This window comes from Pleomorphovibrio marinus (assembly GCF_003347495.1).
GTDB lineage: Bacteria > Bacteroidota > Bacteroidia > Cytophagales > Cyclobacteriaceae > Pleomorphovibrio > Pleomorphovibrio marinus.
On sequence record NZ_QCXY01000001.1, the window covers coordinates 1 to 461,373 of the forward strand.

The 461,373-nt window shown below is 43.3% G+C and carries 386 protein-coding genes, 3 tRNA genes, 1 pseudogene and 1 riboswitch (1 of these 391 only partly in view); of the genes and pseudogenes, 188 read left to right on the plus strand and 202 right to left on the minus strand.

What is annotated here, in order from left to right; genetic code table 11:
- Positions 1 to 454 precede the first annotated feature (454 nt).
- On the minus strand, positions 455 to 832 hold the full coding sequence (locus tag DB520_RS00010; RefSeq protein WP_114747639.1) for a GxxExxY protein: 378 nt from the start codon (positions 830 to 832) through the stop codon (positions 455 to 457).
- Between the two features lie 105 nt (positions 833 to 937).
- Between DB520_RS00010 and DB520_RS00015 the strand changes: the two genes are divergently transcribed.
- Positions 938 to 2,083: a hypothetical protein gene (locus DB520_RS00015; protein WP_114747640.1), complete on the plus strand. Its 1,146-nt coding sequence runs from the start codon at positions 938 to 940 to the stop codon at positions 2,081 to 2,083.
- Positions 2,084 to 2,558: 475 nt separating this feature from the next.
- Here the strand turns inward: DB520_RS00015 and secDF are convergent, their stop codons facing one another.
- Together secDF and DB520_RS00025 are read right to left on the minus strand one after the other, a co-directional pair.
- Positions 2,559 to 5,525, minus strand: coding sequence for a protein translocase subunit SecDF (secDF, locus tag DB520_RS00020; protein WP_114747641.1), 2,967 nt, complete (start codon positions 5,523 to 5,525; stop codon positions 2,559 to 2,561).
- Positions 5,526 to 5,643: 118 nt separating this feature from the next.
- Complete coding sequence (locus DB520_RS00025; protein WP_114747642.1) at positions 5,644 to 6,015, minus strand: hypothetical protein; 372 nt, start codon at positions 6,013 to 6,015, stop codon at positions 5,644 to 5,646.
- A 694-nt stretch (positions 6,016 to 6,709) separates the two neighbouring features.
- Here DB520_RS00025 and DB520_RS00030 point away from each other — a divergent pair.
- On the plus strand, positions 6,710 to 7,981 hold the full coding sequence (locus tag DB520_RS00030) for an MFS transporter (RefSeq protein ID WP_232834774.1): 1,272 nt from the start codon (positions 6,710 to 6,712) through the stop codon (positions 7,979 to 7,981).
- Between the two features lie 26 nt (positions 7,982 to 8,007).
- On the opposite strand, the gene udk is transcribed toward DB520_RS00030, so the two are convergent.
- Together udk and rdgB are read right to left on the minus strand one after the other, a co-directional pair.
- On the minus strand, positions 8,008 to 8,628 hold the full coding sequence (gene udk / locus DB520_RS00035) for a uridine kinase (protein ID WP_114747643.1): 621 nt from the start codon (positions 8,626 to 8,628) through the stop codon (positions 8,008 to 8,010).
- 31 nt (positions 8,629 to 8,659) lie between these two features.
- Positions 8,660 to 9,238 (minus strand): RdgB/HAM1 family non-canonical purine NTP pyrophosphatase, encoded by a 579-nt coding sequence (gene rdgB / locus DB520_RS00040; RefSeq protein ID WP_114748696.1) that lies wholly within the window; start codon positions 9,236 to 9,238, stop codon positions 8,660 to 8,662.
- Between the two features lie 65 nt (positions 9,239 to 9,303).
- On the opposite strand from rdgB, the gene DB520_RS00045 reads away from it, so the two are divergent.
- Positions 9,304 to 9,867 carry an LOG family protein gene (locus DB520_RS00045; protein WP_114747644.1) on the plus strand — a complete coding sequence of 188 codons (564 nt, stop codon included), beginning with the start codon at positions 9,304 to 9,306 and terminating at the stop codon, positions 9,865 to 9,867.
- 199 nt (positions 9,868 to 10,066) lie between these two features.
- Here the strand turns inward: DB520_RS00045 and DB520_RS00050 are convergent, their stop codons facing one another.
- Genes DB520_RS00050 through DB520_RS00065 form a run of 5 tightly spaced genes read right to left on the minus strand, consistent with a single transcriptional unit; the run spans position 10,067 to position 13,770 of the window.
- Positions 10,067 to 10,549: a GAF domain-containing protein gene (locus DB520_RS00050; RefSeq protein ID WP_114748697.1), complete on the minus strand. Its 483-nt coding sequence runs from the start codon at positions 10,547 to 10,549 to the stop codon at positions 10,067 to 10,069.
- On the minus strand, positions 10,549 to 11,637 hold the full coding sequence (ribD, locus tag DB520_RS00055) for a bifunctional diaminohydroxyphosphoribosylaminopyrimidine deaminase/5-amino-6-(5-phosphoribosylamino)uracil reductase RibD (protein WP_232834775.1): 1,089 nt from the start codon (positions 11,635 to 11,637) through the stop codon (positions 10,549 to 10,551). Before ribD ends, DB520_RS00050 begins: the two co-directional genes overlap by 1 nt.
- A complete protein-coding gene (locus tag DB520_RS00060; RefSeq protein ID WP_114747645.1) occupies positions 11,630 to 12,433 on the minus strand; it encodes a DUF4382 domain-containing protein in 804 nt (267 codons plus the stop codon). Before DB520_RS00060 ends, ribD begins: the two co-directional genes overlap by 8 nt.
- 18 nt (positions 12,434 to 12,451) lie before the next feature.
- Positions 12,452 to 12,601 (minus strand): hypothetical protein, encoded by a 150-nt coding sequence (locus DB520_RS27135; RefSeq protein WP_157971878.1) that lies wholly within the window; start codon positions 12,599 to 12,601, stop codon positions 12,452 to 12,454.
- Positions 12,602 to 12,657: 56 nt separating this feature from the next.
- Positions 12,658 to 13,770, minus strand: a complete 1,113-nt coding sequence (locus tag DB520_RS00065) for a carbohydrate-binding family 9-like protein (RefSeq protein WP_114747646.1) — start codon at positions 13,768 to 13,770, stop codon at positions 12,658 to 12,660.
- Positions 13,771 to 14,042: 272 nt separating this feature from the next.
- On the opposite strand from DB520_RS00065, the gene DB520_RS00070 reads away from it, so the two are divergent.
- The 7 genes from DB520_RS00070 to crtD all read left to right on the plus strand — a co-directional run bounded on the left by DB520_RS00070 (position 14,043) and on the right by crtD (position 26,983).
- The gene (locus DB520_RS00070; protein ID WP_114747647.1) at positions 14,043 to 15,230 is read left to right on the plus strand and encodes an efflux RND transporter periplasmic adaptor subunit; all 1,188 of its coding nucleotides are present in this window, start codon (positions 14,043 to 14,045) and stop codon (positions 15,228 to 15,230) included.
- Between the two features lie 8 nt (positions 15,231 to 15,238).
- On the plus strand, positions 15,239 to 18,406 hold the full coding sequence (locus DB520_RS00075; RefSeq protein WP_114747648.1) for an efflux RND transporter permease subunit: 3,168 nt from the start codon (positions 15,239 to 15,241) through the stop codon (positions 18,404 to 18,406).
- A 7-nt stretch (positions 18,407 to 18,413) separates the two neighbouring features.
- On the plus strand, positions 18,414 to 19,850 hold the full coding sequence (locus DB520_RS00080) for a TolC family protein (protein WP_114747649.1): 1,437 nt from the start codon (positions 18,414 to 18,416) through the stop codon (positions 19,848 to 19,850).
- 52 nt (positions 19,851 to 19,902) lie between these two features.
- Positions 19,903 to 21,231 carry a dGTP triphosphohydrolase gene (gene dgt, locus DB520_RS00085; RefSeq protein WP_114747650.1) on the plus strand — a complete coding sequence of 443 codons (1,329 nt, stop codon included), beginning with the start codon at positions 19,903 to 19,905 and terminating at the stop codon, positions 21,229 to 21,231.
- Between the two features lie 222 nt (positions 21,232 to 21,453).
- On the plus strand, positions 21,454 to 24,840 hold the full coding sequence (ileS, locus tag DB520_RS00090; RefSeq protein ID WP_114747651.1) for an isoleucine--tRNA ligase: 3,387 nt from the start codon (positions 21,454 to 21,456) through the stop codon (positions 24,838 to 24,840).
- Between the two features lie 3 nt (positions 24,841 to 24,843).
- The gene (locus tag DB520_RS00095) at positions 24,844 to 25,476 is read left to right on the plus strand and encodes a lipoprotein signal peptidase (RefSeq protein ID WP_114747652.1); all 633 of its coding nucleotides are present in this window, start codon (positions 24,844 to 24,846) and stop codon (positions 25,474 to 25,476) included.
- A 40-nt stretch (positions 25,477 to 25,516) separates the two neighbouring features.
- Positions 25,517 to 26,983: a 1-hydroxycarotenoid 3,4-desaturase CrtD gene (crtD, locus tag DB520_RS00100; RefSeq protein WP_114747653.1), complete on the plus strand. Its 1,467-nt coding sequence runs from the start codon at positions 25,517 to 25,519 to the stop codon at positions 26,981 to 26,983.
- Here the strand turns inward: crtD and DB520_RS00105 are convergent.
- The 6 genes from DB520_RS00105 to DB520_RS00130 form a co-directional block, all read right to left on the minus strand.
- Entirely contained in the window at positions 26,980 to 28,377 is a 1,398-nt protein-coding gene (locus DB520_RS00105; protein ID WP_114747654.1) for an MltF family protein, read from the minus strand. The two genes, crtD and DB520_RS00105, sit on opposite strands and share 4 nt — an antisense overlap.
- A 107-nt stretch (positions 28,378 to 28,484) precedes the next feature.
- Complete coding sequence (locus DB520_RS00110) at positions 28,485 to 29,813, minus strand: TolC family protein (protein ID WP_114747655.1); 1,329 nt, start codon at positions 29,811 to 29,813, stop codon at positions 28,485 to 28,487.
- Positions 29,814 to 29,955: 142 nt separating this feature from the next.
- A complete protein-coding gene (locus DB520_RS00115; protein ID WP_114747656.1) occupies positions 29,956 to 33,018 on the minus strand; it encodes an efflux RND transporter permease subunit in 3,063 nt (1,020 codons plus the stop codon).
- Positions 33,019 to 33,025: 7 nt separating this feature from the next.
- Positions 33,026 to 34,111 carry an efflux RND transporter periplasmic adaptor subunit gene (locus DB520_RS00120; protein ID WP_114747657.1) on the minus strand — a complete coding sequence of 362 codons (1,086 nt, stop codon included), beginning with the start codon at positions 34,109 to 34,111 and terminating at the stop codon, positions 33,026 to 33,028.
- 476 nt (positions 34,112 to 34,587) lie between these two features.
- Positions 34,588 to 35,571: a fasciclin domain-containing protein gene (locus DB520_RS00125; protein ID WP_114747658.1), complete on the minus strand. Its 984-nt coding sequence runs from the start codon at positions 35,569 to 35,571 to the stop codon at positions 34,588 to 34,590.
- Positions 35,572 to 35,592: 21 nt separating this feature from the next.
- Positions 35,593 to 38,910 carry a TonB-dependent receptor gene (locus tag DB520_RS00130; protein WP_114747659.1) on the minus strand — a complete coding sequence of 1,106 codons (3,318 nt, stop codon included), beginning with the start codon at positions 38,908 to 38,910 and terminating at the stop codon, positions 35,593 to 35,595.
- Between the two features lie 368 nt (positions 38,911 to 39,278).
- On the opposite strand from DB520_RS00130, the gene DB520_RS00140 reads away from it, so the two are divergent.
- Positions 39,279 to 39,974, plus strand: a complete 696-nt coding sequence (locus tag DB520_RS00140) for a lysoplasmalogenase (protein ID WP_317047720.1) — start codon at positions 39,279 to 39,281, stop codon at positions 39,972 to 39,974.
- Between the two features lie 219 nt (positions 39,975 to 40,193).
- On the opposite strand, the gene aspS is transcribed toward DB520_RS00140, so the two are convergent.
- Positions 40,194 to 41,954 carry an aspartate--tRNA ligase gene (gene aspS, locus DB520_RS00145; RefSeq protein WP_114747662.1) on the minus strand — a complete coding sequence of 587 codons (1,761 nt, stop codon included), beginning with the start codon at positions 41,952 to 41,954 and terminating at the stop codon, positions 40,194 to 40,196.
- 192 nt (positions 41,955 to 42,146) lie between these two features.
- Here aspS and DB520_RS00150 point away from each other — a divergent pair, with 192 nt between their 5' ends.
- Positions 42,147 to 43,433 carry a M23 family metallopeptidase gene (locus tag DB520_RS00150; protein WP_114747663.1) on the plus strand — a complete coding sequence of 429 codons (1,287 nt, stop codon included), beginning with the start codon at positions 42,147 to 42,149 and terminating at the stop codon, positions 43,431 to 43,433.
- A gap of 223 nt (positions 43,434 to 43,656) precedes the next feature.
- On the opposite strand, the gene DB520_RS00155 is transcribed toward DB520_RS00150, so the two are convergent.
- The 5 genes from DB520_RS00155 to DB520_RS00175 form a co-directional block, all read right to left on the minus strand.
- Complete coding sequence (locus tag DB520_RS00155) at positions 43,657 to 46,023, minus strand: OmpA family protein (RefSeq protein WP_198675202.1); 2,367 nt, start codon at positions 46,021 to 46,023, stop codon at positions 43,657 to 43,659.
- Positions 46,023 to 46,997, minus strand: coding sequence for a PorP/SprF family type IX secretion system membrane protein (locus DB520_RS00160; RefSeq protein ID WP_114747665.1), 975 nt, complete (start codon positions 46,995 to 46,997; stop codon positions 46,023 to 46,025). Before DB520_RS00160 ends, DB520_RS00155 begins: the two co-directional genes overlap by 1 nt.
- 99 nt (positions 46,998 to 47,096) lie before the next feature.
- Entirely contained in the window at positions 47,097 to 50,039 is a 2,943-nt protein-coding gene (locus DB520_RS00165; RefSeq protein ID WP_114747666.1) for an Ig-like domain-containing protein, read from the minus strand.
- A 252-nt stretch (positions 50,040 to 50,291) separates the two neighbouring features.
- Positions 50,292 to 51,809 carry an LruC domain-containing protein gene (locus tag DB520_RS00170; protein WP_114747667.1) on the minus strand — a complete coding sequence of 506 codons (1,518 nt, stop codon included), beginning with the start codon at positions 51,807 to 51,809 and terminating at the stop codon, positions 50,292 to 50,294.
- 19 nt (positions 51,810 to 51,828) lie between these two features.
- Positions 51,829 to 52,251: a hypothetical protein gene (locus DB520_RS00175; RefSeq protein ID WP_114747668.1), complete on the minus strand. Its 423-nt coding sequence runs from the start codon at positions 52,249 to 52,251 to the stop codon at positions 51,829 to 51,831.
- Between the two features lie 417 nt (positions 52,252 to 52,668).
- Here DB520_RS00175 and DB520_RS00180 point away from each other — a divergent pair, with 417 nt between their 5' ends.
- Positions 52,669 to 53,814 (plus strand): PQQ-dependent sugar dehydrogenase, encoded by a 1,146-nt coding sequence (locus tag DB520_RS00180; protein WP_114748699.1) that lies wholly within the window; start codon positions 52,669 to 52,671, stop codon positions 53,812 to 53,814.
- Positions 53,815 to 53,888: 74 nt separating this feature from the next.
- Here DB520_RS00180 and DB520_RS00185 read toward each other — a convergent pair whose 3' ends face one another.
- The 4 genes from DB520_RS00185 to DB520_RS00200 form a co-directional block, all read right to left on the minus strand.
- Positions 53,889 to 54,380: a hypothetical protein gene (locus DB520_RS00185; RefSeq protein WP_114747669.1), complete on the minus strand. Its 492-nt coding sequence runs from the start codon at positions 54,378 to 54,380 to the stop codon at positions 53,889 to 53,891.
- Between the two features lie 31 nt (positions 54,381 to 54,411).
- On the minus strand, positions 54,412 to 54,981 hold the full coding sequence (locus DB520_RS00190) for a 5-formyltetrahydrofolate cyclo-ligase (protein WP_114747670.1): 570 nt from the start codon (positions 54,979 to 54,981) through the stop codon (positions 54,412 to 54,414).
- A complete protein-coding gene (gene bshC / locus DB520_RS00195) occupies positions 54,971 to 56,542 on the minus strand; it encodes a bacillithiol biosynthesis cysteine-adding enzyme BshC (protein WP_114747671.1) in 1,572 nt (523 codons plus the stop codon). The genes DB520_RS00190 and bshC overlap by 11 nt, the downstream gene beginning before the upstream one ends.
- Positions 56,543 to 56,731: 189 nt before the next feature.
- A complete protein-coding gene (locus tag DB520_RS00200; protein ID WP_114747672.1) occupies positions 56,732 to 57,484 on the minus strand; it encodes a hypothetical protein in 753 nt (250 codons plus the stop codon).
- A gap of 147 nt (positions 57,485 to 57,631) precedes the next feature.
- Here DB520_RS00200 and DB520_RS00205 point away from each other — a divergent pair, with 147 nt between their 5' ends.
- The 6 genes from DB520_RS00205 (at position 57,632) to DB520_RS00230 (ending at position 63,313) form a co-directional block, all read left to right on the plus strand.
- Positions 57,632 to 59,830 carry a heavy metal translocating P-type ATPase gene (locus DB520_RS00205; protein WP_114747673.1) on the plus strand — a complete coding sequence of 733 codons (2,199 nt, stop codon included), beginning with the start codon at positions 57,632 to 57,634 and terminating at the stop codon, positions 59,828 to 59,830.
- Positions 59,831 to 59,930: 100 nt separating this feature from the next.
- Positions 59,931 to 60,134: a heavy-metal-associated domain-containing protein gene (locus DB520_RS00210; protein WP_114748700.1), complete on the plus strand. Its 204-nt coding sequence runs from the start codon at positions 59,931 to 59,933 to the stop codon at positions 60,132 to 60,134.
- Between the two features lie 44 nt (positions 60,135 to 60,178).
- The gene (locus DB520_RS00215) at positions 60,179 to 61,453 is read left to right on the plus strand and encodes a M16 family metallopeptidase (protein WP_114747674.1); all 1,275 of its coding nucleotides are present in this window, start codon (positions 60,179 to 60,181) and stop codon (positions 61,451 to 61,453) included.
- A gap of 17 nt (positions 61,454 to 61,470) precedes the next feature.
- Positions 61,471 to 61,959, plus strand: a complete 489-nt coding sequence (gene ispF / locus DB520_RS00220; RefSeq protein WP_114747675.1) for a 2-C-methyl-D-erythritol 2,4-cyclodiphosphate synthase — start codon at positions 61,471 to 61,473, stop codon at positions 61,957 to 61,959.
- On the plus strand, positions 61,956 to 62,645 hold the full coding sequence (gene mnmD / locus DB520_RS00225; protein ID WP_114747676.1) for a tRNA (5-methylaminomethyl-2-thiouridine)(34)-methyltransferase MnmD: 690 nt from the start codon (positions 61,956 to 61,958) through the stop codon (positions 62,643 to 62,645). The genes ispF and mnmD overlap by 4 nt, the downstream gene beginning before the upstream one ends.
- A gap of 134 nt (positions 62,646 to 62,779) precedes the next feature.
- The gene (locus DB520_RS00230) at positions 62,780 to 63,313 is read left to right on the plus strand and encodes a hypothetical protein (RefSeq protein ID WP_114747677.1); all 534 of its coding nucleotides are present in this window, start codon (positions 62,780 to 62,782) and stop codon (positions 63,311 to 63,313) included.
- Between the two features lie 44 nt (positions 63,314 to 63,357).
- On the opposite strand, the gene DB520_RS00235 is transcribed toward DB520_RS00230, so the two are convergent.
- The 7 genes from DB520_RS00235 to DB520_RS00265 form a co-directional block, all read right to left on the minus strand.
- Positions 63,358 to 63,549, minus strand: a complete 192-nt coding sequence (locus DB520_RS00235) for a CsbD family protein (RefSeq protein WP_114747678.1) — start codon at positions 63,547 to 63,549, stop codon at positions 63,358 to 63,360.
- Positions 63,550 to 63,588: 39 nt separating this feature from the next.
- Positions 63,589 to 64,032 (minus strand): ferritin-like domain-containing protein, encoded by a 444-nt coding sequence (locus DB520_RS00240; protein ID WP_114747679.1) that lies wholly within the window; start codon positions 64,030 to 64,032, stop codon positions 63,589 to 63,591.
- Positions 64,033 to 64,449: 417 nt separating this feature from the next.
- A complete protein-coding gene (locus tag DB520_RS00245; protein ID WP_114747680.1) occupies positions 64,450 to 65,832 on the minus strand; it encodes a mercuric reductase in 1,383 nt (460 codons plus the stop codon).
- Between the two features lie 5 nt (positions 65,833 to 65,837).
- Positions 65,838 to 66,116: a DUF427 domain-containing protein gene (locus tag DB520_RS00250; protein WP_114747681.1), complete on the minus strand. Its 279-nt coding sequence runs from the start codon at positions 66,114 to 66,116 to the stop codon at positions 65,838 to 65,840.
- A 34-nt stretch (positions 66,117 to 66,150) separates the two neighbouring features.
- The gene (locus DB520_RS00255; RefSeq protein WP_114747682.1) at positions 66,151 to 67,443 is read right to left on the minus strand and encodes a dihydrolipoamide acetyltransferase family protein; all 1,293 of its coding nucleotides are present in this window, start codon (positions 67,441 to 67,443) and stop codon (positions 66,151 to 66,153) included.
- An 80-nt stretch (positions 67,444 to 67,523) separates the two neighbouring features.
- On the minus strand, positions 67,524 to 68,783 hold the full coding sequence (locus DB520_RS00260) for a competence/damage-inducible protein A (protein ID WP_114747683.1): 1,260 nt from the start codon (positions 68,781 to 68,783) through the stop codon (positions 67,524 to 67,526).
- Between the two features lie 48 nt (positions 68,784 to 68,831).
- Complete coding sequence (locus DB520_RS00265; RefSeq protein ID WP_114747684.1) at positions 68,832 to 69,620, minus strand: glycosyltransferase family 2 protein; 789 nt, start codon at positions 69,618 to 69,620, stop codon at positions 68,832 to 68,834.
- 812 nt (positions 69,621 to 70,432) lie between these two features.
- Between DB520_RS00265 and DB520_RS00270 the strand changes: the two genes are divergently transcribed.
- Complete coding sequence (locus DB520_RS00270; protein WP_157971879.1) at positions 70,433 to 71,470, plus strand: DUF4421 domain-containing protein; 1,038 nt, start codon at positions 70,433 to 70,435, stop codon at positions 71,468 to 71,470.
- 131 nt (positions 71,471 to 71,601) lie between these two features.
- A complete protein-coding gene (locus DB520_RS00280) occupies positions 71,602 to 73,056 on the plus strand; it encodes a hypothetical protein (protein WP_198675203.1) in 1,455 nt (484 codons plus the stop codon).
- A gap of 31 nt (positions 73,057 to 73,087) precedes the next feature.
- Here DB520_RS00280 and DB520_RS00285 read toward each other — a convergent pair whose 3' ends face one another.
- On the minus strand, positions 73,088 to 73,615 hold the full coding sequence (locus tag DB520_RS00285) for an RNA polymerase sigma factor (protein WP_114747688.1): 528 nt from the start codon (positions 73,613 to 73,615) through the stop codon (positions 73,088 to 73,090).
- Positions 73,616 to 74,067: 452 nt separating this feature from the next.
- Positions 74,068 to 76,662 (minus strand): family 20 glycosylhydrolase, encoded by a 2,595-nt coding sequence (locus DB520_RS00290; protein ID WP_114748701.1) that lies wholly within the window; start codon positions 76,660 to 76,662, stop codon positions 74,068 to 74,070.
- A gap of 77 nt (positions 76,663 to 76,739) precedes the next feature.
- Here DB520_RS00290 and DB520_RS00295 point away from each other — a divergent pair, with 77 nt between their 5' ends.
- Together DB520_RS00295 and DB520_RS00300 are read left to right on the plus strand one after the other, a co-directional pair.
- Positions 76,740 to 77,837 (plus strand): acyltransferase family protein, encoded by a 1,098-nt coding sequence (locus DB520_RS00295; protein WP_114747689.1) that lies wholly within the window; start codon positions 76,740 to 76,742, stop codon positions 77,835 to 77,837.
- Positions 77,838 to 77,842: 5 nt separating this feature from the next.
- Positions 77,843 to 79,711: a sialidase/neuraminidase family protein gene (locus DB520_RS00300; protein WP_198675204.1), complete on the plus strand. Its 1,869-nt coding sequence runs from the start codon at positions 77,843 to 77,845 to the stop codon at positions 79,709 to 79,711.
- Between the two features lie 52 nt (positions 79,712 to 79,763).
- Here the strand turns inward: DB520_RS00300 and DB520_RS00305 are convergent, their stop codons facing one another.
- Both DB520_RS00305 and DB520_RS00310 read right to left on the minus strand, forming a co-directional pair.
- Positions 79,764 to 79,952, minus strand: coding sequence for a hypothetical protein (locus tag DB520_RS00305; protein WP_114747690.1), 189 nt, complete (start codon positions 79,950 to 79,952; stop codon positions 79,764 to 79,766).
- Positions 79,949 to 80,536: a methyltransferase family protein gene (locus tag DB520_RS00310; protein ID WP_114747691.1), complete on the minus strand. Its 588-nt coding sequence runs from the start codon at positions 80,534 to 80,536 to the stop codon at positions 79,949 to 79,951. The genes DB520_RS00305 and DB520_RS00310 overlap by 4 nt, the downstream gene beginning before the upstream one ends.
- 47 nt (positions 80,537 to 80,583) lie before the next feature.
- Here DB520_RS00310 and DB520_RS00315 point away from each other — a divergent pair, with 47 nt between their 5' ends.
- The 7 genes from DB520_RS00315 (at position 80,584) to DB520_RS00345 (ending at position 88,779) form a co-directional block, all read left to right on the plus strand.
- Positions 80,584 to 81,804: an NAD(P)-dependent oxidoreductase gene (locus DB520_RS00315; protein WP_114747692.1), complete on the plus strand. Its 1,221-nt coding sequence runs from the start codon at positions 80,584 to 80,586 to the stop codon at positions 81,802 to 81,804.
- A gap of 230 nt (positions 81,805 to 82,034) precedes the next feature.
- Positions 82,035 to 83,141 (plus strand): chorismate mutase, encoded by a 1,107-nt coding sequence (locus DB520_RS00320; protein WP_114747693.1) that lies wholly within the window; start codon positions 82,035 to 82,037, stop codon positions 83,139 to 83,141.
- 34 nt (positions 83,142 to 83,175) lie between these two features.
- Positions 83,176 to 84,213 carry a 3-dehydroquinate synthase gene (gene aroB / locus DB520_RS00325; protein ID WP_114747694.1) on the plus strand — a complete coding sequence of 346 codons (1,038 nt, stop codon included), beginning with the start codon at positions 83,176 to 83,178 and terminating at the stop codon, positions 84,211 to 84,213.
- A complete protein-coding gene (locus tag DB520_RS00330) occupies positions 84,210 to 85,436 on the plus strand; it encodes a 3-phosphoshikimate 1-carboxyvinyltransferase (RefSeq protein ID WP_114747695.1) in 1,227 nt (408 codons plus the stop codon). Before aroB ends, DB520_RS00330 begins: the two co-directional genes overlap by 4 nt.
- 186 nt (positions 85,437 to 85,622) lie before the next feature.
- Entirely contained in the window at positions 85,623 to 86,459 is an 837-nt protein-coding gene (locus tag DB520_RS00335; protein WP_114747696.1) for a prephenate dehydratase, read from the plus strand.
- Positions 86,456 to 87,598, plus strand: a complete 1,143-nt coding sequence (locus DB520_RS00340; RefSeq protein WP_114747697.1) for a pyridoxal phosphate-dependent aminotransferase — start codon at positions 86,456 to 86,458, stop codon at positions 87,596 to 87,598. The genes DB520_RS00335 and DB520_RS00340 overlap by 4 nt, the downstream gene beginning before the upstream one ends.
- A gap of 326 nt (positions 87,599 to 87,924) precedes the next feature.
- Entirely contained in the window at positions 87,925 to 88,779 is an 855-nt protein-coding gene (locus tag DB520_RS00345; RefSeq protein ID WP_114747698.1) for a prephenate dehydrogenase, read from the plus strand.
- A 9-nt stretch (positions 88,780 to 88,788) separates the two neighbouring features.
- Here DB520_RS00345 and DB520_RS00350 read toward each other — a convergent pair whose 3' ends face one another.
- Both DB520_RS00350 and DB520_RS00355 read right to left on the minus strand, forming a co-directional pair.
- Positions 88,789 to 90,681 (minus strand): receptor L domain-containing protein, encoded by a 1,893-nt coding sequence (locus tag DB520_RS00350; protein ID WP_114747699.1) that lies wholly within the window; start codon positions 90,679 to 90,681, stop codon positions 88,789 to 88,791.
- Positions 90,669 to 92,531 (minus strand): receptor L domain-containing protein, encoded by a 1,863-nt coding sequence (locus DB520_RS00355; protein ID WP_114747700.1) that lies wholly within the window; start codon positions 92,529 to 92,531, stop codon positions 90,669 to 90,671. The genes DB520_RS00350 and DB520_RS00355 overlap by 13 nt, the downstream gene beginning before the upstream one ends.
- Before the next feature lie 195 nt (positions 92,532 to 92,726).
- Between DB520_RS00355 and DB520_RS00360 the strand changes: the two genes are divergently transcribed.
- On the plus strand, positions 92,727 to 93,941 hold the full coding sequence (locus DB520_RS00360; protein ID WP_114747701.1) for an arginine deiminase: 1,215 nt from the start codon (positions 92,727 to 92,729) through the stop codon (positions 93,939 to 93,941).
- 367 nt (positions 93,942 to 94,308) lie between these two features.
- Here DB520_RS00360 and DB520_RS00365 read toward each other — a convergent pair whose 3' ends face one another.
- Complete coding sequence (locus DB520_RS00365; protein ID WP_114747702.1) at positions 94,309 to 97,080, minus strand: putative LPS assembly protein LptD; 2,772 nt, start codon at positions 97,078 to 97,080, stop codon at positions 94,309 to 94,311.
- 63 nt (positions 97,081 to 97,143) lie between these two features.
- Between DB520_RS00365 and DB520_RS00370 the strand changes: the two genes are divergently transcribed.
- From DB520_RS00370 to DB520_RS00380, 3 genes are all read left to right on the plus strand, one after another.
- A complete protein-coding gene (locus tag DB520_RS00370; protein WP_114747703.1) occupies positions 97,144 to 97,944 on the plus strand; it encodes an N-acetylmuramoyl-L-alanine amidase family protein in 801 nt (266 codons plus the stop codon).
- 70 nt (positions 97,945 to 98,014) lie between these two features.
- Complete coding sequence (locus tag DB520_RS00375; RefSeq protein ID WP_114747704.1) at positions 98,015 to 99,643, plus strand: acyl-CoA carboxylase subunit beta; 1,629 nt, start codon at positions 98,015 to 98,017, stop codon at positions 99,641 to 99,643.
- A gap of 60 nt (positions 99,644 to 99,703) precedes the next feature.
- A complete protein-coding gene (locus DB520_RS00380; protein ID WP_114747705.1) occupies positions 99,704 to 100,546 on the plus strand; it encodes a transglutaminase-like domain-containing protein in 843 nt (280 codons plus the stop codon).
- On the opposite strand, the gene DB520_RS00385 is transcribed toward DB520_RS00380, so the two are convergent.
- From DB520_RS00385 to DB520_RS00395, 3 genes are all read right to left on the minus strand, one after another.
- On the minus strand, positions 100,543 to 101,145 hold the full coding sequence (locus DB520_RS00385; protein ID WP_114747706.1) for a redoxin domain-containing protein: 603 nt from the start codon (positions 101,143 to 101,145) through the stop codon (positions 100,543 to 100,545). The genes DB520_RS00380 and DB520_RS00385 overlap by 4 nt on opposite strands.
- 2 nt (positions 101,146 to 101,147) lie before the next feature.
- Positions 101,148 to 101,681, minus strand: a complete 534-nt coding sequence (locus tag DB520_RS00390; RefSeq protein WP_114747707.1) for a VOC family protein — start codon at positions 101,679 to 101,681, stop codon at positions 101,148 to 101,150.
- A gap of 65 nt (positions 101,682 to 101,746) precedes the next feature.
- Positions 101,747 to 102,376 carry a 4'-phosphopantetheinyl transferase family protein gene (locus DB520_RS00395; protein ID WP_114748702.1) on the minus strand — a complete coding sequence of 210 codons (630 nt, stop codon included), beginning with the start codon at positions 102,374 to 102,376 and terminating at the stop codon, positions 101,747 to 101,749.
- Between the two features lie 35 nt (positions 102,377 to 102,411).
- On the opposite strand from DB520_RS00395, the gene DB520_RS00400 reads away from it, so the two are divergent.
- The 4 genes from DB520_RS00400 (at position 102,412) to DB520_RS00415 (ending at position 105,039) form a co-directional block, all read left to right on the plus strand.
- A complete protein-coding gene (locus tag DB520_RS00400) occupies positions 102,412 to 103,329 on the plus strand; it encodes a WD40 repeat domain-containing protein (protein ID WP_114747708.1) in 918 nt (305 codons plus the stop codon).
- 84 nt (positions 103,330 to 103,413) lie between these two features.
- A complete protein-coding gene (locus DB520_RS00405; RefSeq protein WP_114747709.1) occupies positions 103,414 to 104,205 on the plus strand; it encodes a DivIVA domain-containing protein in 792 nt (263 codons plus the stop codon).
- A complete protein-coding gene (folB, locus tag DB520_RS00410) occupies positions 104,205 to 104,570 on the plus strand; it encodes a dihydroneopterin aldolase (RefSeq protein ID WP_114747710.1) in 366 nt (121 codons plus the stop codon). Before DB520_RS00405 ends, folB begins: the two co-directional genes overlap by 1 nt.
- Positions 104,571 to 104,577: 7 nt before the next feature.
- Positions 104,578 to 105,039 (plus strand): DUF4268 domain-containing protein, encoded by a 462-nt coding sequence (locus DB520_RS00415; protein ID WP_114747711.1) that lies wholly within the window; start codon positions 104,578 to 104,580, stop codon positions 105,037 to 105,039.
- Here the strand turns inward: DB520_RS00415 and DB520_RS00420 are convergent.
- Complete coding sequence (locus tag DB520_RS00420) at positions 105,036 to 105,350, minus strand: HesB/IscA family protein (protein ID WP_114747712.1); 315 nt, start codon at positions 105,348 to 105,350, stop codon at positions 105,036 to 105,038. The genes DB520_RS00415 and DB520_RS00420 overlap by 4 nt on opposite strands.
- Positions 105,351 to 105,451: 101 nt before the next feature.
- On the opposite strand from DB520_RS00420, the gene DB520_RS00425 reads away from it, so the two are divergent.
- From DB520_RS00425 to DB520_RS00450, 6 genes are read left to right on the plus strand one after another with little or no spacing between them, the layout of a single operon-like run.
- Positions 105,452 to 105,973, plus strand: coding sequence for a DUF7935 family protein (locus DB520_RS00425; protein ID WP_114747713.1), 522 nt, complete (start codon positions 105,452 to 105,454; stop codon positions 105,971 to 105,973).
- Between the two features lie 11 nt (positions 105,974 to 105,984).
- Positions 105,985 to 106,407: a YkvA family protein gene (locus DB520_RS00430; protein ID WP_114747714.1), complete on the plus strand. Its 423-nt coding sequence runs from the start codon at positions 105,985 to 105,987 to the stop codon at positions 106,405 to 106,407.
- Entirely contained in the window at positions 106,404 to 107,120 is a 717-nt protein-coding gene (locus tag DB520_RS00435; RefSeq protein WP_114747715.1) for an NAD-dependent epimerase/dehydratase family protein, read from the plus strand. The genes DB520_RS00430 and DB520_RS00435 overlap by 4 nt, the downstream gene beginning before the upstream one ends.
- A 9-nt stretch (positions 107,121 to 107,129) precedes the next feature.
- Positions 107,130 to 107,582, plus strand: coding sequence for a D-aminoacyl-tRNA deacylase (dtd, locus tag DB520_RS00440; protein WP_114747716.1), 453 nt, complete (start codon positions 107,130 to 107,132; stop codon positions 107,580 to 107,582).
- 3 nt (positions 107,583 to 107,585) lie between these two features.
- A complete protein-coding gene (locus tag DB520_RS00445) occupies positions 107,586 to 109,106 on the plus strand; it encodes an ATP-binding cassette domain-containing protein (protein WP_114747717.1) in 1,521 nt (506 codons plus the stop codon).
- Positions 109,107 to 109,118: 12 nt separating this feature from the next.
- Positions 109,119 to 109,457 carry a nucleotide pyrophosphohydrolase gene (locus tag DB520_RS00450; protein WP_114747718.1) on the plus strand — a complete coding sequence of 113 codons (339 nt, stop codon included), beginning with the start codon at positions 109,119 to 109,121 and terminating at the stop codon, positions 109,455 to 109,457.
- 53 nt (positions 109,458 to 109,510) lie between these two features.
- Here DB520_RS00450 and DB520_RS00455 read toward each other — a convergent pair whose 3' ends face one another.
- Positions 109,511 to 110,152: an SGNH/GDSL hydrolase family protein gene (locus DB520_RS00455; protein WP_114747719.1), complete on the minus strand. Its 642-nt coding sequence runs from the start codon at positions 110,150 to 110,152 to the stop codon at positions 109,511 to 109,513.
- Between the two features lie 201 nt (positions 110,153 to 110,353).
- Between DB520_RS00455 and DB520_RS00460 the strand changes: the two genes are divergently transcribed.
- The 6 genes from DB520_RS00460 (at position 110,354) to DB520_RS00480 (ending at position 118,303) form a co-directional block, all read left to right on the plus strand.
- Complete coding sequence (locus DB520_RS00460; RefSeq protein WP_114747720.1) at positions 110,354 to 111,817, plus strand: sulfatase family protein; 1,464 nt, start codon at positions 110,354 to 110,356, stop codon at positions 111,815 to 111,817.
- 290 nt (positions 111,818 to 112,107) lie between these two features.
- On the plus strand, positions 112,108 to 114,294 hold the full coding sequence (locus tag DB520_RS00465) for a glycosyltransferase family 4 protein (protein ID WP_232834776.1): 2,187 nt from the start codon (positions 112,108 to 112,110) through the stop codon (positions 114,292 to 114,294).
- A gap of 265 nt (positions 114,295 to 114,559) precedes the next feature.
- Positions 114,560 to 115,570, plus strand: coding sequence for a glycosyltransferase family 4 protein (locus DB520_RS00470; RefSeq protein WP_114747722.1), 1,011 nt, complete (start codon positions 114,560 to 114,562; stop codon positions 115,568 to 115,570).
- Between the two features lie 70 nt (positions 115,571 to 115,640).
- Positions 115,641 to 117,101 (plus strand): glycoside hydrolase family 130 protein, encoded by a 1,461-nt coding sequence (locus tag DB520_RS00475; protein ID WP_232834777.1) that lies wholly within the window; start codon positions 115,641 to 115,643, stop codon positions 117,099 to 117,101.
- A gap of 23 nt (positions 117,102 to 117,124) precedes the next feature.
- Positions 117,125 to 117,268: a hypothetical protein gene (locus DB520_RS26425; protein ID WP_157971881.1), complete on the plus strand. Its 144-nt coding sequence runs from the start codon at positions 117,125 to 117,127 to the stop codon at positions 117,266 to 117,268.
- Positions 117,269 to 117,394: 126 nt separating this feature from the next.
- A complete protein-coding gene (locus DB520_RS00480; protein ID WP_114747723.1) occupies positions 117,395 to 118,303 on the plus strand; it encodes an NAD-dependent epimerase/dehydratase family protein in 909 nt (302 codons plus the stop codon).
- A gap of 101 nt (positions 118,304 to 118,404) precedes the next feature.
- Here the strand turns inward: DB520_RS00480 and DB520_RS26935 are convergent, their stop codons facing one another.
- Positions 118,405 to 118,659: a hypothetical protein gene (locus tag DB520_RS26935; RefSeq protein WP_114747724.1), complete on the minus strand. Its 255-nt coding sequence runs from the start codon at positions 118,657 to 118,659 to the stop codon at positions 118,405 to 118,407.
- A gap of 20 nt (positions 118,660 to 118,679) precedes the next feature.
- Between DB520_RS26935 and DB520_RS00490 the strand changes: the two genes are divergently transcribed.
- Positions 118,680 to 120,005, plus strand: a complete 1,326-nt coding sequence (locus tag DB520_RS00490; protein ID WP_114747725.1) for a DEAD/DEAH box helicase — start codon at positions 118,680 to 118,682, stop codon at positions 120,003 to 120,005.
- A 142-nt stretch (positions 120,006 to 120,147) separates the two neighbouring features.
- Here the strand turns inward: DB520_RS00490 and DB520_RS00495 are convergent, their stop codons facing one another.
- The 3 genes from DB520_RS00495 to DB520_RS00505 form a co-directional block, all read right to left on the minus strand.
- The gene (locus DB520_RS00495) at positions 120,148 to 121,377 is read right to left on the minus strand and encodes an IS256 family transposase (RefSeq protein ID WP_114747726.1); all 1,230 of its coding nucleotides are present in this window, start codon (positions 121,375 to 121,377) and stop codon (positions 120,148 to 120,150) included.
- A gap of 159 nt (positions 121,378 to 121,536) precedes the next feature.
- Positions 121,537 to 122,187 (minus strand): hypothetical protein, encoded by a 651-nt coding sequence (locus DB520_RS00500; RefSeq protein WP_232834778.1) that lies wholly within the window; start codon positions 122,185 to 122,187, stop codon positions 121,537 to 121,539.
- 289 nt (positions 122,188 to 122,476) lie between these two features.
- Entirely contained in the window at positions 122,477 to 124,369 is a 1,893-nt protein-coding gene (locus DB520_RS00505; protein WP_114747728.1) for a DUF4838 domain-containing protein, read from the minus strand.
- Between the two features lie 330 nt (positions 124,370 to 124,699).
- On the opposite strand from DB520_RS00505, the gene DB520_RS00510 reads away from it, so the two are divergent.
- Positions 124,700 to 126,262 carry a SulP family inorganic anion transporter gene (locus DB520_RS00510; RefSeq protein WP_114747729.1) on the plus strand — a complete coding sequence of 521 codons (1,563 nt, stop codon included), beginning with the start codon at positions 124,700 to 124,702 and terminating at the stop codon, positions 126,260 to 126,262.
- A 227-nt stretch (positions 126,263 to 126,489) separates the two neighbouring features.
- On the plus strand, positions 126,490 to 127,014 hold the full coding sequence (locus tag DB520_RS00515) for a hypothetical protein (RefSeq protein WP_157971882.1): 525 nt from the start codon (positions 126,490 to 126,492) through the stop codon (positions 127,012 to 127,014).
- Positions 127,015 to 127,228: 214 nt separating this feature from the next.
- Here DB520_RS00515 and recO read toward each other — a convergent pair whose 3' ends face one another.
- Genes recO through DB520_RS00530 form a run of 3 tightly spaced genes read right to left on the minus strand, consistent with a single transcriptional unit; the run spans position 127,229 to position 130,615 of the window.
- Complete coding sequence (recO, locus tag DB520_RS00520) at positions 127,229 to 127,918, minus strand: DNA repair protein RecO (RefSeq protein WP_114747731.1); 690 nt, start codon at positions 127,916 to 127,918, stop codon at positions 127,229 to 127,231.
- Positions 127,918 to 130,080 carry a PorZ beta-propeller-like domain-containing protein gene (locus DB520_RS00525; protein ID WP_157971883.1) on the minus strand — a complete coding sequence of 721 codons (2,163 nt, stop codon included), beginning with the start codon at positions 130,078 to 130,080 and terminating at the stop codon, positions 127,918 to 127,920. The genes recO and DB520_RS00525 overlap by 1 nt, the downstream gene beginning before the upstream one ends.
- On the minus strand, positions 130,034 to 130,615 hold the full coding sequence (locus tag DB520_RS00530) for a thymidine kinase (RefSeq protein ID WP_114747733.1): 582 nt from the start codon (positions 130,613 to 130,615) through the stop codon (positions 130,034 to 130,036). Before DB520_RS00530 ends, DB520_RS00525 begins: the two co-directional genes overlap by 47 nt.
- Positions 130,616 to 130,744: 129 nt before the next feature.
- Between DB520_RS00530 and DB520_RS00535 the strand changes: the two genes are divergently transcribed.
- The 5 genes from DB520_RS00535 (at position 130,745) to DB520_RS00555 (ending at position 135,972) form a co-directional block, all read left to right on the plus strand.
- Positions 130,745 to 131,767, plus strand: coding sequence for a hypothetical protein (locus DB520_RS00535; protein WP_114747734.1), 1,023 nt, complete (start codon positions 130,745 to 130,747; stop codon positions 131,765 to 131,767).
- A 6-nt stretch (positions 131,768 to 131,773) separates the two neighbouring features.
- Positions 131,774 to 132,457: a 2'-5' RNA ligase family protein gene (locus tag DB520_RS00540; protein WP_114747735.1), complete on the plus strand. Its 684-nt coding sequence runs from the start codon at positions 131,774 to 131,776 to the stop codon at positions 132,455 to 132,457.
- Between the two features lie 86 nt (positions 132,458 to 132,543).
- Positions 132,544 to 133,443, plus strand: a complete 900-nt coding sequence (locus tag DB520_RS00545) for a DMT family transporter (protein WP_232834779.1) — start codon at positions 132,544 to 132,546, stop codon at positions 133,441 to 133,443.
- 56 nt (positions 133,444 to 133,499) lie between these two features.
- Positions 133,500 to 134,432 carry a mechanosensitive ion channel family protein gene (locus DB520_RS00550; RefSeq protein WP_114747736.1) on the plus strand — a complete coding sequence of 311 codons (933 nt, stop codon included), beginning with the start codon at positions 133,500 to 133,502 and terminating at the stop codon, positions 134,430 to 134,432.
- Positions 134,433 to 134,502: 70 nt separating this feature from the next.
- Positions 134,503 to 135,972 carry a glycine--tRNA ligase gene (locus tag DB520_RS00555; RefSeq protein WP_114747737.1) on the plus strand — a complete coding sequence of 490 codons (1,470 nt, stop codon included), beginning with the start codon at positions 134,503 to 134,505 and terminating at the stop codon, positions 135,970 to 135,972.
- A gap of 305 nt (positions 135,973 to 136,277) precedes the next feature.
- On the opposite strand, the gene DB520_RS00560 is transcribed toward DB520_RS00555, so the two are convergent.
- The 4 genes from DB520_RS00560 to DB520_RS00575 all read right to left on the minus strand — a co-directional run bounded on the left by DB520_RS00560 (position 136,278) and on the right by DB520_RS00575 (position 137,934).
- Complete coding sequence (locus DB520_RS00560; protein ID WP_114747738.1) at positions 136,278 to 136,628, minus strand: DUF5615 family PIN-like protein; 351 nt, start codon at positions 136,626 to 136,628, stop codon at positions 136,278 to 136,280.
- Entirely contained in the window at positions 136,625 to 136,864 is a 240-nt protein-coding gene (locus tag DB520_RS00565; RefSeq protein WP_114747739.1) for a DUF433 domain-containing protein, read from the minus strand. Before DB520_RS00565 ends, DB520_RS00560 begins: the two co-directional genes overlap by 4 nt.
- Positions 136,834 to 137,130 carry a sulfotransferase gene (locus DB520_RS00570; RefSeq protein WP_198675205.1) on the minus strand — a complete coding sequence of 99 codons (297 nt, stop codon included), beginning with the start codon at positions 137,128 to 137,130 and terminating at the stop codon, positions 136,834 to 136,836. Before DB520_RS00570 ends, DB520_RS00565 begins: the two co-directional genes overlap by 31 nt.
- A 96-nt stretch (positions 137,131 to 137,226) precedes the next feature.
- Positions 137,227 to 137,934: an NAD(P)-dependent alcohol dehydrogenase gene (locus DB520_RS00575; RefSeq protein ID WP_232834780.1), complete on the minus strand. Its 708-nt coding sequence runs from the start codon at positions 137,932 to 137,934 to the stop codon at positions 137,227 to 137,229.
- 429 nt (positions 137,935 to 138,363) lie between these two features.
- Here DB520_RS00575 and DB520_RS00580 point away from each other — a divergent pair, with 429 nt between their 5' ends.
- Both DB520_RS00580 and DB520_RS00585 read left to right on the plus strand, forming a co-directional pair.
- Entirely contained in the window at positions 138,364 to 139,473 is a 1,110-nt protein-coding gene (locus tag DB520_RS00580) for a DUF6544 family protein (protein WP_114747740.1), read from the plus strand.
- Between the two features lie 195 nt (positions 139,474 to 139,668).
- Positions 139,669 to 140,049, plus strand: coding sequence for a VOC family protein (locus tag DB520_RS00585; RefSeq protein WP_114748705.1), 381 nt, complete (start codon positions 139,669 to 139,671; stop codon positions 140,047 to 140,049).
- 288 nt (positions 140,050 to 140,337) lie between these two features.
- On the opposite strand, the gene DB520_RS00590 is transcribed toward DB520_RS00585, so the two are convergent.
- Positions 140,338 to 141,261, minus strand: coding sequence for a LysR family transcriptional regulator (locus DB520_RS00590; protein ID WP_114747741.1), 924 nt, complete (start codon positions 141,259 to 141,261; stop codon positions 140,338 to 140,340).
- An 88-nt stretch (positions 141,262 to 141,349) separates the two neighbouring features.
- On the opposite strand from DB520_RS00590, the gene DB520_RS00595 reads away from it, so the two are divergent.
- From DB520_RS00595 to DB520_RS00605, 3 genes are all read left to right on the plus strand, one after another.
- Positions 141,350 to 141,625 (plus strand): hypothetical protein, encoded by a 276-nt coding sequence (locus tag DB520_RS00595; protein ID WP_114747742.1) that lies wholly within the window; start codon positions 141,350 to 141,352, stop codon positions 141,623 to 141,625.
- 10 nt (positions 141,626 to 141,635) lie between these two features.
- Positions 141,636 to 143,072 (plus strand): NADP-dependent isocitrate dehydrogenase, encoded by a 1,437-nt coding sequence (locus tag DB520_RS00600; protein ID WP_114747743.1) that lies wholly within the window; start codon positions 141,636 to 141,638, stop codon positions 143,070 to 143,072.
- A gap of 97 nt (positions 143,073 to 143,169) precedes the next feature.
- A complete protein-coding gene (locus DB520_RS00605; RefSeq protein WP_114747744.1) occupies positions 143,170 to 144,126 on the plus strand; it encodes a sodium-dependent bicarbonate transport family permease in 957 nt (318 codons plus the stop codon).
- Positions 144,127 to 144,224: 98 nt separating this feature from the next.
- Here the strand turns inward: DB520_RS00605 and ettA are convergent, their stop codons facing one another.
- Complete coding sequence (gene ettA, locus DB520_RS00610; RefSeq protein WP_114747745.1) at positions 144,225 to 145,904, minus strand: energy-dependent translational throttle protein EttA; 1,680 nt, start codon at positions 145,902 to 145,904, stop codon at positions 144,225 to 144,227.
- A 131-nt stretch (positions 145,905 to 146,035) separates the two neighbouring features.
- On the opposite strand from ettA, the gene DB520_RS00615 reads away from it, so the two are divergent.
- Both DB520_RS00615 and DB520_RS00620 read left to right on the plus strand, forming a co-directional pair.
- The gene (locus DB520_RS00615) at positions 146,036 to 147,283 is read left to right on the plus strand and encodes a DUF349 domain-containing protein (RefSeq protein ID WP_114747746.1); all 1,248 of its coding nucleotides are present in this window, start codon (positions 146,036 to 146,038) and stop codon (positions 147,281 to 147,283) included.
- Positions 147,284 to 147,364: 81 nt separating this feature from the next.
- Positions 147,365 to 147,586: a DUF2795 domain-containing protein gene (locus DB520_RS00620; protein ID WP_010855875.1), complete on the plus strand. Its 222-nt coding sequence runs from the start codon at positions 147,365 to 147,367 to the stop codon at positions 147,584 to 147,586.
- Positions 147,587 to 147,642: 56 nt separating this feature from the next.
- Here the strand turns inward: DB520_RS00620 and DB520_RS00625 are convergent, their stop codons facing one another.
- The 5 genes from DB520_RS00625 to queA all read right to left on the minus strand — a co-directional run bounded on the left by DB520_RS00625 (position 147,643) and on the right by queA (position 152,231).
- Positions 147,643 to 148,383 (minus strand): LytR/AlgR family response regulator transcription factor, encoded by a 741-nt coding sequence (locus tag DB520_RS00625; protein ID WP_114747747.1) that lies wholly within the window; start codon positions 148,381 to 148,383, stop codon positions 147,643 to 147,645.
- Positions 148,380 to 149,420 carry a sensor histidine kinase gene (locus DB520_RS00630; protein ID WP_157971884.1) on the minus strand — a complete coding sequence of 347 codons (1,041 nt, stop codon included), beginning with the start codon at positions 149,418 to 149,420 and terminating at the stop codon, positions 148,380 to 148,382. Before DB520_RS00630 ends, DB520_RS00625 begins: the two co-directional genes overlap by 4 nt.
- An 11-nt stretch (positions 149,421 to 149,431) precedes the next feature.
- Complete coding sequence (locus tag DB520_RS00635) at positions 149,432 to 150,160, minus strand: LiaF transmembrane domain-containing protein (protein WP_114747749.1); 729 nt, start codon at positions 150,158 to 150,160, stop codon at positions 149,432 to 149,434.
- Between the two features lie 118 nt (positions 150,161 to 150,278).
- Entirely contained in the window at positions 150,279 to 150,953 is a 675-nt protein-coding gene (locus tag DB520_RS00640) for a 2-C-methyl-D-erythritol 4-phosphate cytidylyltransferase (protein WP_114747750.1), read from the minus strand.
- A 228-nt stretch (positions 150,954 to 151,181) separates the two neighbouring features.
- Entirely contained in the window at positions 151,182 to 152,231 is a 1,050-nt protein-coding gene (gene queA, locus DB520_RS00645; RefSeq protein ID WP_114747751.1) for a tRNA preQ1(34) S-adenosylmethionine ribosyltransferase-isomerase QueA, read from the minus strand.
- 123 nt (positions 152,232 to 152,354) lie between these two features.
- Between queA and DB520_RS00650 the strand changes: the two genes are divergently transcribed.
- Positions 152,355 to 153,605 (plus strand): ABC transporter permease, encoded by a 1,251-nt coding sequence (locus tag DB520_RS00650; RefSeq protein WP_114747752.1) that lies wholly within the window; start codon positions 152,355 to 152,357, stop codon positions 153,603 to 153,605.
- A 78-nt stretch (positions 153,606 to 153,683) separates the two neighbouring features.
- On the opposite strand, the gene recA is transcribed toward DB520_RS00650, so the two are convergent.
- Positions 153,684 to 154,715 carry a recombinase RecA gene (gene recA / locus DB520_RS00655; protein ID WP_114747753.1) on the minus strand — a complete coding sequence of 344 codons (1,032 nt, stop codon included), beginning with the start codon at positions 154,713 to 154,715 and terminating at the stop codon, positions 153,684 to 153,686.
- A gap of 187 nt (positions 154,716 to 154,902) precedes the next feature.
- Here recA and DB520_RS00660 point away from each other — a divergent pair, with 187 nt between their 5' ends.
- The 8 genes from DB520_RS00660 (at position 154,903) to tsf (ending at position 161,382) form a co-directional block, all read left to right on the plus strand.
- Entirely contained in the window at positions 154,903 to 155,703 is an 801-nt protein-coding gene (locus DB520_RS00660; protein ID WP_114748706.1) for a DUF3108 domain-containing protein, read from the plus strand.
- A 136-nt stretch (positions 155,704 to 155,839) separates the two neighbouring features.
- A complete protein-coding gene (locus DB520_RS00665) occupies positions 155,840 to 156,529 on the plus strand; it encodes a response regulator transcription factor (protein WP_114748707.1) in 690 nt (229 codons plus the stop codon).
- 6 nt (positions 156,530 to 156,535) lie between these two features.
- Positions 156,536 to 157,624, plus strand: coding sequence for a sensor histidine kinase (locus DB520_RS00670; protein ID WP_114747754.1), 1,089 nt, complete (start codon positions 156,536 to 156,538; stop codon positions 157,622 to 157,624).
- 231 nt (positions 157,625 to 157,855) lie between these two features.
- Entirely contained in the window at positions 157,856 to 158,566 is a 711-nt protein-coding gene (locus DB520_RS00675; protein ID WP_114748708.1) for an RluA family pseudouridine synthase, read from the plus strand.
- A gap of 183 nt (positions 158,567 to 158,749) precedes the next feature.
- Complete coding sequence (gene rplM / locus DB520_RS00680; RefSeq protein WP_114747755.1) at positions 158,750 to 159,193, plus strand: 50S ribosomal protein L13; 444 nt, start codon at positions 158,750 to 158,752, stop codon at positions 159,191 to 159,193.
- Positions 159,194 to 159,205: 12 nt separating this feature from the next.
- A complete protein-coding gene (gene rpsI, locus DB520_RS00685; RefSeq protein ID WP_114747756.1) occupies positions 159,206 to 159,592 on the plus strand; it encodes a 30S ribosomal protein S9 in 387 nt (128 codons plus the stop codon).
- Between the two features lie 45 nt (positions 159,593 to 159,637).
- On the plus strand, positions 159,638 to 160,399 hold the full coding sequence (gene rpsB / locus DB520_RS00690) for a 30S ribosomal protein S2 (protein WP_114747757.1): 762 nt from the start codon (positions 159,638 to 159,640) through the stop codon (positions 160,397 to 160,399).
- A gap of 152 nt (positions 160,400 to 160,551) precedes the next feature.
- Positions 160,552 to 161,382 carry a translation elongation factor Ts gene (gene tsf, locus DB520_RS00695; RefSeq protein ID WP_114747758.1) on the plus strand — a complete coding sequence of 277 codons (831 nt, stop codon included), beginning with the start codon at positions 160,552 to 160,554 and terminating at the stop codon, positions 161,380 to 161,382.
- Positions 161,383 to 161,470: 88 nt separating this feature from the next.
- On the opposite strand, the gene DB520_RS00700 is transcribed toward tsf, so the two are convergent.
- The 9 genes from DB520_RS00700 to DB520_RS00740 all read right to left on the minus strand — a co-directional run bounded on the left by DB520_RS00700 (position 161,471) and on the right by DB520_RS00740 (position 170,653).
- A complete protein-coding gene (locus DB520_RS00700) occupies positions 161,471 to 162,166 on the minus strand; it encodes a sulfite exporter TauE/SafE family protein (RefSeq protein ID WP_114747759.1) in 696 nt (231 codons plus the stop codon).
- On the minus strand, positions 162,166 to 162,591 hold the full coding sequence (locus DB520_RS00705; protein ID WP_114747760.1) for a FixH family protein: 426 nt from the start codon (positions 162,589 to 162,591) through the stop codon (positions 162,166 to 162,168). The genes DB520_RS00700 and DB520_RS00705 overlap by 1 nt, the downstream gene beginning before the upstream one ends.
- A 24-nt stretch (positions 162,592 to 162,615) precedes the next feature.
- Entirely contained in the window at positions 162,616 to 164,040 is a 1,425-nt protein-coding gene (gene ccoG / locus DB520_RS00710) for a cytochrome c oxidase accessory protein CcoG (RefSeq protein ID WP_114747761.1), read from the minus strand.
- Positions 164,041 to 164,068: 28 nt separating this feature from the next.
- Positions 164,069 to 164,986, minus strand: a complete 918-nt coding sequence (locus DB520_RS00715) for a cbb3-type cytochrome c oxidase N-terminal domain-containing protein (protein WP_232834781.1) — start codon at positions 164,984 to 164,986, stop codon at positions 164,069 to 164,071.
- Positions 164,973 to 165,164, minus strand: a complete 192-nt coding sequence (locus DB520_RS00720) for a cbb3-type cytochrome c oxidase subunit 3 (protein ID WP_114747763.1) — start codon at positions 165,162 to 165,164, stop codon at positions 164,973 to 164,975. The genes DB520_RS00715 and DB520_RS00720 overlap by 14 nt, the downstream gene beginning before the upstream one ends.
- A gap of 11 nt (positions 165,165 to 165,175) precedes the next feature.
- Positions 165,176 to 167,317 (minus strand): cytochrome-c oxidase, cbb3-type subunit I, encoded by a 2,142-nt coding sequence (gene ccoN, locus DB520_RS00725; protein ID WP_114747764.1) that lies wholly within the window; start codon positions 167,315 to 167,317, stop codon positions 165,176 to 165,178.
- Position 167,318: 1 nt separating this feature from the next.
- Entirely contained in the window at positions 167,319 to 167,501 is a 183-nt protein-coding gene (gene ccoS, locus DB520_RS00730; RefSeq protein WP_114747765.1) for a cbb3-type cytochrome oxidase assembly protein CcoS, read from the minus strand.
- Positions 167,502 to 167,503: 2 nt separating this feature from the next.
- On the minus strand, positions 167,504 to 169,939 hold the full coding sequence (locus DB520_RS00735) for a heavy metal translocating P-type ATPase (protein ID WP_114747766.1): 2,436 nt from the start codon (positions 169,937 to 169,939) through the stop codon (positions 167,504 to 167,506).
- A gap of 81 nt (positions 169,940 to 170,020) precedes the next feature.
- Positions 170,021 to 170,653: a hypothetical protein gene (locus tag DB520_RS00740; protein WP_114747767.1), complete on the minus strand. Its 633-nt coding sequence runs from the start codon at positions 170,651 to 170,653 to the stop codon at positions 170,021 to 170,023.
- 178 nt (positions 170,654 to 170,831) lie between these two features.
- Between DB520_RS00740 and DB520_RS00745 the strand changes: the two genes are divergently transcribed.
- Both DB520_RS00745 and DB520_RS00750 read left to right on the plus strand, forming a co-directional pair.
- On the plus strand, positions 170,832 to 171,524 hold the full coding sequence (locus DB520_RS00745) for a 3-keto-disaccharide hydrolase (RefSeq protein ID WP_114747768.1): 693 nt from the start codon (positions 170,832 to 170,834) through the stop codon (positions 171,522 to 171,524).
- Between the two features lie 149 nt (positions 171,525 to 171,673).
- Positions 171,674 to 172,618: a DUF6625 family protein gene (locus DB520_RS00750; RefSeq protein WP_114747769.1), complete on the plus strand. Its 945-nt coding sequence runs from the start codon at positions 171,674 to 171,676 to the stop codon at positions 172,616 to 172,618.
- A gap of 2 nt (positions 172,619 to 172,620) precedes the next feature.
- On the opposite strand, the gene DB520_RS00755 is transcribed toward DB520_RS00750, so the two are convergent.
- The 3 genes from DB520_RS00755 to DB520_RS00765 all read right to left on the minus strand — a co-directional run bounded on the left by DB520_RS00755 (position 172,621) and on the right by DB520_RS00765 (position 174,562).
- On the minus strand, positions 172,621 to 173,334 hold the full coding sequence (locus DB520_RS00755) for a Crp/Fnr family transcriptional regulator (RefSeq protein WP_114747770.1): 714 nt from the start codon (positions 173,332 to 173,334) through the stop codon (positions 172,621 to 172,623).
- Positions 173,335 to 173,417: 83 nt separating this feature from the next.
- Positions 173,418 to 173,963, minus strand: a complete 546-nt coding sequence (locus tag DB520_RS00760) for a type I restriction enzyme HsdR N-terminal domain-containing protein (protein WP_232834782.1) — start codon at positions 173,961 to 173,963, stop codon at positions 173,418 to 173,420.
- Entirely contained in the window at positions 173,927 to 174,562 is a 636-nt protein-coding gene (locus tag DB520_RS00765; protein ID WP_198675207.1) for a ComEA family DNA-binding protein, read from the minus strand. The genes DB520_RS00760 and DB520_RS00765 overlap by 37 nt, the downstream gene beginning before the upstream one ends.
- Before the next feature lie 297 nt (positions 174,563 to 174,859).
- On the opposite strand from DB520_RS00765, the gene hemA reads away from it, so the two are divergent.
- Positions 174,860 to 176,128: a glutamyl-tRNA reductase gene (gene hemA / locus DB520_RS00770; RefSeq protein WP_114747772.1), complete on the plus strand. Its 1,269-nt coding sequence runs from the start codon at positions 174,860 to 174,862 to the stop codon at positions 176,126 to 176,128.
- Between the two features lie 232 nt (positions 176,129 to 176,360).
- Positions 176,361 to 177,935, plus strand: a complete 1,575-nt coding sequence (locus DB520_RS00775) for a WG repeat-containing protein (protein ID WP_114747773.1) — start codon at positions 176,361 to 176,363, stop codon at positions 177,933 to 177,935.
- A gap of 43 nt (positions 177,936 to 177,978) precedes the next feature.
- On the opposite strand, the gene floA is transcribed toward DB520_RS00775, so the two are convergent.
- The 3 genes from floA to proS all read right to left on the minus strand — a co-directional run bounded on the left by floA (position 177,979) and on the right by proS (position 181,101).
- Positions 177,979 to 178,989 carry a flotillin-like protein FloA gene (floA, locus tag DB520_RS00780; protein WP_114747774.1) on the minus strand — a complete coding sequence of 337 codons (1,011 nt, stop codon included), beginning with the start codon at positions 178,987 to 178,989 and terminating at the stop codon, positions 177,979 to 177,981.
- Between the two features lie 3 nt (positions 178,990 to 178,992).
- Positions 178,993 to 179,454 (minus strand): NfeD family protein, encoded by a 462-nt coding sequence (locus tag DB520_RS00785; RefSeq protein WP_114747775.1) that lies wholly within the window; start codon positions 179,452 to 179,454, stop codon positions 178,993 to 178,995.
- Between the two features lie 165 nt (positions 179,455 to 179,619).
- Entirely contained in the window at positions 179,620 to 181,101 is a 1,482-nt protein-coding gene (gene proS, locus DB520_RS00790) for a proline--tRNA ligase (protein ID WP_114748710.1), read from the minus strand.
- Between the two features lie 134 nt (positions 181,102 to 181,235).
- On the opposite strand from proS, the gene DB520_RS00795 reads away from it, so the two are divergent.
- Together DB520_RS00795 and DB520_RS00800 are read left to right on the plus strand one after the other, a co-directional pair.
- Positions 181,236 to 182,663 (plus strand): hypothetical protein, encoded by a 1,428-nt coding sequence (locus DB520_RS00795; protein ID WP_114748711.1) that lies wholly within the window; start codon positions 181,236 to 181,238, stop codon positions 182,661 to 182,663.
- Between the two features lie 115 nt (positions 182,664 to 182,778).
- Positions 182,779 to 184,251: an OmpP1/FadL family transporter gene (locus DB520_RS00800; protein ID WP_114747776.1), complete on the plus strand. Its 1,473-nt coding sequence runs from the start codon at positions 182,779 to 182,781 to the stop codon at positions 184,249 to 184,251.
- Here the strand turns inward: DB520_RS00800 and DB520_RS00805 are convergent.
- The 3 genes from DB520_RS00805 to DB520_RS00815 are packed head-to-tail and all read right to left on the minus strand — an operon-like array spanning position 184,234 to position 186,412.
- Positions 184,234 to 184,764, minus strand: a complete 531-nt coding sequence (locus tag DB520_RS00805) for a shikimate kinase (protein WP_114748712.1) — start codon at positions 184,762 to 184,764, stop codon at positions 184,234 to 184,236. The two genes, DB520_RS00800 and DB520_RS00805, sit on opposite strands and share 18 nt — an antisense overlap.
- A 2-nt stretch (positions 184,765 to 184,766) precedes the next feature.
- Positions 184,767 to 185,867 (minus strand): BT_3928 family protein, encoded by a 1,101-nt coding sequence (locus DB520_RS00810; protein ID WP_114747777.1) that lies wholly within the window; start codon positions 185,865 to 185,867, stop codon positions 184,767 to 184,769.
- Positions 185,864 to 186,412, minus strand: coding sequence for a DUF1599 domain-containing protein (locus tag DB520_RS00815; RefSeq protein ID WP_114747778.1), 549 nt, complete (start codon positions 186,410 to 186,412; stop codon positions 185,864 to 185,866). Before DB520_RS00815 ends, DB520_RS00810 begins: the two co-directional genes overlap by 4 nt.
- Before the next feature lie 15 nt (positions 186,413 to 186,427).
- On the opposite strand from DB520_RS00815, the gene folP reads away from it, so the two are divergent.
- From folP to DB520_RS00830, 3 genes are all read left to right on the plus strand, one after another.
- Positions 186,428 to 187,312, plus strand: coding sequence for a dihydropteroate synthase (gene folP / locus DB520_RS00820; RefSeq protein WP_114747779.1), 885 nt, complete (start codon positions 186,428 to 186,430; stop codon positions 187,310 to 187,312).
- Positions 187,309 to 188,175, plus strand: coding sequence for a diadenylate cyclase CdaA (cdaA, locus tag DB520_RS00825; RefSeq protein WP_114747780.1), 867 nt, complete (start codon positions 187,309 to 187,311; stop codon positions 188,173 to 188,175). Before folP ends, cdaA begins: the two co-directional genes overlap by 4 nt.
- A gap of 92 nt (positions 188,176 to 188,267) precedes the next feature.
- The gene (locus tag DB520_RS00830) at positions 188,268 to 189,848 is read left to right on the plus strand and encodes a peptide chain release factor 3 (RefSeq protein WP_114748713.1); all 1,581 of its coding nucleotides are present in this window, start codon (positions 188,268 to 188,270) and stop codon (positions 189,846 to 189,848) included.
- Between the two features lie 80 nt (positions 189,849 to 189,928).
- Here DB520_RS00830 and gcvP read toward each other — a convergent pair whose 3' ends face one another.
- Positions 189,929 to 192,826, minus strand: coding sequence for an aminomethyl-transferring glycine dehydrogenase (gene gcvP / locus DB520_RS00835; RefSeq protein WP_114747781.1), 2,898 nt, complete (start codon positions 192,824 to 192,826; stop codon positions 189,929 to 189,931).
- Between the two features lie 197 nt (positions 192,827 to 193,023).
- Here gcvP and DB520_RS00840 point away from each other — a divergent pair, with 197 nt between their 5' ends.
- Entirely contained in the window at positions 193,024 to 194,523 is a 1,500-nt protein-coding gene (locus DB520_RS00840) for a M28 family peptidase (RefSeq protein WP_114747782.1), read from the plus strand.
- A 226-nt stretch (positions 194,524 to 194,749) separates the two neighbouring features.
- Here the strand turns inward: DB520_RS00840 and DB520_RS00850 are convergent, their stop codons facing one another.
- From DB520_RS00850 to DB520_RS00860, 4 genes are all read right to left on the minus strand, one after another.
- Positions 194,750 to 195,811, minus strand: coding sequence for a YncE family protein (locus DB520_RS00850; protein WP_114747784.1), 1,062 nt, complete (start codon positions 195,809 to 195,811; stop codon positions 194,750 to 194,752).
- Positions 195,808 to 197,691, minus strand: a complete 1,884-nt coding sequence (locus DB520_RS00855) for a TonB-dependent receptor (protein WP_232834783.1) — start codon at positions 197,689 to 197,691, stop codon at positions 195,808 to 195,810. Before DB520_RS00855 ends, DB520_RS00850 begins: the two co-directional genes overlap by 4 nt.
- A 146-nt stretch (positions 197,692 to 197,837) precedes the next feature.
- A riboswitch (cobalamin riboswitch) is annotated at positions 197,838 to 198,052 on the minus strand.
- Between the two features lie 281 nt (positions 198,053 to 198,333).
- Positions 198,334 to 198,474: a hypothetical protein gene (locus tag DB520_RS26430; RefSeq protein ID WP_157971886.1), complete on the minus strand. Its 141-nt coding sequence runs from the start codon at positions 198,472 to 198,474 to the stop codon at positions 198,334 to 198,336.
- Between the two features lie 155 nt (positions 198,475 to 198,629).
- Entirely contained in the window at positions 198,630 to 199,910 is a 1,281-nt protein-coding gene (locus DB520_RS00860) for an ATP-binding protein (protein WP_114747785.1), read from the minus strand.
- Positions 199,911 to 200,162: 252 nt separating this feature from the next.
- Here DB520_RS00860 and DB520_RS00865 point away from each other — a divergent pair, with 252 nt between their 5' ends.
- Together DB520_RS00865 and DB520_RS00870 are read left to right on the plus strand one after the other, a co-directional pair.
- Entirely contained in the window at positions 200,163 to 201,413 is a 1,251-nt protein-coding gene (locus DB520_RS00865) for an endo-1,4-beta-xylanase (RefSeq protein WP_114747786.1), read from the plus strand.
- A gap of 391 nt (positions 201,414 to 201,804) precedes the next feature.
- The gene (locus tag DB520_RS00870; protein ID WP_114747787.1) at positions 201,805 to 201,984 is read left to right on the plus strand and encodes a hypothetical protein; all 180 of its coding nucleotides are present in this window, start codon (positions 201,805 to 201,807) and stop codon (positions 201,982 to 201,984) included.
- A gap of 141 nt (positions 201,985 to 202,125) precedes the next feature.
- On the opposite strand, the gene DB520_RS00875 is transcribed toward DB520_RS00870, so the two are convergent.
- From DB520_RS00875 to DB520_RS00885, 3 genes are all read right to left on the minus strand, one after another.
- Positions 202,126 to 203,634, minus strand: coding sequence for a sulfatase family protein (locus tag DB520_RS00875; protein WP_114747788.1), 1,509 nt, complete (start codon positions 203,632 to 203,634; stop codon positions 202,126 to 202,128).
- Positions 203,635 to 203,722: 88 nt separating this feature from the next.
- A complete protein-coding gene (locus tag DB520_RS00880) occupies positions 203,723 to 205,285 on the minus strand; it encodes an arylsulfatase (protein WP_114748715.1) in 1,563 nt (520 codons plus the stop codon).
- 66 nt (positions 205,286 to 205,351) lie between these two features.
- Positions 205,352 to 206,842 carry an arylsulfatase gene (locus DB520_RS00885; RefSeq protein WP_114747789.1) on the minus strand — a complete coding sequence of 497 codons (1,491 nt, stop codon included), beginning with the start codon at positions 206,840 to 206,842 and terminating at the stop codon, positions 205,352 to 205,354.
- Positions 206,843 to 207,283: 441 nt separating this feature from the next.
- Here DB520_RS00885 and DB520_RS00895 point away from each other — a divergent pair, with 441 nt between their 5' ends.
- Positions 207,284 to 207,769, plus strand: coding sequence for a hypothetical protein (locus DB520_RS00895; protein ID WP_114747790.1), 486 nt, complete (start codon positions 207,284 to 207,286; stop codon positions 207,767 to 207,769).
- A gap of 142 nt (positions 207,770 to 207,911) precedes the next feature.
- Here the strand turns inward: DB520_RS00895 and DB520_RS00900 are convergent, their stop codons facing one another.
- The 10 genes from DB520_RS00900 to DB520_RS00950 form a co-directional block, all read right to left on the minus strand.
- Positions 207,912 to 208,289: a GxxExxY protein gene (locus DB520_RS00900; RefSeq protein WP_114747791.1), complete on the minus strand. Its 378-nt coding sequence runs from the start codon at positions 208,287 to 208,289 to the stop codon at positions 207,912 to 207,914.
- A gap of 319 nt (positions 208,290 to 208,608) precedes the next feature.
- Positions 208,609 to 208,848: a hypothetical protein gene (locus tag DB520_RS27575; RefSeq protein ID WP_114747792.1), complete on the minus strand. Its 240-nt coding sequence runs from the start codon at positions 208,846 to 208,848 to the stop codon at positions 208,609 to 208,611.
- 55 nt (positions 208,849 to 208,903) lie between these two features.
- Positions 208,904 to 209,791, minus strand: coding sequence for a sugar phosphate isomerase/epimerase family protein (locus DB520_RS00910; RefSeq protein ID WP_114747793.1), 888 nt, complete (start codon positions 209,789 to 209,791; stop codon positions 208,904 to 208,906).
- 12 nt (positions 209,792 to 209,803) lie between these two features.
- Entirely contained in the window at positions 209,804 to 210,679 is an 876-nt protein-coding gene (locus tag DB520_RS00915) for a glycerophosphodiester phosphodiesterase (RefSeq protein ID WP_232834784.1), read from the minus strand.
- A 180-nt stretch (positions 210,680 to 210,859) separates the two neighbouring features.
- Entirely contained in the window at positions 210,860 to 211,081 is a 222-nt protein-coding gene (locus DB520_RS00920; protein ID WP_114747794.1) for a hypothetical protein, read from the minus strand.
- Between the two features lie 302 nt (positions 211,082 to 211,383).
- On the minus strand, positions 211,384 to 211,902 hold the full coding sequence (locus DB520_RS00930) for a hypothetical protein (RefSeq protein ID WP_114747796.1): 519 nt from the start codon (positions 211,900 to 211,902) through the stop codon (positions 211,384 to 211,386).
- 2 nt (positions 211,903 to 211,904) lie between these two features.
- Positions 211,905 to 213,206: a hypothetical protein gene (locus DB520_RS00935; RefSeq protein WP_114747797.1), complete on the minus strand. Its 1,302-nt coding sequence runs from the start codon at positions 213,204 to 213,206 to the stop codon at positions 211,905 to 211,907.
- 206 nt (positions 213,207 to 213,412) lie between these two features.
- The gene (locus tag DB520_RS00940) at positions 213,413 to 213,988 is read right to left on the minus strand and encodes a YceI family protein (RefSeq protein ID WP_114747798.1); all 576 of its coding nucleotides are present in this window, start codon (positions 213,986 to 213,988) and stop codon (positions 213,413 to 213,415) included.
- A gap of 252 nt (positions 213,989 to 214,240) precedes the next feature.
- A complete protein-coding gene (locus tag DB520_RS00945; RefSeq protein WP_114747799.1) occupies positions 214,241 to 215,140 on the minus strand; it encodes a glycoside hydrolase family 16 protein in 900 nt (299 codons plus the stop codon).
- Positions 215,141 to 215,187: 47 nt separating this feature from the next.
- Complete coding sequence (locus tag DB520_RS00950; protein WP_114747800.1) at positions 215,188 to 219,261, minus strand: hybrid sensor histidine kinase/response regulator transcription factor; 4,074 nt, start codon at positions 219,259 to 219,261, stop codon at positions 215,188 to 215,190.
- A gap of 183 nt (positions 219,262 to 219,444) precedes the next feature.
- Here DB520_RS00950 and DB520_RS00955 point away from each other — a divergent pair, with 183 nt between their 5' ends.
- The 3 genes from DB520_RS00955 to DB520_RS00965 all read left to right on the plus strand — a co-directional run bounded on the left by DB520_RS00955 (position 219,445) and on the right by DB520_RS00965 (position 225,991).
- The gene (locus DB520_RS00955; RefSeq protein WP_114747801.1) at positions 219,445 to 222,543 is read left to right on the plus strand and encodes a SusC/RagA family TonB-linked outer membrane protein; all 3,099 of its coding nucleotides are present in this window, start codon (positions 219,445 to 219,447) and stop codon (positions 222,541 to 222,543) included.
- Between the two features lie 11 nt (positions 222,544 to 222,554).
- On the plus strand, positions 222,555 to 224,255 hold the full coding sequence (locus tag DB520_RS00960) for a RagB/SusD family nutrient uptake outer membrane protein (RefSeq protein WP_114747802.1): 1,701 nt from the start codon (positions 222,555 to 222,557) through the stop codon (positions 224,253 to 224,255).
- Between the two features lie 185 nt (positions 224,256 to 224,440).
- On the plus strand, positions 224,441 to 225,991 hold the full coding sequence (locus DB520_RS00965) for a glycoside hydrolase (RefSeq protein ID WP_114747803.1): 1,551 nt from the start codon (positions 224,441 to 224,443) through the stop codon (positions 225,989 to 225,991).
- A gap of 176 nt (positions 225,992 to 226,167) precedes the next feature.
- Here DB520_RS00965 and rpsA read toward each other — a convergent pair whose 3' ends face one another.
- From rpsA to tsaD, 5 genes are all read right to left on the minus strand, one after another.
- A complete protein-coding gene (gene rpsA, locus DB520_RS00970) occupies positions 226,168 to 227,934 on the minus strand; it encodes a 30S ribosomal protein S1 (RefSeq protein ID WP_114747804.1) in 1,767 nt (588 codons plus the stop codon).
- A gap of 158 nt (positions 227,935 to 228,092) precedes the next feature.
- Positions 228,093 to 228,599 carry an HNH endonuclease gene (locus DB520_RS00975; protein WP_114748717.1) on the minus strand — a complete coding sequence of 169 codons (507 nt, stop codon included), beginning with the start codon at positions 228,597 to 228,599 and terminating at the stop codon, positions 228,093 to 228,095.
- An 8-nt stretch (positions 228,600 to 228,607) separates the two neighbouring features.
- Positions 228,608 to 229,423, minus strand: coding sequence for a C40 family peptidase (locus DB520_RS00980; RefSeq protein ID WP_114747805.1), 816 nt, complete (start codon positions 229,421 to 229,423; stop codon positions 228,608 to 228,610).
- Entirely contained in the window at positions 229,389 to 229,853 is a 465-nt protein-coding gene (gene smpB, locus DB520_RS00985) for an SsrA-binding protein SmpB (protein WP_198675209.1), read from the minus strand. Before smpB ends, DB520_RS00980 begins: the two co-directional genes overlap by 35 nt.
- Positions 229,846 to 230,862 (minus strand): tRNA (adenosine(37)-N6)-threonylcarbamoyltransferase complex transferase subunit TsaD, encoded by a 1,017-nt coding sequence (gene tsaD / locus DB520_RS00990; RefSeq protein WP_114747807.1) that lies wholly within the window; start codon positions 230,860 to 230,862, stop codon positions 229,846 to 229,848. Before tsaD ends, smpB begins: the two co-directional genes overlap by 8 nt.
- Positions 230,863 to 230,874: 12 nt before the next feature.
- Here tsaD and DB520_RS00995 point away from each other — a divergent pair, with 12 nt between their 5' ends.
- Together DB520_RS00995 and DB520_RS01000 are read left to right on the plus strand one after the other, a co-directional pair.
- Complete coding sequence (locus DB520_RS00995; protein ID WP_232834785.1) at positions 230,875 to 235,485, plus strand: translocation/assembly module TamB domain-containing protein; 4,611 nt, start codon at positions 230,875 to 230,877, stop codon at positions 235,483 to 235,485.
- Positions 235,486 to 235,525: 40 nt separating this feature from the next.
- Positions 235,526 to 236,827 (plus strand): cryptochrome/photolyase family protein, encoded by a 1,302-nt coding sequence (locus DB520_RS01000; protein WP_114747809.1) that lies wholly within the window; start codon positions 235,526 to 235,528, stop codon positions 236,825 to 236,827.
- A 711-nt stretch (positions 236,828 to 237,538) separates the two neighbouring features.
- On the opposite strand, the gene DB520_RS01005 is transcribed toward DB520_RS01000, so the two are convergent.
- Positions 237,539 to 237,614 (minus strand) — tRNA-Lys (locus DB520_RS01005).
- A gap of 142 nt (positions 237,615 to 237,756) precedes the next feature.
- On the opposite strand from DB520_RS01005, the gene DB520_RS01010 reads away from it, so the two are divergent.
- Positions 237,757 to 238,479, plus strand: a complete 723-nt coding sequence (locus DB520_RS01010; protein ID WP_114747810.1) for an SH3 domain-containing protein — start codon at positions 237,757 to 237,759, stop codon at positions 238,477 to 238,479.
- On the opposite strand, the gene DB520_RS01015 is transcribed toward DB520_RS01010, so the two are convergent.
- On the minus strand, positions 238,468 to 239,094 hold the full coding sequence (locus tag DB520_RS01015) for an LON peptidase substrate-binding domain-containing protein (RefSeq protein WP_114747811.1): 627 nt from the start codon (positions 239,092 to 239,094) through the stop codon (positions 238,468 to 238,470). The genes DB520_RS01010 and DB520_RS01015 overlap by 12 nt on opposite strands.
- 136 nt (positions 239,095 to 239,230) lie before the next feature.
- Here DB520_RS01015 and DB520_RS01020 point away from each other — a divergent pair, with 136 nt between their 5' ends.
- A complete protein-coding gene (locus DB520_RS01020; protein WP_114747812.1) occupies positions 239,231 to 240,043 on the plus strand; it encodes a dienelactone hydrolase family protein in 813 nt (270 codons plus the stop codon).
- A gap of 38 nt (positions 240,044 to 240,081) precedes the next feature.
- Here DB520_RS01020 and DB520_RS01025 read toward each other — a convergent pair whose 3' ends face one another.
- The 4 genes from DB520_RS01025 to DB520_RS01040 all read right to left on the minus strand — a co-directional run bounded on the left by DB520_RS01025 (position 240,082) and on the right by DB520_RS01040 (position 244,622).
- The gene (locus DB520_RS01025) at positions 240,082 to 240,789 is read right to left on the minus strand and encodes a hypothetical protein (protein ID WP_114747813.1); all 708 of its coding nucleotides are present in this window, start codon (positions 240,787 to 240,789) and stop codon (positions 240,082 to 240,084) included.
- 151 nt (positions 240,790 to 240,940) lie between these two features.
- On the minus strand, positions 240,941 to 241,510 hold the full coding sequence (locus DB520_RS01030; RefSeq protein WP_114747814.1) for a gluconate 2-dehydrogenase subunit 3 family protein: 570 nt from the start codon (positions 241,508 to 241,510) through the stop codon (positions 240,941 to 240,943).
- 19 nt (positions 241,511 to 241,529) lie between these two features.
- On the minus strand, positions 241,530 to 243,209 hold the full coding sequence (locus tag DB520_RS01035) for a GMC oxidoreductase (protein WP_114747815.1): 1,680 nt from the start codon (positions 243,207 to 243,209) through the stop codon (positions 241,530 to 241,532).
- A 138-nt stretch (positions 243,210 to 243,347) separates the two neighbouring features.
- Positions 243,348 to 244,622 (minus strand): nucleoside permease, encoded by a 1,275-nt coding sequence (locus DB520_RS01040; RefSeq protein ID WP_114747816.1) that lies wholly within the window; start codon positions 244,620 to 244,622, stop codon positions 243,348 to 243,350.
- Positions 244,623 to 244,876: 254 nt separating this feature from the next.
- Between DB520_RS01040 and DB520_RS01045 the strand changes: the two genes are divergently transcribed.
- From DB520_RS01045 to DB520_RS01080, 8 genes are all read left to right on the plus strand, one after another.
- Positions 244,877 to 246,043, plus strand: coding sequence for a Gfo/Idh/MocA family protein (locus DB520_RS01045; protein WP_198675210.1), 1,167 nt, complete (start codon positions 244,877 to 244,879; stop codon positions 246,041 to 246,043).
- Positions 246,044 to 246,058: 15 nt separating this feature from the next.
- Complete coding sequence (locus DB520_RS01050) at positions 246,059 to 247,114, plus strand: sugar phosphate isomerase/epimerase family protein (RefSeq protein WP_114747818.1); 1,056 nt, start codon at positions 246,059 to 246,061, stop codon at positions 247,112 to 247,114.
- Positions 247,115 to 247,127: 13 nt separating this feature from the next.
- Complete coding sequence (locus DB520_RS01055; RefSeq protein ID WP_114747819.1) at positions 247,128 to 247,550, plus strand: c-type cytochrome; 423 nt, start codon at positions 247,128 to 247,130, stop codon at positions 247,548 to 247,550.
- A gap of 69 nt (positions 247,551 to 247,619) precedes the next feature.
- Positions 247,620 to 248,366: a 3-keto-disaccharide hydrolase gene (locus DB520_RS01060; protein WP_114747820.1), complete on the plus strand. Its 747-nt coding sequence runs from the start codon at positions 247,620 to 247,622 to the stop codon at positions 248,364 to 248,366.
- A gap of 175 nt (positions 248,367 to 248,541) precedes the next feature.
- Entirely contained in the window at positions 248,542 to 249,219 is a 678-nt protein-coding gene (locus tag DB520_RS01065; protein ID WP_114747821.1) for a response regulator transcription factor, read from the plus strand.
- A gap of 102 nt (positions 249,220 to 249,321) precedes the next feature.
- Positions 249,322 to 250,605, plus strand: coding sequence for a sensor histidine kinase (locus tag DB520_RS01070; RefSeq protein WP_157971888.1), 1,284 nt, complete (start codon positions 249,322 to 249,324; stop codon positions 250,603 to 250,605).
- Positions 250,606 to 250,663: 58 nt separating this feature from the next.
- Positions 250,664 to 253,069: a TonB-dependent receptor domain-containing protein gene (locus tag DB520_RS01075; protein ID WP_114748718.1), complete on the plus strand. Its 2,406-nt coding sequence runs from the start codon at positions 250,664 to 250,666 to the stop codon at positions 253,067 to 253,069.
- A 370-nt stretch (positions 253,070 to 253,439) separates the two neighbouring features.
- Positions 253,440 to 254,465 (plus strand): serine hydrolase domain-containing protein, encoded by a 1,026-nt coding sequence (locus tag DB520_RS01080; protein ID WP_114747823.1) that lies wholly within the window; start codon positions 253,440 to 253,442, stop codon positions 254,463 to 254,465.
- Positions 254,466 to 254,631: 166 nt separating this feature from the next.
- Here the strand turns inward: DB520_RS01080 and DB520_RS01085 are convergent, their stop codons facing one another.
- Together DB520_RS01085 and DB520_RS01090 are read right to left on the minus strand one after the other, a co-directional pair.
- Positions 254,632 to 255,300, minus strand: a complete 669-nt coding sequence (locus DB520_RS01085; RefSeq protein WP_198675211.1) for a hypothetical protein — start codon at positions 255,298 to 255,300, stop codon at positions 254,632 to 254,634.
- 69 nt (positions 255,301 to 255,369) lie between these two features.
- A complete protein-coding gene (locus DB520_RS01090; protein ID WP_114747824.1) occupies positions 255,370 to 255,939 on the minus strand; it encodes a Crp/Fnr family transcriptional regulator in 570 nt (189 codons plus the stop codon).
- A 307-nt stretch (positions 255,940 to 256,246) separates the two neighbouring features.
- Here DB520_RS01090 and DB520_RS01095 point away from each other — a divergent pair, with 307 nt between their 5' ends.
- The 5 genes from DB520_RS01095 to DB520_RS01115 all read left to right on the plus strand — a co-directional run bounded on the left by DB520_RS01095 (position 256,247) and on the right by DB520_RS01115 (position 259,479).
- Positions 256,247 to 256,789, plus strand: a complete 543-nt coding sequence (locus tag DB520_RS01095; protein WP_114747825.1) for a hypothetical protein — start codon at positions 256,247 to 256,249, stop codon at positions 256,787 to 256,789.
- A 161-nt stretch (positions 256,790 to 256,950) separates the two neighbouring features.
- Positions 256,951 to 257,292 (plus strand): winged helix-turn-helix domain-containing protein, encoded by a 342-nt coding sequence (locus tag DB520_RS01100; RefSeq protein WP_114747826.1) that lies wholly within the window; start codon positions 256,951 to 256,953, stop codon positions 257,290 to 257,292.
- Positions 257,293 to 257,363: 71 nt separating this feature from the next.
- Positions 257,364 to 258,134: a molybdate ABC transporter substrate-binding protein gene (gene modA, locus DB520_RS01105; RefSeq protein ID WP_114747827.1), complete on the plus strand. Its 771-nt coding sequence runs from the start codon at positions 257,364 to 257,366 to the stop codon at positions 258,132 to 258,134.
- Between the two features lie 5 nt (positions 258,135 to 258,139).
- Positions 258,140 to 258,814: a molybdate ABC transporter permease subunit gene (modB, locus tag DB520_RS01110; protein WP_114748719.1), complete on the plus strand. Its 675-nt coding sequence runs from the start codon at positions 258,140 to 258,142 to the stop codon at positions 258,812 to 258,814.
- Entirely contained in the window at positions 258,811 to 259,479 is a 669-nt protein-coding gene (locus tag DB520_RS01115) for an ABC transporter ATP-binding protein (RefSeq protein WP_114747828.1), read from the plus strand. The genes modB and DB520_RS01115 overlap by 4 nt, the downstream gene beginning before the upstream one ends.
- A 147-nt stretch (positions 259,480 to 259,626) precedes the next feature.
- Here DB520_RS01115 and DB520_RS01120 read toward each other — a convergent pair whose 3' ends face one another.
- On the minus strand, positions 259,627 to 261,861 hold the full coding sequence (locus DB520_RS01120; RefSeq protein ID WP_114747829.1) for an NADP-dependent isocitrate dehydrogenase: 2,235 nt from the start codon (positions 261,859 to 261,861) through the stop codon (positions 259,627 to 259,629).
- Positions 261,862 to 262,036: 175 nt separating this feature from the next.
- Between DB520_RS01120 and DB520_RS01125 the strand changes: the two genes are divergently transcribed.
- Positions 262,037 to 262,576 carry a CAP domain-containing protein gene (locus DB520_RS01125; protein WP_114747830.1) on the plus strand — a complete coding sequence of 180 codons (540 nt, stop codon included), beginning with the start codon at positions 262,037 to 262,039 and terminating at the stop codon, positions 262,574 to 262,576.
- A 107-nt stretch (positions 262,577 to 262,683) separates the two neighbouring features.
- On the opposite strand, the gene DB520_RS01130 is transcribed toward DB520_RS01125, so the two are convergent.
- Positions 262,684 to 263,043, minus strand: coding sequence for a four helix bundle protein (locus tag DB520_RS01130; protein ID WP_114747831.1), 360 nt, complete (start codon positions 263,041 to 263,043; stop codon positions 262,684 to 262,686).
- Positions 263,044 to 263,226: 183 nt separating this feature from the next.
- Here DB520_RS01130 and DB520_RS01135 point away from each other — a divergent pair, with 183 nt between their 5' ends.
- Positions 263,227 to 263,790, plus strand: coding sequence for a DUF6992 family protein (locus DB520_RS01135; RefSeq protein WP_114747832.1), 564 nt, complete (start codon positions 263,227 to 263,229; stop codon positions 263,788 to 263,790).
- Positions 263,791 to 263,994: 204 nt separating this feature from the next.
- On the opposite strand, the gene DB520_RS01140 is transcribed toward DB520_RS01135, so the two are convergent.
- Positions 263,995 to 264,783, minus strand: coding sequence for an RHS repeat domain-containing protein (locus DB520_RS01140; RefSeq protein WP_114747833.1), 789 nt, complete (start codon positions 264,781 to 264,783; stop codon positions 263,995 to 263,997).
- 881 nt (positions 264,784 to 265,664) lie between these two features.
- Here DB520_RS01140 and DB520_RS01145 point away from each other — a divergent pair.
- The 3 genes from DB520_RS01145 (at position 265,665) to DB520_RS01155 (ending at position 270,056) form a co-directional block, all read left to right on the plus strand.
- Positions 265,665 to 266,306, plus strand: coding sequence for a hypothetical protein (locus tag DB520_RS01145; RefSeq protein WP_114747834.1), 642 nt, complete (start codon positions 265,665 to 265,667; stop codon positions 266,304 to 266,306).
- 188 nt (positions 266,307 to 266,494) lie between these two features.
- A complete protein-coding gene (locus tag DB520_RS01150; RefSeq protein ID WP_232834786.1) occupies positions 266,495 to 267,385 on the plus strand; it encodes a sugar phosphate isomerase/epimerase family protein in 891 nt (296 codons plus the stop codon).
- 22 nt (positions 267,386 to 267,407) lie between these two features.
- Positions 267,408 to 270,056: a PVC-type heme-binding CxxCH protein gene (locus DB520_RS01155; protein ID WP_232834787.1), complete on the plus strand. Its 2,649-nt coding sequence runs from the start codon at positions 267,408 to 267,410 to the stop codon at positions 270,054 to 270,056.
- A gap of 5 nt (positions 270,057 to 270,061) precedes the next feature.
- Here DB520_RS01155 and DB520_RS01160 read toward each other — a convergent pair whose 3' ends face one another.
- Positions 270,062 to 270,640, minus strand: a complete 579-nt coding sequence (locus tag DB520_RS01160; protein WP_114748722.1) for a MarC family protein — start codon at positions 270,638 to 270,640, stop codon at positions 270,062 to 270,064.
- A gap of 454 nt (positions 270,641 to 271,094) precedes the next feature.
- Between DB520_RS01160 and DB520_RS01165 the strand changes: the two genes are divergently transcribed.
- Both DB520_RS01165 and DB520_RS01170 read left to right on the plus strand, forming a co-directional pair.
- The gene (locus DB520_RS01165) at positions 271,095 to 271,709 is read left to right on the plus strand and encodes an NADPH-dependent F420 reductase (RefSeq protein ID WP_114747835.1); all 615 of its coding nucleotides are present in this window, start codon (positions 271,095 to 271,097) and stop codon (positions 271,707 to 271,709) included.
- A gap of 153 nt (positions 271,710 to 271,862) precedes the next feature.
- The gene (locus DB520_RS01170) at positions 271,863 to 274,835 is read left to right on the plus strand and encodes an AsmA-like C-terminal region-containing protein (RefSeq protein WP_114748723.1); all 2,973 of its coding nucleotides are present in this window, start codon (positions 271,863 to 271,865) and stop codon (positions 274,833 to 274,835) included.
- Positions 274,836 to 274,841: 6 nt separating this feature from the next.
- Here the strand turns inward: DB520_RS01170 and DB520_RS01175 are convergent, their stop codons facing one another.
- On the minus strand, positions 274,842 to 275,762 hold the full coding sequence (locus tag DB520_RS01175; protein ID WP_114747836.1) for an AEC family transporter: 921 nt from the start codon (positions 275,760 to 275,762) through the stop codon (positions 274,842 to 274,844).
- Positions 275,763 to 275,965: 203 nt separating this feature from the next.
- On the opposite strand from DB520_RS01175, the gene DB520_RS01180 reads away from it, so the two are divergent.
- Complete coding sequence (locus DB520_RS01180; protein ID WP_114747837.1) at positions 275,966 to 276,199, plus strand: hypothetical protein; 234 nt, start codon at positions 275,966 to 275,968, stop codon at positions 276,197 to 276,199.
- Positions 276,200 to 276,202: 3 nt separating this feature from the next.
- On the opposite strand, the gene DB520_RS01185 is transcribed toward DB520_RS01180, so the two are convergent.
- The gene (locus tag DB520_RS01185) at positions 276,203 to 276,580 is read right to left on the minus strand and encodes a UDP-glucuronosyltransferase (RefSeq protein ID WP_114747838.1); all 378 of its coding nucleotides are present in this window, start codon (positions 276,578 to 276,580) and stop codon (positions 276,203 to 276,205) included.
- 152 nt (positions 276,581 to 276,732) lie between these two features.
- Between DB520_RS01185 and DB520_RS01190 the strand changes: the two genes are divergently transcribed.
- The 8 genes from DB520_RS01190 to DB520_RS01225 all read left to right on the plus strand — a co-directional run bounded on the left by DB520_RS01190 (position 276,733) and on the right by DB520_RS01225 (position 284,805).
- A complete protein-coding gene (locus DB520_RS01190; protein ID WP_157971890.1) occupies positions 276,733 to 277,095 on the plus strand; it encodes a hypothetical protein in 363 nt (120 codons plus the stop codon).
- A 114-nt stretch (positions 277,096 to 277,209) separates the two neighbouring features.
- Positions 277,210 to 279,477 (plus strand): TonB-dependent receptor, encoded by a 2,268-nt coding sequence (locus DB520_RS01195; RefSeq protein ID WP_114747840.1) that lies wholly within the window; start codon positions 277,210 to 277,212, stop codon positions 279,475 to 279,477.
- Positions 279,478 to 279,581: 104 nt separating this feature from the next.
- Positions 279,582 to 280,988, plus strand: coding sequence for a short-chain fatty acid transporter (locus DB520_RS01200; RefSeq protein ID WP_114747841.1), 1,407 nt, complete (start codon positions 279,582 to 279,584; stop codon positions 280,986 to 280,988).
- Positions 280,989 to 281,849: 861 nt separating this feature from the next.
- Positions 281,850 to 282,428, plus strand: coding sequence for a DUF421 domain-containing protein (locus tag DB520_RS01205; protein ID WP_114747842.1), 579 nt, complete (start codon positions 281,850 to 281,852; stop codon positions 282,426 to 282,428).
- On the plus strand, positions 282,425 to 283,141 hold the full coding sequence (locus DB520_RS01210; RefSeq protein WP_114747843.1) for a DUF421 domain-containing protein: 717 nt from the start codon (positions 282,425 to 282,427) through the stop codon (positions 283,139 to 283,141). The genes DB520_RS01205 and DB520_RS01210 overlap by 4 nt, the downstream gene beginning before the upstream one ends.
- A gap of 203 nt (positions 283,142 to 283,344) precedes the next feature.
- Positions 283,345 to 283,689 (plus strand): phage holin family protein, encoded by a 345-nt coding sequence (locus DB520_RS01215; RefSeq protein ID WP_114747844.1) that lies wholly within the window; start codon positions 283,345 to 283,347, stop codon positions 283,687 to 283,689.
- Positions 283,690 to 283,700: 11 nt separating this feature from the next.
- Entirely contained in the window at positions 283,701 to 284,042 is a 342-nt protein-coding gene (locus DB520_RS01220) for a hypothetical protein (protein WP_114747845.1), read from the plus strand.
- A complete protein-coding gene (locus DB520_RS01225; RefSeq protein ID WP_114747846.1) occupies positions 284,026 to 284,805 on the plus strand; it encodes a phosphoglycerol geranylgeranyltransferase in 780 nt (259 codons plus the stop codon). The genes DB520_RS01220 and DB520_RS01225 overlap by 17 nt, the downstream gene beginning before the upstream one ends.
- Here DB520_RS01225 and DB520_RS01230 read toward each other — a convergent pair.
- From DB520_RS01230 to panC, 6 genes are all read right to left on the minus strand, one after another.
- Positions 284,785 to 285,717, minus strand: coding sequence for a helix-turn-helix domain-containing protein (locus tag DB520_RS01230; protein WP_114747847.1), 933 nt, complete (start codon positions 285,715 to 285,717; stop codon positions 284,785 to 284,787). The genes DB520_RS01225 and DB520_RS01230 overlap by 21 nt on opposite strands.
- 139 nt (positions 285,718 to 285,856) lie before the next feature.
- Positions 285,857 to 286,996 (minus strand): acyl-CoA dehydrogenase family protein, encoded by a 1,140-nt coding sequence (locus DB520_RS01235; protein ID WP_114747848.1) that lies wholly within the window; start codon positions 286,994 to 286,996, stop codon positions 285,857 to 285,859.
- 100 nt (positions 286,997 to 287,096) lie between these two features.
- Positions 287,097 to 287,789, minus strand: coding sequence for a zinc metallopeptidase (locus DB520_RS01240; protein ID WP_114747849.1), 693 nt, complete (start codon positions 287,787 to 287,789; stop codon positions 287,097 to 287,099).
- Positions 287,790 to 287,822: 33 nt separating this feature from the next.
- Entirely contained in the window at positions 287,823 to 288,824 is a 1,002-nt protein-coding gene (locus DB520_RS01245) for a lysylphosphatidylglycerol synthase transmembrane domain-containing protein (RefSeq protein WP_114747850.1), read from the minus strand.
- Position 288,825: 1 nt separating this feature from the next.
- A complete protein-coding gene (panD, locus tag DB520_RS01250; RefSeq protein WP_114747851.1) occupies positions 288,826 to 289,173 on the minus strand; it encodes an aspartate 1-decarboxylase in 348 nt (115 codons plus the stop codon).
- An 11-nt stretch (positions 289,174 to 289,184) separates the two neighbouring features.
- Positions 289,185 to 290,042 (minus strand): pantoate--beta-alanine ligase, encoded by an 858-nt coding sequence (gene panC, locus DB520_RS01255; RefSeq protein ID WP_114747852.1) that lies wholly within the window; start codon positions 290,040 to 290,042, stop codon positions 289,185 to 289,187.
- A 127-nt stretch (positions 290,043 to 290,169) separates the two neighbouring features.
- On the opposite strand from panC, the gene DB520_RS01260 reads away from it, so the two are divergent.
- The 6 genes from DB520_RS01260 to DB520_RS01285 all read left to right on the plus strand — a co-directional run bounded on the left by DB520_RS01260 (position 290,170) and on the right by DB520_RS01285 (position 295,706).
- The gene (locus DB520_RS01260; RefSeq protein WP_114747853.1) at positions 290,170 to 290,985 is read left to right on the plus strand and encodes a glycogen/starch synthase; all 816 of its coding nucleotides are present in this window, start codon (positions 290,170 to 290,172) and stop codon (positions 290,983 to 290,985) included.
- A 130-nt stretch (positions 290,986 to 291,115) separates the two neighbouring features.
- A complete protein-coding gene (locus DB520_RS01265) occupies positions 291,116 to 292,318 on the plus strand; it encodes a DUF4270 domain-containing protein (protein ID WP_232834789.1) in 1,203 nt (400 codons plus the stop codon).
- 88 nt (positions 292,319 to 292,406) lie between these two features.
- A tRNA-Leu gene (locus tag DB520_RS01270) sits at positions 292,407 to 292,488 on the plus strand.
- A gap of 195 nt (positions 292,489 to 292,683) precedes the next feature.
- The gene (locus DB520_RS01275; RefSeq protein WP_114747854.1) at positions 292,684 to 293,577 is read left to right on the plus strand and encodes a PIG-L deacetylase family protein; all 894 of its coding nucleotides are present in this window, start codon (positions 292,684 to 292,686) and stop codon (positions 293,575 to 293,577) included.
- A gap of 175 nt (positions 293,578 to 293,752) precedes the next feature.
- Complete coding sequence (locus tag DB520_RS01280) at positions 293,753 to 294,511, plus strand: SDR family NAD(P)-dependent oxidoreductase (protein WP_114747855.1); 759 nt, start codon at positions 293,753 to 293,755, stop codon at positions 294,509 to 294,511.
- Between the two features lie 334 nt (positions 294,512 to 294,845).
- Positions 294,846 to 295,706, plus strand: a complete 861-nt coding sequence (locus DB520_RS01285; protein ID WP_114747856.1) for a fumarylacetoacetate hydrolase family protein — start codon at positions 294,846 to 294,848, stop codon at positions 295,704 to 295,706.
- Positions 295,707 to 295,761: 55 nt separating this feature from the next.
- Here the strand turns inward: DB520_RS01285 and DB520_RS01290 are convergent, their stop codons facing one another.
- The 6 genes from DB520_RS01290 to DB520_RS01315 are packed head-to-tail and all read right to left on the minus strand — an operon-like array spanning position 295,762 to position 301,871.
- Entirely contained in the window at positions 295,762 to 297,102 is a 1,341-nt protein-coding gene (locus DB520_RS01290) for a DUF58 domain-containing protein (protein ID WP_114747857.1), read from the minus strand.
- Positions 297,099 to 298,118: an AAA family ATPase gene (locus tag DB520_RS01295; protein ID WP_114747858.1), complete on the minus strand. Its 1,020-nt coding sequence runs from the start codon at positions 298,116 to 298,118 to the stop codon at positions 297,099 to 297,101. The genes DB520_RS01290 and DB520_RS01295 overlap by 4 nt, the downstream gene beginning before the upstream one ends.
- Positions 298,111 to 299,319 carry a DUF4350 domain-containing protein gene (locus DB520_RS01300; RefSeq protein WP_114747859.1) on the minus strand — a complete coding sequence of 403 codons (1,209 nt, stop codon included), beginning with the start codon at positions 299,317 to 299,319 and terminating at the stop codon, positions 298,111 to 298,113. The genes DB520_RS01295 and DB520_RS01300 overlap by 8 nt, the downstream gene beginning before the upstream one ends.
- On the minus strand, positions 299,316 to 300,050 hold the full coding sequence (locus DB520_RS01305) for a DUF4129 domain-containing protein (protein WP_114747860.1): 735 nt from the start codon (positions 300,048 to 300,050) through the stop codon (positions 299,316 to 299,318). The genes DB520_RS01300 and DB520_RS01305 overlap by 4 nt, the downstream gene beginning before the upstream one ends.
- 3 nt (positions 300,051 to 300,053) lie before the next feature.
- Positions 300,054 to 300,917 carry a hypothetical protein gene (locus DB520_RS01310; RefSeq protein WP_114747861.1) on the minus strand — a complete coding sequence of 288 codons (864 nt, stop codon included), beginning with the start codon at positions 300,915 to 300,917 and terminating at the stop codon, positions 300,054 to 300,056.
- Positions 300,918 to 301,871, minus strand: a complete 954-nt coding sequence (locus tag DB520_RS01315; RefSeq protein WP_114747862.1) for a stage II sporulation protein M — start codon at positions 301,869 to 301,871, stop codon at positions 300,918 to 300,920.
- Between the two features lie 37 nt (positions 301,872 to 301,908).
- On the opposite strand from DB520_RS01315, the gene DB520_RS01320 reads away from it, so the two are divergent.
- Positions 301,909 to 302,625: an RDD family protein gene (locus DB520_RS01320; protein ID WP_114747863.1), complete on the plus strand. Its 717-nt coding sequence runs from the start codon at positions 301,909 to 301,911 to the stop codon at positions 302,623 to 302,625.
- Here the strand turns inward: DB520_RS01320 and DB520_RS01325 are convergent.
- The 5 genes from DB520_RS01325 to DB520_RS01345 form a co-directional block, all read right to left on the minus strand.
- Positions 302,622 to 303,512, minus strand: coding sequence for a carbohydrate kinase family protein (locus tag DB520_RS01325; protein ID WP_114747864.1), 891 nt, complete (start codon positions 303,510 to 303,512; stop codon positions 302,622 to 302,624). The two genes, DB520_RS01320 and DB520_RS01325, sit on opposite strands and share 4 nt — an antisense overlap.
- Positions 303,505 to 304,848: a sugar porter family MFS transporter gene (locus DB520_RS01330; RefSeq protein ID WP_114747865.1), complete on the minus strand. Its 1,344-nt coding sequence runs from the start codon at positions 304,846 to 304,848 to the stop codon at positions 303,505 to 303,507. The genes DB520_RS01325 and DB520_RS01330 overlap by 8 nt, the downstream gene beginning before the upstream one ends.
- Positions 304,849 to 304,943: 95 nt before the next feature.
- Complete coding sequence (locus DB520_RS01335; RefSeq protein ID WP_114747866.1) at positions 304,944 to 305,636, minus strand: hypothetical protein; 693 nt, start codon at positions 305,634 to 305,636, stop codon at positions 304,944 to 304,946.
- A 130-nt stretch (positions 305,637 to 305,766) separates the two neighbouring features.
- Positions 305,767 to 306,474 carry a hypothetical protein gene (locus tag DB520_RS01340; RefSeq protein WP_114747867.1) on the minus strand — a complete coding sequence of 236 codons (708 nt, stop codon included), beginning with the start codon at positions 306,472 to 306,474 and terminating at the stop codon, positions 305,767 to 305,769.
- Between the two features lie 94 nt (positions 306,475 to 306,568).
- Positions 306,569 to 307,273, minus strand: coding sequence for a hypothetical protein (locus tag DB520_RS01345; RefSeq protein WP_114747868.1), 705 nt, complete (start codon positions 307,271 to 307,273; stop codon positions 306,569 to 306,571).
- A gap of 263 nt (positions 307,274 to 307,536) precedes the next feature.
- Between DB520_RS01345 and DB520_RS01350 the strand changes: the two genes are divergently transcribed.
- Together DB520_RS01350 and DB520_RS01355 are read left to right on the plus strand one after the other, a co-directional pair.
- Positions 307,537 to 308,574 carry an iron-containing alcohol dehydrogenase gene (locus tag DB520_RS01350; RefSeq protein ID WP_114747869.1) on the plus strand — a complete coding sequence of 346 codons (1,038 nt, stop codon included), beginning with the start codon at positions 307,537 to 307,539 and terminating at the stop codon, positions 308,572 to 308,574.
- A 10-nt stretch (positions 308,575 to 308,584) separates the two neighbouring features.
- Positions 308,585 to 309,790 (plus strand): MFS transporter, encoded by a 1,206-nt coding sequence (locus DB520_RS01355; protein WP_114747870.1) that lies wholly within the window; start codon positions 308,585 to 308,587, stop codon positions 309,788 to 309,790.
- Here the strand turns inward: DB520_RS01355 and DB520_RS01360 are convergent.
- The 13 genes from DB520_RS01360 to DB520_RS01420 form a co-directional block, all read right to left on the minus strand.
- Positions 309,742 to 310,263 carry a DUF4494 domain-containing protein gene (locus DB520_RS01360; RefSeq protein ID WP_114747871.1) on the minus strand — a complete coding sequence of 174 codons (522 nt, stop codon included), beginning with the start codon at positions 310,261 to 310,263 and terminating at the stop codon, positions 309,742 to 309,744. The genes DB520_RS01355 and DB520_RS01360 overlap by 49 nt on opposite strands.
- A 118-nt stretch (positions 310,264 to 310,381) precedes the next feature.
- A complete protein-coding gene (locus tag DB520_RS01365; RefSeq protein WP_114747872.1) occupies positions 310,382 to 311,962 on the minus strand; it encodes an amidase in 1,581 nt (526 codons plus the stop codon).
- A 13-nt stretch (positions 311,963 to 311,975) separates the two neighbouring features.
- Positions 311,976 to 313,286: a DUF2254 domain-containing protein gene (locus tag DB520_RS01370; protein WP_157971891.1), complete on the minus strand. Its 1,311-nt coding sequence runs from the start codon at positions 313,284 to 313,286 to the stop codon at positions 311,976 to 311,978.
- A gap of 143 nt (positions 313,287 to 313,429) precedes the next feature.
- Positions 313,430 to 314,614, minus strand: a complete 1,185-nt coding sequence (locus tag DB520_RS01375; protein ID WP_114747874.1) for an MFS transporter — start codon at positions 314,612 to 314,614, stop codon at positions 313,430 to 313,432.
- Positions 314,615 to 314,649: 35 nt separating this feature from the next.
- Positions 314,650 to 315,751 (minus strand): peptide chain release factor 2 gene (gene prfB, locus DB520_RS01380; protein WP_114747875.1). Its coding sequence is split into 2 segments (ribosomal slippage): positions 314,650 to 315,690 and positions 315,692 to 315,751, totalling 1,101 coding nucleotides; the frame shifts between segments, so codons are not numbered across the junction.
- A gap of 73 nt (positions 315,752 to 315,824) precedes the next feature.
- The gene (locus DB520_RS01385) at positions 315,825 to 316,361 is read right to left on the minus strand and encodes a hypothetical protein (RefSeq protein ID WP_114747876.1); all 537 of its coding nucleotides are present in this window, start codon (positions 316,359 to 316,361) and stop codon (positions 315,825 to 315,827) included.
- 64 nt (positions 316,362 to 316,425) lie between these two features.
- Positions 316,426 to 317,493, minus strand: coding sequence for a branched-chain amino acid aminotransferase (locus DB520_RS01390; protein WP_114747877.1), 1,068 nt, complete (start codon positions 317,491 to 317,493; stop codon positions 316,426 to 316,428).
- Complete coding sequence (locus DB520_RS01395) at positions 317,490 to 318,047, minus strand: cob(I)yrinic acid a,c-diamide adenosyltransferase (RefSeq protein ID WP_114747878.1); 558 nt, start codon at positions 318,045 to 318,047, stop codon at positions 317,490 to 317,492. Before DB520_RS01395 ends, DB520_RS01390 begins: the two co-directional genes overlap by 4 nt.
- Positions 318,048 to 318,061: 14 nt before the next feature.
- On the minus strand, positions 318,062 to 318,784 hold the full coding sequence (locus DB520_RS01400; protein ID WP_114747879.1) for an ABC transporter ATP-binding protein: 723 nt from the start codon (positions 318,782 to 318,784) through the stop codon (positions 318,062 to 318,064).
- 78 nt (positions 318,785 to 318,862) lie between these two features.
- A complete protein-coding gene (locus tag DB520_RS01405) occupies positions 318,863 to 321,673 on the minus strand; it encodes a tetratricopeptide repeat protein (RefSeq protein WP_157971892.1) in 2,811 nt (936 codons plus the stop codon).
- The gene (gene gatC / locus DB520_RS01410) at positions 321,673 to 321,960 is read right to left on the minus strand and encodes an Asp-tRNA(Asn)/Glu-tRNA(Gln) amidotransferase subunit GatC (RefSeq protein ID WP_114747881.1); all 288 of its coding nucleotides are present in this window, start codon (positions 321,958 to 321,960) and stop codon (positions 321,673 to 321,675) included. The genes DB520_RS01405 and gatC overlap by 1 nt, the downstream gene beginning before the upstream one ends.
- Positions 321,961 to 322,005: 45 nt before the next feature.
- The gene (locus DB520_RS01415; RefSeq protein WP_198675212.1) at positions 322,006 to 322,770 is read right to left on the minus strand and encodes a lysophospholipid acyltransferase family protein; all 765 of its coding nucleotides are present in this window, start codon (positions 322,768 to 322,770) and stop codon (positions 322,006 to 322,008) included.
- Positions 322,771 to 322,850: 80 nt separating this feature from the next.
- On the minus strand, positions 322,851 to 324,221 hold the full coding sequence (locus DB520_RS01420; RefSeq protein WP_114747882.1) for an NfeD family protein: 1,371 nt from the start codon (positions 324,219 to 324,221) through the stop codon (positions 322,851 to 322,853).
- Positions 324,222 to 324,353: 132 nt separating this feature from the next.
- On the opposite strand from DB520_RS01420, the gene DB520_RS01425 reads away from it, so the two are divergent.
- The 3 genes from DB520_RS01425 (at position 324,354) to DB520_RS01435 (ending at position 327,045) form a co-directional block, all read left to right on the plus strand.
- Complete coding sequence (locus DB520_RS01425; protein WP_198675213.1) at positions 324,354 to 325,637, plus strand: LysM peptidoglycan-binding domain-containing protein; 1,284 nt, start codon at positions 324,354 to 324,356, stop codon at positions 325,635 to 325,637.
- 83 nt (positions 325,638 to 325,720) lie between these two features.
- Complete coding sequence (locus tag DB520_RS01430; protein WP_114747883.1) at positions 325,721 to 326,275, plus strand: hypothetical protein; 555 nt, start codon at positions 325,721 to 325,723, stop codon at positions 326,273 to 326,275.
- A complete protein-coding gene (locus tag DB520_RS01435) occupies positions 326,275 to 327,045 on the plus strand; it encodes a TIGR02757 family protein (protein WP_114747884.1) in 771 nt (256 codons plus the stop codon). Before DB520_RS01430 ends, DB520_RS01435 begins: the two co-directional genes overlap by 1 nt.
- A gap of 6 nt (positions 327,046 to 327,051) precedes the next feature.
- Here the strand turns inward: DB520_RS01435 and pyrE are convergent, their stop codons facing one another.
- Positions 327,052 to 327,690 (minus strand): orotate phosphoribosyltransferase, encoded by a 639-nt coding sequence (pyrE, locus tag DB520_RS01440; protein ID WP_114747885.1) that lies wholly within the window; start codon positions 327,688 to 327,690, stop codon positions 327,052 to 327,054.
- 81 nt (positions 327,691 to 327,771) lie between these two features.
- On the opposite strand from pyrE, the gene DB520_RS01445 reads away from it, so the two are divergent.
- Positions 327,772 to 328,461, plus strand: coding sequence for an NUDIX hydrolase (locus tag DB520_RS01445; protein WP_114747886.1), 690 nt, complete (start codon positions 327,772 to 327,774; stop codon positions 328,459 to 328,461).
- Here the strand turns inward: DB520_RS01445 and coaD are convergent.
- From coaD to DB520_RS01465, 4 genes are all read right to left on the minus strand, one after another.
- Positions 328,449 to 328,904, minus strand: a complete 456-nt coding sequence (gene coaD, locus DB520_RS01450; protein ID WP_114747887.1) for a pantetheine-phosphate adenylyltransferase — start codon at positions 328,902 to 328,904, stop codon at positions 328,449 to 328,451. The genes DB520_RS01445 and coaD overlap by 13 nt on opposite strands.
- Before the next feature lie 8 nt (positions 328,905 to 328,912).
- Positions 328,913 to 329,746: a DUF3822 family protein gene (locus DB520_RS01455; RefSeq protein WP_157971893.1), complete on the minus strand. Its 834-nt coding sequence runs from the start codon at positions 329,744 to 329,746 to the stop codon at positions 328,913 to 328,915.
- Position 329,747: 1 nt separating this feature from the next.
- Complete coding sequence (locus DB520_RS01460) at positions 329,748 to 330,329, minus strand: hypothetical protein (protein ID WP_114747889.1); 582 nt, start codon at positions 330,327 to 330,329, stop codon at positions 329,748 to 329,750.
- Positions 330,330 to 330,391: 62 nt separating this feature from the next.
- On the minus strand, positions 330,392 to 330,895 hold the full coding sequence (locus DB520_RS01465; RefSeq protein WP_114747890.1) for an NUDIX domain-containing protein: 504 nt from the start codon (positions 330,893 to 330,895) through the stop codon (positions 330,392 to 330,394).
- 114 nt (positions 330,896 to 331,009) lie between these two features.
- Between DB520_RS01465 and DB520_RS01470 the strand changes: the two genes are divergently transcribed.
- Both DB520_RS01470 and DB520_RS01475 read left to right on the plus strand, forming a co-directional pair.
- Positions 331,010 to 332,341 (plus strand): ATP-dependent DNA helicase, encoded by a 1,332-nt coding sequence (locus DB520_RS01470; RefSeq protein ID WP_114748727.1) that lies wholly within the window; start codon positions 331,010 to 331,012, stop codon positions 332,339 to 332,341.
- A gap of 52 nt (positions 332,342 to 332,393) precedes the next feature.
- The gene (locus DB520_RS01475; protein ID WP_114747891.1) at positions 332,394 to 332,795 is read left to right on the plus strand and encodes a DUF1573 domain-containing protein; all 402 of its coding nucleotides are present in this window, start codon (positions 332,394 to 332,396) and stop codon (positions 332,793 to 332,795) included.
- Positions 332,796 to 332,839: 44 nt separating this feature from the next.
- Here DB520_RS01475 and DB520_RS01480 read toward each other — a convergent pair whose 3' ends face one another.
- Both DB520_RS01480 and DB520_RS01485 read right to left on the minus strand, forming a co-directional pair.
- The gene (locus DB520_RS01480) at positions 332,840 to 333,481 is read right to left on the minus strand and encodes an SGNH/GDSL hydrolase family protein (RefSeq protein ID WP_114747892.1); all 642 of its coding nucleotides are present in this window, start codon (positions 333,479 to 333,481) and stop codon (positions 332,840 to 332,842) included.
- A 27-nt stretch (positions 333,482 to 333,508) separates the two neighbouring features.
- Complete coding sequence (locus DB520_RS01485) at positions 333,509 to 335,107, minus strand: M1 family metallopeptidase (protein WP_114747893.1); 1,599 nt, start codon at positions 335,105 to 335,107, stop codon at positions 333,509 to 333,511.
- A 372-nt stretch (positions 335,108 to 335,479) separates the two neighbouring features.
- Here DB520_RS01485 and DB520_RS01490 point away from each other — a divergent pair, with 372 nt between their 5' ends.
- On the plus strand, positions 335,480 to 336,475 hold the full coding sequence (locus tag DB520_RS01490) for a transposase (RefSeq protein ID WP_114747894.1): 996 nt from the start codon (positions 335,480 to 335,482) through the stop codon (positions 336,473 to 336,475).
- A 98-nt stretch (positions 336,476 to 336,573) separates the two neighbouring features.
- Here the strand turns inward: DB520_RS01490 and DB520_RS01495 are convergent, their stop codons facing one another.
- Positions 336,574 to 337,089, minus strand: a complete 516-nt coding sequence (locus DB520_RS01495) for a GNAT family N-acetyltransferase (RefSeq protein WP_114747895.1) — start codon at positions 337,087 to 337,089, stop codon at positions 336,574 to 336,576.
- A gap of 350 nt (positions 337,090 to 337,439) precedes the next feature.
- Between DB520_RS01495 and DB520_RS01500 the strand changes: the two genes are divergently transcribed.
- The 4 genes from DB520_RS01500 (at position 337,440) to DB520_RS01515 (ending at position 342,528) form a co-directional block, all read left to right on the plus strand.
- The gene (locus DB520_RS01500; protein WP_114747896.1) at positions 337,440 to 338,888 is read left to right on the plus strand and encodes an aldehyde dehydrogenase (NADP(+)); all 1,449 of its coding nucleotides are present in this window, start codon (positions 337,440 to 337,442) and stop codon (positions 338,886 to 338,888) included.
- Positions 338,889 to 339,002: 114 nt separating this feature from the next.
- Entirely contained in the window at positions 339,003 to 340,796 is a 1,794-nt protein-coding gene (locus DB520_RS01505; protein ID WP_114747897.1) for a glycoside hydrolase family 9 protein, read from the plus strand.
- Between the two features lie 77 nt (positions 340,797 to 340,873).
- Entirely contained in the window at positions 340,874 to 341,530 is a 657-nt protein-coding gene (locus tag DB520_RS01510) for a hypothetical protein (RefSeq protein WP_114747898.1), read from the plus strand.
- A gap of 56 nt (positions 341,531 to 341,586) precedes the next feature.
- Positions 341,587 to 342,528, plus strand: coding sequence for an NAD-dependent epimerase/dehydratase family protein (locus DB520_RS01515; RefSeq protein ID WP_114747899.1), 942 nt, complete (start codon positions 341,587 to 341,589; stop codon positions 342,526 to 342,528).
- 3 nt (positions 342,529 to 342,531) lie between these two features.
- On the opposite strand, the gene DB520_RS01520 is transcribed toward DB520_RS01515, so the two are convergent.
- The 4 genes from DB520_RS01520 to DB520_RS01535 all read right to left on the minus strand — a co-directional run bounded on the left by DB520_RS01520 (position 342,532) and on the right by DB520_RS01535 (position 346,424).
- On the minus strand, positions 342,532 to 343,554 hold the full coding sequence (locus DB520_RS01520) for a glycosyltransferase family 2 protein (protein WP_114747900.1): 1,023 nt from the start codon (positions 343,552 to 343,554) through the stop codon (positions 342,532 to 342,534).
- A complete protein-coding gene (locus DB520_RS01525; RefSeq protein ID WP_157971894.1) occupies positions 343,551 to 344,381 on the minus strand; it encodes a class I SAM-dependent methyltransferase in 831 nt (276 codons plus the stop codon). The genes DB520_RS01520 and DB520_RS01525 overlap by 4 nt, the downstream gene beginning before the upstream one ends.
- Positions 344,353 to 345,393 (minus strand): hypothetical protein, encoded by a 1,041-nt coding sequence (locus DB520_RS01530; protein WP_114747902.1) that lies wholly within the window; start codon positions 345,391 to 345,393, stop codon positions 344,353 to 344,355. Before DB520_RS01530 ends, DB520_RS01525 begins: the two co-directional genes overlap by 29 nt.
- Positions 345,394 to 345,581: 188 nt before the next feature.
- A complete protein-coding gene (locus DB520_RS01535; protein WP_114747903.1) occupies positions 345,582 to 346,424 on the minus strand; it encodes a hypothetical protein in 843 nt (280 codons plus the stop codon).
- Positions 346,425 to 346,515: 91 nt separating this feature from the next.
- Between DB520_RS01535 and DB520_RS01540 the strand changes: the two genes are divergently transcribed.
- The gene (locus DB520_RS01540; protein WP_114747904.1) at positions 346,516 to 347,157 is read left to right on the plus strand and encodes a GDSL-type esterase/lipase family protein; all 642 of its coding nucleotides are present in this window, start codon (positions 346,516 to 346,518) and stop codon (positions 347,155 to 347,157) included.
- 82 nt (positions 347,158 to 347,239) lie between these two features.
- Here DB520_RS01540 and DB520_RS01545 read toward each other — a convergent pair whose 3' ends face one another.
- Positions 347,240 to 348,796 (minus strand): hypothetical protein, encoded by a 1,557-nt coding sequence (locus DB520_RS01545; protein WP_114747905.1) that lies wholly within the window; start codon positions 348,794 to 348,796, stop codon positions 347,240 to 347,242.
- Between the two features lie 139 nt (positions 348,797 to 348,935).
- On the opposite strand from DB520_RS01545, the gene DB520_RS01550 reads away from it, so the two are divergent.
- From DB520_RS01550 to DB520_RS01585, 8 genes are all read left to right on the plus strand, one after another.
- Positions 348,936 to 350,108 carry a 2-isopropylmalate synthase gene (locus tag DB520_RS01550; protein ID WP_114747906.1) on the plus strand — a complete coding sequence of 391 codons (1,173 nt, stop codon included), beginning with the start codon at positions 348,936 to 348,938 and terminating at the stop codon, positions 350,106 to 350,108.
- A 239-nt stretch (positions 350,109 to 350,347) separates the two neighbouring features.
- Positions 350,348 to 351,349 carry a beta-ketoacyl-ACP synthase III gene (locus tag DB520_RS01555; RefSeq protein ID WP_114747907.1) on the plus strand — a complete coding sequence of 334 codons (1,002 nt, stop codon included), beginning with the start codon at positions 350,348 to 350,350 and terminating at the stop codon, positions 351,347 to 351,349.
- Between the two features lie 14 nt (positions 351,350 to 351,363).
- Positions 351,364 to 351,927 (plus strand): elongation factor P, encoded by a 564-nt coding sequence (efp, locus tag DB520_RS01560; protein ID WP_114748728.1) that lies wholly within the window; start codon positions 351,364 to 351,366, stop codon positions 351,925 to 351,927.
- Positions 351,928 to 352,028: 101 nt separating this feature from the next.
- On the plus strand, positions 352,029 to 352,511 hold the full coding sequence (accB, locus tag DB520_RS01565) for an acetyl-CoA carboxylase biotin carboxyl carrier protein (protein ID WP_114748729.1): 483 nt from the start codon (positions 352,029 to 352,031) through the stop codon (positions 352,509 to 352,511).
- A gap of 31 nt (positions 352,512 to 352,542) precedes the next feature.
- A complete protein-coding gene (accC, locus tag DB520_RS01570; protein ID WP_114747908.1) occupies positions 352,543 to 353,895 on the plus strand; it encodes an acetyl-CoA carboxylase biotin carboxylase subunit in 1,353 nt (450 codons plus the stop codon).
- A gap of 234 nt (positions 353,896 to 354,129) precedes the next feature.
- Complete coding sequence (locus tag DB520_RS01575) at positions 354,130 to 356,445, plus strand: PSD1 and planctomycete cytochrome C domain-containing protein (RefSeq protein WP_114747909.1); 2,316 nt, start codon at positions 354,130 to 354,132, stop codon at positions 356,443 to 356,445.
- 1 nt (position 356,446) lies between these two features.
- Positions 356,447 to 357,904, plus strand: a complete 1,458-nt coding sequence (locus tag DB520_RS01580) for a DUF1501 domain-containing protein (RefSeq protein WP_114747910.1) — start codon at positions 356,447 to 356,449, stop codon at positions 357,902 to 357,904.
- Between the two features lie 40 nt (positions 357,905 to 357,944).
- Positions 357,945 to 360,083 carry a c-type cytochrome domain-containing protein gene (locus DB520_RS01585; RefSeq protein WP_114747911.1) on the plus strand — a complete coding sequence of 713 codons (2,139 nt, stop codon included), beginning with the start codon at positions 357,945 to 357,947 and terminating at the stop codon, positions 360,081 to 360,083.
- A 232-nt stretch (positions 360,084 to 360,315) separates the two neighbouring features.
- Here the strand turns inward: DB520_RS01585 and DB520_RS01590 are convergent, their stop codons facing one another.
- The 6 genes from DB520_RS01590 to DB520_RS01615 form a co-directional block, all read right to left on the minus strand.
- Positions 360,316 to 361,689: a hypothetical protein gene (locus tag DB520_RS01590; RefSeq protein ID WP_114747912.1), complete on the minus strand. Its 1,374-nt coding sequence runs from the start codon at positions 361,687 to 361,689 to the stop codon at positions 360,316 to 360,318.
- A 253-nt stretch (positions 361,690 to 361,942) separates the two neighbouring features.
- Positions 361,943 to 362,233: a hypothetical protein gene (locus DB520_RS01595; protein WP_157971895.1), complete on the minus strand. Its 291-nt coding sequence runs from the start codon at positions 362,231 to 362,233 to the stop codon at positions 361,943 to 361,945.
- 131 nt (positions 362,234 to 362,364) lie between these two features.
- Complete coding sequence (locus DB520_RS01600) at positions 362,365 to 364,419, minus strand: xanthine dehydrogenase family protein molybdopterin-binding subunit (protein ID WP_232834790.1); 2,055 nt, start codon at positions 364,417 to 364,419, stop codon at positions 362,365 to 362,367.
- A gap of 76 nt (positions 364,420 to 364,495) precedes the next feature.
- Complete coding sequence (locus tag DB520_RS01605; protein WP_232834791.1) at positions 364,496 to 366,730, minus strand: xanthine dehydrogenase family protein molybdopterin-binding subunit; 2,235 nt, start codon at positions 366,728 to 366,730, stop codon at positions 364,496 to 364,498.
- Positions 366,727 to 367,182, minus strand: a complete 456-nt coding sequence (locus tag DB520_RS01610; RefSeq protein ID WP_114747915.1) for a (2Fe-2S)-binding protein — start codon at positions 367,180 to 367,182, stop codon at positions 366,727 to 366,729. The genes DB520_RS01605 and DB520_RS01610 overlap by 4 nt, the downstream gene beginning before the upstream one ends.
- A gap of 127 nt (positions 367,183 to 367,309) precedes the next feature.
- Positions 367,310 to 368,224, minus strand: coding sequence for a glutaminase (locus tag DB520_RS01615; protein WP_114747916.1), 915 nt, complete (start codon positions 368,222 to 368,224; stop codon positions 367,310 to 367,312).
- Between the two features lie 303 nt (positions 368,225 to 368,527).
- Here DB520_RS01615 and DB520_RS01620 point away from each other — a divergent pair, with 303 nt between their 5' ends.
- The 4 genes from DB520_RS01620 to DB520_RS01635 all read left to right on the plus strand — a co-directional run bounded on the left by DB520_RS01620 (position 368,528) and on the right by DB520_RS01635 (position 370,760).
- Complete coding sequence (locus tag DB520_RS01620) at positions 368,528 to 369,172, plus strand: SDR family oxidoreductase (RefSeq protein ID WP_114747917.1); 645 nt, start codon at positions 368,528 to 368,530, stop codon at positions 369,170 to 369,172.
- Positions 369,173 to 369,274: 102 nt separating this feature from the next.
- Complete coding sequence (locus DB520_RS01625) at positions 369,275 to 370,123, plus strand: SPFH domain-containing protein (RefSeq protein WP_114747918.1); 849 nt, start codon at positions 369,275 to 369,277, stop codon at positions 370,121 to 370,123.
- 6 nt (positions 370,124 to 370,129) lie between these two features.
- On the plus strand, positions 370,130 to 370,603 hold the full coding sequence (locus DB520_RS01630; RefSeq protein ID WP_114747919.1) for a hypothetical protein: 474 nt from the start codon (positions 370,130 to 370,132) through the stop codon (positions 370,601 to 370,603).
- Between the two features lies 1 nt (position 370,604).
- Positions 370,605 to 370,760, plus strand: a complete 156-nt coding sequence (locus tag DB520_RS01635) for an Arc family DNA binding domain-containing protein (RefSeq protein WP_114747920.1) — start codon at positions 370,605 to 370,607, stop codon at positions 370,758 to 370,760.
- Positions 370,761 to 371,947: 1,187 nt separating this feature from the next.
- Here the strand turns inward: DB520_RS01635 and DB520_RS01640 are convergent.
- The 3 genes from DB520_RS01640 to DB520_RS01650 are packed head-to-tail and all read right to left on the minus strand — an operon-like array spanning position 371,948 to position 374,656.
- Positions 371,948 to 372,820, minus strand: coding sequence for a mechanosensitive ion channel family protein (locus DB520_RS01640; protein ID WP_394340924.1), 873 nt, complete (start codon positions 372,818 to 372,820; stop codon positions 371,948 to 371,950).
- Positions 372,821 to 372,872: 52 nt separating this feature from the next.
- Positions 372,873 to 373,577 carry a methyltransferase domain-containing protein gene (locus DB520_RS01645; RefSeq protein WP_114747921.1) on the minus strand — a complete coding sequence of 235 codons (705 nt, stop codon included), beginning with the start codon at positions 373,575 to 373,577 and terminating at the stop codon, positions 372,873 to 372,875.
- Positions 373,574 to 374,656: a type III polyketide synthase gene (locus tag DB520_RS01650; protein WP_114748732.1), complete on the minus strand. Its 1,083-nt coding sequence runs from the start codon at positions 374,654 to 374,656 to the stop codon at positions 373,574 to 373,576. The genes DB520_RS01645 and DB520_RS01650 overlap by 4 nt, the downstream gene beginning before the upstream one ends.
- Positions 374,657 to 374,746: 90 nt before the next feature.
- On the opposite strand from DB520_RS01650, the gene DB520_RS01655 reads away from it, so the two are divergent.
- Complete coding sequence (locus DB520_RS01655; protein ID WP_114747922.1) at positions 374,747 to 375,631, plus strand: UbiA family prenyltransferase; 885 nt, start codon at positions 374,747 to 374,749, stop codon at positions 375,629 to 375,631.
- Position 375,632: 1 nt separating this feature from the next.
- Here DB520_RS01655 and DB520_RS01660 read toward each other — a convergent pair whose 3' ends face one another.
- The 3 genes from DB520_RS01660 to dxs all read right to left on the minus strand — a co-directional run bounded on the left by DB520_RS01660 (position 375,633) and on the right by dxs (position 379,600).
- Positions 375,633 to 376,403, minus strand: a complete 771-nt coding sequence (locus DB520_RS01660) for an alpha/beta fold hydrolase (RefSeq protein ID WP_114747923.1) — start codon at positions 376,401 to 376,403, stop codon at positions 375,633 to 375,635.
- Positions 376,396 to 377,556, minus strand: a complete 1,161-nt coding sequence (locus DB520_RS01665) for a cellulase family glycosylhydrolase (RefSeq protein WP_114747924.1) — start codon at positions 377,554 to 377,556, stop codon at positions 376,396 to 376,398. The genes DB520_RS01660 and DB520_RS01665 overlap by 8 nt, the downstream gene beginning before the upstream one ends.
- 121 nt (positions 377,557 to 377,677) lie before the next feature.
- Positions 377,678 to 379,600: a 1-deoxy-D-xylulose-5-phosphate synthase gene (dxs, locus tag DB520_RS01670; protein WP_114747925.1), complete on the minus strand. Its 1,923-nt coding sequence runs from the start codon at positions 379,598 to 379,600 to the stop codon at positions 377,678 to 377,680.
- A 186-nt stretch (positions 379,601 to 379,786) separates the two neighbouring features.
- Between dxs and DB520_RS01675 the strand changes: the two genes are divergently transcribed.
- The 3 genes from DB520_RS01675 (at position 379,787) to DB520_RS01690 (ending at position 381,915) form a co-directional block, all read left to right on the plus strand.
- A complete protein-coding gene (locus DB520_RS01675; protein WP_114747926.1) occupies positions 379,787 to 380,533 on the plus strand; it encodes a segregation and condensation protein A in 747 nt (248 codons plus the stop codon).
- 8 nt (positions 380,534 to 380,541) lie between these two features.
- Positions 380,542 to 381,621, plus strand: a complete 1,080-nt coding sequence (locus DB520_RS01680) for a lysylphosphatidylglycerol synthase transmembrane domain-containing protein (RefSeq protein WP_114747927.1) — start codon at positions 380,542 to 380,544, stop codon at positions 381,619 to 381,621.
- A 221-nt stretch (positions 381,622 to 381,842) separates the two neighbouring features.
- Positions 381,843 to 381,915: transfer RNA gene (locus DB520_RS01690), tRNA-Met, on the plus strand.
- A 363-nt stretch (positions 381,916 to 382,278) separates the two neighbouring features.
- Here the strand turns inward: DB520_RS01690 and DB520_RS01695 are convergent.
- Positions 382,279 to 383,151 carry a hypothetical protein gene (locus tag DB520_RS01695; protein WP_114747929.1) on the minus strand — a complete coding sequence of 291 codons (873 nt, stop codon included), beginning with the start codon at positions 383,149 to 383,151 and terminating at the stop codon, positions 382,279 to 382,281.
- A gap of 381 nt (positions 383,152 to 383,532) precedes the next feature.
- On the opposite strand from DB520_RS01695, the gene DB520_RS01700 reads away from it, so the two are divergent.
- The 5 genes from DB520_RS01700 to DB520_RS01720 all read left to right on the plus strand — a co-directional run bounded on the left by DB520_RS01700 (position 383,533) and on the right by DB520_RS01720 (position 387,281).
- Positions 383,533 to 384,120, plus strand: a complete 588-nt coding sequence (locus DB520_RS01700) for a hypothetical protein (protein ID WP_157971897.1) — start codon at positions 383,533 to 383,535, stop codon at positions 384,118 to 384,120.
- A gap of 162 nt (positions 384,121 to 384,282) precedes the next feature.
- Positions 384,283 to 385,323 (plus strand): sensor histidine kinase, encoded by a 1,041-nt coding sequence (locus DB520_RS01705; protein WP_114747931.1) that lies wholly within the window; start codon positions 384,283 to 384,285, stop codon positions 385,321 to 385,323.
- On the plus strand, positions 385,320 to 386,033 hold the full coding sequence (locus DB520_RS01710) for a LytR/AlgR family response regulator transcription factor (protein WP_114747932.1): 714 nt from the start codon (positions 385,320 to 385,322) through the stop codon (positions 386,031 to 386,033). The genes DB520_RS01705 and DB520_RS01710 overlap by 4 nt, the downstream gene beginning before the upstream one ends.
- Positions 386,034 to 386,093: 60 nt before the next feature.
- Positions 386,094 to 386,936 carry an N-acetylmuramoyl-L-alanine amidase-like domain-containing protein gene (locus DB520_RS01715; protein ID WP_114747933.1) on the plus strand — a complete coding sequence of 281 codons (843 nt, stop codon included), beginning with the start codon at positions 386,094 to 386,096 and terminating at the stop codon, positions 386,934 to 386,936.
- A 120-nt stretch (positions 386,937 to 387,056) separates the two neighbouring features.
- Entirely contained in the window at positions 387,057 to 387,281 is a 225-nt protein-coding gene (locus DB520_RS01720; protein ID WP_114747934.1) for a CDGSH iron-sulfur domain-containing protein, read from the plus strand.
- A gap of 34 nt (positions 387,282 to 387,315) precedes the next feature.
- On the opposite strand, the gene DB520_RS01725 is transcribed toward DB520_RS01720, so the two are convergent.
- Positions 387,316 to 388,191: a 3-hydroxyacyl-CoA dehydrogenase gene (locus DB520_RS01725; protein WP_114747935.1), complete on the minus strand. Its 876-nt coding sequence runs from the start codon at positions 388,189 to 388,191 to the stop codon at positions 387,316 to 387,318.
- Positions 388,192 to 388,593: 402 nt separating this feature from the next.
- Between DB520_RS01725 and DB520_RS01730 the strand changes: the two genes are divergently transcribed.
- Positions 388,594 to 390,918 (plus strand): PSD1 and planctomycete cytochrome C domain-containing protein, encoded by a 2,325-nt coding sequence (locus DB520_RS01730; RefSeq protein ID WP_114747936.1) that lies wholly within the window; start codon positions 388,594 to 388,596, stop codon positions 390,916 to 390,918.
- A gap of 176 nt (positions 390,919 to 391,094) precedes the next feature.
- A pseudogene (locus DB520_RS27580) lies at positions 391,095 to 391,361 on the plus strand (aminoglycoside phosphotransferase); the annotation flags it as partial.
- Positions 391,362 to 391,420: 59 nt separating this feature from the next.
- On the opposite strand, the gene DB520_RS01735 reads toward DB520_RS27580, so the two are convergent.
- The gene (locus DB520_RS01735; protein WP_114747937.1) at positions 391,421 to 393,160 is read right to left on the minus strand and encodes an L-aspartate oxidase; all 1,740 of its coding nucleotides are present in this window, start codon (positions 393,158 to 393,160) and stop codon (positions 391,421 to 391,423) included.
- A 401-nt stretch (positions 393,161 to 393,561) separates the two neighbouring features.
- On the opposite strand from DB520_RS01735, the gene era reads away from it, so the two are divergent.
- The 4 genes from era to DB520_RS01755 all read left to right on the plus strand — a co-directional run bounded on the left by era (position 393,562) and on the right by DB520_RS01755 (position 397,487).
- A complete protein-coding gene (gene era / locus DB520_RS01740; RefSeq protein WP_114747938.1) occupies positions 393,562 to 394,449 on the plus strand; it encodes a GTPase Era in 888 nt (295 codons plus the stop codon).
- Between the two features lie 13 nt (positions 394,450 to 394,462).
- The gene (der, locus tag DB520_RS01745) at positions 394,463 to 395,776 is read left to right on the plus strand and encodes a ribosome biogenesis GTPase Der (protein ID WP_114747939.1); all 1,314 of its coding nucleotides are present in this window, start codon (positions 394,463 to 394,465) and stop codon (positions 395,774 to 395,776) included.
- A gap of 116 nt (positions 395,777 to 395,892) precedes the next feature.
- A complete protein-coding gene (locus DB520_RS01750) occupies positions 395,893 to 396,492 on the plus strand; it encodes a hypothetical protein (RefSeq protein WP_198675214.1) in 600 nt (199 codons plus the stop codon).
- Positions 396,493 to 396,554: 62 nt separating this feature from the next.
- Positions 396,555 to 397,487, plus strand: coding sequence for a sugar phosphate isomerase/epimerase family protein (locus DB520_RS01755; RefSeq protein WP_198675215.1), 933 nt, complete (start codon positions 396,555 to 396,557; stop codon positions 397,485 to 397,487).
- A gap of 36 nt (positions 397,488 to 397,523) precedes the next feature.
- Here the strand turns inward: DB520_RS01755 and DB520_RS26940 are convergent, their stop codons facing one another.
- From DB520_RS26940 to DB520_RS01775, 4 genes are all read right to left on the minus strand, one after another.
- Positions 397,524 to 397,727 carry a hypothetical protein gene (locus DB520_RS26940; protein WP_114747941.1) on the minus strand — a complete coding sequence of 68 codons (204 nt, stop codon included), beginning with the start codon at positions 397,725 to 397,727 and terminating at the stop codon, positions 397,524 to 397,526.
- Positions 397,728 to 397,792: 65 nt separating this feature from the next.
- Positions 397,793 to 400,819, minus strand: a complete 3,027-nt coding sequence (gene infB, locus DB520_RS01765; protein ID WP_114747942.1) for a translation initiation factor IF-2 — start codon at positions 400,817 to 400,819, stop codon at positions 397,793 to 397,795.
- Between the two features lie 69 nt (positions 400,820 to 400,888).
- Entirely contained in the window at positions 400,889 to 402,136 is a 1,248-nt protein-coding gene (gene nusA / locus DB520_RS01770; protein WP_114747943.1) for a transcription termination factor NusA, read from the minus strand.
- 5 nt (positions 402,137 to 402,141) lie between these two features.
- The gene (locus DB520_RS01775; protein WP_114747944.1) at positions 402,142 to 402,615 is read right to left on the minus strand and encodes a ribosome maturation factor RimP; all 474 of its coding nucleotides are present in this window, start codon (positions 402,613 to 402,615) and stop codon (positions 402,142 to 402,144) included.
- Positions 402,616 to 402,766: 151 nt separating this feature from the next.
- On the opposite strand from DB520_RS01775, the gene cysS reads away from it, so the two are divergent.
- The 3 genes from cysS to DB520_RS01790 all read left to right on the plus strand — a co-directional run bounded on the left by cysS (position 402,767) and on the right by DB520_RS01790 (position 406,893).
- Positions 402,767 to 404,260: a cysteine--tRNA ligase gene (gene cysS / locus DB520_RS01780; protein ID WP_114747945.1), complete on the plus strand. Its 1,494-nt coding sequence runs from the start codon at positions 402,767 to 402,769 to the stop codon at positions 404,258 to 404,260.
- Positions 404,250 to 405,236, plus strand: coding sequence for a M28 family peptidase (locus DB520_RS01785; RefSeq protein ID WP_114747946.1), 987 nt, complete (start codon positions 404,250 to 404,252; stop codon positions 405,234 to 405,236). Before cysS ends, DB520_RS01785 begins: the two co-directional genes overlap by 11 nt.
- Before the next feature lie 814 nt (positions 405,237 to 406,050).
- Positions 406,051 to 406,893: a porin family protein gene (locus DB520_RS01790; protein WP_114747947.1), complete on the plus strand. Its 843-nt coding sequence runs from the start codon at positions 406,051 to 406,053 to the stop codon at positions 406,891 to 406,893.
- A 60-nt stretch (positions 406,894 to 406,953) separates the two neighbouring features.
- On the opposite strand, the gene DB520_RS01795 is transcribed toward DB520_RS01790, so the two are convergent.
- Both DB520_RS01795 and DB520_RS01800 read right to left on the minus strand, forming a co-directional pair.
- Positions 406,954 to 407,664 (minus strand): class I SAM-dependent methyltransferase, encoded by a 711-nt coding sequence (locus DB520_RS01795; protein WP_114747948.1) that lies wholly within the window; start codon positions 407,662 to 407,664, stop codon positions 406,954 to 406,956.
- Between the two features lie 181 nt (positions 407,665 to 407,845).
- Positions 407,846 to 409,309, minus strand: a complete 1,464-nt coding sequence (locus DB520_RS01800) for a M14 family metallopeptidase (protein WP_114747949.1) — start codon at positions 409,307 to 409,309, stop codon at positions 407,846 to 407,848.
- A 132-nt stretch (positions 409,310 to 409,441) separates the two neighbouring features.
- On the opposite strand from DB520_RS01800, the gene DB520_RS01805 reads away from it, so the two are divergent.
- The 3 genes from DB520_RS01805 to DB520_RS01815 all read left to right on the plus strand — a co-directional run bounded on the left by DB520_RS01805 (position 409,442) and on the right by DB520_RS01815 (position 413,443).
- A complete protein-coding gene (locus DB520_RS01805) occupies positions 409,442 to 410,455 on the plus strand; it encodes a dipeptide epimerase (RefSeq protein WP_114747950.1) in 1,014 nt (337 codons plus the stop codon).
- Between the two features lie 3 nt (positions 410,456 to 410,458).
- Positions 410,459 to 411,526, plus strand: a complete 1,068-nt coding sequence (locus tag DB520_RS01810; RefSeq protein ID WP_114747951.1) for an aminotransferase class I/II-fold pyridoxal phosphate-dependent enzyme — start codon at positions 410,459 to 410,461, stop codon at positions 411,524 to 411,526.
- Positions 411,527 to 411,685: 159 nt separating this feature from the next.
- A complete protein-coding gene (locus DB520_RS01815) occupies positions 411,686 to 413,443 on the plus strand; it encodes an SAM domain-containing protein (protein WP_198675216.1) in 1,758 nt (585 codons plus the stop codon).
- A 17-nt stretch (positions 413,444 to 413,460) separates the two neighbouring features.
- Here the strand turns inward: DB520_RS01815 and DB520_RS01820 are convergent, their stop codons facing one another.
- The 5 genes from DB520_RS01820 to DB520_RS01840 form a co-directional block, all read right to left on the minus strand.
- Positions 413,461 to 414,582, minus strand: coding sequence for a DmpA family aminopeptidase (locus DB520_RS01820; RefSeq protein ID WP_114747952.1), 1,122 nt, complete (start codon positions 414,580 to 414,582; stop codon positions 413,461 to 413,463).
- A 302-nt stretch (positions 414,583 to 414,884) separates the two neighbouring features.
- Complete coding sequence (locus tag DB520_RS01825) at positions 414,885 to 415,358, minus strand: pyrophosphohydrolase domain-containing protein (RefSeq protein WP_114747953.1); 474 nt, start codon at positions 415,356 to 415,358, stop codon at positions 414,885 to 414,887.
- Between the two features lie 29 nt (positions 415,359 to 415,387).
- Positions 415,388 to 416,485 carry a Gfo/Idh/MocA family protein gene (locus DB520_RS01830; RefSeq protein WP_114747954.1) on the minus strand — a complete coding sequence of 366 codons (1,098 nt, stop codon included), beginning with the start codon at positions 416,483 to 416,485 and terminating at the stop codon, positions 415,388 to 415,390.
- A gap of 52 nt (positions 416,486 to 416,537) precedes the next feature.
- Positions 416,538 to 417,152, minus strand: a complete 615-nt coding sequence (locus DB520_RS01835; RefSeq protein WP_114747955.1) for a hypothetical protein — start codon at positions 417,150 to 417,152, stop codon at positions 416,538 to 416,540.
- Between the two features lie 23 nt (positions 417,153 to 417,175).
- Complete coding sequence (locus DB520_RS01840; RefSeq protein ID WP_114747956.1) at positions 417,176 to 417,721, minus strand: hypothetical protein; 546 nt, start codon at positions 417,719 to 417,721, stop codon at positions 417,176 to 417,178.
- A gap of 300 nt (positions 417,722 to 418,021) precedes the next feature.
- Here DB520_RS01840 and DB520_RS01845 point away from each other — a divergent pair, with 300 nt between their 5' ends.
- Both DB520_RS01845 and DB520_RS01850 read left to right on the plus strand, forming a co-directional pair.
- Positions 418,022 to 418,765 (plus strand): hypothetical protein, encoded by a 744-nt coding sequence (locus tag DB520_RS01845; protein WP_114747957.1) that lies wholly within the window; start codon positions 418,022 to 418,024, stop codon positions 418,763 to 418,765.
- Positions 418,766 to 418,809: 44 nt separating this feature from the next.
- On the plus strand, positions 418,810 to 420,360 hold the full coding sequence (locus DB520_RS01850) for a DUF5060 domain-containing protein (RefSeq protein WP_114747958.1): 1,551 nt from the start codon (positions 418,810 to 418,812) through the stop codon (positions 420,358 to 420,360).
- A gap of 237 nt (positions 420,361 to 420,597) precedes the next feature.
- Here the strand turns inward: DB520_RS01850 and DB520_RS01855 are convergent, their stop codons facing one another.
- From DB520_RS01855 to mutY, 5 genes are all read right to left on the minus strand, one after another.
- Positions 420,598 to 422,073, minus strand: coding sequence for a glutamate synthase subunit beta (locus DB520_RS01855; protein ID WP_114747959.1), 1,476 nt, complete (start codon positions 422,071 to 422,073; stop codon positions 420,598 to 420,600).
- Position 422,074: 1 nt separating this feature from the next.
- Positions 422,075 to 426,565, minus strand: coding sequence for a glutamate synthase large subunit (gene gltB / locus DB520_RS01860; protein WP_114747960.1), 4,491 nt, complete (start codon positions 426,563 to 426,565; stop codon positions 422,075 to 422,077).
- 369 nt (positions 426,566 to 426,934) lie between these two features.
- Positions 426,935 to 428,278, minus strand: coding sequence for a gliding motility-associated protein GldE (gene gldE, locus DB520_RS01865; protein ID WP_114747961.1), 1,344 nt, complete (start codon positions 428,276 to 428,278; stop codon positions 426,935 to 426,937).
- A gap of 122 nt (positions 428,279 to 428,400) precedes the next feature.
- Positions 428,401 to 428,868, minus strand: coding sequence for a single-stranded DNA-binding protein (locus DB520_RS01870; RefSeq protein ID WP_114747962.1), 468 nt, complete (start codon positions 428,866 to 428,868; stop codon positions 428,401 to 428,403).
- Positions 428,869 to 428,919: 51 nt separating this feature from the next.
- Positions 428,920 to 429,993, minus strand: coding sequence for an A/G-specific adenine glycosylase (gene mutY, locus DB520_RS01875; RefSeq protein ID WP_114747963.1), 1,074 nt, complete (start codon positions 429,991 to 429,993; stop codon positions 428,920 to 428,922).
- A 161-nt stretch (positions 429,994 to 430,154) separates the two neighbouring features.
- On the opposite strand from mutY, the gene DB520_RS01880 reads away from it, so the two are divergent.
- From DB520_RS01880 to DB520_RS01890, 3 genes are all read left to right on the plus strand, one after another.
- The gene (locus DB520_RS01880) at positions 430,155 to 430,463 is read left to right on the plus strand and encodes an HU family DNA-binding protein (protein ID WP_114747964.1); all 309 of its coding nucleotides are present in this window, start codon (positions 430,155 to 430,157) and stop codon (positions 430,461 to 430,463) included.
- A gap of 22 nt (positions 430,464 to 430,485) precedes the next feature.
- Positions 430,486 to 431,304 carry a tetratricopeptide repeat protein gene (locus DB520_RS01885; protein ID WP_114747965.1) on the plus strand — a complete coding sequence of 273 codons (819 nt, stop codon included), beginning with the start codon at positions 430,486 to 430,488 and terminating at the stop codon, positions 431,302 to 431,304.
- A 190-nt stretch (positions 431,305 to 431,494) separates the two neighbouring features.
- Positions 431,495 to 433,066 (plus strand): Rne/Rng family ribonuclease, encoded by a 1,572-nt coding sequence (locus tag DB520_RS01890; RefSeq protein ID WP_114747966.1) that lies wholly within the window; start codon positions 431,495 to 431,497, stop codon positions 433,064 to 433,066.
- A gap of 406 nt (positions 433,067 to 433,472) precedes the next feature.
- Here DB520_RS01890 and mgtE read toward each other — a convergent pair whose 3' ends face one another.
- Positions 433,473 to 434,861 carry a magnesium transporter gene (gene mgtE / locus DB520_RS01895; RefSeq protein ID WP_114747967.1) on the minus strand — a complete coding sequence of 463 codons (1,389 nt, stop codon included), beginning with the start codon at positions 434,859 to 434,861 and terminating at the stop codon, positions 433,473 to 433,475.
- Entirely contained in the window at positions 434,858 to 435,571 is a 714-nt protein-coding gene (locus DB520_RS01900) for an MgtC/SapB family protein (RefSeq protein WP_114747968.1), read from the minus strand. The genes mgtE and DB520_RS01900 overlap by 4 nt, the downstream gene beginning before the upstream one ends.
- A 527-nt stretch (positions 435,572 to 436,098) precedes the next feature.
- Here DB520_RS01900 and DB520_RS01905 point away from each other — a divergent pair.
- The gene (locus tag DB520_RS01905) at positions 436,099 to 437,394 is read left to right on the plus strand and encodes a hypothetical protein (RefSeq protein ID WP_114747969.1); all 1,296 of its coding nucleotides are present in this window, start codon (positions 436,099 to 436,101) and stop codon (positions 437,392 to 437,394) included.
- A 28-nt stretch (positions 437,395 to 437,422) separates the two neighbouring features.
- Here the strand turns inward: DB520_RS01905 and DB520_RS01910 are convergent, their stop codons facing one another.
- The 7 genes from DB520_RS01910 to DB520_RS01940 all read right to left on the minus strand — a co-directional run bounded on the left by DB520_RS01910 (position 437,423) and on the right by DB520_RS01940 (position 450,573).
- The gene (locus DB520_RS01910; RefSeq protein WP_114747970.1) at positions 437,423 to 438,784 is read right to left on the minus strand and encodes a purple acid phosphatase family protein; all 1,362 of its coding nucleotides are present in this window, start codon (positions 438,782 to 438,784) and stop codon (positions 437,423 to 437,425) included.
- 383 nt (positions 438,785 to 439,167) lie between these two features.
- Positions 439,168 to 440,883 carry a SusD/RagB family nutrient-binding outer membrane lipoprotein gene (locus DB520_RS01915; RefSeq protein WP_114747971.1) on the minus strand — a complete coding sequence of 572 codons (1,716 nt, stop codon included), beginning with the start codon at positions 440,881 to 440,883 and terminating at the stop codon, positions 439,168 to 439,170.
- A gap of 15 nt (positions 440,884 to 440,898) precedes the next feature.
- On the minus strand, positions 440,899 to 444,345 hold the full coding sequence (locus tag DB520_RS01920) for a SusC/RagA family TonB-linked outer membrane protein (protein ID WP_232834792.1): 3,447 nt from the start codon (positions 444,343 to 444,345) through the stop codon (positions 440,899 to 440,901).
- Positions 444,346 to 444,467: 122 nt separating this feature from the next.
- Entirely contained in the window at positions 444,468 to 444,680 is a 213-nt protein-coding gene (locus DB520_RS01925) for a hypothetical protein (RefSeq protein ID WP_157971899.1), read from the minus strand.
- Positions 444,681 to 445,093: 413 nt separating this feature from the next.
- On the minus strand, positions 445,094 to 446,782 hold the full coding sequence (locus DB520_RS01930) for a SusD/RagB family nutrient-binding outer membrane lipoprotein (RefSeq protein WP_114747974.1): 1,689 nt from the start codon (positions 446,780 to 446,782) through the stop codon (positions 445,094 to 445,096).
- A 35-nt stretch (positions 446,783 to 446,817) separates the two neighbouring features.
- Complete coding sequence (locus tag DB520_RS01935) at positions 446,818 to 450,207, minus strand: SusC/RagA family TonB-linked outer membrane protein (protein ID WP_114747975.1); 3,390 nt, start codon at positions 450,205 to 450,207, stop codon at positions 446,818 to 446,820.
- Between the two features lie 159 nt (positions 450,208 to 450,366).
- Complete coding sequence (locus tag DB520_RS01940) at positions 450,367 to 450,573, minus strand: hypothetical protein (RefSeq protein ID WP_157971900.1); 207 nt, start codon at positions 450,571 to 450,573, stop codon at positions 450,367 to 450,369.
- A 252-nt stretch (positions 450,574 to 450,825) separates the two neighbouring features.
- On the opposite strand from DB520_RS01940, the gene DB520_RS01945 reads away from it, so the two are divergent.
- The 5 genes from DB520_RS01945 to DB520_RS01965 form a co-directional block, all read left to right on the plus strand.
- Entirely contained in the window at positions 450,826 to 452,598 is a 1,773-nt protein-coding gene (locus tag DB520_RS01945) for a purple acid phosphatase family protein (protein ID WP_114747977.1), read from the plus strand.
- 133 nt (positions 452,599 to 452,731) lie between these two features.
- Positions 452,732 to 457,015, plus strand: coding sequence for a DNA polymerase III subunit alpha (dnaE, locus tag DB520_RS01950; protein WP_114747978.1), 4,284 nt, complete (start codon positions 452,732 to 452,734; stop codon positions 457,013 to 457,015).
- Positions 457,016 to 457,104: 89 nt separating this feature from the next.
- On the plus strand, positions 457,105 to 457,425 hold the full coding sequence (gene trxA / locus DB520_RS01955; RefSeq protein WP_114747979.1) for a thioredoxin: 321 nt from the start codon (positions 457,105 to 457,107) through the stop codon (positions 457,423 to 457,425).
- A gap of 186 nt (positions 457,426 to 457,611) precedes the next feature.
- Positions 457,612 to 460,707, plus strand: coding sequence for an efflux RND transporter permease subunit (locus DB520_RS01960; RefSeq protein ID WP_114747980.1), 3,096 nt, complete (start codon positions 457,612 to 457,614; stop codon positions 460,705 to 460,707).
- A 182-nt stretch (positions 460,708 to 460,889) separates the two neighbouring features.
- Positions 460,890 to 461,373, plus strand: the beginning of a protein-coding gene (locus tag DB520_RS01965; RefSeq protein ID WP_157971901.1) for a hypothetical protein. Its footprint extends 632 nt past the window's final position; 484 of the gene's 1,116 nt are visible here — the first part of the coding sequence; it begins with the start codon at positions 460,890 to 460,892; its stop codon lies beyond the right edge, outside the window.

A 461,373-nucleotide genomic window follows, 5' to 3' on the forward strand; every position in this document is an offset into this window, starting at 1 on the left:
ATTGAATTGTACTGCTGATCAGAACAAATAAACACAAAAAAACCACGAAGGAATTAGTTTTTCCCTGCGTGGTCAAATTTTATCGAATTTTCCAAGAAGCCCTGAGTATCTTCCTTAAAACAACAAAAAAAATCAGCGTTATCTGCGTTATCTGCGGGGAAAAACTCTCCCGCAGATTTCGCCGATTTCCGCAGAGGGGCTGTCTCTAAACATATGGATCTTCATTAAAACAACATAATAAAAATCAGCGTTATCTGCGTTATCTGCGGGGAAAAGCCTCCCGCGGATTTCACGGATTTGCGCAGAGGAGCTGGCTCTAAACTTAAGGATCTTCATTAAATCAACATAATAAAAATCAGCGTTATCTGCGTTATCTGCGGGGAAAAACTCTCAAGCGTATTCCGCAGATTTGTGCCATCTCTTTTCCAGCAATTTTTTATTATCAGGAATCTCCCTACAAGCTATTTACTTTTCTGAATATCCCCTCATTGATATTGGAAACATTAAAATTAACCAAAACCCCCAATTTTAAATTGGTTAACTTTAAATATGTTACTACCTGCTTATGATGGACTTCAGCAAGCTTTTCTACCGACTTCACTTCCACAATAACTTTTTCTTCAACCAAGAGGTCTAATCTGAAACCCAACTCTAGTTTCACCTCTTTGTAAACAACGGGCAAGGGTACTTCTCGCTTTACATCCAACCCTTGGCGAATCAATTCATATTCCATAGCTGCAACATACACCGACTCCAATAAACCTGCCCCTAATTCATTATAGATTTCGTATATGGCACCACGAATTTTATAGGAAATATCATTCTCTTGCATAGCCTAAGAATCAATTGAAATTAAAACACCTTAAAACAATCAATCCCAATATATTTATTAACTTTTTTTAAGAATATAACTATAAAAATTTTAATAAATTTAGGAATGACTCGAATTCTCCTTTGCTTTTTTGTAATACTGCTTAACCTCTCCTGTACAAAAAAAGAGGGCTTTTCGGAAGGAAAACCCATTTATGCAGTACAGTTGGCCGACTCTATCAAAGTTAATTACCTAGGCAACTTGGTAGTGTTCGATTTCGAAGCTGAAACTGGGTTATATCTGGGAAGAAATAATGCCACAGAAGAAATCCTGTTGTTTGATGACACGGGTGAGATCAAACACCAATTCACCATGCATACCGACGGCCCAAACGCCATTACCTGGGCAATGGGAATTGGATTTCTGGACGGGCATGTAAGCATTCTAGACCGGAAAATGGGTATTGTGACTTTTACCCACAAAGGCAGCATCAAAAATGTGACTTCAATCCCAAATGAATACTTCTACCTCAATAGTCTTGACTTTGCAGCTCAAAAGTTAGGAAATGAGCTGGCCTATATAAAACCAATGCGGGAAGAATTTGACTTATCCGATTGGTCTAAAACATTTAAATCCATTTATTCCGGTCCCATCCTAGAACTACTTGAGCCAGGAACAAGCCGGATAAGAACAACCATGCCTTTCCCTCCCAACACCATTTATGAGGACGGCAACTACTACCATTGGACATTTCCCATCATCCGGAAAAACGAAAACGAATGGTTGGTCAGTCTACTGGCAGAACGAAAATACCATGTTTATTCGCAGAAAGAAGGGGAGATTCAATTTGATAGGACTGTGGACCTGGCAATTGAGGATGCCATCGATATCCGAGGAGTTCCCCTCAGCAGGAACAGTGAAATGCAGGAAGCCTCAAAATTTAATATTTTTGGAAAGATAGAGCAGATTTACCATAAAGGTGATAAAATATTGGTGATCTATACCAAGGGCATCCCAGAAGAGAGAGTAAAACAGCAAAACCGTGAAGACCCCATCAAATGGATGCAGTTTATCTATAGCATTCCTAGGTATCTTGCTGTGTTAGATCAAAATCACCTACTCCTTGAAAAAGATATACTCCTTCCTGGACATATGATTTTTACTTCAGTACTCAGTGGAAAAGGGGAAATAATAGCCGTCAAAAACCAGGAAAGCTTAGGGTTAGAAGAGGATGATGTGACGGTTTACAAGCTAAATGTAGAATCCAAATAAACACTTTTAAGTTACCCCCTCTAGCATAACCAATTCCTCCTTTCCCCAAATAAAGAAATGCTGCCTGGAAACAATTGCCCTTATATATTCTGGATAACCTTTCTCAAATCCCTTTAGCTACACTGTCCTAGCAGGAACCAAATAAGTATAAAAACCAAAATCGTGCTGAAGCATCCGCCTCCGAGTTTGTAGGCACCATAGCCCGCAAGTAGTCCTTTAAAAATATTTCTCATGGTATAGTTGGTTAGGTAGTGCTTTCAATTTGAAAGACCGACTCAAACATAATAAATATTAAGATAAATTCAATATTTTATAATTAAACATTAAATTATTCTTATCATTTATTAAATAATACATTTACAAATAGGTGTTTATTTTTTATGAAAATCCCAGATTAAAAAATGTACTCCTAAAAAACTGAAAAAAAAAGCCGGACAATTTGCCCGGCTTTTTTTAATTCTGATTCCATTAAGGACTACGCCACCTTTTTGGCGGGCTTTTTGGTTTCCTCTTTGGCAAGTTCCTTCTTCATTAAGTCCACCACTATTGGAGTGGCAATATAAATGGAAGAATAAGTACCCACCAACACACCGATCAATAAGGCAAAAGAGAATCCCCTCAATACCTCACCACCAAATATCAACAACACTAAGACCACAATCAGGGTAGTGGCGGAAGTGATCAGCGTCCTTGCCATAGTTTGGTTGATGGCATCATTAAACATGGCGACCAATCTGCCTGTACCCCTGTTCGCCACGTTTTCACGAATACGGTCAAACACGATCACGGTATCATTAATAGAATAACCAATTACGGTTAGTACCGCTGCAATAAATACCTGGTCTATCTCAAAAGTGGCTCCAAAGGCACTTGCAATAGCAAAAGCGGCAATCACGAATAAGGTATCGTGAATCAAGGCTATGATGGATCCCAAGGAGAACTGCCATTTCCTAAACCTCAACAAAATGTATAGGAAGATTGCCACCAGTGCAAAAAACATGGCCTCTCCGGAGGAACGTTTGATATCGTCAGCCACGGTGGCCCCTACCTTGTTGGAGCCTGTTATGGCAAAATTCCCGTCTCCGAGAAGGGAGGCATTTTGAATAAATTCCAGTCCAGTCACGTTGGAAATACCTTCTCTTACTCTATTTTCAACCTCCCTGTTTGCCTCGTCGGAGTCTTCATTGATCAGGTAGGAAGTCGTCACCTTGAGCACGTTGTTGGCACCATACGTTTTTACCTCCACAGCACCATCAAACTCTGCGTCTAGCCCTACTTTAAGCTCAGATGCGGGGATTGCCTCGTTAAATTCAACAATATAATAGCGGCCACCGGTGAAGTCCACGCCGAATTTCAAGCCATTGATGGCTGCAATTCCCAAACCAAGTACAATTATGGAAGTGGAAATAATGTAAGCAAATTTCCTTTTGCTCAAGAAGTCTATGTTTAGACTGCCAAGCACGTTCCTGGAAAATGGGGTTTCAAAAGAAAGTTTGCTCTTGTCCCCTTTTTTACTCATCCAGTGAACAATTACGCGGGTGATAAACACGGCAGAGAAAAAGGAGGATGCTATACCAATCATCAAAACAATGGCAAATCCTTTTACGGGTCCCTGACCCAATGAATAAAGAATTGCACCGGTTAAGAAAGTGGTGACATTAGAATCCAAGATAGCACTGAAGGCCTTGTTATAACCGCTGCTGATGGATTGCAACAACCCTGCACCATTTCTAAGCTCCTCTTTGATCCTTTCGAATATAAGGACGTTGGCATCAATAGACATCCCTATGGTAAGTACGATACCCGCTATTCCAGGCAAGGTCAATGCCGCACCCAACTGGGCTAATATCCCGAGAATAAAGAATATATTGAAAAGCAATGCAGCAATGGCCACAAAGCCTCCTTTTGCATAGTAGGCAACCATAAAAAGCACTACCAATACCAAGCCAGCAATCATGGAATTGATTCCCTGTTTACTCGCTTCTATTCCAAGGGTAGGTCCTACAATGGCTTCCTCCACAATTCTTGTTGGTGCTGGCAAGGTTCCTGACTTAAGGATATTGGCCAAGTCTTTTGCCTCTTCCATCGAGAAGTTACCGGTGATTTCAGACTGTCCTGATGGAATTTCCCCCTGTACGGTTGGGGCTGTGTAAACGAAATCATCCAGCACTACCGCTATCCTATTGCCGATATTATCGGCAGTCAACTTCCTCCATCTTCTGGCCCCATCTGCATTCATCTGCATGCTTACTGCGGGACGGGAAGATTGGTCATAAGTTTGCCTGGCATCCGTGATCACATCGCCTTCCAATGGTGCTTGCTCCGCTCCCCTTGGAGCTTTGATGGCGTGCAATTCCAAAAACTCCTGGTTGCCGTCTTTTTGAGGTTTCACTGACCACAGAAAGCGGATATCCCTTGGCAGCATGGACCTAACGTCATCCCGATTGATAATGCGGTTGATGGTAAGGGTATCACGAACTTGATACACCAATCCGTAATTCGCCTGCAACAGAGAAAACAAAGGCGAAACGCCCACATCCAAGCTGTCTCCTTCGTCGGTTCCTTCGGCCAATTGCCTGGCTAAGTCACTTTCCAGGTCAGTGGTATCCGCTAGAGCAGGCTCCTGTCCATCCCCTTCCGGTTTTTGGGCTTTGGCTTCTTCCACCAGCATGGCATTTACCCGCTGTAAGGCATCTCCAAAATCATTGATTTCTGCTACTTCCCAAAACTGCAATTTAGCCACTCCCTGCAAAAGGTTTCTTACCCGCTCGGGGTTATCCACACCGGGAAGTTCAATCTGAATCCTCCCGGATCCCTGGATGCGTTGGATGTTGGGCTGGGAAGTACCGAACCTGTCTATCCTGGTCCTAAGAATATTGAAAGACCTGTCAATGGCATTTTCAACCTCTTCGTCGATGACATTTAGGATGGCAGAGTCGGAGGTCTCCAGCGAAATCCTGCCCCTATTGGCCGCAGTGGCAAATATGGCGTTAAGCTTTCGGTCTCCTGCCCTGGATTGCCATTCCTGGTAGAAAAGGTCCACGAATTTTTCATTGGTGGTCTTGGCTCTTTCCACCGCAGCGGCTATGGCCTCATTGAACACGGGATCCTTGCTATTGCCCGAAAGCCCCCTGACAATTTCTACCGGGGAAACTTCCAAAGTGACGTGCATTCCACCCTGTAGGTCAAGTCCAAGTCCCAACTCCGTTTGTTTTACCTCCTGATAGGTAAAAGGGAAACCTAGGAAACTGTATACCGGCTCTCTCCAAATAGAGTCCAAGTAGGTCTGTCGCATGGCAAAATCCACATTGCCAGTTTCATCTGTGGCGTATTCCGTGGCTTGCGTTTGCACACGGTTTGACACCAAGGTAAACGATAAATAGTACAGGCACAAACCCGTAATCAATACCGTCAGGAAAACGATTATACCTTTGTTTTGCATGATAATTGATAAATATTAAATTGATTTAAACGTGTATGCTTATCCATTTGCAAGCAGGGCATTAACCCTCCCCTTGCTCACAAGGAAATGCGATTAGAGAATTAAATAAGGAAGGAAATTAGGGTGCGTTGGTGGAAATAATCCGTTCAAAAAGTATCTCGAAGAAGGCATTGGAACTGGGTACAAAGCTTACTAAATCAGTCGATAATTTAGCTTCCCCTCCAAACACCTCGTACATGAAATGGAACACTTGATCCATAACCACCCCCACAAAGGGCACCACTGCATCCACAGCAGTATGAATGAAGGTACTCCCGTTCTTTTCCGAGGATTCGTCATCCTGGTGTTGTTCAGTTTTAACTTGCTCATTTTGATTTTCCTCAAACTGAACCAAATATTCTGAACTGGAAATAAGCACACAAAAAAACACAACCAACATAAGCGTTAGTCGCTCTCTTATAAGTTGCTTTTGTGTGTAGGGCTTATTCATCGGGTGCAAATATAGAAATTAATCCAAATAATATCAAAATTTCATAAAATTCATTAGGGATTAAATCCTCTTATTATCAGCGGATTACTGGATACCCTATTAATCTTATTAGAAAGAACCGCTATCCAATGGGGAAAAAAGATCCCTCCAAATAATAGGGAATTCGAAAGCAGGGCTTTCCAAAAGAAGCTAGATCTACCCTTATTATCGCATGGGAAAGTGCTCTCTTAACCTGGTAGGTTCTCGTAGCATTTCATATGTTTATATTGTCTTTTCAGTGGTCATATAGCCTGCCCCGAACTCGTTTCGGGGAACTCGTTTCGGGGGAATCTCGCAACGATAATCATCCCACCGTGTGTCGCTCGCGTCATGCCCTGACTGCCATCAGGACAGGCTCGATTTCAACTTACTTTTTGATTTCTTCGATTTTGTCCAGAATTTTGATTTTAATTTCAGATTCCAATGACCTACCTATTTAGCCTGGTTTTGTTAACACCCTATAGATTATTACTCCTATCTTGGATCCTTAATTAGACGACTTTCAATTTGAAAAAAATCCCAGAGTTGAAGCTTTCCGGAAATATAAAATAGAAATTGCCCAGACCACCATCCACCTTTAGTCCTTAAGCCCTTTAAAAATAACTTCCCAAATTAATTTGATAAGTCAATACTAGATCATTTTCCTACACATCATATGAACTACCTTCAATTTATACGTAGAAACCCCATCATGATGGTTTTTGGAATAATGATGACTGCGCTTTCAAGCTTCGGCCAAACCTTTTTACTTGCCTTATATGTACCCCATCTAATTTCAGAATTCTCCCTATCCAACAGCTCTATATCTACATTTTATGGGGTAGCAACCATCGTAAGTGCCTCGCTTTTGCCTAAAGTAGGGAAATTAATCGATACCGTTTCCATAAAAATATTCACCATTGCCACTACTGTACTTTTTTCTATCTCGCTTACCCTTTTCTCCCTCGCCACTGTATGGTGGGTCATCCCCATTTCATTTTTGGGATTGCGACTTGCTGGTCAGGGGCTTTATTCCCATATCTCCATTACCACCATGTCCCGGTATTTTGAGGCCAACAGGGGTAAGGCAATCAGCCTTGCCTCATTGGGGCATCCATTGGGTCAGGCCATTTTGCCTGCTATTATTTTGTTGGTCATTAGTGCAGTGGGCTGGAGGGAATCCCTATGGATAAATGCTGCCGTAATTACTGTTATTGTAATTTCATTTACCCTTTTTGTGTTAAAGGAAAAACATTTGAAAAACGAAGGGGGTAGTGAAGAAACACAGGATACAAACCCTGCTTCAAAAAAAGTAAGGCAAAGGGACATAATGCGCTCAAAGGAGTTTTTGCTTTTGGCACCCAACGTTTTTTTCATCCCCTTCGCTATTACCGGACTGTTTTTCTATCAAATCCCCATCGTAAACTTCAAAGGTTGGGGGGAAGGTGTTGTGGCTTTGGGACTTACCTTTTATGCGATTTTTGGAGCCACAAGTATTCTTGCCGCAGGCCCTTTGATTGACAAGCACAGCGCAAGAACCTTTTTCCCTTGGTATTTGATTCCCTTTTTCTTTGCTATTTTGGGACTTTGGCTGATCCCTTACACATGGGCAATGTTTGTCTATATGATATTGATGGGGCTTTCTGTAGGGTTTGGTTCGGCAATATTGGCAGCCTTGCAAGTTGAGTTTTTTGGGAAAAAGTACATAGGGACCGTCCGTAGCCTATTCACCTCTATGATGGTGTTAAGTTCTGCTGTAGGCCCTGCCTTGTATGGGTTGATTTTAGATGTAGGTTTGGGTTTTGGGGCAGTGTTTGCCATTAGTCTTGGCATTCTTTTCCCAATAATAATCCAGTCCTTCCGAGCCATGCCCAGCTTCACTAAGGCCAAATGGAAATTTAAATATAAAAGAATCAAAAAGAAGTTCGGGAAAAGGCATCATGGATAAATTTATCCTTTGAAGCTACCGGCCCTTTACCGGTTTACCTTATGCTTTAAATAAATTTTAATTACCTCCAAAGCTCTTTCGAACCCCCTGTTGTTGGGTACAATCAGGTCGGCATCGTGCTTGAAGGGCTCTATGTATTTTTCGTAGGTGGGCATTACGTGATTTTCGTATCGGTACAACACATCATCCAGATCATAGCCTCTCTCTACCTTGTCCCTTACTATCCTTCTTCTTAGTTTAATATAGTCTTTGGCATCTATAAATACCTTTAAGTCCAGCAGGTTGGCAAGTTCCGGGTAGTAAAGTACAAAAATGCCCTCCACCACCACGACCGGGGCAGGCTTAAAGGTCAGCATTCTAGGTTTTTTATTGGGATTGTTAAAGGTGTATTCCTTCCTTTCTACGGTCTCCCCCGCCTGTATTTTTCTTATGTCATTGGCATAGGCCTCAAAGTCTATAGAGTGGGGGGTATCGAAATTGTGGATACCTTTCGCATCCATGGGCTGCTGATGCCTTGGCTTGTAATAGTTGTCCTGGGAAATAAGGCACACTTGTTCCACATCAAAAGCATTGAGCAGTTTGTCCAAAAATAGGGTCTTACCAGAGGCACTCCCCCCTGTAATGCCTACAATATAAGGTTGGTTCATGGGAGACAAAAATAAGGCATATTTCCGAAACCTAGGCTCTTAACAAAAATTCCCTCAACTTCCTTACGGCCTTTCCTCGGTGGCTGATGCTGTTTTTCTCTTCCAAGCTTAGCTCGGCAAAGGAACGATCGTAACCCTCCGGGACAAAAACAGGATCATATCCAAAACCACCCGACCCAGTTCTGGAGGTGGCGATCTTGCCAATTACTTCCCCCTCAAAGCTAAACTCCTCCCCTCCTGCAATCAGGGCAATCACCGTCTTGAACCTTGCTAACCGGTTGCCCTTACCCTGCATTTTCGAGAGCAGCAAATCCACATTACGTTCATCACTTCTCGGCTCACCGGCGAATCTCCCCGAATACACTCCAGGGGCTCCCTGTAGGGCATCCACTTCCAGGCCGGTATCATCTGCAAAACAGTCTATCCCATAGTTTGTATGTACATACCTGGCCTTCTGAAATGCATTTTCCAGCAGGCTTTCCCCAGTCTCTTCCAATTCCTCCCTGCAGCCCAACTCCTCAAGGGACAGGATCTCCAGCTTTCCCTCTAGGGCTTTTCTTATTTCTTCCAATTTTTTGGGGTTGTTGCTAGCAAAACAGATTTTTCTCATGCCCGAAATTATTAAATTTTCGTGAACCCCTCCCACCTGGGGCATATTTTCCTTAATTTCCCCAGATGAAAAAAGTGACAGTATATTGTGGGTCGAGTAAAGGCAACAACCCTGTGTATGTGGAGGCGGCAAAATTACTGGCCAGAGAATTAATTAAAAGAAACCTATCCCTCGTGTATGGTGCGGGAAACATTGGGCTAATGGGAGTAATTGCAGATGAAATGCTGGCTGCGGATATGTCCGTATATGGAATTATCCCCCAAAAACTGGTAAATATAGAGGTGGCGCATAATGGGTGTACCGAACTTACGGTGGTGGAAACCATGAGGGACCGAAAGTGGCTGATGGCGGAAAGGGGAGATGGGTTTATAGCCATGCCAGGTGGAATAGGTACCCTAGAGGAACTTTTTGAAATCATGACGCTCAATCAACTGGCCTATATCCACAAGCCCCTCGCCCTATTTAACGTGAATGGCTACTATGACAAACTGTTGGAGTTTCTAAGGCAAGCCTGCGATGAAGGCTTTTTAAAAAATGTTCAATTGGACTCCCTTATCGTTTCAGACCAACCAGAGGAACTGATGGATAGGATGGTCTCCTTTCAATCCAGCACTTTTCCAAAAGGATAGCTGAAATCGAGCCTGTCTACAGACAGGCATGACGAGCAGGTCACACGGGGGGATGATTAAGATTGCGAGATTCCCCCGAAGCGAGTCCCCAGAAACAAGTTCGGGGCAGGCAGGGGCAGGCTACCTGCCTGACGGTTTAACTGCAGAATGCATGGCAGTCAGGTGTGACCGCTGAAAAGAAATTATAAACAGATAAAAGTTAAAGCTTAGCCAAGAGTTCTACCGACAGTTTTTCAAGGAAAATTTGGTCTATCTCATCGAATTGCGCGAGTCTTTCCGAATCGATGTCCAGCACCATAATGACCTCCCCATCCCTGACCACAGGTACTACAATCTCCGATTTGGAAGCGGAGTTACACGCGATATGGCCGGGAAAGGTCTCCACATCCGGCACCAACTGGGTTTGCTGGGTTTTCCAAGATATACCACACACCCCTTCCCCAAACTTAATCCGTGTACAGGCCAAAGGCCCCTGAAATGGACCCAGCACTAAGGTGTCTCCTTTTACTAGGTAAAAACCCACCCAAAAGAATCCGAAAGCCTCTTTTAGGGCTGCTGCTAAATTGGCAAGGTTAGCAATAAGGTCGGCTTCTCCCTCCACCAGGGCTTTCAATTGTGGCAGCAAAGCTTCGTACTTTTCCTGCTTATTTGTTGCATTTTTTAAATCCAAAGGCTTTTCCATCATCCATGTAATTTACTAAACTGAAGCAATCCCCCCTGTTCCTGGGAGTTAAAATAAATTTTCAACAAATCACCGGATATCTCCATAATCTTTTGGGGTTCCAAGTCCAACTTGGGTGAGGGTATGCCTTCGCCAAACCTGACAGGCCCTACAAATACCCTTGCCTCATCCCAAATTCCCAATCGAATAAAATGCTGCAACAACACCGATCCCCCTTCAATGATTATACTCTGTACCTTTCTATCATACAGGTCATCGAGGATATCCTCTACACTGAATCCCTCTTCCAATTTGACATACGAAAGGTTTTTCACCTCTGAGGATTTCAACAGGTTATAACATATTGTTGGTTGACTGCCATCAAAAAGGGAATAGTTTGTGTCCAAGGTAAGCTGCTTGTCTATCAAAACCCTAATAGGATCCTTGCCCACCCAATCCCTTACATTTAACCTTGGGTTATCATAATAGGCCGTTTTTGTACCTACCATAATAGCGGCCTCTTCTGCCCTCCACCTATGTACCATCTGCCGGCTAAGAGAATTGCTAATCCATTTGCTGTCATAATTTTTTCTAGCCACGAAACCATCCTGGGTCTGGGCCCATTTCAGTATTACGTACGGTCTTTTCTTTTCCATCATGGTAAAGAACCGCCTGTTTTGCCACCGGAGCTCGTCCTCCAGCACACCTGTAGTTACCTCTATCCCCGCCTCCCTTACTATTTTTACGCCTTTACCGCCTACCAAGGGGTTACTGTCTATGGCGCCGATGACCACTCGCTTTACTTTCCTATCTACCAATAAGTCCGCGCAGGGAGGAGTCTTTCCATGGTGGGCACAGGGTTCCAAGGTCACATACACAGTACTTTCCTTCAATAATGCCTTATCTTTTACACTGTTTATCGCATTGGGCTCAGCATGCAACTGACCATATTCTTTATGATAGCCCTCACCTATGATTTTACCCTCATGTACCACCACGCAGCCTACCATAGGATTAGGACTTACACTCCCCATACCTTGGAAGGCCAATTCCATGGCCCTTTTCATAAAGTCAGCATCCCTTTTTTGAAGAGTAATCGAATCAGTCATTTGTTCTTTCACGTATTGGGAGATTACCTAATTGCACCAGGGAGTCCAGTGTGGGGCTCACCTGAAATGCAGTATCCAAATAATTTATGTTAGGCTGGATAATTACTGTATAAGTAGCCGGGGGCAAGCCTCTTAGCCTAAACTCCCCCCTTTGGGGATGAGCCAAGGTGGTGATGGTGTCCCTTTCGCTGATGGCATATACCATAGGATAGGAATTGGCAGGCTGTACGGTACCCCTGATTTCTGTCACTTCACTAGCATCAAATGCCCTAATGGAGGGGGAAAGCTCCCAACCACCGGAGTCAGCTTGCCGAATGGATTTTACAACACTAAAATCCAGGTATAAATCAAAAGAAAACCCGGCTGGAACATTGAAATTAACGTCCAACGTCAGGCGGTTATTAAAATCAGTGGATGGCTGAAGATTTACCCGCTCCCCTTGGCTAATCAGGTAATTGTTGTCCCCCAGGACCAGCCTAACGCCAATGATTTGGCCGGATTGGATTTCCTTCCTACCCAGCAGCAACCTTTGATCAGCAATGAGTTCCGTCAGGGAAACGGTTTTGATAGAAGGAGTGTAGGGGATAAACAGCCAATCTGCATTTTCCTGACCCCTGGATCCTGTGGGCAATACCTCAACGCCCAATACCTCCACCCATACCTGCTCGAAAGAACCCGGCTCGTCAATAAGCAGCACATTAACCAGTGCTTTCTGTTGACTTTCCAAATCTTCGCAAGAACTGGTAAGCAACAAAAAGAGCATCAACATAGAAAATGAATAAGATAAGCCTTTCATATGATTATAATTTGTTTTTTAAAGGCCATATAGCCTGCCCCGAACATATTTCGGGGAACTCGATTCGGGAGCCTGTCCCGAATTTATTTCGGGAGAATCTCGCAGTCTATAATCATCCCAGTGTGTGACGTTCTCGTCATGCCTGCCTGTAGACAGGCTCGATTTCATGAACAGATTTTACACATTACTCAAAAACCTAACGCAAAGGTAAAGGTTTGGTTGGTTTATTCCATCCAAATCCGGCTGTCCTCAGTGATATACCATCTTTTGTCTTCTTCCGTTTTTGAAGCTGCAGACACCTTAAACCGCGTCTCACTCACTTCAAAAAACATCTCTTGCAGCGTAGGAGTCAATCCCAACTCTGAAGCCTCATTAGCATATTTTTTATGTACTGCCCAGTACTTCTTTTGGGCAGAATAAATGGTTCTTAATTCATCTTTCACCTTCTCATCTGGCAAGTGCCTGGCTTCTAAACTGCTTTCTCCCACGGCCTTTTCAGAAAATTCCACAAAACCCCATCTCTCCGGTATATGCATATTGATCTCCCCAATAGGCGACCACACCCAATTGTCCTCTGGGAAGGGCTTTCCGGTGTCGGGGTTGATTACTTTTTTATAGATTCCACTTTCCGTTTCCAGTTGCCACTGCACCCTGGAAAAGTTGATTCTCCACTGTTCCCCATCATGCGGGGGCCTGTAGGAAGGCCCTGACTGGGAAAGGGCTTTCCAAGGTATCGCCATTTCCACTGACCAATACTCATCTTCGTCGGAGGGGTCATTTAAGGTCCCGCTCAGGTACACCTCATACTCAAATCCATTGATGTTCCACCCGTTGATGGGCTTTCCACCGTTTCTATAAGGTTTGGTCAACATAAGGTCCCAGAGGGTGCCGAGCGCATTGATTTCCCACTCATAGTAATTATGCGTATCTCCGTCCATATCCAAAAAAACCTCTATGTCATTTTCATGAAAAATCACCGACTCAGGCTCTTCATAGGTTGCCCAAAGGTGAGGTTCTTCCATTTTCACCCCAATGTAAAAATGGTCTTCATCCCAAAGCATCTTCATTCTGGTAAGGTAGGTAGGAGCTGGGAAGGTCCCTCCCTGTATATCCACAAAGGGTTCGGACCATGGCGCATTCTCCCAAGATTCTTCATCGAGTTTACCGTCAATTTCGGGTTTTTGGTCCACTTTAAAAGCCACATAACTTCGTCTGATTTCTGGTGTATACTCAGGGGTCTGGGCCAAATTATCCCATGAAACTCCCAAAAAAATAGACGAAAAAATAAAATGGGTCAAACAAATCCTTAAAGCTTCAAACGTAAATAAGTTATTCATACTAAACGATATCAATTTCAGTTAATAGAAAACCATAATATATGGTATCTCAAATATGACTGCTTTTTGGGAGATTTGTGATTTTTTCTTAGAAAAAGGCTTTATGAACTAAAAAGCCAAACACAAAAAACATATATACCGTCTGTAGAATTTAAAAATAATTACCTGCCAAAATCATTAATTTTGAACCAATCAAACCTACCTGAAAAGAAAATAAAATTTTTTTGATTTTTAATAGGTAAAAAAAGGGATTTGACCGGAATACATAGATCATGATAAATTTAGGAAAAAGTAAAGGTTGGCTGATCGGAGCTGGGTTGTTGGTTCTGCACGGTTGCGGAGAAGGGCAAAAGCAGGAAAAGGCCTCTAAAAACACCCCGAAAGAGGTTCCCGTAATAGAGGTTGTGGCCAAGGACACTATTCTACACCGTCAGTTTGTGGCGGATATCAAAGCTGTACAGAATGTGGAGCTTAGGGCTAGGGTACAGGGGTTCCTAGAAGAAATCCATGTGGACGAAGGAAAATTTGTCCAAAAAGGACAATTGCTTTTTAAAACAAATGACGAGGAGTACAGGGCTGATCTTGCAAAGGCCATAGCCAACCTCCAAAGTGCCAATGCTGAGGCAAAGGTGATGGAATTTGAAATGGAAAGGTTGAAGGTGTTGGTAGACAAGAATGTCATATCCGAATCTGAACTTGAGCTTACTAAAGCAAAATATGAGGCCGTATTGGCGAAAATACAAGAGGCCAAATCGGCAGAAACCAATGCCAAAGTAAGGCTATCCTATGCGGAAATCAGGGCTCCTTTTAGTGGCATTATTGATCGTATTCCCCAACGTACGGGAAGTTTAATAGACCATGGCACCTTGTTAACCTCCATCTCCGATGTGAGTGCTGTTCATGTTTACTTCAATGTGTCAGAAAGGGAGTATTTGGAATATATGCAAGCCAGCATGGAAGAAACCACCCAAAACGATGTCATCCAATTAATCTTGGCAAACGGGGTTCCTTATCCGTATGAAGGCATGATCGAAACGATGGAGGGGGAATTTAATGCCAATACTGGATCCATTGCCTTTAGGGCAAAATTTCCCAATCCCAATAGCTTGCTTAAACATGGCGCTACAGGTAAGGTAATCCTTACCAATGCCATTAGAAACGCCATTATTATTCCCCAAAAGGCGGTTTTTGAAATTCAGGACAGAAGTTTTGTGTATATCGTAGACGAAAACAATGAGGTCCGCATGAAAAGCATAGTACCGAAAGCTAGGTTCTCCCATTACTACATTGTAGAATCTGGCTTGTCTGAAGGAGAAAAAATTGTATATGAAGGATTTCAAAATCTCAGGGACGGAATGATAATTATTCCACAGTCCTTTGCACTTGACAGTGAAAAAATCGAGGAAATCAGTGAAGAGATTTCCATGATAAGTACCTCTACATCAGATTCACCTCAGTAGTATAAGCCATGTTCCGAATGTTTATCAAAAGACCAGTATTGTCGCTGGTCATCTCACTGTTTTTTGTCCTTTTAGGGGTTTTATCTTTTTTCACCCTCCCTGTAGAGCTTTTCCCCGACATTGCCCCCCCATCCGTGGCCGTAAGGGCCAAATACAGGGGTGCTAATGCGGAGGTTTGTGCCAAAACTGTGGCTACTCCGCTGGAAAAGGTGATCAATGGAGTTCCCGGAATGACCTATATGACATCTGTATCCAGCAACAGGGGGACGACTGTGATCAAAATCTTTTTTGAGGCGGGCACTGACCCCGACTTGGCTGCGGTAGAAGTACAAAACCGAATATCCACTGTCGTCAACGAATTACCGGAAGAGGTGGTAAAGGCTGGGGTGACGGTTGAAAAGCAGGTGGAGGGCCTATTGATGTATCTCAATGTGGCCAGTGAGGATACCGAACTTGACGAAGCATTTATTTACAACTTCACTGATCTTAACGTACTTCAGGAGTTGAGAAGGGTAGATGGAGTTGGGTTGGCCGAGATTATGAGTACCAAGGATTACTCCATGCGTATATGGCTTAGGCCCGATCGGATGACTGCTTATAGTGTATCCGCTGATGAGGTAGTGGATGCCATTCGTAACCAAAACGTGGAAGCTGCTCCTGGACAATTGGGGATAAGTTCAGGAAAGAATGCTCAAATGCTTCAATACGTGTTAAGGTATACTGGGAAGTTCTTTGAACCCAAGCAATACGAGAACCTCGTGATAAGGGCTAATAATGATGGCTCTATTTTAAGGCTAAAAGATGTAGCAGAGGTGGAGTTTGGATCCTTAAACTATGGGCGAATTTCGAAGACAGATGGTAGGCCGGCTGCTTCTATAATGATCATTCAGCGGCCAGGGTCTAATGCAAGAGAGGTAATTGCGAATGTAAAAGCACGCATTGCCGAAATTAAAGAGGATACCTTTCCAGCAGGTATGGACTACAAGATATCCTACGATACCTCCAGGTTTTTGGATGCCTCTGTCAAGGAGGTTCTCATCACCTTAATGGAAGCCTTCATTCTGGTGTTCATCGTTGTTTTTATTTTCCTTCAGGATTTTAGGAGTACTTTAATACCTACACTGGCCGTACCGGTGGCGCTAATTGGTACTTTGTTCTTTATTCAAATGATGGGTTTTTCCATCAACTTGCTAACCTTGTTTGCACTAGTGTTGGCCATTGGTATAGTAGTGGACAATGCCATCGTGGTAGTAGAGGCTGTACATGCCAAAATGGAAAAGGACGGACTTCAACCCATGGAAGCCACTTTTGCTGCGATGAAAGAAATCTCCGGTGCCATCATAGCCATTACTTTGGTGATGTCAGCGGTATTCGTCCCTGTGGCATTTATGACCGGACCCGTGGGCATATTCTACCGGCAGTTTTCCATCACCCTGGCCATTGCAATTGCCATTTCTGGAATTAATGCCTTGACCCTTACACCTGCCTTGTGTGCCATTATGCTGAGGAATCATTATGGCCAACATCATAAGCGAAGTACTTCTTGGTTAAAGCGATTTTTTGACAAATTCAATGTTGTCTATGGGTTTTTCGAAAATAAATATGCGAAATACGTAAGGTATTTAGCCCCTAAAAGGGCTGTTACCACCCTAATCCTTTTGTTTTTCTTTATTGCCACCTGGGGGATTAGCAAGGTGCTCCCTACAGGCTTCATCCCCACAGAGGACCAAAGTATGATATACGCCAATGTCACCACTCCTGTCGGCGCAACTGTGGAAAGAACAGAAAAAGTACTGGACCAACTTCAAAGGAATATCGAGGATTTGGGAGCTGTGGAATCAGTATCTAGCCTGGCGGGCTATTCACTCTCCAACGGGCTATCCGGAGCCTCCTATGGGATGGCCATGATTAATCTCAAATCCTGGGACGAAAGGAAAGAGACTATTCAAGAAACCATGGAAGAGCTAAGGGAGCGGACAAAACTGATTTCAGATGCCAAGATTGAGTTTTTCCTCCCTCCAACCGTCTCTGGGTTCGGAAACAGCAGTGGCTTTCAGATGAAGTTATTGGATCAAACAGGCACAGGGAATTTGGAACGCCTGGGAATAACCACTGAGGATTTTATTGCTGCCTTGCAAGAAGCTCCCGAAATCGGCGCAGCCTACACGGATTATGATCCGAACTTCCCCCAATTCATGGTGCACATTGACCAAGATATGGCAGCAAAAAAGGGGGTTACTATCCAAAAGGCCATGAACACATTACAAATCCTCCTTGGAGGTATGTTCGTGACCGATTTTGTGCGATTTGAGCAAATGTATGATGTGATGGTGCAGGCCTCTCCGGAATACCGTTCCAAGCCGGAAGATGTATTGAACCTTCATGTCAAAAACAATATGGGTGAGATGGTGCCTATATCCACCTTTCTAAGCATGGAAAAAGCCTACGGCCCGGAACAACTCACCCGGCATAATATGTACAACAGTGCAACGGTAAAGGGGGTGCCTGCTCCGGGGTTCAGTTCTGGGGAGGCTATAGCCGCCATAGAAAGGGTATCCAGGGAAAAATTACCACAAGGGTATGGCTATGATTGGTATGGTATGTCCCGAGAGGAAGTGCATTCGGGCAGTCAAGCTATTGTCATCTTCCTGGTATGTCTGCTGTTTGTGTACCTATTGCTGGCAGCCCAATATGAAAGCTTCCTATTGCCACTACCTGTGATTCTTTCCTTACCCACAGGGGTATTTGGGGCCTTTTTTGTGCTTTACTTGGTTGGGCTACAAAACAATATATATGCCCAGGTGGCATTGATCATGCTCATAGGCCTACTCGGAAAAAATGCCATTTTGATTGTAGAGTTCGCCATTCAGAAAAGGAAGGCAGGACAGTCCGTAGTGGAGGCAGCGGTGGAAGGTGCTGTGACTAGGCTTAGGCCCATTTTGATGACCTCTTTTGCCTTTATCGCAGGGTTGATTCCCTTAGCCCTGGCCACAGGGGCAGGCGCTCTTGGCAACCGTTCTATCGGTACTGCTGCGGCAGGTGGCATGTTGATCGGAACCATTTTCGGGTTGATCTTGATTCCCGGACTATATGTAATTTTTGCAAGGTTCACCTTAGGCAAGGAAGAAAAAAGAGTGGTACAAGAAAAACCAGAGGTGGTATTGGAAAAAGTTTAATTGAAGCATGGAAACAAGAAGAGAAAGTCAATTTTCATATAGGAATAGTATCCATGGTTTTACCCTAATTGCAATTTTACTTTTGGGTAGCTGTAAGATCATGGAACGTCCAGAGATGCCTGCAATAGCACCAATGCCAGAAGTTTTTATGAATTATACGGACAGTGCTGGACTTGCGGAAATATCTTGGCGGGAGTTTTTCAACGATCCTCACTTGTTGGATTTGATAGAAACTGGGCTAGGAAACAACCTGGACCTACTATCCGCATTGGAACGTATAGAAATAGCCAGGGCCAATTATAAGGTAAGCAAAGGACTGGTCTACCCTAATTTTGACGCCATTGTAAGATATAGGTCAGGAGATATTCGGCCCAACCTTTTCAATGGAACAGTAAATGGTGACAGAAATGTGATTAATAGGGTGGAGAATAATTTCGTGGGTTTCCAGAGTACTTGGGAAATAGACGTTTGGGGAAAAATGGGTGACCGCAGGGACGCTGCCTTTAACCGGTTACTTGCCACAGAAAAGGGGAGACAGCTTATCATCACCAATTTGGTTGCTGAAATAGCACTAATCTACTATGACTTATTGGGTTTTGACATAGAACTGGAGACGATAGAGAAAAACATATCGTTTCAAGAAATGGCATTAGAGCTCATTAAAATCCAAAAAATGGCCGGAAGAGCAACTGAACTTGCCGTCCAGCAATTTTCCGCCCAGCTGCTGAATACCCGTAGTTTGGAATACGAAAAAAGACAAGACATCCTAGAAGCAGAGAATTACCTGAACTATCTACTTGGGCGATATCCACAGCCTGTAGAAAGAGCCGCCTCTTTAATGCAAATCAAACTGCCCTTCATCGCAGAAATCGGAATACCCTCTGACATGCTATTTCGGAGACCAGACATTCAAATGGCTGAGTACGAGTTGAGAGCTGCTGCCCTAAACGTAGAAGCGGCCAGAAAGGAGTTTTTACCCTCCTTTAGCCTGACCCCATACATTGGGCTAAATGACCGAAGCATTCCTGCAGCCTTTCAATTCCCAGGTGCGGTTTCTGTAGGGCTATTAGGAGGCATCACTGCCCCAATCTTTGCCCAAAACCAAATCAGGGCAGGGTATCAAGAGGCCATTTCATCCAATAAAATCGCAATTTTCCAATACCAGGAAACCATCCTGCGAAGCTATAGGGAAGTCATGGATAAACTTCAACGTATCCAAAACCTGAGAAGCGTGTATGCTTTAAGAGATGAGGAAACAGCCGTTTTACTAAATGCGGTGACAAGCGCAAACGAACTTTTCCGGGGAGGATACGCCTCATACCTGGAGGTAATTACCGCACAATCCAGGGTATTGGAGGCAGAACTTGGAATGACTGACACCAGAAGACAGATGTTTTTTACCGTTGTGGATTTGTACAGGGCACTAGGAGGAGGCTGGCAATAATTTTACCTTTCCATCCTCAAAATCCAAGGGTATTCCTAATTTTGCCATAATTATGATGGACTGGACCAAACTTCTGCAAGCAGAAAAGACAGAAACTGCTGTCTCCTCCCCTTTTAGGAGTGCTTTTGAAAGGGACTATGACCGGATAGTGTTTTCGGCACCTTTCAGAAACCTTCAGGACAAAACACAGGTTTTCCCACTCCCGGAAGATGACTTCGTCCACACACGTCTTACCCATAGCCTTGAAGTAGCTAGCGTGGGTAGGTCTTTGGGTAAGTCCGTGGGAGAAATCCTCATCAAAACGAATCCAAGGCTTACCAGTCTAGGAATTACTCCCTATGATTTTGCCGCCATCGTTTCCGCTGCTGCCCTGACCCACGATATAGGCAACCCTCCCTTTGGTCATGCCGGGGAAAATGCCATTTCGGACTTCTTTAGATTTCACGAATGGGGAAACGCATGGAAACCCCTGGTCTCTGAGCAGGAATGGCAAGATCTTGTTGATTTTGAGGGGAATGCGCAAGGGTTCCGGATGTTAGTCGACAAATCCAATGGGCTTCGGATATCCTCGGCCACGCTGGCGGCATTTACCAAGTATCCGAGGCCATCTTTTATTTCCAATGCATTACCCGGTCGTAAAAGTCAAAAGAAGTATGGCTTTTTTGTAGACCAACTGGCAACATACAGGCACCTGGCCAAAGAATTGGGACTAAAAGCAGTGGGTGAATACACTTGGGTCAGGCATCCCTTGGCCTTTTTGGTAGAGGCAGCAGATGACATCTGTTACAGCATCATAGACTTGGAAGATGGCTGTACGCTTGGTTTGGTCAGCATGGAAGAGACCATTTCCCTTTTGGCAGGCATCATTGGTGAGCGGTTTTCACCAAAGAAGCTGCAAGAATACAAAAGCAAAAAGCAGAAACTGAGCATACTCCGGGCTATGGCCATACAACAGCTAGTGACCGAGACAGTAGAGGCATTCCGAACAAAAGAGGAGGACATGCTGACAGGGTTATTTGACCAGGCCTTAACAGATACTCTGCCATCTACCTCGGTATTGGGAGAAATCAGTGCCTTGTCGGTAAAAAAAATATACCGTTCCCAACCTGTTTTGGAGAAGGAAGCGGCCGGTTTTCAGGTATTGGAAGGGGTGCTGGAAGTGTTTTCCAGGGCATTATACCATAAGTTTCACGACTCCTCCCGATTTTCTGGACAAGACAGGAGTATATTGAGGCTGCTTCCCGAGGGCTTTCCACTAGGAGAGGATGTAAGTCCGTATTTTCGGTTGCGTGCACTGATGGATTTTATTTCAGGCATGACGGACAAATATGCCCTTTTGCTGTATAGAAGGGTAAAGGGTATTTCCATCCCAGGTAGCTAGGGACTATTGATTCGCCAAAAGCCACTGTCCACAAATGGAAGGCTTTATGGAATAAATGTGGTAAAGCCAACAGGTATCCTACTAGTTTTTCTGTTTTTGGAGTAAAGATCACCCACTTTTCTATTAACTTTGTCCCTCCTTTTGAAGGAGTTGGGATTAGGCGATTTTAACCCCTTCGGCTCCATAGAAATTAGTTCTACAGAAAGAAACACCTAGAATACTGTGAAAAAATACCGGGAATTCAAACAGGTGAGCTATCCTGAAATAGGAGAAGACATACTGGAATTTTGGAAAAAAGATAAAATATTTGAAGAGTCCGTAAAAAACCGGGGTGGAGCACCATCCTATACTTTTTATGAGGGACCACCCTCTGCCAATGGCACCCCGGGTATTCACCATGTGATGGCCCGGGCCATCAAGGACGTGTTTTGCAGGTACAAAACCCTTAAGGGTTTTCAGGTAAAGCGTAAAGGGGGTTGGGACACCCATGGGCTTCCTGTGGAATTGCAGGTCGAAAAAGAGTTGGGCATTACCAAGGAGGATATAGGTAAGAGTATCTCTGTAGCCGACTATAACCGAAAATGCCGGGAGACGGTGATGCGGTACAAGGACGAATGGGATGAGCTCACAGAAAAAATAGGCTATTGGGTGGATTTGGATGATCCTTATATCACCTTTGAACCCAAGTATGTAGAAACCCTTTGGCACTTACTAAAGAAGCTTTATGAGAAAGACCTGCTTTACAAAGGCTATACCATTCAGCCTTTTTCTCCTGCTGCAGGTACAGGGTTGAGTTCCCACGAACTCAACCAGCCTGGATGTTACAGGGATGTGAAGGACACCTCAGTTACGGCTCAGTTTAAGGTAAAGGATAGCGAAAACACCTTTCTGCTGGCCTGGACCACTACGCCCTGGACATTGCCCTCCAACTCCGCCTTGGCCATTGGAGAAAAACTAAACTATGTAAAAGTAAAAACCTTTAATCCCTACACTTTTGAGCCCCAAATGGTAATCCTGGCAGAGGCAAGGATGGCTGTGTATTTCAACCAAAAAGCAGAGGGCATCTCCTTGTCCGATTACAAATCAGGAGATAAGCTCATTCCATATGAGGTCGTTGAAAATATAAAAGGCAGTGATTTACTGGGTATGGAATATGAGCCCCTTTTCCCTGTAGCAGGTATCATTCAACCATTCCCTGCCTATACGGTTATTCCGGGTGACTATGTGACTACAGAAGATGGAACAGGGATCGTACATCTGGCCAAAGCCTTCGGTGCGGATGATTTCCGGACATTGACCCAGCAAAACGTACCTGGGGTATTTGTAAAAGACGAGAAGGGTGAGGACATCCCGATAGTGGATAAGCAGGGCAAATTCCTTCCTGTGCTGGGAAAGTATTTGCTTAAAAAAATGGGTGAACACCAAATTACGGCCCACAAGACCTTTTCCGAACATGATTTTTATGTAAAGAATTACCTGCAAGAAGATGAATCGGATCCCTCTTATAAGAGCACGGATGTGATCATTTCCATTATCCTTAAAAACGAAAATAAGGCGTTTAAGGTAGAAAAATATGAGCACTCCTACCCCCATTGTTGGAGAACCGATATGCCTGTATTGTATTATCCACTTGAAAGCTGGTTTATCCGAACCACTGCCTACAAGGACAAGCTGGTGGCCCATAACCGAACTATCAACTGGAAACCGGAGGCAACAGGCACAGGTAGGTTTGGAAACTGGCTGGAAAACCTGGTGGATTGGAACCTGAGCAGGTCCCGCTTCTGGGGTACTCCCCTTCCCATTTGGAGGACAAAGGATGGCACCCAAACGATTTGCATAGGCTCCATAGCAGAATTAGAGAGAGAAATTGAAAAATCCATAGCCCATGGGTTTATGGAAAAATCCCCATACGAAGGATTGGAAATAGACCTACACAGACCCTATGTGGATGAGGTGATTTTAGTGTCGGAAAATGGGGAAAAGATGTTTCGGGAAGCCGACCTAATCGATGTTTGGTTTGACTCCGGTGCCATGCCTTACGCCCAGTGGCATTACCCTTTCGAAAACGAAGATGTTTTCAAGGAAAATTACCCGGCAGATTTTATAGCAGAAGGTGTGGATCAGACAAGGGGCTGGTTTTTCACCCTTCATACCCTAGCAGTCTTGCTCTATGACAGTGTGGCCTTTAAAAATGTAATCGCCAATGGACTGGTCTTGGACAAAAACGGAAACAAGATGTCCAAACGCCTGGGAAATGCCGTGGATCCATTTGCCACCCTTAAAAGCCACGGCCCCGATGCCCTACGGTGGTACATGCTCAGCAATGCCAACCCCTGGGACAATTTGAAATTCAATATAGAAGGGGTAGAAGAGGTGCAAAGGAGGTTTTTCGGAACCTTGCAGAACACCTATAATTTCTTTGCTTTATATGCCAACCTGGACGCCTTCACGTATGAGGAAGCCAAGGTAATACCCCTGGTGGAAAGGCCAGAACTTGATCGGTGGATAAGCTCTAAACTTCAATCCCTGATCCTGGAGGTGGAGCAGGCCATGGAAAATTACGATGCGACCCCAGCAGCACGGGCGATTTCAAATTTCACCGTGGACCAATTGTCCAATTGGTACATCAGGCTTTCCCGAAAGCGGTTCTGGAGGGGCGATATGAATCCCGACAAGCAGGCTGCCTACGAGACGCTTTATGAATGCCTGCTTACCCTATCGCAGTTGATGTCGCCCATAGCTCCATTTTATGCTGACTGGCTCTATAAAAATTTGGTTCAAAATGCGTTAGAAGCAGGACATAAACTACCCCAATCGGTTCATCTTACAGACTGGCAGGAAGCTGCATCCCACAAAATCAACAGGGATCTGGAAGCCAGCATGCAGTTGGCTCAAAATATTTCTTCCCTTGTGCACAGCCTAAGGAAAAAGGAAAAACTAAAGGTAAGGCAACCGCTTCAAAAGATCCTGATCCCTGTGCTGAACCAAAATACCCGAAAACAAATCCAGCATGTGGAGGCCCTGATCAAAGCCGAGGTCAATGTGAAAGAGATCTCCTACATTGATGACACATCTGGCATTTTGGTAAAAAGTGTAAAACCCAATTTTCCTTTATTGGGTAAGAAATATGGCCCCAAAATGAAAGAAGTGGCCAAGGCTATACAGACCTGGGGCAAGAAGGAAATTGCTCTTGTGGAAAAAGAAGGTTCCTACCCTATTACACTTTCCGGAGAGCAGGCTCATATTGCCCTGGAAGAAGTAATTATCCAATCCCAGGATATTCCGGGATGGTCCGTTGCATCCGAGCAAGGGGTGACGGTGGCACTTGATGTTACGGTAACAGAGCATTTAAAACACGAGGGCATTGCCCGGGATTTGGTAAACCGAATTCAGAATATCCGGAAAGAAATGGGAATGGAGGTTCAGGATAAGATCACCATTTCAATAGGCTGCCAAGACCAAGCAGTGAAGGATGCTGTAAATAACTTCACGACTTATATAAAAACAGAAACTCAGGCGTTGAAGTTGGAACTGAATGGAAAGTTAAAAGAAGGTATTTTATTGGATATGGACGATTTTGAACTCACCGTTAAGGTAGAGAAAGCATAAGCTATGAAGTATTTTAAATATTTTGCCATCACCTTACTGATTATTTTGATTGATCAGGCTGTGAAAATGTGGGTGCATTATCAAATGGATTTTGGCACACCAGGTCAGATAAAAGTCCTTGGAGATTGGTTTAAGCTCCATTACACCACTAACCCAGGAATGGCCTTTGGCATGCAGTTGGGCTCTGAGTATGGTAAGTTGATATTGACCACTTTCAGGCTAGTGGCCATGTTCGGGATAGGTTATTATTTATTTTTACTTATCAACAAGGAATCCCATCCCGGCTACATTATTTGCATTGCCCTGATATTAGGGGGTGCCATCGGGAATCTAATAGACAGTATTTTCTACGGCGTATGGCTGGGGAATGCACCATATGACGCCCCTAACCCCTGGTTTCACGGGCAGGTGATAGATATGTTTTACATCGATATCTGGGAAGGATTCATTCCGGACTGGGTACCCATTTTCGGTGGTAGTTATACCGCCCTGTGGCCAATATTTAATATTGCGGATGCCTCAATCTTTGTAGGCGTGGCCATCATTTTAATTTTTCAAGGAAGGTTTTTTGAAGCCGAAAAAGATGGGAAGGAAGACGAAATCCAAAAGCAGTTTATTGATGAAAAACATGCCTAAGGCATAGAAAACCTTCTTACACCCTAGGTGTTCCTTACATATGGAGAAAAAAGCCGTAGTTATCGGGTCAGGAATTGCAGGTCTTGCCTCAGCGGTGAGGTTGGCCATCAAGGGATTTAAGGTTGAGGTTTTCGAGGCAAATACATATCCGGGAGGCAAATTGTCTGAAATCAGCAGAAGTGGGTATCGATTTGATGCCGGGCCTTCCCTATTCACCTTGCCGGAGGAAGTAGATGAACTTTTTAGGCTTGCGGGTAAAAACCCAGAAGATTATTTTGTCTACAAAAAACTGGACATAACCTGCCAATATTTTTGGGAAGATGGCACCAGGATACGAGCCTTTTCTGATGTCCATAGGTTTGTAAAGGAAACACATGAGCAGCTTCAGGAGCCTAAAGAAAATATTTATAGGGCACTGGAAAAGTCTGCGTATATGTATGAGCACCTTTCTCCCCTTTTCATGAAACGTTCCCTTCATAGGTTTTCCACTTGGGTGAGTAGAAAAGCGTTCAGCTCCTACCTGAATATGGGTAAGTTGGGGATTTTTGGTACCATGGATGCTGCAAACCGACAACAGTTTCAGCACCCAAAATTAGTACAGCTATTCAACCGATATGCCACCTACAATGGGTCAAATCCCTATCAAACTCCTGCCACTCTCAACATAATTCCCCATCTTGAATTTAACCGGGGGGCATTTTTCCCTGTTAAAGGGATGCATGATATTACCAATAGTGTTTTTACCCTTGCGCAGGAATTAGGGGTGAAATTTCATTTCAACACACCTGTACAAGAAATTTTGGTGGATAAGGGAAAGGCAGTAGGGGTGTTGTCAACAAAAGGAGAGCACCTAGCGAATGTAGTAGTGAACAACATGGACATGGTAAATGCCTATAAGACCCTTTTAAAAAAGCAAAAACAACCCAAAAAACTGCTTGACCAACCCAAGTCCAGCTCTGCGCTGATCTTTTATTGGGGCATAAAAAAGGTTTTTCCCGAATTGGGCCTTCACAACATTTTCTTTAGCGAGGACTATAGAAAGGAATTTGAACATATTTTTGCAAAAAAAGCCATTTATGAAGATCCTACTGTTTATATCAACATCACCTCTACTCATAAACCGGATGATGCTCCAGAGGGGGGCATGAATTGGTTTACCATGATCAATGTGCCCAACGACCAGGGGCAAGATTGGGACACCCTTATAGCAAGTGCCAGAAAAAACATCATTGCCAAAATCAATCGCATCCTAGGAACCGATATTTCAGCCTATATGGAGGTGGAGGATATTTTGGAACCCAGAAGCATCGCTACCAAAACGGGTAGCTCTCAAGGAGCCCTTTACGGCAACAGTTCCAATAACAGGTATGCTGCCTTCTTAAGGCATGCCAACTATTCCCCTTCTGTCAAAAACTTGTATTTCTGTGGGGGGAGTGTTCACCCTGGGGGAGGTATCCCCCTCTGTCTGCTATCTGCCAAAATCATGTCGGAAATGGTGAATCCTTAAGGCTCAACCAGCACTTTGTAGGTTTCATAAAGGTTAAGTATATCCCGGACATACTGAACGGCCATATGCCCTTTGGCATAGCCACTGGTCACCCAAGGATCCCTGTAAACTTCCGGACTTGATTTCCTTTCCAAATAATAGGCAACATTGGTCCATTGCCGGGTATCCTTACTATATTTAAGCGCCAGCCTCCATGCGTCTTGCACATGTCCATGTCCCACATTATAGCTGGCTAGGATAAATTTAATCCGCTCCGAATTATCAGGCACCCTCTCTAACCAAAAACTATCCAGGTATCTTAAATAATTAACCCCTCCACGCAAGCTTTCCACGGGATCGTTGGGGTTAGAAACCCCGAACCTCTGAAGGGTTACCGGCATCAACTGAAGCAGGCCCACAGCCCCTGCATAGGAAATCGCCGAGGTGTCAAACCTACTTTCCTTATACACCAAGGAGGCCAACAACCTCCAGTCCCAACCCAATAAATCAGCCCCTTCTTGGATAATTTCATCAAACTGGCTGATTCTTCCTCCGGAAACAGAAGAAAAAGGGGAAGTATTTCTAAAGTAACTGTTCTTTTTGTTTAAAAAATATTTGTCATAGAGGATAGCTTGATACCCGGTACTACTTGTCCTGTCCAGCCATTTATCGGTGGCCTGGAGAAGATCCGGGGAATTTTTTCTTAATGCCCATGACACCGGGGATGGTTCACTAATGGCAAGGCTGACGTCTATATTATCAAAATAAGTGGCATTAACCAGCCCCACATCATCGTCAACTACCGTAAAATCTATTTCTCCTTCCACCACTTGGTAAATTAGGCTTTCATTGTTTTCATTCTTTTCTTGAATATGAATTACAATTCCCAAGGAGTCCGCTAAGTTTTGGAGTTTTTCCCTATAAATCGTTCCTTTCTTTATATAAACCGTCTTTTGATGTAGGGAGTCCGTTACGGAAATCGCCTTGTTGTTTTTGGCTTGTACCAATACTGTTTTCATTTCCCGAATAGGAGTGGAAAAGTTGGCATATTTTTTCCGTTCCTCTGAAATCTCCAGATTAATCGCAATAATATCTGCCTTTCCTTCATTTAGGTCCCGGAAGGATTTCTCAAGCCCATTACTGATGACCAGCCTAAGGTTTACATCCAGATGCCCTGCCAAATTCCTCAGCATCTCGTATTCATAGCCCATGGTTTTGCCTCTGTACACATAATAGCTGGTTGAGCTATTATCTACAATGGCCCTTATAAATCCCCTTTCCTTTATGGATTCTAAATCCAATTCTACCGGATTTTCCCAAAATGGTTCCTTTGCTTTTTTTTGTTGCTGCTGACAGGCGAAAAATAAAATAGCGGGAAATAAAAACAACAAGCTATGCCTGAGTAATTTATTCATGCATAAAACCCTGCAAAACAGGAGATGGTGTCTTCAATAATAAGGCAAAAAAATCAATTTACCAAATCCCCATTCCCCAAGATCAGTAAGGGTGAAAGCCAAATCCCTCAAAACACTTTTTCATAGGGATTTGTGAAATAAATTTTTCCAGATAAGCGCATCAACTCTATTTCTGCTTCTTTTATATTATATAGTGCCTCAATCAGCCCGTTTTCAGCCTGCAGCCTATTGACCTGAGCGTCCCTGAATTCCAAATAATTGGCAATCCCCAAGCGAAATCTATCCAATGCAATATCTGAATTTTCAATGGCAACCTGGTAATTTTCTTTAGCAATGTCCATCAGTCTTAAGCTATTATTATACACATTGAAGGTTCTCTGTATATCCGATTGCATTTGGATCTCGAATTGATCCAAAAAATGCCGCTGATTCTGCATCTGAATTTTTGCTCCTTGGATGCGTCGGTTCAAAGAAAAACCACTGAACAGGTTCCAAGAAATCGTGGCACCCAAGGTAATTCCGTCCTGTTGGTTGGTCAAAAGAAAGCCGGCCTCAGACTCCAGAAAATTATTGTTGTAAGCTCCATTCAGGGCGATAGTGGGAAGGCGTTGCGCCTGAAGCTCTCTAACCTGAAGATAGGCCACATTTTGCATACGTTGGTTAACCAAAAGTTGCTTGTTATTTTCATAGGCATTATCCAGCAGGTCTTCAATTCTCAGGTTATCACTTACGGTAATTGTATCGTTGATCACAAACTCCTTGTTGGGCTCAATCACCAACAATTCGTTTAGGTTTACTTTTGAGTTTTTTATGACTTGATCTTGGTTGACCAAAGCCGTTAAGTCTGCATTGTAATCCACCTGGGCCGCCAGGAAATCCCTTCTCGAAGCTCTACCAAAGTCATATTGAGCCTTGGAGATTTTAACCCTCTCTCTGGATAGTTCCAGAGCGGTTTGAAGCACATTGTGCCTCTGCTGCTCCAAGACCAGCCTGTAATAGGCGGTCGCAATTGCAGCAACCGTATTTTCTATGGTTACTTTGGCCTCCAGCTCACTCACCTCAGCTAATTTACCCAGTCGTTGAAGTGCCACCACAGCGTCCATACTGAATCCATAAAATGCCACCAAGCTATAGTTATTGGTAGTGGTTTCAGCTCCAGCAATAACCCTTGGTACATCAGGATCATTCAAAAAGGTTTGTTCGGTATCTTCCCTTCTATACGTCCTGATGTTGGTAGCATCCAAGGAAGGTAATAACAGGCTCCTCCCAATTCTGATGTCGTTTTCTGCTAAAATGGCCTCATTGATCCCGATTTTCACATCGAAGTTTCTTTCCAAGCCTAATTGAATGGCCTTTTCAAATGTCAATGGTTCTTCCTGCCCTATACTCATCATCGCTGGGAGCATAAGAACCATACTGAATAAAAGTTTTTTCATGCGTTTATAATTGTCTTTTCATAGGTCATATAGCCTGCCCCTGCCTGCCCCGAACTCGTTTCGGGGAACTTGCTTCTGGGGAATCTCGCATGGTTGATAATCATTCCAGTGTGTGACGTTTTCGTCATGCTCGATTTAATCATTAAACTCTCGCTAATCTTCCTTTCTTAGAAGTCAAATAGGTATATATTCCTGGAATCACGAATAGGGTTAATACAGTAGAAAAGAGCATCCCGCCTATAACCACCACACCCATAGGCACCCTGCTTTCTGCCCCGGCACCAAGTCCCAATGCGATAGGCAAAATCCCTAATATGGTGGAAAGACTAGTCATAAGTATAGGCCTGAATCGGGAGGACGCTGCTCCAAGTATAGCATCATGGATACTCATTCCTTGGGCCTTTCTTTGGTTGGCAAACTCCACAATCAAGATACCGTTCTTGGTCACCAAGCCTATCAGCATAATGATCCCAATTTGGCTGAATACATTTGAGGTAAAACCAAACAAGTGCAAAGAAAGTAATGCCCCAAAGATGGCCAAGGGAACCGTAAACATTATAGTAAGCGGATCCATAAAGCTCTCAAACTGAGCAGAAAGCACCAAATAGATAAGCACAAGAGCGAAAATAAAGGCAAACACCAGACTGTTTGAGCTATCCCTATACTCTTTGGATAATCCAGCCACGTCGGTACTGAAGGTTTCATCCAACACCTCATCGGCTATTCTGTCCATTTCTACAAGACCATTGCCAACGGTTTGACCAGGAGCTAGACCTGCAGAGACGGTTGCACTTACAAACCTGTTGAACCTAAAAAGCTGTGGGGGCGTGCTCCTTTCTGTGACCTTCACCAGATTGTCCAATTGAATTAACTCTCCACCCTCTCCACGTACATAAAGCATCCTGAGATCAACAGGTTTGTTCCTGTCTTCCAGTCTCATCTCACCCACTACCTGGTATTGCTTGCCGTTCATGATGAAATAGTCAAAGCGCTGACCGGAATAGGAAAGCTGTAGGGTTCTGGCTATTTCTTGAACAGACACTCCTATGTTCCTGGCCCTTTCCCTATCGATTTCAACCTCAATTTCTGGTTTGGTAAACTTCAGGTTGATGTCCCCGAAATTAAAAACTGGGCTTTGATTGACCTTGTTCATAAATTCAGGTATGACCTCCTTTAACTTTTCAAGAGTCTGTGCCTGAATCACAAATTGAACAGGCAAACCAGCCCTTCTGTCCCCAATGGAAGGCTCCTGTACCCCAAAAGCCCTGACAGCGGTCTTATTCTTGAGGTAATCCGAAAGTTCATCAAAAATTTCCTGTTGTTTTCTCTCCCTTTCATCGGATTCAGTAAGTATGACCCGCATAAAACCGCTGTTGGTACTTGCGGTTCCGAATCCAGGAGAAGTCACGGTCACCAAGCCAAAGAGCTCTTTTTCGGTTAACATCTCTTTTATCTCCTCGGTCATTTCATCCAACACCCTATCCATAAATCCAAATGTGGCACCCTCTGGACCCGTCATATTTACCCGTATTTGACCCCGATCTTCGATAGGTGCCAATTCCGTAGGTATCTCATTAAAAAGATAATATATACCTCCACCCATCAATAATACTATCAACAAGGAAACCCATTTTACCTTCATAAATTTGGTAAGGGCATACTCATACTGGTTATTTATCCATAAAAAAAAGGGTTCCGTTTTCAGATAAAGCCAATTTTGCTTTTCCCTTTTCTTTAACAACCTAGAGCTGAGCATGGGAGTCATGGTAAGGGCAACAAAGGAGGAGATGATCACTGCCCCAGCCACTACTATACCAAACTCCCTAAACAACCTGCCAGTGGTGCCTGTCAAAAAGATTACGGGTAAAAACACAGCCGCCAGTGCCACAGTGGTGGCAATAACTGCAAAGAATATTTCTTCCGTTCCTTTTTCCGCAGCTGAATTTGGCTCTTCCCCCCCCTCAATTTTGGTGTAAATGTTCTCCAATACTACAATGGCATCATCCACCACCAATCCAATAGAAAGTACAATACCCAGAAGTGTCAATACATTAATGGAGAAACCCATCAAATACATTATAAAAAAGACACCTATTAAACTAATGGGAATGGTAAGCACCGGTATGAAGGTGGTTCTCCAATCCCTCAAAAAGAGAAATATCACCAATACTACCAAGAAGAAAGCGGTGAAAATGGTTTGCTTTACCTCGGTAATCGAGTTTCGGATAAACTTGGTTACGTCAAACCCTATATCGAGTTTCACATCCGGTGGCAAGTCTTTTTTGATAAACTCCAGCCTTTTGTAAACCTCATCCACAATTTCAATATTGTTGGAACCAGGGAGGGGGGCAACTGCAACTCCAACCATAGGGATCCCGTCCCGTTTGAGAACAGTCCGCTCATTGAGAGGAGCAAGCTCCGCATTCCCTATGTCCTGAAAAAGAACCACATTATTGCCTTCCTCTTTGATAATAAGCCGGTTAAACTCATCTGGTGTACTCAAACGGCTTCTGGTTCTTACAGAAAGTTCTATAGAACTACCTTCGATTCTTCCCGAGGGAAGCTCCACATTTTCACTTTGTACTTTACTGAGCACATCTATGGGGGTCACTCCATAGGAAGCCATTCGAAGGGGATCCATCCGCAATCGCATGGCATATTCCTTATCTCCCCAAATTCGAACCTCACTTACTCCGTTAATGGTCTGAATCCTCTCCTTGAGGATGTTATTCCCTATTTCAGAGATTTCCAATAAGCTCCTTTTATCACTTTGGACATTGATGAGGATGATGGGCTGGTTATCCGAGTCCTGTTTAGCTACCACTGGTGGATCCGCATCAGGAGGAAGGTTTCTTTGGGCCCTAGAAACCCTATCCCTAACATCATTAGCCGCAGCCTCCATATCGGCACCCACCTCAAATTCCACTGTGATATTACTGTTCCCGTCATTACTGATGGAGGTAAGGGACTTAATCCCAGAAATACCATTGATGGCCTCCTCAAGCGGTTCTGTGATTTGAGCTAGGATTACATCTGCATTGGCACCTACATAAGCTGTTCTTACGTTTACGATTGGAGGATCCACATTAGGATATTCCCTTACACCGAGAAAGGAGATCCCAATAATGCCAAAAATCAAAATGGTGAGAGACATCACTATGGACAATACTGGACGTCTTACGCTGATAGTGGATAAACTGGACATAAATAAATCAGTTCACTTGGTTGATAGCCAGGGGCATTCCGTCTCTGGCCTGTAATATTCCTGTGGTCAATACCTGCTCTCCAGGTCGTAGCCCATCGATAATCTGAACTCTTCGATCGGTCCTTTGTCCTATGGCCACTCTCCTGGACTCTACTTTTCCATCATTGACCACGAAAACTTTATACCCTTCTAACTCGGGAACCAAAGATTCCGCCGGCACCAACAAGGCGTCCTCTTGGGTGCTTAGCACAATTCTAACTCTGACAAACATTCCCGGGAGAAATTTCCTGTCCTTATTGGGGCTTTCTGCCCTAATACGCAGGGTTCGTGTTGAAGCATCTATGTTTGGTTCTATCGCATAGACCTTCCCCACCCCTTCTTCAATGGAGACATTAGTGCTAAAATACACCCTTGCCCCGGGTTTAATTTCATTGGCATAACGCTCAGGGATAGAAAACTCTATTTTTATCGGGTCCACATTCACGATGGAAGCAATTACATCCGTATTACCAATGACACTTCCCTGCGAAACCTGTCTTAACCCCAAAACCCCGTCAAATGGGGCACGAACAACCATCTTGTTCAACTGTGCCTCTACTAAACTCAAATCAGCAAGATTTGTGTTAAATTGATTCAGCACAATGTCATATTCTTCTTGGCTGATGGCCTCCCTGGCCAAAAGTTCCTTTTGTCTGTTTTCCTGGCTTTCATACAACTTTTTGGTATATTCCAACCTTTGGTATTGGGCCTTCAACTCATCGTCATTAAGATACAGTAAGGGGGTCCCTTTCTTCACAAACTCCCCTTCCTTAAAGGGAATTTCCAAAACCAACCCAGCTACTTCTGGTCGAAGATTCACCATTTCGTTGGGAATCAGAGTCCCCGTTACACTTAGGTTGTTATCCAAGGTTTCCGGCTGAACCTCCACTACATTTACAGGTAAGGCACTTGCCTGTTGCGCTTGAGGGGTTCCTACACCAATATCTTCTCCATCATTGGCCGAAAAATATAATTCCATCCTGGGATAGAAAAAAATGAGGACTATCACCAAGGCTATTACAGCCATTAAAATAATTTTGGTAGTCTTTTTCATTACGGTTGTTAGATCACAATATATTAACAGGCACTTTGGAAACTTATTCAGGTAAAACCCTAATGCATGTCCCAAAGTTCAATGCGGCAAAAGTACCGCAAAAGATGCAAAATTCACCTTCTTTGCGTAAATTTTACAAACCTATTTTGATGCACAAGTTAGTCGGGATATCCCAGCTTTAGAAACAAATAAACATAGGAGGTAATTGTTAGCTATCAATGGTTAATAAAGAATTTTTTTAGGTTAAACTCGTGCATTTCAGTATTCCTTTGGTTTATCAACTAAAGCGCAAATGTTATCGATATTTTACATGGTGGCTACACCATTCCTACTTGAAGGCACGACCTAGAAGGATCTGATGATGAAGAATGTCAAACTTCCCTTTGGACTTTAAACTCCAAGACAATGGCATTTCAAAAAAAAGGAGGCTGTCTCCAAAGTAAAGACAGCCTCCTTTATTCTATTTGTCTAAGGAATTAATCTTCTTCTTCCACTACAGGAAGCATTACCCTGTCAATCTTATGAACAAATCCAGATCTGAATATGTCATCATTTACATTTACCAAGGTGGATTGAGAATTGTCTTCACCGAAGGTAAGCCTTACCGCCCCATCAGCAGTGGACACCCTAGGCCTAACCTCTCCTTGAAACTGGGGAGTTAAAGCCTGTCCATTACTGACGTTAGCCGAGTAAATCACATTGTTGATAATATGATAGCGTACTATATCTTCTAATAATTCATCGCCTAGTTCTTCTACCAGCTCTTCCAAGGATTGAAACTCCAGGTCATCGAGTAAATTGGCAAAAGCCTCATTGGTAGGCACAAAGAAAGTCCTGTAATCAGCACTTAATTGACCTTCTAAACCCAATAAGTCTACCACCTCTAGGAAAATGCTCACATCATCTTCATTTTCCAGATAGTCACGGATGGAATTTTGCCTGGGGAGTAGCACCTGGTCAATCAGATGAACGGTACCATTTCCAGTTTCAGACCTGACGATAGAGATGTTTTGATTATTAAACCTGATGGTTCCACCAGCTCTGTTAATGAAAATATGCTGGTCACTTATAGTCTGTATAAAATTAAAGTTGGTCTGGCTTAATGTGGATTGGGTGATATTGGGGTTGGCTATATGATATTCCAAAATTTCCCGTAATCCCTCTATGTCATCTGCCGAGCTGATGTTATTTTCCGCAATGAAATTTAAAATAGCATTGTCGGTAGGTGCAAAAACAGCCCTTTGGGCTTGGGTTTGGGTACCCACTAATTCTCCCAATAATCCCTCTTCTTCCACCAATTGACGGAATATAGACAGCTCAGACTGCTGCGCAATCACATTACTAAGAATCGCTCTTTCTGACCTTCCTTCCACCGGCTCTTCGAAATTGTCGTCGATGCAACCCGTAAACAGGAAGGCGGAAAATGCGATTAAATAGGAAATATTATATATGAACTTCATCGTGAATACAGTTTGGATAAATTACTTGAAAATATACCTTAAACCTACCTGAGCATTCCAGGTTTGACCCAGGTTGATGATGGATTGGGTTACTGAGGTAGGATATACACCTGCTTGACCCTGTATGCTGTTTAATGTGAATTGACCATTGCCATTGGCATCAGCCCCAACGAAGTTCATCAAATTGTTTTGAATCACTTGCCTGCCTACTCCCCACGAATCTTTCAACATATTGCCCACGTTCAGGATGTCCAGGGAAATCTGAAGCTTGTGCTTGTTGGTATCTTTGGTAAGATGTAGATCCTGAATCAACCTGAAATCAAACCTGTGCAACCATGGAAGCATGGCACCGTTTCTTTCGGTTACCTGACCTCTCATGGTGCTAAGGTATGGGTCATTTTCAATGTATTGATCCAAAATTTCCCACTGTTCTTGAGCGGTTTGGGTGATCATTCCTCCTGAAACCCTATCAATAAGTTGGGCATCCTCAAAACTCTCCGGCACGTACATCAACCGAACACCTCCACCGTCACCGAAATTTCCGGAGTAGGTATAGCTGTACCTGCCTTGCTCACCGCCGTCGTAGAATAAAGAAATTTGTGTGTTGTTGTATTCGTTAAGTCCCTTGGTATTGAAAGAAACCAAACCCACAATCCTATTTGGCTGATCAAACCTGTTAAAACCGACTTCGGGGTTGTTACGATCACCCTGAACAGCATTTGGCCAAAGTGAAGCTGCCTGTGAACCACCTATTAGGCCAAAGTCCCTTTTTTGACTCCTAGTATAAGCTAAGCTTGTAAATATGCCACTACCCCAATCTTTCTGAAGCTGAAAGGTCAAAGCACTATAAGTACCTACATCTATATTGGTCAACAAGAAAAGCTCATTGATAGGGGTTCCACCTATTCCCTGTGAGTACCGGGGATACCCAACCCCTCCAATATTCACCACATCCCCAGTTGGGACACTTGCCAAGTTGGCAGCAAATGGGCTGTTGTAGTCCCTGGATAAAATCCCTTCCAAGGTGAAGACAAAGCCATCCCCAAATGTATAATCCCCTGCAAGGTTTGACCTCCAAGTTTGTGGCAATCTAAAGTTTTGATCCGTTACGTTTACGGAACTGGAAATTGCCGGCTCCTGCTCCGCAGGGTTGGGTCTATAAAAGTTGATGTCTGGCTGGAACCCCTGCCATTCTCCTTCAGCCCATTGATTTTGAGTTCTTCCGATAAAGCCCCTGGTTATTCCATTTGCGTTGATCTGATTTGATAAATGCACAAAAATGGGCCTTCCGGTAAACAGCCCGGTACCACCTCTCACCTGTAGGGAACCATCACCCATGGCATCCCAGTTTAGTCCAAACCTAGGTGAAAACACTGGGTTTACAGGTGGGAATTGACTCACATCAGGAGTAATCATCTGCCCTGGGTTTCTGGGGTTTTCAACGGAAACGTTTAAAGCATCCAATCTGGGATTGCTCGGGGCGTCTATCGGATAGAAAGGCATGTCCACCCGCAGCCCTGCGGTCAACTTCAGGTCCCTGTTGACCTGATATTCGTCTTGAATATACAATCCCACCTGGCCAAACGCAGTCCTATCTGTTGGAAGTGTAAATGGATTATCGGCATCATAGGTAAAACCAATCGCAAAGCCATCAGGAACCACATTCTGATTCTGATTGATCACACTCTCCACAAAACTGTTATAGGAATTATATCTGTACCAGGAATCCCAAGTGGGGTTGAAGGCGTTGTCAAAGGTCATGTATTCAAAATTCAGACCCGCGGTAAAAGTATGGTTTCCTAAAAAGTAGTTGAAGTTATTCGTCAGGTTAAAAGTCTTGTTGTCTAGAAGATTCCCTCTGGTAAACAGCTCTGTCCCCATAGACATGTAATATAGTGGGTTTCCTGCTTCAAACTCTAACACCTCAATCATTGGAAATTCCTGTCCTCCTGGTACACCCCTTTGGGTTACTGCACTGGTATACCCGATATTCAAAGAGTTGGCCATGTTATCGCCTAAAGTGGTGTTGAGCTCTGCTACTATAGACTGAACATTGTCCTCAGAAGTATAATGTGCATTCCTGAAAGTCAGCGCCTCGATTCCAAACCTATTGGTATTGGTAAATCTTTGGTCACCTGGCAATCCCCTGATGCTGTTTCCGTTGATGGTCACATCCCTTAATTGCTGGAACCTATTATACCTCACGGTAAGTTTGTTTCGGTCGTTCACATTGTAATCCAACCTGAAATTTAACCTAGTGGCATCATCTGTGAAGGGGATGTTTTCGTAAGCCCCTGTTTGATAACCATAAAGGCTGGAGAGTTGTTGGCTTACAAACTCAGCTCTATCTGCAGGTACCCTGGACACCACTTGGTTATCCGGAAGCAGCCCCTGCTCAGGTCTAGCAGCCAATCGGTTATCACCTGGGAGATCATTTACCTCCATCTCCGCACTAACAAAAAAGAATAGTTTGTCTTTGATAATCGGGCCACCGAAAGCTACCCCGTGGATATTGGTCCTTGAATCAGAAAAAGGAACTTCTCTGCCTCCGTTAACCGTGATTCCCTGAAGCCGGTCGTTTCTAAACAAGGTATATGCCGTTCCTCTCCATACGTTGGTTCCTGATTTGGTGATGGCGTTTACGTTTGCCCCTGTAAAACCACTCTGAGTAACGTCATAGGGAGCTATATTTACCTGAACCTCATCAATGGCATCTAAAGATATAGGGTTTCCACCTGCAAATTGACTGTCCCCTAAACCAAAGTTGTTGTTATAAATGTTGCCATCGATAGTGTAGTTATTATACCTCTGGTCTGCACCTCCAAAGCTTGTACCGTTACTTTGGGGAGTAAGTCTTGTGAAATCATTGATGCCCCTATTAATGGTGGGCATGGAATTAATTCTTTCATTGTTAAGCGAAGTAGAAGCACCTGTTCTGTCGGAGTTCATTATGGCATCCCTTCTACCGCTGATTTCAATTGCCTCTAGTTCCACTCCATCCGACAGAATGGAGTTTAGAGTATATTTCTGCCCTAAAGAAAGCGTGATGTCAGAATATTCCCTTTCCTCAAATCCCACGAAGGAAATCGTCACAGTATAAGGCCCCCCCACTCTCATGTTGGGTAAATTAAACCTGCCATCCATGTTTGTGACAGCTCCATAGCGCGTTCCAGAGGGCTCGTGTGTAGCCACCACATTGGCTCCAGGCAAAGTCTCACCGGTGTCATCTGATACTGTCCCCTGCATACTTGCCGTAGTCACCCCTTGGGAGAATACAGTTCCTGAAATTAGCAGGAGAGTAAGCAGAGGAAAAAGATACTTCAGTAATTGTTGTTTCATCGTTATGTAGTTAGATGTTTAAAATTTAACGCTTTCAAGTTTCTCTATCAGGTAAATTTTACCACAAAGGTATAGGGTCAATTTGGGATTGCTTTTTTGGAATTGTTAAGTTTTGCGGTTCGGGAACAAAAGTAATTAACAATTCCATAACTTATAAACTTACAGATAGTTTTTACTTTATGATTTATCCACGCTTTTTCCAACTAAAATTTCCTGCAACGACAGCCTAACGATGGATAATTTCAAGTTTTGAATCATATGTCCTTTTTTACTTAGAAGTAATTTTTTCAGTGCCTTCATCGAAATGGGCAGTACAATCCAGCCCAGTGAATTTCTTTTTATATTTAAACCCCCAACCAATCACAGAAATGATGCAAAGAAAAGGAGTTCTTTGGCTCTATGTTTTTCTATTCCTGGCCATGATAGATATGACCTTGCTCATCCAAGGTTTTTTCAAATTGAGGATTTTCACTAAACCTTTATTAATGTTGCCCCTGCTTTTTTACTTCCTATATACTACCAAGTTGATCAAAGGCAGCTTGTTGAGAAAGTGTGTAGCTGCAGCCTTAGTTTTTGCCTCCATTGGGGACACCTTGCTGTTGTTCCCAAATTTGTTTTTGTATGGCATGGGTGCCTTTTTTATGACGCATTGTTGCTACATAATTGCCTTCAAACTTACCCAAAACCACTCTTTCAACCCCTTGCAAGTAAATTTTGTGAAAATGTTTCTTTATAATTTACCCATCTATATCGGGGCGGCCTTTGTGTATTTCCTGATTCACACCAACCTACAGGACTTAAAAATCCCTGTAATTATTTATCTCCTTGCGATAGTAATGATGGCTACTTTAGCTAGAGAACGGTACGGAAGGACAGATCCTTCAAGCTTTTGGCAGGTCTTTATTGGGGCCATTCTTTTTTTAATTTCGGATGCCATCCTGGCCCTAGATATGTTTTTTAAACCTTACCCAGAAGCTGGGATTTTAATTATGGGAACCTATTTGGTAGCTCAGTTACTGATACTAATGGGCATAAGAAGTCATCTAATTACCATGAAAAAATAAAAAATCGGCCCTCTGGGTAAAACCATTAGGGCCGATTTAAAGGACTGCTTTTTACTATACCTGAGTTTATTGGTACTTCATAGGTACTACTGGGTGTAAAATGGATTGAATGGTAAAATTTCTCTACAGATTTTATTCTGCTAAAGGATGTTGAGCACCTTATTAATGCAAACAGAGTTCTTTGTAAAAAGACTTTTACTACTTTTTCCCGAAAACAGACTACAAGGGCTTTTTTTTCAATAGTTGGATAGAGAGCTCTTCCAATTGATCGTCCGAAATTTTTGAAGGAGAATCAATCATTACGTCCCTACCGCTGTTGTTTTTGGGGAAAGCTATATAATCCCTAATGGAATCGGTGCCACCAAATATGGCACATAGCCTATCAAAACCAAAAGCGATTCCGCCATGGGGCGGAGCACCGTATTCAAATGCCTCCATTAAGAATCCGAATTGGGCCTTTGCCTCCTCCTCGGTAAAGCCCAGGTTTTTAAACATCAGCTCTTGAAGTTGCTTGTCATGAATTCTAATAGAGCCCCCACCAATCTCCACACCGTTGATGACTAAATCGTAAGCATTTGCCCTTACTCTTCCTGGATCCGAGGCCAGCAGTTCCACATCTTCTATTTTAGGGGATGTGAATGGGTGGTGCATGGCATGGTAGCGATGGGTTTCTTCATCCCATTCCAACAAGGGAAAGTCCAGCACCCAAAGTGGTTTATAGTCGCTCTTGTCTCTTAATCCCAGCTCTTCCCCTAGTTTAAGCCTGAGTTCAGAAAGCTGCTTCCTCACTGCGTTTTCCTCCCCAGACAAAACCAGTAACAGGTCCCCTTGTGCGGCACCCATCTTGTTTGCCCATTGAGCTAAAGCCTGCTGATCAAAAAACTTATCGACCGAAGACTTAAAGGAACCATCTTCATTACACTTAACATATACCAATCCTTTGGCACCTATTTGGGGTCTCTTTACCCAATCCGTCAAAGCATCCAACTGCTTGCGGGTATGGGTAGCTGCACCTTTAGCACAAATCCCCACTACCAACTCTGCATCGTCAAAAACCTTAAACCCCTGGCCTTGGGCTACATCATTAAGTTCCACAAACTTCATCTCAAAACGGGTGTCTGGCTTGTCATTGCCATACTGTCGCATTGCCTCCGAATAATCCATACGAGCAAATTCCCCAAGTTCAAGCCCCTTTACCTCACGGAACAAATGCCGGATCAAGCCTTCAAAGGTTTGTAAAATATCCTCTTGATCCACAAATGACATCTCGCAGTCAATTTGCGTAAATTCCGGTTGGCGGTCTGCTCTCAGGTCTTCATCCCTAAAACACTTAACAATCTGAAAATACCGGTCAAACCCGCTGACCATTAAAAGTTGCTTAAAGGTCTGAGGGGATTGGGGCAGGGCATAAAACTCCCCTTGGTTAATCCTGCTGGGCACCACAAAATCCCTGGCCCCTTCTGGGGTGGACTTGATTAACACCGGTGTCTCCACCTCCATGAAACCCTCCACATCCATGTATCTCCTGGTTTCCTGCATCATCCTATGCCTCAATTGTAGCTTTTTTCGCACATTTGGCCTACGGAGATCCAAATACCGAAACTTCATCCTTAAATCCTCGCCTCCATCGGTCTCATCTTCGATAATAAAGGGAGGAACCTTAGCCTTATTTAATATAATGATTTCTGAGGCCTTGACCTCTATATCTCCCGTTGGGAGTTTATCGTTTTTGGAGGTTCTTTCAATTACTGTCCCTTTGGCCTGGACCACAAACTCCCTACCCAAGGAGGCCGCTTTCTCCAAAAGGGACTTGTCTGCATCCCCTTCTTCAAAAATAAGTTGGGTGACTCCGTATCGGTCCCTCAGGTCCACCCATATGAGCCCCCCTTTGTTCCTCACCCTTTGCACCCACCCGGCAAGGGTTACTTCTTTATCAATATTTTCCAGTCTTAGTTCTCCACAAGTATGGGTTCTCAGCATACAATTAGGCTTTTAGATTGAGATGAATCAACAAAGATAATCATTCACTTTTGAGTTTGCTAAATTGATTTTTAAAGTTTACCAGATGACTAAATCAATTTTTTTCGGGCCGTTTCTTGGATATTCTGGAAAAAATACCGTTTTTTTGTAAAAGTTTAGTTGATCAATAACATTTAAAACTATTTAAAAAGCATGAATATAGGGAGGATTTTTTTGTGGGCGTTGGTAGTATTTGCTTTAAGTTACAGTTATTATTATTTCCAGATTAAGGATATTGAAATAGCAAAAGAACCAAGAGAAAAGGAAGATTTGGTAGAGGAAATCACTGAAGTGGCTGAACAGTTGCTCTTTGGGATCAATGTGGATAGTTTAGAAGTGATAGAAGGAGTAGTGGAAAGAAATCAAACCCTTTCCAGCATCTTGTCCCCTCTGAACGTGTCCTTTCAAACCATTGACTTGATTGCTAAAAAGTCAAAGGAAGTATTTGACGTAAGGAGAATTGGTTTCAACAAAAAATACACGGTGCTAACACCCAAAGACACCTTGCAGCCTCAATATTTTATCTATGAACCAAACCCCATGGAGTATGTGGTCTTCAAATTGGATCAGGATGAGGAAATCGAAATCTACAAGGAAAACAAACCCCTGGAAATTAATAAAAGGGAAGTAGGGGGAGTTATTTCCAAATCACTCTATGTAAACATGGTCGAGCTGGGGTTATCTCCTGACTTGATTGACTTATTTGCAGACCTTTATGGTTGGACAGTTGATTTTCAGAGGTTGCAAAAAGGGGACAAGTTTAAAGTAATATTTAACGAGCAGCTGATCGATGGCCAGGTAGTGGGCATAGAAAGTATAGAAGCGGCCTATTTTGAACATATGGGGGACGGTACACACGCTATCCCTTTTGTGCAAAACGGAGAACTTTCCTTTTTTGATGAGGAAGGGGAAAGCTTGAAAAAAGCCTTTTTAAGAGACCCCCTTAAATTTACAAGGATTAGTTCAAGGTACAACCTCAACCGTTTTCACCCTGTCCAAAAAAGGTACAAACCCCATCTTGGAACGGACTACGCGGCACCTACAGGGACGGAAATCCGATCCGTAGGTGATGGTACCATAGTGGAAGCCAGGTACACTGCCGGAAACGGGAATTACGTTAAAATCAGGCACAATGGCACCTATACCACCCAATACCTGCATATGTCGAAATTTGGCAAAGGTGTTAAAGCAGGAACTAGGGTAAAGCAGGGCCAAGTAATCGGTTATGTAGGTAGCACAGGCCTGGCCACGGGCCCCCACCTCTGCTTCAGGTTTTGGAAGCACGGAAAACAGGTAGATTGGTTGAAAGAAAAAATACCACCGGCAGAGCCTATTGAAAAGGAAAACCAAGAGGAGTTTGAGAGAAAGTTGAATGAAATAAGGCAAACTCTCGCAGCAATTCCCTACTCTGAGCCTGTAGAACTATTGACAAGCAACTGAGCTGAAATTTCTAGAGATGGGATGGGGGTATTAATTCCCCTGTCCCTTTAAGGAAGTATTTAAAAAAAGCAACAAATCAAATCCTGATAAAGAAAAGTTGATTTGGTTTAGCTTTGATCAACTTCTAATATTTATGACCTTAATCACGGGCCATACCCAAAAAAGAAAGGGACTCTATTTCGAAAATAGAGTCCCTTTTTATTATTCTGTTTTACGGGATTGCTCAACGAATTTTCTTGGTCCAGTCTTTATTCAATTCTGGCAGTGATAACTCCGTCCGTCTATTTAACCTATGCATAGCTGGGGTGCATTTGATCGAATCACAATCATGAATGGGTTTGGATTTGCCAAAAAACTCGTATACTATTCGGTCAGAAGCTATTCCCCTGCCTTCCAGATACTCCTTCACCACCTTTGCTCTTTGCTCGGATAACTTCATGTTGTATTCTTCACTCCCTCTGTTGTCGGTATGACCTCTAATTATAAGCCTCTGAGAAAGCATATTTTCCAGCATTAAGGCTACCCTTTCCAAAGACTGCATCTCCTCGGCAGTAAGATCACTCCTGTCAAAACCAAAATGAATGGTGGGCATTTCCATTGGCACCTGAATATTACTGATATCACACAGATCTATACCTTCTAGTTCTGGAGGCAAATCATAGGCTTTGCCTTCTTCTGGGAAAGCCAAAAGAATCATCTCACTTCTTCGGTTGAGTTGGTGCTTGTCCTCTGGACATGGCACTCCATCACCGCAATCATTCACCAACTCCTCTTCCCCGAACCATTCGGCCCTTACCCTGGATCTGGATATACCGTACTTGCTGAGATAATCCCGGACCGAACTTGCCCTTCTTTCACTTAGGGCCTTATTGTATTCACTGGAAGCCCTGGCATCCGTATGTGCCCCTACAGAAATGTCCAAAAACCCATAGGAGCGAAGTAGTTCCCCTATTTTGTCCAAATTGGCCTCAGCATCTTTCCTGATATTGGCCTTATCCAAATCGAAGTAAACCAAATCTACATAAACCGCAGTCTGATAAGGGATCCTGACCAGTTGGAAACTCTTCTTCAATTCTTCAGAATCCAAGTTTTTGGTGCTTATCGAATTGTCTTTCAAGGCAAAGTAACCATCTCTCTTTATCTGAACCTGATAGTTTTCGTCGGGGGCAAGTTCGGCAGTAAATGTACCTTTGCCGTCCTGATCCGTCTCCACCACTACCTTTTCGGAGCCCTGCATCAACAAAACCTCTAATGAACCATTTATGAGTTCACCATCACATCCCAATACTTCTGCTCTCAACCTTTTGTACAACTCCTCCATTCTAAAGATGTCATCCAAGCCTATACTTCCCGGCCTATTGCTGGCTAAAAACATTTCTCCCCCAGGAGAAAGAAAAAACCCAAAATCATCCTGTGGGGAGTTGTAAGGTAAACCTAAGTTTTTGACTCCAGAAAAATCTCCATTGACACGATTAGCGACAAAGACATCCAATCCTCCCAGCCCTATATGGCCATCGGAAGAAAAGTAAAACCTGTCATTATTTAAAAAGGGGTCTCTTTCATTTCCAGCGGTATTGACAGTGCCACCTAGATTAACGGGCTCTCCGAACGAGAAATCCTCATCGAATTCCACATAATACAGATCCAGCTCCCCAAAGCCCCCTGGCATGTCAGAAGCAAAATAAAGCCTGTTTTGAGACTCATCCACAAAGGGTGTCAATATTGCATGGGACAAAGCATCATTAAGTGGAAAGGGACTGTAGTCAATCAATTCCCCATTATCCCCAATTCGGCTGAAAAACAACTCCGGTTGTACGGTATAGTTCTTGGGATTCCGGATTTTTCTAGTCACTGTGTAGAAAACCACCGACTGCTCCTTTAAGAAAAAGGGGTCAGTCACATGAAAAACATCCGGTACTGGCACCTCAAAAGGAGAGATATTCCCTTCCTCGTCTTTTTTATAAACACCAAGAAAGTCCCTACCTGTCCAATCAGAGTCCTTATCAAAATACCTGTAACTTTTATCAATGCGAAGCCCGCTTTTGGTCCTGGATTTCACATCCCCCCTATCGGAGGAAAAATAAGTATTTCCCTCCGCATCCATGGCGATTCCAAACTCCGCATTGGAGGTGTTGATTTCGCTGAGTCCTACCAGCTCCGCGTTGAAAGGATTATCGTACCAATACCTGAGCGAATCCAATTCAAGGTTCTTTAGTGGTGGTTCTGCCACCCTTCCGAGGGAATCCAAGGCTTTCTTTACTTCTTCTTTTTTCCCTGCCTGATTAGTAGCAGAGATATATTTCAGTATGTCTTCTTTACTTGCCTCCGAAAAAGTAATTGTCTTTTTCCTCCACTCATAAGCTTTTTCATATTCTCTTAGCTTTTCATAAGCCTCAGCGGCTCCTGTAGCTGCTCTAAAGGTTTGCCTTCTGGCAAAGGCATCTTCATACCCCTTGCCTGCCTCCAAGTGGTTTCCTTCCTCTGCTTTCCTGTCGGCATACCTCAGCAAGCCTTGCTGGGCTTCAACATTAAATGTGGCAAAAGCGCTTAAACCGACGATTGTAATCAGTGTAAAAATCTTTTTCATCATTAGAACCATCTTGGATTTTTCATATTCACTTTTCTGGGTGCAATATAATATCCCAGGGAAATTTCATGGGAATTATTCCTTAGTCCACTCAGCACATTTGTCTGCAGGTCGTAGGCATAACCCACCCTTAAATTTTCGGTCGCAAACAACTCCAAAATCAGTGCAACAGCATTTCTTGACGATAGGCTGGCAGGAAAGAAACTCTGATCTAGCTTAAAATTAGTCCTGTATGAAGCTCCGGCCCAAAGCCTGTCCAGAAAGAGAAACATGCCGTTCAAATCCACGCTGGAAGGACCGTTGTTACTATGCCTGATCAGGAAAGATGGCTTAAACTGGACATTGTCCGATAAAGGCAATAGACCACCAGCGGTAAGGTAGTAATGTACATCATGATAAGCCAATGCCACAGCTTCATTCTCAAGGTTATTCTTACCCACCAAATTATAGGCACTAAACCCCGCAAAAAAACCAGGGGTGTGAAAAAACAACCCCATATTTAGGTTGGGGGTAAATAAGTTGACAACTCCTTGGGGAATGTCTGCGTCATCCATGTCGTTAGGATTGAACATAGACCCATCTATCGCATACTCCACCACACCTCCGCTAGCTCCGAAACCCAAAAAGGAATTTTCCCCGGTTTGAATGCGATAGGCGTAAGTAAGCATACCCGCATTGGTTTTGGCAGGTCCCATCTGATCGCTCATGAAGGAGGCACCAAAACCCATCAATCCCTCGTTGGCACTGAAGTCTGCTGTGACTGTAAAAGTGGTAGGCGCCCCGGGAAAATCAACCCATTGACTTCTGTACGTGGATTGGATGTAATGTTCTCCTTTGTATCCCGCATATCCCGGATTGATGTGCAGCCCATTAAACATGTATTGGCTAAATTGGGGCAGCTGCTGTGCCCATCCCTTGCTCCCAATCCCCCCTGAAAGCAAGAGCATGAAAATTAAAATATTAAAAGTGCGTTTCATTCATCTTCTTGTTTTAGCTCCTAAAGGTTTCCCTCTATAGAGCTTGATTTACAACAGAATTTTTTTGGCAATTAAAAACAAATGACGGTTGGCATTACCCTATTTAATCACTTGAACCCAACCTTTGTACCTTTGGTCATTTCCTTGACTATCCATGATTTCCAATACATAATAGTAGGATCCACCGTTCAAACCCTCCGCAGCCCAGTCATTTTGATAATTTTCGGACTCATACACATGATCTCCATTTCTATTCATAATGGTTAATTTATGGGAGGCAAACCTTTGGATTCCATTAATAACAAACGTGTCATTTTTGCCATCCAAAGTTCCTGGCGTTATCACATTGGGAATGAAGAATACCCTAATTTGGTTGGTGTCTGTAGCCTGGTTTTCTGGAGAGATCAATACCTGATCCTCATCTACAGTGAGAGTGACCGTATTTGAAATGACACCTTGATTTACTGCAAGCACGTTGATGGTGAAACTCAAGGTTTCTTCCGGCTCAAGAACCGGCACTACCCAAGTAACAGTCCCATTTGAAACTGAGGCCTCTCCTGCAAACCCCTCTGATTGAAAGTCAATGAAGGTAACCCCATTGGGCAATTCATCCACCAATTGTATCTGCTCAGCAGTGGTGTTTCCCATATTGGTGATCGTGATTTCATAAGGGAACTCATTGCCTTCATATATTTCTAAATCGAATGATGTTTTTTCGATTGCAAGGTCCACAGGTCTGGCAATTACATTAACCGGTAGGGAGCTTGCTTGGTCAGTATAATCCCCAATAGTGACAGCCACCTGGTTTATAAATTCCCCAACGGATACTGCCATGGTTTCTATCTGAATGCTGGTACTTTGACCAGAAGGAAGTTGATCGATGGCCCATTCATTTCCGTTTGACGGCTCAGGTTCAGAAGACAAGAACATAAGACCTGCTGGAAGCTGATCATCCACTAAAATATCTTCCAAATCAAACTCACTGTTGTTGGTCAATAAAATGGTAAAGGAAACCATTCCTCCCACCGGCACATCCAACTCGTTAGCCTCCTTGGTAATTTCCAGTTGTATGGGCATTACCGTAATCGTAACCATGGCCTGATCACATATAATCCCATCTTCGTCATCGCAAATTTGATAGGTAAACTGATCCTCCCCAGTAAAATTCGTGTCGGGTTGGTAAGTTATCGTGCCATCGGGATTGACCGTGGTGGCACCTTGAGAAGGGCCGTCCAAAACCGTCAATGTCGCTATTGTGACCTCATCATCATTAATCACATCGTTGGCCAATACCTCGATAGCTATAGACTGATTTTGGCCAGTGCTTATCTCGTCATCCACAGCTAAGAATTGCAAATCAGCCAATTCGAAAGTGATGGAACCTCTGCTTCTATTAGACGGATTTATTGTCTCAATCAAATCATAGGTTAGCAAATATTCCCCTTCGGATAAACCCTCAGGGATAATCAGCACACCCTCAGGGGTCAATTCTATACCTTGAAGACCATCAGAATCCACCAGCTCCACAAATACCCGTTCGCTCGATACAGGATCACCATTTATTAAGTCGTTTGCAATCACATCTCCAATTGGGCCCTGTCTATTTAAATTTACCAGCCCAAAATCATCATCAATTGCTTCCAGAACGGTTTCTGCCACAATTATAGTTACTGTTGCTTGATCACATTTATCCTGATCTTCCCTGTCACATATTTGGTATATCACCTGATAGGTGCCAGCGGGTATTCCTTCGATGATGTCAATGCTTCCATCTGGGTTTAATACAATAAAACTTTCATTTTGATTTTCTATTTGCGACAAAATGACGTCTTCAGGGTCGGCTGGAAGTCCATTTAAAAAGTCATTTTCTAAAACATTCATCACACTATCCCGTCCAAAACTATCCTCCAGTTCTATTTCAAGGTCAAACGCTTCTGGTTTAAATTCAATAACTTGGACGAATACTACAGCCTCATCGGACTGACCATCAGGGGTTACAAGCTGATAGGTGGCTGTATAATTGCCAGGTTCAGTATTTGGGGGAACATCCACTGTACCATCATCATTTAATATTACCGTATTTTCAGGAAATGGCTCAAGAATATTAAACTCTATGTCGATGGGGCTCAGAGGGAACCCGTTAAGTTCATCATTTTCAAAAACATTCAAAAGGGCTTCTCCCCCCACCTCACTATTTACCCTTTCCAATCTGTCATCTGAGGCATTTAAAGCGTTTACGAAAAATACCAGTTTCCCATCCGGCTCATCAACACTGATGATCCTGATTCCAAAAATAGGCTCACCCGACTCAAAAATACGTGGTGAAAACAATGCCATCCATTGAGTTTGATCTGGCACATTGGTCATATGATTCACCCCAGAGTCCCATTGCCAACCTCTCACCTCTACTCTCTTTGCCCCTTCAATGGGCTCTCCATTCCTGTCAAGGGCTATAAAGTCAGTCGCAGAATTACCAAATCTTTCGGTATAAAGAATAAATCCTGAACTCACTACTTGGTCAGGGTAAATTAGGTCTACAAATTTCGCACCTTCGGGAATGGAAGGCTGACTGTCTATATCCCAATAAGACCTCAAATCCGGGGTGGATACCACCTCTTCAAGGTTTTCTAAAAACTCGGGGTCTCTATGACTTATTATTACATCGTTATACCTGACGACCTGAACTGCCTCCGGGCGTATCTCATCTGACCCTATCAGCGGGTTGGGGTTTGCCACATTCGGCCTACGGGTAGTTGCAAATATTTTCCTTCCATCTTCAAGCTGCAAATAGTTAATCAAAGCAGGAACATCAAATGGAGCAGGGTTTTCATTGTCGGTTGGAGATTCCTGGATTATTTCAACTCCCCCTACATCTAAAGACAGAGCCGCGATTGGCACATTATTTTGATCCGCAGTCACTGTAACCGTCTCTTCCTGACCATAAGTGTGCTGGAAAAAACAAAATGTCAACACAATTACAATCAATGGGGCCAATATCCTACTAAAAATAGAGCCCGCTTGCAAATTTTTGCAGTCTTTCATAAACAATTAATTTATACAAGACTTAGAGTAAATTGCCATAAACCCCAAGATCTCTTAAAACAAACAATCACCATTTATCCCAAAAATCAATTGATCAAGGTTTCATGGTTATTTTAAATTGTGCCAGTAAACATACTGTTTTTTTACATTATTTTTATAAAATGAAAAAAAAAGAAGACAAGCAAACATTCATTTTCGCCTGCCTTCCTTTTATCTAAAATTCACAACTTCTAAAAAAGGATTCCTGCCTAATTACTTCTTAATATTAAGCAGCTTCTCGTTATTCCTATACCCATCTAGATCAAGGTACCAGTCTTCAAATGCGGTACCGTTGGATATCACCCACTCAAAGAATTTCTTAAACCCAGAGGTAAAAGGTTCGGCTTCCACCATATAAGGAATGGAGGTGCTGATATTTAATGCCCAAGGCAAATAGGTGTCCTTACTTTTGTAGGTGTAACTTGGCCCCAAATCTGAACTGTCATCTAAGGTTCCGAACAAATCCTTATTCGCCAATGCCGTAGGTTGTTTACCTGGTAAATGAACCTCAACTTCCCTTTTTTGATTGGCAATAAGGAAGGGGTTGAAGTTATGCGCACCTATATTACCCAAGGTTACTGCGCCACCAGGACCGGCCTTCCCTTCTTCTTTTAAGGTCAATGTTACTTTTTGTCGAACTACCTCCCTGAATGGCCCTCCTGGAGTTACATTCACACCTGTCGCTCCTTGCCCGGTGTGCGGAAGTACATTAAACACATCATCAAATGGGATGTATGTAAGGTACTCAACTCCTGCCTCCAACCCGTTTTCACGGAAGGAATGAATACTACCGGCTTTAATTTCAGTACCGGAAACCTTAATTACCTTTTCTGGAGAAATCCCGGTAAATTCAATCCCAAAACCATTCCTATATCCAGCTCCAGAAGCTCTGGTTTTTAGTTCGGTGATAATTTCCACTATCTCTCCCTTGGCATCTGTCACCCTGTTGATACGATAATCTACAACCAGATCATTGAAATCGTAGTCACCTAGAGAAGGCCAGAGGTCTTCAAAAAGAAGGGTCCCAAACCCATTGGCAGGAAAACGGTTGTCAAAAGCCCTGAAAGGATCATTGGGGTAGTCATCTTCCTCGTCAGGAACCCCGTCACCATCAGTATCCTTCACGGTGTTCAGAGGCAGGCAATTGTTGGATGGGTCCGCTAAAGATTGTCCCGGAATGATGAGGTTATCAAAACCTGCTCTGGCTGTGCCCCCCGTACCTACGAAGCTAAAGAAAACTTTCACGGTTTTGTCCACTATTTCCTCTGGCACTTTAACGCTTACTTGATGAACTGTCGTTTGATTATTGATTGGATTTGGAAATTCAAAAGTCTCAATCAATACTTCCTTACCATGTCCATGATTTTGACCTTCCTCGTAGGGGATATATTGAACCTTAATTGCCCTGTTACCGCCAGGATTTCCATCCAATTTGGTGTCAAAGGTGATCTGTCCTTCGCCGATTTTCACCCAAGGAGAAATCAACCATGTGGCCATGTTTGATTCGTTGGTCAACTGATTAGTCCTAAAGCTGTAATTACCACTTATCAGGGTAGCCGGATTATCGCTCACTGTCACACCACCCATAGACCAACACCTTGCAAAATATAAATCCCTGTTTCCAAGTTCAGCATCGTTGGTGATATTCCTTTCTGTACTTGATCTAACCTGGGCTATGGAGGAAAAGATGACAGTATTTATTGTTATCAAAAGAATTATTAACTTTTTCATTGTTTCTGCTCTTTAAAAATTAAAGTATGTCACTATCATCCACTTCTAGCAAATAGTCAAGATTGACCTTTCCACCCTTTATTTCCCCCTCTTTGTGAATTTCCCCAAAGCTTAACTTTAGCACTTTGACATGGTTGGGCAACACCAAGCTAACCTCCACATCTTCTGAAATAGGGTGAAAGCCAGAATAATACACATGACCTTCCGCATCGGATAAATTAAGTCTCCGGCTTAATTCAACCGGAAACTCAGTCAAACCTGATATCTTAACCACAGTAGGCTTTGAGGTGGACCAATCGAAAACAGCATTTGCTTTTAGCTGCTCAATTTCCCCCTGCTGACCAGTGGAAATCCGCTCATTCTCATCAGGCATACAAGAAAATAATGTACTTAGCACGATGATGGCGGTAAAAATAAATCTGCCATTTTTTTCGGTTTTCATCTTTTTTAAATTTTTCGAGGAATAAGCTGTTATGTTTTTCACGATACTAAATTGAACATTATTCTTCGGCGTTAGGGAATTAATCGACTAATGAGGAATAACCAACGTTCAAAAAGTTCAATTCCTAGTCAAAAAAAAGGGGGGCAAGCCTGTGAAGGGCCAATGGATATTTAAAGTATGTCATGGTAATTAAAAGTATTGCTTAAAGAATGTAAATAGGGTCTTAAAATAATTGCGCCCAATATAGAAATTATTGGTACTGGTAGGAAGCTCCTTCAGAAAATTCTCTACAGCCACATGCACAAAGCAGGTTTTCCAGTGCATCATTCATTTATTAGGAGACGAAAACTTTTTTACGGCATAATCCTTGATTTTTATCCCCAAAAATGCCTTTTACACATTAAAACCACTCAAAAAATGGCTGCTTTAAAACCGCAAACTCTTATTCTTATATTATTTATCATTTTGTTTTCCTGCCAAGCTCCTTTAGAAGAGCCCCCACAGGCCCCCATAGGATTAATCGATAGTGAAAAACTTTCTTTTCAACTGGACACCCTTTATACCCAGTTAGAAAATCCTTGGGGAATGGCATGGCTACCTGATGGCAGGATGTTGGTAACCGAAAGAAAAGGAGAAATCCTCGTTTTTGAGGACGATCAATTTTCTGGTAATAGGCTGAATGGTGTGCCGGAAATCCATCATGTCAACCAAGCTGGCTTATTGGATATACAACTTCATCCTGAGCATGATCAAAACGGGTGGATTTATATCGCCTATGCCAAAGCAGTGGAAGGTGGGGGAGCAACTGCAATAATGAGGTTTAAACTGCAGGAAAACGAGATGGTGGAAAAAGAAGACCTGATTGTGACAACTCCAGCCCATCCGGCAGGAAGGCACTATGGTAGCAGAATTGTTTTTGACAACGAAAATTACCTCTATTTCAGCAATGGGGACCGAGGAGACAACCCAGATAACGCTCAGAATTTAAGTAATTCCCACGGGAAGATTCACCGAATTCATGACGATGGGAGAATTCCTGCTGACAACCCTTTTCTGGAGGAATCGGGGGCAGTTGCCAGTATCTGGACATATGGAAATAGAAACCCACAAGGCCTGTTATATGATGCTGAAAATGACAGAATATGGGAAATTGACCATGGGCCAAGAGGAGGAGATGAAATCAATTTGATAGAAAGAGGTAATAATTATGGTTGGCCGGTAATTACTTACGGCATCGACTATGATGGTTCTGTAATCAGTGAAGAAACCGAAAAAGAAGGGATGGAGCAACCCATACATTACTGGGATCCATCTATTGCACCTTGTGGTTCCATGCTGGTTACTTCTGACCTTTATCCAAACTGGAAAGGAAACCTGCTCATTGGTGCTCTTGCCGCACAACATATCAACAGGGTAGAACTGGATGGTACATCCTATGTGGGGGAAGAAAGGCTGCTTCAAGACATCGGAAGGGTTCGGCATGTTGCTCAAGGCCCGGATGGTTATATCTATGCTATTACCGAGGGTAGTGGTTTACTGGTCAGGATTATTCCTGAAGAATAAGTCTTTTCTGGTAACATCTATTACTTAGCAAAAAATGGGAGGACTCCAAAAGTACCTCCCATCATAAAACCTTTTTAAAATGTAAATCTTATGGACAAGGCTACCTCATCCCCCCAGAAACCAGCACCATGAGTGATGTTAAAGGCGGGTTTATAGTCCAGAGAGAGGTTAATAGGAGCATCTTCAAATTTATAATCCAGCCCTATGATCCCAGCTATCCCTATCACCGTGCCTCCCCTGTAACTTGCATCTGACCAAGGTGGCGGTGAATTAGGTCTTCTGTTCCAAGCTCCGATGTGGGCTCCTCCACCGTAAAACCACCTTAGGCCCCTGACTTCTCTTACATTTCGGTGTACTTCATACAAACCAGTTACTAGTAAGCCATTCCATCTGGTATGGACGATTCCTTCCAAGGCAATATCCGAATCGATAAAATGTTTTACCGTCAAACCGTTGGAAACCCCCAACCTCAACCCAACACCTGTGGAATAGGTTTGGGCTTCCACTTGAGAGCCTAACAGCCAAAATGAAATTGCACACATCAACACACAAAATTTCCTCACCATAATTAAAATAAATAAAACGTTAAACAACTATCTAAAACAGAATTAACCCTTTCGGGCAAACGCAGCCATCCATCTTTATATCATGGTCTTCCCTGGGCAGTTTTTCTTCCGGAGGAAAAAAGGAAAGCCCCAGTTTAAAAGGCTGAGGTTCCATATAAGCCAAGAACCTATCATAATACCCTAATCCATAACCAACTCTAGTGCCAAAATTATCATATCCCAGTAAGGGCATAATCACTACATCCAATTTCACCCCTTTTGCAAAAATCGTGGGGCTTGGGACAGGAATACCTTTCTCATCCTCGGCAAAATTACATTCTTTTGGCAAATAAACAGTATGCATCTTTTGAGAATCAAAATCGGAAATAGAAGTAAAACAACTTACCCCCTCTTCCCTAAGCCTCTCTAATAATTTAAAAGTATCCACCTCATTGAGTTTTTTGATAGGAAGATAGAGATGAATATTTGATTTTGGGAAGTTTTCCAAAATAAAAGTAAAAGTAAGTTCGCTGATCAAGGCCGAAATCTCCCCTCGGAGCCGGGATCCCAAACTCTTCCTCTTTTCCTTGTACTTCAGTCTGAGTGCTTCCTTATCCTTCATTGGGATACAAAACGATCATCTCCATTGCAAGTGGATCAAGATGGCCAAAGAGTTGCTCCACAAATTTAGGGTCTTCCAAGAAAAAGTTTAGCAAATTTAATTTTCTTTCTTGAGGAACTCCCCCTGGAAAAAGCACATCTTTAATTTCCTTCAACTGCCTGACTAAGTCCTGCTGTTTTTTCTCCTCCGCCTTGCGTAACTTTTCCGAAAGATGACAAAGAATTTTCTGTGCGTTTACGCCGGAAGCTTCTGCGGCAGCCTCGAGAGTAGGGTCTATTCTTTTGGATTTTGCCACAAGAGTTGCGTACAACTCTCTTAATTTGGAGGACTCCTCAGCCAAGAGCACATCCTCTTTCGCTTCTTTAATCACCCATTGCTTACGCAGCGTGGTGTAGGGTTTAAACAGGTCTTCTGAATTCAACCCTATTTTCCTAATTTTACGCTGCAAACTACCGGGAACCACCAATACAAAGTTCCTTGCCATTACTATGGGGAAAAACAAACCATAATGATCAAACACGGGTTTGATTTGAAACCAGTAAGCTACTTCTGCGGGCCCTCCTAAATATGCCAAGTTTGGTAGTATGCACTCTTGGTATAAGGGTCTCATCACCACGTTGGGACTAAACCGCTCAGGAAAATTTTGGATTTCATCCTTTAAACTTTGCTCAGTCCATCTTTTTTCATCCCTGCCAAATACCTCAAAACCATCCCCATTTTTCACAATACGTTCCCTTATTCCATCTTGGATATAGAAGAAGTTTACCTCCCGGGGATAAACCTGGGATTTATAGCCCAACTCTTCCAGCCGCCTGTTTTGCTGCTGAATAAGGTCATTGGCTTTTTGTTCGAAAATATCGGCTTCCATGATGGCACAAAACTCCTTCTTCAACCGAGGTTCATTGGCATCTAGTATAAGTAGCCCTTCATCCCCAAAGAGTTGATCCACAAATTTACGAGTAGCAAAGGAAAGGTTTGGGCTTTCCCTGTAAGCTTCTCGGATAAAGCCAGGAAGAAATTGCCATTTCTTTAACAGTTCCCTCAGCTCTTCGTCAATTTTAAACTCCCCCACAGGGCCAGTCTGTTCTGATTTCCACTCGTATTTATGCCCATCAAAATGAAAATGATTGATCTCTGCAAAATCGTGGTCTTCTGTAGCCATCCAATATACAGGTACAAAATGATGCTCAGGATATTGCTCCTCCAGCTTTTTTGCAAGATTGATAGTGGATATGATTTTATAGATAAAGTAAAGGGGCCCCGACATAAGATTAAGTTGGTGTCCTGTAGTTACCGTAAAAGTGGTTGGTTCTCCTATGGCCTCTATGTTCTCTATAACCTTATCCCTTTCGGGAAGACCCTGGTATTGACTACGAAACACATCCACCAGCCTTTCCCTTTTTTCTTGCGCAAATGACCTGGACTTGATGGCTTCTCCAAAATTCTCAATACTTGGAAACAGATAATAAAAAGGCTTTAATTGAGGTTTCTGTCGAATATAGTCTAAAAACAAAGTTGAAAATTGCCCGGTACACTCCGGGTCAACAGTAGATTTGATCATAAGCTACGTTTTTTTTATCCTTTTCGATACAGAAGTTTGGTGTGAAAACCGGATTTGTCCTTGGTTAGTTCTGAAAATCTCACTCTTTACAAGAACGGTAAATTTACACATTTTAGACCATAAAAATACCGCGAGGGCTTGATCTGAGCGTAATATTTAAGCAGTAAAATGAAAAAGTTTGCTCTATTATCACTTAGATAACCTGTAAGCCAAACCAAAGCGCAGATCCAGCACCCTTACCGCACTTTGATATACATATCCCACATGATGTTTATGGATAACCTGTGTTTGGGTGTTGATGAACCTGGCTTCTACTTCATTTCCTGTGGAATGATGGTGTTCGTGCCTTATAGGTGCATCCACACTCATGTACCTGATCCCTCCTCCCATTAGCAGATCGGCACTAAGATTCATCACCATTACTTCCGAAAATTTCCATTGCAACCCCGCACCTATACCCCTCAAAAAAGTCCCATCTTTCAGCAAAAGTTCCGTATCTATTGGCTCACAATGGTCGAAATCATCCGGGTCATAAATAAAAAGGTTGGTTCCAAATCTCGAATAACCTGCCTTAGCACTAATAAATGGGATAATTTTGCCATTTTCCCCTAAGAAATACCTTCCTCCTATCATGAAGTTGGTGATATTGTTATTTACCACTATGTCCATGTCAGCCTTACTCCCATCTTCAAAAGTATAAACCTGCCTATCTGAGTCTCTTCCATAAATACTGTATCCAAGGTCAAGCCCTACTGCAAACCTGCTCCCCGCTGGCCTTAACATAAGGTCCAAGCCTATGCCATTTCCACTGGGAATAAAGTTACTCATCCGGTTTAACGGTTCCATACGAGAATAGGAAAGCCCAATATCCGCTTCAAGGGTTTGTGCATGTAGATAGCAGTGTACAAAAAAGAAAATTGGCAAGAGGAAGATGTTTTTCATAGCCAGGAAAGGATTGTAAATCAAAATATTAAACGAGCATAAAATACTTTTGGTTGCTAATTTACTTGCCTATACATAAAATAAAGAATTATATAACAAAGTGGGAATCCCCACCCTTAGATTTGTAATCTAAAATTTAGAACTGGCATGAAAAATAAAGTTGATTTACCTGTTTCTGGAATGAGCTGTGCAGCTTGTGCCACAAGTGTGGAGTCCACCTTGAGCAAGGCCAAAGGAGTGAAAAGCGCCAGTGTGAACTTTGCCACCCATACTGCCTCTGTGACACTGGAAAATGAAGAAGTTTCATTGGAAGGATTACAGAAGGCTGTACAAGCTGCCGGATATGATCTCCTGGTTGAGGAAGATGAGCGACAAGGTTTGGAGGAAAGACAACTTAACCACTATAAACAGCTAAAGGAAAATACTCTTTATGCAGGAATCCTTGCCTTTCCGGTGTTCATTATCGGAATGTTTTGGATGACTTTCCCCTTCGGAAACATAGTGATGTGGGCATTGACTACACCCATATTGTTTGTGTTTGGCAAAATGTTTTTCCTAAACGCCTTTAGGCAGGCCAAACACCTTAAGGCAAACATGGACACATTGGTAGCTCTAAGTACAGGAATCGCTTATGTGTTCAGTACTTGGAACACTTTTTTCCCGGAGTGGCTCATGGAAAGGGGCTTTGAGCCACATGTGTATTTTGAAACAGCAGCCGTCATCATTTTCTTTATTTTACTGGGTAGAACGTTAGAGTCAAAGGCAAAAGCCGGTACTGGAGAGGCATTGAGAAAACTGATGGGTATGCAATCCAATAAAGTTTTTCTTCTCCATGGCAAGGAACATAAAGAGGTTAATATCGATGAGGTGAAGCCTGGAAGCTTGATCCTTGTCAAGCCAGGTCAAAAAATCCCCTTGGATGGGGTAATCGTAGAAGGGGAGGCATACATTGACGAAAGCATGTTGACCGGGGAGCCTATCCCTTCGTCCAAAAAAGCAGGGGATGAAGTATTCGCAGGTACTTTAACCAATAATGTGCCTCTTAAAGTAAGGGTGAGCAAGGAGGTTGGACAGACGGTTTTGGCATCCATCATTAAAAGGGTAAAAGCTGCTCAGGGAACCAAGTCCCCTATTCAAAAGACAGTGGACAAGGTTACAGCCGTATTTGTGCCGGTGGTAATGGGGGTTGCCATAGTGACCTTGGTGGTATGGCTCTTGTTTGGTGGGGAGGAAAAAGCATTGTTGGGGATGCTTTCCATGATCACGGTATTGGTAATCGCCTGTCCTTGTGCTTTGGGGCTTGCCACGCCTACTGCCATTATGGTCGGAATTGGAAAAGCCGCTACCAAGGGGATCCTGGTCAAGGACGCGGAAAGCCTGGAGTTTGGTCATAAAATAGACACCTTAGTTCTTGACAAAACAGGAACGATTACCGAGGGAAGACCCTCTGTAAAGCATGTGGTTTGGGACGATGACCAACAAAAAGAACAAATAGGGACAATTGTCGCAGCTATTGAGGATCAAAGTGAACACCCATTGGCCACGGCTATTTCTTCCCACTTCTACTCCCTAACCGACCCAGTGGAAGTGAGTGGTTTTGTATCCTATACTGGTAAAGGAGTCAGTGGACATTTTAACGAAGACTCCTTTTACATTGGTAAATGGTCTTGGCTGGAGGAGATGGGAGTAAGGGCAAACCAGAATTTACTGAATAATGCCCAACAGTTGTTAAATACTGGTCATATCATGGTCTATATAGCCAAGAATAAAAGGTTAGCTGGAATCATCGCCATCATTGATCCCATAAAACCAGGCGTCAAAGACATTTTAAAAAAAATAAAAGAGAGGGGGATCAGCTTACATTTACTCACGGGTGACCAGGAAAAAACCGCAAATTTGGTGGCAAAAGAACTGGAAATTGAAAAGGTGAAAAGCAGTGTACTCCCAGCCGAAAAAGGTGCATACGTTCGTTCCCTTCAAGCCATGGGGAAAAAAGTAGGCATGGTAGGAGATGGGATAAACGACAGTGAGGCATTGGTATTGGCAGACCTCAGCATTGCCATGGGACAGGGCACAGACATTGCCATGGACGCTGCGAAAGTTACCCTTGTACATTCCGACCTTCAAGGTATTCTCGACCTTTTAAAAATATCTAGAAGCACAGTTTCCACCATTCACCAGAATTTGTTTTGGGCATTTGTTTATAACATCATAGGCATACCCATTGCGGCAGGCGTTTTATATCCAGCATTTGGGTTTTTGCTCAACCCCATGTTGGCTGGTGCTGCTATGGCTTTAAGTTCCGTTTCGGTGGTAGGCAACAGTTTAAGGTTAAAATATACGTAATCCAAATAAACATGAAATCGAGCATGACGAAAACGTCACACACTGGGATGATTATCCTTTGCGAGATTCCATGTGGCATATAAAAATCAATTATAAGCATATGAAAATCAAACTGAAAACCAATGTAAAGTGTGGTGCTTGTGTGGCTACCATAAAACCAGAAATGGATCAATTAGAAAATGTTAGCTGGGAGGTAGACCTTTCACATCCAGATCGTATTTTAACCGTTAATGGTCAGTGTTCGGAGGAAAAAATAAAGAAGGCATTAGAAAAGGCAGGATATAAAGGAGAATCTATTCTATAGCAAGGCAGTAAAGTTTTATTTTTTGTTAATTTTGCCTGTTAAATATGATAGACTTTCAGGCTTTTACATTGGATAATGGGTTAGAGGTTTTGGTACATGAGGACGAAGGTACTGAAATGGCCGTTTTTAACATGCTCTATAAGGTAGGTTCAAAGAATGAAACACCTGATAAAACGGGGCTTGCTCATTATTTTGAGCACTTGATGTTTGGAGGGTCAAAAAACGTCTCAGACTTCGACAGAGTGGTAGAAAAGGCGGGTGGTGAATGCAATGCATTTACCAATACCGACATTACTAACTACTATATCCAATTACCTGCCATCAATTTGGAAACTGCCTTTTGGGTAGAGTCTGATAGAATGTTGGCTTTAAATCTTAAGGACAGTACTATTGAAACCCAAAGGGAGGTGGTGATAGAAGAATTTAAACAACGGTACCTGAATCAACCCTATGGTGACATTATGCATCATGTCAGGGACCTGGCATTTACCACACACCCTTACCGGTGGCCCACCATTGGGAAGGAAATTGCACATATTGAAAATTTCAATAGCCAAGATATTCGAGAATTCTTCCATTCTTATTATGGCCCAAACAACGCGATTTTGGTGGTTGCGGGAAAAGTGAAGACCGCGGAGATAGAAAAACTTGCCTCAAAATGGTTTGGAGATATTCCTGCAAGACCTATTCCAACACCCTTTGCCACGGTAGAACCCCCGCAATTGGTGAAGAGATCCAAAAAAATCTATGCAGATGTGCCTTCGGATGCCCTGTATAAGGTTTTTCACATCCCTGGCAGATTAATGCCGGGATATTTGGAATGTGACCTGATAACAGACCTGCTGAGCTTTGGGAGATCGGCTCCTTTAGAACAGAAACTGGTAAAAGGCACTGATGTATTCGCCACCTGCCAAGGGTATGTAATGGGAAATGTTGACCCTAACCTTCTAGTTATCTCGGCAAAAATGGAAAGAGGTAGAGAAGCTGAGGAAGCTGAGGAATTATTGAACAAGCTGCTCTTGGACTTTAAATGCCAAGAAGTCCCTCAGCATGCCATTGAGAAAGTAAAGCACCAAGCCGAAGCTATGAAAGCCTACGAGTCCTTACACCTGCTAAACCGGGCAATGAAACTAGCCTATTTTGCTCAATTGGGGAACCCCAACTATTATTGGGAAGAGTCTGACAAAAAATTGGGAATCTCCAGGGATGCGATTCAAACTTCGGCAAATCGTTATTTGGATGAAAATAATGCTTCTACTGTGTATTACAAAGCTGCCTCAGCGTTGGACAAAACTTCCACAAATCAATACCAGGCGTAACCGGATAAGTGAAAATTATGGCAAATATCAGAGTAGGTTTTGGGTATGACGTACATCAACTCAAAGAAGGCCAAGAGTTCTGGCTAGGGGGAATAAAAATCATCCACAATAAGGGTGCAGTAGGCCATTCCGACGCGGATGTGCTTATCCATGTGATCTGCGACGCCCTTCTGGGTGCGGCAAACCTTCGGGATATAGGATACCATTTTTCTGACACAGATCCCCAGTTCAAGGGTATTGACAGCAAGGTTCTTCTTAAAGAGGTTATGGATTTGCTGAAAAAGGAAAACTATGAGGTGGGCAACCTAGATTGCACCGTATGTCTCCAACAACCTAAACTGAACCCTTTGGTTCCGGAAATGAAAAATTGTCTGGCTCAAGTTATGGGAGTGGAGGCATCCCAAATTTCCATCAAGGCCACAACCACAGAAAAACTTGGATTTGTGGGAAGGGAAGAGGGTGTCTCTGCCTATTGTGTTGCTTTAATCACCAGGCTTGAGGAATGAAAGAAAGAGAAACCAAAATCATCCTGACCGAAGATGGCTCCCACTCTGTATATCTTCCAGAAATCAACGAAAGCTATCATTCAACCAACGGTGCTTACAGGGAATCCATCCATGTATTTTTGCTTTATGGGTTAGAGGCCTGGTTCAATAGAAACCAAGGAAAGTTTCCCATCAGAGTTTTTGAAGTGGGCTTTGGCACTGGCCTTAATGCCTGGCTTACCCTAATTTGGTCTGACCAATTCAAGGTGCCTCTACTCTACCACACGTTGGAGCCATTTCCTCTTAACGAGGAGGTTTATAGTCAGTTAAATTATTCCACATTGGACGAAACTCTTACCCATTATCGCCCCTATTTCAAAAGGCTACATCAAATGAGCTGGGAGGAGGGTAAAGCTATAAACGAGTATTTTAATATTAAAAAGGATAAAAAAACATTAGAAGAAGCCAAACTTTATCCAGCTGACATCGTGTTTTTTGATGCGTTTTCCCCTAAAAAACAACCCGAATTATGGGAACCTGAAGCACTGCATAAAGTAGTTGAAAGTATGAACCCAGGGGGAGTATTGGTAACCTATTGTGCCGCCAGTAAGGTAAAGAAGTCCCTAAGTTCCTTAGGGCTTTATCTGGATAAGGTTCCGGGCCCTCCGGGAAAAAAAGAAATGACCCGAGCATGGAAATTGGAATGAGGTAATAAGGCAAAACGAAAATGTCACAATTAGTGAAGAATAAAAATCTTATTAAATCCCTCTATATCCCAGTAATTATCGGAACCGGTGCAGGTCGTGACAAGTGGCGAGCACTAAAAACCAATAATTAAGCCATGAAACCAATAAAATGTGGTATCCTACAAACAATTCTGTGTGGGGCATTCTTTTCGCTATTATCCTGCAGCTCAGCACCTGAAAAACAATCCAAGGAAAAGGACCTGGAAAAAGAGACTCCTCGGGAGACTTCCCAACCCGAACATGGAGAAATCTGGGAATATGTTTCTCCTGAAAAACAAAAACAGACAAGGTTTAGATCAGGTAGAAAAGTTTATGAAGCCTATTTCGACAATAACAACAAGGTTAGCAATAATATATTCCCGGAAATTACTGATGCTTTCCTTCATGAGGATAAATATTATTTGAAAATTGTCCTTCCCTTCCCATTAAAGGGGGAAATCCAATTTGAAAACAATAAAGGCAAACCACTTTATGCAACAGAGATTGATAGTCAGATCATACAACTTTCATTGCATGAGGTGTTGGATTTGGAAGGTTTCAGGTTGAAAATGAATTATTTCCCAGCCCAAAATGACACGATATTGGCTTGGAAAAAAGAGGTAGATCTAAAAATTGTACCGGGATACTAAAAAAAAACCGGCTCCTATTTTGGAACCGGTTTTTTTACGCTTGTCTATAGGGTATCTATGAAGCCTTTGATATCTTCCTTTGCTTTTCCCGTCTTTTTTTGGATCCTTCCTATCAACTCATCTTCCTCCCCTTCGGCATAGGATAAATCATCGTCGGTAAGATCACCATAATTTTGCTTTAATTTGCCTTTGACAACATTCCAGTTGCCTTTAAGCTTATCTTTCCATTCACTCATTTGATAATTGGTTTAGGGTTGTTAAAATAAAATATAAAACTAAAGCTCTTGCTTGAGCCCCTGAAGTTGCTGAATTGCAACTTTAATCAATCGCTGTTGTTCTTGAAGCATGTCTTTTATGTAGGCAGGTAGTTGGCTTTTTGCCAGAGCACTTTCATAAACCCTAAGTGCCTGCTTTTCTCCTTCCATGGCATCTGCAATTACATTTTCCTCTGTATTATCGGCCACAAGGGCTTTTGTGGCCAACCAGGTTCTATGAAAAAAACCTTTCACACTTCCTGAAACTTTTAAATCAAGTCCCATTTTTAGGCCTTCATTTTTAAGTTCTTCCTGAAAAAGTTTTCTCTGCTGGGAGAATCTTAAAAAGAGGGTGCTGAATTCACCAATCTTAATTTTTTCGGAAGCAGTTTGGTATCCTTCCTCCCCGTCTTCACATATGGCAAGCACCTCTTCTAATGAATCTTTTATTTTTTCGGTATCCATTGTAGTTGGTTTAATACTTTAAAATATCGAATAGATTAAAAGAAATAATCATGCCAATAATATGGAAATAGCAAGAATAAAATTTTAATATCCTAGAATGAATGGGACTACTGGTATTCTTTCATGTGTTTATAATTGTTTCTTAATGGTCACATAGCCTGCCCCTGCCTGCCCCGAACTCGCTTCGGGGAACTCGTTTCGGGGGAATCTCGCAACGATAATCATCCCAGTGTGTGAGGTGCTCGTCATGCTCGATTTCACTAGCGGAATGATCCTAAACCAATTTTGCTTTTACTAGCTTAAACCAATTGCAGGGCTGGTTTTCCGTCTTATCTATTTGGACAATAAATCGGTTAAAAAATCAGATTCCAAACCATTGATCTGTCAACTTGAAGAAATTCGGCAATTTTATTGGCATCAACCCTGCACCTGCTTCATCAGGTTATTCAAGCTCTCTGCCAAAGTAGGATGGGCGATGGGAAGATCTTTGATCTGTTCATAGGTCACTCCTCCAATCATGGCCATTTGAAGAATGGCCATGACTTCTCCTCCATCCATACTTAAAATAGTGGCTCCAAGGATTTTTCCGTCTTTTGGATCGACCAAAACCTTAAAAAAGCCCTCCTTTTCATCGGCTTCCAAGGTTCTTCCAGCATGCTTCATCCAGAATTTCCCTAATTTATATGGAATTCCTCTGTTCTTTGCCTGTTGTTCATTCAGTCCTATTCTTGCCAGTTGGGGATCAATAAAAATACAGTATGGAACTAGCCTATTCTTATGGGATAGCACACGGTTTTCGTAAACTGCCTGAAACACCAAGTTAGCATCATTATAGGCAATATGGGTAAAAGGAGGGCTGCCAGACACGTCGCCCATGGCATATACGTTTTTAAGACTTGTCCGAAACTGTTCATCTACCTCAATAAAACCTTGATCGGTAAGCACAATACCGGCTTCTTCTGCATTCAACCCCTCAATATTAGGCTTCCTCCCTGTAGCCACTAGGAGGTGGGAACCTTTTAAGGTGACCCCTCTTCCGTCTTGCCTTCCCTTTATGGAAATTTGGCCTTCCTCATTTAAAACCTCCTCTGCTTCAAAATTAAAATAGGTGCTGATCCCTTCCTTTTTAAAAATGGCACTTACTTCTTTACAAACATCTGTGTCCTCTTTACTTACAAGTCTTTCTGCGGAATCCAGAACGCTGACCTCACTTCCAAATCTTCTGAACATTTGGGCGAATTCCAACCCGATATATCCTCCCCCCAAAATCAACAAACTTTTTGGGGTTTCTTCCAAGTCCATTATGGTGGAACTAGTCAAAAAAGGAACTTGGTCCAGCCCTCTAAGGTTGGGGAGTTTGGTTTTGGACCCTGTATTTATAAAAATAGCATCTGTAGAAAGAGACCGTTTAATGCCATCAGCCTGCTGTACAGCCACATGCCCCTGGCCCACTATCGAGCCCTTGCCCATTATTACTGTGATATTCTCTGCCTTATCCAAACCTTTTTGTGCACCTCCCCTAAAAAGATGCACAATATGATTTTTGCGTTGCTTAATTTTTTTTTGATTAATCCTGAAAGCATCGACTTCAATTCCGTAATCTCCTGCCCTTGAGACAGTGTGAGCCACCTTTGCGCAGAAAGCCATTGTCTTAGTCGGGCTGCAGCCATCGTTGATGCAAGTCCCGCCTATGACGCGCTGTTCCACAAGAGCAACCGTGTGCCCCTTACTACTGATTTTATGGGCTAATGGCATCCCTGCCTGTCCAGCTCCAATAATGACCGCATCGAATCTTTCCATTACAGTTACTCCACTTTTACACCCTTCCAAAATGCCACCCTGCCCTTGATATGCTTGGCCGCTTCTTTGGGATCATTGTAAAACCAGGCTGCATTGGGATTTATGTCTTCCCCTACCCTGATGTGATAATAGTTCGCAGTCCCCTTCCAAGGACAGGCGCTGCTGTGTTCCGAAACTTCAAAAAACTCCTTGTTCAAAGATTCATGAGGGAAATAATGGTTGTTTTCTACAATTACCGTATCATCGGTCTCTGCCAGGAGGGTGTTTTTCCAGATTGCTTTCATGGCTTATGAGTTGATTGAACTGAAAGATACGCATTTAAGTCTTGGTTAGCTTGGTTTCTAAGCTAAATTCCTCTAAATGATCAGCAACTCTCTTAACAAACATTCCCCCCAAGGCACCATCCACCACCCTATGGTCATAGGAATGCGAAAGAAACATCTTATGCCTGATTCCAATAACATCTCCTGTGGGTGTCTCTATTACGGCTGGCTTTTTCACGATGGTCCCCACTGCCATGATGGCCACTTGGGGCTGAACAATGATGGGGGTTCCCATAATGTTGCCAAATGAACCCACATTGGACAATGTATAGGTGCCTCCAGTTAACTCATCGGGATCCAATTTATTGTTTCTTGCCCTTTTCGCCACGTCATTGATTTTTTTGGACAACTCATTTAGGGTAAAGTTGTCCGCATTTTTAATTACCGGAACAATCAAGTTCCCGTTAGGAAGTGCCACAGCTATCCCTATGTTTATGGCCTTCTTCTTGATTATTTTTTCCCCATCCACGGCGATGTTAATCATGGGGTATTCCTTAAGTGCCTTTGCTATGGCCTGAACAAAAATGGGGGTGAAGGTAAAACTCTCCCCTTCCTTTTGCTTATATGCCTCTTTTATTTTGTTTCTCCACAACACTATGTTTGTAACGTCCGCTTCCACAAAAGAGCTTACATGGGCAGAAATTCTTTTGGAGTCCAACATTCTCTGGGCTATCACTCTCCTCATCCGGTCCATCTGAATGACTTCATCCTCCCCGCTTACCAAAACCTTCCTAGGTTGTTCTTGCAAAATTGCCCCGCCATCCTTTTTTGAGTTCAAATAGTGAAACATGTCATCTTTTGTGACTCTCCCTTCTCTTCCTGTCCCAGGTATTTGGGCAAGCTCCGTTTTGCTGATTTGCTCCTTTTTGGCAATACTCAAGACCAATGGGGAATAAAACCGGGCATCTTCCACGTCCTCGCTTTTTTGCGCCAAGCTGGTTCTAGAACTGGGTTGAACCAAGGAGGCAGTATTTGGGGGGGCAGCTTCCATGATGTCTGCCATTTTATCGTCATTCGTTGTCTGCTCATCCGCAGCAGCATTTTCGTCACTGGTTTCAATCAAAGCAATAGGAGCCCCTACCTCAGCTACCTCCCCCTCCTTCACCAGAATTTTTTTTAAAACACCTCCGTGCAATGCAGGAACTTCTGTGTCCACTTTATCCGTGGCCACTTCCAGAACCGACTCATCTTGGGCGATTTCCTCACCCTCTTTCTTCAACCAGGTGAGTATAGTGCCTTCGAAAATGCTTTCTCCCATTTTGGGCATGATCATTTCTACTACTGCCATAGGTGTTATTATTTGGGCTTAGCGATAAAGTTAAAATTAAATTTTAAATACAACATCGCAAAACCTATGTTTCAAAATCTTTAATCGAAATCCCCCAAAATACACTTTCTCAATAAGTTAAGAGCCGATACTGCTGTGAGATGAATATTAACGGCTCTGTCCTGGGTGAGTTTCAGGTGTTTCGTTTCCACTCCGCTTTTATGGGCACATGCGATCCAAACCGTACCCACCGGCTTGTCAGGTGTACCTCCCTCTGGCCCTGCTATGCCACTACTGGACAACCCGTAGTCTACACGAAACTTTTCTTTGACGCAAGCAGCCATTTCCATTACCGTGGCTTCACTTACAGCACCGTGCTCCTGAAGTGTTTCACCTCCTACCCCTAGCACTTTTTCCTTTATTTCATTATGATAGGGTATCATCCCTCCCCTGAAATAGGCACTCGACCCTGAAATACTGGTAATGAGGTGGGCAATATACCCACCCGAGCAACTTTCTGCAAGTGCCATGCTCTCCCCTTTTTGGGATAACAGGTGACCAACCACACTATGAAGCTGATCCTGGTTATATCCATAAATATACTTCCCAATTTTCGGAAGTAATTTATCCAGGTGAATATCCACCTCATTTTCAGCTTCTTCAAAAGTATTGCCAATGGCCGTAAGCCGGAGCTTCACTTCTCCCAATGAGGGCAGGTAGGCCAATCTCACATGATCCGGTAAGGACTCTTCCCATTCCTTAATTAAATCAGAAAGCCAGCTTTCCCCAATTCCAACGGTTTTCACCAGCTTATGATAGATCACGGGAAGGTCAAACATTTGTTTAATTTTTGGCAATACATAACCGTTCATCAACCCCTTCATCTCATGTGGAACACCGGGCATGGACATCCAGACTTTTCCGTTTTCCTCAAACCACATCCCAGGAGCAGTACCTAACTTGTTGGGCACATATTGACATTTTGTGGGGAGATGGGCCTGTAGCCTATTGGTAGGGGTGAGTTCTCTTCCCCTCTTTTCAAAAAGCTGCCTGACCGCTTCCAGGGCCTCTGGTACCAAGGCAAGTTCACAACCGAAGTATTCCGCAAGAAGCGGTTTGGTAAGGTCATCGTGAGTAGGCCCTAAACCTCCTGTGATCAAAATGATATCGGCAGCCTTCTCCGCCTCCACAAAAGCATGAAGCATGGCTTCCCTATTATCTCCTACTGTGGTCCTTCTCACCACTTTTACGCCAATTTTGTCCAACTCCTGACTGATCCATAGGCTGTTGGTATCCTGAATTTGGCCATAAAGAAGTTCATCCCCTATGGCTAATATCTCCGCATTTACTAGTTTTATCATGTAGCTTTTGAAGTTGGCACGTCTAATTTAATAAAAATTAGAATTAATCTAGCTGTTTTTGCAGGGGTCGAGGCCTATCCGTTTCAATAACCTGTTTATTTGCTTTGACCAAGTCTTGCTTTTCCGGATGGGTCCACCAAGCTGAGCGTAAATAAAATCCTTGTGTTTGGTATTGATAAAACTATACGTCAATTGTCTATCCCTGGCTGAAACTCCCTTTCTTCTTGACCCTTTTCTGATCCGGTAATAAAACCCCGTAATGGGCAATTGGACTACTTCCCCTTCTTCTTTGAGCATGGATATCCAAAATTCCCAATCCTCAAATCCCCAAGTCATCTCTTCCGAAAATCCGCCCACCTTTTCCCAATCCTTCTTTCTAAACAAGGCCGAGACAAATATCATGTTTCCTTCTGCCAAGGCTGCCCTGCTAAATGGTTTTAGCTTCCACTCCCCTTCCACAGCCCCAAATTTCCTCGCCTTGCAATATACTACCTTTACATTTTGATCCTTTTCCACCACATCTACTGCCTGCTTTATGTATTCCTCAGAGATCAAATCATCGCCATCCAGCGGCAAAATATACTTTCCCTTTGCCTTCCTTATACCATGATTTCTTGCTGCTGAAGGCCCTGCATTTTGTTGCGAATAATAGGAGACCTTCACATGCCTAGCGGAAAGATCCATTGCCAGTTCTTTAGAATCATCTGTGGAACCATCATCCACTATCACTATTTCCAGATGAGGGTAAGTGGAGCCAAGTGCCGATTCAACCGTTTCCCTCAGGTAGCGGGATTGGTTATAGCTGGGGATAACAACACTGACTATGGGGTCTTTCATATGTTTATAATTTCTTTTCAGCGGTCATATAGCTTGCCCCTGCCTGCCCCGAACTCGCTTCGGGGAACTCGATTCGGGGGAATCTCGCAGTCTATAATCATCCCAGTATGTGACGTGCTCGTCATGCCTGGCTGCCGTCCAGGCAGGCTCGATTTCATTTGTCTATCTTATTCGGCTTCAAATAAAACACAATTTGCGGCTTTCCTAAAACCAAAGTTCAAGAAAAGTCCGTTCTTCAGTTAAAACTAAAATTTATTTATTTGTACTATTTCAATATTTATATTACAATTCTAAAGTAGGTCTTTTATTGGAGGTTTAGGGAATTTTTTCGAAAATAAAAAATCATTGACCTAAAATTTAACATAAGATACCTAATAATATTATCAAATTTAAAATAAAACATTGTTCTATTTTCCTATTCCTTAAAACTTAAAACAATAATTCCAATAAAATTAAAATTTATAGATTTGCTCTCCCTTAACCAAAAAAAACAAAATTTTTCAAATTCCGCTTCTTAATTTTAAAAACTAATCGTAAGCTGAAAATCCTGTTTGTAATTATTTCTTTAATTTATCTAAAATTTTGTAGATAAACTTTTTGTTTTCTAATCAAAAATATTCGTACATTTGTCATGGGTGATTAAGCAACTTTTTCTACTACTAATTTTTAGTATTCAATCAGATGGAGGTACTACTTAAATTATTTTTATTAGCCTCCTTCCCCTTGAACCTTTTCCTACTCTTATGAAGAACACTACCTATGCTTTTCTCGTTTGCTTAGAATACATAGGTTGTTTAACTAGAAGATGCTTCATGAGACTATTTTTTCTAATTCCTATAATGCTTTTTGTGTTTACGACGCATGCCCAGGAGGAAGGTACAGACTCCGATTCTGAAGAGTCCCCCTACTTTATCGGTTACCATGACCAGTTAATCGGGAGGTATTATTTTTCCAGAAAATTCACCAATATTCGACTAAGGGACAGGGAGGGGAATTACAACCTACTCTATGAGCCTAACAGCACCCTCAACACGGGTTTGGGAGCTACTTATAAAAACATCACCCTCAACCTGGCCTTTGGGTTTGGCTTGTTAAATCCCGATAGAGGAACTGGGGAGAGTAGGTATTTGGATCTGCAGGCGCATATTTATCCGAAAAAAATGGTTATCGACTTTTTTGGTCAGCTTTATGACGGTTATTATTTCAGTCAGCCGGAAGGGATTAACGCCAGTGATGGCCCTTATTACGTATTGCCCAATATGCGGGTGAGAAAGGTGGGTGCCTCCATACAATTTCTGGGGCAACCGGAAAGGATATCCCTAAGAGCAGCCTTCCAACAAAACGAAAGGCAAATTAAATCCGGATCAAGCCCTTTTCTTGGTTTTGAAATTTATGGGGGCATGGCGGCTAATAAAGATGGGCTTGTCCCAGTGCCACTTGTTCAGGAGCCGGCGCAGAGCCTGCAATCCCTAAGGTTCTTTGAGTTTGGTCCAAATGCAGGCTACGCAAGCACCTTCGTCTTTAAAAAATATTATTTTATCACTGCCTCGCTCTCCAGCACATTGGCTGTCGGTTATAACGAATTCATGATTGACCATAGTATTAATAGTTCTTGGGGCTTAAATCCCAACTTTTTTGCAAGGTTGTTTGGGGGATACAACAACGACAGGTGGTCTCTGAACGCAAATATCGTATATGCCATGGTCAATTTACCGCAAAATCAAGGTATCAATGCCTCAATCCTTACCGGTAATTACCGATTAAATTTCATTTATAGGTTCGACACGGGAGAAAGGCTGCAAAGAAGATTGAGGATCATCGATAAGCTAAAGGATGAAATCAGCTTTTAAAAAAGTACGCCCCTATTAAATCTAGGAATTCGCTCAACAGGAATAGAAAACCTATAGCAAAATTCAATAAAAAGTGGCTAATTTTAACTTCCCAATTCCCAATTACAATTAAGAACTTATCCACTATGTCTATGTATCGATTTATCTTTCTTTGCCTATTATCTATATTCACTTTTTCTGTGCATGCCCAAAAAAAAGGAGTAAACAAACAAGATTACATCGATATTGATAAAGTCAACCCCTGGTATTGGCATTATCAGGGAAAAACCTTGCTTCTCTTGGGAGGAACCTGGCAAGACAACCTATTTAACCACCCCCAAGGCCTGGAAGACCATTTGGATGTTCTGGCCGAGGCAGGTGGCAACTACCTGAGAAACACCATGAGCCACAGAAATGTGGGAAATGTGTTTGCTTATAAAAAGGGGGATGACGGTAAATTTGACCTAGATCAATTCAATGAGGAATATTGGGAGCGATTCGAAAATTTTCTGCGACTTACCCATGAAAGGGGCTTGGTGGTTCAGTTGGAAATTTGGGACCCATGGGATATGTACGAAGATCACCAGTCATTCGGAGGTTGGTCCCACCACCCATACAATCCCAAAAACAACAGCAACTATTCCGCAGAGTCTTCCGGTATGCCAGAGGAAATCAACTACCCTCCTACTGGAAAGCCTTCAGAGCATCCCTTTTTTAAAACCATTCCCGAGTTAGGTGACAACACCCTGCTTTTGGCCTATCAAAAAGCCTACATGGATAAACTATTGGAACACACATTGGCCTATCCCAATATCCTGTATTGTGTGCACAATGAAATCGGGGAAAAAGTGGAGTTTGGGGACTATTGGGCAGACTATATCTGGACAAAAGCAGCAAAAGAGGAGGTAAAAATTCACGTGACCGATATGCGCAGATCCGAAGATGTAAGAAGTGAAGACCATGCACACATCAAAAACAACCCAGAGAGATATTCTTTTTTAGATATCTCACAAAATAATGCTTACGCCGGATTAGGCCAGCAACATTATGAAAACATCCTCTATATAAAATCCCAAATCAGTGATTACCCTAGACCGGTAAACAACAACAAAAACTATGGGGCTGCCAGACATGGAGAAGAGGAATCTGTGGCACGTATGGGAAGAATAGTGTTTGCAGGTTCCGCAAGTGCCCGGTTTCATAGACCCCACCCCTTGGAAGACCCATCTGCCATGTATGAAAAAAGTGATTATGGGCTGGGATTAAGCCCTAGAGCGCAAAAAGTGATTAAATCACTTCGATTGGCTACCGATGAGCTGGATTTAAACCAAACCCATCCAAGAAATGACCTTTTAAAAGACCCTAAACCAAATTCCGCCTATCTCTTGGCCAATACCGGAATAGCCTACGCATGTTATTTCCCAGTCCCAGGAGAAGCAACCCTCTTACTGGAGAAGGAAGAACTTAAAAACACCCTTACCTACCAATGGATAAACCTTGATGATGCAGAATGGTCAAAAAATGGAACCATTTCCCTGGACGAAAAGACAACCTTCAAGACTCCAGATGACAGAAACCATTGGATCCTCGTGCTAACCAGTAAATAACAAAACCAATATTTGTCCTATTAATGTAGAGTTATTCCATTTCTCTTCTTATTATATACTTTGCTTTAACCAGCTGGTTCTTAACGGTGTTCTTTGAGATCATTAGGATATCCGCAATTTCATTGTAAGATTTCTTTTCGAAATAATTCATCTCCAGAATCTGCCTGCGTTTTGGAGATAAGGATTTCACCACATCCTCCAATCTGCTGAGATTGGCCTCCTTTTGCTCTGGACATTCTTCCTGATGCCCTTTTAGCCTTTCCCAAAACCGCTCCTTCAAGCAATTGTTCCTGTTTAGAGCCTTGAGATAATCAAAAATCTCGTTCTTTACCGCTGTGAATACATAAGAATTGAAATTGCGCCCAGGATCAATGTTTTTTCTTTTTTTGAGCAACTTCATAAATACCTCATGATAAATGTTCTCAGCTTCCTGTTCATCCTTGATAATGGAAACACTGAACCTGATCACAGGTACCCGGTAATACTGATAAACTTTTTCGAATGCCTTGTTACTACCCATTCGAAAATCTTCCAATAATTTTTTGTCTGGCTGTTCCATATCTTTGGGTATTTATTCAAATCTTATAATTGACTGTTCGTATTCATCATTGAAGGATCTGGTCTGGCCATCAATTACGAGTTCAATATCCACCATTTCACACATAAAATCTGCGCAAAACACGTATATTAATCTTCATTTTACGAAAATTTGGAATTTATAGCCTCTTAAAAATGAACAACTTATCTACTTATTCTTAAAAAAATATCCCTGCCTTAATATATAATGCAAGGATTTTTCCCAAAGGTTATCTATTTGTTAACAAATAAAAACAAAGTTAAAAAAAACAAAAACTTACATTTTGTAGTTACTAGCAATTATAAAACAACCTTTTTTAAATACTCAACCCTCCTATGATTACTTCTCCCTGTTGATATTTTACAAAAATAACTCACTATTGATTTTTCTCCGTTCTTAGAAATGAATGTTAATTTTTGATAATTTGACTTTCCTCACTTGGTCACTTCAACAGTCCTACTCGCATTGCCTAAAGCATCAAAAGCTTTTAGTTTGATCCCATTACTATTCTCTAAGGGCTCTTGATAGAGCGGGGAGTCCATTGACGGCTCTGAACCGTCTTGGGTGTACCTAATTTCCAAGCCTGGCAAGTTCACGTTGGCATATATCCTTTCATTTTCGACCTTTGCACCGGGTGGGGCAATCCTGTATTCATAGCCCCCGTTCAAGGTTCCCAGTTTAGGGTATTCACGTTGAGCAATAGTGTTTGCAAACCGGTTCCATCCCTTGAAAATTTGCCCTTGCCGGGTCTCCGTTTCTATTGTGTTTTCCCATTCTCTTTCCTTTGCCCAGGCACTTTCTGCAAAACCCAGTAATTTGGGCAAAGTATAATATTCCACCATATCCCTGCCTTTTATGGTTTCACTCCATAATTGGGCTTCAAGTCCCATAATATTTTTTTTGGATTCTGGTTGGATCCTTTCCATATTCTTAAATTCCGCTGCTTGGTCGATTTGCTCCCCCATATTGGTTTTGTAGGTGGTTTTAAACCAATCGAAAGGAGCAAAAGTCCATGCATTTTGGGTATCCACAAACCCTGCCCAGTATAATCCAGGCTCATTTGGGTCATTGTTGTATGCCAGGTCAAAGTAGAAGTTGGACACATTACAAAGAACTACTTCATATCCCTGATTTGCTAATTGGTAACCCAAGTCAGGGTAATCGAACATGTTATTCCAAATATAGGGAACCACGCCCTTCCCCACGAAGGCTGGATTCGGTACATAGGTGCCCTCAACGGTCTTCAGCAAGGCCATCTCTTCCCACACATGAATTTCCATGTCGTATTTCTCCAATCTTTCCAGCAATTTTTCAAAAAAGTAGGCTTGCAGGTTTTTGGGGTTGTCAATTTCAGGCAGCGACTTCAGCAACTCATCAGCCATAGGGGAGGCTGTCCAGGATCCCTCAGGAACCTCATCACCTCCTGCATGGAACTTCCTCAGTTCTAAGCCCGCCTCCTTGTACATTTTACTGATTTCTTCTACCACCTTGTCATAGAACCTATATGTGGAAGGCCTGGCCACGCTTACCACATTGTCCTTAAAAGATTGGGCGGAAAGATAGATGGACGTGTCATCCGGGTCTATCAGTCTATATTCGTTAGCGGCTTCTTCATTCCCCTCGTCCATGAACTTCTTGTACCTTACCTCCATGGATTTAATCACCGCCCTGGCATGTGCTGGAAAGTTAAGCTCAGGAATGATGGTGATGTGCCTATCCTTGGCATATTTTAAAATTTCAACAAAATCCTCCTTAGTGTAATACCCACTGCCATGGGATCCCTCGGCGTTGGGTATGGGGCCAGAGCCATAAGCAGGGTGCAAGGCCAGTGCATCCATCCCGGAAACATGACCCCTCTGGGCTCCTACTTCTGTTAGCTCAGGCAACCCTTCAATCTCCAACCTCCATCCTTCGTCCTCAGAAATATAAAAAAGAAAATGGTTTAGTTTGTAATGGGCCATGACATCCAAAAGCCGCAATACAGTCTCCTTGTTTTGGAAATTCCTTGCAACATCCAGGTGCAAACTCCTGAAGTCAAACCTGGGTGCATCCTCTACTTCTACTTTGGGGATTTTCAGGGAAGAACTGTTTTCGGTATAAACCTGCGTATCCACAAGGGCAAGTAAACTCTGTACCCCATAAAAAACACCCGGGGCATCCGAGCCTTTGATCTGTACCAGTTCATCCCCTACCTTTAGCTCGTAGGCCTCTTCGGTTTTTCCATCCACCCTGACGGCTCCTTTACCAAGGGTAATTGCCTTTCCCTCCCCTTTTCCTTCCTGTATATCAAAAACTCCACCTGATACCTCTTCAAGTTTTTCCTTTAACCTATTGGCCTCATTTTTAAGTCCCTTTTCATAGTATATGACCCAGGAGGCATCAAGCTCCACAAAGCCTCCCTTTTTCCAGAAGTTTACAGGTGAGGGGATGATGGGTTGAAGGTCATCTTTAGCCAAAAGGGTCAATCCCTCATTTTGCTCATACCATTTTTCAGCCGAAGCAGGTGTTTCTTTATCATCAGGCCCTCTTAGGAGTTGGTCCTCTGTAAGAAAAGGCCTTACCGAATACGTATCGACTTCAATAATTTCGGTTTCTTCCCCCTCCTTATTATACAGCACAAAATATAACCCCATGGGGGCATCGGATTCTTTGATCACACCTTCTATACCTATGTAGGGAATAATCAACTCCTCACCGGGAGCCAATTCAAAGCCCTCCTCCGGGGCAAGAGAATACCAATCTCCGTTGATATGGGTAAGGGTGACATTCTGTTGGCCTTCTTCGCGAACAATGGTACGGGGAGCCATGTTGAAAAACAACTTCCAACCTTCTGCTTCTAAAGTATGATTGGATTCGTTTTTGAAAATAAAGGCCGCTTCAAAATTTTGCCCTCCATTTGCAAAATTAGTTACTAATTCCCACTCTATTTTGATTTTGGAAAAAAAGCCCTCTTTTGATCCCTGTTCAGAGCAGCTAAAGAGAAAAACAAAACTTAAGAAACCCAGTAGAGTATACAGTCTTTTGTTCATAAACATAGAAATTATAATGGCCTTATTAATACGTATCGAAGTAGTAAAAAGGCTACTGAACGTATAAATTTCACTATATGATTGCTTCCCCCCAGCGCTTGGTTTCCTTGGATGCCATGCGAGGTTTCACAATTGCCGCAATGATTTTGGTCAATTACCCCGGGACTTGGGATCATGTGTATCCCCCCCTACTCCATGCAGAGTGGAACGGCATTACAATGACAGATTTTATTTTTCCTTTCTTCCTTTTTATTGTAGGGGTGTCCATTGCATACGCCTATACCAAAAGGTTAAAGAGTGGTGGCGAAAAAGCAGGCTTGTATCCAAAGATTGCAATTCGTGCACTAAAAATTTTCGCCGTTGGCGTATTCCTTAATCTCATTCCTGAGTTCAACCTTGTTGATGTGCGATTTGCCGGTGTTTTGCAACGGATTTCAGTGGTATTTTTAGTGTGTGCTTTTTTATTTTTAAATACCAACTGGAAAATACAAACCCTAATAGCCATCGGCATTTTGTTTTTTTATTGGCTTGCCATGACACTGATCCCCACCCCTGGTTATGACAGGGCATTATTAGAACCGGGAGAGAATTTGGCAGCGTGGATAGACCGGATTCTTTTGCCGGGCAAAATGTGGGAAGGGACTTGGGATCCTGAAGGGCTTTTTAGTACAATACCTTCCGTCGTTACTGGTATTTTTGGTTTGCTGGCTGGGAAAATTTTAATTGGCAGTGATTCCCAACAAGAAAAGGCCAATAAGCTAATGGCTATAGGTGTACCCATAATCCTTTTGGGACTTTTATGGAATCAGGTGTTTCCCATAAACAAACACCTATGGACGAGTCCATTTACCTGTGTTACAGGAGGAGCTGCTTTTACAGCCCTAGGAGCATTTTATTATCTGGTGGACATAAAGGGTTATCGAAGTGGTACTTCCATAGGGGTTATTTTTGGGGCTAACGCCATCACAGTGTATGTATTGGCGGATGTGTTGTCCATGATTTTTTATAATAGCAACCTCTTTAATGGAGGTCTAGACACTCAATTTGTAGGGGGTATCACTAAAATGGGGGTCCCCATCAAAATGGCAAGTTTCGTCTACGCAATTATCTACGTAGGAATTAACTTTATACCAGCATACATTCTTTATAAAAAGAACATCTTCATAAAACTCTAAATCCTATGATGAGACCGATCTATTTTATACTGTCCATTTTGTTTTTTTTATCTCTCTGTACCGTAAAGGATTTGAAAGGGCAAACGGGAAGTATCCACGAACCTGTAAGATATGTGGGAGGGGAAAGTATCGATCCTGGCTTGCATGAAGGAAGGCTTAGGTACGCTGTTGGAGTAGAAAGCAGGCAAACCCTAAGGGTAAACCGAAGCCACCCCGATCAGGCAGAAGGTTACGGGTGGACCTATAACCACGCCTCCAGCTTGGCATATTGGAAAGGTAGGTTTTATCAACAATACTTGAGTAACCCAGTGGATGAGCACATTGCGCCGGGACAAACCCTATTGGTCACTTCTCCTGATGGCAGGAACTGGACTACTCCGGAGGTTATTTTCCCTCCCTATGAGGCTCCAGAGGGAGTAGAAGTGCCAGAGGGCTATGATGGGTATATGATGCATCAGCGGATGGGATTCTATGTTTCCACCAGTGGTCGATTGCTGACTTTGGCCTTTTATGCCCATGCAGAAGACCCTTTCCAAGAGGGCGGTATTGGAAGAGTGGTAAGAGAAATCCATGAGGATGGAGATTTGGGTCCAATTTATTTTATACGTTATAGTAGTCATACGCAGTGGGACGAGTCCAACACAAGTTATCCCTTTTTTACTTCTTCCCCAGACAAGGGTTTTGTGGAGGCCTGCGAAGAACTACTTAATAACCGGCTCATAACTTTGCAATGGAGAGATGAAGACAGGGGGCTAGACGGGTTTTACCAAGGGGAGTTTCCTGGTTCTGCCCTATCCTATTATACCAGAAAAGATGGTAAAACCGTTGGATTATGGAAAAGGTCTGCATCTGCCTTGTCCGAGGACGGTGGACATACCTTTAGTCCAGTTGTGAAGGTTCCTACCCTTACCATGGCAGGTGGCAAAGTCTGGGGGCAAGAAACCCCGGATGGCCGCTTTGCCCTGGTTTACAACCCGATAGACCTAGACGAATACCGATATCCCCTGATCACTATCACTGGGGATGACGGTATTATTTTTGATGATATGGTATTGGTACAAGGGGAAGTCCCTCCCAGGAGATTTTTTGGGAGATGGAAGGATTTTGGTCCCTGCTATGTAAGAGGCATTGTACCAGGCAATGGAAACCCACCCGGAGAAGACATGTGGCTGACCTACAGCATGAACAAGGAAGACATGTGGGTGAGCCGGGTGCCTACACCTATTCTTCATTCCATTGAAGGACCGGTAGAAGATAATTTTGATGGACTAGAAAAAGGCGGAGCTGTACCAAATTGGAATATCTATGCCCCACTATGGGCGCCCATCGATCTTGAAACTTCCCCAAAAAAAGAAGGCCTATCCCTAAAAATGATGGATGAAGACCCCTATGACTACGCCAGGGCCATTCGGATATTCGAAGAAAGCCAAACCGTGACTCTCGGAGTAGAACTATATGTGCCCAAAGAAAACAGGGGAAACCTGGAAATAGACCTGGTGGACCGCTACGGCAATCGGCCGGTGAGACTGGGGATAGACTCATTAGGTAATTTGACCGCCCAGGAAGGTGCAGAGGTAAAAATCATCTCCCAGGTAGAACTGGATAAATGGCACCATCTTAAAATTCAGGCTGAGGCTAAGCCAATGGGGGATTTCTCCCTTTGGTTTAATGGCCAAAAGCTTCTGGAAAATGCCGCCCTTGCAGAAGCTGTCAAGTCGGTAGAAAGAATTTCCTTTCGCACAGGAAAATACCGGGATTTACCCAACCGAAAAACGCCAAATGAAGATCCAGAACCTCCTTTGCCGGGGGCGGACGAAAAAGTCCCCTTGGGTATTTTTTACATTGATGAGGTAAAAATCAGTGGGCAAAGGTAATGGGTTCGAGGATCTGTTTTAAGGATCCTTAAATCAGGATTCCATTCGGATTTTATGTGTACCGGTTTTTGAACACAAACCAATAATAAGCAGGAAAGATCAAGGCTTTCAATCTCCAATCGTTTTTCTCCCGAAAGGAAAGGGTTTTGTTTTTATTGATCTTCCGATAGAAAACCATTGCAAAGGTAATATGAGCCAATAGGGCTAACAAAAGGAGACTATATAGGATAAGTTCAGTCATTTTTTTAGTTTGGGAAACAGAGCCGGAACCTTACTCCTATAATCAACATAGGCCTGCCCATATTGGGCAAGAAGCTTTTTTTCTTCAAAATAAATCCCGAATGGCAAGTATCCCAACAATGCCAGCAAATGAATCAATGAAGTGAGATGGGGCAAATAAAGAAAAAACCCTAGAAACACTAATATTAAGCCGGCATATAAGGGATGTCTTACCCACTCATAGGGTCCCAAAGTAGTAAGCAACTCCTTTACTTCCAAATCATCGTGTGGTTCCATACCCAAAAACCTGGAGAGAGACTGGCCTTTGAATGATTTTATGGCTATCATGGTACCGATACCAGCCAATACAAATCCAATATAAGTAAGCAGTTCAGAAGGAACCAATATGGGAAAGGAAGGGATCAAGGCCGAGTAAAATAAGATAAAAAAAATAACGAATAGTGAACCTAGGCTGTATAGTAACCTGTACCATTTATAGGTCCTGCCCATCGATGCCCGAATTTTTCTTTTTATCTTGAGGCTCGCTAGCAAAGTGTGCGAGAGATAAAATAGCATCCATAGTACGGTAAGTATTAAATAGGGCATTTAGAAAGGGAAAGAGATATTGACATTAGGACAAAATTAATCAAGTCATGAAGATAGGCATCATTAAAGAAGGAAAAATTCCTGTGGACCACAGGGTACCCTTTACTCCTTCCCAAATCCACCATTTACAAGACCTTTATGAGGGTAAAATTTCCTTTAAGGTGGCTCCCAGCCCCATCCGTTGTTTTCCGGACGATGCATATGTAAAAACAGGAGCTGAGGTAACCGATGAAATGTCAGATTGTGATATTTTAATGGGTGTAAAAGAGGTTCAAGCCCAGGAGCTGATACCGGAAAAGACTTATTTTTTCTTTTCCCATACCATGAAGAAGCAAGTTTATAACCGGGAGTTGCTCCAGGAAATACTAAAGAAAAAAATCAGGCTTATAGATTATGAGGCTTTGATGGATGAAGGAGGGCAAAGGGTGGTGGCCTTTGGAAGATGGGCTGGAATAGTGGGAGCCTATAATGGATTATGGACATATGGAAAGAAATCCGGGCTTTTTGACCTCAAAAGAGCTTATACTTGCTTTGACAAACATGAGCTTTTTAAGGAGTTTCCAAAAATTGACCTACCACCTATAAAGATCGTCGTTACTGGGCAGGGTAAGGTAGCCAGTGGGGTACTGGAAACCCTAGAAGCGGTAGGTATAAAACAAGTTGGCGCCACTGACTTTTTGCAAAAGTACTTTGACCAGCCAGTTTTCACTCAATTGGAGATGTCAGCCTACAACCAAAGAAAGTCCGATGGAGGCTTTGACCTACAAGAGTTTTATGATCATCCGGAATTATACGAAGGTACCTTTATGCCCTATACGGAAGTCAGTGACCTCTTGATAGCAGCAGCATATTGGGATCCCGGAGCCCCAAAACTATTTGAGAGGCAGGACGTGCAGTCTGAGGATTTCAACATTTCGGTGATTGCCGACATCACTTGTGACATAGAGGGCTCCATACCCACTACCCTTCGTGCAAGCGAAATAACAGATCCTGTTTATGATATTTCAAGAAGTAACTTCCAAGAGGTGCCTGCCTTTGGGGAACAAAACAGCATATCCGTCATGGCCATTGACAACCTCCCCTGTGAATTGCCAAGGGATTCCTCCGAGGACTTTGGAAAACAGCTTAGTGAAAAAGTAATTCCTGAACTTTTCTTGCCCGGTTCAAAGTTAATAAAAAACGCCACTATAGCAGAAAATGGCCATTTGACGGACAAATTCAGCTACTTGGGGGACTATGTCAATCAAACCCAAACGGAGGGCTTGTAAATTAAAAGGCAAAAAATTCCGACAATGAGTTTGAAATTTTAATCCAGTACATTAAATTTGGGACATGATAATCGGAGTAGTCATCTATTTTACCTTCTTTTTCTTTTACTTTCGTCCTGAAGGTCGAATCGGAGCTGCTTATTGTCCAGTAAAAAGTTGAAAACAAAAAAACTGAAAATAGAAGCCCGGTTCGAGAGAATCGGGCTTTTTTGTTAAATGTAACTAAAACAATGGAAAATCACTTACAAACGCAGGATTGGGGCTTGGGTTTAAGCAATAAGCACCTGATCATCGCAGGACCCTGCAGTGCAGAGACTCCAGAGCAAATTGAGAAAGTTTGTGCCGACATGAAGGCGGCCAATGCAGTTCCCCATGTATTTAGAGCAGGTATCTGGAAGCCAAGAACCAGACCAGGCAGCTTTGAGGGTATAGGTGAAGATGGGTTGAAATGGATGGAGATTGTCAGGCACCACCTGAATATCCCCATTACCACGGAAGTGGGTAACACGGCTCACGTGGAATCTGCGTTGAAGCATGGTGTGGACATCCTTTGGATAGGCGCCCGTACCACCGTCAACCCATTTGCCGTTCAGGAAATTGCTGAAGCACTTAGGGGCGTGGACATCCCCGTGATGGTGAAGAACCCGATGAACCCGGATTTGGAGCTTTGGAGAGGTGCCTTGGAGCGACTTCAGGCAGTAGGAATAGACAAACTCGCAGCTATCCACCGGGGGTTCAGCGACGCCTACGACAAAAAATTCCGAAACAAACCCAACTGGTCAATGCCCATACACCTTAAAAGGATTTGGAAAGGCATGCAGGTGATCAACGACCCCAGCCATATTGTGGGCAACAGGGCCGGGTTGCTGGAAACCTCTCAGCGGGCGATCAACTTTGGGCTGGATGGCTTGATGATAGAAACCCATCATGATCCCGATAATGCATGGAGTGACGCAAAACAACAAGTGACTCCCCAACAATTGAGGGAAATTTTGGATAAAATAGACTTCAAGCGTCCGTTGGAAACAGAAAAGCCTTCCGAAAAGCTCCAGGATTTGAGGAATGCGGTAGACCATATCGATGATCAATTATTGGATCTTTTGGCCGAAAGGTTTTCCATAATCGACCAAATCGGGGAACACAAAAGGGAACATAACCTAACTGTATTTCAGTCCGATCGCTGGAAAATGGTGATGGATTCCAGAACCCAAAAGGGAATCTCAAAAAACCTTAGCGAGAAATTTATGAAGGAATTACTTTATTGCATTCATGAAGAGTCCGTGAAAAGGCAGGAGAAAAAACTTAGGGAGCCGATTGCCGAGAAAAAAACTTCTTGATAATTTAGCTTCTCGCAAACGATTTTAGACTGCATTGGAAAAAATCATATTCTCTACGAACATTGCCCAAGACCTGTATCGCTATCTGGACACCCTCAAGTTTTCTAAAATTGGGGTTATTGCAGATAGCGAGACAGTTCGGCAATGTTATCCGCTAATAAAACCCCAATTACCTTCCCACGAATTGTATACTTTCCCTGAAGGGGAGATCAACAAGAACCTGGACACATGTACTGCCATATGGAAATGGATGACCGAATGCAGTTTTGACCGCAAGGCCATCATCATAAACATTGGGGGAGGCGTCACCGGGGATATGGGTGGTTTCTGTGCCAGTACCTATAAAAGGGGAATTAGGTTTATCAACCTACCCACTACTCTTCTCTCCCAGGTGGATGCCAGTGTAGGAGGCAAACTAGGCGTGGACTTCATGGGGTTCAAAAACCACATTGGGGTGTTTACTACACCCGAAGCCGTATTGATCAGCGACCAATTCCTGAAAACCCTTCCCAAATCCGAGTTGCGATCAGGGTATGCAGAAGTGATCAAACATGGGCTTATCGCAAATGCCAATTACTTCGAAGGCTTGAAACGCCAACATTGGACAGACCAGAATTGGAAGGACATTATTGAGGTTTCGGTAGGAATCAAAAAAAACGTAGTAAGCAAAGACCCGAAAGAGGAAGGGCTAAGAAAAATCCTGAACTTTGGGCATACCATCGGGCATGCCGTGGAGTCTTTTTACCTGAACAGCACTCGCCATTTGCTTCATGGGGAAGCCATAGCCATAGGAATGTTGGCTGAGGGGTATTTGTCCAATAAATACCTGAGAATGCCCCCCCATGACTTGAAAAAAATAGAAGAAATGATTCTCGCCGTTTTTGAAAAGCCTCCAGTACAAGAACAGGATTTTGAAGAAATTGCCAACCTTTGTTTCCAAGACAAGAAAAACGATGGACGCATCCTGAACTTTTCCCTGCTTCCCCGCATAGGGAGCTGTGAATACAATATAGCTGTGGGGAAAGAGGACATTTTGCAATCCTTGCGCTATTACAACGAACTACAGCCATGAAAACGCTCACGCTACCCAAAATGGAAGGTTTGGGATGCATCACTATTCCACTTCCTTCTTCCAAAAGTGAAAGCAACAGGGCCTTGATCATCGATGCCCTTACTGAAGGAGAAAATCAAATCAGCAATCTGGCAGAGGCAAGGGATACCCAAACCATGATACGGCTGCTGAAGGAGGACCCCTCTACGCTCGACGTTTTGGATGCAGGAACTACCATGCGCTTTCTCACCGCCTTCTCTGCCTTGAACAACAAAAAGAAAGTGCTTACAGGCACTCCTAGAATGTGTGAAAGGCCCATAGGAATACTTGTGGATGCCCTCAGGGAAATTGGCGCCCGCATTCAATATGTGGGAAAAGATGGGTTTCCCCCCATTCAAACCGAGGGGTTTGAGGAGCAGTTGAGCGACCATATACAGATCAGGGGTGATGTGAGTAGCCAATTCATTTCTGCATTGCTCATGAACGCGCCCCTTTTACCAAGGGGACTCACTTTGGAGCTTACAGGAAAAATTGGCTCCCGGACTTACATAGAAATGACCCTGGAACTGATGAAGGCTTTTGGAATTGCATACACCTTTGAAGGGAGCACAATTCATGTGCCTTCGCAAAAGTACCAACCCACACAATTTGCAGTGGAAAGCGATTGGTCTGGTGCCAGTTATTGGTTTAGCCTACTGGCTTGTGCCAAGGATGGTGAATTGAAACTAACAGGACTTAAAGCCAATAGTCTTCAGGGAGACAGTGCCATTACCGGAATTATGGATAAACTGGGGGTGTCTAGTAAGTTTGAAGCAGACGGTGTTAGGTTAAGCAAGAAAAAAGTGGAGGGAATCGACCTTATTGATTTCACGCATTTCCCCGACTTGGCCCAAACAGTAGCAGTAACTTGCGCAATAATCGGACAGACTTGTGCATTCATAGGCTTAGAAAGTCTCCGAATCAAAGAAACGGATAGGATATTTGCCCTACAACAAGAGCTGGCGAAAATCAATGCCGGATTGGAGGAAAGTGAAAATGGTGTTTTCACCGTTATCCCTGCCAGCCAAATTCCAGATAAGGTAAAGATCCATACCTATGATGACCATAGGATGGCAATGGCCTTTATGCCTTTGGCTACACACACTGAGTTGGTAATAGAAGACCCTGAGGTGGTGGATAAATCTTACCCCAGCTTCTGGAAACATTGTGCCATGGTAGGTTTAGAAACTATGGAGAACAAATGACGTTTTACACCATAAAATATCTAGGCATACGTCATTATGAGAGTACTCTATACTGTATACTTCTCGGTGCTTTCCAATAATGACCCTAGCTTGGTATGGTCACCTTAAGTTCAAAGAACTTAAATGGTTTGAAAACCTGGGCTTAGACTTTTTGGTTTTAGCCGTATATTTTATCTTCAAAAAGTAATGCAGGAAAAGGGAAACTTAATAATTGCAATACAGGGGGTCCCAGGGTCCTTCCATCACTTGGTGGCACAAAACTATTTTGGGGAAGACATCTCGCTTGGTGTTTTTCACACTTTTGAGGAGGTGGCTAAATCTGTGGGATCCCAAGAATCGGATTTTGCAGTAATGGCTATAGAAAATTCCATAGCAGGAGCAATACTGCCCAATTACGACATCATAGACAGGCATGGGCTGTATATCAAGGATGAATATTACCTACCCATCTCCCACAACCTCATGGCCTTACCAGGGCAGAAGATTTCTGAGATCGCTCAAGTGAGATCCCACCCCATGGCATTGCTTCAGTGCAAACCGTTTTTCAGCCAATACCCCCACATTCAATTACTCGATGATACTGACACTGCATATGTAGCAAAAGTAATTGCAGAAGAAGCGAAGAAAGGGGTAGGTGCCATTGCGAGTTCAAAAGCTGCCGATTACTATGGGCTTGAAATTTTAGCCTCTGACATACAGACCGTAAAAAGCAATTTCACCAGGTTTATCATTCTCCAGAAGGAAAAACCTGAATTTAGCGAAATCCCTGATAAGGTTTCCCTGAAAATAACCATTCAGAACCAAAAAGGAACACTGGCCAAATTGCTCACCCTTATGAGTGAACACGAACTGGACTTGACCAAAATCCAATCCCTACCAGTAATCAGTAAACCTTGGGAATATGCCTTTTTCATCGACACTATAATTGGCCGTTATGACCTTTATCAGGAGGCTATCCTGCGTATACAGCAGTCCTTCGGCGAGGTCAAAATCTTCGGGGAATATAAACACATGAAATCATGATCGGTTTTTCCAGTAGATTGGGAGAAGTGAAGGAGTATTATTTCAGCACCAAGCTTAAGGAGATTCAGCTACTGCGAGAGCAGGGAAAGGACATTATCAACCTGGGCATTGGAAGCCCTGACCTCCCACCTGACCCCACTGTAATTGCTGCTCTGCACCAGACTGCAAGCCTCAAAGACAGCCATGGTTATCAGTCCTATGTTGGCACACCTTCATTGAGAACCGCATTTGCTGACTACTACAGCAAGGTGTATGGAGTAACTTTAAACCCCTCCTCAGACATACTCCCTCTAATGGGTTCCAAAGAAGGGATCATGCATATCTCCCTAGCGTTTTTGGATGAAGGGGACGAGGTATTAATTCCTAACCCCGGTTATCCCACCTACACCTCCGTGACCAAACTAGTAAAGGCTAAACCGATCTATTACGAACTTCATGAGCATCTTGACTGGGCTCCGGATTTTAGGGCAATGGAAAAACTTAACCTGGAGAAGGTTAAGTTGATGTGGGTGAATTACCCTCACATGCCTACGGGTGCGCCTGGATCATCCCAAATCTTTAGCCAATTGATCGCCTTTGCCAAAGCCCATCAATTGCTTTTGGTAAATGATAACCCATATAGCCAGATCCTTTATCCTGAACCCATGAGCATACTGGCCCAACCCAGTGCCATGGATTATGCTATGGAATTAAACTCTCTCAGCAAATCCTTCAATATTCCAGGTTGGAGAGTGGGGATGTTAGCAGGAAACTCCACCTATATTCAGGCAGTATTAAGAGTAAAAAGCAATATGGACTCCGGAATGTTTTTAGGATTGCAAGAAGGTGCAAAAGCAGCCTTGGCTTTAGGTAGTGAATGGGTGGAAAAAAACAACCTCATCTATGAAGGCAGAAGGGAATTGGTATGGAAATTGGCAGAGAAAATAGGATTGGAAATAAAAAAGCAGCCCGGAGGCCTGTTTGTTTGGGCCAAAGTGCAACGGGGGGTTTCTGCGAAAAAACTAGTGGATGAATTGCTGTTCCAAAAAGGTGTTTTTGTTACTCCGGGTTTTATTTTTGGAAGCCAGGGGGAAGAATTCATACGGTTTTCGCTTTGTATAGACACCGGCCGTATCCTAGAAGCCATAGAGAGAATTTGACCATTTAAAAAGACATTGCATTGAAATCGAGCCTGTCCTGACGGCAGTCAGGGCATAACGAGCAAGTCACACACTGGGATGCCCCGATAGCTATCGGGGAGATGCGAGATTCCCCCGAAACGAGTTCCCCGAAGCGAGTTCGGGGCAGGCAGGGGCAGGCTATATGACCGCTGAAAAGACAATTATAAACAGATGAAATCGAGCCTGTCCTGACGGCAGTCAGGGCATGACGAGTACGTCACACACCGGGATGATTATCGTTGCGAGATTCCCCCGAAACGAGTTCGGGGCAGGCTATATGACCGCTGAAAAGAAATTTTAAACATATGAAAAAAATACACATAATAGGTTTGGGTTTATTGGGAGGATCTTTTGCCTTGGGATTGAAAAAAAAGAGACCTGATTTGATCCTCTCTGGACACGACAATAATCCGGATCATGTAGCACAGGCTAAAGAACTCGGGTTGATAACTCTGCACAAAGAAAGGCCAGACCCCGATACAGATGTGGTGGTGTTGGCCACTCCTGTAGACACCCTTTCTGACCTTGTGCAGCAGACCCTAGATGGCACCGGCAGCAAAACCCTGGTCATGGACTTTGGATCCACCAAAGCGGAGGTCTGTAACAAAACAGCTCAGCACCCAAAAAGACAAAACTACCTTGCGGTACACCCCATTGCTGGAACCGAACACTCTGGCCCCAAGGCTGCCTTCGAACAACTTTTGGATGGAAAAGTCCTTATCATTTGTGAAATGGAAAAAACAGATGTTCACCTAAAAGCCATGGCCTACGAACTTTTTGAAATTCTTAACATGAAGTTAAGGTTCATGGATCCCTTGGAGCATGACCTACACCTTGCTTTTGTTTCCCACCTTTCACACGCCACTTCCTTTATGCTAGGACGAACGGTACTGGAAAAGATGAAAGACGAAAAAAACATTTTTGATATGGCAGGAAGCGGATTTGCATCCACTGTGAGGCTTTCCAAAAGTTCCCCTGCCATGTGGGCGCCCATCTTTCTGGAAAACAAAAAGAACCTGATAGAAGCGATGGATGCTTACATTCATCATATGAAGCAGTTTAGGGATAAAATTTCTACCGATGACTATACAGGACTTTACAAAGAAATGGAGGAAGCCAATAAAATCCGAGAAATCCTAGATTTGGAAAAAAGGGATTAACTTAATTCCTTACCTTCTACACAACCCCATCTTGATATCCTCTACTGGTAAATCATACTGGTTTCCACTAATATTAAGACGATGGTAAAAGCCATTTTCTAACAAATTCTGAATGCCACAAAAGTCCGAAAGAGAAAAGTTATCGGTAATCTGCAGTCTATAGCCCCTGTCCTCACCGTATCCATTGCCCACAGACAAAAGGTTCTCCAAACCATTTAGATTCCTTAGTATTAGGTTATCCGATATTACAAGGTTACGTGCCACCTCCTCCAAGGTGACCAAAGCAGAAAGGTCCACCAAGTAGGCATTGCCCTCTAAGTATAAATTAAAACCAAGCTTATCCCCTATTGCTAAACCATCCAAATTTTCCAATCCAGTGTTAAAAATTTCTATAGAGCCTATTACTTGCCCATTCTCCTTAAACAACCCCTCTACATTTTTTAAGGAAGGAAGATGCATTAATTCTAGGTTATGAAGTTGATTTAATCCATTGCCCTCCCCGAATAGCCCCTTTAGGGCCTTCAGCCCTTGAACTTCAAGACTTCCAAGACGGTGAAGTGAGTACAATTCCTTTAAGTCAAGGAGTAGAGGAATGCTGCTAATGGAAAGTTGTTGGGCCTCTCTCAAGTTACCTAAGCCCTCAAGACTACGAAGAGAAGGGTTAAACTGGATAAATATCATCCCAGCTGCCTCTATTTGTTCTAGCCCCTCTAAAGAAGTAAGCAATTCGTTTTCTTCTATGTAAAGGGGGCCATTCACCGCATTTATCCCAGGAAAATCCATTAAATCTCTCAGTCGTGGGTTGCCACTAATTCTTATGGAACCTCCTATTTCGTCTATAGAGCGGAGTCCGGATAAGGACTGCAGTTGAGGGTTTTGAGAAATCACCAAGTCACCGCCTACAGAGGTTATTCCAGCCAAGGGTTCTAGATTTACCACGGGGTTTTCCCCTTTTTCTCCGATGATTACCAAACTGCCGTATATGGAAGTGGCACATCTTTTAGAAAAGCTATCCACATCGCTTTGGGAACTTAAGACAAGGTTACAGGGATATTCTCCTCCTACGCATTCGAACACATCCTCCCCTGGAACCAAAATAAGGGGTTGCCTTTGGAAGCTTACAAGGCTATCAAAAGATAGCGTTAAATTCAAATCTCCGTACCCCTGGGTTTGTATCCTAATATGGTAGTTATCCTGAATGGGGAGGGATTCCACTAAGTTAATCTCTGGTTCAATAAAATGGGTAAACTCCTCGTCTCCCAACTGTATCAATAATTTCGCTGGCCTAAAGTCCATTATATTCAAATCCGTCACCACCGCAATATAAAAGGTTACACTTTCGATGATACTTATCAAAAATGTGTGCATACCAAAATCCTCTGGTTTAAAGCCGCTTGTGGGAATAGCGGAAATACTTACCAAAGTCGGCTCCCCTGATTGGGAATGAATCACTTGGAACGATAATGGCAAGGGGGTTTCTACCTCGTCCCCCATAGCACTATCAGCATACGGAGTGGCTTCTACGATTTTACCATCCCCCTCAAGGATATAAAATGCAGCTACCACGTATTCCCCATAGGGAAGATCCAGAGGTTCTGTTCTATATATCCCATCCTCCAAAAAAACACCAATCCTTTGGGATCTATATGCCGTGGGTTCTCCTTCAAGTGTATTTATAGTGATCACTGCTTGAAAACCATCCTCAAGCAACCTCCTTTTCTGAATGGAGATAAGCCGGTGGACTTCAATAACTACGATTGGAGAATTTTCTTCAATTATAGGGTGGCCAGGGGGCAAGACTTCTTCCTCCTCAGCACAAGAAATAAAGATTCCGAAAAGCACCATCCAAGAAACTAGCAAGAACATGCCTTCCACCGTAGAATGTTTTCTTACTCTGTGCATAGCCCATCCTTTAATTGTTGCGAAGTTGGGTTAAATGCATTACCCACAAATTGGTAGCTACTTGGCGGGTTTTCATTAAACAAATGGGTCAATGCACAAAAGTCATGGAGGTTGGAATTGCCTTCAATCCATATCCTTTTTTCAGGCCATTCACTGTTTGTATATCCCATTTGCATCAACTTTTCCAACCCATTTAGGCTTTGCAACGAGGGGTTGTTATGTATATGCAAATGTTGAGTCAACATCTCCAAGTCGCTGAAAGCAGAAAGCTCATTGAGCTTTTCGTTATTTTCCAACAGTATATGACCATTCATAAACCGAGGGAGTTTAAAACCATTAAGAGAGTATAGGCTGGTATTACCTTTCAGTTCCAACAAATTGGTCAAAACCCCACCATTAGCAAACATCTCCTGAACATTTTTGAGATGATCCGCACCTCTGATGCGGAGAATTTTCAGTGTTTTGATTTTATTATGGAAACCTTTCAGGGACATAAGTTTAGGAGTGCCCTTAAGTTCCACCATACCCATTTCTGAAATATCAACATACGGCAGGTCCAACTCCATTAAGTTAGGGATAGAAACCAACGACAAAGCGTCCAGTTTCTCTACTTTTTTGGGAAGGGTGAATTTTTTCAAACTTGGCAAGTTTTCCAATTTCAAATTAAGGATTTCTCCACCCAGATTTTCCAGATCCGCAATACCTGGTACCAGTGGGCAATTTATCACGCTTAAATTAGCAACTTCCTCTATTCTCCATAGTTGCGCCAGGCTTTCTAATTGGGGATTGTCTTCTATATATAAATTTGTATGAATTTTTTTTACATACTGTAGTCCTTTTAGGTTTATTAAATGGGGGTTGTTATATACATATAAACTGCCCACAGCTTCTATGGACTCCAATGCGCTTAGGTCAATTATGGGATCAGCGGATACCTGGGAGGGAATTCCAATTTGAAGACTCCCAAATATCTGATCAAAACAATTGGCACCAAATTCTTCTACGTCTTGCTGAGATTGGAGAATCACATTCCCAAAGTGAGACCCACCTGAGCAATCCTCACCAAATTTTGTCACAGGAATTAGCAGGGGATGTTTTTGGTATTGTAAAAGAGAATCCATTCTAAACTGTCGCGAAAAATCCACAAAACCCTCAACAAGGATCTCAAATTCAAAAACCCTTTGGGTTCTTGGGAGGCTCACCCTAGTAATAGGGCCATCTAGAGAAACTTGCTTTTCTCCTTCCTCCCAGCGGATTGCAAGATTAGCGACCAAATAGTCCTTGTGATCATCCACCATACGTTGAATCACAGAAATAAAAATGTGAAATTCCGGTTCAAAGCCTTCCTCCCCTGCGGATAAGCCAAGATCCTCAGGGGATAAGCCTATGGAAGAAATCACCTCCATTGTCATGGACTTATTTTCACCATTTCCAATTTGAAAGGGAATAGGTAATGGCATATCCACCCTTTTGACCGTTGCAGATCCTTTTCTTGGGGTTGCGAAGACAACATTATCCTCCCCGTCCAATAAAAGGAAGTGATCTATTTCATAGTTGCCTGGGGCAAGTTCCAAGTGCGGAACTACCATGGCATCGCCCCACCACTCCACCATAATGGTATCCTGCACTATAAATTCAGAAACCTGAGAAGAATTTTTGATTCCGATAACTAAACTTGTTACTAAGCTTAAGGAAACATCCCTCTCCCTCAATTGCGCACTTCCCGCATTCTTAGGGGAAACCTCAAAAGTCATACTTCCCAGCTTAAACTCTGGAATCTCCTCTTCCCTGCAAGATGAAAACAAAACGCCTAGAAATGTGGCGACAAACAATATTCTAAAAAAAACCATCACCTATAAAAGAAATCTAAAAATAAGGAATTTTTAAATAAAACAACTAGTTGTCGGAAATTTGACCTAAACAAGAAATAAATAACACCCCTATTTAGTATTACCCTATTTGATTATGGTATTTTATCTATAAATTAATAGGTATTTTCATGGTTACTGCTTTCTTTTTCTATTTAATTGTTGATATTGAACCCTATGGATTTAAGAATTTATTCGGAATACGGAGCCATTCAGCAGGTCTTGATGCATAGACCGGGCAATGAGATTGACCGCTTGACCCCCTACAACAAAAACCTTTTGCTCTTTGAAGATGTCCCTTATTTGGAGGAAATGCAGAAAGAGCATGACTACTTTTGCCAATTGATCCGTCAGGCATGTGGGGCAGAGGTTTTACTTTTCCAGGAGCTGTTGATGGAATTATTGCTCGACAAAGACATTCTCCTCCGGGTAATGAGGGATTCCCTATCCTCCTCGGGGATGACTCATTTGGCCGAGGAGCTAATTGCCACGCTTTCTACCTACGAGTGCGCCAATGCACTGGTGGCCGGTATAAAAGTACACGAGGCCAAACGGAAGAACCCTAAGATCCAGTTCGGGGAATTAATGGATCTTGCCTACCTAATTCCACCTACGCCAAACCTCTATTTTCAGAGAGACACGGCAGCGGTCACACCGGCAGGTTTGGTCTTTTCCCGTATGAAAATGGAGGGAAGACAAAGAGAAGCCAATATGGTCAGGAGTATTTTTGAGGAGCATCCCAGGTTCAAGGGAAAAACCAAAAAGGTATTCCCACTAGATGGCCATGATAATCCCGCATCCCTAGAAGGGGGCGACATCATCATTCTCTCCGAAAAGGCGGTAGCTGTTGGTCATTCCGAACGCACGGATGAAAAAGCAATCTATCACTTGGCAAAAAGACTGATTGCCGAAGGCACTATAGAAAGGGTATATGAAGTTGAGCTTCCAAAAAAAAGAAATTTCATGCACCTGGACACTGTTTTTACCATACTGGATGAAAATTTGGTACTAACCTACCCCGAGGCACTAAATGCAGTGGCAAAACTATCGGTATACCGACATAAAAACGGTGAGGGCGAACAGATGAATATAAAAAGGAGCGTCCTCAATGATTCCTTGCTCCAAATCTTGAAGGATGAAATCCCGCATTTGCAGACCATTCAATATGGCAGGGAAAACACTGATAATGCCTTAAGGGAACAATGGTTTGATGGGGCAAATGTTTTCACTATCGCCCCTAGAAAAGTGATTTCTTACAATCGCAACAAACATACCAACAGAGCCCTTAGGGACATTGGGGTAGAAGTACTGGAGATCCCTTCCTCTGAACTCTGCCGTGGGCTGGGAGGTCCCAGATGCATGACCATGCCCATAAGCAGAAAAAAAACTTGAATAGGCGACTTTATTTTTTCTTTAGGATATTCCAATTTTCATTGGTTAATGGAGACAAAACCGAGCTACACACAGAGTTCTAAAAATTGGCATTTACAGAAAGGAAATGACATTTAGTTTCTCGCAGCCCTGCCCTGAGTTTTTTCAGGGGGGCGCAACGAATTCGCAACGCTCGCAGCGTAGTATCTTTAAAATCTGTACTTAATCAATAAATTATTTGATTTAAAGTAATATGTCAATGGTAGAGATGATTATCAAAGCGAGATTCCCCCGAAACAAGTTCGGGGCAGGCAGGGGCAGGCTATCTGACCACTGAAAAACAATTATAAACAGATGAAGGAAGTTTAAAATTTGCAACCAATTAGCTTTAAAAACTGTCAAAGAAAGACCTTCTTCTTGAAACCTTCAAATCTCTAAGGATATTGGACTTCACACGTATATCGATATTGTAAGAGGTAAATCTTCCAAACGGCACCCAGTTTACGTTCATCTGCCAGCAATGCAAATCCCTGGCAATGCCAATCATAGTTTGTGTAATCCGGTTTGCCGCTACGTCATACCCGGAATTGAAATTGATCTTCCATTTATCGGAAAGGCTGAGGTCGCCGGAGATATTCACCGCTTGGGTCACATTGACATTGCCGCTGGTACCTCTGTTATAACTAAGATTATAACCGAAGGTCATGTTCCAGGGAATAGACCAGTCTATATATTGGCTGGGGTCATTTGCAATTCTATCGATTTCATTTTCCACAAATTCATTCATCTGACCCCCTTGGTTGAGGTAATCATTGGTAAGTTCGTCCCGGACTTCCGCAGAGGACTTTTCAGTCTGGCTAGGGTTAATACTCCCATTTAAGTTAAGAGTGGCACTTCTAATCCTGCCTAGGCCCTGCCCTTGCCTAAAGGCGAAATCGTTTATCCTCCTAGTTACCTCCCTTTCCCCTTGTGTAAAGGTACCGGTTGCGTAGGGATCCAGATTGGTGCTGAGGAAAACCGATATTTTGTTGTCAAAAAGAGAAGTCCGCGTATTTATGTTGATGGGTGCCAGGTTAAAGGAGTCTGCAGCAAAATTGTAATTGGTGGCCACATTTAAAGTTTGGAGGAGAGGGACTTTTTTGGTTTCCACCTCTGCGGTATCGCTTTCCATGCGGATTTTTGCTTCTACCACATTTCGGATGTTTATACTTAGGGCCCTGGCTTCCCCCATGGGGGCTCCTCCATATATAAACCCCTGGTACCTGGACATCCTTCTGGTATTCCCCTGGGCATCGGTCTGTACCTCCTGGTAAAAACCATACCTTGGGTCAGAAAAATCAGGTGTGGAAGTAAACCCAAAAGTAGGCTGCATATGATGGCGTATTGCCTCTATCTTAGCCCCTTTCTTGAAGGTATAAAACCCATAGATATTGGTGGACATGTTGAAGGAACTATTATAAAAACCTACCCTATTGAAACCCGGTTCCAAAATCTGATCTAACCGGTCTTCCTGGCGGTTATAGTAGTAATTGATTCTGTCAAAATACCACAACTCCGTCCAATTTAAAGATGCAGTGCCTGTGAAAAACCGAAATAGAGTAAAATTGGAAGAAATAGGTACGGTATGTCTCATGCCGTTGTCGGCCTCCCTCAATAATTGGGGTAGATTGGCAAAGGTAAAGGGAAGCACCTCCGGAGCCCCTGGTTGGCCAAACTCCTCAATCTGCTGCATAAGGTTAGGATCCACCCCAAATTCCGTGGTGACCCTATTGTTGATCGAGTTCTGGGCATTGAAGTTCCAGGCAACGTTAAGCGTTTTCAGAGGTTCGAAGCGAACATTCCTAAAAGGGTTTTGCCGGTTCATGTTGACAGCAATGTCGGGTAGCAGCAGGTTGACTTCATCGGTTACCTGGTTTTGGGAGTGCCTTAAGTTGGCCGACATACTGAAAGGGGTACCGGCGAAGGTCTTACTGTAGGCAATATTCGAGGAAAAATCAGAGTTCATGTTCTGCTGGAAGTTGCCAGGGTTAAGGATGTTGTCGTTATAGGACTTGGTTCCGAAGTTTGCTGATGCCGAGAACCTGGAATTCCCCCTGGATTCTGGAGTATGGTTCCAGCGTAGCCAAAATGCATCGTATTCTACAGGCACTTCGGCAGTTTCGGGACTTTCGAACTTTTGGAAATCGATGTTAAAACCACCCTTATATCGGTACCTTTTGTTATAAACTGTACCCCACTTGGCTCCATACCCACCTAAGCTAAAAACCTCCCCAGTTACCTGGGTATGCACATAGTCATTTATGGCAAAATAATACCCAAAATCCCTTAGAAAAAGACCCCGAACCCGTTCTTGTCCATAGGAGGGAAATAAAATCCCCGAGGTTTTTTCTTCGGGGGTATCCGGAATTATCCCAAAAGGCAAACCTAAGGGAGTTGGGATATTGTTGAAATACAAATTAAAGGGGCCGGAGATCACCTGTTTGCCGCGAATGGATTTGATCTTGGAAGAAGAGATGTGCCAATGGGGCTCCACCAGGTCGCAGGTGGTGTAAAAGCCCTTGTTGAGATAAATACTTCCGTCGCCACCTTTCTTTACCGTCTGTCCTCTTAGCAAGCCCTCGTCTTGTTGGGTCACCACATCGGTAATTATTGCTTTGGAGGTCTTAAAATTATACCGCATATCTTTGCGGATTTCATAAATACTTTGGCCTTCTTTAAATACGGGCGTGCCTTGCACTACTCCGGTGGTGTCTTCCAAGCCCGAGGCGAAAAGCTCATTTTTTTCCCAGTCTATAACAATATAATCAGCATCCAAGCGTATATTCCCATATTCAAACCAAGCATCTTTATAAAGAAATACCTTGTTTTGGGAAAAGTCCGAAATAATACTGTCTTCAGCATAATAATTAATCACTGTTTCTATATCCCCTTGTGGAACAGTCTTGGTGGTGTCTGCAAGTAGGTCTTCTTCGGTAATGATCAGAATACTGTCCGGCAATACCGGAAGCAGGGTATCTGGCAAAACTCCCGGATTTAGCAAGGTATCTGGAGCAATCAAGATATTTTCCGCGGGTATATTTCCGGGTTCTTGTCCAAAAAGGGGCAATGCTAGGCACTGGAGCAAGAATATAGAAATAAATGCGAGCTTAATATTGTGCACGGATAATTTCTGTTTGCTTCAAAAATTTATAAATTTTGCGTAAAGTTAACGTTATTACCTTGTATGGAACGAACCAAGTTGAAAAATATTCTCATTATTTCCGGGCTCACATTTACCTTCCTTTTTATGGGATTTATCCCCTCTGGAGAGAAAAGATCCGAGTTTAAACTCAGAAGGGTAGTCATCGATGCCGGCCATGGGGGCAAAGACCCAGGCACCATCGGAAAGATGTCCCGGGAAAAGGATGTGGCATTGAAAGTGGCTATGCAGGTGGGCCAGTATATGGAGGAGCTGATGCCGGATGTGGAGGTCATTTATACAAGAAAAACGGATGCCTTTATAGAACTGAAAGAGCGGGCAAATATTGCAAACCGAAACCGGGCAGATCTCTTTGTTTCCGTTCATTGCAATGCCGTGAAGTCCACCGGCCCCTATGGCACTGAGACCTTTGTGATGGGAACCAGCGACCTCAACAGGAATTTCGATTATGTAAAAAGGGAAAATTCGGTGATCCTACTGGAAGAAGATTATGAAATAAACTATGAGGGCTTCGACCCACAATCCCCTGAATCCTACATGATGTTCAATCTCATGCAGAAAGCCTATCTCAATAATAGCCTTTCCCTAGCAGATAAAGTGGAGACGGAATTTAGAACCAGGGTGAACAGACACAGCCGGGGAGTAAAGCAGGCTCCCTTGTATGTTCTTTGGACGACTAGCATGCCTAGTGTGCTGATAGAAATTGGTTTTCTTTCCAACATGAATGAAGAACGCTACCTGAACAGTAAGGACGGTCAAACTTATATCGCCTCCGGAATTTACCGAGCCATAAAGGCCTATAAAGAGGAAATAGAATCCCTCTAAAAACAAACTTTAACAGCCTTGGGTCCGTTTTGATTAGTATTAGCAACCGAGCATTTGGCTTTTTAAACATATGGATGTGACTTTTGATCGAAATGAAAACCTTAACAAAAAACTCATAAGCCAACTCAGAGCAAAGCTCGAGGAAATAAAGCTCGGTGGGGGTAAGGAAAGCATTGAGAAAATCCATGAAAAGGGAAAATTAACTGCCAGGGAAAGGATTGAATGGTTGTTAGATGATCCTTCCGACTTTTTGGAAATTGGTGCCCTAGCCGCGGATGAAATGTACATGGAGGAGGGGTGTTGCCCTTCCGCAGGCGTGGTTTGTGGTATTGGCAGGGTTAGTAAGCGAATGTGCGTAATCGTAGCCAACGACTCTACCGTAAAGGCAGGTGCATGGTTTCCCATGACTGCAAAAAAGAACCTGCGGGCACAAGAAATCTCCATGGAAAACCACATCCCCATAATTTATTTGGTGGACAGTGCAGGGGTATATTTACCTATGCAAGACGAAATATTCCCCGACAAGGAACATTTTGGAAGGCAGTTTCGCAACAATGCTAAGATGTCATCCATGGGAATAGTGCAAATTGCCGCAATCATGGGTAGTTGCGTTGCAGGGGGAGCCTATTTACCCATAATGTCTGATGAGGCACTTATCGTGGACAAAACGGGTACCATTTTCTTAGCCGGGTCATACCTGGTAAAAGCTGCCATAGGCGAGACTGTGGATAATGAAACCCTGGGGGGTGCAAGCACCCATTGTGAGGTTTCTGGAGTGACCGACAACAAATTCCCGGATGACCAATCCTGTCTTAATGCGATTAAAAAAATCATGGCCACTTTAGGGAAACCAGATAATGCTGGTTATGACAGGATCACCAGTTCCCAGCCGGCATATAATGTGGAAGAAATTCTGGGTGAATTTCCGGTGGATAGGTCCAAGCCCTATGAAATGATGGATATCGTAGAAAGAATTGTGGACGGTGGCAGCTTCATGCACTACAAAAAGGATTACGGTAAAACCTTGATTTGCGGCACGGCAAGAGTGGATGGTTGGGCTGTTGGGTTTGTGGCCAATCAAAGAAAAATTGTGAAGACCAAAGCAGGTGAAATGCAGATGGGTGGGGTAATCTATTCTGATTCTGCCGACAAGGCAGCTCGATTTGTCATGAATTGTAATCAACGAAAAATCCCCTTGGTTTTCTTTCAGGATGTTAGTGGCTTTATGATAGGCAGTAAAGCCGAACAAGGTGGCATCATCAAGGATGGTGCAAAAATGGTAAATGCCATGGCGAATTCAGTGGTGCCGAAGTTCACCTTTATTCTCGGAAACTCCTATGGCGCTGGGAATTATGCGATGTGTGGAAAGGCCTATGACCCGAGATTGATCTTTAGCTGGCCGACGGGACAAATGGCCGTGATGAGTGGCGCCTCTGCTGCCAAGACCTTATTGCAAATCAAGGTGGCCTCCCTAAAAAAAGGAGGGCAGGAAATCACTAAAGAGGCCGAAGAGGCCTTACTCAAGGATATTTCCCAAAAATATGAGAAAACCCTTCACCCCTTTTATGCCGCTGCCAGATTGTGGGTAGATGGGGTTATCGACCCTAGGGATACCCGGCAAATCATCAGCAAGGGTATAGAAATGGCCAATCACCGAACCATTTCAGAAAAGTTTAATGTTGGCATCATACAGACCTAGCCCTTTACTTTTTCCAGTAAATGGTTTATATTAATCCTAGCTCTAAATGCCCCCATACAAATGGAAGAATTTAGTGAAAAAGAATTAAATGCATTGGTGTCTCTTTTGGATGATTCCGACAAAGAGGTAAAAGAACATGTGCGGGATAAAATCATTAGCCTTGGCAATCAGGTAATCCCCTTCTTGGAAAAGAAATGGGAAAGCAGCTTCAACCCCGACCTGCAAAAGGAAATAGAAGATCTGGTACATGACTTGCAGTTCTCCCTTTTGAAGGAGCGCCTGGGGGAATGGAAGCAAACCCAGGACAGAGACCTACTCACGGGTCTTTGGATCATCAACACCTATCAATACCCAGACCTGGAATTTGAGCAATTAAACGCCACCATGCATCAAATCTATTTTGAAGTATGGACTTCCTTTAAAAATGACCTGCCTGCCTACGACAAAATAAGGATTATCAACAACGTCCTTTTTAATGACTTGAAATTTTCCGCAAACACCAAAAATTTCCATTCCCCGGGCAATAGCATGCTTAGTAACGTGCTGGATTCCAAAAAAGGCAACCCAATTAGTTTATGTGCGGTTTATATCCTTGTGGCCAATAAGCTGGGTTTACCTATTTATGGGGTAAACCTGCCCAATTTATTTGTCCTAACCTATACAACCGAAAGCCTTACTTTTTACATCAATGCTTTCAATAAGGGCCTAATTTTTACCAAACAGGACATCATGAATTACCTTGATCACTTGAAATTGGAGCCAAGGAAAGAGTTTTTTGAACCCTGTGGTTCGTTGGAAATCATCCGCAGGACCCTTAGAAACTTGAATTATGCTTTTGAAAAAATAGGGGAGGTGGAAAAGGCCTCAGAGATCCAGGAATTACTCAAAATCGTAAACAGCTAAAAGGGTCGCACGTTGCATCCAATAGCTCGGGTGGAGGCAGGACTTGGGCTGCCTCTGGATAATATGTTGGTAAGGGCATTTTCCAAATAATGCATTTGGGCTCCTTGCGCGGATTGAGGGTTATTATCAATAGCCCCCCTATAGGCCACCGAGTATCCGGTGGGGCCGCTAGTTACCACTACAACCTCAGGAATCTTATTGATATTCATCATTTTAGTCACTTCCTGCTTTTCATCTATTAAAAAAGGCATGGGATAGCTTTTACTCTTCACCCATTCAGCCATCTTTTCGGCTTGCTCTTCCGGAAACTGGCCACCGTGCGGATTGATGAGAAGAAAGGCCACTCCCGACTTGGCAAAAGTATCGTACAAGGCCATTATCCTTTCATCGTAAAGTTTGCTAAAGGGACAGTTAAGGGAGGTAAAGATCAGCACTACTGCCTTAGCACTGCTATGGTCCTTTAAGGAGGTTTTTTGCCCAGATCCTGCATCCACCAGTTCAAAGTCAGAGACTCTTTGCGCATAGCCATCAGAAGGAAAAATCCCTTTGAGAACCAATAAACCAATTACAAAGCAGGAATATGAGAAGCGGAGGCGCATTTTTACTCGTAATTTTCAAGTAACTCCACTATTGCGCCTAAAGCATCTCTTGCATCCACATAGGTATATCCCCCAGTTTCCCATCCTCCAGTTTGTACAGTTGGCATTCCCATAGTAGAAAGTTTTTTAGCAATCCCTTCCTTGTCTTCCACCCAAAAAGCGAAATGATGGATTCCTTCACCATGTGTATCCAAAAATTCCTGCCAGGTACTTCCTTCACCCATGGGCTGAATAAGCTCTATTTCAAGATTTTCTAATTTCAAAAAGGCAAGTTTTGCTTCTGCATGGGTCACCTCACCATTAAAGGTGGTGGGACGTTCAGGGTGAGAAACAGAAACAAAGGCCTCTGGTTCATCCAAGCCCAATACCTCCGCCCACAATTTTCCACTTGCTTCTATGTCCTCGACCACTATTGCTACCTGTCCAATTTTTTTGGATTCAATTACGGGAGTGTTACTTGAATCTTTTTCAAACAAGTCTTTTCCCGGCAAATACAACAGGACAATTCCAAAAGCGATCATCAAAAGAGTTTTCATAGGCTTGACATTTTTTTTATCAAGATAAAAAATTAAGCTGTCAATTTATAATTTGAGGGAATAAATCACCAGATAGAATAGGTAAGAATCATGTCATTTTCTACCTCAGCCTGAACCTGGTAATGATGATCAGATGTTCCAGAGTCATAGATCCTACCTTTGATAAGCCTGTCTCCAATGGAAAAAGGCTTCAAAAGAATGTTGGACCTGAGGCTAATTCCCCTTCTACCCTGGCATTTGAATATGGTCTCCTTTGCGGACCAGGCCATGGTGTAGTGCAGGGGATCCCTATCCAAAAACTCCATTTCCTCCTCACAAAGAAACTTCGGACCAAGCCTGACAACTTTTTCCTTGATCACTTCTAAGTCAATTCCTACAGGCATATCCTTGTGGAAAATGGCTGCTGCGGCATGCTGACTGTGGCTCAGAGAAACATGTCCATACCCGTCCATTGCATAGGACTTTCCATGGTTGTCCTTATAAAATCCCGGATAGGGGAGGTGTATGGCATCCAGTGCAGATTTGATAGCCAAACGCGCACCTTTCCATTCCTTCTTTTTCTGGCGGTGGCCTATATTGGCATAGGAAAGTTTTTCCCTAAAGCTCAAAAAAGACAAGTGGTTGTTGTCTTGTTCATTAATATTATTTATGGCATAGGCAGATAAGGGACTGATTTTTTCTATTTTTGTTCGCATGCTTATTTTGGAGGTGATAATTTCAATTGCAATATATGTCAAAAATCCAAGTAAATAAACTCCACACCCTTACAGGACACAATCAATCTATTTTCGCCTTGGCGGAAGGGGTTTCTCCCAACTATTTTTACTCTGGAGATGGACAAGGAATGGTGGTGGAATGGGACCTGGAAAAGCCAAAAAATGGAAAATTATTAGCCAAACTAAGCAATTCTGTATATGCCTTGTTTGTGGACAAAGAGAGCCAATTACTTTTCATCGGTGAAAATTTTGAGGGTTTACATGTGGTGGACCTGAAACAAAAAAAAGAGGATTGGTCACTAAAAATCACTTCCAGCGCCATCTTTGACATCAAATGCCGCGCAGACCAGCTTTTTGTAGCCACTGGAGATGGGGTCCTTGTAGTGTTGGACATCCATGAAAAATCCCCTTTAAAGCACATAAAGGTCGCCAATGACAGTCTTAGGGTAATTGCGTTAAGCCCAAACAGGGATATAATGGCTATAGGATGCAGTGACAATACCATAAAGGTATTCGAACTGCCTTCCTTTGAGCCAATCGCCAACCTAAAGGGTCATACCAACTCCGTATTTGCCCTCGACTTTTCTCCTGATGGGCGCCACCTCATTAGTGGGGGAAGGGATGCCCACCTTAGGGTATGGAATACTGGAGATTTTAGCCTGGCCAAAGACATCGCAGCCCACATGTACGCTATCAATTTCCTGGACTTTCGTGAGGATGGCAAATATTTTGTAACTTGTAGCATGGATAAATCCATAAAGCTATGGGATGCACAAACCTTTAAGCTCCTAAAAGTTATAGACAAGGCCCGGCATGCAGGACATGGGACTTCCATCAACAAGATAATTTGGAGTAGTTACCAGGGGCAAATTGTGGCCGTAAGTGACGATCGAACCTTATCCATTTGGGACATAGAATTTTCATCAATATGAAATCGAGCATGACGAGCACGTCACACACCGGGATGATTATCGTTGCGAGATTCCATGTGGCCATTGAAAAGAAAATATAAACACATGAAAATAACGCCATTAGATATTCGGCAAAAAACCTTTGAAAAACAGCTTAGGGGATATGATAAAGAAGAGGTAAATGCTTTTTTGGTATACCTTTCCCAGGAATGGGAAAAGATTTCTGAAGAAAAAAACACCTTAAACGTCCGGTTGGAACATGCCGAAAAGGAAGCCGGCAAGCTACGGGAGGTAGAAGCTTCACTTTTCAGAACCCTAAAAACGGCTGAAGATACAGGTGCAAGTATCATAGAACAGGCAAATAAAACCGCTGATATCATCCTTAAGGAAGCGCAGTTAAACGCAGATGCCTTGGAAGCTGCATCCAAGAACCGCTCCAAAGCCATGATCGAATCTGCTGAAGCACAGGCTGCAGAAATCATGGGAGAGCTCAAAGAACAGGTCCGCCAGCTTTCGGGGAATTACGAGAAGCTTTTGGAACAAAGGGAATCCATCCTCGAAAACCTTAAAAACCTTGCCAGTCAAGCCAGGAGCACCGCAGAAAATTCCGAACAATCCTTCCGAAAAGTGGATGTATCCGTGCATAATAACGTGGTAAAGGAGTTAGAAAAAAAACCGCCAGTCTCCCCTTCCTATTCCTTTGAAGTCCCTGAGCGAAACCTGGATAAAAAGAACCAAGAAGACACCAAGGAAAACGCCAAAACAGAGACCGATTTACAAGAAACCGATCAGCCTTCCATATCCAGCAACATAGAGGACACTGAAACAAAAGGCAAGGAAGAGGACAACAAACCGCCCAAAGAAAAGGGGAGTTCATTTTTTGACCAGTTTGATTAATGGGAAAAGTAGCACTTGAAGGGATAGAATTCCATGCATATCACGGGGTCTTCTCAGAGGAAAAAAAACTCGGAAACCGGTTTACTGTGGACATAAGGGTGGACACAAATTTCAAAGACGCCATGCTGAAGGACCGGCTGAAAGACACTGTCGATTACTACAAACTCTACCAAATTGCAAAATCCCATATGCAGGAACCAGTAAAACTACTGGAACATTTGGCTCACCTTATGGTTCAGGATATTCTTAAGGTTTACCCAAACCTGAAAAGCATTAAGGTAGTGATCAAAAAACACAATCCTGCGCTGGGAGGAGTGGTGAATTATTCAGTAGTTGAGGTAAACTATCCGGAGGATTACCAATAAACATACTATGTATAGCCGTATTGCTGTCAGCAAAACAAAGAAAGCATTTTGGACTGCCTTCGGCCAATATATGAAACCAGTGCCCTCCGCAGAAGGAGTTCCGGTAAGATGGCAAAACTACAAAACGGGAATTAAAAACGTTTACTTCAGGTTGGACGCACGGTTGGATAAAGCCAGTATTGCAATAGAGATTTCGCATCCCGACAAGGATACCAGGGAGTTGCTTTTTGATCAATTTGAGATGTTTAAGGGCATCCTGCATCAGATTTTTCGGGAAGAGTGGCATTGGGAATTGCATGCAAGGGACGAATTTGGTCAACCCATATGCCGAATCTATAAGGAACTGCCTGGTGTAAGTGTGATGAAGGAAGAAGACTGGCCGGCAATCATTTCCTTTTTAAAACCAAGGATTATGGCCATGGACGAATTTTGGGGAGAATTTAAACACGGCTTTGAAGGGTTAGCCTAGGCATCGTGCCTTTTGGGAATAGTGGCATTCACAAAGGTAAAGCCCCTGGCATCGTCCCCTTCATAAAAATCGATTTCCATCCCCATCAAAAACATTACATGCCTTTTCTCGATAAGTACCTCTATTCCTTTCCATTCAAACAGTTGGTCTCCCTCCTTGGGTTTATCAAACCCCAAGGCATAGGAAACACCTCCACAGCCCCCACCTTTTACCCCTACCCTCAAACCATAATCTCCGGGAATGTTTTTATGGGTGATTATGTTCTTGATTTCCTCCACTGCCTTTGTGGTAATACTAATAGGTATCAACATGCTGAAAAAAGACTTTTCTACGTTATTTGGTTCAAAATTATCACAAAAATCAACGCAAAGCACAGGGATATTTTGGATATTCGAATTAAATTATCAAAACCATGGAATATTTGACTAATCTTTTGATGGTGGTACTACCTGCAGGGCTTGCCATTTATGGCATGTACATTATTGCGGTATCATTTTTGAAGAAAGAAAGAGAGTTTAAATTGGTGGAACTCAAGACCAAAAACACCGATGTGATCCTTCCCGTACGCTTGCAAGCGGGAGAAAGACTTTGCTTGTTCCTGGAAAGAATCACTCCCAACAACCTATTAAGGAGAGTAAACCAACCGGAGTTCACTTCCGCCGAGCTCCATGCAAGGTTAATTGGTGAAGTACGGGAAGAGTTCAATCACAACCTCAGCCAGCAGGTTTATTTCTCGGATGAAACATGGGAAAGCGTACGAAACGCCACCGAACAAGTGCTCACCCTGGTCAACAGGGCCTACCAGGAAGTGCATAATGAAAGCAAGGGGCTGGAACTTGCAAAAAAGGTCTTTCAACTCAGCATGGAACAAACCGTTGATACTATAGCGGATGCACGGAAACAAGTGAAATCAGAAATTCGGGTGTACTTCTAAATCTAATCCCAATGAATGTAAGAACAGATTATGAGCAGGTGTTTGACAAGGCAAGACGCTTGTACGAGTCCAGAGCGCAGAAAATTTCGCTTTGCGACAAAAAAATAAGACTACTACTTGACCGGGTAAGCCTTCGTTTAAAGGAGTTCTCCGCTACTCCTTTGGTAATGGAGGCAAGGTTTCAACTGGAGGTGTTTATACGGATGCTGACTGCACATATCCAAAAAAGATACAGGAGTCTTTCGCCTAGATCCTTAGCCTTGCTGGTCCTTGGACTTTTCTATTTTGCCCTGCCCTTGGACTTAGTGCCGGACTTTATACCATTTGTGGGGTACGTAGACGATCTTTCCGTTTTACTGGCCGTTTATAAAAGCATACATGTAGATATAGAGCGGTTTTTGGAGTGGGAAAGAAGTCAAGCCAAGACAGAATGAAGAAAGCCGCCATCGTAACCGGAGCATCAGGATTAGTGGGCATGCAGCTCTTGCATCAACTTTTTTCCTCAAAGGATTACCAGTACATAGTTGCACTTTCAAGAAGGGAACTGGCCCTGAAGCACTCCAAGTTGGTGCAGGTGGTGACAGACTTCAAAGAGCTGCCCCAAATCAACCTCCCTGAAAAGCTGAGGGAAAAGAACATGGGAGGAGACCTAAACTCCCTAATTACGGGGTTGGAAACTAGTTCCCTAGAGCTGCACGGCTACTGTGCTTTGGGCACTACCCTTAAACAGGCAGGTTCCAAGGAGAAATTCCGAGAAATAGATCACGATTATGTGATTGATTTTGCCTCTTGGTGCAAGAAATTAGGCACCAAAAAATTCCTTTATGTAAGTGCCCTAGGGGCCGACAAAGATTCCAAGTTTTTTTACAATAGGGTCAAGGGTGAAATTGAGGCAGACCTGAAAAACATTTCCTTTGATTACCTCGGTATTTTCAGGCCTTCCGTGCTAAGCGGCAATCGCCGGGAAAGCAGACTTGGGGAAGAAATTGGGCGAGTAGTGATGAATGCGGTTGCCTTTTTGGGTTTGTTTAGGAAGTACAAACCCATAGAAGGGGTAAAAGTAGCTAAATGTATGGTTCACCACGCAAATGCGGACAATGCGGAAAAATTCGAGATCCTATTTTCAAAAGACATGCAGCAATTCTAACTTTCGGGAATGATAGCTGTTTTACAACGAGTGAGTAGGTCTTCAGTAAGCATAGAAGGAGAAATCAAGGGTGAAATTGAGCAAGGCCTTATGGTCTTGTTAGGAATAGAGGACGCCGATTCCCAAGAGGACATTGATTGGCTCAGCCGAAAAATAACCAATATGCGGATTTTCCCAGATGAGAAAGGGGTAATGAACAAAAGCATACTGGAAACACACGGAGAGCTTCTCCTTATCAGTCAGTTTACCCTTCACGCAAGTACAAAAAAAGGCAATCGACCCTCTTATATCAAAGCCGCTAAGCCTGAAATTGCCATTCCGCTTTATGAGGCTTGCAAGATTCAGCTTTCTCAGGATCTAGGCAAACCCATAGCCTCAGGGGAGTTTGGTGCAAATATGCAGGTTTCTCTTATCAATGATGGTCCCGTCACCATTATCATAGACTCCAAAAACAAAGTGTAGAAAATGACAGGAAGCAACCGTCAGGAAAAACCCTTTTTAACCCTCTCAAACGCCTCTGTGAACAGACGGGGTAAGACTATTTTTCAGGAATTGACAGTAGAAATAAAACAAGGTGAAAATTGGGCAATATTAGCAGGTTCGGGGACGGAAAAGACGGCCTTTTTAGAAACTGTGCTCGGTAGAACCAGCCTGGTTTCCGGAAGTATTACTCGTCATTTCGCCAGGGATTATCAGGAGGCCCTCTCAAGAAAAGGAGAAATCAACAGCTTCAGGGATCTTATTGCCTATGTGTCCCAACAATACGGATTTACCAATAAGTCCAACATCCAAGAATTTTATTATCAGCAACGTTTCAATAGTATGGATGCGGAAGACACCCATACCGTGGAACAGTACCTCCTACAGCAAAACGGAAACCGTCCGGGGTATTGGGACTTGGAAAATACCTTAAGGACCCTTAACCTTACCCATCTCCGGGACAAATCCCTAATTAAGCTTTCCAACGGAGAGACCCGAAGGTTGGCCATTGCCGTAGGCCTGTTACGAAACCCCAAACTATTTCTGATGGACAGGCCCATGACGGGGCTGGACCAGGAAACCCGGGAACAATTTGGCAACCTCCTAGCAGAGATCTGCAAAAGTGGTATTCAGGTAATCATGACCACCACCCCTTCGGAAATCCCCAACTGCATACAGCGTGTTGGGCATATCCGGGACGGTAGGTTGGAAGTCGTAGGTGACCTGGGGCAACTTCATCTTTCCGAAAACGGAAAACCTATACCTCCACGTCCATTGGTAAAACACCTACTGGGAAATTACCCTACCCCAAAGTACCAAAACTTGGCCGCCTTCAATATGGTAAACATTAAATATGGGGACAAAACCATCCTGGAAGACTTTAGTTGGCAAGTAAAACCTGGAGAAAGGTGGCTGCTAAAGGGACACAACGGGGCTGGGAAATCGACCTTGGTGAGTCTTCTGGTAGGCGAAAACCCCCAAGCCTATGCCAATGATCTCCACTTATTTGACCGAAAGAGGGGGACAGGAGAAAGTATCTGGGACGTCAAAAGGCCCACCGGATTTGTATCTCCAGAACTAAGCCGCTTCTTCCCTGCCAACCAGACCTGTTTGAAGGTGGTGCTCTCCGGTCTTTTTGACACCATGGGTCTTTTTAAAAAAACCAGCCCAGAACAACACAGCCTCGCCCTAGCCTGGATGGAGGCCCTGTCCATCCTACATATCAAGGACCTGCGCATACAGCAAGTTAGTCTGGAAGACCAACGATTTTGCCTCCTGGCCAGGGCGATGATAAAACAGCCAGCACTGCTGGTGTTGGACGAAGCTGCACAAGGAATGGATGAGGAACAACGTCTGCTCTTCAAACAAATCGTGGAAGAAATCTGTAGGAACACCTCTGTGGGCTTGATTTACGTAAGCCATTATGCCGATGATGTCCCTGGATGCGTGGACAAACAAATTACCTTGGAGAACGGTAGACTGAAAAGCAAAGAAGAAATTTATTAGACCCTTTTGATCATGACGATTCAAGAAGCACAGGAAAAAATTGACAGTTGGATCAACACCACCGGCGTACGGTATTTCAGTGAACTTACCAATATGGCCATACTTACCGAAGAGGTGGGCGAAGTGGCGCGACTAATGGCCAGGCGCTACGGTGACCAATCCTTCAAGAAGGGGGAAGAGGATCGGGAGCTTGCCGATGAAATGGCCGATGTGCTTTGGGTTTTGATATGTCTAGCCAACCAAACAGGGGTGGATCTGACGGCTGCTTTGGAGAAAAATTTTGAAAAAAAGAACATCAGAGATTCTGAAAGGCATAAAAACAACCCCAAGTTGAAGGATAAAAACAGTTAGGGTTTACCCTTTTATATTTTATGACATTAGGCATATCATATGCTTTACCTGATTCAATCCATATACTTACCAATTACTTTCGACCAGATCTCGTATCCCTTTTTATTCATGTGCAAATCGTCCTCCAAAAAAATATCATTCATCGGCTTTCCGTCTTGTCCAAGCATATCATCCCATACATTCACAAAAATCACACCTTCTGTGGCGTTGGCATATGTCTGAAGTTGCTTGTTCAGGGCTTCATACCTATCGGCTTTATCCCACCTTGCTATGCTGGGTTTAGGGCTGATGAGGTAGATATCCGTTTCAGGTAGATCAAGCTTGATCTGAGTAACGATAAGGTTTATGGTCTCGCGGATTTCTTGCAGGCTTTTTCCGGAACTCAGGTCATTGTCACCTTCATAAATAAACACCTTGCTAGGTTCATATGCCATTACTAGCTCATCCACAAAATGAAGCAAATCAGTAGCATGAGAACCCCCAAACCCCGCATTCACCACTTGGTGATCGGGAAAATCCCTTGCCAGGTCATCCCATAGCTTCACACTGGAACTCCCAGTGAAAACCACCGACCCCTGGTGCTCAGAGGGCGGATAGACCGCATGGATTTTTTCCACCTCTTGATCAAATCTGGCCGGGTCTTGGGCAAATGTGGTAAAGGGCATTGCCAAAAGTAATACCATTAAATACTTCATTTTTTAACTTTACTACTGGTGAAAAACCTCTTTTTGAGGAGGCACCAAAAAGGATGCCATAAACCTGTACCATACCAGGTACTAATTACATACTAGCCTAGAGGAAGAAAAACCCTTCCATATCTTAAAATTCGGAAAACCCCATAAAATTCTGTATTTTTCCTAAGCTATTATCGTCTGTCACTAACCCAAAAACTAACCATGAATAAACTGTATATCTTTTTTATAGCTCAATTTTTTCTGTTTTCTTGCAACCCATCCAGCGATAGGGAGGGGCCAGAAGCCCAAGCCTACCCCAATGTGATTTTTGTATTGGCCGACCAGTGGAGGGGAGAGGCAGTAGGATATGCTGGCAACAGAGACATCATCACCCCTAACCTGGACCGCCTTGCGGAAGAAAGTGTGGTATTTGAAAATACCGTAGCCATGATCCCCGTATGCGCACCATGGAGGGCCAGTTTTCTCACTGGGCAATACCCCCTTACTCATGGGGTATTTTATAATGACCAGCCCCTATCCCCTGAGGCTGTAAGCATGGGTAAACTCTATAAAGAGGCCGGGTACCAGACTGGTTATATTGGAAAATGGCACCTTAATGGCCGACAGGAAAAAGACAAGCCCTTTAGTGGAAGGGACAAGCCCGTCCCTAGAGAAAGAAGACAGGGGTTTGATTATTGGAAAGTGAGCGAAGTCACCCATAACTACAACGAAAGTTTTTATTTTGACGAAAATGATAAAAAGCATTTTTGGGAAGGGTATGATGTGTTTCCCCAGACTGACAGTGCCATCAGTTATATACATAGGAACAAGGAGCAGCCCTTTTTGCTGTACCTTTCTTGGGGACCACCTCATGACCCCTACTTCACTGCCCCGGAAGAATACAGAAATAGGTATGACCCTGCCAATATAGCCTTAAGGCCAAATGTACCCGAGGAATTCCAGGACAGTGCCCGAAATGTAATTGCTGCTTATTATGCCCACTGCACAGCTATGGATAAGGCGCTAGGGGACCTGCTGGATGCCGTGGAAGAGGCAGGGATTGCAGACAACACCCTCTTTGTGTTCACATCCGACCATGGGGACATGCTTATGTCCAAGGGGGTATTGAAGAAACAACGGCCTTGGGATGAGTCCATAATGGTCCCCATGCTGCTACGCTATCCTAATAAACTGGGAAAGGACAAAAAAACGGTTTCGGCACCGATCAACACCATGGACCTTTTGCCTACTTTCCTGGGGCTTTCGGGTATACCTGTGCCAGAATCCATAGAGGGGGAAGACTATTCTGCGCAGTTACTCGAAGGAGTGGAATTAAAAAAGGAAGCCGCCCTTATCACCCTGCCTGTTCCCTTTCACGAGTGGAATTTCCCCAGAGGGGGGAGGGAATATCGTGGAGTAAGGACGGACCGGTACACCTATGTAAGGGACCTGAAAGGCCCTTGGCTGCTCTATGACAACAAGGAAGACCCATATCAGAAGCACAACCTAACCGACCAACCCCAGATTGCACAGCTCCAAAAGCACATGGAATCCTTGCTACAGGAGAAGCTTGCCAAGGTAAATGATGATTTCCTTCCTGCCGACGAGTACATGAAAAAGTGGGGATACCTCTATGACAGGGATGATAGCCTAAGGAGCGAGAACTACCTGGAGAGAGGAAGGTGAAATTGTGGAGGGACCTAAGGAGGTGTTGAAAGGGTAAATAGGTACTGAAATGAACATATTTAAAGGTAAGTACCGGATTGAATTCAGCACAGGTTTCCCCCTCTGGAAAAATAATTCACCTTCCATACCAAAAACCCATGCTGGGCACACCCTTTGTACACCATCAGCGAAACAGCAAAATGCTGTTCAAATATGACCTAGCTCTTTGAAGGATGAAACTAGTATATATCGGAACCTACCCCCCTCGCCAATGTGGTATTGGTATTTTCACCAACAACCTTTACGAATCGATGGTTACAAATCATTCTTTGGAAGGAAACAGCAATCTGTCCAATGATGAATATATAGAAGGGTTCGTAATAGCCATGAGTGACCATGACCTTACCTATCCCTATCCTGAAGAAGTAAAGCTCAGTATCCGGCAGGAGCATCAGCGCGACTATTTGGAAGCAGTGAAGTTCATCAATATCAGTGGAGCTGATGTTTGTATTCTAGAGCATGAGTTTGGCATCTTTGGTGGGCAAAGCGGTATATATATTCTTCCCTTGCTGCATCGTCTTGAAATACCCTTAATCGTAACACTTCATACCATTTTAGAAAAACCCTCCTACAACGAAAAGGCAGTATTGAAGCAAATCTGTAAAATGGCCCAAAAAGTGGTGGTGATGAGCCATAAAGCCATTGGATTTCTTACTGATATCTATGGGGTGGAAAAAGAAAAAATTGCTTTTATCGAGCACGGAGTGCCGGATATTCATTTTGACCAAGGTCAATCCAAAAAGGCATTTAAGCTCGAAAACAAAAAATTATTGCTCACTTTTGGAATAATCAGCCGCAACAAAGGGATTGAAACTGCAATTAGGGCCTTGCCGAAAGTGATTGAAAAACATCCGGAAATGATCTACATGGTATTGGGTAAGACACATCCTAATGTGCTTCGCCATTCCGGTGAAGAATACCGTAATTATCTTCATCTTTTGGTGAAAAACCTTGGGTTAAGAGATCATGTTGTTTTCCTGAATGAATTTATAGATCAAAAAGAATTATTCAGGTATTTATGTGCCTCGGATATATACATCACCCCCTACCTAAATGAAGCACAAATCACTAGTGGTACACTCTCCTATGCCGTTGGCGTAGGTTCGGCTGTTATTTCCACACCCTACTGGCATGCATCTGAATTATTAGCAAATGGTAGAGGACGGTTTTTTGACTTTAATGACTCCGATCAACTTTCAGGCATTTTGATGGAATTATTGGGCAATCCGCAAAAACTGAAAATGCTTAGAAAAAAAGCATTCGATTATGGGCAAACGTTAACCTGGCCAAAGTCCGGGGAGAAATACCTTTCACTGGTAAAGCAGGTTTTATCCACAAAACCAGAAGTTGCTTCCATATTAGAAACTTCCATTGACCCACTATTACTACCCGTTTTTTCTTTGGACCATATCAAGCGCCTAACAGATGATACGGGAATTATCCAGCATGCCAAGTTCGGTATCCCAAACCTGAAAGAAGGATATTGCCTGGATGATAATGCCAGAGCCTTGCTTATGGTACTTATGGCATACCGACAAACGAAAGATAAGCTTGCCCTTAACTTGGCTCCTATATACCTGAGCTATATTCATTACATGCAAAACAAAGATGGGACTTTCAGGAATTTCCTCAGTTTTAACCGTAACTTTTTAGATGAGGTAGGGTCGGAAGATTCTTTTGGAAGAACCATCTGGGCCTTGGGATATTTATTGGGTAATGCCCCCAATGATGCATATTATCAAACAGGGAAACTAGTATTCTTTGATGCCGCACCCAACTTTGAAAACCTTCAATCCATCAGAAGTATCGCCAATACCATGCTGGGGATCTGTTATTACCTCAAAACGAGCCCAACGGATGAGGATATGACTGAAAGGTTAAGAAACCTCACGGGCAAGTTAATCAAGCACTATGAAGATAACAGTTCTCCGGACTGGAAATGGTTTGAACCCTTATTGGCTTATGACAATGGCATGTTACCTCTTTCGCTTTTACATGCCGCAGAGATTTTGAATGATGATACCGTAACCAAGGTTGCCTTGGAAAGTATGGGCTTTCTGACGAAAATTACACTAAAGGATGGTTACTTATCGATAATTGGAAATGAAAACTGGTATAAAAAGGAAGGAGAACGATCCATGTTTGCACAACAGCCCGTGGATGCGCTTGCCATGATTTTAATGTATCATCAGGCATATCACCTGACCGATGACAAGGAATACCTTGCAAAACTATTCTCCTGCTTTATGTGGTTCCTTGGGGAGAATGACCTTCGCATGAGCTTGTTCGATTTTGAGACAAAGGGCTGCTGTGATGGCTTCGAAAGCTATGGTGTAAACCGTAATCAGGGCGCCGAAAGCTCACTGGCTTATTTAATTTCTCATTTAATCGTTTTGCAGGCATTTGAAGAAATGGAAAAGACAGATTTGTTGCCCTGAAATCGAGCCTGCCTGGACGGCAGTCAGGGCATGACGCGAGCGACACACGAGGGGATGATTATCGTTTCGAGATTCCCCCGAATCGAGTTCCCCGAAGCGAGTTCGGGGCAGGCAGGGGCAAGCTATGTGACCGTTGAAAAGAAAATATAAACACATGAAATCGAGCCTGTCCTGACGGCAGTCAGGGCATGACGAGCACGTCACACACTGGGATGATTATAGACTGCGAGATTCCATATGACCGCTGAAAAGACAATATAAACATATGAAAATAGCCCTGTTGTCCCCTATAGCCTGGAGAACCCCTCCTGCAAAATACGGCCCTTGGGAACAGGTGGCTTCCAATATTGCCGAAGGTTTGGTAGAAAAAAACATGGATGTCACCTTATTTGCTACCGGAAATTCCATCACCAAAGGCAAACTGCAATATGTAGTCAAAATGGGTTATGCCGAAAACCCTGATATTGACCCCAAAGTTTGGGAATGCCTTCATATCAGTCATTTGATGGAGCAGGCAAATCAATTTGATGTAATCCACAACCACTTTGATTTTCTTCCGCTTTCTTATTCCCATTTGATTAAAACTCCAATGGTTACAACCATTCACGGCTTCTCATCCCCCAATATAATGCCGGTCTATAAAAAATATAACCAAAGCAATTTTTATGTATCCATCAGCAATGCAGACCGATCTCCGGAACTTGAATATATAGCAACAATCTACAATGGAATCCATAAAGATGAATTTACCTACCGCAATACCTCCAAGGATTATTTGTTGTTTTTTGGTAGAATCCACCCTGAAAAAGGCACCTATGAATCCATTCAGATAGCCAAGCAATCAGGGAGAAAACTAATCATTTCCGGTTTAATTCAGCAGCAGGAATATTTTGACAGCAAGGTCAAGCCTTTCATTAATGATGACGATATCGTATATGTTGGTAATTCCAACCCAAAGGAAAGGGATAAACTACTCGGGGAGGCTTTTGCCCTTCTACATCCCATCAGTTTTAGAGAGCCCTTCGGTTTAAGTGTTGCGGAATCGATGATGTGCGGAACCCCAGTTATTGCCTTTAATTTAGGTTCTATGCCGGAATTGATTCTTGACGGAAAAACCGGTTTCCTTGTAAATACCTTTGAAGAAGCAGTCGAAGCGGTGGAAAATATTAAATCTATAGATCGAAAAAATTGCAGGGAATGGGCGCTCACCAAATTCAGCAGGGAAAAAATGACGGAAGGTTATCTCCAGGTTTATAATAAGATTCTGAATTTGTAAGGAGTATAAATGCTTACCTTTTCAGATAGATGATTTGGAATGAATTTAACAAAACAATGACATGGAGAAAATGAAATCAAAGAACCTGTTGGTTAAAAGAACCAGGATAAAAATCGTCAGGAACTCATCCAGGGTAATAACTCGGGCCCATATTCCGGACGTCACACGCATACCTAAAATAATTGACAGGGTGATGCGTCTAACGGAAGGGGGTGCTGAAGATTTGTTACAGCATATTAATCTTCATTTCATAGAGCGCCATAAGAATATCGACAGCATTTTTATGGTAAACTTTAGAAAGGTTTCACAATTTATCCAAAAAGAATCCCCAATAAGTGACACTAAGAAACTATTGATAGGGGCCTTTTTTACCATGGAATACTCCATTGAATCTGCCGCCCTATTCAACCCTTCCATAGTAACCCACCCTAACCAAGAGGGCGTTGCACCTGGTAGTCTCCGGTTTGTATTGAGTCTACGGGCCACCGGAGAAGGACACATTTCTTCTATCGTTTTTCGTAGTGGCATAATCAAAGAAGATTGCACCTTTCTGCTTAACCCGATAAGTGAATTTGTTGATACCCCCCGGATCCGACATGATCAGTCATACGACCGTCATTTATTTCAGCTCAAGCTTGAAAGTATGAATGCATGGAACGAAACAAGTAAAAGGGTTTTTGAAAAATTACAAAATTCGTTCACCTTTCAAGATTTAAAGGACAGTATTATAGGGCTTCAATTGGATAAAGAAAATTCTTTTGATGAAGATGCTGTAAAGAATATTTTCTGGCTTGCCGATTCTAATTATTTTATAAGGTTTGAAGCTGACCATGACGTTTCAGAACATGTGATATTTCCTTTATCCGAGAATGAAAGCAGGGGAATAGAGGATGCAAGGTTTGTAAGGTTTTTCGATGACAATGGAGACATCACCTACTATGCCACCTACACCGCCTACAATGGGATTTGCATTCTCCCCCAATTATTGGTTACCAAAGATTTCATTAATTTTGATATCATCACCTTGAATGGCAAAGCAGCCCAAAATAAAGGGATGGCACTTTTCCCCCGAAAAATTAATGGAAAATATGTAATGCTTTCCCGATTAGATGGGGAGAATAATTATATTATGTTTTCTGATCACCTGCATTTCTGGGATGAGGCGAAAATCATTCAGGAACCAGCTATGCCCTGGGAATTTTTCCAAATTGGCAATTGTGGCTCACCGCTTGAATTAAATGAAGGATGGTTGGTGATTACCCATGGAGTAGGTGCGATGAGACAGTATTTTATTGGTGCAATTTTACTTGACCTGGAAGATCCTTCTAAAATCATAGCCCGCCTGGAGGAACCCCTTCTTACTCCAAATGAGGAAGAACGCGAGGGCTATGTGCCAAATGTGGTGTATTCCTGTGGTTCATTGATCCATAACAACAAGCTGATAATACCCTATGCCATGTCCGACATCACTACAGGAATTGCCACTGTTTCCATTAGTGAGTTGATTGCCAGCATGAAGCCTTGCAAGTGACCATAAAACCACCTAAACGGTAGTTGTTAAATGGATTTTATGAAAATTTTACCGAGGACAAGAAAGACTATTTCGGCCAAAATGAACCGGTATTATTGGACAACAGAAGTGAGAATAAATCCAGTTTCAGGGATGAGATTAAAGGGAAAGGAATTGAAATAGAATAAAGCCCAATTAATTCGCAAGAATTTAAATTCCCCTACATTTGTAATCCCTAATTGTGAAACCTACAAGCAATAAGAGACGCACGCATCCGAAGCCATCGGAAAAATCATTACTAAACAGAAGAACAAATGACTAAAAAGCGCATATTTTTTACAGGGGGATCGGGTAAAGCAGGAAAGCATGTGATCCCCTACCTGATTGGCCAAGGCCATAAAGTGATGAATGTAGACCTAACGCCGTTGGACTACCCTGGGGTGGATAATCTAATAGCTGATATTACGGATTCCGGACAAATGTTTAATGCCATGAGCTCATATACTGGGTTAGATGAGTTGGAACCGGGTAATGGCGTGCCAAAATTTGATGCTGTAGTTCATTTTGCTGCAGTGCCCAGGATCTTGATTAAACCTGATAATGAAACTTTCCGGGTCAACACCATGGGAACTTACAATGTGATTGAATCCGCTGTAAAGCTTGGAATTAAAAAAATTGTGATTGCTTCCTCAGAGACGACCTACGGTATTTGTTTTTCAGATGGCAAAACCGACCCCAGAATGCTGCCTTTGGAGGAGGACTATGATGTCGATCCCATGGATAGCTATGGGTTATCGAAGGTGGTGAATGAGAGAACGGCACGCAGCTTCCAGCGACGATCAGGTTTTGACATCTATGCCCTTCGTATAGGAAATGTGATTGAGCCCCATGAATACGACGAGCTGTTTCCGCGTTATTTCAAAAACCCTGAACTACGCCGCAGGAATGCGTTCTGTTATATTGATGCCCGTGACCTGGGTCAGATTGTGGATTTATGTTTGAAAAAAGACGACCTCGGTTTTCAGGTTTTCAATGCAGGAAACGACCACAATGGTGCGGTTATCCCCAGCAAAAAATTGGCTGAACAGTTTTTCCCCGGGGTGCCAATTACCCGTGAACTGGGGGAACATGAAGCATTGTTTTCAAATCGCAAAATCCGTGAAGTCCTTGGGTTCAAAGAACAACATAACTGGCAGAAATATATTAAATGGGAGAAATTGTAAGTTGGGCATCCTTGACAAACGTGTACATAATTTCCTCCGGGGAACCTGACTCTAACGGTGTGACAAGTATTATTCCAGAAGAAATTTCAATAGTGGGTTTCCTACTTCCAAACGGCAGATAACGCTACTCTGCAACTGATGGGCATTCTGGTACCCATACGGTTAGATAAGCCCTTTACACCATTTTTTTGACTACCTTCGTACAAAGAAATCGAGCCTGTCCTGACGGCAGTCAGGGCATGACCCAAGCGATACACAGGGAATTCCTCCCGAAAGCTGTCAGGGTTGGGAGATTCTCCCAAAACGAGTTCCCCGAAACAAGTTCGGGTCAGGCTGCGGAAGTCAGGTATAACCATTGAAAAACAATTATAAACAAATGATAAAAGGCAAAAAGGGTTTGGAGCAGCAGTTTTTGAGCAATCTGGAGATAGCTGAATTTAATGAAATGCAGCGGGCTTTTATAGATGCCACAGAAAAGCATCCAAACACCATGCTGTTGGCACCAACAGGTTCTGGCAAAACCCTGGCTTTTCTGTTTCCTTTGTTCAAACTTTTGGATCCAGATTCCAGAAGTATTCAAGCCCTTATCATTGTTCCATCTAGGGAATTGGCGATTCAGATTGAGCAGGTTTTCAAATCCCTGAAAACGGGATTTCGTGTTAGCACCTGCTATGGTGGCCATTCCATAAAGCTGGAGAAAAACAGTTTGGGTGAGTTTCCGGCGGTGGTCATAGGCACCCCTGGCCGATTATCCGATCATGTCAACCAGGGTTCCTTGGAGACTGAAGCCATCAAATTGGTCGTCTTGGACGAGTTTGACAAGTCCCTTCAATTGGGCTTTCATGATCAGTTGAGGGATGTGTTTAGAAAGTTGTCGGGTGCTCAAATGCATTTGTTTACTTCGGCAACGGTCATGGGCCGACTACCTGATTTCATCCCCTTCGATGATCCTCCTGTTGTTGATTTTCTATTTCAAAACAAGGATTCCAAACTGGAATTGAAGCTTTTTCCCACCTCAAGTAAGGAAAAAGTCCAGGGATTGATGCGTTTGGTTTCTCATTTTCAGGGGGAGGCCTGTATCGTATTTTGCAATCACCGGGAGGCTGTGGACCGCATCAGCATGCTCTTGAAAGACAATGGTTACGAACATGCCGTCCTGCATGGCGGCATGGAACAACTGGACAGGGAAAAAAACCTAATAAAATTTAGAAGTGGGATTGTCCACCTATTGATTGCCACTGATCTCGCTTCCCGAGGACTCGATATTCCGGAAATTAGACATATTGTTCACTATCAACTTCCTCCGAAGAAAGATGCTTTCACCCACAGAAATGGGCGAACCGCAAGAATGCATGCCTCTGGGCAGGGTTATCTGGTCTTAGCAAATGATGAGGCATTGCCAGATTATCTGGAAAAAAACATGACCGAGGAGGTAGCTATTGAAGATACCGTAGCCTCCCTACCTTCTCGGTTTTCTCTATTGTATCTCAGCGCAGGGAAAAAAGATAAAATAAGCAAGGGTGATATTGCCGGGTTCCTAATCAAAAACGGAGGGGCCAAAGCTGAAGACATTGGCTTGATTACCATAATGGATTTTGCAAGCTATGTGGCTGTAAGTAGAAAAATCGCATCTGATCTGGTCAAAAAACTAAATGGGGAGAAGCTGAAAAAAGCAAAAGTGAAAATTGCAGAAGCCAATTGAGGATAAATACCCGGAATTAGTACATAATTGCATAACTTCTCAGGGAAAGGGAAAAATGAAACAGGGACGGGAGTGTTAGCTGAACTCTGTCTGCCTTCCCTCCCGGGGGCTAGCCCCCGGGAGGGAAAAATTCACTAATTTTTTAGGTCTCTGTCCTCAGGTCCAGTTCCAACCTGCCCTCAAATCTAATGGCTAATTGCTGGACAGTCAAGCCCCAGTTCTGCACCGGTGAAGTCCATTTCTTCTCAATCCGCTTGGTGGTCAGGTAAACCAGCTTCAGCAGTGCCATATCGCTGGTGAAGGCCCCTTTGTTTTTTGTGGCCTTCCTTACCTGGCGGTGGAAACCCTCCACCGTGTTGGTGGTGTAGATTATCTTTCTTATGGGCGCGGTGTAGTCAAAGTAGGTGCTCAGCCTCTCCCAGTTGTCGTTCCAGGAGCGGAGGACCACCGGGTATTTCTTCCCCCATTTTTCCTCCAGGTCCAGCAGGGCGGATTCTGCCAGGGCCTTTGTTTCAGCCCTGTACACCAGTTTGAGGTCCCTCATGAATTCCTTGGAATCCTTGCTGGAAACGTACTTGATGCTGTTCCTGATCTGGTGGATGACACACAGCTGGAGGTCCGTTTTTGGAAACACCGAATGAATGGCCTCACCCAGCCCCTTCAGGTTGTCCGTGCAGGCGATCAGGATGTCCTCCACCCCCCTCTGCTGAAGGTGGGTCAGTACCTGGAGCCAGAAGTTGGCCCCCTCGCTCTCGGAGATATACATCCCCAGGACTTCCTTTTTGCCTTCCCTGTTCAGGCCCAGGATATTGTACAGGGCCTTGTGCCTCACCTTTCCCTCTTCCCTGACCTTGAAGTGCATGGCGTCAAGCCATACAATACAATAGACAGGCTCTAAGGGGCGTTCCTGCCATTCCCTGACCTTGGGTGCCACCCTGTCGGTAATCTCACTGATTACCTGTGTGGATATATCCGTATCGTACATCTCCCTTATGTGCTCTGATATGTCCCTTAGGCTGTTGCCCATGCCGTACATGGCAATGATCTGCTTTTCCAGGTTGTCTGCCAGGATCCGCTGCCGTTTTTCAACTATTTTTGGTTCAAAACTGCTGTTACGGTCCTGGGGGGTGGAGATGGTCACTTCCCCATGGCTGCTCTTGACCGTCTTATGGCCCTTGCCGTTACGCTTGTTGCCTGAGGCAGCACCCTTCTCCTCATCGGAAAGATGTGCCTCCATCTCCCCTTCAAGTGCCTCCTCAAGGAACTCCTTCAGGATCGGGGAAAATGCCCCGTCCTTTCCAAAAAGGGGTTCGCCGGATAAAAACTGCTTTAATACCTTTTCCTTAAATGCTTTTTCTTTCTGCTGTTCCATGATGCTCTAGTCTAGTAACTTTGTTTAAAATTCCAAGTCATTAGACAGAGTTGAGCTTACAGTCTCACAGGGACTGTCGCCGAAATTACCACCATCCTTCGTAAAGCAGTTCAGTACTTCAGTTTCTTAGGAGCATAATCTGATCCCCGTTCCTGCCAATTATAAATTAGGCTCAAAAGGCAGGGCAGATTTGTGAACGATAATTCTTATTTTGTCATCCTCAGTTTTCTTAAATACAAAGGTTTTATCAACCATCACTGTATTGCCCTCTTTGTCAGTCACCCATACATTGCCCATCGTAATAGCTGTGGAACCATAGATTTGAATACCATAATCGTCCGAACCCACGTTTTCATATCTCGCCTCTACCCAGGGTTTCAATGCAAATCCACTATCATCAGCGTATTTGTCATTTCCACCAATAAAATACGCCATAGCCCCTTCCTTTGTCGTTCTGAATGTTTGTGGCCCATGGGCTAAGGTAGGTTTAAAAAACACTTTACCATTTTCAAAATTATAGGCATCTTTCAGGACTTTCTCCGTATATTCTCTATAATCCCCATCTGTATCATACAGTCTTCCAATTTCCACCAAGGCATCACACCATGCTTGCTGGGCAGCATTCACTTCCTCATATGTGATGATGGTTTCTACATTAGGTTCTACATACTCCAATCCTAACTCCTCAGCATAACGCTGAGCTTCTTGTGCCTTTTCTGATTTTTGCTCTGATCCAGAAGTAGTTGAGTTTTCCTTACAACCCATCACACAGATAACTGACACCAAACTTAAAATGAAAATTTTACTCATTAATTTGTTATTAAAATCAACCTACTTTATGGTACGGTGTTCGGTTTTCCCGTTAGCATTTATAAGCTCAGGAAGAAAAAAACAGAGTATTAATTCTTAGAAATTTTGATCTTCAACTTCACATTATGTTCAACTTTTATACTATGCCTTGAAAAATGGCATATATTTCTATACCACTTGGAAGTGCTTGAACACAAATTGAAATCCTATAGCTTCCAATGAATGATCAACAACCATTCCAACGTTTGTTTAAAATTTTAAATTGCCAAAACAATCCTACTTTATTTTTCTACTCTCCTTTCTTTATTATAGGATACTTTTCCAAATATTCCTTTGGAGGGGTATGCCATTCAGAGAGTCTGCTCACATTGGTGCGAAGACAGTGGTAAACGAAATCGTAAAGAAGCTCACTCACCTCTGACGGCAACCTGGCCCTTCCTTCTTCCTTGGTTTCAAAAAGTTCCCACTGATCTCCTGAAATATCTTTTTCAATTTCCAACATGGCATAGGAAACCGGCAGTCTTGCAGATTTGACCCGTTGTAAATGGTTCGGCTCTTGCCTTACCGCATGTTCAGCCTTATCAAAAATGAGATTGTACGCCTTTATCAGCTCTGGAGTGAGGTAAGAGTCTTTCTCCTGGATAGGACTGCCAAAGATAGACAACTTCCGTCCTGTGGATCCTTGGTTATGGTCATGTACCAGGTTGATATATGCCTTGATATGTCCTGCTGCCTGCCCATAATAGGCCAATAAAAAATCATCCATCTCTTTTTGTATATCCACCTCCGGGTCATTGACCAATTTAGTCAGCAAATAAGCCCTTAACTCGGCAAATTCCCCACCGGACTGGATATTGCCCTGTTCAAAGACCGCACTTACCCTATTTTGCTTTAGAAACTGGATATTGGGTTGCAAAGTGCGCAGGTTTGGAAAGGGAGAAACCAAATGGGAAAACCGAATGGTATAGTCCCACACCAAGATATTATCCGTCAGCTTCCCCCAGCCCTGCAGGTCTTCACTGAATTCCACGTCCCCGGTTTCAATGGGTTCATTCCGGGTGCTCTCTATGCTACAGAGCATAATGTTTACGTTTTTGGCAGGCACCAAATCCCTGGGTGGCACTCGGGTATATTGATAGGCCAAAGTGGAGATGATTTTATCCGGAAACCGCTCTGCCACCTTGTTTACAAAGGTCAGCATGGAGCCCATTCCAAGTGCAGGATACTCGCTGCCGTGTGTCTTGTACATCTTTTCCTCCGGTGCGAAAGCTGCATATTGAGCATCCAAAGCAGCACAGTTTTCACACTGGCAATAGTTGACATTGTCGTTTTGGCTTACTGACCAATACCTCGCCTCAGGTTTTTGGTCTATGGCCTTTTGCAAGTTTTCACTGACAATTTCCAAGACCTCAGGATTGGTCAGGCAAAGTTGGGACTCTGGCTGCACACTCTTTCCATCCCAAGAAGGAATCAGCCCAGCATGTCGTTTTCCATCGTAATAACTGAAATATTCCGGATTGGACTCCCCGTACTCCTCAGGATTGAGGAGCTGGTGAAAAGTGTGCACCCAGTACCCCCATTCTGTTGGAGAAGACCCCCTGCCCCCAAAGGAATGGAGCCTATGCCAGTCCATAAATTCCGGATCATAGACATCCTCATAAAAAACCTCCCTAAAGGAAAACACCGGTATCTCCAATGCATCGATTTGACCTAAGCGAATAGTGGATTGACTAGGAATGTGATCTACTTTTGAAGTGTATTTTTTGCAACCTAAGTAATTTTCCAAAAAAGCATATACCCCGTAGATTACCCCTTTCCGGGAGCCTCCCATGATTAGCAGCTTTTCACCCTTAGTCCCTATATAGTGGCCGTCCTGTCCAAAATCCTCCACTTTTACTTCTTTCACCTCTGCCCTATTAACCTTCCCTATTAGAATCTCTTGAACTTTCGGCTCACCATCATCGTGAATTACCGGAATACTGGCACCCGAAATTCGTTGCAGATAATCTTGCAATACCTTTGCAGCCTGAATTTCTTGGACTTCAGGATTTTCGGGAAGGATGATTTGATAACTACTAGTTTGGTTTTCTACTAATATCAGCTCCTGAGCACATGTCACACTGAAGGAAAAACCAGCAGAAAGTGAATAGGCAAGGATTAGGATGATTCTTTTTGCAAACATGTCATTTCGGGTTTAAAGGGGATTCTAGAAAGATGAAATACTCCAATATGTCAAGAAAAGGTTTTGGACCGCAAAACGAAAGAAAAAGCCCTACCAATGGCAATATGCAGTGTTGAAATTAAAATGTTTAACTGGATAGTGAAGGATTAATAACAACTATTCGCCGAATTCAAACTTTAATATGGAGTTCTTCCTTTAAAACTGTGGCTATCCCACTCCTTTTAGCCACTCATAAAATAACTACATTTACAGGGGAAAATTTACTAGACCTTTGTTGACATTATTGCCTACTCAGCGTTTTTAAATCATAACCATTTTTCATAAACAGCAATGCCTAATCGTACCGGTATATTTTCCTCCCTAGGCACTGATCTTCCCGCAGGGTTGGTCGTGTTTTTGGTCGCGCTTCCACTTTGTTTGGGAGTTGCTTTATCTTCGGGAGCCCCATTATTTTCAGGGATTATTGCTGGGGTGGTAGGAGGTGTATTGGTGGGCTTTTTATCCGGATCACACACATCGGTGTCCGGACCGGCGGCAGGATTGACGGTAATTGTTCTAAATGCAATCGAAGAACTGCAAACCTACGAACTATTCCTTACTGCCCTAGTAATTGCCGGAGCACTGCAAGTGATGCTAGGTGTATTAAAGGCAGGGCTTATAGGCTATTATTTCCCAACTTCTGTAATTAAGGGGATGTTGGCCGGAATAGGAATTATCCTAATCATCAAACAAATCCCTTATTTATTTGGTACAAATTCCAGTGAGTTAGTAGAGGATTTTATCCCATTTGTGAATGATCTTGAAGCGGTTTTGGCCCTTCAGTCTTTAATGGGCACAGTGGATTACGGTGCCATTATCATCTCATTTATCTCCATAGCCATACTAATAGGATGGGAAAAACCAGTGATCAAAACACATAAATGGTTAAAATTGATCCCAGGAGCTTTGCTTGCTGTATTGGTCAGTATTGGAATCAACAAAATATTCAAATTTTTTATACCCAATCTTTACCTTCAGGACGAAGATAAGGTTCGACTCCCCGAGATCACGGGATTTGGAAGCCTTGCTGATCAATTGATGCTCCCAGATTTATCGGGAGTGGCAAATCTGGAGGTTTGGGTGATCGCCTTCACTATTGCCATTGTGGCCAGCCTGGAATCCCTGCTGAGTCTGGAGGCCGCAGATAAATTAGATCCACAGAAAAGGATTTCGCCCCCAAACAGGGAGTTGTTTGCACAGGGTATAGGAAATATGGTCAATGGATGTATTGGGGGTATGCCCATCACAGCAGTGATCGTAAGAAGTTCCGCAAATATCAACTCAGGTTCCAAGACGAAATTATCGGCAATTTTCCATGGTTTCCTTTTGCTCCTAAGTGTGCTGCTCATACCTGGTCTTCTAAACCTTATCCCTATCGCTTGTCTGGCCACCATTTTGCTGTTGATCGGATATAAGCTGGCAAAAGTTTCCCTCTTTAAAAACATGTACGGTCTGGGATTAGACCAATTCCTCCCTTTCCTATTTACCATTCTGGGCATTATTTTCTTCGATTTGCTTAAAGGCATAGGATTGGGGATGATAATAGGCATCACCTATATTCTCATTAGAAACTATAAAAACTCCCACTTCTTCAAAGATGCGAAGGAGGAGGATGAAAATATTATTCATATCGTTTTGGCCGAAGAGGTGAGCTTCTTGAACAAAGGCTCCTTGATCAAAACCCTTAAGAATATTGGAGATGGAAAAAAAGTAATTATTGATGGTACTCAATCAAGGATCATTGACCATGATATTCTGGAAGTCATAATGGATTTTCAAACTAATGCCAAGGAAAGGAATATAGCGGTAGAAATCATAAATATAGTTCTTCCTTACAAGGAAACAGTAAGCTAGAAAAAGTATCGTCTTGATTTTCCGTTTATACAGGCTCCATCCGATCATGAATCTCAACTCTTTCACGATTCCTAGGAGATTGGTGATTTTAATAGATTGAATTTCCAATAAACTCATTTACCGAACAATTTTACTTGGGTTAGAAGGTAAATTCAACATGTACGGACATGTAGCGAAAACTTTTTGTGAAAAATGCGTAAACTTATTTATAGTAACCGCTCTTTTCCATGAAAACATTGTTCCTACCGCTATTTACCTTACTATTTGTCTGGACATTGTCCGCACAAACCTACAATACCTATCCCACTCAAAACGGAATAGCCTCTCCATTACCAAAGACTTCAATTCAACCCGGTACCAATCCAGGTACACTAAATGTGTATGAGCACCAGAATGGCATCCGGGAAATCAGTCCCAGCAAAGTAATCAAGGTCCAGCCTTCCGGCCAAAAGGAGTTCTATGATACTCAAAATGGCATTCCTGAAATAAGCCCCTCCAAGGTAGTTAAACCCAATTCCCAAGGTGGATATGAGGTGTATGGAACCAACAATGGATTACCTGATATAAGCCCTTCAAAGTCCGTAAAACCCAACCAGCAAGGTGGCTATGACATCTACGAACACAGCAATGGACTTCCCAATATTTCCCCTTCCCAATCCCTAAAGCCAAATCGACAGGGAGGCTATGATGTTTACGAACACAGTAACGGCATACCCGGTATCAGCCCGGTAAAAGTAATCAAGAAGGACTAAAGGGACATTTTTGAAAAATAGCATGAGGAAATCGAGCATGATGGGATCGTCACACAGGTAAATTATTGAGGTTGCGAGATTCTTCCGAGTGTCGGCACAGGCTCCCGAAACAAGTCCCCCGAATCGAGCTAGGGGAGAGCTACCTGTCTGGCAGGTGATACCAATGAAAATCAATTATTAACAGATAAAAGAACCTAATGTCCCTTCGTTGATCCTATCTCTTTTGGTCCATCAAGGAACGTAAGACCTCCAAGGATTTTACTTCCTTAAATGTTTCCATATGCATGGCATAAAACTTCAGCCAGTCATCCATCAACTCCTGACTTACAGCCCTTGAAGGCTTGGAAAAAACCCGTTCGCCTAGCAGCGTTTCCAGAGCCGATACCCTTTCCTTAAAAGTGGGGCTGGCTTTATCCACAGCAAGTTCCTCGTAAAACTCCCTAGCATCGGAGGGCTCAAAACCCAAAAACCCAGAAAGCTGTATTAGGAACTGTAAGGGGAAATTCCCCAAAATCACTTGCTCCGCATCCAGGTCCAAAACCTTACCTTCCACGAAATCAAATAAACCTTCGTTATGGTAGTTTTCGAAGATTACCTTACCTAGAATCTCCGCCATAAACATGGCCACTCCTGAACGATAAAAATCAAAAGGCAAACGCACAAAGGCATGCTCTAGCTTTGCCTCAGAAACACGCTGTATATTTCCACCCTCCCGTTCATACACCACTAGGTCAAGCAGAGTTAGAGGCTGATAGAGAGCTGTTTTTCCGCGGGATTTCTGGCTCCGTACCCCATTTACAAGGTAAGTTCTCAGCCCCAGTTCTCGGGTGAACACCTTGCAGATGATGGAGCTTTCCTTGTATTTAAGGTAGCTAAGTACGATACCTTTGGTTTTTTTTAACATTATAGCACCAGAAATTTTCCAGCCGCCCGCTCCCGGCCTTGTTCGTCTAATACATAAACCAGGTAAACCCCTGGGGACAACCTTCTTCCTCCCGGATCCAGGAGGTTCCATGTTACTTTCCCACCTGCAACAGGCATGGAGGCAACTACCCTGCCGCTGCTGGTGGCTACCTTAAGCATGGAATAATCAGTGAGCCCCTCAATGCTTAACAAGCCGCTAAAATTGGGTCGGACGGGATTGGGGAAGATTTTTATATTCTTCAATTTAGACTTTGGACCAATGCTTTCCCCCCTATAGGAAAGGGCTCCTTTGGGAGTGGAAATGAAGAGCTCACCGGATTGTGTATGAATGGAAAAGTTCGAAATATCATTGGAAGGCAGTGGGGAGTTGCTGGTGGTAAAGTGGGAAAGAACGACTTCTACATCTGCCGCAAAATGCCATAAACCATCACTTTGCGTTCCTACCCATAGGCTTCTATCAGGGGCAATACGTATAGCTTCCACAGAAGTTCCTGACAATATGGGCCTGCCATCCAGGAGAGGAGCAACAGCATTCACTGCGGACTCCTGCATAATAGCTCCCGCATTAAAGAGATAAGCGATTCCCTGGGACAACCCCAACCACAAATTCCCGGAAGGATCAAGGCTGATATCCCTCACCTGTGAAGTGGGCATTCCTCCCGCGTTGCCTTCAGTTCCAAAAGTTCTGTTCAGCCCGGATATTGGGTCAAAAAGCCTAAGGTTCCTTATAGGACCAGGAGGGTGGAGAAGCCAGGGCCTCCCGGAGTTATCCACCAATAATTTTTCTACCGACTGGGGCAAATCCCAATACTCCCAGCGTCCGGAATTGTCCCTACGCCATAGTTGTGTAGTTGGAGTGTTACTGGCTGCCCATAACCTTCCAGAATGATCGATAGCCAAGGCATGTAAGGCCCGATCTTGATACGGCTCAGGCAAAGGCACAGGAGCCACTTCCAAACCATTAAAGCTATAAAGACCTTTAGAGGTACCCAAGTAAAAGCCCTCCCCGTTTGCCTCGGCAGCATATACGGTGAATGAGGTGGGAAAATTTCGCCAAGTGCCTTCTACAAAAAGGTCAATGCTTGGATCCCCCTCCCTAGGAATTCCCGGAATCGCCAAAGTGGTACTTCTTCCAGAAATAAAAACTGGAAAAGGGTTTGTTACACCTCCAGGAATCAGGGTATTCCCCGGAGGCTGAAGTATCAGCCCTTTGTTGGAAGTAGCCAGTGCCCATACCTGGTCCAACAGATGGAAATCCAAGATCGGGACATCGATTTCCACCCTTGGTTCAAACCCTCCATCAGAAAAGAGCTCATATACTACTTCTTCCCGACTAAAGAAAAGCCTATCCCCAATGACTTTTAGGTCTTGGATGTCAACAGTCCCAATGATCCAATCAATTGCCCCCTGTGCATCTTCCATAAGTATGCGCCCATCCCCATCCAAATAGAAATTTTGATCCTGCCAATGTAGGATGCGCTGCCCAAAAAAAGGAAGGCTTCTTCTCTCCCACAAGTTAAAATCGTTTAAGTTGGTACCAAGCCTACCTTCCATAAGTCCATTTTCACTTAGGGCAAGAATATGTTGTTCCCTTATCTCCACATCCAGGATAGGCAGAGGTTCACCATTAGGTCCAAGATTGAGGAAGGCCGCATCTATAAAGCCCTCTTGAAGGTCCACCGATACAATGCCAAATGCTGCTGCAAGCCAGGCCTTGCCCTGTGCCAACTTTACCCTATGTACCGTCTTATCCCTGATGAGAGTATTAATTCTGATATCGTCCAGTCTCAGTATTCGGTTTTCCCTCACAAAATTTATAGTGCCATCAGTATATACTACCAAAAGGGAATTTGTGGCTGGGTCAAATAGAATTTGCTGGAAATCTTGTCCATATAAGCCATCCAACTTGCTCAGCGCCAGCGCTTTTTGTGCATTGTCAGTCCAATAAAACAGGCTGTTATTCCCCCTAGCAAAAACAGATGTTTCGCTACCACTTATCTGGAGGATATTCCTATAGGAAAGATGATAGCGCCAACTCCCTACAGGAATGTCTCCCTGTGCAACCAGAAGTATCGGCATCAGCAATATAAGCCCACTAAGAACGGCCTTTCTCAAAAAAACATGCTCTACATCTGGCTTCATAACTTTCCTTTTCCCCTAACATCACCTTTTCTTTGCCGGAACTTAACCGGTAACTAAAAGCCGCTAGCTCCCCGCATTTCATGCATATCGCATGTACTTTGGTCACGTATTCGGCAATTGCCATTAATTGAGGCATGGGTTCAAAGGGCTTTCCCTCAAAGTCCATGTCCAGCCCAGCCAGAATCACGCGCTTTCCTGCTTTTGCCAACTGGGTGGCCACCTGTACAATTTGCTGGTCAAAAAACTGCACCTCATCTATACCCACCACATCACAGTTGCCCGCCAGCAACATGATATCATCGGCAAATTGCACCGGGGTGGACCTTATGCTATTTTCGTTATGGGAGACCACATGTTCCTCATCATATCGCTTATCCACGGCAGGCTTGAAAATTTCCACTTGCTGCTTGGCAATGAGAGCCCGGTTTAGCCTTCGGATTAGCTCTTCCGTCTTTCCGGAAAACATGGAGCCACAGATCACTTCGATTTGTCCGCGTTTCTCTTTGGGGCGTTGAAAGGTAGGCTCTATAAACATGCAAGGAATTTTCTTTGACCTGATTTGGAATTATTGGCTAAATTTACCCAAATGTCCGAGGCATAGGATCTTTTGGCCTATGTTTTGTCCATTATTTTTCTTTAATAAAACACCGTCAAGACAGCCGCTATGGGTAAAATCACCGATCAAAATTACTTAAAAGATTATTCTAGGCAATTCGCTAAAAAAATTTGTTCGTCCTTTTTTGAGGAAAAGGAGCATATCGGAGGAAGTGAAATCGTGGACCTGACTTCATGCAGGCAGCTAAACTTGCTTGTAATAAAGGCACTTTTTGAGAGATGGCAGACAGAAATAGCCCAGTTGAAAAAGAGCCCCTATTTTAATTACGGGGACACAAAGGTGGAAGAAGCATTTGTCCCTTTTAAAAACTCCCTTTCGAATGCCATTAGGGTAAATCGAGAGAATTTTGAGCCCCTGCTGGAACAGGCGGTAATAGACACAGTACTGCTGGGAGCCGAACCCAGAAAGTTTTTTGAAACCGAAATCCAAAAAGGTGGGGAGGACTTAGCCAGATACCTAGCTGACAATAAAAGATACATCAAATGGAGGTCAGAAGTTTGGCAAAGTCTAGAGAGTAAGGTAAAGGTAGATGCCGAAAAAGATTCCCTTTTCCGAGAGCTGGAAAGATGGCTTGGAGATAGGGACAACAGTGATGGGTTGGTCCTCTTGGAACAACTGGAAAAAACCCTACCTATCAACCACAGCAAATTACATCCATCTGATGACCACAAGGGTCCCTTACCTGCTCTGAACATTGATTCAGCGCCTAAGGACCGCCCTAATAAGGAGGAATACCAGGAGCCTAGGTCCGAAGAGGAAGAGGGTATAGACCCTGCCTTGGCCTGGGCCAAATTTGAAAAAGAAGAATATGGGCTGATGCAGGGTAGCGTGAGTCAATTGAGCAGGGACATTGCCATCAACCAACGCTTTATGTTTACCAAAACGCTATTCGATGGGGATCCCGATCGCATGCAGCAGGCTTTGGAAAAAATCGATGCCATGGACAATTTCATGGAAGCCGTAGAAATGCTAAATGAATCTTATGTACAGGATTTGAATTGGGACGTCAATTCCGAGGAGGTCCAAGAGCTGTTGCAAATGATTTTTAGAAAATTTGACAGCGGAAAATAAATAGTTTTGGACATTTCAGCGTACTACGACCGCCTCCATGAGGATGCACTAAAGAAGATCCTATCTTCTGGGGTGAGTCCGGATCCCCTGATTGATGATCCTGTGGATGATCGTTATGGACTTACTCTCCTGGCTAGGCCTTCTCCTCAGGCATGGGCAATGGTGGAGAATTTTTTGCAGGAATTAACATCCATGGAGCCGGATCAATATTATTATGGCTTCGGGGATGCCCATGTGACCATAATGCCCATCATTTCTTGTGAGCCGGGTTTTTCACTTGAAAAGGTTACCATTTCCGACTATTTCCCCTTAATCGCTGATGCCATAAGGAATATCCCCCCTTTTTGGGTCTCATTTCAAGGGGTTGTGCTTTCTTCAGCTGCCATCATGGTAAAAGGCTATCCCCAAGGGGATCCGTTGAATCGGTTAAGAGAGAACCTGAGACTGGTTTTTGCTGATTCTGATTTGCCCCAGTCCCTAGATAAAAGATACAAACTGCAAACGGCACATAGCACGGTACTGAGGTTTAGACAACCCCTAAAAAATCAAGAGCATTTTTTAAAAGCAATAGAAAAGTCCAAAGAACGGTTATTTGGGAGCTTTAAGGTGCAGGAGTTTGAATTTGTATTTAATGATTGGTACCAGCGAAAAGAAAAAGTAAAATTGCTGAAAAAATATTCCTTGGAGTAATTTGAAGAAAGGTGAGTGGGAATAAATTCGGATTGCCTATTTTTGGATACACTTAAAAATCACTACCATATACACCAGGTAAACTTGTGGAAACTACCAACTCCCCTACTTATTCACTGAAAAGCTGGAGCCTGCTAATTTTGCTTGCACTGATTTGGGGCAGTTCTTTTATCCTTATAAAAAAGTCCTTATTAGTGTTTTCCCCAGGGGAGGTGGGAGCCTTTAGGATTGTGGCCGCAGGCCTAGTTATGTTGCCACTATCCATACCTAGGGTTAAACGGTTGAATCAAAATCAAGTCATTTATTTGTTTATCGTGGGACTTGTAGGAAGTTTCATTCCTGCCTTTTTATTCGCCAAGGCACAGACCCAACTTCCGAGTTCAATTACCGGGGTTATCAATGCCCTTACCCCGCTGATGGTAGTTCTGGTTGGGGCTTGGCTTTTTCAATCCAGGATCAGTAAGGAAAACGGATGGGGGCTGCTGATCGCACTTCTAGGGGTGTGCATATTGGTGCTTTTCAAAGCAGACAAGGGGTGGGACGTCCTATCTGGAATCAATGCCTATGCTTTCTTTGTGATACTGGCCACCGTATGCTATGGTTTTAATGTAAACATCATCAAGTACAAATTTGTAATCTTGAAGCCTGTGGCTATTACAGCCATTTCTCTGATGATGGTGCTGCCCATGGCAGCAATTTATCTTTTTGCCTTCACCAATTTTTCATTTAAGTTGGTTCATGTAGAAGGGGGGTGGTTGGCTGGTGCTTATGTGTTATTACTTGGGGTGGTTGGCACCGCTCTTGCCCTCATCATCTTCAACGTGATGGTGAAATTGGTCAGCCCTGTATTTGCTGCCTCGGTCACCTATCTCATACCGCTTGTAGCTATATTTTGGGGAGTCTTGGATGGGGAAAGCCTATTAACTTGGCATTATGTGGGCATTTTGGCGGTAATTATTGGGGTATGGGTTGGGAATAGGAGATAGTGCGAAAGTGAATGATATATTTTGTTAGATTTGTGGGATTTTCAGATTGCTAGCGAATGTTTGATTTTATTACAGATATAGAGTGGGATAATGAATTGCTGCATAGGCTGCTAAAGACAGTGGCAATAATAGTGGCTTTGTGGTTAATCAACCGGTTATCTGTAAGATTCATTTACAGGGGGGAGTCGGATGAGATGCGCAAGACGTATCATTTGCGAAAGGTCATTGAGTACAGTTCCTTTTTTATTGGCATATTGATCATAGGAAACCTTTGGGTGGACAACTTCCAATCCATCACCACCTTCCTTGGCTTGCTTTCGGCAGGTATTGCCATTGCTTTAAAGGATATCTTTGTGAACATTGCGGGTTGGGCATTTATCTACCTTCGAAAACCTTTTGATGTAGGAGACCGCATTCAAATCGGAGATGTTAAGGGGGATGTGATTGACCTACGCCTTTTTCAACTGAGTTTGCTGGAAATCGGAAATTGGGTGGATGCGGATCAAAGCACCGGCAGGGTAATCCACATCCCAAATGGAAAAGTGTTTACGGACCCACAGGCAAATTACTCCATGGGATTTAGTTATATCTGGAACGAACAAACCATATATATCACGCTAACCAGTGACTTCAAAAAGGCCAAGGCTATCTTACTCGATATACTGAACACCCACTTAAAGGACGAACTGAAATTGGCCGAAAAAGCTTTTAGAAAGGCCAAGCATGACCATTTGATTGTCTATAAACAGTTTACTCCGATGATATATACCGATATCACGCAAAGGGGAATTCAGCTATCCATGCGCTACCTCTGTAATCCCAAAAAGCGCAGGATGCTCAACCATGCCATTACCGAGTCCATCTTAGAGCGCTTAGGGCCTGAGGACAATATTCGCATCGCATACCCTACCTCCACGGTTATGCTTCACCAAGACCAAGTCCATCCCTCCAACAATCCTGGCAAAAAGCCTCAAAGCCCACCCAAATAGCCCTTCTAGTACACGAGTGTAACTACTAAAAATGCTTGTAAGCTGTACTAAATTGGTTAATTTTGCGGCTATGGCAAAAACGGAAGCAACACAGGAGACCAACCTACTGAAAGATATTATTGCCCATGCCAAGGAGTATGGGTTTGTTTACCCCTCATCGGAAATCTACGACGGTCTGCAGGCTGTCTATGATTACGGCCCTTATGGGACAGAACTGAAGAACAATCTTAAGCGACTTTGGTGGGAGTCCATGACCCGCCTACACGAAAACATCGTAGGGGTGGATGCAGCTATTTTTATGCATCCCACCACTTGGAAGGCCTCCGGCCATGTGGACAGCTTCAATGACCCCATGGTGGACAATAAAGACAGCAAGAAAAGGTACAGGGCTGATGTGCTGATTGAAGACAAGGCCGCCCAATATGAGCAGGCCGGAGACCTTGCCAAAGCAAAGGCCCTACTGGAGGAGATGGGCAAGCTCCTTGATGCCGAAGACCTTAAAACTTTAAGGGAGCTAATGATCAGGGAGGAAATCACCTGCCCACTGAGTGGAACCGCAAACTGGACGGAAATCCGTCAATTTAACCTGATGTTCAGTACTCAGGTAGGGTCTGTGGCAGATGACAGCAGTACCATCTACCTGAGACCGGAAACAGCGCAAGGCATATTTGTGAACTTCCTCAATGTGCAAAAAACAGCCCGAATGAAGGTACCTTTTGGCATCGCCCAAATCGGAAAAGCTTTTAGGAACGAGATTGTGGCTAGGCAATTTATCTTCCGTATGCGGGAGTTTGAGCAAATGGAAATGCAGTATTTCGTAAGGCCAGGTACGGAGCTGGAATACTACAAGGAATGGGCGGATAAACGCATGAAATGGCACCGGGCACTTGGTATTCCTTCCGAAAAACTAAGGAGACACGACCATGACAAACTGGCCCACTATGCGAATGCCGCCTTGGATATAGAATATGAATTTCCCTTTGGCAACAAGGAGGTGGAAGGCATACACAGCCGCACGGACTTTGACCTAATGGCCCATCAGAAATACTCCAAAAAGAAGCAGCAGTACTTTGATCCCGAAGTGAACCAGAATTATGTGCCCTATGTGATCGAAACCTCCATAGGGGCGGATCGGCTTTTCTTGATGATGCTTTGCAACGCCTACACCGAAGAGGAGCTGGGAGGAAAAAAGCGGGTGTACCTGAAGTTCCCTCCCGCACTGGCCCCCGTAAAAGCAGCCATATTGCCATTGGTGAAGAAAGATGGGTTGCCGGACAAGGCCAGGGAGATTGTGGCCAACTTGAAATACGATTTCAACATTATTTATGAGGAAGCTGCCTCCATAGGCAAGCGCTATACAAGACAGGATCTAATAGGCACCCCTTATTGCATTGCGGTAGACCACCAAACGATAGAGGACGATACGGTAACGATCCGCCATAGGGATACTACAGAACAAGAGCGAGTTCCTATTACCGAGCTGCATGGCAGGCTCAGCGAAGCCTGTAGTTTTAAAAGGGTGTTTGAGGCCATGGGGTAATTGTAAGTACCTAAAATCCTGCGGATTTTAGGTGGATTAATTTAGATATAAGAATACACATCGATTTCATTTAATTCCTTTTTTTTCGGGATGCAGTTTGGTGTTGACACCACTTTTGGAATCAAGGTTTTAATTTTTTAGGGGATTTTATTCCCTGGTTTCCCTTTTATCGATGGAGGAGATCCCGGGCTGATATCCGTATGTTTTTTTGTAGGTTGACTGTTAGATCTGAATTTTCCTGTTTGAGTAGCGTCAAGAATTTGGCTTTGTTGCGGCATTCACCAAATCCCAGAATTCTTCCCAGTCTATCCAATGCTTCTAATACTTTTTTCAGTCACAACCACAAAATGCCCTTTTTCAATAATTTGCTGGTGGTTTTGGATCAGATTTTTTAAAACTAATACCTTGTTCCTTGCGGTTTCGTCAGTGAGTCTCAAAAAAATAACACCGCAATGAGACTGCCTTTTTTTAAAAATCAACTCACCGAAATCTTTGTCGTTGGTAATCAAAATTCTCTCCTCACTTACAGCTATTTTAAGAATTTCTTTATCCGAAATCCCTTTTCTATCCGGGGAAATTGAAATGACATCATGACCTTCAGCAGACAACCATTTTGCAGCAGTCGGGCCGGTACATTCATCCACAATAAATTTCATTTTGAATGTGAAAAAGGAGTGAAAAAGTTATTTTCCATAACTTCATTGGCAAAAAGCAAACAGGCCCGAATATCTTTTTCTGTTATATAATTGTACTCCTCAATGATTGACTGGGGAGTTTCTCCATGGGCAAGCAATCCAAGAATGAACTGAACGGACAATCGGGTGCCTTTGATGACAGGCTTTCCGGCCAATATTTCAGGATTTAACTCAATCCGTTTAAGTAGTGCTTCCATTTGTCAGTTTTATACAAATTTACATTAAAATTTTTATTGTAGATTGCGTAAGTACCAAAATCAACGGCACTTTGAATGCCTTCATAAACAGCGATAAAGTTGGTCGGATGATTCAATAGCTCATTCCATAGGGGCAGTTGAACGGACATGTTTTGAGCCACACGCTCCATGTGGTGGCACAGACCCAGTTGTAGTTGTTCCAGTGCTGTTTTCAACGAATAGGTGCCGGTTCTTCCCAGATCTAATCCAATATCTTTCAATTCCATAGTAACTCTTATTGTTTGCTATCTGCCAACTCTAAATCGGTTTTCGGTATACCCCTTTCAATTTAAATGGAGTCAATCATAGGACTTTCTTAACTTCTAGTTTTTCAAGACGATTCGGAAACGGGCTCTTCCTGATTCCAAGTGCTCTAAGGCTTCATTGACTTGAGACATGGGAAATTCTTCTGTAATCGGGTAAATGTCATGTCTTACACAGAATTCCAACACAGTCCGTGTCAAGGCCGGGCTTCCGAGAGGACTTCCAGTGACAGACTTTTCTCCCGTAATTAGAGAAAATGCAGGTATAGCCAGAGGCTCTAAAACCGCTCCTACATTATGAAATTTTCCTTTAGGAGCTAGAACTGTCAGATACGAATTCCAATCCAACGTAACATTGGTCGTATTCAGAATGAAATTCAGACTTCCGGCGATTTTTGCCAGTTCCTCGGGATTAGTAGAATCCACAACCTTGGATGCTCCCATTTCAAGGATGGAGTTCTTTTTATCCAGGTTGGAGCTAAAAGCGATGACTTCACAACCCCACTTGTTTAGGAATTTGAGTGCCATATGGCCCAGGCCCCCTCTGCCGATGACGCCAACCTTGTCAGTCGCTTTGACTCCGGCGAGAATGATTGGATTAAACACGGTAATTCCCCCACAGAGAAGTGGGCCGGCCTTATCCAGATCGATACCCTCTGGTAGCGATATTGCCAAAGACCAATGGCTGCGAACGTAGTCAGCAAAGCCACCATGTCTGCCTCCAATAGTGAATTCAGGAAAATCATCAAAAAGTTGATTTTTTGGCATTGAACCTATTTTATAGAGAATTAGAGACCACCAAAACACCCAGCGGGCCTAATTCAAAAAATAGTTATGGGTTTCAGATGCGAGGCTTGTTTTTATGACTGATTTATTCATAAATTTTCGATTCTTAGGGAGGGCACACCTTTGATCGCCAATTCTCAACTTACCATCAGGGCAAATATCGGCCTTCGCTATACCTTCCGTAAGGAATAGTGTAGCGCACTAATTTGATACCTAAAAGTGGAGTGTATCAACATGTGAATCCTAATTTGAACCCATTTAAAAATGCCAGCAATCTATTTTTTGTCGGCATTTTTTCTTCAATCCTTTTTTTCTCCCCAAGTTTTCAAAGTACCAATTTCCCAACTTTCCCCATTGCCTATTTCCATCTTTTGGCCTATATTCACTCGATTTATAGCACACCTTTAGCTAATGAAAACGGTATTCCTCATCATTGTGATCCTGCACGGGCTGATTCACTTGCTCGGCTTTGTAAAGGCGTTTGAAATTGCGGAGGTGAAGGCCTTGGAGCAACACATTACCAGGGGCACTGGATCGGTATGGATCTTTGCTGCGTTGTTGTTTTTGGCATTTGGCCTACTGTACTACCTGAATAGTGCCTATGCTGGACTTGTGGGGCTGCTTGCGGTGATTATTTCCCAGGGGCTTATCATCTACTTTTGGCAGGACGCCAAATTTGGCACTATTCCGAACGTGCTTATCCTCATTACCGCTTTTATTGCCATGGGGAATACAGCATTTACTAGGCAGGTCAACCTTGAAACCTCAACCCTGCTCGGCAACACGTTGTCTACGCCAGAAAAATTGCTTAAAGCAGCGGATATTGTCGAATTGCCGGAACCTGTTCAACAATGGCTGCATCATTCGGGGGCTGTTGGAAAGCCCATGATCCGAGTGGCGAAGGTGGTTCAAAAGGCGGAAATGCAATTAAACCCTGGCCAAAAGGGTTGGAATAGCGCAACGGCTATTCAATATTCCACCGTGGAAGAACCCGCATTCCTTTGGGAAGTGAATGTACAGATGAATCCATTCCTGGTCTTTCGCGGCAGGGATAAGTTTGTAGATGGTAAAGGAGAAATGTGGATCAAGATGAGTGGGCTTGTCGATGTGGTAAAGGAAAAGGGAGAAAAAATCGACGAAGGCAGTCTACAACGCTATTTGGGCGAACTGGTATGGTTTCCATCCCTAGCACTGAGCGATTATATTACCTGGGAAACCCTTGACGAAACTTCAGTGAAGGCGACCATGAACTACAAGGGTACTACAGGAAGCGGGATTTTTCACTTTAATACAGAGGGTGAATTTGTCCGGTTTTCCGCCATGCGATTCAGGGGAAATGAAAAGGATGCCCAGCGAAAGGAATGGGTATTGGAAGTGGAGGATTATCAAAGTTTTCAGGGAATCCGGGTCCCTTCTAAAATGTCCGCCACATGGAGACTAGATGAGGGGGACTGGACATGGCTTAAGCTGGAGATTGTGGATATTAGGTATAATGACATAAGCGAGGTCCATGACAATTGAGGATAAAGGCAGGTCAACCGTTCAGGATAGACACTGCTGCAATTTTAGCAAATGTCTTTAGAATCAACATGCTTTTCGTTATAACTGTCGATAATTAAAGCACACTTTTATGGTAGTTATTGATCATGATTTAAACTATATTTATAACCTGTTTTATTTTTGTGTTTTATTATAATTCACTCTACTATAATGCCCATGAAAAACCCTTTTACTTGGGTGGAAATTTACGTGGACGATATGCCACGCGCCCAAAAATTTTATGAAGATGTGTTGAAAGTCAACATGGTCCCCATGCAAACCCCCGGAGAATTTGGCGACTTGGAAATGCTGAGTTTTCCATGGGAAGAAGGAGGGGCCAATATCAGCGGGGCCTTATGCAAAACCAGCGATTTTAAGCCTGGAGGTGGCGGGACGCTCGTTTATTTTACGTGTGATGACTGTGCCACCGAACTCTCGAGGGTTGAAGAAGCAGGAGGACAGGTGCTGCAAGAAAAATTCTCTATTGGAGACCATGGTTTTTGTGGAATCGCAACGGATACCGAAGGCAATACGATTGGTTTTCACTCGGATAAATGAAAACATGTATTTTATTCAGTGGGTTGGGCATTAGGACATAAAAATTCTCTTTTTATTCCGGTAAGAAACCAAAAAAACACCAAGAGTCTTCCCCTCTTGGCGTTTTTCCTTTATTTCAACTTCTCATACGTAATCCTCTTGGGAGTGGTATCTACCAGTCTTTTTATTTTCTTCGTAAATCTTGAAATTCCCCTAAACTAAATTCTTCCTCGAAAGCCAGGGTATCTGTACAAATACGCTAAAGTAGCGAAAAACATTATTCAAGAAAGTGCGAGTAACGGTCGGCAGTTAATACAACTCATACCAATTAAATTTTTCTTGCACAATTCGTGATTTTTCGCGCTTTAAAAACTCCAGGAACGATGAAGCGACAGGGGAGAGTTTCTTCCCTTTTACCCAAATCAAGGTCCAAGTAGTGGTTATCGGGAGGCCTTTTACAGGGAATATCTGCAAATCCTCATTATGGAGTTCGTTCCTTATTCCTATCAATGGCATAATGGAACATCCCAATCCTGCCAAAACTGCCTGTTTGACGGCTTCGTTTGAAGTTAATTCCATTTTCTTAAGTATAGATATATTGTTTACAGTAATATAACCCTCCATGGTTTGCCGGGTTCCGGAACCTTTCTCTCTAAATATCAATGGCAGGTTCCTGAATGTGTCATTAGTGCTGCATCCTTTCTCAATGGTTACTTTCGAGTGTCCCACCAGGTACAATTTGTTTTGAAGCAAATCCAGTTTCTCCACGTTCAATGAGGTTGGAAGGATGGAAACCAAGGCAAAATCCACTTCGTTTTTTTCCAGGCTTTCCACTACTCTCTGCTTATTGGTTACATCCATAAGCAACTCTATCCCTGAATGGTTTTTAATAAAATCAGCGAGAAAATAGGGCATGACATACTTACCAGTGGAAACTACTGACAACTTTAATCGTCCCGTCAATTGTCCCTTATACGCCAGAGTTTTATAATTAATTGCATGGACTTGATCAATAATATTTTGCGCCGCATCTGCTATTTCATTACCAAAATCCGTGATATAAATTCTCCTGCCTACCACCTCTGTCAGAGGGATATCAAATTGATCCTGAAACTTTTTGAGTTGAATAGAAACTGCTGGTTGGGTAAGATGCAATTCTTCCGCAGCTCTTGTAATACTTTGAGTCTGGACAATTTTCAGGAAGATCTGTAATTGGTTCAAAGTGTAATGCATAAATATTACTTATGTTTATCATTACAATTATAAATAAAAAATTATGAATCTTTGAAATTACTTTTGCGCCAGCTAAAACAAAAAAACTATGCGAATACAAAATTCAAACGTTACCCACAGCATTGGTTTCGAACCCGAAGAGGTCAGAGAACTCATTGTCAACCTGATCGACAGAAAGATCAATGCATACAAAATCGAATTTATGCAACATTGGGAGGCTAACCACAACTTTAATGCAGAGATCATCTCCCAAAAAATAAGGCAGCTCAATGAAAAAAAGGAAGAGTTGAACAAACATTTCTACGAGGTTCAACAAAAAAATCAACCCATCGACATTTTAAGAGTATCCCAAATTCTAATATAAACCAAGGAACATGAAGACCATAACCATTGCAAAAGGAGATGGCATAGGGCCAGAAATCATGGAGGCCACTCTTCGTGTCCTCAGCGCCACAGGGGCTAAAATTAGTTACGAAGAAATTGAGATCGGAGAAAAATCATACCTAAATGGCCATAGTTCAGGGATTCCCCAGGAAGCTTGGAACACCATACGCCTGAACAAAGTCCTTTTAAAGGCACCCATCACTACCCCACAAGGAGGAGGCTATAAAAGCCTTAATGTCACCATGCGCAAGGCTCTAGGCCTTTATGCGAACATTAGGCCCTGCAGCAGTCTGTACCCTTTCATTTTCACCAAACACCCCAAAATGGATGTGGTTATAGTAAGGGAAAATGAAGAAGACCTATACGCGGGAATTGAACATCAACAAACTCAGGATGTGGTTCAGTGCCTTAAATTAATGAGCAGACCAGGGTGCGAAAAAATCATCCGATACGCCTTTGAATACGCCCGGCATTTTCAAAGAAGAAAGGTGACCTGTTTCTCTAAAGATAACATCATGAAACAGACGGATGGGCTTTTCCATCAAATCTTCAAGGAGGTGAGCAAAGAATATCAAGACATAGAAAGCGAGCATTTTATAGTTGATATTGGTGCCGCTTTGCTAGCCGATAAGCCCGAAATTTTTGATGTCATTGTCATGCCCAATTTATATGGGGACATCCTCTCAGACATTGCCGCTCAACTAACAGGATCAGTGGGTCTTGCCGGTTCCGCAAATATTGGAGAGTCCTGCGCAATGTTTGAAGCCATTCACGGCAGTGCACCTAGTCTGGCAGGAAAAAACCAGGCCAATCCCTCTGGCTTACTGATGGGTGCTTTGCAAATGCTTAATTATATAGGGGAAAACCAAGCGGCCGAGCTCATCCACAATGCCTGGCTTTTCACCTTGGAAAAGGGCATTCACACACCAGATATTTTCCACCAGGACACAAGCAAGCAAATGGTAGGAACCAAAGAATTAGCAGATGCGATCATTCAACACTTAGGGGAAAACCCGAACAGATTTCCGAGAAAATCCTATGGGAACAATAAGCCCTTCAAACTACCACAACTAAAAGAGAATGTACAGGCACACAAGGAGCTTTGGGGAGTGGATGTATTTGTGGACGATAAGGCTAAAATCCCACAGGAAGTGGCACAGCGATTACAAGCCATGGAACTGCCTGACCTCTCCTTGCAAATGATCACTAACAGGGGGGTAATGGTGTGGCCAAACGGATTTGAAGAAACATTCTGTACCAATCATTGGAGATGCAGGTTTTTACCTAGGTCCAGAAAAAAAGTAGAAAAAGAGGATATCTTGATTCTACTTCAAAATGCCCTGATAAACAATGTGGACGTGATAAAAACGGAGAATCTTTATGCTTTTGATGGAAAACCTGCCTTTTCCTTGGGACAGGGTCAGTGAAAAGTAAATGCGGTGGACTTAGAGGCCACCGCATATCTCCCAAGCAACCTATTAGTTACATTTTATAATTAAACATGATTTCACACCAAAGGCAAAAATGGATCTAACAATACTACTGGATAATTTGACAAACCCTGCACTATTGTTTTTTGTGTTGGGCATAGTGGCAGTAAGGCTGAAAAGCGACTTGGCCATACCTCCAAACTCTTCCAAATTCATTTCAATTTATCTGTTATTCTCCATAGGGTTTAAAGGAGGGCAGGAACTCGCCCATAGCCCCAATGATATAAGTATAGCAATAGCCATACTCTTTGGCATTACCCTGGCGGCCATTATTCCCATCTACGTATTTTTCTTGATCAAAAAACGGCTTGGGGTAGAAAATGCTGGAGCCATAGCTGCCGCATATGGTTCCATTAGTGCGGTTACCTTTGTGACCGCAGTCACCTTTTTGGAGACCCTGGATTTGCATTTTAATGGTCACATGGTGGCAGTGATGGCATTTATGGAAGCACCAGCCATAGTGGTTGGGGTTTTCCTTATGAAGCGGTTTTCCTCTGAAAAGCAGATGGGAATGAGCCTTAAGGAAGTTTTTGGGCATGCTTTGACCAATGGAAGTGTGTTATTGATCTTTGGTAGCCTACTCATTGGGTTTTTGGCAAACGATGCACAGGCAGAAGGTATAAAGCCTTTTACCACCGATATCTTTAAAGGATTCCTTGCTGTTTTCCTGCTAGACATGGGCATAGTGAGTGGGAAAAAGTTGGGAGCTTTTCTTACTTCCGGAAAGTTCACCACTACCCTGGCTGTAGTGTTGCCTTTGGTCAACGGGTCATTGGTGGCCTTCTTTACTCAGTACTTTATACCCGAAATTGGTGACCGCTTTATGTTTGCCATATTGGCGGCCAGTGCTTCTTACATTGCTGTACCAGCGGCCATGCGTTTGGCAGCCCCCAATGCCAACCCAGGAATCTACCTACCCATGGCTCTGGCCATAACTTTTCCCCTGAACATCACCATTGGATTTCCAATATACCTATACATTATAGGCTAAACCTAAGGGGCAAACACAGCTTATTAGGTTTGCTAAAAAAACGACTAGCAGTATTTACTCACCCAAATATCATAGCTGGAGTCCCAGGCACCACATTTTTATTTCAACTTTTTGTATTTGATCCTTTTTGGAGTGGTGTCTCCCAGCCTCTTCTTTTTATTTTCCTCGTAATCGCTGAAATTACCCTCAAACCAATACACATTGGAATCTCCCTCGAAGGCCAGGATATGGGTGCAAATACGGTCTAAAAACCATCTGTCGTGGCTGATGATCACTGCACATCCCCCAAAATTCTCCAATGCTTCCTCTAAGGACCTAAGGGTGTTCACGTCCAGGTCATTGGTGGGCTCATCGAGAAGCAAAAGATTTCCCCCTTTTTTGAGCGTCATGGCAAGGTGCACCCGGTTTCTTTCTCCTCCGGAGAGCACACCCACCTTCTTTTCCTGGTCAGACCCAGCAAAATTAAACTTGCTCACATACGCCCGGGCATTGATTTCCTTATTACCCAGTTTTACGAATTCATTGCCTTCCGAAATAAGTTGGTAAACGGTTTTATTAGGGTCAAGGTCATCATGTTCCTGATCCACATAGGCCAAGCTTATGGTTTCTCCCACCTCAAAATCCCCAGAATCGGCCTTTTCTTGCTCGGTAATCAATTTAAACAACGTGGATTTACCAGCCCCATTGGGTCCTATTACTCCAACAATACCTCCTTGGGGAAGGGAAAAAGACAAATCCTCAAACAGCAGCTTGTCTCCATAGGCCTTAGACACCCCATTCACCTCAATCACCTTGGCCCCTAACCTTGGCCCTGGTGGTATATACAACTCCAGCTTGGATTCCTTTTCCTTGGATTCTTCACTCACTAGTTTCTCGTAAGCGTTTAGCCTGGCTTTTCCTTTGGACTGTTTGGCTTTTGGGGACATGCGGATCCACTCCAGTTCTCTTTCCAATGTCTTTTGTTTCTTGGATTCGGTTTTTTCTTCATTTTTCAACCTATCCTGCTTTTGCTCCAGCCAACTGGAGTAGTTGCCTTTCCAGGGGATACCTTCCCCCCTATCCAATTCGAGTATCCACCCAGCCACATTATCCAGAAAGTACCTATCGTGCGTTACGGCTATTACGGTACCCTTATATTGCTTAAGGTGTTGTTCCAGCCATAATACAGACTCTGCATCCAGGTGGTTGGTAGGTTCATCCAGCAAGAGCACGTCCGGCTCTTGGAGCAAAAGCCTACAAAGGGCAACCCTGCGCTTTTCCCCACCTGACAGATTACCAACTATGGCTTCGCTGGGAGGAAGCCGCAAGGCATCCATGGCCTTGTCCAACATTACGTCAAGTTCCCAGGCATTGGCAGCATCCAGTTTTTCCTGGACTTCTCCCTGCTTTTGAATGAGTTTGTCCATGGCATCAGGGTCTTCCATTAATGCTGGGTCCATGAATTTTTCGTTGATGGCTTCAAACTCCTTCAACAGCCCTATTGTAGCGGACACCGCTTCCTCTACCACTTCCTTTACTGTTTTTTCGGAATCAAGTTCTGGTTCCTGTTCCAGCATGCCCACCGAATATCCCGGTGACCACACGACTTCACCTTGAAATTCCTTGTCCCTGCCTGCTATGATGCGGAGCAAGGAGCTTTTTCCCGACCCGTTCAATCCCAGCACGCCAATCTTTGCGCCATAAAAAAAGGAAAGGTATATGTCTTTTAATACTTTCTTTTGAGGGGGGTAAATTTTAGAAACCCCAGCCATTGAAAATATAATCTTTTCGTTACTCATAATTAAAGGTTTGGTTTCAGTTGAGTAACAAAGATGCTAAAATATCCCCTTTCTTAGGAATAATGAAGCATAATTAATTAATTTGCAGCGAAGAAAGCCACCACTTTATAGAAAACAACCAACCTATTGAGATGGAACATCCATACGGATATATTAAAGACGAAAAAGTTTACCTGAAGGGATTTTTGGGACAGGAGGACCGGGTAATAGGTGAAGTAAAAGAAGACGAAGCATCCACCATTAAGTATTTTGAAGACCGATACGATATGGTCAAACAAAAGGTGGAAAAGCTGAAGCACGACATTGCGGAAAACCAAAACAAGGGTTCTTTTTTGATGAAGCTGATCCATTTGAAGGATTCGCTCATGAATTACGACGGCCTTGGTGACTTCCCCACCCTAATCCAGGAACTGGAAGCCCAAGAAGCCTACCTTGAGGAAATCATTCAAGTAAACCGAATTAGAAATCTGGAAATCAAAAGGGGGCTGATCCAAGAAGCGGAAGCCTTAATGAACGACACGGATTGGAAAGCAACCTCCGAGGAGTTTAAAAACTTGAAGACCAGATGGGTGAAGACAGGGCCTGTAGATAAGGATGTGGAGGAAGAAGTAGAAGCCCAATTCCAGCAGGCCTTGGATGTTTTTTATAATAACCGCAAAAACTACTTCGAGGGGTTGGCACTTCAAGCGGAACAAAACATTAAGGTATACGAAAATTTACTGAGACAAGCACGTCAGGCTCACGAACTTCAAGATGTGAAATTGGCATTCCAAATCAGCAAAAAGATACAAAAAGAATGGAAAGAAGCAGGGAGGGTGCCCGCAGAAAAAAGGCAGCCTATCTGGGATGAGTTTTCTAAGCTAAACAACAGGATTTTCTCCAAATTCAAGCGCACCATGGAGCAAACCCCAAAGATAAGTCCAGGCTTACTGATCAAAAAGGTGGAAAAAATGGCAGAGGAGATGAAACTTCTCTCAAAGGGGGAGATCAACCAGGGTAAACTCTCTGCTGCCAAGAGGTTACAGGCCGAATGGAGGAAACTTCCTCCAAAAAAACCCCGGCAAGCGCAACAAAATATTCGTACTTTCGTCTTCTCCCAAGACGTGGTATTTGAGAAATCCTTTCTTGACAAGCTTAGCCATTCAAAATATCCCGACTTTGACGAAAAAAGCAGTGAAGAACAAAAAAGAATCAAGGCGGGTATTTTGAAAGACTTGATAGGCAGAGACCAAAGAGAACTGGACACCATAAAAGAGAATGCAGAAAACTTCAGGAGCAAGGAAGAAGACTTTGAAAACTTGCTGTATAAAAAAATTGGCGGCTACAAGAGAAAATTGGATGTCAAAAACCACATTCTTAGAGAACTTACAAACAATTAATTCGTTAAGGTTTTAAATTCTGAAAAGATTTCTATTTTTGCACCCCATTAGAAGGGGATAAAAAATTAACCGCTAAAGATTATGTATTGGACGTTAGAACTCGCATCCTATTTGGAAGATGCCCCATGGCCAGCTACCAAAGATGAGTTGATTGATTTTGCCATCCGTTCGGGTGCGCCATTGGAGGTAGTGGAAAACTTGCAGGAACTGGAAGACGATGGCGAGCCTTATGAGAACATTGAGGAAATTTGGCCAGATTATCCCACAAAAGACGACTTCTTCTTCAACGAGGACGAGTATTAAAAAACTTTATACCCCCATCATGGCAACAGGTTTTCCATTTGGGGGTTTTTTCATTTTTAACCTAGAGCATTTTTGAGCCTAAGCCTCCCAGATTTGCTAACAGGGACCTCTATACCTGACCTGAGAATTAACCTATACCTTTCTTTTTCGTAGGGCTCAATTCTTATTACCTGGGAAAGGTTGACCATAAAGGACCTATGTACCCTGCAGAAAATGGACGCATCAAGTTTCACTTCGAAATATTTCATGGGCTTCAGCTTCAGAAATCTTCCCTTCGCGGTGTGAATGCCTACATAATCGTCCTCAGCTCTCAAATAATGAATGTCCCCCACGGGAATGAGGTCAATTTTAGCCCCTGTTTTCACCACCACCCTTTCTAAAGGCTCAGAATCTATCTGTACATCTTGAGTAACCCTCTCCAAATTTTGCATGTCCTTTAGCGCTATCCGCTCCCGGGCCTTTTCGACAGCGGTTTTAAGACGCTCTTTTGTAAAAGGTTTAAGCAAGTAATCCAAGGCATGAACCTCGAAGGCCTTCACTGCATAGGTATCATAGGCAGTCACAAAAATCACCTGCGGAGGGGCGTCCAGTAATTCCAAGAGTTCAAAACCGCTGATTTTAGGAAGGTTAATGTCCAGTAACAACAAATCTGGTGCAAGCTCCTGAATGCCTTTTAGGCCATCATACCCATTATAGAATTTCCCCACTAACTGAAGGCCAGGGATTTCTACCAGATATTCTTCCAGGATTTCTTGAGCCAATGGCTCATCTTCGACTATTACCACCCGAATATTCATTGGCGTTGGGGGATTTTTAACATCACGATAAATAAGTTTCCTGAGGTTTGACAAGTCAACAAGTCCTTCCTTCCAAAAAGCAAAAAAAGCCTCCTATTCACACTTTCCAAGCCAAAGCCAGCACCTTTTTTCCCAGACACCTCTGGATCAAAAGGATTGCAAACCTTGATTTGCAGATATTTAGGCGTATAAAAAGTCTCTATAAGAATATTTACTTTTTCCACCAACCCATCTAACCCATGTTTGACTGCGTTTTCCACTAAGGGTTGCATCAAAAGAGGAGGTAACTGCATTTCCAAGGTCTTCTCATCCAGCCGTAGATCCAAGGACAGTCGGTGACCAAATCTCACCTTTTCCATTTTCAGGTATAAGGATATCCTTTCCCACTCTTTTTCTAGACTTTCCCAACCGGAGGCATTCTTCTGCACCGTGAGTCGAAAAAAATCGGCCAACTGTTGAATCATTTCCCTAGCACTATCTGGCTTGCTACCTATCAATGCACTTATAGAATTCAGGCTGTTAAAAAGAAAATGGGGCTGAAGTTGTTGCCTAAGGAAGTAAAGTTCGGCATCCTTGGATATTTTTTCAGTAAGCAGTTCCCTCTCCTTGAGTTTGTTTTCCTTTTCTGTTTGGGACTTCCAGAGCACCACAATGGTGAGTCCATAGAGAATTAAAAGCATAAATACCAACCGCAAGGGAACGGTCCAGTCCAAAAACTCCCTATAGCCCGATTCCTCAAAATCCAACCATAATAAAATGGACCTTCCCAAAAACAAGGTTGAAAATCCAAAAATCACGGGAAATAGCAAATGATAACGAAAGCCTGAAGTAGTAGGGTTATAGTAAGTAAACAAATTGGCCAAAAGTAATGCTGCTCCCAGTAGAATCACAGCGAATACCATACTATCCACAACGGCAAGGTTGAGGTCCAACCCATAATACCAAAGGAGGGAGACACTTAACAATACAAACAGGAATGTCCCTATCACCCAGTTCCATGGTCTAATTGCCGGTTTTTTACTCAGTAGATAAGCCAAATCTAATTCATTTAGTACGTAGTGATTTCAATACCTCCAAATACCACTGCACCGCTAAGCACCAACTTCTTTTCCGCATCCACAGGCCCTTGGTGAAGAAACCGCTTGTCATCTACACTTGCGGCAATGTTGCTCACTCCCAATTGCACATCCCAATGTGCCGGAACTATAAGCTTTAGCCCCCCAAAGACTACATTTACTTCCAAATGAGCAGGTGCCTCCATATCCGCATGAGTCAAGTCCACGTCTGTACCCCCAAAAATGGTGGTAATTTCCCCACCCTTAAAAGTTTTACTGATCACCCTTTTTTTGCTGCCACAGAATATGGATTCCTCGTTGATATAATCCATGTGCTGCTCTTCGGTTTTCAATTTCGACTTTCCTGTCCTGACCTCCCTTTCAAATCGGTCAAAATGGCCTTCCCAAAATTCCGCTCCCTTTTTCTTACGATTAGCCATCAGGTATATCCCCAAAATGATGAGGGCAATCGGCAACAAAAATTTCTCGAGTTCAAAGGGCAAACCAAGGTAGTTTCTTGCCAAAAAATACCCCCCAATCAAAATCAAAACTACCGAAGAGGTATTTCTGAACCCATGCCTTACACCAATCAAAATCCCAATGGCTATTAAAATCATAGGCCAGGTAAACAGCCATACAGGGAAAAATATCCCTAACTGCTTCAACAAAAGCAAACCCCCTATGATCAAAACCAATGCACCAATAATTTGATTCTTTCTCATCCCTTTTGATTAATTTTTTACTAAAACTAAGTCATTGCAGCCAAAATTCCAGTAGGAAATAGGCCAATCTCATAAAGAAATCGGTAAATGTCTGGGAAAAATCGGCAGAAAAAGGATCTTACTTCTTATTCAAAAGGTACTCTGCATAATCAAGGTCTTCTGGAGTGGTAATCTTTATGTTTTCCAGGTTGCCGGGGATCATGGTCACCTGCCAACCCTGGTGTTCATACACGGTAGCGTCATCTGTAAAGTGATGGAGCTCCCCGATTTCAAACGCCTTTCTAATTTTTGATAGTTGGAAAGTCTGCGGTGTTTGGACAAGTCTGAAATATTGCCTTTCCTGATAGAAGGACCGCCCATCGTCGGTAAGTTTCCTTATGGAATCCTTAAGCGGCATCACTGCAATGGCACTGCCTTCTTCCAATGCCACCTCAAAGCTGCGGTCTATCACCTCCCTGGACACAAAAGGCCTTACCCCATCGTGTATGGCAACCAAGCCATCATTGCCCTTTAAGGCATTTAACCCGTTCCTTACCGACTGGAACCTAGACTTACCTCCCCCCACAACCTGGTGGGGAACCTGAAAGGTATATTGTTTACAGAGTTTGTCCCAATACTCAAAATCGTTTTCTGGTATTACCAATAGGATGTTGACCCCAGAGTCGTTTTCAAAAAATGCCTGAATCGTCCACATCAAAATTGGCAAATTGCCAATAGTCATGTATTGCTTTGGCACTGGACCTCCCATCCTAGTGCCACTGCCGCCCGCTACAATGATCACATGCTTTTTCATCTGTTTATAATTTGTTTTTCAGCGGACATAAAGCTTGCCCCTGCCTGCCCCGAACTCGCTTCGGGGAACTTGTTTCGGGGGAATCTCGCATCTCCCCGATAGCTATCGGGGCATCCCAGTGTGTGATGTGCTCGTCATGCCCTGACTGCCGTCAGGACAGGCTCGATTTCAAGTAAACCTCTTTAACTATTGCATAAAATAAAAAAAGTGCCTTTCGGCACCTTAAATTTATAGGATCAACATGGCGTCTCCGTAGGAGAAAAACCTGTATTTTTCTTTTATCGCTTCCTGATAGGCCTTCATGATGAGGTCATAGCCTCCAAATGCCGCCGTGGTCATCAGTAAAGTGGACTCGGGCAAATGCAAATTAGTCACAAGGGTGTTTGCAATTTTAAATTCATAGGGCGGAATTATAAACTTATCTGTCCAGCCACTGCTTGCCTTTAGTCTTCCATTGGCGGTAACGGAACTTTCAATGGTCTTCAGGGAGGTAGTTCCCACAGAAACCACCCTTTTCTTTTGATCCAGTGCTCGATTCACCAGTTTTACCGTGCCATCAGGAATGTCATAGTTCTCTGAATCCATTTTGTGCTTGGTCAGATCCTCCACGTCTACCTGCCTAAAGGTGCCTAACCCTATGTGAAGTGTAATAGGACTTACTTCCACACCCTTTATTTCCAATCTTTTCAACAAATGCTGGGTAAAGTGGAGGCCGGCAGTGGGGGCGGCAACTGCTCCCACATGTTCTGCATAGATGGTCTGATACCGGTCCCTATCGGATTCCTCCACTTCTCTTTCAATAAAGTCCTTAAGAATAGGGGTTTCTCCTAGGGTGTCTATGGTCTTATAGAATTCCTCGTCAGTGCCGTCAAACAAAAACCGTATGGTTCTACCCCTGGAGGTGGTATTGTCTATCACTTCGGCTACTAAATCGCTGTTTCCAAAGTACAACTTGTTCCCCACCCTAATTTTTCTTGCAGGATCCACAAGCACATCCCATAACCTAAGATCCTTGTTGAGCTCCCTCAGCAGAAAAACTTCAATCTTTGCACCGGTTTTTTCCTTGTTGCCGTAAAGCCTCGCAGGAAAAACCTTCGTATTGTTGGTAACAAAAACATCTCCTTCTCCAAAATATTCTATAATATCCTTAAAAACCCTGTGCTCGATTTCACCAGTAGCCCGGTTCACCACCATTAAGCGGGATTCATCACGGTTTTCGGTGGGGTATAAAGAAATGAGCTTCCTGGGTATTTCAAATTTGAAATCTGATAATTTCATGTATATATTGTTTGGAAATTAAATGTCCTGATGTTTATCTCATGTTATAAAAAATGCAAAGATAATAAGAAAAATAAGCTATTCTACTTATCTTGCCAATTAGTTTTTAGCTAAACTGCAAATTTGATGCTAATCCGATTGATTTGGGAAAGTATTCGCTTCGCCTGGCAGGCTTTGGAATCCAATCTCACCCGTACCATACTTTCCTTGCTTGGTGTTACAGTGGGTATTTTTTCCATTATAGCGGTATTCACCCTAGTGGATTCCCTGGAAAGAAACATCAAAAACAGCCTTTCCTTTTTGGGTTCAAATGTGGTCAGGGTAGATAGGTTTCCGTTTGCTGCAGGAGGATCGCAGGAGTACCCTTGGTGGAGGTACTTTCGAAGACCCCCAGCTACTTTTGCAGAATATGAATTTTTAGCAGACCGTCTCAAGAACGCGGAGGCTGTGACATTATCGGCAAATGCCAGAGCAACTGTAAGACAAGCTAGCAACTCTTATGAAAGAGCCAACTTACAAGGAATAGAAGTGCCACATAATGAGGTATATGATATCCCTATAGCAAGAGGCCGGTATTTTACAGCTTTAGAAGTATCTGCCTCCAGAACGGTTGCAATTATAGGGGTAAAGATTGCAGATGCCCTCTTTCCAAACCAAGAATCTATAGGTAAAACATTCAAAATTAAGGGATTAAAATTTACCGTGGTGGGGATTTTGGAAGAAGAAGGGGAAGGTTTGTTTGATGCCCCTTCAAAAGACGAGAGTATTCTCCTGCCGTTTGGGGCCTTTACTAAGCTATATTATGTAGGCAAAAACGGAATAGAACCCACCATAGCGGCAAAGGGTTTTGATAATGACCCGGGGCTTATCGCCTTGGAAAATGAAATGGCAGGTTTGCTTAGGGCAAAACGTGGACTTAAACCTAGCGAGGAGGATAATTTTGCCCTTAATCAATCCGAATTCATCCAAAATGCCATTGGCTCCATCTTTAGCGTTATCAGCATTGCGGGTTGGGTAATCGGAGGGTTTTCCATTTTAATAGGAGGTTTTGGAATAGCCAATATCATGTTTGTGTCCGTTAAAGAACGTACCAGTATTATAGGTATACAAAAGTCACTGGGTGCCAAAAACTACTTTATCCTTTTCCAATTCCTATTTGAATCCACCTTCCTCAGCTTGATAGGTGGTCTTTCGGGACTGGCCTTGGTGTATGCAGGCACTTTTATTCCCTTGGGTAGCTTGGAGCTGATACTTAGTTTGAAAAACATCTTGCTGGGAATCGGGCTTTCTTCCGTCATTGGCATGGTGGCAGGTATAGTCCCGGCCAGTATTGCTGCTGGCCTGGACCCCGTAGAGGCCATCCGAGCCTCCTAATGCCAAATAAAAAAGCCCAGAAAGAACTACATCTCTCTGGGCATCCCTAATCTTCCTTTTACATCCCGAAATAGCGGATCAGGCCTCTTCCTCTTTCTTTTGGTTTCCCTTTTTCAGTAAACCGGATTTTTCCTTGATCTTCTTTTCTAGTTCTTCCATTAATTCTGGGTTATCCAAAAGGAGGTTTTTCACTGCATCCCTACCTTGTCCAAGCTTATTCCCCTCATAAGAAAACCAGGAACCTGCCTTCTTAATGATGTCAAATTCTACCCCTAGGTCAATGATTTCCCCTACTTTAGATATCCCTTCCCCATACATGATATCAAACTCCACCACTTTAAAGGGGGGTGAAACTTTGTTTTTCACAACCTTTACCTTGGTTCGGTTACCCAAAATATTGTCAGCGCCTTCTTTGATCTGGCCAATTCTTCGAATGTCCAGCCTTACTGAGGCATAAAACTTCAGTGCATTTCCCCCTGTGGTCGTTTCTGGGTTGCCGAACATTACCCCAATCTTATCCCTGAGTTGGTTGATAAAGACGCAGGAGCAGCCGGTTTTGTTAATTGCACCGGTGAGTTTCCTCAGTGCCTGGGACATTAGCCTGGCCTGAAGGCCCATTTTGCTGTCTCCCATTTCGCCCTCCAGCTCCCCTTTCGGTACCAATGCGGCTACGGAATCGATCACAATGATGTCTATGGCCCCTGACCGAATAAGATGTTCCGCTATTTCAAGGGCTTGTTCGCCGTTATCGGGCTGGGAAATAAGTAAGTTTTCAATATCAATGCCGAGCTTTTCCGCATAGGTTTTGTCAAAGGCATGTTCTGCATCGATAAATGCAGCCAATCCACCAGCTTTTTGGGCCTCTGCTATGCAATGCATAGATAGGGTGGTTTTTCCGGAGGATTCGGGTCCATATATTTCTATGACCCTACCCCTTGGGATACCCCCTACCCCCAGAGCCATATCAAGGCCCAATGAACCTGTAGAAATGGCGGGAATGTCCAGAACGACATTGTCGCTCAGCTTCATCACGGTGCCCTTGCCGTAGGTTTTTTCTAGTTTGTCTATGGTCAGTTGAAGGGCTTTGAGTTTTTCGGTATTTGCACTCATAATCTATAATATATAAAAGTATCGTACGTATGAATATGTGAAAGTAAACATTCACCAGATGATAACCAACAAAAGCATAACCATTGTTTTACGATTGCGTTTAACTAATTTTAGCTAATGACCATTGGCTTTGGTTTCCAAAATGGTACGTCTTTTGAAATTCAAAAAGAGCAACAATTCTAAATTTATGCGTTCCAGTGCCTGGCCTATCGTTTTCTTGGTTTTCATGGCTTTTACCTGGCCTGACAGTCAGCCTCTACGGAAAAACCAGGCTTTCACACAGGGTGAGGAGTTAACCTTCACCGTGAAGTACCTTTTTTTTAATGCAGCAGAAGCCAAGATGATTATACATGACCGGATCCATTATATCCAGGAGAAGCCAGCCTATAAAATTGACGTTTTTGGACGCACTTTGAGTATATTCAAACTCTTTTATGTGAAAGACAACTGGGGGACCTACCTGGATACGGCAAAAATAATTCCCTATCGAAGCTACAGGCACATTGAGGAAGGGGGATACCGTAAACACGAGATCATCGATTTCGACCACCAAAACCGGGAAGCAGAAGTGAGGCTTTTTGATCGGGAAAACAAGGAGCTCGTGGAGACTACCCAATTTGATGTGCCTTCCAATGTACAGGACATTGTAAGCGGGTATTATCTTTTGCGCACCATGAACTTGAAAGGTTTGAAAAAAGGCCAAGCCATAAATATCAATGGCTTCTTTGATAAGAAAAATTATAACCTAAAGTTAATATTCGAGGGTAAAGAAAAAATTTCCACGGATATTGGGGAATTCAACACCTTTGTTTTTTTGCCTCAAATGCCCAAAAACAAACTTTTCAGCGGCGACTACCCCATCAAAGTCTGGATTACTGATGATGAAAACCGCATCCCCGTCAAAATTAAGGCTAAACTGGTGGTAGGTGCCCTAAACATGGACATCACCGAAGCACAAGGATTGCGCAATCCTCCCCAAAGGAATTAAGTTAACAATTTCTTAACAATACCTGGGATTTTGATTACTTTTAAAAGGCGAAGATCTGGCGTTTACTTTAAATTTTTATGCATTTATTACCTTTGTGGAAAATTTTGAAGAACCCTTTTACGATGTCCCTTTGCAAATGGCTGAAAGAAAAAACTTAAAAGTATTAGTGGTGGATGATGAGCAGGATATCATCGAAATACTCACCTACAACCTCCGAAAAGAAGGTTATGAGGTGGCAACAGCCACAGACGGAGTGGAAGCAGTGAAAATAGCATCTAGGTTTCTTCCGGACGTGATTTTGCTGGACATTATGATGCCCAACCAAGACGGCGTGGAGACTTGCAGGCAAATACGGGAGATCGAAGAATTGCAGCATGCTTTTATTGTTTTTCTAACCGCCAGGTCCGAGGAATATTCCGAAGTGGCCGCTTTTGAGGTAGGGGCAGATGATTACATCAACAAACCCATTAAGCCCAGGGCCTTATTAAGTAGAATTGCGGCGCTCTTTAGAAGGGAGATCAAAAAAGAACAGGAAGTTTCGAAAATAAGTGTGAGGGATTTGGTGATAGATAGAAGCAGCTATACGATCAATAAGGCGGGCACCACCTTGGTACTACCTAAAAAAGAGTTTGAACTGCTTTATTTCCTCGCCAAAAACCCCAATATTGTCTTCAGTAGGGATGACCTCCTCCAAAACATTTGGGGTTCGGACGTATATGTACTGGCTAGGACAGTGGATGTACATATCCGAAAAGTACGAGAAAAAATCGGTGATGATTATATCACCACAGTCAAGGGTGTGGGGTATAAGTTTGAACAGAATTAATAAGGGATGTTCAATACTTCCAAGGGCATATCATTTTTGTTGGCGTTGGCCATAACCACTTTTTTGATTGCTTTTTTGTCCCTTCTGGAAGAAACCAATTCCACCCTTTTGATAGTAGCAGGAGGATTGAGCTTTGCAATCTCTTATTTATTGATCAATATTTGCCTAGAGTTTTTGATCTTCAAGGAGATTGCCAATATCTATTCCGTATTGGAAAAGATCCAAAAAAAGGACACCGGCCATATCCCACAAAAAAAAAGCAGGAGTTCACTTTCCCCTTTAAAAAAAGTACAGGGCTCAATAAACGCCTACGCAGCCGCCAAGAACAGGGAGATAGAGACCCTTCAAAAAAACGAGGTGTTCAGAAGGGAGTTTATTGCTGATATTTCTCATGAACTTAAAACCCCCATTTTCGCTGCACAAGGTTATATCCATACTCTGCTCGATGGTGCTGTGGAAGATCTCAGCGTAAGGGACAAATTCCTCAAGCGTGCAGCAAAAAGCATGGGCAACTTAGACAAGCTCGTTCAAAACCTCATTACCCTCAACCAGATTGAAAGCGGGGTGGTTAAGTTCCAATTCACCCCTTTTGACCTCAAAGAGGTGATCCAAGAGGTGGTGGATCAACTTGAGGATAAGGCGAACAGAAGGGAAATCAATATCCGTTTCATATATAACCCTGAGATAAGTCATATCACCTTGGCAGACAAGGACAAAATTTTCAGGGTAGTACAAAACTTGCTTTCAAATGCCATAAAGTACAATCACGAAAATGGCAAGGTGACCATTCAGCTTAAGGCTAAAAAAAACCGCTTTGGCATAAAAGTTAAGGATGATGGCAAGGGCATACCCGCCGATGATCTCAAAAGGGTCTTTGAAAGATTTTACAGGGTGGACAAAAGCCGATCCAGGGAGCAAGGTGGGACTGGTCTAGGCCTTGCCATAGTAAAGCACATTCTGGAAGGTCATAAAACCAAAATATCCGTTTCCTCCACCTTGGGAAAAGGCTCCATATTCAGCTTTAGCCTGCCAATTCATCGGGAAAACACACCCCCCAACTCTATCCCTCAGCTGAGAATATCGAAGGGGGAATAGCTCCCATCATCCCCTTTTTTTATTTAGGAGGCTTTTTTTATGTAATTTTGTTTCTCCATTTTCTTTTACCAGGCAAAATCCAATATGAAATCGAGCCTGCCTACCGGCCAGGCAGGCATGGCTCAAGCGACACATAGGGGGATGATTAAAATTGCGAGATTCCACCTAATCGAGTTCCCCGAATCAAGTTCGGAGCAGGCTATGTGGCGAATAAAAATCAATTATAAACATATGAAAAAAATCAGGTTTGAGGACCTTATCCTATTCGAAAATGCGGACTACCTTATTATTAATAAGCGACCCTACCTCTCTACCCTAGAGGACAGGCACGAGGCTCAAAATATCCTGGAACTGGCCAGGGAATACATCCCTGATGCCCAAGTATGCCATAGGCTGGACAAGGAGACTTCAGGCTGCTTGGTGATTGCGAAACACCCAGACGCCTACAGACACCTTTCTATACAATTTGAAGACCGGCAGGTCATAAAGGTATACCATGCAGTGACAGAGGGGCTGCACGATTTTCAAGACAAGGCCGTGGACAGAAACCTGCAAAGCAGCGCTAAGGGAAAGGCAAAAATCCATGTGGATGGAAAGCCTGCTTTGACCTACTTCAGCACCATCAAAAAATACCAAGCCCACACCTTGGTGGCATGTCGGCCAGTTACAGGGAGGCTACATCAAATTCGCGTTCATTTGTCCTTTTTGAATGCACCCATTGTGGGAGATGAACTATACGGGGGGAGGCCTCTCTACCTAAGCCAGCTTAAAAGGAAGTTTAACCTGAAAAAAGACACAGAGGAACTTCCCATAATGCAGCGGGTGGCACTACATGCACAGTTTATTGGGTTTATTGGATTTTCTGACGAAGAAATCGCAATCGAAGCACCCTACCCCAAGGATTTTGCAGTATTGGTGAAACAACTGGAAAAAACGGATTGAGCACTACCTAACCCTACAGTTCCTCTATTCGTTGCCATTTTCCCCTTCCCTTTCAAGCTATACTTGTGAAAATAAGGCAGTAAAGTAGATTATATTTTGCAAATATATTTTATTCCATCTATCTTTGTGTCCCTTTTTGAGGGTGAAATGTATTTAACAAGCTAATAATTAAACATTTACACAGTGGATACTTTAAGCTATAAGACCATATCTGCTAACAAAGCTACTGTACAGAAAGAGTGGGTCGTAGTGGATGCCCATTCCATGGTACTAGGTAGGTTTGCGAGTGAGGTGGCAAAAATTTTAAGAGGAAAGCATAAGCCTAACTTCACCCCTCATGTGGACTGCGGAGACAATGTAATTGTCATCAATGCGGAAAAGGTTAGGCTAACAGGAAAGAAGTGGAACGACAAAGTGTATGTTCGTCATACAGGGTACCCGGGTGGTCAGCGTATTTCTACCCCTAAGATGTTGATGGAGAAGTCTCCAATCACTCTTGTGGAGAAAGCGGTAAGAGGTATGTTGCCAAAGAGCAGGCTTGGCAGGAAGCTTTACACCAACCTACACGTATATGCCGGATCAGAGCACCCTCATAGTGCACAGCAACCTAAAGAAGTGAAAATATAAAGCTACCCGTCAATGGAAATTATAAACAAGATCGGAAGAAGGAAAACATCCGTAGCGAGAATCTACATGCAGCCCGGCAATGGCACCATCACTGTAAACAAGCGTGACCTTGCGACTTATTTCCCTTTTGACCTTCACCAAATTGTGGTGAGACAACCTTTGGCATTGGTCAATGAGGATGGTACTTATGACATCAAAATCACCGTAGATGGTGGTGGGATAAAAGGTCAGGCTGAAGCTATCCGAATGGCTATTTCCCGTGCTCTTTGCGAATTCAATGCAGAGCATAGAGGTGCCTTGAAAAAAGAGGGATTCCTAACCAGGGACTCCAGAATGGTGGAACGGAAAAAGGCAGGACGCAGAAAAGCAAGGAAAAAATTCCAGTTCTCCAAGCGATAATTGGTATTTCTTTCCCTATACATGTAATCAAATATTTATTTATTAATGGCCAAAATAGAATATAAAGACTTACTGGATGCTGGTGTTCACTTTGGACACTTGACGAGAAAGTGGGACCCGAGAATGGCGCCGTTTATTTTCATGGAGAAAAACGGCATCCATATCATCGACCTAAACAAAACGCTTGTTTGCCTCGAAGAAGCATCCAATGCAATCAAGCAGATAGTACGCTCCGGAAAAAAGGTAATGTTCGTAGCTACTAAAAAACAAGCCAAGGATTTGGTGGCAGAAGAAGCTAGAAGGTTAAAGATGCCTTACATCACCGAAAGGTGGTTGGGAGGAATGATGACCAACTTCGCCACTATCCGAAAATCCCTGAAGAAGATGTCTTCCATCGATAAGTTGATGAAGGACGAATCTTATACCAACCTGGCAAAAAAAGAGCGGCTGATGATCACCCGCCAAAGAGAAAAGCTTGATAATGTTCTTGGCGGTATCGCAGAACTTACCAGGTTGCCAGCGGCTTTGTTTATTGTAGATATCAAGCGGGAGCATATTGCACTTGCCGAAGCCAAAAAATTAGGTATCCCTGTGTTTGCATTGGTGGACACGAACTCCAACCCCAACGAGGTGGATTTCCCTATCCCTGCCAATGACGATGCGTTCAAGTCCATCTCCCTTTTGGTGAAAGCCTTTGGCGCCGCCATAGAAGAAGGGCTTTCTGAGCGCAAAAAAGATAAAGACGACGCTAAACTTACTGAGGAAGAAGAAGCCAAAAAGGCAGTGGACGCTGAGTCAAACGAATAATCCACAATGAAATAACATTGAGCAAAAAATTGAACATACGGTTCTTCCTGTGTTCAATTTTTTGTTTTCATTCCTAAGACCCACATGGCTTTATTGACAGGAAGGGTCAATTCCAATTTAAGAACCATTCATTTTATTAAATAGAAACAACAATGGCTATTACTGCACAAGAGGTAAACAAATTGAGACAAATGACCGGAGCCGGTATGATGGACTGTAAAAAGGCACTTACCGAAGCTGAAGGCGACTTTGAGAAAGCTATTGATATCCTGCGAAAAAAGGGACAAAAAGTCTCTGCCTCAAGGGCAGACCGTGAAACGAAAGAAGGCGTAGTGGCTACACACGTAAGCGAAGATGGCAGCAAAGGCACCATGATCTCCTTGACTTGCGAAACCGACTTCGTAGCCAAAAATGAAGAGTTTGTAGCCTTGGCTAATAGTATCTTGGAAGCTGCCGTAAAAGAAAACGCTTCCTCTGTGGAAACTGTTTTGGCACTACCTTACGAGAACATCACCATCGGGGAGAAAATCACCGAGATGACAGGTAAAATAGGGGAGAAAATCGAAGTTTCCCACTTGGAAAGAGTGACTGGAGAAAAGGTAGAACCCTATATCCACTCCAACGGCAAACTCGGTGTATTGGTGGCCCTCACCAATACCAACGGAGCTGATGTAGAAGAGGCAGGAAAGGATGTGGCAATGCAAATTGCTGCGATGAATCCTGTAGCTGTGGACAAGGATGGCGTGGATGCCACTATGGTAGAGCGTGAAATCGAAGTAGGTAAGGACCAGGCACGCCAGGAAGGTAAGCCAGAGGCCATGCTCGAAAAAATCGCTATGGGAAAACTAAATAAATTTTACAAGGAGAACACCCTGCTTAGCCAGGCTTTCGTGAAAGACAGCAGCAAGACCATTGCACAATACCTTGATGGAGTAAACAAAGGTTTGACTGTAGCTGAATTTAAGCGAATCTCTATAGGATAATTCGTAAAACACCTTTTTGAAAATCCCGGCTAGTCCGGGATTTTTTTTGTCTTTTTCTCAGGAGAGTTTTGACACTATTTCCAAAAGATCATTTACACAGGGTCATCTCCACAAATTGGGAAGCTGCGTTTACACCCAGGGAAGGGCTGATAGGATGAATCCCCAAGCTCAAACCCCTCAAGATAAAAAGCACACCTATAAACATGGCTAAATAAGGAAGGCCGCGATTTAATTTCAGCCTGGCTGTCTGGGTCAACAGCTTTGGGGACAGCATCATCAATAAAAGTGCAGGCACCGTACCCAACCCGAACAAGGCCATGTATAATGCCCCTGTCATGGGATTTTGGGTTCCCATGGAAGCCACTAAGGCCAGGTAAACCATGCCGCAAGGCAAAAGGCCATTAAGCATCCCTGAGAAGAAAAAAGCTTTAGACCCTCCTTTTCTTATATAGGAGCCCAAATTTGTCTTCAACTTAGCCACCCCACCAAACCAGCCAGTGCCCGCGATAATTCTTTCCGATCTTTTGTAGTATAAAGCCATCAGTATCATCAGGCCTCCTAGAAATATGGATAGCCATTGCTGAATACCTGCCAAGGCCAAGGAAAACCCCAAAGTTCCTATAACCGTACCCAGAAAAGCATAGGTTGTGGTTCGGCCTAAGTTGTATAGCAATTTTTGTATCAACCGGGATCTATTCGCGGATACAGCCATGGCAATTGGGCCACACATCCCCACACAATGAAAGGATCCCAAAAAACCAAATGCAAATGCTGACCAGAGCATCAGAGGTCAACTTTTTTCTCCTCGTAATAGGATAGGCCATCCCTTTCCCAAGTAAGCTTGAGGTGCCAGTACCCAGGCTTTAGTACCTTCAGTTCCACCATTCGGGATTCCTTGTCTCCGCCCTCTATTTTTAACTTCTGGTCCAGCCTTGCATCAGATGGCCTGAATAAATGGAGACTACCACTTGCCCCCTCTGGGAGATCCAGTGCCAGCTCCTTGTTTGCTGCGTCATATTGCAGGACATTTACCCCTAGGTCCCGGCTATTGATCACCTTGTCTATGTGCTCTTGGTACTTGATTTCCTCTTCATAGTAGTTCTGCGTGACTAAATGAAGGTCATCTTGCTTTATACAAATAGTAACCATGGTAACCATTATGGCAGCAAAAGCCACAAATACCAGTACGATTGCATTTCCCCAATTCATGTTGTGTCTGTTAAGTTTGTATATTTATTGTGCGCCCGAGGGTCCCACAAAACTTGTTTTAATACGTTTTATCACTTCTCCATCACTTTTGAGAAGAAGTACCACATCTCCCTGACTAAAAGGGAGGTCTTTTTTTTCCTTGGTCAGGAAAAACCTCCCTTCATATTTTGACTGTCCTTTTACTATCCATGCCTTTTCGCCAATTCTTTCCAGGGAGAAACTCTCATCTTCAGGTTCTAGCTCGATGGTTTGCTCGTCAAAGGTTTTATTGATAAAAGTAACCTCATATAAATTGCTGATTTCCCCTTCCTGTCTTTCCTGATAAGTCATCCCCCTAAACCTGGTAACTGTAGCCCCAATTTCAGAACGGGTGGTCAATAGTCCAACGAATGCGGCAATCAACAAAACCAATACCACAGAATAACCTTTTACCCTTGCCGAAAAAAGCTTTTGGTTGCCACTCTGTATACTTGTCTCAGAGGCATAGCGGATCAATCCCGTAGGTCGGTTTACTTTCAGCATCACCTCATCACAGGCATCCATACAAGCGGTGCAATTCACACATTCCATTTGAACCCCGTTTCGTATGTCTATACCTGTTGGGCAAACCTGCACACATAAAGTACAATCTACACAATCGCCTTTTTCCTCGCTTTGCAACTCTTCTTTATGCTTCCGGATAGGGCCTCTCGGCTCACCCCTCACGTAATCGTAGGCTACATTGATGCTGTTGTCATCCAACATGACTCCCTGGAGCCTACCATAGGGGCACATCACGGTACAGGCCTGCTCCCTGAACCATGTAAACACAAACAGGAAGATGCCTGTAAATACCATCAACCCTATAAAACCCGCGATGTTGGCTGAAGGAGGTTGTGAAATTATTTCTGCTACCTCTTCTACCCCGATGAGGTAGGCCATCACCAAATGGGAAATAAGGAGGGAAATCACTACAAAGAGGAACATTTTCGCTCCTTTCTTCCAGATTTTCTCCGCATTCCAGGGCATCAGGTTCAACTTTCTCTGCTGGCTGGCGTCCCCCTCTATCCAATATTCGATTTTTCTGAACACCATCTCCATAAAAATGGTCTGTGGGCAAATCCACCCACAAAACACCCTTCCAAATACTACGGTAAACAGAATAACAAATACTACCAAGATCAGCAGCAGAAAAATCAGCAAATAAGTATCCTGGGGCCAAAAAACGGCTCCGAAAATCACAAATTTTCTTTCGAAAATATTGAAAAGCAAAAGAGGTTGCCCATTCACCTTTATAAAGGGACCTGCGAATAGCAAACCAAGTAAAAGCCATGAGACATATGTCCTCCAGCGGTAGAATTTACCACTTACCTTTTTGGGATAAATCCAGTTTCTCTTTCCATCATCCATTATGGTGGCCAAAGAATCCCTGAATTTATCGGGTTGGTTTTGAGGTTGTTTATGGCTCATGGCTCAGATTTTTTTTTCACCAATGCGGTTATTCCGCAGGGGTCAATTCAAGTTCATCGTCAGTAAGTGCGTCTGTGGGCTCTTCTATGGCTGGTTCAAATGGCTCTCCCTGAGGCTCTTTGGGGTTCGATGGCGTTGTGCCCACCAGTGTCAATACATAGCTGGAAACCTGCTGCATTTCCAATGGACTCATCTGGTCTTGCCATGGCACCATTCCTTTCTCTATCACTCCGTATTTCACCACTGTGAAAATATCTTCGATGGCTCCCCCGTGTATCCAGTATTCATCGGTGAGGTTTGGCCCCACGCCTCCGCCACCATCTACGGCATGACAGGCTGCACAGTTTGCCTCATATAAAGTCTGGCCTGCCCTAATGGATGGCCCTGAGGCATCAAATTGCACGGTATTCTCATCGATATCCGCCTCCGCAAGGGCCATTCTTTCCTCTGCTCTCACAGCAGCTACCCGCAATTCCTCCTCATACTCCTCTATCTGGGTTTTGCCAAATCCCAAAACCAAATAATTAAATACATATACCACCGCAAATAAAATGGAAGAATAAAAGAGGTACTTCAACCATGGAGGCATGAAATTATCCAATTCCACTATCCCATCATAGCTATGGTCCATCATGATATCTTTCTCCTTCTCTACTGGCTTCATTTGGCCGGAAATGTACTTTTCATTGAATTTTTGCCACCATGATACCTGCTCTACCGATACTGGTGGTTGTAAAATTTTCTTTAAAAAAGCAAGGAAATAAAGCAGTAAACCCATCAAGGCCACAATCAACAATAGCACTATCCCAATAATCACCAAAAGTGTGACTTCAGAACTTCCCAGCTTAGAGAGGTCGTTTATCCATTGCGTTTCAGACTGGGCAAATGCAGAACCGGATACGGTTACCAATAAGCCGAAAAGGGGCAACAATTTATTTATTTTCATGGCTCTCTTCATTTTTAGGTTCATCATTAAAAGGCATACTGCTCATATGATCCACATAGCCTTTATCCACCTTGAATACCCAGATAAACATCCCCAGGAAGAAGGTAACAAATATGAGCAGGGAGATAATAGGGTATATCTCAATGTTCTCTATCGATCTTAATAATTCCTTATGCATAGCTAATCAATTTAAGGGTTGTCTGCTGTGGTTTTTTTAATATCAGTCCCTAATCGCTGTAGATAAGCAATAAGAGCCACTATTTCCTTGTCGGAGGAAACTTCTACCCCAGCTTCTTTGAGGTTTTGCACAATCTGCTCCGCCTGAATATTCAAGTCCTGTATGGCGATTTCGTCATAATCCTCAGGGTAAGGAACGCCAAGCTTTTGCAGGGTCCTGATTTTAGCACCTATGTCGTCATGGCTCATTGAGTTTGTGACCAGCCAAGGGTAAGGTGGCATCAGAGAGCCAGGGGACATCAGCCTAGGATCCACCATATGGTGATAATGCCAACTATCGGGATACTTACCCCCTACACGGTGTAGGTCAGGACCAGTACGTTTGGAACCCCACAAAAACGGACGGTCATACACAAATTCCCCTGCCTTGGAATACTCTCCATACCTTTCGGTTTCGGAACGGAAAGGTCTAATCATTTGGGAATGACAACCTACACAGCCATGGGAAATATACAAATCCCTGCCCTGAAGTTCCAATGGGGTATAAGGCTGAACTGTGCTTATGGTTGGTACATTGGATTTCACTAAAATCGTAGGAACAATTTCGATAATACCACCAATAAGTATTGCCACCAAAGCCAGTACGGTGAAAAAAACAGGCCTTCTCTCCCAGTTTCTATGCCAATGCTCCCCTGCTATATTCAAGTCCTTTTCCTTCTTAGGTAATGCAGGAGCTTCATCCAGTTCTTCTTCCTGGAATGTTCCTTGAGCAGCGGTCTTCACCAGGTTATAAACCATGACAATTGCCCCAGAGAGGTAAAGCAGCCCACCAAAAGCCCTGAGCATGTACATGGGCACGATTTCTATTACGGTTTCCAGGAAATTGGGATAAGCCAACCTGCCAGAATCTGCAAATTCTTTCCACATTAGGCTCTGGGTAAGTGCCGCTACGTACATGGGAAGGGCATAGAAAAGAATTCCCATGGTACCCATCCAAAAGTGGGTATTTGCCAATTTGGTAGAAAAAAGTGTCGTTTTCCACATTCTTGGCCACAACCAGTATAGCATGGAGAAGGTGAGGAATCCATTCCATCCCAGCCCTCCAATATGTACGTGGGCCACTATCCAATCTGTGTAGTGCGCGATGGCATTTACATTCTTCAGGGAAAGCAAGGGCCCTTCGAAAGTGGCCATTCCATATGCCGTGACGGCCACCACCATAAACTTAAGGACAGGGTCTCTTCGCACCTTGTCCCAAGCTCCTCTGAGTGTCAGGAGTCCATTTACCATTCCTCCCCATGAGGGTGCGATCAACATTATGGAAAAGGCTACACCAAGCACCTGTGCCCATTCTGGTAAGGCGGTATAAAGCAAATGGTGAGGGCCCGCCCATATATAGATAAAGATCAGCGACCAAAAATGAATTATGGATAGTTTGTAACTATACACCGGCCTGTTTGCTGCCTTGGGTAGGTAGTAGTACATAAGCCCCAAAAAAGGAGTAGTCAGAAAGAAAGCGACCGCATTATGGCCATACCACCATTGCACCAGTGCATCTTGTACACCTGCATAAGCCGAGTAGCTTTTAAAGAAACTTACTGGCAAAGCTAGTGAGTTGAAGATATGCAGTACTGCTACTGTCACGAAAGAAGCCAGGTAAAACCAGATGGCCACATACATGTGCTTTTCCCTTCTTTTTATCAAGGCACCTATCATGTTTGCCCCAAAAGCAACCCACACCACTGCGATGAGTATATCGATGGGCCATTCCAGTTCCGCATATTCCTTGGAGGTGGTAAGCCCCAAGGGAAGGGTTATCACTGCCAACACAATAATCAACTGCCAACCCCAAAAATGAAACCAACTCAATGTTTTATTCCACATAGGGGTTTTAAGGAGCCTAGGCATGGAATAATAAATGCCTGCAAAAATAGCATTCCCCACAAAGGCAAAGATAACGGCATTGGTATGCAGTGGCCGGATCCTACCAAATGTGGTGTAGGGGTTGCCCAAATTGGCTTCGGGCAAAAATAGCTGGGTGGCTGCCAGCACCCCGATCAGCATCCCGGCAAGCCCCCAAATAATTGTGGCTGCACCGAAATATTTTACGATCTTGTTGTCGTAACTAAACCGTTCAAGCGTTGTTCCTGACATATTACTTCGATTTATTAGTTTGATTTTTTTTATTTTCTTTTTTTACCTTGTTTTCAAATAGTATCCTCACCGATGGCGTATAGTCATCGTCGAATTGCCCAGCTTTCATGGCCTTAAAAAAAAGCCAGAGAAAAAAGGAAGCCATCAAAAGGCTTATGGCGATAAGTAAGAATATGACTTCCATGGCTAATGTTGATTAATCGTTAAACCCTTCTTTTTTGCCAAAATATTGGTGGCCAGTGTGGTGAACACGACCACGGAGACGCTACTGATGGGCATAAGCACGGCACAAAATACCGGGCTTACCAACCCTTGAACGGCAAAGAAAACCCCAACTGCATTGTAAGTAAAACTCAACCCAAAACTGCTTTTGATGATTTTTTTGGAGGACTTTGCAAAATCCAAGAAAGCACCTAGACGCGAAAGGGCAGAGGCATCCATAATGGCATCACTTGCCGGAGAGAAATGCGTAACCCCATCAGTGAGGGCTATCCCTACGTCACTGGCTTTTAGGGCCCCTGCATCATTCAGCCCATCCCCTAGCATTAGGGTAGTCCGTCCTTTTTCCTGGAGGTCATACAGGTACCGGAGCTTTTGTAATGGTCCTTGATTAAACTGCATCACCACCTTTGGCCCAAATACCTGCACCAAATACTTCTGCTCATGGTTATGGTCCCCACTAAGGATATGAAGCTGTCTTCCTTTCCCTACCTCCTCCAAAACTCTGGCAGCATCTGACCTAAGTCCGCTGTTAATGACAAATTTTCCAATTAACTCCCCTTCGATCGCAAAATAGACAAGGTTACCGCTATCCTTTTCTTCGGATGGCTCCTCCTTCACAAAAGCCAGAGATCCAAGTTTTATTACTTGGGATTTGTAAATCCCTTCCAGGCCTTTACCTTGGATCTCTTTCACTTTTTCTACCTCCACAATTGCTATTTCGCCAAGGAAAGCATTGACCCTGTTACTTAAAGGATGTGTAGACTGATTGACCAATGCCTTTATGGCTCCTTTGGATTCAACCGTAAGAGGGCTACCTTCATAGGAAATGGATGCCTTTCGGATATCCGTAAGGGTGCCCGTTTTATCAAACACCACAGTATCCACAGCCACCATTTTTTCTATGACCTGCGCGTTTTTAAGATAAAACTTACCCCTACCAAAAATCCTCAATGTATTTCCTAAGGTAAATGGGGTGGACATGGCCAAAGCGCATGGGCAAGTAATGATCAAAACAGCAGTGAATGCCTGAACTCCTTGTGAAAAGTCCACAAAAGACCAATACCCTAAAGTGAGAAATGCTATCGCCAACACGGTGAAGGTGAATTTTCCACTTATACGCTGGGCCAGGGACTCCATGGAATGCTGCTCATTTTTGGAAAATGCTTCGTTATTCCAAAGGTCTGTTAAATACCCTTGGGAAGGAGACTTCTGCACTGCAAGGGTGATTGGCTTTCCCTTCTGCCTTCCCCCTGCATAAATAAGTGATCCTTTTGCCTTATGTACCGGAACGGCCTCCCCTGTCACAAAACTGTAATCTATATAGGCCTCTCCCTCCACCAATACACTGTCAGCAGGAATCAATTCCGCATTGCGCACCTTTATCAGGTTTCCCACTTCCAGCTTACTTAGGGGGATTACTTCTTCCCTTTTTTGTCTCATCCGAGTGACAGCTACAGGGAAATAAGCCTTATAATCTCTATCAAAAGACAAGGTATCGTAGGTTTTTTGTTGGTAGAGTTTGCCAATCAACAGAAAAAATAGCAGGCCTCCTAGGGTGTCCAAATAACCTTCTTGCCCCACTATGAAAATTTCATAGAGGCTATAAAAAAACAAAGCGAATATCCCCAACACGATAGGCACATCCATATTGACCTTCCGCTGTTTTAAGGCTTGGAATGCGGAATGATGAAAACCAGAGGCGGAATAAAAGAAAACTGGAAGAGCCAGGGCTACATTCAAATAATTGAATAGCCCTTTAAAGCCAGTACCCAGCAGCTCCGCTTCAGAAAAATATTCCGGCAAGCTGAAGAACATCATGTTTCCAAAACAAAAGCCTGCCACCGCCAACCTATAGATAAGGCTTCTATCTACCTTATTGGGACTCTTCTTATCTACATCAGATAGATTTATGGTAGGCTCATATCCTATATGGGATAATAGTTGGACCAACTCCTTTAGGTCAATTTTCCCTTTATTATATTTTATTTGTACTGACTTTTTTAAAAAATTCACCCTACCTGCCACTACTCCTTCGTGCAAACGATGTAGGTTCTCCAGCAGCCAAATACAGGAAGCACAGTGGATCATAGGAATAGAAAAGGTGATGTGGGCCATGTCCTTGTCTTGGTAGTCCACCAGTTTATCCACAACGTCCTCATCAAGCAGATAATCAAAGCGATTAGAACGGTTTTCCCTTACCTTCTGGGAAGTGCCGGGATTCTCTGCTAACTCATAATATTGGCAAAGCTCGTTTTGTTGGAGCACCTCATATACCAGTTTACATCCAGTGCAGCAAAAAGATTTCTCTTCTTTATAAAGAACTTCCTCCTCGCATTGCTCCCCACAGTGGTAGCAGGTGGTTTCGGATTGCTTTTTAGATATATGGTTTGGCTTTTGCATTTATCGGCAATTTATTGAGCATTGAGGCTTAAAAACATGACAAAAGTCAGTTTATTTAATGATTTTCGGCGAGTTTGATTGCTAAAGTGATAGATAAAAGGACAGTCTATCGTACCACATACCTCCCTTGTAAAAATGAAAAAGCACCTTGGCTAGATCTGCCTGGTAATTCTTGGTAGTAACGAGAAGGGTGCATTTGTGCTTTACTGCATATGACCAGAAATCACCTATGCGGTTGAAGTTAAACTTTATAAAATATGTCTCCTCCGTGGCCTGACTCACCATCTGAATGAGGGCTTGCTCCTCCTTTAACTTGGACTTGGGAATAAAACTTGGGGAAATAATTGTGGCTTTACTACCCTTGATATTTTCCCCAAAAAACTGCGTAAAACGTTGGATAAGCCTTGCAGAACTGGGAGTCCCATCATAATGAAACAATAAGTGCTCAAAGGACAGCTCCTTGTCGTAAATTAATACCGGAACATGGCAGGGGTCATTTTCAAGAGACCTGGGCTTATCAAGTGTATGTAGCCAATCCAATACCTTAGGGAGGTGGGCGGTGAATAAGGTTGGATCTTCTTTGGGGGCACACATTAGCCCTTTGGTGGCCGACAGTTTTTTTTCAAATCCTTTTGGAAGTTTATTGCAGAAATGAGACAGAATAATCTCCTCAGGAATTGCAAAGTTTGCTGCTGATACGGTTTTCCCCTGCATGGCTTTGTTGATTTTTTTACAAAGCTAGATAGGCAGGTGAAAATGTGTGGTGACATAAGAAAGCTACAAACATGACTTATGTCAGCTTTTGGCAAGGTAGCCTATGGCATAATTGAAATGCTTGTAGCGTAGTATTGCTTTTTTTATTAGTTTTAAGTTCAGTCCAACCTAGATTCCAATGCATTTAATCAATAAAAAGGTTTTGCTTGCTTTCATCCTGCTATCGTATTTCAGTTTTTCTGGGTTATCCTATTCCCAAACGATTCCTTTATTCAATGGCAAAAACCTGGAAGGTTGGCATATGGATGTCCCAGATATGGATGATGACAAGACGCTTAGGGCACCTTTTGTGGTCAGGGAGGGTATGTTGGTCTCTCTCGGAACACCTTTGGGCCATCTTATCACAGACAAGGAATACCAGAATTATAGAATAGAGACAGAATACAGGTTCCCGGGTGAACCCGGAAACTGTGGCATTTTAGTACATGCAAGTACTCCCAGAGCCTTGTATGACATGTTTCCCCAATCCATAGAAGTTCAAATGATGCACGAAAACGCCGGTGATTTCTGGTGTATAGTAGAGGATATTGAAGTCCCTGATATGGAAGAGAGGAGAGGACCAAAGGAAGAATGGGGTATCACAGAAGGAAAAAACAGAAGGATTTATAACCTTACCGACAGCTCGGAAAAACCTCCAGGAGAATGGAATGAAATGGTGATCGAATGTGTGGGGGATGAGATAAAAGTCTGGGTAAACGGGGACTTGGTCAACCATGGCTTTAATGCCACAGCCCAAAAGGGCCGGATTGCCGTACAAGCGGAGGGGTCAGAAGTTGAGTTTAAAAAGCTAACCTTGACCCGATTAAATTAAATGCCCTTTCAGGCTTAGCACACTACTTTTAATGTCTAATAAAGCACATTTTTTTTCTTTGAAATCTCGTTTTTTTAGTTTTATCCATACCTTTGGGAAAAGAAAAACTTTTACCAAATCTATTTCCTTATTATTTAAGCTTTATTTATATGCAAAGTAGGATTAGTATTATCTGTACCTATTTTGGAAGAATTCCTGAATATTTTGAGGCCTTCCTAAAGTCTTGTGAATATAATCCTTCTATTCAATGGTTTTTTTTCACGGATGATGTTAGAGAGTTCAATTACCCACCTAATTTTAAAAGGGTTTTAATGGATTTCGAAACCCTAACTCAAAAAATTGACGAGGTTTGTGGGTTCAAAACCGCACTTACACGACCCTACAAACTCACTGATTTCAAACCAGTTTATGGTTTGGTTTTTTCTGATTATATAAAGGATGCAGACTTTTGGGGATTTTGTGATATAGATTTGGTGTTTGGGGATATAAGAGGTTTTCTGTCTACGGAGATCCTAAAGGACCACGATAAGATTTTAGATAGGGGGCATCTGACTTTGTTTAAGAATAAAATAGAAATCAACACTTTGTTCAGACAACCCATAAGGAATAAATTAGTATATAAAACTGCCTTCACTAACTCTTCACATTTGTATTTTGATGAATGGGGAAAAGGAGACGTAAGCCTGAATAGAATTTTCGAGTATTATAACAACCCTGTTTACTTAGCAAATATCTTCCACGACTTAAACCCTACCAAATATAGTTTTAAGCCTTTTAATACAAACCCATCTGAAAATTTAAACAAGCATAATTGTTACATTTGGAAAAATGGACATTTGTACTTTACCAAGAATGGTTCAATGACAGGAATCAAGGAAGTTTTGTATGTGCATTTTCAAAAAAGGAAAATAAAAATCAATGGAGATTTGGGAGACAATTTCGTGATTGTTCCCAATGAAATACTCCCCGGAGAACCACCTGCAAATCTCAAAAAGTATACCGACCCAAAAAATCAGTTTTTGAGGCGGGATTTCTGGGAATTTTATGCAAGGGGACTAAAGAGAAAAACAAAGAAGTTGTTTAAAGGCAGTTGATTCTATCCATAAAAATCAGAAAGCCTTGCTAGACCCTTTTTGTCCAAGAGGATGATCTTTTTTCCTTGTAGGTCAATCAATTTATCTTTTTTGAATTCGGAAAGTAATCGAATGACCGTTTCAGTAGCTGTGCCGACCAAGCCTGCTATTTCTTCCCTAGTTAGTAAAATATCAATTTTCTGTTGGGCATCTCCATCTACCCCGTAGGAGTCCCCTAGCTTCAATAGCATCAAGGCAAGTCGCTCTCTTATGGTTTTCTGGGTTGCGTCCGTCAATTTTTCCTCCATCATCCCTAAATCATTGCAAATGGCCTTGGTAAGTCGGGAGTGAAAATTAGCATCCTCCGTCAATACCTTTAAAAAGGTTTCCTTAGGCACAAAGCAGATAGACGCATCTTCCACGATGGTCGCTGAGGTGGTATAAATATCCTCTCCAATTAAGGAGGTATAACCCACAAAATCCCCCTTTTTGGCCAGTCTTATGATCTGCTCCTTCCCATTGGAAGCCGTCTTAAAAATTTTCACCACACCACTGCTAACGCAAAACACACCTAAGGGCTTGGTGTTCTCGTAATAAAGAATTTGACCTTTCTTATGGGTAATGAAATTTTTTGCATCCGAAAGACTACACAAGTGCTCCTCGGAAAGGTCCGAAAACATTGAAAATTTCCTGCTAATACACAATTGACATGGAGTATTTTTAACTTTTGTTGTCATAATACAACCTTTCTTGAGTTCAGGATAAAGATAAGAAATTTAGTGATCTATGTCAGTATTTTCGATTTAAATTGCAGGAGCTCCTAAATAAAATCTGGAAAGTCCTTTAAGGGAGCATAGGTGTTTTCACTATCAGAAAATCCTAAACTGATGTGTTTCATGCCGTTTGAAATTGCTAAATAGCGGGCCCCTACCTCTTGGTTATACATACATACCTGCTCCAATGTGGCATGGGATAACTTTACAGAAGGAGCCTTGCACTCCACAAGTAGAAAGGGATCACCACTTCTATCTTTCACCAATATATCAAGTCTCTTGTTGAGCTTGTTGTACTGCAGGCCTCTTTCAATTACAAAAAGCCCCTTGGGATACTCTTTTTGCTTCCGTAAATAATGGATAATATGCTGCCTAACCCATTCCTCCGGGGTAAGAATCAGGTTTTTTTTCCTAATAGTATCGAAAACGTACCATTTCCCCTCTTTTCGGCCAATTGACAACTCCGCCTCCGGCAAGTTGAGTTTGGGGTAAGACAAAATCGCGTTGTTTTCCTGCTCCATGGCACAAATATCCCTCTGGAAAATGACATAAAAAACTAAAGCTCCAAATAGGGCTGCAACCTTGCAAGCCATTCCTCATTAAAAATCTTGATCTTAAGCAAGTCCTCAACCCCTTGAAGAGCCCCATGCTGCTCTCTGTAGGCCAAAATAACCTTGGCCTCCCCGTATTTGACATAGGGATGTGCAGCAAGCTCCTTAAGGGATACTGAATTCAACTTCAGTTTTTTCAATGGCACAGGTTCAAATGGAAATGTTTGGTAAATTTTTTCAGCAAGACTCTCTTCCACTCCATAGACCTCCAGCATTTGACTCGGAGAAAAAAAACCTCCCAGGTTGTCTCTATATTTTATAATCCTCCCGGCAATAACCGGTCCCACCCCAGATACTACTTGTAAAACAAGGGAATCTGTTTCGTGAAAACCCAGGGTATTTAAGGTGGGTTTATTGGGCTTTGTGTACCCCTTGAATTTAGATTGGGTTGTACTGTCCTGAAATACGTTTGTTTCTCCCATTTCTTTAGGATATAAAACTTTAGATTCTTTGCTCAGCGTCTCAGGTTCATTTGCCAACATCTCCCTTTCCCAGATTTCGGCCTCTTCCAGGTAGTTTCTGTAGGCATCGGTTCGGCCAGCATCTATCCAATAGCTAATTCCATAGGGGACAAAATACATAATTAACAAAGAAGGGAAGACAAATAGAAAACCTCTACTTTCCCTTTTGGAGAAACCAAAATAGCGTCTTAAAAATGAGTGAAAAAAATCCCACATAAGTAGCAAGGCATTTTAGTTGCGAGCATTAATTTATGAAAATTGGGAAACTTTTTCAAGAAATTTTCTTTTCTTACATTAAAATCGCCTACCAATATGGTAAATACTATTTAGAACCGATATAAATTGGACCTTGTTCGACAAATCTATTCCAAACCCAAGGTTTGTATGGTAAATTTGTAGGTTGAGATGGTCATGACAATGCAAAGGAAATTTAGGGCACTGAGCCTTTCTTACAAAAATGCACCAGTAGAGATCAGGGAATTGGTATCCTTGGATGATAATACCATTCGTGCCTTGCTTTTAAAGTTGAAGGATTTTTTCAGTGTAACAGACACACTCATACTCTCCACCTGTAACAGGACGGAAATCTATTATACCCATGAACTGGATCTTTCTACTGAGCTAATCAAGCTGGTTGGGCTGGAAAAAGGGCTGAATGATGCGGTTTCTTACCTGGAATACTTTAGGGTTATTAATGAAGATAAAGAAGCTATTGGGCACCTTTTCAAGGTAGCAATGGGGCTTGAAGCCCAAGTGATTGGGGATATGCAGATTTCTAACCAGGTAAAGCGGGCCTATCAAGCCTCCGCAGACCTGGAACTGGCGGGTCCCTTTTTGCACAGGTTAATGCACACCATTTTCTTTACCAACAAAAAGGTGGTTCAGGAAACCGCATTTCGAGATGGAGCAGCTTCTGTTTCCTACGCGGCAGTGGAATTGATTGAGGAGTTAACGGCCAATACCCACAAACCTAGGATTCTTTTAATTGGACTGGGTGAAATTGGAGAGGATGTGGCCAAAAACATGGTTTACCTTCCTGATGCCGAGGTCACATTAGCCAATCGCACATTTTCTAAAGCTCAGGAAATGGCCGCGGAGTTTGGGTTTAAGGTAACCCCTTTTGAATCTGTGTACGAAGCCATGCAGGAAGCGGATGTAATTGTTTCCTCCATTATGAAATCCACCCCTTTCATCACCAAAAAACTGGTTAGCGGTTTTTCCATCCAAAGTTACAAGCTGTTTGTTGACTTGTCGGTACCCCGAAGTATTGAGACTTCGGTGGAAGATATTCCAGGGGCTTTGCTTTACAACGTGGACAATATTAAAAGCAAGGCCAGTGAAACCTTGGAAAAAAGGATAGCTGCTATTCCAGAGGTGGAGTCTATTATCGAGGATAGCATCAGGGAATTTTACAATTGGAAAAAGGAGATGATGGTCTCCCCTACCATCAACAAGTTAAAAAATGCCCTGGAGCAAATCCGGAAAGAGGAATTGGAGAGGTACTTAAAAAATGCAGATGAAAAGGAATACGCAGTGGTGGATAAAATCACTAAAAGTATGATGCAAAAGATCATAAAAATACCCGTGGTGCAACTAAGGGCTGCTTGTAAGCGGGATCAAGCCAGTCAAATGATCGATATTATCACGGATCTTTTTGACTTGGAAAAAGAAAATGTTTCCAAATAAGGCTGCCTTTATCCACAAATAGGTGGAGGCAATGTCCTTATTGAGATTGGTTTAGAAAAAGCCTACTTTTGGCTGAAAATGATAGCACGTGAGATGGTTTCATCACTATGAGAAACCCTAATTCACTGGCATTTTCCCTTTAAAATTTTTATTAGTGGGACAATGTGCGAATGTTTGAAAATTATTGGAAAATTCATATTTTTATCGTTACACACTATCAAATTACATCAATATGACAAACAGCTCTACTGGCAAATTCATTATTGGGAGCCTGTTCTGTGCAGCACTTGTTGCTAGCGAGGGGAAAGGCCAGACGTGGGAGATTTTTGACGAGGACTATAAGCTGGTAAAGCGCGTTGAAAACGGGGACTTCATGATCTTGGGAAGTGCATTGAGAGTGAACAACCACGATAGTGGGTTAAGCCTACTGAGTTCGGAATACGAATCGTTCTCTACCATTTCGGATACCGAAATCTATCAGTATTTAGAACCCTGGGTTATTGTAAAGAAGGGTGACAAATTTGGTGCACTGCATGAATATGGTGATGAGGTTTTTACACCCAGCTACGATAAGATCTACTCTTATTTCAATCTTTTACTGGGAAAAAAAGGTGAAACCTACCATGTGTATGACAGGGGGACGAAAAAGACACAAAAAATAGGGCCTTATGCCTCAGCGAGGTTTGCCTTGAATGGACAGATCATAGCAAAAACCCCTCAAGGTTATTTCCTGCCCCTATCAGACCAACCAGACCACCTTTATGAAGAACTTTGGGATGTCAATGAGGATGTCCTATTGAGCAAGGAAGCTGGAGGTTATGGGTTGATTAACCGAGATGGAACCTATCTTTTGGATCCTATAATCGATGAAATCACCTACCTGAGCGAAAATCATTTTTATGCCAGGGAAGGCAACCAATACATGCTTTTAAAAGCCCATACCAATTATGCTGACATCAAGTACTCCAGTTACCATAAAATCACCTATGAGGACGGGGTATTACTCGAGTATATCCATGGGAAATTGAGGAGAATCATGAAAAATGACGGTATCCTGCTTGATATTGTTGGAATGACAGCAGTTCAGAACGTAGACGACCATTTCAATGTGTTTTTCAGGGACGAAAAAATCGGCCTATTGAATCCCAAGGGGAAATGGGAGGTTAGTCCGGTTCCGGGGATTGAAAAGCTTTTGCCAGGAAACCAGGGGCTATACGGTGCATTGATAGAAGGGAAATATGGTTTTGTGAATAGAAATGGTGAAGTAATGATATCCCCAAGCTTTGAGGAAGTGGAGCCGTTTTCAGAGGGCCTGGCAGCTGTAAAGATAAATGGAACATGGGGATATATTAATACGGCAGGAGAAGTAACTGTACCTACAGATTTTGAGAGGGTCTCCGCTTTTCATAGAGGGCTTGCTATCGTAAAAAAGGAAGGGAAGAACACCATTATCGACCAAACTGGCAGTACCTTATTGGCCGGTTACTATGACCGTATATTACAAACTTCTGACAATTACTTCATCACTGAAAACAAGGGGAAATTTGGATTGGTGAACGCTATGGGACGGGAGGTGATTGAGCCCCAATTTCAAGAAATCAGAAGGGAAGAACATGATAAAATCTTAATTCGCTCCAACGACAAATACGGAGTGATCAGCGAGAATGGTGACTATCAATTACCCTTGTACTATTCGAAAATACTTTTTGACCCCAGTAATGGTAAGGTGTTGGCGAGAAGCGAGCAGCAAATTGTTGAAGAAGTCGAGGAGGATAACGGGAAAAAGAAACGAAAAAAAGGAGCTTAGATCAGCTCCTTTTTTTTTCGTTTCTTGCTTTGGAATAGGATGGTTATTTTTTATCCCCACCTTTGTTTCTATCGCTTGTCTTACCCGTATCTGCATTGGCTATGGAGTCCCTCATGTCTGTATCGGACTTCACATTCTCCATGCGGTAATAGTCCATAATTCCTAAGTTACCGGAACGAAATGCATCTGAAATGGCCTTTGGGATCTCTGCTTCCGCTTCGATTACCTTCGCTCTCATTTCCACATTCCTGGCCTTCATTTCCTGCTCCAATGCTACTGCCATGGCTCTTCTTTCCTCAGCCCTGGCCTCAGCAACCTTGAGGTCAGCAGATGCCTGATCGATTTGCAGTTTGGCACCAATATTTGACCCGACGTCAATATCGGCAATGTCTATGGAAAGGATCTCAAATGCAGTTCCTGCATCTAGTCCCCTTTCCAACACCAGTTTGGATATTTTATCCGGGTTTTCCAGCACGCTTTTGTGGTTCTGGGCAGAGCCTATGGAAGTTACTATGCCCTCACCTACCCTGGCCAAAATCGTTTCCTCACCAGCACCACCTACCAGCTGAGCAATATTCGCCCTTACGGTAACCCTAGCCTTGGCGATAAGCTGGATACCATCCGCTGCAACGGCAGCTACATTGGGCGTGTTGATCACCTTTGGGTTTACCGAAATCTGTACGGCCTCGAATACATCTCGACCTGCAAGGTCAATAGCTGTGGCTTGCTTAAAGGAAAGGGTAATATTGGCTTTGTCTGCAGAAATCAAGGCCCTAATCACATTGGGCACGTTTCCTCCTGCCAAATAGTGCGTTTCAAGATCGTTGGTGGAAAGATTAAGCCCAGCTTTTGTGGCAGTGATTAGCGAATTCACTATCACGCTGGGTGGCACTTTACGGATTCGCATACCTACTAGCTCCAATAAGCCCACCTTTACGTTGGAGAAGATGGCGGTAATCCACAGATTAACAGGGACAAAATAAAGAAAGATAAATATAACAATCAGCCCTGCAAAGGCCGATATCAAAATCAACATTGAATTCGAAAGGTCCATAATTTATAATTTAATGATAATTTTATTTTCTTCTAATTTCGCTATCCTCACCTTGGTGCCCGCTGGGATAAAACCACTGTCGGATTTTGCCTCGTAAAGCTCATCCCCAAACTCCACCTTCCCAAAGGGCCGGCAAGAAGATCTAGTTATGCCTTCCTGTCCCAATTCCAACCCCAGCAGGCGGTCATCGAAACTCCTACCTGTATTTGTGTCCTTGAGTGAAAACTTGTCCCAAACTCCCTTCTTAAATCCATAGACGATAAATCCAAAATTTAGCAACAGTGCTCCCGCCAAGAACAGGGTCGCAGTGACGGCGTCCAGAGTGGAATAAGCATAATAAATCCCAATGGTGGTAAAAACCAAACCTAGGCCTCCTATTACCGTGGTACCAGGAATAAAGATCACTTCCACCATCACCAATATTGCCCCAAAAATGATCAGGCTAGTTAGAATGAACCAAGTCATGGGTATTTGGATTTTAGGATAGCTGAATTTAGGTCATTTTTTCTCATTATAAAATAAATCTAGCGAATAAAACACCCAATAATGGCACTTGTTTTCATTCCCCTATAAAACTAAATAGAACATCATCAATATTATACCAGATTTTGGCCCTTTTGGATTATGGCATTAGTAGGATTTGGCAAATAGCACCCTGCCCTTAGACGGCTTCCCGCTCAGGATACATTTGCCTTCCTGCGGAACTTGATCTATAGGAATACAACGGATGGTTGCCTTGGTCTGTTCTTTGATTTTTTCCTCCGTCTCTGTAGTGCCATCCCAATGGGAGGAAATAAAGCCGCCCTTCTCTTCCAAAACCTGTTTAAATTCTTCCCAGTCATTCACCTCAGTGGTCATGGTGTCTCGGAAATTATGGGCTTTTTGGTAAATGCTGGTCTGTATCTCCTCCAGGAGACCTTTGACATGTGCCAAAATATCCACTTCCCCAAGGTCAACCGATGATTTGGTCAAAGTGTCCCTTCTTGCAAGTTCCAAGGTGTTATTCTGCAAATCCCTCGGGCCTATGCCTATCCTCAACGGCACTCCTTTTAGCTCATATTCAGCAAATTTCCATCCTGGTTTATGGGTGTCCCTATCGTCAAATTTTGCAGATATCCCATTATCCCAAAACAACTCGGTAAGCTCATCTGCCTTTTTGCGTATTTCGGCAAGTTCTTGCTCCCCTTTATATATAGGCACAATAACTACCTGTATGGGCGCAAGTTTGGGTGGAAGCACCAGGCCCTTGTCGTCTGAATGTGCCATGATCAAGGCCCCCATAAGGCGTGTGCTTACCCCCCAGGATGTGCCCCATACGTACTCCAAACCCCCTTCTCTAGTGGCATACTTGACATCAAAGGCTTTTGCGAAGTTTTGCCCCAAGAAATGGGAGGTACCCGCCTGCAAGGCCTTTCCATCCTGCATCATCGCCTCAATGCAATAAGTATCCAATGCCCCGGCAAACCTTTCATTTTCGGATTTCACTCCTTTGATCACAGGTAGGGCCATGAATTTCTCGGCAAAGTCGGCATATACATCCAGCATCTGTAAGGTTTCTTCCACAGCCTGCTCCTTCGTTTCATGGGCCGTATGGCCTTCCTGCCAAAGGAATTCCGCTGTTCTCAAAAAGAGCCTTGTGCGCATCTCCCATCGCACCACATTTGCCCATTGGTTTACCAATAATGGTAAGTCCCGGTAAGATTGTATCCAATTTTTATAGGTACTCCAGATTACGGTTTCTGAGGTAGGCCTCACGATCAGTTCCTCCTCCAAAGCCGCCTCGGGATCCACTACTACTCCCTTTCCAGACCCATCACTTTTCAGCCTGTAGTGGGTGACTACTGCACATTCCTTGGCAAAACCTTCCACGTGACTGGCCTCCTTGGAAAGAAAGGATTTAGGGATAAACAAGGGGAAGTAGGCATTGCTGTGTCCCGTCTTCTTGAACATCTTATCCAATTCCTGCTGCATTTTTTCCCATATAGAATATCCATAAGGTTTTATCACCATACAGCCTCTCACCGCAGAATTTTCTGCTAAGTCCGCTCGTTTTACTAATTCATTGTACCAGAGAGAATAATCTTCACTTCTTTTTGGCAGTCCCTTACTCATCTTATTTTTGTTGGAATTAAAAAAACTCTTTATATTCGAAGTTAGAATTATGGCAAATATATAGTAAAAAATTATAACCATCTTGCTATGCTCTCGTATATAGTAGGGAGAGTAAATATCAAATGAAAATCATTATGAGCAACTTTAATCCAATCCGGTATGTAGGTGCGTTAGCCCTACTAGGCTTTGCAGCCTGTAACACTAGCCAAAGAGCTATGCAGGGTGAATCTGATAACCTGTATTTCATGGCCTCTGACGCTAGAGTCGCCACTGAATTTGCTGTAAAGAACAATAACCCAGAGAATTTCCGGGATATTGAAGAAATACGGTCTGTGGATGTGGAACAGGACAATTTTTCTGCAAGAAATGTGAATCCGGACTACATTGCAAAATATCAGCGCTCCCAGCAGCCTGCCGAGGAGGGCTCGGTCTACTTTGACGACAGCCAAACTCAAGACGGGGGAGATCTCCCACAAGGCAACCTTGACGCTTATGACAATTTCCGTGGTTCAGGCAATAATGGTAGAGGTGTTACCAACAATTTCTTCATGAACCCGATGATGGGCATGGGAATGGGTTGGGGAATGCCAATGATGGGCATGGGCATGTGGGATCCTTTCTGGGGTCCTGGCATGGGCATGATGGGCATGGGCATGCGTCCTGGCTTTAACATGAGCATAGGCATGGGTATGGGCTGGGGCGGAGGCTTCGGCAACCCTTGGATGATGCGTCCCGGTTTTGGAATGGGAATGGGATGGGGCAACCCTTGGATGATGCGACCCGGCTTTGGAATGATGGGCATGGGCATGTGGGATCCTTTCTGGGGTCCAGGCATGGGAATGGGCATGTGGGGTCCAGGCATGGGAATGGGTATGTGGGGCAGAGGCTTCTATAACCCCGTAATTGTGGTTCCTGGTGGCGAAATTGGCAGAAGGCAAATGGTTGCCGCTCAAAGACCAACAAGAGGTTCCTCTTTAGCAGGAACAACTGCTTCCCCTAGAAGTAGGGGTGACGCGGTCAGTCCAGGATCCTCTCGCGCAAATGCAAGAAGACAAGCTGTAGCTTCCAGTCCAAACGCAAGACAAAGGGCAGCTACCAATACAAGAAATTCATTTGCTAGGTCTCAAAATGATCTTAACACTAGCCCAAGGGCTTCTGCTTCACCTGCTAGAAGGAACTTGAGTTCTCCAGCAGCAGGAAGGGCAGGATCACCTTCCACAAGAAGTGCTTACGCAGCACCTAGCACTACTAGATCTTCCGCGGCAAGAGCAGCTACCCCAAGTTCATACAACACAAGAAGCAGGGCAGCACAAACCCAAAGGTCTGGATATGCAGCTCCTAACAGGAGGGGAACTTCTCCATCCTATAATAGGGGCGGAGCAACCAGAAGTACTTCACCATCCATGAACAGGAGAAGTACGGCACCAAGTTATCAACAAAGGTCTGCGCCAAGTAGAACCTCAAGTCCATCCAGATCCTTCAGTGCTCCCAGTAGAGGGGGATACAGTGGAGGAGGGGCTTCGAGAGGAGCTAGCGTAGGCGGAGGAAGAAGAGGGAATTAATTCCCTCTTTTTTTTTCACACCATATTTTTAATAAAAACTCCAATTTATGAGTTAGTACTTTTAGAGGCATAATAATTGCCATAAACACTTAATTATTCAAGGAAAACCAAATCTATGAAAGCATTGAAATCCACTTATTGCGTACTGGCTTTGATGTTGTTTTACTTACCTTTTTCTATGGCACAAACTGGATATGTGGAAGACGCATTGAGGTTCAGCCAGTTTAACGCTACTGGTACCGCTAGAATCTCCGGCATTGGGGGGGTCCAACATTCCCTTGGCGGTGATCTTACCAATATCCATGGAAATCCGGCGGGTTTGGGTTTTTTCCAGCGGTCGGAAGTGAATTTTACCGCAGCATATACCGACTGGAATACAGACACCCGCTTCCTGTCCCAAACCACAGGAAACAATGCCACTAATTTTTCCATACCCAACTTAGGGGTGGTTATTAGCAATACCAAAGGACCCTTGGAAGCGGGAGATTGGCGAGGTGGTTCTTTTGGAATCAGCATCAACCGGCAGTCCACATTTAACAACAACCTAAGCTATTTTAGCAACCAACTAGATCAAGGTTCTATTTTGGACCATTACATTGATCTATATAGCGAACAAGGAGTACCAGGTGGGGTTGATGGCTTGTTTTATGAGGCATTCCTTATCAATCCAGCTCAAGGGGGTGGGTTTAATTATTCGCCAAATGCCACGGATAGACTTGAAAAGTCAGAGGTAATTGAAAGGCAAGGTAACCTAACCCATATCTCGTTCGCTTACGGTGCAAATTTTAAAAACAAGTTTTTTTTAGGTGCTTCCCTTGGGATAATGACGGTAAATTACCGAAGTATTAATACCTACAACGAAACTTTCCTGAACGATCAAGGACAAGAAACGCTTTTTAGCTCCTTACAGGAGGACCTATTCATGGACGGGACTGGGGTAAACCTAGGCTTAGGAGCAATTTACAAGCCCATAGACAACTTGAATATTGGCTTATCCTTTCACTCCCCTACCTGGAGCAGGATCAATGAGGAGTATTTTGCGGACATTTTTGCCGACTTTACCCCCCCCTATGATGATCCGGAATTTGGATCTATTGCCGAATCGGATGCGGAAACCGATATTTTCATTAGCAGTTTTAACCTAAGGACACCATTACGGTTGGGCACAGGATTGACGTATTTCTTTGGAAAGCAAGGGTTTATTTCCGCAGATATCGATTATGTGGATTACAGTTCTGCCAATATTCGGTCCAACGTATTTAACACCGGGGAAGAAAATATGGAAATCAATCAATTATTTGGTCAGACCATAAATTATCGTGTTGGAGGGGAGCTCCGACTCGATATGTTGAGGATCCGTGCAGGTTACGCCTTTTACGGAGATCCCTTTGCCAACCCCGGTGATCAAAACAGAGCCATAAACCAATTAACTGGAGGGCTTGGTGTGAAGCTTCAAAGCTTCAGCATAGATTTCGGCCTAGTTCACAACACCTTCAACTCCTACTATTCCTCTTACCCAGGTTCACCTATCGCAGTAACAGACAACCAGAGGATTACTGGAATGCTTTCTTTAGGGTTTAACTTTTAAGAAGGCCATCCATTCAGAAATAAGAAGCTCAGTGGAAATATCCTCTCCACTGAGCTTTATTTTTGCCTTTTCGTAATAGGGACTGCGCTGTTCAAACATGCCCTTAAGCTTAAGGATGATTTCGCTGGTATCCATACCAAAAAAAAGGGGGCGCTTCGCCACTTGACCTATCGTCAATCTATTCAATATCACATTGAGGGGAACATCCAGATAAATGGAAATGGCGTATTGGTTGATCACCCGCATGTTTTTATTGAAACATGGGGCACCCCCCCCTGTAGCCAATACAAAAGCCTGATCCAATTGGAGGAGGCCATTCAATACCTCTGTTTCCAACTTTCTGAAAAACCCCTCCCCGTATTTTTCAAAGATGGTAGTAATCTTTGCCCCTGCTTCCTTTTCTATACAGTCATCTAGATCAAAGAAGGCATAACCAAATTTTCTGGCTACGTCCTTCCCCAAAGTGGACTTTCCGCTACCAGGCATTCCTACCAGTACAATTTTTTTTTCCATACTCATAGACCTAGTTCCTTTAGAACAGTTTCTATATCCGGGGTGTTGTTGTGGTGGTATTTTTTGACCACGGTGCCTTCGTTTAAAATCACAATGCCGGGATTGGACCTTATTATCGTCTTAACCACAGTGGCATCTGCAAGGTAGTACCCGATGTCCCAATTCATTTCAGAAAGCAAATTTTGAATCCGGTCTTCAGATGAGGCCCCAACGAACTTAACGGCTATCCCCTTCGCATTTGCCCCACCTACCAGGCCAGAGATCTCATCCATGTTTTTTGAAGACATCTTATCCAAATTACTGGTGAGAATCAGGATCACCTCTCCTTCCAATACCGCATCGGTATAATCCCCCTCTTCATTCCAAACGGCAAAGTCAGAAATCTTGGGAAGTGCCTCGGGGTTGTTTATTGTCATTTCCACAAACTCGTATTCATCCCCTGAAGGGTATTGATCAAAGATAATGGTCTCATCCCCCTTTTTCATCACATAGGAATATTCAAGGGGAGCCGATGGCTCCATGGCTGCTTTTATGTTTACGCCTTCCTTAAACGCCCTAAAATCAATAAATGGCAAATTCCGGATGGCCGTAATTGAAAGTACCAACCCAATAAAAAAAGATCCTACTACTGCCCATTTTCTCCATCCTCCAAAATGGGTTTCAAGCTTACCTCTAAACCTAAAGAGAAAACCTATAAGGACTAGTAAGAAAACGTCCTTATAAAAGGATTCCCAGGGTGTGAGTTTTATGGCATCCCCAAAGCAACCACAATCGGTGACCTTATCAAAATAGGCCGAATAAAAGGTAAGGAATGTAAAAAAAAGAGTCATGGCCAAAAGCAGTTTTACCGCCAAACTAAGCCTCCAACCCACAAGGATCATCACTCCTAAGGCAAGTTCGGCTACCACAAGGAAAACCGCAAGTGGCAAGGAAAGTGCCTTAAAATAGCTGAAAAACCCGGCTATATCCGAGGAAAAAACGTCAAAATACTCCTCCAGTTTAATGGCTGTTCCTACAGGGTCGTTGATTTTAATCAGCCCAGAAAAAATAAACAAGGCACCCACTAGCCCTCGAGCTATCCATAACAAACCTTTTATAATCATTTTTTTTCACCCTTTAGTTTAATGAGGCAGAAAACCGCATAGTTGATGATGTCTTGGTAATTGGCTAATACTCCTTCTGACACTAGGGTCCTGCCCCTATTGTCCTCAATTTGTTTAACCCTATGTAGTTTCATGAGTATGATATCCGTGATGGAAGACACCCTCATCATCCTCCAGGCCTCACCATAGTCATGGTTTTTATTTTCCAGTAATTGTGAAGTTTCGCTTACCCAATGGTCATAGTGGGGTTCCAACTCCTCAAAACTGAATTCCAAAGGATCGGTTTCTGAGAGTTGGGATTGCATCAGTGCGATGATACAATAGTTTATGATCCCAATGAACTCCTCCTGAATGGGGTCATCCACTTTTTGGCTTCCCTTCTCCTGAATAGACCTGATTCTTTGCGCTTTGATGAAAATCTGGTCGGTAATGGAAGACAACCTTAGTACCCGCCAAGCAGTTCCGTAATCTTTGGTTTTATTCTCAAAAAGTTTTTTACAAAGGGCGATAACTTCTCTATATTCGCTTGCGGTTTTGTTCTCCAATTTTAACCTGGTTTAATGGCAGATAATCTCTATTCAGTTCCTAAGTTCGAAGATACTTTATTTCCGTTAAAAAAAACACTACAATCCAAAGGAAACCTGTACCTGATGGAGGAGCCATGGGTAATGGGGATATTAAATATTACCCCAGATTCCTTCTACAAAAAAAGTAGAATATCTCCAAAAAATAGTGAGATTATAGAAAAAGCTGGGGAAATGTTGGGAAATGGGGCGAAAATTTTAGATATTGGAGGGTATAGTACTAGACCTGGAGCGAGTGCCCTTTCTGTTAAAGAAGAACTTAATAGGGTAATCCCCGTTATTACCATTATAAGGGAGGTTTTCCCCCATGCACTTTTGTCCATTGATACTTTTCGGCATCAAGTGGCCGAAATAGCCATCCAATCAGGTGCGGATATCGTAAATGATATTTCTGGTGGAGAGCTGGATCCGAAGATGATTCGGAAAGTGGGGGAACTGGGAGCACCCTATATCTGCATGCACATGAGGGGCAACCCTCAGAATATGCAAGAGCTTACCCACTACGACAATCTGGAAAAGGAATTGCTCAATTATTTTTCAGAAAAACAGAAAGCGTGTAGAGAAGCTGGCATAAAAGATGTTATACTGGATGTAGGGTTTGGTTTTGCCAAAAATTTGGAGCAGAACTACAAGTTATTGAAAAACCTGTCCCTTTTTTCCCAACTGGGGATGCCTGTTTTAGTAGGGATTTCGAGAAAATCCATGATCTACAAACTTTTGGGCACTGATTCGGATGAGGCTTTAAACGGCACGACAGCAGCTCATACCATCGCACTCGTACACGGAGCCAGCATTTTGAGGGTTCATGATGTAAAAGCAGCAAAAGAAGCAATTGATATATATAAAAAAGTTTACGCTTGAGTTTAGCATTTAGAATAGGGTTTTTAGAGGTTTCCATTGTAAATCTCATTGACATTGCACTTGTAAGTGTCCTCATTTATCAGGTGTATAAGCTCATGCGTGGTAGTGTAGCCATCAAAATATTTCTAGGCTTTCTTTCCATTTACCTAGCCTATCTTGTGGTAAGTGCCGCAAGAATGGAACTCCTCACTATTATCTTGGGCCAATTCATGGGTGTAGGTGTGTTGGCTGCGATTATTCTTTTTCAGCAGGAAATCAGGAAGTTCCTCCTTATCGTTGGCAAATCCTCCATTTTCTCCAATGAGAACCTTTGGCAAGAACTGCTCTTTTGGAGAAAGAGAGAAAGCAATGCATTTAACGTAACACCCATTATTGAGGCATGTAAGTCACTTTCCGGAAGCTCCACAGGGGCTTTGATTGTACTTTCCAACAATTCTGAACTCAAATTTTATGGGGAGAGCGGGGACGTGATAGATGCAGTGGTTTCAAAAAGACTCTTAATCTCTATCTTCAACAAGTACAGCCCTCTTCACGACGGTGGCGTTATAATTTATAGTGGCCGGGTAAAAGCCGCTCGATGCATCCTTCCTGTCACCGAAAGAGACGTTCCCGCACAATTTGGCCTGAGGCACAGGGCAGCAATTGGCATGTCGGAGGCCACGGACACCTTGGTCCTCATCGTATCGGAGGAAACCGGGCAGGTGTCCTTAGCCAAGAGTGGCAAAATCCTGCATAATCTTTCTTTTCAGGAACTCAGGGAGATGGTGAATGACTATCTCACCGGAGAAAACATAGAAGACAGGTTTGTAGATGTGGAGAACTTTGACAAACCTAAGCCGAAAAAGAAAATCACGGAGGTCTGATTTCTCCCTACACTTTTCTCCCTAACAATCCCTAAGGCAGTTATCCTTTATTTTGCTTACCTTTGCAGGCTGAAATTGACCAGCTTTTCAAAATGAGCCTAATACAAGAAATACAGAAGCGAAAAACTTTTGGAATCATCGCCCACCCTGATGCGGGTAAAACCACACTTACAGAAAAAATGTTGCTCTTTGGAGGTGCTATCAAGACAGCGGGTGCCGTGAAGTCAAATAAGATAGATACAGCTACCAAATCCGATTGGATGGAAATAGAAAAGCAAAGGGGTATTTCTGTGGCCACTTCAGTGATGGGGTTTGAGTACAAAGGTCAAAAAATCAACCTACTGGACACCCCCGGGCACCAAGATTTTGCCGAAGACACCTATAGGACGCTTACTGCTGTGGATTCGGTAATCATGGTAATAGACTGTGTGAAAGGGGTCGAGACACAAACCGAGAAACTCATGGAGGTGTGTCGCATGCGAAGTACCCCTGTAATCTGCTTTATCAACAAGTTGGACCGGGAAGGCAGAGACCCCTATGACCTACTTGACGAGGTGGAAGAAAAATTGAATATACAGGTTAGGCCACTTTCCTGGCCCATATCCATGGGGAAATCCTTTAAAGGGGTGTATAACCTTTTTGACAAGCAGCTCAACCTTTTTACCCCCAGTCAAAGGAAAATAAGCGACGACCGGATCACCATAGCAGACTTGCAGGATCCCTACTTAGAACAGCAAATTGGCAAAAACCTGGCCGATCAGCTCAGGGAGGACGTGGAACTTATTGAAGGGGTTTATCCGGACTTTGACCCTAAGGAATACCTAGAAGGCAAAGTGGCTCCGGTTTTCTTTGGTTCGGCGGTCAACAATTTCGGGATCCAGGAAATGTTGGATACATTTATAAAAATCGCCCCCCAACCCAAAAGCCGTCAAACCGACCAACGTGAAGTAAAACCGGATGAAGACCAGTTTAGCGGATTTGTGTTTAAAATTCATGCCAATATGGATCCCAAACACCGAAATCGGATAGCTTTTTTGAGGATTTGCTCAGGCAAGTTTGAAAGAAACAAACCTTATACCCATCCCAGGGGAACCAAGGCACTACGCTTTTCAAATGTGACCTCTTTTATGGCCCAGGATAAGGAAATCGTGGACGAGGCCTTCCCCGGCGATATCGTAGGCCTGTATGACACAGGGAACCTGAAGATTGGCGATGCACTCACAGACGGGGAAAACCTGCAATTTAAGGGTATCCCCAGCTTTAGCCCGGAAATTTTCAGGGAAGTCATCAATAAAGACGCCATGAAAACCAAACAATTGGAAAAAGGCCTTCAACAATTGATGGAGGAGGGAGTGGCGCAACTATTCACCTTTGAAATGGGAGCTAGAAAAGTAGTGGGCACCGTCGGTCAACTGCAGTTTGAAGTCATACAGTTCCGGTTAAAAAACGAGTATAACGCCACTGCGGACTTTGTTCCAATGAACCTTTACAAGGCTTGCTGGATTGACAGTAAGGACAAGAAAAAGCTGGACGAATTTGTACGGTCCAAACAGCGACATATTGCCAAGGACAAAGATGGCAAACTGGTTTTCATGGCCGAGTCCAAGGCCTGGTTACAGATGGTTCAGGATAATTTCCCTGAAATATCCTTCTATTTTACCTCCGAATATTAGTCACTTTGCCACGCGTGCAAAAATAGAAAAACCACCTGGGTCTTACCTCAGGTGGTTTTGAAAATTTTGCGGATGTTCTTTTATTCACTCACAAGGTCTTCTGTTGCAAATTCCTCGGTAGGGATGCAACTGCACATCAAGTTTCTGTCCCCATAGGCGGAGTCTATCCTTCTGATGCTTGGCCAAAACTTATGCTCCCTAACAAAAGGAAGGGGATAGGCAGCCTTCTCCCTAGAGTAGGGAAACTCCCAAGAATCCTCAATCACCAGTTCCGCAGTGTGGGGAGCATTTTTAAGTACATTGTTTTCTTTGTCTGCTTCTGCCATCTCCACTTCCCTGATTTCTTCCCTGATGGCAATCATGGCTTGGCAAAAACGATCTAGTTCCGCCTTAGCCTCCGATTCAGTGGGCTCTACCATAAGGGTACCTGCTACTGGAAAAGACACCGTAGGAGCGTGAAAACCATAGTCCATAAGCCTTTTTGCGATGTCCTCCACCTCTATCCCTGCCTCCTTAAAGCTCCTACAGTCCAAAATCAATTCGTGGGCTGCTCTGTTCTTTGAACCGGAATAAAGAATGGGGTAATGGGGCTCAAGTTTGCACTTAATATAATTCGCATTCAAAATGGCGATTTTAGTGGCATGGGTTAACCCATATGCCCCCATCATTGCAATATAAGCATAGGAAATTGGTAGTATACTCGAAGACCCAAATGGTGCAGCGGAAATCGCCGAAATGGCAGAAATTCCGCCGGTTCTCACCTTGTCGTTACCAGGAAGGAAGGGCACCAGATGTTCAGCCACACAAATTGGCCCCATTCCTGGCCCTCCTCCCCCATGAGGTATACAAAAGGTTTTGTGCAAGTTCAAATGGCATACATCCGCACCAATAATGCCTGGGCTGGTAAGCCCTACTTGGGCATTCATATTGGCACCATCCATATATACCTGTCCGCCATGTTTATGAATCACCTGACAAATCTCTTGAATAGCCTCCTCAAAAACTCCGTGGGTGGAGGGATAGGTAACCATAAGGCCGGCCAGGTTTTCCGCATGAGCCTCGGCTTTCTCCTTTAAGGCTGTAATATCTATGTTCCCTTTTTCATCACAAGGGATAATTACCACCTTCATACCTGCCATTACCGCAGAAGCAGGGTTAGTTCCGTGTGCGGAAGAGGGGATCAAGACAATATTTCTATGTGCTTCTTCTCTACTTTGATGATAAGCTCTTATTACCATAAGGCCAGCATACTCGCCCTGTGCTCCAGAGTTTGGCTGTAGGGAAGTGTCGGCAAAACCAGTAATTTCACTGAGCCAATTGCGCAGGTGCTGGAAGAGTTCATAGTATCCCGCTGCCTGGTCCTGAGGTGCATAAGGATGCAATTGGCCAAATTCCGGCCAGGTCACAGGAATCATTTCTGTGGTGGCATTCAGTTTCATGGTGCAGGAGCCCAAGGAAATCATGGAGTGGACCAAGGAAAGGTCTTTATTTTCTAGCCTTTTCATGTACCGTAACATTTCGTGTTCGGAATGAAAAGTGTTGAAAACAGGATGTGTCAAAAATTGGCTCTCCCTTGTCAATTTTTCCGGGAGCATCCCATTCACTTCCTCTGGAAAAGAAATTGAGGGTGCCTCAAGTTCATGAGTGGATTTAGCGAAAATCCCCACTATAGTCTGAACGTCAGATAGGTCCTTGGCTTCATCAAATGCTAGAACTATATATCCATCCTCATACCTGAAGTTCATTTCCTCCGATAAGGCAAAAGCCTTTATTTTTTCTTGCTGTACAGCATCAGCCTTAATCCGGATGGTATCAAAAAAATGCCGATTCAACTGTTCAAATCCCAGTTTTTTTAGCGATTCTGTAGTCAAAACTGCAAGACCATGGATCCTGCTGGCAATTTCTTTTAATCCCTTTGGGCCATGATACACTGCATACATTCCGGCCATCACTGCCAAGAGCACCTGGGCGGTGCAGATATTGGAAGTCGCCCTTTCCCTTTTGATATGTTGTTCACGGGTCTGGAGTGCCATTCTATACCCTTTTTTCCCAGCTTTGTCTACCGAAACTCCAATGATTCTTCCCGGAATTTGTCGCTTAAATGTTTCTTTGGTAGCAAAATAAGCCGCATGCGGACCCCCAAAACCCATAGGAACGCCAAAACGCTGGGTGGTTCCAACCACCACATCAGCACCCAGTTCTCCCGGGGGCTTAAGCAAGGTCAAGCTTAAAAGGTCTGCTGCAAATGCGGTAAACACCTCTTTCTCCACAGCTGTTTCACAAAGTCCCCCATAATTTAGAACTTCTCCATCAGAATTAGGGTATTGCAATAGCACCCCAAAAAGGTCAGGGTCCGCTAGGTCCAGATCGGAGAGTTCACCGACCTTCAGCTGGATACCTATAGGTTCGGAACGGGTTTTCAAGACTTCAATGGTCTGGCTGAAAACCTTTTGATCCACAAAGAAAGTATTGGCTTTTTTCTTAGTTCTAGGCCTGGAAGCATGGAGCATGGCCATGGCCTCCGCCGCTGCAGTACCTTCATCCAATAGGGAGGCATTAGCCAGTTCCATTCCAGTTAGGTCAATGACCGTGGTCTGAAAATTGATCAAGGCTTCAAGCCTTCCCTGGGCAATCTCAGCCTGATAAGGAGTATAAGCCGTGTACCAACCTGGGTTTTCCAAAATATTTCTTTGAATGACCCCCGGTACAATGGTGTCATAATAACCCAAACCTATAAAGGATTTGAAAATCCTATTTTTACTTGCCAGTATTTTCAGATTTTTTAAAAAGCTGTTTTCCGATTGTTGTTTGGGAAGCCTTAGCGGCTTATCCATCTGTATGGACTTAGGTATGGTTTCATCGATCAACTGCTCAAGAGAATCAGCCCCAATATAGTGCAGCATTTCCATAACCTCATCCGGACCCGGACTGATATGCCTTTCATTAAACTGGGGGGAAGTAGATAAGTTAACTTTCATACAATCGGAAAATAGTGTTGTTTTAAGCGGTTAAATTCATGCCCTTTTTGGTGCAACAAAGGTAGAAATAAAACGTCATTATGTAGAGTTGTGTTACTTAAATTACCTTAATTTTACCCCCATTAATTCCTTTGCCTTTCCGAAAAACTAAGCTGTTTTCTTGGAAAAAGGTTCTATAAATAATCTAATAAATCAAAATGGACGTGAAAAAATGTATTGTTGGGTTAACAATTAACCTATTTTTGTCGATCTGTGTATTGGGTCAGGATGAAGCAGCTATCAAATATGCCGCTACCATTTCTGTGGAAGACCTGGAAAAGCACCTAAGTTATCTCGCCTCCGATGAACTGGAAGGAAGGGATACCGGGGAAAAAGGACAAAAACTAGCAGCTACCTACCTCAGGGAATTTTATAAAAGCAAAGGTCTGATCGGCCCAGTAGACGACGACTATTTCCAGCAATTTGAGTTGGTAAGTACCTCTTGGGCAGAAGTAAGCCTTTCTATTGGGAAAAACGAATTCATAGAAAATGAGGACTTTATTTTCATGGGAGATGGGGATATGAAAAAAAGGGAAAAGACCGAGTTGGTCTTTCTGGGATTGGTAAGCGAGGAGAACCTGGAAATAGTAGAGGTAAAAGATAAATTGGTGGGGATTTGGGCCATAGGGGACCGGTCTGGTGCCTTGGTGGACATGGTAATGGATGCCGGAGCTTTGGGAGCCGTGGTGGTAACCATGGAAGGGCAGGCCAATTTCGACCGAATGGCCAACCGCTTCAAATCACTTGCCGGCAGGGGTAGGCTAGGATTCGAAAAACCCACGACTAACCGGCCAGTTTTTATGGTAAGCTCTGAAAAGATGGGGCAAATTTTCGAGTCATCCGTGGAGGAACTTAAAGAAGCCGCCAAAAACGACCCCACTACTATTCCTTCCCAAAAAGTAGCCTATAAAATCGAAAAACATATAAATCGGGTGGAAACTGAAAATGTAATGGCCTTTCTGGAAGGTACAGATAAAAAGGAGGAAGTGCTAGTTATCTCTTCTCATTATGACCATGTGGGAATCAACAGTAAAGGGGAAATCAACAATGGTGCAGACGATGATGGCTCAGGAACCGTCAGCGTTATGGAAATTGCTGAGGCCTTTGCCCAAGCAGCGGAAGAAGGACACCGACCAAGAAGGTCTATCCTCTTTCTGAATGTGACCGGAGAAGAAAAGGGGTTATTAGGCTCCCAATACTATGCGGAAAACCCAGTATTCCCTCTTGAAAACACAGTGAACAACCTCAATATTGATATGGTGGGGCGCATAGATTACGAATATGAGGACGCAGAAAACCAGGATTACATCTATGTGATCGGTTCGGAGATGCTTTCTTCCCACCTGAAAATTATCAATGAGTATAACAACATCACCTACACTAATTTAATCCTCGATTACCGCTATGATGCGGAAGATGACCCCAACAGGTTTTACTACAGATCTGACCACTATAATTTTGCCAAACATAATATCCCGGTCATTTTCTTTTTCAATGGAGTACACGACGATTATCACCAACCCACCGATACCATTGACAAAATTGAGTTTGACCTGATGGAAAAAAGGGCCAGGCTAATTTTCCATACTGCCTGGGATTTGGCCAACCGGGAAGAAAGAACCCCTGTGGATGGGGAGAATACACGAATGGATCGGTGACAATTTCAGAGTTCAAGCCCTGTCAAGGTTGCCAGCTCCATATTTTGTTTCCGTACCCCGAGTTGTGGACTCGGGGCTGATGGAGCCAACCCCTGCCGGGTTCCTTGGTACTTGCACACAATTATCCCCAGAACAAGCAGAGCAAGGGGTATTCAAAAACCTCACCAAGATCCACCTATAATAAATAAGGGAGCCAAGAATGTCAAAATTCTTGGCTCCCTTTTTTCTACCTAAACAAAAATCCAGAAGGTCCTCTACCAGCAGCAAGGGTCTCCACCACCCCTCCGTTTCCATCCAATTTAATAACTGTTCCATTTCCCTGCCAAGCCGCGTTCTCTCCTACATAGAGTTGCCCTGCTCCTGAATGATAGCCAAGCCCATAAAAATTGGTACCTGTATAGAAACTCTCGTCCAAGACTGTCCCTTCTTCCAGGGATACCTTTGCCACACTTGTGCCCCCTCCACTGGAGGTAAGTATAAATACTTCACCCCCGCTGCCTAGTGCATGGCTTCCGTTCCACAGGCTATTGGCCAAGGGAATAGCTATTGACTCGATCACCTGAAAATCCTGGGTGTTGATACGATGAAAATAAACGGACTCGGAGTCCCTTGCGTACAGGTAGGTGTTACCCGCATATTCGAGGAAAAAATAAGGACTTCCCCCTTCAATAGGTATGCTTTCCATTAGTGTCTCTGCTTCTGGGTCAATCACCTCCACCACTCCACCAGCAGTACAAGCCACAAACAGGTGTCCATTTGCAAAGATCATCCCTTCAGGAGCGCTGGATACAGGTATTTTTTGCGCCACTGTACCGCCTTGTGGGTCCCTTACCACCGCCACATAGGAATCAGGGCTGGCAAAATTATCATCGTAAGGGCCAAAATCACTGATAAACAATTTTTGCCCTACCCTGACAAGTGACCGGGAAATATCTAAATCCCCGTTGTTGACGCTTCCCACGCTCTGGAAGCTTTGGGCATCCACCACTTCCACTTTACCGGTGTTGGCCACCAAGTAAATCCTGTCTTCAAAAAGAAGCATGTCCTGAATAAGGCCCGCAAAGGGTCTTCCATTCACCTCCTCAAAAATATCGGTTCTCATATCCCCGGACTGGGGGTCATAGTGAAAGACCTCCCCGTCATTTGCTCCAAATGCCCCTTCATTCATAATTAACACCCCCTGTTCAAATGGGCCTCTGGGAACTTCGACCGGATCATTTCCGCAGGCAGCGGCGACTATCGCCAGTGATAAAATTAAAAACCTTGGTAAAACTCTGTACATCTTCATAGATCTATGGTTATGTTAATTTGATAGTTTCTTCCTGGCATAGGCCTAAGCCTAAGGACTTGATAATCGTTGTCAAAAAAATTATTGACCTGAATCCCCAACCTGCAAGTGGCAAATGCTTTCATAGTCCACGTATAGTTTATCCCGGCATCCAACAAAGCGAATGCATTTACTTGGGTGGAATTATCAGTTCCCACATACCTGTCACCTACAAAAGTGTAGTTCGCCCATGAGCTGAAGGGGCCTCTTTTAGCCGATAAATAGCTGTTGCCTTTATGAAAAGGGGTATAAGGAAGCTGATTCCCTATACTTCGTCCGGCATCCTCCTGATCCCCTGCTATGCGGGCCTGTACGTAGGAGTAGTTGATGTCCGCAGAAAGATCCCATTTGGAAAATGAAAATTCTGAGGAAAAAGAAGATTCGATCCCCTGGTTCCTTACTTTTCTGATATTCACCGGGGTCCAAAAACTTTCCCCTGGCAACCATACGATCCATTGGTCCACCAGCATATGGTAATAATTCACCTCGGCCTCCCAGTTGAACGCACCGCGCTTCCCCTTTTGCACCACGCCCATCTCAGCGCTCAAGCTTTTTTCAGGAAGCAAATCAGGGTTCCCCCCTGGGGACCAAAACCGATCATTCAGCGTGGGTACCTTAAAATTTTTGGAAGCAGCCCCTTTTAGGGTAAGGTTATGGGTCTCTTTGTCGAAAAAACCCCATTCCAAACCCAAGGATGGGGTAAAGGGAACAAATTCCCCATCCACTACCATTTGCCGCAAATTGATTGCCCCCTCTATGCTTTTACCCAAGTGAAATAGATGCGAATGGTAGAGTTCCAACCGCTGTTCTTCTTTATAGTAAGTACTCAATTCACCTACGATATGGGTAAGTCGAGCACCTGACTTCCCATGCATTTTTTCGGTTGCTTGCCACTCTGCCTCTGCTCCTATAAAATACTGTCTAGTGATATTTGAGGTGCTAAGGTTAAACACCTGATCATCTTCTACGTAGCCCAACTTGAGATTGTATTGCACCTGATCTCTGAAGTGGCGGAGGTCTGCCACCCACCTTACATTGGCATCCTCTTGCACATCCCTGGTGTTCGAACCCATCACCGGCAGTATTTCCCGGTCGGTAAAATGATACCAAAAGGAAGAACTCACTTGGGTATTTGCCCCTACATTCCAAGCTAGGTCCTGTACAAGTCCCCTTGTGTGCACACTGGCATGTTCTTGCCTTTCAACAGGTGTTCCTGCCTTACCCAGATTTCTATAAGGGAAATTGTTTGCCGACCGATTGATATAAGCTCTGGTATGGGAAAAGAACTTTTGGTTGGAATAGCTGTGCTCCACCTGGTTTTGCCAAAGACCAAAACTGCCATGCGCAGCTCTCACTTTTACCTTATGCCCTTGAGCAAAGGAAGGTTGGCTACCTAGATGGATGGAACCCCCTATGGCATCGGTGCCAAATAAGGCCCCACTACCTCCATACTGAACCCGGATAGCGTCACAGCTACCCACTGTAAGCAGAGAAAAATCCATTTGCCCCAAAGAGGGACTATTTATGGGCAGCCCATTCCAAAACACGGCATTGTGCCCGGCGGCGGTTCCCCTCATATTGAGTGTGGCCAGCATACCTGCCCCATATTCCCTCACAAAGATACCTGTTCTTCTTTGCAAAAGTTCGCTGAGTGCCTGTCCTTGGAAAGCGCCAATTTCCTCTTCGCCTAAGGTATTAACCTTATATCCAAGAGAATATTTTTCCCAAGGAAACGCACGTACTTCTACAGTCTCTAAGTCCAGGGTATCCCCATGGACGAGCTGCTCCGCTGGATGGGGGAACAAAAATGACCCCAGCCAAGCCAACACAATTACTACCAATGCTTTTCGAATTAAATAATCCTACATCAATTATTTAACCCAAAGCTCGGTGGTGTATAGATCGAAAGAAATGAATAAACACATATCCCCTTAAACGGTAAGGGGTGTTCGTTTAAATACTTCCTAAGCCTTTCACCCGAAAGCCTTGAATTTGTTGAATTAAGGCAGGTCTCCTGACTTCCCTTTTGTTGTCGGCCTTCTCATCCCTAGCGGGACAATGGCGATGATGGAACAACAAGCTTTTGATCGACCTAAGTCGAATAGGGTTACAGTTGCGGGGACAGCTCCGGGTTTTCACCGGATTCCCTTTTCATCCCGGCACCTTGAATGGGTACCAGAAACCTTTATTCAATTACAAACATACGGGTATTTTGGGTGAAAAAAAATAATTCAGGTTTTCGAGCATGACCCCTTGGCTATGGGAAATTTTGGTAATACAGTTTTCATAGATAAGTTTCAGGTTTCTAAAAATGAGTGGTGAAATCGAATGCTTTCCTATTAACAATCAAATCAATTGTGCTGGTAAATTTCTTTACCAGCAATTTTTATAACCCTTAGGTAATACCCTGATGTCGAATTTCTTTAAACTTCTAGCTTAAAAGCAGCTTTTCAGGAATTATGAAAACCCATATCGGGATTCAGCTATACGCAGGCAGGGAATTTAACCACTGAACTTCCTACGAAGAACTGAACTTTAAATTCATCACTTACCTGTCCTACGAAGCACGAAACCCCTGCTTGGGTATAGGTGATGTTATCGCTTCGGTGTTCTTCTCTGTCCATTTTCTTCACTATTTGTATTGTCTTATGAGCCAATTGAGCCAATTATGAGCCAATCAAAACATAAGTTGTACCTGCCCCAACTTCTCCACTTCTGTCCAATACTTTGAAAACTTCTCTACAAGTTCAGTAAGGTCGCTTTTGTGCAATATGTGCAATTATTGTGCAATGCCATTTAAAGTATAATAAGCACCTGCTCCTTTTTGACCACTTGGTAAAAATAGACCTTTTTCAACCAACTCTGCTAAATCGTTACTTGCTGTATTTCTTGAGCAGTCATTGATTTTTTGATAGTCACTATTGGAGACTTTTCCATTGTCTTTTACGAAAAGCACAGCCTTAATCTGCCGTTCATTAACTCCAAGCTCTTTAAGTTGGTTGTGACTATAAATGTCCTTTCTAAACTCCACCCAAAAACCAGAGCTTTTAAAATAAAATAAGGGTGTTGGGAGTCCAAAATCAAAGCACTGTTCTATAATCTTGGAAATGCCACGCCCCCAGGATTCAATGTATCCACTTCGAAAAAAAGCATTTGCAAGATCTGGATTGAATGGTTTTGAAGCGTGCTTTTCCAAAAGCGTTTCAATTGTCCAATTTTCAGGCAGTTGTCCTTCGTTCCAAATCATTAGTTTGTCTTTATAAACACTGATTTGAATAGGAACACCACCCGAATAGTCTTTGTGGGCAACAGCATTTAACAAGGCTTCCCTGATTGCTTCTTTTGGATACTCGTACGTTTCCACACGATTCAATCCTTCATAGCTTATCAAAGCCTTAACGTATTTTGTAAAAAGTAACTCTGTGGTCTTTTCAATTTGTTCAAAAAGATTTCCGTGGATTTCATCCTGAAATCTCAAATCACTGTCACTTTCGAAAAATCCAATTTTTATGTAAGCCCCTGTTACATATTTTTCAGGATTGGTATAAAAAAGCAGTATAGAGGCACGCTTAAGAAATTTTCCTTCCTTGAGTTGAAGATTCTCAATAAGATGCTCGTTGCTGTCAGTTAAACTTTCTTCATCTATTCTTTTGCTTCTGAAAGCTCGTTTTCGAAAAAAATCAAATGTTTCTTGCTTAAGGTCACTAGTTGAAACATTCGGAACAGGAACACCATCCCATCTTTTGCCTTTTTTCTGAAGGAGAAACTTATCAAGAGCTGCCCCTTTTAATTCCTGCTTGGTGCTTCCGCTTCTGTAATGATATTGTCCTTTGTAATTAACTGGATAAGGATGTTGCTCAACAATAATTTCAATATATTTCTCTTGATCAATTTGGTGCAGATTAACATCAACCAAAATCCCTAAAATGTCTCTGACCTTGTTAGGGATTTCTTCTAAAAGCTTTTTCGCATCCCTCAAGTCAACTACATTTCCAGAGTCGTCTTTCCCGATAAAAATAGTACCACCATAAGCATTGGCAAAACCACAAATCCATTTCAGGTATTCGTCTCTCTAGGTTACTTTGAACTCAATATTTTGCGATTCTGATGTCACTACTAATATTTAATAATTTCTAAGTTTCAAATTTACTCTTTTTTCTAATGTCATTTTGCTGTTCGGATTTTATACACTGAGCGATAACTGCATATATTGGGTAAAATAGTTACTGGTTACCACCAATGACCCTTTTGCTATGGAGTCTTTAATGAATTGACTACCTTTATCTTTGAATCAATAAACCTATGTGAAGCCATGATTTATCGCCTATTTTCCCTATTCATCATTTCCTCTTGGTTGTACACCCCTTCCGCCATATCCCAACAGGACACCTTGGATCAAGCCATTGAAAAGCACAGAAAAGGTACTATCACCATACAAGCCCCCAAAGGTGCTGAAGTCCATGTCAAACAACTCAGCCACGAATTTTGGTTTGGGGCGGCCATTGCAAATGGGCTTGGTTCCGGAAATATGAACCCCGATGACCTGGAAAAATACAAGGCTGTCTTTCTGGAGAATTTTAATAGTGCCGTCACCGAAAATGCACTCAAGTGGGCCAATATGGAGCCCCAAAAAGGTCAAGTGAACCATGAAACCGTGGAAGGGATCCTGGAATGGACAGAGGCAAACGGCATCCCTTTACGAGGGCATAACTTGTTCTGGGGCATTGAGAAATTCGTACAACCCTGGGTGAAGGAGTTAAGCGATGAAGAATTGGAAGCCACCATCAAGCACCGGGCCATATCCATAGCCAAAAAATACAGGGGCCGCTTTGCCGAATACGACCTTAACAATGAGATGATCCATGGCAATTATTACGAGGATCGACTGGGTCCGGACATTACGGCCAAGATGGCAAAGTGGGTTTTGGAGGGGGATCCAGATGCCAACCTGTTCCTGAACGATTATGATATACTTACTGGAAACCGTCTATCGGACTACTTAACCCATATCCGGGACTTATTGGAACAAGGAGTGCCCATCGCTGGCATAGGGGCACAGGGACACCTGCATGGAAGCACCTTTGAACGTGAGGCTCTGCAATATAGCCTGGATTCCCTCGCTCAGTTTGGCCTACCTATTATGATCACCGAATTCAATATGCCCGGACAACGATCTAAGTTTTATAAGGACACTAAATTGGAAATGACCCCGGAGGAAGAGGCTCAAATGGCTGAGGAATTGGTAGCCTATTACCGCATATGCTTTGCACACCCCTCCGTAGAAGGTATATTGATGTGGGGTTTCTGGGAAGGCGCCAACTGGATCCCGGCTTCTTCCCTATACACCCGGGATTGGCATCCCAGGCCCGCGGCGAAGGCATACAGGGAGTTGATTTTTGACACCTGGTGGACGGAAGCCGACCATACCATGGGTGAAGGAGGCGAATGGACAGTACCCGCCTTCTATGGCACCTACCAAGTCACGGTGGATGGGGAAAGCCAAGAAGTAATACTTAACAAAGAAAAGGAAAAGATCAAGCTTACTTTCTCCAGTCTGGATTAGCTAACCCCAAAGTAATAAATGGAAACCTAAATATCTTAGGGTTTAATCAAATCGGTAATCATTGAAGATTTAATTTAACAAACCTCAAATAGAAAATCTGGGGTTATTCAGTAATTTTTAAACTCCGTAAACAAGAATTAAGAAATCTTCAATATCTTTAGAAAAGATAATCAGAATGAAGCCTTTTTTATGAATTTTTATCGGAATTCCAGCCATATCCGTTGTTATGGCTGCCCTCACATATGCTGTTCTGGTGTTTGAGTATGAAAGGATCGAAAAAGCAGTTGTATTGAATATCCAAACCTTATTGCTTTTTTAAGCGTTATTTATACGATGGTATTGAAGACGGTGATATATTTCAGAAGATACAATATCCCATCATTTTGAGCTTATGGAATTAGGTAATCTTATTTATTGGCTATTGGTTGCGATGGGTGCCGTATTTACGTTGGCCGCAGTTTTCGCCTTAAGGTACATTTCCCGTAATGCGGGTTATGCTAGGGTTTATTCTGAATTAGCCGACGATCCTGACCCTACTTATTCCAAAAGGGCACCCTTTTGGAGGATTTGATGGTTCCCATCCTCCGTAGTGAGGACCTTACCCGGTAAATGCCGAATTTGGGCATTAAAAATTGCTTTCCCGATCCCCAATCTAAATTAGATTCATACAGCCTTTTCTATTCATTTTCAACTTTCCATTTTCCATTCTCAATTAATAATCGCCTCCCACAAGACTCTCCAACACCGACTGCTGCCAACTGATTAATTCCTCCTCCATTTCTTTGGCTATTTCCGGGAAGGCCTCTATCAAATTATTGGTCTCAGCCGGATCCTCTCTCACATCAAAGAGTTCCTTTTCCGCATCTTCTGCCGGGCCGCCGTTCAGCACCAGCTTATAGCGGTGGTCCAGCCATGATCTGGCACCTGAAAAATCCCGGTCTTCAATGGATGGATGGTGGTAATTCTTAAAATTCCGGGTGGCAATTCCTCCCATTAGCTTTACCAGAGGGGTAGTGCCTACTTGAAGATCCTCTTCGATATAGGGCTCCAACCCATCACCTCTGTCCCTACCATTCCAAAAACCAATAGGGCTGGGTCTTTCCTGCATCTCCCCCTTTATCATGGGCAAGAGGCTAATACCGTCCAGGGGCCTATCGGGAAGGGATACCCCTACTATATCGCAGAAAGTGGGCAACACATCGCTGCTTACCCCATTTGCCTCACTGACCAATGGGCTTTTTATCTTTGCGGGCCATTCCAATACACTAGGCACCCGCACTCCCCCCTCATAAATACTGCCCTTCTGTCCCCTAAAAGGCACCGTGGCATTCCCTTCCTGAGGGGTGCCGTTATCCCCAAAATACCAAAGCACCGTATTGTCCCTTAAGCCCTGCTGCTCCAGAAAATCCCTCATCTGTCCAATGGACCTGTCCATGGCCGTGATTTCCGCAAAACGTTCCCTTAGCACTTCACCCTGGGGGCGTTCAACGGCCTTTCCTGTTTCATTGGAGGTTAGCCTGACTTTTTTATCCCCATATTTCTCCGGGACATGGTCGTATGGGGATAGGTCCTTTTCCAAGCCACTGTAGGGTTCATGAGGGGAACCGTACCAAATCATCACAAAAAAGGGTTTGCCCTCCCTCTTTGCTTTTTCTATAAATTTGATGGCCTCGGCCACCACCACTTCCGATCCCTCCCCTTTGAAAATTACGGGTTCAGCACCGTTGACCGAAAGCGGTGGATCCATTTCAAAAAAATTGTCGTGGGAAACCCATTCATCAAAGCCCATGGCCCCGGGATTAGTCGGTGAGCCTGCTTTTACCGGCCCCAAGTGCCATTTGCCGTAATGGGCTGTGGCGTACCCGGCATCCTTCATCAATTGTGCCACGCTGATCTCCTCCGGCCTAATGCTGTGACCGGGAGTGAAGGTACCGTACCGGTTGGGGTGCCTGCCCGTGATGATACTGCCCCTGGTAGGGGAACATACCGGGGAAGCGGAATAAAAACGATCCATCCGTAGGCCATTTGCCGCCATTTCGTCTAAAATTGGGGTTTTTAAATCCGGGTGCCCGTTGTAGGCAGTCTCGTCCCAGCCATGGTCATCCCCAAGCAAAAGCACCACGTTGGGCAACTCAGGTTCGGTTTCCCTTTGCTCAGCTTTTTCGCAAGCAATAAGTATAAGGAGAGTAAGCAATGAAAGTAGTGATGTAGTGATCTTCATTTTTAAGGTTTCTTTTTGGGTTAGTTTAACTTACTACCGGTGATATTTTAAAAGGTCTTAGTCCTTATTCTTCCGTAATTTCCATTTGCTATGGGTGGATAAAGCTACTGACGACCTCTTCTTTCCAAGCATCTAAGGCCTCCTTCTGCGACCATTCTTTTTGGGGGTAGTTTGGGCCATACAATAAATTTTCATCCCTAACCACCAATTCCCCTTGTTTTACAAACTCCTCCCCCCTGGGAAGCAGATGTTGAGCCATACGGTCTCTCCATGACTCTAGTTTTTCTAAATGTTTTTCTTCAGATGCTAAATTTCTGCTTTCCCCGGGATCTTCCGACAAGTCAAACAACTGCTCTTCCCCAGTCCTGAAAAACCAGATGTACTTTTCTTTGCCGTCTGTCAGCGCACACCAGTAGTTTTCTGCTTGATAGGTAGTGGCATGCTCCAGGTCAATGTATTCCCGCCATGGGGCATTTTGTGGGTCCCGCATCAAGGCAATCAAGGATTCACCCTCCATAGCCGTGGGTTTAGGGATTTTGGCTGCATCCAGAAAGGTCGGTAATATGTCCCTGATTTCCACAGGATGGGTTAAAAAGGCTTCCTTTCCTAAGCCGGTTTCAAAATCGTGCGGGGGTTTTATGAGCATGGGCACCTTTGAGGATCCCTCATAGGCGTATGATTTCCGCCAGTGATGATGATCCCCCAGCATATCTCCGTGATCCGAAACAAAAAGGATCAGACTGTTTTCATATACACCCTTCCTTTTCAATGCCTCCACTACTTTTCCTATTTGCTCATCCAAAAAAGTGATCAATGCATAATAATGCTTTCGGCTCTCCAGGGCATGATCCACCCCAAAATCCCCAAATGCGGCCTCCCGCTCATTGGGATAATCCCTGAATTTTTCCGACCAATCCCCAGTAAAAGGAACCGGAACGTCCACAATCTCATATAGATCCAAAAAACGTTGTGGAGGATCATAAGGGCTATGGGGCCTGGAAAAGGACACCTTCAGGAAAAGTGGTGCTTCAAGATCATAGGAGTCAATAAAATCGACCGCCATTTCCCCTTTCCAATGATCGGGATGTAAACGTTCCTCTAACTGGTAAACCCTTGGGTTATGCTCGTTCCATAAGATGCCTGTGGCATCGGGGTCTTTCCCCGGTGCCACCCGTTTAAACCAATCCCTGTAATCACTGATAAAACCCTCTGATTCAATCCGCCCACTTTCGTCAACCAAGGTGCCGTGAAATCCATGAAGGGCTTTTTGTGGAAACCAGTGAAATTTACCTATCCCATAGGTGTAGTAACCTGCTTCACGAAGCATTGCGGGCATTTCATTAGGGTATTTTCGGGCTACCCTCCCGTAACCCAACATGCCGTGGCCCCAAGGGGACATACCCGTGAGCAGTGCCGCCCGGGCAGGGGTACAGCTAGGTGTGGAGGAGTAGGCATTGGTAAAATAAACGCCATCACCGGCCAACTGGTCCAGGTTGGGTGTGATGATGGAAGAATTGCCCGCATAACCCACCGCATCCCCACGCTGCTGATCGGTCATGATCAAAATGATATGCGGCTGTTGGGCCATGGAAAGGGTAACCACAAACAACAACGCCAATAATAAAGGCAATCTGATAAAATGTATGTTCATGTTCATTCAATAAATCTGTAAACCACTAATAATCCTGACTTGATGTCATTTTTAAATCTAAAATCATCAATCCTCCAAAAACGGCCACTCAGGATCCTCCACCCTTGCCCCTTCCATGATTTGAAGCAATTCTTGGAGTTTTTCAGTGTGATCTTTGGACAAATCATTTTTTTCTCCAGGATCGGATGAGAGGTCAAACAGTAGGTCTCTTGTCTGTCCTTCCTTCACGTTTAGGCGGATCAGTTTCCAGTCCCCTTGCCTCAGTGCTTGTTTGCCACCCTGTTCGTGAAACTCCCAATATAGATAATCATGTTGGGGTTGTGGCTCTCCCATCAAGGCGGGCAAAAAGCTGATACCGTCTATTCTTTCTGGGGCCTCCACCCCTGCCACCTCTGCCAGGGTGGGCAACACGTCCCAAAAGGCAGAAATATGATCTGTTTTGGCACCGGCTTCAATTTTTGCAGGCCACTGGGCCAGCATCGGCATCCGTATGCCTCCTTCGTGCAGGTCCCTTTTGTAGCCTTGGAATGGGCCATTGCTGTTAAAGAAATCGGGATCGGCGCCTCCTTCTCTGTGAGGCCCATTGTCCGAGGTGAAGATCACCAAGGTATTTTCCATTAACCCCAAGTCCTCCAATTTATCCATAATCTCACCCACCTGGTCGTCCAGCAGGGTAACCATAGCCGCAAAGGCAGCCCGGGGATGGGGCTGGGAACCATAGCCTCCTACTTTAAATCGGGGGTGCTCCGGGTCATCTATACCCTCATAGGGTATTTCAGGCTCAAATTTGCTGGTGTATTCGTAGGGTGGCTCGGGGTTGGTCCGCTCTAAAAATAGTTCCATATAATCATCGGGAGCGAACAATTCCGCATGGGGGATAATGGAAGGCACATAGAGGAAAAAAGGCTGATCCTGATTTTCCTCGATAAAATCCAGCGTATGCTCATGGATCAGGTTGGGCACATACAGTCCTTGCTGTACCCCACGGTTTTCCTCCAGCTCCACCACCTCACCATTCATCCATATTTCCCAGGGGTAGTAATTATGGGCGATGGTCTGGCTGATATATCCCACAAACTGGTCAAAGCCCTGGTTCATGGGGTCCCCTGTGCTTCCGGGATATCCCAAGCCCCATTTCCCAAAAGCCCCGGTCACATAACCGGCCTCTTGTAAAATGCTGGCAATGGAAGTGGTGCCTTCAGGATGGGGAAACTGCCCGCCGTTCATGCCCCGGTTCCCTCTCACGGGGGTATGGCCGGTATGCAGCCCTGTCATCAGGGAAGACCTGGAAGGGGCACAGACAGTGGTACCCGCATAATGCTGGGTAAAGAGCATGCCTCTTTCTGCCAAGCGGTCGATATTTGGGGTACTGAATTTTTCCTGCCCATAGCAGCTTAGGTCCCCATAGCCCAGGTCATCGGCCATGATGTAGATGATGTTGGGTTTCTTATCAGATGTTTCGTCAGAAGCAGGGGGTTCACAGGAAAGGAAAATGTAGCTTAAAAGAATAATTGAGCCTACTAATTTTGGTTGGAGTGTTTTTTTTATTTGGGTCATTTTGTTACTTAATTAATGGAGAATTGAAAGTTGAAAATGGAGAATTAAAATCAATTTTCAATTATTATCAGATGCTGGATAATGATAAAAAAGGTTAATAAACAAAGCATCAGGCTAAATTCCAACATGCTAGAAGTATTAACCTGATGCTTTGTTCATTACTTCTCAATATCCGGGGTTTTGAGGGAAATCACCGGGGTTGCTTACCCTGTCTAGTCTGCGTCTGTGGGATATGCCGGACCAGGTGGAACTCCTGGATATTTGGGGCTGCATCACGGTTATATTGCCGAACCCTATCCAGCAAGGTACCAGTTCTTTTTAAGTCGTACCACCTTTGCGTTTCACCCAACAGCCGCTAAGTTCGCTGAGGGTATTTGTTGGTGTTCTCTGCCCTTTTCCTCTGCGTTCTTCGCGGATTCTTAGCGTACTTTGCGGTTTTCAATGGTTTTAACCGCTAAGGACGCAAAGGTTGTCGCAAAGGGCACTGAGGGTTTTGTTTTTATCTTCCGCCTTTTCCTCTGCGTTCTTCGCGGGTTCTTGGCGTTTTCTGCGGTTCTCAACGGTTTTAACCGCAAAGGCGCAAAGGTTGTCGCAAAGGGCACTGAGGGTTTTGTTTTTATCTTCCGCCTTTTCCTCTGCGTTCTTCGCGGATTCTTAGCGGGCTTTGCGGTTCTCAACGGTTTTAACCGCAAAGGCGCAAAGGTTGTCGCAAAGGGCACTGAGGGTTTTGTTTTTATCTTCCGCCTTTTCCTCTGCGTTCTTCGCGGATTCTTAGCGGGCTTTGCGGTTTTCAACGGTTTTAACCGCAAAGGCGCAAAGTTTTTCGCAAAGGGCGCTAAGGGTTTTGTTTTTATCTTCCGCCTTTTCCTCTGCGTTCTTCGCGGGTTCTTGACGTTCTCTGCGGTTCTCAACGGTTTTAACCGCTAAGGGCGCAAAGCTTGTCGCAAAGGGCGCAAAGGGTTTTTTCTATATTCTCCGCCTTTTCCTCTGCTTACTTTGCGGGTTCTTGGCGGGCTTCGCGGTTATCAGCGGCTTTAACTGTAAAAGGGACAGAGGTGGCCTCTGACGCTTACAATCCATTTACCACTCTTTTAATTCCATTTTTTAATAGAGCAACATTGAAGTTGATTAGCAACCCTAATTTGAAACCACCAAGTTTCATGTAGGTGAGTGTTTGAGCCAAATGTACATCATTTAAGTATTCCAAACTTTTAAGTTCAATCACCAATTTATTTTCTACCAATAGATCAATTCTATAACCACATTCCAATCTCACGTCTTCAAATATCAAGGGCATTGGCTTCTGTTTTTCAACTTTTAAACCGGCTTTACCGATTTTATAAAACAGACATTCCTGATATGCACTCTCCAGCAAACCCGGGCCTAAAGCTGAGTGGACCTCAATGGCTAAACCAATTACTTTATTTGATATTTCGTTTTCTATCATTTATTTGTAATTATTACTTTAGACTTTTAACACTTAATCGAAAAGGTACAGAGGTTTTCGCAAAGTTTGAAAAGTTATTTTTGTTATAATCTTCCCCCTTTTCCTCTGCGTAGTTTGCGGGTTCTTAGCGGGCTTTGCGGTTCTCAAGAGTTTTAACCGCTAAGGGCGCAAAGCTTGTCGCATAGGGCGCTGAGGGTTTTTGTTTTTATCTTCCGCCTTTTCCTCTGCGGGCTTCGCGGATTCTTAGCGGGCTTCGCGGTTATCAACAGGTTTAACCGCAAGGCGCAAAGTTTTTCGCAAAGGGCGCTGAGGGTTTTTTCTATATTCTCCGCCTTTTCCTCTGCGTTCTTCGCGGGTTCTTGGCGGGCTTCGCGGTTATCAGCGGTTTTACTTTTATCAGACTCATTTCAAATTTAGTGTTATAGGGAGGATTCTTTTGGATATCTTTCAAATGATTGGAAATCTTATATTTGATTGCCCAAATCAAAAAATTTTCGAAATGTGTGACTTTTCTTTGGGTAGCCTTTACCCACAGTTTTTCAAATACTTCCTGAACAATGTCCTCACTGGAAGTTTAATAGCGGCTTTACTCTGATTTATTGAGCAAATCACCCTTACCACCCAAACACCTTTCTTACATACTCCCTGCTTTTTCTGAAATTCTCCCTGTCATCCTGATCACCGGGTTTTTCATAAGCCAGTTCTATGGCCACATCACCCGAAAATCTTACCCTTTCTAAAGCCTTGGCAATACCCTCGAAATCGGTAACCCCCTCCCCCAAGGCCTCCGTCCAGCGTCCTTCCGCATCCTGGTCCCGAAGGTGCAGGTAGGCGATCATGGGGCCGTACTTGCCAATAAATGCCACCGGATCTATTCCTGCCCTGATCAGCCAGTTTACATCCGGCCCCAGGGGTAAATTAGGGACTCTCTCTATGGTGCCCAAAAAGTCTTTTTTGCCATATTCCAATTCATAGGTATGGTTATGCAAATTGGGGGTGATTCCCCTTTCTGCACACAAGCCAAGCAATTGTTTAAGTAAGGTAGCCTGATCGTCAAGCTCATCCTCGGTTTTTTCCCTTCCGGCATTGCCCACGCTGATACCAAAGTACTTTCCTTGTAATGCGGCCAACTTGTCAAGGACCATTTCTGCATCCACTAGGATCTCCTCATGCTTGGATTTGTCCCACATGGCTGCTCCATAACTAGTACCGATCACCGGGAGCCCATACCGGGCACTTAAGTTCCTTAAGCGAAGGACACTGTCTTCATGCCTGAAATTAACCTCCATCAGCTCTACCCCTGCTATACCAGCTGCTTTGAGATCTTTAAAAATTTCCTCCAATACAGGTGTGCTGTCCCAATTGGGTGGAAATCGGCTGGCATAGGCCCAAATATGCGCATAAACCTTGGTGCCCTTTGAGTTTCCAAGGGATAAAAGCCAAGGACTTAGGGTCAGCAACCCCAATTGTTTGAGCACCTTTCTTCTTTGTAACCTTTTCATGGCAAATGGTAGTTATGGGTTAAAGACCGGAGAGACAGGTGCTATACCCTCCTTTTTTGCCACCTGAATGGCAGCCTGTATATCATTTACCAAAGGGAAATCCACACCATACTCCCATAAGGTCCTTAATTCTAAGGCATCATCTGTACCAAAATAATTTATTTTGATGCCCTCCGCTTTCAACTTTTCTGCATACTCCCTGAATTCAGGCTTAATGCCCCCGTTGAGTTGGATAAAATCAGCCTGGATAGCAATGGTTCCATCTACATAATCCCAAGCCCCGGACTGCCGTTCCATGTTACAAATGAGTATCTCCGGCACAGCTTCCCTTGCGGCATTGACGGCTTCCATGGTGGCTGCTACCACTGCCTGGTGTAGCCTTTTTTCCTCTGCCACTGCCAAGGCCACCTTCTCCCCTACCTCTGCGCCTCCCTTAAGATGAATATTTAGCCAAATGTTCTTTGGCATTATGGACAGTACCTCTTGTAAGATGGGAATCTTTAGCCCATTGAACTCCGCACCCTTCCAGGAGCCTGCATCAAGTTGCCTTAATTCTTCAAAAGTCATCTCGGATACCTGGCCGGTACCATCCGTTGTACGTTCCACCTTGCTGTCATGCATGATCACCAACTCCCCATCCTTGCTAAGCTGCACATCAAATTCAATCATATGCGCACCGCTCTCAATGGCTGCCTCGAATGCAGGCAAGGTGTTTTCGGGATGCGAGGTCATGGCGCCCCTATGGGCACACACGCCCCTCTCTGGCAGCTGATAGGTGGCCGTTTGTCCCTTTGCCAAAAAAGGGATCAAAAACAAAAGAAAGGATAGCAGTTTCATCATGACACTAAACCTATCAAAAAAAACGCTTGCCCACAATTCCTTTTTCAAATACCTTGAGATTGAAGGATAGAAAGACTCCTTGCCACCCGCACCCTCCCCCACCTACATTGAGGAATAAAGTGCACACAATAGCTAACACTCCTTTACCCTTCCAAATGCATTCCTATTGCTAATGAGCGGTGCATAAGGCTATTTCCAGACCGATTCCTCTGAGTCTATAGCTGCTTGTCAAGGGTTATGCCTTTTCTTTGGCCTGTAAAGCAATTTGACCGCCACAGCAACCACTAAAAATGAAAAGATCATGTAAAAAACCACTTTATAAGGAGAGGGGTTCAGTGGGTGGTCTTCCATAGGCTCCTCCCCAACCTGGGCCGACACATAATGAAACTGAACCATCAGGAAAAACAGGAAGGTTAAAATGTATATACATATGCCAGTAATTCTATTCATGATTAAATCAGTTTGCCATTAAAAATTAGCACAAAAATCTGTCCAAATTACATGATTTTCGGTTTTATTTTGCGAAGCTACTTTTTTAAAAAAGAAAGAAATAACCTTCCAGTTATCAAAACGAATTGTGCAGGAGTGTTTCCTGATCAATCGAGGAGGGGGCTAAACCACAGGAAACCGATAGCTATAGGGATCGAGAGGCTGATAATCCAACCCCTAACCCGCGGAGAAGAAGGTATTCTAAAATACATTGAACGCATTTAAAATAGCATTTCAAAAATAGCCTGCCCACAATACCGGCATTAAATCCCCAGGGAAAAATTGATGGAAAGTTCGTCATCAACCTGAACCAGGCCCCCCAGCTTGCTGGGAGGCTTAAGATCCAATTCCTGAGAACTGATGGACAGGCATGTTTCCAGCTTATTTTTGTGCTGATCCATTTGAACGTCCATAAATTCTAATACTTTTCCCGCTATCTCAACGGCAATATTGCAGACAATGTAACCTTGCTCTGCCCTGAAGTCGGTGGCCTCCACCATGGTCTTGGGGTACTCATTGGCCCTCAAGGTTTGCCGGAAGTCACGGTTCAACAGGAAATTTCCACAGGAAAAACTGTCCACTGGAATTTTAAAATCTAGCCTTTGGGATGGGTTCAGGGTGAGTGTATCCTGAAGGCCGTTTTGGGAGTAGCAGCAGGAAAAGTCTCCGATGGAGGTCTGTCCATACACCGTGATGGTTTTGCTAGTAATGACCAGTTCCATCTTCGGCTCCCCCTCTCCAACAAGTAACCAACAAACCACTAAAATATGCCAAAACACCATCCCTAAAACCCAATAACTCCTTCTAGCATAAAACCATGGAACCTACCTCCATGCCTAATATCTGAGGCAGAAAACCCATTATACTCCTGGTTCACATATTCCAATTTGGCCAGGATGTTTTTGGTCACAAACCAGCCCCCACCTATTTGCGCCCGTTCAATGTTGATATCGGCACCTGAACCGGACAATGGCCCACTTACCCTATTGTACCTACCAGCCAGGTAAAACTTCTCCTGAGGGCCAAACCTGTAGATCAAGTCCGTGGCCCATTGGTTCCAGGTACGGTTTTCAGTTTCGTTTCTGCCAGACCCGGTACTTTGCTCAAAATTCCCAAAAAACTCCACTCCTTTGAATTTCAAAAAAGGGTTAACCACGAAGGAGGTAATGTTGTCTGTCTGGTTTGGGTTAATGCGTCCTGAAGTAAATTGAGCCGCCGGGCTAGCCAGGGTGTTTTCCATTACCAGGTAGTACCGACTACCGGCCCGGTCTCCCCCCCAGAGTGTATTTCGATTGGAGCCCGCAGTGGTATATACTGACCCGGTCAACCTTACCCTAAAATCCTCGGCCACGTAATTGTCATACCCAAACTTCCCGATTACTGATGGCTGCCTGAATCCGGGGTTGGTCACTCCTCCTTGAATTTCACCCCCGGTAACTGCTGCCATGGCAATCCATCCGTTATTTTGGAAGAAAAGTTCACCGCCCACCTCGGTGGTAAAAGCATCCATAATATAGTTGCCTATAAATGGATTCCAGAAAGCGTTCCCATTATCCGACCTTCTGAAGTGCGCATCCCCGTAGTTGATTTCCATATGTCCCACCCTAAGGGTTAAATATTTGTCAAACCAATCGGTTTCACCCACCCCCAGGAAACCAAGTTTATCCACTTGGATAAATCCGCCTTTCACCCATGCTTCCGGGTGGTGCCTGGAGGATAGGTAGGTGATCAGATTCAGCCGTACCCCATCTGCCAAGGCCACATCAATGTTTAAATTGGCCGTGGCCAGGTTGGAGCCAAAGCCAATGTCCATCAACTGATTGGTGTTAACCCCATCATCATTGAATACCGGCTGAGCGGTATTGGAATGGCTGAGGTTCTGAAACTGTTGGGCAAAATGTCCCCCAATCCGTACTTTCATGCCATCAAAGGCTACTGTATCTTCTTTTCCTGTTTCAAAAATGTTAATGCCTCTTTGGTCATAGGGTCGCCAAAATTGCAGGTCTTTTTGCAAACCTTGGGCTATTCCATTGGCACTTATAAGAAAAAAGAAGATGGATAAATTGAATAACTTAGAACTTTTCATAATGATTATATTTTTTTCAATGGTCAGAACATTTCCCGCACGGATGCTTAGGTCCTGTCTACTATAGCACCGGCAACTAAATCAGCAGGCAGGTAGCTAGTCCTGAACCTGCCCGCCGAAAGGCAAGCATGATACGGGGCCTTTCTTGCATAATGTTTAGTTTTCCATGTGTGTGTGAAGTATCTTGTTATGCTAGATTTATGAATTTAATTAGAAGGTACAAACTGAGTATCAAAACTTAAGGTAATCTCATCCCTGGTCCTAACCGAACCAAGAAGTGCCGTAGGGGGATCAATGGAAAATTCCGTTAACTTGGTTGACACCTCACCAGTAAAATTATACCCCTCCCCTTGTTTGCGGATTTGTACGGGGAAACTAATCTCCCTGCTCACTCCGGCAATGGTGAGCTTCCCTTTAGCTTCTCCGGATCGTTCCCCTCCAGAAAAATCTAAAAGTTCAAAAGTGATGTCAGGATATTCGGAAGTATTTAAAGCATCATAGGCATTATTGTCCAAGCCCCTTGTGCCGCTTTTTAATTCCTCTGCCTTCAGCGTCACTTTCAAGGAAGAGATGTCCTGAAGTTTTCCATCGGAAACCTGAAACACACCAGAACCCTGGGCATCACTGGCTTCCATCTTCCAATCTTTAAGGGATGACTCACCACTTACCTGGAGAAGGGGATCTTGACCCAATTTGTAGGTTTGCTGAGCGTAAACGGGAAGTATAGAACAGATTCCACTCAATGTCAAGCACCAAAAAGCTGCTATTTTTAGATAATTCATAATTAGGTAGTTTGTTGGTTGTAAATAAGTTGACACAAAGTTGAAAAAGTCGGGACTGGGATTCCATGACAAATATCAGCTTTTTCAATGATTCAATTCAGCCGAAATGTTTAGTGGAATTCAGGTAGCCCCTAAAGGAAATAACTTACTATATTTTGCAAAGGAAATCTTCAATCACAACCAAGCAACATAGGCTATCAGGAAAAAATGTTATTTCACAAAACATTTATTTAAGGTGGGGCCAAATCCATTTTAGCGTTTGTCTTTCTTCTGAAACACCCTGACATATTCCACCTCATACCTTCGAGGAAAGTCCGTTGATGAGGGGTCCCCTCCATTGGAGCCAATGGCTAAATTCAGCAAAAGGTAGTGTGGCTGCTGAAAAGGGTTTACCCCATCTGGATTGATGGTTTCAGAAAGATCCACCTCATTGAGCAGCTCATCATCTAAAAAAATCCTGATGTATTCCTCCGTCCAATCCATCTTCCAAACGTGGAATTTGTCTATCCAATCCGGGTCCTGATCGGTAAAGTGACTGATGTGGTAAGTTGCTTCGTCCCATGCCGCCCTTTTTTCTTCATGTGCCCAAGCGGCATTGGCCAAAATATGAGGTTGCCCTTTGATCAGATAATATTCCATGATATCAATCTCCCCATTGGCAGGCCAACCTCCTTCTACGCCAAGGGTCCATATGGCCGGCCACATACCCAGTGCCGTATCGATTTTTGCCCTCACTTCAACCCGCCCATACTGGAAGGATTTTTTCCCTCTGGTGTGAATGCTAGATGCAGTATATTCCGAATATTCCCTGGCTTTTTTCCAGTCCGAGGATCCTTCCTCGAAAGCGGGATTCTTTACCTTTTCCCGGCGCCCTTCTATCACCAACCTGCCCTCCTTCACTTCCGCATTGTCGGGTTGATAATATTGCAGCTCCCTGTTACGGACAAAGCCTTCCTCATGGCTCCAAAAATCAGGATTGGGTGCACCCTCTTCCTCGAATTCATCACTCCATACCAATTCATATTCATCCCTTTCCTGATTTTCATTGGTAGATTGTTGGGATTGACAGGAAGCAAACAGCAGAAAAAAAGAAAAAACTGGGATAAGGAAATCAATTCTAAAACAATTGCGGATGCAGGGATAACCATTCATATTTTTGAGGATCTAAAGTGACAATTACCAATTTCTAAAAACTTTCCTTAAGGTTGTTTTTTGAGTTCCGAAGGCAATTTACCGAAATGTTCCTTAAAGACCTTCCTGAAATACTTCAAATCATTAAACCCCACCTCAAAGGCTGCCTGAGAAATGGTGTAGCCATGAATCTCGATGAGCTTTGCGGAATATTGAATTTTCAGTTTTCGAATATACTCGTTAATGCTTTCACCGGTCAATGCCTTCATTTTCCGGTAAAGGCTTGTTCTGCTCATGCCTATTTCTTGGGCAATTTCCTCCACATGGGTATTCCCTCTTTGCATATGGTCTATGATAATGCCGTTTATCTTATGGAGAAACTCCTGTTCGGTTTTCACCAAGCCTGAGTCGGTATCACCCAAAGATTGAATTTCTTCCTCGCTTTGTTGCTTCAGGAAATACTTCCTTAGCATACGCCTGTTATCAAGAAGATTTTCCACTCTCACTTGTAAAAGGGAAGTGTTGAATGGTTTTACCATATATTCATCTGCACCTTCCCGAAACCCCTCCTGAATGCTAGCTGGGCTGCTTTTGGCTGTTAAAAGGATAATGGGGATATGGGTAGTGGCAAAATGGGACTTCAGAGCCGAGCAAAGGTCCAGCCCATCCTTCCTTGGCATCATCACATCAGAAATGATCAAATCAGGCACTTGATGAATGGCCGCCTGAAAACCATTCACGCCGTCTTTGGCTTTAATGACCTCATAAGTTGGGGTGAAAATCTCTTCCAAATATTCTACGATATCCTCATTGTCATCCACAATTAATATCACTTCCTTTTCAGTACTTGCATTTACCTCTTTTGGCCGTTGATCCGATTCTGTGCCTGCCGCTTGAAGATCATGGAGAATTTCACCATCTATTTCCTTTTCCACCGTACTAACAGGTAGATCCAAGGGCCAATGCAACTGAAACCTGATTCCACCAATGGCACTCTCACTTGCCTCAATACCTCCTCCATGTAGCTCCATCAGCCTTTTGGCAAGCGCCAATCCAATACCAGTACCCTCCTTGTTGGATTTTTCATCGGCCCTATAAAACCACTCAAAAAGCTTTGGAAATTCCTCCTTGGGTATCCCTGGACCTGAATCCTCTACCCTTATGCAATGTTCAAAAGCTCCTTTATGATAACTCACCTTCACCCTATCCCCAGAGGTACAGTATTTCAGGGCATTTGAAAGCAGGTTGTTGACCACAATTTGAAGTTTATCCACATCGAAGTTGGCCATTTGAAAAGACTCTTCCATAGGTAACAAGTCCAGCTCTATTCCTTTTCGTCTGGCCAAAGGCATATGGTTTTTCACCCATTTTTTGAGACAATACACCAAATCGTGCCCTCCTACTTCAAGCCGCCCTATGCCGGTCTCCGCCTTTCTAAATTCCAATAGATCCCCTATCAGCGTGTGAAGATAGTTGGCATTCCTCAAGCTTAGCTTGAGTTTTTTGTAATAAGGACTCCCCTTTAATGCCGAGTTCAATTCTTCCAAAGGCGCAATAATAAGCGTCAAGGGGGTCTTTAATTCATGGGAAAAGTTGGTAAAAAACCTGATTCTTTCTTCATTCACACCTCTTTCCAATTGGCGCATTTTTCTTTCCAGGAGAAGGGAGTTTTTTAACTTAATCCTTTCTGTATAGTAGTTGAAAAAACCAAAAACCAAGGCTCCAAACAGTAAAAAATAAAAAAGATAGGCAGGCCAGGTTTTCCAGAAAGGGGGAGGAATGAGGATCGCCATGCTATTCGTACTTTCCAAGCCATTTCCTGTACTGGCTTTTACCCTTAATATATATTTCCCTGGGGGAATCCTACTTAAATTGGCCGTGCCAGATTCATTCACTGAAACCCACTGCTTATGATACCCCTCTAGAAAATAAGCATACTGTACTTGCCGGGCAAATGGGAATTTCAAAAGGTTAAAATTGAAAGAGAACAGGGATTTGTCGTGATCTATGGTTATGACTCGCTTAAAGGACAAAGCAGAATCCAAGACTTCCTTATCCACCCCAACTTTCTGGTTAGCTACCGAGAAGTTTTCAAACAACAAGGGATATCCAGCACGTTTCTCCCCCAATTTCCGGGTATCAATCACGTTAAGACCTTTGTTGCCACCGAAATACACTTCCCTCTCCTTCCCAGCTGCTATAGCCCCTATGTAAAATTCACCCCTTTGGATATTTTCAAGGGTATTCAGGTTGCCAAACTCGCTCCTTTGCGGATTGAAATAGCTGATACCTTGAAAAGTCCCCATCCAAACCAAGCCATCTGCTCCTATTGCCAAACTACTAATGGTATTATTACTTAACCCATCAGCTTCGGTGAATTGGGAAATATGGTCGCTAGCGGGATCAATCCGTATCAGTCCCCCATACCTACTTCCGGCTAATACAGTCCCATCCTCCATACAAAGGGTGCTGAAAAAAATATTCTCTTCTAATTGGCTAAAATTGGATGTGTCATAATGCTTGGTTTCCTCCTTGAAGGGGTTGTACCTGATAACCCCATTACCATAGGTGGCAAGCCAAAGGTTGCCATATGCGTCCTCGGATATTCCCCTGATATCACTTTTATTCAGGGCCTCAATAAAGGTAAAACTTTCTTCCTCCTCCTCGAATTTATATAAACCTCCTTGATTAGTACCTACCCAGATACTATGGTCAGAGGATTCAAAAATCACCCTGACATCTGATCCGTCTTTTGGTTCTCCTTGAAGGAATTTTTTGAAACCATTGATTTTTTCGTCCCAGAGGTTAATACCACCACGGTAAGTGCCAGCCCATAGCCTTCCTTGTGTATCTTCCAGTAAAGAAATCACAAAATTGTTGGACAAACTATTAGGAGTTTCTTCCTCATGCTTCAAATTCTTGATTTTTCCCAATTGAGGGTCATATAGGTCAATCCCTCCCCCATCTGTACCTACCCATAGGCCTACAGATTTACTTCTGGCGAGTGCTCCTATTCGATTGTGAGAGATGGAGTTTTCATTTCCCGGGTTCCTTTGCACCCATTTGACCGGCTCTCCACCTGGATTTACGAAGTTCACTCCGGTACTGGTGCCTATCCACATATTGTTCTCCCTATCCAGAAAAAGGGCAGACACCGTACGGTTAAAAACACTGCTCCCGTCAGATTTAGGTAAGTACCATTTTAGATCAGGTTGGGAAGGGTTTTCCAGAAAAACAACCGGATCGAAAATATTCAAGCCCCCATTTCGGGTACCTACCCATAGCCGACCAAACTGATCTTCTTCCAGGCTAAGGACTTCATCATCACTTAACCCATATAACGGAGATGGGGAACGGGTCATATGCAAAGTATCCTTCTCTACCGTAATGACGTGAAGCCCCCCTTGCGAACCTATCCACATATTCCCCCTTACATCTGAATATACCACATTCACGCGTTTTATGGATTGACCCTCAGACCTAAGTGGAATTCTATATACCGTTTTCTGCTTCACGTCCAGTTTACAAACTCCCGCATCAAAAGTACCAATCCATACCATACTGTCCCCTTGGTGAGTAAGGGAAGAAATCAGGTTGGAAGAAAGTGTATTAGGGTTATTGGATTCATGTTTCAACAAGGTACTTTCCCCTGTTTCCCCACTCACCAAAAGACCCTTACTATACAATCCTGCAAACAAATCCCCCCGCTTGTTTTTTGTGACGGCACTTATACTGCTTTTCGCCCAATCCTCCTCCATGGCTTCTGTAATCCACCTGTCATTCAAAAGCTCATACTTTGTCAATCCACCGTCTGTGGCCATCCATAAGTCCAGTCCCTGATCCATCAGCAACTGCTGCACGTAATTGTTGGCCAAGGTGGCGCCTGGGGATTGGGGGTTGTGTCTGTAATTCTCGAAATCTTTCCCATTATACCTACTTACCCCATCCAGGGTGGCTATCCAAATATAACCCAAGGAATCTTGGGCCAAGCTAAACACCACGTTATGCGCCAACCCATCATCGACATCCATTAAATAAAAGTTAAGGTCTGTCTGGTCCAATACCTTTGTATCTTCTGATTGTGGTGCCCCTTGAAAAAAGGACATAATAAAAAGGAACAAGGGGAGAAAAATAGGCATCATGGAATCTTTAGATTGAAAGAGGGGTATTCACAGATTAACTTATTTAGCAATTTGGACAATTTACCCCTTATAATAGGACAAATATACCCCTTAAATAAACAACTAAAACCCCGATTATTGTTCCAGCCATTCCTTAAGTAAGGATGGTTGATAAACTCAAGTCTAATCAATTAACTGTAAATTATGCTAAAATTCAACTCAAGAAAGGGGAATAACCTCCATTGCTGGCTATTCTCCTTTTTGTTTTTGATCTACGGGAGTGTTTTCGCCCAGGATCGCACCATTCAAGGAACAGTCCTTGACGAAAATGGAGAGCCCCTACCAGGGGCATCAGTGATCGTAAAAGGAACTAGTTCGGGTACAGTTACGGACCTCGACGGTAGCTTCAGTTTGTCGGTGCCTTCAGAGGAAGATCTTACCTTGCAGGTTTCATTCTTAGGATACACCGCCCAAGAAATACAACCGGGTACACAATCCACCATTGAAGTCCAGATGGCTCCTGACATGGAGTCCCTGAGTGAAGTGGTGGTAGTGGGGTATGGAGAACAGAAAAAAGCCACACTCACAGGTTCTGTTTCACAAGTGGAAGGAAGGGATATTGCCCAAAGTCCCCAACCCAACATTTCCAACTCTTTGGCAGGTAGATTTTCCGGGCTGATCGCCAATAACAGAAGTGGGGAACCTGGCTATGACGGCTCAAGCATCTCGATCAGGGGTTTGGCCACCACGGGGAACAACGATGTCTTGGTAGTAGTAGATGGCGTACCTGGTCAGGTAGGCGGTCTGGAAAGGCTGAACCCCAATGACATCGAAAGTATTTCTGTGTTGAAAGACGCCTCCGCCGCAGTATATGGAAACCGCGCAGCAAACGGAGTAATATTGGTAACCACCAAAAGGGGGGAAACAGGAAAGCCAAGAGTAACTTACAGCTTTAACCAAGGATTCTCATCCCCTACCCGCCTTCCAAACTTGGCCGATGCAGGTACCTATGCGGAAATTAGAAATGAGATCGCCTACTACAACAACCGTCAAAATGGACTGAACCAATTATATAGCCAAGAGGAAATTGGCTTGTTCAGGTCAGGGGCAGATCCCTTAAATTATCCCAACACGAATTGGCAAAGGGAATCGCTTCAAAGTGTGGCCTTACAAAATCAACATGACTTAAGTGTAAGAGGAGGCTCTGAAAATGTTAGGTATTTTGCCTCCTTGGGAATGTTATCCCAAGATGGCCTTTATCGAAATGGTGCCAACCAATATGAACAATACAGTTTCAGGACAAATTTAGATGCGGACATTACGGACAGGCTAACGGTGGGAGTTTCATTGGCAGGAAGGAAAGAATCCAGGCAATTTCCCACTGAGGGAGCAGGTACCATCTTCAGGTCCATTTATAGGGCATACCCTACTGTTCCGGCATTTTTTCCCAATGGATTACCTTCTAGTGGTATTGAAAACAACCATCCCGCAATTATGGCCACTGATGAAGGGGGTGTTCACGATAATCCCAGGTATGTATTTAACGGAATATTGAGGGCCAGTTACGAACTCCCAATTGATGGATTTTCTGTCGATGGATTTTTGTCCATAGATGAAAGTTCAGATCGGTACCGAAATTGGAGAACCCCTTATACCCTTTACAACTATAGTCCCTCGGAGGACGCCTTCAACCCTATTGTGGTAGGCGGGGGGCCCAACCAAATGCCTTCCTTGGAAGAGGGGCACACCTATGCCTCCATGCAGGTGAGCAATATCAAATTAAACTTCAATAAAAGCTTTGGTGTGCATCACGTTGATGCATTTGTGGGATATGAGCAGAGCTTCAATCACTCTCACACGATGGGGGCTTCTCGCTTCCACTTTCCCACTGCGGAAACACCTGAACTGTCCCAAGGAGGACCAGCGTTATCTGACTATGACAACTGGGGAAGTTCCTATAATTTCTCCAGAAGAAGTATAATAAGTAGGTTTAACTATAACTATCAGGAAAAATACCTGGTAGAGGTTCAGGCAAGGGCGGACGGCTCATCCATCTTTCCGGAAGGGAACAGATATGGGTTTTTCCCCTCCATCTCTGCCGGCTATAGGATCACGGAGGAGGACTGGTTTTCAGGAGGTGTGGCCGATGTGTTCGATGATTTGAAGTTCAGGGTTTCTCATGGTCAACTGGGGAATGACAATGTAGGGCAGTTCCAGTTTTTCGACAATTACACCTTCAATAACCGGTATGTCGTAGGTGGAGAAGTGGTGACGGGAATTGACTTAGTGCGATTAGGAAATCCCAACATCACTTGGGAAGTATCTACAAAAACAGATATAGGTATAAATGCGGTATGGCTCCAGAAATTCAATACCGAAGTGATTTTCTTCCACCAAAACAGAAGTGATATCCTTACCACAAGGAATGCTTCCATACCTGCAGTCTCAGGGATAGTAAATCCTTTTGATGATGAATCCTTGGTTCCCTCGGAAAATATCGGCGAAGTGACCAGCCATGGTATGGAGGCCACGGTGGGTTATCAGCATGTGGGTGCGTTTAATTTTGGGGTCTCTGGTAACTTCACCTATGCCAGAAACGAGGTGGTATTTATGGATGAAGCTCCAGGGGTTCCTGAACATCAAAGACAAACCGGCAGGCCATTAAACACCTATTTAGTATATAGGACCACTGGGATTTTTCAAACTGATGATGAAATTGAGCAAGTGACAAGTGTACCTGGCGCCCAACCCGGAGATTTAATCTACGAGGACATTAACGGAGATGGAGTAATTACTGCAGACGACATGTACCGAACCGAGCTCGGAAACATCCCCCAAATAACTTTTGGCCTGAACCTCAATGCAGGATATAAAAATTTCGACATCGCCATGGTATTTGCCGGACAAGCCCGGGTAAGGCAGTATGTATTACCCGAGTCCGGTACTGTGGGCAACTATTACAGTAGCTGGTCAGACAACCGATGGAGCCCAAATAACCCACAGGGCACACATCCCAGGGTAAGCGAGAGGGCATCTTCCGCAGTAAGTGGGGGGCTGTTTCCAGGTGACTTCTGGCTGCAGGACGTTTCCTTTGTGAGACTTAAAAACCTTGAGTTGGGATACAATTTCCCCACCGCAGTATTAGACCGTTTTGGGATTGGGAATTTAAGGCTTTACACCAATGCCTTTAACCTCTTTACCATTACTGGTGTTCAGGATTTCGATCCCGAAGGTTCCAGCGGTAGTGCACAGTTTTACCCCCAGCAGCGGATTATAAATCTTGGTGTAAACGTATCATTTTAAACAGCTAATCCATGAAGAAGAATATAACTTACCCACTATTGGGTTTACTCATATGCAGCAATATATTAGTTGGCTGCAAGGATGATTTCCTTGATATTGTTCCCACGGACCGGATTTCGGATGCCTCCATTTTGGCTGACTCTTCCCTTTTTGAGGCATTTGTCATCAATCGGTATTTGGGTGTGCGACTTACTGACAAAGAAGGAGACGGCTCCGTACCCGGGTTTGGGAGGGGGTTTGAATATGCCCTATGGGGCTCCCTGACTGATGAATCGGTATATAACAACGATGACGAAACCTGGGTGATCCAGCAAGGGCAACTATCCCCAGAAAATACAGGTATCGCAGGCACTTTATGGGGACGGAGTTACAGAAGCATACGGGAGTGTAATTATGCCCTCACCAATATGCCAGATGTGGAAATGAGTGATTTTGGAAAAGAAAGACTTACCGCAGAACTTAGGTTTATACGTGCATTCCGCTATCATGACCTCATACGAAATTACGGGGAAGTGGTACTCATGCATGATCAGGTATATGAACTTGGGGATGACTTTACGGATCCCGCGCTCTTCCAGAAAATCTCCATTGAAGACGGCCTGGCATATGCCATTGGTGAATTGGATGCAGTCATACCAGTTCTTCCCCTTCAAAATGATGGGAGTTGGCAGGAAGGTAGAGCTACCCGAGGTGCAGCCATGGCCCTGAGAGCAAGGTTACTGCTCTACGCAGCGAGCCCCCTCTTTAACGATGGAAATGCAAACGATCAACAAAAATGGACAGCTGCAGCTGAGGCCTACCGTGAAATCATGGAACTCGGTATATACAGCCTGTATCAGGACGGTTACGGGGAAATGTTCCTGACTCCTGGAAGTCACGAAGAGGTGATCTTTGCACGGTTTTATAATATCAACGAAAGGCATACTGCCTTGGAGATAGCCAATGGACCGAATGGCTACGATGGATGGGGAGGCAATGTTCCTTTGCAGACCCTGGTGGATGATTATGAAATGATGGACGGTAGCAGCTTTGACTGGGATAATCCAGAACATGCAGCGGCTCCCTATGAAAACCGCGATCCACGGTTTTACGAAACCATCCTCTTCAACGGTGCCCCTTATCGGGGAAGAGCCGTGGAAACCTTTCTTCCAGGTGGAAGAGACAGCCAGGAGGGGCCATCCAATTGGAATACCAGTAGGAGTGGATATTACCTTAGAAAATTCATCGATGAGACTCTTCCCATCCAAAACCCCTGGGAAGTGGCTGGTACCCAAAACTGGATCTATTTCCGATATGCCGAGGTATTGCTAAGCTATGCGGAAGCACAAAATGAGGCGGTAGGGCCTGATGCCACGGTTTACGATGCAATCAATGCCATAAGAACCAGAAATGGGGTGAATATGCCGGAACTCCCTGCCGGCCTGAGCCAAGGCGAGATGCGGGAACGTATCCGACAGGAAAGAAGAATTGAGTTGGCCTTTGAGGAGCACCGCTACTATGATGTGAGAAGATGGATGATCGCCATGGAAGTGGAAAACCAACCCGCCTTAGGCATTGACATCCGCAGGAATGAGGATGGAGATTTCACCTATGATTTCAAAACTGCGTTGGAAGGTAAAAGCTTCCAGGAGCGTCATTATTGGCTTCCTATACCAAGGGATGAAATCCTAGCCTCTGACAACCAGCTCGAACAAAATCCGGGCTATAATTGATTATTAAAAAAGGGGAGGTTTCTCCCCTTTTTTTTACCCATTTCCAATCGAAAATGAAACCAAGCATAGAAAAGTCCTCATTGGGGGATTAAATATAAACTATGTTTGAACAGTTCCTAGGCAAGTCTGATTATGATACAGGCAGATTAGTAAACAATTTTGACCATTGAAAAAAACATTAATAAATGAAGGTAATTTATTTATCATGGCTATTATTTATGGCCTGTTCCATACCCGGTGAAAACGACCATAGGCAAGCCAACACTACCAACATACGGGTAAATGTGGAGATCCACCTGGAGGAAAAACATCAAACCATCGCTCATTTCGGTGCCTCGGATGCCTGGTCTTGCCAATTTGTGGGTACTTGGCCAGATGATAAGAAAAACCGAATTGCAGATCTGCTGTTCAGTAAGGAAATAAGTGAAGAAGGCCAACCCGAAGGTATTGGCCTTTCCCTTTGGCGATTCAACTTGGGGGCGGGAAGTGCTGCCCAAGGTGAGCAAAGTGGCATCAGAGACCCCTGGCGTAGAGCCTCTTCAGTAATGGACGAAAACGGAGATTTTGACGCGAACAGGCAGAAGGGCCAGCTCTGGTTTGCCCAAGCGGCAAAGGACAGGGAGGTGGAACACCTTTTGGTGTTTCTAAATAGCCCCCCGGTATGGCTGACCAGAAACGGGAAAGCTTACACGGATTCCGGACAGCGATCCAATTTAGACCCCTCAAACTATGAGGCATTTGGAGAGTACATGGCAAAGGCCATAGCCGGATTGGAGAATACAGGGTTATCCGTAGATTACATAAGTCCTGTAAATGAACCCCAGTGGGATTGGGAAGATGGTGGCCAGGAAGGCACCCCCTTTTGGAACGAGGAGATAGCAGGCATTGCCAATGCACTGAATTTATCTTTAGAAAAACGGGGTGACAACACCAACATAGACCTGGCGGAAGCCGGTCAGATCGAATACCTTTATGAGGAACACAACAGGCCTGGCAGGTCTGAGCAGATCAATGCCTTTTTCAACCCTGAAAGCGAGCTATACCTGGGTGACCTTTCCAGGGTAAGCAATAGCATTTCCGGGCACAGCTACTTCACTACCTCCCCCCTTTCCATGGCGGTGACCAAGAGAGAGCAATTAGCGAATTCCCTGGCTTCCTTTCCAGGATTGACCTATTGGATGTCGGAATATTGCATCCTAGGGGATAATGACGGTGAAATCGAGGGCCGGGGAAGGGACTTGGGTATGACCCCTGCACTCTACATGGCCAGGGTGATTCACACTGACCTCACCACTTCTGGCGCATCCGCCTGGCACTGGTGGCTGGGGGTTTCTCCCTACAATTATAAAGATGGCCTGGTTTACGTGGACAAAGAGGAAGAGGATGGGGAGATTTATGAGAGTAAAATGTTGTGGACATTGGGCAATTTCAGCCGTTTTATCCGTCCCGGTTATCATCGCATAGGGGTGAATGCTGCCGTGGAGAATGCCGAAAAGGCGGATGTGTTGGTTTCAGGATATAAAGATCCTGACTCCCGGGAATTGGTTTTGGTGCTGGTAAACTCCTCCATTCATGCTGCCACTGTTTCAATCCCGGAAGAATTAGGAGAAGATTATGGTTGGAGCGCCTTCCTCACTGATGAAGACAACGACTTAAGTCCTATTTTAGTTGAGACGGGAACTGAAACCATAACCCTTCCTGAAAGGTCAGTGATGACCTTGGTGGGAAAGGATTGAATGGATCTACCAGCAAAGTCCGAAACCGCCTCACATCATTTTCTCCTGGAAAATACAGTTGACTGCATCTTGATTTTTCTTACAGTTTGGGAGAAACTTACATCCTTTATAAAACCAAAAAGCACCGTCCCTTCCGGAACGGTGCTTTTGGTAGGATAATCCCTTTAAAGTTTAGATTACTTCTTGGAGTCTTCGTCCATTTTCTCTTTCAATGCAGACAATGCGTCCAGATCCCCAAGGGTGGATTTTTCTCCAGGGGCATCGGGTGCTCCAGTTTTCTTCTTGGTTCCACTTTTCTTGGACTTAGGCATGGCCTCCTCCTTAAAGGATGCAGTATGTGATAGCACAATACGCTTATCATCCTTAGAAAATTCCACTACCCTGAAATCCAGTGATTCTCCTGCTTCCGCCTGAGATCCATCTTCCTTCTCTAGGTTTTTAGTGGTTGCGAACCCTTCAAGTCCATAAGGCAGCTCCAATACCGCTCCTTTGTCGTTTTTGGAAATGATGGAACACTTGTGTAAGGAACCTACGGGGAATACACTTTCAAAAGTATCCCATGGGTTCTCCTCCAACTGCTTATGGCCTAGTGCAAGCCTCCTATTGTCCAAGTCTAGCTCAAGAACCACAACATCCAATTCGTCACTAACTTTCACAAACTCGGAGGGGTGCTTTATCTTTTTGGTCCAGGAGAGGTCAGAAACGTGTACCAAACCATCAATTCCTTCCTCTAGCTCTAGGAAGAGGCCGAAGTTGGTGAGGTTTCTCACGATACCCTTATGCTTGGTGCCGATGGCGTATTTATCACCCATTTCCTTCTTGGTCCATGGATCTTCAGTAAGTTGCTTAATGCCCAAAGACATCTTGCGGTCATCCTTGTCCAAGGTAAGTACTACGGCTTCAATTTCGTCCCCTACCTTCACAAAGTCAGCGGGGTTTCTCAAGTGCTGAGACCATGACATTTCAGATACGTGAATAAGCCCTTCCACACCTGGGGCCAATTCAAGGAATGCGCCATAATCAGCAACGTTCACAATCTTACCCTTAACCTTGGACCCAACATCCAGGGTCGCAGAAAGTGAATCCCATGGGTGGGGAGTAAGTTGCTTCATTCCCAAGGAAATCCTCTTCTTGTCATCATCAAAATCAAGCACCACAATCTGTACTTTGTCGTCCAGGTTAAGCACTTCTTCGGGATGGTTGATCCTTCCCCAAGAGATGTCCGTGATGTGAAGCAATCCATCCACACCACCCAGGTCGATAAAGACACCAAAGTTGGTCATGTTCTTTATCACACCTTCGAGTACCTGTCCTTTTTCCAGGTTGTTGAGGATTTCGGCTTTTTGCTTCTCCAGGTCTTTTTCAATCAGCACCTTGTGAGAAACCACTACGTTATCGTTAGCGTGGTTGATTTTAACCACTTTCACTTCCATCTTCTTGCCTACATAGATATCAAAATCCCGTATAGGCTTCACATCGATTTGAGATCCAGGAAGGAAGGCTTCTACACCGTAGATATCCACGATAAGCCCGCCTTTTGTTCTTCTTTTCACCAAGCCTTCGATCACGTTGTCGAATTCGAGGGCATCTTCGATCTCCTGCCAAGCTCTTACCATCTTGGCCTTCTTTCTGGAAAGCACCAACTGGCCAAGGGAGTTTTCCTGCTCTTCGATGAAAAGTTCTACTTGGTCACCTATCTTCAATTCTTCCAAATCACGGAATTCATTGAGTGGCACCAGGCCATCTGATTTGAAACCAATGTTGACGATCACATCCTTGTCGTTGATACCTACTACGGTACCTTTAATGACCTCCTTCTCCGTGATCTCCGTTAGGGTTTCGTCATACAGCTTTTCCATTTCAGCCCTTTCAGCCTTGGTGTAGCCTTCTCCAAAACCCTTGGTTTCGTACTTTTCCCAGTTAAAATCTTCGTTATTTGACATATTAATAATAAGACCCTGAAATTCAACAACCCTGGGGTCAAATGGGTTGAGGTTTTGTGAATATGTATACCCCCATTGGGAGCCGTTCGACCGAACGGACTGCAAATGTACAAATTTTTTTAAGATTAGAAACTGCTTGTTTACAAAAAGTTAGCCGTCTATACTGTCCTCATTGGGAGGAAAGGCAACCACTCTTCCGCATGCCTTTCTGCATATTCCGCCAAAAAATGAGAGAGGGTAGGTTTAAAGGGCAACTTACGGAGGCTCATACCCGCCTGCTCGGGAGTCTTGTCCCCTTTTAGGGTATTGCACCTATGACATGCTGTGGCCAAATTGTTCCAACTTGTCCTTCCTCCTTTGGATTTGGGTATTACATGGTCTATGGTGAGACTCTTCGTGGCTCCGCAGTAAAGGCAGGATTGATCATCCCTTTTGAAAATATTGGATCGATTGAGCATGACGCCTTTGTAAGGAATGTTTTTATACTCATATAGACGGATTACTGCGGGATAAAAAAACTCCCTATCCACGGTTCTAATCCTGAGATATTCGAAATGGGCTAAGGAGGTGGCTTTTTCCAGGATGGTAAGGACAATAGCTTTCTGCACCGTTACTACAGCAATAGGAGTATGGTCTAGGTTAAGTACTAATACCTTTTTTTCCATCCAGTCTTTCATCCTGGAAATATTTTTAATAGTTGATGAACCTGATTTGGTCGTGAAATGTTTGAGACGGATTTATGATCCTCGGGTTCAAAAGGCCTTATCTGCACTGCTCCCTTTACTTCCATAAGTTGTTTATCCCCCAAATACATCCCCACATGTGAAGGGATATTGTTTTCATTGGCGAAAAGGACAATGTCTCCTGTCTGAAGCACATCTTGCGTAATTGGTTTTCCAAAGGTCAACAGGCCCGCTAAATAATTGGGCACCACGTATCCCCCGATTTTGTAAACTAGGTGGATGAGTGTACCTGAGTTGATCCCAAAATAACTCCTTCCTCCGGAAAGGTAAGGAGCCCTTAAAAACCCTAGGGCTATCTTCACAAGCTCTTCCCTGTTGGCTTTGTTTGTGAACTCCCTAAACTCCCCTTCCATATGTACGATTTCTTCTATGGAAAACAGCTCTGAGGAAGATACGTGCACAATACTTCCCGGCAACAAGTAAAAAGGCTCACCTCCGACTACCACTTTCCCAAAAGGAGAGGAAACGATTCTAAAGTCATCCTTTTGGTAGTTCTGATAGGCGTCTCCAGAAATCGAATGGAGCTGAACCGTAGGTATCCAGCCGTTTCCCGCCTCTCTGTCCCCCGTCACCATGATCCATTTGCTGTCCTTTGAAGCCCCAAGCACCTTGTATGTCTCCCCATATAACAATTGACTGGTTAGCCCGGAACCAATCACCGGTTCCCGATAAAGCGACAAAACAGGAAATCTGCAAATTCCAAATTTCCAGTCAGTATGCCATTCGCTGAAGATCTCGTTTTGCATCTTTCTCCTTTATAGATTGCCTCTTGTCATGTACTTTTTTACCCTTTGATAAGGCTATCTCAATCTTGGCTAGCCCCTTATTGTTGATAAATATACGGATAGGGACAATCGAGAGGCCCTTTTCAGCAAACTTATTCTCTATTTTTTTCAACTCTTGCTTTTGGAGTAAGAGCTTTCTCTCCCTGACCGCATCATGGTTGAAATGGGAGGCTAGGCTGTAAGGGGCAATATGCATCTGCTTGATGAAAAGTTCGCTCCTCCTGAAATAGCAATAGGCTTCGGTAAGGGAAACCTTTCCTTCTCTAATGGACTTAATTTCTGTACCCGTCAAAACTACCCCTGCCACATACTTGTCTATGAATTCAAATTCATAACTGGCTTTCCTGTTTTTTATATTGATAATCTTATCGAATTTCTTTTTCTTATCCATGATTCCCTATTTTCATTTTTGCAATGGGGCTTACTTCCCGGTCACAGAATCTTCCTTCTAAATATTTATAATGACCTGCCATGGCAATCATGGCGGCATTGTCAGTGCAGTAGGCCAATTTGGGAACATAAACCTTCCAGTTCTTTTCTTTCGCCTCCAGGTTTATAGCAGCCCTGAGTCCACTATTGGCAGACACGCCTCCAGCAATGGCGATTTCATGGATGCCAAATTGTCGAGCAGCCTTCCTTACTTTTATCAGCAGCATTGTAATCAAGGAGTGTTGCACAGACGCACAAATATCTTGAAGATGACGGTCTATGAAACCAGGATCTTCCTTTAATCTGTCCCTTAGAAAATAGAGCACAGCAGTTTTGATGCCACTGAAGGAAAAGTCGAGCCCTTTCATTTGAGTAATGGGAAAAGGGAATGCCTCTGGGTTTCCTTTTTCTGCCAACTTGTCCATCTCTGGCCCTCCAGGATAAGGCAAGCCAAGCATTTTGGCGGTTTTGTCAAAAGCCTCCCCAACCGCATCGTCCAACGTCTCCCCTACCACTTCCATGTCTAGGTAGTCCTTGACAAGTACCAACTGGGTATGTCCCCCGCTTACCGTGAGGCAAATGAATGGAAAAGAAGGATATGGGGCATCAATAAAATGCGCCAGTACATGCGCCTCCATATGATTTACAGCTATTAAGGGGATTTCCAAAGCATAGGCAAGCGATTTGGCAAAGGACCCCCCCACCAGCAATGCCCCCATCAAGCCAGGCCCTTGGGTAAATGCTATTGCCGAAAGATCACTTTTACGCATACCTGCCTCCTCCATAGCCTGGTGTACCACGGGAATAAGGTGCTGCTGGTGAGCCCTGGAGGCAAGTTCGGGAACCACCCCCCCATATTTCTCATGCACGGATTGCGTGGCTATGATATTATTAAGTACTTTGCCATCAGAAATGACCGCTGCGGACGTTTCATCACAGGAGGACTCTATCGCCAATATATTTATCTTCATCCGATTAGATCATTGGAAACGAAAGCGAAAGTTAAGAAAATTTTAGTATATGCCCTTAAGCTGTTGTTTAGGTTTGCGTTATTCCTTTTGCTCTTTCTCATTCTAATTGGTGGGTTACTTCAAATCCCCAAGGTTCAGACCTACCTAGCAGGATATCTTACCGATGGGATTTCTAGCAAAACCGGATACAGTACCACCATTAAGGCTGTAGACATTCGGTGGTGGGATGCTATAAGTCTCAGCGATGTGGAGATTTACGACCTAAATGACAGCCTCATGGTGGATTTAGAGGAGGTATATATTGATTTCTCCATCAGGGGTCTGCTTGACGCCAACAACCCGGGCTTCGATGAGATCAACTTGAGGGAGGGAAATGTGAGGCTCCTCACACATGACACCATCGTCGGGCTTAACATCACCGATTTCATAGATAAAATTGGACTTTTGGTAAAGCGATCCGAAACAGAAAAGGATAAAAAACCGGTGCGGTTCAGAATAGAGAACATCGCTTTCGAAAAAACTTCCTTGGACTTGATTGACTATACCTTGGAGGAAACCGATATCCCCTTTGACTATGGTAGGCTCAGGTTTAGGGAGTTGATTGCTGCTGCCGATAATTTTCTGGTGGTTTCCGATACAGTGGCATTCAATCTTCGGTTTCTGAAAGGGGTGGAATCTACTTCTGGCATTTCATTCCAGCAACTGAGAACGGACTTCACCTACAGCTCCACAGGCATGGAGTTTAATGACCTCTATTTGAGGGCAAACCAAACAGAAATCAAAAACTACCTACGTTTTTCCTATGAAGAGATAGGAGCCTTGCGAAATTTCAACAATGAGGTAAACATTTCCGCACAACTTGATGAATCCGTCCTGGACATTCAGGACCTGAGGTATTTTGTAAAAACCTTCCCAGAAGTTCAGGATAGGATTTATTTAAGCGGGGAGGTTTCGGGTAAAATATCGGATTTATATTCAGAGGAGCTTCTGCTGCGGTTTGGGGAAAGGAGCGCCCTTTTTGGGAAGTTTTCCATAGAAGGTCTCCCTTACCTAGACAGCACCTATTTCAACCTTTCCCTTCTAAACAGCAATATACTGAGTCGGGATCTCTTACCGTATACCACCCCCCAGTCCCAAAAGGAGTTGGACAAGTTCGTAAGTATTCGCTTTGATGCTGATTACAGGGGTTATTTAAATAGGTTTAGGACGGAAGGGGATTTCAGGACAGGTATCGGAAGGGTTAGGGGGGGCATCAATTTCCAATTCGACAATCAAACCCCTACGTATAATGGTAAGGTAGAAGCCATTGACTTTAACCTGGGAACGCTCTTCGAAGATCCCGAAATGTTTCAGAACACAAGTTTCAAGGGTAACCTCAAAGGTCGTGGCTTGACCGCCACCTCTGCAATTTTGGAGCTGGATGCGGACATAAGCCATATCGGCATCAATAACTATGACTACACTCAAATCAGCACCAATGCTACCCTTGGAAGGGATTTATTCAAAGGGAAGCTTTCTATAAAGGATCCCAACTTGGTCATGGATGTGGATGGCACCCTGGACCTGAGAGATGGAAAGGACTCTGCCAATTTGGTTTTAAAACTGGATACGGCTTACCTTCAACCCCTTTTATTGGCCGAAAACAATATTTTTCTCAGCGGCAGTTTTGAACTGGACACCAAAGGGCTGCATTGGGACAATGTGGAAGGGGTGTCTCGGTTCAGGGATGTACTTGTAAGCTACGAAGGCAGGGATTTATTCATTGATTATTTTCTTTTTCAATCTCTCTTCACGGATGATTCCCGTGTGGTCTCTTTAAATTCGGATATTTTGGTAGCCAGTATCGCTGGGGATTTTAAGGTAGGAGAATTGCTGAAAGACAGTAAGGAACTTTGGGAGGATTATATGGCAATCCTAACCAACGAGCAGCCAAAACCCCGTACCTATCCGGAGGGCGGAGAGTACTATATAGATTTGACCCTGGACTTGAGAGACCCCGATCCCTTGATCAATCTCTTTGACCCCACGCTTTCCATTTCATCGAATACCAGTCTAGAGGGTTCTTTTTTTCAAACTGCCGAAAACACGGTCTTTAATTTCTATTCAGAAGTGGATAGCATTTATTACCTTGGCCACTATTTTTTCGACAACAAGATTGACTTTAACACCTCCAAAATGAAGAATAGCAGCGAGGTGCTGGCCGCTTTTTATGTCAATTCCGACAATCAACAGCTCCGGTCGGGACTGATATTCAATAACCTAATGGCCGAGGCCATTTGGGATGAATCCAAGGTTTCCCTGGACCTGGGGCTGGAACAGATCGACACGGAAAGTTTTCTTAGGGTTGGCAGTTCTATCACATTGGCTCCCAATAGTACTAGCATATCCTTTCAGCCTTCCCAAATCAAGCTTTTAGATAACTTCTGGGAGTTTGACCCCGACAACCGAATCCTTATAAGTAATAAAGAGATTTCCTTTGACAACCTACTGCTATTTCATGAGGATCAATTCATTTCCGCCAATGGCAGGGTCAATCCCGAAACAGGGGAAATGGTTCAGGTAAAGATCAATGAACTTAGCCTGGGTTTTCTCAATTCTTTTGGCCTAAACCACTACCGGGGGGTTGCCAACGGAGAAATTAACTTGGCAGATTATAGACAAAAGAAAGGGTCGTATGGACAGCTCAGCATAGAGGGTATCCATATCAATGAATTCTTGATCGGCGACATGAAAAGCCACGCCAGGTATGAGGAGGGGGTAATCCTTTTAGATATAGAGCATTACAGAAATGGAAACAAGGCCATCTCCGTAAAAGGAGGAATTCGAGACCAAGATCAATCCCTGAATCTCAAGGCTGATTTTGAAGAGACCAGCCTTGTTATTTTTGAGCCATTTATACAGGACAATGTATCTGGGGTGGGGGGCACCCTATCTGGAAGCATGGATATAAGGGGCAACCTCAGCAGCCCCGAAATCCAGGGCCAAGGTCAACTTCAGGGGGGAAAGTTTAAATTCAATTACCTAGGTACTACCTATGAGCTGGATGGACAGGTTTTGTTTGAACCCAATGAAATCAGCTTTAGAAACTTGTCCCTGAAGGACTTAAACAATAACAGAGCCACCCTAAGAGGGGGGATTTCCCATGACAATTTCTCTAATTTTGTTTTTGACATTTCCTCTAGCTATTCCAATTTCCAGGTCATGAATACCAGCTTGGCAGACAACGAACTTTTTTATGGGACGGCATTCGCCACAGGCACCCTTGAAATATTTGGGCCTCTTGATAATCTGGAGCTCAACGCCAATGCCAGGTCTCAACCTAACACTCGTGTATTTATACCGATAGGAAGCACACAAGGGCAAGTCCAGGAGGATTATATCCGGATCATAAACGTGAGGGATACCACCAGAAACGGTGATGAAGAGGAGCAAGAAGAAAGGCTCAACTTAAGGAACCTAAACATGAACCTGAACTTGGACCTGAATCCAAACGCATACGTGGAAATCCAAATTGATCCCAGAACAGGTGAAAATATCCAAGGTAGAGGAAGGGGGGTTTTGAACCTTCAAGTGGATACACAAGGTAATTTCAGTATGTCCGGCACCTATGAAATTGTAGATGCCCTTTACAATTTCTCCCTCTATAACGTGATCAATAAGCGCTTTCAAATAGAACCAGGCGGAAGAGTAGCTTGGTTTGGGGACCCTTATGAAGGAATAATGAACATAAGGGCAGCCTATGAGGAAAACGTCTCCTTGATCAGCCTTCAAACCACCCCTGAAGGAAGCGAGTTTGAGACTGCCGAACTAAAAAGGAGGTATCCGGTGAAAGTAATCATGGACCTGGATGGCCCTTTGCTATCTCCGGACATTTCTTTTGTGTTTGATTTTTCCGCTTTTCCAGAGAGCAGCGAGGTACAAACCACCATATCGGCCTTCCAAAATCGAATTGCCAATGATGAGCAGGAAAAAAACAGACAGGTCTTTTCACTAATTATGTTAAGGCGTTTTTCACCTGAAGGACAGTTTACGGGCTCTGGAATTGGGTTCTCCAACCTCAGCCAATTGGTTTCTTCGCAGCTAAACAGCCTGATTGCCCAAGTAGACCAAAACCTTGAAATAGACTTCGATTTAACCACCTTGGATGAAACCGCCCTGGAAACTTTTCAACTTAGGGTGGCATATACCTTTTTGGACGGTAGGTTAAGGGTGACCAGAGACGGGGGATTCACCGATTTACAAGGAAATGCGGATTTCAATACCATTGCCGGGGACTGGCAGGCGGAATACCTGCTCACAGAAGATGGCAGGTACAGGATTAGGGTGTATAACAGAAATAATTTCAACACCTTGACTGCTCTGAATATCAACAACCGGGCCCCAAATACCTACGGGGTATCCGTTTCTCAAAACCTAAACTTCAGCTCCTTTAGGGAACTGTTTCTATCCCTTAGAAGACGGCCCCAACCCGAATTTCTAAGGGAGGACGACGACAACACACAGAGGTATAATTTCGAAATCGACCTGGATGAGTTAGCACCAGATATCTTCAAGCCAGAACCCAAAGAGGAGGAAAGACCCCCCATACGAATCCTGGAAGGAACTCCCCGGACAGACCCATAAGACCTTTAAACAATTTTACCGCTTTTTAACTTAAAACGTTATGGAAAAAATTACGCTTTTTTGGTTCAGGAGGGACCTAAGACTTGACGACAACCTGGGGCTTTACTATGCCTATGAAAATGAAGATTGTGTGCTGCCCCTGTTTATTTTTGATACACAGATCCTGGACGAACTCCCAAGTAAGAAGGATGCGAGGGTAGAATTTATACTCCAACAGGTTAAGGCCATTCATGAGCAACTCAAGGACTTTGGGAGCTCCATATTGATCAAACATGGTAAACCTGAAGAGGTTTTCGAAGAACTTGTGGAGGAGTTTGAAATTGCCAACGTTTACACCAACAGAGATTATGAACCCTATGCCAGAAAAAGGGACCAAGCCATTGCCGATTTACTCAAAAAACACCAAATAGCTTTTTTGGATTTTAAGGATCAGGTGATTTATGAGAAAGATGAAATAACCACAGACAGTGGCTCCTTTTATAAGGTCTTCACTCCTTACAGCAAAACTTGGCTACGGAAATTTAATGCTACCAAGTTTGGACCCGTAAGCTTGGATGGTAGAAAGAACAGGTTATACCAAACAGAACCCTTACCCTTGCCTACGCTAAATGAATTGGGATTTGAACAAACAGACATCCACATCCCCCGATTGGAAATTGATAAGGACCTGATAAAAAAATACGACAAAACCAGGAATTTCCCCGCTCTGGATGGTACTAGTAGGTTAGGGGTTCATCTCCGTTTTGGAACCATCAGCATCCGGAAATTGGCCATACAGGCAAAAGCACTCAATGAGACTTATCTCAATGAATTGATTTGGCGGGAATTTTATATGATGGTGCTCTATCAGCAGCCTGAGGTGGTGGATAAATCCTTCAAACCCCAATATGACAGGATTCCTTGGAGAAATGACAAAGAGGAATTCCAAAAATGGTGTGAGGGGAAAACAGGCTACCCATTGGTGGATGCCGGAATGAGACAACTCAACCGTACCGGTTACATGCACAACAGGGTAAGGATGGTAACCGCAAGCTTTCTGACCAAACATCTACTTATAGACTGGAGATGGGGAGAGACCTATTTTGCCGAGAAACTTTTGGATTACGAATTATCCTCCAATAATGGGGGTTGGCAGTGGGCAGCGGGTACAGGCACGGATGCCCAACCCTATTTTAGGGTTTTTAACCCCTCCTCCCAACTGGAAAAATTTGACAAAGACCGGAGGTACGTGAAAAAATGGGTTTCGGAATTTGGCACCGACGGATATCCAGAGCCGATGGTAGACCATAAGATGGCCAGAGAAAGGGCACTAGAGGTGTACAAGGAGGCATTGGGGAAATAGAGCGGTATATGCGATGTGGTGATGGGATGGGGTTTGTATGGCAAATTGCGTTCAGGACATTTTTTGGTCGAAATCATCAATCCTGAAGAGGTTGGGGCTGTACTTACCTTACCCCTCCCCCGCAAGCTGTAAAAAGCAAAAATAGATACCTCTAAACTTGGACCGTTTTCAACGTGTACGTGCATAATGCCTCCCCTTCATTTTGGCCCAAGCCTAGAAAAATCCAAAGGGATATTTCCTTAACGGCTTGTCCTCGCTGGGGCTTCCCGAACCTACCCGCGGCCAGCCCTGCTTCGGGATAAACTTCTCGCCCCTATGTTGATTCCTCCAAAAAAAGACCTGGCTTCCTAACCAAGTCTCTTTTATCTATTGTTATGTCTAAGTTTGGTGAACCTTCTAAAGACGTCCGCCCTGCATTCTGGCCCATGCCTAGAAATATCCAAAGGGATATTTCCTTAACGGCATGTCCTCGCTGGGGCTTCCCGAACCTACCCGCGGCCAGCCCTGCTTCGGGATAAACTTCTCGCCCCCATATTAACTATATAAAAAAAGAGACCTAGTATCTAAACAAAGTCTCTTTTCTATATGGTGATCCCGCTGGGGCTTCCCGAACCTACCCGCGGCCAGCCCTGCTTCGGGATAAACTTCTCGCCCCCATATTAACTATATAAAAAAAGAGACCTAGTATCTAAACAAAGTCTCTTTTCTATATGGTGATCCCGCTGGGGCTCGAACCCAGGACCCTGACATTAAAAGTGTCATGCTCTACCAGCTGAGCTACGGAATCAGGAAATAATAAGATTTTAACCAAATTTACGTTACTTCGTTTATAAACTTGGAGATTCCCAAGGCAAATTTCACGAATTAGGCTTGCATTTTGCTAAGCCATTACCGTAATTGGACTGCAAATTTAAAGTTATCTATCAACAATGCCAAATTTAAAGCCCCTGTTTGTTACAAAATTTATTTTTATTTTTTTGGCTTTTAGTCACCATTCGAACTGCCATGCCAGTCAGGAAACCCTGAACGAAGCAGATTCTTTGTTTGCTGCCAAACAGTACAAAGAAGCTCTAATCCACTATGAATCACTACTTCATGAGGAAGAGGTATACTCCCCGGCCATGTTGCTTAAAATGGCTTTCATAACAGAAGGAATGGGCAATTTTCCGCAGGCCACCTTTTATTTGTCCAAATACTATAGCTATAATCCCAATCCTAAGGTAATAGACAAAATTAAAAGCCTCACCAACCAAAACAATTTGGTGGGCTACACCCTTACGGATCAAGACCAGTTTTTGAGAATTCTTTTTGACTACAAACAGGAAATAACTGCCGGATTCGCCTTCTTGATGATGGGCTTTTTGATCCTGGTTTTTGTGCTTCCTTCCAAAAAAAATGGCTTACTATTACCCGCGTCGTTTTTTCTCCTTCTTGCCTTTGCTAGCAATAACTTATTGAGCCAGCCAAATTTGGCCATCGTGACTGGCAGCCCTACTTTGATAATGGACAAGCCTACAGCTGCAGGAAATATGGTTAGGAAAGTAGATGCAGGACATCGCGTGGTAATAAAATCCTCCCATGATATATGGTACGAAATCAAATGGGGGGAAAAAACAGCCTTCATAAAAAAAAGTAACCTTTCAAAAATTTAAGGGGTCAAGGTATTTGAAATGGCCATTCAACTTAATTTTCTCCCTAGCCATTTCCATCTGCCTTACAATAGGTAAAGCATTTTCCATATGTCTTATTAGAAATTCTAGCCTGTCATTTTCTGACCGTAGTAGAAGAAGCTTTAGCTCATGCTCCAATGAAAGCCCAAGCTTATCAGCGTAGGTATAAGCAAATAGATCCTCCTCCAACACTGGTTCCACATCCCCTATTATTTTCAGAAATTCTGACAAAAGGTTTTTGAACTTCAGAAACACCATGGGATCTTTTATTGGATCATCTTGAAGCTCGGAAACCTTTCCTACTGCATATAATTTGTCTTTGTATGGATTTTCAAAGCTTAATATCCGAAAAGCTTGAACGCCTATAGTTTTAATATCCATCCGTCCATCTTGATAGGTTTTGGATATCTCCACAAGTCTTACTTCCGTGCCATACATGAGCAACTTGTCTATAAAGACACAAACCCCAAAATTTTCCCCCACCGCCACGCAGTCCTTTATCATTTGCCTATACCTAGGCTCAAAGATGTGGAGATTTAGTTTCACCCCCGGAAAGGCTACAAGTTTTAAAGGAAACAAGGCTAAGGATTTTTCCATAGAAACACAACGTTAATCTTGTCGCAGTAGATTGGTATTAATTAAATACTGTCAAAGCCATCATAAAGTTTTAATTTCCTTGAATGAGGCCTAACTTTTAACTACATTAGGAAGTTAGGTTATAAATTCTTCTCACATGCACCATAGATTTCACTCATTAATTGTTCTCTTATTAATTTTGTCATTTCTTGGAAACACCAATTTATTCGCCCAAGATTTTGCCCTAAGACAGTTGGAAGATTCACCAAGGCATCATGAATGGGTTAAAATCAGTAGTGGAGACCGGGAGGTAAGTGCTTTTGTCGCTTTCCCTGAAGTCGCACAAAAATCAGATGTTCTGATCGTAATTCATGAAAACCGAGGGCTTACGGATTGGGTAAGAAGTATGGCAGACCAGTTGGCAGAGTTGGGGTTTATTGCCATCGCCCCTGATCTTCTTTCGGATTTTGATGATTCGCATAGCACTACAACCGATTTCGAAAACGACGACGAGGCAAGAAATGCCATCTACAAGCTAGATCCGGATCAAGTAACCGGTGATTTAGATCGAGTGGTAGAATATGCCAATGCGGTGCCCGCAGGAAACGGGAAAGTTTCCGTCATTGGATTTTGCTGGGGAGGAGCGCAAAGCTTTCGATATGCAACCAATAATCCTGCAATAGAAAAGGCGCTTGTGTTTTATGGAACTGGGCCTTCCGATGCTTCAGACTACGCGAGAATAGAATCTACTGTATATGGCTTCTATGGTGAAAATGATCAAAGGGTAAATGCCACCATCGAAGGATCTGAAGAAGCAATGGAGGAATATGGGAAATCGTTTGACTACGAGATTTACCCTGAAGCAGGACACGCGTATATGAGAAGTGCGGATGATCCTGATGGCAGTGAGGCAAACAAGGCAGCTAAGGATGCTTCTATTCAAAGAATCCAAAAGATTTTCAAAAAATAAAATTTTTTTGATTTTATTATTTGCTGAGGAATGATTATCTATTCAGCAATTTCATCTTCATCTTCTTCCTGTGCTTCTACCAGTGAAAGAATTTCTCCGGGTGACATATATAGAGCCCGGATTTTGTTTTTATAGTCATCTGGAAGTCTTTCGTGATTTAAGACAAAATTTTTGGTGGCAATGATTTTCTCTCCAAGGCCGTGGGAAACCGCATAACTATCCGCAGTAATCTCGGCTTCAGTGACAAAACTCTTGGAACAATAATACTTCATGCCAAAACCCATAAGGTTCACCGCACTACGGTTCAGATAATCCTGAATATGACCTAGCTCGTGTCCTATCCAACCAAGCAACACATCATGAGGAAGTTCCTCTATGGGTATATTTTCATCCTCCAGCTCGAGATATCGGCTAATTTTTATTCGGTAAGCCCTGTTTTCCTTACCCTTGAAGACTAGTGATCCAACTCTTGGTTGGGCCTGCATTACCGAGCCTCCAATTTTTTTCTTGAATTCAAAATCTATTCTAGTATCCATTAAATCCGGGAAATGAGAAAGCGCTTCCAAAGTGACCTCCCTGATAGGGTCCGGTATGGATTTATTATTAGCATACATTTCCAGCTTGTCGTTTTTATCGGTGTGGGCCATTGGTAAAAGCCCAAAAGTAGAGCCCATTACAAAGTCGGCAGATTTGTGTGTGAACAGGAAATTAAAGGAAAGAATAATAATAAAGACTGATTTAAACATAAGTTATCCTCGTGTGTAAGCCCTAAATAATAAGTATATTTCATTAGAATAACAAGCTGGCTCCCTAAAAAGTTGAAAATTAGGAAAAATAAATCGGGATGGCACATCCTTGCCATCCCAATACCCTGAAGCATTTAACTGGGTTTTTAACCTAAATTGCCCAAGCTCGGTCTCCTTTTTTATAGTCTATGCATGGATCATATCTACCCGGAGTTTCCACAAACCTTAAGGCCTGTGAGGCACCTATTTCGGAAGTAAAATATCCTAGCAAAGTTAGGTCCTGAAACATCCCTATATATTTTGGAATATCTTCATCTTCGTAAAAACCCTCGTTGGCTTCTTTTTTCAATTTGTTGAGAAAGGCAGTCCTTTCCTCTACGGAGGCATCCATAAAGGCCTTGTCATTGTTGTCCTTAAACCTGGACTTGGTCTCATTTAGTCCCTTCAAGAAAGTTTCTTGCTGTTCCCTATCATAAGTATCCTTTACCATCATTGCCATAAAACCGCCTATTCCTGCGGCCTTGGCACCTGGGATGTCCGTAGCGGGAATAATAGCCTCCCCTATTTCATCCATGTAAGCCAAGTCCTTTTCGGAGAAATCCAAGTCTTCGATACGGTCTTCGGGAGCGCATCCTGTGAGGATCACATTAGCCCCCACCATGGTGCCTCCCATCATGAGCACAAAGCTTTTTATGGCCTCCCTTCTATTAATATTGTTCATGGTCGAATCTCCATTTAAATTACAAATTTCTTCTTTTTAATTCATTTACAGCAAAATCCGCAGCCCTGGCAGTCAAAGCCATATAGGTAAGCGAGGGGTTTTGCGCAGCAGCAGAGGTCATCGCTGCCCCGTCAGTGACGAATACATTTTTCGCATCCCACACCTGGTTATTGCCATTCAACACTGAGGTTTTGGGATCCCTGCCCATCCTGGCGGTACCCATTTCGTGAATTCCCTGACCAAAGGTATATCCATTGTCATAGGTGCTTACATTTTTAACGCCTGCGGCTTCGAGCATTTCCGCAGCATCATTCATCATGTCCACCCTCATTTTATTTTCATTTTCCCTGATCTCACAGTCCATTTCCAACACATACATCCCCCATTTGTCTTTTTCGGTTTTACTAAGGGTAATTTTGTTGTCATGATAGGGGAGAATTTCACCAAATGCGGTCATACCAATAGACCATGGCCCCGGTTCAGTTAGCAAATTTTTCATTTCTGGGCCAAATTGGAGTTCGGCCACATTCCTGCTCCAACCACTCCTACTTGCACCTCCTTGGTAACCAAAACCTCTTACATAATCCCTCTTCTCGTTTCCAAGGTTTCTGAACCTAGGGATGTAAAACCCTCCAGGCCTTCTGCCAAAATAATATTTGTCCTCATAGCCATCGACAGTTCCGTTAGCACCAAGTCTAAAATGATGGTCCATCACATTGTTGCCTAATTCACCAGAACTACTTCCCAGTCCATCTGGCCACACATCTGTAGCTGACCTCATCAAAATGGACGCAGTGTTAATGGCAGATGCACACAGAAAAATGATCTTGGCATTATACTCATGCACAGATTCATCCTCCCCATCTACAATTTCCACTCCCGTGGCCCTCTTGCTATCCTTATCATAAATCAGCTTATGGACGATAGACCATGGCCTGATGGTAAGGTTACCGGTAGCCTCAGCCGCAGGCAATGTGGAGGCCTGTGTGCTGAAATATCCTCCAAATGGACAGCCCAAGCTACATTTATTCCTGTATTGACAGCCAGGTCGGCCAGGTAGTGGTTGGGTGATATTTGCGACACGTGCGTGAATCATGTGCCTGGCACCTCCAAACTTGTCTTTTATCCGTTTTGCTACATCTGTTTCTACACAGTTAAATGGCATTGCCGGCATAAATTCCCCATCTGGAAGTTCCGGTAAACCATCTCTATTTCCAGCGATACCTGCAAACTTCTCTACGTAACTATACCAAGGGGCAAGGTCTTTATACCTTACGGGCCAATCTACAGCAATCCCTTGCTTGGCATTCGCCTCGAAGTCTATATCCCCCAGTCTATAACTTTGCCTTCCCCATAGAAGGGACCTTCCTCCTAACTGATACCCCCGAAACCAAGTAAAGGGCTTCTTCTCTATGTAAGGAGAATCGGATTCATGAGCCCACCAGTCCAGGTTCAACTCATTTAGTACATAGTCCCTTCTTAGGTTCGGGTGGTTCTCCAGCATTTCTACCGTTCTTCTTCCTCTATGAGGAATCTCCCAGGGTGCTTTGGTCGCATTTTTATAATCCTTAACATGCTCCACCATAGGCCCTCTCTCAAGGAGAAGTACCTTAAGTCCCTTTTCAGTCAGCTCCTTCGCCGCCCAGCCACCGCTTATTCCGGACCCAACGACAATAGCATCATAACTTTGATCAGCCATATTTCTAATAATAATTGTTATTTTCGGGTTTCAATATATTGTCTTTTTCCTAGATTATCCCTATGGTTAGGTATAAATGCCTTAAATGGTACATCAACTACTTTATTTTGGTTATTCCAACCAATTTATAACTTACTACTAATCAACCCCATGTGGATTTAACGACTGTTTGGTAGATTTTCTTATAGATTCAGCCTTTTCAAAGTCCCTGTCCTTGAAGAAGAAAGCAAATAGGAGGGTGACAACAAATGCTATAGAGGATGGAATCAGCCAAATATAGGTCCAATTGTGCCCCTCCGCACCTGAAAAGTAGTCCGAAACTATCCCAGCTACCCAAAACCCAACCAACATACCAATGCCATAAGTTGCAAGTGTAATAAGGCCTTGAGCCGCACTTTTAAACTTTGGACCTGCCTTGGAGTCGGTGTAAATCTGCCCCGATACAAAAAAGAAATCGTAGCAGATGCCATGAAGGGCAATACCAATGATCAATAAATAAGCCCCTGTACCCGCATCCCCAAAAGCGAAGAAAAGATACCTAACTACCCAGGCAAACATCCCCACTATCAATGTGGTCTTCAGTCCAAACTTCTTGAAGAAAAGGGGCATCAATAGGAGGAATAGCACCTCAGAAGCCTGACCTATGGTCATCTTTCCTGTGGGGTTGGGCATTCCCACCTCGGACAGAAAGGGATTAGCCATTTGATAATAAAAGGCCAAGGGAATACAAATCAATACAGAGCTCATAAAAAATATTGCAAAATCCTTATCCTTGAGCAGTTTCAATGCATCTAACCCCAATATTTCACTTATTGTCCTACTTTCCCCTTTTTCAGCCTTGGGCGGTGTGGTTGGCAGGGTAAAGCTGAATACTCCCAAAACCAGGGAGGAGATGGAAGACATCAAAAAAGTGTGCCTCAACAAACCTTCTTGAATGCCTGCCTGGCTGTCCCATACAAAGAAGTAACTGATCAATAGACCGGCCACAATCCACCCTATGGTACCCCAAACCCTTATGATGGCAAACTCCTTGGAAGGGTCTTTCATTTGGTTGAAGGAAACAGAGTTCACCAATGCCAAAGTGGGCATGTAGATCATCATATAAAGGAACACGAAAGGGTAGAACTGGGCAAAGCTTTCGGATTGAAACATAAAGTACATAAGTACTGCCCCAGACAAATGTAAGACCCCCAGGATTTTTTCCGCATTGAAGTAACGGTCTGCAATCAGGCCGATGATAAACGGTGCTATTATGGCTCCGAAAGATTGGGTGGAAAATGCAGCTGCAAGCTGGGTGCCCGACGCACCTAGGTTGCTTCCCAGAAAAGTCCCTAGTGTCACAAACCAAGAGCCCCAAACAAAGAACTCCAAAAACATCATTAGGGAAAGCTTAAATTGGGTGGATGCCTGCATAGAATAGCTTACTTTTATAATAGTTCCTGATAGAGGGAAATGGGTAATCTTATGATGGATTAGTTCATAATTTGCCCAATTTAGCTTAAATTTATCACTTGAGAAAGAGCTGGAACGAGTTATTGCAATCTCTAAGTGATCAGACTATCTCAGCATATTTCATTTGCCTTGTTGCCTAAATAAGGCTTTTTCTGTTTTATATAGCGAATTAGAAGTAATCAAAACCTTCAACCAAATAAACCAAAGATTAGATAATGAGCAGCAAAAAACTAAAAATGGGAATGATCGGCGGAGGCCCCGGTTCATTCATCGGTGCGGTCCATCGAATATCGGCCGCAATGGACGGGCTTATTGAGCTTTCTGCCGGAGCTTTTAGCAGTAACCCTGAAAAATCAGCCGAAACCGGCAGGGAACTATTTTTACCCCCAGACAGGGTGTATGCTTCCTACGATGAGCTATTTGAAAAGGAAAAACAACTCTCCGAAGAGGAGAGGATAGACTTTGTTGCAATTGTAACCCCAAACCATGTACATTTTGACCCTTCTGTAAAAGCCCTTAAATCCGGGTTTCACGTGGTATTGGATAAGCCCATGACTTTGACCTACGATGAGGCCAAGGAGTTGGACAAAGTAATCAAAGAATCCGGTCTGATGTTCTGTCTTACCCATACCTACACTGGGTATCCGATGGTTAAAGAGGCCAGGCGAATGATAGAAAATGGTGACCTTGGAGAGATCAGGAAAATATATGTGGAATATCCCCAGGGCTGGCTTTGGACAGACGTGGAAAACACAGATTACAAACAGGCCAAGTGGCGAACGGACCCAAAACAGAGTGGTATCGCCAACTGTATGGGGGATATAGGCACACATGCCTTTAACCTGGCAGAGTATGTGAGTGGGCTCAAGTTAAAGCAACTCTGCGCAGACCTAAACATCGTGGTGAAAGGCAGGACTTTGGATGATGACGGAGCCGTACTGCTCCGTTTTGACAACGGTGCCACTGGCGTTTTGATGGCTTCTCAAATTGCCACTGGCTCTGAAAACAATATTAAAATAAGGGTATTTGGAGAAAAGGCAGGTTTGGAATGGGAGCAGGATCTTGCGAACACTTTGACATTACGCCACCCGGATGCTCCTGCCCAAATATACCGTACTGGTGGCGACAAACCCTACCTCTCCCCCGCGGCCATGGAAAATACAAGAACCCCAGGAGGACATCCTGAAGGTTATTTAGAAGCCTTTGCAAACCTTTATCGCAATTTCGCAAGATGCCTCTACGCTAAAAGAAACGGAGAATCGCCCAAAAGAGAATGGGAGGACTTCCCCAGTGCCACCGACGGCCTTAGAGGCATGGCCTTTGTGGAACATGTGGTGAAAAGCAGCAAATCTGATCAGAAATGGACAAACTTTGAATTATAAATTAAAAATAACCTTATGAAGACCATAAAAGGACCAGCCTTATTTTTGGCACAATTCGCAGATGACAATGCCCCATTCAATAACCTGGAAAATATATGCAAATGGGCAGCCAGTATAGGATACAAGGGTGTGCAAATCCCAACCTGGGACCCCAGGATGATAGATCTTGAAAAGGCCGCCAAGGACATGGACTATGTGAAGCAGCTTCAAAAGACCGTTAAAGATGCCGGAGTTGAAATCACCGAGCTATCCACGCACCTTCAAGGCCAATTGGTTGCCGTTCACCCTGCATACAATGAAATGTTTGACGCATTTGCTCCCAAAGAACTTGCCGGAGACTTAAAAGGCAAGACAGATTGGGCCGTTCAGCAGTTGAAGTGGGCAGCTCAGGCCTCCAAAAACCTGGGACTGAAAGGTCATGCTACCTTTAGCGGCGCCCTAATGTGGCACACCGTTTACCCCTGGCCCCAGCGTCCTGCTGGCTTAGTGGATACTGGTTTTGAAGAACTAGCTAAAAGGTGGCTTCCAATCTTGGATGAATTTGACAAATGCGGAGTGGACGTATGCTACGAGCTACATCCCGGAGAAGACCTGCATGATGGGGTGACCTTTGAGCTCTTCCTGGAAAAAGTAAACCATCACAAGCGGGCAAACATCCTGTATGATCCCAGTCACTTTGTATTGCAGTGCCTGGACTATGTGGAATTTATTGATATTTATAAAGACAGAATCAAAATGTTCCATGTTAAGGATGCTGAATTTAACCCCACTGGAAGGCAGGGAGTATATGGAGGATATTCCAGTTGGATAGAACGTGCGGGAAGATTTAGGAGTTTAGGTGACGGACAAGTCGATTTCAATGCTATATTTACGAAACTTTCTCAGTATGGCTTTGATGGATGGGCAGTATTGGAATGGGAATGCGCCATTAAGCACCCGGAAAACGGGGCCATTGAAGGCGCTAAATTTATTAGCGAGAAGATCATACGGGTTACGGAAAAAACCTTTGACGATTTCGCCTCTACCGGTGCTGACGAAAGCATGAACAAGAAAATTCTAGGAATCAGTTAATAAAAAAAATAAGATGAAGTTGAATAAGCATGTAAGTTTAGCCATTTTGGCTGCTGGAATGATGACTTTTGCCTGCGGAGGCGGAGGCAATGAGACCCAGAAAAGTGGAGAATCCACCACTGCACCTGCTCCTGCAGAAGAGAAGCAGACCCCAGGTGAGAAAAATAAGGACAATCCTGATTTTGTCAAAGGCTTAGCCTTGGTAAAAGAAAATGACTGCCCAAGCTGCCACATGGTAGAACGGAAAATAGTGGGGCCTTCCTATGCGGAGGTGGCTGACAAGTACGAGTACAATGACGAGAACGTGGAAACCTTAGCAAGCAGGGTGATCGCTGGAAATGTGGGTGAATGGGGAGAAATTCCTATGCCTGCCCATCCCAACCTCTCCAAAGAGGATGCTGAGCAAATGGTCAAGTATGTACTTTTGCTGAAATAAGCAAACATTGTCTAAATTATAAGGAATTCCAAAAGTTGGAATTCCTTTTTGGTTTAAAACTCAACAACCATGGAAAAACCCATTTTATGGATAGCTGCGCTATCTCTTTCACTTGGAATTAATGCCTGCGGCCCCTCAGGGAACGGTTCCGATCAAACTTTAAAAGAGGAAACAAAGGTTTCCGCAAAGGAAAATGGTGAATGGATCCCTCTTTTCGACGGAAATGACCTCAGTGCCTGGAAAGGCTTCAAAAAAGAGCAACCCGGTGATGCCTGGAAAATCTCGGACGGATTGCTTTACCTGGATACTGAAAGCAAAAAAGAGGGTGCTACTGGGGGTGACCTGATCACCCGGGAGACTTTTGGTGATTTTCATCTTAAACTAGAGTGGAAGATTTCTGAAAATGGCAATAGTGGAATCATGTTTCATGTGCAGGATTCAGAGGATTACGGTGCAACCTATGAAACCGGTCCAGAATATCAATTACTGCATGATGAGGGTCACCCAGACGGAAAGATTGTCACCCATAGGTCTGGGGATCTCTATGACCTGATAGAGTCCACCAAACCCGCAGCCAACCCGGTAGGGGAATGGAACAGTACCGAAATCATCGTACAGGACGGCACTTTGGAATTCTTCCTCAACGGGGTTCAAACGGTGAAAACCACCCTATGGGATGATGATTGGGATCAAATGATTGCAGATAGCAAATTCAAGGACATGCCCGGATTTGCCCAATACCAAGAAGGCCATATCGCCTTGCAGGATCACGGCGACAAGATCTGGTTTAGGGGTATTATGATTAAAAAACTGTAAGCCAAGGCAAAGACTGTGGGAAATCAGCCACTGTCTTTGCCACTTTTATTATTGGTGGATAACGATAAACCTGGTAAACTTTTTTTGATGGTAAGTAGAATGCCAGATACCTTTTTTGGAACCTATGAAATTCATTTGGTTTTTATTATCCTCTTCCAAAATTTAAATTTGATGCATGAAGATCCTTATCGTTGAAGATGAAGTTTCACTCAGTAACGATATCAGCCATTATTTAATGAGCGAAAGGATCCTATGTGAAAAAGTAACAAATGTCAAAAATGCCTTAGAGAAAATCCATCTCTACAACTACGACTGTATTTTACTGGACATAGGCCTGCCCGATGGCACTGGGTTTGAAGTTTTGCGCCAACTGAAAAACTCCAACAAAACTGACGGATTGATCATCATTTCTGCCAAAGATTCCTTGGATGATAAAATTAAAGGAATGGCGATGGGAGCGGATGATTACCTCACCAAACCCTTTCACCTTGCAGAACTTGCCGTTAGGGTTATGGCCGTTATCCGTAGAAGGCAATTTAACGGTCAAAACAGGTTAGAAATTGGCGAGCTTACTTTTCACCTGACTGATAGCACCGTACAATATAATGGTAGATGGGTTAGCCTGACCCCATCAGAAAAAAAAATCTTGTACTATTTTATTTCTTCCCCCAACAAGGTACACTCGAAAACTGCACTTGCAGAATATATCTTGGGGGAACAGTCGGATTTTGTGGATGGTCACCAGTTGGTATATACACATATTAAAAACCTTAAGAAAAAATTGACCGAAGCAGGATGTCCCGATTATGTCCAAACCATTTATGGATCTGGGTATAAATTTCAAGTGGAATGAAACCTTTATTTGCTTGCCTAAATGAGGGGAAATATGCTTTGCCTAAGCCTGTCCTTTTGGCTTCGGATAGGTGAAGAAGATTAACAATATAATTCAATTGATGTGAAATTACTGAATAAATCCTTTGAACCTTTCTTATACCTGATGCTGCTGATGATGCTGCTGAGCATACCACTTTTTTACTTTACCATTCAGTACATTTACATACAGGATGCAAATGACAGTTTGTATATTGTAAAATCTAAGCTAGAAGATCGTATCAACGAACTATCCAGTGATGTTAATTCTGCTCAGCATATTGTTGAATTATTAAACGACCTAAGAATTGGCTATTCCCTAGAAAAACTCCCCCCTGGAGTACAAATACCGGATGATCGTCTGTATACTCTCTCAAGATTTGATGCCTACCACGGGCATAATGAACCCTTTAGGGTGCTGGAATCATCCATATTTATTCACAATACTCCTTTTATACTGAAAGCAGAAATAGACTTGGATGAATATCATGATGTAATCCCCTATTCTGCGCTTCTCGCAGGTTTCTTTTTTGCTCTTATTGTCATCGGGTTTTACCTGGTAAACAGAAAAATCGACGGAAAGGTCTGGCGCCCTTTTTTGGCCACCCTACATGAGCTGGAAAAACACGACCTAAATTCCAATAAGGAATTGCAGCCTATACAAAGTGATGTAGAGGAGTTTCAAAAGCTGTCAGAAATCCTTCAATCCTATGTAAAAAGAAACAGCACATTGTTTCAGCGACAAAAAGAATTTATAGAGAACGCCTCCCATGAACTGCAAACCCCACTTGCTTTACTGCAATCCAAAACAGATGTACTGTTCCAAACCAAAGGGCTCACAGAGGAGCAATCTATTCTATTGGATGAAGTCAAGCAGATTGGAAGCAGGATGAATAAGGTCAACAGTAACTTATTGTTACTTGCTAAAATAGACAACAATCAGTTTGAGGTTAGCGAGTCTTTCCATCTAGTTCCTATCATTGAATCCTCCATTCAATTTTTTAGTGAATGGGCAGGATCCAAAAATATTGGAATTCAATTAGACGTAGAAAACAATATAACACTACAAGGGAACAAAATTTTGGCTGAGATCGCTATTCATAACCTCATAAAAAATGCCATCCGGTACAACACCGACCCTGGTCATATTTTGATTCGGGTTAAAACCTCTCTTTTGACTATTACAAACACCTCTCAGCTTGGTGAATTAGATGGCAGCAAGGTTTTCCAAAGGTTTTTTAGGACTAAGCCAGAACACTTGGGCAGTGGATTGGGCCTTGCGATCGTAAAGGAAATTTCTGATTCCCATGGGTGGAAGGTGCGCTATTCTTTTGTTGGGAAAAGGCATTCCTTTACCATGCATTTTTAATCTTCCAAATTTCTTCAAAATCATTACCCATTTTGCAACCGGATTAAATATCACTAGCATGAGAATTAGCCTATTGTTATTCCTGTTGATTTCTGCACAGTTTTCATTTGCCCAAAGCGAAAGCGTGGAGCTTTCTGGACAAATCACCGACAAGGATAGCGGATCACCATTGCCTTTTGTGAACATTATTTTGAATGAGAGAAATAAAGACAGTTTTATTGGTGGAACTGTAAGCAATGAGAATGGACAATTTAACTTAAAATTGATTCCTCCGGGTAATTATTTTGTGGAGCTTTCATTTACGGGATATAAACCTCAATCCATATCCATCCAAGTCGGGCGGCTAAGTGAATTTCTTGACTTGGGCCGTTTTGAGATGGAAGAAAATACCGAGTCTTTGGATGAGGTGGTGGTTAGTGGAAGAAGAAGTGAGGTCTCCGAACTGATGGATAAGAAAACCTTTAACATAGAAGATAATATTAGCCAATTGGGGGGATCCGTATTACAAGCCATGCAAAACCTCCCTGGGATCACGATTGATCAGGAAGGAAAAGTACAGCTTAGGGGAAGTGACCGTGTGGTGGTTTTGATTGATGGTCAACAAACAGCACTTACTGGTTTCGGTAACCAGGCAGGCTTGGACAATATTCCTGCCTCTGCCATAGAGCGAATTGAGGTCATCAACAATCCCTCAGCTAGGTATGATGCCCAGGGTATGGCAGGAATCATCAATATCATCATGAAAAAAAACAAGGAGAGTGGGTTTAATGGTCGAGCAGGACTGGTCGCCGGCCTAGGTGCCCTTGGTGAGCAAAGGGCTAACTTTCCTGATCTACCTGATCAATATCTTTGGAACCCCAGCATAAACCCTTCCCTATCCTTAAATTACCGGAAAGAAAAAGTGAACTTTTTCTTACAAGGAGACTTAATGTCCTTCAGACGATTGAATAAAAATGAATTTATAAGGAGAACCTACGATGATGGTGAAATCATAGATCAACAATTTTTGGAAAACAGAACTCAGACCGCATACACGATAAACACCGGGGCAGATCTATACCTTAACAACAGAAATACAGTAACCATTTCTGCGCTATTCGGCAGGGAGTCCCATATTGACCGGGGCAGTCTTCCTTACTTCAATGCGATAAGTGGAGAGCGGCAACGGCTATGGCGATATTGGGAAGACGAAGTGAATACCACCATTAATATCTCCACTAACTGGGAGCACACCTATGAACAACCGGGCAGGAAATTACAAATAGGGTTGAGTTATGCTTTCCAAAGAGAAGACGAGCTGTTCTATTTTGACAATATTCTCCCCAATCTTGTAGGAACTGATTCTACATTTTTGATTGCCGATGAAAACGTACTTGACTTTGAGCTAGACTATATTCGCCCCTTGAGGGCCGGCAGGGTGGAATTGGGTTCAAAAGTGCGCTGGAGGTACATCCCTACCAATATGCAATTCGTACCCGGAGAAAACTCCATACTTGACCCTGGAGCAGCAGGCTGGGCAAATTATGACGAAAGGATCGGCGCAGTATACTCAAACTATGTATATGAACAAAAAAACTGGGAGGTGGAAGCGGGCCTCCGGGTGGAATACGCCATTTTGGACTATGAGGTGATCCCTGGGCATAATACCTATGAAAGTGATGGGTATACCTACTTCCAACCCTTTCCCAATATGCGATTTGCCTACATCCTCAACGAAAACAACAAATTATCCCTGTTTTTTAACAGACGCGTGGATAGGCCTGAAGAGGAAGACCTCAGGATATTCCCAAAGTATGATGACCCCGAAATCCTAAAAACTGGGAACCCCTCACTTCGGCCTCAGTTCACCCAATCCCTGGAATTGGGATATAGGTCCTCCTGGAAAACCGGATATCTTTACACCGCCTTTTATGGAAGGCGCACCCAGGATATCATCACAAGGGTGATCACGCAAAATCCCACAGATAACCTGCTGAATGCTATTTCCCAAAATACCGGCACTGGCACCAACATTGGAGTTGAAATGGTGTGGGAGCAGGATATAAATGAATGGTACAACTTTAACTTGAACGGAAATGTGTATCATAACACCATAAGTGCATTCACCATTGAAAACCTATACCCCTTCAATACCTTTTTTACCATGGAAGAGCAAAGAGCATACTCGGGGAATGTAAAATGGAATAATAACTTCAGCTTGCCAAATGATTTCAAAATTCAACTGACCGGAATATACCTGGCCCCTGACCTTCTTCCTCAAGGAAGAATTGACACCCGTTTTTCGGTGGATTTCGGGCTTACCAAATCCCTACAAAACGGGAAAGGTGAATTATTTGTAAATGGTAGCGACATTTTCAATACGTTAAGGATAAAAAGAGAAATAAGAGGAGACGGATTTGACCTGGTCAGTACAGATTTTTTCCAAACCCAAGTCTTCAGAGTAGGGTATAACTACAGATTCTAACGCAATCCTCCTTTGAGTAAATTCAATTTTGCCTAAGCTCTTTCCTCCAATATTGAGGTATGGCTGGAGTTTATGGAAATACTTAAGATTAGGCAACAAAAAACATGAAATCAAGCCTGCCTACCCGACAGGCAGGCATGGCGCAAGCGACACACAGAGTATAAAAATTGGCATTTACAGAAATGAAATTAGTTTTCTCGCAGCCCTGCCCTGAGTTTTTTCAGGGTACGGAGCGAATCCGCAACGCTCGCGGCGTGAAATAAAAACTTTTCATCGGATGATTGGCATTGGTTTCATTCACAATTGTTAATATCTTCATCCAGAATAATTTACCTTTTAAATAAGTATACCTATCGCGAATCCCAGCAACATGAACCCAGCAAAACTTGATGCTATCGTCCGTGATCTCAGCAAAAAGAAACATGTCCGAGGTGCTGTTTTCCAATTTGAAACCAACCAACAACGCAACACCTTTGCAACCGGAAACCTCCGGGAAGACTCTCGGTTTTACATTGCCAGTATCAATAAGCTAGTCACCGCAGCCTTGATTTTGCGGCTTGTACGGGATGGAAAGCTCCACTTTGAAGATAGAATCAGCAGACTACTCCCTGAAAAACACTGGAAAAGTATACATGTTTATAAAGGACACGATTACTCAGATAAACTGACGGTGAAGCATCTTCTTTCGCACACTTCCGGACTCCCCTGCTACATTGAGGACAAGATGCCGGATGGCAGTAGGGCCATGGATCTATTCCTTCAGGGAAAAGACCATTGCTGGCCCATGGAGAAGGTAGTAGCCGCGGCAAAGGCTATCGGATCAACATTCCCTCCTGGAGCTGAGGGAAAAGCCCACTATGGGGAAGTCAATTTCAGGATGCTGGATGAAATCCTGTTGGAAAAAACAGGTAAAGAAATCGATCAGTTGGGAAAAGTATTGTTCCAGGAATTGGGCATGGAGCAAACCGCATTTATGCATCAGCTGGCTCCTGACGAGTATGTTCCTATATTCGGAAAAAAAGGAATCCTGAAAATAGATCAGTATGCGGCCAGTACCAAACACGAAATCCTAAGTACGGTGGGGGATTTGATGCTGTTGATCAAGGCCTATTTTGAAGGTGCCTTTTATCCCAAAGAAAGACTGGAGTCCCTCCAAGATTGGAAGAAGATTTTCTTCCCTTTCAAATACGGTGTAGGCATACAGCAATTTTATGTTCCTTGGTTTTTCTCCCCGTTCAAAAAAATCCCACCGCTTATCGGGCACTGTGGATCGGTAGGGTCGGTAGCCTTTAATATCCCTGAAAAGAAAACCTACCTCACAGGTACTGTTAACCTGGCTGGTAATCCCCAAATTGCATTTCAGGCCTTGATCAAGATGCTAAATAACCTATCATAGACAAAATAATTCAAACCTCAGAGGGTTTGGTAGAAGCGATGAAACATCAACGAATCTACCTGTTTTTAAGCATTGGGAAAATAGTGCTTTTGCCCATTCTAAAATAAGGGGTAAAGGCAAGCTCTTTTTAAGCATATTTACAGCCCAACGGAATATACCCTACCAATCATTGAAAAGCCCACCCCACAAACACCCCATAATTAGGCTTAAATACTTTCTCAGGGCCATATTGATCTAGATTGGCGCCTACCCCGAAACTAAAGGCCTCTTTTTTCAAACCTGTACGAAGTTGTAAAAAGCTCCTGGCATGCTGGTTTAAAGAAAAACCATGAATATACATGTATTGAAGCCGGGTGTACAGATCAAAGGTGGTACTAAGTTTTGGTTTGTATTCATAAATCCCGAAAAGCTCTACATTCCTGCTGGAGTTCAGAAAAAACGAAGCAATGGATACTGCTACCCATTCTCTATTGGCAAATGCATGTTGCAACCCCGCCAAGGGGGAAAAGCCTACTTGGTTGTTAACGGTAGTTCCCGCTACCAGCCCGATATTTTTGTAAAAAGTATAATTGACCATTACTGGCATAACTAAATCCAAGTTTTCCATTCCATTACTGTAATCGGTAGAAAAAGTAGAGACACTTAAAAAACCGAATCTGCTTTCCGGGGCAAACTTCTTTGTAACTACCATTTGAAAGAACAACCTGTCATGACCAGCCATCATTTCCACAGGTGTGGGGATTTTTGGTGCTTGGGCAAATAAGCTTATTGGAAGCAGTAAGCTTACCGAAAATATCAGCATGAAGGGGATGGAATGTCTTTCTCTTGTCGGCATAATGTGAATCATTTGTTTCCACAAAGCTCAGGAAACTAGAAAATAAAAGCATTGCCCTATGGCAATGTTTTAAAGTTTTGCCTTTAGTCTACTCAGGGTATAAGGGGTGATTCCAAGGTAACTGGCTACCACTTTATTGGAAAGGCGGTTGAGAATTGTGGGTTGATGCTTCAGGAGCCACTGCACCCTTTCCAAGCTATCCGCTCCCTGAAAATCATAGATACGTCGTTGCGTGGTGATATAAGCCGATTCCATGATATTTCTATACACTTTGTTTACCGCTGCCTCTGTTTCCACCAAGTAATAAAAGTCATCCCTGTGAATACGAAGTACCGTTGTTTTTTCTAAGCTTTGAATGTTTTCAAAAGCTGGAAGCCCTGAAATTAAACTTGTGAAACAAGTGGCAAATTTCCCTTCAAACGCAAAATACCTGGTGTTTTCCACGCCTTCCTTGTTGATGGTAAAAAGTCTCATGCAGCCCGAAATGATGAAATAATTATGTTTACAAACCTCTCCTTCCCTAAGCACATATTCATTCCTTTTAAAGGATCTTTCCTCAAAATAGGGCGAAATTTTCTCTAACACATGCTCATCTGCGTCAGTACGTTTCCGAAAATAGTCTCGAAGTAGCGGGTGCATGGTCTCAATTTGGGAATTTTTTTTGGTAATACCAGATGGTTAATTTTGGAAGAAGGGTTTCAACGGAAATTGCAAATGCTAGCAATATTCTCATACGGTCTGCTTGGCAAGAAATAAAAAAAAGCGTTCTGCAGTTTACCTAATTGGGACACATAGTGCCAAAACCATGGTGACAATTGGATAAAAATGTCGGGAACCTGAGTTTATTTCTATTGAGAAACCTAATGATTAACTCATTAGTTTTGCTTTTCTAGGTCACAAGCTTTAAATTACTCAGGATTTTGTGGTAAGCCAATAAAAAAAGCCTATGCCCCCTTTAAAACCTAGCTTAATCCTCCTTTTAACTATAATTACTTTCTCATCCGGCCTTAAGGCCCAATCAGACAACCCCAGTTTCCTTTTGGGGGTTAATCCCAGTGTTACTGTGGAGCCATTTTATCAAAGGGGTGAGTTTGATGTCAATATTTTCCCGTTAGTGTATCTGAGACCATTGACAGGACGTTTGGACTTGAGGCTGACCAGCATCTTAAACCTTGGTGTCCGCAACGCTGGCAACCAAATCAGCCATGCAGGCCTGGAAATGGCATTGCCCATTTTTCTTTTCACCAATGAAAGTCCAATTTCCACCGGTTTTTTCTTGGCACCCATTTTAAGTTTAACCAGAAACAGACTCGAAAACCATAACAACCTTGGTCTCTGGTTAGAGCCGGGCTACCAATTCAGCATAGCCAAAAAAACCACTTTATCCGTGGGAATCCAGCTCGGAACCACCTTGTTCGATTATGATGAAAGCACCAATGATTGGGGTTCGCATTTCGGTGTTAACGTGATCATTGGAAGGTGGTTCTGAAATACGATCCCATAGAAGAGTGCTAAAAACACCTTTTCCATATTCTGTTTTCACTTCCTTCGATGGGTTAATGCTGCCGTTGAAATTACAAATACAATCAGTTCAATTGAAAGTTATTATCTTGAGACTTTTCCGAATACACAGACTATTACTACAGTAAAATGACCCAAAAAAAGCTCAAAATACGCTGTTGGATAGAAATGGACCAGACCAGGTTTTTTGGGCCTGGAAGAGCCAAATTGCTGGAGTTGATTGCTGAAAAAGGCTCTCTTTCCAAGGCCGCCCAATCCATGAACATGTCCTATAAAAAAGCCTGGGACATGATTAACGACCTGAACAATAGAGGATCCCAGCCATTTGTCCTGCTTCAAAAAGGAGGTAAATTAGGAGGCCACGCAGAACTGACGACATTTGGGTTGGGGTTTTTGAAGAAATACCGACAACTCGACGAAAAGTTGCAAAACCTGTCCAAGGCCCACGAAGAGCTTCTCGACCATTGTTGAGCAGCGGTCAGATTCTGGTTTTATTAATGAAAAACGATATATATATTTGTATATATCGAACTCAGGGCATCATGAAGACCGAATCATTAGTAGTCTATCTTTCAATTGTTTTTTTCATGGTAGGAGGGTTTTCCAATACATTGATTGCCCAAAGAAAGTCACCAATCACCGTGGCAGCAGCGGCTGATCTCCGGTTTGCCATGGATTCCATCGTACAGATTTATCCTGAAAAGCAAAACGTACAGGTCATTTATGGTTCGTCCGGGAAGTTTTTTGAACAAATCACCAAAGGGGCACCCTTTGATATCTATTTTTCCGCAGATATGGACTATCCCAAAAAAATGGAAGAAATGGGAAAAACTGCCTCTAAAATTTATCCTTATGGTATAGGGAGACTGGTACTATGGACAAAGCATCCCAATGACCATCCAATGCAGCTAGAAAAGCTTTCCTCTAATGAGTTCAAAAAAATAGCCATTGCCAATCCCAGGCATGCTCCATATGGGGTGAGGGCAGAAGAAAGCTTACGGCAGCATGGGGTCTATGATGCTTTAAAGTCCAAATTGGTTTTTGGGGAAAACATCTCCCAAGCCGCTCAGTTCGTCAGTAGTGGGGCAGCCGACATAGGCATTATTGCCCTGTCATTGGCGTTATCTCCGAATATGCAACGCATTAACCCTACATACACACTTATATCCGAGGAATCCCACCGACCCCTGTTACAAGGCGCAGTGATCACACAACGAGCCGGTGCCAATATGGAGGCTAAGGCTTTTTTTGAGTTTATCCAAAATGAAAAAGTCAGGGCAATTTTGGATTATTTTGGATTTGAACAACCTTGACCTACATGGACTTTACCCCATTTTGGATATCCATAAAACTTGCGGGAATCACGACATTAGTGTTGTTTTTGTTGGGGGTACCGCTGGCCTACTGGTTGGCATTCAATCCCCGCCGCTATAAGGTGCTCTTAGAGGCTGTGGTAGCATTACCGCTGGTGATTCCTCCTACCGTACTTGGTTTTTATCTGTTGGTAGCATTAAGTCCTGAAAATGGATTGGGTGCATTGTTGGATAGGTATTTTGATCTCCGGTTGGTCTTTACTTTCGAAGGGCTGGTGTTCGCTTCTGTTTTTTACAGCCTTCCATTCATGGTTCAGCCTTTACAGTCGGGATTCAGGTCGGTGCCTGAAACATTGGTGGAGGCTGCTTATTCGCTTGGGAAAAATACCTGGACCACTTTGATACATGTGATTTTGCCAAATATGACTGGATCGCTACTCACCGCAGGGATCCTAACCTTTGCCCACACCATAGGGGAGTTTGGAGTAGTGTTGATGATAGGTGGAAATATACCGGGAGTCACCCAGGTCATTTCCATCAGTATTTATGATGAAGTGGAGGCCATGAATTACGGACTAGCCAATCACTATTCCTTGATACTCTTGGTGTTTTCTTTTCTGATTCTCTGCCTCGTATACCTATTCAACTACCGACAACGAAAAGCAATCAGCCTGCTATGATAAAACTTAATGTCATAAAAAAACTTACCGGAGCCAACGGTCCATTTGAGCTGAACGTAGAGACGGTGGTCAGGAAAGGGGAGTTGCTCACCCTATACGGCCCCTCCGGCGCAGGAAAAACCAGTATCCACCGTATGCTGGCTGGGCTATTGCGACCAGACGGAGGTTTGATAGAAGTGAATGGACAAACATGGTACAGCAGCAACGATAGGATCAACCTAAAAACCAGATTTAGGTCCATTGGGATGGTCTTCCAAGAATATTCCCTTTTTCCGAACATGAGTGTGAGGGGTAACCTGGCTTTTGCGCTGCCTAAGGGAGAAAAGGAAGAATGGATAGATGAAATGTTGGAAATGGTGGGACTCAGCTCCTTGCGCCATGAAAAACCCACCTATCTGTCCGGAGGGCAAAAACAACGTGTGGCCTTGGCCAGAGCACTGGTTAGAAAGCCTCAACTGCTACTCTTGGATGAACCTCTTTCTGCCTTGGACACCACCATGCGCAACAAGTTGCAAGATGACATCTTTGCACTCCATAAGCGACTTAATCTCACCACAGTACTTATATCCCACGATTACCACGAAGTCAAAACGATGTCCGACAGAGTGCTAGTCATCGAAGAAGGTCGGTTAATAAAAGAGGGCATTCCGGAGGATATTTTTTAGTACGTTTCGAATTAGCATTGAAGGAATTGGCTGGTTTTGTGGAGCTGGGCACCTCCATTTAATCAATGGATGGACTGTACCGAAAGATATATCCATAAAAAAACCTGACTTATCCAGCCAGGTTTTAATTGAAGTTACATTTACTTTTTATGCCTTTATTTCCTCTAAGATCCCGTTGAGCGTAGGACTTGGCCTCATGGATTGAATTGCCTTATCCTCATCTGGCCGGAAATACCCACCTATGTCCACAGGGTTACCCTGGGCAGCATTGAGTTCCTCGATAATTTTCCCTTCAAGGCCACTCATTTTCTTTGCTACTGGCTCAAATATTTTCTTTAAATCAGCATCCTTGTCTTGGGTGGCCAACGCCTCCGCCCAATACATGGCCAAATAGAAATGGCTTCCCCTATTGTCCAACTCATTGACTTTACGGGACGGTGATTTGCCGTTTTCAAGGAATTTTGCAGTGGCTTTATCCAATGTCTCCCCTAGCACCTTGGCCCTTTCATTATTGAAGGTGTTCCCCAAGTGCTCCAGAGACACCGCCAATGCCAAAAACTCTCCGAGTGAATCCCACCTGAGGTGACCCTCCTGTACAAACTGCTGCACGTGCTTGGGGGCAGAACCACCCGCACCCGTCTCAAACAATCCTCCACCGTTCATTAAGGGAACGATAGACAGCATCTTAGCACTGGTTCCCAACTCCAGTATTGGAAATAAGTCGGTGAGGTAATCTCTTAACACATTTCCAGTGACAGATATGGTGTCCTTTCCCTCCTTCATCCTTTGCAGGGAAAACTTGGTGGCATCCACTGGGGACATCACATGGATTTTCAATCCAGCAGTGTCGTGGTCTTTAAGGTATTTATCCACTTTTTTGATCAACTCCGCATCATGTGCCCTGTTCTTGTCTAACCAAAATACCGCCGGTGCTCCAGTATCCTTTGCCCTGTTCACCGCAAGTTTTACCCAATCCTGGATGGCTGCGTCTTTTACTTGGCACATTCTCCATATATCCCCCTTTTCCACTTCGTGGGAAAGGATGACATTACCTGATGCATCTACTACCTTCATGGTCCCTGAAGCAGGAACCTCAAAGGTCTTGTCATGGGAACCATATTCCTCGGCTTTTTGGGCCATTAGACCCACATTGGGCACACTTCCCATGGTAGATGGATCAAAGGCACCATGCTTCCTGCAGAAATCTATAGTTTCTTGGTAAACCCCCGCATAGGAACGGTCGGGAATGACCGCCTTAGTGTCTTGCAAGGCATTGTGCTTGTTCCACATCTGGCCGCTACTCCTTATCATAGCAGGCATGGAGGCATCAATGATAACATCACTGGGAACGTGCAGGTTGGTGATACCCTTGTCGGAATTCACCATGGCCAAATCCGGGCTATCTGAATAGCAGGATGCAATGTCATTTTCAATTTCCTTTCTCTTGTCCACTGGTAAATTGTCCAGTCCAGCCACTATATCGCCAAACCCGTTGTTGGCATCTACTCCAAGTTGTTTCAGGACGTCACTGTACTTTTCAAAAACGGGAGCAAAAAAGACTTTCACTGCGTGTCCAAAAATAATAGGGTCAGAGACCTTCATCATGGTGGCCTTGAGGTGAAGGGAAAACAATACCCCCATTTTTTTTGCCTCTTCCTTTTGCTCTTTCAAAAACTGCTGAAGTGCCGAAACACTCATAAAAGCGGCATCCACAACCTCCCCCTCCTGCAGGGCTATGCCCTCTTTCAAAAGGGTCACGTTACCATCCTTATGATGAAGCTCAATTTTAGCTTTAGTAGCTGAGGGGATGGTCAGGGATTTTTCGCTTCCATAAAAATCCCCCCCGTTCATGCTGGAAACATGTGATTGGGATTCCCCGCTCCATTTTCCCATACTATGGGGATTGTTTTTGGCAAACTGCTTTACCGCCTGAGGGGCCCTTCTATCGGAGTTTCCCTCTCTCAATACCGGGTTTACTGCTGAGCCTTTTACTTTGTCATACTTCACCTTAATGGTTTTTTCCTCATCGGTTTTGGCCTCGTCCGGGTAATCAGGTAAGGGGTATCCTTTTCCTTGTAGCTCTTTGATGGCTGCCTTCAGTTGAGGGAGTGAAGCACTTATATTGGGGAGTTTCACGATGTTTGCCTCTGGGGTCTTGGCGATCTCTCCCAGCTCGGCCAGCGCATCCCCTATACGTTGGTCTTCTTTTAGGTATTCCGGAAAGGTGGCAATGATTCTTCCTGAAAGGGAAATATCCCGTGTTTCCACGACCACACCTGCAGAGTCGGAAAATGCCTTGATGATAGGCAGCAAGGAATAGGTGGCCAAAGCCGGTGCCTCATCGGTTAGCGTATAAAGAATTTTTGGGGTTTTGTCACTCATAATTGTATGTTTGTTTGCTGATTTTTCTTCTTCAAAAAACTGTAAATTCCAAATTGTCGGCTAAAATACGCAAAAAAATAGGTTTTCAAAGACCCAACAGTGGAATAGCCCCGTCAATATATATTCAATAAAAGAGGGGAAACTGCGTTTGAAAAATAAATTACGTTAAAGAATTATGCATTTCATTTTCTGGATTTTTGGCCTTTTTTTCTGTCTGGCCAACTCGCCCTCCCCACTTTCCCTCTCTTCTGAAGAAGAGCAACTTCTCGAACTTATCAATGAATACAGGATAAGCCGGGGATTAAGCCAAGTCCCCATTTCCCAGGCACTCACCAAAGTAGCACAGGCACATGCAAAAGACTTGATGTACCACTATAAACAAAGTAACCGTTGCAATATGCATTCCTGGTCTAAGGAAGGCCCCTGGACCGCCTGCTGCTACAGAGACAACCATAAAAACGCCGAGTGCATGTGGGACAAGCCTAAGGAAATAGCCGGCTACGAGAGTCCGGGATATGAAATAGCCTATTGGCATTCCAATGCCGCCACCGCGGGGCAAGCACTGGAGGTTTGGAAAAAAAGCCCGGGGCATCATGCAGTGCTTGCCAATTTGGGCACTTTTAAAGATGCCAACTGGCAGGCAATGGGAATTGGGATTTATAAGGAATATGCAGTGGTGTGGTTTGGGGAGTTGCCGGATGAAATTGAGCAATAAGCCTGGGACATCGGTGATCGGTGATTTGGTGATCGGTGATATGAAATATATTGGTCTGTCTTACCCCCATCACTAGATCACTTCATCACCCCATCATCACATCCCCTTTATCCTTGCAATTTCTTTTTATATGCGGCCATTACTTTAAGAATTTCTTCAGCTTCCCTGTACATTGGCTCTAGGTCTTCCTTTTGGATAAAACCTGCATCCGTCATCATCTCCATCCAGAAGAGGGTCTCGTCGGATTCCTCCACCACTATGCATAGCTTGGCAAAACGTTCCCTTTCTGATCTAGCCCTGCAAACCGCCCTAAAGTTTGCTGCCACGGAGGTGGACGACCTGATCACCTGCTTCCTCACCACCCCCAAAGCATCGCTATAGGGCAACCCTTCTACCGCTTTTATAACTGCTAAAGCCAGCTTTTTTGTTCTATTCCTGAAAATCTCATTAAACTCTACTTGTTTCATAAAAAACTCAATTACGTTTGCACACCCCAAAGATCATCCCATCACAGATCACTACATCACCGAGCCAAAGTGAGTCGCCTGTGCAACTCTAAATTTCACAATGTTTAAAAATTAAATATTTTTTAGCAACTTTCGGGAAATTTTCATCAGATCTTTTTTTTATCCAATTGAAGCACTGTCAGCATGGAAAGCCTGGCTCACCAACAATCGATTTTAACGCAATTTGACAGGGAAATTACGCGTCTAAAACGGGGGCATGGACGGGTGCTTTCTATTTGGGCATTGATCAACTTGGTGGTAGGAATTGGGGTATGCATTTATCTGGGGGGATATACAGAAGGTGGCACCCATTTTTATTTTTGGTCCATGAATGCCAGTTGGGGCTTGGTCAACCAACTGGTGGGCCTCTATATGATCTACCACCATAATCACAAACTCATAAACCCCCTTACCCTGTTGCAGCAGATGGACTATCAAAGACATGCAGAAAAGATGATTTTCTTGAATATAGGGTTGGACTTGTTTTTTATGGGCATTGGGGCTGCTATGTTTATGTATGGGCATACGGCTTTCCCCTTATATCCTGAGTTGTGGCTGGGTTTTGGGGTATCGGTGGTCATCCAGGGAGGTTTTTTAATTTGCCTGGATATGGTGTATTACCGGGGACACAGGGTAAACCTCCGGAAAACCCACCCTATTTGGAAAAAAATCTTGGACGGTATGCTCATAGCTACAGACCAATCGTAATAAATACTATTTGATGCATTTTTAATTATCCTCAGTTGTCACACCTGCCAGACGGTTGGCAAACCGTCCGGAAGGTAGCTTGCCCTGTAACTATAGCCGGGCACCACTCCATGTGTCACCTGCCACATGCCTGACTGCCATGCCTGCGGCAAGTAAACCGTTAGGCAGGCTCGATGATAAATTTGAATGAATGAGTTTACTAACCTACTCCCCTTCACCAATATAAAAATACTCCGATCTACTGGCCTGCTGAAAGCCAAAGTTCGGGTCGAATTTCTTTTCCTTGACTAACCTCTGCTCTTCATCGTAATAAAACCTATAGGCATCCTGGGTGCCCAATTCATTGCTACCCCTTTCCCCTGCCAGCTTGGCCACGAGGAGCTCTTCATTGTACCTATACCTCAAGTATTCTAGCTTGTGATCCTCATTTCCCCTAACTGCCCTCCACCTGGCTGTAATACGGTCAGATTCGTCGTACTCAAAGACCTCCAACTCAGCCCCGTTCTCGAAGGGATATTCTATTTCTATCAGACGGCCATCTTGGTCATAATTATATTGGGCGACCAAGCTTTTTTCCTGATGGGCATTAGTTGTGAACATTCTGTCCAATTGCCCCTCGGAGTTGTATTCATATTCCCTGGTAAATTCCCAGTTGGTGCTGCCGGTGGAATAGGAATAATAATGTGAGGTTTTGATTTTTTTATCCTCGAAATAGTTCAGTCCAATACCAGTGGTGTCCTTCTCATTGTTTTTGAGAACATGGTAAGTGATTTCCTCATTTTCTAGATAAAAAATCTCCCTAATAGCTTGAACATTATCTGTACTTCCCCCATAGGTGACCACTCTATGCAACTCACCAGTTGGCCACTCCAGGGGCATTGAAAAAACTTCCTGTAGTTTGTCCTCCGGTAAAAGGTTCAATCGCTCCTCATCATCGGTAAGGTTGCACGCCGGGCAAAGGAGAAGGAGAAAATAAAACAGTCTTTGACGCATAGTTGAACCGTAGAAATGGCAATGGACATCCGTTGTTGATACGGGATTTAATGGTCTGGTGACCTTAATCTTATACTATAAGGACGGCACCAAAATAGGAAAAGTTTTCTTTTTGACGGATAGAAAGGCAAGTGCCGTTAGGCACGGCCGATTTGCCCGGCACATGGATTAGGGTCGGAAACATTCCGGGGGACATGACACAACATCGAAGGATGGCCATTCCAGGCGGATTGAATCATCTCCGGCAAAAATCAGACGTCCCTATGGGACTGAAAAAAACCACATTTCATAATATACTGCATCATTCGTGCCTATCGACACTGTCGGGGTTTAGTGGCCAAGCTCCCATTTACACATTTCACAATTCTTAACTCCTATTAATATTTTTTAAAAGCAAAGCTTATCTCAAATTATTTAGTTTTACCCTCATTATTGGCTTTAATAGTTGGTATAACCTAAGAATCAAAGAAATGTGGGTAATAATAATTCAGCGTGAAAAAAATGTGGCTGCCAGTTACCAAAGAGGATGGGACAAAGCCCTCAAAACATTGGAGGAAGAAAAGGCATCCTAAAATGGAGCCGGAAAACAAGCTATCTTTTTTTTGAAAATAACGTAAATAAGCATATCGGTTGCAACATCCTTGAAATCGTTAAGCATGAAATCGAGCATGAAGGGAACCTCACAAGAAGGGATGATTATCAAAGCGAGATTTCTCCGAAGCGAGTCCCCCGAAACAAGTTCGGGGCAGGCAGGGGCAGGCTATAAGACCGCTGAAAAGACAATTATAATCATATGAAATCGAGCATGACGCAAGCGACGCACGGAGGGATGATTATCATGGCGAGATTCCATGTGGCCATTGAAAAGAAAATATAAACACATGAAATGGAAACCTGTAGTTCTTTCCTTACTCTTATTTTTCCTTATTGGTTCAACCCATTCCCAACATTTATCCCAAACAATTTTTGAACTTTCGGGCCTCTATGGTGGAATTTCCACCATAGATATCAGCGTTGACAATGTCATTCTTACAATGGATGGCCGCGGGAAAATTATTTCTTTTGATGTATTGGAGGGAGGAGAGTATGACTACTTCTTTAACGATGTTTTTGGGAACAGAAACGGCAAAATCAAATCTATAGGGGGAGTGGAAATCGATTATTTTACTAATGATATTTTCGGAAATAGAACTGGAAAATTAATGTCAATTGGTGATTTGAAAATAGATTATTGGACGAACGATATCATGGGGGACCGAGAAGGGAAGCTGAAATCCATTGGCGATGTTGGGATTGATTACTGGACCAATGATATCATCGGAAATCGGGACGGAAAATTAAAATCTATTGGGGATATCAAAATCGATTATTTCACTAACGACATCTTTAACATAAGAGAGGGAAAAGTCAAATCAATTGGTGATATTACCATTTCTTACTGGACGAATGATCTCAATGGCCGTAATGGTCTTATTAGGTCAATAGAAGGTCATTCACCTGAGGTTTTTGTGACCATACAATGAAATAACGCTTATTTTCAAAACACCTTTTATCTATAAAACGCTATTAGAAGTAGTTCTGGTAGGAAGCTCATGGGCTTAAGGATACGCTAAGACCATGGATTGAACAGTCCTAGTGTAGAAAATTGCATCTGAACCAAAAATTTACACTATATTCAAGTTTCATCGATTATCAATAAAACCCAAAACGGATGAATAGAAGAAAGTTTGTTCACAGGACAGCAATAGGAGCCCTTGGCATTGGGGCTCTGGGAAATGGTACCATTGCCAAAGCCATGTCCCCCTTACCCCAAACCGACCGAAAAGTGGAACTAGCCATCGCCACCATTACCTGTGACGGATTTGGAGACGAGGATTTTAAATACGCCTTCGAAATCATTCCCCAGCTCCCTTTCAAAAACGTGGAGTTCAACTGTTGGTACGCAAGAAACCTCACCCCAACAGGAATACAACGCATCAAGGAACGCTCCAAGCGCCATGATCTCACTCCAATATGCGTACAGGGCACCTCCTTCGGTGCGGAAGGGAATATCATCAAGGACGTGACCCATAAACTGTGGAACATGGAGGCTGCCAAACAGCTCGGCTGCCGAAGGGTGAAGTTCACTGGTGCAGGCAGGGGCAAAGAAGGAGGGTTGGATGCGGTCATTAATGTACTTAAAGAATTGAAACCCGCCGCAGAGGAGATGGATGTGCTGGTATTGGTGGAAAACCATGCCAACAACAATATCGAGTTCATAGAAGATTACGAGCGGATATTTGAGGCTGTGGACTCCACACATGTGGGGATGTGCATGGACAATGCCCATTTTGACGGATCCAGGGTGGATCTAATGGAAGTGGTGGACAAATTTCATAAGAAAATACTACATATAGACCTTAAAGACACCGAACAAAAAGGAGTACACAAGGTGGTAAACTATGGCGAAGGAGTGACCGATAATGACGCGGTGGTGGAAGCCATGCTTGAACATGGTTATGAAGGCTATCTATTAATAGAAATGGCTCCTCCCAGAAACCGCGAAACCCTGGTGGAAGACCTGAACAGAGCCTACCATCTCTTTGAACACTATCAACTTTAAACATCCAAATACTCTCTAAAAAGTGATTACACCAATAAGTTTCCCAAAAAACCTACTCCCAAAAGCTATTTTCCTTTTTTTGCTTAGCTATCTCTCCGGCTGTCAAAAACCGGATCAGGAATCCACAGTCTTAAATGTCAATGTAGTAGATCCTCACCTGGAATTGCAATTGATGGCAGAGGATCCCGATATAGTTACACCGATAGGAATAGCCGTGGATGAGGCTGACAGAGTTTATGTATTGGAATCTCATACACACCTTCCCCCAAAGGAATACGAAGGGCCAAACCATGATATTATCAGGGTCTTCGAAGATACAAATGGAGACGGGCTTTGGGATAGCAGTAAAATTTTTGCAGAAGGATTAGAGGAAGGCTTGAACATTGCCTTTTCCCCTGAAGGACATCTTTACGCCGTCACTTCAATGGAGGTTTGGAAATTCTATGATGAAGATGGGGATGGTATTAGTGAAAGGAAAGAAAAGCTGATAGAATTGGTGAAGCCTGAGCAGGTTTATGCCCATGCAGCCATACTGAGCATAACTTTTGACACGGAGGGCTGGATGTATATTGGAAGGGGTAATACAGGGGGCGTGCATTGGGTGTTCAGAGGCAAGGACGGAACAGAGGTAAGCGGGTATGGAGACGGCGGAAATATTATGCGTGCCAAGTGGGATGGTTCTGAGCTGGAAGAATTCTCTACGGGGTACTGGAATCCCTTTGACCTTAAATTTGACAACTATGGCAGGTTGCTGGTAGCGGACAATGATCCCGATAGCAGGGGACCAAACCGTCTTGTCCATGCAGTGAAAGGAGGGGATTTTGGGTACAAATCTTTATTTGGGGGTAGTGGTATCCATCCCTACCTGGCATGGGAAGGGGAATTACCCGGTACCCTGCCCATTGCTGTTCCACTTGGGGAGGCACCCTCAGGCTTGCTTAATGCCAATCTAGCTAATCTTCCAGAGGATTACCATGACGAAATGCTGTGTACCATATGGGAAGAAAGCCGCATCGTAAGAATAAATTTTAAAGATGAAGGACTATCTGTAAAGGGAAGTACCGAAATAATCCTGCAAGGCGATGAGAATTTTAGACCGGTGGCCTTTGCTACGGACAGCAAGGGAACCATTTATTTTACCGACTGGGTACTTCGGTACTACCCCAACCATGGGAAAGGCAGGATTTGGAGCCTTAAGGCTAAAGATTCCACTCCGGTCCTCTCACGCAGAAAACCTTTTGAGGCACCCCTACCCCATTCGTCTGTGAAGCAGTTGGACGAAATGCTTTTTACCGACCAATCCTTTAATTCATTAAAAGAGGGGCTACATAGTGAGGATCCTTTTCAATTTCATGCTGCTGTTAGAGGGCTTGCCCAAGGGCAGTTTTCTAAGGAATTACTGTCTTTGACCGATCATGAAAACGCTGCTGTTAGGCTAGGTGCGCTCTTGGCTTTCAGACAGATTGGCCATCCCGAAAAAGAAAGTGTTGCTAAAAGGTTGCTGAATGATGAATCCGAAGAGGTGGTTCGTATGACCATGATCTGGATAGGGAGGGATGGCATGGAGGCACTTTTGCCCTCTCTATTGTCCATTATAGCAACTAAGGAGCTCTCCACGGAGCTCTTTGAAACCTATCTTGAAACTGTAAAACTTCTACAACCAGAATTTATCCAGGCTTTCCAAACCAAAGAAAGTAGCAGTTCCAAAAATTTACCCAGAAACCTTCCCAAGGGGTTCATTACTGAAATCATTGAACAACACTCTAACCCCGTTTCGGTAAGAGCCATGGCTATAAAATACCTGGATAATCCCTCCGAGCACAAGGAAATGCTTATCGCGCTTTTAAAAAGTGGAGAGGAGCCGATTAAATTAGAGGTAATTAGGTCACTTTCTCAGGTTTCTGATCCTGGAATTGGGGACTTATTAGGGGAAATGGCCATCCAACCCCAGCATTCCACACTACTCAGGGCGGAGGCCCTGTTGGCCTTGGCCAGGCAACCTTTCGATCAGTGGCAAAAAATCACTCCCTTGCTCAAGGCTCAAGATCAAAACATAAGCATAGAAGCGGCGCGACTTCTAAAGAACCATACCTCAAAGGAACCTGTAAAAACGGCCTTGCGGGAAACACTGGAAGATGGAAATGCATGTGAGGATGAAGTACTGAGGCAACAGCTCTTGCTGGCTTTACATCGCGAGGTAGGCGAAAGGCCAGATCCGGGCCAAATAGAGCAATGGCAACAACTGCTAGATGAAGAAGGGGATGCCCAAAGAGGGAGAAGGGTCTTTTTCTCCAATGACGCCTTATGCTCCTCTTGTCATGCCATAGAGGGGCGTGGTGGGGATTTAGGCCCTGACCTGAGCAATGTGGGAAAATCCAAGGACAGAAGGGGGCTTATTAGTTCCCTGTTGCTACCCTCTCAAGAAATCAGCCCTGAATGGCAAGGCTGGTTTATACAGATGAAGGATGGCACCTCACTTTCCGGCCGACAAATAGACGTAGGAGATAATGACATAAAATTATATACCGAATCGGATGGATTTATAGATGTCCAGAAGGAGGATGTAGAAGACTATGGGATTTTGGAAAGTTCCCTGATGCCGGAGGGCTTGGAAAAAAGGTTGACCAACCATGACCTTATAGACCTTTTGGCCTTTTTGGAGAGCCTGTAGGAAAATCAACTCAGGTTTTCCAGATTAGTTTTGAGAATTTTTATGGCGATGGACAGCAGTATGATCCCGAAAATTCTCCTCAGTACATCCAATCCGGTCTTGCCTAGTTTTCTTTCCAACCAATTGGTGCTCTTAAGAACAATGTAGATAATAATCAGGTTGAGGATGATTCCTACCGCTATATTTGATTGGCTGTATTCGGACTTGAGCGTTAGAATGGTAGTAAGTGTGCCCGCCCCGGCAATCAAAGGAAAGGCAATAGGTACGATTGAAGTACTCGTGGCTCCTGCCTCCGGGTCGGGTTTGAAAATTTCTATACCCAGAATCATCTCTGCACCCAGGGCAAAAATGATCAGGGCACCTGCAATGGCAAAATCCTCCACCCCTATGCCAAAAAGGCTTAAAATGGACCTGCCGACTATTAAAAACAATACCATCAGCAAGCCTGCGGCAATAGTTGCTTTTTCAGATTGAATGTGCCCCACTTTTTTTCTGAGATTGATTATGATAGGCACAGAACCTAAAATATCGATAACGGAAAAAAGTATTAGAGTGACCGAAATTACTTCCTTAAAATCAAACATCATTGTGTTTTTTAGCACAAAATTAACCTCTTGTATCCTAAATATCTTCTTTCGAAAATAAAAAACTTGCAGGGATATACTAGTACCAACTCCTTCCATTTCTAAATTATCCCCCAATTTAAAGGTGGAACTTAAAAACAGGAAGGAAATATCGATAAAATCACGTCAAAAACACTTAAAAAAACATATATGTTCGTAAAATAGTAATAAAAACAATTTAGGTTTTAAAAGCGATCATTTTGTTATCAAATCCAATTTTATTATTTTGAAAAAATAAAACATTTATGTAAAAATTATCTTACTATTATAAGCATAATTGTTTATCATTCATTAACTTAGCAGACTAGACTGAAGCGGGTACCATCACCCAAAGTTTTATCTGCTTTATTCTTCGAATAATACATGAAAAAGTGTTGTTCGTTGTTAAAAGGAACAGTTTGAATCTCTCAAGATTATGAATTTAGCAATTTTAGGAGGAACTAATTTGGCAACTGCCTTGGGCAATAAGTTCATTGCACGGGGTATGAATGTTGAATTTGGGGTCCGGGAAGGTTTCAACACTAGGCAGGTAGCATGGAAAATCCTGAAAATGCAGAAGCAAAACCTTTTAAGTTTCAAACAAGCCATTGAGAAGGCTGATGTCATATTTTTATGCTGCGACAATGAATTCTTGGAATCCATATGCTCCCATCTCAAGGAAAAATCTACTCATGGTAAATTGGTCATTGACTGCACCAATGGACAGTGGGATCCTGACTTAGGCTGCAATACCACCTTTATCCAAAATGCCACCAATCACCCTAGAGTATATAAGGCCTTTAATAATTTGGGGCTGGAGTACCCAAAGTCCGACCCTCTGGCATTGGTAAAAGAAACCTATTTTTGTGGGGACGGCATTGAAGACCGGTTTTTGCTAAAGCGCTTGATAGAGTTGATCGGATTTAAAGCTATTGATGCTGGCAAACTTAAGAATGCTAGGCTTCTGGAGGCCGTATATCACCTCAGAAGAGAAATCGCTCTGGTAAGAAATGGGGAAGGTGATTTGCACTTTACCCTAATGTCCATGTAATCCTGCTCCATTTTCGGAATATTGCCTTCTTAGTACGAGATTTCCCTCCCAATCGCGGTATTATTTTTGTGTGATTTGACATCTGAATTATCCCTTATCCGTTATAAGGAGATGGCTGGGTATCATGCACAAAAAAAACCGCCGAAGGAACAAATGAAAAAAGCTATCTATGTATTGTTCTTAGTAATAACAGTCTTTTTGTTGGCACTGGTTATTTTGCCTTTTTTGTTTAAGGACAAAATCGTTGAAAGGGTAGACCGAGAACTTCAATCCAGCATCAACGCAGAGGTGTATTATGATGTGGATAAAATAGGACTAAGTGTATTCAAGAGGTTCCCCCATATATCTCTCACCTTAGGAGATTTTGGCATTAGGGGCAATGCTCCCTTTGAAAATGACACTTTGGTTCATGTTGGCAATTTCCAAGTGGACTTCCATCTCTGGTCGGTAATTTTTGATGAGTATCCAGAACTTTCTGGCCTACACTTGAAGGATGGTGAAATATATGTAAAGGTGCTACCGGACGGTTTGGCCAATTATGACATTACCTATCCTTCCGAAGAACCTAGTGATCTTGCTGAACCTTCCAACTTCAAACTCGGAATTAATTTAATAGAAATTGATAATCTCAGTTTTGTGTACGATGATAGGGAAATGGATTTTTTTCTCGCCTTAGCTGAAATGGATTTAGAAGGTAGCGGCGACTTCACACTTTCCGTTTACGATTTATTTGCAAGAGGGGGAGGCAAACTCGTACAGTTGGACTACGAAGATGTCAACTACTTGAGTCAAAAAGATTTTACCTTGGATAGCCGGATACATGTGGACCTTGACGATATGCTATTTGGGTTTGAAGATGCAGTGTTTTCTCTCAATGAATTTGGAATGAATCTGGAAGGTAGCATTGGGCTTCCAGAAGAGGGCATTGCATTTGATTTAAACTTTTCCGCGGAGGATAATAGTTTCAAGAGCATCCTTTCCCTGGTACCGGGGATTTATACTGAATCTTTTGCGGGATTAAGAACATCCGGAGAAATGGACGTGAAAGGTTTCTTTCGAGGGCTTTATAGTGAAGATTCTTTTCCTTCTTTTCAACTTGCTTTGGTAGTAGAGGAAGGGATGTTTCAGTATCCTGACCTCCCTCGCCCGGTTCAACATGTTAATTTGAACCTTTTAGTGGATAATCCTAGTGGCATCATTGAAGAGACCAGCATCGATCTTTCCACATTTAACCTTAGCTTCGGGGACCAACCCCTTTCGGGGAGGTTTCTTCTTAAAAACCTCGTTACCTATGACATGGATGGTCAGCTAGTTGGGAGGTTAAATTTAGAAGAACTTACCTCCATTTTTCCGGTTGAGGGAATTACTGTTAGGGGTGATTTGGCTGTAGACGCAAAGGCTTCAGGAAGATATGACACCATTGCAAACGTCATTCCTATGATTTCGGCAGATGTGGGATTGGCAAACGGTTTCCTGAAAAGCAGTGATTACCCCGCTGCCATTGAAAACATCAATTTCCAGAGCAAAATCTCCAATCCAACTGGCAACATGAACGACTTTAGCCTGAACGTACCTCAGTTTGGCCTTTCCATGGAGGGGGAACCCCTAGAGGGCAGGCTGTCCGTCAGTGATTTTGACAAAATAATTTGGGATCTTTCCTTACACGGTGGGCTTGACTTGGGAAAGGTCGTTGCAATATTTCCTATGGAGGACGTGATCTTGGAAGGAATAATTAAGGCAGACATCGATTCCAAGGGCAGTTACGCCGATGTGGAGGCCAACCGCTATGACAGGATCAGCACCTCCGGGGACCTCGCCATCACTGATTTTTACTATGCTGACAAAGATCTCCCACAGGGCATACGTATCCGAAACGCTACATCGGATTTTTCCCCTTCCTCTATAAACTTAACTCGCTTTGATGCCAGGTTTGGGGAAAGCCCGGTTTCAGCCACAGGAAGCTTATCCAATTACATGAATTATATGTTTGCCGGTGGAACTGAGGTGCTGAAAGGAAATCTTGATCTTCAATCCAGCAGGTTCAATGTAAACGAATGGTTAGTGAGCGGTGGGGAAACTTCAGCGGATACTGGAAGTTTAGAGGTTATCTCCTTGCCAAGAACCATTGATTTCACCATGAAGGTGCAGGCAGATGAAGTACTATATGATAACCTCGTCCTGAAAAATGCCAGAGGCACAATGACGCTAAATGACGGTGTACTGGCATTTAGCAACTTTGGCACGAAAGCCTTGGGAGGTGATTTTGCCTTCAATGGTTCTTATGACAGTAGGGATATCAGCCAACCACTCTTCGATTTCACCTTTGATGTGAAAGCCCTGAGCATCCAGGAGTCTTTCAAAACCTTTAATACTGTCCAAACACTTGCTCCTATAGCCCAGCACCTTACCGGTAATTTCACCACTAAGTTTTCCCTTTCTGGCTTGCTTGGACAGGATATGATGCCTGTATTATCTAGTTTGGACGGAAAGGGTTTGATTAACCTTGCAGAGACCTCCATAAGAGATAGTCAATTGATACGTGGTATTACTAGTATAAGTAGGCTCAATGACACAGGCACCATCAATCTTAGGCCCTTTACGTTGAGGCTGGACATTGAGGACGGGATGCTGATGGTCCCTCCCTTTGATGTTAGGCTTTGGGATTATCCAACCAATATTCAAGGGAGTACCGGTTTTAATGGATCCATCAATTATTTGGTTTCCATGCAGGTACCTGCAGAAAAACTGGGCAGCAGTATAAATAATCTCGTATCGGGTATCACGGGAAGTGACCTTAAAGGTACAATGATCCCCTTGGCATTTAACATAGGTGGCACCTATAGCAGTCCAAGAATAGGGTTGGCATCTGGAGAAAACCTGGAATCCTACCTGACCAATATGTTACGGTCTAGGGCTAGCACTGCGGCAACAAAAATACAAGAAGATTTAACTGCTGAGTTTAAGGCTAAAGAGGACAGCGTTAGGCAGGAACTTCGACAAAGAGCGGAAGTGGCCAAGGATTCGGTAAGAAATGAGGCTGAAAGAATGGTGGATCAGGGCAAAGAAAGAGCGGTGGAAGAAGTAAGGGGTTTGCTTAGAGGACTAAGCCGTGGCAAAAACAAATAGTGGATTTTACATCCATTCTAGCACAAAATACCAAATTGCAAGGGTGATTGCCGAAAGGGGGATCCCTATTCCCACCAGGAGGGACGCCAGCTTGGGTTTTAAATTGAAATTGGTAGCAATTATGGAAGACGTGATCATGGGAGCCATAGCGGCTTCCATGACACTTACCCTGAATATTAGGCCTTCATCCCCTCTTTTTTCGAGAATAAACCCATAAAGCAGGAAAATGATTAATGGCGCTAAAATAAGTTTGTGCCCAAGACCTATCCATAAAAACCTGTCCTTAACATCCTGTAGCTTTACCTTGAGTTGCATGCCTACTGCTATCAGGGCAATTGGGGTTAAGGTGGAGGAAAAACTTTCCAGGATAGTCAAAAATGCCCCTGATATTTCAACTTGCGCCACATTCAACAATACTGCACACAAGAAAAACAGGAATGGAGGGAATAACAGCATGCGTTTAGAAATATCTCTTTTTCGCATCCTTTCTGCCCCAAATAGAGAAGCCACTATTATTGCCAAGCTACTTACCACAATAAAGGAACCCGGCTGATCTGCCAGGATTGCAAGCTTAAGCCCTTCTGTCCCGTAAAGAGCCTCAATAACCGGGTAACCCACAAAACCAGTATTGGAAAGTCCCCCACAAACTATCAGACATCCGATTGTGCTTCTTTCCCATCCATATTTTTTTCCTAGGTTGGCAAATAGTAGCCAGGTAAAGGGGAATACGACCCAGGCCACTAAAACCGGCATTAACAAAGATAAACTAAGCTGTAACTTGGAAATGTGGAGCAAGGAAATGGCCGGAAGTACCACATAAATCAAATAGGCATTAAGGGTTCTAGGGGCATTCTCGGGAAAATCTTTGACCTTCCTGAGAAGGATGCCTATAACCATACATAGAACTATCAGTAAAATATTGACCATCCCAAAATATTAGTAAGGGACAAAACTAGACAAAATAACCAAGCCAAACCAATGCCACAAGCAAGGTTACGGCAAAAACTGAATTTTAAATTGCTGGATAAATGGAGTGGTAATCCAATAAAAAGTTCGTTCCCACTATGGCAACGAAACCTTAACTATCACTTCATCATTTATTTACATTGACAGGGTATCTTGTCGACATTATGGAAAAAGTTACACCCTTTATGTTTCAAAACCAGGCATTTGTGCTTATGTCACAACTTCCCCCAATTCAATCACAATGGATGGAACTGCTTGTGCCGCAAAATGAATTTTTGGGATTTGACATTGGGAAAAACGTCTTCGTTAAGGGCTTAGCTTACAGCACCTACGAATATTGGATGGCTTCCCTTAATCTTTCGACTTCCGGAACCAATAAAACCTGCCTGGAGATTTAGCACTTAAAAATACCCGAAATGCTTTCGCTTTTCCTCAAAGTAATTCGTTAATTGTGGATAAATGAGACTTTCGGCTTGCGGAATTCCTGATATGGTAACGCTCATTGCTCCCATTTCATTTTTTGGATGATGTAATTCCAATCGTTCTATTAAGAGGATAATTTCTTGAAGGTTCAACGGTTCCTTTACCTTTCCGGGGTCAAGCTTGTAATCGTTACCGTAAAAATCCACCACTTCAAAATGGATATATCCATCCAGCGCATTGGCATAGAGACTTATTTGATCTCCCCATTGACTTTCCGGATAGGTCAGTTTTACGATAAGGGCACCAGGACCAACACCTTCAAAATAAGTGATGGGTCGAAAATCAAAATCAATCATGCTGCAAATTTAACGAGAATTGTCCACTCATACATTTTTTGTATCTGCTAAATAAAAAAAACGCCTTATCTGTTAGTTGATTTTGAAGTTTTAACGAATTAAAGTAATTTTACATGTTATATTCCTGCTTCTGAGCAAATTTTAAATCAGGTTTGAAAAAATTAAGAAAAATATTGCCCTACATCAGTCACGCATTTATGGGATTAATCCTGTTGATGCTGGCAAACAGCATATTTTTCTATCATGAACATGATCTTGATTCAGGAGAGACCATTCGGCACGCTCACCCTTATTTGTCTGAAGAGGATGAGCAAAAACGTGATCACTCTGAAAATGAATTAATTCTATTAGACCTTATCAGCCACGCTCAATATTTTCTCCCTGATAGGGTAGATTTTCAGGAGTTTGAGGTCTTTGAACTCAACGAAGTGTTAAATGAAGTCTCCCAAGACTTAGAATGGTCGGACTGTGACTCCATCGTTTCCCTCAGGGCGCCCCCTTTCAATTTTTCTTGATTACCCCCTACTTACCATACTATTAAGTTCCCAATATCTTATTGGAATTAAGATGTCAATGGGCAATGGTAAGTATGAAAAAAACTTTGTTTCTTCAGCAACTATTGAAATTTAATGAAAGGCCTATTTACCCTAGTCCTCACCATGTGTATGCACATCGTGATGGCACAAAACGACATCAACAGCATTAGCGGAAAAATAACTGACACGGAAAGTGGTGAACCCTTACCAGGGGTTTCGGTTTTTGTACCAGAGCTCAACCGAGGGACGATAACCGACCTAGATGGGTTTTACCGCATTTCAAACCTTCCCTCAAGAACCATTACCGTACAGTTTTCTTTTATGGGTTTTGGAACAACGATATCAAAGATAAACCCTTCCAGCTCCACTACCCTTGACATGAGGCTGGAGGAATCCACCACGTCTATAGATGAGGTAGTGGTGTCTGCGGCATATGTGATGAGTAAAGAAAGTTCCCCGATTTCCATTGAAAAAATCAGCCAAACCGATATACTTAAAGCCCCTGCCCCAAGTTTAATGTCGGCCATTGCCAGGACTCCTGGGGTTAATGAAATATCCATGGGCCCGGGCATTAGCAAACCAGTGGTTCGTGGTCTATCCTTTAGCCGGGTACTTTCCGTATACCAGGGTGCCCGCTTTGAAAACCAACAATGGGGGGCTGATCATGGCCTTGGACTTACCGAAACTGGGATTTCAGGTGTGGAATTGATCAAAGGACCTGCTTCTATTATTTACGGTTCGGGTGCCATGGCTGGAGTAGTCAACCTGATCGAAGAGGGTAATGCACCTGCTGGCCAGGTAATCGGTGATGTCAACCTGAGAGGATATACCAACTCTTTAGGCGGGAGAGTGGATGCAGGGGTAAGAGGATCTTCCCTTGACGGGTTTAATTGGTCCCTTAGGGCTGCCACCGAATCGCATGCCGATTACTTGGACGGAGACGGTAACACGGTAGGCAATACCAGGTTCAATACCCAAAACATTAAGGCAGGTGTCGGCCTTGAAAAAAAATGGGGGGACACCAAACTGCGCTATACTTATCTACAACAAAACTTAGGCTTTATTGAGGATGATGAAGTAGATGGGTTGATCACCAGCAGGAATGACAGAAGCATGCAATTGCCATTTCAGGATGTTCAAGACCACTTTCTTAATTCCGAAACCAATATTTTCATTGGTGAAGATAAATTAAAAGTAACTCTAGGTTACCATTGGAACTATAGGCAAGAAATTGAAGACGCTGTGGATGAAGTGGATTTGGGATTGAACCAAAGAAATTTCATGTATGACATCAAATACTTCAAAGAGCTAAGACCCAACTTGGAAGCTATCTTTGGAGTCCAAGGATTTTACCTTCAAAATGAAAACCAGGATGTGGCTGAAGAAATCCTGATACCAGATGCCACCAAGGATGATCGCTCCATATATGGCTTGCTCAATTACTCCCGGGATGCCTGGGTGGTGCAAGGCGGCCTGAGGTATGATTATAGAAAAGTAGATGCCGACACTCGTGGAGATAAATTCGTGGATTATGGGTTTGAATTGCCCGGAGCACCGGAATCCCGTCAACACAGTGCCACCTTCGATGGCATCACTGCCAGCGGTGGTGCAACCTTTAGACCATCGGATAGATGGAGGTTTAGGTTGAATCTTGCTTCTGGCTTCAGGGCACCGGATCTCGCCGAATTATATGCCAATGGACCACACCCGGGTACAGTTAGGTTTGAAGTAGGAAATACCAATTTCATTAGGGAGCAGAATTTCCAGACTGACCTCGGAGTCAGGTTTAAGACACCAGATTTTTCCCTTGCAGGAGAAGTATTCTATAACCATGTAAACAATTATATTTTCTTTGCTCCTACCGACGAAACTGTTGGAGACTTAACGGTTTGGCGTTTTGAGCAGGACAATGCAAGACTGTATGGTGGAGAAGCCTTTCTTGAAATCCACCCCAGTAACACCAAATGGCTGACCGGATCTACTTCTTACAGTATGGTGATAGGTGAAAGGAGGTCTGACAACACCAACCTCCCTTATATCCCTGCGTTTCGTTGGAACCAAGAGATTAATTTTAATTTTAAGGATGCGGGGGGTATCCTCAACCCCTATATAAGCTTGCTAGGTTCATACATTTTTGACCAAAACCGACCTGCAATCTTAGAGGAAGCAACGCCAGGCTACTATCTATTGGGTCTCAATATCGGGGGTAGCTTACGTCTAGGTGGACAATTAGTGGATGCTTACATCAGTGGCACCAATCTGTTGAACATTGCTTATTTAGATCACATGTCCCTATACCGGCCTTTTGGTATTCACCAAACAGGGCGAAACGTAGCCTTAAACCTCAGGCTCAATTTTTAATCTCGCTTAAACTTCATTCTAAGGGTAGGCTTGTTATAAGCCTACCCTTTTTTTATATATTTAAGCCAAATCCGGGTCAAGTCCTCAATGACTTCTCTATAGGTATGATGCATCGGTTTTCACTGGTTTTTTCAAAGTTGTTTAGGTCTTGGGTACCTGATGCCTTCGTTTTTGCCCTTTCGCTAACAATCCTTTGTGTAATAGTGGTATGGGCAGTTACGGAGGCCTCCTTTTTGGAAATAATTACTGCTTGGTACACAGGTTTCTGGGACTTGCTGGAATTTGGTATGCAAATGGTGCTGATTCTGGTTACTGGATATGCCATTGCCCTATCTGGGCCATTCCAGAAGTTGATAAATAGGCTTGCCCAACACGTGCATACACCCATTCGGGTATATGGTACAGTAATGTTGGTCGGGGCGATATTGAGCTTTGTAAGTTGGAGCTGGGTAGTTGTTACGGCCATTTTTGCCAGGCAATTGGCCGAGCGAGTAAATGGGGTAGATTACCCTTATTTGGTGGCCTGCGTATACCTCACCTTTCATGGTTGGGTAGGAGGTTTTTCCAGTACCATTCCCCTTTTGCTCAATACTCCGGATAACTTCCTCATACAGCAGGGTATCTTGCAGGAAACCATCCCTACCTCGAGTACCTTACTGACTCCCTTAAATGCGGCCTTTGTTGTTTTTATTTTACTTGCACCCCCAATACTGATGGTATTGTTTAGACCAAGACGTAATCCGGTTACTTTGGACTCCCTTTTACTGAACAAAGGGGGAGAAAATAAGGAAGAAAAGTCCGTGGAGGAGGAAGCTTTGAAAACGAGAAACACACCTCCTTTACCCTCCGATCGGTTTAACCATTCTGTATGGCTTCTTTTTCCTGTAGTTGGAATGGGCTTTGTTTTCCTGTTTCATCACTTTTACCAAAATGGGTTTTCCTTGGATCTTTCTATCATGATCTTTTCTTTTCTAATCGTCGGGATGGCCCTTCATCAAACTCCAATGAGATATGTGTTAGCTATGAAAAAAGCCTCCTCAAATGTTTCTGGAATCATCTTTCAATACCCCTTTTATGCTGGGATTATGGGGATCATGTTATATACTGGTTTGGGAGATAAGGTAGGAGAAGGCTTAGCTGAACTGGCCACTATTGCTACCTATCCTGCCTATTCCTTTTTTGCTGGAGCTATCGTCAATTTTGCTATACCCTCTGCTGGGGGAGAGTTTGCGGTTTTGGCCCCAGGAATTGTGGTGGCCATAAAGGAGCTAAGCACAGGAATGCCAGATACCAAACAAACGGAGATGATTGCTAGAGGTGCTATGGCGATTGCTTACGGGGAATCATTGACAAATCTGTTACAGCCTTTTTTCCTGCTTACCATTACTCCTGTAATGTTTCATGGGGTGAACATCCAAATCCGTGATGTACTTGGGTTTCTCTTTATCCCATTCCTGATTTACTTAGTTATAGAGTTGCTGATGGTTAGTTACCTGCCTATGCAATTGTAGTTTTGTTTCGGATATTTTGCTCTTTTGATTTCCATATCTTTCAATCCTCCGGCAGTTGGAACACATTTACCATTATTTAGAAAATAATTACTACTCGTCGCCGAGGGATTTTTAGGATGTTTGTGCAAATGAGGGTATCACTTGATATAATGAGGTAAATAGAAACTTCATGTCATTCGAAAGGAGAGTTTCATAAGATTATAATTTGTTTTTTAAAGGACATTTAGCCTGCCCCGAACTCGCTTCGGGGAACTCGCTTCGGGGGAATCTCGCATCTCCCCGATAGCTATCGGGGCATCCCAGTGTGTGACGTGCTCGTCATGCCTGCCTGCCGTCCAGGCAGGCTCGATTTGATGTGTTTATATTTTCTTTTCAATGGCCACATAGCCTGCCCCTGCCTGCCCCGAACTTGTTTCGGGGGACTCGCTTCGGGGGAATCTCGCCATGATAATCATCCCTCCGTGCGTCGCTTGCGTCATGCCCTGACTGCCGTCAGGACAGGCTCGATTTCATAAAAAACTAAATCCTGGGAATTCGCAAATTTTGTTAAGGGTTCGGTACAAGATTTTTTAATGTTAACTGGTGAAACACGTTTTTTTATATCAATGAAGTGAGGCCTGCTGAAAATAGGTCTCTCACTTTGGAATAGGATATTAAATCGAACAGGACCCCATCACCTCATCCAGAGGAATGCTCCGGTAGCTCGGGAGAGCAGAATGGGCTTCCCCAAATAAAAATCCATTTAACCATAAGGTGGGAAAAATCCCCTTTCCCGAATTTCAGCTTTAATCTACATAGCCAACTAAATAGTCTATGTCCAAAACTTGGAACGATATATGAGCTGCACTTCAAAAAAAAATTATGGAACCTAGATTTAGGGATGAGATCGTTCTTTGGGACTGGCATAGAATTTTGATAGGGGACGCCCCGGCTATTTTTCTTGTAGAGGTCTTCATTCGTACGGCAGTCATCTACTTGTGTTTAGTGGTGAGCATTAGAATTATGGGTAAAAGAATGGGAGGCATGCTTTCCTTGTCAGAGCTGGCCGTGATGATTACCCTAGGTGCTTTTGTTGCAGTTCCTATGCAGCTTCAGGATAGGGGCTTGCTATTTGGGATCACCGCCTTTATGGTAGCTATATTTTTTCAGAGGGGAATAAGTTATATAGGAATAAAAAGTTCAAAGTTTGAAAACATCACCAAAGGCAGGTGCAAAATGCTGGTAAAGGATGGCAAGCCCCAAAAAGATGCCTTAAAAAATGCGAGAATTTCCAAAAACCAGCTTTTTGCCTTATTAAGAAATGAAGGTATTACCCATTTAGGAGAGGTAAAACGTATGTATCTGGAGGCGGCAGGAATGGTCTCTATCTACAAAAATAAGGGAAATAGTACAGGGCAATCGATAGTACCTTCTCAAACCACAAAAATCAATCTCACATGATACAATCGGTCTTTTTGGAAATCTCCTTGGATGACTACAGCCGGATAATATTTGGAGAAGGTGTAGATGCCTGGTTTATCCTAGAAATAATCTTTAGGACCCTCTTTGTATACCTTTTGCTAATTGTTGCCATGCGTGCCATGGGCACGCGAATGTCCTCCCAGCTGAGCCGTCTTGAACTTATTTCTTTGGTTTGTCTGGCTGCAGCTATTGGTGTACCTGTGCTGGGAACCATGGAGGGTTTGCTACCAGGACTGATTATCGCAATAATCGTGGTAGTATCCCAACGCGTCATTTCCCATCAGCACCTTAGTAATGAAAAGCTGGAAAAACAGATGTTAGGGGATTTGGAGATATTGGTAGAAGATGGAGTCTATCAATTAAGCGCAATGAGAAGGGCTACGGTTTCTAAGGACAGGTTAAATGCACAATTACGTTCCGAGGGGATCTACCATACAGGACAAGTATCCAAATTGATCATAGAAGCGAACGGCTCCTTTTCCCTGGTAAAGAAAGGGCGTCCTATGCCAGGGCTACCCGTTATACCCGACTTCGATAAAGAGTTTGAGGAAGAGGTCTTTAAATTTCCAGGGGATAAAGCCTGTACCACTTGTGGTAAGGTCCGAGCTTCTCAAGAAAATACATCTTGTGGACATTGCAATAAAACCACCTCCTGGATGAGCGCGGTGTTGCTCAAAACAGAAAATTCATAAAATCATGGCGGAAAATGTGAGAATTTAGCACCGAATTTGAGGATTTTTTGAAATCAACAAAAAAATTATCTTAATTTTAAGCAAGAGGACTTTTGCCAAAACGGTTGTCTATATCCATAGTGGATAAACCTGAATTTCAGCCTAGTTCTTATGTAATTAGAGTTTAACCTTCTAATGAAGTAATTTAACCAAAATTATTTTATATGCTCAACCTTTCCGAACTCATCAACACCCTTAAAAAATTGATTGAAATCAGGATAAAAATCCTGTTGGAAGAAATTAAGGACGATTTAAGTACCATTTTTACCAGAGTGGTGGTATTGGTGTTTATGGTTTTGACCTCTCTTTTCATATTGCTTTTCGGAAGTATTGCCTTAGCCTTCTATTTCGCAGTTTTGATGGAAAGTACTCATGCTGGCTTCCTTATGGTGGGTGGGATCTATTTATTCATCCTTCTGATATTATTCTTGATCAGGAATTCCTTTTCCCTGCAATCCAGCCTTAAGCGAAGTTTGACTAGTTTTTTGTTTATATTTAAGAGAAAGTAAGCCCCATTTAAATGGATCAAATTGAACTTCACAAGCAATCCCAAGAATTGGAGCAAACCCTCCAAAAGCAAATGGAACTTTTGAAAAAAGACTCCGATGTTTACCTCAAAGTGGCTGGTGCTGCATTGGCGGCAGGTATTTTAGGTTATGGATTTGTTAAATTAACTGGTAAATCAGCCCCTGAAAAACCCAAAAAGAAAAAAAAGAAGAAAAAGAAAAAAGGGAAAAAGGGATTTTCCATTTGGGGAAACATCAGAGAAAGGCTATTCTGGGTGATAATGGACTTCCTGAAAAAGAGATTCCTCGCCTACATGTCCATGAAAATGCAGTCTGGTGGTGAAAAAGAAAAATAAGGCAGTTTCCGGAATTTTAAAAGGCCTACATGCCTCTGGTAGCAAAGGGGTAGCTCTGTTGGTAGATCCCGATAAAGAAAATGCATTACGGGAACTCAAAAACTTGTATAGCAAGACTAGCCTGCCAGAACCGGACATTTTCTTGATTGGAGGTAGTTTTATCAGCACAGGGAATATTGCTGAAACAGTGGATTCCCTTTCAGAAAATTTTCCAAGGGTTCCCAAAGTATTATTCCCTGGTAGCGTCCTCCAGTTGTGCGAAAACGCGGATGGCATCCTATTCCTTTCCCTAATTTCTGGCAGAAACCCCGAACTACTTATTGGCCAACATGTGCTTGCCGCTCCGCAGTTGTCCCGTTCTGATTTAGAGGTATTGCCCACGGGTTACCTTCAGATTGAGGGTGGTAAACTCACCAGTGCCAATTACATCAGCCAATCCATACCCATACCTAGAGATAAGCCCGATCTTGCCTTGGCAACAGCCATGGCGGGACAGTTTTTGGGGTTAAAATATTTTTACCTTGAAGCAGGAAGTGGTGCTTTACAGCCTGTTCCTCCTGCCATGATTTCCTTGCTAAAAAAAGGGTTAAAAGCCCCACTTATAGTTGGAGGTGGTATAAACTCTGTTCAAAAAGCCAAGGATGCTTGCAGTGCAGGGGCCGACCTTATCGTCATTGGAAATGAGGTGGAAAAAAACCCCGACTTTATCGTCGAGGTCTTACATCACTTAAGGGTTTATAACCTATCCCTGAACGTTAATTAAGGACTCCCTTCTACGCATTTTGCCAGCGGGCAACCCATACATCATCTTAAATCGGCGACAGAAATATGCTGTATCCTTATAGCCAACCTCTTTCCCGATGTCCCTAATACTTTTCTTGGTGGTTCTCAAAAGCTCTACCGCTGCCTCCATCCTTTGGTATTCAATGTAATCCTGGGGATTGATTCCAGTCAACATCTTGAAATATTGCCCCACATAATCTTCCGAAACATTGGCAACCTTGGCAAGCACCTTATTGGAAAGGTCTCCTCCAATATTCTTTTTGATGTAATTAAACATGTCGATGAGCCTTGGATCCTTAAAGTAGGTGCTATTAGTGGATAACTCCTCCACAAACAACCTGTTTTTAAGGATATGGCGAACAATCTCCACCACTAGCAACTCGGTGTAGAGCTTCATGACTCTTTCCTTACCGGGGGTGTTTTGCTCAGACTCTTTTACGATATCCTCCAATACTGATGCAACCCTGTCATTAAACCGGATAACGAAAGGTGGTATACCCAAAGAATTGAAAAAATTAACTACGTCAAAAACCTTTGCTTCAAAGGAAACCGTTGAAATACAGTCATCATCCAGGTTTTTGATCTCCTTAAAACTAATGGTTTGCAAGTATTTCTTTTTGTTCTCCAAAAAAACTTCATTGGGAGCCTCGTTCCTTTTAGTGACCGTTCCAAAAGATACCCTTGTTTGTCTGCCCGCAGGAAGAAAAAGAATTTCCCCCTCATTTACAGCCTCTTGATCCTCCCCAAAGGTCAATGAGCCCCTGTGCAATAAAATGGCAGTGTTTTCTGAGTCTACGTAGTCGACAACGGAAACGGGTCTCTCTATCTTGAAGTTGTTCCCCCGTAAATACCGTACGCCAACAGATTCTATTACTTTATTGTAATATTCCATGATGGGTGCATTTAGGTTTTTTTTGTTAAAAGTATGTCTTTTTTCTAAATTATAAAGACAATATTAGATAAAAATTTAAAAAAAACTGATTTACGATAGTAAAAGCATTATACTCAAAAAAAAATAGACCTAAATTCAATTATCTTATAAGACCCCTTGATATGACTATTTTTTGAATCTCCGAGGTCCCTTCATAAATTTGGGTGATTTTTGCATCCCTCATCAATCTCTCTACATGATATTCTTTCACATACCCATACCCCCCATGGATCTGAACGGCCTCAACGGTAACCTTCATGGCAATTTCAGAGGCATAAAGCTTGGCCCTCGCACTGGCATCCGCGTAATCTTGATTTAAGTCCTTCAAATATGCTGCCCTCAATACCATAAGTCTGGCTGCATCTATCAAAGTAGCCATTTCAGCCAACTTGAACTGAATCGCTTGATGCTCACTAATGTGCTTCCCAAAGGTTTTCCGTTCCTTTGAGTATGCTAAAGCGAGTTCATAAGCTCCGGAAGCAATACCAAGAGCCTGTGCGGCAATCCCTATCCTTCCTCCGTTGAGGGTCTCCATGGCAAATTTAAACCCGAAACCCAGGCTCCCTATAAGATTATCCTTTGGCACTTTTACATCCGCGAACATCAGTGAATGGGTATCTGAGGACCTTATCCCTAACTTGTCCTCCTTTTTCCCTACCGAAAACCCCTCATATCCTTTCTCAAGGATAAATGCAGAAATCCCCTTGTGTCCCAAACCAGGTTCTGTTTGGGCCATTACCAGATAAACCTCCGCAGAACCTCCATTGGTAATCCAGTTTTTAGTGCCATTGAGCAAAAAATAGTCTCCGTGATCCATTGCCGTAGTTTTTTGAGAGGTAGCATCAGAACCTGCTTCCGGCTCAGAAAGACAAAAAGCTCCTAAAATTTCCCCACTAGCAAGGCGCTTAAGGTATTTCTCCTTTTGCTTCTCGCTACCATATTTTTCTAGGCCCCAGCATACCAAGGAATTGTTAACGGACATAATAACAGAGCAAGATGCATCTACCTTGCTTATTTCCTCCACGGCCAATACATAGGACACTGTGTCCATGCCACCGCCAAGGAACTTTGGGGAAACCATCATACCCATAAAACCCAATTCCCCCATCATCTTCACCTGCTCCTTAGGAAAAAGGGCTTTTGAGTCCCTATCTACAACTCCGGACAATAGATGGGTCTGGGAAAAATCTCTTGCGGCCTCCCTTACAGCCTCCTGCTCTTCCGTCAAAGAAAAATCCATATTATTACTCAAAACATTTGAGTGATAATATACATAAAAAAATTTGGGGAACAATTCCTGTCCCCCAAATTGAATTACATTTTTTTATGAAATGTTGCGATTAATCCCTATTTCCAAAGAAAATAAATAAATAATAAGCCAAAGTGGCCAATGAAGCCAACGCCGCCACCACATATGTCATGGCTGCCCATTTTAACGCATCTTTTGACATCCCATATTCATGAGCGGTAACGATATTCCTCTGTTTAACCCAGGCCAATGCCCTATTACTTGCATCAAACTCTACCGGAAGGGTAACAAGGGAGAATAAGGTAAGCATGCCATAAGATCCCACTACTACCATCCCCACCACCTCATAGGGCAATCCAAAAATTGCAATACCCCCAAAAAGGGCTCCAATAAGTACAATGTTTAGGATCTTACCACTGATGTTTTGAATAGGGACCAACGCTGAACGAAGCTGAAGCCAAGCATAAGAAGTGGCATGTTGTACCGCATGACCACATTCGTGTGCCGCCACTGCTGTAGCCGCGGCATTCCTTCCATAATACACGTCGGGGCTCAAATTTACCGTTCTGTTCATGGGGTTGTAGTGATCAGACAGTTGCCCCTCCACACAATTCACCTTTACATTAGGGATGTTGTAATCGGCCAGCATAAGCTCAGCCACCTCCTTGCCGGAAAGATTGGCCTGCAAAGAAGTCTGGGAATACTTTTTGAATTTGTTTTTCAACTTGCTGCTTACCGCATATCCCAAAATGCCAAAGACAACTACAATTAATATTAGAATCATTGCTTTATATTTTAATTTAAGATTTTTACGAAACTACTCCCTTTTAAGTTTTGGACTTTTGTCAAGTTTCCAAAGCGCTAATACACTTACAATGCCAAAGACAAGAATAGTGAGAACCTGGGAACCATGGACCACCACGGCAAATATTTTTCCTTCCTCTTCATCCAGGCCGTAAAACACCAAGATGAAGGCCACCAATGCATGGAAAGTCCCTATTCCACCTTGTACAGGTGCCACCATTCCAATACTCCCCATTACCATGACCATTAAAACGGCTGTTGGAGTCAACATTTCGGTCACAGGCATCGCTAGAGCCAGCCAGTACATCATCAGGTAATATATTATCCAAATTGATACCGAAGCAACCCAAAACCCCCAAACATTGGAAATTAACCCCACACTTTTTAAACCTGCCACAAACTGAGTGACAAACTGACGTGCTTTGTTGACAATTTGGCTTTGCGCAAGAAGCCTGCTCAGCAAGAAGCCAATGACAAAAAGGAGCAACACGATAATAAAGAAAAAAGGCATAAAGTTCACCACCTTTTCGGAGAGACTCTCTAAAGCGCCGAGCTTAGCAAGTATGCTGAAAAAGGTCCCTTTCTCCAAATAGAGTGCAAGTAGTACCGCAAGCAGCATAAAAAGCATGTCTACAGTTCGCTCCAATACCACTGTGCCCAACAGTTTACCGACCGGAACTTTGCTGATCCTGTTTACGGCTCCACACCTTGCTAATTCGCCGGCCCTTGGCAATAGGAGGTTCACAAGGTAGCCAAACATTAGCCCCCAAAATACAGGCAAAATACTAACTTTCCCCTCTTCTTCTGTGTTTATCAGCAGCTTCCACCTCCATGCCCTGATATAGTACCCCAAAATGGAAACCGCTATGGAAAGTGCTACCCATAGAAAGGATGTCTTTCTGAGGGCATCGTAAAGTTGGCTTATGCTTAAGTCCTTGTACAAATACCAAAATAAACCCAAGGCCAAAGCAAGGGGAACGATAACTTGTAAAATTGTTTTTGAAATCCCCTTCAAACTATTGGAGCTTGTTTTGACTATCCGGGAAAATCACTACAGGTTTATACGACTTGGCAGAGGCTATATCCATGCTGCAATAGGAAATGATGATAATGATATCGCCCACCTGAGCCTTTCTGGCTGCGGGGCCATTAAGACATATTTGACCACTTCCCCTTTCTCCCTTTATGACATAGGTCTCAAGTCGTTCCCCATTGTTTATATTTACGATCTGCACCTTCTCATTCTCGATGATTTGAGCAGCGTCCATCAAATCTTCGTCTATGGTAATGCTCCCTACGTAATGTAGTTCTGCCTGCGTAATTTTAACCCGATGAATCTTGGATTTTAGAAGCTGGATTTGCATGGTTTGACTTTTTATTCAGGATGGAATCCTATAATTTCATTGTCTATTAATCTGATATCCCCTAAGTGGGCAGCTATGCAAAGTGCAAACTCGGCATCTGCTGCACAATGCTGCACAATGACAAAATCTGGCAACCGGACAAGTTCGAAATATTCCAATTTAAGACTATCGATACCTTCCAACTCTTTAGTTAAAGTTCTTTTAACCTCCTGCCAGGTCTTTTTATGCAATAACCTCTTTTTTGCCAATGAAAGGGTTTCATACAGCTTGGGGGCGATTTTCCTTTCGGCCAACCCCAACCTAAGGTTTCTGGAAGAGAAAGCAAGACCATCCTCCTCTCTTACCGTTGGCACCACCACTATCTTCACACCAAAACTAAGTCCTTCGACTAGAAGGTTGATTACATATGCTTGTTGCAAGTCCTTTTGGCCAAAAAATGCCAAATCTGGTTGAACCAAGTGCAACAACTTGGCTACAACAATTCCAACTCCATTAAAGTGCCCTGGCCTAAACTTGCCTTCCAACATATTGTCAAAATTGGGGAAAGACAAGGATAAGCCTACTTGCTTGGGGTAAATTTCTTTAGTACTTGGAATGAAAACCAAATCCACCATCTCCTTTTTCAATAACTCAAGGTCAAATTCCAGGGTGTTGGGGTAATTCTCAAAGTCTTTAACCTGATTAAACTGTATGGGATTTACAAAAATGCTAACGACCACATAGTCGCTTTGAGATTTGGCAGCACGGATAAGTGCCAAATGCCCTTGGTGCAGTGCGCCCATTGTGGGCACCAAACCTATACTTGGGAAAGTGCCTCTAACGTGGTTAAGGACTGACTTTAGTGCCTCAATTTCCTTTACAATCTTCAATGAAAGCAAGCTTAGTTTTTACAAAATAGCTGCAAAAGTATATCATTCTGAATAAAAACAATGGTTTTTTCTGATTTTTTTCGTAATTTTGTAGTCCCGTTATATCCCTAAATAAAAAATACAAGACATGTCAAAACTTCGAATCCTTTATGTAGCAAGTGAAATCAACCCATTTTTGCAGACTTCGGAAGTGGCTAACTTCGTAAGGGCCTTGCCCCAAGCCATGCAGGAGAGGGGCATGGAAATACGAATTCTCGTCCCCAGGTTTGGGTTGATCAACGAAAGGAAAAACCGACTACATGAAGTGGTGAGGCTCTCCGGCATCAACATATCAGTAGGAGAAGAGGAGAAGCCTCTTATTATCAAAGTGGCCTCTATACCAAATGCAAAGCTGCAGGTATATTTTATTGACAATGAAGACTATTTTCAGCGAAAAAGCGTTTTCTTTGACAAGCAAAACAAGTTCTATGAAGATAATGACGAAAGGGCTATCTTTTTCTGCAAAGGCGTGTTGGAAACTGTGAAAAAGTTGGGCTGGGCTCCAGACGTAGTACACTGTAACGACTGGATGACTAGCCTTATCCCGCTTTATTTGAAAACAACCTATAAAAAAGAACCCCTTTTTAAGGACACAAAATCCGTATTTGCCATTTACAATAACGGATTTAATCATAAATTTGGGGACGATTTGTTTGACAAAATCAAAATGGTGGATATCGACGACCAGTTGCTGGATCCTATCAAAACCAAAGACTACGAAGGGTTTACCAAATTGGGTACTACCTATGCGGATGTGGTCGTAAGGGGAGAAGACACTTCAGGAAGTTTAATTCATTTAATCGAGGAGACATCTAATAAAGATAAAAGGTTTGAAATTAACAGTGAGGAAGAAGGTCAGCTTTTTGAAAGCTATTACAATATTTATACAGAGCTCGCCGGTTAAGCTGGCTGCAGCACTGTCTATCATTTTATCTATAAATTCCTGTTCCGATCCCTCAGAGATCGGTCTAGTTCTAGATCCAAGCACAGAGCAGATAGGGGTGTTTTATTCAGAAATACCCCTATCTGCTTCAATGGTTTTATTGGACTCCTTCAATACCACAAGTAGTCAGGGGAGGATAATCGTGGGGGGAGACAAGAGTGACTTTTTTGGGGTAACTGAAGCCATAGGTTTTAGCAGGCTATCCTTCAACCCCGGAGCCTCCCTGCTCAGGGAAGATGCTATTTTCGACTCCGCGAAATTTTCCATCAATGTTTCCAACCTGGAAGGAGAGAACTTTGATCAACCTAAAAATTTTCAGGTACATCGGCTTACCCAAGCCCTGCTTGACACCACCTATTATAATTTCGACAAGTTGGATTATGATGCTGAAAATCCTATTGCTTCGGGTTCCTTTATCCTAAAGCCCGACACCGTCAATACACTTACCATGGATTTGGATTCCGATCTAGCAGCAGATTTATTTGGAAAATTGACCACCAATGACCCGGTTTTCTCCAACATCTTTACCTTTCGGGAATACTTCAAGGGCATAGCTATTAAAGGCAACCCGGATGAAAACATCAACATTTCCGCCAATATAGGTGGTGGTACTGGAATGACTATTTATTACCACTATGATGAAGACACCGTTAGCAGGACTTACCCTATCAACACCATACAATCCAGGCATTTTACGCATGTCAACAATGACCCGTCCGGCACCCCTCTGGAAAATGTAATGGAAAGGGGACAGTCCTTTGATGTACCTGGTGACTACCTAGGAAGCAAGTCGGGTCTGGGGCTTTTATTGAAGCTGGACACTTCACCAATTCAGGAATTTCTGGATACCTTGGCTAATGTAAGTTTCAACCAAGTACAGCTAGAAATAGGACCTATAGCTGATTACCCCGAACACAGAACCCCACACAACCGATTGCTTATGTATTTCAGTACAGATAACAATCGGATAATGGTTAGGTCAGATGGTGCCTTGGTGGCCGTGCAACAAGAAAACGCCAACCAAACAAACCAGGACAGTCAGGGGAATGTGGTTCCGGCAGTAAGTAATCAAACTTCCCTTATACTTGACACGGAGAGCCGTGTTTTCAGAAACCAGGTCACTTCCTATATAAATGCACTTTATCGTTCTGGGTTAGAAAGAAGGGATTTGCTAGTTTATCCTAGAGATCCCAACTCCCAAGGTGCGGACCATTTTAAGAGATCCCTTAGGGAATACCAAGTAAGGAAAGACCACATCATGCTTAAGGTTTACTATACAAAAGTCAAGCGTTAGACGGATAGCATTTCTCCATTCAACTTCTCGATATTTTTTTGACTTGTGCTTGTTGATTAGGTGAATTTTGAACAGATTTGTATTTATTGCGCACGTGGCGAAATTGGTAGACGCACTGTCTTCAGGTGGCAGCGCCTTCGGGTGTGAAGGTTCGAGTCCTTTCGTGCGCACTTTTCTTTTTCCCAGAAAAGTATTGGCTCCGCTTTTATACACATTTTGAAAATTTGTGTCAAATTACCTATCTTCACTCTCAGCAATTTACTAATTTCCAGTATACCCATGAAATGCCCATGAGAAAAATTCTCATACAGGGGGATGATTAATCTGGGCATTCCATCTGACCGCTGAAAAAAAATTATAAACAGATGAAAACCAAAACTTTACCAGCATTTTTACTGCTTGCAATTCTTCTCTTCCTTATTAATGTACCGACCAAAGGCCAGGAAGACAAACCCCTCAATATTATTATGATTGGTGCCCATCCAGATGATTGCGACATCAAGGGAGGGGGTACGGCAGCCATTTTTGTGGAGATGGGGCATAACGTGAAGTTTGTCTCTGTGACAAATGGGGATGCAGGCCACATGTCTGAGGGAGGAGGAATGCTGGCTAAAAGGAGAAGGGAAGAAACTAAGGAAGTGGCCAGAAGACTGGGTATATCGTACGATGTGCTGGATAATCACGACGGGGAACTATTGGCAACCTTACCTGTGCGTCTGCAGATCATTCGGTTAATCAGAGACTGGGATGCGGATGTGGTAATTTCCCACCGACCAAACGACTACCACCCGGATCACAGATATACCGCAATTTTGGTACAGGATGCAGCCTACATGGTGGGTGTTCCTAATATTGCCCCAGACACCCCACCCCTTTCAAAAAACCCGGTGTTCTTATATTTCCAGGATAACTTCCAAAAGCCAAACCCATTCACGGCAGATATTGCAGTGGATATCACTTCTGTAATAGACAAAAAAATATATGCCATGGATGCCCATGAATCCCAATTTTATGAGTGGCTTCCTTGGATTGGCAGGTATGAAGATGAAGTCCCTGAAAGCAGCGAGGAAAGAAAGGAATGGTTGAAAACCAAACGCTGGGGAAGTATGAGCCCTGAAGCCATTACCGCTCTGGAACGATGGTATGGGCCTGAAAAAGCCGCTCAGGCTGAATATGCGGAAGCTTTCGAAATCTGTGAATATGGTAGCAGACCCAATGAAGAGGAAATCAAACGGCTTTTTCCCATGCTTCAAAAATGATGGACCAATCGACATTTTGTTCTTAATAATAATTAATGGGTAAATCAATTTATGAAATCGAGCCTGTCCTGACGGCAGTCAGGGCATGACGAGCACGTCACACACTGGGATGCCCCGATAGCTATCGGGGAGATGCGAGATTCCATATGGCCTTTAAAAAACAAATTATAATCATATGAAAGAAAAAAACGTACTGGTAACCGGAGGTGCCAGTGGAATAGGTCTAGCCATATCAAAAAGGTTTGCTTCCTCTGGAGCCAATGTGTTTCTGCTTGACTTCAATGAAAAAACAGGTCAGGAAGAAGCCAAAAAAATCCAGCAACAAGGAGGAAATGCCATTTTCAAAAAGGTAGATGTTTCTGACCAGCTTGAGGTAATAAAAGTCATAGAAGAGATTTCCGGCAATTTGGACGTATTGGTGAACAATGCGGGAATTTCCCATGTAGGCAACTTGGAACAGACCTCTGAAGAGGATTTGGATAAGCTAATGGCTGTAAATATAAAGGGCGTTTACAATTGTTCCTTGGCAGCAATTGCCAGAATGAAGGCCCAAGGAGGAGGGGTGATTATCAACATGGCCTCGGTAGCCGCCACCATGGGCATTCAAGATAGATTTGCCTATTCCATGACTAAAGGTGCCGTGCTTACTATGACCCTTTCCATCGCAAGGGACTATGTGGCTGACAATATACGCTGCAATGCGATTTCCCCTGCAAGGGTCCACACCCCATTTGTGGACGGATACCTGGCTAAAAATTACCCCGGTAAAGAAGAGGAGATTTATGGGCAACTGGCAGCTACACAACCCATAGGAAGAATGGGTACCCCGGAGGAAGTGGCCAATATGGCTTATTTTCTCGCTTCAGAGGAAGGAGCCTTCCTCACCGGAGCCAATTACTTGGTAGATGGGGGATTCACAAAATTAAAAATGTAACTAACATACACCAACACATGAATTGGCCATGAGCAAATTTTGCTTTTCCAATAGAAAATGAATATTCAATTAAAGAACCAATAGCCTAGATTAGAAATGGTTCTGCCCTTTCCCTCTGACCATTAAAAAACAAATTATAATCATATGAAATCGAGCATGAGGAGAACCTCACACGGAGGGATGATTATCAAAGCGAGATTCCATGTGGCAAATAAAAATCAATTATAAACACATGAAATCGAGCATGACGAGCACGTCACACACTGGGATGCCCCGATAGCTATCGGGGAGATGCGAGATTCCATATGGCCTTTAAAAAACAAATTATAATCATATGAAATTAATAAGATTTGGAAAAATTGGTGATGAAAAGCCAGGAATAGTATTGGAAGATGGAAGAAGACTGGACTGCAGTGCTTTCGGTTCAGATTGGGATGAAAATTTCCTTGGTGATCCTAATGGTTTAAAGCAGCTAGAAAACTGGCTAAAAGCCAATGAATCGGCCTGTCCGGAAGTTTCCAAGGAGGAACGATTAGGTGTGCCACTCACTAGACCCTCTAAAATTCTATGCGTGGGACTAAATTATTCCCTACATGCCAAAGAAAGTGGGATGGAAGTGCCCAAACAGCCGGTTCTTTTTATGAAGGCCACTTCTGCAATTTCAGGGCCTTTTGACCCCATCGTTATCCCAAAAAATTCCAGTGCCAGTGATTGGGAAGTGGAACTTGCCATTGTGATTGGAAAAAAGGCCAGTTACGTCTCTGAAAACAACGCCTATGACCATATTGCCGGTTATGTACTTCATAACGACGTAAGCGAAAGGGATTGGCAACTGAAACATGGTGGTCAATGGGTAAAAGGGAAAAGTGCCGACACCTTTGCCCCGCTAGGCCCTTATTTGGTAACAAAGGATGAAATTAAAAACCCCAATAAATTGCCTCTTTGGCTCAAACTAAATGGCAAAATTCTTCAAAACAGCAATACCTCTGATTTGGTGTTCAATGTAGAGCAACTTGTAAGCTATATTAGCCAATATATGACATTGCTTCCAGGAGATATCATCAGCACTGGAACCCCATCCGGAGTAGGTATGGGATTAACACCTCCCACCTATTTAAAAGAGGGTGATGTGGTGGAACTCAGTGTGGAAGGTCTTGGAACTTCAAGACAAGAGGTAGTAAGTTATAAAGGATAAGTTGTTCCCAATTTATTTTACAGCAGCCAACCCAAAGAACAGGGGTTGGCTGTTTTTACAATAAATTTTTCGCCTTAATGGAAAGATAGCGGTTGATGGTATTAACCGTCAATTGTTCTGGTGGTGTCAAAAGGCAGCTAATACCTCTTCTTTCCATCTCTAGAATCATCTGCCTTTTCTCAAGGGTAAGTTTCTGCGCAATCGTTTTCTTGTAGACTCCAAACACAGAATCCGTTTTTGATTGGGCCAATACTGAAAGAGTGGTGTTTTCAAAAATCACTACTACCAACAAATGCTTCCTGTTTAGTCCCTGTAAATAAGGCAATTGTCTTTTAAGTGCTCCAATATGCTCAAAATTGGTGTAAAGGACCAACAGACTTCTGGTAGGAATCTTGAAATTTATGGTGGCATAAAGCAGTCCAAAATCCGAGTCCAAAAAGTGGGTCTCCAACCGGTATAATGAATCAGAAAAATTTCTCAAATGCCCTTTTCGGTTACTAGCAGGGAGTGCTTGGTGGATTTGGTTTGAAAAACAAATTAATCCTACCTTATCCTGCTTTCTCAATCCAACATTAGCAAAGGCCAACGCGCTATTTACCCCATAATCCAGCAAGCTTAACCCATTGAAAGGCATTTTCATTGCCCTGCCGGTATCCAAGAGTACATAGAGGGGTTGGGATTTTTGTTCCTGAAATACATTCACCATGAGGTCAGCCTTCTTTGCTGAAGCTTTCCAATTCATGTTTCTTATATCGTCCCCGGGAACGTATTCTTTGATATGCTCAAATTCTAATGTGTGCCCCAGCCTCCTGGTTTTCTTTATCCCCTCTGTGCTAGCTTTTGGATTAAGTGCCATGAAAGCGTATCTACCCATGTGAATAAAGGATGGATAGACTTTGCAAGTCGACTTATCCCCAAAGCTAAATCTTCTTTTAAGGAGTCCTAAGGACGTTTGGATGAAAACATGAAGCTCCCCGAAACTGTACTCCCCACGAGCTTTGGGTCTTAAGGTATAGGTCATCTTTTGAGTGGAGCCGGGGGATAGTTTAGTACATAAAAGAAAATCCCTTGACTGAAACTGAACCGGCAATTCATCGATTACCTCCACAATCAGCATTACCCTGAAATCACTTTTTAATACTAATTCGATTTGGTTTTCGTCACCATTGGATAGCTTTTCTGGAAGGAGCCTTTCCCCTGATAGCCCTTGCCGCTTTCCATACAGTCTCAGGGCATCCCACATGGTTGCCATAACCAGTATGACAGAAAGGACCAAAGCAATATCGAAGAGCCATTCCCACCAATACCCGAATAGAAACAGCACTGTCAAAATAGACAGATAAATCAACAAATATCTTCCGATAAATAGGCTCTTAAACCATCCTATTAACCTCATCTCGGAACTGGAACTGATTCTAAAATGGCTTCAATGACAGATTCGGTAGTCATTCCCTCCATTTCCCTTTCCGGAGTAAGGATTATCCTATGCCTCAGTACAGGTTTTGCCGCCCTCTTAATGTCCTCGGGAATGATAAAATCACGGCTGTCTATAGCCGCAAATCCCTGAGCTGCCCGCATAATCGCAAGAGAAGCTCTAGGTGAGGCCCCCAAAAATAAATGAGGATGATTTCTTGTCTTGGTGATCAGGGAAGCTATATAATGCATTAAATCTTTCTCCACAAGAACTCGTGCAGATAAATCCTGAAATTCCCTAATTTCCTCTGGGCTAATCACCCCATTTATCTTTCCTAACACATCCCGGTGCCCCCGGCCATGATGCCCCTCCAGAATAAGTACCTCTTCATCCAATGTAGGGTAACCTACATCAATCTTGAATAAAAACCTGTCGAGTTGAGCCTCTGGAAGGGCATAAGTTCCTTCTTGCTCAATGGGGTTCTGGGTTGCCAATACCATAAAAGGGTTTTCCATCTCGTACTTTTGGCCTTCGAGGGTCACTTGCCTTTCCTCCATAACCTCAAACAAGGCCGATTGAGTTTTTGCTGGTGATCGGTTAATCTCATCTATTAATATGACATTCGAAAATACAGGGCCTTTTCGAAACTCAAAGCTGGAGGACTTCCTATCAAAAACTGAGGTACCAAGGACATCACTTGGCATAAGGTCAGGTGTAAACTGAATCCTACTGAACTGGGTTTGTAAAGTCTTAGCAAAAATCTTTGCCGTAATGGTTTTGGCCACCCCTGGTACTCCTTCAATTAAAATATGGCCTTTTGCCAAAAGACCGACCATTAGCAGCTCCATCATCTCATCTTGCCCCACAATAATTTTCTTTAACTCCTGCAGGACCAGGTTCATGGCACGGTTAAGCTCCTTTAGGGGAAGCCTGCTTTCAAATTGACCATCTCCGCTATTCTGGTTTGGTTCTGGATTAGCTTGTGATTCTTCATTCATCTGTATACGCAGTTACAATTTCGTTTACTTTGAGTAGTTCTTTATTGGATTTACGATCCAACTGCCCGATACGAGCAAGTAGATTCATATCTTCCTCCACCGACTGTTGGGAACGGCCTGTTTTTTCCGCAAGCATTTTCCAAGAATTGGAATTCTTTAAATTTAAGTCTATTCGGTACATTCTCATGACATAATCCATCAAGAATTGGATTTGATAGTTTACCATTGAGGAATGAGCGCTTTTCTTTAAGTACAGCTTTGCCAAGGTCTCGGAAAAATAAAGGGTTTGGTTCTCTGCTTCCCTTTGCACAGGAATGGCTCGTTGCTTCCTTTTACCTTCGAATATCACCCAGCACAATCCTAAAATGAGTATGCAATAGTAGGCCATTTTCAATGATTTATTTTCAATGAGCACATACAATGGGGATTGGGGATCCACTCTGCCAACCTTATAAAAATGGTCTTGATATAGGGGTTGATTATCCGGCAGGTATGACAATACTGCTTCCAAATAGGAGAGGTTTTGCTCCTCCAACAAAAAGTAATTACTGAAAACCGATTGTTCGGAATGAATCAGAAAACGTCCTTGGCCAAAGGCTATCTCCACGAAATTAGGCATAGCAAAACCTTCCTCCTCATCAGATTGGTAGCCTACTTTCACCTCACCTAAAACAGTATAATTCAAGGAATCATCCCATTCTAGGTCAATGTAGGTGGGAGTAAATACCTGATTCAAATTATAAATAGCCTCAACAGGGGAATTGACTGCGGAAAAAGTCAAATTTGTATGACCCTCAAATTCCTCGTCCAACCTCTTTAAGCGAAGTGAAAGAGTGTCCCGAAGGTTTTTGGGGATGGAATTTGTAGCTACCATAACGGTATTTCCATTACTCACCCAGTCCATAATTGCTTCGGAAGACCTGGTATTCCAATCCATGGTTGAGTTATAAAACAAATAGGTTCCTTCTTCGGCGTATAACTCCAGAAACTCATAAGGGGGCATTCGGACATCCTGGAATAAAACATCTCCTCTTGAATCTTTCATTAGCTCATAAACGATCATACTCCCTAAGGGCGATTTATCGGACCTGTAGTAGCTAGGGCTCCAATCCAGGGGAGGCTTTTGGTAAAGGCTTAAGAAGGTAATGAAAATGAGAACCATTACTAGCAATACCAGCCCTATCCAGTAGTTAATCCTCATAATAGTGTCTTGAATCGTTCAAAAACCTGGTTTGCTTCAAGAAATAGTAGCTCGTCCATTTCCCTCTTTCCATACCAGACCAATTGGTACCACCGTGTAATCTCCCAAAAGCTCCCCCTAATTTCGGGGTTTTCAATTTCTTGAAGGTAATCAGAATTTGTCTTTTGGTCTTGCCATTGGATTAATCCTTGCTTGGACAAAAGTTGCAAGGCATGGAGGTATCTAAACCGCAATGCCAAAGCATAATTCTTGTTTTTTAAGGCATCCTGAATTAATTCAGCAAATTGCGCGTTGGCAACCAAATCTCCCTCTGAAGCAAGGTTTGGTGAAACGGATAGCCCATGATCCCTAGACTGGACATGCTCAAGTTTAGTCATTACCCAAAAGATTACCACCAATAAAAGCAAAATGGATAAGTAGGGGATTATTTTCATTAATATTGCCCCTATACCCGTAGCCTTCCCTCCATTAAATATCCATGACCAGAGCCTTTTCCATTTATCCGTCAACCACTGGTTTAACCTCTCCCCCCAAGACTTCGAAGCCTGAATATCTACGTAGGAAAATTCAGCCTGGGTTCTGATAGACTCGTAAAGGTCCCTATTAAACTTATTGGTTTCGGTCGTGGAGGTATCCGGGTAATGCTTGGTTTTGTTCAAATAACCCGATTCTGGAAAGGCAGATAGTTGTAAAAAAAGAAAAATGACACAGGTAAATAAACTTTTGAGCATGATCTATTCATTCGCTTTTTCCAACTTTTCGATTTCATCAAAAAGCCCAGTGCTGCTCTTTTGTTCGTCTAAGTCAAAATAGACCAACCCTGCAAATACCATATGGACGATATAGAGCAGGTAGGTAATGGCATTGGTTAGTACAGAGATAACTACCCAAATCACATCCTTCCCAGCAACCATTAATCCTCCGCCTTCCTCCGAAAAGACCAAGTTTTTCAACATCAAATAGGCATACATCGGGATCTGAAAGGTGAAGGAAATAATCCCCAATATTATAAAGATCACTAGGATGGTCCCAAAGGTTACCCACCATTGTCCTTTTATCAGGTCAAAACCCCTTGAGATACCGGCACTCAAATTTCTGTTCTCCATGATCATGGCAACCGCACCCACATACAGGGGCACAGAAAAATAAATCCCTGGAAAAACAAATAACATGAAACCCAAAACTAAAATGATGAAAGCCAGGAAAGAAAACCCTAACAATTTAGCTGCATTTTTAAAAGTCTGCCTGACCACTTGCTTTTCATCTACTTCATGTACATCCCTACCGTACACTTTCATAAATTCCCAAATAGCCGATGCAGTAAGTAAATTGTATGCCAGTCCCGCCACCAACATCAACACTATACTCAAGCCGGCAAGTATATTCCCATCCTCCAAGATAAGTATGACCCCACTTCCACCAGATCCATAGGTGGAAGTGATGCCTACTGCCACCAAAAGTAACAGAAATGGGAGGAGAGCGGTTTTATACAAAATGCGGAAAATGGGTTTTATGTTTTCTTTTAGAAAGGTAAAACCATCAGAAAGAATCGCTCCCAGCTCTCTTTCTGACCTAAGGGAAATTCGATTTGTATCCATTTAAAGTTTTCTTTTTAAGTAAATAGGATAAAAAACATAATAAGTTACTACCGAAATTAATGACAAGCAAATTATGCCATACTCCAACCCTTTCGGCATAGCAGTAAGTCTAGTCACGAATCCTTCTAGAAACCCTGCCAATATAAAGAATGGAACCGTGCTTAACATTATTTTGCTCCCTCTAATTACGCCCCTCCTAAATGAATAAAGCCTGGAATAAGTACCCGGAAACAATATGGAATTACCCACTACCAGTCCTGCACTGCCAGCAACGATGATCACCGCAATTTCTATGGTTCCATGGATCCAAATCGTCCTTACGGATTCCCAAAACAACCCTTGATCAAAGAAAAAATATTGGAAGGAGCCAAGCATTACGGCGTTTTTTAACAATATGTAGAGTGTACCAATACCCAGTGTAATCCCAAGGCCAAATGCCAGCAACGCAACCCGGATGTTATTAACCGTCACACCCAAAAACATTTCTGTAGCACCTTCACTTTTATACACCCCCATGGGGTCTCCTTCTGCGATATTTTGTAATGTCATGTCCACATACTGATCTCCCATTATACTTCTTACAAAAGCCTTGTCCGTACCGGCACTATATGCTCCCACAATGGAAAAAAGTAAAAAAAAACAGAAGGCAAACAACAAAACCTTGTGGCTTTTTGCGACTAAGCTGGGAAAGTCGGTCAGAAAAAAATAACTTAAGGACTTGCTATCCGGTTTTTTAGCTGCATGGATCAGGCGATGTGAGGAGACCGCCAACTGATTGAGATAATTCGTGGTATTACTCTGAGGGAAAAAAGTCCTAGCAAAACTTAATTGATCGGTAATTTCGAGATAAAGCTCCGCAAGGCTATCTGGAGGAATGCTGCGATTATTTTTTAGAACATTTTCAAATTCTGCCCATTTCTCTTTATTTGCCTTTACAAAAGCTGCTTCTCGCATGTGTAACAAAAAACGTTTATGACAAATAAATCAATAAATGGATAATTTTCAAATAGAAACAGCGCAAAATATCCAAATAGATCAGCCCACTGCAACGCTGACCGAAAGGATTTTTGCCTATTTAATCGACCTGCTCATCCAGGTTGGATACTGGGTAGCTGCGCTGTTCCTACTTGGGCTCACTGGTATGGAAGAAGGGGTGAGCCCAACCATCATTTATATGCTTTTAGCGGTTCCTTCCTTTACCTATTACCTGCTATTCGAGTGGTTGATGTCCGGTCAGACACCGGGAAAGGCAGCAATGGAAATTAGAGTGGTAATGCTGGATGGTACCAGGCCAGGGTTCATTAGTTGTTTCATAAGGTGGGTAATAAGGCCTATCGATATCACCCTCACCTCCGGAGGTGTTGCAATTCTTTTAATTCTATTAAATAGCAGGAGACAAAGGCTGGGAGATCTCGCAGCAGGAACTACGGTCAACAGTGAGAAAAAGCATTATTCCCTCCAAGAGTCCCTTTACACAGAGGTGCCGGAGGACCACGAACCCATATACCCACAGGTAACTGCACTCACCGACAAACAAATGCAGGATATTCAATTTCTGCTCTTGAAATCCTTGCGGGCCAAAAATTACGGTGCCATCAGAAGGTTATCTCAAAAAGTCGAAAAACTCTTGGAAGTCACTCCTACTACCAAACCCTTGGAGTTCCTTCAACAGGTTGTCAAAGACTACATTTATCTCACGCAGCGTTAGGTTTCGAGATTTTTTCGAATTTGCTCTATTTGTTCGGGTTTATACTCTGGTGTCCCCCCAGGTAGGGACGCCACTAATGCCCCCAAAGCACAAGCATAATCCAATATAATTTCCGGGCTTTCTTTTTCCAGGTATTTAATTACAAAACCAGCCAAAAATGCATCACCGGCACCTACAGAATCCTTGACAGTTACGGGATAGCCTGGATGGGTAACAAGTTCTTCAAGGGTATAAAGCATGGCTCCTTTCGCCCCAAGGGTCACACAAATCGTATCTATATCAAAGGATTCAGATAGTTTTTCCAAGGCCGCTGGTACCTTACTGGGCAAATTCAGATAGTCAGCTAGAATAGTGAGTTCTTCTTCGTTGATTTTAAGGATGTCTGCCTTTTCCAACAGCTGCTCCAACAACTCAGGGGTATAATGGGGAGGTCTAAGGTTAATATCCAAGACTTTGAGCACATCCTTTTGTAACAGCCTAAACAGGGTCTCCTTACTTGTTTGGTTCCTTACAGCTAAGGAACCAAATATAAAACAATCAGCAAGTTGAACCTCCCTAATCATCTTTTCTTCAAAAGCAATGTAATCCCAGGCTGAAGGTTTGACAATATCATATTTAATGTTCTCCTTATCCGAATCATCCACTAATACTGTCCCAGTTGGGTATTCCTTATTGCGTTGTATATAATCCGTCTTTACCCCATATTTCTCCACAAAAGCTAACAGCTTTTTCCCCATCTTATCCTCCCCAATTGCCGAAAACATGGCAACATGATGTCCTAAATGCTGAAGGTGAAGGGCAACATTCATTGGGGCACCACCGGGAATTTTATCTTTTGGGAATACATCCCAAAGCATTTCACCGTAACAAATAATGTTTTTAGGCATGGCGAAGATTTAGTTCACGTTGGATTTCTTCCAGGGACTTCCCTTTGGTTTCAGGCATCTTGGTAGCCACCCATACGAGTTGTAAAACCATCATTAACGCAAAGAACCCAAAAATTATCACCGGGCCAAACTGGTTGGCGAAAAAGGGAAAGACATTGGTGATCAAAGCCGCAAGTATCCAGTGCGTAAAACAGCCTATGGATTGACCATAAGCTCTCAATTCATTTGGAAAAACCTCCGAAATAAATACCCATATCACCGCTCCTTGCCCCACTGCATGGGATGCAATAAATAGGAACACGAATATGGGTAGAAAACTTACAGGAATTTGGCCTCCAGAAAAAGAATAGGCGATCAATACTAAAGAAATAATATATCCAAAGGAACCTATATACATCAACTTTTTTCGACCAATCCTGTCAATCAAATAAAGCCCTAGCATGGTAGCGACTATATTGGTAACCCCAATACCTACGGTAGAGAGCAGTGCTCCTTCGGCACTAATTCCAGCCATCTCAAACACCCTAGGTGCAAAATAAATAATAGCATTTATCCCAGAGAGTTGGTTGAAGAATGCTATTAATACTGCCAGTAAAGTAATGTGGAGATACTTGGACTGGAAAAGAGTCAAAAATCCAACTTTGGATTTTACAAGCTTTTTCTCTTCCATTGCCAAGGCTATTGCCTCGTCAACCCCCTCAGGGTCAGTTTTAGTCAGGATGGTTCTCGCCAAGGTGAAGTCATTTCTTTTTGCAATTAGCCATCTTGGGCTCTGGGGTACTTTTAATACCAATAGGGTGTAAATCAATGCCGGGATAGCCTCCACTCCAAGCATCCAACGCCAACTCTCCACTGCAATGGTCAAATCAATCAGATAATTGCTGAAATACGCAACGAGTATTCCAAATACCAGATTAAACTGAAACAAGGCAACTAGTTTACCCCGGTTTCCGGCCGGGGAAATCTCGCTGATGTACATTGGAGCGACCACTGATGAGGCTCCTACACCAAGTCCCCCTATAAATCGAAATATCATGAAGGAGTAAACCTCAGGAGCTAGAGCAGAACCCAATGCCGAGAAAAAGTATAAAGCACCAATCCATATTAATGCTACTTTTCTACCGTACTTATCCGCAGGTATACCTCCAAACAAGGCCCCTATGACTGTCCCGTACAAGGCGATAGCCACCGCTATTCCATGACTCCAATCAGAAAGGCTCCAAACTTGTTGAATGTGCCGCTCGGCACCAGAAATAACGGCTGTGTCAAAGCCAAAAAGAAAACCACCCAAGGCAGCAACTACGGAAAGAAATAACACGTAATTAGTTATCTTCATATGGGATTTTGGGTAATAAGGGGATCAGATATTGGAGTTAGGTACAAACCAGAATTCCAACTTGTAATATAAAACTAAAGAAGAAAAAACCCTCCCTATTCCCCAATATTTATTCTATAAAAGACCTGTAACTGCATGAGCATATCGGCTGGTAAACTTTTTCTCCTGACATTGTTACCTTCCAATTCCCCAAACGGACTTAATAAAAGTGTTCCTTCCAACCCGATTTCACTTTTTTCATTTTTAAGGGATTTAAACACACCAATTCTGATTGGAACATATAAATTCGTGTTGGAATCCCTGTAGGTGTTTGTAGTAAACCGATCTTCATCCTGGAAAACACGGATTCTGTCCGTCCTTGCAGAATGGAAAACACCTAGTCCAAGACCTCCATAGACCTTAAACATGGAAGGCAAATAACCACTTTGATCCGGGTTGAAATAATATATGGGCATCAAATCAGCAAAAATCACATTTCCATCAAAGCCATAAGGGACACCTGCCAAGGAAATATTGTTTTTAGCAGGCTCAGGATAAAAATCACCACTGCTGATCATTTGCCAGCCTATAGTAAGTTTGGCATCAAAGTGAGTGTCAATTTTTTTATTATAATCCAGGCTTATTGAGGGCAAAACACGGAATTTAAAAGCCCTATGCCTGCCAGTATTATCCCCATAAATCTTAGAAGGGCCCACACCAAAACCGAGCCTATCCACCCTATCATCTTGTCCATAGGCAGTTTGAAAAAATGCCAATAGCATAACAAACACGATCAAATATCTTTTCATTCTCTTAATTTAAATCCACCCTTCTATACAAGAAATGATGCGCTGATGCAAAGGAATAGGGTCATAAAGCTTGTCCTACTCTTTTATCTGCAAAGATAGCAAATATTAAAAGATATCGAGGTTTATACCCTTACCAGTCCCCTAAATTGATTCTATAAAAAAATTGAAACTGCATTAAAGCATCTGGACCTAACCGTTTCTGCTGTTTGCTGTTACCATCCAATTCTACAAAGGGACTAATCATAATGGTGGCTTCTAAACCTATCTCCGCTGACCTTCCCTCAAGTTCCTTAAAGATCCCCACTCGCCAAGGAAAATAAAGGCCTGTACTGGAAGCTGAGTAACTGTACTCATCAAAAGTATTCAACTCCGGAACTTCAAAATTGGTGTATTCCCTTTGGGTTTCGGTTCTTGCCGAATGAACCAAGCCAAGGCCTAAACCAGTATATACTTTTATTAGAGAAGGAAGGTAACCACTCTGATTGGGATTAAAATGTACTATAGGCATGACATCCAGAAAAAAGGCATTCCCATTAAAACCCAAAGGCTGGTCTGCCCTGCTTATCCTTTCCTTTAGCCTTTCGCTGTAAAAGTCCCCACTATTAATCATCTGCCAACCGAGGGTAGCTTTCACATCAAAAAGTGTGTTGATTTTTTTACTGAAATCAACACTAGCGGCTGGCAAGACCATAAATCTAAAATCACTGTGGATACCTGTGTTGTCTCCGTACATTTTAGAAGGGCCTATACCAAAACCAAGTCTGTTCTCTCTATCATCCTGAGCAAAACCAAAGTTACAAATAGAGACGACTAAAATTAGGAATAAGCATTTTCGCATTTTTGAAAATTTGTTTTAAAATAGAAAGGTATAAAAAAACCAACTCCAAATAAACAAAAATGACGAAAACATTAAATAAAATGCCTTTTAAATCTTAATAGTGGTGGTATAATACTCCTATATTAATCCTGTAATAAATTTGTACCTGGAACAATAGATCCGGCTCAATGGTTTTTTGCTTTTTGGAATTCCCATCTAATTCACCGAAAGGACTTAGCAGCACCGAGGTCTCTAAACCAATTTCAGAATTCTTTTTGTATAACTCCTTAAAAACCCCTAGCCTGAAAGGGAAATAGACACCTCGATCTACAGAATTCCTGGTTTCTATTCTTTCAGTCTCATCCTCAATCCTCAAAAACCGCTCGGTACGGCTGGACTGAAACGCCCCTATACCGGCACCTCCATAAAACTTGAACTGGGCAGGCAAATACCCACTTAAATTGGGGTTAAAGTGCATTATAGGCATTAGATCCGCATAAATCACATTCCCATTAAAGGCATGGGGTAGGCCAGCATTGGCAATACCTCTTTTGATACCTTCCGTATAAAAATCACCACTACTGATCATTTGCCAGCCAAGGGTTCCCCTAAGGTCAAAATAGGGGTGCAATTTTTTGTGGTAATCTACTGAAAACGCGGGCAAAACCATAAAACGAAACTTTTTATGGACACCGGTATTGTCTCCATAAATCTTTGAAGGACCAAACCCGAAGCCCAATCTGTCTTGCCTGTTGTCCTGTGCGATCAAATAATTTCCCCCAATCAAAAAAGTGAGGATTAAAAATACAACCTTCTTCATGCCTTCTCTCTCATTTTAAAGATCTAAAAATAATTAAACTTTTCCAGTTGAAACAAATTTTACAGATTATATTTTTCATAATTTTCCTTTGATTTATTAATATTTGACTGATATTACTTAATAAAACACATTTATTATATTTGAAAAGCATTTTTATGGTTTCAAAAAAACGGCCGTAAGTCAAGAAAATCAAACTATTGGGCGGAAGCCAAACATTTTATTATTCTAGCAAAATTTGTTTCTTTAATAAACGATTTGACAAAATGAGAGGTGGCCTTATGTATCATGTGGTCTTTGGAAATTCAATTGGGGAATCCCTTAAGGATTTGCTCCATCAAAAAAAAGCCCTGTTAATAACCGATGAAATTCTTTGGGCAAAGTACAGCTCTTATATGGACCCTTGTGATTTGCAGGTTGTTTTCACTTCATCTATGGAGGCAGAGCGGTTGGAAGTAGAGCACCAAAAATTGAAAAGCTTTGACATAGCGATCGGTATGGGCGGGGGAGTTGCTATGGATATTGCTAAATTTCATGCCTGGAAAGGCGGAAAAAACCTCTATCAATTACCTACTGCCATATCTATGGATGCCATGTTTTCTTATCCCATTGCTCTTCGTTATCAAGGCAGGGTAAGTTATGTAGGGGAGAAAATTCCTGATAAAATTTTCTGCGATTTTGATATACTGCTCAAGGCACCTAAAATCTATAATCGTTCGGGAATCTGCGACCTTTTGTCTTGCCATACGGCTCTTTTTGATTGGAAGCTTTCTGAGAAAATGGGAAAGAGTAAAATTGACTACCCCCTGAAAAAAGCTACTGAATCCCTATTAAAGGAAGTTGTGAAAAGGGTAGATGAGATTAGCGAGGTCACAGAATCATCGATCCGGTTTTTGATGGAGGGGTTTCAGTTTGTGGCTGAAGAGAATTTCAGAGTCGGTCACTGCCAATATGAAGAAGGTTCCGAGCATTTTTTTTATTATTGCCTGGAGGCCATTACGGGCAAAACTTTTCTCCATGGACAAGTCATTAATCTTGGAATTTTATTGATGAGTATCCTTCAGGAAAATCAGGTCGAAAATATTATAGATGTGTTGAAAAGAGCAAAAGTGCCAATTTACCCAAGTTCGATGAATATCTCTTACCAGGAAATAGAGCAGGTTTTATTTACTTGTAATGATTATGTAAAAGAAAAATCCTACCCCTATTCCATTCTGAACCATAAGAAAGTCACAAATGAGTACGTGGAAAAGGCCTTAACAGTTCTAAAGACAGAGTTTGACCCAGCTTTTACGCTCCATTGAAAAAATCCACATGACGCTTTCCCAAATTGTATTCAGGTTTAGAGTTGCCACTATGTTGTATTGGGCAATGTCTGGTTCTTTCCTGTGCTATTATGTTATTTTTTTTGAAGAGCAGAAAGGCATAAGCCCTGCGGATATCGGTATTATGATGTCTATTTACACTCTTAGTGCTCTTATTGGGCAAAACTTTTTCGGTTACCTATCCGATAAACTTCAGTCTTTAAAAAAATCCGTTTTATTCGCAGTCTTGATAATGGTCATTGTGGTACCTACTTTCCCCTTACACAACCACCTCTATCTAATTTATCCATCCATGGCCTTGGTGGGGTTTATGCAGCAACCCCTAGGCCCCATGCTTGACTCTTGGATGCTGAAGTTATTGGCTACTCACAATAAGGAGAATATATATGGAAAAATACGGGGGGTTGGGTCAATGGGATGGGCTACTGCGGGCCCAGTCACGGCCTACCTTATGCAACATGTAGGCTGGGACATGATGTATGTGGTGTCCAGCACCTGTGGGATTAGTTTGGCGTTTGTAGTATGGGGAATTAAAGACGTTCAAAAATCCAACGAACAAGTAATACAATTGGCCAAGGATCTTACCCCATTGAAAACCATTAGAAAACTGTTTCAGATTAAACCTTATCTTTTTATCCTTCTAGTAGTCTTTTTCAATTATTTGGGGGTCCAGACTTCCTATAACTTCCTTAGCCTTATCATGAGGGACACAGGAGGTTCACTTGAAATTCTAGGCTGGACCTACTTTCTGGATGCCGGAAGTGAGTTACCTGCTATGTTTATTTCAGTATGGCTCCTAAGTCGTTTCCCTCCTAAGCGGTTAATGATGGTGGCTGTAATACTTTATCTAATCAGGTTTGGGCTAATATTATATTTTCAGACGCCAATAGTAGTATCACTTACCTCCATTTTGGAGGGCTTTGCTTTTGGTTTTATGCTTGCATCATTAAGAAATTACATATTTACCATAGCCCCGCGCCATTTGCAGACTTCCGCACTCACTATATGTGACGCGGTTTTTCTAAGCATGTCAGTAATTGTAGGAGGTACCTTAGGGGGGTGGGTAATTCAGGAATATTCCGTCATGACCTTGATGTGGTGTTGCATGGGATCCTCTACTGTAGCTCTTTTGCTTTTACTGATTCCTCAGCGAACCGGATCTTCTTCATCCGCATCTGAACCATCTGCCTCCTGATGGATTGGTTTGAGGTTAGAAGGAATAGGCTCATTGAGGTCATCCTCTTTTTCATAGGGAAAAACTTCTACTATGGGGCTTTCCACAACTTCAGGCACATTAAAAGTAACCAACATATTATCCAGGCTTTCGTAAATCCGATCATATGCTTCTTTCACATGATGTGCAGTCACCAGCATGAATTGGGTCACTTTTTTTTCCTTCCCACTATCCGCATCCGTCACTATGTATGTGATTTTACATTTATGCCACACATCAATGTCCTCGAAAAAGAAAACATCTACGATGTTGCTCTTGGAGATATTAGTGACTTGGAAATCACCTCTGATTACACTTCCCAACATATCATATATCCTGGCTTCAGCCTCTGTAAAGGAAACCGCATCCACCAAATACTGCTCGGAAACGTTTTTCAAAAGCCCCTGCTCATTCTCCTTGGCATATTTCACCTTACATAAAAACCAAATTCTCATACTTTCTTAATTTTCATTGAGGTCACGAAGGTATGAGTTATACCTTAATAAGGAAAACAGAAAACCAGGAAAGGATCAAATATTTTTCCACTTTTAAGCTGACATTAAAAAATCTATATTACTCTAGTGTAGGAAGAAAGGTCGGTTTACTTCTATGCTTCGTTCCCTGCTCATAGGCATATGCGATCTCAAGAAGCTTAGGCTCTGACCAAGCCTTCCCAAAAAATGAAATCCCGACCGGCAAGGCTTCCACCATCCCCATGGGAACGGTGATGTTTGGGTATCCAGCATGGGCTGCTGGTGAGGAACTTCCAAGTTGGAAACTGTCTCCATTTACCAGATCTGTCTTCCATGCTGGGCTTCCTGTAGGTGCAATAATAGCATCCAATTCATTCTCCTTCATTACCTGGTCTATCCCTTCTTCCCGGCTGCCCTTAATCATATTATTGAGAGCATTCAGATAGTCCTTATGGGTAAGATCCCCTTTTTTTAGTGCCAACTCCAAATATTTTTGATTATGAAACCTAAGCGACACCTCATCCTTTACATTGAAGGCTATTAAATCGGAAAGGCTTTTGATGTTGGCTCCGTCCCCCAGAGATTCAAAATACCGGTTAAGCCCGTCCTGATATTCAAAGAGCATCACCTGAAAAGAGTGTTCTCCAGTACCAGGAGCCTCTATGGATGAAATCGGAACGACTGTGGCTCCTGCCTTTTCCATAAAAGATACCGCTTGACGCATTAAAGTATCTACTTTAAAATTCCTGCCTTCAGATGTATTATACCAGCCAATTCTCTTCCCATTTAGCCCATCGACATTCAGAAATTGCGTGTAATCAGTATGGAAAACAGCATCTTCGTCCATTGTTTTGTTGTCTTTTTCATCCATGCCTGCAATTACCCCTAAACAGATGGCGGCATCGCGGACTGTTCTGGCCATGGGGCCAGGTGTGTCCTGAGTGTAGGAGATTGGAATTACACCAGACCTGCTTATAAGGCCAACAGTGGGTTTAATGCCTACAATTCCATTGGCATGCGAGGGACAGACTATAGACCCGTTGGTCTCCGTACCTATGGCTAAAACAGTAAGGTTTGCAGAAACGGCTACCCCTGAACCCGAACTGGATCCACAGGGATTTCTATCCAGTACATAGGGATTTTTTGTTTGGCCCCCTAATCCACTCCAACCACTGCTAGAAAGCTCCCCACGGAAGTTTGCCCACTCACTAAGGTTGGTCTTCCCCAAAATAACTGCCCCTGCCTCCCGCAGCCTCATCGCCACAAAACTATCTTCTGAAGCAATAGAACCTTCCATTGCCCTAGAACCAGCCGTTGTGGGCATTTTGTCCCCACTGTTTAAGTTGTCTTTCAACAGTACAGGAACACCATGCAATGGTCCCCTATCTTTTCCTGCCATGAGCTCCATGTCCAATTCTTGGGCGATGGCTATTGCATCAGGGTTGAGGTGAAGGACTGAGCGCAATTGATGTCCATCTTGATCGATTTCCCGAATCCTATCCAAATAGGATTGTACCAATTCCTCAACACTGAAATGACCTTGCCTTAGTCCCTTGTGAATTTCTTCAATAGTTATTTCCTCTATTGGAAATTTGAGCTCCTCCCTATTGGTATTTTCACATCCCCAAAGGAAACAAAGAAGGATAAGCCCCCTTCCTATTTTTGACGTAGCTATGTTCATTATATTAATCGGTCTACTCAAAATAATCAAACTTTACTTTTAGGTCCTCAATATCATTTTTTTCGGTGAAAAACTCGTTTCCTGTCCTCCATACCATTTCTGCGTGTCTTTTTATTTCCGCTCTTTTCTCTGAATCATCCGCAAACTCATAAAGGGTACACAGATTTTCCATTAATCTAATGAGTACACTCGGTACCCCTTTTCCAAATTGTCTTATTTGGTTAAAGCTAGCATCCAAAAAGCCCTTGAAACTCTCTGGTTTGGTGACTACCCTTAATCTGCCTTGCTTGTCAGACCTAAAGGGGGATGGGAAGTTAAGCTTGGCTAGCCTGCTTAACGGAGCCGTGAGATTATCCAAACAGGTAATTGCGGTAAACGGATCATTGATACCTGGAGACAAGGCCCTGGAGGCTATTTCCACCATTTGATGAAAGGCAAACTCGGCATCCTGAGTGGAGGTTCTTACAGGGCCGAATGCCAAAGTTTTAATGAGTTTTTCCTTAACCTTATCAGAAATGGAATGGTAGCTAGCTACTTTCATGCAATGTTGGTCTTTGACTGCAAAATCTCCGGGCTTCAAAACTAACTCTACTACCAAATCATTATCGGTGCATATGCCCATTAATTCTTTAAAGGCTATTGCCTGCAAATACCCAGTTGAGGTAGTTCCTATGGAGGTTTTCAAGGGATGGCTTTCAATAAATGGCCTTAAATTATTTTCCCAATTTCCTTCATGGATATCCTCCCCAAGTTTTTCAGGGTACAAATTCTTCAGACTCCTATCCAACCTTTTGCTGGTTTCTGCGATAACATGTTCTGCCTGAATATTTACAGATACATGGTGAATAAAATACACCAATAAAATGATACCTAGGATGGCTAGAAAAAGTAAAAAACCAATGGAAATTTTTGGTATGAAATTCATTTCCCCATCAGACCTTACCGTTTGTAACACAATAATACAGTAGATAAAAGTCCCAGTATATAACCCAAGCACCAATTGATTGAGCCTGTCATCCATGAAATTCTGGACCAACCTAGACCCAAATTGACTGGCAGCAAGGGTCAATACCACTAAGGTGATGGAAAAAACCGTCCCTGCAACTCCCAGGATGGCCGTAGCAACTGTAGAAAGCACCGATCTCGCGGCATCTTCCCCCTTAGGCAAAATAAATTGCCATATCCCAGTGGCATCTATATCAACCTGGGTATCTAAAGTGACCAACCCTACGGCGACTAATCCCAAGGAAAAGGAAATTGCAAGAGGAAGTAGCCAAAAACTCGAGGTTCCTAATTCCCAAATGTAAATAAGTTTTGCTTTCACTACCCCCAAAATTTAGCATGATCTCCTCCGCTCTTTACCTGTCCACCAAATGATTTGTTCCCTAAATAACCTATAATAATCCAGAAAACCATCAAAGGTTTATAATAAAACCAACTGGGTAATTGCAGGGTTGGAAATTATGCTCATTGGTTAACTCCGGCACGGGTTGGTTCAGAAAAAAAGAAGAGAAGCAAAAATGCCAACCCAGCAGTGAGGGCACACAACATAAACACCAAAGAAAACCGATCGTCTTGGTTGGCGTAGATGTAACCTGAAATCAATGCCCCTAACCCAATCCCTGCCTCCAAGGCTATGTACATAGTGGCCAATGCCTTTCCCCTAAATTTGTCCAATGACAAGTCTATGGTCCATGCAGTAACCGTTGGGTTATTCATCCCTACTGCACACCCATATAAAACTCCTCCCAAAAAAAACATCCATTTTTCTGGAGAAAAGGCGACCAACAACATGGCTATCACCATTATGAAACAGGCCACTTTCAATACCGGAATTCTTCCAAATTTGTCAGAAGCTTTCCCTGCCAAAACCCTAATAGCCAATGATGAAACAGTAAAAACAGCAAAGAACAAACCCTTATTTTCAATACCTAAATACTCTGAGTAATCGGGAATAATAGTAAGAATCACACCAAAAGAAAAAACGGTAAAAACCAGTATGAGCGCTGGAGGAAACACCCTTTTTTCCAAAATTTCATCTCTATTCAATTTAAAATGGCTGAAGCTTAGTTTTTCCCGGTGCTCTAAGGTCTCCTTCAGGCGATAAAGAATTAAAATAGAAAGCAAGGAGATTCCTGCGGAAAGGTAAAACAGGGGCTGTACCCCCCAGAATCCAGCAATATAGCCCCCAACGGCAGGCCCAGCTGCCATCCCAAGGCTACCAAAAAGGGACTGAAGACCCATAGCTTCACCTCTTCTTTGAAAGGGTATGATATCCGCCACATAGGCAGAAGTGCCGGTTGGGGTAAATCCTGTAGAAAAGCCATGTAAAAACCGTAGCAACAAAAATCCCCCCACCGTACTCAAAAGGGGATATAATAGGCAGACCAAAAAACAAACCGCTACCCCAGTAATCATAACGGGGATCCTTCCCACTTTATCTGCCAGCTTCCCACTAAAGGGCCTGGACAGACCCGCAGAAAGGGTGAACAATGAAATAATATACCCTTTGTATTCCTCTCCCCCCAGGCTACTTAGATAGGCAGGAAGTTCAGGAATAATCATGTTGAAACTGGCAAAGAACAAGAAATTACTACCGCAAAGCAGAAAAAAATTTATGGAATAAATTCTTGTATTTACCTTATTATCCATAAAAAAAGCCGGAAAAGCCGGCCCTTTACTGGTGGTTAATTGTCCTTTACTTCCTCCTCACTCTGCGCTAAGAGGAAGGCTTTAATAAATTCGTTTAAATCCCCATCCATTACGGACTGCACATCCGAAGTTTCATAACCTGTACGAGCATCCTTTACCAATTTGTAAGGATGCATAACGTAATTCCTGATTTGGGAACCAAAATCAATCTTCATCTTACCGGATTCCACTTTAGCGCGCTCAGCATTCCTCTTTTCCATCTCAAGTTGGTAAAGCCTTGATTTCAGCATTTGCATGGCCTTTTCACGGTTGGCAAGCTGGGACCTTTCAATTTGGCAGATTACTACAATTCCCGTAGGCTTGTGTGTGAGCTGAACCTTTGTTTCTACCTTATTTACGTTTTGTCCACCTGCACCACCAGATCTTGAAGTGTGAAATTCGATATCGGAAGGGCTGATTTCAATAGTAATGGTATCATCCACTACAGGATACACATACACAGATGCAAAACTGGTATGCCTGCGGCCACCACTATCAAAGGGAGAAATCCTCACTAGCCTATGAACACCGCTTTCTGATTTTAGAAAACCATAAGCTAATGGCCCTTCAAACTCTAGAGTAACGGATTTTATACCTGCAACCTCCCCTTCTTGAAGATCAACTTCCCGCACCTTATACCCGTTTTTTTCTCCCCACATAATGTACATCCTCATGAGCAAAGAAGCCCAGTCATTACTTTCTGTACCTCCTGCACCAGGGTTGATTTCAAGCATGGCATTGAGTTGGTCTTCTTCACCGGACAGCATTTTCTTAAGCTCCAACTCCTCCAGTTCCTTTAGGGCTTTGCTATATTCGGCTTTGATTTCCTCCTCTCCTACCTCATCGGCAACAAAAAATTCCAGTAGCACCTCCAAGTCCTGGATTTTCGTGTGCACTTTTTCAAACGCTGCCGTCCAAGCTTTTCTGGACTGTATCTGCTTCATCACCTTTTCTGCCTCAGAAGGGTCGTTCCAAAAATCGGGTTGAGCTGATACAGCCTCGAAATCCGCTATTTCTGATTTCTTCTTATCGTAGTCAAAGATACCTCCTTAAGGCCGAGATGCGAGCCTTCAAGTCTTTCAACTGATCTTGATTCATAGTGTTACTTATTTTTTAGGATGCAAAATTGGACAAATACTTAGCCAATACCTACGAAAATATTCAAAAAATATCAATCCTCTTCCAAACTTTCCTTCCATTCAGCAATGGAAAGGATGTGGATTTTCCTGCGGTTTTTATGTCTAAAGCGTTTGTATCTTACTTGGGACATTACCAAACCGGTAAACAGCAAGCCCCCAGAAATCATCAAACTGGGTTCCGAGACCGACACACGCCCCTCGGAATATAGGCTGTTTACCGTTTCAGCGGTAAGCAAAAGTGCCCCTGCACCCAAGGGAAGTAGGGTAAGGTTTGTCAAAGTCTGGTTTCTTTCGTCCTTTTCGGAAATATCCACTACCTCAATTTGTTTGGGCAATAATACGTTTTCACTCATTTCGATGATATCTTCCTCTATTGCCACTATCCTATCTGTCAAAAACCCCTCTACATCTCTTTGCTTGTAGGTAATGGTCTCTCCAACCTCATAAATAATCCTGGTTTTGAGGTTGTCCCCTTTTTGCAAAACCAAAACATATTGCGCCTGCGCCAGCGTTGGGAGCGACAAAATCAGAAAAAAACAAATGTGGAAACGAAATTTTGCAAAAGGCATGTACTAGGTAGGTTTCTATCAAAAAAAGAAGCCCTCTGCAAAGCAATGCAAGAGGGCCAAATGACTAATATTTAGAGATCCAGCCATGGGCATCTTCCCTACGGCCATATTTTATGTCATCCAAAATGGTTAACACCTTGTAAGAAAAGGAATCTCTAGGCTTTTCTGGTAAGACATAGTCCTTATCGTTTACATGTATTCTTTGGATATGGGCCACGGTAGCTGCCGTGCCAGTGCCAAAAGCTTCTTCCAAAACACCCTTCTCCAAAGCATCTTGCAACTCGCTCACACTAATAAAGCGCTCTTCGTACTGCATCCCTAATTCCTTGGCCAGAATCAACACACTGTCACGGGTAATACCTTTCAAAATGGTACCTGTAGTGGTAGGGGCTGTAACCAATTTTCCATTTATGACAAACATGACATTCATAGTGCCACTTTCTTCGATAAATTGATGGGTTTTGCCATCTGTCCATAGCAGCTGGTCATACCCTTGTTTCTGGGCCTGCAAAGCAGGATAAAGTGACCCTGCATAATTGCCGGCTGCCTTGGCAGCACCTGTCCCTCCCTCAATGGCCCTGGTGTACCTCGTCTCCACCTTTACCGATACAGGCTTGGCATAGTAGTGCCCTACCGGACAGGTCAAGATCATGAACTTATACTTGTTTGAAGGGCGTATACCAAGGTATTCATCCGTGGCAAATATAAAAGGTCTGATATAAAGGGAACAACCTGGTCTGGCAGGCACCCAATCCCTATCCAACTCCAGAAGCCTAGCCATCCCCTCCATAAATATTTCTTCTGGCAATTCAGGGATACACATTCTTCTGGCGGACTCATTAAGCCTTCTGAAGTTTGAGTCAGCCCTGAACACCAACACCTCATCTTCCTTGTTTTTATAAGCCTTCAAGCCCTCAAAGACCGACTGCCCATAGTGAAGGGTAGCGTTGGCGGGATGTATGGAAAGGGGAGCATAAGGTTCAATTCTCATCCCATGCCAATCCCCATCGTAGTAATCCGCAATGAACATATGGTCACTGGTGGTTTGCCCAAAGGCCAAATTTTCAAAATCCGTATGTGGAAGCTTTGAGTTTGCGGTTTTATTAATCTGAATTTCTATCGTCTTATTCATATTTTTTTCGCTCTGGAAGTCCAAATAACCTCAGCCACTTCAAGATCTTTGGCCATTACCCTTCCTAATACAAACAAATAATCTGACAACCTGTTAAGGTATTGAATGATATTTTCGTCCACGTGGGAAACTTCGTTTAGGGCTACCACACAACGCTCAGCCCTTCTGCACACTGTCCTCGCCACATGGGAAAAAGAAACCGACTCGTGCCCACCTGGAAGAATGAAGTTTTTAAGTGGTGTCAACTGGCTCTCCATTCCATCTATGGCACCTTCAAGAACGAGGACATCATCTTCAACAAGAGAAGGCACTTTATAGTTTGGGTCTCGATCATCTGTGGCCAAATTCGAACCAATATCAAACAACCTGTCTTGAATGGTTTTTAGTTCATCCCCTCTTTGGAAATTCACCTTTTGATCCCTAAGCAATCCCATAAAGGCGTTCAATTCATCGACAGTCCCGTAGGCATCGATCCTTAGGTTGGATTTGGATACCCTTCGGCCCCCAAACAGTGAGGTCTCTCCTGCGTCCCCTGTTTTTGTGTAAATTTTCATAGGTTGAAATTACGTTAGGGTTGCGCCATTTCACGTCTTACAACTGTAGGATTCGGATTAATTTCATCGTTTTCCACCAGACCATCCCTCAAGCGGATGATTCTGTGAGCATAACGAGCAATGTCGTCCTCATGTGTCACCATGATGATGGTGTTTCCGTTTTGGTGCAATTCATGAAAGAGGTCCATGATATCATAGGAGGTTTTGGAGTCAAGATTACCCGTAGGCTCATCCGCAAGTATGATGCTCGGGTCATTCACCAATGCCCGTGCTATGGCCACTCTTTGCCTTTGCCCTCCAGACAATTCGTTTGGCTTATGGTTTACCCTGTCCTCAAGACCTACACTCTTTAAGGCCAAAAATGCCTTTTCGTCCCTATCTGATTTTCCAAAGCCCGCATAAATCAATGGCAAAGCCACATTCTCCAGGCAAGTCGCCCTAGGCAAAAGGTTGAAGGTCTGAAAAACAAAACCAATTTCCTTATTCCGAATTTCTGCAAGTTCGTTTTCTGACATATCACTGACATCCTTGTTGTTCAGGATATATTGTCCGGATGTAGGAGTATCCAAGCATCCAATAATATTCATCAATGTTGACTTCCCTGAACCTGATGGGCCCATAAAGGCCACGTATTCTCCTCGGTTTACCTGAATACTTACGGATTTCAAGGCTTGCACCTCCTCCATCCCCATGCGGTAAACTTTCTGAATTTCTTTTGTTTCAATTATGGAAGCCATTTGTAGTTGTTTTAAAATGTGAAGATAAGATTTTCTAACCAAATAAAATGAGCCGAGGATTGATTTTATACCAATGGCCTATAAGTGGTTAAGCTGAAGTGCCGTAAGCTTTTCAGCAGGCACCCACTCCCCCATTTGCACCAGGCTCCGACTTGCATAGTGATCCAGCCCAAGGATTCTACTGTATTTGACCAAATGTATCCAAAGCAGGGGGTCTTTATTCAGGGAAGTTGCTTCCTGGAGCAGTTCATATTTTTCCAAATCTTCCTCAGCTTGCGCTACGGCCATCATTACCAAGGGGGCACGATAGGCATCCCCTCTTCCCCTAGAAGCAAAATACTTTCCAAAGAAGCCCTTTAACTCTTCCGTTGGGAACTCCCCGGACTCTAATAAAGATGTCCATTCATAAAATTGCTGCCTGTTTTCCTCATTTTGAAAATTTGCCATTACCAATTCGCTAAGGTATTCAAAGGTATTCCCTTCCATCCAGTGAAATTTGTGACGGATCAATTCCAACGCAAAACCAGCCTTAAGCCCCTGATTATTTATGGCCTCCAGGGTTTCCAGCAAATCCTCCAATAGCCCTGGGTGAAGATTTGCCAAACCTTGTACATAAAGAACTGTGTCATTCTCTATTAGATCTCCACTCTCGTCCCACACCATCCATTTCGGCATTGGAACCTTTGCCAGTTCTGCAATTTCCCGGGCCTCATCCGGGTATCCCCCAAAATAAATAATAGGTAGGTGCTCTTGCCTTACGTTTTGGTACCCGCTTTCAAAAGCAGCTTTCCACGCTTTTCCGGCAGCACTAAAATCCCTAGCCCCACTGAGTACTTTGGCCTCCAAGGAATGATAAAAACCCGCACTACCTTTGAAATTGAAAGCCAAAGAGCGGGCAGACCGAATAACTGCGTTTATATTACCTCCCTTGTAATCCCTAATTAGTTTCGATTCTCTCCAGTCTGCTTCTCTTGAAGGAATGGTTTCCAGGGTGATAAGGCTATCAACCAGATAAGTATCCCCTTCTAAGTCCAAGGAAACGGAGTTTGTCCATTGATTTCTTAAAACAGCCTGATTGACTAAGGAAGGCTCACTAATAGTATCGTACTTAAGTGTAAACGTGGCTACTTCCCCTCCTAGATTAGAGACTGCCATTAAGTTTATTCTTCCAAAATGATTTAATTCATCCTGGTCAACCCCTGCCACCCCCACTCCGTGCAGTGCCTTCAGACCAATACGGTTAGAGAGGCTCACTTCTTTTTCGCTTTCCATTTCGCTTAGCCTTTCGAAGGCCTCCTCACTTGCATTTGTCTTGCTTTTTAGCAAAGCAAGGCTATTCAATAGGTAAGGGTCGTTAGGGAAAAATCTCAGTCCCTCCTCTAGGTAATAAAGCGCTTCGGTCATCTTGGAGTTCCCCTGTAACTGAGTTGCCAGAAGCAATATATTGGGGACATTGGGCTTTTCGTCAAAGCTTCTCATGAGGAATTGCTGCGCGGCTGTAGGCTGGTTCTGTGCCAGATGAATATGTGCAACGGCATTTAAGTTTTTTGGGTTGTTCCTGTACCTCTCCCATGCATTCTCATAGAGAATGGCAGCTTCTGTGGGTCGGTCGGTTGCGAAGTAATAATCTGCCGATAGGTTAGTAGAGGCGGTACTAAACTGTACAGCTATTATGCCATTGGCATAAATCACCAAAATAAGTACCGTCAGCATTGCACCAAACCTCATGTGAAAGTAAGGAAAAAAGGGAGGGGTGTAAATAATTCTATCTATGGCCTGTCCAGTATTCATTACTCCCAAAAAGTTAGTGATAAGGTAAAGGTAAAACAAAATGCTAAATCCCAACTGGGTATAAATAAAGGTATGCTTCAAAAAATCCAACATGGAAGTATTCGAGCTGATCTCACTTTTAAACCAAACCAGTGAAGTAATTGCAAACCCAATCAAAAACAATCCTTCACCAATAACAGCGGCTTCGTAGGGTTGCTTTACATGACGAATCTTTCTTCTGTTTTCCAAAAAAGCAAGCGTTGCCACCACAAGGAAAAGTAGATACTCATACGGGAGTGGAATACCCAAGTCCAAATCACCCATTAACCTAAAAAAGTATAGTGCCAAAAGAAAGAGATAAACGAAGGAAAATATGGATAAATGCCAGGAAATCTTCAACCCAACTCCTTTATTCAATTTGGCAAGCAAATAATAAATGCCGCTGATGGCTCCATGACCTATATAAAAAAGGAAAAAGGCAGCTATTGCCAATACCATTAGCGAGAGGTTTTCCCCTAAGAGTAAGGTTGGGGCCTTAACTTGAGCAAATTGAATCAAGGAAAAATAGGTAAGCAAACCTAGGGAGAGGATAATAGCAATTCTAGCCAGCATTCCCAAAGTGGGGAAAAACAAATGAATCACCACTACGGGAAGAATTAACCCTAGGAGAACCATCAAAAAGCCATAGTTAGAACCAATACCACCTATATTGAGACTGTTTACCCCACTGAGCGTGAAAAGAAAAATAGCAACCCCAATGGCCAAGATAAAAGGCCACTTTTTTAACTCCGACAACAGCACCAATCCAAGACACAAGGCAATCCAAAAAAGCAAGCCCAAAACTTGTGAATAAGAGGTGAATACCTGAGGAAATTCAGATTGAAAAGACTGAAACAACAAGAAATTTTGGGTTTCCAGAGGAATTTCTCCGAATCCCAGATGAATGGTATCAAGGACCACGTTCACCCTTTCGGAAAAAGTGATCACCGAAACGGGCATTGAGGGGTTACCTTCAGAAATCAATAAAAAAATAATACCGATTGCGGCCAAAATCCCCAACACCATCGGTAATCCCAACAAGAAAATCCTAATAAAAATTGATTGTGATTTTTGATTCATTATTCAAGTACCTTGGGCACTCTGAAGTAGTCAGAATCCCTTTTGGGTGCATTTTTCAGCCCCTTTTCATGATCCAAATGTTCGCCAACCACGTCCTCTCTCATGATATTTTCTTCCGAAGACATAGTGGTAAGAGGTTCCACACCAGAGGTATCCAATTCATTCAGCTTTTCCACCCAATCAAGGATTTGAGTCATATCTTTTGTCATATGCTCTGCTCCCTTCTCGTCAAATTCCAGCCTCGCTAAATGGGCAATTTTCCTAAGTGTGTTTACATCTATCTTCATAACATTAAGTTTGTGTATAACATTGAATCAAAAGTGTTAAAAGATCTAAATGGTGTCTGCCAACAATTCAATGGTAGCAGCGGGATTATCTGCCAATAGTTGTTGTTGAATGACCTGATGAGATTTTTCTTTCAGCTTCCCTATTGCCTTACCATCAAGACCTTTTACCTCTATCGGGGGATGAATAACGACTTTTGCCTTTTTATACCTTAACAAAAACCTTCCATCATCCGGCAAAATTAAGTGATTATATGACAATGTGATAGGGATGATTGGAATTTGTTTGTCTATAGCAATCCTGAAGGCTCCGTCCTTAAATCTGGACAGAATTGGTGGATGGGTGCTGTTGATACCCCCTTCAGGAAAAATAACCACGCTACTCCCTTCATCCATGGCTTCTTTTGCCTTGGCTATAGAGGCTCCCCTGCTCTTAAGACTATTTCTGTCCACTGCTATATGAAGGTTCCTAAACATATATCCAAAAATGGGGATTTTTCCGAGGGAGGCTTTACCCACAAAAACCAAGTCATGAGGGATAAGGCCAAGTACTGGAATATCCAGATAGGAGAAATGGTTGGAAACAATAACATATTGCCTATGCCCTTTGATCAGATTCAAATTTTCAAATTTAACCCGAATCAGTAGCATGGAAAAAAAGACTTTAGACCAAATCCTGTTTAACTTCCTTCCATATTTTTTCCATCCAGGTACCTGTATGGTCAAAAGGAAAATAGGGAACAAAAGAAAAAATGTTCCAAAGAAGATTACTGTTCCATACAAGGAATATATCCTTTTCACCAAATCACTCATCAAACTCTTGCGCTTAAAACCAATAAATTATACGGCAAATTAAAAACATTTGTCTGAAAACGAACAGTTCCCCCTCCAAACTAGGCCTCAGGTGACTTTTTCACCCTTAGGGATGTGCCCTCTGAACTTATCACCTTAATTCGCTCTCCTTTGTCAATAAATTCGGATCGGGAATAAGCGTCATAAATTTCATCATCAATTAGGATCTTACCACTTGGCATAAGTCTCGTATGTGCTATTCCTTCTTTGCCCACTAATTCTTTGGTATAAAAACTAGACGTATATCCTTCCTCTTTGTTGTGAGTGTTTGCTAGAGATACCCCTTTGAAGGCTTCCCACTGGTTGACCTTGGGGGTAATGGTAAATATCAAAACTGTACCTACAATGGCTGAAAGCAGCACTGTAAGGATAGCTGTGAACAATTTTTCAGAAGCCACAAAGGTAAAGTCAAACTGGTCATTGGGCAACATACCCATAGTAAGACCTGCCAGAATTCCTATGATCCCCAAAATACCAAACACCCCAAACCCGGGTAGTACAAAGATTTCTACAAGTAGCAAGACGATTCCCACAATGAATATGGCGATGTCCAAATTTGAAGCCAGCCCAGTCAAATAATAAGGGATAAAATAAAGGATCATGGCTATGACACTCACCGCTATTGGAAAGCCTACTCCAGGGGTTTGGAGTTCAAAGTAAATCCCTCCAATAATCAGCAGGATTAACACCCCACTAATCGCAGGATTAAGGAAAACCGCAATGATATCTTCCACCACCGAAGGCTCATAATATACCAGTTCAAACTCTTCAAACCCTTGCCTCTGGGCTATTTCTTCTATGCTGCTCACCTCCGCTTCACAAAAGTTGTTGGCGATGGCTTCCGAAACGGTAAAAGTCACTACCTCACCCTCCTTAGTGATTCCCTCTATGACAAGGTTCTGGTCCACCATGGCCTCAGCTATTTTCGGATCCCTGCCCCTAGCCTCGGCAGTACTTCTCATCATAGACCGCATATATGACTGATATTTGTCCGGAGCTGCTTCTCCGGAACCACCTACCACTACCGTGGCAGCTCCTATACTTGCACCTCTAGCCATATAAATACTGTCACAGGCAATAGAAATCAAAGCTCCTGCTGAGGCTGCATCCTTATCGATAAAGGAAAAAATGGGCCTATCCGACTCTAAAATCATAGTCCTGATATCATCCGCATCGTTAACAGCACCACCGAAGGTATCCATATGGATCACGATTATATCCGCTTCCTTTTCCTTCGCATTTTCCATTGCCAGCCTTACCTTTCGGTTCATCCGTGGGTCGATGTCACTTTTCATTTCAAAAACGTATACCCTTTTTACCCCAACGGAATCTTCCGTAGAGGAATAAGCAAAACTGTATTTATGCGTTAATAACAGAATCGAAAACAGCAAACAAAAGTAGTATCTATTCATAATAATTGGATATTTGCCATTAATATACAGATAAAATACTTGATTCACTCAATTGGGCCAAGTAGCAGTTGGAATTGAAAAAATAAATTTGAAATTTGCAATTAATTAAGGTGTTTTGATTTGAAAGGATTTATGTCAAGGATTTTGTTTAGGGGAATTTCTGCAGGTTTATTGATATTGATCTCTACTTTGGGGTATTCCATGGAGCTATCAAGTATTGATTCCGTGGGTATCGAGAAAATAGGTGAAAAAACGTATATCATTCACGAGGTCAAGCCACAGGAAACGCTTTTTGGTATTTCCAGGAGATACAGCACCCCTGTGAACGAAATCGTCCAAAGTAATGAATCCCTTAAAGACGGATTGAAGGTGGGGCAAAAAATCAGGGTTCCCCATATTGAAAAAGAAGCTATTCCTCCCGGAGCGGTCCTCCACCATGTGGCACCGGGAGAAACCATGTATTCCATAGCCAAAAAATATGAGGTCAAACTGGATGAGATAATGGCATGGAACCGACTTCAAGGAAATGATCTGAGCATAGGGCAAGGCTTGATCATTCAAGGAGTGGCAGAAAAGGAGGATGATCCAGAAATAAATAAAGAAAAAGTAGAAGAAACCGCTGCTTTAGGTGACCAGAAGGTAGCAGTGACAAAAAAAGATATAGCCCCTAAAAAGGAAGCCGAAAAGCATGATACGCCAAAGCCGGTAAGCGAGAGAGAAAAAGAAAAGGCTGAGAAACAGCCTTCCAAAAACCTAATGCCTCCCCCTGCTGCAAGCAGCAAAAGCGATGAAAATGCCCCTTCATCAAGTGAGGCGAAAGCTACTTCAAGTACCGGAGGTTGGGTTTCCCATAAGGTGGATCAAGGGGAAACCCTCTTTTCCATCGCCAAAAAATACGAGGCAAAGGTAGAAGATTTAATCACGTGGAATGGTTTAAGCTCAAATAACCTTTCGGTGGGACAAACCCTAAAAGTAGGAAGAGAAAAAGGAGCCAACATACCTGTGACAAGATTCCCGACCAACGCCCCTCCTTCCTCCGAGGACTCCAGAAGTACTAAAGGGGCAACCTCCCCAACCCCGAGCACTGCGGGCCAGTCCAGCCAGGCCTCTGAAAAGCCAAAACCGGTAAGCGTCTCCTCCTCTACAGAATTCAAAAACATCTCCGAAACCGGTCAAGCAGAAGTAATAGAGGGAACCGGTAACCACAAAAAGTACCTAGTATTACATAGGACTGCCCCGGTAGGAACCATTATGAGGATAAGAAACGAGGAAAATGACGTGACCATTTTTGCCCGTGTAGTAGGTACATTGCCGGAAACTGGGGATAATGGGAAATTAGTCATCAAGGTTTCTAAGGCGGCATATGACCAGCTTAGGGCGGTGAATGCTAGGTTTCCTGTTGAAATAGGTTATTAGCCATACTCAATCCATGTATCATATATACCGATTTTGTTATTTACTGATTATCACTTAATTTTGGAAGTGATAAGCAACGATTAATGAACAATTTCCAGTTATTTACCCATAAAATTTTCAGGTTTATATGGAACGCAGTTTTTGTAATTTCATACCCTGTATTAGCTACTTTCGGGCTACTGTTTGTGGGGATTACGATCTCCTTTTCCAAGCTTTCCAGTTACTTGGCAAGATTTAGTACCTCCACTTTCAATGAGGATGAGCAAAAATCGTGGGAACCCGTAATAGCGGATTCCGACATTATTGAAGCGAAGGTTCACAAACAAATTATTTTTGGACCAAATTGTTACCAGTTTAGGAGAAAAGACGGCATCCCTTCCATTCTTGAGGAACATGTATTTGGCAAGCGGGTAAAACTGATTTCCCAAGGATTGCTTATGGAAAAATGGAATACAACCGATATCAATGAAATCCCGGACTTTGATATTTGCCTTTATCGGCCGGACGAGGACCAACTTACCAAACTCACCAATATAAAATGTTTTGACTGGCACCTAGCCGACCATAAGGAGGACTTCCTTTACTTGAAGTGGTTTGATGGGATTCAAGGTGGTGAGGTAAAGGTCGCTATAGCCTAATGCAAGATGGGCTTCTTGAATTTTTGGAAAATAGGGTAAGCACCTACAATCACCCTGGTTTTATCGAAGAAGACCCTATAGTTATCCCCCACCAGTTCACTAAAAAGCAGGACATCGAGATTGCAGGTTTCTTTGCAGCAACCTTGGCATGGGGACAGCGAAAGACCATCATTTCTAAATGCAGAGAGCTGCTGAAAATGATGGACAACAGCCCCTATGAGTTTGTGCTACATCACAAAGAAAGCGACCTTAGGCCATTCCTGCATTTTAAACATAGGACTTTTAATGACCTCGACACGCTTTATTTTATTGATTTCTTTGCCCATTTCTACCAATTTCATGAAAGTTTGGAGGAGGCATTTACCCTATATTACCAGCCTGACCCAGATGTAATGCCAACCCTACTATCTGGCTTCCACGATCTTTTCTTTTCCTTGCCTGATGCTCCAAAAAGAACAAGAAAACATATAGCCACTCCCAGGAGAAAATCCGCTTGCAAAAGGATAAATATGTTTCTCCGATGGATGGTGAGAAATGATGGTAAAGGGGTTGACTTTGGTATATGGAAAACCCTAAAACCTTATCAATTGGTATGTCCCTGTGATTTACATGTGGACAGAGTAGCAAGGAAACTTGGGCTTTTACAGCGAAAACAGACGGATTGGATGACGGCTATGGAACTCACCAGAAACCTCAGAAAACTGGATCCTGAAGACCCTGTGAAATATGACTATGCACTTTTCGGGTTAGGAATAGTTGAGAAATTCTGAAGTTAGCTACTTCCGCCACTGATCTGGAGCCTTTCTCCATTCCTTGAGTGCCGGCATATCTTCCTGTTTAATTACTCCCCCTGAAACTGTCAGCATGATTTCGTAATCGCTCAGGCAAACCAACTTTACATTCGCCTCTTCAAAATTTTTCTTTGCCAATTCAAACCCATAGGTGAAAATAGCCATCATGCCTAATACCTCAAAACCGCTATTTCTCAGATCCTCCACCGCCTTTAAGGAGCTGCCACCTGTGGAAACCAGGTCCTCTACCACCACCACCTTTTGGCCGGGGGTGACCTTTCCTTCTATGGAGTTTTGCATGCCATGTCCCTTGGCCTTTGATCTCACATATAAAAAAGGAAGGCCAAGCTCCTCTGCCACAAGTACTCCTTGCGGAATACCTGCAGTAGCAACACCTGCAATAGCTTCGACATTCAAAAAATGTCTTTGTACCACCTTTACCAAGTTTTGCTTTATCAAGCTCCGGATTTCGGGATAGGACAAAGAAAGTCTGTTGTCACAATAAATGGGTGACTTCCAGCCTGAAGCCCAAGTAAATGGAGATTGAGGTTGCAGGCGAATCGCCTCTATTTCCAATAAGCTACTTGCAATGGTTTTGGCTATATTCTCATTAAAAATTTCCATAGCTTAAAATTAGTCTATAATTTTTTAATGGGTGTTGTGAAGCGAACAAAAAAAGTGCATTTTTGAAAAAACAACCTGTCAATGAAGATTTTTGTCAATGACAAGCCATTGGACATCCTGGCTCTAAGTGAACTCAATCCTGATAAGAGCTTTGAATGCATATTTGAAAACCCCAGTGATCTCCCTAGTTTCAGGGGTTTTCACGATGACGTACTTATTAAAGAGCCTTCAAGGGACATCGTAATCAAGTTACTCTATTTATTGAGGACAAGAAAACTCAAGGACTTGGACAGCATTACCCTTGTGGCAAAGGATAAGCGTAAGCTTCAATCCTTTATCAAAAGTAGATTTTCCATTGTCAAGGCGGCTGGGGGAATAGTCACCAAGGAAGAAAAAGTCCTGTTCATCTACAGACTTGGCAAATGGGACTTTCCCAAAGGCAAGTTTGAGAAAAAGGAAACCCCAGAGGAATGCGCAAAACGGGAAGTAGAGGAAGAGTGTACTATATCCGTAAAGCTCGGCTCACAAATAACCAAGACTTGGCATACATATACCCAAAACCGAAAAAGTATCCTCAAAAAGACGTATTGGTATACAATGGATTGCCTTAATGACACTAAGATGAAGCCTCAAAGCGAAGAAGGAATAGAGGAGGTTAAATGGTTAAGCCATCCAGAAGCAAAAACTGCCCTCGTCAACTCCTATCCGTCTATGCGCTATCTCTATAAACAATTTTTGAAATTAAGACCTAAGGTTCTTCAAACCTCGTAAGGCAAAAACTCATCCACCTTACCACCGTACCTATGAACTTCCCTGATAATGGTGGAGCTGATGGCTGCAAATTCTGGGGAGGTAATTAAAAAAACCGTTTCCAACTCTTCGTTCAAGTAGCGGTTCATCTGGCTAATGGTATTTTCATATTCAAAATCTGTGGTGTTCCGGAGACCTCTCAGCAAATAGGTAGCTCCATGCTTCTTTGCCAAGGAGGAGGTAAGTTCATTGTATAGCACCACTTTCACTTCAGGGATATTTTGGTAAACCTTTTCAATCTTTCCCACCATAAGTTCAATGTCGAAATAACGATTCTTTTTGGAGGTATTGTGACCGATACTGATGACGATTTGGTCAAACAATTTCAACCCTCTCAATACTATATCATGGTGCCCCATAGTGTAAGGGTCAAAAGATCCGGGAAACAAGGCGATTTTTTTCATGTAATTAACTACAAAGACCAGGAAGCTTCCAAAAGGCCAGTATTCTTGAAGCTTTCTGCACCAGGATAATATAAAACTTTTTCTTCAGGGGTTTTTACAGCAATCTCCTGGAAATAGGGTTCCAGTCCCTCTCTGCTGCAACCGATGTAGGATAAGTCTCCTAGGACCGTCAGTTTTGTGGAAGAACGATTGAATCCCAATTGCTGAATAGTGGCGAGGGCATATTTCAAAAATTCCTTTTCATTTCCTACTCTAAAAAGATTGAACAATTCAAGGCCTCCAGATCGGAATGCTCCAAAATATACATTATCGGGAATTATACTTGCATATAAATCTTGTTGAGTACCCCCTTCTGCTTGATCCATGAGAAAATCCAAATGCATTGCGGCCCCATGCTGTACCTCCAGCTCTGGGATTGAATTGTCCAGAAAACCCAGAACATCCTTGGGAGCAGATCCCAACACCTGAATACTATTTTGGTGCACCCCCTGGTAGAAAACCTCACAAGAGGCCACATCCAAATTTTGGCTGAACTTGAGATAGGTGTTTTTCTGGGTTGGGTCAAAGAGTGCGGTGGGCACCAAGCAAAACCTCTCCTGATGTACGTACAACCTCCCGAGTGTATTTTGGGATTGAATGAACTCATCAGACTGGACAATCCCCTCCAGTTCAGTTTCTGTTTGGTAGGTATATAAGTTTATCCCCAATACCCTGTTTTCATCATCTAGGGCTTGGATAACCAAAAGCTTTGGGTATAAGAAAAGCGACAAACTGGAAACCTTTTCTAGTTCCAGTTTGTCGCCTTTGAATTTTGTGACTATATATTCTTCAGAACTGTTCAACTTATTCCCAATTTCCGGAAGTAGAGGAATCTGTTCTTGAACCCACTCTCAACGCCTTTTCGTTGTTGTTTCTCCTTCTTTCTGGATTGATGGGAGCTGGGTCTCTGATTTCAAATACAGCTATTTCCCTGTTGCTTCTTTCAATTTTGTCTGCAAAGAACTCAAATTGTTTTCCCTGAGATCCAGGCACTACATTCAGCGTTTCCAAGTTAAAGTCAGGGTATTTCCTTTCATTAAACAAAGAATCTTCAACTCTTCTGGATCCAAGAGTGTCATAGGTCACTGTGGTTTCTTCTTTACCATAGTCAAGAAGTTCTGTTGTTTCCGTTCTTTGGATTATCCAGATTTCGCCGTCAGCTATAAATTCCCTGAGATCTTCCCAATTATCGGCATACTCCCCGTAACTTGCCCTGTAGGCTACTTGCGCATCTCTGAGCATTTGGAGCTTTTCAATGATTCTGGCTTCAGTTCTCATAAGCCTCTTTTCCTCCTCCACGACTTCATCCACGCCTAGGTACAATCTATAACCAAGGCCAAGGGCTCCAAGGAGAAATACTACGGATAATATTCTGGTAAGCGTCATTTTAGATAGTTGTTTTAAACCTAATATTAAGTTTCTAAAGGATTGATGGTTTTTTCCAAATGCTATTTTATGGAATTATTTTCAAAATTAAAATATCCTTTCCACATTCTTACGTCCTTTATGGAATTTATCCCCAAAAACACGTCATGGACTTCTCCTTTTCCCAAGATTTTGATTTCATCCACACTAAGATAACGAATATCATCGATAACTTGGTATGACGGGGAGAGTTCTGGATCTCCACCAAGCTCTAGCTGACCTGCCATCTCCTTCACCTCAAAAAATAATTCTATAGCATGAAGTGGTGGATTTAAGAATTCATGGATAAATAGAAACTCATTTACATCAACAACCAAACCTGTCTCTTCCTTGAATTCCCGAATCACATTTTGCTCAGCAGAACTTCCGTACTTCATGCCTCCTCCTGGCACATTCCAGAAAATTTTCCCTTCTCCCATCTTATGCCTTACCATGAGTAATTTTTCATCCTTAATGAGTATCCCATTTACCCTGGTTCGAAGCCTGCCTCCGAATTTCTGCTCTATTTCCCTTTTTAATTCTGACATTATACACTTAGATTAGCAGTAAAGATAAGCCAGACCTTGAACAAGCCCTCCCATTTGATCAAAAGATTTTTTCCCTATACCCCCACAGCAGGACAACTAGATTTTTTTTCAAAAATGGACGATTTCCTATCCCTAAATAGGATAGCCAAAAATACTTTTATACTAAAAGGGTACGCAGGAACTGGGAAAACCTCCGTTCTTGCCGCCTTGGTAAAGGCTCTTCCCCATATCAAATTAAAATCCATAATGTTAGCACCTACCGGCAGGGCAGCAAAAGTATTGGGAGGGTATGCTGGGAAGACTGGCTTCACTATTCATAAGATCATTTACAAACCTAATTCTCCAGAAACTGGGGATGGCTTCTCCCTGCAAAAAAACTACTATCAAAACATGGTCTTCATCGTTGATGAGGCTTCCATGCTTGCAGATGAGCAAGGCAGTGGAAATCATCTTTTAAGGGATCTTTTGAACTTTGTATTCGAGCATGACACCAATCGTCTTTTGCTTATCGGAGATGATGCACAACTTCCTCCAGTGGGTAGTGAAAGAAGCCCTGGATTGGATCAGGACTACCTAAAGTATCACTTTAGGTTGAACGTTATGGAAAATGTGCTAACCGAAGTCATGCGGCAACAGGCAGACTCCGGAATACTACATAATGCCACAAACCTTCGAAATCAGTTACAAGAGAAAAGGCCACAGATATATTTTCATAGCAAAAGGTTTCATGATTTCTTCAGAATGACTGGCGAAAAGTTGGAGGATGGCCTTAGATACGCCTACGAAAAATTTGGTGTGGACGAGACTACCATCATCACCCGCTCCAACAAAATGGCTGTGCAGTACAACCAATATATCCGTAGAAGCATCTTCTTCTATGAGGACGAAATTTCCGCAGGGGATAGGCTGATGATTGTCAAAAACAACTACACCTACTTAGAAGAGGGTGGAAACCTTAATTTTTTAGCGAATGGGGACTTTGTGGAAATCATAAAAATACGTTCATTTGAGGAACTCTATGGATTGCGTTTTGCCACTTTAGAACTCAGGCTAGTGGACTACCCTGATGAACCGTACTTCGAGGCTAAAATTATGTTAGACACTCTTTATTCAAACACTCCTGCCCTGGAACCCGAAAAATGGCAGCGGCTATATTCAGAGGTGATGGAGGATTATAAAGATTGCAGCAGTAAAGTGGAATTTCGGGAATCCTTAAAAAAAGACCCTTTTTTGAATGCTTTGCAAGTGAAGTTTGCCTATGCCCTAACTTGCCACAAATCACAAGGAGGACAATGGGCAGCTGTTTTTGTGGATCAGGGATATTTGACAGATGAACAATTAGATAGGCAATATATTCGTTGGCTATATACTGCCATGACTAGGGCAAAAGAACAACTGTTTATGGTGAACTTTCATGGCAAATTTTTCATTAAGGAATTGAATTAAACCCGCTGGGTAGTTTTAGCGTAAAACAAAAATTGAAATCAAAATCATAACAATGAAAAAGTTAATGCTAGTTTGTGCATTAGGGATCTTGGTCACTTTTGCAGTCTCTGCACAGGAAAAATCTGCAGATAGCCCTGTTTTGGCTTTTAATGAATCCTCCAAAGATTTTGGGGATATCACTCAAGGCGAAAAAGTAGAGCATGTTTTTAAGTTTGAAAATAAGGGAAATTCCCCCTTGATTATCTCCAATGTGGCGGCTTCATGTGGCTGCACAGTTCCAAACTGGCCCAAGGATCCAGTTCCTCCCGGTGAAAAAGGAGAAATAAAGGTAACTTTTAATTCCTCCGGTAAAATGGGCAAGCAAAACAGTGTGGTAAGGATTTACTCCAATGCCTCTGAGCCCATTGAGAAAGTCTCCATGATTTCCAATGTACTGCCTAAGGGAGGCAAGTAATAAATTCACGACATTTCCACCTCTTTCTAAACAACTTATAGGGATTATAGGGAGAGGTGTTTATGTTGCCTTATTGCCATTGATGAAATCTCTTCTGCCCAAAGGCTATAAATGGAGGCATTGGGATGCAAGAGGTCAAGCGAGAGAAAATCTTCCCGGCCTCCTATTTCCCTGTATTGCGCAGTGATTTCTACATAATTAAAACCCCTTTTTGCTGAAACCATCCGGTTAATAGCATTAAAGCTATCAATTACTTTGGCATTTTCTTTTACGTTTATTCCCTTGGAGGCAGCATATGGCGTTACCCCCCAATCGGGAATGGAAAGCACATACACCCTTTTTGACTGCCCACCTGCCATTTCAAGACATTTTTCGGAAATTAAGCTAAACTCTCTTTCGTAGGTTTTTGGATCATCTCCCCTGTATTGGTTGTTTACCCCTAAGAGTAAGGTAATCAAGTCAAATGTTTCTCCATGAAACCAGGATTTTTCGGACATTGCCTGTATAAATTGTCCCGTGGTCCACCCCGTCTCCGCTACCCTATGTTCCATAGAAATGGGTATTCCCATTTTGTTGAGTTTACTTTCAAGTTGTTCCGGGAAGCCCTCTCCCTCAGTCACCCCCTCCCCTAATGTGTAGGAATCCCCAAGTGCAAGATATTTTAATCCCATTTTTTTGCTCTCCATAGATTTTTCCCTTTGTAAGCACCTAATCTAAGGCCTCTTTGAAAATAAATACCAATCCTGAGGATCCACCTTTGGTTCACTGGAACTTTCTATCAATTTTGGTTTCGCGGACAGGTCTACCTTCTCATTTCCCCTTTCAGTAACTATTTCCACCGGTAAGGAGAAATCAATATTTGGTAAACTCACCTCATATCCTCTTTTCCCCATTTTCTTAATCCTTACCTCAGGGAGTTCTGTTTCATATAAGTACCACTGAAAAAACCCTTGCAATGGGTATTCGGTATAGCCCTGAATAAAGCGGATAACTTCCTCCGTGTTGGCCTGGTTTTCGTAAATGAAAGGTGGATGGGAAGCCAATTCTTTCAGCATTCTGAAAAACACCTCCTCTCCAAGCAGGTGTCTTAAACTGTGCATGATGTAGGCACCCTTGTAATACACGTCTATGTGGTAAGCTTTATCGGCAGGGGTGGCAATCTTTCCTGCTACTGGTTTTTCGTTAAGAATATTCCTTTTTGTGTCCGCCACCTTTTCGTGATATGCCTCTATGCCTCCGTGGTGGTCGTAAAACAACCAATCCCCATAGGTGGTAATGCCCTCATGTATCCAAAAATCAGCCCAATCCCCCACTGACAGTTTGTTCCCAAACCATTCATGGCCAAGTTCATGATGGAGAAGCCAATCGTACCACACCTCACCCATCCTTACAAACTGGAAGTTGTTTCCGTATCCATTGATGGTCTGGTGTTCCATTCCCAAATAGGGGGTCTCTACTACCGCAACCTTATCTTCGGGAAAGGGATAAGAGCCAAAATAGTTTTCATGCGTCTTGATGCTGTTTTCTAAAACCGAAGCCAGTAGGGCAGCTTTATCCTGGTTTTCCCCCAAAACATACACCTGCAAGGAGACCTCCTCTCCTGAGGAAGAAAAGAATTCTTGCTCATGAAGAAAAAATTTGCCGATGGTGAAGTTGATGTTGTAATTCATGATAGGATAATCCGTAGACCAATGAAAGGTGGTATCCGTTTCAGAGGCCGAGGTATCGAGTAATTTCCCATTGGAAGCAACAGTATAGGGTTTAGGTACCGTGATTTTTATTTCTGCCCCATTTTCAGGTTTATTTGAGGGGTGGTCCAGACAAGGCATAAAAAGTTTTCCTCCTTCGTTTTGAGCACTAAGACCTACCCAGTGGTTCCCATTATCATCCTTTTCCCAAGTGAACCCTCCTACCCATGGGGGATTGGAGGCCACTGGAGTCTTGCCCTTGTAATAAATAGTGATTTTATCTGGAAAAGCCCCCTCCATCTCAATATCCAAATATTCGCCATCATGCTTAAAAGCGTACTCCCTTTGGTCAGCAACCACCTTTATAACCTCATAGGTATCTATTAATTGTAGTCTAAGTATTTCGACTTCTGCCAGTTTTTGCAAACTTAGGGTAGCAGACCCATCCAGTACCCCATTTTCTAGGTCTATTTTTAAATCCAGGGCATAATGGGTCACTTTAAATGTCGATTGAAGAGGATCCAAAGCACCCCCCCAGGTCCATTGTCTTTGCCATTGCGCATGGAGTTGAAAAGAAACAAGGGTAAAAAAAAGGATAATAAGAAAGGGGAGTTTTATTTTCATATGTTTATAATTGATTTTCAGCGGTCATATAGCCTGCCCCGGACTCGCTTCGGGGGAATCTCGCAACGCCCCGATAGCTATACCTTTAGATTTGTTAAATGTTAATAATCTAAGATTATTGTTATAGTTATCAACATTGAGGGGGGTCTGGGGGGAGACTCATAACTTGTGGATTACTGTGGGTAACCTTAAATTTAGGAACAGGAACGGGGTGAACTTATTGGCTATCTAGGATATCAAGCCCTATGTCCCGTATTAGTCCCCGTTCCAAGTTCCGGCTGCCAAGAGAACCAGTTAGAATATTAGGTTAGCAGACCTTCTAAAGGTTTTAGTTCCGGCAGCCATAATTTGTGAATATTTAACAGTAAAGTTATGAAATTTAGAGCATTTATCGGTATTGACGTAAGTAAATCCACCATCGATGTCTATTTGAGGAACGCCGGGAAGCATATGGTGTTTGCAAATGATCTGGAGGGGTTTGAGGCCATGGTCGAATGGCTTATGGATATTTTGGGACAGCTGACCCATGATGAGATGCTGTTGGGTCTAGAACACACTGGGCTTTACAGCGAGCTTTTGATAGGTTTCCTGAACGGCCAGAATTTTCCTTTTACGGTACTGCCCGGATTGGAGCTGAAAAAGTCGCTGGGGATCAGAAGAGGCAAATCAGACAAAGTTGACTCAAAGGACATTGCCGAATATATCTATGAGAAAAGAGAGAGGGTCAAGCTGTTTGAAATGCCATCCAAAAACCTGGAATCGATAAAAAAGCTCGCTTCTTACAGGGAACGTTTGGTGAAGGAAAGAACCGCATGCACAACCCGGCTTAAAGAATACCAAAATGTCCATGAAAGGGAGGATTTCGAGATATATGTCAATTCCCATACAAGGGTTATCAACTGCCTGGACGAAGAGATCAAAAAGATACAGGCTGAAATAGAACGCCTGATCAGGGACGACCTGGAATTATCAAGGCAATACCGGCTAATCCAGTCTATCAAGGGAGTAGGCCCCCAGACTGCCGCAATCATGATTGTTTTGACAAGGGGGTTTACTTCGTTTGAGAACTGGAGAAAGTTTGCAAGCTATGCAGGCATAGCCCCTTTTCCAAACCAGTCAGGCACGTACACCGGAAAGACAAAGACTAGCAAACTGGCAAATAAGCGTATCAAATCACTTTTGTCCATGTGTGCGGGCGTGGCCATACAGTACAATCCCGAGATCAAACGCTATTACGAAAGAAGAATCGAGGAAGGCAAAAACAAAATGAGTACAATGAACATCATAAGAAACAAACTCGTATCAAGGATCTTTGCGGTAATAGAAAGAGGTTCGCCTTATGTAGACACTATGAAATATGCCGCCTAAAAATCAAAAATTGTACTATTCCACTTGCTTTAATCTTAGAATACGGGGCATCCCAGTGTGTGACGTGCTCGTCATGTTCGATTTCAAAGATTAAACTTCTAATGTAAAGAAAGGTCAAGGGTATATTTTTGCTCCGTGAGCGGCACTCCAAAGTTAGTGGAGAATCTCTGTTCCTGAAGTTGAAACCCGGCTTTTTTATACATGGAAGCAGCTAAGCTTAAATGGTCTGTAGTCCACAAATAAACCTGTTGATAGTTCATATCCCTGGCCACAGCAAGCCAGCAATCCAAAAGGTGTTTTCCTAAACCTATCCCCCGACAATCAGAATCCACCACAAAGTACCTCAATTGGGCAACATTTGGAGTGCGATGAACAAGGGCAAGGAATCCGACTATTCTATTCCCCCATTCCGCCACCCAAACGCGATCTTTGCCTTTATCAAAACTTTTGAAAAATGCGGCCATGCTTTTAGCCACATAGCATTCGAATCCCAATCCAAACTTAAATTCCTCGCTGTATAATTTTCCATGCATCCCAATGACCGTACCCAAATCCCCGGGCTTCAATTTGTCTCGAATTTGAATGTCAGTTAGTTTAGGTAAAAAACTACACATAATTGGAAATTTAATAGGATCTCAAATATAATGAAATCGAGCATGACAAGAACGAAACACAGATGGATAATTATTCGTAGCGAGATTCTCCCGAAACTAGTTTCCCGATAGCTACAGGACGGGGCGGGCAAGGGCAGGCTATATGTCCTTTAAAAAGCAAATTATAAACACATGAATCTAGGTGACAACCAACATGTCCTTTTTTAAAGCAAAAAACCAACTAATGGAGGTTTCATCCTGTTTTAGTTGTAAGAAAATTAAAATCAATCTATCTTACTGTTTCAAATGCTCTACAAAGATAAACCACACATTTCGTTAATTTACAATAATATTTCAACCCTAACCATTCTATGGCAATGATAGACACCTATTTAAACCTTTCAAAAGAAGCATTCTACGTTTACAAGAAGACCAGCAATTCCGAAAAATCCGCATTTTTAGAGGAAGTTGCGCTCCAGATTGATGCAATCAGGGAGCAGCTTATCCCTACGGCATCTAAGGAATCTCATTTGCCGGAAGGACGAATCACGGGGGAACTTGGCCGAACCCTAGGCCAGATCAGGCTATTTGCGAAAGTGGTGAAAGAAGGTAGCTGGATAGAGGCTACCATTGATCATGCAGATCCGGAAAGGAGTCCCCTACCAAAACCGGACATTAGAAGAATGCTCCGGCCGCTTGGTCCAGTACTGGTATTTGGGGCAAGTAATTTCCCCTTGGCCTTTTCTACTGCGGGTGGGGATACCGTTTCGGCCCTAGCGGCAGGTTGTCCTGTACTTTATAAAGCGCACCCAGCACATCCTGAAACCTCCAGGATGGTTTCTGAAGCCATCAAGGTTGCTATTCGAAAGAGTAACCTGCCCAAAGGTGTTTTTCAGCATATAGAAGGTGGGGTAGATATTGGTCAAGAACTTGCCAGCCACCCAGGAATCCAAGCTATTGCTTTTACAGGTTCTTTTAAAGGTGGAAAGGCACTATTTGACACTGCTACACAGAGAGAAAACCCTATTCCTGTATATGCTGAGATGGGAAGTGTAAATCCTGTTTTTGCCTTTGAATCTAAATTAAGTTCAGAAATGAAGGCCTTAGCAGCAGCGTATGTGGGTTCATTGACCTTGGGAGTGGGCCAGTTTTGTACAAATCCCGGACTTATTTTTGTCCCTGAAAAGTTGGCTACAGAGTTTGCGGAAGCAGTTTTGGACAACCTCAAAGAGGTTAAGGCAGGCCCAATGCTCCATGAAGGTATAGGAAAAGCCTATTATGATATGTTGAAATCTATGGAAGGTGCAGAGGAAGTTCAGTGGATCAAGAAGGCTGAAGCAGAGGACATGCACCTTGGAAACCCAACTTTTGTCAGAATTCAAGGTTCAGATTGGCTGAAAGATGAAGCGTTTCAGGAGGAGATTTTTGGCCCCTACGGAATGATGGTGACCTACAAGAACTCCGGAGAACTAAAAGAAATTGTGACGGCTCTGAAAGGACAACTTACTTGCAGCATTTGGGCTGAGGATCTGGAAGTAGAAAACTCCATGGATTTGATCCGAGAGATCGAGGAGAAATGTGGAAGGATATTGTTCAAGGGTGTACCTACAGGAGTAGAGGTAGGGTTTGCCATGCAACACGGCGGGCCGTTCCCTTCCACCACTGATAGCCGGTCCACCTCAGTGGGTGTGCATGCGATAAAGCGGTTTGCCCGACCAGTAGCCTTTCAGGACATGCCAACTCAAGTTCTCCCTGCGGAACTTCAAGAGGAAAACCCCTTGGGTATCTGGAGAACCGTGGATGGGATCTGGCAAAAATAAGCTTGCCCAATCGAAACTTTAATCAGATGAAATCGAGCATGACGAGCAAGTCACACACCGGGATGATTATCGTTGCGAGATTCCATGTGACCTTAAAAAGACAAATATAAACACATGAAAGGAGTCCTTATTTCCTGTTTAGTTTTCTTAGGCTTTTGTTTTAATGCTTTCGCCCAAGAAGATGTATTTATTAGGGTCAATCAACTTGGTTATCTACCGGATGACCATAAAACGGGGTTGGTATTTAGCAAAAAACCATTTAGGGAGCGTATTGAACTTCTAGAGGTTTCCTCCGGAAAATCTGTAAAAACTTTAAAGCCCTTAAAAAGAGATACCCAAACCTGGGGAGTCTTTGACTATTATTATGAGCTCGACTTCACTGACATAGGTTCTGAGGGGACCTATAAACTGGTCGCTAAGAAATCAGGTTTGCAATCCACTGAATTTAAAATAGGTTCTGAGGTGTTTGGTAATCACCAGGAAACTCTGCTGGAGTTTATGCGACAGCAAAGGTGTGGGTACAATCCGACGCTGGACCTGGTATGCCATGCCAAGGATGGTCGAAATCACTATGGTCCTGTTCCCGACAGCACCTATTTTGACCTGAGCGGAGGATGGCATGATGCAGGAGACCAACTGCAATATTTGATCACCACAAGTTATGCCACCGCCCATATGCTTCTTGCCTATGAGTTGTATCCTGATCGTTTTGATGACAAGGTTAATGCACTTGGTCAAACCGGACCCAATGGCATCCCCGACATCTTGGATGAGGCCAAATGGGGATTGGACTGGATACATAAAATGCACCCTAGGGAAGACATTCTCTTCCACCAAATTGCAGATGACAGGGACCATAAAGGGTTTAAAGAACTTGACAATGACCCCTCTGACTACGGGTGGGGGCCTGACAGTTATAGAGCAGCCTATATATCCACAGGCGAACCCCAGGGGTTGGGTAAATATAAAAGTGAGGCAACAGGGGTTTCAAATTTGGCGGGAAGAAGTGCAGCGGCTATGGCCATCGCTGCCCGGATTTGGGAAGAACACCTCCAGGACCCTGGATATGCCCATCAATGCAAGGAAGCCGCAATCTCACTCTATGCACTGGGCAGGGAAAAAGAGGGGTTTCAGCAAGGCAATTCCTTTGGGGCACCATATAGGTATAATGAAGAGACCTATGCAGACGATATGGAATGGGGTGCTGCTGAACTTTATAAACTGACAGGGGAAGAAAAGTACCTTGAACAAGCCAAGGCTTATGCAGCCTTAAGCAGCAACGATGATTCATGGATGGTCAGAGACTCTGCAGCCCACTACCAACTCTATCCTTTTATCAATATAGGTCACTTTGCATTACATCAAGTGGCAGATGAAGACTTCAAAAAGAAACTTGAGAACTACTATTTAGAAGGGATTGAATACACCCTCAACCGGGCAAAAAGCAATCCTTTTCATATAGGAATACCATTTATCTGGTGCAGCAATAACCTGCTTACCAGCCTTATTGCCCAAATCATCCTTTATGAGAAAATGACGGGCGACATGCAATTCCAGCCCTATCTTGCTGCCCAAAGAGATTGGCTTTTTGGGAGGAATCCATGGGGCACTTCCATGTTTACTGGTATTCCTGATGGGGGAGAATACCCAGTAGAGGTACATACCAGCGTGTTTGTGGTATATGGACTGAAAGTTCCGGGAGGGTTGGTGGACGGGCCAATTTATAGAACCATACATGACAACTTGCTTGGTCTCACACTTCATCAGGAGGATAAATTTGCCCAAGTTCAAAATCACCACGTAGCCTACCACGATGACGTAGGGGATTATAGCACTAATGAACCTACTATGGACGGTACCGCCGGGGCAATACTGATGATGGCTCATTTTGGATTTCCCATAAAGTGATCCATGGATAAAACAGGAGAAAAACCCTAAATAATCTTCTACAATTTCCTATATTGTAGGTGATTGTTTCTTCTATTATGGAAATCCAGAAATTATTGCTTTACGGCTGTCTATTATTTGTAACGGTATTTTTCTTTTCATGTGGTAGTGAGGAAGGAATCCCTGATATGGAAGAGGAACTTTTCTTTTCTATTGACATAGAAGGAAAAAATTACACCTATAGATACCCTCTACCCGCTAATTACCTAGAGAAGGAAGGTGAAGGGTTTATAGAATCCATCCCCGACGATGTCTTCAACAATTTCTTCATATATAGCAACCGTTCCCAAGTCCTCATCATCGATGTGGCTACTAATTGCAGTATAGACCCAGGGCCTAATTCCTGTATTTTTCTCGCCTTAAGTTTTGGGAACGAACTGGGTAATCATGCTGAAGCCTTTATTCATGGTTTTGCCTTGGACTACTACTTTATTAATACATTAAGGGTTACGGATCCTGAGGCAAAGGTAAACCTTGAAGTAAATGTACTACGCTACCATCCAGAAAAAATGTTGATGGAAGGGGATTTTAGCGGTATGGTATTTACGGAATACCCTACCAACAGTGTACCGGAAACGGCAAATAGGACTGTAATCCATGGTGAATTTCGGGTAGGTATTCTCGCCAACCCTGACATGGAAGAAAGCCAATTACTAAACCAAAGGGAAGATTTCATTAAAAAAGAGCTAAGGTGAAACAATACAATTTCTAATGGGTTAAAATATATTATTAATGAAATAAGCAATAGAAAATGAACAGAACAAAGGTATTTGTACTTGGAGGCACTGGTTTTATTGGTTCTGCCCTTATGGATAAACTCTCTCAACAATTGGACAAGTATGAGGTTTGGGCTCTTATCCATAGAAATGTAAATTTTAGAAAGTTAGAGTGTTTCAATACGTTTACCGGAGATCTTCAGTCTTTTGACTTGTCCCTTTTGGACAAGTTTGAACCTGACCATATCGTACATATGGCTAGAATGAGTGGTAAAGGGGCTAAAGGAAGGGAAAAATCCGCCAAAAAAGGCGCCAAAGCCAATCAAAGACTTATTAAACATTTACTTTCCATGCAAAAAAAACCAGTGGTCCACTACGTGAGTGGTACCCTAGTCTATGGGGACTGCGGTGAAAAACTGGTGGATGAGGATTCCCCAATTAACCCTACAGGCTTTGCCAAGGAATATATTGAAGCGGAAAGGCCATGGATGGAATGTATTGAAAAATCCACTCTTCCCGTAAGTATGTTAAGGCCTCCCTGGATCATGGGTACAAATTCATGGTTTAAGACCTTTTTTCTAAATTACATGTGGAAGTTCAAGAAAGTACCTGTGTTAGGGGAAGGTGAAAACTGGATGACTATAATAGATGTGGTGGATTGCGCAGGAATGATCATACATGCTTTGGAAAATGGCAAACCTGGCAATTATTATAATTTGGGAATGCCAGATAATTACCTTAAGCATAAGGATTTTGCCACTAAAGTATCTGAAATATCCGGTTTACCCCTAGATCCTTTAAGCAAAGAGAAAATCATTGAAAAATTTGATGAAACTATCTACGAGGCATTTACCTTCTCCGTAAAATCCAGCTCTAAACACCGTGAATTTCTTGATTCCTATACCTTTGCATATCCAACTATAGAAAGTATGATCCAAAAAAACACAGCTTCATTGCAAAAATCCGTGGAAGTATAATGGTCATTGGAACCAATTTACATATCTTACCGCCACTCCCAATGTAATTTTAAATGCAATTGGGGAGTTTCGCTGTTTTCTTAAGTCATAAGATAGCCCAGCCTTCATAAACCTAAGAAGGAAAAGTTGAACCTTATTCAATTGTTTGTGGAATTGTAGCCCACTTAGTTTTTCGGTATATATGGCTAACAAATTCTGGTCTTCAAAAAGCCGTTGACCTAATTGTTTGTAGATAAAATGTAAAACCTTAAATGTGGCAAAGTATATCCCAAAACCAAACTTATCCAACTTATTGATGCCGAGCAGAAAATTCAAGTCAGCATTCAGAACTTTATAACAATCATTGATGTGTTTTAGTCCAACCGTATTCATGGTGGAAGCAGGGTTTATGTTCCTTTGGTAAATCTCTTTATCCAAAAACGCCACCTTCTCGGAATAATAAAAAGCCTGGAGATTAAAATGCCTGTCTTGCATAAAAAGTCCCTCCGGAAAAATCAATTTCTCCTTTTTCACCAATTCACTTTTCCATAGCTTGGCACAGGCCGACATACTTAACCTTCCAAAATACATCCAACTTATCACCTCATAACCAGCACGCTGTTGGCTTTCCCTTATGGGAGATATGGAATGCCTTTTTCCCTCTTCACTATAATTCCCAAAGCGAGCCACTACCCCATCTGCACCTGAACGCAGTGCGTGGTCATACATGGACTCACAATAATCCAAAAAAGGGAAATCGTCGCTGTCTACGAAAGTTAGGTAGTCCCCTTTGGCCAAACTTATTCCTTTGTTTCTGGCTATGGAAAGACCTCTATTGGTTTGATTTACCAAAGTGATCCTGTCATCCATTTCAACAAAACGCTCGGCTATTTGCTGTGAATCATCCGTGGAACCATCGTTTACCAAAATAATTTCTATATTGGAAAGAGTTTGTCCAACTATTCTCTCCAAACACTGAAAAAGGTATTTTTCTACATTGTAAATGGGTACGATAATCGAAACCTTGGGCCTACTTTCACCCTTCATTTTTTCTTTTTAAAAGTATACAAAGCATATTCCCCTAAACTCCAAAATGGCGTTCCATCGAGTGACTTATCAAAATCCCAAAGAAACTCACTCACTCTTTTACCCATTTTCTTCACCCATCTATGTCTATACCATGCAGGATACAAGATGGAATAGCCTTTCTTCTTTTCTATAGTAAAATGATTTTCAAATGCACCTTTTATTTCTCCAGGTGAAAGGCATTTACTCTCAAGTATTTTTGACCCGGAATAGCCGCCCCAAACTGTTTTAAATCTTTTGAAAGCTTTTTTAAAATCGACTTTAGCCAAATGGTAAAAAACTTCCATCAAATACCATTTATTAACAAATGTGAGGAGCATTGTTCCATTGTCAGCCAGCCTATCATTAAGGGCTGAGGCAATTTCTTCCAGATCCTCCACAGTATTTAGTGCTCCAAAAAAAACGTAGATATGATCAAATTTTACCCCAGGAAAAATTTTATCCAAATCCTCAGGAGTGCCTACTTTCACATTTACGTTATTCAACCCCAAGGACCTTGCTTTTGATTCTGTATGCTTATGCATGGCTGGGGAAATATCTAGCCCATAGATGTCTTTATCAGGGAAAATCTGAGCGAAATGGCATACATCTAAACCTGGGCCATAGCCGATTTCCAGAGCATTGTCAAATTCAAATTTTTTAACCTCTTCCCTAAAAGACTGCCTAATCCTTTGCAATACAGCATTATTCCAGTACCTCTCCTCAAAATCCCTTGCATCTTCGTCATAATAATCTGCAACTTTTTGATAATAGGTACTCTCATTCATAAGTTCTGTATTTTGAGGCATAAGTTTCAGATAGTTTAATTTGCTTAACATCAAATTTCGAAGATTTTAGGGATAAACTCAACGGGTCAGCAAAAAGTCGGGAAATTAATTCCTCATCCATATATCCCGGAAAATTCTCTTGGATAATCCTAGGGTATTTTTCTTGAATATAAATTTGATACCCTCCGTAGGATGATCCCTTTCTATTAACGTTGTATGATTTTGTGGGGTCAAATTTATTCATCATCTCCTGAAAGGGCTCCAAACTTCTAAGCTTCACACTCCTAAAAACTTTAATAAAGGAATACATCATTCGATTGATATAATTCGAAGATCTATTCATCTTTACTATTCCGTTTAACTTTCCAAATCCAGGAAAATAGCTTGATACCCAAGGATTTGAGGCGATAAATTTTTTATAGGTATCTTCTCCATAATAAGGTTTAAGATTGTAAAGCTCATTTGCTGTATAAAAGTTTTGATTATATATCCTTAAATCCGATTCATCATAAATATGATTCATGCATAAATAAACACCACCTTCTCTTTTTTTCTTCCGAGTAAAAAACCTGTAAAAAGTATCAAATAAATAAAAAAACCAAATACATTGGTTTCTAGTAATAATGAACAAATCCAAATCTGCCTTCTTTTCTTTCGTATCCACAGGATTTCCAGCAGCAATGGAACCTGAAATACCGATAAATTTCACTATTGGTAACTTTGAGATGGTTTTTAACATCTTGCTATTAGAAGAAATTAACTCCTCAACTCTCTCAAAATCCCGAGATTTAATTTTTATTTTTTGCGATAACCCTGGCAAACCAACATACCCACCTTCTCTAATAATAAGGCCATCCTCCTTCAGGCTTTCCAGAGCCTCTTCAAGCTCGGAAGGTTCATTAATTCCCAATTTTTCTGCCAGTGTTTGTTCGCTTAATACATCCCTGAAAATTCCTGCATAACCTATCAGAAAAACAATCCTCTTGGCAATAGGGACACCTAACCAAATGTTATTTTGAATATTATCCTTCAATTCCTCCTAACTTAGTGTGTTTTCTAAATCTAACAAAATACTATTTAACAAACAATTGATCAGCTTGTATTAAAAAAACAAACATGTTTACAGCAAAATTGTTTGCCAAGATCTTAGGAGTTTTAAAATTCAGGTTGATGGCCATGCATATTAAAAGGAATGTTTGTCAATGCAAGCAAAGTAAACTATTAGATAATAACCATTACCGCGGGAAGAAAAAACGTAGCCTCGAGTCTCCTGCGAAGCTTAATGGAGTCATGTGGCCTTTCCAAATAAGCTCTGAGGTGTATAATGAACATAATTAACAGAATTAGGGTAAACCTATGGTAGAAAGATGGAAGTATGAAGAATAGGGAAATTATGAATACCATCCCGACAACTGCAAGGATCCTCAAAAGCAGCTCTGTTTTTCCCACCCCTATTAGGGTTGGTGCCGAGGTGAAAAAGGCCGCTCTATCCGTATCCAAATCCAGCAAAGCCAAAAGAACCAAATTGAAGCAGGCCAATACCCAATACACTAAAGCAAAATAAAGCCAAATCAACCCCACGAATTCCAATTCCACTTGAGTTACCGGAACAAGTAAAATACCGACAACGTAAAATAAAGCTATTGAGACTTCCTTATAAAAAGGGACTTTGTTTAGTAGAAACACTCCAATGCTCCTTATGACCAACATTAATAGAGCCAAAGTAACCCCTGAATAAAATAACCCAGGACTCCCAATTCTATACCAAAACAGGTAAAGCCCCAACAAGACCGCTAATACAAGTAAGCTGCTTAAAAGCTTGAAATTCCGAAAGTGCAAGAGGTGTCTTTGGGTAAGTAATTTCCCTTTTGCAAAGCGGACATCCACCAGATGGTCCAAGGTGTAAATGGCCCAAACGGCAAGTGCCAATACTGCATAATACCAAAATCCAATGGAGACCTTCAGCAATTCCGAAAAAAAATACATCCCTGCACATGCGCCTAATACCGTATCTACAGATAGCAGATGAAGTTTATGGTATAGCTTTTTGAGAAAAACAATCATGCCTTCGAGGGTTGCTGATTTTAGCAACTTAAAATATTTGTCGTAATTTAGAAAGCTTAAAGTACTTCAACAATTTTCATCACACCCGATTATGCGAAAATTATTTATGGCAATTCTTATGCTTTTTGGTGGGGAAGGAATCTGCCAAGACGGAATCAAGGTAGCCTGTGTAGGCAATAGCATCACGCAAGGACCTGGGAGAAGCCATCCTGAAAGCTATCCCATGCAACTTCAGGAAATCCTTGGAGAAGAATACCTGGTAAAAAACTTTGGCGTAAGCGGCAGCACTCTTCTTAAATCAGGGGATAAGCCTTATTGGGAAGAACCTCAGTTTGAAATGTCAAAAAATTTTGATGCTGATATTCTGATTTTGAAACTTGGCACGAATGACACCAAACCCCAAAACTGGAAATTTCACGAGGACTTCAAAAAAGATTATATCGATTTGGTTGAAACCTTTAAAGCTTCTATGAAAGAAACCTCCCAACTTTACATTTGCTTCCCTGTCCCAATATTTCAAGACAATTGGGGGATTACTTCCTCCATTTTGGAGAATGAGATAATACCCATCCTTAAAGAGGTTGCTGAAATTACTGGTGTACTCACCATTGACTTGCACAAAGAAATGAGTGAGAAATCCTCCCTTTTCCCGGATGGCATTCATCCGGATAAAGAAGGTAATAGGGTAATGGCGGAGAAAATATCTTCTCATATTCTTAAAAAGCATCTGTAAAAAACACCTTAGCCATTCTTGTAATTTTTGGTTTGATTTTATCTTTGCAGGCTTGCAAAGTTCAAAATCAGTCAAATTCTTCTCAAATTGCTAAAATTCTTTCCCTAAATTTTTCTTGAATAATCTCTTGTACCGGCTTGCTTTCGATTTTACTTTCAAGCCACGATATGATGTCCAAATATAAAAACGCCCTTTTTTCGAAGGGGTGATTTTCATAGGGTTTAAGTTTTTCTCGAAGGTTGATAAAAGCACTCTTAAGCTCATAATCATATATTTTCCCCAATGACCTAACAAAGGCCATCATTTCTTTTTGAACCTGGTGGAGGTCATCCATTTTTACAAGAAACCTATACACGTTTCGGATTTGCTTTTCCAGGTCTTCATCTTGTCCCGCTTCGTAGCTTGCAATGAGTTTAAGGATATGCGCAAACACTTGTAAGTCTTCCGTGAGCCCGTCACCGGTTCTCCTTATTACCTCATCCAGGTAAACGATCGCCCGAAGATTATCTCCCCCCCCAAAATAAAGACATGCCACTTTATAATTCAGCACTGTTTGATGATGTGCATCCAATTTGTCTTTTAACTTCTTAAGCTCTTTTGAATAAGAAGGAATGATTTCTTCCACCCCTTTGGTAAACTCTCCTTTCAAAAAATACAGATTGATAGTGTTGGAATAATAATACAGAAAAGCAAGCACTCGGCAATTGTCATCCATAACGAAATCCCCAGTATCCAGACTTGTCCTAAACTCTTCAAGTACCTGCATGAAACGCTCATAATACCCTAGGTAAAAAAGGGTGTCCAGCAGGTAGTGGTAGGCTTTTAGGTAGTTTCCTGTAGCCACTTTCCGCATTTGGGGTTCTTCCACATACAAGTCAACCCACCTTTGGGCGGCTCTATAGCAAAGCGGAAAATCCTGGATAATATGGTAAAACCAAACTTGGGCTTGAAACAAATACATTTTCTCATAAAAAGACAGGTCCTTTATCCGATAGCTTGGCATATTTTCCTGAAAAAAAACCTCAATCAATTGACGGTCTTTTTCATCTTTGACATATCCCGTTTTTAAATACAATCCATACAGCTGCAAGGAAAGGTTACTAAAACGATTTTTTGTATGCACATGGCCTACTAGTTCCCTGGATTCTATGCTTAGGGTTTCTGCGCGGTTTCTCATGCTTCTTGTAATGTGCAGAGATTCTATCACCTTTTCCAATTCCACAATCCTAAGCATGATGGTGTCAAGGTAAAATTGTTTTGCGGTCTGTTTGGCTTTTTCCAATAATTTAAGGCTTTGTTTATACAACCCCTTATTATAAAGGATTCTAGCAAAATCTATTTGCTCATTAAGTTCAAGTTCCACATTTTTTTCTGTGTGCAAGAGCCTAAGGCTTACCAAGAGCTGTTTTTGCAAATGCTGCTTCATATTTCCCAACTGTTTTCGGGAAACAGGGGCCTTTTCCAGCAACTTCTTCTCGTCATACCATTGCATTTTATCCAACACCTCAAACAAGCGGATGAATTTGGCCTCTTGGTTAGCTTCTAGCCTATTCACAAAAAGTTTAAAATTCCGCTTTTCAGCAGATGACAAACTCCTGATCAATTCGAATAAATAATCTTTTTTACTTTCGGGCTTCATATTTTATAAATACACAAGATTTTGATTTTCAGTATTTTATTAAAATAATTACATCTTTAGGAATCGGATCATTAAAGATACTTTAATTTATCTTCCTAATTCAAGGTCTTACTTTAGAATGACTAAAACTATTGTATATATGGATACAGGACACGTTTTTATCTTTGACACTACTTTGAGAGACGGGGAGCAAGTCCCCGGATGCAAACTTAACACCCCCCAAAAAATTGAAATAGCCCAACAACTTGAAAAACTCGGTGTAGATGTTATAGAAGCAGGGTTCCCCATTTCCAGCCCCGGGGATTTTAAATCCGTGGTGGAAATTTCCAAACATGTGACCAATCCTGTGGTCTGCGGACTCTCCCGAGGGGTAAAAAAGGACATTGAGGTTGCCGCAGATGCCCTCAAGTATGCAAAAAGGGGACGAATCCACACTGGTATTGGAACCTCAGATCATCACATTAAATATAAGTTCAAAAGCAACAGGGAAAGGATTCTAGAATGGGGAGCTGAAGCCGTGACCCATGCAAAGAAATTTGTAGAAGATGTGGAATTCTACGCCGAAGATGCAGGTCGCACCGAAAATGAATACCTGGCCAGGGTATGCGAGGCGGTGATCAAAGCAGGAGCTACCGTGCTGAATATTCCCGACACCACTGGCTATTGCCTTCCTGATGAGTATGGGGCAAAAATAAAATATTTGGTGGACAACGTAAGAGGCATAGAAAATGTAACTATCTCTGCCCACTGCCACAACGACCTGGGATTGGCAACAGCAAACTCCATATCAGCAGTGATGAATGGGGCCCGACAAATAGAGTGTACCATCAATGGTATAGGGGAGCGCGCCGGCAACACCTCCTTGGAGGAAGTGGCCATGATTATCAAACAACACCCCAGGCTAAACCTTACCAACAACATCAACTCCAAATTATTGAACCCCATCAGCAGGCTAGTTGCTGAGAGGATGGGCATGTTGGTACAACCAAATAAAGCAATAGTGGGCTCCAATGCATTTGCACATAGCTCAGGCATACACCAGGACGGAGTAATCAAACATAGGGAAACCTATGAAATCATCGATCCCTTAGAAGTCGGTTTGGATGAATCATTGATTGTCCTTACGGCGAGAAGTGGTAGGGCTGCACTGGCATACAGAGCGCATAAAATTGGTTATACGCTCACTAAATTGGAACTGGACAGGGTTTACGAGGTTTTCCTTGACCATGCCGATGTCAAAAAAGAGATCTTTGATGAGGATTTACACGAGATCATCTCAGCAACTAGGCTAAGCAGCAAAGTAGAGGCATAAAATGACCATTTGTACTTAGAAAAGGCTTCCAGTTTCTCAGAAAAAAGAGACCTGGAGGCCTTTTGGTTTTGGGAGTTTGTGAAAAAACTTTGGTGGACAGTAACATTTTAAATAATTTTGGCACTCCAAACAAAATTAGGTGGGTGAAGAATGTGTAAGTTTGCGCATCCTTTTTAAAACAAAGCCTTAAACTTCTGCTACCAATAAGTAGAGACTTTAAGCTACAGATAAAATATCCAATGAAAAAAACAAGAGCGGTCATCACTGGAGTTCATGGTTGGGTACCGGATTATGTCCTTACCAACCAAGAACTGGAAACCTTAGTGGATACCAATGACGAATGGATTACCAGCAGAACAGGAATTAAAGAGAGGAGGATATTAAAGGGGGAGCATAAGGGAACCTCGGTAATAGGTACAGAAGCCGTAAAGGGCCTGTTAGAAAAAACCAACACCGACCCTAAGGATATTGACCTTATAATTTGTGCTACTGTAACCCCGGACATGTTTTTTCCCGCCACTGGCAATATCATCGCCTCCAATGTGGGTGCTGTGAACAGCTATAGCTTTGACATTTCTGCGGCTTGCTCGGGGTTTTTATATGGCCTCTCTATTGGCAGTCAATTTATAGAAACTGGAGCCCATAAAAAAGTAATCGTAATAGGCGCTGATAAAATGTCGGCCATCGTGAATTATGAGGACAGAACCACCTGCATTATTTTTGGGGATGGGGGAGGTGCTGTATTATTGGAACCTACCCAGGAGGACTTGGGGATCATGGATGCCATGCTCCATACCGATGGCAAAGGGGCCGACTTCCTGCACATGAAAGCTGGAGGTAGCCTAAGGCCTGCCAGCATGGAAACCTTGGCGAACAAAGAGCACTATATTTTTCAAGAGGGGTCTACGGTATTTAAATTTGCTGTGACCAATATGGCGGAAGTAAGTGCAAACGTGATGGCTAGAAATAATCTTAAAGGCGAGGACATCGCTTGGCTTGTGCCCCATCAAGCCAATAAACGCATCATAGATGCCACTGCCAACCGCATGGGTATAGGGTCTGACAAGGTGATGCTAAACATCGAAAAATACGGGAACACCACAGCGGGAACCCTGCCTTTATGCCTCTGGGATTACGAGTCTAAGCTCAAAAAAGGGGATAACCTGATCTTAGCTGCTTTTGGCGGGGGCTTTACCTGGGGTGCGATTTACCTAAAATGGGGATACGACACAAATGGATAATAACGCAAATATATATGGCTAGTACCGCAGACTTCAAAAATGGATTGTGCTTGGAGTTCAACCACGACATTGTCAGCATTGTGGAATTTCAACACGTAAAACCAGGAAAAGGCCCGGCTTTTGTAAGGACTAAGATGAAAAGCCTTACCACCGGGAAGGTTCTAGATAAGACCTTTAGTGCCGGTGAAAAAGTAACCACTGCAAGGGTGGAGAAAAGACCACATCAATTTATCTATGCAGATGATTTGGGGTTTCACTTCATGGATATGGAGACCTTTGAACAAATCCCCATAGAAGAAAAGCTAATAGAGCGGGCTAACCTTATGAAGGAAGGGCAAATGGTTGATATTTTGATACACGCAGAGACCGAAAGGCCGCTTGGCGTGGAACTACCCCCTTTTGTAGAGCTGATGATCACCTATACCGAGCCGGGTCTTCGCGGTGACACCGCCACGAATACATTAAAGCCGGCTACCCTAGAAACGGGAGCAGAAATAATGGTGCCACTATTTGTGGAACAGGATACCCTAATAAAAGTGGACACAAGAGACGGATCATATTCAGAAAGGGTGAAATAATTTAGTGAAAACAATCAGCTTTTGTTAAATTACATCCCCTTATAGTTATTCTGAGTCATTAAAATATGGCACCCCGACTGCCTTTTTCAAAAAAGAAATTTATGAAACCAAAAGAAATCCAAGAACTAATAGACTTCATCTCCCACTCAGGGCTAGCTGAAGTTAAAATTGAAACAGACGAGTTTAAGCTGTCCATAAAAAAAAGTGCTGATAATTCGGCACCTAAAAATGTAGACCAAGTAGCCGCTCCTGCACCACAGCCTGCTGCGCAACAAACACCCCCTGCCACCTCTCCCCCTCCAGCTACTGAAAACGAGCCCCAAAGTTCTGCCAAAGGCAAATTGGCAGAAATTAAATCCCCTATGATAGGTACCTTCTATCGCTCCTCTAACCCTGAAACGGATTCCTTTGTAAACGTTGGAGACACGGTGAAAGCAGGTCAAACAGTCTGCATAATAGAAGCCATGAAACTTTTCAATGAAATCGATTCTGAGGTATCGGGAAAAATTGTAAAAGTACTTGTGGAGAACGCCTCACCTGTAGAATATGACCAACCCTTGTTTTTAGTAGAAGTTGCTGATTGATTTTATTACCTAACCAAGCCCAAAAAGTAAAGTGTTTAACAAGATACTAATTGCCAACCGTGGAGAGATTGCCCTAAGAGTGATAAGAACCTGTAAGGAAATGGGGATCAAGACAGTGGCCGTCTATTCCACAGCAGATAAAGACAGCTTACATGTGAGATTTGCCGACGAGGCGGTATGTATTGGAGCCGCGCCTAGCCGGGATTCTTATCTGAACATCCCTAGGATAATAGCCGCTGCCGAGATCACCAACGCGGATGCTATACATCCTGGTTATGGTTTTCTTTCAGAAAATGCGGAATTTTCAAGAATTTGTGAGGAATACAACATCAAGTTTATAGGCGCAAGTCCGGAAATGATCAACAAGATGGGCGATAAGGCTACTGCAAAGGCAACTATGGAAGCAGCAGGAGTTCCTATTGTGCCTGGTTCTAAAGGCCTTCTAAAAGACATCAATGAAGGATTGAAAATCGCAGAAGATATAGGGTATCCTATAATTTTGAAAGCTACCGCAGGAGGTGGAGGAAAGGGAATGCGAATAGTCAAACAGCCTTCGGAATTCAAAAAGGGCTGGGATGATGCCCGCCAAGAATCCTCGGCTGCATTTGGCAATGACGGGCTCTACCTGGAAAAATTTGTTGAAGAGCCACGTCACATTGAGATACAAGTAATCGGGGACAGCCGGGGAAAGGCCTGTCATCTATCGGAAAGGGATTGTTCCATCCAAAGAAGGCATCAGAAACTGGTGGAAGAAACACCCTCCCCTTTTATCACCGATGAACTTAGAGACAACATGGGCAGGGCTGCTATTAAAGGAGCTGAGGCTATAGGTTACGAAGGAGCCGGAACCATAGAGTTTTTGGTGGACAAAGACAGAAATTTCTATTTCATGGAGATGAACACCAGAATTCAGGTGGAACACCCCATCACCGAAGAGGTGACAGACTTTGACTTAATCAAAGAGCAAATCAAAGTAGCGGCCGGAGAACCTATCAGTGGGAAAAACTACTATCCAAAGCTTTACGCCATGGAATGCAGGATCAATGCCGAAGATCCTTCCAATGGTTTCAGGCCTAGTCCCGGAAAAATCGTAAACCTACACCTGCCCGGCGGAAGAGGGGTAAGGATAGACAGTCACGTTTATGCTGGCTATGTCATACCCCCAAATTACGACTCTATGATTGCAAAGCTTATTGTGAGTGGGCAATCCAGGGAAGAAGTTATCGTAAGGATGAAAAGGGCACTAGAGGAATTTGTCATTGACGGAATAAAAACCACCATACCTTTCCATTTGGCCCTATTGGATAACGCTGCTTTCAGGGAAGGAAATTTCACCACCAAGTTTTTGGATACCTTTGATTTTTCGACCATTCATAAGAACTAAACGGAAAGGCACCCTTAGCGGTGCCTTTTTTTATTCCTCCTTAACGAACTGATTTTTAAGCTACACGTTATAATTGTAGGGAGAAAGGTAAACTTGGGCTTTTGAGAGCTTTGAAACCAGTCAACCTAAAGCCCCGTTAATCCCCACCAAAAGATATTACGGAAATTACCCCTTGATTATTCCTTAATATTTCCCCAAATTGTAATTTGATAGAATAGGAAAATTATTTAAATAATGATAAATCGCTTTCTTTACATATTCACGTTGTTGATTTTTCTTTATTCCTGTGGGGATAAAGAAGAATCCGGGGGAAGTATGGCCAATGTTGATCAAATTAGCTACAACTTTCACGTAAGGCCTATCCTTTCCGACAACTGTTTTGCATGTCATGGGCCAGACGCCAACAAACGGGAGGCCGGCCTTAGATTGGATACAGAAGAAGGTGCATACGCAGCATTGAAGGAAACTCCAAATGCCCACGCCATTGTACCCGGTGACCCTAAATCCTCGGAGGTTATTAAAAGACTGGAATCCACTGATGATTCGGAAAGAATGCCCCCTCCCTCCTCTAACTTAAAGCTTTCTGAAGGAGAAAAGGAGATCATCAAAAAATGGATTGCAAAAGGGGCCGAGTATGAACCCCATTGGGCATTTGTCCCTCCGAAAAAGTCCAAGCTTCCAAAGATCAAACACAAGGACTGGGCAAAAAATGAAATCGATCATTTTATTTCCGCTAAACTCTCTCAGGTTGGTCTCGCTCCCAACGAAGCAGCAGACAAAATGCATCTGCTCAAAAGGCTCAGCCTGGACCTTACAGGGCTTCCCCCCTCCTTGGATTTGATGAAATCCTATCAGGAAGATAAAGGGGAAGGGGCTACAAGCCGGGTCATTGATCAGCTCCTGGAAGACCCTGCCTTTGGAGAAAGAATGGCTGTATTATGGATGGACATAAGCAGGTATTCCGACTCCTATGGTTACCAGGATGACAATATCAGAACGCAATGGCCCTACAGAGATTGGGTCATTCACGCCTTCAATAATAATTTGACCTACGACAAATTCATTACCTGGCAATTGGCTGGGGACTTGCTGCCCAACCCCACAAAAGAACAAATTCTGGCCACTGCCTTTAACCGAAACCACAAGTACACGGAGGAAGGAGGCGTAATTGAGGAAGAATATAGGGTGGAGTATATCGTGGATAAGACCAATACATTCACCAAGTCCATTCTTGGATTGACCGTGGAATGTGCACAATGTCATGACCATAAATATGACCCCATATCTCAGGAAAACTATTTCCAGATGTATGCCTTTTTCAACAATACACCCGAAAAAGGCTATGAAGGCGACGTAAGTGTCTCCAAACCTGCCAAAACCCCAATCATGTGGATTGAAAGGGATGACCTTTCGGATGTGTTAAATTTCGTCAATCATCAAGACACCAGTAGGATAATGGTATCGGTGATGGAGGACTTTCAAGACACAGTAAGGCAGACCTATGTATTGGACAGGGGAGTTTATGATGCCCCAGCAAAAGAGGTATTTCCTGCCACACCCGCAACCATTTTTGAATTCGATGAAAATAATTATCCCAAAAACAGATTGGGCCTGGCCCAGTGGACCATGTCTCCTGAAAACCCCCTAACCGCTAGGGTTTTTGTAAACTTAATGTGGCAGGAACTTTTTGGAAAGGGTATCGTCCAATCTGCCGGTGACTACGGAATGCAGGGAGATTTGCCTTCACACCCTGAGCTATTGGACTGGCTTGCGGTTGACTTTATGGAAAGCGGCTGGGACATTAAAGGGCTGATAAAAAAGATGGTATCTTCCGCCGCCTACCAGCAATCGGCTAAGGTGAGCAAAAAGAAATTGTCCAAGGATCCAGATAACACCTATTTGTCCTGGTCACCTAGAATCAGACTAAACGCTGAACATATCCGGGATATGGTATTGGCCAGTAGTGACCTCTTAGTTAGGGAAATTGGCGGGCCTAGTGTCAAACCGTATCAACCAGAAGGTATGTGGGAAGCTTCCACTTCAGGAAGGGGAGAGCTGGCTATCTACAGGCAGGATAAAGGGGAAAAGCTGTATAGAAGGGGGTTGTACACTTTCATCAAACTTACCTCTCCACCGCCAAAGCCCATCATATTTGATGGCAGCAATAGAGACCTTTGCGAGGTGACCCGTAGCAGAACCAATACACCCCTACAGGCTTTGGCAATGCTAAATGACCCATTGGTTCTGGAAGCCTCCCGTGTATTGGCAACTAAACTTACCAAAGCGCATGGGACTGAAATAGGTCACGCCATAGAGGAAGCATTTGCTAGGATAATATGCCGGGCGCCGAAAGAAGAAGAATTTGAACTCCTCAAAGGGTATTTCCAAGAGGAGCTGGAACGATTTAAGGCCAATCCAGAGGAAATCATCAAAACCGTACAGGTGGGGGAGACGCCTTTAGAGGATGAGATGAAACAGCCTGAAACTGCTGCCCTTATGCAAGTGGTGGTGGCCTTATACAATTTAGAAGAAGCAATAACAAGAACCTGATATGGAAAAAGAGAGATTAGAAGGCGGACTAAATGAAAACAGAAGGAAGTTTTTGTCGAGACTCAGCCTCGGGTTAGGAAGTGTTGCCTTGGGCTCCCTTCTTATTCCCGATCTATTCAAGGGAAAATCCACTTTGGACACAGATCGGCTCATGGCGAATATTCCCCATTTTGCCCCAAAAGCAAAAAGGGTGATTTATCTTTTCCAAAACGGGGCTCCAAGTCAATTGGAATCTTTCGATTATAAGCCTATGCTTAACAAGCGGCTGGGTGAAGAGCTTCCTGAAAGCATTCGCAAGGGTCAAAGGCTTACAGGCATGACCTCCGGCCAGTCCTCCTTTCCACTGGTAGGTTCCTACCATGGCTTTAAGCAATATGGACAATCGGATGCATGGGTCAGCGACTTGTTTCCCTATACAGCCAAAATAGTGGATGATATCTGCATCGTCAAATCCATGCATACGGAAGCTATCAATCACGACCCTGCACTTACTTTTTTCCAGACAGGAGCCCAAGTGGGCAACCGCCCCAGTATGGGTGCCTGGTTAAGCTACGGGTTGGGAAGCGAAAACAACAACCTGCCCAGCTTTTGTGTATTGCTCTCCAGGGGCAAAGGAAACGGTCAGGGGGTTTATTCAAAACTTTGGACCAACGGATTCTTGGATTCGGTTCACCAAGGAGTACAGTTTTCAAGTGGAGAAGAACCCGTACTCTACCTCAACGACCCCGATGGCATGAGCAAATCCGACAGGAGGAGAATGCTTGATAAGCTTGCCGACCTGAACCAGATGAGTTACCAACAATTTGGTGACCCTGAAATAAACACCAAAATCCAGCAATATGAAATGGCCTACCGAATGCAAACGGCAGTTCCTGAAGTGACTGACCTAAGTAAGGAACCAGATAGTATTGTGAAACTTTATGGACCGGAGTGTCTGGTGCCCGGAACTTATGCAGCCAATTGTTTGCTGGCCAGGAAACTTTCAGAAAATGGAGTAAGGTTCGTACAACTTTATCACCAAGGCTGGGATCAACATGGCAATTTGCCTAACGAAATGGCCATGCAAGCAAAAGATACTGATCAAGCCTCTGCAGCCCTAATTACCGACCTTAAGCAAAGAGGTCTTTTGGATGAGACATTGGTAATTTGGGGAGGGGAATTTGGAAGGACTAATTATTGTCAAGGGAAATTTTCTGAGGACAATTATGGAAGAGATCACCATCCCAGGGCTTTCTCCATGTGGATGGCCGGTGGGGGGATAAAACCAGGTACAGTATATGGAGAAACGGATGAATTTGGCTATAACATCGTAAAGGACCCCGTGCATGTACACGACTTTCAGGCCACCATGTTACACCTATTGGGAATTGATCACGAACGACTTACCTTCAGGCATCAAGGCAGAAGGTACAGGCTAACAGACGTGTCTGGACACGTGGTCAATGATTTGCTCGCATAGTCTAAACCCAAAGATCCTAAATTCCCAATATTAACCTTATATGCTAACAGAAAAGTTGAAGGCTGGCCTAGGCCAGCTCCTGTTTGCCACACATATGTTTGTCCTGGTGTTGGTAGTGGCAGAGAGCCGCCTGGTTATCCCAGACTGGCTACATGTGTTTGGACGCATGCATCCCCTCCTATTACATTTCCCCATTGTGGTGTTGTTATTGGCAGTCTTAATCCTAGCATTTCCCAGGATAATGAAAGACCCTTTGGACAGCTATCACTATGGATCCAGTCTATTATTAATAGGTTGTTTACTGGCAGCCTTTACGGTAATTGCAGGTTTATTACTTTCCCATGAGGAAGGCTATGAAAGAGAAGCTCTCCAGTGGCATAAATGGACAGGCCTACTCGTATTTTGGATATCCTCCATTTTGTATGCTTACCTAGAAAAGGTCAACCCCAGCCTACAAAAAGCGGGGATGGTAGTAGTGGCACTGGCGCTCTTGGTATCAGGGCACCTAGGTGCCTCCATTACCCATGGGGAGGATTTTTTGACAGCTCCACTGATTAGCCAACAGGAAAAGTTAGTCAGTTTGGAGGAAGCGGAAGTATTCGATCATGTCATCTTACCTATTTTAGAAAAAAAATGTATCTCCTGCCACAAAGCCTCCAAACAAAAAGGAGAACTTAGATTGGACAAACCGGAATTCATCACCACGGGAGGTGAGTCAGGCCCAGCCTTGGTTCCTGGAGATGAAGAGGAAAGCCTTATCTTTCAACGTATACATCTTCCGCTAGAGGATGAAGACCATATGCCTCCAAAAGGTAAACCCCAACTTTCGGATGAGGAAAAGGACTTACTTTCTGCATGGATTAGGGATGGAGCAGTTTTTGACCAAAAGGTATTGGCATTTCCGGACACCACAATGACCTACCAACTCGCCGTCCAAAAATTCACCTCGAAACCTAAATCCTACGACTTCCCTAAAGCCGATGCTTCCACGGTGGAAAACCTCAATAATTTCTACAGAAAGGTTCAGGCATTGGGCATGAACTCACCCGCAATTGCAGTAAGTTATTTTGGGAGATCCGCCTTCGACCCCTCTTCCTTGGAAGACCTTAAAGAGATACGGGAACAAACCGTTTCCTTAAACCTCAGCAATATGCCCCTGAAGGATGAGGATCTGGATAAACTTTCTGATTTTCCCAATTTGGAAAGGCTCTACCTAAATTTTACAGATATTTCTGGAGAGGGCCTCGGGCACCTTCGTCCCTTGGAAAACCTGAAGTTGCTTAGTTTATCCGGGAACAAAATAGACGATAATGGGGTGGAAAACCTCCAAGAGCTCAAGTCTCTAAAGCAACTTTTCCTCTGGAACAGTGGGCTTAGTAATGAGCAAATCAGTACCCTTCAATCTGCTTTAGGGGACACTTACATCGAGACGGGCTATAGAGACGATGGAACGGTCTATCAATTAAACCCTCCAGTCATTAAGTTCGACAAGGCTTTTTTTCAAGATCAGATCGAGGTGCGCATAGAGCACGCTATACAGGGCACCAGTCTATTTTATACCTTAGACGGCGAAGAACCTGATAGCAGCAATTACATCCTATATGAAGGCCCACTGACAATAGAGGAAAACCTCACCATTAAGACAAGGGCATTTGCAGAGGGCTGGGCGGGAAGTGAAACCAGCACAGCCGAATTCATCCGGTCCAGAATAAGACCATCTTCCTATACCCTTAACTTCCCCCCTGCGGATAGGCATAAAGGGGATGGGGTAAATAGTTTGTTTGACAGAAAAAAGGCAATTCCGGATGTGTGGAACCTTAACTGGCTGGGCTTCATCAACCACCCTTTGGATGTAGAACTGAGCTTTGAAGAACCCACGGACATCAGTTCTATGTCTCTATCCATCTGGTTTAACCTCGGTGCACGATTTTTTCCTCCCCAAGAAGTGGAAATTTATCTCAAGGATAAGGATGGTGATTGGCAACTGGCAAAAACCCATAAACCCAATATACCCCAAAAAGAAGAAAAAGCACTGCTGAAGCAACTGGAAATTCCTTTCGCTACGGAGGGAGTGAAAGAAATGCGTGTGGTGGCTAAACCCCTTTCTTCATTACCAAACTGGCATGGAGGCGCTGGTGGCAAAGCTTGGCTTATGGTGGATGAGTTGGTAATGAATTAAACGTACCATCCCTGGGGGTAATCGATTAACGTAATAATGAGCAGACCAAGGGCAGCATCCTAGGCGCTATGACCATCCCTAGTGCAAACCCAGAAGCCCTTTGGGATAGTGTGGCAAGAAATTTAAACTCAAGTGTAAAAATCCTTTTTACCAAACCTTCATCTAAAGTTGTGGTTTCCCAACAAAAATAGGGTGTTCCTGAATTCATTTAATAGGAGGATTCTTCCCTATCTTAGTGTGAAGAAGAACTTTCGTACTGATCATCATTTTCGGAAAGCGGCATAATTTGAAAGGATTTTCGCTGAAGAACCTGCTCTACACGATCTAATTCCTTTTTCACGTTTATACCATCCTTTCTTTTTTCTAATAAATTTTCCCTGTAATTAAGCAATGCCTCTTCGGTTTTTTGATGGTTTCCCATTCTGCTGAACACAAGGGCCATTTCCTTATCAATTTCGATGAGGGGAGAAAGGGACTTTCCCTTTGCTTTTTTGAGATAGTACAGTGCAATATCATCAGATTCCGGGGAGTTGGATAGCTTTCGCTGAATTTGACTGAGCAATAAATAATCCCGGTCTGTGGCAATATCTAATTCCTCGAGCTTTAAGAGTAATTGATGGGCATAATGGTAGTTTTTCACTACATATTCTTGCATTGCCGCAAAACTGATGGCATTGGCCGTTAGGGATAAATAACTTCTGGAATCTAATTTTTCTCCCTCGTATGCTGAGTTCATATAGTAAAGCCCAACCCTTTCCGCCTCATTCATTTGTTCCTGGTCATACTTTGCCCCTATATTTTTCAGTATCTCGTCTGCTAAAAAATATACGGACCTGCCAAAGTCCTGTGCTACCATACTATTAAAAAAAACATCATTTTGATTTTGGTCAAAAGCAAGGGCCACGGAAGCAGCCGTTGCTGCCACAGTTCCCCAGATCCTTGCCCTTCTCTCTGCCCTAATTTCATATTTAAGGTTCACTAGATTATGCTCCAAATTGGTGTGAGCAATCGCAACTGCCAAAGCCTCGGTAAGCTCCTTCTCTGAGGATAAGGATGCCAGATAGCCGGTTGTTAGTATAATCATCCCATTGTCAAAAGAAAAAATCCTTTCTTCCATAGAGGTTAGTACCAACACGCTAAAATTACTTGCTGTTTCCTTTAACAGGGGGTATGGATGGATCCTATGAATGAGCTGATAGAGGTAATCATATAACATGTCATCCTCAAAAATCATATTGCTGCTTTGAGCCTGAATAAAATAGTCAGTTGCATCTTCTCTGATATCAGCACGTAATTCCCTTTCCCATCCATTTTTATAGACCTCTTCGGCCCTATTTCTCATCCATATTTCTTCCCAAAAACTAAGCTCTCCCTCTAAAATCCGAATACGGTCACTGTTGTAAAAGGTAAAGCCTTCGGTTCCTCTTACCATGTATCTTTCCCTACCAGAGTTAAAATTTTCCTTAATTGCATAGACAGTGATGGTGTCCCCTACAGTCTGATTGACTATGGGCTTTTCCACTACCCCGCTTAAATGGACAAGATCCTGGGCCAAAAGGTGGTTTGCTACACCCCAAAACAATATAAGAATCAAAAGCTGCTTCATATGATTATAATTTTCTTTCATCGTCCATAACCAGTCCCAAACCTGCCGATCCGGCAAGCTTGCTTCGAGAACTTACCCCGTACCAAAGGTCGGGGTAGCTTGCCCCTCACTCGTTTCGGGAGAATCTCGCCAATGATAATTAACCCTGCCATTGACATATTACTTAAAATTTACGTTAATTTGAGGTAAATTGTTTAGCAGACACAAAAAGACCGTTTTAAGAAAAACGGTTCTTGGAAGTTCCTTAACATTATCAAAATCTGGGAGAATACCCCTCTATCTCGAAGTTGGTTCTGTTGACAAAAACGCCAACAGGACCGAGAAGGGGATCTGCCGTGGTATTGAAAAACACCAAATAAGTTTCCTCATTTACATCAACACGAGCACCTCGCCAATCAGTGGTTACCGTTTCCCTAGTCTCCTCATCCAGGCTATTCCATGCCACCTCCCTTGCCTTCATGAGATCATCCGGATCATCATCATTGGAACAGGCCATTGCCACCAACATACATAGGCAAAGCAGCAAATACGAGAATTGTTTCATCGGGAAGGGTTTTATGAGATAACCATTGTCTGAACACCTTAAATTACGAAGTCCTTTGTACAAAAGTTAGGAAAAAAGTTAAGGAATGCTCATTACTGATCATTAACACATTAAGAATCAATAAGAAAACATTAAACCTTTCCGTCAGGAATCATTGGTAGACGGTTTATTCTTTTGCCACTTGCATCTAAAATCGCATTCCGAATCGCCGGGGCAACCCCAAGGATAGGCGCCTCTCCAGCACCAGCGGGATCCAAGTCTTTGCGGTTCAAAAGCACCACTTCTACTTCTGGTATATCTGAAAATTTGGGTACTCTATAAGTACTGAGGGAGGCATTGTTAATTTTTCCATCTTCAAAGTCCACTGCCTCAAACAAAGCTCCACCCAAGCCCTGTAGTACACAACCCACTACCTGGCTCTTCAAATGCTTCGGATGGATAATAGCACCACATTCGAAAGCGGTCACCAGTCGCTTGACTACAACTTTTTGGCTTTCCTTATCAAATGCCACCTCTGCAAAAGTGGCCACGTATCCTCCTTTAACATAGCCGCAGCCAAGCCCCTTGCCCCTTCCTTGGGGAAGTTTATTTTCCCAATGGAATTTCTCTGCAGCTGCAATTAATACGTCTTTCATCCTAGGGTCATCCAGATGTCTAAGTCGAAAGGCCAGGCTATCCTCCTTTAGGTAATACGCTAAATCGGTCATTTGGGACTCAATCGCAAAAACATTTGCCGTAGAAGCCAATGCCCTATAAGAACCTTGCCGCAAGGGAGTGTCTGACCGGTGATACTTTTCCTGCTTTTCCTTCACCCGATAGGGTGTTTGCATACCCGAACCACCACTGTTGAAATTGTGAAATTGCCAGGCACCTAAATTGCCATTGGATTCAAGCGCACTCTTCACCTGGATAACTCCAGCAGGTCTGAAATAGGCCCATTTAAATTCCTCTTCCCGGGTCCATTGTACTTTCACCGGTTTTTCCACGCCCTTGGCCAATTTTGCGGCCTCCACCCCGGCTTCCGCCGTATGTTTACCCCCATATCCGGAACCCGTATCAGGGGTAATTACTCTAACCTTTGCCTTGCTGATGCTAAACTCGTTGCACAGATCCTCTTGAACCCCAAAAGGCTTTTGTGTACCTGTCCAAACTGTAAGTTCATCGTCATCCCATTCAGCCACACCTACACGGGTTTCCAAGGGAACATGGGAAATGTAATCAATATGAAATTCTTGCTCCAACCTATCTTCAAAGCCATTAAGCGCCTCAAACTCCAGCTCCTTTTCCGATAAGTTTGCATGCTTGACCAAATGGTCAAAAAGATTTTTCCTAGAAACATGTTCCTTACTATCCCAGCTTGCATCCAATAAAGCAAGTGCTTGCGAAGCAGTGGTGGCATCCGGGGCTGTAACCCCCACAAAATCTCCGTTGCGGACAACCTGTACCCCCTCCATCGATTTAACTTGGCTAATATCCAGACTTTTAAGCTTGGCTCCGTAGACTGGGGGTCGCAATATTTTACCATATTGCATATTGGGCAGCGATAAATCTGAAACATACTTGTGCTTCCCGGTGACATAATCCCTGCCCCTTGCTTTTGGGACAGAAGTTCCAGCTATCTTCCATTCATTTACAGGCGTGAGCTCAACATTGTCCCTGTAAGGTTCAAAAAGCCGCTTGCCATTGGCGAGTTCTGCATAGGTAAGTCTTTTCCCATTGCTTGGATGTGCTATAGCACCTCCTTCCAAGGACAAGGAGGTCTTCCCTATTTGCCATGAATCCGAGGCCTCTTCTTTCAGCATTTCCCTAAGAGTAGCTGCAGCCTTTCTTAGGGTAAGGGACATCTGCGGGGTGGTACGGCTACCGGTGGTGCCCCTGTCATAAGGGGTAAGCTTGGTGTCTGCCAACACCATGTCCACCATTTCAAAAGGAACACGCAACTCCTCTGCCACCACTTGCGCAAGGGAGGTACGTATATTTTGGCCCACTTCGGTTTTTCCGGAATAGGCTGTAATATGGCCATCCTCTGCAACATGAATGAATGAGGCTATGGAATCCTCCTCCTCGATTTTCCTTTGGTCTGAAGGAAAGGCAATTAGGTCGCTATATAATACGAATGTTCCCAATCCTAATCCTACCTGTTTGAGGAAAGCCCTTCGGCTATTGCCTGAAAAGTCATTTTTCATGTTTGATGTTGGGTTTTCCAAAGGCATGGTAGTAAGTTTTGGTTTAAAATAAAGTCAAATAAACGCCCATTGGGGATTAGGCCCTAATCTTTCCGGAAGGGACCAACGGGAGTTTGTTGATTCTTTCCCCAGTTACATCCTGAATGGCATTTCGAATGGCAGGGGCCACTCCGATGATAGGGGCTTCACCCGCACCGGCAGGAGGTAAATCAGGCCGGTTTATCAATAACACTTCCGTCTCTGGAATGTCCTTGAACCTAGGGACCCTATAGGAGGAAAAGGCAGCATTGAGGATTTGCCCATTGTCAAAATCAACTGCTTCAAAAAGGGCACCGCCCAGTCCCTGCAACACGCAGCCCAGCACTTGACTTTTCAAGTGCCGGGGATTGAGGATGGCACCGCATTCAAAGCCTGTCACCAACTTCAATACTTTTACCTCTTTCGTTTCGGGATCTACATAAACCTCAGCGCAGGTTGCTACATAACCTCCCTTCACAAAGCCACATGCCAACCCGAAACCCCTATCAGATCGCTTTTCCTTTTCCCATCCAAATTTGGATGCTGTATCTTTCAATACTCTTCGGAGTCGCTCGTCAGAAAGATGTTCCATCCTGAATTCCATTGGATCCTTCCCCTGCTCCGAGGCCAAATCATTCATGACTGACTCTATTGCAAACACATTGGCCGTAGAAGCCAGGGCCCTGTAAGAACCTTGTCTCAGTGGAGTGTCGGAAGAAATGAATTGTTGGTGCTTGGCTGGAACATCATAGGGGGATTCAATTCCAGCCCCCCCACTATTGTAATTGAACATTTCCCAAGCCGCAAGTTTTCCATTCGCATCCAAAGCCCCTCTTACCTCAATCAGCCCTGCTGGCCTGCAATAGGCCCACATAAACTCCTCTTCCCTAGTCCAGTTTACCTTTACAGGTTTACCAATGGCTTTCGCTAGTTTGGCAGCTTCGATCCCTGCCTCCCCGGTATGCTTTCCGCCGTAACCAGAGCCGGTATCAGGCATTCTAACCCTAATTTTATCCTTGGCTAATCCAAATTCTTTTTCTAATTCCTCCTGGACCCCAAAGGGTCTCTGGGTGCCTGTCCATACATTTAGCTCACCATTCTTCCATTCTGCCAATCCCGCCCTTGGCTCCAAAGGGGTGTGGGCAATATAATCCACATGAAAAGCGGAAGTAACCTTCTTAGCACCATTGGCAAAAGCCTCCTCCACATTCGGTTTTTTGTCGGGCTGTTTATTGGCATTTTCCTTTAAATGGGAAAAAAGTTGTTTCCGGGACGGTTGTTTTTTCCGTTCCCATTCTGCATTGATCATTGCGAGGGCCATTTTTGCCGTGGTAGAGTCAGGTGCTGTTACTCCTACAAAATCCCCATCCTTAACGACCCTTACCCCCTGCACCTTTTCAGCATCAGAGGTATCCAATGAGGTTAACTTTGCGCCCAAATAAGGGGGACGCAATACCTTTCCGTACTGCATGTCAGGAAGTTTAAGATCCGAAACATACTTGTGGCTTCCGGTAATATAGAATTTGCCATTCACCTTGGGCACAGAGGTTCCGGCAATTTTCCAATCCTCCACCGGTACCACTTGTACGTCCTCGTTTACCCTTTGTGCCAACTTCTTTCCATTGGCAAGTTGTGCGTAACTTAACCTCTTTCCGTTTGAAGGGTGAAAGACTATTCCCTGCTCCAGTTGTAAACTTGTGGAGCTGGTATTCCATTCTTTGGCAGCGGTTGCTTTTAAAAGTTCCCGCACAGAAGCCGCAGCTTTTCGCAATTTTGGGGCCATTTGGGGAGTGGTAAGGCTTCCAAAAGTTCCCCTGTCATAGGGTGTCAGTAGGGTGTCGCCCATTATGAATTGGATATCCTCTACCTTGACAAATAGTTCTTCTGCTACAACCTGAGCCAAGGAAGTCCTAATGTTCTGGCCTACTTCTACCTTACCGGTATAGCAGGTAATCCTTCCTTCTCCATTAACATGGATCCAAGCACCAATAGTGTCCTCGGCTGCCTCCCTGGTAAAGCTTTTGGCAATTGGGCCTGCCAGTATATCTGAGACTACAAGGTAGGAAGCGATGCCTGCTCCCATCCTTTTGAAAAAACTCCGGCGGGTAATGGGACTACCAGCTATCTTTTTTTCAAACAGTTCGTACTGTTCTGGAAATATATGGTTCTCGTCTTGCTGCTTTTTCATGTGTTTATAATTGATTTTTATTTGCCACATGGAATCTCGCAAAGGATAATCATCCCAGTGTGTGACGGGCTCGTCATGCCTGCCTGTAGACAGGCTCGATTTCATGCTTTACTTGTTTTAGCTTTTTCGATGGCAGCCATAATTTGTGGATAGGTACAGCACCTACAGATGTTTCCATTCATGGCTTCTATGATTTCCTCACGAGATGGGCTGGCATTTCTTTCCAAAAGTGCTACTGCAGAAACAATCATTCCCGAGGCACAATAGGCGCATTGAAACACGTCTTCTTCCAAAAAAGCCTCCTGTACGGGGTGCAATTTGCCATTTTTTTCCAGTCCCTCTATGGTGGTGATGTCCTTGCCCTGGGCACTTACCGCAGGCGTTATACATGCTGGGACGGCAGTACCGTCCATCATTACCCTACATGCCCCACAGGCAGCTTCTCCACATCCGTATTTGGTGCCTGTAAGCTCAAGTTGCTCTCTCAGCACTTCCAGCAGGGTGGGGTTGGCACTTACGTTTATGGTATGGGATTTTCCGTTTACGTTGATTTTCATGGTTTTAGCCTTGGATGAAACAATTATAAGGTATAAAAAATCTAAGCCAAAACCAATCCAAAATGGTATATCAGGAAAAAGAAGATGCTCAATGGTACCAAAAAAGACCCTCTGATTTCTAGCAGGATTAAAACAAGGAGAATTGCAATTTATCGGTCAGCAATTCAAGCGCCTTTATAGACTTCTCCGAATTTCCTTTCTCGTTCAATTCCGGACTCCACACACCAATGCTAAACTTACCAGGCATAATCGCACCTATTCCTCCCCCCACACCACTTTTGCCAGGCATTCCGACCCTGAAAGCGAATTCCCCCGATTCATCATAGAAACCACAGGTAAGCATAAGTGCATTTACCCTTTTGGCGTGAGTTTCCGTCAAAATCTGCTTTTTGGCAAAAACGGAATACCCATTGTTGGCCAAAAAAGAAAAAGTCTTGGCAAGCTCCTCACAGGACATTTCAATGGCACATTGGGACACATAGGCTTCCATTACTTCCTCCACCGGATTCTCAAAGTTCTTATAGGCTTTTAAAAAATAGGCCAAGGCAGTATTCCGCTCTGAATGTGCCAATTCCGATTTCTTGACCTCTTCATCTATCCTTACGCAATGCGTACCTGCCAATTCATCCACATATTCTATGGTTTGCTTTATGGGATCCTTGTATTTACTCACCAAGGCATCGGTAATGACCAGAGCCCCGGCGTTGATAAAGGGGTTTCTGGGAATTCCCTTTTCATATTCCAATTGGGCAATAGAATTAAAGGGGTTGCCGCTGGGTTCCACATTGACCCTGGACCATAGTTTACTTTTAAAGGCATGAAAAACCATGGTAAGTGTGTGTACTTTGGATATACTTTGGATGGAAAAAGGTTCCCGGTAATCCCCTACCCCATACACCTGCCCGTCCAAGTCCACTAGGGCAATGCCGAATTTTGATCCATCTACCTTGGCCAGTTCTGGGATGTAGTCGGCCACCTTCCCTTTGAGGTTTTGGTGTTTGACCTCGTCATATACTTCTTCGATCAATGATTGATAATCCATTTTTGGAGCGAATCTTGTTGGTTGAGTAAGTCCAAGCACAAAAAGCAATCCAATATAACAAAAAATAAACCCAAAACATTAAATCGAGCCTGTCTACACAGGCAGGCATGACGGGATCGTCACTTACTGGGTGCACCCCCGATAGCTATCAGGGGCTTCATCACTGGTTTTTTTTCCCGAAACAACTCCAGGACAGGCTCCCGAAACGAGTTCCCCGAAGCGAGTTCGGGGCAGGCAGGGACATGCTATCCCGAGTTAAATTGTAGGACAAGTTTTGACCTTTAAAAATCAAAATATAATCATATGAAGATCATAGTATTTGGAGCGAATGGCCAGATCGGTAAAATATTAATCGACAAAATAAAAAAAGAAGGAACACATGAAGTCACTGCCGCAGTGCGGAAGGAGGAACAGGCCAAGGACTTTCAGTCCAAAGGTGTAAAAGGCCTGCTTGTAGACCTGGAAGGCTCGGTAGAGGAGTTGACCAAAGTCATCCGAGGCCATGATGCAGTAGTATTCTCTGCAGGATCCGGAGGGAAAACAGGCCCTGATAAAACGCTTTTGGTGGACTTGGACGGAGCAGTTAAAACCATGGAAGCTGCCTCAAAAGCAGGCACCAAAAGATACCTTATGGTTAGTGCACTTCAAGCAAACAACAGGAAAAACTGGAACCAGAAGATAAGGCCCTATTATGTGGCCAAACATTATGCCGACCGTTGCCTCGCTGAAAGTGGTTTGGATTTCACCATTGTCCGACCGGGTGGGCTCACCAACGACAAGGGCGCAGGAAAAGTAGCCATCTCCGAACAACTAGAAAGAGGAAAAGTCTCCAGGGAAGACGTGGCAACAGTCCTTCTGGCTAGTCTGGAGGAAGAAAAAACCATAGGTAAGGCTTTTGACCTCACGGAGGGGGATAAATCCTTCAAGGATGCATTAGGAGGATTATAATACATCCTTTTCTGGACGAGGATGCAAAAAAATGAGATTTTTTGCATCCTTATTTTTTGTGTTGCGTATATTAAAATGATATCATTTTAATATTACTGTACTATGGAAAAATTAATCAAACCCACCTCTGGCTACCCCATGATTTTAGTGGTACTTACCTTATTTACACTTTCGGGCATAAGTATGGCCTACCTGGAACCATGGGTCGGTGTAGTGCTGCTCCTCCTAGGGGTATTGATCTTGCCCGGATTTTTTATCGTGGAACCCAATAAGGCCATGGTAATGCTGCTTTTCGGTTCGTATAAGGGCTCCGTGAAAGCGGACGGCTTTTTCTGGGTAAATCCCTTTATGACCAAAAAGAAAATTTCATTGCGTGTGCGAAATTTTGAAAACAAGCCCATTAAGGTAAATGACAAAATAGGCAATCCCATCATGATCGGCACTATAGTGGTATGGCAAGTGGAGAATACCTACAAGGCCTATTTTGATGTGGATGAGTATGAAAATTTCGTCCATCTTCAGGTAGATGCCGCGGTAAGAAAAATGGCAGGCTCCTACCCCTATGATGACTTCGAGGCGGAGGATGCGGAGATCACCCTACGTTCGGGTGTGGAAGAGGTAAACCAGTCCCTGGAAGTGGAGATCATAGACCGACTTCAACATGCCGGCATCAAGGTAATAGAGGCCAGGATTTCCCATCTGGCCTATTCCTCAGAAATAGCTTCAGCCATGTTGCAACGCCAACAGGCAACTGCAATAGTTGCTGCTCGAAGAAAGATTGTTGACGGTGCGGTGGGAATGGTGGAGATGGCACTGGAGGACTTGAAAATCAAGGGGATTATAGAGTTTGAGGAGGACAAAAAGGCAGCAATGGTAAGTAACCTGATGGTGGTGCTTTGCTCCGACAAAAATGCCAGTCCTGTCCTGAATGTGGGGAGTTTGCATCAATAAAAAAGTATGGTATTCAAGGAAAACCAACATTTTAGAAATACCTGGGTGATGTATTTGATCCTAATGATAGAGCTACCCACCCTTGTGCTTATGACAGTGCTCTGGCTCACCGGTAATTTTGGTGAGGATGGGTATATCCCCTTCTTGATTGTGGTCGGGATTATATTGGGTGCCTTTTGGTTCATTATGAGTATTGAATTGGAGACCCGTATTGACCGATTTGGACTTTCGTACCGTTGCTTCCCCATAACAGGTTGGAGAAAATACCCGAAAGAAAAAATCACCAATATCGAAGTGCTTAACAAAGGAATGATGTGGAAGTTTGGTGGCCTTGGAATTCGCTATAATTTCAAAAAGTGGGCCTATGTGTTTTCCAATGAGGCTGCAATACAAGTCGAGTCCGCTGGCAAAAAATTTGTGCTTAGCACCAGAAAACCCGGTGAGGCAAGAAGCATAATAGATGAATGGAAATTAAAATAATATGCCTAATAAAAAAGCATTTGCACTCAGGATAGATGAAAAGACGATGAAGGCCGTGGAGAAATGGGCTGCGGATGAATTTAGAAGCACCAATGGGCAGTTGGAATGGATCATTCATGAAGCGCTGAAGAAGGCGGGGAGGTTGAAGGAGAAGTGATTGGTAATGGTTAATTGTTTACTGGAAAGGGAAGGGTAGGGAAATCAGGAATTGTTTAATTATGAATTACAAAAACCCCTGACCGTAAATAACTGGAAGAGAAACCCAATCCAAAATCTAAAATCAGAAATGCCGAAATTTTCAAAAGAAGGACAAAACCAAAATATAGCAGGCCCTGTCTATTGACAATACTGAAATTTACCACTACCTTTTCCACAAATTCCAGAAGCTATGAGTAAGGATAAAGGAGAGAAAAAAGACCCTAAAAAAAAGGCGGCTAAATCCATGATGGAGAAAAGGGCGGATAAAAAAGCCAAGCAGGCCGAGAAAAAGAAAAATGGTTGACCCTGTACTTAGGGTTTGTATGAGGCCTGGAAAATACTTTCCGGGCTTTTTTTTGTCCCACAACATCCCCTGCTCAACCGATCCTCAGAAAAATTATTATGGGATGGGTATCATTTGCCGAAACCCAAGGGCTATATGTCCTTCCACTTTTCAATATTAATTTTTACTTGAAGTGCTTTTACCAAAAATTGTGCATATCCAACTTTCCCTTGTGGTATTCTTATAAGTAACTGAAAATGAGTGATGGATTAAGTTTTTAATATTTGATTAAACCCAGTTTTTAAAAGAAAAACCTTAAATAACAGGTGAGCAAATTCACCCAAATACGGATATTTGCATTTCACTATTAACAAAATGTTTTGTCCATTTTTTTAATGAAATATTTAACTTTATTTTGGGTTTTTAATTTTTGCCATATTACCTTTCGAATGTCCTAACAATTAAACATTGCGATGGACGATAGGGAGGAACAAGCAACTCCAAAAAATATTGGGAATCTGACCCGAAGATTATTGTCGTCACTATTGATGCCATGAACCCAAGGGTGGGGTTGGGAAAGTGATGGACAGCAAGTGTCCACACCGAGAAAATAGCTAAGTGAAGTAAGGTGAAGTTGGCAGTGTAGATAGAGCGAAGTAGGTAGTGCCGTTGGAAAGTAGGGGAGCAATGTGCAGCTAGAAGTGAGAAGGAAAGTGCCGTAAGAAGTGAAGTTGGCAGTGCGGTTGATCCGTGAAGTTGGATTTAGTTATTGGTAGTTGGTTATTTTTTAATGTAGGGTTTGCCCGGAGCCTCAAGTGCTTGGTAGTATAAGAGGCTCCGGCATTTTTTCACCTATCTTTTTTTCATTGATCTTCGTTGACAAGTTTCTCGATCTTAACCTTACCATCGGGGAAAAAATGATGCACATCCCGCTGTGGAAATGGGATGACAATGTCATTATCCTCTAAGGCATTATTAATCTCCTCCATTTTGTCCCAATAAACAGGCCAGAGGTTAGCGGCATCCGCCCAGCACCTTACCGAAAGGTCCAAGGAACTGTCCCCAAAGTTGGTGAACAGGACAACGGGTTCGGGATCAGCATGAATCCTGTCATCTTTTTTCAACACATCCAGAATAACTTCCCTGGCTTTTTTTAGATTGGTACCGTAGGCCACCCCTACAGACATTTCCACCCTTCTTGTAGGCTTGGCAGAGAAGTTGGTGATGTTGTTGTTAGCCAGTGCACCATTCGGAATTGTAACCACTTTATTGTCGAAATTTCTCACTTTGGTATAGAGGATATCGATTGATTCTACCCCTCCCAAAGTGCCTTGTGCATCTATGGTATCCCCCACTTTAAAGGGCTTGAACACCAAAATGAGCACCCCTCCAGCAAAGTTGGAGAGGGACCCCTGCAAGGCCAATCCTACAGCCAAACCGGCTGCACCTAATACTGCAATAAAGGCCGTAACCTCTACGCCAAGAGTGGACAACACCGCTAGAATTAGCAGGACATATAACAAGCCCTTCAAAAAACTCTTGAGAAAGGAAGAAAGAGATTTGTCAAAATCATACTTATCAAAGGCGGTGCCCAGAGCCTTAACAATAAACTTAATGATATATGCACCTATAAAATATAGGGCAACTGCTAATACGATTTTGGGGATTGCAACTAAAGAAAAGGCTAGCGCCCCATCCATTAAGCTTTCAATGGTGCTTTCGTCTAATTCCATCATTCTTTGCTTTTTTTAAACAGTTGGTAAATATTTATAAAAGGTTTTTTAAATTTTAATTTAATGCGCAAATGACCTGCCAACGAAAGGCCCAATGCCAGGAAATTTCTACTTTGGGTAAGTTTGCTTCTCTGCCAATCCTCTGCCAATCTTCTCTTACAAAGCTCCTTCTTACCGAAAGAGGAGCGTCGTTTTTAACCATTGGAGATCTGGAAAAACAGAAAGTCAGCCACTTAATACTGTGGTAAGCCAAGGCATGCCTATGGAGGTCGTTGACAATAATACCCAACCTTGCTTTATCTTTAAAAATACGAAACATTTTTATTAATTCCACATCATTGAAATGGTGGGTAAACAAGGTGCAGCACACCACATCCACCTTTTCTTTCAAAAACTCCGGATCGAATACGTTGAGCACCTGCCATTTCACCCCATCTAGGTGCGGGTGCCTTTCTTTGGCCAATTCAATGATATTGGGGTTTGCATCTATTCCCACAAATTTCATGGAATATTCATTTTTTTCCGCCCATGCCGCCATAGTGTTTATCATGTCTCCCCCACCACAGCCGATATCCGCGACTACAATCGGGCCTTTCTGCCTGGCTCCCAGCAATTTCTTCAAACCGTTGGTTGTTACACTGTTCCCCCCCAACAACCTGTTGATGATTTTAAGTTCTTCCAAGGTCTGGAGTAGTTCCCCTCCACTACAAGAGAGGTCATCCATTTTTTCCTTTTCGTAACACCTTTGCTTTAAATTCATCCTTTTTTTTCTATCAAAAGAGTTTCCATCGTTAGTCCAGGGCCAAAACCCATGGAAAGTACGTCACCAGACACCAAGGGATCCTGCAGGATAGCAGCAAAAACAAACAAAATTGAAACTGAGGACATATTCCCGAACGACTTGAGCACATGGTGTGCATGTCTGTTCTGTTCCCATGGGATACCCAATGCCTGTTCTACCTTCTTGAGGATTTGGGTTCCTCCCGGGTGAATGGCAAAATGCTTGATCTTTTCCAAGAAAAAACGCTTCTCCAGCTTTTCCCGAAGAAACTGAATGCCTGTGTCCAATAGTTCGGGTACGTATTTGGTTAGTTTCATCTCAAAGCCATGGTCACCGATATTCCAAGCCATGTCCTCATCCCCGTCGCTGAAAATTTGACTTTGATAATCTTTGATTTTCAGGCCATGGGAGGATTGCATCATCATTAATGCGGCTGCTCCGTCCCCGAAAAGGGCATTGGCCAAAAGGTTATCCTCGTTGTATACTTTTTGAAAATGAATGGTACACAACTCCACTGCCAATACTAATACCTTGGCATTTTTCTGGCTCTTCAATATCCTATCTGCCAACTTAATCCCGTTAAAGGCCGCATAACAACCCATAAAATGAATGGCATACCGCTCAATGGTATTGGCAAAACCCATCTTAGCAATAATTTCCATTTCCACCCCTGGTGCATACATGCCCGTACAACTCACCAAAATAAGATGGGTGACTTCGCTTGCTTCCACTTCTGAATCCTCCAGGCATTTGGAAATGGCCTTTTCCGCAAGGCCTGGGGCCATATTTCTGAAAACCTCCATCCTTCTTTTTGTACTCGGAAAAGGCTCAAGGCTCTTGTTTTTTGGAAAAAACGCAAATTCTTCGGGATTCTGAAAATGGAAATCGCTTAATACGCTGAACCGGCTTTCTATACCGGAAATTCTATAAATAAACTGTAATTTCCTTTTCTCCTCCGATCCCAATCCATGTGCCATGGCCATGAACTCCCCTATTTTGGCTTGAGGAATGGCTTCTCCAGGGTTAGAGGTACCAATGGCCACGATATGGTTGTCCATCTGTTTTTTTTTATGGTAAATAGTTGTAGCTTTCAAGATAAGTAAAAAACAGGAGTGACCAAGATTTGTTACCATTGAATTCTATTTATTATGTTTACCAAATCCTCCTGGAAGCATTTGCGCATTCCATTTTCCATTTACCTTCTGCCTGTTTTCCTTTTTTCCACCGCAATTTCCCGGGATTTCACCGCATATCACTTGGTAATAGTATTTGTTTCCCTGCACCTTTTTCTCTATCCATCAAGCAACAGTTATAATTCTTATTTTGATAAAGACGAAGGAAGTATAGGGGGATTAAAAAATCCGCCGAAGGTCTCCAAAGATCTTTATGCACTCTCCATGCTGTTTTTTGGACTTGCACTATTGATGGGCTTGTTGGTTAATTGGCAATATATGTCCATGATGCTAATCTATGGCGTGGTTTCAATGGCCTATAGCCACCCATCTATAAGGCTTAAGAAATATCCTGTAGTAAGTTGGCTCACAGCAGGGTTTTTTCAGGGCTATTTCACCTTTATCATGTCCTATGCTGGGATAAATGCCTTGGGCTGGGAAGTCTTTTTTGATTACAGTGTCAATATACCCGGTCTTCTCACCACTTTATTGCTTTTGGGTTCCTACCCTCTAACTCAGGTGTACCAACATGAGGAAGACCGAAAGAGAGGGGACAAAACCCTAAGCCTGAAGCTAGGGGTGATGGGAACCTTCGGTTTTGCAGGAATTTGGTTTTTTTTGGCCGGAGCTGCATTTTGGGTTTACTTCTATAGCGTTGGCAATGAAGCTTTGGGGTGGGTTTTTCTAGGAAGCATGCTTCCAGTCGTATTATACTTTTTCCTTTGGTTCGTATTCGTGAAAAAAGATCCGGAAAAATACGTGTGCTTTGAATGGGCCATGGGCATGAACAATGTCTCTGCTTTCTTCCTCAATGCATTTTTCCTATATCACATTTGGGCCAATTACCCCATATACCTCTAATCTATTTGGCCTTAGTAATAAATTGCTGCAAAAAAACCAGGGTTTCGTTGGGCTTCTCAAACATCCCCATATGGCCACATTGCTTGATTTCCAGGTAATCGTCCACCCAATCCTGGTGTTGCCTGCTCGCGGTGATGGATACCGCAGTGTCAAACTCCCCAGCGATAAAACACTTTTTGCCGGTGAACTTTTTAAGCACATCTACCCTGTCGGGCCGGTCTCGCATAGCCTTGGAATAGGCGATGATGGTTTCTGAGGGGATATCTTTACCCCTCAGAATAAGTTTTGCAATAGTCCCTTTATGCCTTTCAAGGTGCGGGCCTGAAAAAAGCTGTGGAATAAAGTTTTCCACAAATGGCCCTGAACCGTAGTTTTCTACAAACTTCACGGCTTTTTCTCTTACCAGTTTTTTTTGCTTGTTATCGGGAAATGCGGTAGAATGAAACAACCCCACAGCTTTGATGTTTTCACTGGCCATGGCCAAAATAGCCAAAGCCACATAGCCTCCCAGTGAATGGCCTATGAGTATGGGGTCTTTAATATTCAAGTCAGCCAACCATTTCACCATTTGCTCCGCCACAAAATCAATTGTGAAAGGATCTCCTTTTGTCAACTTAGACTCCCCGAAGCCGGGTAAATCAGGGCAGAACACTTGACCCGAATAGGATAAAGCAGGTTGGAAATCCTCCCAAAGCTCTTTGGTTTCACAGAAACCATGGATAAGGATTACGGGTTGTCCAGTTCCAAGGGAACTGAATGCAATATCAGGCATATTTTTGTAGTAGGGTCAGCAGTTTTCTGTCTAACTTTTCCCCGTACCAATCTTCATAATCCACGTCGGCACGGCCAGAGTTAAGTAGACCAAATGTACCTGAAAATTCCCAAAGGCCAAAACCAATCCCATTTTGGTGCAAAACTCCCAATACATCTCCGAACCAGGCAAGGAACACATCATGCGGGGTCTTATTATAACAGCCGCATTCCCCACAATGAACACCTACACCTTTTTTTATTAAGGCTACCCAAGGGGCATAATGCTTTTCCACATCCTCTCTTCCATAATACCTTTCATTGTATTCCCCTGGCCACTCCACGGAGGGAAGGTCTTCCGGGTGTTGATACACCCAACTGGCCTTGTAATGGGAAATGTGAGACGGAAAGTAACCCCTGCAACTTTGTCCTAAATCCAGGTCCGCAATCTCCGGTACTGCGGTGCCGCCACCACCATTTCCATTGGAAATGACCAAACGCTTCTTGTCCACAGTACGGATGGCATCAAGCCCCACTTTTGCCACTTGTCTATACTCCTCCACGGGAACTGGTCCACCAGGTGAATGTTGGTTGTTGGGATCCTCCCTTTTAAAGGGTTCATTCACCAAGTCGAAACTCATTTTCTTGGGCGAAATGTTCTTGTAGCGCTTTGCCCACATTTTCCAATGCTCTGCAAATGCCTCCTGCGCTTCCTTATCTTCCCAGAGGTTAAAAGGCTCCTCAAAACCTGCATTGATACAGAAACCAGGTGCACGATGGAGATTAAGGCTCACGTGCAGGTTATACTTGTGGGCCATTTCCACTAAACTATCTATCTCTTGTAGGCGATTTTCGTCAAAGTTCAAGGTCTCATCTGGCTTGATGGCCCTGGATCTGTCAAACTTCAGGTAACTGGGGTATGAAATGGGAATCCTCACAAAATCAAACCCCCAATCTTCCATCCATTTAAAGTATTCTTCTTTGTTTTTTCGGCCTTTGTCCGCATCTGGGGAGAAAAAATCCAAGAGGTTGAACCCCCTCCATTTGGGAAGTTTGTTTTTGGGCTTCTCCAGCTGATGGGCATAACCTCCCTGTGTCATACCCAGACCCACACCTGCGGTGAGTAGAGCTGCATTTTTAAGAAAATCTCTTCTGGTTTTTGGGTGAAAATCCATAGCTTCGATAAAATAGGTTTAGGTAATTATTAAATTTCCTTTGTGGACTACCCTAAAACTAATAATATAGATTAACTATGAAAACACATTTATTATAAACGGATCAATCGTTTTGTACAAATCAGCTATATTTCCCCACACGTGCAGGCTCCATCATGTTCCTGATCGTGTTGGCAATTCCAGCAGGGTCAAACCCGCATTCCCTATGAAGCTGAAATTGCTCTCCATGCTCAATCACTTCGTCCGGGATACCAAGCCTTTTCACTTGGGCACTATACCCATTATCTACCATCCATTCGAGCACAGCACTACCAAAGCCTCCCATAAGGCATCCATCCTCCAAAGTGACTACTTTTTTAAATTTCCCAAAAATCTCATGCAGCATCTCTTCGTCCAGTGGTTTCACAAAGCGCATATCGTAGTGAGCAGGAAAAACCCCCTCTTTTAACAACTCTTTACTAGCCTGCTCCACATAATTCCCAATATGCCCTATACTTAACACGGCTATATCTTCCCCATCTTGTAGGATTCTACCTTTCCCTGTAGGAATTTCCTGAAATTCTTTCCTCCAATCATGCATCACACCCTGCCCTCGCGGATACCTTATGGAGTATGGGCCATCGTGCAATGTGGCGGAGTACATTAGGTTTCTCAGTTCCTCCTCATTCATGGGGGCACTTACCACCAAGTTGGGGATACAACGGAAAAAAGCTAAATCATAAGCACCGTGGTGCGTGGGGCCATCGGCACCTGCAAATCCAGCTCTATCCAAACAAAAAATGACAGGCAAATCCTGCAAACAAACGTCATGTATCACCTGGTCATAGGCGCGTTGCATAAAGGTACTATATATGTTACAAAAGGGCTTTAGCCCCTGAGTGGCTAGACCCGCAGAAAAGGTCACTGCATGTTGTTCGGCAATTCCTACATCAAATGAACGCTCGGGAAATGCTTTCATCATCAGGTTCATGGAAGAACCCGAAGGCATGGCCGGGGTAACCCCCACTATGGTTTTATCCCTTTCGGCTAATTCCACAAGGGTATGGCCAAAAACATCTTGGTATTTGGGTGCCTGCGGGGTAGTGGGTATTTTTTTTGCTATCTCCCCGGTAATCTTATCGAATTTTCCAGGGGCGTGCCATTTGGTCTGGTCTTTTTCCGCTGGGCCATATCCCTTGCCCTTCATGGTGACACAATGCAGAATCTTGGGGCCTGGAATATCCCTCAAGTCGGAAAGAATCTCCACCAGATGGTGGACATCATGACCATCCACTGGGCCAAAATACCTTAGATTAAGCGATTCAAAGAGGTTGCTTTGTTTAAGCAATGCAGACTTGATAGCACCTTCCACTTTGGATACCACATCCTGAGCGCTAAAACCAAACTTGCTAATCTTTCCCAGTAAATTCCATACTTCATCCTTCACCTTATTATAGGTATGGGAGGTAGTAATATCGGTTAGGTAGTCTTTCAATGCCCCAACATTGGGATCAATTGACATACAGTTGTCATTCAAAATAATGAGCAGGTTGCTGTCAGAAACACCAGCGTGGTTCATTGCTTCAAACGCCATACCCCCGGTGAGGGCTCCGTCACCAATGACAGCTACATGCTGACGATGGTTTTCCCTCTTGTATTTGGAAGCCATTGCCATGCCTAGTGCTGCGGATATGGAAGTACTGGAATGTCCTACTCCAAAAGAATCATAGGGGCTTTCTTTTCTTTTTGGAAAACCAGACAACCCTTTGTAGAGTCGGTTGGTATGGAATTTTTGCCTTCTACCTGTGAGTATTTTATGTCCATAAGCTTGATGACCTACGTCCCAGATTAGCTGATCATCGGGGGTATTTAGCACATAATGCAGAGCCACTGTGAGCTCTACCACTCCCAACCCAGCACCAAAATGTCCTCCATACACCGATACCGTATCAATAATAAACTGTCTAAGTTCATCACAGATCTGTATCAATTCATCCTTCTTGAATTGTCTCAAATCACCTGGTTCTTGGATTTGAGCCAGAAGCTTTCCGGGTTCTATCAGCATTTTTCGTTTACGTAGTTAAAAATATTAAACCTCGGCTTTAGGATATTGTTTTAATATTAACTATAAAAACCAGGCCAACCAAAGTTCCATCAGGAAATTATTGCGGTTCATATTAAAATACCCAGATATGTAATATCTTTGAATTTAATTTAGAAGGCAAAATTAATCAAAAAATTACATTTTCCAGTGAGTTTTGAAATCAAATTGCCCCTTTTCGAAGGTCCTTTTGACCTGATGCTCTTCTTTATCGAGAGGGACGAGTTGGATATTTATGATATTCCCATAGCCAAGATCACCAATGATTTCCTGGATTACCTTTTGCAACTGGAAAAAATGGAAATCGAGGTAGCCAGTGAATTCATCCTTTTTGCCGCCACTCTTATGAAGATCAAATCCAGGATGCTTTTGCCCAGGCCGGAGTTGAACGAGGAGGGGGAAGAGATAGATCCCCGGGAGGAACTGATACGGCACCTGTTGGAGTACAAGAAGTACAAATCCGTGATAGGGGAACTCTCCCAACTGGAGGAATCCCGGCTATCAAAATGGAAAAGAGGCAACGTGATGGACGAACTCAAAAACATCAGCAAATTGGACGATGTTGATGCGGAAATGCAAGACCTGGACCTGTACAAGCTGCTCAAAGTATTTCAGCGGGTAATGGGAAAATACGCAGCCCGCACAGATGAAACCAAACACACCGTAATCCAATACCCATATACCATTGAGCAGCAAAAAAGCCTGGTCTTGGAACAACTTATCGCAAAACCACGGATTCCATTTACCGACTTTATTGAAATGAAACCGGACAAAATATTTGTTATATATACCTTTCTGGCCATTTTGGAGTTATTACAACTGGCCCTAGTTACAATTAAGATCGGAGAAGGATTCAATAATTTCTGGGTGGAAAAATTGGAGGCTGTCACTGCTTAATTGTGCTTATGAAATTAGATAACAAGGAAATTTTTAAAACACTAAACCCGAATAAGGTATGGGTACCCGTTTCCATAGGTTTAGGGATTGTCTTTTTGATGTTTTACCTGGACCCAAATGTAAGCAGCAGGACACTTCGTGGGGTTTTTGATGCTACCTGGTATTATCTGCTATTGGCAGTCTTTTTTATTTTCATGAGGGATGCCGGATATGTGTTCCGAATAAGGGAGATCACCGACAAGGAACTTACCTGGGTGAGGGCCATCTATGTAATCATTTTATGGGAATTTGCTTCGGCAGTGACTCCTTCCATAGTCGGTGGTACAGCAGTAGCGGTATTTATCCTCCACAAGGAAGGAATACCCCTTGGCAAAGCCTTAGCCTATGTGATGCTCACCGCTATCATGGACAACTTGTTTTTCGTGATTGGCGCCCCTATTATCCTTTTCTTTGCCCAAGGCCATATCTTCCCGGAAAGCAGGGTGTTGGAATTGAGGTTAGGATCCTCCCTGGAATACCTGTTTTGGCTTAGCTACTTCCTGTATGCTTTGTACTCGTTTTTAATGGCCTCCGCCTTGTTTTACAGACCCCGGGTATTCAAATGGATCTTGCTCAAGATCTTTTCCATCCGATGGATACGCAAATGGAAATACCAGGCCAATACCTACGGGGATCAAATCATCGAAGCCTCTGCGGAACTGAAAGGGAAGAATGCCAAATATTGGATATTGATCGTTATTTCGACAATTTTTATTTGGTGTTCGCGCTATTTTATGTTGAACGCACTGATTTCTGCCTATGAAACCCAGTCCATGTTTAACCACATCATCATTTTCGCCAGGCAGATTATCATGTGGATAGTGATGATGATTTCCCCCACTCCCGGCAGCAGCGGCACCGCGGAATTCTTCTTCGCACAGTTCTTCAACCAGTTTCTTACCGGGTACACCTTTGTAACCAGCATTCTATGGAGGGTGTTTTCTTACTACCCCTATTTGATACTGGGAGCCATCTTCCTTCCCAAATGGATCCGGCAGGTGTTTTTCAAAAAGAAAAAGAAGAATATAGAAGGAAAAGGCAAGGGTTAACAGGCAGAATCATAGCCAAAACCCGGCAAAAAGAGGTATCCTGGGCGGTGAAAGCGCATAAAAATACAGCCACATGGTTGCTTCTTTCAAAAAAGCTGCCTACTTTTGTATCTCCATTCGGGCAAGCCGGATGAAAAGTTGAAAAAAGTTCTGCATTTAGCAATTCAATTGTGCGTTAAAGCCTTGAGATAGGCTCTTCGGAATGCAGCTTAAAAATATATCGCGGGATGGAGCAGTTGGTAGCTCGTCGGGCTCATAACCCGAAGGTCACAGGTTCGAGTCCTGTTCCCGCTACTATAAAGGACACTAGAAACAGTGTCCTTTTTTTGTTTCAGCATATGCTGATGCCCCGTGGGGTCGTATGCGTACAGCGAAACCAGGTTATGAGTCCTGATTCACCTATTTCTTGCAAATTGTATGTTTTTGGTTATTCTTATACTTGCAGTATTCGATCATGGTTCAATTTATGTGCTGAATCCATTTTAATTTAACCTCATTTCAAATAGACACTTTTTTGATCTTACCATTGGGTCTGATCTCATATCCAAATGGTTTTCTTTCCTCTACCGCAATCTGCGTGATTTTAGGCCAGGTTTTGGCTAACAATTCCACCATTTCCCAAATACCCAAACCAGAGGTATATTTTCATCCGTGAACCTAACCTTGGGGATATAACATTTTATAAATTTCAGCATTTATTAGGCTGTCTTTGTCTACAGACTTTAAAAAACCAATCTTTGATAAATACTTACGATTAAACTCTTGATCAAAAACCAAAAAGAAAAATGAAATTGATTTTTCGTGAAATGTCATAGAAGCCTCAATGATAACATTATATTTATCTAAATCATTTTTTTCTATAAATTCCAAAATAACCTTCAATAATTGATTAAATTTTTCTAAGGATCTATAATCTAATTTCAAGAAAATAAATTCCCTTTTAATTTCTTCAATTAGCGGACTCCTGACATTCAATTTTTCATCACCACCTTCGTAGCCCTCAGGCATTACCCTGCTAACCAACAAATCATGAATTTTTTCAAAACCTGATAAACTACTTGTTCCACCGTTACTGTTGATCAAATAAATTAATTCTTCAACACCTGTCCTAAAAGTCTCTAATAGCTTAAAAAAATATTGATTATTAAGCGTACTAATATTTAATTGATTTAACCTTGCCATTTCTTTTTTTTGCCCCTTTAGTTCCTTTCGATTTAGCTTCAATTCTTTTCTGTTATCCCTAAGTTCCTGCTGCTGGAATAGCATCTGCAGACGCTGCCCAAGAAATGCAATATAGACCAAAAAGACCCCCGCTAATCCAAACAATGCACCTGCTACACCACCAATATAGGTTCCGGTTTCATTCAAAGTCAAATAATCTGATGCGACAAAAAAATTTATCCCTATCAAAAACAGAATTGACAAGCAAGCCACCCCAATAGCAACCCAAGCTAACCTTTTATATAAAGTAATTGAATTCTCCAGTTTAATTCTCTCAGGTTCCAGGTCTTTTTTGTCAAGGGCTTTCATAAAAGTTTTTCTTTAAAAATAGCAAATAAAAATTAATTCAGACTCCATGCGACTTAAGGCATAGGGGTGCAAAAAGCTTCCAAAAGAACAGGTTCCCTGCTTTCTATCGTTTTCCTGCCATATTAAATAAGGAGGCTAACTTTTGATGGCTATCCACCATTCCGAATAGCACCCAGCTTGAAAGCCATGATTTATTCAATCATTATTAATTAGCCACAAATTCCGGTTTTTAAAATCCCCTCACCGCAAACTTTTCAGGGTTCATCGCAGACTTTTTCGGGTTCATCTTCTTCTCCAAAAACAGCCGTATTACCTACTTATGTTTGTAAGGTAAATCATTCATCATCCGTCTGTCAACAGGCAGACACAAATCGTAAAATCATGAAAAATTTAATAAAAATTTCCGCAATAGCCACCTTATTTCTAATATCAATGGCTAGCATGGCAAATGTACCGAACAACAGCCTGATAATTGAGGAGGAAGGAAAGAGTGTTTACTTTCACTTGGCACCATATTCAAAAGCCTCTTCTATTAAAATTACGGACAAAGCTGCAAATACACTCTTTTCCACTACTGTTTCCGATCAAAATTATTCAAGAAAGTTTAACCTGGATCAGCTGGAAACAGGCACCTATTACTTTGTGGTAGACAATCCTCAATCAAGCGTGGTCTATACCCTGAGCATAAAGGATAACAAGGTAACAATCCTTCATAAAGAGGAAAAAACTACTCCTCCTGTTTTTAGAGTGGTTGGAGATAAAGTCATATTTTCCCTAACCCAGAATGACTTAAAAAAAGTAGAAATAAATATTACCAACAGCAAGAATGCCAAGGTATACAAAGAGTCAGTAAGCGTAGACGGAAGCTTCGATAAAGTTTTCAATTTTGAAAACGCTTCACGGGATCTGTACACCATCACCATAAAAGATGGAAATACGACCCACTATCAGGATATTAAAATAGGTTAATCCCTTTTTGCCAAATTTGAAGCCGGTTCCGATCGGCTTCTTTTTTTTACAATCCGCCATCCCCACTGAACATGCTATGTAGCATCTACCTCCAAAAAAAAGCCTGGCCAAAAGGTTTTTCGTACAATTCCTTATCTTGTCTGAAAATATATACCAAACTTAATGGGAGCACTTATTACCTTGTTTAAAAAACACCAATCCATCTTACTACATGTCCTGGCTTGGTCTGTTTTTTTCCTCCTGCCCATAATTTATCACCAAGGATACCAGGAAGGCAGGCCCCGTTCCGTGCACGGTGAGGCCTTTCTTATATTAAATACCCTTACCAATGTTTTTTGGGTCCTGCTGTTTTACCTCAACACCAAATCACTCATCCCAAAATTCCTTTACAAAAGAAAATTCATTTTTTTCCTGCTGACCCAGCTTCTGTTATTTCTTGTCATCCTTTTTTTTCACATGCTTTTGTTCAGGGTAATTGTGACAGATAAACCTTTTGTTTTTTCCCGTTCCGCTTTCTACAATAGTTTCCCTTTTGTTTTTGTCGTGTTGGCTGGCATTGCCTTTAGGGCTGTATCCGACAAGATTAGGTCAGACCTGCTTGCAGGGGAAAGACAAAAAGAAAACCTCAAGACCGAACTTGCCTTTCTCCGCTCCCAGATCAGCCCCCACTTTTTATTAAATGTACTTAACAATATGGTGGCCTTGGTCCGGTTGAAAAGCGAGGACTTGGAACCTACCATACTCAAACTATCCTCCTTGATGCAGTACATGCTATTCGAGACAGGGGAAGAAAAAGTACCCTTGAAAACGGAACTGGATTATTTGCGGGGCTATATCGATCTTCAAAAACAACGGATTGGAAACCGGTTAAACTTGGTTGTAGAATTGCAACCCACAGAGGACTGGCACTCTATTGAGCCCATGCTCCTTATCCCTTTTGTGGAAAATGCCTTGAAACATGGGACAGGACTGATCTCCAATCCCACCATATCTATTTCCCTACAAACTAAAAATGGCCAGCTCAATTATACCGTGAAGAATAAATACCTAGTGGCAGAGGAAACCAAAGACAACATTTCAGGAATAGGATTGGCCAATGTAAAAAGAAGGCTGGAACTCCTTTACGGCAACAAACACATCCTCCGCATTGAGAAAGCAGATGGCTGGTTTACTGTCAACCTACAATTAACGTTTAAGCCATGATAAAGTGTCTTGCCATAGATGATGAGCCTCTAGCCCTAGCATTGCTAAAGGACAATATCAGCAAAGTGCCCTTTCTGAACTTAGTAGCGGCCTGCAACGATGCCTTTGAGGCAATGGAGGCATTGCGCAATCATCAGGTTGATCTCCTCATTACCGATATTCAAATGCCCGGACTAACAGGGTTTGAATTGGTGTCAAGTCTTCAAAAAAAACCGATGGTCATTTTTCTTACGGCATATAAACAATATGCAGTGGACAGTTTTGACCTTGATGTGGTAGACTACCTGGTAAAACCCGTAGCTCTGGATCGCTTTATCAAAGCATGCAACCGGGCAAAAGAACTTCATGAACTGAAGGCCTCCATACCTTCCTCTTCAATCCATCAGGAACCCGACCATTTTTTTGCCAACGTGGATTACAGCCAACTCAAAATCCGGTTTGACGACATCATTTGGGTGAAAAGTGACGGGGATTACATCAAGTTTTATCTTAAGAGTGCCCCTCAGCCTCTTATGGTTCGTATGACTTTTAAGGAATTTGAATCCATAATGCCGCCAAACAAATTTATCCGAATCCATAAGTCCTATGCCGTTGCCCTGTCCGAGATCACCGCAATCCGTAAAAACAGCCTGTTTTTGGGAGAAACGGAATTCTCCATTGGGGAGACCTACAGGGAAAGTGTGGAGAGGTTGGTTCGCAAAAGAAATTAATGTTGGTTGAATAACTTTAGATAGCCATCGGGATGACTATTGAAAAACTAATATAAAAAGATGAAGATATTTGTTTACTTCCTTATGCTATTCCCCTTAATGGCCAATGCCCAGACGGTTTGTACCCTGGAAAGCAGGGAGCGGTTGGAGCAGGTACTTGCGGAACTCTCCCAGGGTGATTTGGACAAATTGACCCTTAATCAGCTAAATGTAAAAATAGGCAACTGGTTTCTGGGCACCCCTTATGTGGAGAAAACACTGGAGTTACCGGGAGAAGAGCGACTCGTCGTCAACCTTACAGGATTGGATTGCACCACGTATTTGGAGACGGTAGTCACGCTTTCAAGACTTGTCATAAAGGGTAATTTAGACGGGGAAGCTTATGAAAAAGAATTGGAGTTTTTGCGGTACAGGGGAGGGGCGAATATGGATTACCCTTCCAGATTACATTATTTTTCGGACTGGATTTACGAAAACCAAGAAAAAGGCATATTGAGAGATATTACAGCTGAAATAGGAGGTCAGGTGTATGAAAACAAGCCGACATTTATGTCTACCCATCCAAAATTCTATCCCCAATTAAGCCGAGGCCAATTTGTGGATCAAATTAAAGCTGCAGAAAAAGCCATTGCTTCCCGTACCTACCATTATATCCCCAAAGATCAAATCCAGAAACTGGAGCATCTCATCCAGCCGGGGGATCTCATTGGCATTACGGCGTCCATGAACAACCTGGACATGGTCCATGTGGGTTTTGCGGTAAAAAAAGGGGGTAGGATTCATTTAATGCATGCCAGTACTGGATCCATGGAGGTAGAAGTTTCCCAAAAACCCTTGAGCGATTATTTGAAGGGATTTAAGTCCCAGTCAGGCATTATGGTTAGCAGACTGGTAAGGGAATAGCGGTCTAAAATACTCCATCTACTTAACAGAATGGAATGGTTTTGTTAAACTTGTTTTTTTGTTTTGCTTTAGTTTACGTATTATGCCTAAGTTTTAACTTAATCCACAAAACATAAAACTATGGCAACTACAAAAATCACAGTAAATTCCAACGGATCCTTAAAAGTAGAGGGGGATTTCGAGATCGTGGATGCGCAGGGAAATGCATATGGACTTCAGGGCAGGACTTTGGTAAGCCTTTGCCGCTGTGGGTTTTCCAAAAATAAGCCCTTTTGTGACGGGGCGCACCGGGGTCATTTGGAGCATGATGCCGTGGCTTTTGATCTTCCTCCAAAGAAAGTTTGATCCACAATGATATGCAGGAAGTATGGCAAAAGTGTCATTGTACCCCAAAGTGCCTATAGCTTGGGTCGGGGTATTTGTAAAACCCTTCCCCTGATTTTTCCCCCAGTTTCCCCGCATCAATATATGTCTTTAGCAGGGCAGCGAAGCGTTGGGAGGAAATATCAGGTTGCCTTCTGGTAATATGCCATGCGGTATCCAAGCCTACGCTGTCCAGAATGCCGAAGGGGCCCATAGGCACATGGAAATTGACCATCCAGGACTTATCGATATCTTCCACACTACCAATCTCCCCGGTGAGGAGTTTCCCCGCAGCCTTGATAAATGCCATCAACATGTTGTTGAAGATATAGCCCTGGTGCTCTTTTTTTACCAACACGGGAACCTGTTCCAGACTTTTTCCAAATCCCATCAGTAATGGTATGATTTCCTGGTCCGTGCCTGAATGAGGCATGATATCCACTACTTTGGAATAAAACACATCGTGAAAATGCAAGGCACAGAACTTTCCAGGTCTGTCGGATATTTCAGCAAACAGAGAGGGAAGTAGATAAGAGGTGTTAGTGGTAAATATGGTTTTTTCAGGAGCAATTTTCCCGAATTGACCCCAAACTGATTTTTTGATTTCCGCATCCTCTGTTACACTTTCATTAACCAAATCCGCATCCTTTATGGCCAACTGAGGACTGCCCGTAAAGGTGATGGAAGCAATTGCATTGTCACCTGCCACATCTTCAAGCCCACTGCTTTTTGCCAACTGCCGGACAATTTTTTTCATCAACCTGGGGGAGTGATCCAAAGCTTGGGAACTACAATCATAAACAGCAACCTGATAGCCTGAAAGGGCAGACTGTAGAGCTACTCGGGACCCTAGATTGCCAGCACCTAATATACACACACTTTTAATTTTCATTCATTTATAGGTTTTGGTAAAGGGATACTTATCCATGCGGTTTTCAAAAGGAATTCAACCTATGAGTCAATTCTGCAAATCCTGAACCCTGAGCAAAGCCCAAGATATTAATTTTTGTGCGAAGAATAGAAATCAACCAAAATTGAAGGAAAAAATTCTTGAGGAGATTATTTATGATAAAACCAATGCGGATGTACACCTAATAATTCTCTACAGCTCTCTGTAGGCGTGCCCAGTTTTAATTACGTATTTATTCTAGGGCTACAAATAGGCAGTATATCTTCAATTCGCATAATTGAATGAAATTTCATAAACCCGTCGGATTCCCGTATTTTCCATCAATGAAATTGGTATTATGCAGGATAGATAGTAATTTAATCCAGAATTGAATAAATTATTCCCATGCCAGTAAAAACACATTCCTACTGCTTATTTATTCTTATTACACTTTTAATTGGTATTCTTCTTCACGCATGCGGAAATGCAGGGGATAAAATCAACACCCAAATTCCGGATCGGGTAAGCTATAATTTCCATATCAGACCCATCATATCGGATAATTGTTTTGCCTGCCACGGCCCCGATGCGAATAAGCGGGAGGCAGGACTTCGCCTGGATACCGAAGATGGGGCTTATGCGGCTCTGAAAGAAAACCCGGAAAAGCATGCCATTATTCCCGGTAAACCCCTGGAATCCATGGTTTTTACCCGCATTTCTTCCGAGGATCCCAACCAAATGATGCCTCCCCCCGAGTCTAACCTGAAACTTTCTGAACGGGAAAAACAAATGATTCGAAAATGGATTCAGCAGGGCGCAAAATACGAAAAGCATTGGGCTTTTGTCCCTCCGCAGAAGCAAACCCCTCCTGAAAACAAATTTCCTGGCTGGTCGCAGCACCCCATAGATAAATTTGTTTTCGATAAAATGAGCACAATAGGCCTTAAGCCCAACCCGGAAGGAGAAAAAGCTCACCAATTAAAACGACTGAGCCTGGATATTACCGGGCTTCCCCCCAGTATGGATGAATTGAAAAGCTTTATAGCTGGGGATCGTACCTGGGAAGAAATGGTGGATCACTACCTGAAAAAACCTGCCTATGGGGAGAAAATGGCTTTAATGTGGCTGGATATTTCCAGGTATGCCGATTCCTTCGGCTACCAAAACGACAATATCAGGACGCAGTGGCCCTATCGGGACTGGGTCATCCATGCTTTCAATCAAAATATGCCCTACGACAGCTTTTTGACCTGGCAATTAGCTGGAGATCTTCTTCCTGAACCATCCAAGGAACAATTACTGGCTACGGCATTTAACCGCAACCATAAAATCACAGAGGAGGAAGGGGTGATAGATGAGGAATACCGCGTGGAATATGTGTTGGATAAAACCAACACCTTCAGCAAAGTAACCCTTGGGATTACCATGGAATGTGCCCAGTGCCACGACCACAAGTACGATCCGGTTTCCCAAGAGGATTATTTTAGCCTTTATGCTTTTTTTAACAACACCCCGGAAAAGGGTTTTGAAGGGGGAGCGGGATCTCCAGTTAGGGCAAAAACACCCTTAATCTGGGTGGACGAAGCGGATACGAAAGGAATCCTGTCTTTTGTAAACCATCCAGACACCAACAGGGTAGCCGTATCCATTATGGCAGACCTCCCGGATTCGGTACGTCCTACGCATGTACTGGAGCGTGGCATTTACGATGCCCCAAAGGGTGAGCCTCTGCTTGCCCGTACTCCACCGGCTATTAAGGCTTTTGACTCCGGATTGCCAAAAAACCGCTTAGGTCTGGTTAAGTGGGCCATAGCAGAAGACCACCCCCTTACTTCCCGTGTGTTTGTGAATTTGATCTGGCAGGAGATTTTTGGCAAAGGGCTGGTTCCCTCGGCAGGGGATTTCGGCATGCAGGGTGAATTGCCTACCCACCCGGAGCTTCTGGACTGGCTGGCAGTGGATTTTCGTGAAAACGACTGGGACATACAGCACCTAATCAAACTGATTGTCACCTCAGCTTCTTACAGACAGTCGGCGGTCATTCCGCCAAAACACATGGAAAAAGATCCTGATAATGTGTATTTAGCCAGATATCCCAGATTACGCCTGCATGCAGAATTGATACGAGATTATATACTTTCCAGTAGCGGAATACTTGTCCCGGAAATAGGAGGACCCAGCGTAAAACCTTATCAACCAGAAGGGTTATGGGAAGCCTCCAGTTCGGGGAGAGGGGAATTAAACGTCTATCGGCAGGATAAAGGAAACAAACTTTACCGAAGAGGGATCTATACCTTCATTAAACTAACCCTTCCACCACCCTCCCTTTTGATTTTCGATGGGAGCAATCGGGATATTTGTCAGGTTAGCCGCAGCAGAACCAACACCCCACTTCAGGCCCTTAACCTGCTCAATGATCCCACCATTTTGGAATCCTCCAGGGTAATGGCAGAAAACCTTGTTAATTCACATAATTCACAAGAAGAAGCTATAGAAGAAGCCTTTGTTCGGGTGTTATGTCGGTTTCCCAGGGAAGAAGAAAAAAAGACTGTCTTAGCTTATTTCATGGAAGAATTCGAACGCTACAAGCAGGCACCCCAGGAGGCAAGAGAACTTTTGAGCGTTGGAGAGTTCCGGACTGCGGACCTCCCTGAACCGGAAAAAACCGCAGCACTAATGCAAGTAGTCGTAGCTCTTTACAACCTAGAAGAGACTTTCACTAAGACCTGACCTTTTTAAACTTGGAGAACTGGGATTTATTGGTAATCAGGCGTTGAAATGATTTCTATATAAAGAAAATCAGAATAGGGCAGCAAAGGGAAAAGCCATAGCAGAGTAAATCGACAAGGAGAATCCAAGAAATACTAAGACTAGCGGAAAGTCAAGGTCTACAGTTAAAGGATGAAATGACTTTTAACGAAATGGGAATTGACTTCAAGGTCGGATTTGCGAGAGCAATGGACGGTACATCCTGTGTGTTGCGTATTCCTCGCCGTTAGGGCTTAGGGGATCAAATCGAACAGGAAAGAAAAATTCTAGCTCTGGCAAAAAAGCACCTTTCAGTGGCTGTCCCTGAGTGGAAAATGCAAGTCACGATTTGGTGGCTTATCCCTTACTGAAGGGTGCTCCTGTCCTTACCTTTGACGCAAATACCTATGATGTCACCTGGCATATAGATTATAACAATCCTGCTATTGCAAACAAAAATACCCCAATGCATACATTTAGGACTCTACTCCAATTGATGGTAGGAAAGCGAATAATTGCTCTGCAGGGCTTTTTCCACCTCTTCGGATACAGGTCCTGGCAATTTGGTTTCAAGTTGAAACCGACCATCCTTCCCCATATACACCAAAATGTTCTTTTTCCAATCCTCTTCGGTCCTGGGATAGTCCTCCCTATAATGTGCACCTCTGGATTCTTTACGGTACAAAGCAGTCTTGAGAACAAGTTCCGAAGAAAGCACCACGTTCCTGAGGTCTAGATTTTGCCAAATCAGGTCAACACTAAGTTTGGAAATCGGCTTAGCGCACCCCTTTATTTCTGCTTTTAAAGCTTCAAGTTCTTCCAGACCCTTCCGTAAATAAGTTTCTTTTCGTATGATTCCCGCGTGATTCCACATCAATTTTTTAATTTTCTGGATAAATACCCCGGGATCCTCACAGCCTATTATATTTTGCAAGTATTCATTGGCCTGCTTCTTCACCTCCCCCGTGTTTTCTTTGTCCTCCAAAAACTCAAAGGTTTCGGCAATTTTTTGGCCAAAGGAGTTTCCTAGGACTAGGGTTTCGATCAATGAATTCCCTCCGAGCCGATTTGCTCCATGCATGCCACTGATGGCTTCTCCCACGGCGAACAATCCCGGGACATTGGTGGCTCCCGATTGAAGGTCCACCTCTGCGCCGCCCATCGAATAGTGACAAGTGGGAGCCACTTGAATAGCTTCTTTGGACATATCCACCCCGAGTGCTAAGAACCGATTGTACATTTTGGGCAATCTAGCCTTAATAAAATCGGCATCCTTATGTGTGATATCCAAATACACCCCACCCTCTTCGGTTCCATTTCCCATTTCAATTTCTTTCGCAATTGCCCTTGCTACTTCATCTCGCGCGTCTAGTTCTTTTTTCTCTGGCGAATATTCGGTCATAAAACGGTCCCCGTTATTGTTAAATAGGAATCCACCTTCTCCACGTACTGCTTCGGTCACTAATTTACCTATATAGGACTCTGGAGCTGTCATGCCTGTGGGATGAAACTGAACCATTTCCATATCCATCAATTTTGCACCTGCATGATACGAAAGGTGAATGGTGTCTCCCAAGTTTTCGTCTTTTCTCGAAGATGAACGTTCATAGATAGAGGCATATCCTCCTGCCGCAAGCACCACACAAGAGCTTTTGAAATGGATAAAATCACCCTTTTTTTTGTCTAGCCCCAATGCCCCTACCACTCTGCCTTTTGCTTTAAGAATGTGAAAAATATAAACCCCATCCTGACAGGGGATTTTCAATGATTTTGCTTTGCTTACCAGAGTATCCAGAATCGCTTTTCCTGTACGGTCCCCTACAAAGCAGGTTCTTCTAAACGATTGGGCACCAAAAAATCTTTGATTGATGCTATTTGCATCGGTTTTGTTAAAAGGGCAACCCCACTTATCCAGCTCTTTAACAGCTTCTGGAGCAAATTTACATACATGTTCCACTATTTTAGGGTCATTGAGGAAGTGTCCCTCTCTGAGTGTGTCCGCTGCATGGATACCCCAATTGTCCTCCTGGTCCAGAGAACCCAAGGACGCATTAATTCCCCCAGATGCCATTATGGTATGTGCATCCCCAAACTCTCTTTTGGTGACCAGTTTGCAGGAAATATTGTAATGGTGTAGGGCTATGGCAGTTCTAACCCCAGCCGCGCCGGCACCTATGATCAGAACGTCTACTTTCTCCTCTCGAATTACTTCCGGTAATATCATATCCTTCTAATTAAGCTAGTTGGTTTAGGTTTTCGCATTAAAAATTTTCGATGAAAATTTTTGACACCTACTAAATCCAAACAAAAACGGAACCAAAACCCGTACAGGTGGGCCATAGATGCTGAATCCAGGAATCCTAGTTATAAAATGCACGAAAATGTGGTGAAACCCATTCCAATTGTTTTACCCCAAGTTCAGAAAGCTTTTTGGCCGGTTTAATGGACAAAGACAACGCTAGCAGAATGGGAGATGGCTTGAGGCAGTCTGTCTGAAAAATCAACCTTTAAGGTCCCTACTGGATTTTTATATCCAATTTACGCCAAACTTTATTTGGTCTAATACCACTGTTACTCACTACACTTCGAAAAAATCACGTACCTTTGTGAAAAATTTGAAGAGGCATGGACAACAGCACCCACAAAGCAGGATTTATAAACATCATAGGTAAACCCAATGTGGGCAAGTCCACGCTGATGAACTTGCTTATGGGTGAAAAACTGTCCATCATCACCTCCAAAGCCCAAACCACGCGGCATCGCATTATGGGGATCATCAATGAGCCGGATTATCAAATCGTCTTCTCGGATACTCCGGGCATGCTTAAGCCCAAATATGAACTGCATAAAAACATGATGAGTTTTGTGCATATGGCCCTGGAGGATGCAGATGTTATCCTGTTTGTGACAGACCTGTTTGAAACTGCGGATGAGATTGAGGATGTATTGGAAAAAATCAACCAATCGGGAGTACCTGTTTTACTTGTTGTCAATAAAATTGATCTCAACAAAGAAAACAAATTGGAGGAGGTTACCGAATACTGGACCAATCGCCTCAAGGTAGAAACCATCATCCCTGTATCCGCAATAGAAAACTTCAACACGGAAAGGATACTACAGGAAATCCTTGACCGGCTGCCTCTCCACCCCCCCTTTTATGACAAGCAGGAACTTACCGATAGGCCGGAGCGCTTCTTTGCCTCCGAAATTATTCGGGAAAAGGTTTTTCTAAATTATAAAAAAGAAATTCCCTATAGCACAGAAGTTGCTATAGAGGAGTTTATTGAGGAAAAAAAAATCATTCGTATTAGGGCTCTGATCTATGTGGAAAGAAACAGCCAGAAGGGCATCATAATAGGTGACAAGGGAAAGGCTCTAAAGAAAGTCGGCACCCAGGCAAGGGAAGAAATGGAGGTGTTTTTTGGGAAAAAAGTCTTTTTGGAAACCTTTGTAAAAGTGGAGGATGACTGGAGGAAAAACAAAAAGAAATTGAAAAGATTCGGTTACGACTAATAAGTATGGAAACATGGCAAATATAGTAGCAATTGTAGGCAGGCCCAATGTGGGCAAGTCCACTTTTTTTAACAGACTTGTGGAAGAAAGAAAGGCCATAGAGGACAATCTGAGCGGGGTGACCCGGGACAGGCACTATGGCCATGCCCAATGGGGGGGCAAGTATTTTTCCGTAATCGACACAGGAGGGTACGTGACCGGGTCCGAGGATGTTTTTGAAAAGGAAATCAGAAAGCAGGTAAACCTTGCAATTGAAGAAGCCAGCGTAATTTTATTCGTTTTGGATTGCCACGACGGACTTACAGACCTTGACAAGGAATTCGCAAATGTGCTTAGGGGAACGCAAAAACCGATATATCTAGTAGCTAATAAAGCCGACAATTTAGAAAAAAGCCTTATGGCTAATGAATTCTATTCTCTAGGACTTGGGGAGGATCAGGTTTTTCCTATTACAGCAACTTCTGGAAGTGGTATTGGTGACCTACTGGATAAGATCATTACCCATTTCAGCGAAGTGGGGGAAGAAGACCCAGACGACGGTATCCCAAAGATATCCATCTTGGGAAGACCTAATGTCGGGAAAAGCTCCTTTCTGAATGCCTTACTCGGCAGGGAAAGGTCCATTGTGACAGACGAGGCCGGTACTACCAGGGACAGTATTGATACCCGTTACAAATTGTTTGGGCAGGATTTCATTATCACCGATACTGCCGGGATACGAAAAAAGGCTAAGGTTACGGAAGACATTGAGTTTTATTCCGTGATGCGGTCACTTCGCAAGCTGGAAGATTCCGACGTGGTGATAGTGATGGTGGATGCTACCAGGGGATTGGAATCTCAGGATGTGAACCTGATTTCACTGGCCCTAAAAAACAATAAGGGAATCATGATCATGGTAAACAAATGGGACCTCATCGAAAAGGACCATAAAACCATGGAAGCCTTTAAGGAAGGAATGGTGGAGAAGCTTGGCGAGCACAAATGGATCCCCATCATTTTCACCTCTGCCCTTACCAAGCAAAGGATTTTCCAAGCGATAGAATTGGCCATGAAGGTGTATGAAAACAAGCGAAAAAAGGTGCCCACATCTAAGCTAAACGAATTGCTCCTGCCAGAAATCGAACACTATCCCCCACCTGCCAACAAGGGTAAATATATTAAAATAAAATACATCACGCAGCTCCCAACCAAGAATCCAGTATTTGCTTTCTTCTGTAACCTACCCCAGTACATTAAAAGCCCCTATACAAGGTTTTTGGAAAATAGACTCAGAGAAAATTTTGACTTTGAGGGGGTTCCTATTAAGCTGGTTTATAAGAAAAAATAAGAAAAACTCTTCCATCGGTAATACGGGATAGGAGGATTGTACCAGTCTAAAAAACCAGTTTTTAACAGCTTGGGCATGTTAATTGTGGCTGTTTTGTTAAAACCAAACCAGCTGCCATGCATTTGTTTACACGATTGTTCCTATGCTGTTTCTTTTTTTCTGGCATGAACCTTTTATCCCATGCTCAGGGAGATCCAGCAGTGGATTTAATTCCCAAAGTTGAAGCAGGCTTTATGGGCCTAGGAGTGGGTTTGGAATACCCCGTGTCCCAAAAGGGGCTTATTGATATTGGACTAGGAATGGGGGGTGGTTATTATCGAACAGCCGAGAATTTTAATTTTTCATTGACCGGTGCTCCGGTATTCTATCTAAATGCAGGATACCGACATACTTATAATCGTCAGCAGATGGTCTTGAGGAGTGATAACACCTTACATAATTCCGGTAATTTTTTTGGGGGTAAAATCAAATATGCTTCTCAAACGCTTTCTGACCCGAACGTGGAAGATGTGTTGGGGGAACTTCCTCCAAGGCTCAACAACGTCGCCATGGCGGAGGTACATTGGGGAATGCAACGTCCCATTAGCCGTAGGTTTTTCTTTAATTTTCATGTTGGCGTTGGATTTGCTTGGGACATGGACTATGGTGGAGGTGCCTTGTATCCCGCTGCCAATGTGATGGTGGCCTACAACCTCTTTTCAGAAAAAACCCCATAGTTTCAACAGCGGAAGTGTATTTTTTTATCTTTGAGAAAAACATTTCTATAATCCCAAGAAAAATGAAACGCAGAACCTTTTATAAACTTACGGCCAAAGGAATTGCCATTTCTGCCTTGGCTCCCTCCCTTTCGCTTCATGCAGAGCCCAATCCATCCGTGAGGCTAGGCGGCCCTATTTTCAGAAAATATGAGTCCCCGGAAGAATGGGTGGAGGCAGTAAAGCAAAAAAACTTCAGGACAGCCTATTGCCCGGTAAAAGTTGGAGCCTCCGGTGAGGAGATCCGAAAATATGAAGAGGCTGCCAAAAAAGCCGATATACTCATTGCAGAGGTGGGCATCTGGAAAAACATGCTGAGCGTACGTGACCAAGAAGCCAAGGAGGCCTATGACCTTAGTGTAGATTCCCTGGCCCTTGCAGATGAAATTGGAGCAAATTGTTGTGTAAATATCAGCGGATCCAAGAATCCCGAACACTGGGCAGGCCCTCATGAGGACAACCTCACCAAAGAAACCTTTGAGGAGATTGTGGAATTATCCAAGAAACTCTTAAAGGAAGTAAATCCAAAACGGACTTTTTTCGTGCTGGAACCCATGCCTTGGGCTTATCCGGATTCCCCCGACTCCTATCTAGATCTTATTAAGGCTATAGACCATCCTCAGTTTGGTGTCCACTTCGACCCTGTTAACATACTTTCAAGTCCTCAATTGCTGTATAACAATGGGGCTTTTATCAAAGAGTGTTTTAAAAAGCTTGCCCCCCATATTAAGAGCTGTCACGCAAAGGATATCGTAATCCTGTCCGGTACTGATTTGCCAAAGTTTGAGGAGATAAGACCCGGGCTTGGCCTATTGGACTATCAGGTCTTTTTGAAAGAACTGAGCAAATTGGAAGATATTCCCCTGCTTATGGAACATCTGAGTGGGGAAGAAGAATACGATAAGGCCTCAGGATATATCCGAAGTGAAGCCAATAAAGCAGGAGTTGCGGTTTAAATTTGGATTGATTTTCAGTCCGTAAGTTGGGTGGGGCTAATGTAGTGGTGCCCAAACGATTTCTATAAAAAAATAGGTGGCCCAACAAATCAAGGCAAGGGATCCATAACGGGTCAGCACTTTGGCCCTGTTGCAAACTGCCCAAAACCACCCTACAAAAATGGGTTTTACCATTCCTGTCAGTAAGGCAAAAGAGAAAAACAATGCCAGCACATAGAAGAAAATAGAAAGCGTTTCCATGATAAGGCTAAAATCCAGGAAGGCAGCATAAAAGCTGCCTTCTTGAATTTGTGTTTGTGGTTTGTTTATTTCTTTCTTTTTACCTCTTCCATTTTGTACCCTTCGAAGGTATCCCCTTCTTCTATATCGTTGAAGTTTTTGATGGACACTCCACATTCATATCCACTCTTCACTTCATTGACATCATCCTTGAATCGCTTTAGCTGATCAATATCCCCGTCATGCTTAACGATTCCATCCCGGATGACCCTTATCTTATTTTTTCTTTGTATAAATCCGTCGGTCACATAGCAACCTGCTACTGTTCCCACCTTGGAGATTTTAAACACTTCTCTCACTTCTATGTTACCTGTGATCACTTCTTCAAATTCCGGCTCCAACATTCCTTCGATGGCATCCTTAATTTGGTTGATCGCATCATAAATGACAGAGTAATGTCGGATTTCTATCTCCTCCTGCTCAGAAAGTCGCTTAGCATTTGCCGAAGGCCTAACCTGGAATCCAAGGATAATTGCATCGGAGGCAGAGGCCAGCAGGACATCAGACTCAGAAATTTGTCCTACTCCTTGATGAATAATATTAACTTTTACCTCTTCCTTGGAAAGTTTAAGCAGAGAATCTGCCAAAGCTTCCACCGAACCATCCACATCCCCTTTAATTATGATGTTTAGTTCTTTGAAACTACCTATGGCAAGTCTTCTGCCTATTTCGTCCAGTGTGATGTGTTTCTTGGTTCTTAGACTCTGCTCTCTCTGGATTTGTTCTCTAGAGTTTGCGATTTCCCTCGCCTCCCTTTCGGTATCATATACTTTGAAGATATCCCCTGCCTGAGGGGCACCACTCAACCCTAGTACCTGAACAGGGGTGGACGGGCCAGCAGTCTCTACCTTTTTTCCCAGGTGGTCAAACATCGCTTTTACCCTTCCGTAATGTTGTCCTGCAAGCATCACGTCACCTACTTTAAGGGTTCCAGCTTGCACCATTATGGTGGTCACGTAACCTCTACCTTTGTCCAATGACGCCTCTACCACAGTACCCACCGCATTTTTGTTGGGGTTGGCTTTGAGTTCTAGTATCTCCGCTTCCAGCAATACTTTTTCCAACAGGTCATCGACACCTTGTCCTGTTTTGGCGGAAATTTCCTGGGACTGGTATTTACCCCCCCAGTCTTCCACCAATAGGTTCATATTGGCAAGTTCCTCTTTGATTTTATCCGGATTGGCATTAGCCTTATCCACTTTGTTGATAGCAAAAATCATGGGCACCCCAGCCACCTGGGCATGGTTGATAGCCTCCTTTGTTTGGGGCATCACGTTGTCGTCTGCGGCAATCACAATAATAGCCACGTCGGTTATTTTTGCACCTCTGGCACGCATAGCGGTGAAAGCCTCGTGACCCGGAGTATCCAAAAAGGCAATTTTATGGCCATCCTCAGTCATCACGTCGTAAGCCCCAATGTGCTGCGTGATACCTCCCGCTTCCCCATGGGTTACCTTGGCCCTTCTAATGTAATCCAGCAAAGAAGTTTTACCATGATCTACGTGGCCCATTATGGTTACGATAGGTGCCCTATCATCCAGTAAGTCATCACTTTCCTCAGAAACAACTTCGGCTTCCTCCTCATCGGGTTTTGTGAATTCGATCTCGTAATTGAATTCATCAGCAATGATGGTGATGGCTTCAGCGTCCAGTCTCTGATTGATGGAAACAAACATACCAAGAGACATACAAACGGATATCACCTCATTGACCGAAACGTCCATTAAGGAGGCAAGGTCATTGGCAGAAATAAACTCGGTGACTTTTAGTACTTTCCCGTCATCGGGAGTTTCAGCAACTTCCTTGTTCCTATCCTGCTTTTTATCTCTTCTATTTTTTCTTCCTCCCCCGGATTTACCTCCTTGAAGACGTGCCAGGGTCTGCTTAATTTGTTCTTGAATTTCTTTCTGGGTAGGCTCTGCCTTTTGCATACGGCCTTGACCCGGCTTTCCTCTACCCCCCTGTTGTCCGGCGGGTTTACCTCTTCTGCTCGCTGGGCCCCGCCCTTGGGCAGGTCCGCCAGGCCCTCTATTCGCGCCTTCTGTACCAGGCGTTCTGGGCCTGTTGTCAATTCTTTTCCTTGGCCTTTTTTTCTTTTCCTTGTTCTTTTCGTCGGAGGAGGCTACAGGTTTGGACTTCTTTTTTGGCTTATCCTTGGGAAGTTCTATTTTCCCCAAAACGGTTAGTCCTTTCAAAGAGTCCGCTTTTGCAGAAATGACCCTATCCTTTCCTTCTTTTTCAGGTTCAGGCTTGTCCTCCTTTGGTTCGACCTTTTCCTCGGGTTTTTCCTTAGCTTGCTCAGGTTGGGAAGTGGTAGGAGCTTCCGGTTTCTCCTCTTTTTGAGGTTCAGGGGTCTTCTCCTCTTCCTTAGGCTTTTTAGAATCCTCAGGCTTTGAGGCAGGCTCAACTTTAGGTTCCTCAGGCTTTTCTGACTCTTTCTTTTCTTGGGTCTTTACTGCCTCCTTAGCCGGTGGATCTGAAGAAACTTCCTGAACTTTCTCCCCTTCTGGAGCAGGGGGGGTGGGTTTTTGTTGTTCCTTTTCCTCTTCTTTGGGTGCAGGGGGTGCAGGCTTTTGCTCCTGCTTTGGAACTTCTGGTTTTTCTTCCGCAGGCTTAGGAACAGGCTTTTTTCCTTCCAGATCTATCTTCCCCACCACCTTCAATCCATCCAGCTTAGGAGCATCTGGCTTGATTTTCTCCGTTGAGGAGGTGCTTTCCGGAGTATCAGGTGCAGGTTTTGGCGCAGTCTTTGGATCAGGCTGTTTCTCAGGTTCAGTTTTTCTGACCTGCTCAGGCTCCATTTCAGATTCTGCTTTGATCGTGAAATTTTCGTTGTGGCGCTTGCCTATTGAGAGGTGCGAAGCCTCCTCCTTCTCCTGAGCAGAAGACTTAAACTCCTTGGCCAGCATATTGAAATGCTCCTGACTGATCTTGGAGTTGGGGTTGCCTTCTACCTCAAAGCCTTTTTTGGCCATAGACTCCACGATGGTCGAAATGCCCACGTTTAGTTTTCTGGCTACTTGCCCCAATCTCATCATTTTTTCTTCTGACATAAGCTAAAACCTGTTCCTGTATTATTTTTATCTTGCAAATATAAGCCCGATGGAATAATCTACCGTTTATTATTGCTCAAATTCTTGTTTCAAAATCCTAAAGATTTCCGAAATGGTTTCTTCTTCCAGTTCGGTTCTCCTCAACAAATCCTCTTTGGTAAGTGCCAAGACACTCTTTGCCGTGTCAAGCCCTGTCTTTTTGAGTTCTTGTATCACCCAATCGTCGATTTCATCGGAAAACTCACTCAAGTCCACATCCTCTTCTTCTTCATAGTCAGAGAGTTCCCTGAACACATCTATTTCATAACCTACCAAACGACTGGCTAGCCTAATATTGTATCCCCCTTTGCCAATGGCCAAAGAAACTTGGTCAGGCTTCAGGTAAACCGAAATCCTTTTGTCTTCCTCGTTGACTTGCAATGAGGTTACTTTTGCTGGGCTCAAAGCCCTAGAAACATATAGGTCAAGGTTTTCGGTATAGTTGATGACATCAATATTTTCGTTTTGCAGTTCCCTTACCACGGCATGGATACGACTTCCTTTCATTCCCACACAGGCTCCAACTGGGTCTATTCTATCGTCATAGGATTCTACAGCCACTTTTGCCCTTTCACCGGGTTCCCTTACAATCTTTTTGATCGTTATCAGCCCATCATAAACCTCGGGAACTTCATTTTCAAAAAGCCTCTCTAGAAATATGGGGGAAGTTCTGGATAAAATGATCTTTGGATTACCGTTGATCATCTCCACTTTATGGACAATAGCCCTTACAGAATCCCCTTTCCGGAATCTGTCCTTTGCAATTTGCTCACTCTTAGGCATCACCAATTCGTTGCCTTCCCCGTCCATCAGGAGGATCTCCCTGCCCAATATTTGATATACTTCGGCAGAGACAATCTCCCCAACCAGTTCCTCATATTGCTGAAACAAAAGATCCTTTTCCAGATCCTTGATCCGCTGAATGAGGGTTTGCCTGGCCATCATGACTGCTCTCCTTCCAAAGTCCTCAAGCTCAATTCGTTCGTAAGTCTCTTCTCCGATCTCGAAATCCGGTTCGATTTTTCTCGCCTCGGAAAGACTGATCTTGTCATGGTCCCAGATATCCTCTGAATTGTCATCCACGATTTCCCTGATCCGCACGATCTCCAGATCACCCTTATCCGCATTGATGATCACATCAAAGTTTTCATCTGTCTCATATTTCTTTCGTATCATCGCCCTGAATACATCTTCTAGTATACGTATCATAGTGGGTCGATCCACATTTTTAGACCTGGCAAATTCTGCAAACGAGTCTATTAGAACTTTAGCATCCATTGTGTTTATTTAAAAGAGACCAATACTATTGACTTTTTTATCTGGTCAAAAGCCAATTCCGTTGTTTCCTCTATGGCTTTTTTACCTTTTTTTGGCTTTTTCTTGACCTTAATCTTTATACCCATTTGCCCTACTTCCAGCAATTCCCCTTCCACGTCCATACCACTTGTTAGCTGGGCTCTAATGTTACGGCCTATGTTCTTGGTATATTGTCTTCGCGAACTTAGCGGAAAGTCCACTCCCGGCGAACTCACCTCTATTACATACGCCTCCTCAATCAGCTCTTTGGCGTCGATTTCCTCCGCTACAGCCCTGCTCACCAAGGCGCAGTTGTCCACATGAAGACCTGCATCTGCATCAATGAGAATGCTGAGTAGTGTTTTGTAGCCTTGCTGGGTTATTTTTATTTCTACTATAAAGTGGCTCTCGTCGGGTAGGTGTTTCTCTACAATTTCGAAAACCGTTTGTTCCAAATCCATACTTTTTACTGCTTACCTTCACTGAGCACTTTCTTGGCTGCATAATGAAAGAGGGGACTGCGTGTCCCCTCTTGGCAATTGTCTTATACCCTGCAAAGGTAATAAAATTATTTTCCTAAAAAAAGTATTGAACTTTTGATAAATTTGCGGGATGCAATTACATCCACTAAACATATACAACACACTTTCCAGAAAAAAAGAACCATTTGAGCCCATCAACCCCCCGAATGTAGGGATGTATGTCTGCGGTCCCACCGTCTATGGTGACGCACACCTTGGACACGCAAGGGCCGCTATCGTTTTCGACGTAGTACATCGCTACCTTAAGTTCTTAGGATATAAAGTTCGGTATGTACGGAATATCACCGATGTGGGGCACCTTGAGGCAGATGCTGATGAAGGCGAGGACAAAATCGCGAAAAAGGCAAAACTTGAGCAATTGGAACCCATGGAAGTTTCCCAGTTTTATGCAGATTCTTACCACAAGGATATGGAGCTGCTCAATACCCTAAAACCACATATTGAACCTAGGGCTACCGGGCATATCCCGGAGCAAATTAAACTGGTAGAAAACATCCTTAAGGAAGGCTTGGCCTACGAGGTGAATGGAAGCGTTTATTTCGATGTCCTGAAATACAACGATAAAAAAAGATATGGGAGGCTCTCCGGAAGAGTGGTTGAGGAGTTGATGAGTGGAAGTAGAGAGCTGGATGGCCAATCCGAAAAAAGAAATCCAGTGGACTTTGCACTCTGGAAAAAGGCCTCTCCCGAGCACCTCATGAAGTGGGATTCTCCCTGGAGCCTTGGTTTTCCGGGGTGGCATCTGGAATGCACCGCCATGAGCAGCAAGTACCTGGGAGACCATTTTGATATCCATGGGGGAGGAATGGACCTCATGTTTCCACATCATGAATGTGAAATCGCACAAGGCAACGCCTGCAGCCATACCGACCCCGCAAAGTATTGGATGCATAACAATATGATCACTATCAATGGCCAAAAGATGGGAAAATCCCTGGGGAATTTTATCACCCTCCAGGAATTGTTCGCCGGAGATCACAAGGTATTAGAAGAGGCCTATAGCCCAATGACTGTCAGGTATTTCATCCTCACGGCACACTACCGGTCCACGCTGGACTTCTCAAACCAAGCTTTGCAAGCCGCCAGAAAGGGATACAAAAAACTGATCAACGGTTACCGGATCGCCAAATCCATGACCTACCTAGAGGATCCCGAGGTAGAAAAGGACGAAAAACAAATAGGGCAGGTCCGAAATAGCCTGGAAGCCATGTTTAGGGCCATGAATGATGATTTTAATTCAGCCCAGGCCATTGGTCATCTCTTTAATATCCTCAAAAAAATCAATGCCGCTTATACAGGTCAGCTTGCGGCCTCCGTTTTCGGAAAAGAGATGTTTGATGAAATGATCCGTACCTATGTTCGGTTTATTGAGGAAGTTCTAGGTTTGGTAGAGGAAAAACCTGAGGAGCAGGAGGAGCTATTGAGGGTGGTTTTAAAAATGTATGCCCGAGCAAAGCAGGCACGAGATTATGATAAAGTAGATGAAATCCGGAATGATTTAAAGCGGATGGGAATCCTAGTGAAAGACATGAAAAACAAAATCGACTGGGCATATGAAGAATAATTTTTTGATACTACTAATTACGCTTAGTATTGTAGGCACGGCTTGTGAATCTCAAAGGAGCAAAGAAGAGGTTACAAGAGAAGAAGTCACCTACAAGGAGGCCCCATCGTTTAGCCAGGATTCTGCATATGCATATACTCAAAAACAGGTTGATTTTGGGCCAAGGGTTCCCAATACCATTGGTCACGCAAACACCAGGCAGTGGTTGATAGAAAAATTTAAGGAATTTGGCTGGGGAGTCGAACTTCAGGAATTTACTGCCACCACTCATGACGGGCTTCAGTGGGACCTCACCAATATAATTGCCTCCTTTAATCCGGAAGCTAGCAAAAGAATCCTCTTGGCTGCCCACTGGGACACCAGAAGGGTGGCAGACAAAGACAGCGAAAGACAGGACGAAGCTATACCAGGTGCCAACGATGGAGGAAGTGGAGTAGGCCTACTTTTGGAAGTGGCCAGGACATTGGGAGAAGTGGAAAACAAGCCAGAGGTAGGGATAGACATCATTTTGTTTGATGGGGAAGATGACGGGGAACCCGAGTCCAAAAAGAACCGAAGCCAATCCACTATTTGGTGGTGTCTCGGCTCTCAACATTGGTCCAAAAACAAACATGAGCCTTCCTATAGTGCCTATTTTGGGATTCTTGTGGATATGGTAGGAGGTCGAGGTGCACGATTCTACAAGGAAGGTTATTCTGTGCAGTACGCCAAAAACGTGGTGGACAAGGTGTGGAAATATGGGCACCACTTGGGACACAGTGATTTTTTCATCATGCGACAGTCCGAGCCCATCACTGACGACCACTTATTCGTAAATGAAAATGCCAATATTCCTATGATCAATATCATCGAGTACAGTCCCGATTATGGGTTTGGCCATTACCATCATACTCATGCAGATGATATGGACTTGATTGATAAAAGAACACTGAAAGCAGTGGGAGAGACAGTATTATTTACCATTTATCAAGAATAAATAACACAGACTTTTCACCTAAAAATCACAGAAAATACTTGTTGCACATTTTAATTTCTTGCTCTATATTTCAAGCAGTTTTCAAAGCTGGAAATTTGCGATAAAATAATGTTGTTTCGAGGTTTTTCAATGCCATAAGCGTTCGGTAGAAGGGGAAGATACTGGTAGCACTTTTTGGGAAATCTTTTTGGGAAACATTCCCTTCATGGAATAGCAAAATAAATGTATCTAACATGTAATTTCACTTACACCCTTTTGAAAAGCAAGAAATCCAGGTAAGATTGATTTTATCCATTTTTTAAAGAAAAATCAATCCCTTTTCTAATCAGAATGAATTAAAACAGATTTCCAATTGGTACAGGGCTTTCCAAAAAATCCTTTTCAATATAGGAAGTACACCTTACAGCTTATTATCAAAACTTAAAGGCATTCATTGATCATTTTACTAAAAAACTTTTAAATGAAATCGAGCCTGTCCTGACGGCGGTTAGAGCATGACGCAAGCCACGCACGGAGGGATGATTAAGATTGCGAGATTCCATTTGGCAAATAAAAATCAAAATAAACACATGAAATGTCCATGAGAAAGAATTCTCACACAGGGGGATGATTATCTAGAGCATTCCATCTGGCCTTAAAAAAACAATTATAAACAGATGAAATCGAGCCTGTCCTGACGGCAGTCAGGGCATGACGAGCACGTCACACACCGGGATGATTATGGTTGCGAGATTCCCCCGAAACAAGTTCCCCGAAGCAAGTTCGGGGCAGGCAGGGGCAGGCTATATGACCGCTAAAAAGAAATTATAAACATATGAAAAAAACATTACTTTTGCTCCTCACCTTTGGGTTAATCCTTACAGCAAGAGCTCAGGACCGAATCATTACCAATGAAGGTAATCGATATGAAGGAAAAGTCACTGATATCAAAAACGATACGGTCTATTTTCAGTATACCTTTAAAGGCCATCTCCGAAAATTAGCCATACCAGAATCCGAAATTCAAGAGAGAACTTTACACTACAAATTACGGGAAAGAAAAGCCTTTTTGGATGAATTAGAACTTCCCCGGTGGAGGGTCACTTTCGAAGGGGGTGCTGGTAAAAGAATTGCAAGGCTTTCCCCGATGGTTACTAACCCAAACGAGGTAGCACACCTACGTGCTCTCACCTTTGGCTATAATCTTGACTTCCAGACAGGCTATTTTTTCAATGAAATGGAAGGTATAGGTGTTCAATACAACCTATTCAAAAGCAGTAATGAAGCCATATCCGGAGGCCAAGTACTTGCAGATAATTATGCCATCCACTACATAGGGTTGAACTACCTGATGAGAAGGGCTATGCCGGATAACCTTTCCATATTGTATTTCAGCCTTGGTTCCGGTGTATCTCATTATTACAATCAAGGTCTCTACCAAAACCTCAGCCTACATATTAAAGGTACCACCTTGGGGTTCAATGCTCAAGGAGGGGCAGATTTTCAAATTGCCAAAAACGTATACCTTGGAGCAGGGCTAAGGTTAAATGCAGGTGTACTGCGCAGTATTAAGGTAGGAAATGGTTTTCACTTTGAGAAAATAAAGCTTAATGAAAACAGCTACGAAAACTTGGCCAGAGTGGATGCTAATTTAGGATTAAGGATTCTAATTGATTGATAAACTCCTTGCCTATTTGGCCAACCGACCAAATAGGCAAGGTTGATAGGTTAAATTCGGTTATTTCACCCCTCCAAAAGAAGCGAAACAACAATTTTTATGTAATATTTCAATCTGTTTAAACCCTACTTTCTCCATCAAGTGGACCTGATAAGATAGGCTTCTTGGGGTATCCTCCACTTCTATGTACTTAAAAACTTTGTCTCTATAACTTTCACCCCCTACAGAGATAAGGTGCCTTCCATACCTAGTCCACATGATTTTGTGGAGTTCTGGATCATCGTGAACCACCAAATCACTAATCCAAAGACTACCACCTGGGACAAGCAACTGGTGGATTTTCTGAAATACCTGTTCCCAGTCCTGGTCATCTCTTAGATGATGAAGCACAGCGGTCGCCAAAATGATATCGTAGTGATTATCCGGTAACTTTACCTTACGAATGTCCTCCTGGTATAAATTGACCTTCCCTGTGGTGCCCCAAGAAACCCTATCAAACGCTTTTTTCAACATGGCCTCACTTAGATCCACCATGTCACAGTTCAATTGGGAGAGATGAGGCAGCAAATTCAGGGTAAAATTACCAGCCCCGCAACCTATATCCAAAAGATTTTTGGCATTCGGGTTTGTGGTTACCGCCGCTTGGGTGATCAGCTCCATCGCCAATGGAGCGTCCATAATGGATTCCTGTCCAGTTTCTAAATTGGAAAAGCGTTCAACATCCTTATCAAATCGCTCCCGGATTTCATCTACTGTAGATTTTTGACTCATTATATGTGGTTATGGTTGGTATTAATGAATTGCAAGACACAATTTTACTATATTATCAACTAAGCATCAAATAATGTACCTATACTATATATAATTGGGCTACTTGCAATTTTTTAGTGTTGTGCCAATATCATTCTTGATTATATTTTCCCCATGCCCTGATTCCCAAAAAAACTGCAAATCAGTACTTGTTTTTTAATTCCTCACCTGAGAAATCACCTTCCAATTCCAGTAAATACCCATTTAAAACAGCGTACTTCAGCCCATCCTCCCCCTCCAAATAAAAATTTGCACTACTCCCCATCCCAATCTCTGAATCCGTATTTTCTTTTGCCGATAACATCATGATAGGAAGATTATGAAGCCTGCCCTTCCAATCTTCTGGAGATTTAACCCACATATAACCCTCCTTTAGCATCTTCCAAGCATCAGAAACCGAATACTCATCATGGTTTACCTCTCCCTCATATACCTTTCCTTCCTGCACTCGCAACCCCTTTGCCTCCAGCTCAACATAACCAAAAAAAGTGGACAAATCCCCCCAATCCTGGATGTTTCCCCTTACAAAATAATCTTTCCCCACAGTGTGCTCCCCTCTTCTAATCCCTATATCCGTGGTATATTCCACGCCCTCCTGATCGACGGTGGCATTTTTTATCAACACATCCATTAGCCGACTTTCGTTGTCTGGAATAGAAAAATAATCCTCCTCCTTATAGCGTTCGTATCCTTCACTTGCTATTTCATACAAAGCGCCCAAAATGGCCATGAAGTTTAGTTTACGGATATACTGCTTTTCAGGGTCATTTGGATATCCACCTGATTCTATGAGTATGGTACTTGTGCCCCATTTTTGAAAATTATCCCCGAAAGCCCTGGGCTCGAAGGTATCATTGTACTTTCCCACATGTTGCGGCACTATTTCTTGAAGCACCCTGTTCATGCCGGCTATAACCTTCATGGCCTTTAACCTTACTTCATTCATCTCCCTTTCCTTATTGTATGCCGGAGCCAATACAGATATAGTGGCTGGATTTCGGCTGCCCAGGGTATTGTAATACGTGCTTTGGTCATGTAGGTTAAACCCAAAATGGGGGCTGAAATCATCCCGGGCATTTTTTAGGATTTCGGCTTCTATGGAGGTGGTCCTCCGTGCATCCCTGTTCAAATCTATACCCAAGGCATTTCTACGCATGAACTGCTCCGCCCCATCTGGGTTGACCATTGGTATAACCCGAATGCTCAATCTTTCTTCCATCAATTCCCTAAGTGCCATAAAGGTAGAATCTTCCCCATCCAGAAAATTGAAGAGGTCAAACAAGGCCATGGTTGCCGTACTTTCGTTACCGTGCATCTGTGACCATAGCAACACTTTAGTTGGGCCACTACCATAGGAAAGTTGAAAGATTTCCCTGCCTTTAACTGATCTTCCCAAAGTGTCCATTTTAAAGCTTTGGGCATGTTTTTCCAACAGGGGAATAATATCGGCATGAAAAAACCTCCTTTTTTCAAAAGCAGCTTCCTTGTATATTTCAAAGGCCTGCTCCAAGGAAGACGTGCTGGGAACTTCTGTAAACTCTGTCTCCCCGCAGGAAGAAAGAAAAAACAGGATAAGCGGTATTATCAAATTGTAGTATTTGCACATAGTTGTCGGTGGTTGATTTAATGTTGTGAGTACAAATAGCAAATTTTAAGGAATTAATTCAATATCAAACTATTCTAATTTACCTTTATGGCTTAATTTTTACACAGTAAAAAACAACCACTACTTAAACCTATGCAACTTGAATTTGAGGTTCGCCACCTTCCCTTAAAGCATACTTTCACCATCGCCCACCAAAGTCGAGATGTACAGGAGACCATAATTGTGAAACTTTCACATGGTGGTCTTTTTGGGCTAGGGGAATCCACCACCAACCCCTTTTATGGGATGACGGTGGAAAACATGAGTTCCTCCCTAAAAAGGGCCTCAACGGCAGTGGAGGAATTGGGCATATCCCACCCTGAGAAAATATGGGAAGCTACCCGTGAACATTTTCTGGACAACCCCTTCGCCCAATGCGCCATGGACATTGCCGCCTGGGACCTGTATGCTAAATCAAAGGGGAAAAAACTGTATGAATTTTGGGGCTTAAACCCAGCAAACATCCCACTCAGCAATTTCACCATAGGCATAGCCCCCCTTCCCAAAATGGTGGAGAAAATGAAAGAGATGGAATGGCCCATTTACAAAATCAAATTGGGTACAGACCATGACTTGGATATCGTCAGAGAACTAAGAAAACACACAGATGCGGTATTTAGAATAGACGCCAACTGTGCCTGGACTGCCGATCAAGCCATATCCTACTCCAAGGAGCTAAAGGAATTGGGGGTCGAGTTTATGGAACAACCCCTGGCCAAAGATGACTTGGAGGGAATGAGAAAAGTTTTTAAGGAAAGTAAACTTCCTATAATAGCGGATGAAAGCTGTATCGTCCCATCAGACGTAAAAAAATGCCATGGCCTTTTTCATGGAATCAACGTAAAGCTGGTAAAAGCAGGGGGAATAACCCCCGGGCTCAAAATGCTTGCAGAGGCAAAATCCCTAAATATGAAAACCATGGTGGGTTGTATGACTGAATCATCCGTAGGAATCTCTGCCATAGCGCATTTAGCACCCTTGTTGGACTACGTAGACATGGATGGGGCCATGCTTTTGGCCAAGGATATAGCAGAAGGAGTAATAATTACCCCTGAAAAGGTCATATTCCCGGATCGACCCGGAACCGGAGCCCTCTTGTTGGATTAGGATATGCAGACTTTTCACACTAGTAGATTAGGGCGAAAAATCAATGTAGGAAGTAAGGAATACCTGCATTTTAGTGGTACGGCTTATTTGGGCATGGCCAATCAATCCCATTTTGAGGAAAAACTCATGGAAGGGATTAAGCTTTTCGGTGGTAGCCACGGATCTAGCCGGAACAGTACTGTCCAACTGGGAATTTTTGAGGAATTTGAGAGGGAATTTGCTAAAAAGGCAGGTGCGGAGGACTCTATCTGTGTAAGTTCAGGATATCTTTCTGGCCTACTATGTACTTCCTATCTCAAAAGTGAATACGATCAAATTTGGGTGGCCCCTGGAAGTCATCCTGCCATACTTCCACAGGGTATGAGCGGAGATCCTAGGGGGGATTTTTCGCAGTGGGCTGGATCTTGCGTGTCCAAATCCCAATCCCTGATAGGTCAGCGGATCCTCATTATTTCAAACGCAGTGAATGCCTTACACCCCGAAATTCATGATTTCGGATGGGTCAACAACCTTTCTTACCAAAATAAATACTGTCTTTTGATAGATGACAGCCACGCCTTTGGGACTATACCTTCCGGGATCTATGGCACTTTTGCATCATGGAACCATCTAAACGCATCATTGATAGTCTGTGGTTCTTTGGCAAAAGCCATTGGTTTGCCAGGGGGAATTGTCCTGTCCGATAAAGCAACCTGTCAAAAATTGAGGGAAATGCCAATGTTCAGGGGAGCATCTCCAAGTGCTCCAGCCTTCTTGCATGCATTTATTCATAGTAAAGAAACCTATAAAGAGCAATGGGAAAAGCTTAGGGGAAATATCCTTTGGGTGAAGAAAAGCCTAGGGTCAATTTCTGGTGTCCATCCTTTCCCTGAATTCCCAGTGCTTTCTTTTAAGGAGGCGGGCTGGGTTAAAGAGCTTGAAAAGCAGGGAATAATTGTTTCCTCCTTCCCCTATCCGAGTATGCAAGACCCAACTGTGAATCGAGCGGTGATAAGTGCAGAACATACTGAAGGTGACCTTACTACTCTTGTGAATGCCTTCAGAAAATTATCGGAAAAATTAAAGAAATAATTAATTGCCAAATAAACTAAATCAATTTCATTTATGAGCTTAACGCTTATTAAAAAGCCCATCCAATCCATACCCTAGGGTTATCGATGATGTCTCACGGTTTTTCTGATATGCTTTTGCCAAAATTTATTTTAATCACAACCACTGAATCCCTAACTTATGCTTGACCAAAATTCATCTTATTTCGGCCTGATAATGGTATTTCTTTTAATTTTATCGATAGGCAGTTGTAACCAAGCCCAATACGGAGACATTTCTCCGCTACAATTTCAAGTTACTTATCCTGCTGAGTTTGGGGAGGAGGGTTTTGACGGGAGATTGTTATTGCTCATCTCCAACAATGACGAGAAAGAACCCCGTTTTCAGATCAATGATAACAACCACACCCAGCTGGTCTTTGGCCTTGATGTTGAAAATTGGAAGCCGGAGGAGGTTTTGGTAGTAGATGGCTCAGTATTCGGTTACCCATTAGGTTCGTTTGCGGAAATTCCACCCGGGGATTACTACGTGCAAGTATTGCTACACAAGTATGAGACATTTAATTTGTCGAATGGGCATACCGTGAAGCTACCTATGGACCAGGGGGAGGGACAACAGTGGAACATTTCACCGGAAAATCTCTACAGTACACCAAAGAAAGTCGATATTGACCCACTCCGTCCCGACAAAATTGCGGTGGAACTAGATACAGAAATCCCCCCTATTTCACCGGAAGAGGATACGGAATACATCAAACATATACGTATCCAAAGTGATTTATTGACCGAGTTTTGGGGTCGCCCCATGCACTTACAAGCCAATGTGTTGGTGCCCCAGGGCTTTGATAAGGATAGTCCGGATCGATATCCCTTGATGATTTTTCACGGGCATTTCCCCAAAACATTTGAGGATTTTCGCACAGAGCCACCTAGCGCGGACCCTGACGATGGCATCTACAATGCACGTTTCGGGATCACAGGCTACCAATACATTCAGGAAAAGGAAGCCTATGATTTTTATCAGCAATGGATCAGCTCCGATTTCCCAAGGTTCATAGCCATAGAAATCCAACACCAAAATCCCTACTATGACGATTCCTATGCAGTAAATTCCGCCAATATCGGCCCTTATGGAGACGCCATCACCTATGAGCTGATCCCACATGTAGAAGAATTGTTTAATGGTGTTGGGGAAGGTTGGGGCCGCTTTACCTATGGGGGTAGTACTGGTGGTTGGGAGGCCTTGGCGGTTCAGGTGTTTTACCCCACCGAATACAACGGCTGTTTTGCGGCTTGCCCTGACCCTATAGATTTTCGTGCCTTCACACAGGTCAATATTTATGAAGATGATAATGCCTACTATGACCGGGGAGATTTTCGCCAGGTGGCAAGGCCGGGAAGACGAAACAATAAGGGGCAACTATTTTCTACCTTAGAGCAGATGAATTATCGGGAACTGGCACTGGGATCCCATACACGTTCTGGCGACCAATATGATATATGGGAAGCGGTATATTCCCCAGTGGGAGAAAATGGATATCCCAAGCGGATTTGGGATAAAAAGACAGGAGAAATTGATAAAGAAGTGGCGGTTTACTGGCGTGAAAATTATGACTTACGGTATATAGTGGAAAGGGACTGGGAAACCATAGGGAAGGATCTGGAAGGAAAAATTCATATATACTGCGGTGATATGGACAATTACTACCTCAACAATGCCGTGGTGCTTATGGAGGATTTTCTAGAGGCCACCACTAGCCCCTACTATGCAGGAGAGGTAGATTACGGAGATATGGCCGAGCATTGCTGGAATGGCGATCATGAAAACCCCAACTACATCTCCAGGTTGAGGTACAACACCATGTATTTGCCCAAAATTAAAGAGCGCTTGAAAAGGACTGCTCCAAAAAACCATCGATTAGTGAACTGGGGAATTTAAAGCATAGGGTACTTTGCTCAGGGCCTTTCCAATAGCCATTCCCGTAATTGCTCTCTTGGCAAGGCCCTAACTTTCCTGCCATTCACCCCTTGCATATCTTCGGCGGCTATGAGTGAATTTATAATGGCTTCCTCGGTAGCTTCGATGGTCGCCATAAAAAGTGAAGAGATGTGATCGTTGTTTACAGCTTCATATTTTTGAGTCCGCTGCTGCCGTGTATCATGTGGAATTCGCATTTCCACTGCGGTGCTAAAGGCAATGACATAATCCCCACTCCCGTTGGAAGCTATTCCTCCGGTTCTGGCCAATCCCATCATTGCCCGCTTGGCTATGCGCTCCAGGTTTCTGTGCTCCAATGGTGCGTCGGTAGCCACCACCATCATGCATGATCCATCTGCGGATTCTACGTGTTCTTTTAGACTGTATTTTCCTAATTTTTCGCCTACCTGCAGTCCATCCATTTGAAGCACCCCGCCAAAATTACTCTGGACGAGAACCCCTACCGTATATCCACCTAGAGAGGCAGGAAGCTTTCTTGAAGAAGTCCCTATACCTGCTTTGAACCCAAAGGCCACTGTTCCGGTACCTGCTCCCACGTTCCCCTCTTTCACAGATCCTCCGGAGGCATTTTGTATGGCCTGAAGCACATGATTGGGAGTTACATGCATTCCCCTGATATCATTCAACCCTCCATCGTTGGTTTCTCCTACTACCGCATTTACTGATCTCACGTCATCATTTTCAGGGAAAGAAAAAGTATGTTCGATCAATCCATTAATCCCTGCAGCCACACTTAAGGTGTTCGTTAAAACAATTGGAGTCTCCAGATTTCCAAGTTCTTGTATTTGGCTGATGCCAGCCAGTTTGCCAAAACCATTGCCCACATAGACTGCCGCAGGAACCTTGCTCTTGAAAATATTTCCCCGGAAGGGCAAAATGGCCGTGACTCCCGTTCTCACCTCCGCTCCCTCTAGAAGGGTGGCATGCCCTACTTCTACTCCTCCTACATCGGTGATTGCATTGAATGGGCCTGTTGGCAATACGCCTGGAGTGAAGCCAAGATCCCTTCCCCTTTGTTGTCCCATTGCAATTTGACAGAAAAGGGCTAGACCCAGCCACAAAGTAATGGTGATTTTCATGTGTTTATAATTGATTTTTATTTGCCACATGGAATCTCGCAATCTTAATCATCCCTCCGTGTGTCGCTTGCGTCATGCTCGATTTCATATGTTTATAATTTCTTTTCAGCGGTCATATAGCCTGCCCCTGCCTGCCCCGAACTTGCTTCGGGGAACTTGTTTCGGGGGAATCTCGCAACGCCCCGATAGCTATACGGGGCATCCCAGTGTGTGACGTGCTCGTCATGCCCTGACTGCCGTCAGGACAGGCTCGATTTCCTAGGGTAAAACGGATAAAGTGGTTAAAGATATTTTAGCCCTAATTATTTTGTGCTTTCCAATATGGATTTAAGGTTTGCAGGAGAATAGTTAATGGATTTCAAGGTTTTCAAATCGGCACTACGATATACCAAGTATTTATCCCCATCCTTTTCGTAGAAGCAGTCCACTCCTTGCTGAAGGTAGTGGCTCATGGTGGACTTGGCCTCTTCTTCAGAATCACAAGCCTTGCTCATGTTAGACCTTTGCACCTCTTCAAAAAGTGACTTAAACTGATCGGCGAGTCCAAATTCCAATATAGCTCCAGAGAGGACATATTGCAAATCACATAGCGCATCCGCCACTTCTACCACATCCTGGTCCTCAATGGCTTGCTGCAGTTCCTTCAATTCCTCAGCCAAGAGAGAGACCCGAAGAGATGCTCTTTCTCGGGCCGGAATGGCTGGTTTTTCCAGAATGGGGTGTTTGAACAATCGATGAAAGGCCGCAACTGCGGCTAGGCTCCTCGGATCTTCCATGCTTTTGTGAATCGATTTATTTTCATTATTTATTCCAACATTACTCTTTCCCCACTTTCCGCGCTCTGAATCGCAGCTTCCAAAATTTCCACTACTATCATATTATTTTCCAGGGAAGATAGATCGAAGGGTTCCACATTGATTTCTTCATTAATCACTGCGGCAAAAAATGAAAAAGGGTCATCATAGGGATAGGGTCTTTTCTCTAATATCTCTGTGGTTTCTTCTTTGTCTCCTGCCAATCTACTCGCAAATTCCAGGTTATTCTTAGCAATAAGGTAGCCAGTGGCTCCATATACTTCCATGTCTTTTCTGCTAAAGGGCCAGTTCCAAGAAGCTTGGATCACTCCTTTGGTTTCTGGGTATTGAAGAAGTAGGGTAGCATCATCATCCACTTCAGGATAGATTTCCGGCTTGATCTGCTTCAGCTCTGCAGTTACGGATAAAGGCCTTTCTCCCTTCATCAACCAAGTCATGAGGTTCGCTCCATAACACCCGAAATCAATTACTGCCCCTCCACCGTTTTGAGCAGGGTCGGTTAGCCAATCTAAAAACTCCTTATTGACGCCAATCTCTTTTGGTCCCTCATGGCCATCGTTAATGACTACTCTCCTAAGGGGGCCAATGGGGTTTTCTCCATGTATTTGTTCAAAAACCTTATGATTAGTGGAATACCAGGTAGTTTCGTAATTAGTCAATAAATGAATACCATATCTTTCGGCCAAAGCTTGCATCTCCTTGGCATGCTCCGTGCTGATAGCCAAGGGTTTTTCTACCATTACATGAATACCTTTTGGGGCACAAACTTGGACTACTTCCAGATGTTCATAGATGGACCCGAATGCAGTAACTCCATCCGGGAGGGTAACTGCAAAGAGTGACTCCATATCCGGGTACCAAAGATCCATGGATAGTCCATGCTGACCCAAAAATCGCTCGGCCAAGTCCTTATTGGGCTCTACCACTCCCACCATGGAAATGTCGCCCTTATCCTCTCTTCCTAGAATCCAGTGCACATGGGAATGTGTAAGGCCTACTACTGCAATTTTAACGGGTGCATTGTCCTGCGCAGAACCAGGGACATTTAAACAAAGGGTAAAAAAAAGAAAAGAAAAAAGTAATTTCATAACTGAACAGGATTTGGATTGGGTTGAATGATCCTTAAAGTTAATGTTTTTTTTAATTGCCCTTCAGCCTTCTTATAATTTTTGTGAATGGGCCAGTTTCTTCCTGCTTGCGCTGAACCTTTCTTTTTTTTCTTGCTTTTTGCCTTTTCTTTTTGTTTTGCTCGCTACCTTTTACCAGCACATGCCTTACTGATACTCCAACTTGGCCCTGATACCATGGTTCTCTACCTGCAATATTTACATTTGGCTTATAGTCCAAGCTAACATTCATTTTGAGCACTGTAAACTCCACCCCTACAATTAAATCTACCCCCAGGGTAGGGTTCCCATAGGTGTGGATAATTTGCATATCATCGGGTCTCTTTTCCCTGCTCTCCTCAATCCCTATAGAAGCTCCCGCCCCATAGTAATAATTAAACCTCCTACTTATTAGAGGTCGGTGCCTTGCGACCAAAAGGTGTGCGGTGGTATTTACATTAAAATCGGATTGTAAAATGGCCTCAGCAGTGAGTCCTTTCATCAATCGCTGCTTTCCACTGATTCCAAGGGTTCGGTAATGATTGTTGTTCCCAAGCCTTAAACCCGCAGTGGTACCGTAACTTTGGGCGAAGGTGAGGGTATTGCTGCTTACTATCAATATGGTCAGGAGAATAAGGATTTTAGGCATGGTACGATAAGTCGGAATCTCCTTTATTTTTCAAATTTTCTTAAATAATCTCCAGTCAAGTTAATTAATCTGTTGGACTGATCTAGCCATTCTTCTGTATCCATAATCGGCAAGGGTTGTCCCTTTTCATCAAGCCAAAACTGCATCCTACCTTTTTCGAAATAGCACTCCTGATCTTTGTGCCTTGCCATTAGCAGCCGCCCTTCCTTAAAACAGCAATTCAACTCATCGGTGAGCATGTCCATAGAACCGATTTTCCAGACAAAAAGGTGCTGGTGTATTTGGTTTTCGTCCTTTAGCAAAACCATCAAATGTGTCTTTTCCCCGGATTGGTTTACCGCAAACACAGTATCTGAGCTAAGGTGGTTATCCATCAACTCATCTATCGATTTTACATCTTCCCTGTAGGCTTCTAAGGAGGATAACTTAGTTTGGATTGGCGTATTCCTAGGCTGGGTGATTTTGTCCTGATAAGGGTTTGCTTCAGGCTTTTGCTCCTTAGAGCAACCTTGAAAGGCCAGAAAAAGAACCAAGGCGGCAGATACGGACAAGCTGTTGAGATGGTGCATGTGTTTATAATTGATTTTTCAGCGGTCATACGGTCACACCTGCCTTATGGTTGGAAACCTTCTGGCAGGTAGCCTGCCCCAAACTCGATTCGGGGGAATGCCCTAGATAATCATCCCCCTGTGTGAGAATTCTTTCTCATGGGCATTTAAAGTTGCACATTTTGTTACGCCAATAAACTGTATTCCATTCACCTGTGTAAAGCTACAAACAGATAGGTTAATAACTGCCATTAAACAATTTATATTATTAATTAAGGGATTATTTTTCTATTTTTATCTTCAACCAAAATTCAACTTACCATGAAGAAAATAATTTGTGCATTGCTATTTTTTATATCGATTTCTTTAAGTGCCCAAGAACTGGAGGGTGCGTGGAAACTAACCCATAAAGATGGAAAAGAGGTAAAAAACAGGGAATTTGTGAAAATTTACCAAGATGGTTATTTTGCCTATGGAGCCAAGGAGCTAAAGGGGGATAAATTCTTGCATACGGGTGGAGGCCTTTTTGAGATTAGTGGTGATGACTATTCTGAAACACTGGACTTCAACACCAGCGATACGGATATGGTGGGCTTAATCCATCGGTATAAAATTGACTTTGCGGAAGATAGAATAGTCATTTCCGGAAGGATCAAGGGTGGGGACGTCATAGAAATCTGGGAAAAAATTTCAGACCGGGAAGATGATTTGAACGGTAACTGGGTGATAACGGGGAGAAAAGTAGATGGTGAAACAAGAGAAATGACCCCGGGAGCCAGAAGAACCGTGAAAATTCTGGGTGGAGGAAGGTTCCAATGGATTGCCTTTAATTCAGAAACAAAGGAACTAAGTGGTACTGGTGGAGGCACTTATACGGCCAAGGATGGGAAGTACGAAGAGAAAATCACCTTTTTTTCAAGGGATGACAGCCGGGTAGGAGCCAGTTTGGAATTTGACTATGAAGTAAAAGACGGAAAATGGCACCATAGCGGCCTAAGCTCAACCGGAAACCCAATTTACGAAATATGGTCACCTTACCAAGAAGCTTATCTTTCCAAACAATGATCATGCAAACCCCATTGCCAGCCCATTAATCCGGCATTAAAATCATGCAAAAAAACAATAACCCAAAATTCCTTTTGCTGTACATGGTGATTTTCTTCACCATTGCCTGTAAACCTGACGAACAGTTGGAAACCATAGAGCAATGGGCCGTATTTGAGCTAGGTTTGGAAGGAACAAGTGAAGGAAACCCTTACATGGATATAACCTTGGATGTCACCTTTTCCAAAGAGGGCGATCAATTTTTTGTCCCTGGTTTTTATGATGGGGATGGCCAATACAAAGTCCGATTTTCACCTCCTTCGCAAGGGGAATGGAGCTACGAAACCAGCAGCAATGAAAAGAATCTTGATGGAAAAAGTGGAAAGCTCAGAGCCACTGCTCCAAGTGGCAATAACAATGGGCCATTAGAGACAATAAACACCTTTTATCTCCAATATGCTGATGGAACGCCCTATTTCGGCGTTGGCACCACTGCCTACCAGTGGACCAGTGTGAAACAGAGCATTCAGGAGCAGACCTTGTCCACTTTAGCAGATGCCCCCTTCAATAAAATCAGGATGTGTGTATTCCCGAAATCCTACCAATACGGCAATGAGACCGAACCCTGGGCTTATCCTTATCATAGGGAAGGAGAAGAAAATGACTTCACACAACCCAACTTCGAATTCTTCCAGAATTTTGACAATAGGGTGGAGCAGTTGATGGACATGGGTATACAGGCTGATGTGATCCTTTTTCACCCTTACGACAGATGGGGATACAGTGAGATGGGGAAAGAGATGAACGAAAGATATGTCAGGTACATGATGGCTAGGATTTCAGCCTATAGAAATGTGTGGTGGTCTTTAGCAAATGAATGGGACATACCCAGCATTAAAGAAACCATAGATTGGGAAGGAATTGGCACCATGCTACAGCAGGATGATCCCCATCAACGGTTCAGGGGCATCCATAATTGGTATGGTTCGGAAGACCATTTCTATGACCATACCCGCCCTTGGATCACCCACACCAGTACCCAAACCAGTCAATTTTACAATGCCCAACGATGGAGAGAAATGTACAAGCAACCTTTATTGTTTGATGAGATGAGATATGAGGGCGATGTGGCAAGCGGATGGGGAAACTTAAGTGGGGAAGAAATGACCAGTTACTTTTGGATGGCTGGGTTGAGTGGGGGTTATCCTACTCACGGCGACACCTTCCAAAATGACTCTGATGAGGAGACTGAGGTAAGATGGTGGGCAAAAGGGGGTACGCTACCTGGAGAAAGCCCAAGCAGAATTGCCTATTTTCGGGAACAAATGGAAGCTGTGCCCGCGCATGAAATGGTGCCAACCCTCATCGCCGTAGAGGATGGGAAGCAATTAGATGAAAACATATACCTTTTTTCAAAACCTGGTGAAATTTATATGGCCTACACAGCTTCGAAAGATAAAACCATCAATTTGAAGCTGGATGAAGGAAAGAGCTATTCCCTAAAGGCATTGGACACTTGGAGCATGCAAACAATAGACAAAAAGTCCATTGAGGGTGGTGAATTTTCTTTTGTTACTCAAACACAATACACAGTACTAATCATAAAATCTGATTGACACTGGTTCGGAAATGGAGTAGGAAGATAGGGATCGTCTTCCTAGCTGTACTCTCCCACCATCTTGGTGCGAACCGTGGTGCCCTAGGTAGTTCCCCTTGGCTTTCACTAAAGCTCAGCCCCTCCAGAGTTGAGTTCTCCACCTAGCTGGTTGCCATTCACGGCACACAAAAAAAGGTAGCCGTTTGACTACCTTTTTTTATTTGTTTCAATATATAATAATTTTAAAACAGAAGTATCATGCACTTACTTCATTATCTTCATAACTGTAAAAGGATTTATCCCTTCTCGCCAGATTTGACTCACCCCCTCTAAGGAATTTATCCACTTCCACGGCACACTCTCTACCTTCTGCAATAGCCCAGACCACCAGGGATTGCCCCCTTCTCATGTCACCGGACAAAAACACCCCCGGCACACTGCTATGATAATTCTTGGACTTTGGCAGCATATTTTCCATCAATTCCACGCCAAATGCTTCTAAAAGACCATTTTTTGGCCCTAAATAGCCTATTGCCAAAAGTGCCAAGTCACAAGGAAGGGTTTCTTCAGTACCTTCAATCTCAAAGAACTGCATCCTACCATCCACTTCCTTCCACTCGATTTCCACGACCGTTAGACCGGTGACGTTTCCCTCTTTATCCTTTGTGAACTCCTTGGTTAGCACTGACCATACTCTCTCCACTCCTTCTTCGTGGGAACTGGAGGTACGGATGGTCATGGGCCATTCTGGCCAAGGGTTAAGGGTTTGCCTATGTTGGGGAGGTTTTGGGAGAAGCTCCAACTGCGTTATGCTTTTGGCGCCGTGGCGATTGGACGTGCCAATACAATCACTTCCGGTATCCCCACCTCCAATCACAATCACATGCTTGTCTTTTGCACTAATGGGGTTCTCCTTTAATTCTCCTGAAACCACTTGATTCTGCCTGCCTAGGAATTCCATGGCAAAGTGTACGTTTTTCGCATCCCTTCCGTGGATTTTGAGGTCTCTAGGATGCTGCGCACCGGTAGCTAATACTACCGCATCGTAATTTTGAAGAATGTTCTCAGCCTTGATATTGAATCCTACCTCAGTGTCCTTGCTGAAAATAACCCCTTCATTATTCATGATGTCAACCCTTCTATCGATCACCCATTTTTCCAATTTGAAATCTGGAATACCATACCTTAGTAAGCCACCCACTTCCTTGTCTTTTTCAAAGACAGTAACTTCATGGCCGGCTTGGTTTAGCTGGTCTGCTGCCGCAAGCCCTGCTGGGCCCGATCCGATGACCGCCACTTTCTTCCCAGTTCTTTCCTCCGGGGCTTTTACTTTGGCAAGCCCAAGTTCATAGGCCTTCTCTGCAATTTGCTTTTCAATAAGCTCAATAGCCACTGGATCCTTGTTGATGCCCAAGACACAACTAGCCTCACATGGAGCAGGACAAATCCTTCCAGTAAATTCAGGGAAGTTGTTGGTTCCCCTTAAGATCTGGAAAGCAAGTTCCCAGTCATTTTGATAAACCGCATCGTTAAATTCTGGGATTACATTTCCCAATGGGCATCCTGAATGGCAGAAAGGTATTCCACAATCCATACATCTGGCTGCCTGCTCGTTTAACACCTTTGGGTCTAGTGGTTTATAAATTTCCTTATAATCATTGACCCGTTCCTGAGGATTTCTGGATTCAGGTAACTGTCTTTTATATTTTAAGAAACCATCTTTATCCGCCATCTTACACTAATGTTTTTGTTTGTTCTAATGCTCTTTTTCTCAATACTGCCTTGTAATCCCTAGGGATTACCTTGATAAACCGTTCTTTGGTTTCCTCCCAGTTTTCCAGGATCGTCTCCGCCAGATTGCTGGAAGTATAGGCATAATGGTCATCAAGTGCTTTTTTCACCGAAACGAAATCATCTTCGTTAAGGGGATCGAGATCTACCATTTCCTGGTTGATATGCGTCACATTCTCTTTATAAATATAGGCAATCCCTCCACTCATTCCTGCAGCAAAGTTTCTTCCTACTTCCCCAAGAATCACCACTTGTCCACCTGTCATGTATTCGCATCCATGATCTCCAATACCTTCTACCACAGCCTCTACGCCTGAGTTCCTTACACAGAAGCGTTCACCTGCTTTTCCTTTAATAAATGCCTTCCCCGATGTGGCCCCGTAAAAGGCCACATTACCTATGATAATATTGTCCTCGGCTACGAAACTGGCATTTCTGTTAGGGTAAACAATCAATTTCCCACCGGAAAGGCCTTTGCCGAAGTAATCATTGGCCTCTCCTTCCAATTCAAAACTAATGCCCTTGGCCAAAAACCCTCCAAAGGTTTGGCCGGCAGAACCCTTAAACTTAAACTGGATGGTGTCATCCGGGAGGCCCACACTACCATAAATCTTGGACACTTCATTGGAGAGCATTGCTCCTACAGTCCTGTCTATATTGATTATGTCAAAAGCCCCCCTTACCTTGTTTGACTGTTCCAAAGCAGGTGTAGCAGCCTTGATAAGTTTTCTATCCAAGACCCTCTTAAGTTTAAAGTCTTGGTCTATCTGTTTATATACACCAACATGATCCGGAACCTCCACCTTATGGAAAATAGGGCTGAGATCCAATTTATCCCATTTCCAGTGATTCATGGATCCCGTTGCCTTCAAGATATCACTCTGGCCCACCATCTCACTTACGGTTCGGAAGCCCAAAGAGGCCATAATTTCCCTTAAGTCCTCCGCAAGGAACCTAAAATAATTGACCACATGATCTGGATCACCGGTGAAAAGCTTTCTTAATTCAGGGTTTTGGGTAGCTATACCCACAGGGCAGGTGTTAAGGTGGCACTTACGCATCATTATACAGCCTTCCACCACCAGTGCTCCGGTAGAAATACCCCATTCCTCAGCACCCAACATCGCTGCCACGGCAAGGTCCCTTCCCGTACGCAACTGTCCATCGGTTTGCAAAACCACACGGCTCCTTAGGTTATTTTTCACCAAAGTTTGGTGTGCCTCTGAAAGGCCTAATTCCCACGGTAACCCGGCATGCCGGATAGAACTCAACGGGGATGCACCAGTTCCCCCATCTGCCCCTGATATAAGGATCACATCCGATTGGGCTTTGGCCACACCTGCTGCTACTGTGCCCACTCCTGCTTGCGAAACCAACTTTACATTGATTCTCGCCTTGCGATTGGCATTCTTCAAATCATAGATCAGTTGAGCCAAATCCTCGATAGAGTAGATATCGTGATGAGGGGGAGGGGAAATCAATCCCACCCCTGGGGTGGAATGCCTCACTTTACCTATCCAATCATCCACCTTATGCCCGGGTAGCTGTCCGCCTTCTCCTGGTTTGGCACCTTGGGCCATTTTTATTTGAAGCTCTTCTGCATTGCTAAGGTAGTTGCTGGTGACACCAAAACGACCAGAGGCGACTTGCTTAATTGCAGATCTTTCCCAGTCCCCATTGTCTTTTCTTTCGAAACGGATTTCGTCCTCTCCTCCTTCTCCACTGTTGCTCTTGGCACCAATCCTGTTCATGGCTATGGCCAAGGTGGTATGAGCCTCATGAGAAATAGAACCAAACGACATTGCACCTGTGGCAAAGCGCTTCATTATCTTTTCCGCGGGTTCGACCTCATCCAAGGGTATAGATATCCGTTTTTTGAACTCAAACAGTCCCCTAAGGGTCAAGGCATCCTTGGTCTGCTTATTTATCTTATCCGCAAATTTTTTATACAATGCATAATCCCCTAATCTTGTGGATTTCTGAAGCAAATGGATGGTCTCTGGGTTGAAAAGGTGTTTCTCCCCCCTTCTTTTCCATTGATATACCCCTCCTGTCTCCAATAAGGGACTGTCTGTGTTATAAGCCGCGTGGTGTCTTACCAGTACCTCCTCGGCCAGTTCGTCAAAAGACACCCCACTGATCCGGCTAACGGTCCCCTTAAAGCATCTTTCAATTACCTCGGGACCTAGACCAATGGCCTCAAATATTTGGGCACTCTGGTAGGACTGAAGGGTACTGATACCCATTTTCGAAAGGACTTTAAGAAGTCCTTTACCTACCGCAGTTTTGTAATTTTCAAACAATTTCTTTTGAGGGAGCTTTTTAGAGAGCATTCCCTCTTCGTTGAGATGCATCAGCGTTTCCAATGCCAGATAGGGGTTAATTGCACTTGCACCATAACCTATTACCGTGGCAAATTGATGGGTTTCCCTAATATCTCCTGCTTCTACAACAATCCCTGCCTTGGTCCTTATTTTTTGGTTTACCAAATGGTGGTGTACTGCACCGGTAGCTAGTAAGGAGGGGATAGGTGCAGTTTCTGGATGGCAATTCCTATCTGAGATGATCAGGATATTCTTGCCGTTTTGGATAGCGTCTTCGGCAGCTTTGCAAAGTTTGTTCAATGCTTCCAAAAGTCTACCCGGCTTATGGTCTGCTACAAAGTGCGCCTGCAAGGTCTCACTTCTATATCCCCTTTCCTCCAGGTTTCTCAATTTCTCCAGGTCCTCATTCAACAAGACTGGCTGAGAGATATGGATCTGCTTTGTATGCTTGGGGCTTTCTTCCAGTATATTGTGACTCTCTCCAATGCGGGTAAACAAAGACATCACCAGCCTCTCCCGGATAGGGTCTATAGGGGGGTTACTCACCTGGGCAAACAACTGCTTGAAGTAGTTGGAAATATTCTGGCTTTGCTTTGAAAGCACTGCCAATGGGGTATCCGCACCCATTGAACCAATAGGCTCATAACCTGTATCGCCCATTGGTCCCATGATCACCTTTAGATCCTCCAAAGTATATCCAAAAATAGTCTGCCTCTTTTTGATGTGCTCCGTGCTATACGGAAGTGAAAGGCTTTTAGGTGCTGGAATAAGCCTTAACTTTAACCTTTCCTTCCTTATCCATCCCTCATAGGGTTTGTTGTTACAGACTTCGGCCTTCACTTCTTCATCAAATGCAACTTTACCCTTGGCCAAATCTGCCACCAACATCCTTCCGGGGCTAATTCTTCCCTTTGCCGTAATAGTGGATTCTCGTATGGGCAAGGCTCCAGCCTCTGAGGAAAGGATAAGCCTGTCATCGGAAGTGATGAAATACCTCAAAGGCCGCAATCCATTTCTATCCAAAGTAGCACCAAGGGATTTGCCATCCGTGAATAGCAGGGCCGCCGGGCCATCCCATGGCTCCACCAACGAAGCATGAAATTTATAGAAGGCCTTCTTGTCCTTATCCATTGCCTTGTTGTCTTGCCAAGCCTCTGGCACTAGCATCATCATCACGTGTGGAAGTGGTCTTCCGCTCAGGGCAAGTAGTTCCACCATTGCATCCAGATTCGCAGAATCGGAGTGTTTCGCATTGGTGATGGGCAAAAGCATCTGCATCTCCTCATCCGTAAAATGCGCTGATTTCATCAAGGTCTCCTTAGACCTCATTTTGTTGAGGTTTCCTCGGATGGTATTGATTTCCCCATTATGAGATAAAAATCGGAAAGGCTGGGCCAATCTCCAGTTTGGGAAGGTATTGGTTGAAAACCTGGAGTGTACTACTGCTATGGCCGAGGTCAACCTATTGTTTTGAAGGTCCTTATAGAAGGTTAGTACCTGATCAGTCCTCAACTGCCCCTTATAAATTAAGGTTTGCCCGCTGAAACTGGCAAAATAAAAGGCATCATTCACACCAGGAATGTTTTGGTTGATGATGCGGGTGGAATAATTCCTTAATATGTATAGTTTCCTCTCCAGGTCCAAGCCCTTTAAACCGTCTTTGTGCTTTACAAAGACCTGCTCAATATTAGGCATCACCTCCATAGCTCCTGAACCCGGAACTGTCTCATCAGTGGGGACCTGCCTATAACCGATCACATCAAAATTGAGCTGCTCAATAATGGCGTTAAGCTGTTCTTTAGACTTTTTATATAGTTGCTTGTTTCTGGGGAAAAACACCATGCCCACTCCGTAACTGCCTTCCTCAGGTAAGGAAAAACCAAGTCTTTGTGTTACTTCCTTTAAAAAGGAATGGGGCATTTGAATCAAAATCCCTGCACCGTCTCCGGTCTTGGGATCGCTTCCCCTTCCTCCTCTGTGTTCCATGTTGCTTAGCATCAGCAGGGCATCGCTAATCGTTTCGTGGCTTTTTCTCCCTTTAACGTTAACCACTCCCCCTATTCCGCAGGAATCATGCTCGAATTCTGAACGATATAAACCTTGATTCATTATGTATCGAAATTTTTTATAGGTTGCTGTATCTACTTGAATTATTTACAATAATTTTTTCATTTTTTAAATTCAAGGCAATAAAGATAATACAAAAATGAAGGAATATCTGAAATTGCGACCATAAGTTATGTTTACTTCAATTATAGCAGTAGTTTCATTTCAAGCCTACTTTCTGTACTTTGCAATTAATTCCTAAAAATATTGTTGATTTTTCAACCTAAATCTCTATAATTTGATGATATAGATGGTTTTTATGGTTAGAAAATCGAGGTCTTTGAAGCAAATAAAAAATCTATTTTTTTCACCTTCGTTTGGGGTATAACTGCTTAACTGGTTGCGATTTCTGAATTCCTCAAGTCTCGTAATCTAAGGAGTGTCTGTATTCTCTTTTTTTTCCTCAATGATTTTAATCCTCACTTTTTTTATTCTCCTTGTATCTACTGCCAATATAGTAAATTCAAAGTCTTTATATCTGATTTTAGTTCCATTTTTTGGGAGGTTTGAATTGATTTCCAGCAAAAGCCCCCCTAAAGACTCGCTATCCCCTTTTACCTCGTCAAATAACTGAATGTCCAGATCCAATTTCCTACAGAAGTCATTCAGAGACACTTTCCCTTCAAAAATGTAGGTTTGATTGTCAATTTTTTTGAATATCACATCCTCGATATCATCAAACTCATCGTTAATCTCCCCGATGATTTCCTCGATAAGATCTTCTAAAGTGACCAGGCCGGAGGTGCCTCCATATTCGTCTACTACTATTGCCATATGAACCCTCTTCGTCTTGAAGTCGGTAAGCAGGGCATCCACTTTTTTGTTTTCAGGCACGAAAAAACCATTTCTGATCAAGGATTGCCACTCAAAATCCTCTCCCTTGTCAATATGGTAAAGCAGATCCTTAATATATAAAATGCCCTGGATATTATCTATCGTCTCATGAAAAACAGGAATCCTTGAAAAACCACTCTTGTTAATTTTGTCCATGAGCTCATGAAAGTCCATTTCTGTATCTACCGCGGTGATTTCCATCCTAGAGCGCATCACCTGTTTTACAGAAAGGGTGCCAAAATTAACTATGCCTTTGAGGATGTCCTTTTCCTCCACAGAGGTGTCTTCCGAAGTGATTTCAAGTGCCTGGTGCAGCTCATCCACGGATAGGGCATACCCTTTCTTTTCAATCTTCCTTTCTATGATGTTGCTCATAGCTATCAGAACAGTGGATAATGGGCTCACGATAATGGAGAAAAAATGGAGGGCTTTTGCCATTACTTTCGAGAACTTTACCCTTGCGGTATTGGCATATACTTTAGGCACAATTTCACCAATGAAAACCAGAGTGAATGTGACTCCAATGGTCTGAAAAACCACTACCAATATTCCTGAGCTGCTACTCCCAAAAAGTGACCATGTGAAGAAGGTGGTGAGCGTGACGATACTTATATTTATGAGGTTGTTGAGGATTAAAATGGTGCTCAGCAACTTCTGAGGGATCTCTACAAGTTTGATCACCAATTTGGAGCTTTTTGAATCTTCCTCCTGCAACTCCTTTAAATCTTGGTGGCTGAGTGAAAAATAAGCCACCTCGGATCCTGACACTAATGCCGAGGCCACCAACAACAAGACAAACAGGACAATATTGATGACCAAATAACTCGTGGAGATGGTATCAAGCTCCACCAGGCCAATTAAACTCGGGTAAGGGTCGTCCATTAACGTTTACAATTTCGGCAAAAATAATGAATTTTTATTTATGCTACCTGGCACAGGCCCAGGAACTTGCCCAATGCCTGTGCCATTTTGCTCCTCTTCTTTGCTTTTTTTCACTTGCTCTCCTAGAATGGTAAATCGTCTGAGCCATCTTCCATCTCTGACCCGGAAGCAGGACTGCCCACGGCTTCTTCTTTTTTGGCAGGTTGGGCCTGAGGCTGCGTATTACCCCCATAGTTGGTGTTCTGGTTTTCCCCAGACGGGGCAGGGCCTAGCATGGTAAAACTTAACACCCTAATTTTTATCCTCTTCCGGTTGTTGCCCTGATCGTCTTGCCAAGTGTCCGATTTGATCTTTCCTTCGACAAAAATCTGACTGCCTTTTCTCAGGTACTGCTCCGCAATTTTTGCTTGGCCATCCCAAAGCTCCAAGTCATGCCATTCGGTGTTCTCTACCCGGTTACCATTCCGGTCTTTGTAGACTTCCGTGGTTGCCAGGGCAAGATTAGCCACCACACTTCCGCTTTCTAGGTGCCTCACCTCAGGGTCCTTCCCCAAGTTCCCAATTAAAATCACTTTGTTTACTCCAGCCATAGTCTGTTTGGTTTATTTGGTTAACAAAAAGTTTTGCCTTAATCTAAACATTTAATCACAATCAATCAAGTACTTGGCGATAAGTATAGGTTTTCCCAAGTCTTCCAATTCCTCCCCATTTACCAAGAGGTAGTTCCTATCTTCCACCCAGTTACGGAGAATTTCAAGGTCCCCTTTCTGTAGTCTTACCTGCACAAAGGTGGCAAATATCCATTGGTGGGACAAGATATGCTTATAAGTTGTACCGAATACATCAATTTGGCTGCGTGAAAAACCCCTCAAGCTGGCTAGGGATTCCCCGTCTTCCCATTGATTCTGTTTTTCATTCTTGAACTCATCCAGGGGAAAATCTACCAGTCCTTGCCATATATCTCCGGCCCCTCGCTCTTTTACCACCGTATATCCGGCACAGGTAATATGCAGATAGCTGAAGTAGCGCTTCTTGATCTTCACTTTTTTAGTTTTAACGGGATAATCCTGAACCCTGTTGGCAGAAAATGCATGGCAGTTTTCGACAAGCGGACAAGAGTGGCAGTCAGGGGACTTGGGGACACACTGCAAGGCACCAAACTCCATTATTGCCTGATTGTAGGTCCCTGGGTCGGAAGTAGCAATAAGTTGGTTGGCCAACTTTTCAAATTCCTTTTTCCCTTTTTGAGTGGATATATCAGCATCCACCCCAAAAAACCTGGAAAGTACGCGGTACACATTACCATCCACCACAGCCACTTTTTCTCCAAAGGCAAAAGAAGCTATTGCCGCGGCCGTGTACGGTCCTACCCCTTTTAGCTTCAATAGGTCCCTATAGCTATCGGGGAAATTTCCGCCCCAGTCATGGACCACCTGCTGGGCGCAGGCATGGAGGTTTCGTGCACGGCTGTAATACCCCAAACCTTGCCAGCACCTCATGACAAGGGAGAGGGGCGCCTCCGCCAAACTCTTTACATCCGGGAAGGTTTCCGAGAAAACCATAAAATAGGGTAGTCCTTGCGCAACTTTAGTCTGTTGAAGGATAATTTCTGAGAGCCAAATGATATATGGATCATCTGTCTTTCTCCATGGCAAATCCCTGCAATTATCGGGGTACCAGGTCAAAAGTCGGTAGGCAAAATCGTTGGTATTCAAAATAATATAACTTGTTAAATCAAAGTATGTCAGCACAAAACAAACTAATTTTCAGCAATTTGTTTTTTAATTGGAACGGTTCTTGTAAATTTGCACTCCCAAAATTAGTTGGTTAATAGGCGATTAGGCCTAAATTCACTCAAACATAAATTTTAAATACAGTGACAAAAGCAGAGGTAATTACAAAGATTTCGGAAAAGACCGGCATTCAGAAGGACGATGTGACTCAGACAGTCGAGGCATTCTTCAAGGTAGTAAAAGACTCTATGGCCGAAGGGGACAATATTTATGTCAGAGGATTTGGTAGTTTTATCAATAAGAAAAGGGCCAAAAAAATCGCCAGAAATATTTCCCAAAACACGGCCATCGTGATCGATGAGCATTATGTACCCGCCTTTAAGCCTTCAAAAGCTTTTATTGACAAAATCAAAAACAGTAGAAAAGTAGATGAGCTAGCTCCTCAAGAGTAAAGCGGCATTCATCTTACAGTGTATGAAGAGATCCCAAATCATTTTCCTATTATTCGGAGTTGTGCTTATTGTAGTGTTGTTTTCCTTACCCATGGTAGTGGTGGAGAACAATGAAGAAGAAGGCATGGCTGTGGAGGAGGGTGATTTGGGTTCTACCTTTTCAGACCCCCAACACAACTCCTCACTCACTCCTGAGGCCAAAGAGGCCATTACCCGCCTAAAAGGGGAAATGGAAGTAGAGGAGGATAAAGAAAAATTCGCTACATTTGCAGATTCTACTGCCAGGGTATTTGCCGAAAGCGGGAAATTGGACAGTGCTGCTTATTATTATGGGTTGGCTGCGGACAATGTCCCCAACTTATCTAACTTGGAAAGGGCGGGGAACGCATATTACGAGGCTTTTGGCTTTGCCATGGATGAAGGAAAAACCTCCAGGCTTGCGTCCAAAACCCGAGCTTACCTTAACAAGGTCTTGGAAGAGGATCCTTCCCGGCTTGACTTAAAAACAAAGGTGGCCATGACCTATGTGTCCTCTGCCAACCCCATGCAGGGTATCACCATGCTAAGGGATATTTTGGAGCAAGAGCCCACCAATGAGGAAGCCTTGTTTAACATGGGGGTTTTATCTATGCAGACAGGCCAATACAAAAGGGCTGCGGAGAGGTTTGAGGATTTGGTAAAACATCATCCTGATAACATCCAGGGTCAGTTTTATTTAGGGGTCAGCTATTTTGAGTCCAACCAAAAAAACAAAGCCAAAAAGCATTTTGAGGCTTTGCGCCAGCTTACGGAAGATGAGCAAATCCTCACTGGTGTAGAAAATTATCTGGAGAGATTATAATGCTAAAATATTGTTCAACTTAAAACTATAAGATTATGCCTTGTGGTAAAAAAAGAAAAAGACACAAGATCGCCACGCACAAAAGAAAAAAGCGACTTAGAAAAAACAGGCACAAGAAGAAGTAATATGCTTCTTGCCTGAGTAACACACAAAAAACGTTCTTTAAAAATTTAACAGAAAGAGACACGGATTGAGCACAGAATTAGTAATTGATTCTACTCAAAACGGAAGTCGGATTGCCCTTCTCAAGAACAAGAACCTGGTAGAACTTCATTTAGAAGAAGATGACAACAGGTTTAAGGTAGGGGATATTTATCTAGGGACAGTGAAAAAAATCGTCAACGGGCTGAATGCAGCTTTTATCGACGTAGGGTATGAAAAAGATGCCTTCCTTCACTATCAAGATCTAGGCCCCAACATCCGGAGTTTAAGTAAGCTGATTAAAATTATCAGAAACAACAATTTCGCCGGATACAACCTAAAAGGCTTCGAGAAGTTGCCTGAGATAGACAAGCTTGGAAAAATCTCCCAAGTACTGTCAAAAAGTCATCAGGTTTTGGTACAAGTGGTAAAAGAACCCATTTCTACCAAAGGCCCCCGATTATCCTGTGAGCTCTCCTTAGCCGGACGCTATTTGGTATTGGTGCCATTTTCAGATGCAGTAAGCGTATCCAAGAAAATCCGAAGTTCGGAGGAAAGAAAAAGGTTGCTAAGGCTCATCAATTCCATCAAACCCGCCAATTTCGGGGTAATCATCCGCACAGTAGCGGAAGGACAGTCCGTTACGGAACTGGACAAAGACCTCAGAAACCTCACGGAAAGCTGGGAAGAGGGAATGCAAAAGATGGCCAAAGCCAAAACAAGGGACAAGGTTATAGGAGAAATGAGCTTGGCTTCCTCCATCATCAGGGACCTGCTCAACGAATCATTCGACGCAATCACGGTAGAGGACGAAGAAATTTTTAATCAGATGCGGTCTTACATAAGATCCATCGCCCCTGAAAAGGAAAAAATTGTTAAGCTTTTCAACGGAAAAGCAAAGCTCTTTGAAAGTTTTGGTATTGAAAAACAAATTAAAAGTCTTTTTGGACAGACTATTAGCCTACCGCAAGGCGGTTATCTTATCATAGAGCACACCGAGGCTCTGCATGTGGTAGATGTAAACAGTGGCAATAAGTCCAACCAGGAAAGTGATCAGGAAAACACGGCACTGAAAACCAATTTGGTCGCAGTCAAAGAAATTGCCCGCCAATTGAGACTTAGGGACATGGGAGGCATAATCGTGATCGATTTTATCGACATGAAAAAAGCCGACAACAAGAGGGCTGTTTATCAGGCAATGAAGGACGAAATGAGGGACGATCGATCCAGAAACACCGTTCTTCCATTGACAAAGTTTGGCTTGATGCAAATCACCCGGCAGAGAGTACGGCCTGAAATGAATATTGTGACCAAGGAAACCTGTCCTTCCTGCAATGGTACCGGAAAAATCCAAGCCTCCATTTTGGTGGCAGATAAACTGGAAAAAGACCTAAACCATATTGCTGTAAACCAAAACGAATCAAAGATTAGAATTGCTTTGCACCCTTATCTCTATGCATATTTTACGCATGGGGTCATTTCAAAAAGGGTAAAGTGGTTTTTCAACTATTTCAAGTGGGTGAGCCTGATTAAGGACTCTTCATTACCAGTGACGGAGTACAAATTCCTGGACGATTCAGGAGAAACCATAGAAATCATAGTAAAAAGCGAGGAAGAATAATCCTCGCTTTTTTTTACCTCCTAAAATTCAATTCCTAGATTAGGTTGAGCAAAATATTCCTCGCACTCACTCATCGATCCCTATTGGGTTGCCTACTTCCCCACAATATCAAGGGGCTATCACATAAAAATTCATGCCCAAACCCAAAGAAGAACTGGCTTCCTTCTTATTAAAAATAGCTTCTCTAGAAAGCTGCATTTCTTCCTAGACCTCGAATGGCATAACAATGGTATCCATGACATAAAGCCTTTACACATTGCGGTCACCTTGCTTATTACAATTCCCTCCTCGTACGGATAGGTGCCAGTTTCCTGAGAATGGAGAAAATGGCAGGATCCGAATAGCAATACTGATAAATAAACCCTTTTCATCCTGTCTCGCTGTTGTATAGTTGGTCTTTCAATTGTTACAATCCCAGCATATATACCGTCACAGAGAAATAAATCATCAAACCGGTTATATCCACCACAGTAGTGATGGCAGGAGAAGCTGCCACGGCAGGGTCACCACCAAATCGCCTAACCAAGAGTGGCAGGCCTGCTCCGATGCAAGTGGCGGTTACCACTTGTAGGGATAAGGCAACGGCAATTACAAATGCAAGTTGGTACAGCGTGTATTCATCCGGGACAGAGGTTTCCCAACTGAGAAAAAGCACTTTCCCAAAGGCCAATATCCCCAAACAGATCGCTATCAAAAAAGAAATTCTGAATTCTTTATAAATGATTTTTAGCCAGTGCCCAGGTTTTATCTGCCCCAATGCCAAGGCTCTCACAATTACTGTGGCTGCCTGAGACCCAGAGTTCCCCCCTGTGTCTGCCACCATGGGCATATAAAGTGCTAAAATGATCAAGGTTTCCAGGGTAGATTCAAATTTGTGAATGATCAAGCCTGAAATAATGCCTATCGCAGCCAAAGAAACGATCCACACCACTCGCTTTCGAAAATGTTGCATGGAACTCGTTTCCATATAAGGCAAATCCGCATTTTCCTGCATGATTCCCATGAATTTTTCCATGTCTTCCGTATGCTCCGCGCGGATCACATCAATAGCTTCATCATGGGTTACGATACCCACCAGTTGATCCTTCATGTTAAGTACAGGTATGGCCAGCAGGTCATAGTCCTCGATTTTCCTGGCCACCTCTTCCCTATCGTCAATCACCCTAGCAAAGACAAAATTCTCATGCAGAATTTCACTAATTAATTGGGTGGGCCTGGCCATTATCAAATCCTTTAAGGAAACAAAGCCCACCATCTTCATCTGGTAATCCACCGCGTAAACGTAATAGATCATCTTCTTGGAGGGGGAGTCCCTTCTCACCTTGGCCATGGCAGACTCCACCGTCATGGAAGACTGAATGGTGGCAAAATCAGTGCTCATTATCCCACCGGCTGTTTCGGGGGGATAGGCACTGAGGCGGATCACGTCCTCCCTTACAGGCTTGGTAAGATATGGCAATATTGCTGCCTGCTCCTCCTGAACCATATGCTGAAAAAGATCACACCTGTCCTCAGAGGGCATATTTTCAAAGATGGGCGAAAACCTTCTTTTGCTTATTTTCTGAAAGAAATTAAGCTGTCGCTTGATATCGAACCCAGTGAAAATTTTCGCCTGATCCTCCTCCTCAAAGTAATCCAGCACGGATAGAATAATCTCCTCTTCTTTACTCTCTAAAACCTCTGAGACTTCCACTAGTGGCAATTTCTTAAGGAGGGGGAGCAATTCCTTGAGTTTTTGGGGGTCATCCAGTGCTTCCCAATCTATTATTTCATCTGTATTGTCAAAATGTTTCATTCTTCCATTGCTTGTGCCTCAAATTCCCAACTTACTTCCATAACCCCGTATTCGAGGGTGAGTTTGCCGGCGAACCCTTCTATTATCTCATCGCTTTTTCCTACAGCAAAAACCTGAGCCTCCACAAGGGAGTGGTCAGGATTACCGTTGTCGCTGCTTTTCAGGAACCTTAATTGGAGATTTCTGTGAACCTTGATAATCTCCAACATCATTACCCTAAGGTGATTTTCCACTCTGTCCAAATATTTTATCTTAATAAAATAAAAGTAAGTTCCTTCCTCTTCTGTCTTATCTTGGGGTATAGCACTGAGCTTAATCCCCAAGGGTCGTAGCACAATATGGGCAAACATGATAGCTGCAGCCGTGATCAAGGATTCAGCATGTAAGCCAACTCCTGCCAAGGATCCCACAGCAGCCGAACACCAGATGGTGGCCGCAGTATTTAAACCCTGTACATTAAACCCATCTTTCATGATTACCCCAGCACCTAAAAATCCAATGCCAGTCACAATCTGCCCTGCAACCCGGGATGGGTCACCTGTGTCCCCCGTAAGGGAAACCAACAAAAGAATAGATGCAGCAGCACCAGTGGCTACCAAGGTATTGGTACGCAAACCTGCACTTTTTTGTCTCCATTGGCCCTCAAGCCCTATTGCTGCACCTAGGAACATGGTAAGTCCCAGCCGTAGTATAAAAGTGGTCAAGGTCATCTTTCCTCCTTAATAGTTAGATGGCACATCGTTTAATTTACCCCTTACCACCTAAAGGAGGCTAAGGAAAATCATTGTTTTCGTATTCCTGATGGGGGTTTTTCCATTTTTTTTGAATTTCGATACAAATTTAAGCAAAGACCATGCAGGGGTTTGATGGAAACACTTAAAAAAAACATTAGAATTTCATTAGACATCTAATCAGAAGTATGGCATCTCCTTCAATAGCCTAAATCCATATTCCTTAGGTATTATTGGTAAAACTTGATAATCCATGAAATCGAGCACGTCTACAGGCAGGCATGACGAGCACGTCACACACTGGGATGCCCCGATGGCTATCGGGGAGATGCGAGATTCCCCCGAAACAAGTTCCCCGAATCGAGTTCGGGGCAGGCAGGGGCAGGCTATATGGCCTTTAAAAAACAAATTATAATCATATGAAATGCCCATGAGAAAGTGTTCTCACACAGGGGGATGATTAACCTGGGCATTCCATCTGACCACTGAAAAACAATTATAAACAGATGAAACATATACATTCATCCACCTGGTTAGCCATGGTAATAGCCGGGATGGCGCTTGGTACCGCCTGGGCAATACGGGGACAATTTGGTCATGAACAAGGTGCAGCTTGGGCAGGGGGAATAGGTTGCCTTTGCATTGTATTGCTCGCCAAAAAACAAGATTGGTACAATAAAGCCATAAAAGCAGCTTTTGCAGGTGCAGTGGGATGGGGGCTTGGTGGGATGATGAGCTATGGAGCTGTGGTGGGTTACGGCAGAGGTGTAGATCTAGTTAATGTGTATTATGGTTTGCTGATGCTTTTGGTAATTGGAGGGTTGTATGGTTTTGTAGGCGGGGGCCTGTTTGGACTGGCACTGGCCGATCACCAAAAAAAGAAGGTGAAATGGCATCAGGTAATAACAGAAATGACAGTGGGAGCCATCATTTTCTATTATTTTATCATAGAACAATTAGGTATATATATGACCCCTCCTCGATCTGAAGCTTGGGGAGTCAGTGCGGGCATGGCCATAGCATTGTTCTATTACATGGTAAGAACTAAACAACATTCTGCCCTTAGGGTAGCCGTCTTTGCTGCCTTTGGAGGAGGTTTTGGCTTTGCTTTCGGCAATTTTCTGCAGGTTTTAGGCAATGTGGCCCAGCTGAATTTCAATATGTGGAACGTAATGGAATATTCGCTGGGATTTTTTGGGGGTGCTGGAATGGCATACGCAGTCTTTACCTCCGATTGGCCAGTGGTAGAAAAGACCAAATTTTTCAACAGTAACCTTATGGTTCCCTTGGTTGGTTTGGTTTTAATGATTCCTTTCTTTGTATGGCAACAGTCCTTTGTTATGAAAGACCTTCAGCCCACCTTGGAAAGACTGGTGGAAGGTGAGACTTCCACCTTAATTAGGATCTTTCAGTGGTTAGCCTTTGCTGCCTTTATTATTCCAGCTATTTTATGGATCAGAACCTTTTATAGGGTAAGGTTAGGATTTAGCAATAAAATCAAAAAAGCACAGGTTAAGGGTCTATTCTTGGGCGTTTTCGGAATTTATCTCTTTTTCACCTTTTTGATTACAGGTTCCATTCTGAGTTTCTACCGCATAGAGCAATTCCTCTATATACTGAATTTTGGACTTATCATTTGGCTAATTCCACAGGTAAAAATTAAGGAAACCATAAGACCCATAGCCCCAGTTAAATGGAGTTATGCCTTATTGGCTGTGATGGTATTCCTCCTTTTGCTCAGCATAATCGCAATCAACACCCATGGGGAAATGCCCGGGATGAATAGAAGGTTCGAATTTTGAAACCCAAAAAAGCAGAAAGTAACCCTACTTACTTTCTGCTTTCCAAGTACTCGGGGATATCAGGGATCTTATCTATCCGCTTGTTTTTACCATCCGGGCCTTTATGCAACTCAAAGGCATCATAAAGATTTCCATCGGCGGTATATGCTTCAAAGCTAAGCACCCCTTCCAGCGACACATGTATCAGTTGATACATTTGGGTTAGGGAAGCTCTCCTTTGCATCCAGGGCAAATCCAAGACTTCATACATTTTGATCCCGGCCATGCTTACTACATACATGGTTCCCTCTTCACCTGCTTGGACTTCAGTAATATCTCCATTTTCGGAGGCGCCTACCATACCTCTTCCATATCCATGGTCGTGCCCCTGAAGCACTAGGTCCACTTGATGTTTGTCCATCAGGGGTTTAAAATGCTTTCTTAAATCCTTATTGTCTCTGTTATCCTTTGTCGAATAGAAGGGGTGATGGATAGTGATTACCGTCCATTCCCTAGAATCATGGGTTAGAATAGAATCCAACCATTCTACTTGTTTTTGTTTGAGGTAAGGGCTTTCTTCGATTTCCTCAGCGTTCAGGGAGATCATTTTCACATGAGGGAAATTCACCTGATAGCAAGTTTCCTCCGTCCCAGCAGGGCCATTCAGCGGCAAATTAAACTGGGGTCTCCATTGTGGGGATAATTGCTCATCTTTTCCGTATTCATGGTTGCCCGGAGTCATCATACTAGGCACTGTTGCATGGATAAATCCTCCAGCTCCAAACCATTCCCCCCATTCAAAGTCATTGTTGTACCGGTTGATCAAATCCCCAGCATGAAGAGAGAAATCTATTTGGGGGTGCCTGAGATAAGCTTGTCGAAGGAGTCTAGACCAATGGTCCCTGACCCCATTTTGGGCATCTCCAAAATAGAAAAACGTAAGCCCCCTTTCCGAGGGGTCAGGCATATCAAATTGAAACCATTCACTCCAGAACTCCCCATAACCTACTCTATATACATAGGATTTCCCCGGTTCCAGGTCACTTATGGTAGCTGCATGGTAATAGGATTCAATTGTGGGGTTTTCATCATGTCTCACTGAAAGAAACTCACTATTTGCCTTTTTGGTCTTCACCTGATCCAGAAAACCGGTTCCTACAGTGGCCTCCGCCCACTGTACCTCCCCATTTTTTTCCTGTACAGAAGTCCGCCAATTTACCGCAACGGACTTCAAAGGTTCATCACTGAGGTTAAGAATTACCCTATCCGGAACTTTACTTGGCAAATATGTTCTATTCAGATCATTTACACTGACTTTATTTTCTGATTGCGCATGGGATACCAAGAATATCCCCAATGCCCCTACGGTGAGAAAAAATAGATGAACGATTACTTTAATTTTGATTTTCATATGTTTATAATTTCTTTTTAGCGGTCATATAGCCTGCCCCTGCTTGCCCCGAACTTGCTTCGGGGAACTTGTTTCGGGGGAATCTCGCAACGATAATCATCCCTCCGTTTGTCGCTTGCGTCATGCCCTGACTGCCGTCAGGACAGGCTCGATTTCATAGAGATTTTCTAGAAAAAAGGCAATCGCATTAGGATTGATGCCCTACATATACTACTTAAAAGAAAAGGTTATGGCCATCCTGATTTTATAGAAATAAAAAAGAAGCTTTTAGAATAAAAACGCATGTTGAATTGGAGACCGAGGAATAAATGCTCTACTCCCTAGAAACCAATAAAAAACCCAGCCGAAGCGGCTGGGTTTTCATTACCATTTATTACTAAAATTTACCAGGGTTTCCCGGTCCCTTGCAGGATCCATGGTTTGGCCCATTGATTGTTTGGCCCAATAATAGCCCCAAAGTTGCTTGTCTCCAGCCTACTTATGGCACCTGATAAATTCTGTGCATTAAAGTTGATCTCATTGTCACCATAGGGAAAACGAACAGCAACAACAGGTTCCAAGGCTGCTGGGCCGGCAGACATTGTCGGCATGCCCGTTCTTCTCCAGTCAAACCACCCTTCTGGACAGGTCCAACTGGCCACCCATTTTTGTTCCGCAATTTGCGGCAATGGATCGGTACTGTTAAAAGCTACTCCTTCTTGGGCCACAAACTGGCTAAATTGATTCCCCACACCCCAGGTGTTCAGGGACTGCTGTATACCTGCATGATAGTGTTCTTCTGCATTCCCAGTGCTCCAGCCACGTGCTGCTGCTTCAGCGAATATAAAATGAACCTCAGCTGCGGAAATTATCCTGGCGCTCAGCATAGGCCCACTTGGGTCTCTGTACATATCCGCCAACTGAGAAACATGCTGATTTTCTATCGTTTGCCCTACAGTGGGGTTAAAATTGTATCCATCGGGAGTGGAAACCCCAGGAGGAACCCCGACAATTTCGCGGGTATCAATTGGGATGTCCCTAAGAGCAGGGTCGGCAGCTTTCAAAACTGGATTAAAGCGTCTTGTGAATTTATTTCCAGCCGCAATTAATTCTACATATTGGGCATCCAAATAGGACCTAACTCCATCTAACAATTCCCCATTTCTACGGATAAAGGGTTCAATTGCCACATCGAGATCGGTGTCCTCTACCCATTGGCAGTGTACGGGCCTAAACCACACCATTGTCCTGGGGTCATCGGAACCAAGCATAAGATTCGTAAGTGTAGAACATGGCTTTTGCCTCCTGAATTCAGAGCCAGCACTTCCTGATTGAGGCACGTTATTGGGCCAGGAATCAGAAGTCACATTACCAAGATATGGCATAGTTGCGTCTTGGGTGTGTCCTTGCAGGTAAATACCCGACTGGTAGATGCTTTCTACTCCGGCTCTGGCCACTTGTGGCAATTTTTCCGAAAGCCGCATATAGTAGCGCAACCTAAGAGAATTAGCAAACCTCCGCCAATGGTCTATATTGCCATTATAATACAGATCGTTTGAGTTGTTCATTCCCGTAGTGTTCCCACTAGCAAAGATTTCTACAGCCAATCCCAAATCTTCAAGTATTCCCTGATAAATGACTTCCTGACTGTCAAATTGAGGGAAAAGTACATCAGTATTACCTCTCAAAGCTTCCGTATAGGGAGCGTCTCCCCATATGTCTGTGATGTTGGCAAAAATAAATGCCCGCATGGTCAAGGCAATACCTCGGTGAAACTGAAAATCCAGTTCTTCTGACCTCCTAAGCATTAGGTCATTGGTTCTGAGCATTCCATACCAACCTGTCCAATCTCTGGGTCCCCAATCATAAACATTATGACCACCCCACCAGCCATCTTTTTGGGTGTGCTGAATGGTGCCACCAATATCCCCAAAACCCAAGTTATTGTAAGAAGTACCGACCCCTGACAATACATGGGGCATTAACAAATTTGGATTAGCAGCCGAGGGGTCAATCCCATTGGGGTTTTGGTTCATTTCCTCCAACTGGTCCACACATGCACCTATGGATAGCAAGCCAGCCACGAGCATGAATGAATATATGAATTTAAGTGTCTTCATATCCGTAATATTAACTTAGAATGTTAAATTTAATTTGAATCCCAAAGGCATGGTCCAAGGCATCACGTTTTGTAGTTCCAGTCCTTGTCTAAAGGTATTTACAGTATCACCCTGCCTTCCTCCCTGAGATTGAAAGGCCCTTTCAGGGTCAATTCCAATTCCAGCGGCAGTCCATAAAATGACGTTTCTAGTAAACACGGAGAAATTCGCATTTCGGAAGTTCCCAAAATTGGGAATATCATATCCAAGGGACAGTTCTCTTAATTTTAAAAAGGAAGCATCAAAAGTCACCATTTGATTATAACTCCAGGCAAAAAGTCGGGACATGGGGTAAATAACGGTACCGTCACCTCCCAAATGTTCCACATACTCCCCATCTTCTCCTATGTACACCCCAGGTCTGAAACCACCATCATAGGCATCTACAGGTGACCCAAAGTTATTGTTCAAGATTCCACCTGTATCCTGGGTATATCCCCCCACTCTTGGGAAATGTCCGTTTTGTGGAATAATATACCTTTCAGGATCAGACCTAAGCAATGCAGCCATAGCCTCAGAGTCCGCCATAGATGGGGTAAGCATACGCATTTGCCTTGCATCCTTCCAGTTAGAACCACCGTATCTATACGTGAAGGACATGAAATCCCCTCCCATACGCAAGTCAAAGCTCGCACCCATAGTCCAACGCTTATACCTTAAGGTGCCTTGTAAACCCATCATAAAGTCGGGATTGAAGTTACCTACCTTCATACGGTCTTCCCTATCATTTCGGTTTATCCATGCACCACCTCCAATAATATCTCCTTGTTCATTGTAAACAGGGGGTGTTAGGATGGGCCATCGGTAATAGGGAGAGTTGGGGTCATCCACATAAGCATATCCCCTGCTATAAAGGTCCCCAATTTGGTCCCCCACAAAAGTCTGTGCACCACCATTGTTGTCATCCCATAATGTAATGAAGTCTATACCATCTGCGAGCTCTTCCACCCTGGTTCTAAATCGAGTGAAGTTCACATTTAAGTCCAAGTTCCAACCTTTTCGGTTACTGATGGGTGTACCTCCCAACAACAGCTCCCATCCTTGACTGGAAAGCAACCCTGCATTGATGTCCCTTGCGGTGAAGCCTGATGATGCTGGAGTGTTTAGTCTGAGGATCTGGTTTTCATTTTCCATCTTGAAATAGGTTCCTTCAAACCTCAATCGGTTATCAAAAAAGTTCAAATCCAAACCAAACTCCGTGGAAGTAGAAATCTCAGGCTTTAAAGTAGGGTTTAAAAGAGTGCCGGGTAAATTTGCGGTAAGCGTTTGACCCCAGTTGCCAAAACCCAAAACCTGCTCCAGCTGATAGGGGTTTGCTTCCAGACCCACCTGCGCAATACCACCTCTAAGTTTCAAAAGGGAAATGTTTTGGGGAAGGTTAAAGGTATAGTTCGCTAACCAGCTTAAGGATGCGGAGGGATAGAAAAAGGACATGTTTTCCCTGGGTAGTGTGCTGGACCAGTCATTCCTTGCGGTCAAATCCAAATAAAGCTGATCTTTGAAACCCAGAGAAGCCATGCCATACACACTGTAAATGGCCCTTTGCATTTCATGGTTATTTACCTCTCTACCTGCCACCGGAATATTAGTGACCCTATAAAGTCCTGGAACCTCAAGACCTGCATTGCGGGCGGTACCTATATAGGAGCTTCTGAAGTTTTGTGCCATGTAATTTCCTCCACCTGAAATATTCATGTTAAAATCATTATTGAATTTCTTGCTATAGGTAAGCAGGAAATCCACATTGGTCTCATTTCGGCTCAAGTCTTCCAAATAATACCCTCCTCTTCGTTCCCGGGTGTAAGACCAGGGTATTTTGGATTCCCGGTTTTCCACATAAAAATCATTCATGATCCGCGCAAAGGCCGAAAAGTTCTCGTTGAGCTTATAGTCTAGCTTAATGTTTCCGAACACTCTGTCCCTATCAAATGCATTGGTTATGCCATATGCTATAAAGTAAGGGTTGTCATTATTGTCTGCCACCGTCCTTTGTTCAATCTGCTCCTGTCCTGGTACCCAATAATCCTTGAGGTCTCGAATATCCACATGTGGCCATACATAAACAGATTCCACTGCATTTGCACCCCTGTTCCCTGTCGAAGGCCTGTCATTTGAATTGGACCTTACATAGTTTATACTGGTGCTAACCGTAAGCCGGTCATTTAGTTTGTAGTCCGTATTGGCGGAAACATTGCTCCTGTGCAAGTCCGAATTTGGAATCATACCTTGATGCGCCATATTGGTAACAGAAAACCGGTAGTTGGCCCTTTCGCTGGAACCGGTCAGGGAAAGGGTATTTGTAGAGGTAATTCCTGTCTGCAAAAAGTTCCTCATATTGTCAGGGTAAGACCTTAATTCGGTAGGGATCCTATTGCCATTCTCATCGATGGGACTGTTCCATTGGGGTGCGGTAAAACCCTGATCAAGAGGAAATCCAGACCAATATTCAGATCGTTCGTCCAATAAAGTGGTCCTGTTTCCAGAAGCATATTTATAGTGGAAGTCTAGATACCTAATAGGTCGCTCAAACACCGTATTTGTCGAGAAGTTCACGCTCATTCTCTCTCCTGCCTTGCCTTTTTTGGTTGTGATTAAAATCACACCGTTTCCTGCCCGGGAACCATACAAGGCAGCTGCACTGGGGCCCTTTAGAACAGAGATACTTTCTATATCATCCGGATTAATATCGGAGATGGCATTACCGTAGTCAACTTCATTCCTGTCCCCCCGGCTGGCAATATTATTCAGGGAGTTATTCATTGGTACCCCATCTACCACAAACAAAGGTTGATTGTCCGTAGTGAGGGAGGTGATGCCCCTAATATTTACACTCACCGAGGACCCTGGGCCACTAAACTGGTTTACCGTCACACCGGGAACCCTCCCGGCAAGTCCGGCAACGAGGTTTTCCTGCCCCACAATGCTTAACTCTTCACCCCTTACTTCACCAACCGCATAACCAAGGGCTCTCTTTTCCCTTTCGATGCCCAAGGCGGTAACTACCACCTCTGACATGGTATCGATGCTCTCCTTTAACGCCACGAAAAGGTTGGTTTGGTTGCCTACCCTGACCTCCAGAGTTTCGAAACCTACATAGGAAAAAACAAGTACTGAATTTTCCCCTTCCACCTCAATGGCGTACGCACCGTCAATATCGGTAACGGTTCCATTGGTAGTACCCCTTTCTACCACGGTTACACCGGGTAAACCATCGTTATCTGACTGAGAGGTAACCCTCCCCGTGACGGAAATCGCAAGGGATTTTTGAGGCTTATCCACCTCCCCCTTATTTGTTTTTCCCTCGCTGATGGAGGAACTACCAGGAATTGCTAAATGGCTTCCCTCGGCCAAGCCAGGATTCGGGGATACCCCCAAAAGGACTAGAAGCGGAAAAACCCACTTCAGTGCATGATTTGTAAGCATTTTTTTCATGGTCAATAATTAAAATTGGAGTTTAATTCTAGGTTCTTTCAACTATTGGATTTTCAATTCCAAACCGGTATGTGCCGCGACAATCCACATCAATTGCCATCTTCATTCTGATCTTATTTTCGAAATTCTTTTTCAGGATCTGTATTTTTTTTGGTTTCCATATTATAGCGGTAAAGTGCCTCATCGAAATGATCCCTGAGGCTGGATTCGAGAAAGGGGGCGATTTCCCCATGCATTATCCCTGAGATAATCTCCTCAAATTCCCTCCTTGTCAAGCGGTTTTCCACCAGCTTTCGGATCAAATCATCTGATTTTTTCTTTTCCATTTTGAAAACCTCCACACCCTATTACTAGCGGATATTTAAAACAGGCTATTATTTTGAATAAAAATATATTTAATTTTTTTATACTGTATTTTATGTATATACAGGATTTTAATTGGTTAAAATGAATTAATATCATAATTAAATCAAACTAAAAATTCGAAAAATTTTAATGGAATTAATTCAATATCGTGATTTGAATCAAAAATTAAACTATACAAATATTTTATATAATTGATACTTGTAAGTTAGATTAAAAACAAAAATTGTCAAATTAGATAAATTATATAAAAAATCGTTTATTTATTATTATTTATCCCAATAAGGTTTGAATTTAAAAAAAAATGCCCCTGAATAAACTATAATTTTTAGATTATTCAGAGGCATTGAAAAAAAAATGTGCAACAAAATTTAACTTACCAGGGTTTACCTGTCCCCTGAAGCAACCACGGTTTTGCCCATTGGTTGTTCCTTCCTCTAGATTCCCCAACGCTTACCTCTAGCCTATCCACTGCTCTTCCAACTTGTTGTGCATTGAAGTTGATTTCATTGTTTCCATAAGTAAACCTGACCGCGATTTGAGGTTCAGGAGCAGCTTCTCCAATTTCAAGCTCTGGATATCCCGTTCTTCTCCAATCAAACCAAGACTCTGTGGCAGTAGTCCAACTGGCTATCCACTTTTGTTCGATGATTCTTTGGAGTGATCCATCATAAGCAACCTCAGGTCTTTCGATATAAGCCTCAAAATCATCATCCACTCCCCAAGTTTCCAAGGAATACCTAATCGCATTGTTGTAATTAGCTTCTGCATCACCCGTTGACCATCCTCTTTGGGAGGCCTCCGCAAGAATAAAGTGTACTTCAGAAGCAGAGATCACCCTTGCCTGTAAAATCCCTCCAGTTCTTTCTCTATAAACATCAGCGAGTTGAGAAACATGTTGGTTTTCAAGCTGCTGACCTCCTGTGGGATTCAGGTTGTGGTCACTAGGACCCTGTGCCATCTGTGGCAATCCAACATATTCCCTGGTATCAAGCTCTCTACCCAGGATTTCCGGGTTGTAATGGCGGGTATATTTATTACCTGCTGCGATCCTTTCCACATATTCTACATCCAAAAAGGAAACTCTGCCTTCCAAAATCTCCCCATTTTCTCTAATGTAGGGATCATAGGCAACGTCCAAACTTAAATCTTCCACCCATTGACAATGTACCGGCCTTACCCAAACTCCTAACCTGGGATCCTCATAATCCACTAGTCTATCCAATAAAGTATTGCAGGGTTTAAATCTTCTGAATTGAGAACCAGCATCAAAATCAGTTGCTGTTGGCCATGAATCACCAGAAGCAGCACCGATAAAATCAATACTCACGTCCTCATCTGCCCCAGTGAGATAAACTCCGGAATTATAAACCTGCTCTATACTTTGCTGAGCCAAATCAGGCAATTTTTCAGAGACCCTCATGGCAAACCTCAGGATCAAGGAATTGGTAAATTTATGCCACATGGTAGCATTCCCTCCAAAATAAAGGTCATATTCAGGAATGACGCCTTCACTGTTTCCTGTCGCAAATATCTGAGCGGCACTTTGGAGGTCCTGAATAATACCTGGGTAAATGTCCTCTTGATTATCATAAGCTGGGAACTCGTTCTCCAATCCATCTTGATCGCCCCTTAGTGCTGTATTGTAAGGCGCATCTCCCCATAAGTCTGTAATCATTCCAAATATGTATGACTTCATGGTAAGGCTTACACCTCTATGAAACTCCATACCTAATTCCTCAGACCTCCTTTGTAAGAAATTATTTGTCCTCAACATATTGTACCATCCGGTCCAGTCCCTCAATCCCCACTCAAATTGGTTGTGGCCGGTAAACCACCCGTCCTTTTGAGTATGCTGCACAGTTCCTGCTATATCCCCAATCCCAAGATCCAAGGTACTTGTTGCTGCCGGACGCATCACAGAAGGCATCAAGAGATTTGGATTTGCTTCAGAGGGAGAGACTCCGTTAGGGTTCTCGTTGATCTCGTCTAAGGAGTCGCATGCCAAAGTCAAACTCAAGGCAAAAAACACTCCCATTACTTTTCTTAAATTAAATATCTTCATCGCTTTTGTGCTTAAATTTTGTTTACAAACACCTGTTAGAACGTCAAATTCAATTTAAACCCAACTGGCATGGTCCAAGGCATCACGTTTTGCAGCTCTATTCCTTGCCGGAAAAGGTTTGCAGAATCACCTTGTCTACTTGCAGTAATCTGGAAAGCACGCTCAGGGTCTATGCCTATATTTGCCGCAGTCCAGATAATGACATTTCGTGTAAACACTGCTACGTGAGCATTTCTTATCCCTTTGATGGAAGGCAGGTCGTATCCTATTGCAAGTTCCCTCATTTTAAGAAACGAAGCGTCAAAGGTGATTTGCTGAGAATGACTCCATGCAAATTGGCGAGAAGCAGGGTAAATCACTGTTCCCTCACCTCCTAGGTGTTCCACATATTCACCTGGAGAAACTTCAATTACACCGGGAATAAACACCCCATCATTACCAGGAGCATCAGTGGTGTTAGTTGGCAATCCTCCAGTTTCAGGGGTATATCCACCCACTCTTGGGAAATTACCGTTTTGTGGGATGATGTACCGCTCAGGATCAGACTTCAATAGGTCTATCAACTCCTGCTCTCCGTATAAGCCTCCAGGGGTCAGGTTATCAATTTGCCTTTGGGACTTCCAGTTTGACTCCCCATATCTGTATGTGTAGGACTGGAAGTTGCCTCCCATTCTCCAATCAAAGCTGGCATTTACAGACCATTGCTTGTACCTTAAGTTAAACTGACCACCCATGATAAAATCAGGGTTAAAGTTCCCAACAGGCACCCTGTCTTCCCTATCATTTCTTGGAATCCACTTTCCGATTTCATTCAAAATAGGCCATCTGTAATATTCAGAATTAGGATCCTCTACATAGGCGAAACCCCTACTATACAGCGTTCCAATATCATCCCCAACGAAGGTTTGTGCACCACCATTATTATCATCCCACAAAGTGATGAAATCCATTCCTTCGGTAAGGCTTTCTAGCCTTGTTCTCATCCTTGTGAAATTCACATTAATATCCAAGGAAAGGCCATCGGCTCTCTGAATTGGAGTACCTCCAATCATCACTTCCCATCCACGGCTGGAAATCATTCCTGCATTAATCTGCTTTTGAGTAAACCCTGAGGATGCAGGAGTAGGAATACTTAGGATCTGGTTCCGGTTTCTTTGGTAGAAATAAGTACCTTCAAACCGAATCCTGTTGTCGAACAAGTTTAAATCCAGACCATATTCCTGAGAGGTATTGATTTCAGGCATCAGGTTTGGGTTCAAGAGAGTGCCGGGAAAAGTTGTGGAAATCAAACCTCCCCAGTTTTGGGTGCCCAATACGGGCTCCAATGCGTAAGGATTGGTGTCGTTACCTACCTGTGCAACGCCTGCCCTAACCTTTAACATGGAAACTTCCTGAGGAAGGTTAAAGGTATAATTGGCCATCCAACTCAAACTTGCAGAGGGGTAGAAATAAGACCGGTTATCGGCAGGCAATGTGGAAGACCAATCGTTCCTGGCGGTTAAATCTAAATAAATCTGATCCTTGTATCCCATCGAGGCCAATCCAAACACACTATAAATGGCTTTTCGAGATCGGAAATTAGAATAGTTCAAGCCTTGGTTTGGGATATTGCTGATATTATAGAGACCCGGAACAATCAATCCAACCCCGGGTGCACTACCCATATAGTTGTCCCTAAAATTCTGCATCATGATGTTTCCACCTCCGGACAACGAAAGACTGAAATCATTGACGTTTTTATTATAGGTGGTGAGAAATTCAATATTGGACTCCGATCTGGCAATATCTTGAAGGTGGTAAGCACCTTGTCTTTCCCTGGTATAAGACCAAGGTATTCTGGTCTCTCTGTGCTCAGTATAATGATCATGGGTTAACCTCAAATGGGAATTGATATTGTCTGCCCACTTGTAGTCCAGTTTAATATTTCCAAAAGCCCTGTCCCTCACGAAGGAATTGTTGATGCCATACGCAATGAAATAGGGATTGTCATGATTTGGAGAAGGACTGCGTTGTTGAATTTCTTCCTGTCCGGGTTCCCAATAGTTTTGCAAATCCCTAATATCTACATGTGACCAATTATATACATCTTCTGCAGGGTTAGCACCTCTGTTTCCTGTAGAAGGCCTGTCATTGGAGTTACTCCTAGATAAGTTGATATCCGCACTTACACTTAGTTTTGGGCTAAGCTCATATGTTGTTGAGAAACCAAGGTTATTTCTGAACAAATCGGAATTGGGGATCAGGCCATTGTGCGCCATATTGGTATAGGACAGCCTGTATGTAGACTTATCGCTACTTCCCGATATTGATAAACTATTGGTGGAAGTAACTGAAGTCTCCAAAAAGTTTCTCATATTATCCGGATAGGACCTCAATTCAATGGGGATACGATTTCCATTTTCATCTAATGGACTCATGAACTGGGGAGCCATATTCCCTACGTCCAATTCTGGGCCAGACCAGTAAGAAGACAGCTCATCCAACTGTGCTACACGATTACCTACCCCATATCTATAATGGAAATCCAGATAGCGAACAGGCATTTCAAATACATTACTGGAAGAAAAATTCACGGTCATAGCTTCACCCTTTCTCCCACTTTTGGTAGTCACCAAAATCACACCATTACCGGCCCGAGCACCATAAAGCGCCGCAGCACTTGGCCCTTTCAAAACCGTCATCTCTTCTATATCATCAGGATTCAGGTCAGAGATGGGATTACCGTAATCTACCTCATTCCTATCACCCATACGGCTGATGTTGTTTAAAGTATTGGAGACTGGCACACCATCAATGACAAACAGCGGTTGGTTATCACTACTTAATGATGTAGCTCCTCTGATGACTACTGAGGTTGAAGAACCCGGTCCGCTCATTTGGTTGATTGTAACACCTGCCACTCTCCCTGCTAAGGCATTTACAGCATTTTCTTGGGTAACGTTCCTGATATCATCCCCTCCAACTTCGCCTACGGAATATCCCAATGAACGCTTCTCCCTTTGTATACCCAAGGCAGTAACTACTACCTCAGACATAGTGTCCAAACTTTCTTGAAGCTCCACATCAATGGTACTTTGGTTTCCTACACGAACCTCTTGATTGTCAAAACCCACAAAAGAAAACACCAACACGGAATTTTCATCTGCCACATCTAGCGAATAATCCCCATCGATATCGGTTACAGTTCCATTGTTGGTACCTCTTTCTACTATGGTTACACCGGGTAACCCTACATTGTCAGAAGCAGAGGTGACTTTCCCTCTTACAGTGATTGCGGCCATCTTTTCATCCAGGGAAGAAGCTACTTCCTCGCCAGCAACCCCTACTGCTATGGAAGGGGTAGCCAAGGCCATCAGACTAAAACAACAAAGAGAAACCAGGGGGATCACCCAACTGATTTTTCCTTTAGTACATTTTCCATTCATTTTCGTTCAGTTTTGAGTTAATTAATCGCGTTTACATTCTTGAGTATCAGATAGGTAATTTTGATGAATTCTTTAATTTTATTTTTCCTTCAATTTTTTGATTTAAATGGTTACAAAGTAAATGTTCCTTCTATTTTTTTACTCCATTAAAGGAGTACCCTATTCTTGTTCCCCTTTTTTACTCTTAGGTTTTCTTTCCTTTACCTCGGTATTAATGTGTGCAAGGAATCTTCTTTTCAGACTGTTTTCTATGAATATAGCCTCCTCCGGATCCTCTATGCTATCCAGAATCCTCTGAAACTCATCTTTTCTGATTTTGCCAGCAATCAGTTTATCTATCAGTTCTTCAGATTCTTTCTTTTTCATTTGATGACCCTCCATCGTATATACTTGGGTTTGAAAATTAGGACTATCCAGTACTGTACAATTTTAAATCAAAAAATTTGGCATATTATAATTTTTCCTATTTCAAAATATTTATTAACCATGAAGTTTGGCATTAGTACTTTCAAACCAAATCGTAGTAATTATAAATAAATATCAAAAAATAGTTTTAGTGCAATTTTAACACTTATTGTTCAATAAACGCTAAATTCAGAATACTACTATATTTACAATATGAACAAACTCTCTCTTATCTTTTTGGCAAATTTGATTTGGGCATGCAACCCACAGCCCAACAACCTGAAGCAACTCCCCACCCTGTCTGAAACCATGGATGGCATTGTGACCAGGCTCTATGAAAACTTCGATAAACACAGCTTGGACACCATCAGCCATTCCTTTATCCTGAACTACATATCCCAGGAAGAAAAGGAAGCGCTAGCCCACCAATACTGGATATTTGACGTCAATATACCCGTCACCGTCTCCGTAATTAGGGACAAAGACCAAGAGGTGATTCCTTTTTGGCTGGAAGAAAGAGGCTTTACCCTGACCGATATGGAAGTGAAAAACCGACATTCCACCTATGAAGTTTGGCAAAAAGAGTTTAATGAGGGTCGCATACACCTTGGCATAAATGGATTTGATAAGCACCGACCCGTATATTTGGTGGCTGTGGCTCCCCAGGATCCCGACGCCAACCTGGAAATAGCTCCTGTATTTCCAGAGCAACAGCACTTCGAGCCACTTCAAGAAGGTGCCTTTACCTACCATGACTGGGATGAACTCACCCTTGAGGCAGTTCCGGAGGCACTTAGGGGGCAGCAACTGATGACTACCATTAGAGGTAGGGCCCGGGAGGCACATGTAATAGGTGCATTCAGAAACACCAAATATCCGTCTTCAAGTCGCCCTGATCAACTCCTGCTTACCTGGAGTGATGATCCAAGTACCACTATGGATATTCAATGGAGAACGCATGCAGACATTAAGGAAAGCAAGGTCAAATACTGGCTAAAAAGCACCGATGACACCTTGTCATTGGCGGGGACGCCAAATTTACTGGAGGACAGGATGCTCCAAAATGACAGATATATCCACCGATATACTGCGAAAATAGAAGACCTCCAACCCAACAGCACTTATGGGTACTTGGTTGAAACAGAAGAAGGTTCCAGGAGCCCGGTGGCGAGTTTTACTACAGCCCCTTCGGAAAAAAGCCCCTTTTCCTTTATTTGGTTTGGAGACGTACACAATACCGATCAGTGGGGAGATCTCATCGACTTGGCAAATCAACAACATCAGGACCATGCCTTTCACATCATTGCTGGAGACTTGGTAAACACGGGCTTGCATCGTGATGACTGGGATCAATTGTTTGCCTATGGAGGATCATCCTTTGCCCAGAAACCATTACTAGCTGTGCCCGGGAATCATGACAGCCAGGATGGCCTAGGAGCATGGATGTATGAAGAAATGCTGAGTTTCCCGGAAAATGGCCCAGAAGAGCTTCCAAAAGGCCGAACTTTTTCATTTACCTACCAGAACGCCTTGTTCCTAATGGTTGACGGAACACTCAACCTCCAAAAACAAACAGACTGGCTTGTTTCCACCTTAGAAAAAAGTGAAGAGGATTGGAAAATCCTGACCATACATTTTCCACCATTCAATGCAGTAGAACCTTATGACAGCATTATTGACGAGTGGGCACCCTTGTTTGAAAAGTACCAAGTGGACTTTGTGCTCAGTGGACACTACCACTATTATATGAGGTCTAAACCCATGTTGGGCAGAGAAGTGTCAGATGATCCTACCAAAGGCACCTATTACATGATTTCCATTGGAACTCGGGGAAAAAACGAGGATGCTCCCAAGGAATATTATGCGGAGGTGCAGTTCCCTGCCTCTTTTCTCTATCAAAAGGTGGATATAGACAGCAAAACCCTGAGCTTTAAAACCTTCAACTTGGAAGGAAAAGTGGTTGACACTTTTACCTTGACCAAGTAAAATACCTTGTGGGAATCTATCCATAGTTTTGATTCCCACAGTGTTATTTTTTTTTCTCCAATACCCAATAGGTTCCTTGGCTTTAGCCAAAGATTAGCAGTATTTTAGAAGTCCCAAACCAGAAAACGGACACATGTACATTATTTTTGATACGGAAACCACAGGGCTACCCAGGGATTACAATGCCCCTGTTAGTGATTTGGACAATTGGCCCAGGCTGGTGCAGTTAGCCTGGCAACTTCACGACAACAAAGGAAATCTTCTTTCCCAAGCAAACCTTATCGTGAGGCCGGAAGGTTTTGATATCCCCTATAATGCGGAAAAGATTCATGGGATTTCAACTGCAAGGGCCAAAAAAGAGGGCCAAGCCCTTCAGGATGTCCTGGAAGCCTTCGAGCAGGACTTCAAAAAGGCTAAACATTTGGTGGGCCATAATGTGGAGTTTGACATAAAGGTGATGGGTGCGGAGTTCCTTCGAAAGGAATTCCTAAACGATTTTCTAAAAAAACCCACCCTAGACACTAAGGATCTTTCTACCGAGTTTTGTGCGATCCCGGGAGGAAAAGGAGGCAAATTCAAATGGCCCACCCTCACCGAACTGCATAAAAAGCTTTTTAGGGAAGGGTTTTCCGATGCCCATGATGCCGCCTACGATGTACATGCCACTGCACGTTGCTTTTTTGGCCTGATCACGCACAAAGTGATCTCTCCGGAAAAAGGGGTAAGCCTTGAAGAGGTAGTGTACCAAGCCCCAAAGCTAGACACTGCAAATTTTGAGAAAGCGGAGGATGACAATACATCCGCTGCTAAAGACGTCCTTCACGCGGCTGGACAAGCGGATATTTCTGATTTGAAGGATGTACCATTTGCCCATCTTCACGTTCACACCCAATATTCCATCTTGCAGGCCACTTCAGAAATCCCTGCCCTCATACGGCTGGTCAAAGAACTAAAGATGCCTGCAGTAGCAATGACTGACCATGGCAACATGATGGGAGCATTTAATTTTGTGAAGGAAGCACTGGCTCATGACATCAAACCCATTGTGGGCTGTGAGTTCAACATTTGCAGGGACAGGAAAAACAAGAGTAACAAGGACGATGGCTTTCAGGCGGTATTATTGGCCAAAAATAAAGCCGGGTACCATAATTTGGCAAAGCTGGCCTCCTATGCCAATATCGAGGGCTTCTATTACCTGCCCAGAATCGACAAAGAGCTTTTGGTCGAACATAAAGGGGACATAATCACCTCTACAGGGGGGCTTTGGGGAGAAATTCCCTACCTCATTTTGAATGTGGGTGAGGCGCAAGCTGAAGAAGCCTTCGTTTGGTGGAAGGAGCAATTTGGAGAGGATTTTTATATAGAACTTAACCGCCACGGTATCCCAGAGGAAGAAAAGGTAAATGAAACGCTACTCCGGTTTGCAGAGAAATACGACGTAAAATATTTTGCCGCCAACAACACGTATTATAATGCTAAGGCAGATGCCAATGCACACGACATCCTGCTATGTGTAAAAGATGGTGAACTGGTGGAGAAGCCAAAAAAGTACATAGGCAGAAGGGGGCGCGAATACAGGTATGGCTTCCCCAATGAGGAATTCTACCTAAAGTCTCAGGAAGAAATGAAAAAGCTTTTTGCCGACCTTCCTGAGGCCATTACCTGCACGCATGAGATCGTTGAAAAGGTGGAACCCTATAAGTTGGCAAGGGAGGTTTTACTTCCCAAATTCACCATTCCAGAAGAATTTATTGACCCCGCTGACGAGGAAGACGGAGGTAAAAGAGGGGAGAATGCCTATTTGAGGCATCTTAGCTATGAAGGGGCAAAAAAACGATATGCTGAAATCACTCCTGAAATCAAGGAAAGGCTGGATTTTGAGCTGGAAACCATAGAGCGTACCGGGTATCCGGGGTATTTTTTGATCGTTCAGGATTTTACCCGTGCAGCCAGGGAAATGGGAGTATCCGTGGGTCCGGGAAGAGGGTCTGCGGCAGGATCAGCCGTGGCGTATTGTGTGGGAATCACCAATGTGGACCCCATAGCTTTTGATCTCCTGTTTGAGAGATTCCTAAATCCAGACCGGGTTTCTTTACCCGATATTGACATCGATTTTGATGATGAAGGAAGACAACGGGTTATCGATTATGTAATCCAAAAATACGGTGTCAACCAGGTGGCACAAATTATCACCTATGGCACCATGGCTGCAAAATCCGCTATCAGGGACACGGCAAGGGTTCTGAACCTACCACTGGCAGAGGCTGATAAACTCGCCAAATTGGTACCGGACATCAAACTGAAAAATTTGTTTGAGCTCTCAAAAGACATGGCCAAGCTGTCCGACAAACTGAAAAACAATTCGGAAAACATTCAGAAAGCGCAGGAGCTAATTCGGATTTCCAAGGGGCAGGACGACAGTTCCAAGACCATCAACCAAGCAAAAGTCCTAGAGGGCTCTGTTCGTAACACCGGAATTCATGCCTGCGGGGTAATCATCACCCCCGACGATATCACCAACTTTGTGCCTGTGGCACTAGCTAAGGATTCTGAGATGGTATGTACCCAGTTTGACAACTCGGTGGTGGAAGCCGCAGGTTTGTTGAAAATGGATTTCCTGGGCCTTAAAACCCTAACCCTCATTAAAGATGCCATTAAGATCATAAAGGAAAGGTTTGGAAAAACCCTGGATTCAGAAAAATTCCCCATTGATGATCAAAAAACCTATGAACTTTTCCAAAGAGGAGAGACGATAGGCATCTTTCAGTATGAATCCCCCGGTATGCAGAAATACATGAGGGAGTTGAAGCCTACCGTTTTTGCTGATCTCATTGCCATGAACGCCCTCTATAGACCGGGGCCATTGGAGTATATCCCTAGTTTTATCCGAAGAAAACATGGTCAGGAGCCTATATCTTATGACCTAGAGGACATGAAGGAGTACCTGGAAGAGACCTATGGTATTACCGTTTACCAAGAACAGGTCATGTTGCTTTCCCAAAAACTGGCAGGTTTTACCAAGGGTGAGGCAGATGTTCTCAGAAAGGCCATGGGGAAGAAGCAGAAGGATGTGCTGGATAAAATGAAGCCAAAGTTTGTAGAACAAGCAGCATCCAAGGGCCATGATGCCAAAAAACTGGAGAAAATATGGAAGGACTGGGAGGCCTTTGCCTCCTACGCCTTTAACAAATCCCACTCTACCTGCTATGCCTGGATCGCCTACCAAACGGCCTACTTAAAGGCTCACTATCCTGCCGAATACATGGCATCAGTGCTAAGCAATAACATGAATGACATCACCCAGGTCACTTTCTTCATGGAAGAGTGCAAACGAATGGGTATCCCTGTCCTTGGCCCGGATGTCAACGAATCCAAAAGTGGGTTTACAGTGAATGCGGAAGGCCAGATCAGGTTTGGACTGGCTGCGATAAAAGGTGCAGGGGGGGCTGCGGTTCAGTCTATTATAGAAGAGCGGGAAAAAAATGGGCACTACAAGTCTATATTTGATTTCGTGAAAAGGGTGAACTTAAGGGCCGTAAACAAGAAAACCATGGAGGTGCTCGCCATGGCAGGTGGGTTTGATTGTTTTTCGGAACACCACCGGAGGCAGTATCTTGAGGCGCCGGAAGGAGATGTTCCTCTGTTAGAAAAAGCCGTGAAATATGCGCAAAGGTTACTACAGGAGGAGGCCAGTTCCCAGGTTTCCTTGTTTGGCGGAAGCGGAGGGATGGAAATACCCATGCCTACCGTCGCAAAAATGGAACCTTTCAGCCAATTACAACAACTCAACATTGAAAAAGAAGTGGTGGGCCTTTATATCTCCGGCCATCCATTGGACCAGTTCAGGGTAGAAATAGAGTCCTTCACCAATGCCTCCTTGCCTGAAATTGGGGATATAGAAAAATTCAGGAGCAAGGGAGAAATAAAAGTTGCAGGGGTGGTAACTTCATATGCCCATAGAACCACCAAAACCGGAAAGCCGTTTGGGACGCTGACAATGGAAGATTACCTTGGGGCACATACTTTTTTCTTGTTTGGGGATGATTACGTGAAATTCAAGGAATTTTTTATGCCTGGATGGTTTTTGTATATTGTTGGGGGAGCAAGACCACGCTTCAACGGGCCTGATCTGGAATTCAAAATCAACCAGATACTCCTGTTAAGTGAAGTGAGGGGTAAAATGATAAAAGGATTGAGGATAAACATCTTGCTGGATGACCTCACATTGGACTTAATGGAAAAGCTGGAGAAAATTACCGATGTCTATAAGGGAGATGCCAAATTATATATCAACATCATTGATGAAAGGGAAAACATCACCTTGGACCTAATGTCCAAAAAATACCATGTAGATCCATCCAATGACATGGTTCAGGCCTTGGGAAAAATCCCAGAAATCGCCTACAAAATCATCTAAGGAAAAAAATAGGGGAATTACCGGAACTAATTGGGTGTTCCTTCGCTTTACAAATATATTTCAATTGGAATTCGTAAAATATATATAAAATGGCAAAAGCAGTAGAAATTAACGACTCTAACTTTGAGGAAATATTAAATGGCGAGCAGCCGGTTCTGGTGGATTTTTGGGCAGAATGGTGTGGTCCTTGTAAAATGATAGGGCCAATTGTGGAAGAACTGGCCGGAGATTACGAAGGAAAAGCCGTTATAGGTAAACTAGACGTGGACGCCAACCCTGGGGTTACTGGAAAATTTGGTGTGAGAAGCATCCCCACACTTTTGATTTTCAAAAATGGTGAGGTTGTGGATAAACAAGTTGGTGCAGTTCCAAAGTCTGTATTGATCCAGAAATTGGAAGCCCAAATTTAATCCCGCCCAAATATTTATTCGCTTTAAAAAATCAAGCCTTCATTTCGAAGGCTTTTTTTATTCTCCTTTCCCAAAGAAAATCAGGGGATTATTGAAAATATTTGATATTATTTATTTAGTTTTAGGAGGCATTACCATTCATTTGTCCGAAGTTACCGCCAGCCGATAACCTGATAAAGAAATTTTATGACTCCATTCCGAATCGTCATCGCATTTTTTGTGGTTACCATCATTGGTTTCGCCCTGGTTCCCAAACTTTCTGTGGATCTCAACCCAAGGGAAAGGGAGCCAGTATTAAGCATCTCCTTTACGGTAAGAAACAGTTCCCCTGAATTGGTGGAAAAATTGGCGACCTCACCCCTTGAGGGTGTGTTTTCGCAATTGGCGGAATTGAAACAAGTGAAATCCGTGTCCAATTATAACCAAGGTCAGATTCAGTTGCGCTTTGATAAGCACACGGATATGGAATACAAAAAGTTTGAGGTGGCCTCACTCATAAGACAGGTCTATCCCTCTATGGACCGGAAAGTAAGTTATCCTCAAGTATCCCAATCCATCCAATCCAACGCCAGCGAAAAATCGGCCCTTCTGATATTCAGTGTCAACGGCCCCTACGCCTCTTTCGAGATCCAAAAGGTAACCGAAGACGTGTTAAAATCCACGCTAAATAAAATTGAAGAAATCGAGGACATCACGGTGATGGGCGCTAACCCTTTACAGCTATATATCACCTATGACATCAAAAGACTTCAAGCCCTAAAGCTTTCCAGGTCTAGTTTGGTGGCCAAACTTCAATCTTCGTACGGCACCGAATTCCCCGGATTGGCTTCTAATGCTTCCGGCCAGGCCATGTTCCTAAAAGTGAACCGTTCCCTTAACAACCTGGATGAATTGGGAAATCTTCATTTGGGAAGTATGGAAGGGAAAGACATCTACTTGAAGGACGTCGCCTCGATTACCCTAGAGGAGGCGGAACCAAGCCAATTTTACCGGATCAATGGTAACAACTCCGTTTTCTTATCCGTCTTTAGCAGGGATAACGTCAACAAAGTACTGCTTTCCCAAAAAGTAAGGGCATCTATAGAAAACATAAAACATCTACTTCCCCAAGGATACGATGTGCGGCTGGAAAGGGATGAAAGTGAATATTTGGAAAAAGAACTTCACAAAATCTATCAAAGGTCGGGGCTTTCCATACTTATCCTGATCGTATTCATCTTTCTGATTAACCGCAACCTTAAGTACCTTAGTACCCTATTTTTGGGGATCATCGTCAACATTAGCCTGACCGCAATTATTTTATATTTGCTGCAAGTGGATATCCACCTTTACTCCTTGGCTGGGCTGACCATTTCCTTTGGCCTAATTGTGGATAATGCGATCATCATGATCGACCACTTGCACAAACATAAAAACAGAAAGGTATTTCTGGCACTTCTGGCAGCATCTATTACCACCATCGCAGCTTTGTTAATGGTATTCCTTCTTCCAGAGGAAGACAGAAAGAATTTGGGGGAGTTTTCGGTAGTGGTTGCGGTGATGTTGGGAGTATCCTTGCTCGTGGCACTTTTGTTTACTCCTGCTCTGTACCAATTACTATTTAAAGACGTGGCCTCAAGGGGAAGAAGACTTACAATTCGCCAACTGAGAAAACGCGTAAATGCCTTTAACACCTACAGGAATACATTATCATTTTCCGCAAGGTTCAGGAAGACTTTTATTGTTCTATTGGTGTTATTATTTGGGCTTCCGGTTTTCTATTTGCCTTCTAAATGGGAGGGACAAAACTGGTACAATGAAAGTATAGGCAGCAACCTGTATCAAGAAGAAATAAGACCTTGGGTTGATAAAGCCCTTGGGGGTTCCATGCGTATGTTTGTGAGGGGAGTCTTCGAAAAGTCAAGCTACAGAGAACCCGAACGAACCAAGCTATTTGTCAATGCCAGTCTTCCATTCGGAAATACGCTGGAACAGATGAACTATATCATCCAAGAATTTGAAACCTATCTAAGAGGGGTTGAGGGAATAGACAAGTTTGTCACCAATATTAATTCGGGTCAACAAGCCAGGATCGAGATCACTTTTAAGGAGGCTTACGAAAAATCTGCCCTTCCATACCAGTTAAAGGGAAAATTGGCCATGAAATCCACGGATTGGAGTGGAGTAAGATGGAATATCTATGGGGTTGGCCAAGGGTTTTTTACAGGGCCAGGTGGGGAGGGTATCCCCTCCTTTAGAGTCGAGCTAAGGGGATATAACTTCGATGAACTTGAACGACAGTCAGAAATACTTTCGGATAAATTATTGACCCACAGAAGGATACAGGAGGTAAACACAAACGAACGGCTCTCCTACAATGAGCGAAAAACAGAAGAATATGTACTTCGGTTTGATCAAGGGAGATTGGCATTGGGAGGGATAAACCAATACAAAATAATCCAGGCACTTGATGATATTGCTAAGCCCGCTGGAGCTTCAGCCAGCCTGGAGGTAGAGGGGAAAAGAATCCCAGTAGTGGTTAGGGAGAAAAAATCCCCGCAATTTTCCAAATTTGACCTAGAAAGCAGTAGCCTAATCGGTAGTGATGAGGAGATTTTTAAGGTGGCTAGTTTTGGCCAATTGAAAAAAGAAACCACTACTAATGCCCTGCACAAAGAAGACCGGCAATATATTCGATTGGTTTCTTTTGAGTACATGGGGTCTGCGAAATTTGGAGGAGAATATCTTGATGAAGTGCTGGAGGATCTTAAAAGTACGCTTCCACTAGGTTACAGTGCCAGCAAGCAAACCTACACCTGGAATTACAACCAAGCCAAACGGCAATATAGCCTTCTTTTGGTGCTAATCGTAGGGATTTTCTTTATCTGTTCCATACTCTTTGAGAACTTCAAACAGCCCCTATATATCATTTTTATAATTCCAATTTCATTTATAGGGCTCTTTTTGATTTTTAGTTTGTTTGACTTTTACTTTGACCAGGGGGGATATGCGGCCTTCGTAATGCTCGGAGGACTAGCAGTAAATGCAGCTATCTTTATCGTCAACGATCTCAATAACAGGTCACAGGGACCTTACAACCGAAGAGTGATAAAAGCAGTGGCCGGAAAAGCAACCCCAATTTTGCTTACCATACTATCCACTTGTTTCGGGCTTATTCCCTTTATTATGGGGGGTCAAAATGAGATCTTCTGGTTTTCATTGGCCATTGGCACTATTGGGGGGTTAATATTTAGTATGGTGGGGGTTTTTCTGGCATTACCTGTGTTCCTGTGGAAAAAGTAGTCCTCCAAATAGTATGAAGCATTCAAATTTTTTGTTCGAAATTCATGTAATATTGTGACTCTTTATTCATATCCTACATGATTATTCTACACAAACATCTTTCCCCAACTTTCAGAAGTCTTTGGCTCCAAGCCTGTATTTTATGGATGATGGTTTTCGGATCATGCTCTCCTGATAAACCTATGGAAGATGAAGGCCCATATAAAAAAATAAAGGTAACCTTATTGGACTCATTGGTGGTGGACATCCTAGCCCCCTTGGTGATCGATGACCAATCATCGGAGGAGGGGCCTTTTCTAATGCGTGGCACTAAAAGTAGGATTCCCTACCTCGTATCACAGCAAGGCGAAGTGATCAAGTCTTTTGACATTTTGGACGAAGGACCAGACGGAGTAGGGGCTAGCGGAGCTTTTGGGTACATGTTTTTGGGAGAAGACAAATTTGTGGCCCAAGGGTTATTCAATGGGTACCATATTTATAATTTGGTGGGAAAAAAAGAAAAGTTGTTGCCTCCAAACCAGGCAGGTTTGTTTGGCATGTCTGTCTTTACCTACAGAACCACCTTTACCCCTTACTACAGGAATGACAAAGGTTTTATACTGGGCGAGGAACCCAACCTATATGATAGAAATGGCCTTGACCCCAAAGAAATGGGTGTGAACTATT

Bases quoted from the DNA above. Each gene is read 5' to 3' on its own strand.
- DB520_RS00670 (WP_114747754.1), top strand. From the start codon at position 156,536: ATGTTCAATACTTCCAAGGGCATATCATTTTTGTTGGCGTTGGCCATA.
- DB520_RS01700 (WP_157971897.1), top strand. From the start codon at position 383,533: ATGAAAAATTTAATAAAAATTTCCGCAATAGCCACCTTATTTCTAATA.
- DB520_RS01575 (WP_114747909.1), top strand. From the start codon at position 354,130: ATGATAAATCGCTTTCTTTACATATTCACGTTGTTGATTTTTCTTTAT.
- DB520_RS00330 (WP_114747695.1), top strand. From the start codon at position 84,210: ATGAAAACGCTCACGCTACCCAAAATGGAAGGTTTGGGATGCATCACT.
- modB (WP_114748719.1), top strand. From the start codon at position 258,140: ATGGACTTTACCCCATTTTGGATATCCATAAAACTTGCGGGAATCACG.
- DB520_RS01095 (WP_114747825.1), top strand. From the start codon at position 256,247: ATGCCCCCTTTAAAACCTAGCTTAATCCTCCTTTTAACTATAATTACT.
- DB520_RS00110 (WP_114747655.1), bottom strand. From the start codon at position 29,813: ATGAAAAAACTTTTATTCAGTATGGTTCTTATGCTCCCAGCGATGATG.
- DB520_RS01390 (WP_114747877.1), bottom strand. From the start codon at position 317,493: ATGAATAAGACGATAGAAATTCAGATTAATAAAACCGCAAACTCAAAG.
- DB520_RS01165 (WP_114747835.1), top strand. From the start codon at position 271,095: ATGAATTTAGCAATTTTAGGAGGAACTAATTTGGCAACTGCCTTGGGC.
- DB520_RS01695 (WP_114747929.1), bottom strand. From the start codon at position 383,151: ATGAAAGCCCTTGACAAAAAAGACCTGGAACCTGAGAGAATTAAACTG.
- der (WP_114747939.1), top strand. From the start codon at position 394,463: ATGGCAAATATAGTAGCAATTGTAGGCAGGCCCAATGTGGGCAAGTCC.
- DB520_RS00590 (WP_114747741.1), bottom strand. From the start codon at position 141,261: ATGCATTACACTTTGAACCAATTACAGATCTTCCTGAAAATTGTCCAG.
- DB520_RS01045 (WP_198675210.1), top strand. From the start codon at position 244,877: ATGAGCAGCAAAAAACTAAAAATGGGAATGATCGGCGGAGGCCCCGGT.
- accB (WP_114748729.1), top strand. From the start codon at position 352,029: ATGAAACCAAAAGAAATCCAAGAACTAATAGACTTCATCTCCCACTCA.
- tsaD (WP_114747807.1), bottom strand. From the start codon at position 230,862: ATGAAGATAAATATATTGGCGATAGAGTCCTCCTGTGATGAAACGTCC.
- DB520_RS01855 (WP_114747959.1), bottom strand. From the start codon at position 422,073: ATGGCGGATAAAGATGGTTTCTTAAAATATAAAAGACAGTTACCTGAA.
- DB520_RS00385 (WP_114747706.1), bottom strand. From the start codon at position 101,145: ATGCGCCTCCGCTTCTCATATTCCTGCTTTGTAATTGGTTTATTGGTT.
- DB520_RS00160 (WP_114747665.1), bottom strand. From the start codon at position 46,997: ATGAAACGCACTTTTAATATTTTAATTTTCATGCTCTTGCTTTCAGGG.
- DB520_RS01810 (WP_114747951.1), top strand. From the start codon at position 410,459: ATGCAGACTTTTCACACTAGTAGATTAGGGCGAAAAATCAATGTAGGA.
- DB520_RS01265 (WP_232834789.1), top strand. From the start codon at position 291,116: ATGGTTTTATTGGACTCCTTCAATACCACAAGTAGTCAGGGGAGGATA.
- DB520_RS01185 (WP_114747838.1), bottom strand. From the start codon at position 276,580: ATGATTGATTTTGATTTTCGACCCATCACTTATTTTGAAGGTGTTGGT.
- DB520_RS00340 (WP_114747697.1), top strand. From the start codon at position 86,456: ATGATCGGTTTTTCCAGTAGATTGGGAGAAGTGAAGGAGTATTATTTC.
- DB520_RS00200 (WP_114747672.1), bottom strand. From the start codon at position 57,484: ATGAAAAACATCTTCCTCTTGCCAATTTTCTTTTTTGTACACTGCTAT.
- DB520_RS00595 (WP_114747742.1), top strand. From the start codon at position 141,350: ATGCGAATACAAAATTCAAACGTTACCCACAGCATTGGTTTCGAACCC.
- DB520_RS01930 (WP_114747974.1), bottom strand. From the start codon at position 446,782: ATGAAGATATTTAATTTAAGAAAAGTAATGGGAGTGTTTTTTGCCTTG.
- DB520_RS00155 (WP_198675202.1), bottom strand. From the start codon at position 46,023: ATGATGAAAAAGATTTTTACACTGATTACAATCGTCGGTTTAAGCGCT.
- ispF (WP_114747675.1), top strand. From the start codon at position 61,471: ATGGCAAATATCAGAGTAGGTTTTGGGTATGACGTACATCAACTCAAA.
- DB520_RS00600 (WP_114747743.1), top strand. From the start codon at position 141,636: ATGAAGACCATAACCATTGCAAAAGGAGATGGCATAGGGCCAGAAATC.
- DB520_RS00940 (WP_114747798.1), bottom strand. From the start codon at position 213,988: ATGAATTATCTAAAAATAGCAGCTTTTTGGTGCTTGACATTGAGTGGA.
- DB520_RS01335 (WP_114747866.1), bottom strand. From the start codon at position 305,636: ATGAAAAGATATTTGATCGTGTTTGTTATGCTATTGGCATTTTTTCAA.
- DB520_RS01910 (WP_114747970.1), bottom strand. From the start codon at position 438,784: ATGAAAATCAAAATTAAAGTAATCGTTCATCTATTTTTTCTCACCGTA.
- DB520_RS00550 (WP_114747736.1), top strand. From the start codon at position 133,500: ATGTTTGATTTTATTACAGATATAGAGTGGGATAATGAATTGCTGCAT.
- DB520_RS01615 (WP_114747916.1), bottom strand. From the start codon at position 368,224: ATGGATTATCAATCATTGATCGAAGAAGTATATGACGAGGTCAAACAC.
- DB520_RS00675 (WP_114748708.1), top strand. From the start codon at position 157,856: ATGAAAAAAATCAGGTTTGAGGACCTTATCCTATTCGAAAATGCGGAC.
- DB520_RS01715 (WP_114747933.1), top strand. From the start codon at position 386,094: ATGAAGATATTTGTTTACTTCCTTATGCTATTCCCCTTAATGGCCAAT.
- DB520_RS01835 (WP_114747955.1), bottom strand. From the start codon at position 417,152: ATGCCTAAAATCCTTATTCTCCTGACCATATTGATAGTAAGCAGCAAT.
- DB520_RS01550 (WP_114747906.1), top strand. From the start codon at position 348,936: ATGGATACAGGACACGTTTTTATCTTTGACACTACTTTGAGAGACGGG.
- bshC (WP_114747671.1), bottom strand. From the start codon at position 56,542: ATGATCAAATCTACTGTTGACCCGGAGTGTACCGGGCAATTTTCAACT.
- DB520_RS00945 (WP_114747799.1), bottom strand. From the start codon at position 215,140: ATGAATGGTTATCCCTGCATCCGCAATTGTTTTAGAATTGATTTCCTT.
- DB520_RS00010 (WP_114747639.1), bottom strand. From the start codon at position 832: ATGCAAGAGAATGATATTTCCTATAAAATTCGTGGTGCCATATACGAA.
- DB520_RS00305 (WP_114747690.1), bottom strand. From the start codon at position 79,952: ATGACTGAACTTATCCTATATAGTCTCCTTTTGTTAGCCCTATTGGCT.
- DB520_RS01135 (WP_114747832.1), top strand. From the start codon at position 263,227: ATGGAAAGCCTGGCTCACCAACAATCGATTTTAACGCAATTTGACAGG.
- DB520_RS00660 (WP_114748706.1), top strand. From the start codon at position 154,903: ATGCGTTCCAGTGCCTGGCCTATCGTTTTCTTGGTTTTCATGGCTTTT.
- DB520_RS00175 (WP_114747668.1), bottom strand. From the start codon at position 52,251: ATGAAAACCGAAAAAAATGGCAGATTTATTTTTACCGCCATCATCGTG.
- DB520_RS01650 (WP_114748732.1), bottom strand. From the start codon at position 374,656: ATGGACAACCATATCGTGGCCATTGGTACCTCTAACCCTGGAGAAGCC.
- DB520_RS01315 (WP_114747862.1), bottom strand. From the start codon at position 301,871: ATGCGAGAAGCAGCTTTTGTAAAGGCAAATAAAGAGAAATGGGCAGAA.
- DB520_RS01145 (WP_114747834.1), top strand. From the start codon at position 265,665: ATGAAATGGAAACCTGTAGTTCTTTCCTTACTCTTATTTTTCCTTATT.
- DB520_RS00965 (WP_114747803.1), top strand. From the start codon at position 224,441: ATGAAGGTAATTTATTTATCATGGCTATTATTTATGGCCTGTTCCATA.
- DB520_RS00490 (WP_114747725.1), top strand. From the start codon at position 118,680: ATGATAAAAGGCAAAAAGGGTTTGGAGCAGCAGTTTTTGAGCAATCTG.
- DB520_RS00430 (WP_114747714.1), top strand. From the start codon at position 105,985: ATGAATGTAAGAACAGATTATGAGCAGGTGTTTGACAAGGCAAGACGC.
- DB520_RS00390 (WP_114747707.1), bottom strand. From the start codon at position 101,681: ATGAAAACTCTTTTGATGATCGCTTTTGGAATTGTCCTGTTGTATTTG.
- hemA (WP_114747772.1), top strand. From the start codon at position 174,860: ATGCAAAGGAAATTTAGGGCACTGAGCCTTTCTTACAAAAATGCACCA.
- DB520_RS00875 (WP_114747788.1), bottom strand. From the start codon at position 203,634: ATGAAGATCACTACATCACTACTTTCATTGCTTACTCTCCTTATACTT.
- DB520_RS00495 (WP_114747726.1), bottom strand. From the start codon at position 121,377: ATGGAACAGCAGAAAGAAAAAGCATTTAAGGAAAAGGTATTAAAGCAG.
- DB520_RS00125 (WP_114747658.1), bottom strand. From the start codon at position 35,571: ATGAAGTTCATATATAATATTTCCTATTTAATCGCATTTTCCGCCTTC.
- DB520_RS01590 (WP_114747912.1), bottom strand. From the start codon at position 361,689: ATGAAGCAGCTTTTGATTCTTATATTGTTTTGGGGTGTAGCAAACCAC.
- DB520_RS00285 (WP_114747688.1), bottom strand. From the start codon at position 73,615: ATGGAACAGCCAGACAAAAAATTATTGGAAGATTTTCGAATGGGTAGT.
- DB520_RS01220 (WP_114747845.1), top strand. From the start codon at position 283,701: ATGGATCAAATTGAACTTCACAAGCAATCCCAAGAATTGGAGCAAACC.
- DB520_RS01755 (WP_198675215.1), top strand. From the start codon at position 396,555: ATGAAACGCAGAACCTTTTATAAACTTACGGCCAAAGGAATTGCCATT.
- DB520_RS01445 (WP_114747886.1), top strand. From the start codon at position 327,772: ATGAAGATTTTTGTCAATGACAAGCCATTGGACATCCTGGCTCTAAGT.
- DB520_RS01625 (WP_114747918.1), top strand. From the start codon at position 369,275: ATGGAAAAATTAATCAAACCCACCTCTGGCTACCCCATGATTTTAGTG.
- DB520_RS00310 (WP_114747691.1), bottom strand. From the start codon at position 80,536: ATGCCCTATTTAATACTTACCGTACTATGGATGCTATTTTATCTCTCG.
- DB520_RS00755 (WP_114747770.1), bottom strand. From the start codon at position 173,334: ATGACAACAAAAGTTAAAAATACTCCATGTCAATTGTGTATTAGCAGG.
- mgtE (WP_114747967.1), bottom strand. From the start codon at position 434,861: ATGAAACATTTTGACAATACAGATGAAATAATAGATTGGGAAGCACTG.
- udk (WP_114747643.1), bottom strand. From the start codon at position 8,628: ATGAACCAACCTTATATTGTAGGCATTACAGGGGGGAGTGCCTCTGGT.
- DB520_RS00980 (WP_114747805.1), bottom strand. From the start codon at position 229,423: ATGCAAAACGAGATCTTCAGCGAATGGCATACTGACTGGAAATTTGGA.
- DB520_RS01340 (WP_114747867.1), bottom strand. From the start codon at position 306,474: ATGCGAAAATGCTTATTCCTAATTTTAGTCGTCTCTATTTGTAACTTT.
- DB520_RS01840 (WP_114747956.1), bottom strand. From the start codon at position 417,721: ATGCACCATCTCAACAGCTTGTCCGTATCTGCCGCCTTGGTTCTTTTT.
- DB520_RS00190 (WP_114747670.1), bottom strand. From the start codon at position 54,981: ATGAAGGATAAGGAAGCACTCAGACTGAAGTACAAGGAAAAGAGGAAG.
- secDF (WP_114747641.1), bottom strand. From the start codon at position 5,525: ATGCAAAACAAAGGTATAATCGTTTTCCTGACGGTATTGATTACGGGT.
- DB520_RS01080 (WP_114747823.1), top strand. From the start codon at position 253,440: ATGAACCCAGCAAAACTTGATGCTATCGTCCGTGATCTCAGCAAAAAG.
- DB520_RS00470 (WP_114747722.1), top strand. From the start codon at position 114,560: ATGAAAATAGCCCTGTTGTCCCCTATAGCCTGGAGAACCCCTCCTGCA.
- DB520_RS01905 (WP_114747969.1), top strand. From the start codon at position 436,099: ATGAAACATATACATTCATCCACCTGGTTAGCCATGGTAATAGCCGGG.
- DB520_RS01130 (WP_114747831.1), bottom strand. From the start codon at position 263,043: ATGAAACAAGTAGAGTTTAATGAGATTTTCAGGAATAGAACAAAAAAG.
- DB520_RS01415 (WP_198675212.1), bottom strand. From the start codon at position 322,770: ATGAGTGATTTGGTGAAAAGGATATATTCCTTGTATGGAACAGTAATC.
- DB520_RS01015 (WP_114747811.1), bottom strand. From the start codon at position 239,094: ATGGAAAAATCCTTAGCCTTGTTTCCTTTAAAACTTGTAGCCTTTCCG.
- DB520_RS00280 (WP_198675203.1), top strand. From the start codon at position 71,602: ATGTATCGATTTATCTTTCTTTGCCTATTATCTATATTCACTTTTTCT.
- DB520_RS01310 (WP_114747861.1), bottom strand. From the start codon at position 300,917: ATGGATACAAATCGAATTTCCCTTAGGTCAGAAAGAGAGCTGGGAGCG.
- DB520_RS00585 (WP_114748705.1), top strand. From the start codon at position 139,669: ATGAAAAACCCTTTTACTTGGGTGGAAATTTACGTGGACGATATGCCA.
- DB520_RS00455 (WP_114747719.1), bottom strand. From the start codon at position 110,152: ATGAAGTATTTAATGGTATTACTTTTGGCAATGCCCTTTACCACATTT.
- DB520_RS00345 (WP_114747698.1), top strand. From the start codon at position 87,925: ATGAAAAAAATACACATAATAGGTTTGGGTTTATTGGGAGGATCTTTT.
- ccoN (WP_114747764.1), bottom strand. From the start codon at position 167,317: ATGTCAGGAACAACGCTTGAACGGTTTAGTTACGACAACAAGATCGTA.
- DB520_RS01345 (WP_114747868.1), bottom strand. From the start codon at position 307,273: ATGAAGAAGGTTGTATTTTTAATCCTCACTTTTTTGATTGGGGGAAAT.
- dtd (WP_114747716.1), top strand. From the start codon at position 107,130: ATGATAGCTGTTTTACAACGAGTGAGTAGGTCTTCAGTAAGCATAGAA.
- DB520_RS00840 (WP_114747782.1), top strand. From the start codon at position 193,024: ATGGACGTGAAAAAATGTATTGTTGGGTTAACAATTAACCTATTTTTG.
- DB520_RS00350 (WP_114747699.1), bottom strand. From the start codon at position 90,681: ATGCACAGAGTAAGAAAACATTCTACGGTGGAAGGCATGTTCTTGCTA.
- queA (WP_114747751.1), bottom strand. From the start codon at position 152,231: ATGAAATTATCAGATTTCAAATTTGAAATACCCAGGAAGCTCATTTCT.
- DB520_RS00060 (WP_114747645.1), bottom strand. From the start codon at position 12,433: ATGAAAGGCTTATCTTATTCATTTTCTATGTTGATGCTCTTTTTGTTG.
- DB520_RS01730 (WP_114747936.1), top strand. From the start codon at position 388,594: ATGCCAGTAAAAACACATTCCTACTGCTTATTTATTCTTATTACACTT.
- DB520_RS00420 (WP_114747712.1), bottom strand. From the start codon at position 105,350: ATGTTGATACCTATTAGTATTACCACAAAGGCAGTGGAGGAAATCAAG.
- DB520_RS00295 (WP_114747689.1), top strand. From the start codon at position 76,740: ATGATTGCTTCCCCCCAGCGCTTGGTTTCCTTGGATGCCATGCGAGGT.
- DB520_RS01400 (WP_114747879.1), bottom strand. From the start codon at position 318,784: ATGGCTTCCATAATTGAAACAAAAGAAATTCAGAAAGTTTACCGCATG.
- DB520_RS01230 (WP_114747847.1), bottom strand. From the start codon at position 285,717: ATGGAATATTACAATAAAGTAATAGAATCTGTTGGCGTACGGTATTTA.
- ribD (WP_232834775.1), bottom strand. From the start codon at position 11,637: ATGACTGATTCGATTACTCTTCAAAAAAGGGATGCTGACTTTATGAAA.
- DB520_RS01535 (WP_114747903.1), bottom strand. From the start codon at position 346,424: ATGATTGTTTTTCTCAAAAAGCTATACCATAAACTTCATCTGCTATCT.
- DB520_RS01000 (WP_114747809.1), top strand. From the start codon at position 235,526: ATGGAAAAAATTACGCTTTTTTGGTTCAGGAGGGACCTAAGACTTGAC.
- DB520_RS01280 (WP_114747855.1), top strand. From the start codon at position 293,753: ATGAAAGAAAAAAACGTACTGGTAACCGGAGGTGCCAGTGGAATAGGT.
- DB520_RS01915 (WP_114747971.1), bottom strand. From the start codon at position 440,883: ATGAAGACACTTAAATTCATATATTCATTCATGCTCGTGGCTGGCTTG.
- DB520_RS01595 (WP_157971895.1), bottom strand. From the start codon at position 362,233: ATGAAACAATTCTCGTATTTGCTGCTTTGCCTATGTATGTTGGTGGCA.
- DB520_RS01100 (WP_114747826.1), top strand. From the start codon at position 256,951: ATGACCCAAAAAAAGCTCAAAATACGCTGTTGGATAGAAATGGACCAG.
- DB520_RS00435 (WP_114747715.1), top strand. From the start codon at position 106,404: ATGAAGAAAGCCGCCATCGTAACCGGAGCATCAGGATTAGTGGGCATG.
- DB520_RS01600 (WP_232834790.1), bottom strand. From the start codon at position 364,419: ATGAAAAATGACTTTTCAGGCAATAGCCGAAGGGCTTTCCTCAAACAG.
- tsf (WP_114747758.1), top strand. From the start codon at position 160,552: ATGGCTATTACTGCACAAGAGGTAAACAAATTGAGACAAATGACCGGA.
- DB520_RS00380 (WP_114747705.1), top strand. From the start codon at position 99,704: ATGGAAGAATTTAGTGAAAAAGAATTAAATGCATTGGTGTCTCTTTTG.
- DB520_RS01025 (WP_114747813.1), bottom strand. From the start codon at position 240,789: ATGTTTAAATCAGTCTTTATTATTATTCTTTCCTTTAATTTCCTGTTC.
- DB520_RS00720 (WP_114747763.1), bottom strand. From the start codon at position 165,164: ATGCATAAGGAATTATTAAGATCGATAGAGAACATTGAGATATACCCT.
- DB520_RS01500 (WP_114747896.1), top strand. From the start codon at position 337,440: ATGGCAATGATAGACACCTATTTAAACCTTTCAAAAGAAGCATTCTAC.
- DB520_RS01240 (WP_114747849.1), bottom strand. From the start codon at position 287,789: ATGATTCTAATATTAATTGTAGTTGTCTTTGGCATTTTGGGATATGCG.
- DB520_RS00760 (WP_232834782.1), bottom strand. From the start codon at position 173,963: ATGGCTTGCAAGGTTGCAGCCCTATTTGGAGCTTTAGTTTTTTATGTC.
- DB520_RS00700 (WP_114747759.1), bottom strand. From the start codon at position 162,166: ATGCTCTGGTCAGCATTTGCATTTGGTTTTTTGGGATCCTTTCATTGT.
- DB520_RS00250 (WP_114747681.1), bottom strand. From the start codon at position 66,116: ATGAAAGCAATCTGGAAAAACACCCTCCTGGCAGAGACCGATGATACG.
- DB520_RS00205 (WP_114747673.1), top strand. From the start codon at position 57,632: ATGAAAAATAAAGTTGATTTACCTGTTTCTGGAATGAGCTGTGCAGCT.
- DB520_RS01210 (WP_114747843.1), top strand. From the start codon at position 282,425: ATGATACAATCGGTCTTTTTGGAAATCTCCTTGGATGACTACAGCCGG.
- ccoG (WP_114747761.1), bottom strand. From the start codon at position 164,040: ATGAGCCATAAACAACCTCAAAACCAACCCGATAAATTCAGGGATTCT.
- rpsA (WP_114747804.1), bottom strand. From the start codon at position 227,934: ATGTCAAATAACGAAGATTTTAACTGGGAAAAGTACGAAACCAAGGGT.
- DB520_RS00240 (WP_114747679.1), bottom strand. From the start codon at position 64,032: ATGGATACCGAAAAAATAAAAGATTCATTAGAAGAGGTGCTTGCCATA.
- DB520_RS01290 (WP_114747857.1), bottom strand. From the start codon at position 297,102: ATGAGGTTAATAGGATGGTTTAAGAGCCTATTTATCGGAAGATATTTG.
- DB520_RS00050 (WP_114748697.1), bottom strand. From the start codon at position 10,549: ATGGAAAAGCCTTTGGATTTAAAAAATGCAACAAATAAGCAGGAAAAG.
- DB520_RS01160 (WP_114748722.1), bottom strand. From the start codon at position 270,640: ATGTTTGATTTTAAGGAAGTAATTTCGGTCACTCTAATACTTTTTTCC.
- DB520_RS00245 (WP_114747680.1), bottom strand. From the start codon at position 65,832: ATGGAAAGATTCGATGCGGTCATTATTGGAGCTGGACAGGCAGGGATG.
- DB520_RS00320 (WP_114747693.1), top strand. From the start codon at position 82,035: ATGGAAAATCACTTACAAACGCAGGATTGGGGCTTGGGTTTAAGCAAT.
- DB520_RS01175 (WP_114747836.1), bottom strand. From the start codon at position 275,762: ATGGTCAATATTTTACTGATAGTTCTATGTATGGTTATAGGCATCCTT.
- DB520_RS01935 (WP_114747975.1), bottom strand. From the start codon at position 450,207: ATGAATGGAAAATGTACTAAAGGAAAAATCAGTTGGGTGATCCCCCTG.
- modA (WP_114747827.1), top strand. From the start codon at position 257,364: ATGAAGACCGAATCATTAGTAGTCTATCTTTCAATTGTTTTTTTCATG.
- DB520_RS01735 (WP_114747937.1), bottom strand. From the start codon at position 393,160: ATGATATTACCGGAAGTAATTCGAGAGGAGAAAGTAGACGTTCTGATC.
- DB520_RS00400 (WP_114747708.1), top strand. From the start codon at position 102,412: ATGTCAAAAATCCAAGTAAATAAACTCCACACCCTTACAGGACACAAT.
- DB520_RS00955 (WP_114747801.1), top strand. From the start codon at position 219,445: ATGCTAAAATTCAACTCAAGAAAGGGGAATAACCTCCATTGCTGGCTA.
- DB520_RS01300 (WP_114747859.1), bottom strand. From the start codon at position 299,319: ATGAGGATTAACTACTGGATAGGGCTGGTATTGCTAGTAATGGTTCTC.
- DB520_RS00115 (WP_114747656.1), bottom strand. From the start codon at position 33,018: ATGTCCAGTTTATCCACTATCAGCGTAAGACGTCCAGTATTGTCCATA.
- DB520_RS00235 (WP_114747678.1), bottom strand. From the start codon at position 63,549: ATGAGTGAATGGAAAGATAAGCTTAAAGGCAACTGGAATGTTGTCAAA.
- DB520_RS00705 (WP_114747760.1), bottom strand. From the start codon at position 162,591: ATGAATTGGGGAAATGCAATCGTACTGGTATTTGTGGCTTTTGCTGCC.
- DB520_RS01540 (WP_114747904.1), top strand. From the start codon at position 346,516: ATGCGAAAATTATTTATGGCAATTCTTATGCTTTTTGGTGGGGAAGGA.
- DB520_RS00185 (WP_114747669.1), bottom strand. From the start codon at position 54,380: ATGGTGAGGAAATTTTGTGTGTTGATGTGTGCAATTTCATTTTGGCTG.
- DB520_RS00830 (WP_114748713.1), top strand. From the start codon at position 188,268: ATGAGCCTAATACAAGAAATACAGAAGCGAAAAACTTTTGGAATCATC.
- DB520_RS00625 (WP_114747747.1), bottom strand. From the start codon at position 148,383: ATGAATATTCGGGTGGTAATAGTCGAAGATGAGCCATTGGCTCAAGAA.
- DB520_RS01490 (WP_114747894.1), top strand. From the start codon at position 335,480: ATGAAATTTAGAGCATTTATCGGTATTGACGTAAGTAAATCCACCATC.
- DB520_RS01725 (WP_114747935.1), bottom strand. From the start codon at position 388,191: ATGAAAATTAAAAGTGTGTGTATATTAGGTGCTGGCAATCTAGGGTCC.
- DB520_RS00805 (WP_114748712.1), bottom strand. From the start codon at position 184,764: ATGGAAAAAAAAATTGTACTGGTAGGAATGCCTGGTAGCGGAAAGTCC.
- folP (WP_114747779.1), top strand. From the start codon at position 186,428: ATGGCAGATAATCTCTATTCAGTTCCTAAGTTCGAAGATACTTTATTT.
- DB520_RS00530 (WP_114747733.1), bottom strand. From the start codon at position 130,615: ATGTTTATAGAGCCTACCTTTCAACGCCCCAAAGAGAAACGCGGACAA.
- DB520_RS01215 (WP_114747844.1), top strand. From the start codon at position 283,345: ATGCTCAACCTTTCCGAACTCATCAACACCCTTAAAAAATTGATTGAA.
- rpsI (WP_114747756.1), top strand. From the start codon at position 159,206: ATGGAAATTATAAACAAGATCGGAAGAAGGAAAACATCCGTAGCGAGA.
- DB520_RS00880 (WP_114748715.1), bottom strand. From the start codon at position 205,285: ATGAACATACATTTTATCAGATTGCCTTTATTATTGGCGTTGTTGTTT.
- DB520_RS01510 (WP_114747898.1), top strand. From the start codon at position 340,874: ATGGAAATCCAGAAATTATTGCTTTACGGCTGTCTATTATTTGTAACG.
- DB520_RS01320 (WP_114747863.1), top strand. From the start codon at position 301,909: ATGGATAATTTTCAAATAGAAACAGCGCAAAATATCCAAATAGATCAG.
- DB520_RS01630 (WP_114747919.1), top strand. From the start codon at position 370,130: ATGGTATTCAAGGAAAACCAACATTTTAGAAATACCTGGGTGATGTAT.
- DB520_RS01945 (WP_114747977.1), top strand. From the start codon at position 450,826: ATGAACAAACTCTCTCTTATCTTTTTGGCAAATTTGATTTGGGCATGC.
- DB520_RS00170 (WP_114747667.1), bottom strand. From the start codon at position 51,809: ATGAAAAAGTTAATAATTCTTTTGATAACAATAAATACTGTCATCTTT.
- DB520_RS27135 (WP_157971878.1), bottom strand. From the start codon at position 12,601: ATGAAATCGAGCCTGTCTACAGGCAGGCATGACGAGAACGTCACACAC.
- DB520_RS00045 (WP_114747644.1), top strand. From the start codon at position 9,304: ATGAAAAAAGTGACAGTATATTGTGGGTCGAGTAAAGGCAACAACCCT.
- DB520_RS00505 (WP_114747728.1), bottom strand. From the start codon at position 124,369: ATGTTTGCAAAAAGAATCATCCTAATCCTTGCCTATTCACTTTCTGCT.
- DB520_RS01405 (WP_157971892.1), bottom strand. From the start codon at position 321,673: ATGAATCAAAAATCACAATCAATTTTTATTAGGATTTTCTTGTTGGGA.
- recA (WP_114747753.1), bottom strand. From the start codon at position 154,715: ATGAGTGCAAATACCGAAAAACTCAAAGCCCTTCAACTGACCATAGAC.
- DB520_RS00105 (WP_114747654.1), bottom strand. From the start codon at position 28,377: ATGAATAAATTACTCAGGCATAGCTTGTTGTTTTTATTTCCCGCTATT.
- DB520_RS01350 (WP_114747869.1), top strand. From the start codon at position 307,537: ATGAGAGGTGGCCTTATGTATCATGTGGTCTTTGGAAATTCAATTGGG.
- DB520_RS00910 (WP_114747793.1), bottom strand. From the start codon at position 209,791: ATGAAAAGGTTACAAAGAAGAAAGGTGCTCAAACAATTGGGGTTGCTG.
- DB520_RS01085 (WP_198675211.1), bottom strand. From the start codon at position 255,300: ATGCCGACAAGAGAAAGACATTCCATCCCCTTCATGCTGATATTTTCG.
- DB520_RS01060 (WP_114747820.1), top strand. From the start codon at position 247,620: ATGGAAAAACCCATTTTATGGATAGCTGCGCTATCTCTTTCACTTGGA.
- DB520_RS01920 (WP_232834792.1), bottom strand. From the start codon at position 444,345: ATGCTTACAAATCATGCACTGAAGTGGGTTTTTCCGCTTCTAGTCCTT.
- DB520_RS01640 (WP_394340924.1), bottom strand. From the start codon at position 372,820: ATGATGGAATTAGACGAAAGCACCATTGAAAGCTTAATGGATGGGGCG.
- DB520_RS01900 (WP_114747968.1), bottom strand. From the start codon at position 435,571: ATGACCTTGACCACTTTTATACTACGGCTGGGACTTACCATGTTCCTA.
- DB520_RS01800 (WP_114747949.1), bottom strand. From the start codon at position 409,309: ATGTGCAAATACTACAATTTGATAATACCGCTTATCCTGTTTTTTCTT.
- DB520_RS00335 (WP_114747696.1), top strand. From the start codon at position 85,623: ATGCAGGAAAAGGGAAACTTAATAATTGCAATACAGGGGGTCCCAGGG.
- DB520_RS26430 (WP_157971886.1), bottom strand. From the start codon at position 198,474: ATGGACAGAGAAGAACACCGAAGCGATAACATCACCTATACCCAAGCA.
- DB520_RS01635 (WP_114747920.1), top strand. From the start codon at position 370,605: ATGCCTAATAAAAAAGCATTTGCACTCAGGATAGATGAAAAGACGATG.
- DB520_RS01325 (WP_114747864.1), bottom strand. From the start codon at position 303,512: ATGCCTAAAAACATTATTTGTTACGGTGAAATGCTTTGGGATGTATTC.
- gldE (WP_114747961.1), bottom strand. From the start codon at position 428,278: ATGGACGACCCTTACCCGAGTTTAATTGGCCTGGTGGAGCTTGATACC.
- DB520_RS00570 (WP_198675205.1), bottom strand. From the start codon at position 137,130: ATGGAATTGAAAGATATTGGATTAGATCTGGGAAGAACCGGCACCTAT.
- DB520_RS01050 (WP_114747818.1), top strand. From the start codon at position 246,059: ATGAAGACCATAAAAGGACCAGCCTTATTTTTGGCACAATTCGCAGAT.
- DB520_RS01035 (WP_114747815.1), bottom strand. From the start codon at position 243,209: ATGGCTGATCAAAGTTATGATGCTATTGTCGTTGGGTCCGGAATAAGC.
- DB520_RS00510 (WP_114747729.1), top strand. From the start codon at position 124,700: ATGCCTAATCGTACCGGTATATTTTCCTCCCTAGGCACTGATCTTCCC.
- DB520_RS01260 (WP_114747853.1), top strand. From the start codon at position 290,170: ATGTCAAAACTTCGAATCCTTTATGTAGCAAGTGAAATCAACCCATTT.
- DB520_RS00555 (WP_114747737.1), top strand. From the start codon at position 134,503: ATGGCAAAAACGGAAGCAACACAGGAGACCAACCTACTGAAAGATATT.
- DB520_RS01480 (WP_114747892.1), bottom strand. From the start codon at position 333,481: ATGGAGAGCAAAAAAATGGGATTAAAATATCTTGCACTTGGGGATTCC.
- DB520_RS00560 (WP_114747738.1), bottom strand. From the start codon at position 136,628: ATGAAATTTATTGTGGATGAATGTACCGGCCCGACTGCTGCAAAATGG.
- DB520_RS01465 (WP_114747890.1), bottom strand. From the start codon at position 330,895: ATGTCAGAATTAAAAAGGGAAATAGAGCAGAAATTCGGAGGCAGGCTT.
- cysS (WP_114747945.1), top strand. From the start codon at position 402,767: ATGCAATTACATCCACTAAACATATACAACACACTTTCCAGAAAAAAA.
- gcvP (WP_114747781.1), bottom strand. From the start codon at position 192,826: ATGAAAGTTAACTTATCTACTTCCCCCCAGTTTAATGAAAGGCATATC.
- recO (WP_114747731.1), bottom strand. From the start codon at position 127,918: ATGTTAAAAAAAACCAAAGGTATCGTACTTAGCTACCTTAAATACAAG.
- DB520_RS01470 (WP_114748727.1), top strand. From the start codon at position 331,010: ATGGACGATTTCCTATCCCTAAATAGGATAGCCAAAAATACTTTTATA.
- DB520_RS00885 (WP_114747789.1), bottom strand. From the start codon at position 206,842: ATGACCCAAATAAAAAAAACACTCCAACCAAAATTAGTAGGCTCAATT.
- DB520_RS01665 (WP_114747924.1), bottom strand. From the start codon at position 377,556: ATGGATTTTCACCCAAAAACCAGAAGAGATTTTCTTAAAAATGCAGCT.
- DB520_RS00130 (WP_114747659.1), bottom strand. From the start codon at position 38,910: ATGAAACAACAATTACTGAAGTATCTTTTTCCTCTGCTTACTCTCCTG.
- DB520_RS00290 (WP_114748701.1), bottom strand. From the start codon at position 76,662: ATGAACAAAAGACTGTATACTCTACTGGGTTTCTTAAGTTTTGTTTTT.
- DB520_RS01120 (WP_114747829.1), bottom strand. From the start codon at position 261,861: ATGAGTGACAAAACCCCAAAAATTCTTTATACGCTAACCGATGAGGCA.
- DB520_RS00140 (WP_317047720.1), top strand. From the start codon at position 39,279: ATGATGCAAAGAAAAGGAGTTCTTTGGCTCTATGTTTTTCTATTCCTG.
- DB520_RS01870 (WP_114747962.1), bottom strand. From the start codon at position 428,868: ATGGCTGGAGTAAACAAAGTGATTTTAATTGGGAACTTGGGGAAGGAC.
- folB (WP_114747710.1), top strand. From the start codon at position 104,205: ATGGGAAAAGTAGCACTTGAAGGGATAGAATTCCATGCATATCACGGG.
- DB520_RS26940 (WP_114747941.1), bottom strand. From the start codon at position 397,727: ATGGAAACGCTTTCTATTTTCTTCTATGTGCTGGCATTGTTTTTCTCT.
- DB520_RS00795 (WP_114748711.1), top strand. From the start codon at position 181,236: ATGAGCAACTTTAATCCAATCCGGTATGTAGGTGCGTTAGCCCTACTA.
- nusA (WP_114747943.1), bottom strand. From the start codon at position 402,136: ATGGATGCTAAAGTTCTAATAGACTCGTTTGCAGAATTTGCCAGGTCT.
- DB520_RS01205 (WP_114747842.1), top strand. From the start codon at position 281,850: ATGGAACCTAGATTTAGGGATGAGATCGTTCTTTGGGACTGGCATAGA.
- DB520_RS01960 (WP_114747980.1), top strand. From the start codon at position 457,612: ATGACTCCATTCCGAATCGTCATCGCATTTTTTGTGGTTACCATCATT.
- DB520_RS01375 (WP_114747874.1), bottom strand. From the start codon at position 314,614: ATGGATAATAAGGTAAATACAAGAATTTATTCCATAAATTTTTTTCTG.
- DB520_RS00900 (WP_114747791.1), bottom strand. From the start codon at position 208,289: ATGATAGAAAACGAAATATCAAATAAAGTAATTGGTTTAGCCATTGAG.
- DB520_RS01235 (WP_114747848.1), bottom strand. From the start codon at position 286,996: ATGGATTTTTCTTTGACGGAAGAGCAGGAGGCTGTAAGGGAGGCCGCA.
- DB520_RS01460 (WP_114747889.1), bottom strand. From the start codon at position 330,329: ATGACGCTTACCAGAATATTATCCGTAGTATTTCTCCTTGGAGCCCTT.
- DB520_RS00480 (WP_114747723.1), top strand. From the start codon at position 117,395: ATGACTAAAAAGCGCATATTTTTTACAGGGGGATCGGGTAAAGCAGGA.
- DB520_RS00465 (WP_232834776.1), top strand. From the start codon at position 112,108: ATGGTTACAAATCATTCTTTGGAAGGAAACAGCAATCTGTCCAATGAT.
- DB520_RS00015 (WP_114747640.1), top strand. From the start codon at position 938: ATGACTCGAATTCTCCTTTGCTTTTTTGTAATACTGCTTAACCTCTCC.
- DB520_RS00870 (WP_114747787.1), top strand. From the start codon at position 201,805: ATGGAATTAGGTAATCTTATTTATTGGCTATTGGTTGCGATGGGTGCC.
- crtD (WP_114747653.1), top strand. From the start codon at position 25,517: ATGGAGAAAAAAGCCGTAGTTATCGGGTCAGGAATTGCAGGTCTTGCC.
- DB520_RS01330 (WP_114747865.1), bottom strand. From the start codon at position 304,848: ATGAAGATAACTAATTACGTGTTATTTCTTTCCGTAGTTGCTGCCTTG.
- DB520_RS00640 (WP_114747750.1), bottom strand. From the start codon at position 150,953: ATGAAAAAGCATGTGATCATTGTAGCGGGCGGCAGTGGCACTAGGATG.
- DB520_RS01075 (WP_114748718.1), top strand. From the start codon at position 250,664: ATGAGAATTAGCCTATTGTTATTCCTGTTGATTTCTGCACAGTTTTCA.
- trxA (WP_114747979.1), top strand. From the start codon at position 457,105: ATGGCAAAAGCAGTAGAAATTAACGACTCTAACTTTGAGGAAATATTA.
- DB520_RS00500 (WP_232834778.1), bottom strand. From the start codon at position 122,187: ATGAGTAAAATTTTCATTTTAAGTTTGGTGTCAGTTATCTGTGTGATG.
- DB520_RS01170 (WP_114748723.1), top strand. From the start codon at position 271,863: ATGAAAAAAGCTATCTATGTATTGTTCTTAGTAATAACAGTCTTTTTG.
- DB520_RS00405 (WP_114747709.1), top strand. From the start codon at position 103,414: ATGAAAATAACGCCATTAGATATTCGGCAAAAAACCTTTGAAAAACAG.
- DB520_RS01305 (WP_114747860.1), bottom strand. From the start codon at position 300,050: ATGCTCAAAAGTTTATTTACCTGTGTCATTTTTCTTTTTTTACAACTA.
- DB520_RS01475 (WP_114747891.1), top strand. From the start codon at position 332,394: ATGAAAAAGTTAATGCTAGTTTGTGCATTAGGGATCTTGGTCACTTTT.
- DB520_RS00270 (WP_157971879.1), top strand. From the start codon at position 70,433: ATGAGACTATTTTTTCTAATTCCTATAATGCTTTTTGTGTTTACGACG.
- DB520_RS00930 (WP_114747796.1), bottom strand. From the start codon at position 211,902: ATGGTGTTTTGGCATATTTTAGTGGTTTGTTGGTTACTTGTTGGAGAG.
- DB520_RS00785 (WP_114747775.1), bottom strand. From the start codon at position 179,454: ATGACTTGGTTCATTCTAACTAGCCTGATCATTTTTGGGGCAATATTG.
- DB520_RS00975 (WP_114748717.1), bottom strand. From the start codon at position 228,599: ATGGAAAAAAAGGTATTAGTACTTAACCTAGACCATACTCCTATTGCT.
- gatC (WP_114747881.1), bottom strand. From the start codon at position 321,960: ATGAAGATAGATGTAAACACACTTAGGAAAATTGCCCATTTAGCGAGG.
- DB520_RS00215 (WP_114747674.1), top strand. From the start codon at position 60,179: ATGATAGACTTTCAGGCTTTTACATTGGATAATGGGTTAGAGGTTTTG.
- DB520_RS01065 (WP_114747821.1), top strand. From the start codon at position 248,542: ATGAAGATCCTTATCGTTGAAGATGAAGTTTCACTCAGTAACGATATC.
- DB520_RS01820 (WP_114747952.1), bottom strand. From the start codon at position 414,582: ATGAAAATCACCATTACTTTGTGGCTGGGTCTAGCCCTTTTCTGTCAA.
- DB520_RS00565 (WP_114747739.1), bottom strand. From the start codon at position 136,864: ATGGAAGCACTACTTAAACGGATTGAGTTAAATCCTGAAATATTGGCC.
- DB520_RS26935 (WP_114747724.1), bottom strand. From the start codon at position 118,659: ATGGTTATACCTGACTTCCGCAGCCTGACCCGAACTTGTTTCGGGGAA.
- DB520_RS01285 (WP_114747856.1), top strand. From the start codon at position 294,846: ATGAAATTAATAAGATTTGGAAAAATTGGTGATGAAAAGCCAGGAATA.
- infB (WP_114747942.1), bottom strand. From the start codon at position 400,819: ATGTCAGAAGAAAAAATGATGAGATTGGGGCAAGTAGCCAGAAAACTA.
- DB520_RS00635 (WP_114747749.1), bottom strand. From the start codon at position 150,160: ATGAGAAAGAATCAAATTATTGGTGCATTGGTTTTGATCATAGGGGGT.
- DB520_RS01680 (WP_114747927.1), top strand. From the start codon at position 380,542: ATGAAATTAGATAACAAGGAAATTTTTAAAACACTAAACCCGAATAAG.
- DB520_RS00165 (WP_114747666.1), bottom strand. From the start codon at position 50,039: ATGAAAGACTGCAAAAATTTGCAAGCGGGCTCTATTTTTAGTAGGATA.
- DB520_RS00935 (WP_114747797.1), bottom strand. From the start codon at position 213,206: ATGAAAAGTTCTAAGTTATTCAATTTATCCATCTTCTTTTTTCTTATA.
- DB520_RS00415 (WP_114747711.1), top strand. From the start codon at position 104,578: ATGTATAGCCGTATTGCTGTCAGCAAAACAAAGAAAGCATTTTGGACT.
- DB520_RS00315 (WP_114747692.1), top strand. From the start codon at position 80,584: ATGAAGATAGGCATCATTAAAGAAGGAAAAATTCCTGTGGACCACAGG.
- DB520_RS00210 (WP_114748700.1), top strand. From the start codon at position 59,931: ATGAAAATCAAACTGAAAACCAATGTAAAGTGTGGTGCTTGTGTGGCT.
- DB520_RS01295 (WP_114747858.1), bottom strand. From the start codon at position 298,118: ATGAATGAAGAATCACAAGCTAATCCAGAACCAAACCAGAATAGCGGA.
- DB520_RS00605 (WP_114747744.1), top strand. From the start codon at position 143,170: ATGGATCTAACAATACTACTGGATAATTTGACAAACCCTGCACTATTG.
- DB520_RS01435 (WP_114747884.1), top strand. From the start codon at position 326,275: ATGCAAGATGGGCTTCTTGAATTTTTGGAAAATAGGGTAAGCACCTAC.
- DB520_RS00445 (WP_114747717.1), top strand. From the start codon at position 107,586: ATGACAGGAAGCAACCGTCAGGAAAAACCCTTTTTAACCCTCTCAAAC.
- DB520_RS01020 (WP_114747812.1), top strand. From the start codon at position 239,231: ATGCACCATAGATTTCACTCATTAATTGTTCTCTTATTAATTTTGTCA.
- DB520_RS01775 (WP_114747944.1), bottom strand. From the start codon at position 402,615: ATGGATTTGGAACAAACGGTTTTCGAAATTGTAGAGAAACACCTACCC.
- DB520_RS01055 (WP_114747819.1), top strand. From the start codon at position 247,128: ATGAAGTTGAATAAGCATGTAAGTTTAGCCATTTTGGCTGCTGGAATG.
- DB520_RS00475 (WP_232834777.1), top strand. From the start codon at position 115,641: ATGAAATCAAAGAACCTGTTGGTTAAAAGAACCAGGATAAAAATCGTC.
- DB520_RS00535 (WP_114747734.1), top strand. From the start codon at position 130,745: ATGGGTAAAATCACCGATCAAAATTACTTAAAAGATTATTCTAGGCAA.
- DB520_RS00080 (WP_114747649.1), top strand. From the start codon at position 18,414: ATGGAAACAAGAAGAGAAAGTCAATTTTCATATAGGAATAGTATCCAT.
- DB520_RS01825 (WP_114747953.1), bottom strand. From the start codon at position 415,358: ATGGAAGATCCGAGGAGCCTAGCCGCAGTTGCGGCCTTTCATCGATTG.
- DB520_RS01885 (WP_114747965.1), top strand. From the start codon at position 430,486: ATGAAGAGATCCCAAATCATTTTCCTATTATTCGGAGTTGTGCTTATT.
- DB520_RS01275 (WP_114747854.1), top strand. From the start codon at position 292,684: ATGAAAACCAAAACTTTACCAGCATTTTTACTGCTTGCAATTCTTCTC.
- DB520_RS00460 (WP_114747720.1), top strand. From the start codon at position 110,354: ATGAATAAACTGTATATCTTTTTTATAGCTCAATTTTTTCTGTTTTCT.
- DB520_RS01180 (WP_114747837.1), top strand. From the start codon at position 275,966: ATGGAAAAAGTTACACCCTTTATGTTTCAAAACCAGGCATTTGTGCTT.
- DB520_RS00620 (WP_010855875.1), top strand. From the start codon at position 147,365: ATGTATTGGACGTTAGAACTCGCATCCTATTTGGAAGATGCCCCATGG.
- DB520_RS01605 (WP_232834791.1), bottom strand. From the start codon at position 366,730: ATGAAATCGAGCCTGTCTACAGGCAGGCATGACGAGCCCGTCACACAC.
- DB520_RS01785 (WP_114747946.1), top strand. From the start codon at position 404,250: ATGAAGAATAATTTTTTGATACTACTAATTACGCTTAGTATTGTAGGC.
- floA (WP_114747774.1), bottom strand. From the start codon at position 178,989: ATGGACCTTTCGAATTCAATGTTGATTTTGATATCGGCCTTTGCAGGG.
- DB520_RS00230 (WP_114747677.1), top strand. From the start codon at position 62,780: ATGAAACCAATAAAATGTGGTATCCTACAAACAATTCTGTGTGGGGCA.
- DB520_RS00120 (WP_114747657.1), bottom strand. From the start codon at position 34,111: ATGAAAAAGACTACCAAAATTATTTTAATGGCTGTAATAGCCTTGGTG.
- DB520_RS01195 (WP_114747840.1), top strand. From the start codon at position 277,210: ATGAAAGGCCTATTTACCCTAGTCCTCACCATGTGTATGCACATCGTG.
- DB520_RS01430 (WP_114747883.1), top strand. From the start codon at position 325,721: ATGAACAATTTCCAGTTATTTACCCATAAAATTTTCAGGTTTATATGG.
- DB520_RS01830 (WP_114747954.1), bottom strand. From the start codon at position 416,485: ATGAAATTACTTTTTTCTTTTCTTTTTTTTACCCTTTGTTTAAATGTC.
- DB520_RS00065 (WP_114747646.1), bottom strand. From the start codon at position 13,770: ATGAATAACTTATTTACGTTTGAAGCTTTAAGGATTTGTTTGACCCAT.
- gltB (WP_114747960.1), bottom strand. From the start codon at position 426,565: ATGAATCAAGGTTTATATCGTTCAGAATTCGAGCATGATTCCTGCGGA.
- DB520_RS01705 (WP_114747931.1), top strand. From the start codon at position 384,283: ATGGGAGCACTTATTACCTTGTTTAAAAAACACCAATCCATCTTACTA.
- DB520_RS01845 (WP_114747957.1), top strand. From the start codon at position 418,022: ATGAAGAAAATAATTTGTGCATTGCTATTTTTTATATCGATTTCTTTA.
- DB520_RS00810 (WP_114747777.1), bottom strand. From the start codon at position 185,867: ATGATTATAAAAGGTTTGTTATGGATAGCTCGAGGGCTAGTGGGTGCC.
- DB520_RS00920 (WP_114747794.1), bottom strand. From the start codon at position 211,081: ATGAATAGAATTACTGGCATATGTATATACATTTTAACCTTCCTGTTT.
- DB520_RS00355 (WP_114747700.1), bottom strand. From the start codon at position 92,531: ATGGTTTTTTTTAGAATATTGTTTGTCGCCACATTTCTAGGCGTTTTG.
- DB520_RS00745 (WP_114747768.1), top strand. From the start codon at position 170,832: ATGCATTTAATCAATAAAAAGGTTTTGCTTGCTTTCATCCTGCTATCG.
- DB520_RS00370 (WP_114747703.1), top strand. From the start codon at position 97,144: ATGGAACGAACCAAGTTGAAAAATATTCTCATTATTTCCGGGCTCACA.
- DB520_RS00800 (WP_114747776.1), top strand. From the start codon at position 182,779: ATGAAAGCATTGAAATCCACTTATTGCGTACTGGCTTTGATGTTGTTT.
- DB520_RS00255 (WP_114747682.1), bottom strand. From the start codon at position 67,443: ATGGCAGTAGTAGAAATGATCATGCCCAAAATGGGAGAAAGCATTTTC.
- smpB (WP_198675209.1), bottom strand. From the start codon at position 229,853: ATGGATAAGAAAAAGAAATTCGATAAGATTATCAATATAAAAAACAGG.
- DB520_RS00300 (WP_198675204.1), top strand. From the start codon at position 77,843: ATGATGAGACCGATCTATTTTATACTGTCCATTTTGTTTTTTTTATCT.
- DB520_RS00095 (WP_114747652.1), top strand. From the start codon at position 24,844: ATGAAGTATTTTAAATATTTTGCCATCACCTTACTGATTATTTTGATT.
- dxs (WP_114747925.1), bottom strand. From the start codon at position 379,600: ATGCTGATAGAACCCGGAAAGCTTCTGGCTCAAATCCAAGAACCAGGT.
- DB520_RS01545 (WP_114747905.1), bottom strand. From the start codon at position 348,796: ATGAAGCCCGAAAGTAAAAAAGATTATTTATTCGAATTGATCAGGAGT.
- DB520_RS01805 (WP_114747950.1), top strand. From the start codon at position 409,442: ATGCAACTTGAATTTGAGGTTCGCCACCTTCCCTTAAAGCATACTTTC.
- DB520_RS00030 (WP_232834774.1), top strand. From the start codon at position 6,710: ATGAACTACCTTCAATTTATACGTAGAAACCCCATCATGATGGTTTTT.
- DB520_RS01525 (WP_157971894.1), bottom strand. From the start codon at position 344,381: ATGCCTCAAAATACAGAACTTATGAATGAGAGTACCTATTATCAAAAA.
- DB520_RS00265 (WP_114747684.1), bottom strand. From the start codon at position 69,620: ATGAAAGACCCCATAGTCAGTGTTGTTATCCCCAGCTATAACCAATCC.
- DB520_RS01610 (WP_114747915.1), bottom strand. From the start codon at position 367,182: ATGAAAATCAACGTAAACGGAAAATCCCATACCATAAACGTAAGTGCC.
- DB520_RS01395 (WP_114747878.1), bottom strand. From the start codon at position 318,047: ATGAAAATTTACACAAAAACAGGGGACGCAGGAGAGACCTCACTGTTT.
- DB520_RS01505 (WP_114747897.1), top strand. From the start codon at position 339,003: ATGAAAGGAGTCCTTATTTCCTGTTTAGTTTTCTTAGGCTTTTGTTTT.
- DB520_RS01580 (WP_114747910.1), top strand. From the start codon at position 356,447: ATGGAAAAAGAGAGATTAGAAGGCGGACTAAATGAAAACAGAAGGAAG.
- DB520_RS00865 (WP_114747786.1), top strand. From the start codon at position 200,163: ATGATTTATCGCCTATTTTCCCTATTCATCATTTCCTCTTGGTTGTAC.
- DB520_RS01520 (WP_114747900.1), bottom strand. From the start codon at position 343,554: ATGAAGGGTGAAAGTAGGCCCAAGGTTTCGATTATCGTACCCATTTAC.
- DB520_RS01710 (WP_114747932.1), top strand. From the start codon at position 385,320: ATGATAAAGTGTCTTGCCATAGATGATGAGCCTCTAGCCCTAGCATTG.
- DB520_RS00895 (WP_114747790.1), top strand. From the start codon at position 207,284: ATGGTTTTAACCGCTAAGGACGCAAAGGTTGTCGCAAAGGGCACTGAG.
- panD (WP_114747851.1), bottom strand. From the start codon at position 289,173: ATGCAAATCCAGCTTCTAAAATCCAAGATTCATCGGGTTAAAATTACG.
- DB520_RS00950 (WP_114747800.1), bottom strand. From the start codon at position 219,261: ATGATGCCTATTTTTCTCCCCTTGTTCCTTTTTATTATGTCCTTTTTT.
- rdgB (WP_114748696.1), bottom strand. From the start codon at position 9,238: ATGAGAAAAATCTGTTTTGCTAGCAACAACCCCAAAAAATTGGAAGAA.
- DB520_RS00750 (WP_114747769.1), top strand. From the start codon at position 171,674: ATGCAAAGTAGGATTAGTATTATCTGTACCTATTTTGGAAGAATTCCT.
- DB520_RS01115 (WP_114747828.1), top strand. From the start codon at position 258,811: ATGATAAAACTTAATGTCATAAAAAAACTTACCGGAGCCAACGGTCCA.
- DB520_RS01555 (WP_114747907.1), top strand. From the start codon at position 350,348: ATGAAAAAAACAAGAGCGGTCATCACTGGAGTTCATGGTTGGGTACCG.
- DB520_RS01645 (WP_114747921.1), bottom strand. From the start codon at position 373,577: ATGAATTTAAAGCAAAGGTGTTACGAAAAGGAAAAAATGGATGACCTC.
- DB520_RS00580 (WP_114747740.1), top strand. From the start codon at position 138,364: ATGAAAACGGTATTCCTCATCATTGTGATCCTGCACGGGCTGATTCAC.
- DB520_RS00180 (WP_114748699.1), top strand. From the start codon at position 52,669: ATGGCTGCTTTAAAACCGCAAACTCTTATTCTTATATTATTTATCATT.
- DB520_RS01010 (WP_114747810.1), top strand. From the start codon at position 237,757: ATGCCAAATTTAAAGCCCCTGTTTGTTACAAAATTTATTTTTATTTTT.
- DB520_RS00360 (WP_114747701.1), top strand. From the start codon at position 92,727: ATGGATTTAAGAATTTATTCGGAATACGGAGCCATTCAGCAGGTCTTG.
- coaD (WP_114747887.1), bottom strand. From the start codon at position 328,904: ATGAAAAAAATCGCCTTGTTTCCCGGATCTTTTGACCCTTACACTATG.
- DB520_RS01360 (WP_114747871.1), bottom strand. From the start codon at position 310,263: ATGAGAATTTGGTTTTTATGTAAGGTGAAATATGCCAAGGAGAATGAG.
- DB520_RS01485 (WP_114747893.1), bottom strand. From the start codon at position 335,107: ATGAAAATAAAACTCCCCTTTCTTATTATCCTTTTTTTTACCCTTGTT.
- DB520_RS01090 (WP_114747824.1), bottom strand. From the start codon at position 255,939: ATGCACCCGCTACTTCGAGACTATTTTCGGAAACGTACTGACGCAGAT.
- DB520_RS01790 (WP_114747947.1), top strand. From the start codon at position 406,051: ATGAAAAAAACATTACTTTTGCTCCTCACCTTTGGGTTAATCCTTACA.
- proS (WP_114748710.1), bottom strand. From the start codon at position 181,101: ATGAGTAAGGGACTGCCAAAAAGAAGTGAAGATTATTCTCTCTGGTAC.
- DB520_RS00450 (WP_114747718.1), top strand. From the start codon at position 109,119: ATGACGATTCAAGAAGCACAGGAAAAAATTGACAGTTGGATCAACACC.
- DB520_RS01420 (WP_114747882.1), bottom strand. From the start codon at position 324,221: ATGAATAGATACTACTTTTGTTTGCTGTTTTCGATTCTGTTATTAACG.
- DB520_RS01200 (WP_114747841.1), top strand. From the start codon at position 279,582: ATGATGCATCGGTTTTCACTGGTTTTTTCAAAGTTGTTTAGGTCTTGG.
- DB520_RS00260 (WP_114747683.1), bottom strand. From the start codon at position 68,783: ATGATAAAACTAGTAAATGCGGAGATATTAGCCATAGGGGATGAACTT.
- DB520_RS00150 (WP_114747663.1), top strand. From the start codon at position 42,147: ATGAATATAGGGAGGATTTTTTTGTGGGCGTTGGTAGTATTTGCTTTA.
- DB520_RS00735 (WP_114747766.1), bottom strand. From the start codon at position 169,939: ATGCAAAAGCCAAACCATATATCTAAAAAGCAATCCGAAACCACCTGC.
- DB520_RS00715 (WP_232834781.1), bottom strand. From the start codon at position 164,986: ATGAAAATAAATAAATTGTTGCCCCTTTTCGGCTTATTGGTAACCGTA.
- DB520_RS01585 (WP_114747911.1), top strand. From the start codon at position 357,945: ATGCTAACAGAAAAGTTGAAGGCTGGCCTAGGCCAGCTCCTGTTTGCC.
- DB520_RS01655 (WP_114747922.1), top strand. From the start codon at position 374,747: ATGTTTACCAAATCCTCCTGGAAGCATTTGCGCATTCCATTTTCCATT.
- DB520_RS01385 (WP_114747876.1), bottom strand. From the start codon at position 316,361: ATGCCTTTTGCAAAATTTCGTTTCCACATTTGTTTTTTTCTGATTTTG.
- ccoS (WP_114747765.1), bottom strand. From the start codon at position 167,501: ATGGAAGTCATATTCTTACTTATCGCCATAAGCCTTTTGATGGCTTCC.
- DB520_RS00765 (WP_198675207.1), bottom strand. From the start codon at position 174,562: ATGTATTTTGTCCCCTATGGAATTAGCTATTGGATAGATGCTGGCCGA.
- DB520_RS01850 (WP_114747958.1), top strand. From the start codon at position 418,810: ATGCAAAAAAACAATAACCCAAAATTCCTTTTGCTGTACATGGTGATT.
- DB520_RS00375 (WP_114747704.1), top strand. From the start codon at position 98,015: ATGGATGTGACTTTTGATCGAAATGAAAACCTTAACAAAAAACTCATA.
- DB520_RS01495 (WP_114747895.1), bottom strand. From the start codon at position 337,089: ATGTGTAGTTTTTTACCTAAACTAACTGACATTCAAATTCGAGACAAA.
- DB520_RS00075 (WP_114747648.1), top strand. From the start codon at position 15,239: ATGTTCCGAATGTTTATCAAAAGACCAGTATTGTCGCTGGTCATCTCA.
- DB520_RS00425 (WP_114747713.1), top strand. From the start codon at position 105,452: ATGGAATATTTGACTAATCTTTTGATGGTGGTACTACCTGCAGGGCTT.
- DB520_RS01030 (WP_114747814.1), bottom strand. From the start codon at position 241,510: ATGAACAATATTAATAGAAGGGAGGCCATAAAAAGCTTTGTGCTCATG.
- pyrE (WP_114747885.1), bottom strand. From the start codon at position 327,690: ATGGAAATTTTTAATGAGAATATAGCCAAAACCATTGCAAGTAGCTTA.
- DB520_RS00960 (WP_114747802.1), top strand. From the start codon at position 222,555: ATGAAGAAGAATATAACTTACCCACTATTGGGTTTACTCATATGCAGC.
- DB520_RS00395 (WP_114748702.1), bottom strand. From the start codon at position 102,376: ATGCGAACAAAAATAGAAAAAATCAGTCCCTTATCTGCCTATGCCATA.
- efp (WP_114748728.1), top strand. From the start codon at position 351,364: ATGGCTAGTACCGCAGACTTCAAAAATGGATTGTGCTTGGAGTTCAAC.
- DB520_RS00775 (WP_114747773.1), top strand. From the start codon at position 176,361: ATGACAAACAGCTCTACTGGCAAATTCATTATTGGGAGCCTGTTCTGT.
- DB520_RS01925 (WP_157971899.1), bottom strand. From the start codon at position 444,680: ATGGAAAAGAAAAAATCAGATGATTTGATCCGAAAGCTGGTGGAAAAC.
- DB520_RS01795 (WP_114747948.1), bottom strand. From the start codon at position 407,664: ATGAGTCAAAAATCTACAGTAGATGAAATCCGGGAGCGATTTGATAAG.
- DB520_RS01125 (WP_114747830.1), top strand. From the start codon at position 262,037: ATGCATTTCATTTTCTGGATTTTTGGCCTTTTTTTCTGTCTGGCCAAC.
- DB520_RS01515 (WP_114747899.1), top strand. From the start codon at position 341,587: ATGAACAGAACAAAGGTATTTGTACTTGGAGGCACTGGTTTTATTGGT.
- DB520_RS00515 (WP_157971882.1), top strand. From the start codon at position 126,490: ATGAAAACATTGTTCCTACCGCTATTTACCTTACTATTTGTCTGGACA.
- DB520_RS01660 (WP_114747923.1), bottom strand. From the start codon at position 376,403: ATGCCTGATATTGCATTCAGTTCCCTTGGAACTGGACAACCCGTAATC.
- DB520_RS01150 (WP_232834786.1), top strand. From the start codon at position 266,495: ATGAATAGAAGAAAGTTTGTTCACAGGACAGCAATAGGAGCCCTTGGC.
- DB520_RS01040 (WP_114747816.1), bottom strand. From the start codon at position 244,622: ATGCAGGCATCCACCCAATTTAAGCTTTCCCTAATGATGTTTTTGGAG.
- DB520_RS00740 (WP_114747767.1), bottom strand. From the start codon at position 170,653: ATGCAGGGGAAAACCGTATCAGCAGCAAACTTTGCAATTCCTGAGGAG.
- DB520_RS01750 (WP_198675214.1), top strand. From the start codon at position 395,893: ATGCATTTGTTTACACGATTGTTCCTATGCTGTTTCTTTTTTTCTGGC.
- DB520_RS00070 (WP_114747647.1), top strand. From the start codon at position 14,043: ATGATAAATTTAGGAAAAAGTAAAGGTTGGCTGATCGGAGCTGGGTTG.
- DB520_RS00665 (WP_114748707.1), top strand. From the start codon at position 155,840: ATGGCTGAAAGAAAAAACTTAAAAGTATTAGTGGTGGATGATGAGCAG.
- DB520_RS01425 (WP_198675213.1), top strand. From the start codon at position 324,354: ATGTCAAGGATTTTGTTTAGGGGAATTTCTGCAGGTTTATTGATATTG.
- DB520_RS01620 (WP_114747917.1), top strand. From the start codon at position 368,528: ATGAAGATCATAGTATTTGGAGCGAATGGCCAGATCGGTAAAATATTA.
- DB520_RS01720 (WP_114747934.1), top strand. From the start codon at position 387,057: ATGGCAACTACAAAAATCACAGTAAATTCCAACGGATCCTTAAAAGTA.
- DB520_RS00025 (WP_114747642.1), bottom strand. From the start codon at position 6,015: ATGAATAAGCCCTACACACAAAAGCAACTTATAAGAGAGCGACTAACG.
- DB520_RS00575 (WP_232834780.1), bottom strand. From the start codon at position 137,934: ATGCCAAAAAATCAACTTTTTGATGATTTTCCTGAATTCACTATTGGA.
- dnaE (WP_114747978.1), top strand. From the start codon at position 452,732: ATGTACATTATTTTTGATACGGAAACCACAGGGCTACCCAGGGATTAC.
- DB520_RS01355 (WP_114747870.1), top strand. From the start codon at position 308,585: ATGACGCTTTCCCAAATTGTATTCAGGTTTAGAGTTGCCACTATGTTG.
- DB520_RS01140 (WP_114747833.1), bottom strand. From the start codon at position 264,783: ATGCGTCAAAGACTGTTTTATTTTCTCCTTCTCCTTTGCCCGGCGTGC.
- mnmD (WP_114747676.1), top strand. From the start codon at position 61,956: ATGAAAGAAAGAGAAACCAAAATCATCCTGACCGAAGATGGCTCCCAC.
- era (WP_114747938.1), top strand. From the start codon at position 393,562: ATGGACAACAGCACCCACAAAGCAGGATTTATAAACATCATAGGTAAA.
- rpsB (WP_114747757.1), top strand. From the start codon at position 159,638: ATGGCCAAAATAGAATATAAAGACTTACTGGATGCTGGTGTTCACTTT.
- ettA (WP_114747745.1), bottom strand. From the start codon at position 145,904: ATGAGTAACGAAAAGATTATATTTTCAATGGCTGGGGTTTCTAAAATT.
- DB520_RS01940 (WP_157971900.1), bottom strand. From the start codon at position 450,573: ATGAAAAAGAAAGAATCTGAAGAACTGATAGATAAACTGATTGCTGGC.
- DB520_RS01365 (WP_114747872.1), bottom strand. From the start codon at position 311,962: ATGAACATAGCTACGTCAAAAATAGGAAGGGGGCTTATCCTTCTTTGT.
- DB520_RS00850 (WP_114747784.1), bottom strand. From the start codon at position 195,811: ATGAAGATGTACAGAGTTTTACCAAGGTTTTTAATTTTATCACTGGCG.
- dgt (WP_114747650.1), top strand. From the start codon at position 19,903: ATGATGGACTGGACCAAACTTCTGCAAGCAGAAAAGACAGAAACTGCT.
- DB520_RS01815 (WP_198675216.1), top strand. From the start codon at position 411,686: ATGCTTGACCAAAATTCATCTTATTTCGGCCTGATAATGGTATTTCTT.
- DB520_RS00525 (WP_157971883.1), bottom strand. From the start codon at position 130,080: ATGAAGCCAGATGTAGAGCATGTTTTTTTGAGAAAGGCCGTTCTTAGT.
- DB520_RS00615 (WP_114747746.1), top strand. From the start codon at position 146,036: ATGGAACATCCATACGGATATATTAAAGACGAAAAAGTTTACCTGAAG.
- aspS (WP_114747662.1), bottom strand. From the start codon at position 41,954: ATGCTGAGAACCCATACTTGTGGAGAACTAAGACTGGAAAATATTGAT.